The 375954-nt window shown below is 72.0% G+C and carries 337 protein-coding genes, 1 tRNA gene, 11 pseudogenes and 1 riboswitch; of the genes and pseudogenes, 174 read left to right on the top strand and 175 right to left on the bottom strand.

The window, feature by feature from the left end; all coding sequences use genetic code 11:
• Together ABD944_RS04080 and ABD944_RS04075 are read left to right on the top strand one after the other, a co-directional pair.
• Window positions 1-284, top strand: a 284-nt coding sequence (locus tag ABD944_RS04080; protein ID WP_345172490.1) for an FGGY-family carbohydrate kinase, incomplete at its 5' end; no start/stop codon positions are given.
• Between the two features lie 111 nt (window positions 285-395).
• Entirely contained in the window at window positions 396-2060 is a 1665-nt protein-coding gene (locus ABD944_RS04075) for a glycerol-3-phosphate dehydrogenase/oxidase (RefSeq protein ID WP_345172488.1), read from the top strand.
• Window positions 2061-2096: 36 nt separating this feature from the next.
• Here ABD944_RS04075 and ABD944_RS04070 read toward each other — a convergent pair whose 3' ends face one another.
• From ABD944_RS04070 to ABD944_RS04015, 12 genes are all read right to left on the bottom strand, one after another.
• A complete protein-coding gene (locus ABD944_RS04070) occupies window positions 2097-2903 on the bottom strand; it encodes an HTD2 family dehydratase (RefSeq protein WP_345172486.1) in 807 nt (268 codons plus the stop codon).
• A 19-nt stretch (window positions 2904-2922) separates the two neighbouring features.
• The gene (locus tag ABD944_RS04065; RefSeq protein WP_345172484.1) at window positions 2923-3900 is read right to left on the bottom strand and encodes an SDR family NAD(P)-dependent oxidoreductase; all 978 of its coding nucleotides are present in this window, start codon (window positions 3898-3900) and stop codon (window positions 2923-2925) included.
• A 34-nt stretch (window positions 3901-3934) separates the two neighbouring features.
• Window positions 3935-5101, bottom strand: a complete 1167-nt coding sequence (locus ABD944_RS04060) for an NADH:flavin oxidoreductase (RefSeq protein ID WP_345172482.1) — start codon at window positions 5099-5101, stop codon at window positions 3935-3937.
• Between the two features lie 22 nt (window positions 5102-5123).
• On the bottom strand, window positions 5124-6281 hold the full coding sequence (locus ABD944_RS04055) for an acetyl-CoA C-acetyltransferase (RefSeq protein ID WP_345172480.1): 1158 nt from the start codon (window positions 6279-6281) through the stop codon (window positions 5124-5126).
• A gap of 24 nt (window positions 6282-6305) precedes the next feature.
• Window positions 6306-6923 carry a TetR-type transcription factor C-terminal domain-containing protein gene (locus ABD944_RS04050; protein ID WP_345172478.1) on the bottom strand — a complete coding sequence of 206 codons (618 nt, stop codon included), beginning with the start codon at window positions 6921-6923 and terminating at the stop codon, window positions 6306-6308.
• A 25-nt stretch (window positions 6924-6948) separates the two neighbouring features.
• Window positions 6949-7728, bottom strand: coding sequence for an SDR family oxidoreductase (locus ABD944_RS04045; protein WP_345172476.1), 780 nt, complete (start codon window positions 7726-7728; stop codon window positions 6949-6951).
• Window positions 7725-8957 carry an acyl-CoA dehydrogenase family protein gene (locus tag ABD944_RS04040; protein ID WP_345172474.1) on the bottom strand — a complete coding sequence of 411 codons (1233 nt, stop codon included), beginning with the start codon at window positions 8955-8957 and terminating at the stop codon, window positions 7725-7727. The genes ABD944_RS04045 and ABD944_RS04040 overlap by 4 nt, the downstream gene beginning before the upstream one ends.
• Window positions 8958-8981: 24 nt before the next feature.
• On the bottom strand, window positions 8982-10253 hold the full coding sequence (locus tag ABD944_RS04035) for a glycosyltransferase (RefSeq protein WP_345172472.1): 1272 nt from the start codon (window positions 10251-10253) through the stop codon (window positions 8982-8984).
• Window positions 10250-13126: a bifunctional glycosyltransferase/CDP-glycerol:glycerophosphate glycerophosphotransferase gene (locus ABD944_RS04030; protein WP_345172470.1), complete on the bottom strand. Its 2877-nt coding sequence runs from the start codon at window positions 13124-13126 to the stop codon at window positions 10250-10252. The genes ABD944_RS04035 and ABD944_RS04030 overlap by 4 nt, the downstream gene beginning before the upstream one ends.
• A 205-nt stretch (window positions 13127-13331) precedes the next feature.
• A complete protein-coding gene (locus ABD944_RS04025) occupies window positions 13332-14099 on the bottom strand; it encodes a CHAP domain-containing protein (RefSeq protein WP_345172468.1) in 768 nt (255 codons plus the stop codon).
• A gap of 12 nt (window positions 14100-14111) precedes the next feature.
• A riboswitch (cyclic di-AMP (ydaO/yuaA leader) is annotated at window positions 14112-14264 on the bottom strand.
• A gap of 468 nt (window positions 14265-14732) precedes the next feature.
• Window positions 14733-16625: a PP2C family protein-serine/threonine phosphatase gene (locus ABD944_RS04020; protein WP_345172466.1), complete on the bottom strand. Its 1893-nt coding sequence runs from the start codon at window positions 16623-16625 to the stop codon at window positions 14733-14735.
• Between the two features lie 184 nt (window positions 16626-16809).
• Complete coding sequence (locus ABD944_RS04015) at window positions 16810-17571, bottom strand: hypothetical protein (protein WP_345172464.1); 762 nt, start codon at window positions 17569-17571, stop codon at window positions 16810-16812.
• Between the two features lie 207 nt (window positions 17572-17778).
• On the opposite strand from ABD944_RS04015, the gene ABD944_RS04010 reads away from it, so the two are divergent.
• Both ABD944_RS04010 and ABD944_RS04005 read left to right on the top strand, forming a co-directional pair.
• Window positions 17779-17852 (top strand) — tRNA-Pro (locus ABD944_RS04010).
• A 350-nt stretch (window positions 17853-18202) separates the two neighbouring features.
• Window positions 18203-18883: a phosphotransferase gene (locus tag ABD944_RS04005; protein ID WP_345172462.1), complete on the top strand. Its 681-nt coding sequence runs from the start codon at window positions 18203-18205 to the stop codon at window positions 18881-18883.
• 85 nt (window positions 18884-18968) lie between these two features.
• Here the strand turns inward: ABD944_RS04005 and ABD944_RS04000 are convergent, their stop codons facing one another.
• Both ABD944_RS04000 and ABD944_RS03995 read right to left on the bottom strand, forming a co-directional pair.
• Window positions 18969-19142: a DUF397 domain-containing protein gene (locus ABD944_RS04000; protein WP_345172460.1), complete on the bottom strand. Its 174-nt coding sequence runs from the start codon at window positions 19140-19142 to the stop codon at window positions 18969-18971.
• Window positions 19133-19915, bottom strand: a complete 783-nt coding sequence (locus ABD944_RS03995; RefSeq protein WP_345172458.1) for a helix-turn-helix domain-containing protein — start codon at window positions 19913-19915, stop codon at window positions 19133-19135. The genes ABD944_RS04000 and ABD944_RS03995 overlap by 10 nt, the downstream gene beginning before the upstream one ends.
• A gap of 154 nt (window positions 19916-20069) precedes the next feature.
• Between ABD944_RS03995 and ABD944_RS03990 the strand changes: the two genes are divergently transcribed.
• Window positions 20070-20462, top strand: coding sequence for an ATP-binding protein (locus tag ABD944_RS03990; RefSeq protein ID WP_345172456.1), 393 nt, complete (start codon window positions 20070-20072; stop codon window positions 20460-20462).
• A gap of 56 nt (window positions 20463-20518) precedes the next feature.
• Window positions 20519-20713 (top strand): hypothetical protein, encoded by a 195-nt coding sequence (locus ABD944_RS03985; protein WP_345172454.1) that lies wholly within the window; start codon window positions 20519-20521, stop codon window positions 20711-20713.
• Between the two features lie 67 nt (window positions 20714-20780).
• Here the strand turns inward: ABD944_RS03985 and ABD944_RS03980 are convergent, their stop codons facing one another.
• The 4 genes from ABD944_RS03980 to ABD944_RS03965 all read right to left on the bottom strand — a co-directional run bounded on the left by ABD944_RS03980 (window position 20781) and on the right by ABD944_RS03965 (window position 23915).
• Window positions 20781-22562 (bottom strand): relaxase/mobilization nuclease domain-containing protein, encoded by a 1782-nt coding sequence (locus ABD944_RS03980; RefSeq protein ID WP_345172452.1) that lies wholly within the window; start codon window positions 22560-22562, stop codon window positions 20781-20783.
• A gap of 54 nt (window positions 22563-22616) precedes the next feature.
• A complete protein-coding gene (locus ABD944_RS03975; protein WP_345172450.1) occupies window positions 22617-22949 on the bottom strand; it encodes a hypothetical protein in 333 nt (110 codons plus the stop codon).
• A gap of 517 nt (window positions 22950-23466) precedes the next feature.
• Entirely contained in the window at window positions 23467-23637 is a 171-nt protein-coding gene (locus ABD944_RS03970; protein WP_200842419.1) for a hypothetical protein, read from the bottom strand.
• Entirely contained in the window at window positions 23595-23915 is a 321-nt protein-coding gene (locus ABD944_RS03965) for a helix-turn-helix domain-containing protein (protein ID WP_345172448.1), read from the bottom strand. Before ABD944_RS03965 ends, ABD944_RS03970 begins: the two co-directional genes overlap by 43 nt.
• Before the next feature lie 510 nt (window positions 23916-24425).
• Here ABD944_RS03965 and ABD944_RS03960 point away from each other — a divergent pair.
• Genes ABD944_RS03960 through ABD944_RS03950 form a run of 3 tightly spaced genes read left to right on the top strand, consistent with a single transcriptional unit; the run spans window position 24426 to window position 26035 of the window.
• Window positions 24426-25349 (top strand): hypothetical protein, encoded by a 924-nt coding sequence (locus ABD944_RS03960; protein WP_345172446.1) that lies wholly within the window; start codon window positions 24426-24428, stop codon window positions 25347-25349.
• 1 nt (window position 25350) lies between these two features.
• Entirely contained in the window at window positions 25351-25887 is a 537-nt protein-coding gene (locus ABD944_RS03955; RefSeq protein ID WP_345172444.1) for a restriction endonuclease, read from the top strand.
• A 25-nt stretch (window positions 25888-25912) separates the two neighbouring features.
• On the top strand, window positions 25913-26035 hold the full coding sequence (locus ABD944_RS03950) for a hypothetical protein (RefSeq protein ID WP_345172442.1): 123 nt from the start codon (window positions 25913-25915) through the stop codon (window positions 26033-26035).
• Between the two features lie 207 nt (window positions 26036-26242).
• On the opposite strand, the gene ABD944_RS03945 is transcribed toward ABD944_RS03950, so the two are convergent.
• Both ABD944_RS03945 and ABD944_RS03940 read right to left on the bottom strand, forming a co-directional pair.
• On the bottom strand, window positions 26243-28345 hold the full coding sequence (locus tag ABD944_RS03945) for a protein NO VEIN domain-containing protein (protein ID WP_345172440.1): 2103 nt from the start codon (window positions 28343-28345) through the stop codon (window positions 26243-26245).
• Between the two features lie 955 nt (window positions 28346-29300).
• Window positions 29301-33437 carry a protein NO VEIN domain-containing protein gene (locus ABD944_RS03940; protein ID WP_345172438.1) on the bottom strand — a complete coding sequence of 1379 codons (4137 nt, stop codon included), beginning with the start codon at window positions 33435-33437 and terminating at the stop codon, window positions 29301-29303.
• Between the two features lie 893 nt (window positions 33438-34330).
• On the opposite strand from ABD944_RS03940, the pseudogene ABD944_RS42375 reads away from it, so the two are divergent.
• A pseudogene (locus ABD944_RS42375) lies at window positions 34331-34722 on the top strand (2-oxo acid dehydrogenase subunit E2).
• 310 nt (window positions 34723-35032) lie between these two features.
• Here the strand turns inward: ABD944_RS42375 and ABD944_RS03935 are convergent.
• The 5 genes and pseudogenes from ABD944_RS03935 to ABD944_RS03915 form a co-directional block, all read right to left on the bottom strand.
• A complete protein-coding gene (locus ABD944_RS03935; protein ID WP_345172436.1) occupies window positions 35033-36424 on the bottom strand; it encodes a Shedu immune nuclease family protein in 1392 nt (463 codons plus the stop codon).
• 119 nt (window positions 36425-36543) lie between these two features.
• Window positions 36544-36933: pseudogene (locus ABD944_RS42370) on the bottom strand (IS30 family transposase); the annotation flags it as partial.
• 289 nt (window positions 36934-37222) lie between these two features.
• Window positions 37223-37888: a tyrosine-type recombinase/integrase gene (locus ABD944_RS03925; protein WP_345172434.1), complete on the bottom strand. Its 666-nt coding sequence runs from the start codon at window positions 37886-37888 to the stop codon at window positions 37223-37225.
• 38 nt (window positions 37889-37926) lie between these two features.
• On the bottom strand, window positions 37927-38568 hold the full coding sequence (locus ABD944_RS03920) for a tyrosine-type recombinase/integrase (protein WP_345172432.1): 642 nt from the start codon (window positions 38566-38568) through the stop codon (window positions 37927-37929).
• 370 nt (window positions 38569-38938) lie between these two features.
• Window positions 38939-39127 carry a hypothetical protein gene (locus ABD944_RS03915; protein ID WP_345172431.1) on the bottom strand — a complete coding sequence of 63 codons (189 nt, stop codon included), beginning with the start codon at window positions 39125-39127 and terminating at the stop codon, window positions 38939-38941.
• Window positions 39128-39714: 587 nt separating this feature from the next.
• Here ABD944_RS03915 and ABD944_RS03910 point away from each other — a divergent pair.
• A complete protein-coding gene (locus tag ABD944_RS03910; protein WP_345172430.1) occupies window positions 39715-39870 on the top strand; it encodes a hypothetical protein in 156 nt (51 codons plus the stop codon).
• 188 nt (window positions 39871-40058) lie between these two features.
• On the opposite strand, the gene ABD944_RS03905 is transcribed toward ABD944_RS03910, so the two are convergent.
• The 3 genes from ABD944_RS03905 to ABD944_RS03895 form a co-directional block, all read right to left on the bottom strand.
• Window positions 40059-40358 carry a Rossmann-fold NAD(P)-binding domain-containing protein gene (locus ABD944_RS03905; protein ID WP_345172429.1) on the bottom strand — a complete coding sequence of 100 codons (300 nt, stop codon included), beginning with the start codon at window positions 40356-40358 and terminating at the stop codon, window positions 40059-40061.
• Between the two features lie 99 nt (window positions 40359-40457).
• Complete coding sequence (locus ABD944_RS03900) at window positions 40458-41831, bottom strand: DJ-1/PfpI family protein (protein WP_345172427.1); 1374 nt, start codon at window positions 41829-41831, stop codon at window positions 40458-40460.
• Window positions 41832-41943: 112 nt separating this feature from the next.
• The gene (locus ABD944_RS03895; protein WP_345172425.1) at window positions 41944-42591 is read right to left on the bottom strand and encodes a dihydrofolate reductase family protein; all 648 of its coding nucleotides are present in this window, start codon (window positions 42589-42591) and stop codon (window positions 41944-41946) included.
• Between the two features lie 480 nt (window positions 42592-43071).
• On the opposite strand from ABD944_RS03895, the pseudogene ABD944_RS03890 reads away from it, so the two are divergent.
• Window positions 43072-43638, top strand: a pseudogene (locus ABD944_RS03890) (GlxA family transcriptional regulator); the annotation flags it as partial.
• 219 nt (window positions 43639-43857) lie between these two features.
• Here the strand turns inward: ABD944_RS03890 and ABD944_RS03885 are convergent.
• The 3 genes from ABD944_RS03885 to ABD944_RS03875 form a co-directional block, all read right to left on the bottom strand.
• Window positions 43858-44928: a hypothetical protein gene (locus ABD944_RS03885; RefSeq protein ID WP_345172510.1), complete on the bottom strand. Its 1071-nt coding sequence runs from the start codon at window positions 44926-44928 to the stop codon at window positions 43858-43860.
• 320 nt (window positions 44929-45248) lie between these two features.
• Window positions 45249-45587 (bottom strand): transposase, encoded by a 339-nt coding sequence (locus ABD944_RS42365; RefSeq protein ID WP_378189537.1) that lies wholly within the window; start codon window positions 45585-45587, stop codon window positions 45249-45251.
• 34 nt (window positions 45588-45621) lie between these two features.
• Entirely contained in the window at window positions 45622-46935 is a 1314-nt protein-coding gene (locus ABD944_RS03875; protein ID WP_345172422.1) for a hypothetical protein, read from the bottom strand.
• 506 nt (window positions 46936-47441) lie between these two features.
• Between ABD944_RS03875 and ABD944_RS03870 the strand changes: the two are divergent.
• A pseudogene (locus tag ABD944_RS03870) lies at window positions 47442-47732 on the top strand (transposase); the annotation flags it as partial.
• 390 nt (window positions 47733-48122) lie between these two features.
• Window positions 48123-48602: pseudogene (locus tag ABD944_RS03865) on the top strand (IS3 family transposase); the annotation flags it as partial.
• A 418-nt stretch (window positions 48603-49020) separates the two neighbouring features.
• Here the strand turns inward: ABD944_RS03865 and ABD944_RS03860 are convergent.
• On the bottom strand, window positions 49021-49350 hold the full coding sequence (locus ABD944_RS03860) for an AAA family ATPase (protein ID WP_345172420.1): 330 nt from the start codon (window positions 49348-49350) through the stop codon (window positions 49021-49023).
• 1105 nt (window positions 49351-50455) lie between these two features.
• Here ABD944_RS03860 and ABD944_RS03855 point away from each other — a divergent pair.
• The 4 genes and pseudogenes from ABD944_RS03855 to ABD944_RS03840 all read left to right on the top strand — a co-directional run bounded on the left by ABD944_RS03855 (window position 50456) and on the right by ABD944_RS03840 (window position 55309).
• Window positions 50456-50992, top strand: a complete 537-nt coding sequence (locus ABD944_RS03855) for a hypothetical protein (protein WP_345172418.1) — start codon at window positions 50456-50458, stop codon at window positions 50990-50992.
• Window positions 50993-51363: 371 nt separating this feature from the next.
• The gene (locus ABD944_RS03850; RefSeq protein ID WP_345172416.1) at window positions 51364-53508 is read left to right on the top strand and encodes a hypothetical protein; all 2145 of its coding nucleotides are present in this window, start codon (window positions 51364-51366) and stop codon (window positions 53506-53508) included.
• Window positions 53505-54290, top strand: coding sequence for a hypothetical protein (locus ABD944_RS03845; RefSeq protein ID WP_345172414.1), 786 nt, complete (start codon window positions 53505-53507; stop codon window positions 54288-54290). Before ABD944_RS03850 ends, ABD944_RS03845 begins: the two co-directional genes overlap by 4 nt.
• 282 nt (window positions 54291-54572) lie before the next feature.
• Window positions 54573-55309: pseudogene (locus ABD944_RS03840) on the top strand (IS5 family transposase).
• 765 nt (window positions 55310-56074) lie between these two features.
• Here the strand turns inward: ABD944_RS03840 and ABD944_RS03835 are convergent.
• Window positions 56075-56275 carry a helix-turn-helix transcriptional regulator gene (locus ABD944_RS03835; protein ID WP_089316822.1) on the bottom strand — a complete coding sequence of 67 codons (201 nt, stop codon included), beginning with the start codon at window positions 56273-56275 and terminating at the stop codon, window positions 56075-56077.
• A 118-nt stretch (window positions 56276-56393) separates the two neighbouring features.
• On the opposite strand from ABD944_RS03835, the gene ABD944_RS03830 reads away from it, so the two are divergent.
• Window positions 56394-56867: an HIT family protein gene (locus ABD944_RS03830; protein ID WP_345172411.1), complete on the top strand. Its 474-nt coding sequence runs from the start codon at window positions 56394-56396 to the stop codon at window positions 56865-56867.
• A gap of 762 nt (window positions 56868-57629) precedes the next feature.
• Here the strand turns inward: ABD944_RS03830 and ABD944_RS03825 are convergent.
• From ABD944_RS03825 to ABD944_RS03815, 3 genes are all read right to left on the bottom strand, one after another.
• The gene (locus ABD944_RS03825) at window positions 57630-60863 is read right to left on the bottom strand and encodes a WD40 repeat domain-containing protein (protein WP_345172409.1); all 3234 of its coding nucleotides are present in this window, start codon (window positions 60861-60863) and stop codon (window positions 57630-57632) included.
• A 480-nt stretch (window positions 60864-61343) separates the two neighbouring features.
• Window positions 61344-62678 carry an MFS transporter gene (locus ABD944_RS03820; protein WP_345172407.1) on the bottom strand — a complete coding sequence of 445 codons (1335 nt, stop codon included), beginning with the start codon at window positions 62676-62678 and terminating at the stop codon, window positions 61344-61346.
• Between the two features lie 476 nt (window positions 62679-63154).
• Window positions 63155-63430, bottom strand: coding sequence for a hypothetical protein (locus ABD944_RS03815; RefSeq protein ID WP_345172405.1), 276 nt, complete (start codon window positions 63428-63430; stop codon window positions 63155-63157).
• Window positions 63431-64174: 744 nt separating this feature from the next.
• On the opposite strand from ABD944_RS03815, the gene ABD944_RS03810 reads away from it, so the two are divergent.
• Window positions 64175-64816, top strand: a complete 642-nt coding sequence (locus tag ABD944_RS03810; protein ID WP_345172403.1) for a carbonic anhydrase — start codon at window positions 64175-64177, stop codon at window positions 64814-64816.
• A gap of 102 nt (window positions 64817-64918) precedes the next feature.
• On the opposite strand, the gene ABD944_RS03805 is transcribed toward ABD944_RS03810, so the two are convergent.
• The 5 genes from ABD944_RS03805 to ABD944_RS03785 form a co-directional block, all read right to left on the bottom strand.
• Complete coding sequence (locus ABD944_RS03805) at window positions 64919-65140, bottom strand: hypothetical protein (protein WP_345172401.1); 222 nt, start codon at window positions 65138-65140, stop codon at window positions 64919-64921.
• A gap of 146 nt (window positions 65141-65286) precedes the next feature.
• Window positions 65287-65688, bottom strand: coding sequence for a VOC family protein (locus ABD944_RS03800; RefSeq protein WP_345172399.1), 402 nt, complete (start codon window positions 65686-65688; stop codon window positions 65287-65289).
• Between the two features lie 26 nt (window positions 65689-65714).
• Window positions 65715-66323 carry a dihydrofolate reductase family protein gene (locus ABD944_RS03795; protein WP_345172397.1) on the bottom strand — a complete coding sequence of 203 codons (609 nt, stop codon included), beginning with the start codon at window positions 66321-66323 and terminating at the stop codon, window positions 65715-65717.
• Window positions 66324-66384: 61 nt separating this feature from the next.
• Entirely contained in the window at window positions 66385-66636 is a 252-nt protein-coding gene (locus ABD944_RS03790; RefSeq protein ID WP_345172508.1) for a Tn3 family transposase, read from the bottom strand.
• A gap of 160 nt (window positions 66637-66796) precedes the next feature.
• A complete protein-coding gene (locus ABD944_RS03785) occupies window positions 66797-67324 on the bottom strand; it encodes a GNAT family N-acetyltransferase (protein WP_345172395.1) in 528 nt (175 codons plus the stop codon).
• A gap of 63 nt (window positions 67325-67387) precedes the next feature.
• On the opposite strand from ABD944_RS03785, the pseudogene ABD944_RS03780 reads away from it, so the two are divergent.
• Window positions 67388-67701, top strand: a pseudogene (locus ABD944_RS03780) (IS5/IS1182 family transposase); the annotation flags it as partial.
• 211 nt (window positions 67702-67912) lie between these two features.
• Here the strand turns inward: ABD944_RS03780 and ABD944_RS03775 are convergent.
• Window positions 67913-68605, bottom strand: a complete 693-nt coding sequence (locus ABD944_RS03775) for a trimeric intracellular cation channel family protein (protein ID WP_345172393.1) — start codon at window positions 68603-68605, stop codon at window positions 67913-67915.
• Window positions 68606-68746: 141 nt separating this feature from the next.
• Here ABD944_RS03775 and ABD944_RS03770 point away from each other — a divergent pair, with 141 nt between their 5' ends.
• Together ABD944_RS03770 and ABD944_RS03765 are read left to right on the top strand one after the other, a co-directional pair.
• Window positions 68747-70006: an amidohydrolase gene (locus ABD944_RS03770; protein WP_345172392.1), complete on the top strand. Its 1260-nt coding sequence runs from the start codon at window positions 68747-68749 to the stop codon at window positions 70004-70006.
• Window positions 70007-70023: 17 nt separating this feature from the next.
• On the top strand, window positions 70024-71196 hold the full coding sequence (locus ABD944_RS03765; protein WP_345172390.1) for a glutathione-independent formaldehyde dehydrogenase: 1173 nt from the start codon (window positions 70024-70026) through the stop codon (window positions 71194-71196).
• Window positions 71197-71759: 563 nt separating this feature from the next.
• Here ABD944_RS03765 and ABD944_RS03760 read toward each other — a convergent pair.
• Window positions 71760-72647 carry a tyrosine-type recombinase/integrase gene (locus tag ABD944_RS03760; protein WP_345172388.1) on the bottom strand — a complete coding sequence of 296 codons (888 nt, stop codon included), beginning with the start codon at window positions 72645-72647 and terminating at the stop codon, window positions 71760-71762.
• A 471-nt stretch (window positions 72648-73118) separates the two neighbouring features.
• Between ABD944_RS03760 and ABD944_RS03755 the strand changes: the two genes are divergently transcribed.
• The 5 genes from ABD944_RS03755 to ABD944_RS03735 all read left to right on the top strand — a co-directional run bounded on the left by ABD944_RS03755 (window position 73119) and on the right by ABD944_RS03735 (window position 77676).
• Window positions 73119-73463, top strand: a complete 345-nt coding sequence (locus ABD944_RS03755) for a hypothetical protein (protein ID WP_345172386.1) — start codon at window positions 73119-73121, stop codon at window positions 73461-73463.
• A 61-nt stretch (window positions 73464-73524) separates the two neighbouring features.
• The gene (locus ABD944_RS03750; RefSeq protein WP_345172384.1) at window positions 73525-73932 is read left to right on the top strand and encodes a hypothetical protein; all 408 of its coding nucleotides are present in this window, start codon (window positions 73525-73527) and stop codon (window positions 73930-73932) included.
• A gap of 288 nt (window positions 73933-74220) precedes the next feature.
• Complete coding sequence (locus tag ABD944_RS03745) at window positions 74221-74424, top strand: cold-shock protein (protein ID WP_345172382.1); 204 nt, start codon at window positions 74221-74223, stop codon at window positions 74422-74424.
• Window positions 74425-75135: 711 nt separating this feature from the next.
• A complete protein-coding gene (locus ABD944_RS03740) occupies window positions 75136-75522 on the top strand; it encodes an STAS domain-containing protein (RefSeq protein WP_345172380.1) in 387 nt (128 codons plus the stop codon).
• A 420-nt stretch (window positions 75523-75942) separates the two neighbouring features.
• Window positions 75943-77676, top strand: coding sequence for a SpoIIE family protein phosphatase (locus ABD944_RS03735; protein WP_345172378.1), 1734 nt, complete (start codon window positions 75943-75945; stop codon window positions 77674-77676).
• A gap of 380 nt (window positions 77677-78056) precedes the next feature.
• Here ABD944_RS03735 and ABD944_RS03730 read toward each other — a convergent pair whose 3' ends face one another.
• From ABD944_RS03730 to ABD944_RS03690, 9 genes are read right to left on the bottom strand one after another with little or no spacing between them, the layout of a single operon-like run.
• Window positions 78057-79244 (bottom strand): NAD(P)/FAD-dependent oxidoreductase, encoded by a 1188-nt coding sequence (locus ABD944_RS03730; RefSeq protein ID WP_345172376.1) that lies wholly within the window; start codon window positions 79242-79244, stop codon window positions 78057-78059.
• Window positions 79241-80212, bottom strand: a complete 972-nt coding sequence (locus ABD944_RS03725; RefSeq protein WP_345172374.1) for an LLM class F420-dependent oxidoreductase — start codon at window positions 80210-80212, stop codon at window positions 79241-79243. The genes ABD944_RS03730 and ABD944_RS03725 overlap by 4 nt, the downstream gene beginning before the upstream one ends.
• Complete coding sequence (gene hcaB, locus ABD944_RS03720) at window positions 80209-81027, bottom strand: 3-(cis-5,6-dihydroxycyclohexa-1,3-dien-1-yl)propanoate dehydrogenase (protein ID WP_345172373.1); 819 nt, start codon at window positions 81025-81027, stop codon at window positions 80209-80211. The genes ABD944_RS03725 and hcaB overlap by 4 nt, the downstream gene beginning before the upstream one ends.
• Window positions 81028-81040: 13 nt before the next feature.
• Complete coding sequence (locus ABD944_RS03715) at window positions 81041-81547, bottom strand: 3-phenylpropionate/cinnamic acid dioxygenase subunit beta (RefSeq protein WP_345172371.1); 507 nt, start codon at window positions 81545-81547, stop codon at window positions 81041-81043.
• Window positions 81544-82842, bottom strand: coding sequence for an aromatic ring-hydroxylating oxygenase subunit alpha (locus ABD944_RS03710; protein WP_345172369.1), 1299 nt, complete (start codon window positions 82840-82842; stop codon window positions 81544-81546). Before ABD944_RS03710 ends, ABD944_RS03715 begins: the two co-directional genes overlap by 4 nt.
• The gene (locus ABD944_RS03705; RefSeq protein ID WP_345172367.1) at window positions 82839-83186 is read right to left on the bottom strand and encodes a non-heme iron oxygenase ferredoxin subunit; all 348 of its coding nucleotides are present in this window, start codon (window positions 83184-83186) and stop codon (window positions 82839-82841) included. Before ABD944_RS03705 ends, ABD944_RS03710 begins: the two co-directional genes overlap by 4 nt.
• Window positions 83176-84018, bottom strand: coding sequence for a DODA-type extradiol aromatic ring-opening family dioxygenase (locus tag ABD944_RS03700; protein ID WP_345172365.1), 843 nt, complete (start codon window positions 84016-84018; stop codon window positions 83176-83178). Before ABD944_RS03700 ends, ABD944_RS03705 begins: the two co-directional genes overlap by 11 nt.
• Before the next feature lie 2 nt (window positions 84019-84020).
• Window positions 84021-84332, bottom strand: coding sequence for a hypothetical protein (locus ABD944_RS03695; protein WP_345172363.1), 312 nt, complete (start codon window positions 84330-84332; stop codon window positions 84021-84023).
• Window positions 84329-85168 (bottom strand): alpha/beta fold hydrolase, encoded by an 840-nt coding sequence (locus ABD944_RS03690; protein ID WP_345172361.1) that lies wholly within the window; start codon window positions 85166-85168, stop codon window positions 84329-84331. The genes ABD944_RS03695 and ABD944_RS03690 overlap by 4 nt, the downstream gene beginning before the upstream one ends.
• Window positions 85169-85286: 118 nt before the next feature.
• Between ABD944_RS03690 and ABD944_RS03685 the strand changes: the two genes are divergently transcribed.
• The 5 genes from ABD944_RS03685 (at window position 85287) to ABD944_RS03665 (ending at window position 91960) form a co-directional block, all read left to right on the top strand.
• Entirely contained in the window at window positions 85287-85937 is a 651-nt protein-coding gene (locus ABD944_RS03685; protein WP_345172359.1) for a TetR/AcrR family transcriptional regulator, read from the top strand.
• A 106-nt stretch (window positions 85938-86043) separates the two neighbouring features.
• On the top strand, window positions 86044-87645 hold the full coding sequence (locus tag ABD944_RS03680; RefSeq protein WP_345172358.1) for a class I adenylate-forming enzyme family protein: 1602 nt from the start codon (window positions 86044-86046) through the stop codon (window positions 87643-87645).
• A 958-nt stretch (window positions 87646-88603) separates the two neighbouring features.
• Window positions 88604-88729, top strand: a complete 126-nt coding sequence (locus ABD944_RS03675; protein WP_345172356.1) for a zinc-ribbon domain-containing protein — start codon at window positions 88604-88606, stop codon at window positions 88727-88729.
• Window positions 88730-89005: 276 nt separating this feature from the next.
• Entirely contained in the window at window positions 89006-89986 is a 981-nt protein-coding gene (locus ABD944_RS03670; RefSeq protein WP_345172354.1) for an AraC-like ligand-binding domain-containing protein, read from the top strand.
• A 426-nt stretch (window positions 89987-90412) separates the two neighbouring features.
• On the top strand, window positions 90413-91960 hold the full coding sequence (locus ABD944_RS03665) for a M4 family metallopeptidase (RefSeq protein WP_345172352.1): 1548 nt from the start codon (window positions 90413-90415) through the stop codon (window positions 91958-91960).
• A gap of 187 nt (window positions 91961-92147) precedes the next feature.
• On the opposite strand, the pseudogene ABD944_RS03660 reads toward ABD944_RS03665, so the two are convergent.
• A pseudogene (locus ABD944_RS03660) lies at window positions 92148-92741 on the bottom strand (DUF6461 domain-containing protein); the annotation flags it as partial.
• 223 nt (window positions 92742-92964) lie between these two features.
• On the opposite strand from ABD944_RS03660, the gene ABD944_RS03655 reads away from it, so the two are divergent.
• Window positions 92965-94281 (top strand): MFS transporter, encoded by a 1317-nt coding sequence (locus ABD944_RS03655; protein ID WP_345172350.1) that lies wholly within the window; start codon window positions 92965-92967, stop codon window positions 94279-94281.
• Window positions 94282-94506: 225 nt separating this feature from the next.
• Here ABD944_RS03655 and ABD944_RS03650 read toward each other — a convergent pair whose 3' ends face one another.
• Window positions 94507-94650, bottom strand: a complete 144-nt coding sequence (locus ABD944_RS03650; protein WP_345172348.1) for a hypothetical protein — start codon at window positions 94648-94650, stop codon at window positions 94507-94509.
• Between the two features lie 152 nt (window positions 94651-94802).
• On the opposite strand from ABD944_RS03650, the gene ABD944_RS03645 reads away from it, so the two are divergent.
• The 3 genes from ABD944_RS03645 (at window position 94803) to ABD944_RS03635 (ending at window position 97297) form a co-directional block, all read left to right on the top strand.
• A complete protein-coding gene (locus ABD944_RS03645) occupies window positions 94803-95216 on the top strand; it encodes a hypothetical protein (protein WP_345172346.1) in 414 nt (137 codons plus the stop codon).
• 108 nt (window positions 95217-95324) lie between these two features.
• Window positions 95325-96479, top strand: coding sequence for an MGDG synthase family glycosyltransferase (locus ABD944_RS03640; RefSeq protein WP_345172344.1), 1155 nt, complete (start codon window positions 95325-95327; stop codon window positions 96477-96479).
• Entirely contained in the window at window positions 96476-97297 is an 822-nt protein-coding gene (locus tag ABD944_RS03635; RefSeq protein WP_345172342.1) for a polysaccharide deacetylase family protein, read from the top strand. Before ABD944_RS03640 ends, ABD944_RS03635 begins: the two co-directional genes overlap by 4 nt.
• Before the next feature lie 214 nt (window positions 97298-97511).
• On the opposite strand, the gene ABD944_RS03630 is transcribed toward ABD944_RS03635, so the two are convergent.
• Complete coding sequence (locus ABD944_RS03630; protein WP_345172340.1) at window positions 97512-98432, bottom strand: SEC-C metal-binding domain-containing protein; 921 nt, start codon at window positions 98430-98432, stop codon at window positions 97512-97514.
• A 193-nt stretch (window positions 98433-98625) separates the two neighbouring features.
• Between ABD944_RS03630 and ABD944_RS03625 the strand changes: the two genes are divergently transcribed.
• Complete coding sequence (locus ABD944_RS03625) at window positions 98626-99003, top strand: nuclear transport factor 2 family protein (RefSeq protein WP_345172337.1); 378 nt, start codon at window positions 98626-98628, stop codon at window positions 99001-99003.
• Window positions 99004-99075: 72 nt separating this feature from the next.
• On the opposite strand, the pseudogene ABD944_RS03620 reads toward ABD944_RS03625, so the two are convergent.
• From ABD944_RS03620 to ABD944_RS03585, 8 genes and pseudogenes are all read right to left on the bottom strand, one after another.
• Window positions 99076-99249: pseudogene (locus ABD944_RS03620) on the bottom strand (IS630 family transposase); the annotation flags it as partial.
• Between the two features lie 465 nt (window positions 99250-99714).
• The gene (locus ABD944_RS03615; RefSeq protein ID WP_345172335.1) at window positions 99715-100941 is read right to left on the bottom strand and encodes an FUSC family protein; all 1227 of its coding nucleotides are present in this window, start codon (window positions 100939-100941) and stop codon (window positions 99715-99717) included.
• 18 nt (window positions 100942-100959) lie between these two features.
• Entirely contained in the window at window positions 100960-102552 is a 1593-nt protein-coding gene (locus ABD944_RS03610) for an FAD-dependent oxidoreductase (RefSeq protein ID WP_345172334.1), read from the bottom strand.
• Window positions 102536-102922 (bottom strand): thioredoxin, encoded by a 387-nt coding sequence (gene trxA, locus ABD944_RS03605; protein ID WP_345172332.1) that lies wholly within the window; start codon window positions 102920-102922, stop codon window positions 102536-102538. Before trxA ends, ABD944_RS03610 begins: the two co-directional genes overlap by 17 nt.
• Window positions 102923-103001: 79 nt before the next feature.
• Entirely contained in the window at window positions 103002-103226 is a 225-nt protein-coding gene (locus ABD944_RS03600) for an Hsp20/alpha crystallin family protein (protein WP_345172330.1), read from the bottom strand.
• Window positions 103227-103303: 77 nt separating this feature from the next.
• Window positions 103304-104878: a Na+/H+ antiporter gene (locus ABD944_RS03595; RefSeq protein ID WP_345172328.1), complete on the bottom strand. Its 1575-nt coding sequence runs from the start codon at window positions 104876-104878 to the stop codon at window positions 103304-103306.
• A gap of 170 nt (window positions 104879-105048) precedes the next feature.
• A complete protein-coding gene (locus tag ABD944_RS03590) occupies window positions 105049-107868 on the bottom strand; it encodes an ATP-binding protein (RefSeq protein WP_345172326.1) in 2820 nt (939 codons plus the stop codon).
• Window positions 107869-108014: 146 nt separating this feature from the next.
• Window positions 108015-108464: a DUF1931 family protein gene (locus ABD944_RS03585; protein ID WP_345172324.1), complete on the bottom strand. Its 450-nt coding sequence runs from the start codon at window positions 108462-108464 to the stop codon at window positions 108015-108017.
• Between the two features lie 353 nt (window positions 108465-108817).
• Here ABD944_RS03585 and dnaK point away from each other — a divergent pair, with 353 nt between their 5' ends.
• The 8 genes from dnaK to ABD944_RS03545 all read left to right on the top strand — a co-directional run bounded on the left by dnaK (window position 108818) and on the right by ABD944_RS03545 (window position 118209).
• Window positions 108818-110695, top strand: a complete 1878-nt coding sequence (gene dnaK / locus ABD944_RS03580) for a molecular chaperone DnaK (RefSeq protein WP_345172322.1) — start codon at window positions 108818-108820, stop codon at window positions 110693-110695.
• Entirely contained in the window at window positions 110658-111254 is a 597-nt protein-coding gene (locus ABD944_RS03575; RefSeq protein ID WP_345172320.1) for a nucleotide exchange factor GrpE, read from the top strand. Before dnaK ends, ABD944_RS03575 begins: the two co-directional genes overlap by 38 nt.
• On the top strand, window positions 111254-112213 hold the full coding sequence (locus ABD944_RS03570) for a DnaJ C-terminal domain-containing protein (protein WP_345172318.1): 960 nt from the start codon (window positions 111254-111256) through the stop codon (window positions 112211-112213). Before ABD944_RS03575 ends, ABD944_RS03570 begins: the two co-directional genes overlap by 1 nt.
• Complete coding sequence (locus tag ABD944_RS03565) at window positions 112213-112557, top strand: chaperone modulator CbpM (protein ID WP_345172316.1); 345 nt, start codon at window positions 112213-112215, stop codon at window positions 112555-112557. The genes ABD944_RS03570 and ABD944_RS03565 overlap by 1 nt, the downstream gene beginning before the upstream one ends.
• Window positions 112539-115154 carry an ATP-dependent chaperone ClpB gene (gene clpB, locus ABD944_RS03560; RefSeq protein ID WP_345172314.1) on the top strand — a complete coding sequence of 872 codons (2616 nt, stop codon included), beginning with the start codon at window positions 112539-112541 and terminating at the stop codon, window positions 115152-115154. The genes ABD944_RS03565 and clpB overlap by 19 nt, the downstream gene beginning before the upstream one ends.
• Before the next feature lie 41 nt (window positions 115155-115195).
• Window positions 115196-116356: a glutathione-independent formaldehyde dehydrogenase gene (locus ABD944_RS03555; protein ID WP_345172312.1), complete on the top strand. Its 1161-nt coding sequence runs from the start codon at window positions 115196-115198 to the stop codon at window positions 116354-116356.
• 1 nt (window position 116357) lies between these two features.
• Window positions 116358-116906, top strand: coding sequence for a type 1 glutamine amidotransferase domain-containing protein (locus ABD944_RS03550; protein ID WP_345172309.1), 549 nt, complete (start codon window positions 116358-116360; stop codon window positions 116904-116906).
• A gap of 193 nt (window positions 116907-117099) precedes the next feature.
• Window positions 117100-118209, top strand: a complete 1110-nt coding sequence (locus ABD944_RS03545) for a hypothetical protein (RefSeq protein ID WP_345172307.1) — start codon at window positions 117100-117102, stop codon at window positions 118207-118209.
• Window positions 118210-118326: 117 nt separating this feature from the next.
• Here the strand turns inward: ABD944_RS03545 and ABD944_RS03540 are convergent, their stop codons facing one another.
• The 4 genes and pseudogenes from ABD944_RS03540 to ABD944_RS03530 form a co-directional block, all read right to left on the bottom strand.
• Window positions 118327-119064, bottom strand: a complete 738-nt coding sequence (locus ABD944_RS03540; RefSeq protein WP_345172305.1) for a zinc-binding dehydrogenase — start codon at window positions 119062-119064, stop codon at window positions 118327-118329.
• 154 nt (window positions 119065-119218) lie between these two features.
• Window positions 119219-119350, bottom strand: a pseudogene (locus ABD944_RS42360) (alcohol dehydrogenase catalytic domain-containing protein); the annotation flags it as partial.
• Between the two features lie 31 nt (window positions 119351-119381).
• Window positions 119382-119504, bottom strand: coding sequence for a hypothetical protein (locus tag ABD944_RS03535; protein ID WP_345172303.1), 123 nt, complete (start codon window positions 119502-119504; stop codon window positions 119382-119384).
• On the bottom strand, window positions 119501-120043 hold the full coding sequence (locus ABD944_RS03530; RefSeq protein ID WP_345172301.1) for an SRPBCC family protein: 543 nt from the start codon (window positions 120041-120043) through the stop codon (window positions 119501-119503). Before ABD944_RS03530 ends, ABD944_RS03535 begins: the two co-directional genes overlap by 4 nt.
• A gap of 840 nt (window positions 120044-120883) precedes the next feature.
• On the opposite strand from ABD944_RS03530, the gene ABD944_RS03525 reads away from it, so the two are divergent.
• From ABD944_RS03525 to ABD944_RS03510, 4 genes are read left to right on the top strand one after another with little or no spacing between them, the layout of a single operon-like run.
• Window positions 120884-123580 carry a hypothetical protein gene (locus ABD944_RS03525; protein ID WP_345172299.1) on the top strand — a complete coding sequence of 899 codons (2697 nt, stop codon included), beginning with the start codon at window positions 120884-120886 and terminating at the stop codon, window positions 123578-123580.
• Window positions 123577-125781 carry a WD40 repeat domain-containing protein gene (locus tag ABD944_RS03520; protein WP_345172297.1) on the top strand — a complete coding sequence of 735 codons (2205 nt, stop codon included), beginning with the start codon at window positions 123577-123579 and terminating at the stop codon, window positions 125779-125781. The genes ABD944_RS03525 and ABD944_RS03520 overlap by 4 nt, the downstream gene beginning before the upstream one ends.
• Complete coding sequence (locus ABD944_RS03515; RefSeq protein ID WP_345172295.1) at window positions 125774-129283, top strand: hypothetical protein; 3510 nt, start codon at window positions 125774-125776, stop codon at window positions 129281-129283. The genes ABD944_RS03520 and ABD944_RS03515 overlap by 8 nt, the downstream gene beginning before the upstream one ends.
• The gene (locus ABD944_RS03510; protein WP_345172293.1) at window positions 129276-130040 is read left to right on the top strand and encodes a hypothetical protein; all 765 of its coding nucleotides are present in this window, start codon (window positions 129276-129278) and stop codon (window positions 130038-130040) included. The genes ABD944_RS03515 and ABD944_RS03510 overlap by 8 nt, the downstream gene beginning before the upstream one ends.
• Before the next feature lie 85 nt (window positions 130041-130125).
• On the opposite strand, the gene ABD944_RS03505 is transcribed toward ABD944_RS03510, so the two are convergent.
• Entirely contained in the window at window positions 130126-130947 is an 822-nt protein-coding gene (locus tag ABD944_RS03505) for a hypothetical protein (RefSeq protein ID WP_345172291.1), read from the bottom strand.
• Window positions 130948-131393: 446 nt separating this feature from the next.
• Between ABD944_RS03505 and ABD944_RS03500 the strand changes: the two genes are divergently transcribed.
• Complete coding sequence (locus ABD944_RS03500) at window positions 131394-132674, top strand: NYN domain-containing protein (protein WP_345172289.1); 1281 nt, start codon at window positions 131394-131396, stop codon at window positions 132672-132674.
• A gap of 172 nt (window positions 132675-132846) precedes the next feature.
• Window positions 132847-133878 carry a hypothetical protein gene (locus tag ABD944_RS03495; protein WP_345172287.1) on the top strand — a complete coding sequence of 344 codons (1032 nt, stop codon included), beginning with the start codon at window positions 132847-132849 and terminating at the stop codon, window positions 133876-133878.
• Window positions 133879-134074: 196 nt separating this feature from the next.
• Here ABD944_RS03495 and ABD944_RS03490 read toward each other — a convergent pair whose 3' ends face one another.
• Window positions 134075-134488, bottom strand: a complete 414-nt coding sequence (locus tag ABD944_RS03490; RefSeq protein ID WP_345172285.1) for a hypothetical protein — start codon at window positions 134486-134488, stop codon at window positions 134075-134077.
• A 442-nt stretch (window positions 134489-134930) separates the two neighbouring features.
• On the opposite strand from ABD944_RS03490, the gene ABD944_RS03485 reads away from it, so the two are divergent.
• The 9 genes from ABD944_RS03485 (at window position 134931) to ABD944_RS03445 (ending at window position 145320) form a co-directional block, all read left to right on the top strand.
• Window positions 134931-136448, top strand: coding sequence for a LamG domain-containing protein (locus ABD944_RS03485; protein WP_345172283.1), 1518 nt, complete (start codon window positions 134931-134933; stop codon window positions 136446-136448).
• A gap of 246 nt (window positions 136449-136694) precedes the next feature.
• On the top strand, window positions 136695-137294 hold the full coding sequence (locus tag ABD944_RS03480) for a sulfite oxidase-like oxidoreductase (RefSeq protein WP_345172281.1): 600 nt from the start codon (window positions 136695-136697) through the stop codon (window positions 137292-137294).
• Window positions 137295-137302: 8 nt separating this feature from the next.
• Window positions 137303-137974 carry a ferredoxin reductase gene (locus ABD944_RS03475; protein ID WP_345172279.1) on the top strand — a complete coding sequence of 224 codons (672 nt, stop codon included), beginning with the start codon at window positions 137303-137305 and terminating at the stop codon, window positions 137972-137974.
• 16 nt (window positions 137975-137990) lie between these two features.
• Window positions 137991-138302 carry a DUF6510 family protein gene (locus tag ABD944_RS03470; RefSeq protein ID WP_345172277.1) on the top strand — a complete coding sequence of 104 codons (312 nt, stop codon included), beginning with the start codon at window positions 137991-137993 and terminating at the stop codon, window positions 138300-138302.
• Window positions 138303-138312: 10 nt separating this feature from the next.
• Window positions 138313-140208, top strand: a complete 1896-nt coding sequence (gene nhaA / locus ABD944_RS03465) for a Na+/H+ antiporter NhaA (RefSeq protein ID WP_345172275.1) — start codon at window positions 138313-138315, stop codon at window positions 140206-140208.
• A gap of 134 nt (window positions 140209-140342) precedes the next feature.
• Window positions 140343-141575 (top strand): M20 family metallopeptidase, encoded by a 1233-nt coding sequence (locus tag ABD944_RS03460; RefSeq protein WP_345172273.1) that lies wholly within the window; start codon window positions 140343-140345, stop codon window positions 141573-141575.
• Window positions 141568-142455, top strand: a complete 888-nt coding sequence (locus tag ABD944_RS03455; RefSeq protein WP_345172271.1) for a GNAT family N-acetyltransferase — start codon at window positions 141568-141570, stop codon at window positions 142453-142455. The genes ABD944_RS03460 and ABD944_RS03455 overlap by 8 nt, the downstream gene beginning before the upstream one ends.
• Complete coding sequence (gene menC, locus ABD944_RS03450) at window positions 142452-143561, top strand: o-succinylbenzoate synthase (RefSeq protein WP_345172269.1); 1110 nt, start codon at window positions 142452-142454, stop codon at window positions 143559-143561. The genes ABD944_RS03455 and menC overlap by 4 nt, the downstream gene beginning before the upstream one ends.
• Window positions 143562-143655: 94 nt before the next feature.
• On the top strand, window positions 143656-145320 hold the full coding sequence (locus ABD944_RS03445) for a PucR family transcriptional regulator (RefSeq protein ID WP_345172267.1): 1665 nt from the start codon (window positions 143656-143658) through the stop codon (window positions 145318-145320).
• Here ABD944_RS03445 and ABD944_RS03440 read toward each other — a convergent pair.
• From ABD944_RS03440 to ABD944_RS03405, 8 genes are all read right to left on the bottom strand, one after another.
• Window positions 145298-147382, bottom strand: a complete 2085-nt coding sequence (locus tag ABD944_RS03440; protein ID WP_345172266.1) for a prolyl oligopeptidase family serine peptidase — start codon at window positions 147380-147382, stop codon at window positions 145298-145300. The two genes, ABD944_RS03445 and ABD944_RS03440, sit on opposite strands and share 23 nt — an antisense overlap.
• Window positions 147379-148614, bottom strand: a complete 1236-nt coding sequence (locus ABD944_RS03435; RefSeq protein ID WP_345172264.1) for an erythromycin esterase family protein — start codon at window positions 148612-148614, stop codon at window positions 147379-147381. Before ABD944_RS03435 ends, ABD944_RS03440 begins: the two co-directional genes overlap by 4 nt.
• Before the next feature lie 31 nt (window positions 148615-148645).
• Window positions 148646-150508 (bottom strand): ABC transporter substrate-binding protein, encoded by a 1863-nt coding sequence (locus ABD944_RS03430; RefSeq protein ID WP_345172262.1) that lies wholly within the window; start codon window positions 150506-150508, stop codon window positions 148646-148648.
• A 196-nt stretch (window positions 150509-150704) separates the two neighbouring features.
• Window positions 150705-151598: an ABC transporter permease gene (locus tag ABD944_RS03425; protein ID WP_345172260.1), complete on the bottom strand. Its 894-nt coding sequence runs from the start codon at window positions 151596-151598 to the stop codon at window positions 150705-150707.
• Between the two features lie 20 nt (window positions 151599-151618).
• Window positions 151619-152569 carry an ABC transporter permease gene (locus ABD944_RS03420; protein WP_345172258.1) on the bottom strand — a complete coding sequence of 317 codons (951 nt, stop codon included), beginning with the start codon at window positions 152567-152569 and terminating at the stop codon, window positions 151619-151621.
• A 64-nt stretch (window positions 152570-152633) separates the two neighbouring features.
• Complete coding sequence (locus tag ABD944_RS03415; RefSeq protein ID WP_345172256.1) at window positions 152634-154730, bottom strand: dipeptide ABC transporter ATP-binding protein; 2097 nt, start codon at window positions 154728-154730, stop codon at window positions 152634-152636.
• Window positions 154731-154896: 166 nt separating this feature from the next.
• Complete coding sequence (locus ABD944_RS03410; RefSeq protein ID WP_345172254.1) at window positions 154897-155940, bottom strand: dipeptidase; 1044 nt, start codon at window positions 155938-155940, stop codon at window positions 154897-154899.
• Window positions 155937-157322 carry a serine hydrolase domain-containing protein gene (locus ABD944_RS03405; protein ID WP_345172252.1) on the bottom strand — a complete coding sequence of 462 codons (1386 nt, stop codon included), beginning with the start codon at window positions 157320-157322 and terminating at the stop codon, window positions 155937-155939. Before ABD944_RS03405 ends, ABD944_RS03410 begins: the two co-directional genes overlap by 4 nt.
• A 261-nt stretch (window positions 157323-157583) precedes the next feature.
• Between ABD944_RS03405 and ABD944_RS03400 the strand changes: the two genes are divergently transcribed.
• Together ABD944_RS03400 and ABD944_RS03395 are read left to right on the top strand one after the other, a co-directional pair.
• Window positions 157584-157979: a rhodanese-like domain-containing protein gene (locus tag ABD944_RS03400; protein WP_345172249.1), complete on the top strand. Its 396-nt coding sequence runs from the start codon at window positions 157584-157586 to the stop codon at window positions 157977-157979.
• A complete protein-coding gene (locus ABD944_RS03395) occupies window positions 157976-158584 on the top strand; it encodes a carboxymuconolactone decarboxylase family protein (protein WP_345172247.1) in 609 nt (202 codons plus the stop codon). Before ABD944_RS03400 ends, ABD944_RS03395 begins: the two co-directional genes overlap by 4 nt.
• A gap of 9 nt (window positions 158585-158593) precedes the next feature.
• Here the strand turns inward: ABD944_RS03395 and ABD944_RS03390 are convergent, their stop codons facing one another.
• The 7 genes from ABD944_RS03390 to ABD944_RS03360 all read right to left on the bottom strand — a co-directional run bounded on the left by ABD944_RS03390 (window position 158594) and on the right by ABD944_RS03360 (window position 167360).
• The gene (locus tag ABD944_RS03390; protein ID WP_345172245.1) at window positions 158594-161083 is read right to left on the bottom strand and encodes an ATP-binding protein; all 2490 of its coding nucleotides are present in this window, start codon (window positions 161081-161083) and stop codon (window positions 158594-158596) included.
• Window positions 161084-161137: 54 nt separating this feature from the next.
• Window positions 161138-162127 carry a M24 family metallopeptidase gene (locus ABD944_RS03385; RefSeq protein WP_345172243.1) on the bottom strand — a complete coding sequence of 330 codons (990 nt, stop codon included), beginning with the start codon at window positions 162125-162127 and terminating at the stop codon, window positions 161138-161140.
• Complete coding sequence (locus tag ABD944_RS03380) at window positions 162124-163071, bottom strand: ABC transporter ATP-binding protein (RefSeq protein WP_345172241.1); 948 nt, start codon at window positions 163069-163071, stop codon at window positions 162124-162126. Before ABD944_RS03380 ends, ABD944_RS03385 begins: the two co-directional genes overlap by 4 nt.
• Window positions 163068-163844 (bottom strand): ABC transporter ATP-binding protein, encoded by a 777-nt coding sequence (locus ABD944_RS03375; RefSeq protein ID WP_345172239.1) that lies wholly within the window; start codon window positions 163842-163844, stop codon window positions 163068-163070. Before ABD944_RS03375 ends, ABD944_RS03380 begins: the two co-directional genes overlap by 4 nt.
• The gene (locus ABD944_RS03370) at window positions 163841-164686 is read right to left on the bottom strand and encodes an ABC transporter permease (protein ID WP_345172237.1); all 846 of its coding nucleotides are present in this window, start codon (window positions 164684-164686) and stop codon (window positions 163841-163843) included. Before ABD944_RS03370 ends, ABD944_RS03375 begins: the two co-directional genes overlap by 4 nt.
• Complete coding sequence (locus tag ABD944_RS03365; RefSeq protein ID WP_345172235.1) at window positions 164683-165693, bottom strand: ABC transporter permease; 1011 nt, start codon at window positions 165691-165693, stop codon at window positions 164683-164685. The genes ABD944_RS03370 and ABD944_RS03365 overlap by 4 nt, the downstream gene beginning before the upstream one ends.
• An 80-nt stretch (window positions 165694-165773) precedes the next feature.
• Entirely contained in the window at window positions 165774-167360 is a 1587-nt protein-coding gene (locus tag ABD944_RS03360; protein ID WP_345172234.1) for an ABC transporter substrate-binding protein, read from the bottom strand.
• Window positions 167361-167490: 130 nt separating this feature from the next.
• Here ABD944_RS03360 and ABD944_RS03355 point away from each other — a divergent pair, with 130 nt between their 5' ends.
• A complete protein-coding gene (locus ABD944_RS03355; RefSeq protein ID WP_345172233.1) occupies window positions 167491-168111 on the top strand; it encodes an Lrp/AsnC family transcriptional regulator in 621 nt (206 codons plus the stop codon).
• Here ABD944_RS03355 and ABD944_RS03350 read toward each other — a convergent pair.
• A complete protein-coding gene (locus ABD944_RS03350) occupies window positions 168095-168463 on the bottom strand; it encodes an avidin-fold protein (RefSeq protein WP_360578320.1) in 369 nt (122 codons plus the stop codon). The two genes, ABD944_RS03355 and ABD944_RS03350, sit on opposite strands and share 17 nt — an antisense overlap.
• Before the next feature lie 292 nt (window positions 168464-168755).
• On the opposite strand from ABD944_RS03350, the gene ABD944_RS03345 reads away from it, so the two are divergent.
• The 4 genes from ABD944_RS03345 to ABD944_RS03330 all read left to right on the top strand — a co-directional run bounded on the left by ABD944_RS03345 (window position 168756) and on the right by ABD944_RS03330 (window position 172919).
• Entirely contained in the window at window positions 168756-170423 is a 1668-nt protein-coding gene (locus ABD944_RS03345; RefSeq protein ID WP_345172229.1) for a glycoside hydrolase family 13 protein, read from the top strand.
• Window positions 170424-170730: 307 nt separating this feature from the next.
• The gene (locus ABD944_RS03340; RefSeq protein WP_345172227.1) at window positions 170731-171354 is read left to right on the top strand and encodes a TetR/AcrR family transcriptional regulator; all 624 of its coding nucleotides are present in this window, start codon (window positions 170731-170733) and stop codon (window positions 171352-171354) included.
• Window positions 171355-171465: 111 nt separating this feature from the next.
• The gene (locus ABD944_RS03335; protein ID WP_345172225.1) at window positions 171466-172674 is read left to right on the top strand and encodes a cytochrome P450; all 1209 of its coding nucleotides are present in this window, start codon (window positions 171466-171468) and stop codon (window positions 172672-172674) included.
• Between the two features lie 5 nt (window positions 172675-172679).
• Window positions 172680-172919 (top strand): ferredoxin, encoded by a 240-nt coding sequence (locus ABD944_RS03330; protein ID WP_345172506.1) that lies wholly within the window; start codon window positions 172680-172682, stop codon window positions 172917-172919.
• Window positions 172920-173055: 136 nt separating this feature from the next.
• Here ABD944_RS03330 and ligA read toward each other — a convergent pair whose 3' ends face one another.
• Together ligA and ABD944_RS03320 are read right to left on the bottom strand one after the other, a co-directional pair.
• On the bottom strand, window positions 173056-175047 hold the full coding sequence (gene ligA / locus ABD944_RS03325; protein WP_345172223.1) for an NAD-dependent DNA ligase LigA: 1992 nt from the start codon (window positions 175045-175047) through the stop codon (window positions 173056-173058).
• A 69-nt stretch (window positions 175048-175116) separates the two neighbouring features.
• On the bottom strand, window positions 175117-176961 hold the full coding sequence (locus tag ABD944_RS03320; RefSeq protein ID WP_345172221.1) for a serine/threonine-protein kinase: 1845 nt from the start codon (window positions 176959-176961) through the stop codon (window positions 175117-175119).
• Between the two features lie 156 nt (window positions 176962-177117).
• Here ABD944_RS03320 and ABD944_RS03315 point away from each other — a divergent pair, with 156 nt between their 5' ends.
• A complete protein-coding gene (locus tag ABD944_RS03315; protein ID WP_345172219.1) occupies window positions 177118-181875 on the top strand; it encodes a HEAT repeat domain-containing protein in 4758 nt (1585 codons plus the stop codon).
• A gap of 33 nt (window positions 181876-181908) precedes the next feature.
• Here ABD944_RS03315 and ABD944_RS03310 read toward each other — a convergent pair whose 3' ends face one another.
• Window positions 181909-182376, bottom strand: coding sequence for a hypothetical protein (locus ABD944_RS03310; protein ID WP_345172217.1), 468 nt, complete (start codon window positions 182374-182376; stop codon window positions 181909-181911).
• 153 nt (window positions 182377-182529) lie between these two features.
• Between ABD944_RS03310 and ABD944_RS03305 the strand changes: the two genes are divergently transcribed.
• Window positions 182530-183306: a phosphotransferase gene (locus ABD944_RS03305; RefSeq protein WP_345172215.1), complete on the top strand. Its 777-nt coding sequence runs from the start codon at window positions 182530-182532 to the stop codon at window positions 183304-183306.
• A gap of 160 nt (window positions 183307-183466) precedes the next feature.
• Window positions 183467-184573 (top strand): epoxide hydrolase family protein, encoded by a 1107-nt coding sequence (locus tag ABD944_RS03300; protein WP_345172213.1) that lies wholly within the window; start codon window positions 183467-183469, stop codon window positions 184571-184573.
• Between the two features lie 82 nt (window positions 184574-184655).
• Here ABD944_RS03300 and ABD944_RS03295 read toward each other — a convergent pair whose 3' ends face one another.
• The 14 genes from ABD944_RS03295 to ABD944_RS03230 all read right to left on the bottom strand — a co-directional run bounded on the left by ABD944_RS03295 (window position 184656) and on the right by ABD944_RS03230 (window position 198364).
• The gene (locus ABD944_RS03295; RefSeq protein WP_345172210.1) at window positions 184656-184994 is read right to left on the bottom strand and encodes a 4Fe-4S binding protein; all 339 of its coding nucleotides are present in this window, start codon (window positions 184992-184994) and stop codon (window positions 184656-184658) included.
• Window positions 184991-186541 carry an FAD-dependent oxidoreductase gene (locus ABD944_RS03290; RefSeq protein ID WP_345172207.1) on the bottom strand — a complete coding sequence of 517 codons (1551 nt, stop codon included), beginning with the start codon at window positions 186539-186541 and terminating at the stop codon, window positions 184991-184993. Before ABD944_RS03290 ends, ABD944_RS03295 begins: the two co-directional genes overlap by 4 nt.
• Window positions 186538-187509 carry an ABC transporter substrate-binding protein gene (locus ABD944_RS03285; RefSeq protein WP_345172205.1) on the bottom strand — a complete coding sequence of 324 codons (972 nt, stop codon included), beginning with the start codon at window positions 187507-187509 and terminating at the stop codon, window positions 186538-186540. The genes ABD944_RS03290 and ABD944_RS03285 overlap by 4 nt, the downstream gene beginning before the upstream one ends.
• A gap of 35 nt (window positions 187510-187544) precedes the next feature.
• Window positions 187545-187889 (bottom strand): 4Fe-4S binding protein, encoded by a 345-nt coding sequence (locus ABD944_RS03280; protein WP_345172203.1) that lies wholly within the window; start codon window positions 187887-187889, stop codon window positions 187545-187547.
• Entirely contained in the window at window positions 187886-189454 is a 1569-nt protein-coding gene (locus ABD944_RS03275; RefSeq protein WP_345172201.1) for an FAD-binding protein, read from the bottom strand. Before ABD944_RS03275 ends, ABD944_RS03280 begins: the two co-directional genes overlap by 4 nt.
• A 16-nt stretch (window positions 189455-189470) precedes the next feature.
• The gene (locus ABD944_RS03270; protein WP_345172199.1) at window positions 189471-190265 is read right to left on the bottom strand and encodes an ABC transporter ATP-binding protein; all 795 of its coding nucleotides are present in this window, start codon (window positions 190263-190265) and stop codon (window positions 189471-189473) included.
• The gene (locus ABD944_RS03265) at window positions 190262-191113 is read right to left on the bottom strand and encodes an ABC transporter permease (protein WP_345172197.1); all 852 of its coding nucleotides are present in this window, start codon (window positions 191111-191113) and stop codon (window positions 190262-190264) included. The genes ABD944_RS03270 and ABD944_RS03265 overlap by 4 nt, the downstream gene beginning before the upstream one ends.
• 500 nt (window positions 191114-191613) lie before the next feature.
• A complete protein-coding gene (locus ABD944_RS03260; RefSeq protein ID WP_345172195.1) occupies window positions 191614-192789 on the bottom strand; it encodes a cytochrome P450 in 1176 nt (391 codons plus the stop codon).
• A complete protein-coding gene (locus ABD944_RS03255; RefSeq protein WP_345172193.1) occupies window positions 192786-193490 on the bottom strand; it encodes a TcmI family type II polyketide cyclase in 705 nt (234 codons plus the stop codon). The genes ABD944_RS03260 and ABD944_RS03255 overlap by 4 nt, the downstream gene beginning before the upstream one ends.
• A gap of 43 nt (window positions 193491-193533) precedes the next feature.
• Complete coding sequence (locus ABD944_RS03250) at window positions 193534-195024, bottom strand: methyltransferase (RefSeq protein ID WP_345172191.1); 1491 nt, start codon at window positions 195022-195024, stop codon at window positions 193534-193536.
• Window positions 195021-195299, bottom strand: coding sequence for an acyl carrier protein (locus tag ABD944_RS03245; RefSeq protein WP_345172189.1), 279 nt, complete (start codon window positions 195297-195299; stop codon window positions 195021-195023). The genes ABD944_RS03250 and ABD944_RS03245 overlap by 4 nt, the downstream gene beginning before the upstream one ends.
• Before the next feature lies 1 nt (window position 195300).
• The gene (locus ABD944_RS03240; RefSeq protein WP_345172187.1) at window positions 195301-196635 is read right to left on the bottom strand and encodes a ketosynthase chain-length factor; all 1335 of its coding nucleotides are present in this window, start codon (window positions 196633-196635) and stop codon (window positions 195301-195303) included.
• Window positions 196632-197912, bottom strand: coding sequence for a beta-ketoacyl-[acyl-carrier-protein] synthase family protein (locus tag ABD944_RS03235; RefSeq protein WP_345172185.1), 1281 nt, complete (start codon window positions 197910-197912; stop codon window positions 196632-196634). The genes ABD944_RS03240 and ABD944_RS03235 overlap by 4 nt, the downstream gene beginning before the upstream one ends.
• Window positions 197909-198364: a cupin domain-containing protein gene (locus ABD944_RS03230; RefSeq protein WP_345172183.1), complete on the bottom strand. Its 456-nt coding sequence runs from the start codon at window positions 198362-198364 to the stop codon at window positions 197909-197911. Before ABD944_RS03230 ends, ABD944_RS03235 begins: the two co-directional genes overlap by 4 nt.
• A 1009-nt stretch (window positions 198365-199373) precedes the next feature.
• Between ABD944_RS03230 and ABD944_RS03225 the strand changes: the two genes are divergently transcribed.
• Window positions 199374-200177 (top strand): SAM-dependent methyltransferase, encoded by an 804-nt coding sequence (locus ABD944_RS03225; RefSeq protein ID WP_345172181.1) that lies wholly within the window; start codon window positions 199374-199376, stop codon window positions 200175-200177.
• A gap of 39 nt (window positions 200178-200216) precedes the next feature.
• Window positions 200217-200687, top strand: coding sequence for a ribosomal protein L7/L12 (locus ABD944_RS03220; RefSeq protein WP_345172180.1), 471 nt, complete (start codon window positions 200217-200219; stop codon window positions 200685-200687).
• A gap of 35 nt (window positions 200688-200722) precedes the next feature.
• Here ABD944_RS03220 and ABD944_RS03215 read toward each other — a convergent pair whose 3' ends face one another.
• Window positions 200723-201799 (bottom strand): DUF4190 domain-containing protein, encoded by a 1077-nt coding sequence (locus ABD944_RS03215; protein ID WP_345172178.1) that lies wholly within the window; start codon window positions 201797-201799, stop codon window positions 200723-200725.
• Window positions 201800-201882: 83 nt separating this feature from the next.
• The gene (locus ABD944_RS03210) at window positions 201883-202506 is read right to left on the bottom strand and encodes a maleylpyruvate isomerase family mycothiol-dependent enzyme (protein ID WP_345172176.1); all 624 of its coding nucleotides are present in this window, start codon (window positions 202504-202506) and stop codon (window positions 201883-201885) included.
• A 274-nt stretch (window positions 202507-202780) separates the two neighbouring features.
• On the opposite strand from ABD944_RS03210, the gene ABD944_RS03205 reads away from it, so the two are divergent.
• The 6 genes from ABD944_RS03205 (at window position 202781) to ABD944_RS03180 (ending at window position 210750) form a co-directional block, all read left to right on the top strand.
• On the top strand, window positions 202781-204217 hold the full coding sequence (locus ABD944_RS03205) for an MFS transporter (protein ID WP_345172174.1): 1437 nt from the start codon (window positions 202781-202783) through the stop codon (window positions 204215-204217).
• A 30-nt stretch (window positions 204218-204247) separates the two neighbouring features.
• Complete coding sequence (locus ABD944_RS03200) at window positions 204248-205777, top strand: FGGY family carbohydrate kinase (protein WP_345172172.1); 1530 nt, start codon at window positions 204248-204250, stop codon at window positions 205775-205777.
• Entirely contained in the window at window positions 205774-207447 is a 1674-nt protein-coding gene (locus ABD944_RS03195) for a glycerol-3-phosphate dehydrogenase/oxidase (protein WP_345172170.1), read from the top strand. Before ABD944_RS03200 ends, ABD944_RS03195 begins: the two co-directional genes overlap by 4 nt.
• Window positions 207444-208997 (top strand): FAD-binding oxidoreductase, encoded by a 1554-nt coding sequence (locus ABD944_RS03190; protein WP_345172168.1) that lies wholly within the window; start codon window positions 207444-207446, stop codon window positions 208995-208997. The genes ABD944_RS03195 and ABD944_RS03190 overlap by 4 nt, the downstream gene beginning before the upstream one ends.
• Before the next feature lie 13 nt (window positions 208998-209010).
• Window positions 209011-209622 carry a glycerol-3-phosphate responsive antiterminator gene (locus ABD944_RS03185; protein ID WP_345172167.1) on the top strand — a complete coding sequence of 204 codons (612 nt, stop codon included), beginning with the start codon at window positions 209011-209013 and terminating at the stop codon, window positions 209620-209622.
• Between the two features lie 96 nt (window positions 209623-209718).
• The gene (locus tag ABD944_RS03180) at window positions 209719-210750 is read left to right on the top strand and encodes a DMT family transporter (RefSeq protein ID WP_345172165.1); all 1032 of its coding nucleotides are present in this window, start codon (window positions 209719-209721) and stop codon (window positions 210748-210750) included.
• Here the strand turns inward: ABD944_RS03180 and ABD944_RS03175 are convergent.
• The gene (locus tag ABD944_RS03175) at window positions 210728-211195 is read right to left on the bottom strand and encodes a nuclear transport factor 2 family protein (protein ID WP_345172163.1); all 468 of its coding nucleotides are present in this window, start codon (window positions 211193-211195) and stop codon (window positions 210728-210730) included. The genes ABD944_RS03180 and ABD944_RS03175 overlap by 23 nt on opposite strands.
• A gap of 408 nt (window positions 211196-211603) precedes the next feature.
• On the opposite strand from ABD944_RS03175, the gene ABD944_RS03170 reads away from it, so the two are divergent.
• From ABD944_RS03170 to ABD944_RS03155, 4 genes are all read left to right on the top strand, one after another.
• Window positions 211604-211726: a hypothetical protein gene (locus tag ABD944_RS03170; protein ID WP_345172161.1), complete on the top strand. Its 123-nt coding sequence runs from the start codon at window positions 211604-211606 to the stop codon at window positions 211724-211726.
• Between the two features lie 329 nt (window positions 211727-212055).
• Window positions 212056-212394 carry an ArsR/SmtB family transcription factor gene (locus ABD944_RS03165; protein WP_179842476.1) on the top strand — a complete coding sequence of 113 codons (339 nt, stop codon included), beginning with the start codon at window positions 212056-212058 and terminating at the stop codon, window positions 212392-212394.
• The gene (locus ABD944_RS03160) at window positions 212391-212867 is read left to right on the top strand and encodes an SRPBCC domain-containing protein (protein ID WP_345172159.1); all 477 of its coding nucleotides are present in this window, start codon (window positions 212391-212393) and stop codon (window positions 212865-212867) included. Before ABD944_RS03165 ends, ABD944_RS03160 begins: the two co-directional genes overlap by 4 nt.
• Window positions 212864-213490 (top strand): dihydrofolate reductase family protein, encoded by a 627-nt coding sequence (locus tag ABD944_RS03155; protein WP_345172157.1) that lies wholly within the window; start codon window positions 212864-212866, stop codon window positions 213488-213490. Before ABD944_RS03160 ends, ABD944_RS03155 begins: the two co-directional genes overlap by 4 nt.
• Window positions 213491-213568: 78 nt before the next feature.
• On the opposite strand, the gene ABD944_RS03150 is transcribed toward ABD944_RS03155, so the two are convergent.
• The gene (locus ABD944_RS03150) at window positions 213569-214642 is read right to left on the bottom strand and encodes an L-type lectin family protein (protein WP_345172155.1); all 1074 of its coding nucleotides are present in this window, start codon (window positions 214640-214642) and stop codon (window positions 213569-213571) included.
• Between the two features lie 305 nt (window positions 214643-214947).
• Entirely contained in the window at window positions 214948-215736 is a 789-nt protein-coding gene (locus ABD944_RS03145; RefSeq protein WP_345172153.1) for an SAM-dependent methyltransferase, read from the bottom strand.
• 112 nt (window positions 215737-215848) lie between these two features.
• Here ABD944_RS03145 and ABD944_RS03140 point away from each other — a divergent pair, with 112 nt between their 5' ends.
• The 4 genes from ABD944_RS03140 to ABD944_RS03125 all read left to right on the top strand — a co-directional run bounded on the left by ABD944_RS03140 (window position 215849) and on the right by ABD944_RS03125 (window position 219642).
• Window positions 215849-216373 carry a MarR family winged helix-turn-helix transcriptional regulator gene (locus ABD944_RS03140; protein WP_345172150.1) on the top strand — a complete coding sequence of 175 codons (525 nt, stop codon included), beginning with the start codon at window positions 215849-215851 and terminating at the stop codon, window positions 216371-216373.
• Window positions 216374-216375: 2 nt separating this feature from the next.
• Window positions 216376-217674 carry an MFS transporter gene (locus ABD944_RS03135; protein WP_345172148.1) on the top strand — a complete coding sequence of 433 codons (1299 nt, stop codon included), beginning with the start codon at window positions 216376-216378 and terminating at the stop codon, window positions 217672-217674.
• Between the two features lie 188 nt (window positions 217675-217862).
• Window positions 217863-218345, top strand: coding sequence for a cation:proton antiporter regulatory subunit (locus ABD944_RS03130; RefSeq protein ID WP_345172146.1), 483 nt, complete (start codon window positions 217863-217865; stop codon window positions 218343-218345).
• A 7-nt stretch (window positions 218346-218352) separates the two neighbouring features.
• The gene (locus tag ABD944_RS03125) at window positions 218353-219642 is read left to right on the top strand and encodes a cation:proton antiporter (RefSeq protein WP_345172144.1); all 1290 of its coding nucleotides are present in this window, start codon (window positions 218353-218355) and stop codon (window positions 219640-219642) included.
• Window positions 219643-219658: 16 nt separating this feature from the next.
• On the opposite strand, the gene ABD944_RS03120 is transcribed toward ABD944_RS03125, so the two are convergent.
• Window positions 219659-220981 (bottom strand): cytochrome P450, encoded by a 1323-nt coding sequence (locus tag ABD944_RS03120; protein ID WP_345172142.1) that lies wholly within the window; start codon window positions 220979-220981, stop codon window positions 219659-219661.
• 121 nt (window positions 220982-221102) lie between these two features.
• Between ABD944_RS03120 and ABD944_RS03115 the strand changes: the two genes are divergently transcribed.
• A complete protein-coding gene (locus ABD944_RS03115) occupies window positions 221103-221756 on the top strand; it encodes a TetR/AcrR family transcriptional regulator (protein ID WP_345172140.1) in 654 nt (217 codons plus the stop codon).
• Window positions 221757-221852: 96 nt separating this feature from the next.
• Complete coding sequence (locus ABD944_RS03110) at window positions 221853-222746, top strand: RNA polymerase sigma-70 factor (RefSeq protein ID WP_345172138.1); 894 nt, start codon at window positions 221853-221855, stop codon at window positions 222744-222746.
• Between the two features lie 30 nt (window positions 222747-222776).
• On the opposite strand, the gene ABD944_RS03105 is transcribed toward ABD944_RS03110, so the two are convergent.
• Both ABD944_RS03105 and ABD944_RS03100 read right to left on the bottom strand, forming a co-directional pair.
• Window positions 222777-223247: a CBS domain-containing protein gene (locus tag ABD944_RS03105; RefSeq protein WP_345172136.1), complete on the bottom strand. Its 471-nt coding sequence runs from the start codon at window positions 223245-223247 to the stop codon at window positions 222777-222779.
• A 37-nt stretch (window positions 223248-223284) separates the two neighbouring features.
• The gene (locus tag ABD944_RS03100; protein WP_345172134.1) at window positions 223285-223551 is read right to left on the bottom strand and encodes a histidine kinase; all 267 of its coding nucleotides are present in this window, start codon (window positions 223549-223551) and stop codon (window positions 223285-223287) included.
• 227 nt (window positions 223552-223778) lie between these two features.
• Here ABD944_RS03100 and ABD944_RS03095 point away from each other — a divergent pair, with 227 nt between their 5' ends.
• The gene (locus ABD944_RS03095; protein WP_345172132.1) at window positions 223779-224717 is read left to right on the top strand and encodes a universal stress protein; all 939 of its coding nucleotides are present in this window, start codon (window positions 223779-223781) and stop codon (window positions 224715-224717) included.
• A gap of 57 nt (window positions 224718-224774) precedes the next feature.
• Window positions 224775-225149 carry a CBS domain-containing protein gene (locus ABD944_RS03090; protein WP_345172130.1) on the top strand — a complete coding sequence of 125 codons (375 nt, stop codon included), beginning with the start codon at window positions 224775-224777 and terminating at the stop codon, window positions 225147-225149.
• A 64-nt stretch (window positions 225150-225213) separates the two neighbouring features.
• Here ABD944_RS03090 and ABD944_RS03085 read toward each other — a convergent pair whose 3' ends face one another.
• From ABD944_RS03085 to ABD944_RS03055, 7 genes are all read right to left on the bottom strand, one after another.
• On the bottom strand, window positions 225214-225855 hold the full coding sequence (locus ABD944_RS03085) for a phosphoribosyltransferase (protein WP_345172128.1): 642 nt from the start codon (window positions 225853-225855) through the stop codon (window positions 225214-225216).
• Window positions 225856-225971: 116 nt separating this feature from the next.
• Entirely contained in the window at window positions 225972-226214 is a 243-nt protein-coding gene (locus ABD944_RS03080) for an acyl carrier protein (RefSeq protein ID WP_345172126.1), read from the bottom strand.
• Entirely contained in the window at window positions 226211-227536 is a 1326-nt protein-coding gene (locus tag ABD944_RS03075) for a dihydrolipoamide acetyltransferase family protein (RefSeq protein ID WP_345172123.1), read from the bottom strand. Before ABD944_RS03075 ends, ABD944_RS03080 begins: the two co-directional genes overlap by 4 nt.
• Window positions 227529-228554 carry an alpha-ketoacid dehydrogenase subunit beta gene (locus tag ABD944_RS03070; protein WP_345172121.1) on the bottom strand — a complete coding sequence of 342 codons (1026 nt, stop codon included), beginning with the start codon at window positions 228552-228554 and terminating at the stop codon, window positions 227529-227531. The genes ABD944_RS03075 and ABD944_RS03070 overlap by 8 nt, the downstream gene beginning before the upstream one ends.
• Window positions 228551-229585 (bottom strand): pyruvate dehydrogenase (acetyl-transferring) E1 component subunit alpha, encoded by a 1035-nt coding sequence (gene pdhA / locus ABD944_RS03065; RefSeq protein WP_345172119.1) that lies wholly within the window; start codon window positions 229583-229585, stop codon window positions 228551-228553. The genes ABD944_RS03070 and pdhA overlap by 4 nt, the downstream gene beginning before the upstream one ends.
• On the bottom strand, window positions 229582-231357 hold the full coding sequence (gene acsA, locus ABD944_RS03060) for an acetate--CoA ligase (protein ID WP_345172117.1): 1776 nt from the start codon (window positions 231355-231357) through the stop codon (window positions 229582-229584). The genes pdhA and acsA overlap by 4 nt, the downstream gene beginning before the upstream one ends.
• Window positions 231358-231397: 40 nt before the next feature.
• Entirely contained in the window at window positions 231398-231649 is a 252-nt protein-coding gene (locus ABD944_RS03055) for a DUF1876 domain-containing protein (protein WP_345172115.1), read from the bottom strand.
• 209 nt (window positions 231650-231858) lie between these two features.
• Between ABD944_RS03055 and ABD944_RS03050 the strand changes: the two genes are divergently transcribed.
• Entirely contained in the window at window positions 231859-233211 is a 1353-nt protein-coding gene (locus tag ABD944_RS03050) for a nicotinate phosphoribosyltransferase (RefSeq protein WP_345172114.1), read from the top strand.
• Window positions 233212-233232: 21 nt separating this feature from the next.
• On the opposite strand, the gene ABD944_RS03045 is transcribed toward ABD944_RS03050, so the two are convergent.
• Complete coding sequence (locus ABD944_RS03045) at window positions 233233-234084, bottom strand: universal stress protein (protein ID WP_345172112.1); 852 nt, start codon at window positions 234082-234084, stop codon at window positions 233233-233235.
• Window positions 234085-234261: 177 nt separating this feature from the next.
• Here ABD944_RS03045 and ABD944_RS03040 point away from each other — a divergent pair, with 177 nt between their 5' ends.
• The 7 genes from ABD944_RS03040 (at window position 234262) to ABD944_RS03010 (ending at window position 240500) form a co-directional block, all read left to right on the top strand.
• Window positions 234262-234744, top strand: a complete 483-nt coding sequence (locus ABD944_RS03040; RefSeq protein WP_345172110.1) for a cyclic nucleotide-binding domain-containing protein — start codon at window positions 234262-234264, stop codon at window positions 234742-234744.
• Complete coding sequence (locus ABD944_RS03035) at window positions 234741-235592, top strand: FAD/NAD(P)-binding protein (protein ID WP_345172108.1); 852 nt, start codon at window positions 234741-234743, stop codon at window positions 235590-235592. Before ABD944_RS03040 ends, ABD944_RS03035 begins: the two co-directional genes overlap by 4 nt.
• Before the next feature lie 3 nt (window positions 235593-235595).
• Window positions 235596-236384, top strand: coding sequence for an NADH-quinone oxidoreductase subunit B family protein (locus ABD944_RS03030; RefSeq protein ID WP_345172106.1), 789 nt, complete (start codon window positions 235596-235598; stop codon window positions 236382-236384).
• Complete coding sequence (locus ABD944_RS03025) at window positions 236368-237663, top strand: Ni/Fe hydrogenase subunit alpha (protein WP_345172104.1); 1296 nt, start codon at window positions 236368-236370, stop codon at window positions 237661-237663. The genes ABD944_RS03030 and ABD944_RS03025 overlap by 17 nt, the downstream gene beginning before the upstream one ends.
• The gene (locus ABD944_RS03020; RefSeq protein WP_345172102.1) at window positions 237660-238124 is read left to right on the top strand and encodes a hydrogenase maturation protease; all 465 of its coding nucleotides are present in this window, start codon (window positions 237660-237662) and stop codon (window positions 238122-238124) included. The genes ABD944_RS03025 and ABD944_RS03020 overlap by 4 nt, the downstream gene beginning before the upstream one ends.
• On the top strand, window positions 238121-239293 hold the full coding sequence (locus tag ABD944_RS03015; protein ID WP_345172100.1) for a 4Fe-4S dicluster domain-containing protein: 1173 nt from the start codon (window positions 238121-238123) through the stop codon (window positions 239291-239293). The genes ABD944_RS03020 and ABD944_RS03015 overlap by 4 nt, the downstream gene beginning before the upstream one ends.
• Before the next feature lie 67 nt (window positions 239294-239360).
• Complete coding sequence (locus tag ABD944_RS03010) at window positions 239361-240500, top strand: site-2 protease family protein (RefSeq protein WP_345172098.1); 1140 nt, start codon at window positions 239361-239363, stop codon at window positions 240498-240500.
• A 110-nt stretch (window positions 240501-240610) separates the two neighbouring features.
• On the opposite strand, the gene ABD944_RS03005 is transcribed toward ABD944_RS03010, so the two are convergent.
• The gene (locus ABD944_RS03005; RefSeq protein ID WP_345172095.1) at window positions 240611-241459 is read right to left on the bottom strand and encodes a universal stress protein; all 849 of its coding nucleotides are present in this window, start codon (window positions 241457-241459) and stop codon (window positions 240611-240613) included.
• 229 nt (window positions 241460-241688) lie between these two features.
• On the opposite strand from ABD944_RS03005, the gene ABD944_RS03000 reads away from it, so the two are divergent.
• From ABD944_RS03000 to ABD944_RS02985, 4 genes are all read left to right on the top strand, one after another.
• Window positions 241689-244004, top strand: a complete 2316-nt coding sequence (locus ABD944_RS03000) for a heavy metal translocating P-type ATPase (protein WP_345172093.1) — start codon at window positions 241689-241691, stop codon at window positions 244002-244004.
• A 115-nt stretch (window positions 244005-244119) separates the two neighbouring features.
• Window positions 244120-244710: a flavodoxin domain-containing protein gene (locus tag ABD944_RS02995; RefSeq protein WP_345172091.1), complete on the top strand. Its 591-nt coding sequence runs from the start codon at window positions 244120-244122 to the stop codon at window positions 244708-244710.
• A gap of 129 nt (window positions 244711-244839) precedes the next feature.
• Entirely contained in the window at window positions 244840-245202 is a 363-nt protein-coding gene (locus ABD944_RS02990; RefSeq protein WP_345172088.1) for an STAS domain-containing protein, read from the top strand.
• 208 nt (window positions 245203-245410) lie between these two features.
• A complete protein-coding gene (locus tag ABD944_RS02985; RefSeq protein ID WP_345172086.1) occupies window positions 245411-246862 on the top strand; it encodes an MFS transporter in 1452 nt (483 codons plus the stop codon).
• 75 nt (window positions 246863-246937) lie between these two features.
• On the opposite strand, the gene ABD944_RS02980 is transcribed toward ABD944_RS02985, so the two are convergent.
• The 3 genes from ABD944_RS02980 to ABD944_RS02970 all read right to left on the bottom strand — a co-directional run bounded on the left by ABD944_RS02980 (window position 246938) and on the right by ABD944_RS02970 (window position 249703).
• On the bottom strand, window positions 246938-247804 hold the full coding sequence (locus ABD944_RS02980; RefSeq protein WP_345172084.1) for a universal stress protein: 867 nt from the start codon (window positions 247802-247804) through the stop codon (window positions 246938-246940).
• Between the two features lie 121 nt (window positions 247805-247925).
• Window positions 247926-248702, bottom strand: a complete 777-nt coding sequence (locus tag ABD944_RS02975; protein WP_345172082.1) for a universal stress protein — start codon at window positions 248700-248702, stop codon at window positions 247926-247928.
• A 278-nt stretch (window positions 248703-248980) separates the two neighbouring features.
• Window positions 248981-249703 carry a hypothetical protein gene (locus ABD944_RS02970; RefSeq protein ID WP_345172080.1) on the bottom strand — a complete coding sequence of 241 codons (723 nt, stop codon included), beginning with the start codon at window positions 249701-249703 and terminating at the stop codon, window positions 248981-248983.
• A gap of 278 nt (window positions 249704-249981) precedes the next feature.
• Here ABD944_RS02970 and ABD944_RS02965 point away from each other — a divergent pair, with 278 nt between their 5' ends.
• Together ABD944_RS02965 and ABD944_RS02960 are read left to right on the top strand one after the other, a co-directional pair.
• The gene (locus tag ABD944_RS02965) at window positions 249982-250563 is read left to right on the top strand and encodes an Rv1733c family protein (RefSeq protein WP_345172078.1); all 582 of its coding nucleotides are present in this window, start codon (window positions 249982-249984) and stop codon (window positions 250561-250563) included.
• Window positions 250564-250594: 31 nt separating this feature from the next.
• A complete protein-coding gene (locus ABD944_RS02960; RefSeq protein WP_345172076.1) occupies window positions 250595-251965 on the top strand; it encodes a wax ester/triacylglycerol synthase family O-acyltransferase in 1371 nt (456 codons plus the stop codon).
• 75 nt (window positions 251966-252040) lie between these two features.
• Here ABD944_RS02960 and ABD944_RS02955 read toward each other — a convergent pair whose 3' ends face one another.
• Window positions 252041-254683 (bottom strand): bifunctional acetate--CoA ligase family protein/GNAT family N-acetyltransferase, encoded by a 2643-nt coding sequence (locus ABD944_RS02955; RefSeq protein WP_345172074.1) that lies wholly within the window; start codon window positions 254681-254683, stop codon window positions 252041-252043.
• A 144-nt stretch (window positions 254684-254827) separates the two neighbouring features.
• Here ABD944_RS02955 and ABD944_RS02950 point away from each other — a divergent pair, with 144 nt between their 5' ends.
• The gene (locus ABD944_RS02950) at window positions 254828-255946 is read left to right on the top strand and encodes a class I tRNA ligase family protein (RefSeq protein ID WP_345172072.1); all 1119 of its coding nucleotides are present in this window, start codon (window positions 254828-254830) and stop codon (window positions 255944-255946) included.
• 63 nt (window positions 255947-256009) lie between these two features.
• On the opposite strand, the gene ABD944_RS02945 is transcribed toward ABD944_RS02950, so the two are convergent.
• Both ABD944_RS02945 and ABD944_RS02940 read right to left on the bottom strand, forming a co-directional pair.
• The gene (locus ABD944_RS02945) at window positions 256010-257425 is read right to left on the bottom strand and encodes a sensor histidine kinase (RefSeq protein WP_345172070.1); all 1416 of its coding nucleotides are present in this window, start codon (window positions 257423-257425) and stop codon (window positions 256010-256012) included.
• Window positions 257422-258162 (bottom strand): response regulator transcription factor, encoded by a 741-nt coding sequence (locus ABD944_RS02940; RefSeq protein WP_345172068.1) that lies wholly within the window; start codon window positions 258160-258162, stop codon window positions 257422-257424. Before ABD944_RS02940 ends, ABD944_RS02945 begins: the two co-directional genes overlap by 4 nt.
• A gap of 114 nt (window positions 258163-258276) precedes the next feature.
• On the opposite strand from ABD944_RS02940, the gene ABD944_RS02935 reads away from it, so the two are divergent.
• The 4 genes from ABD944_RS02935 (at window position 258277) to ABD944_RS02920 (ending at window position 261831) form a co-directional block, all read left to right on the top strand.
• Window positions 258277-259635 (top strand): ferredoxin reductase family protein, encoded by a 1359-nt coding sequence (locus tag ABD944_RS02935; RefSeq protein WP_345172066.1) that lies wholly within the window; start codon window positions 258277-258279, stop codon window positions 259633-259635.
• A 26-nt stretch (window positions 259636-259661) separates the two neighbouring features.
• Window positions 259662-260090: an FMN-binding protein gene (locus ABD944_RS02930; RefSeq protein ID WP_345172064.1), complete on the top strand. Its 429-nt coding sequence runs from the start codon at window positions 259662-259664 to the stop codon at window positions 260088-260090.
• Window positions 260083-260856: an FAD:protein FMN transferase gene (locus ABD944_RS02925; protein WP_345172062.1), complete on the top strand. Its 774-nt coding sequence runs from the start codon at window positions 260083-260085 to the stop codon at window positions 260854-260856. Before ABD944_RS02930 ends, ABD944_RS02925 begins: the two co-directional genes overlap by 8 nt.
• A 90-nt stretch (window positions 260857-260946) precedes the next feature.
• Complete coding sequence (locus tag ABD944_RS02920) at window positions 260947-261831, top strand: universal stress protein (RefSeq protein WP_345172060.1); 885 nt, start codon at window positions 260947-260949, stop codon at window positions 261829-261831.
• 76 nt (window positions 261832-261907) lie between these two features.
• Here the strand turns inward: ABD944_RS02920 and ABD944_RS02915 are convergent, their stop codons facing one another.
• From ABD944_RS02915 to ABD944_RS02905, 3 genes are all read right to left on the bottom strand, one after another.
• Window positions 261908-262378, bottom strand: a complete 471-nt coding sequence (locus ABD944_RS02915; RefSeq protein WP_345172504.1) for a cyclic nucleotide-binding domain-containing protein — start codon at window positions 262376-262378, stop codon at window positions 261908-261910.
• A 44-nt stretch (window positions 262379-262422) separates the two neighbouring features.
• Window positions 262423-263268 (bottom strand): universal stress protein, encoded by an 846-nt coding sequence (locus ABD944_RS02910; RefSeq protein ID WP_345172058.1) that lies wholly within the window; start codon window positions 263266-263268, stop codon window positions 262423-262425.
• A 94-nt stretch (window positions 263269-263362) separates the two neighbouring features.
• Entirely contained in the window at window positions 263363-263776 is a 414-nt protein-coding gene (locus ABD944_RS02905; RefSeq protein WP_345172056.1) for an OsmC family protein, read from the bottom strand.
• A gap of 165 nt (window positions 263777-263941) precedes the next feature.
• Here ABD944_RS02905 and ABD944_RS02900 point away from each other — a divergent pair, with 165 nt between their 5' ends.
• The 7 genes from ABD944_RS02900 (at window position 263942) to ABD944_RS02870 (ending at window position 269924) form a co-directional block, all read left to right on the top strand.
• A complete protein-coding gene (locus ABD944_RS02900; RefSeq protein WP_345172054.1) occupies window positions 263942-264223 on the top strand; it encodes a metal-sensitive transcriptional regulator in 282 nt (93 codons plus the stop codon).
• A gap of 100 nt (window positions 264224-264323) precedes the next feature.
• On the top strand, window positions 264324-265709 hold the full coding sequence (locus ABD944_RS02895; protein ID WP_345172052.1) for an MBL fold metallo-hydrolase: 1386 nt from the start codon (window positions 264324-264326) through the stop codon (window positions 265707-265709).
• 55 nt (window positions 265710-265764) lie between these two features.
• On the top strand, window positions 265765-266349 hold the full coding sequence (locus ABD944_RS02890) for a rhodanese-like domain-containing protein (RefSeq protein ID WP_345172050.1): 585 nt from the start codon (window positions 265765-265767) through the stop codon (window positions 266347-266349).
• A 33-nt stretch (window positions 266350-266382) separates the two neighbouring features.
• Entirely contained in the window at window positions 266383-267162 is a 780-nt protein-coding gene (locus ABD944_RS02885) for a sulfite exporter TauE/SafE family protein (RefSeq protein ID WP_345172048.1), read from the top strand.
• A gap of 125 nt (window positions 267163-267287) precedes the next feature.
• A complete protein-coding gene (locus ABD944_RS02880) occupies window positions 267288-267731 on the top strand; it encodes a universal stress protein (protein WP_345172046.1) in 444 nt (147 codons plus the stop codon).
• 28 nt (window positions 267732-267759) lie between these two features.
• On the top strand, window positions 267760-268440 hold the full coding sequence (locus ABD944_RS02875) for a CBS domain-containing protein (protein ID WP_345172044.1): 681 nt from the start codon (window positions 267760-267762) through the stop codon (window positions 268438-268440).
• Window positions 268437-269924 carry a bifunctional aminoglycoside phosphotransferase/ATP-binding protein gene (locus tag ABD944_RS02870; protein WP_345172042.1) on the top strand — a complete coding sequence of 496 codons (1488 nt, stop codon included), beginning with the start codon at window positions 268437-268439 and terminating at the stop codon, window positions 269922-269924. Before ABD944_RS02875 ends, ABD944_RS02870 begins: the two co-directional genes overlap by 4 nt.
• 108 nt (window positions 269925-270032) lie before the next feature.
• Here ABD944_RS02870 and ABD944_RS02865 read toward each other — a convergent pair whose 3' ends face one another.
• Complete coding sequence (locus ABD944_RS02865) at window positions 270033-270596, bottom strand: hypothetical protein (protein WP_345172040.1); 564 nt, start codon at window positions 270594-270596, stop codon at window positions 270033-270035.
• Window positions 270597-270835: 239 nt separating this feature from the next.
• Between ABD944_RS02865 and ABD944_RS02860 the strand changes: the two genes are divergently transcribed.
• Window positions 270836-271417 carry an Rv1733c family protein gene (locus ABD944_RS02860; protein WP_345172038.1) on the top strand — a complete coding sequence of 194 codons (582 nt, stop codon included), beginning with the start codon at window positions 270836-270838 and terminating at the stop codon, window positions 271415-271417.
• 28 nt (window positions 271418-271445) lie between these two features.
• Here the strand turns inward: ABD944_RS02860 and ABD944_RS02855 are convergent, their stop codons facing one another.
• Window positions 271446-273167, bottom strand: coding sequence for a sensor histidine kinase (locus ABD944_RS02855; protein WP_345172036.1), 1722 nt, complete (start codon window positions 273165-273167; stop codon window positions 271446-271448).
• Window positions 273168-273257: 90 nt separating this feature from the next.
• Between ABD944_RS02855 and ABD944_RS02850 the strand changes: the two genes are divergently transcribed.
• Window positions 273258-273692 carry a pyridoxamine 5'-phosphate oxidase family protein gene (locus tag ABD944_RS02850; RefSeq protein ID WP_345172034.1) on the top strand — a complete coding sequence of 145 codons (435 nt, stop codon included), beginning with the start codon at window positions 273258-273260 and terminating at the stop codon, window positions 273690-273692.
• Here the strand turns inward: ABD944_RS02850 and ABD944_RS02845 are convergent.
• Window positions 273673-274680, bottom strand: coding sequence for an Acg family FMN-binding oxidoreductase (locus ABD944_RS02845; protein ID WP_345172032.1), 1008 nt, complete (start codon window positions 274678-274680; stop codon window positions 273673-273675). The two genes, ABD944_RS02850 and ABD944_RS02845, sit on opposite strands and share 20 nt — an antisense overlap.
• 203 nt (window positions 274681-274883) lie before the next feature.
• Between ABD944_RS02845 and ABD944_RS02840 the strand changes: the two genes are divergently transcribed.
• Window positions 274884-275573: a response regulator transcription factor gene (locus ABD944_RS02840; protein WP_345172030.1), complete on the top strand. Its 690-nt coding sequence runs from the start codon at window positions 274884-274886 to the stop codon at window positions 275571-275573.
• A gap of 94 nt (window positions 275574-275667) precedes the next feature.
• Here the strand turns inward: ABD944_RS02840 and ABD944_RS02835 are convergent, their stop codons facing one another.
• From ABD944_RS02835 to ABD944_RS02825, 3 genes are read right to left on the bottom strand one after another with little or no spacing between them, the layout of a single operon-like run.
• Window positions 275668-276534, bottom strand: a complete 867-nt coding sequence (locus tag ABD944_RS02835; protein ID WP_345172028.1) for a universal stress protein — start codon at window positions 276532-276534, stop codon at window positions 275668-275670.
• Window positions 276531-277028 (bottom strand): flavodoxin domain-containing protein, encoded by a 498-nt coding sequence (locus ABD944_RS02830; RefSeq protein WP_345172026.1) that lies wholly within the window; start codon window positions 277026-277028, stop codon window positions 276531-276533. The genes ABD944_RS02835 and ABD944_RS02830 overlap by 4 nt, the downstream gene beginning before the upstream one ends.
• Window positions 277025-277909 carry a universal stress protein gene (locus ABD944_RS02825; RefSeq protein WP_345172024.1) on the bottom strand — a complete coding sequence of 295 codons (885 nt, stop codon included), beginning with the start codon at window positions 277907-277909 and terminating at the stop codon, window positions 277025-277027. Before ABD944_RS02825 ends, ABD944_RS02830 begins: the two co-directional genes overlap by 4 nt.
• 199 nt (window positions 277910-278108) lie before the next feature.
• Between ABD944_RS02825 and ABD944_RS02820 the strand changes: the two genes are divergently transcribed.
• Window positions 278109-280832 carry a cation-translocating P-type ATPase gene (locus ABD944_RS02820; protein WP_345172022.1) on the top strand — a complete coding sequence of 908 codons (2724 nt, stop codon included), beginning with the start codon at window positions 278109-278111 and terminating at the stop codon, window positions 280830-280832.
• A complete protein-coding gene (locus ABD944_RS02815; protein ID WP_345172020.1) occupies window positions 280829-281353 on the top strand; it encodes a CBS domain-containing protein in 525 nt (174 codons plus the stop codon). Before ABD944_RS02820 ends, ABD944_RS02815 begins: the two co-directional genes overlap by 4 nt.
• Window positions 281354-281405: 52 nt before the next feature.
• Here ABD944_RS02815 and ABD944_RS02810 read toward each other — a convergent pair whose 3' ends face one another.
• Window positions 281406-282293, bottom strand: a complete 888-nt coding sequence (locus ABD944_RS02810; RefSeq protein ID WP_345172018.1) for a universal stress protein — start codon at window positions 282291-282293, stop codon at window positions 281406-281408.
• A 182-nt stretch (window positions 282294-282475) separates the two neighbouring features.
• On the opposite strand from ABD944_RS02810, the gene ABD944_RS02805 reads away from it, so the two are divergent.
• Complete coding sequence (locus ABD944_RS02805; protein ID WP_345172016.1) at window positions 282476-284893, top strand: glycoside hydrolase family 65 protein; 2418 nt, start codon at window positions 282476-282478, stop codon at window positions 284891-284893.
• A gap of 116 nt (window positions 284894-285009) precedes the next feature.
• Window positions 285010-285435, top strand: coding sequence for a pyridoxamine 5'-phosphate oxidase family protein (locus ABD944_RS02800; RefSeq protein WP_345172014.1), 426 nt, complete (start codon window positions 285010-285012; stop codon window positions 285433-285435).
• Between the two features lie 111 nt (window positions 285436-285546).
• Here the strand turns inward: ABD944_RS02800 and ABD944_RS02795 are convergent, their stop codons facing one another.
• The 6 genes from ABD944_RS02795 to ABD944_RS02770 form a co-directional block, all read right to left on the bottom strand.
• Window positions 285547-286413 (bottom strand): universal stress protein, encoded by an 867-nt coding sequence (locus tag ABD944_RS02795; protein WP_345172012.1) that lies wholly within the window; start codon window positions 286411-286413, stop codon window positions 285547-285549.
• 52 nt (window positions 286414-286465) lie between these two features.
• Entirely contained in the window at window positions 286466-287299 is an 834-nt protein-coding gene (locus tag ABD944_RS02790; RefSeq protein ID WP_345172010.1) for a universal stress protein, read from the bottom strand.
• Window positions 287300-287369: 70 nt separating this feature from the next.
• Window positions 287370-288410: a zinc-dependent alcohol dehydrogenase family protein gene (locus ABD944_RS02785; protein WP_345172008.1), complete on the bottom strand. Its 1041-nt coding sequence runs from the start codon at window positions 288408-288410 to the stop codon at window positions 287370-287372.
• Between the two features lie 90 nt (window positions 288411-288500).
• Window positions 288501-289208 (bottom strand): DUF4389 domain-containing protein, encoded by a 708-nt coding sequence (locus ABD944_RS02780; RefSeq protein WP_345172006.1) that lies wholly within the window; start codon window positions 289206-289208, stop codon window positions 288501-288503.
• A gap of 147 nt (window positions 289209-289355) precedes the next feature.
• Window positions 289356-289895: an SMI1/KNR4 family protein gene (locus tag ABD944_RS02775; protein WP_345172004.1), complete on the bottom strand. Its 540-nt coding sequence runs from the start codon at window positions 289893-289895 to the stop codon at window positions 289356-289358.
• Window positions 289896-289943: 48 nt separating this feature from the next.
• Entirely contained in the window at window positions 289944-291098 is a 1155-nt protein-coding gene (locus tag ABD944_RS02770; protein ID WP_345172003.1) for an FAD-dependent oxidoreductase, read from the bottom strand.
• A gap of 50 nt (window positions 291099-291148) precedes the next feature.
• On the opposite strand from ABD944_RS02770, the gene ABD944_RS02765 reads away from it, so the two are divergent.
• Window positions 291149-291640: a flavin reductase family protein gene (locus ABD944_RS02765; RefSeq protein WP_345172001.1), complete on the top strand. Its 492-nt coding sequence runs from the start codon at window positions 291149-291151 to the stop codon at window positions 291638-291640.
• Here ABD944_RS02765 and ABD944_RS02760 read toward each other — a convergent pair.
• Together ABD944_RS02760 and ABD944_RS02755 are read right to left on the bottom strand one after the other, a co-directional pair.
• Complete coding sequence (locus tag ABD944_RS02760) at window positions 291591-292022, bottom strand: cupin (protein ID WP_345172000.1); 432 nt, start codon at window positions 292020-292022, stop codon at window positions 291591-291593. The two genes, ABD944_RS02765 and ABD944_RS02760, sit on opposite strands and share 50 nt — an antisense overlap.
• Before the next feature lie 14 nt (window positions 292023-292036).
• A complete protein-coding gene (locus tag ABD944_RS02755; protein ID WP_345171998.1) occupies window positions 292037-293488 on the bottom strand; it encodes an MFS transporter in 1452 nt (483 codons plus the stop codon).
• Window positions 293489-293652: 164 nt separating this feature from the next.
• Here ABD944_RS02755 and ABD944_RS02750 point away from each other — a divergent pair, with 164 nt between their 5' ends.
• Window positions 293653-294795 (top strand): sensor histidine kinase, encoded by a 1143-nt coding sequence (locus tag ABD944_RS02750; RefSeq protein WP_345171996.1) that lies wholly within the window; start codon window positions 293653-293655, stop codon window positions 294793-294795.
• Window positions 294792-295450: pseudogene (locus tag ABD944_RS02745) on the top strand (response regulator). The gene ABD944_RS02750 and the pseudogene ABD944_RS02745 overlap by 4 nt, the downstream one beginning before the upstream one ends.
• Window positions 295451-295465: 15 nt before the next feature.
• Here the strand turns inward: ABD944_RS02745 and ABD944_RS02740 are convergent.
• Window positions 295466-295825, bottom strand: a complete 360-nt coding sequence (locus ABD944_RS02740) for an STAS domain-containing protein (RefSeq protein ID WP_345171994.1) — start codon at window positions 295823-295825, stop codon at window positions 295466-295468.
• Window positions 295822-297144, bottom strand: coding sequence for a PP2C family protein-serine/threonine phosphatase (locus ABD944_RS02735; protein ID WP_345171992.1), 1323 nt, complete (start codon window positions 297142-297144; stop codon window positions 295822-295824). Before ABD944_RS02735 ends, ABD944_RS02740 begins: the two co-directional genes overlap by 4 nt.
• Window positions 297145-297418: 274 nt before the next feature.
• On the opposite strand from ABD944_RS02735, the gene ABD944_RS02730 reads away from it, so the two are divergent.
• From ABD944_RS02730 to ABD944_RS02675, 12 genes are all read left to right on the top strand, one after another.
• Window positions 297419-301597: a SpoIIE family protein phosphatase gene (locus ABD944_RS02730; protein WP_345171990.1), complete on the top strand. Its 4179-nt coding sequence runs from the start codon at window positions 297419-297421 to the stop codon at window positions 301595-301597.
• Entirely contained in the window at window positions 301594-301926 is a 333-nt protein-coding gene (locus ABD944_RS02725) for an STAS domain-containing protein (RefSeq protein WP_345171988.1), read from the top strand. The genes ABD944_RS02730 and ABD944_RS02725 overlap by 4 nt, the downstream gene beginning before the upstream one ends.
• A 67-nt stretch (window positions 301927-301993) precedes the next feature.
• Window positions 301994-302359, top strand: a complete 366-nt coding sequence (locus ABD944_RS02720) for an STAS domain-containing protein (RefSeq protein WP_345171986.1) — start codon at window positions 301994-301996, stop codon at window positions 302357-302359.
• Window positions 302360-302547: 188 nt separating this feature from the next.
• A complete protein-coding gene (locus ABD944_RS02715) occupies window positions 302548-302967 on the top strand; it encodes a helix-turn-helix transcriptional regulator (protein WP_345171984.1) in 420 nt (139 codons plus the stop codon).
• A 254-nt stretch (window positions 302968-303221) separates the two neighbouring features.
• Window positions 303222-304424, top strand: a complete 1203-nt coding sequence (locus ABD944_RS02710) for a PP2C family protein-serine/threonine phosphatase (protein WP_345171982.1) — start codon at window positions 303222-303224, stop codon at window positions 304422-304424.
• Entirely contained in the window at window positions 304421-306187 is a 1767-nt protein-coding gene (locus tag ABD944_RS02705; RefSeq protein WP_345171979.1) for a sensor histidine kinase, read from the top strand. The genes ABD944_RS02710 and ABD944_RS02705 overlap by 4 nt, the downstream gene beginning before the upstream one ends.
• Window positions 306184-306630 carry a response regulator gene (locus ABD944_RS02700; protein ID WP_345171976.1) on the top strand — a complete coding sequence of 149 codons (447 nt, stop codon included), beginning with the start codon at window positions 306184-306186 and terminating at the stop codon, window positions 306628-306630. The genes ABD944_RS02705 and ABD944_RS02700 overlap by 4 nt, the downstream gene beginning before the upstream one ends.
• 5 nt (window positions 306631-306635) lie before the next feature.
• Entirely contained in the window at window positions 306636-307508 is an 873-nt protein-coding gene (locus ABD944_RS02695; protein ID WP_345171974.1) for an alpha/beta fold hydrolase, read from the top strand.
• A 239-nt stretch (window positions 307509-307747) separates the two neighbouring features.
• On the top strand, window positions 307748-308158 hold the full coding sequence (locus ABD944_RS02690) for a VOC family protein (protein WP_345171972.1): 411 nt from the start codon (window positions 307748-307750) through the stop codon (window positions 308156-308158).
• A 217-nt stretch (window positions 308159-308375) separates the two neighbouring features.
• Window positions 308376-308786: a ribonuclease domain-containing protein gene (locus tag ABD944_RS02685; protein ID WP_345171970.1), complete on the top strand. Its 411-nt coding sequence runs from the start codon at window positions 308376-308378 to the stop codon at window positions 308784-308786.
• Between the two features lie 15 nt (window positions 308787-308801).
• Window positions 308802-309149, top strand: coding sequence for a barstar family protein (locus ABD944_RS02680; RefSeq protein ID WP_345171967.1), 348 nt, complete (start codon window positions 308802-308804; stop codon window positions 309147-309149).
• Between the two features lie 71 nt (window positions 309150-309220).
• Entirely contained in the window at window positions 309221-312895 is a 3675-nt protein-coding gene (locus ABD944_RS02675; RefSeq protein ID WP_345171964.1) for a CHAT domain-containing protein, read from the top strand.
• A gap of 13 nt (window positions 312896-312908) precedes the next feature.
• Here ABD944_RS02675 and ABD944_RS02670 read toward each other — a convergent pair whose 3' ends face one another.
• Together ABD944_RS02670 and ABD944_RS02665 are read right to left on the bottom strand one after the other, a co-directional pair.
• Window positions 312909-313517, bottom strand: coding sequence for a restriction endonuclease (locus ABD944_RS02670; RefSeq protein ID WP_345171962.1), 609 nt, complete (start codon window positions 313515-313517; stop codon window positions 312909-312911).
• 17 nt (window positions 313518-313534) lie between these two features.
• Complete coding sequence (locus ABD944_RS02665; RefSeq protein WP_345171960.1) at window positions 313535-315850, bottom strand: ATP-binding protein; 2316 nt, start codon at window positions 315848-315850, stop codon at window positions 313535-313537.
• A 434-nt stretch (window positions 315851-316284) separates the two neighbouring features.
• Between ABD944_RS02665 and ABD944_RS02660 the strand changes: the two genes are divergently transcribed.
• The gene (locus ABD944_RS02660) at window positions 316285-317136 is read left to right on the top strand and encodes a DUF72 domain-containing protein (RefSeq protein ID WP_345171958.1); all 852 of its coding nucleotides are present in this window, start codon (window positions 316285-316287) and stop codon (window positions 317134-317136) included.
• 4 nt (window positions 317137-317140) lie between these two features.
• Here ABD944_RS02660 and ABD944_RS02655 read toward each other — a convergent pair whose 3' ends face one another.
• Entirely contained in the window at window positions 317141-317842 is a 702-nt protein-coding gene (locus ABD944_RS02655) for a FadR/GntR family transcriptional regulator (RefSeq protein ID WP_345171956.1), read from the bottom strand.
• A gap of 138 nt (window positions 317843-317980) precedes the next feature.
• On the opposite strand from ABD944_RS02655, the gene ABD944_RS02650 reads away from it, so the two are divergent.
• Together ABD944_RS02650 and ABD944_RS02645 are read left to right on the top strand one after the other, a co-directional pair.
• Window positions 317981-319381 carry a GntP family permease gene (locus ABD944_RS02650; RefSeq protein WP_345171954.1) on the top strand — a complete coding sequence of 467 codons (1401 nt, stop codon included), beginning with the start codon at window positions 317981-317983 and terminating at the stop codon, window positions 319379-319381.
• A gap of 2 nt (window positions 319382-319383) precedes the next feature.
• Window positions 319384-319899: a cupin domain-containing protein gene (locus tag ABD944_RS02645; RefSeq protein ID WP_345171952.1), complete on the top strand. Its 516-nt coding sequence runs from the start codon at window positions 319384-319386 to the stop codon at window positions 319897-319899.
• A 10-nt stretch (window positions 319900-319909) separates the two neighbouring features.
• Here ABD944_RS02645 and ABD944_RS02640 read toward each other — a convergent pair whose 3' ends face one another.
• Genes ABD944_RS02640 through ABD944_RS02625 form a run of 4 tightly spaced genes read right to left on the bottom strand, consistent with a single transcriptional unit; the run spans window position 319910 to window position 323307 of the window.
• Window positions 319910-320866: a glycine betaine ABC transporter substrate-binding protein gene (locus ABD944_RS02640; RefSeq protein WP_345171950.1), complete on the bottom strand. Its 957-nt coding sequence runs from the start codon at window positions 320864-320866 to the stop codon at window positions 319910-319912.
• Window positions 320867-320885: 19 nt separating this feature from the next.
• Window positions 320886-321659, bottom strand: a complete 774-nt coding sequence (locus tag ABD944_RS02635) for an ABC transporter permease (RefSeq protein WP_345171948.1) — start codon at window positions 321657-321659, stop codon at window positions 320886-320888.
• Entirely contained in the window at window positions 321656-322666 is a 1011-nt protein-coding gene (locus ABD944_RS02630) for an ABC transporter ATP-binding protein (protein WP_345171946.1), read from the bottom strand. The genes ABD944_RS02635 and ABD944_RS02630 overlap by 4 nt, the downstream gene beginning before the upstream one ends.
• Entirely contained in the window at window positions 322663-323307 is a 645-nt protein-coding gene (locus ABD944_RS02625) for an ABC transporter permease (protein ID WP_345171944.1), read from the bottom strand. Before ABD944_RS02625 ends, ABD944_RS02630 begins: the two co-directional genes overlap by 4 nt.
• A 438-nt stretch (window positions 323308-323745) precedes the next feature.
• Between ABD944_RS02625 and ABD944_RS02620 the strand changes: the two genes are divergently transcribed.
• From ABD944_RS02620 to ABD944_RS02610, 3 genes are all read left to right on the top strand, one after another.
• The gene (locus ABD944_RS02620) at window positions 323746-324696 is read left to right on the top strand and encodes an alpha/beta hydrolase (protein WP_345171942.1); all 951 of its coding nucleotides are present in this window, start codon (window positions 323746-323748) and stop codon (window positions 324694-324696) included.
• Window positions 324697-324886: 190 nt separating this feature from the next.
• Window positions 324887-325252: a VOC family protein gene (locus ABD944_RS02615; RefSeq protein WP_345171940.1), complete on the top strand. Its 366-nt coding sequence runs from the start codon at window positions 324887-324889 to the stop codon at window positions 325250-325252.
• A gap of 41 nt (window positions 325253-325293) precedes the next feature.
• The gene (locus ABD944_RS02610; protein ID WP_345171938.1) at window positions 325294-325650 is read left to right on the top strand and encodes an MmcQ/YjbR family DNA-binding protein; all 357 of its coding nucleotides are present in this window, start codon (window positions 325294-325296) and stop codon (window positions 325648-325650) included.
• Between the two features lie 14 nt (window positions 325651-325664).
• On the opposite strand, the gene ABD944_RS02605 is transcribed toward ABD944_RS02610, so the two are convergent.
• The gene (locus ABD944_RS02605) at window positions 325665-326576 is read right to left on the bottom strand and encodes a hypothetical protein (RefSeq protein ID WP_345171935.1); all 912 of its coding nucleotides are present in this window, start codon (window positions 326574-326576) and stop codon (window positions 325665-325667) included.
• Between the two features lie 83 nt (window positions 326577-326659).
• Window positions 326660-327469 carry an alpha/beta hydrolase gene (locus ABD944_RS02600; RefSeq protein WP_378189386.1) on the bottom strand — a complete coding sequence of 270 codons (810 nt, stop codon included), beginning with the start codon at window positions 327467-327469 and terminating at the stop codon, window positions 326660-326662.
• A gap of 436 nt (window positions 327470-327905) precedes the next feature.
• Here ABD944_RS02600 and ABD944_RS02595 point away from each other — a divergent pair, with 436 nt between their 5' ends.
• Window positions 327906-328238, top strand: a complete 333-nt coding sequence (locus ABD944_RS02595; RefSeq protein ID WP_345171931.1) for a hypothetical protein — start codon at window positions 327906-327908, stop codon at window positions 328236-328238.
• Window positions 328239-328248: 10 nt separating this feature from the next.
• Here the strand turns inward: ABD944_RS02595 and ABD944_RS02590 are convergent, their stop codons facing one another.
• Window positions 328249-328389 carry a hypothetical protein gene (locus ABD944_RS02590; RefSeq protein WP_345171929.1) on the bottom strand — a complete coding sequence of 47 codons (141 nt, stop codon included), beginning with the start codon at window positions 328387-328389 and terminating at the stop codon, window positions 328249-328251.
• Window positions 328390-328587: 198 nt separating this feature from the next.
• On the opposite strand from ABD944_RS02590, the gene ABD944_RS02585 reads away from it, so the two are divergent.
• Complete coding sequence (locus tag ABD944_RS02585) at window positions 328588-329493, top strand: LLM class F420-dependent oxidoreductase (RefSeq protein ID WP_345171927.1); 906 nt, start codon at window positions 328588-328590, stop codon at window positions 329491-329493.
• Here the strand turns inward: ABD944_RS02585 and ABD944_RS02580 are convergent.
• Complete coding sequence (locus ABD944_RS02580) at window positions 329480-329857, bottom strand: VOC family protein (protein ID WP_345171925.1); 378 nt, start codon at window positions 329855-329857, stop codon at window positions 329480-329482. The genes ABD944_RS02585 and ABD944_RS02580 overlap by 14 nt on opposite strands.
• Window positions 329854-330474: a TetR/AcrR family transcriptional regulator gene (locus tag ABD944_RS02575; protein WP_345171923.1), complete on the bottom strand. Its 621-nt coding sequence runs from the start codon at window positions 330472-330474 to the stop codon at window positions 329854-329856. Before ABD944_RS02575 ends, ABD944_RS02580 begins: the two co-directional genes overlap by 4 nt.
• A 279-nt stretch (window positions 330475-330753) precedes the next feature.
• Here ABD944_RS02575 and ABD944_RS02570 point away from each other — a divergent pair, with 279 nt between their 5' ends.
• The 4 genes from ABD944_RS02570 to ABD944_RS02555 all read left to right on the top strand — a co-directional run bounded on the left by ABD944_RS02570 (window position 330754) and on the right by ABD944_RS02555 (window position 334394).
• The gene (locus tag ABD944_RS02570; protein ID WP_345171921.1) at window positions 330754-331671 is read left to right on the top strand and encodes an ABC transporter substrate-binding protein; all 918 of its coding nucleotides are present in this window, start codon (window positions 330754-330756) and stop codon (window positions 331669-331671) included.
• 253 nt (window positions 331672-331924) lie between these two features.
• Window positions 331925-332944 (top strand): FecCD family ABC transporter permease, encoded by a 1020-nt coding sequence (locus tag ABD944_RS02565; RefSeq protein ID WP_345172502.1) that lies wholly within the window; start codon window positions 331925-331927, stop codon window positions 332942-332944.
• The gene (locus ABD944_RS02560) at window positions 332941-333711 is read left to right on the top strand and encodes an ABC transporter ATP-binding protein (RefSeq protein ID WP_345171918.1); all 771 of its coding nucleotides are present in this window, start codon (window positions 332941-332943) and stop codon (window positions 333709-333711) included. Before ABD944_RS02565 ends, ABD944_RS02560 begins: the two co-directional genes overlap by 4 nt.
• Window positions 333708-334394, top strand: a complete 687-nt coding sequence (locus ABD944_RS02555; protein WP_345171916.1) for an adenosylcobinamide amidohydrolase — start codon at window positions 333708-333710, stop codon at window positions 334392-334394. The genes ABD944_RS02560 and ABD944_RS02555 overlap by 4 nt, the downstream gene beginning before the upstream one ends.
• Before the next feature lie 110 nt (window positions 334395-334504).
• Here the strand turns inward: ABD944_RS02555 and ABD944_RS02550 are convergent, their stop codons facing one another.
• Complete coding sequence (locus ABD944_RS02550; RefSeq protein WP_345171914.1) at window positions 334505-335827, bottom strand: chromosome segregation ATPase; 1323 nt, start codon at window positions 335825-335827, stop codon at window positions 334505-334507.
• Window positions 335828-335903: 76 nt separating this feature from the next.
• Window positions 335904-337451, bottom strand: a complete 1548-nt coding sequence (locus ABD944_RS02545; RefSeq protein WP_345171912.1) for an AMP-binding protein — start codon at window positions 337449-337451, stop codon at window positions 335904-335906.
• Window positions 337452-337672: 221 nt separating this feature from the next.
• On the opposite strand from ABD944_RS02545, the gene ABD944_RS02540 reads away from it, so the two are divergent.
• Window positions 337673-339772 (top strand): vWA domain-containing protein, encoded by a 2100-nt coding sequence (locus ABD944_RS02540; protein ID WP_345171910.1) that lies wholly within the window; start codon window positions 337673-337675, stop codon window positions 339770-339772.
• A 10-nt stretch (window positions 339773-339782) separates the two neighbouring features.
• Complete coding sequence (locus tag ABD944_RS02535) at window positions 339783-341153, top strand: extracellular solute-binding protein (RefSeq protein WP_345171908.1); 1371 nt, start codon at window positions 339783-339785, stop codon at window positions 341151-341153.
• A gap of 10 nt (window positions 341154-341163) precedes the next feature.
• Here ABD944_RS02535 and ABD944_RS02530 read toward each other — a convergent pair whose 3' ends face one another.
• The gene (locus ABD944_RS02530) at window positions 341164-341757 is read right to left on the bottom strand and encodes an SACE_7040 family transcriptional regulator (RefSeq protein WP_345171906.1); all 594 of its coding nucleotides are present in this window, start codon (window positions 341755-341757) and stop codon (window positions 341164-341166) included.
• 78 nt (window positions 341758-341835) lie between these two features.
• Between ABD944_RS02530 and ABD944_RS02525 the strand changes: the two genes are divergently transcribed.
• From ABD944_RS02525 to ABD944_RS02500, 6 genes are all read left to right on the top strand, one after another.
• Window positions 341836-343449, top strand: a complete 1614-nt coding sequence (locus tag ABD944_RS02525) for a carboxyl transferase domain-containing protein (RefSeq protein ID WP_345171904.1) — start codon at window positions 341836-341838, stop codon at window positions 343447-343449.
• Window positions 343450-343457: 8 nt separating this feature from the next.
• Window positions 343458-345398 carry an ATP-binding protein gene (locus tag ABD944_RS02520; protein WP_345172500.1) on the top strand — a complete coding sequence of 647 codons (1941 nt, stop codon included), beginning with the start codon at window positions 343458-343460 and terminating at the stop codon, window positions 345396-345398.
• A 2-nt stretch (window positions 345399-345400) separates the two neighbouring features.
• Window positions 345401-346324: a hydroxymethylglutaryl-CoA lyase gene (locus ABD944_RS02515; protein ID WP_345171902.1), complete on the top strand. Its 924-nt coding sequence runs from the start codon at window positions 345401-345403 to the stop codon at window positions 346322-346324.
• A 3-nt stretch (window positions 346325-346327) separates the two neighbouring features.
• On the top strand, window positions 346328-347476 hold the full coding sequence (locus tag ABD944_RS02510; protein WP_345171900.1) for an acyl-CoA dehydrogenase family protein: 1149 nt from the start codon (window positions 346328-346330) through the stop codon (window positions 347474-347476).
• Window positions 347477-347583: 107 nt separating this feature from the next.
• Window positions 347584-348354 carry an FkbM family methyltransferase gene (locus ABD944_RS02505; protein ID WP_345171898.1) on the top strand — a complete coding sequence of 257 codons (771 nt, stop codon included), beginning with the start codon at window positions 347584-347586 and terminating at the stop codon, window positions 348352-348354.
• A gap of 57 nt (window positions 348355-348411) precedes the next feature.
• Window positions 348412-349233 carry an SAM-dependent methyltransferase gene (locus ABD944_RS02500; protein WP_345171896.1) on the top strand — a complete coding sequence of 274 codons (822 nt, stop codon included), beginning with the start codon at window positions 348412-348414 and terminating at the stop codon, window positions 349231-349233.
• A gap of 7 nt (window positions 349234-349240) precedes the next feature.
• Here the strand turns inward: ABD944_RS02500 and ABD944_RS02495 are convergent, their stop codons facing one another.
• Window positions 349241-350170 carry a LysR family transcriptional regulator gene (locus ABD944_RS02495; RefSeq protein ID WP_345171895.1) on the bottom strand — a complete coding sequence of 310 codons (930 nt, stop codon included), beginning with the start codon at window positions 350168-350170 and terminating at the stop codon, window positions 349241-349243.
• A gap of 176 nt (window positions 350171-350346) precedes the next feature.
• On the opposite strand from ABD944_RS02495, the gene ABD944_RS02490 reads away from it, so the two are divergent.
• The gene (locus ABD944_RS02490; RefSeq protein WP_345171893.1) at window positions 350347-351363 is read left to right on the top strand and encodes an alpha/beta hydrolase; all 1017 of its coding nucleotides are present in this window, start codon (window positions 350347-350349) and stop codon (window positions 351361-351363) included.
• A 95-nt stretch (window positions 351364-351458) separates the two neighbouring features.
• Here ABD944_RS02490 and ABD944_RS02485 read toward each other — a convergent pair whose 3' ends face one another.
• Together ABD944_RS02485 and ABD944_RS02480 are read right to left on the bottom strand one after the other, a co-directional pair.
• Window positions 351459-351869, bottom strand: a complete 411-nt coding sequence (locus ABD944_RS02485) for a hypothetical protein (protein ID WP_345171891.1) — start codon at window positions 351867-351869, stop codon at window positions 351459-351461.
• A gap of 17 nt (window positions 351870-351886) precedes the next feature.
• Window positions 351887-352276 (bottom strand): hypothetical protein, encoded by a 390-nt coding sequence (locus ABD944_RS02480; RefSeq protein WP_345171889.1) that lies wholly within the window; start codon window positions 352274-352276, stop codon window positions 351887-351889.
• Between the two features lie 168 nt (window positions 352277-352444).
• On the opposite strand from ABD944_RS02480, the gene ABD944_RS02475 reads away from it, so the two are divergent.
• The 3 genes from ABD944_RS02475 to ABD944_RS02465 all read left to right on the top strand — a co-directional run bounded on the left by ABD944_RS02475 (window position 352445) and on the right by ABD944_RS02465 (window position 355114).
• Window positions 352445-352861: a DUF4260 family protein gene (locus ABD944_RS02475; RefSeq protein ID WP_345171887.1), complete on the top strand. Its 417-nt coding sequence runs from the start codon at window positions 352445-352447 to the stop codon at window positions 352859-352861.
• Window positions 352862-352928: 67 nt separating this feature from the next.
• Window positions 352929-353261: a TfoX/Sxy family protein gene (locus ABD944_RS02470; RefSeq protein ID WP_345171885.1), complete on the top strand. Its 333-nt coding sequence runs from the start codon at window positions 352929-352931 to the stop codon at window positions 353259-353261.
• A 317-nt stretch (window positions 353262-353578) separates the two neighbouring features.
• On the top strand, window positions 353579-355114 hold the full coding sequence (locus ABD944_RS02465) for a DHA2 family efflux MFS transporter permease subunit (protein WP_345171883.1): 1536 nt from the start codon (window positions 353579-353581) through the stop codon (window positions 355112-355114).
• 75 nt (window positions 355115-355189) lie between these two features.
• On the opposite strand, the gene ABD944_RS02460 is transcribed toward ABD944_RS02465, so the two are convergent.
• The gene (locus ABD944_RS02460; protein ID WP_345171881.1) at window positions 355190-356725 is read right to left on the bottom strand and encodes an acyl-CoA synthetase; all 1536 of its coding nucleotides are present in this window, start codon (window positions 356723-356725) and stop codon (window positions 355190-355192) included.
• 58 nt (window positions 356726-356783) lie between these two features.
• Window positions 356784-357014, bottom strand: a complete 231-nt coding sequence (locus ABD944_RS02455) for a DUF397 domain-containing protein (protein WP_345172498.1) — start codon at window positions 357012-357014, stop codon at window positions 356784-356786.
• 195 nt (window positions 357015-357209) lie between these two features.
• On the opposite strand from ABD944_RS02455, the gene ABD944_RS02450 reads away from it, so the two are divergent.
• The gene (locus ABD944_RS02450; RefSeq protein WP_345171879.1) at window positions 357210-357836 is read left to right on the top strand and encodes an ATP-binding protein; all 627 of its coding nucleotides are present in this window, start codon (window positions 357210-357212) and stop codon (window positions 357834-357836) included.
• On the opposite strand, the gene ABD944_RS02445 is transcribed toward ABD944_RS02450, so the two are convergent.
• On the bottom strand, window positions 357817-359247 hold the full coding sequence (locus ABD944_RS02445) for an alpha,alpha-trehalose-phosphate synthase (UDP-forming) (protein WP_345171877.1): 1431 nt from the start codon (window positions 359245-359247) through the stop codon (window positions 357817-357819). The two genes, ABD944_RS02450 and ABD944_RS02445, sit on opposite strands and share 20 nt — an antisense overlap.
• A 378-nt stretch (window positions 359248-359625) precedes the next feature.
• On the opposite strand from ABD944_RS02445, the gene ABD944_RS02440 reads away from it, so the two are divergent.
• Window positions 359626-360729 carry an FAD-binding protein gene (locus ABD944_RS02440; RefSeq protein WP_345171875.1) on the top strand — a complete coding sequence of 368 codons (1104 nt, stop codon included), beginning with the start codon at window positions 359626-359628 and terminating at the stop codon, window positions 360727-360729.
• On the opposite strand, the gene ABD944_RS02435 is transcribed toward ABD944_RS02440, so the two are convergent.
• Both ABD944_RS02435 and ABD944_RS02430 read right to left on the bottom strand, forming a co-directional pair.
• Window positions 360693-361295: an HDIG domain-containing metalloprotein gene (locus ABD944_RS02435; protein ID WP_345171873.1), complete on the bottom strand. Its 603-nt coding sequence runs from the start codon at window positions 361293-361295 to the stop codon at window positions 360693-360695. The two genes, ABD944_RS02440 and ABD944_RS02435, sit on opposite strands and share 37 nt — an antisense overlap.
• A 33-nt stretch (window positions 361296-361328) precedes the next feature.
• On the bottom strand, window positions 361329-361847 hold the full coding sequence (locus tag ABD944_RS02430; protein ID WP_345171872.1) for a YbaK/EbsC family protein: 519 nt from the start codon (window positions 361845-361847) through the stop codon (window positions 361329-361331).
• 101 nt (window positions 361848-361948) lie between these two features.
• Here ABD944_RS02430 and ABD944_RS02425 point away from each other — a divergent pair, with 101 nt between their 5' ends.
• The 3 genes from ABD944_RS02425 to ABD944_RS02415 are packed head-to-tail and all read left to right on the top strand — an operon-like array spanning window position 361949 to window position 365825.
• Complete coding sequence (locus tag ABD944_RS02425; RefSeq protein WP_345171870.1) at window positions 361949-362641, top strand: FadR/GntR family transcriptional regulator; 693 nt, start codon at window positions 361949-361951, stop codon at window positions 362639-362641.
• Entirely contained in the window at window positions 362638-364023 is a 1386-nt protein-coding gene (locus ABD944_RS02420; RefSeq protein ID WP_345171867.1) for a hypothetical protein, read from the top strand. The genes ABD944_RS02425 and ABD944_RS02420 overlap by 4 nt, the downstream gene beginning before the upstream one ends.
• Window positions 364024-364028: 5 nt before the next feature.
• Complete coding sequence (locus tag ABD944_RS02415; protein ID WP_345172496.1) at window positions 364029-365825, top strand: GMC family oxidoreductase; 1797 nt, start codon at window positions 364029-364031, stop codon at window positions 365823-365825.
• Between the two features lie 6 nt (window positions 365826-365831).
• Here ABD944_RS02415 and ABD944_RS02410 read toward each other — a convergent pair whose 3' ends face one another.
• From ABD944_RS02410 to ABD944_RS02400, 3 genes are read right to left on the bottom strand one after another with little or no spacing between them, the layout of a single operon-like run.
• Window positions 365832-366479, bottom strand: coding sequence for a response regulator (locus tag ABD944_RS02410; protein ID WP_345171865.1), 648 nt, complete (start codon window positions 366477-366479; stop codon window positions 365832-365834).
• Window positions 366470-367648 carry a sensor histidine kinase gene (locus ABD944_RS02405; RefSeq protein ID WP_345171863.1) on the bottom strand — a complete coding sequence of 393 codons (1179 nt, stop codon included), beginning with the start codon at window positions 367646-367648 and terminating at the stop codon, window positions 366470-366472. Before ABD944_RS02405 ends, ABD944_RS02410 begins: the two co-directional genes overlap by 10 nt.
• Window positions 367632-368414 (bottom strand): DedA family protein, encoded by a 783-nt coding sequence (locus tag ABD944_RS02400; RefSeq protein ID WP_345171861.1) that lies wholly within the window; start codon window positions 368412-368414, stop codon window positions 367632-367634. The genes ABD944_RS02405 and ABD944_RS02400 overlap by 17 nt, the downstream gene beginning before the upstream one ends.
• Window positions 368415-368618: 204 nt before the next feature.
• Here ABD944_RS02400 and ABD944_RS02395 point away from each other — a divergent pair, with 204 nt between their 5' ends.
• The 4 genes from ABD944_RS02395 (at window position 368619) to ABD944_RS02380 (ending at window position 371571) form a co-directional block, all read left to right on the top strand.
• A complete protein-coding gene (locus ABD944_RS02395) occupies window positions 368619-369434 on the top strand; it encodes an SAM-dependent methyltransferase (protein WP_345171859.1) in 816 nt (271 codons plus the stop codon).
• A 259-nt stretch (window positions 369435-369693) separates the two neighbouring features.
• On the top strand, window positions 369694-370191 hold the full coding sequence (locus ABD944_RS02390) for a hypothetical protein (RefSeq protein ID WP_345171857.1): 498 nt from the start codon (window positions 369694-369696) through the stop codon (window positions 370189-370191).
• 161 nt (window positions 370192-370352) lie between these two features.
• On the top strand, window positions 370353-370541 hold the full coding sequence (locus ABD944_RS02385; protein WP_345172494.1) for a DUF5999 family protein: 189 nt from the start codon (window positions 370353-370355) through the stop codon (window positions 370539-370541).
• A 697-nt stretch (window positions 370542-371238) separates the two neighbouring features.
• On the top strand, window positions 371239-371571 hold the full coding sequence (locus ABD944_RS02380) for a hypothetical protein (protein ID WP_345171855.1): 333 nt from the start codon (window positions 371239-371241) through the stop codon (window positions 371569-371571).
• 81 nt (window positions 371572-371652) lie between these two features.
• Here the strand turns inward: ABD944_RS02380 and ABD944_RS02375 are convergent, their stop codons facing one another.
• The 3 genes from ABD944_RS02375 to ABD944_RS02365 are packed head-to-tail and all read right to left on the bottom strand — an operon-like array spanning window position 371653 to window position 373580.
• Entirely contained in the window at window positions 371653-372123 is a 471-nt protein-coding gene (locus ABD944_RS02375; protein WP_345171853.1) for an SRPBCC family protein, read from the bottom strand.
• A gap of 31 nt (window positions 372124-372154) precedes the next feature.
• Window positions 372155-372952, bottom strand: coding sequence for an SAM-dependent methyltransferase (locus ABD944_RS02370; RefSeq protein ID WP_345171851.1), 798 nt, complete (start codon window positions 372950-372952; stop codon window positions 372155-372157).
• 43 nt (window positions 372953-372995) lie between these two features.
• Window positions 372996-373580, bottom strand: coding sequence for a PepSY domain-containing protein (locus ABD944_RS02365; protein ID WP_345171849.1), 585 nt, complete (start codon window positions 373578-373580; stop codon window positions 372996-372998).
• Between the two features lie 133 nt (window positions 373581-373713).
• Between ABD944_RS02365 and ABD944_RS02360 the strand changes: the two genes are divergently transcribed.
• Window positions 373714-374394, top strand: coding sequence for a response regulator transcription factor (locus ABD944_RS02360; RefSeq protein WP_345171847.1), 681 nt, complete (start codon window positions 373714-373716; stop codon window positions 374392-374394).
• Window position 374395: 1 nt separating this feature from the next.
• Entirely contained in the window at window positions 374396-375853 is a 1458-nt protein-coding gene (locus tag ABD944_RS02355) for a sensor histidine kinase (protein WP_345171845.1), read from the top strand.
• Here the strand turns inward: ABD944_RS02355 and ABD944_RS02350 are convergent.
• Window positions 375828-375954, bottom strand: a 127-nt coding sequence (locus tag ABD944_RS02350; protein ID WP_345172492.1) for an acyl-CoA dehydrogenase family protein, incomplete at its 5' end; no start/stop codon positions are given. The genes ABD944_RS02355 and ABD944_RS02350 overlap by 26 nt on opposite strands.

Genomic DNA, 375954 nt, shown 5'->3' with positions numbered 1-375954 from the left:
TCGACGGCGGCGTCACCGCCAACGAACTGTGCATGCAACTGCAGGCCGACATCCTCGGCGTCCCGGTCTCCCGCCCCGTCGTCGCCGAGACCACCGCCCTGGGCGCCGCCTACGCCGCCGGCCTGGCCGTCGGATTCTGGACCACCACCGACGAACTCCGCCAGAACTGGAACGAGGACAAACGCTGGCAGCCCACCTGGAACGACGACCAACGCCACCAGGGCTACGCAGGCTGGAAGAAGGCCGTCGACCGGACTCTCGACTGGGTCGACCTGAGTGACTGAGCGCGCCTTCGCCGGGGTGCGGGGGGTTGTTGGCCCGGAGTCCTTCCGGGCGACGGCCCGCCGCAACCCGGCCGCACGACACTGGTTCCGACCTCTCTCCGGGAGCATGCGGTGACATCTGTAGCCCTCGGCCCCCAGTACCGCGAGGACACCCTGCGCGGCCTGGCGGAGACCGAGTTCGACGTCGTGGTCGTCGGCGGCGGCGTCGTCGGCGCCGGCGCGGCGCTCGACGCGATCTCGCGGGGCCTGTCCGTCGCCCTCGTGGAGGCGCGGGACTGGGCGGCCGGCACGTCCAGCCGGTCCAGCAAACTGATCCACGGCGGGCTGCGCTACCTCGAACAGCGCGACTTCGGGCTGGTCAGGGAGGCACTGCGGGAGCGCGGCCTGCTCCTGCAGCGGCTCGCCCCGCACCTGGTGCGGCCCGTCCGGTTCCTCTACCCGCTGCGCAACCGGGTCTGGGAGCGGGCGTACGTCAGCGCGGGCGTGACCCTGTACGACACGATGGGCGGCGCGCGCTCGCTGCCCCGGCACCGCCAGCTCACGCGGCGGGCCGCGCTGCGGGAGGCCCCCGCCCTGCGCTCGGACGCGCTGGTCGGGGCCGTCCAGTACTACGACGCGCAGGTCGACGACGCCCGCTACACGATGATGGTCGCCCGCACCGCCGCGCAGTACGGCGCCAGCGTGGCCACCCGCGCGGAGGCGACGGGGTTCCTGCGCGAGGGCGAGCGGGTGACCGGCGTCCGCGTCCTGGACCTGGAGGGCGACCGGGAGATCGCCGTGCGGGCCCGGCGCGTGGTGTGCGCGACCGGGGTGTGGACGGACGGCGCGCAGGCGATGACCGGGTCCCGGGCGGCGTTCGCCGTGCGGGCGTCGAAGGGCGTCCACCTGGTCGTGCCGCGCGACCGGATCCCGATGGGCACCGGGTTGATCACGCGGACCTCCAGGAGCGTCCTGTTCATCATCCCGTGGGGGCGGCACTGGCTCGTCGGCACCACCGACACCCCGCACGCCGACGGCCCCGACGAGCCCGTCGCCGACCACACCGACATCGGCTACCTCCTCGACCAGGCGAACTCCGTCCTGCGGACGCCGCTCACGCACGACGACATCGAGGGCGTCTACGCGGGGCTGCGGCCGCTGCTGTCCGGCGAGATGGACGACACCACGCGGCTCTCCCGCGAGCACGCCGTCGCCGAGCCGGTGCCCGGCCTCGTCGTCGTGACCGGCGGGAAGTTCACCACCTACCGCGTGATGGCGCGGGACGCGGTCGACGTCGTCGCCGAGGGCCTCGACGACTCCGTCCCCGCGTCGGTCACCGGCCGGCTGCCGATCCTCGGCGCCACCGGATACGAGGTGCTGTGGAACGAGCGGCGCCGGCTCGCCGCCGAGTCCGGCCTGCACGTCGCGCGGATCGAGCACTTGCTGCACCGGTACGGGTCGTGCGCCCGGGAGGTGCTGGCCATGGTCGCCGACGACCCGGCGCTCGGCGCCCCCATCCCCGGGGCCGGCGACTACCTGTGCGCCGAGGCCGTCTACGCGGTGACGCACGAGGGCGCGCTGCACCTGGAGGACGTCCTGGCGCGGCGGCTCCGCGTCTCGATCGAGGAGTGGGACGGCGGCGCGGCCGCGGCGTCCCGCGTCGCCGAGCTCGTCGCGCCCTGGCTCGGCTGGGACGACGAGCGCGTCAGCGGCGAGGTCAAGCGGTACGTGCAGCAGATCGCGGCGGAGCGCCGCGGCGGCCCGGCCCTGCGGGAGGCGCCCGTCACCGCCGCCTGACGGAGATCGGCGCCGGTCGGGGGAGACCGGCGCCGCTCACGCGAAGGTGGCGGTCATCGCCGTGGCGTCGCCCGGGGCGTGGATCGAGAGGGTCCCGTCCGGGGACCCGGCCGCCACGAACGGCTGCCCCGCGTGGACGGGCCTGCGGGCGCGGAACGACAGTTCGCGTACCTTCAGGCCCGCCCGGCGCGGCAGCTCCAGGCAGAGGATCGCGAGCAGCGGGCCGTGGACGACGAGCCCGGCGTGCCCCTCCACCCCGGTCGCGTACGCCTCGTCGTAGTGGATGCGATGGGCGTTGTAGGTGAGGGCGCTGAACCGGAACAGCATGACCGGGTCGGCGGTCGTGCTCAGCGTCCACGGCGCGTCCACGGCCGGCGCCTCGAACCGCGGCGGCTCCGGACGGGACGCCGCGCCGCCGCTGCGGTAGACGAGGTCCTGCTCCTCGACCGCGATCTCGGTGCCGTCCCGCAGGAACCTGTGCCGGACGGTCACGAACAGCATCTCCCCGCTGCGGCCCCGCTTCACCGCGGTGGAGGCGAGCTCCGTCCGGCGCGTGACGGCGTCCCCGGCGCGCAGGGGATCGTGGATCCGGAACCGCCCGCCGGCGAACATGCGGCGCCGCTCGGGGATCGGCGGTAGGAACCGGCCCTCGCGAGGATGCCCGTCCGGTCCCAGGTCCCGCTGCGCGGGCCGTTCCAGGAAGTGCAGCCAGTGCCAGAGGGGCGGCAGCTCCTCCCCCGGCGGCTCGACGTCGAGCAGCCCGGCCAGCGCCTCCGACGGCCCTGCGCCGACGACCTCGGTCGTCTCCTCCGGTTCCGGGGCCCACCCCGCGATGTCGATCACGGGCCCATCGTCGCAGGCGCTACGCGAACGCGTTCACCCCGGTCAGCTCCGCCGACAGCTCCCACAGCCGCTCGGCCTGCGCCGGATCGGTCGCGTAGGAGCGCACCCCGCTGGAGGGCGCGCCGACGCGGCCGCGGCGCGCGGGGTCGCCCTCGGGGGCCCGCTCGGCGACGTCGCAGTCCTCGCAGTACACGCCGCCCATGCCGGCCAGCCGCGGGGACGTGGCCGCCCACACCGCCGTCGCCGCGCCCTGCTCCGGCGTCTTGAACCCCTGGGCGATCTCGTTCCCGTCCTCGTCGACCCAGCCGTTCGCCACCTTCTCCTCCAGGGGGATGTGGCGCTGGAGGGGCGTCAGGATGCTCCCCGGATGGAGCGAGAAGGCCCGTACGGCGTCCTTGGCGAGCGCGTCCAGGTGGACGGCGAACAGCACGTTGGCCGTCTTCGCCTGCCCGTACGCCTCCCATTTGTCGTAGCCGCGCTCGAACTGCACGTCGTCCCACCGGATCGGGGAGAAGTGGTGCCCGCGCGACGAGACCGCGACCACCCGGGCCCCCGGCCCGACGGCCGGCCACAGGCGGTTCACCAGCGCGAAGTGCCCGAGGTGGTTGGTGGCGAACTGCGCCTCCCAGCCGGGCCCGACGCGCGTCTCCGGGCAGGCCATGACCGCCGCGTTGTTGATCAGGATGTCGATGCCGCGGCCGGACGCGAGGAACCGCTCCGCGAACCCGCGCACGCTCTCCAGGTCGGCCAGGTCCAGTTCGTCCACCTCGACGCCGTCGATGCCGCCGACGGCCTCCTTCGCCGCCTCCGGGCGCCGCGCGGGGACCACCACCTGCGCCCCCGCGCCCGCCAGCGCCCGCGTCGTCTCCAGGCCGAGGCCCGAGTACCCGCCGGTGACGACGGCGAGCCTCCCCGTGAGGTCGATGCCCGCGAGGACGTCCCTCGCCGTGCTCTCGAAACCGAACCCCGATCCGATCGTGTGCTGTGGAGTGGTCATGCCCCGAACGCTACGAGCTGGAGCGCGCTCCAGGTCAATCCGGCGCCGGGACGAGCGGGCAGTGCGTGCCCCGGTAGACCGTCGGGACGCAGCGGTTGCAGTGGACGCACAGGGAGGGCGTGGACGGGTCGGCGGCGATCCGGTTCACGAGGTCGGGTTCGCGGAGGAGGGCGCGGGCCATGGCGACGAACTCGAAGCCCTCCGCCATCGCGGTGTCCATGCTCGCGCGGTCGGTGATGCCGCCGAGCAGGATCAGGGGCAGGTCGAGCTCGGCGCGGAACCTGCGCGCGTGCTCCAGCAGGTAGGCGTCCTGGTAGGGGTAGGAGCGCAGGAACCGATTGCCGAACATCCGCAGGCCGATCCGCATGGGCAGCTTGTAGCTGGCCGCGAACTCGGGGATGGGCATCTCCCCGCGGAACAGGTACATCGGGTTGAGCAGCGAGCTGCCGGCGGTCAGCTCCAGCGCGTCGACGGTGCCCTCCTCCTGGAGCCGGCGGGCGACGTGGAGGCTGTCGTCGATCTCCAGGCCGCCGCGCACGCCGTCGCGCATGTTGAGCTTGGCGGTGATCGCGATGCGGTCGCCGACCTCGTCCCGGACGGCGCGGGCGATGCCGAGCGCGACCTTGGCCCGGTTCTCGATCGGCCCGCCGTAGCCGTCCTTGCGGCGGTTGAGGCGGGGGCTGAGGAACGCGCTGGCCAGGTAGTTGTGCCCGAGGTGGATCTCGACCGCGTCGAAGCCGGACTCGATCGCCAGCCGCGCGGCCTCGGCGTGGGCGCGGGTGATGCGCTCGATGTCCTCCGCCTTGGCGACCTTGGTGAAGGCCATGCCGAGCGGGTTGAAGAACCGCCCGGCCGAGACGGCGGGCCGCCCGTTGGAGCTGGCGTCGGCGACCGGGCCGGCGTGCCCGAGCTGCGCGGACGCGGCGGCGCCCTCCGCGTGGACGGCGTCGGTGAGGCGCCGCAGCCCGGGGACGGCCTCCGGTCGCATCCAGATCTGCCGCCGCTCGGTCCGCCCCTCGGGCGCGACCGCGCAGTAGGCGACGGTGGTCATGCCCACTCCCCCGGCGGCCGGCCGCCGGTGGTACTCGATCAGGTCGTCGGTGACCAGCGCCTCGGGCGTCATCCCCTCGGACGTGGCCGCCTTGATCACACGGTTCCGCAGCGTCAGCGGCCCGAGCCGCGCCGGTTCGAAGACCTCCACGATCCGCCTCCTCGCCCCTGGGCTAGCCGAGCCGCTCGATGATGGTGACGTTGGCCTGGCCGCCGCCTTCGCACATGGTCTGGAGGCCGTAGCGGCCGCCGGTGCGGTCGAGCTCGTGCAGGAGGGTGGTCATCAGGCGGGCGCCGGTGGCGCCGAGGGGGTGGCCGAGGGCGATGGCGCCGCCGTTGGGGTTGGTCGTCGCCGGGTCGGCGCCGGTCTCCTTGAGCCAGGCGAGGACGACGGAGGCGAACGCCTCGTTGATCTCGACGGCATCGATCTCGCCGATCGTCATCCCGGTCTTCTTCAGCGCGTACGCGGTGGCGGGGATGGGCGCGGACAGCATCCGGATGGGGTCCTCCCCGCGCGCGGACAGGTGGTGGACGCGGGCGCGCGGGGTGAGGCCGTGGTCCTTCACGGCCTGCTCGGAGGCGATGAGCAGCGCGGCCGCGCCGTCGGAGATCTGCGACGAGACGGCCGCGGTGAGGCGGCCGCCCTCCACCAGGGTCTTCAGGCCCGCCATCTTCTCCAGGGTGGTGTCGCGGCGCGGGCCCTCGTCGGTGGTGACGCCCTCCCAGGCGACGGTCTCGCGCTCGAACCGGCCCTCGTCGATGGCGCGGATGGCGCGCTGGTGCGACTCGTAGGCGAACGCCTCCATCTCCTCGCGGGAGATGTCCCAGTCGCGGGCGATCATCTCGGCGCCGTTGAACTGCGACACCTCGGTGTCGCCGTAGCGGCGCGCCCAGCCCGCCGAGCCCGCGAAGGGGCCCTCGGTGAAGCCGAGCGGCGCCGCGGCGGTCATCGCCGAGCCGATCGGGATCTGCGACATGTTCTGCACGCCGCCCGCGACGACCAGGTCCGACGTCCCGGACAGGACGGCCTGCGCCGCGAAGTGCACGGCCTGCTGGGAGGAGCCGCACTGCCGGTCGACCGTGACGCCGGGGACCTCCTCGGGGAGCCCGGCGGCCAGCCAGCAGGTGCGGGCGATGTCGCCGGCCTGCGGGCCGAGGGTGTCGACGCAGCCGAACACGACGTCCTCGACGGCGGCCGGGTCGATCTTCGTCCGGTCCATGAGGGCGGTCAGCACGTGCGCGCCGAGGTCGGCGGGGTGCACTCCGGCGAGCCCGCCGTTGCGGCGCCCGACCGGGGCGCGGACCGCGTCGACGATGTAAGCCTCGGCCATGGGGGGTGTCTCCTTCGTACGGGCCTAGCTCGCCTGGATCCCTTCGAGGAACATGGCGAGGTACTGCTTGGCGATGTCGTCGGCGGACAGCCGCCCGCCGTGCTGGTACCAGTTGGCCGCGACCCAGACGGTGTCGCGGATGAAGCGGTAGATGAGGGTCCGGTCGAGGTCGGCGCGGAACGCGCCCTCCTTGACGCCGCGGTCCAGCAGGGACAGCCACATCTCCTCGAACCGCCGCTGGGAGTCCAGGAGGTAGTGGAACCGCTCGCTGGTCGCGAGGTGCTTGGACTCGTTCTGGTAGAGGACGACCGCGGGACGGTGCCTGTCGATCGAGCGGAACGACTCGACGACGATGGCCTCCAGGGTGTCGCGCGCGCTGAGCCCGGCCTCCAGGACGCGGTCGTAGGCGGCCCACATGTCGTCCAGGAAGGTCGACAGGATCTCGTCGGCCATCGACTCCTTGGAGTCGAAGTGGTAGTAGAGGCTGCCGCCGAGGATCCCGGCGGCGTCGGCCACCTTCCGGACGGTGGTGGCGGAGTAGCCCTGGGAGGCGAACACCTCGGCGGCCGTGGCGAGCAGCTCGGCCCGCCGCCCCGCGCGGGCGGCGGCGGTGCCCTCGGCGTCGCGCCGTCGTGGACTCATGCGCAGTTCCTCATGTACCGGTGTCCTAAGCGTGCTGGGAGGAGACGGAGACGACCTCGCCCGTCATGTACGACGAGTAGTCGCTGGCCAGGAAGACGATAACGTTGGCCACCTCCCACGGCTCGGCGTAGCGGCCGAACGCCTCCCGGCGCGTCAGCTCCTCCAGCAGCTCCTCCGACGTCACCTTGACCAGGTGCGGGTGCATGGCCAGGGACGGGGAGACGGCGTTGACCCGGACGCCGAAGTCGGCCGCCTCCAGCGCGGAGCAGCGGGTGAGCGCCATGACCCCCGCCTTGGCTGCGGCGTAGTGCGCCTGCCCCTTCTGCGCCCGCCAGCCGATCACCGAGGCGTTGTTGACGACGACGCCGGAGCCCTGGTCGCGCATGAGGCGCAGGGCGGCGCGGGTGCAGCGCATCGTGCCGGTGAGGGTGATGTCGAGGACGCGGCCCCACTGCTCGTCGGTCATGTCGACGAGGTCCGCCGTCCCGCCGAGCCCGGCGTTGTTCACCGCGACGTCGATGCGGCCGAACCGCTCCACGGCCCGGCCGTAGAGGGCCTGGACCTGCTCCTCGGAGGTGACGTCGCAGGGCAGCGCGTCGACCCGGTCGGAGCCGAACTCCTTCTCCAGCTCCGCCGCGGTCGCGGCGAGCCGCCGCTCGTGCGCGTCGGAGACCAGGACGCGGGCGCCCTCCTCCAGGCAGCGGCGGGCGGTGGCGCCGCCGATGCCGGCCCCCGCCGCCGCGGTGATCACGACGGCGCGGCCGGCGAGCAGGCCGTGCCCGGGGACGTAGGGGGGCGGGGTCATCCGCGTGCCTTCCTGTCGGCGGCCGGTTCACGGGGCAGGCCGAGCACGCGCTCGGCGATGATGTTGCGCTGGATCTCGTTCGACCCGGCGTAGATCGTGTCGGAGCGGGAGAACAGGAACAGCCGCTGCCAGTCGTTCAGGTCGTAGGGCTGCGCGGTCCCGCCGTCCGGACCGGTGCCCGGCGCCCCGTCGGCGACGAGGCCGGCGGCGCCGAGGACGTCCATGGCCAGCTCGCCGAGCTCGCGGTGCCAGGTGCCCCAGACGAGCTTGGAGATCGACGACTCGGGGCCGGGCGCGCCCGACGCGACGCCCGCCATGGTGCGCACCGCGTTCAGCCGCATGATCTCCAGGCCCATGTAGGACCGGGTCAGCCGGTCGCGCAGCAGGGGGTCGTCGATGGCGCCGGTGCGGCGGGCGAGGTCGGCGACGCCCTCGAACTCGCGCCGGAACCCGACCTGCTGGCCGAGCGTCGCGACGCCGCGCTCGAACCCGAGCGTCGCCATCGCGATCTTCCAGCCCTCGCCGGGCTCCCCGACGATGTTGCCCGCGTCGGTGCGGGCGCCGTCGAAGAACACCTCGTTGAACTCGGAGGTGCCGGTGAGCTGGACGATCGGCCGGATGTCCACGCCGTCCTGGCGCATGGGGACGAGCAGGTACGACAGGCCCCTGTGGCGCGACGACCCCGGCTCGGTGCGGCACACGACGAAGCACCAGTCGGCTTCGAGGGCCAGCGACGTCCACACCTTCTGCCCGTCGACCAGCCAGTGGTCCCCGGCGAGCTCGGCGCGGGTCTGCACGTTGGCGAGGTCGGAGCCCGCGTTCGGCTCGGAGTAGCCCTGGCACCACAGCTCCCGCGCCGCCACGATCGGCGGCAGGAAGCGGGCGCGCTGCTCGTCGGTGCCGAAGGCGATGATCGTGGGACCGAGCAGGTTCTCGCCGATGTGGTTGACCCGGGCGGGCCCGTCGGCGAGCGCGTACTCCTCGTGGAAGATCACCTGCTGCTCGACGGTGGCGCCGCGGCCGCCGTACTCGCGGGGCCAGCCGACGCAGGTCCAGCCGGCGGCGGCCATGTGACGCTCCCAGGCCAGCCGCTCCTCGAAGGCCTCGTGCTCGCGGCCGGGGCCGCCGAGCCCGCGGGCGTGCGCGAACTCGCCCGACAGGTTGCCCTGGAGCCAGTCGCGGACCTCGGCGCGGAAGGCCCGGTCCGCGGGGGACTCGTTCTGCTTCACGCCAGGGACTCTACCAAACAGTTGTTAGAAAGAATCCCCCAGGGCGGGTTCCGCCTCCAGAGCGGCGACCGGCCGCTCGGCGAGGGGCGCGGCGGAGGCCGCGGCCCGGGGCGGCGCGAGAACCGGCGCGGCGGCCGCACGCCCGCGGTGGAGCAGGTCGAACAGGCGGTCCCACCGGGCGAGGACGGCGTCCGGCCCGAACCGCGACACCGACACGCGGGCGCGGGCCCCGAGCGCGCGGCGCAGCTCGGGTTCCTCGATGAGCCGGCCGAGCGCGGCGGCGAACGCGGTGACGTCGCCCGGCGGGGCCAGCAGCCCGTCCCGGCCGTCCTCGACCAGCGCCCGGACGCCCGGCGCGCAGTCGAACGCCACCGTGGGCAGCCCGTACGCCATGGCCTCCAGCACCGACATCGGGAAGCCCTCGGCCCGCGAGGGCAGCGCGAACACCGACGCCTCGACGAGCGCCTCCTCGACCTCGCAGACCACGCCCCGGAACTCGACGGAGCCGGACAGCCCGGCGGCGTCCGCCCGCGCCCGCAGGTCCTCCTCGTCCGGACCGCCGCCGTAGACGTGCAGCCGCCAGCCCGGATGCCGTCCGGCGACGCGCTCCCACACCTCCAGCAGCAGGTCCACGCCCTTCTCGTAGGCCAGGCGGCCGACGCAGGCGACGACCGGCAGGTCGAGCGTGGGATGCACGCCGGGCGTGACGTGCAGCGCGTTCGGGATGTGGTCCACGTTGGTCATGCCGTCCCTGGCCCAGGCATCGGCGTCCTCGGCGGTGAGCACCAGCATCCGGTCCGCGCGGGCGTAGAGATCCTTGACCCGCCGGTACCGCGACGACCTCCGGGTCGCCTGGTAGGACTCGTGGCTCATGCCCACGACGCGCAGCCCGGAGGTGTCGGCGAGCCGCACCCACTCCATCGCCCACACCTGCGCCACGATGACGACCGCCCCCGGCCGCGCGGCGGCGAACAGCTCCGACAGGCGCGCCGCGCCGCGCCGCTGGGCGGCCGTCCGCCACAGGTCCCGGGCCCGAGCCGCCGGGTCGAGCCGCTGCAGCGCCTTGCGCGGGCGCCAGGCCATGGCGGGCGGGCCCCACTCCCCGTGCAGCACCTCGACGGCGTAGGAGCCGTCGCGGCCGTGGTGGTACGGCTCCGGCCCCCGCGTGATCCCGACGAGGGTGACGCGGTCGCCGCGCCCGGCCAGCAGCCGCGCCATGTGGTGCGCCCACCGCTGGAGGCCGCCCATCTCGTCGGCGTTGTTGCACACGATGAAGACGTCACGCGGCGCGGTCATGGCGTTTCCCTCCTGCTCGGCGCGGCGGGGAAGTAGCGGTCCACCACCGTCTTCGCGGCGGTGCCGCGTTCGTGCTCGCCGAAGCGCGCGGCGAACGCGCGGCGCCGCCCGGCGTGCTCGGCCCCGGCCGCGTCCAGGCCGGCGAGCGCGGCGACGAGTTCGTCCTCGGTGCGGGTGATCGGCCCCGGAGCGTGCCGCTCCAGGTCGAAGTAGCCGGTGGCGAGGTCCCTGCCCTCCGGGAGGTGCAGCACGATCGGCCGGTCGAGCAGCGCGAAGTCGAACATGATCGAGGAGTGGTCGGTGACGAGGGCGTCCGCCAGCAGCAGGAGCGGCGTCACGTCGGGAACCGCGCCGACGTCCCGCATGACGGCGCGGGCGCCCGGCGGGACGTTCGCCCGGCACAGGTAGTGGGGCCGGACGAGCAGGACGCACTCCTCCCCCAGCTCTCGCGCGAAGACCCCCGGATCCACAGGCGGGTCGAGGAGCCGGACGGGACGCCCCTTCGGCCCGGTGACGTACGTGGGCGCGTACAGGACTGCCCGGCGCCCGTCGTCCAGGCCGAGCGACTCGCGCAGGGCCGCGACCTCGGCGGCCAGCTCCGGGTCGCCGTCCACCCCGTTGACCAGGGGGTCGTTGCGGGGATACCCCACCGGGAGCAGCTCGGAGCGCACGCCGAGGCCGCTGCAGAGCGTCTCGGTGTCGTGCCCGGAGCGCACCAGGAAGCAGTCGAAGCGCTCCACCATCCGCCGCAGCCGCTCCTGGTCGCCCGCGGGCCCCGACTTCATCCGCGGCTGGTCCAGCCCCATCAGCTTGAACGCCGACCCGTGCCAGGTCTGGATGTAGGTGGTCTCGGGACGCTTGCGCAGCCGGTCCGGGAAGCCCTGGTTGTCGATCCAGAACTGGGCCCGCGCGAGCGCCAGGTAGTACGCCCAGGACCCGCGCTTGACGAGCCGGGCGTCGTCGGGGAACCCCTTGGGGGACGAGGCGTACGACCACACGGCCGTCACCGGGCGGCCGGACCTGCGCAGTTCCCGGTAGATGTACTTGGGGTTGTCGGAGTAGTGGCGGCCGAGCTGGCTCTCGAAGACCGCCAGGCCGGCCCGGACGGGCAGCCGGCTCAGCACCCGGTTGAACACGATGATCTTGGTGTTCCGGCCGGTCAGGGTCCGGCGCACCGCCCGGCCCAGCTCCCGGAGCCGGTGCCGGGTCAGCCGTCCCGGGCGGGACAGGGCGGCGCGGCGCGCGGCGGCGCGGGTGAGCCGCGCCCACGGGCTCCCCGCCTCCAGGGCGAACGCCAGGTGCCCGCCCTCGGTGACGTAGGAGCGGAGCCGGTCCCCCGCGAACCGCGTCAGCCGCGGCCGGACGGGCAGCGAGACCCCGCCGAGCGACGGCGACCCGCGCCCCTCGCCGAGCCGGGTGACCACCTCCTCGCCGTCCACCCGGATGCGCAGCCGCACGTCCCAGACGGGGTCGATGAACCCGAGGGGGCGGATCCTGCGGGCGGGGTCGAACTCGGCGCGCCAGGTGAGCCGGTCGCCCTCGTGCCGGACGGACGCGCGGACCCGCCCCTTCCGCGAGCGGCCGCGCCGGTCGCGGAACTCCAGCGTCCCGGCCAGCTCGGCATCCCGCGGGATCCGCTCCAGCGGGTTCAGCACGTGGCCGGCCATGAGCACGCGGCCGCCGCGCGTCTCCAGCCGCGTCACGGTGTTCGCCGGGCGCAGCTCCCGGAGGGGCCGCACGTGGAACCCGAAGGACGTGACGTCTCGGACGCGGCGGCCGAGCGTGCCGCGCGGGCGACCGGCGCCCCAGTAGACCCGCCCGTCCCGCTCCACCAGGCGGGCGCGCAACTCGGGGCGCTTCACGGGGTCGTACTCGGCGGCGGCGAGCGCGCCCGCGTGATCGCCCTCGCGGATCAGGTGCGCGGCGATCGCGGGCAGCGGGTTGGCCTGCTCGAAGACCCGCGGGTCCAGCTCATCCAGGTAGGCGGCGGCCAGGTCGAGGAAGCGCGCCTGGTGGGCCGGGTCGCGGTCGCGCAGGTCGCGCAGGTACAGCACCAGGTCGTGGTTGACGAACTTGACGTCCTTGGCCCGCTGCAGGTCGTAGGCGCCGCGCAACGCGAAGAGCATGTCGATGCGGCGGTGGATCTCCAGCCGGTCGGTGAAGTTGGCCAGGTCGGCGCGCCGGTTGGAGATCGACGGCGCCCGCGTCCGCTCCTTGACCAGCCAGTTGTAGACGCGGTGCGGGATCAGGGCGGTCCGCCCCGCCTCCAGGTAGGCCTCGGCGGTGAACAGCAGGTCCTCGTAGTGCAGCCGCTCGACGAACCGCAGGCCGTGCTCCTCCAGGAAGCCGCGCCGGTAGGCCTTGTTGGTCGAGAGGGTGTCGTAGAGGAGATCGGGTCTCTCGCTCAGCGACCCGTAGACCGCGCTGTGCCGGTAGAGCCACGGGTACCAGGGGCGGATCCGCCCTTTGGCGCCCTCGGGCAGGTCGAGGAAGATCCGGTCGCAGAGCCCCGAGACCACGTCGGCGCCGGTGTCCTCGGCGGCGGCGAGGAGGTTGAGGCAGGCGTGCCGGTCCAGCAGGTCGTCGCTGTCGAGGAACATCACGTACCGGCCGGTGGACTCCTCGATCCCGGTGTTGCGGGGACGGCCGCAGCCGCCGGAGTTGGCCGGCAGGTGGACGGTCCGGACCCGCCCCGGATGGGCCGCGGCGAGCCGGTCGGCGGCCTCGCCCGTCCCGTCGGTGCTCGCGTCGTCGACGATCACCGTCTCGACGCCGCCCAGCGACTGCGCCAGCGTCGAGGCCACCGCCCGCGGAAGCCTGCGGGCGTCGTTGTAGGCGATCACCACCACGCTGACATCCGGGCGCACCGCCATGGGCATCCCCCTCCGCAGACTCCGGCGTGCTGGATTCCTTTCCAGGAACTCCGCACTGAGGTCCAAGAGGGATCAAAGGCTGTCAACGCTTAGCATTACCCACCGTCACCGGAGGGTTTGGGCACAACACCCGGAACGCCAGAAGGCGCCCGGCCTGGAGGCCGGGCGCCTTCGCGAGGCGCGCACCTTCTCGGGACGCGTCGGATCAGCGGGCGTAGTCGGGGTAGCCGTAGCCGACGACCTGCGACTTCTCGCGGACCTTCTTCTGCACCGCGTTGTCGGTGTTGCCCTCGACGGTGGTGATGCTGCCGTCGCCGTTGTCCTTGACGACGATGCCGACGTGGTCGATGTCACCGATGCCGGCCCTGGAGCCGTCCTGCCAGTCGAAGAACACCACGGCGCCCGGCCTGGCCTTGTGGCCCCAGCGGTCGGTCTGCTTGAACCAGCTGGCGTGCTGGACGGTGTAGGCGTCCCAGCCCATGTTCTTGACGCCGGTCTGGGCGCCGAGCCAGGAGACGAACATGTTGCACCACTGGGCGCCGTTGTACTCCTTGACCGAGAAGCCGCCGTCGCGCTTGGCGGTGGCCTTCGCGTGCGGAGTCGAGATGTACCACTTGTGGTACTTGGTCTGACCGCCCTTGCCCTCGTGGACGCCGACCTGCGACTCCGCGAGCTTGATCACTTCGGCGGGCTTGACCGCGTGCGGGGGGACCTTGAAGCCCTCGCGCCGCGCCTCGGCGACGGCGTTCTCGGCCTTCACCGTCTTGGCCCGGGAGGGCTGGTGAGCGGCGGTCCCCTGCTCGGAGACCACCGCCGCCTGGGCGGAGGTCTCGGCGGCCGCGCGGCCGCCGGCGAGGGGGTTGACCACCGAGAGCCCGACCGCGCCCGCCAGGACCGCGCCCACGGCGACGCCGACGGCCTTGTCCTCGGGGGTGAGGCGGTTGAGCGAAAGTCGATCGAAAAGACCGGACATGCAGGGAATCTCCTTGTCTTCCATGGCGCCTACCGGGTTAGCTGACGGATTCGGGCATGGAAGCAGCCCTACGGCGCGACTCTCGGGCGCGCCGATTCACCCCAGAAACGTGGGTCCCCGGCTCCGCTCCGGTCACCGACCGGACGGACTCGGCCTCGCACCGCGGGAGCGGTGCAGGTATACGGATGTTCTCTCTGGCAGATCTTGATGAGGGGGCGCGCGTCGATTGGCGCGCATCGCGTGCGGATACCGCTCCGCGATCCTCGGCCGCGCATGGTGCGGCCGGTGGCAACGCATGGGACGCGCTGCGTGATTCGGGATCGAAGGTACCAACCTTCTCAAGAAAAGCAAACCAGGCATAAAGTAAAGTCTTGCCTGCTCAAAGCCCTCTCAAGAGACTCCCAACACCGGGGCGGCGCCGCCTCTTCCCGATCTTTCTCGAGAGGCGCCCAACCCCTTGCCCGCCGCCCTTACCGAGCCTTCGGGAAAAGGTAAAGAAGATCGAATAGGGGGCGTCGGACGGTCTCCGCCGAGGCGGCCCGCCACCCGGCCGCCCCGCCGGGTGAGGCGCACGTCACACTAGGTGATCTTCGCTGGCCAGGCGTGCCGTCCGTCACCGCGAGGCCCGGACGGTCACTCTACGTAAAGGGCGAACAGCGTGGTGTCGTCCGCCGCCCGGTCGTGCTCCATCCGCGCCAGCACCTCGTCCAGCACCCGGTCGGGACGCGTGGAGGAGTCCCGCAGGATGTGGGTCAGGCGGACGATCCGCTCGTCCAGGTCCGCGTCCCGGCGCTCCACCAGGCCGTCGGTGTAGAGGAAGAGCATGTCGCCCGACGTGAGTCCAGTGGTGATCGTCGTGTACTCCCAGCCGGGCATGGCGCCGAGCATCGGGTCGCGGACCACCTCCAGCGGGGTCGCCCGCCCGTCCCGGACCAGGATCGGCGGCGGATGGCCCGCGCACGTCCACTCCAGGACGTGCCGGGACGGGTCGTAGTGGGCGACGATGGCGGTGCCCGTCGCCGGCGGGTCCATGCCGCCGATCAGCTCGTTCAGCCAGCCGACCAGCCGCCCCGGGCGCTCCCCCGTGCAGGCGAGACCCAGCAGGCCGTTCCGGGTGCGCGCCATCGCCGCCGCCGCCGGCAGCCCGTGCCCGGCAGCGTCCCCGATCGCGAACATCGCCCGCCCGTCCTGGAGGGCCTTGGTCGCGAACCAGTCGCCCCCGATGCGGGCCGTGCTCTCCGCCGCCATGCTGCGGATCGAGGTGCACAGGCCCGGCAGCTGCTCGACCTCGTCCTCGTCCGGCAGGATGGCCCGCCGCAGGGTCACCGCCACGCGCCGCTCCTGGGCCGTCCGCGCCTGCTGGCGCAGCATCTGCCGCCGGGTCTCGGCCAGCGCGCGCTCCACCCCGCGCCGCCGGGTGATGTCCTGCGACACGATGTTGATCGAGACGGGCAGGCCGGACTCGCCGAGCACGGGCTCGGCGAACACCCACAGATGGCGGGGCGTCCCGTCATGGCTGATCACGCGGTGCTCCGCCTCGACCGGTTCACGCCGCGAGAACATGGTCTGGACGGCCTCCTCGACCAGCGGCAGGTCGTCGTCGGCCACGACCTTCGGCAGGTCGTGCGGCATCGGCGGCACCTCGTCGGAAGACAGGCCGTAGTTGGCCAGCATCTGCGGCGTCCAGTCCGCCTCCCCGGTGGCGAGGTCCCACTCCCCGAACCCGATCAGCGCGAGCCGCTCGACCCGCTCCAGCCGCCGCGCGATACGGTCCTCGGCCAGGTGGTACCGCCATGTCACACAGATACCGGTAGGCACCCGCACGCATCGCACACTCATCCGCGACGAGCGGGACAGGCCCCGCTGAGCCGTCGAGTACTGGATCGAGGAACGTTCCAAACGCGTCCCGGACTCCAGCACCCCGACGTAGTCGTCGAACAGGCCGCTGAGCACCGCCCCCGGGTCCGTTCGCAGCAGCCGCAGTCCGGTCAGCTCCTCCCGGCCCCGCCCGAACATGTCCTTGGCGATGCCGTTGAGCTCCGCGAAAAGGAAGTCGACCACGCTGCCGTCCGGCCCCCGCACCGGGACCAGGTGGGCCGCCGAGTCGAGCGCCCCCTCCAGCACCGCCGTCGCCGCCGGGTCGTCGGGTACCCTCGCGAGGATCTCCGCGTCCCCCGCGGTGTCCTCGGCCGTCACCCGGCGCAGGACGTCCTCGGCCTCCGACAGGACCGCCTGGCGCTCCGCGGGCACCTCCTCGGCGCGCGGCGCCCTCCGCCCCGCCACCACGGCCCCCACCGGCCCGGCGCCGCCGTCCTTGACCAGCAGCGACGCCGCCTCGGCCATGTCGATGTCCAGATCGCGCGCGAGCCAGATCAGGTGCTGCAGGGCCTCGCCCGGCGGGACGCCGAGACGCCGGGCCAGCACGACCCGCGCCTCCGCCAGCACGGCCCGGTCACGCGCCGCGCCCCGGAGGTCCTCCACGTCCGCGCCGGGCACCCCGGGCTGCGTGCCTTCCGCTTCCGCCAACCCCGTCCCCCGTTCGGCGTCACCTGCCCCTGGGAGAAAAAAGCTACATACGTCAGTGAGGGACTATTCGCCCATGTCCCTGCAAAGAGGCTAGATCTTTGCCCGGGTTTTCCGTTCACGCCCGAAGCCGACCACTTCCGGTGACCGTCTCAAAACGGACCCGTTCCCCGCCGTGTGACCCACGTCACACCCGCGTCACCTGCCGCGTCAGCGAGGTGATCCGCGCCGCCGCCGTCCCGAACGGAGTCCCCGCCGGATGCAGCGTCAGCACCACCACGATCTTGTCCCCCACGACCCCCGTCGTGTGCAGCACGGGCCGCCCCAGCCCCAGGTCGGGCCGCCACGCCGCCGGCCGCACATGGCACGGCTCCGACGGCGTCTCCCCGAACCCCGACCACCCCTGCTTGACGGCCCACGGCCGCTTCACCGCCCGCGGGATCCCGAACGTCTGGTCGAACCCGTCCGTCCCGCAGGGCGTCGACGCCCGCAACTGCTGGAGCACGAACTCCCGCTGCCCCTCCGGCGCCCGTTCCAGCAGGTACCGGTACATCCGCACCACGTCCCGCGCACTGAGCGCCGTGTACCCCCAGAACCCGGGCTTCTCCGCGGGCGGCGGCGCGGTGTCCTCCAGCCCCATCTTCCGCACCATGCGCTCGATGATCTGCTTCCGCCCGCCCCGCCGCCAGAACTCCGTGGCGGCCCCGTCGTCACTGGACCGCAGCATCGGCACCAGCAGCCGCCGATCGGCCGCCGACACCTCATGCCGATCCATGTAGTCCAGCGCGATGAGGACCTTCACCACCGAGGCCGACCGGAACGTCCGCCGCGTCGCCCGCGCGACCACCACCCGCCCGGCGGCCCGGTCGAACACCTCGTACGAGGCCCGCACACCAACCGGCACCCGCACGACCGGCGCCTTGGACGGCGCCTCCGAAACCCGCGGCACGGACCTCTCCGGCTCAGGACTCCCGCTCACCGCCCGAGCCCCTCCACCGTCCCCGCACCCGCACACCAGCCCCAGGCCCAAGACCCCGGCCAGCACCGCCCGCAAACGCACCATCAGGCCTGCCTACCAGAGATCCGCGCCCCCGTATCTCGGTACGCACGACCCCGCAGACTGCGCTACAGTAATCACGCCCGCTCAAACGGGCACCGGGACGTAGCGCAGTTTGGCAGCGCACTTGACTGGGGGTCAAGGGGTCGTGGGTTCAAATCCCGCCGTCCCGACAAGAAGTACCAGCTCAGAGGCCGTTTCTCCACCACGGAGAACCGGCCTCTTGATCGTTAGTTAGCCGTTCGTTAGCGAACTCGGCCGTCTCCCCCGGCACCCGGACGGTTCACACAGGACCAGAAGACCCGGAACCCGCCAGCGTGCCCTCTCCCCGTGTTCAACCAGGCCAGCCGATCTATCAGGCCTCCAGTCCACCGTGCAGTTCGGCGGTGGGGGTGACGTCGGCGAGGGCCGTGGTAGCGAAAAGGGGCACGTTCCATTGCGAGGAAGCGGTCGCGGCATGCGGAGGACTGGTGCGGTGTCTGAGTTCTCGCTGCCTGGCGGGTTCGTGAGTGGGAGCGTCCGTGTGGGCGACACGGTGCGCCGACGGCCTGCTGCTCGTGCGGAGTTCGCGCACCGGCTGCTGGGGTTGTTGGAGCAGGCCGGCTGGGAAGGCGCCCCTCGGTTTCTGGGGATCGATGGACAAGGGCGGGAAGTGCTGAATTTCCTCGATGGCCACGTGGCTTGGGAACCGGTCCAGACCATCCGGGTCGACAGCGACGAGAGCTTGAGGCGGGTCGCCGAGTTGGTCCGGGAGTTTCACGACCTGACGGCCACGACGGACCTGGCCGGCGATGGTGAGGTGGTGTGCCACAACGACTTGTCGCCGAAGAACACGGTGTACCGGGATTCGGGTGCGGGGATGCGTCCGGTGGCCTTCATCGATTGGGACCTGGCCGCCCCAGGGCGGCGGGTCCATGATGTCGCGCACGTGTGCTGGCAGTACCTGGGGCTTGGACCCGGCATCGTCGATGTCGCGGCAGCGGCTCGGCGAGCGCGGTTGATCTGCGATGCCTATGGACTGGCCGATCGGAGCGAGCTGGTGGATGTGATCTTGTGGTGGCAGGACCGCTGCTGGCGTGGCATCGCGGCCGCTGCCGAAGCTGGCGACCCGGCGATGATCCGTCTTTGTCAGGGTGGCGCCATCGACGAGGTGCAAGCCGCCCATCACTGGGTTCAGCAGCATCGCGCAGAGTTGATGTTGTAAGGGTGGTCCTGGCTTGGCGGCCGTCCACGCGAGGAAGCCCCCGGTCCCTCCCGGGCAGGGCCTTCATCGGTGCCATGTCCGGGCGTTAGCGCTTCAGGATCGCCAGGAGGCTCACGAACTCGTCGCGGCGCAGGGTGAACTTGGCGCCGGCTGGGTCTTTGCTGTCGCGGATGCCCACGGCCTCGCCGAGGTCGGCCAGTTCGACGCAGTTGTCTCCGGCCTCACCGCTGCGCGACGACTTGCGCCAGGTCACATCCATCGCTCCCTCACAACCTTCCGCATCAGCTCGACCGACGCCTTCGGCGAAAGCGCCTCCGCTTGAAGCCTACTGAAGATCTCGCTGGCGATCGTGAGGTCTTTCGGCTCCACGCTGGTCTCTCCGCCGACACTGCTCTCGATGTACACGACCTCGCTGCGGTCGGGTTGCGTGGCAATGGTGAAGGCTGCCCGAGCATCTCGCTGGTAGCCGATCGGAGCGATCTGAATCGTGACGTTCTCACACTCCGACATCTCGATCAGATGCTCCAACTGCTCGCGCATGATCTCTGGCGACCCGACCTCACGGAGAAGGACGGACTCGTCCATCACAACGAACACGGTGGGGGCGTTCGGCTTGGTGAGGACGCTCTGGCGCCGCAGCCGGTCGAGGACGGCTTCATCGTTGCCGAGGATCACTCTGGCGTATGGCTCGGTCTGGAGGAGCCCGTAGACGATCCTGGTCTCGAACGCCCGCAGCGAGTCGGCGGACGCCTCGGCGCGGGGAAAGTCTGCGAAGAACTTCGGGTAGCTGCTGGAACGCAGGAGTTCGTCCCATGCATCGACCAGGGCCGTACCCGAGTCCAGCCCCTTGTCCATCCGTTCGGCGAAGTCCCTGCGGCACTTGGTGCGCCCGGACTCGACCTGCGAGATGTAGCTCCGCGTAACCGCCGTGCGTGCGGCGAGTTCCGTCCTGTTGAGTCCCGCTTCCTCGCGGAGGCGCGTGACCTCTGCGCCGAAGGCGACGGTCTTGGATGTCGGTTTGCGTGCGGCCACTGCTTCGCCTCCACGTGAGCGAGGGGAACCCACCTACCAGCGATCGACAGCGCCACGTATGTGCTGGGGCGCTTCGGTGGTAACGCTACGCGGCGGAGTTGAAGGTGTGCAGGGAGTTACTCGAACCCGTCACTGGCTAGCGAAGGTCGTGCCGATGTCCGCAGCACCGCAAACTACTGAAGTCCCGACGATCGTCCTCGATTCCACCGATCAGGCGCCGCGCCGCGCACGCCGGTTCCTCGCTGAACAGTTCGCCCGCTGGGGCATCACCGACGATTACACGGGCCGTCTCGTGGTCTGCGAGTTGGCCACGAATGCCTACAAGCACGGCGAAGGTCCGATCGTGGTTCGGCTCTTCCTCGACCCGGACGATGGGCGACCGGTGATCGAGGTATCGGACACCGGTACGGGCCACGCCACCGTCCAGCCCCAGAACTACAACGCCACTTCCGGCCGCGGCCTCCAGCTCATGGCGGAGCTCGTCCACGAGTGGGGAGTCAAGCGCCTCACCGGCGGCGGCAAGGTCGTCTGGGCGAAGCTGCCCTGACGTCGCGATGTGCCCCCGACACAAAGAGCCGGAGACCACGCTCCTGTGAGGAAACTATGCGAGTCACGTTGCTGCTACTGCAGTATCTCTTCCCTGAATGGTCGATCACGCTGGATCGAGAAGGGATCTGGAGGGCGACGGGGCGCGTCCTGATCTCGGCGTCCGACCTGGACGGGTTGATGGACCTGCTCCACACCGCCGACCCAGAAGCCTTCGAGCGTGCCTTCCGCCAGCTCGAAGAGCGGAAATGAGCGACTGGCGAGAGGAGTCCCTCCGTGCGGCGAGTGCCGGCAGGCCGCGTGATGAAGAGCCGTTCGATCACGGACGTCGACGACCGGAGCGCGCTGGGCCCGTAGGAGCCGACGGCGCTGATCTGCTTTGTGCATCCTGCGGCAGCGGAGCCCACGCGGTCGGGAAGGCGGCCATGGCCAGGCGCGCTTGCGCGCTCGGGCCAGCCGGCGGAGGTGAGGGAGCGCCGCCCGCTGGGCGTGCTTCTCGCGTGTGCGCGGCGGCTCTTCGAGCCGCGTCGGCCTGGGCGTGACGTTCCTGGAGGCTGTGCAGCTGAGCGATGGTGTCGAGCAGGCTGATGAAGTTGGCGACGAGCAGCATCGTCGACACCACCGTTCGGTCCTTCGCCGTGCCGGTGAGCGCGAGCAGGCGGGCTGTGGTGCGCAGCGCGTTGCCTGCCGGAGTCGGGGTGGGGATACGGCCGCAGGGGGCGCGGGCCGCGCGGTCGTAGGCATCGGCGGCGCGGTGGAGGTGACGGTTGCCGGTGACTCGGGCTGCCACGTGAAGGGCATCGGAGGCCGCCCAGCAGGCGTCCTGCGCAGCGTGCGGGTTGGTGACAAGGTGCCGCCGGATCTGGGCGGTGGCGAAGGCAGCGGCCCGGGCCGCATCGTCGTAGAACGCCTGGCGCTCCTCCGGTGTCAACTCATCCTGGCCAGCAGCCGACTGGCGGTACGCGGCAGGAGAGGCCCAACGCTGGCGGAGACGGGACAGTGACAGGTCATCGGCAAGACGGCTGCCGGGATACCACGTCGGCTCATGACCATCGTGTTCAGCAGCGAAAGCGACGGCGTAGCCAGTGATCTGCCCGTCAACGGTCTGGCTGTAGCGCAGCTTGACCAGGAGCCCCTCACCCCGAAGCCGGTCGAGGAACTCGTTGGTCGTCGCCGACTCGTCCGCCGCGCGGCGGACGGCCGTCCGCAGCACGGCTCGTCTCGTCCGCTCGGAGAGATGCCGTCCGTCCAGCGGACGGAGCGGAGACGACGCGTGGACGGACCCGTCCGCCCCCGTCCACCGGCGGCGAAGCTTGGGCAGAGTGAGGTCGGCAGCGAGCTTCCCTCCGCCGAACCACACAGGCCGCCCATCGCTGTTCAGATCGTCAGGGAGGGCGACAGCGTAGCCGGTCATCTCGCCGGCCGTCCGCTCGCTGAAACGCTGGCGGACCAGGACACCCTCATCACGCAGCTGCCTAAAGAACTCCGCCTCGCTGCTCGCCCCGGCCGCCGCCGTCTGGACCTTGCGGCGCAGAAGCGTGCGGGACGGTAGCGGCCGGCCGTGGCGGACGGCTTTCTCGATCTCGCCCCGGCTCGGCCGCCGCGCCGCCGTCCGGTCCGCCGGAGCCGTCCGCCGCAGCCCGTACTGCCGCTCGATGGCGCGGCAAGCGTCCCGGACGCGGTAGCCGTCGTTCCACACATCGGGCCGACCACCGTCCTGGCGCGCCAAGGTCGCCACGATGTGGACATGGTCGGCAGCATGCCGGACCGCCACCCACCGGACCGCGCCGAAGTCCCCAGCCGGAGCAAGCCCGACCCGGTCCATCACCTCATGAGCGATCCGAGCCCACTGCTGATCGGACATGACCGGGTCCTCAGGCGCCGCCCTCAACGGAAGATGCCACACCGGTTGCCGATAGTTCCGCTCCCCCAACAGAGCCAGCGGCTGCGTGAACAGCGCGTCCAAACGCCGGAAATCCCGGCTCCCATCCGCCCGCACACCCGGCTCCAACTCCGGCGCGCTCCGGAAACCCGCCACCACATGCGGATCGCGATGCTCCTCGTGCCGGCCAGGACCGTACAGGTAGCGCAGCAGCCCCATGACACGCTCTCCACGACGAATCTTCCCAATCACCCACGGCCCCCGGCCGACCGCTCAAGGGAGCCGATGCCGCAACTCCTGAGCCAACTCATCAAGTTGGTCAACGCTGCGCACCGCCGCCTGCGCGTACCACCGAAGCTGCTCGACCAGCTCACCGGAATTCAACGCCGCAACAGCCTGATTGAGATTCACGCCGACCCGCTGCACCTGCCCGGCAGCGAACAACACCGCCGCCAGCGCCTCACGCACCACGGCGTACTCCGCAACCACTCGTCCCTGCGCCGCCGCCAAACTCGCCTGCGCGGCGAACGCCCCCAGCGCCAACCCCTCGTTCGCCGCCGCAGCCGCCAAAACCGCGTACTCCTGCTCCGACAGCGCGATCCTCACCGACCGACTCCGCTGCTGCGACCGAACCGAACGCCGCCTCCGCGGCCCCCCGGACCCCGACACCGACTTGCCGATCTCGACCGTATGCCCCACCCCCCGCGGGGATCGCGCCCGATCCCCTCTGCCCTGGCTAGACCGCGCCCGGTCCAACTACACAAATGAACGTTGCCTATTACTTGCTCCGCGCGGCGAGAACCGGCGAGACCATGACGGCATCACGATCTCCGCCGCCTAGCTGCCGCCCCTGATCGGAGCTCTGCATCGCAACGCGCCTGACCCGCACACGCGAGCAATCAAAAGAATGTTTTACTGGATGACATCTCCTAAAGTTGATCGTGCTTCATACTGGACGACCCGAAGGCCAAGCACCAACTTCACGACCGGCGCGCCGCGACTTCGCCCGCGATCTGGAGCATTGACGCATCGACCTTCTAGTCCGACGGTCGCGGGTTCGAATCCTGCCAGGCGCGCCCCTGTCTGACCTGCAGTCTTGATGTAGCGATGGAGGAGGTTCTGGCTACCGGTGTAGCCGCTCACCCTCATCCGCAACACCGTAAGTGACCAGGCCGGGCAGGCCCGAGAACACCACATTGACAAGCCCATCGACCTTGATCTCGCCTGAGCGCGACAGACCGCCGTCCTCTGCTACCAACGGCAGAGCGACAGAGCCGTAACTGGACAGACCCACCGAATCCTCCTCGCATGCCGATGAGCAGGCGTTCGGTGCCCTGGGACAGATCGGACCGCGTCTTCAGACGGCGCTGACGCCCATTCCGTCGTCTGGCACCTGTCGCGAATGGGCCGTGATCGCGCCAGGAACCGCGACCGCCACTTCGACACCGTGTTACGCGAGGCGCCGACCTTCTCCGCAACCCGGGCGATCGTGGCGCCCTCGGCCCACAGCATCACGATCCGAGCCCGCAGCGCCAGCGCCTGCGAACCCGCAGCACTCCTCCCAGCAACCATGCGCGACACCCGGACTGGTGGAGGGCTCAGGTTAGCCCCGGCCGTCAGCCGGCTCTGTGTAGAACGGCACATTCCGCCAGCCTGATCCGCGACGAGCCTGCAGCGCAGCCGCCGGAGCGGTCAGCCCCGGCTGCACAGCTTCGCCGGTGATCCCCCAAACCGGATGAAACACTCTGGTCACGGCTTACCGAGAGCATGCCGTCGGGGACCTCGTCGCCTTCTCGATGGCGGGCGCCTACGCCTGGACATCTCGCACCATGACTTCCTGATGCATCCCAAGCCCACGTTCCACTACCTGGACGTCTAACCAAAAGGGCACATAGGGGCTCCGGTCGGTCATCCCGTCCGGAGCCCCTACGCTTAGGCCTCGAGCTGTCCACGCGCGTTGCCCGAACGATCGCTTCAATGATCCACCTAACCCCCGTGCTGCTGGTTCAGGGGACCTAGGCAAGCTAGTGTGCTGTCCGATACGTCCACCACCCTCGGTCTTGTGAAGGCAGTACTTAGCTGATGCTTGTTGCCACGTTGATTAAGGCAGGAAATCCTGACCTAGGACCCCTTATCGATATCTGCCGAGAGATTGATATCCAGGAACTTTTGGTCATGGATAAGGTGGTAGCGGACCGCGCTCTGGATATACAACAGCCCGATCTCGTTATAGGGTATCTCGACCCTCCGTCTGATATCACTCAATTCATTGCCACAGCAGACCTGGATCTCGAAAATGTCACTGCTCTAACCAACCTTGAAGTAATGCTGCAGTTGGGCAGGGCTGTTGAACGGAGAATCCCAGCCTGCCTGATCGTGCCCCCACCTCTCCGGGCTCCATCTGTTCCTAGTCAGCTTGTAGTAATTCCATGCCAGCTAAGTGATGTAGACAGTCTTCGGCTGCATCTTTGGGCGTTTACGGCCAACCTTGCAGAACGTCGGCAGGATACTGCAACAGCGCCCGCACAGATCAGCCCTCCCGTTGATTTCAAGCGATACATACGTCTACTTAAGTCGCTGCGCCAAAAAGAAGGATCAAACATACCCTCTTTTAGGGTAGAGCAACTTGTTGTTGAGCTCATACGGGCCACAGGAGTGGCATTCGCCGAGAACCCAGAGAAGAGCATGCCCGATCGTGGCTTCGACATGGCCGTGTTGCCATCGCGGGAGTCAGACGAGATCGCGCTAATAGAAGTGCTGGCAGGACATCTGAACGAGCGAAGGCTGCATGATTCTGAACTACGTCTTCAGGAAGCAACGCTTGATCGGCGGGCTCAACTGGGCGTGTTGCTCTATGACAGCATTGATGGACGACGCTTTCCCGCAAAAAGGACTACACCCCTTGTACTCAGACTCGCCCTTGAGGATTTGATTGAGCAACTCGGGCACAAGAGTCTCTCGGAGGTGCTTACCGAGGAAGTCGCTAAGGCAACGGAGCGCATCTGATATGGCGGCATACTCGACCTCCAGGATTAGTGCCCTCCATGCCTTGAGCATAGATAAGACGCGCAGCACAACCGTTCGTGGCCGTGCCTTCGAAGACTGGTTCTGCTACCTACTTGACCAGGTTCCGGGTTTTAGGACGCGGAAGGACACCCTCAACAAATTCCACAGCGAAGAGATAGACATAGCTGTGGCCAATAGTAAGCTCAGTGACATGGGCTGCTTTCCTAACCTTTTCCTGGTCGAGTGCAAGAACTGGAGTGACCCGGTAGATTCACCTACCGTCGGTGCCTTTATAGACAAGCTGGCGAATCGACGGATTGAGCTTGGCGTACTCGTGGCCGCCAATGGAGTGACAGGTGATGAAAACGAACTAACTGCGGTTTATCACAAAGCTTCTCTTGCCCAAGTTCGTGGGCATCGTCTGATAGTTATCACACTCGACGAGCTTCTGAAGGTGACCACGACACAAGAGCTTACAACTCTCTTGATTGAAAAGCTCTTGGACGTGATCGCCTCGGGCACCTTCCGCCTATCGTGACAGGTGACGTTGGCGTAAGGACGGTATGGACCGGACGCAGGCCGACCGGTTGGCCTTCATCCGGGTCCGCTCCGACCGGTTCGAGCGCCGCGCGACCCTCACCCACGGCCCCAACCAGGTGCTCGCGCCAGCTCACCGGCCTGTCTGAGTTGAGTGCTGCGTCAAAGTACAGCCGGGAAGTACAGCAACCCCACCATTGGGGGCGGATTCCAGTCGACCACAACGGATACCGCATGCTGGAATGCTCAGCGCCCTGATCGTGCTTGCCGATAGATGGGGGTCAAGCGCGCTCGCCGAAGCGCGCTCGCCGAAGCGCGCTCGCGACGTGACCGCTCGGCGATGACCTCTGGAACCGCTAGTTCGGAAGGGTGTAGCGGTATCGGGTCGGTCGGAGATCCATCTCATCGGGTTGCCAGGTGGTCCAGTGACGGCAACGCCCTCCGCTGGTTTGGATGGTGCCATCGGATTGGCGTTGCCAGGTGATCTGGTCGACGACCACCAGGTCGGTGCGGGCAGTGGTCCGGGCGTGAGTGACCTCGTTGGTGGTGAGTTCGACCGCGTCGGCGGTACCAGTGGAACCTTTGACCTCGATGTGGATCTCTTCGTCGCCTTTGACGGCCCGCAGGTCGTAGGAGCAGATGGCACCGACGTCGGTGATGTCATGGTCCGGGTAGAGGTCACGGGCTCGGCGGACAGCGTGCTCTTCGATGGCTTTGCGCAGGGCTGGGTCGGCCAGATAGCCGGCACCGGTCCGCGAGCGTGGGCGACGCAGACGGGCGGGCACCCGCCTTGGCGTACTGGCGGCGGGCGCAAAGTGGTTGAGTCTGGCCAGTTCGGGGAGCAGGTTAAGCATGGCTGCGGGGACTTTGACCAGGTACGCCTGTGCGGTGCGCAGCGGCCGGCTCGGGGAGAAGACAAACGGGAAATACAGCGGCCCATTGATGCGTGCTTCCAGGTCGCACTTGATTGCATGAAGCTGGTCTTCGAGAGGGCGGAGAGCCTTTTGACCGATCGGGGTGTGCAGCGGGGTGTACCAGGTCAGCTCATACCGCCAGGCCGGTTGGGGGTGAGTGTTGACGGGGCGTTGCTGGCCGTAGGTGCCACGGGCGTCCCAGATCAGCTGGTCGTCGTAGGGACCATCGGCGGCGATGGAGTGTCCGACGATGCCGGGCTGGCCGTGCAGGCTCTTGTGCCAGTGCAGGACCACGTCACCAGGCTTGATCGCAGTGACCAGTGAGTAGGACCAGAACTCCCCGCCAGTACCGTTGCGCTGCAGTGCCTGCAGGTTGCTGCCGAGGTCGGGGCGGTCAGTGATCTCCATCCAGAACCGTTCTGCGGGGTCTTGGTCCCACCACCGGTTCAGCGCACCTGTGGGTGAAGTGAACACCGTCCGGGCTTCCCTCACAGTGGGGTCCACCAAGCCGTTGGCCTGACGTGCGGCATCCTCTGCGGTGCCGCCGGGGAGCATCCGCCGCGGCTCGATCCGTTTAGTGGCATTGCCGCCATCAGTAGTGGCAAGGTCCGGTGAGGTCCCCCCCTCCTTGCGTTGAACACGGACAATGCGTCGATCGCGTCGCGAACCCGATCGCGCGACGATCTCAGGGGCATCGCCGCAAACGGAAGTGACGTAATCATTCTCTTCCGCAATTTCAAAAATTTCCTCGATCAAAGACGATTTGTTGCGCGCTGACGCTATCGCTTCATTGGTGCTGCCTTTGGCTTCAAGTAGCTCTACCGTGTCCCAAATAGACCTGCGAACGAAAGACCATGCTGCAACCACGTGAGCACAGCGCACAACCATCGATCGGTCTGCTGCAGCCAGAGATGTCGCAATGCGCAGCAGATGCTCGAAGGATCTAACGAAATGGAACTCCGGACCCTCGATAGAGGATGACCGATCAGGGTTATCGCTCAAGTCTTCTATCGTGCGATACGCCGCGTTCAACTTGTTTAGCGCCGCAGGCGTGAACGTGATATTGCGCTGTTGAGCGGTAGCCCATTCGTACGCCCGACCGATTTCACCAACAGCACCTGCGGTGTCGTCATGTTTGAGATCGAAGTCCGAAGGTCCAGCAAGGATCGACATGACTCGACTGCTAGTAGCGGCGGAGGTCCTATCAAATCTCCGCAGCCAGGCGTCCTTGCTTATCGCCCATTGAACACCAACATTAGGCATGGCCTTGCCATCCTGCATATCGGGGGATTGATGCACTTCCCGCTGCTCACCATAATCCCAGGAAGAGCGAACAGATGCTTCGAGTCCAACCTGGAACGAGAACGGCTCGCGTCCGCGCGCAACAATTGGCGATCCTGTACACAAAACATTGTGGGTCTTTGCCGACTTACGACTATCACGTAGCGCCTTTCTGATTAGGTTCTCGTAAGCCTTCACGGTGGTCACGGCACCATAAACGATGCCCTCCAGAACGTTCGATTCAGTCTCCCTCAGGGTCTCCATAACCGCCTCAAAGGCCGCAACCGATGAGTCACCTTCGTTCGATACGAGCACGGTCCATACGAGTGGGGGACGCAGCCTATTCCTCGAGATTATGGAGACCGTATCGGCTATAGCAGCCGACCATACGCTCAGAAGTACTGTGTAGGCTGCCACTTCATCCACACCGCAGCGACTCGTTACTCGCTTGGCAATCTGGCCGACTGGACCGTAGAGCAAAACGCTAGGCGACACGAATACCTCCATAATGACCGGGATGGTTCAGCAGTTCAGCAGAGTACTGGATGGTGTCCTGACAGTGCTGTCGAAGGGGAGAGCGCGTCCAGCTGTGGGCTGCCCATCGCTCGCTGAGTGCGGTGGCGAGCGACGCCCAAGCGGGTGGGAGCAAGATTGGGAGCGGAGAGCTCCCGGTAGGATGCATTCAGGCGCGGCGAAGCACGGCGCCAGGTCCTGGCGATACCCACTCTGACGTGGTCGTACGGATGCGAGCAGGCTGTCACGACCCCCATGGTCCCCTGTTGTGGTCATGGTTGTCATGAAGTTCGTCTTGGGGAGAACCCCTACTCAGCAGGACTTATGAAGACTTCGTGTGCAGCTTTCAAGGCGGCCCGACAACCGGGCCGCACGCGCCGCCGACTCGGTGCCTGGCCCTCCGCCTCTGCTCGGGAGCTGGCTACGGGACCAGGCTGCGGGCACCGGGCGGCGCGAGACAGGTGCCACGCGAGCGCCTCGGCGCGCTCCAGGACGGCGGAGAGGGCGTCCAGGACGTCAGTGCGGCACGCGTCCGGGTGCTCCCCCCGGCGCCACCTCCGAACGAAGTCGCACGTTTCAGTAGACGTCCGCGCCCGGGACCGGGCCGTTCGGAAGTCATTAGGATTGACAAACCGGGGAAGCTCAGTGTGCCCACAGGATGGCTACTCGCTGACGTCGAGCCCGCTTGGTGCATTGAGCCCGCGAGTCATGAGGGCCCGGCCAGAGGGCCAACGTCTCCTGTGAGGCGGTTGAGGTCGAGATGGAGCTCGCCGGCGTCGAAAAGGCCGATCGGATCGCGAATGCAACGCCATGACGGCGTTGTGGTGTTGGCCTCGTAGACGCGGTAGAGGACATAGCGCTGACGGGCGCGCACCGCTAGCTGGAACTCGGCGGCGGGCCAGACGAACTGGCCTTGGCGGCTCGTGGTGGACTTGACCTCGACCCACAATTCGGCACCATCGTCGTCAACAGAGACGATGTCATGGTCCGAGCCGGGGTTAGCGTCGGCGACCCACCTGACACGGTCTGGCGAGAAGCCAAGCTGCCTCACGCGCTCGCGTTCGATGGCGAGGACTATTTCTTCGCCGCGCCGGCCGACCTCCCGGTCATCCTCCGATTCCTGGTAGCTGCGTGGTGTCCAAGCGCCGGAACCGCCGCTGCCTGCGGTTGCTTGGCGCTTGTGGGATGGTGTTGCTGTTCTCTCTGCGGGCAGGGCTTGGACGCGACCGAGGTCAGGCAAGGGCGGCCGGAGGGCTCGGGCGGCCGGCAGTGTGGGTGGTTTCTGTGAACCACTGTTGTCCGGTAGCGGCTTTGACATTGCTTCCCGGACGACATGCTGGCTGAGGGCGTCGGAGAGTGATGCTAGGTCCTCGTCGTCCGCGTCTTCGGCGTATTCGGTGCCGGGTGTGCGGGGCCGCCAGTTCACTTTGCGGCGCTCCAGTTCACGTTGCATTTCACGTGCCGACCGGCACCGCAACAGGAAGTAGACGGCGTCGCCAAGCAGCCGTTCCCCGAGCGGCCCTGAGTCCGCCAAGCCAGCGACCGCGTTGGCGACGAGCCTGCGCTGCTCATGGGAGCTGGCGACTTGGTCGAGGACGATCTGATTGTCGTCTACGTTGTAATCCACGGCCACGGTGAGGGCGTGTCCGCCGACACGGTACTTGCGTTGGATCCCGTTGACGAGGGTTATCTGCGTGATCCGGGCGAGCCGGGCAGTTAGTCTGCCAACTGTGCGCGACTGATCCGGTCCGGAGACTGCGGAGGCAAGCGCAGCTACCGCAGACGCGAAATTCGGGTCGTGGAGCCGCGCGAGGGTGATGTCGAGCCGGAGCGTTTGATCTGGCTCGATTTCGGAACCGTACTCTGTGTCCTCCCGTTTGGCTGCTTTAGATAGCGGCCTGGTACCAGCGGCTTCGAGGAACCCGATTACGCGCCCATCAGAGGTGTCGGCGAAGGATACGGGCACGCGCGCGGCCACCGCTGCCGCCGCCAGCGCGGGGTCGTCGTTGATGAGGAAGCCCTCCGTGGTCGCCTCCTTTAGAGTGTGCAGGCCACGCTGGTCGTCCAGAAGCAGGTGCGTGCCGGGGGCGAGCCCCTCTGGGGGTGCGTCAAGGCGGTGGTACGCCCGCCGCAACGCCTCGGCCACGTGGCGGGGAATCGGGCGCTGCGCGCCGTAGAGTTCGCTGACCCGCACGAACAGACGCCGCCAGTGTGCGGGGGTAGGCCGTTGGGTGGCGCCGAGGAAGACCCAGGTATCTCGCAACGCCTCCGGCAGCACCGTGACCACGTCGAGGAAAGCACTGCGGTTGTCCGCGCCGACAAGGCAGTTACCTGCTGCCTCCCATCTGCTACCGGTCCAGATGACTTGCCGGTCTCGCAGCTCGCCGGCACGCCGCCTCTCCCGGCGCAACGCCGATACCAGTGCCCGGTAGACAAGGTCTGGCTTGGTGACGTGACTGCCGGACTCCTGCAGTTTCATCAGGGCTGCGAGGATGTCGTCCGCGCGGGGTTCGGTCCGGCATCCGAGTCGTCGTAGCAGGGCCGTCGACATGCCCACGGCGTATGGGGCGTCCTCCCCCAGCACTGCGACCAGATGGTCGGACCGGTTGTAAGCGTCGGAGGGCGCCGTTACCGTGCCCGGCCCCGTCTCGAGGAACTTGATGGTCTTGAGGTGGGTGAGCACGGACAGTGAAAGCAGTCTTTGCAGGCGGGCGATTGCCTGTCGCATGACCTCTGGGGGAACGGTGCCCTGCTCCACCAGTCGTGCAAGGGCCACTATGTCGCTGCCCCGAACTGCCTGACGGAATCGAAGGGGCTTTAACGAGTCGTTGTCCTCGTCAGCAGGCGTGGACAAGTGCAGTGCCGGCGCAAGGAGCGTGGCACCCTTCGCCGACCGGCTCACCATGTTTGCAGGAGCAACCCACTCGCCGTTGTGGTCCTGGAGCACCGGGGCGCGGCGGACCGCGGCCCACGCTTTCCTCGACAGAGTTGGCCGACCTCGTATGTAGCGTGCGAGAGCATCGCGTGCCTGCTCGGAGGCGGTCCCGTCCACAAGACGGCTCGCTGTTTCTATCGCCCATCGGGAAAAGTTGAACGGCCTGCACAACCCGGCAAGGACCTTGGAGTCGACCAGGTCTGGATGCAGCGTCTGGTCCCAGGAAATCACGTCGGCGACTGCCTCGTCGACAATCCAAAGCCCCTTCGGCGAGCCAAGCGTCCCCGCGCCGGTCAGCGTGGTGGGCGCGGTGCGGAGATCTCGCCTGTGGTCAGCGGTGAGGGCGGTCCTACACCCGTCTAGGGCGGCCGCGAAGTGCTGCTGGAGCGTGAGATCGCGCAGCGCGTCCGGGAAGTCGGTGTAATACCGTGCTACCTCGGTGGCTTGGTCGAGTTTGGTCGCCAGTTCGCGTGCGTTCTCGCCTGCGCAGCGCAGGCGGATTAGTAAGCTGACCGTGAACGCCTTACCTCCCAGCGCGACCGCCATCGCCTGGGTCTCTGGGCGTGTGACGAGGCTGGAGTGCAGCAGATGGTCCGGGCTTGAGGTACCGGCTCTGAAGGCCGCCAGCGCGGGGTTGGCCGGGATCGTCAGGGATTCGACCGGGGCGCGTAGCGATCGCTTGGCGCGGCCTGTCGTCGCTTGGGTCGGCCAGCACGACTCGCTACGCAGCAGCCGGTCGATCTCCTCCCTTAGTGCGGGAACTGTGGAAGAGCCTGCTGCCCGCGGGTCAAAGGCGAGGAACGCTTGAGCGCCAAATTCGACGAACAGGCGTTCGGCGAGTAGGCGGACGGCGAACGCGGCGGCTTGCTCGACCAGCCAGGCGTTCCAGTCGCTGTTCTGGGGATCGACAAGCTGACTGCGGTCCTCGGTCATCTCGAACGGGGCGCTGATGCTGAATCCGAACCCGGTCCGCGCCCGGATGGCGCCCATCGGGTAGTAGAAGATCCCCGGTGTCTCCAGGTCCAGGCCGCGGCGCCGAGTCCGGACTGAGACACCCAATCGGATCCGGCCCCCGGGAACCTGGAAGTAGCTGGGCACGTTCGGTCTGCGGAGCGCTGCTGGCGGTATCAGAACACGCTGGTACTCCCTCTCGCTGATCGTTCCCGACGCGTGGGCCAGCGACGGGCCGTGCTCTTCGAGCTTGGCCGTCCGCTTGATCAAACCGGAACCCCGCTGCCCCGCGCGGGCAGACTGCCGCCAGCGCAACTCGTGCCCGAGACGCTCGGAGCAAAGCACGACGGACTGGAGGTTCTTCCCTGGCCCGGGGTGGGCCAGCTTGATTAGGGTCGGCGCGAACTCGGCTGCGATAGCCTTCAGCGCTTCGGCCTCGTGATGTTCGTCGAAGGCCCGCAGGGGGCCGTCATCCCTCTTGCGGTATGGAACCACGAGGGTCACACCCGGCTGGGTGCTGGACTCCGGATGCGGCAGTGGTTCGGCCAGCGCCCCCTTGGTGCGGTCGAGGATAGTGCGCCTCCCACCGGACATGATGTTGATGCGGTCGCCGAGCAAGAACAGGGAGCGGAGCCCGAAGTTTTTCGACCCGATGCCGTTGGACTTCGGCTCGACACGATCTGCCGCGTCCGGTATCAGACCGTGGCCGAGCATGACACTCAGCCGCTTCCATCCCGCGCGATCGATCGTCTTTCCGTTGCCGCGGACTTTGAGAGCGTCTGGACCGAACTCGACCACCAGTTCGGTACCTCCCGCGTCGTACTCGTTCTGCACCAGTTCCCGCAGAACATCCACCGAGGTATGACTGAGCGCGAACTCGATAAGCAGGCTCGAGCCGACGTGAAAACGGAACTCCAGCTCCGCGGAGTTAGCCGGGACTAGGGAGTGATCGGGCACGTCTCTTCCCATCAAGCCGATCCAGAGATGACAACGATGATTTCAGGGCGCACCGACAAAGGGCGGCCTCCTGCGGTCCCGGAAGATGCCCGTTTCCGGTCATCGCTGACTAGCGGCTGCACCGCCGGTGACACCGTCGTGGCGGAAGCCTGGGTGGTTGGCCGTCGGCCACCGTTGACCAAGCCCGCCGCGCTGGAGACGCGCCTGGCCAGGTCGCGAAGGGCAGGGTTTGTACCAGATTAATCCCATGTCCTGGCGAGGCGCGTCGGAGATCCAAGGCCAGAGCTGTGCAACTATCTCTTCTTGATCATGCATACGCGATACTCGACCAATCGACTGTAGTCTTTATCGTACTTCATTTTAGTCTGAAGAACTACATTGCTTCCCGGGATCTCGTAGGTTCCAGCCGGGCACGCGGGACCATCACCCATTGCATCGCTCAACAAATACATGCCGGAGAAATCATTGATGGATGCGGTATCGACGCCACTTGGACCAGGCGGTCCCGAAGGTCCAACTGGTCCCTTATTGAGCCCCAGCACTCCTATGGCTGCGCTAGTTGCGGCACCACTGATAGTTCCGGCCAGGAGTGCGGACAGGAGAACACTGAAAAAAGATCGACTCACTGCTGGGAACCTCTCATCTTGACCGATCAATACTAGCGATGGGCGAACCAGCACCCCGGATCCTCGCAACACCGGACCGCGTCCAATTCTGGCCAGTAGCGCACACGCATATCCAGCCGGTCGGCCCGGAACCACGACCGTCACACGAAACACTAGGAGCAGAGCCAGCCAAAGCATGGTTGTCATCCGCGCAGGTCAGGCGGGGACCGCCGGCGATGAAGTCACAAGACCTACAACGGCCCATGTCGGCTCGTTGTCGGCTCGGCGATTCCGAAGCGGATCGATGGTAACCCTGTTCTGCGCACCCCCGAGTTGGCTTCTCTGGGCTTGCTGTCCTGTGCGATGCGAGATCTGGTGGCACGGGCTAACACCGGTCGGTTGACGCAAGCCGACCTTGAGGGTGGATCACTGACCGTGAGCAACTTGAGCATCTACGGTGTCGATTCGTCTCGGCGATCATCAATCCACCCCACTCCGTGATCCTGGCGGTGGGCGCCGTGCGACCCGGGGTCGTCGCCATCGACGATGAGTGCCAGGTCCGGCCACTGATGCAGCTCACGGTCTCTATCGATCACCGCGCCATTGACGGCGCTGTGGGGGCCCAGTGGCTCGACGCACTCGTCAACCATCTACGTTGCCCGAGAGGCCTGATCATCTGACGGACACGCCCCGCGAGACATCGAGCGTGGCTCGATAGCTGATCAGTGGCGCTTTTCGGCTGCGGACGAGATCTCGTGGTGAGACCTCTTCTACCGGGGGCTCCACGCCCTTTCCGGACGCCGCCTGATCGTTCGCGTGTCTGCCCTCAAAGCTTCGTTTGTGACAGGAAAAGCATCCTTATTCGGATCGATTTCGCTGAGACCACCTCACTGCGACGGCCGCTGGCCGATTGTAGAAGTCAATCGCTACGAGTGCCGGTCGTTGTGCCTCACCGAGGGTATGTCTACAAGCGGGAGGGCGCCATTTTGTTCAGCCTTCCGCGGTGCCGCTATCAGTAGGCGCAAGGAAGTTGCGCAGGAGCCTGAGTCGTTCAAGAATTTCGTCATAGGTCACGATAGTGACGCTGCGAGAATTGGCGCGGTATAGCTCGAAGGACTTCTGCTTCGATGGCTCATCCGGAGGCGGGGTGCGTCCTGCCACAACAAAGCAGGAGATCGCATAGGACTCCAAGTCCCATCGGCGCGAATTGTGCTTCAGCGTGGCGAGGTTCGACGTCAGTTGGTATGCCTGATCGAGAACCTGCGTGACCGCGCCATTCAGCTCCTTTGAAGGGCCGTACACTCCCGTTCGGTGCTCTCGCGTGTCGAGCAGTCGGGTTGTCGGCTTCTTGATCTCCACCAATGCCACATTGTTGGTGAGCGAATTCTTAAACAAGTAGTCGGCAATCTTATCACCACCTCCCGCGAGGCTGCCGCCGCCCACCGTTGCTTGCGACTGAACGCTGACCATTGGCGCGCCGAACACTTGCTGGAGAGCAAAGGCGTTGTTATCAAAAAATGTCTGCCAGTACTGCTCATTCTCACCCTTCTCCAATGATTCTTCGTAGGAGGCGATGAGGTGATCGAGACTCACCAGCTCGATCTCGCGGTGCAATTTTTGAAACTTCTCGGGCCTAGCCTTGGCGAGCCCTGCTGACTCGGATGTGAGCGTTGCGATCAGCGCGTCCCGCTCCTGGTCGTTCAATTCTTCGACCCCATCCGCCGCCTTCGCGATCACCCGTGAGACTGGATGGCGCCCCAGACTGAAGTCCATAGACACCAATCCGAGCACCGTGGCCAGATCATTGTGAACGAAGGCGTCCTTGACTCGACCCGCTGCGCGATTACCGCGATCGTTGATGCGCCTGATTTCCGACCACATTTCCGCAAAGCGAGACATTCCGAGCCGGAAGACTCGGCCCTCTACAGCCGACTCATCTGCGCTGGTGAACGCAATCTCGTCGCAGGCTGTGTGCTTCTCAATCAGCCGAATGATCCGGTTGCAGTCTTTCAAGAGGCCAAGTCCATAGGCGTAGTCCTTGACAAAGCCAGCTGGGAGCACTTCAAGGACCGTTTCTAGTTCGGACTCCTCGAAGTACGGGTCAATCGCCGAAATCTCCACAACTAGGGTACGTATCTGGTCGTACTTGGGACCGAGATATCCACTCGTACCGTACAGCGTGTTGATCGGATAAATACGAAGTTCTCCGGAACCTCGAACGAGGCCTAGCAATTTTACACCCGCATCGGCGCGGGCTGCCGCCGGAGCACCCTCGGCAGGTGAGACGGAGGGGATGAAGTACGCCTCGATCTCCTGGCCTATGGAAGCCATCCGAATGTCGAGGCGTCCGTTTTCCGATTGGTCAATTCCAAACCGTGCCACAGTAAGCCTCAACTCTTCTCAAGTAGCTATTCGTCCAATGGTCAAGCTCTCGTAGGTGTGTGAGCAAGCGGAGCCACGGCCCAGGGGGTGAAGAGCCTGTGCTCGGGTTCAAAGAGTCGTCACCCACTGCCTGTCGGAGAGCATAGATGCTTGCTGAGGGCTTCTGCGGGACTTTTCCAGGCCAGGGTCTTCGGGGCCGGGCTGTTGAGTGCGGCTGCGACGGCGTCGAGTGCGTCTTGCCCGTGTGGGCTCAGGTCGGTGCCTTTGGGGAAGTAGTGGCGCACAGACCGTTGGTATTCTCGTTGGTGCCGCGCCGCCAGGGGCTATGCGGGTCGACGAAGTAGATCTCCAGTCCCGGTGTCGAGACGTAGTTGGGTGTGCTGGGCCATCTCCGCGCCCTGTCCCAGGTCAGCGACCGGCGCAGTTGCTCGGGCCAGTTGGTGAGGGTTGCGGCGATGGCATCGCGCACCGCCCTCGGCTCAGTGCCCGGCCAGCGCCGGGCCATTCTTTTACCCGAGGCCACGCCGCAGGCGATGAGTCTGGTCATCCGCGACCTGGAACGGCGCGGGCTGATCCGCCGCGATCCGCATCCGGACGGCGGGCGCGTGCTGCGCGCCCGGGTCACCGGCAGGGGGCTGAACGTCCCGCGGCGCTGTGACCGCGCGTTGGACGACATCGAAGCGATCATGTTCGCCGAGATCGACGCAGCATCGCTGCAGGATGACACAGACATAGAGGGCGATCGCTTCCGCTTGATGCCTCCTTGTCCGGCCTGCTTTGAGCTGAACGCCCACTTCGTCAATCGGTGCGGTGGCGGCTGCGGATTTTGTCGAAGGCGGCGAGGGCGGTGTCGTCGGCGTCGTCGAGGGTGTGTAGGTAGCGCTCGGTGGTGGAGATGGATCCGTGGCCGAGGCGTTCCTTGACGACCTGGAGGTCGGCGCCGCCGGCCAGGAGCCAGGATGCGTGGGCGTGGCGGAGGTCGTGGATGCGGACCTTGGGGTCCAGGTCGGCTTTCTTGAGGGCGGGCTTCCAGATCCGGTTGCGGAACCAGTTGGCGGGGATGTGGCCGTCGGTCTCGCGTCGGCGGGGTTCGCGGGGGTTGTCCTTGCCGTCGGCGCGGCGGTGGGCGCGGTATTCGGCGAAGGCTCGTCTGCAGTGGTCGCAGCGGCATTTGGCGGCGTTGTAGGCGCTTAGCGTGCCGTGCCGGTAGCGGCGTCCCTTGGCGTTCTCTTCGGTCCAGCCGAGTGCTTCGGGGTCGAGCGGGGCGGGTGGCTCCTCGGCCGTGGTTTCCGGCTGGTAGACGAACAGGAGTCCGTCGGTGCCGAGTTTCTCTTCGATGATGTGGTCTTCGAGTTTGGCGACGATCTGGTCGCTGAGCTTGAAGCGTCGCCACTCTTTGTCTTTGGGGTAGTCCTTGACCAGGAAGCGTTTGCCCTCGGGGTGGAACTTCGGGTTGAGCTCCACTACGACGCGGCTGACCGTAAGGAGGCGGGAGCGGGTTTTCAGGTCGCGGCCGCGGAGTTCGGTGAGTTCGCCCCAGCGCAGGCCGGTCTCGATGGCGGTCTCGACCAGGAGTTTGGAGTCGGCGTCCGGGAGGCGTGGTAGAGGTCGTCGAACTGCTCGGGGCTGATGATTTCCAGCGGTTTCTCGGGGACGGTGGGGGTGCGGACTCCTTTGCAGGGGTGGATGTAGGTGACCTGGTCGTTCAAGGCTGTGGTGAAGATGGCGCTGAGGACGACCTTGTTGTAGCGGATGGTGGCGGCGGAGACGCCGTTCCTCTTCATCTGCCTGATCCAGGCGCGGACGTGCTCGGGGAGGATGTCCATCATCCGCATCGCGCCGAACTCGGGCATGACGTGCTTGTAGATCGAGTAGTGGTAGCTCTGCATGGTGGTCGGCTCGACCTCGTGGTTGGGCAGCCAGGTCTCCTCGACGTACTTCTTGAAGGTCTGCCGGCCTCGCTTGAGGTTGAGGTCCCTGCCCTTGCCGACCTCGGCCTCGGCGCGCTGCCAGGCCCGGTCGGCCTCCTTCTTGGACGAGAAGGTCCCGGCCGATGTGATCTTGCCTTTGAGGTCTTCGTAGCAGGCGGTGTAGCGCGGCTTGCCGTGACGGTCGATGCGTTTGAACGCGTACCCCAACGTCACTCCCCCGAATGATCGTTTGTTAGTCGTTCGTTAGTGGACTCTGCCCCACGGGGCGGGATCCAGGATGACTGCACGTCACGCACTTTAGGCCTCTGACCTGCATGTTCTCATGGATTCGACGGATCGCGAAGGAGGCGGGATGAATGCTTTTTGGGCACTGGGGGTCAAGGGGTCGTGGGTTCAAATCCCGCCGTCCCGACAGAGTTTATGCAGGTCAGAGGACTAAAGCGGGGTCGCTCCGCGGCTCCCTCAACGGCGGTAGGGAGCCACAGTGGGAGCCAACGCCCGCAGGTTCGGGCCCAGAAAACGGCTTTCGTCTCAGTGGCTAGATCACGTTAGCCGGAAATGCCCGCCGAGCACATGACACCGGTCAAGAAGTCCTCGCTGTCCGCCCAGTGCCGCCGAGGAACGCGGCCATGAGCAGCCCCACGACCACGAAAATCGGCGCACGGCGCCGCCATCCGCGCGCGGCCAGCCAGTTCACCGCCGGCTCGATCGCGAAGGTCGGGAACGCCAGCACGCCCGCGAGCGTGAACGCCTCGGGCAGCCACGGGGGCATCCGCTGCGCAGGTGAACATCCACCGACCCTTTGCTGAGCCAGCCGAGCCTCCCAGCCGTCGGCAGGGGCACGGGGCGAGGAATGTGAAACGCCCCGGGTGGGATGGAGGCTCGTCTTCCCTGAGTGGATCGAGTCATGGCCCGTCCGTCTCCCCCTGAACTGCGCAGGCGCGCGGTCCGCATGGTGGACCGAGATTCGCCCGCTACCCCAGTGAGTGGTCGGCGATGAAGGCCGTCGCGGCACAGACTGGGAGTCGTCTCGACCGAGACGGTGCGCAACTGGGTGCGTCGGGCCGAGGCCGACCGGCCGCACAAGTACTGATCGCGTTCATCGATGCGTTCCGCAAGGTGTTCCGTGTCGAGCCGATCTGCCGGGCGTTTCTGCGCACGGCACCAAGATCACACCGTCCGCCCACCACGCCGCCAAGTCACGGCCAGCCTCGCCCGGTAGGGTCCGTGACGAGTGGCTCAAGACCGAGATCAGCCGCATGTACACCGGCAACTACCAGATCTATGCCGCCCGGAAGGTCTGACGGCAATTGCAGCGCGAGGACCACAAGGTACCGCGCTGCACGGTGGAGCGCCTGGATGGGCGAACTCGGCCTGGCCCGCGTCCGCCGCGGCCGCAAGATCCGCACCACCGTGTGCACGGATGGGAACGAACGCGCGGCGGACCTGCTGCGCCGAGACTTCACCGCGACCACGCCGAACCGCCAAGGGGTGGCCGCGACTTCACGCACGTGACCACCTGGGCCAGCGTCGTCTACATCGCACTCGTGGTGGTCATCTTCTTGCGTGCGCCGCTCCAGCGCGGCGGGCCCTCATCGGGGAAGGGCCGACCGGGTGGCCGAGTGGATGCCGTCGGCGCCAACCAGGACGTCCGCGCGTGCGTGCGAGCCGTCGGAGAACCGGGCGGTCACGGCCCCGGCGTCCTACTCGAAGCCGATTAGGCGGTGACCGGTGCGCACCGCGTCCGCGCCCAGCCGCTCCACCACCGCGCGGTGGAGCAGGCCCTGCAGCCGGCCGCGATGCACGCTGATCTGCGGGCGCGTGAACCCGGCGGCCAGACCGCAGGGCCTGCGCATGATCTCCTGCCAGCCGGCGGGCGTAGACCAGCTCACCGGTGCGCACTCCGATCTCGTCGAGCCGGTCCAGCAGCCCCACCGCGACCAGTTCCGGGCCGCGAACGGCAGCACGTTGATCCCGACACCGAACTCGCGGATCCGCTTCACCGCGCTCGTAGACCACGCAGCCGATGCCCTCGGCGTGCAGGCGCAGCGCGGTGAACAACCCGCCGATCCCGGCTCCCACGATCACCACCTTCACGGCTTCTACTCGTCCTCGTCGCGGCCCCCGCCCGGCGGTGCAGCGGCTCGGCGGTCCGCGGTTCCCGAGCGGAGCGAACCGGTCGTGATCAGCCGTGCGGTGACCCGGACGACGGCCAGAGCGGCCACGCCGGCCAAGCCGAAGAGCAGGAGGCGCAGGGTGGGCGTCCACGGCCAACTCGGCCCGGACGGGCCGAGGTCGGCCGAGCGGTACTCCAGGATCTTGCTGGTCCAGCGGGCCGTGGGCCTGTCGAGCGTGCGGGCCATGGAACGCACCACCGGGTCGAACGCGAAGCCCGGCCGCCGGTGCGGGTACTCCAGTGGGACGCCAGCGCGGCGGGCGGCGGCCGCGATCTCGGGGTCGGGGTTCGCCGCGGCGGTGGTGCCCGGGACCATCAGACGGTCGACGCCGTCTCCCGCGCCGGCGAGGCGCCGCCTCGGAGCGAAGGTCAGGCCGTGCCGCGAGCGCACGGTGGCCGTGGCCGCGATCGCGACCGTCCGGACGGCCTTGACCTCGGCGTACGGGCTGAACACCGAGGCGAGTTCCAATTCGCCGACGCCGTCGGTGAGCACCACCCCCACCTTGGTGGAATGCGAGCGGAACCCGAGGTTGAGCAGGTGCACGATCGCGTCGGACGGCACCAGCCGCGATTCGGGCATCCTCGCGGGGGTGCCGGGAGAGTACCGGTGCCAGCCGGCGGCCCGGGCGGCCGCGGCGGCGGTGTCCGTGCCGGCCAGCCGCTCGATCACCCGCAGCGTTCCGTCCACCGACGACAGCAGCCCGCCCGTGGTGATCACGTTTCCGGCGTCGACGTAGCGGACGCCGCGCCGCCAACGCACGGCGGGGTGTGCGTCCTTCAGGCCGGAGAGCCGGTACCAGTGCGTGGTGGCCTCGCGGCCGTCGAGGAGCCCGGCTTCGGCGACCAGCCGGGCTCCGGTGCACACGCCCAGCACCAGCCCGCGGCTCGCGGTGCTCCGCAGCCACGCGACGACGCGGCGATCGCCGCCGTCGTCGTCGGAAGGCATCTCCGGCACCACGGTGACGTCCGGCGCTCTGCCGTCAAGCCGCCGGCTCAGTTCCGCGAAGTCCAGGTCGGGGACGAGGTCCAGCCCCCCGAGCAGCGGCAGGGGCCGGCGTTCAGGTGCCACCGTGTAGACGTTGAACCTCCCCGTGCTCGCCAGAAGGTCGTAGGGGACAAGCGCGTCGGCCACGTTGGCGCCTGCGTTGCCGACCACGACCGCCACGGTGGGCTTGCCCCGGGCGTGCACGGGCGGAGCCACGGCGGGGAGGCCCCCGGCCGTGGGCGGCGCGTACCGGTAGGAGGCGAAACTCCGCGAGCTGATGAGGAACTCCACGCCCGGGACGAGCAACAAGGCCACGAGGACCACCAGCCCACGGCCGAGGACCCGCAAGACCCGCGCGCCCTGTTCCTTTCTCAGCTGGGACATAAGGCGTCCAAGGCCCGCTGCCCGAGGCTCGATCGCATCGCGTTCACCGGCTCTTGGCCGTGAACGTCAGATGGATGACGCCCGAGGGCGTCGAGACCGCCTCGATGTCGAACGCGTCCTCCAGCGACTCCAGGCCGTCCCAGAGCCAGACACCGCGGCCGAGCAAGATCGGGACCTGCACCACGTGCATGTGGTCGACCAGCCCTTCGGCGAGGAAGTTGCGCACCACCGAGGGCCCGCCGCCGAGGCGCACGTCCCGGCGGCCGGCCGCCTCGCGGGCCCGCTTGAGCGACTCGGCGGGCGAGGCGTCCAGGAAGTGGAACGTGGTGCCGCCCCGCATCTCGATCGACGGCCGCGGCCGGTGGGTGAGGACTAAGACCGGGGTGTGGAACGGCGGGTCGGCGCCCCACGCGCCGCAGTAGCCGGGGTCGTCCTGCCATCCGGGCGGACCGAACTTGCCGGCACCCATGATCTCGGCGCCGATCCCGGATTCGTGCAGTGCCGCCAGGGCGTGGTCGGCGCCGGTGCTCCCGCCCGGGCCACCGCCCATCCGGTGCCAAAACCGGGTGGCGAACATCCACTCGTGCAGGCGCTCGCCGGCATGCCCGAACGGGGCGCCGAGGCCCTGGCCCGCGCCGGTGCCGAAGCCGTCGACCGAGATCGCGAAATTGTGCACGCGGAGATCGGACATCACCGTGCTCCTTCGATGATCGAGGCCCCGGGCGGCATCGGCGGCCGACCGATGCCGCCCGGGCGTGACCTCACCATCGGGGGCCGGTACGCGGGCGGCGACGAAACGTCACGACAATGTCCGAAATCTTGGTACGCCCGTCCCCGCGGCATAGGGTCCTGAAGGTGGACGAACGGCTGATGGTGGTCGTCGGATACGACCGGGGCGCAGTTGCTCGACATCGCCTGCGTGACATCGACGTTGAACGAGGCGAACTGGGGCGCCACCCGCAGTACCGGGTACTCCTGGCCACCCCGGGCGGGCGGCCGATCACCTGTACCGACGGGATGACGCTGCACGGGGAGGAAGCGCTCGAACGGCTCAAGGGCCCGCTGGACACGCTGATCGTGTCGGGCGGGCTGGGCTACCGCGAGGCCGCGGACGACCCCGCTTCGTCGGCCATGTGCGCCGACGACCAAGGAGAGCCGGCGGGTCGCATCGGTGTGCACCGGCTCCGCCGTGCTGGCCGCGGCCGGCCAGCTCGGCGGCAGGCGCGCCGCCACCCACTGGATGTGGACCGACAAGATCGCCGCACGGTATCCGAAGGTCGCCTTCGACCCCGGCCCGATCTACCTCCGCGAAGGCAACATCACCACCTCGGCGGGCGTCACCAGCGCACTCGACCTGACGCTCGCGTTCATCCAGGACGACCACGGGCCGGAACTGGCACGCGACGTGGCGCAACCGGTCGTGACCTACCTGCAGCGGCCGGGCGACCAGGCGCAGATGAGCATGTTCGTCACCGCCGCACCGCAGCCCGAGCACGGCCTCGTCCAGCAGGTCACCGACCACGTCGCCCGCAACCTCGACGGCGGCCTGAGCACCGCCGCCCTGGCCCGGCCGGCAGGGGTGAGCGAGCGCCACCTCACCCGGCTGTTCCTCCAGTACCTCGCTCGCACTCCGGGGCGCTACGTACGCCAGGCCCGCACCGAAGCGGCCGCCCACCTGCTGGCGACGACGACGCACCCGATCGCGAGCATGGCACGGCGCTGCGGTTTCGGGGCAGCCGAGACGCTCCGCCAAGCCTTCGTCGACCAGTACGGGACCGCCCCCTCCCGCTACCGCGCGGACCACTCAACGCGCCAGGCGGGGGTGGCAACAGCGACCGAACGCCTTGCCCCATGGCCAACTGCGAGACCGACAACGCCCGCAGCGCGCGCGGGACAGCGGCGCGGGTTGGCCCCCGCCGCGGCCTCCATGTGGGCTGACGGTGTCTCGTGCGGAGGGTCAGCTCTCGGTCTTCCTCACGCGAGCTTCCCTATAGGCGTCGGTCAACAGGGCAAGGACGTCCTTGTCGATGGGGCTGGTGAGGTAGTTGTTCTGCCGGATCTCGCCCGGGAGGCGCTCATCCAGGCGGGCCAGGGTTCGCGGCGCCTCGGTCTGGAAGACCGACCGCTGCGGGCTGACGAACGCGCCGCCGTCGTTCCAGATGGTGACCAGCCCGCGCCCTTGGCCGGGAAGCCGTGGATTGAGCACCCAGCGCCCTTTGCCGATGGTGGTGAAGAGGACGGCCAAGTCCTCAGCCTCCAAATGTCGCGCCCAGTCGAGCAACCGGCGCAGCAGTTCCCGGTGCGCCGGTTCGGCCTGATCGATGCTGTCGGCGAAAGCCTGCGTGCCCGGCGCCGGCTTGGCTTCCCGGCGGACCGGCGCCGCCGCCAGGGCCGGGGCCCCGGCGCGCTCAGGCTCGATCAGCTGAGGCACCAATACCCGGGTGCCTTGGACGGTGTAGGCGGCCACGGTCACCACGTCGATATCGAGCCGGTCATTGGTGACCGCCTGAAGGAACCCGGTGAGCTCGATCAGATCCGCCGGAGCGGCGTCCAGCACCACCACGCACCGGAACCGCCCCTCCTCCAGAGCCTGCGCCATCTGCGCGTTGAACGACTCGGCGTCCACGGAGCCGTCGCCGACTTCGGCGACGACCGCCTCGGCTATCGAGGCGTGACCGCCCCTGGCCAGGTGAGGCCGCAAGAGTTGTTCGAAGGCATCGGCGGAGAGCCCGAACAGATAAGAGGCGTAGCCGAGCGTCTGCGTGAACACCTGCCGGCGGTCGGCGTTGGAAGCGAGCTTGACCTCGATCACCACGGGCCGTCCGGTCTCGGCCTCGATCGCGATCAGGTCCGCATAGCCGTTGCCCAGCTGCACTTCCCGACCCAGCATCACCACCGTCGGCTGGCCCGGGAGCGGGAGCATCGCCGCACCGTGCTCGATGCTGTCGTGCAGGACCTGCTCCCGCTCGAACGGCTCGGGCCGCAAAGCCACCAGACCGCCGCCGGTCTCACGCCAGATCCCCACCACCGGCAACTCCCTTCCTCAGATTTCACCGCGCACCGAATATGCATCGAAACCTGGAGCCGTTTCCACCGTGGGAGGCCGATCCGAATGCGGTTCACGACCTCATGAGCGAACACCCGCTGCCGAACCGGCTTGCGACCGGGTCCCTCAGCAGGACCCGGCATGGAGCCATTCGAGCGACGATCCCCACGTCGTCGCCGCGCCGCCCGTAGCGACGTCCCATCGCCTCTCATATCCCGGCGGGGACGAACAGGGTTTGCTGGCCCCGTCTGGATAGTGGTCGCCGCTTGCGCACGATCTGCGGCTCGAAGGTGCCGGCGGTGTCATGGGGCACCTTGACCGTCATGGGGCACCTTGACCGCGACCGGGCCGACATCGGTCAGCACGGTCTTGGCCCGCGTGCCGTTACGGTTGTTGCCACTGCCCCGGCCCGCCGCGTCGTGCTTGTCATAGCCGACGTGGTCGGTGATCTCGCCCTCCAGAGCGGACTCCAGCACCCGCTTGGTCAGCTGCTGCAACAGACCGCCCTCACCGGTCAGCTGCAGTCCCTGTGTCCGAGCACAGTCCACCAGCATCGCGATCAGCTGCTCCTCCGACGCCGCACCCTGCGGCGCCTGGACCGGCTGCTCCCCGGACTCGTTCTCGACGATGCTGTCGGTCATCTGGCGTCTCCTTGATCATCGGATCCGCCGTTAATTAGACACTCCCTCTTACTGGGGCCCCAGGTGGCCGGACTAGCAAAGCATATGCGCTGTCGGCAACACGCAAGCGCGTGAGTGTCCGGTCTAGCCAGTACGGCTCTTGAGCGCACATCTTGACTAGGAATTCGGTCGGCGTGGGTAGGGCTAGGCGGCGGGTGACGATGAACGTGCGACGAACGCGGTCGATCGGAAGACCCCGTTGAGTGGCGTATCCATCGAGGATTTGAGTCTGGTCATCTGGGGGAAGCGGCGCAACGCGCTGATGCGCATAGGAGTAGATGATGCCGGCAACGTGCCGGTATCCATCGAAGATTTCTTTCGTAAGTTTTTGTATCGCCTCGAGCTGCCCCGCAAGCGGGAGGCGAAAGAACTCAGTGGTCGGATGCAAGCCCCCGTGGTCTTCGACCCAGATCCAGGCTAGCCCGGCCCCTTGGGTGTTTACGCCCTTCTTCCGGATGACCTCTAGCAGCCTCCTCCCCTGGTCTGACTCGATGAACGGTCCAGTCAGCTTTGTGCCGGTAGGGGCGGGCCCGGGCTTCACGACGATGAAGCCGGCCTCGCCAGTGGATAGTTCGACCGGATGCCCAGTCTGAGCGCATTGGATTGCGGCTTCTTCCGTCTTTTGGCCCCAACGCTCCTCCTCAGCTTTGTGAAGGAAGCCGGGAACGTTGCCCTCGAAGTGGACCGGCTGACGGCCTTCAAGTGCGTGGAGGTGGAGCATGTGGCGATTGGTGTACTCGTCTTGCTGGGTGAATTTTCTTTCCGGGCCGAAGGTCACGACCTCAATGAACAGTTCGGTGCCAGGCGGCTTGAGCAGCACGTCACCGGGACCACCGGTCTTGGGAGGTTCCAGAGTGACGTTCGCGCCGAGGGCTGCCCCCATCGCGGCGAGCCTGGTCTGCGTCAGGGTATGGAAGAGCCGGGAGGCCGTCACGTCTTTGCGCACGTCGTTTCGGACGGACCGGACACCCGGAACCTGGCCGCTTTCGAGGAGCTGCAGAGACGCCCACCAACGGACTGCTTCGATGAAGGCGCCGGGGCGCATCCGGTCCGAGATCGCGAAGGTGGGGGCAAACCGCACAAGCGCAGGGACGAGTTGATGGCCCGTCTGGGGATCAGGATAGGCGGCGCGGTGAAGCCATCTTGGTCCGAAGAAGGCGGTCAGGTCGGACACCATGCGCGGGATGAGCGTGCGGCCTGTGGCTGTTAGATAGTCGGCATGTTCCGGCTGTCCGAGCCAGACGGACCAGTCCAGTTCGCGCTCGCCATGCTCGACGGCCCTCCAAGCAGCAAAGTCGCGATCGCTCATAGTAGAGGTCTACTGCACTGCGGTCCCCTCGGTCCTTGAATCGCCTGGATCCGCCTACCACGTGGCCTCGCCTTTCACTCTGTCGGCACACACCGCAGGTGCGGGGCGGAGTCCTGGGCGCCCTGCGAGTCGGGTTCAGCCTTCGCCCATCCCCGCTTGGGCCGAGACTTCCGGTGCCGTCGCCAGGAGTCGCGACGGCAAGCAAGTGCCGGTAGGTGGGATTACGGAACACCCCATGCCTACTGCATCAGGGCGGGCTTCACCGAACCCGGCACTCCTCACGGCGTCGATGTACATTGGTGGGACGGCCGTCCCCACGCCTGGCATAGACCCGGGGACGGCCGTCATTACGCCACGGGATACCAGAGGCTCAACCATGCCGGATGTGGCTGCGTTCACGGAGGTGGTGTACGAGTTTCCGCTGGTGAAGAGCGTGGCGTCGTGACGTGAGACGGCCACCGCGTAGATCCTTCGAGATGGATGATCAAGAAGAAGGAGTCAACGCGATGGCCGCGGACAACAGTGTGGACCCTGCTGAATGGATTGCCGAGCAGATCGGGGCGTGTGAGCCGGAACTGCTGCGGTCGATGGTCAAGACGATGGCCGAGGCGCTGATGAGCGCGGAGGCCGACGCGGTCTGCGGCGCCGGTTACGGGCAGCGCTCGGACGAGCGGGTCAACCGCCGCAACGGCTACCGGTCCCGGGACAGGGACACCCGCGCCGGCACGGTCGAGCTGGCGATCCCGAAGCTGCGGTCGAGGCCGTACTTCCAAGAGTGGCTGCTGGAGCGGCGCCGGGGCCCTGATCTGCGGAGTCTTGTTCGCCGACAAGTCTGGTAGGGCGTGCAGGATGGGGCATGCGGATGTTCCTGGAGCACGTTGGGCTGGTCGTCGCCCCCTCGGCGGCCGTCGGCGTCACGGCCGTCCTTGAAGCGGCACCCAGCCCTGTGCAGGAGAGACCCCATCGACACGCCGGCGACAAGCCGCCCTCAATCGAACCAGAGGGCTGGCATAATGATCTTGTTGCAGTGACACACCACCCGAACTGAAGAGGAGCCGCAGGGAGCCAATCGGGGAGCCACCGTAGTCAGACTCCTCCGGACCGCCCGCGACTCTCCCAGGCTGTTTCCAAAGGTGAGAGGCTCCCCGATCGACTCACATCGACCTTGATCGACTGATCTTCTGTGCCTGTGGGTCACCGACATCACCGAGCACCCCACCCGTGAGGGAACGGTGTACCGCGCTGTGGTGCTGGATGCCTTCTCCCGGCGGGTAGTCGGCTGGTTTATCGATTCCTCACCTAACGCGGCGCTGGTGACCAACGCGCTCGGTATGGCCATCGACAGCCGCCGCCCCCAGGCAGGCACGTTGATCCGTCCCGACCACGGTGCCCAGTTCGGATCCTGGGTCTTCACCCAGCGGGCCAAGGACTCCGGCCTGGTGCCCTCGATGGGAAGCGTCGGCGACTGCTACGACAACGCGATGATGGACTCGTTCTGGTCTCGCATGCAGGTCGAACTCCTGGACCGGCAACGCTGGCGCACCCGCATCGAACCCGCCAACGCGATCTTCGAGTACCTGGAGATCTGGCACAACCGCAGACGCCGCCACAGCGCCCTGGGCATGCTCACCCCGATACATTTCGAAAACACACCCACCGTGGCATGAGATCCAACAATCCGACTCCACTCAACCCGGGGCACACCAACTGATGTCACTGGGTGCTCCACGCAGACGCTCGTTAATCTTGACAATGTAGAGTTGGCGGAGAACTGCTCGCGCGGGCCCCGATAGGCCCGCGCGAGCCGTACTTGCCCTTCGGGAGCGAGGTTGGCGCTGAGAATCCCGTCCAGGTAAAAGTCCACGCCGCTTTGCAGGTGCATTATGGATGCATCGATCAGTGCCGCGCTTCCTGGGATGCTCCGGGCCGTGATCCTATTGCCTGCGAAGTCAAGCCAATCGACCTTGTAGTACTCAGTCGGCACCAGCCGCACTTGATCCGGCTCCTTGAGGAACTTTTCGTACTCGTTACGATAATCCTCATTCAGCGTGACCCGGATCCGCACACCCGGATCGTTGCTTTTCATCAGGTTGTTGGTACCGCACAGCCGATTGACCTCGGGCTGGTCAATTTTGACCAAGAACAGATCGATGAGGATCCCGGCGGCGTAGGCTTCCCTCCTGCACGCACCGCGGCCAGGTACTCGGCTACCGCTCCGCCATTGAACAGGTAGGGAGAGAGTTCTTGAGCCATCTGCCTACCGTGCAGGAGCCCGGTCATAGCCAGTCCAATCGCCTCGATCAGGGTCGACTTCCCAGCTGCGTTGTCGCCGACCAGGATGTTCATCTCGACATTGAAGGCGAGCTCGAAATCCCGGAACATCCGATAGTTTTTGATCACGATACGTGACAGCACACGTGCCCCTAGTCAATGAATCTCGTGTTAGATGCACTGTTTGCGCACTGGGGGAGCGATGGCAGCACGCGACCACGGCGAGATCATGTGGCGATGGAGTCCGCCTACCACCATGTGGCGACACCAGCCAACTAATAACCAACAACCACCCAAGTTTAATAGCCCGACGTGAACACAATCATGGGCATTATGAACCAGCGGATATAGACAGAACCGCTTACCCCCCGCCCCCTATGACACCCCTGGGGGACGCCGCGAAGTCTAAGAAGGCCAGTGCGGCCAAGTGAGCCAAGCCCCTGCCATCAAGGGGAGGAACCTCTGCGGCTCCCTCCGCTGTTCCACCGGATCCTCCCGAACCGGCTGAAATCCCATCGCAGTGCCAAAGATCAGGTGACCAGCCTTGCCTGCCGTGGATGAAACCCCCGAGCAGCCCCAGCCTTCCCGGGCTCCGCGAAGTCGGAAGAAGCCACAGACTCTTCGCAGTCGGCGAACGGCAACCTGCGCGACCTCCTGGGCCTGTGCCCGCAAACGGCCACGACACCGTGGTGGAGTGCTTCGCCTCCGGCCTCGTCGTGCTCGTCACCAGCGCGCTGTTCGACGCCTACCACCACAAACGGCGGTGGCCGGGAGAAGTTCCTCAACGACCGCCACACCGTCGTGAAGGGTGCGCCTCGGCGGTCGAGACGTTCTGCGAGAGCGTCGAGTCGGTGGAGCGCCGATGTGCCGTGGTGGCGACGCGGGCCAGCATCGGCCTTCCCTTGGCGGTACCGTTCGGGCAAGGCAGCGTGTGGGCCCGACAGCGAAGAGGCCCAGTCGAAGCGAGTGCCTCTGTTGATGAACGCAACTCTGCTCCGACCACATCCGGTCGAAGCGTGGCTGGAAGTTGCGAGGCGCTGAAACACTTGGATGCCCATCCGTGGGTGACACATCAATGTCGGTCGACACAGCCCTACAATCCGATAGTAATGCGACCATCTATGCACAGATCTCCCTTCTTCTGCCGTGGGGAGTATTTACGTATAGTGTCATCCTCCTCGTGTGTCGTGGGCTGGAGACCGGAGGCTTCGGCATGTAGCGACGTGCGCTTCGACCTGGAGAGTGAGTCATGACCGATCCGCTGTCGTTCCCCTTCCTCGAGGGCGCAGCCCTGAGCGGCGCCGTCACGTTCATGTACAACCGGGTCAGTGCCGCACTGGACCGCCGAGCCGGACGCAGCGGCACTGACCTACAGGAGGAATCGGATAGCGAAACCCGTCAGTTGACGCCTCACACGGAACGCATGACCGAAGACCGCATACGGCGTTTCGTCGAGTACGCAACTTGGCTGCGAGACCTGGAGCAGAACGAGCAATTGAACGAGGGCGACCACGACCTACGGCGCATCCTCGGCCGCATACGAGATGAACTGGAGGAGGTTTACGGCATGGGCTTTGCCTTCGGCCCCGGTGAAAAGCGGAAGCCTCGGGGCAGCGGAGCGGTCGTCGAAGTGTTCCAGACCGCCGAAACCGTGGACGGACAACTGCGCGGGGCGCGTGCCCGGGGTGTTGCCGAGAACGCCGACGTCCGGATCATTCAAGGGCTGGGGAACGTCGGCAACGGAGCAGAGGCAACCGGGCTGGAGATCGACGGAACGATCGGCTGATCCGCATGTCTGACAACAGTGGCCAGCCTCGGCAGGGATGGCAGGAGGATCGCTCGACCGGTCGCCGCTGGCCTCGTCGAAGGGACTGGCAGGGCTCCGAGATCGAAGACGGGCAGGGGGAGGATGCCGAAGGGAACAGTGTCTCCACCACGACCCCGCCGCCCGGAACGGGCATGGCACCACCGCCGACTGTGTTCGAACCGGCTCCAGAGACCGGTTTCTCCGCTTGGGCACCAGCAACACCTCCGCAGGGAACGGACGCCGTAGGCGCAGCGTCTCCGCCTCCGGAGACCGAGCCTGACGATTATGCCGCGAACCCCCCCGGAGAGAACCGCCCTCCCCCGGGCAGCGGAGCCGAGAACCTAGAAGCGGTGTTCGACCAGTCCGGTCTCGACGACCGCATCCGGAAGACGCTGACCGGCATCCGGCAGAGCGCGTTGCTGAACTATGGCGAGATCAACGCGATCAAGGTCGTGCACGGAAGCCTGCTCGACCACACCGAGATCAGGCCGGAGTACCTGCAGGCAGTCCAGCGAATCTTCGCTCCGCCCGCGGAGTTCCCATCGTTGCTCGGGCGGCTCCGGGAGCCCGGCTCGGTGCTGGTGCTCAACCAAGGCCCCGAACGTGGTCGGACCATCACCGCTCACGCGACGCTGGCCGCGCTGCTCCATGAACAGCTCATCGTGGAGGCGCACACCATCCCCTTCGGGGGCTCCACCGAGTTCCGTCTCGATCGACTGCCAGCGAAGGAGCGTCTCGGGTTTGTCCTCGAACTGCCAGAAGACGATCCCGAGACGAGCCTCCGGGTATCCGAAGGCTTCGGGAGCAAGATCGCTGCATTGTCAGAGGCACTGCGGCGGCGCGATTGCCGATTGATCGTGCTGACACGGCCTCAGCAATGGCACCGTGTCGGCAGACTCGGCGTGGACGACCGTGCCCTCGGCCACTCCTTCACTAACGCACCACCACACGCCATCGCCGAACGCTGGCTTGCTGCCTCCGGCCTGGGTTCCCGGGCGGGCCGGTGGGTCGAGGAGCCTCAGATCGCCGCACGACTCAAGCGGTCCGCACCGCTGGACGTCCTTGAGATAGTCGATCGCATCGTCAGCGTCCACACTGCAGCCCTCGCCCAGGTCGCCACAGCGCCGCGCCGTGCTGACGGGGCGCCGGCTGAAGCCATGGACGACTTTCCCGATCAAGTCGCCGCGGTCGTGGCGGCGTGTGACGACTGGCGCGAGGACCTGCTCGCGTGGCACGTGGAGAAGGGGCGATCGAGCTTTGAACGCGACTTTCTCATCGCTGCCTCAGTTCTTCGTAACGCACCGATCGGCCACATCTACGAGCGGGCCGTGGCGCTGGGCCACCAACTCGACTCGCAATGCGATACGCGCGCGGCAGGGCAGGCCGCTCCTGGCATCATCGAACTCGTCGCATCGATCAAAGCGAAGGTCACTAAGGAGGAGACCATCGCCTTCGACCGGCCTGCCTGGGACGACGCCGCACTGGAGTATTTCTGGCTCGACCGTCCACTTGCCAGGATCCCGTTCTGTGAGTGGCTGGCCAGGGTCCCCGGGGCCGAAGCGCGCGAGGCCATGGAGAACATCTCGGCAGCGGAAAGGCAACGGCTCGCCGAACGCATCACCTCCTTTGCCCTGCGCTGGGCTGTTCGCCACCAACGCCCCGTTCCTCTGGAGAAGCTCGCCACCGCCTGGTACGCGGTACGCGAACAACGCGGCCAGCAGTACTTCCCGATTCTGATCGATGCGATCGACGCGGCATCGGTCGATTCGCCGAGCTCCAAGTACCTTCACTCGACGCTGCTGAAGTGGTCCAGACAGGAGGCGCCCGCGCTGCGGGCAGTCGTTGCGGCTGTGTGCGCGCGGGAGTTCGGCCGGGCGCACACGGGCAAAGCCCTGGTCCGTCTCGGCCATGTCGGTCGTTCCCAGGACGCTTCGGTGGCCGACGCCCTCCGTGACGCGGTCCGCAGCCTCTGGGCGGACCCGTCCGTGCGGACGACGTTGTTCAACGAGGTCGTAGGCTGGTGTGCCGTCACGGAAGGGAGCACGCTGCCCGGTCAGCGCGCCTTCCTAGTCATTGCGCAGGCCCCCTCCGACGGAGGCGACGAAGCGCCGGCGCTGCTGACCGGCCAAGACGGAGACTTCGCCCCCAAGCTCGAGGACATGGCCACATGCTGGGGAGTCCTGCTCGACAGCGCCCCAGAGCGCGGCCCGGCCGGCGAAGTGGAACAGACCATGCGATCGTGGTTCGAAACAGCAGCGCGCTACCAGCAATTAGCACCCATCGTCCTCAACACCTTCCAACTGGCTGCCCGCGGACCGGACGGCGCGTCGTCCAGCAAACGCCGCGACCTGTTGCGCAAGCACGCCAGCACCTGGCGCGATGAAGCCGCTCCAGACCCGGACGCTCGGGAAAAGGTGTACAACGGGCTCACGAGGCGACTGGACCGCAACCTAACGCACCCCGGTGAGCGTGTCGGCGTGGGCTCCGAGGCATGAGAGGACGGAAACCCGGCCGCGGACGGAACGATCAGAACACCGGATCAGCCGACGACGAATGGACGGCACTGGCCACCTACATCTATCACGATCGTCTCCGCAGCCGCCACGAAGGGCTGTTCTTCGACGCCAAAGTACAGGTGACGTGGCGACGCCGATTCACGGTCACCCCCGTAAAGGCCCACTGGCGTGCAGCAGATCTCGTGAATAGGGCCATCGAGGCAGAGGCTCCGTCCATGAGCGTTCGGCGCGTTTCGGCGGCCGAGCATCGCCTCGCCGCCGCGCTGGCCGCGACGTTCCCCTGCGTTCACGAAGGACTAGAGGTCGTAGCGGTGAGTGTCGATCTCGCGGTGGACGAGGCCACTGAACGATCCGCCAAGAGCTTCGAGCGGCAACTCCACGACATGGAGTTGGATGAACTGGCCCGCAGGCAGGCCAAAGCCCGTGCTGACTTCATCCGGAGCGAGGTCTTGCGCGACCCGGCCAACGCGCGGATCTACGCGCTGGCAAGCTCGTCGGACGCGGAGGGTAGACTAGGAGATCTCGGCCAAGTCGAAAGGCTCCTCGACGAGCTTCGGTGGTGGGATCCGGAGTCGCGCTGGATAACCACGGCGCGCCTCTTTCAGACGTTCGCGGAACGGCTGTCAGACACCCAGCAGAGGGATCTACTTCTCGTGTTGAGGCAAGGCCTGGTCGCGCTCGGCGACCAGCGCGAGGTCGAGCAGTTCGATGTCCTCCACCACACCAGCCCCCCTCAGCGAGACTCCCCAACGCACCGCTGACCATTCGCGACGCCGGAGCGCCCCGACCCCAGCCTCTGGTTCAACCATCGACGCAGTTCCGTGGTGCCCAGCCACAGCGCCTCGTCGCTGATCCTCCTGGTAACCGTCGCGGCGGTCGCGGGCGTCATCACTGCCTTTGACTTAGAGGCCATAACAAAATGTGTATGTTGCGCGCCATGTAGTGACGGTCGGGTGTGGTGTGGGCGGGTGCGTAAGGGCGAGCAACCCCCATGAATCGTGCCCGACAGCCTGTGGGAGCGGATCGAGCCGCTGCTGCCGAAGATGGAGCACCATAAGCGCCACACCGGACGGAAGCGGTTGGACGACCGCAAGGTGCTGTGCGGGAGCTTGTTCGTGCTGCACACCGGGATCCGGTGGGAGTCCCTGCCCCAGGAGCTGGGGTTCGGGTCGGGGATGACGTGCTGGCGGCGGTTGGCCGAGTGGCATCAGGCCGGCGTCTGGGAGCGGTTGCACCGGCTGCTGCTGGAGGAGCTGCATGCCGCCGGGCAGCTGGATTGGTCCAGGGCGATGATCGACAGCTCCCACGTGCGGGCTTTGAAGGGCGGCCTAGAAACGGGCCGAGCCCGGCCAATCGCGGCCGACCGGGCTCCAAGCACCACCTGCTCACCGACAGGCACGGCACCCCGCTCGCCCTGCCGCTGACCGGCGGCAACCGCAACGACGTCACCCAGTTGATGCCGCTGCTGAACAGGGTGCCGCCCGTCCGAGGCCGGGTCGGCCGGCCTCGGCGAAGACCCGGGCGGCTGCTGGCCGACCGCGGCTACGAGCACGACAAATACCGCCGCCTGGTGGGGGCCAAGGGCATCAAGCCGGTCATCGCCTGACGCGGCGCCCCGCACGGGTCCGGGCTGGGCGTCCACCGTTACGTCGTCGAGCGCACCATCGGCCTGCTGCAGTGGTTCCGCCGCTTACGCATCCGCTGGGAGATCCGCGACGACATCCACGAGGCGTTCATGACCCTCGCCGCAGCCATCTGCTGGCGACGCCTCGTCCGCTGATTCTGTTACGACCTCTTGGTTCGCAGGGTGTCGAGCTGCCGGGAGCCCTCCGCCGACATCCGTGTTCATCCAGGTGAGAGACGGCAGTCCGGCAGTCCTCTTCATCGACACGAACCAAGAGCGACTGACGCTGCAGCAGCCTCCGCCGCCGAATATGATCTTGCCCGTCGTTGAGCGCCTTCCAGGTTGCGGGGAGCCGTAAGGGAGCCAAATGGGGAGCCACCATTGGTGGACTCCCCCGGACCCACCGCGACTACCCTAGGGTGTTTCTGCAGGTGAGAGGCTCCCCGATCGACTTCCATCGACCTTGATCGACTGATCTGCTGTGCCAGGGGGTCAAGGGGTCGTGCATTCTAATCCGCCGTCCCGACAGGAAGTACCAGCTCAGAGGCCGTTTCTCCACCATGGAGAACCGGCCTCTTGATCGTTTGTTAGCCGTTCGTTAGCGAACCCGGCCGTCTCTCCCGGCACCCGGACGGTTCACACAGGACCAGAAGATCCGAGCACCGCCCCGCGCCCTCTCCTCCGTGTTCAACCCGGCCGCGCCGATCGTCAGGCCTTCAGCGCGCCACAGACGCAGTGGCACTCAGGCCAGCGACCGCCCAACCGGAGGGCCGGATCCACAAACCCGGCTCCCTCCGGCCCACAGCTCACGCCATCCCGGCGGGCCGGACGGGCATCCCAGAGATGGTCAGCTCCGCACCCTCAGCGTTCGACCGACTTTCTTGCTCCCTCAAGCGAGCTGCCAGGAGCGGCGCGCTCCGGTTAGTCGGAGCTGAGCAGCGCTTGAAGGGCGGCTGTGGGGACGCGATAGCAGATGCCGATGCGGAGGATCTTGCAGGGGAACTGGTCCTGTTTGGCGAGTTGGTAGGCGTAAGAGCGGGAGAGACCGAGGGCTCGGGCGGCGGTGCTGATGTCGACCACGGTAGGAAGTTCGGCAAGTTCAGCGTTCGTCAGCGGTCGCATACGACTGCCTCCTGCTTCTGAGGTTTCTCGGTCTTGATGGGTGAGCTGATTCGGGGAATCGCCGGCCGGCGCGAATCTCTTGCGGCGATTGCGCTCTGATGCCTGGAGGATGGCCTCTATGGAACCTGTCGCTGGGTGTCTCGCGTGCGATCTTCTTGAAGGGGTCCGCCCTCTTCCCGGAGGTCGGCTGGCGGAGTCGTCGGGTTGGGTCGTCGAGCACTCGGTGGGCCCGCTCGGCCTGGGGACGCTGGTGGTCAAGCCGGTGCGGCACGTCGTCCATGTCGCCGAGTTGAACGTGGTCGAGAGCGCGGCGTTGGGTCCGTTGCTGCAGCGAGTGGCCGCAGCGGTGACGAAGGTCGTCCAGCCGGAGCAGGTCTACGTATGCCTCTGGTCCCATGCGAATGCTGTGCCGGGCCACCTGCATTTCGTGGTCCAGCCCGCGGTGAAGGCTGACATGGCCCGGTTCGACGCGTTCGGCCCAGCACTTCAGATGGCGATGTTCCATGAAGGGGCCGTACCAGGCGAGACCGAGGTGGAAGCGTTGTGTGAGCAACTCCGAGCGGCCTTGTCCCTCTCGTCCTATGGATCGTGACCTGGACCCGCGGCCCAGTAGCGCGTTCCTGTACCGGCGGTATGCGGGGCCCCCAGACATGTCAGGAAGGCGGCTCGGCGGGTGCGGTGGCTTTTCGATGCATATGGGCTGGCAGGCCGTTGTGCATGATCTCGCGGTGACAGGCCCACTGCCGGCTTGGGCATCGCGGCCGCCATAACCCGTGACCGGCGATGGTGCGCATCGCGGGCCGGGATCCCAAGTGAGGCGCAGCCGCCATCACTGAGGTCAGCAGGACCGCATTGAGTTGGCTTCAGGGCTTGGTGCCGTGAGAACGGTCTTCGTCCAAGACTGACCTGGACGCGGCCATCCGCCGTGATGTGAAGGCAGGCCTGTCGGTCCGCAGAGCGATGCGCAAGCACGGGGTGTCCCACCCGACCGTCCGGAAGGCACTGGAGTCGGCCATGGCCGCAGCCGCGCGTGAAGATGGCCCCGCGGGCGTCGCGGCTGGATCACTACAAGCCGCTGATCGATACGATGCTGCGGGCCGATCTGACCGCGCCGGGGAAGCAGCGCCACACCGTCAGCGAATTTTCGATCGACTCGTCGGCGAGCATGGCGCGCAGGTGCCCGCACGGGATCGTGGGGCGTTACGTCGCCGAGCGCCGACCGCAGATCCGGGTGGAGGCCGGGTGGGCGCCGGTGGAGGCGTTCATCTCCCCAGACGCACCAGCTCAGTGCCGAGGCCGAGGCGTGCTGCTCGCCCTCATGCTCGGCACCGCCTGGCCCCGGCCCCTCGCCCGCTCACCCCTGTGCCCCTCCAGGAAACTGGGTGAAGACCGCGACGTCGCCGCCGAAGCATACGACCATGCGCCCCTGAGGGCTGAGGGCGAGCGCCGTCACCGGGTGCGGGAAGACGAGCTCGTCACCGGCCGGGCTTCCACCGGTGAGGTCCCACACCCGGACGGTACGGTCGTCACCGCCTGAAATCGCGGTCGGCCTGCCGTTGACTATGGCCGCCGCCACCGCGTTGACGATGCCGGTGTGGCCGCTCAGCGGTGGCAGGACGGCATTGCCGTCGTCGACGCCCCACACGCGAACCGCCTTGTCGCGGCCCGCCGTGACCGCCACCTTCCGGCCGTTCAGGAGCAGCGTGGCGACGGCGTTCACGTCGTCGGTGTGGCCCGCGTCCGCCCAGCACACCTGGCGGCCGTTGCGCGCCTGCCACACGTTGGCCTCGGCCGACACCGAGCCGCCCACGGTGACCGCGAGCGGGCGGCCCTGGTCGTCCTCAGCGACGGCGACGGCGCGAACGGGGTCTCCGTGCAGGGTCGTCCTGCGCCGGCCGGCCCGTGCCCCGCTGCCCAGGACGTGGACGGAGACCGCGTTGTCGTAGGTCCCGGTGATGACCAGCTGACGGTCGCGGTCGTGCGCTACCGCGATCGCGAGCACCTCCGCGACGTGGTCGGTCGGGTAGCGCAGCAGCTCTTCGCCGGTGGCGAGGTCCCAGGCGCCGAAGTCGTTGTCCGGGCTGATGACGACAGCGGGGCGGCCATCGACTTCGGTGACCGCCATGTCGCTGAGATAGCCCACGTCGATCGGGGCGCCGACGCGTTCGCCCTCGTCGAGGTCCCAGGTCCGCACCGTACCCGAGCGGTAGGCGCCGGTCACCACGACCGGGCGGCCACCGATCTCGGTCAACCCGGCGGCGACCAGGCCGCCGAGGTGGCCCGTGCGTGGACGGGCCGGGATCGGCGGATTCGGGGACAGGTCCCACACGCGCACGGAGCCGGCTCCCCCGGTGATCGCGAGCGGTCGGCCGCCGATCTCGGCGACGGCCACAGCCGTCGTGGAGTCGGTGGCCAGGGGGTCGCCGATCGGCTTGCCGGTGGCGAGGTCCCACAAGCGCACGGTGCCGCCCAGGACCTCGCCTGTGCCGTCGCCGATGACGACCACGGCGCGCCCGTCCACCTGGGCGACGGCGACGGCCTGGGGGCGGTGGCGCGCGGTCGGCAGACGGCAGAGTTCGGTGCGCGTGGCCAGGTCCCACACGACGGTGTCATCGTCTCGGGCCATAACGACGGCGACGGGGTGGCCATCGAGCACCGTCGTGGCGATCGCCGACACTTCGCGTGTGCCGGCGTCGAGGGGCGCGCCAAGCGGCTCGCGGTTGGCCAGGTCCCAGATCCGCACGGCGGTGTCCTTGCGGGGGAAGTCTCCGCCTGCGGTGAGGGCGACAGGGCGGCCGTCCAGTTCGGTGACGGCGATGGCGTTGACTGGGGTCGTGTGGCCGGTCATCGGCTCGCCGATCTGGGTGCGCTTGACGAGGTCCCACATCCGCACCGTCGTGTCGCGTCCGCCGGTGACGGCGATGGCCCGCCCGTCGACCTCGACGACGGCCACGGTCTCCACGGTGCGGGTGTGCCCCTTCATCGGCTCACCGATAAGGGCGCCTTCGGCGAGATCCCACAGCCGCACCGTGTTGTCGGCGGAGGCGCTGACCGCGACGGCCCGCCCGTCCAGCTTGGTGGCCGCCACTGCGGTCACCCGCTCGCCATGGCCGGTCATGGGCTTGCCGAGCCGTTCCCCCGTGGCGGGGTCGAGCACCCGCAGTTCGCGATCGCTGGCGGACACCACGATGGGATCGCCGTGGAGGGAACCGGCCGCCAGCGCGTGAGTCTTGCCGGGGATCGACATGAGCGCGCGCTCGCTGAGGCCGGAGCCCGTGGCCCAATCCAGGCGCCAGGCCGGGCGGTCCTCTCGCGCTTCCGGTCGCGGCCGGGCGGGGCCCTGCAGGGAGACGTCCCACAGCAGCATGGTGTCGTCGCGGCTCGCGGTGACGGCGACGGGGCGCCCGTCCAGGTTCGTGACGGCAACGCAAGTCACTGCGTCGGTGTGGTCGGTGAGGGCGTCCCCAAGCTGGAGGCCCTCGGCGAGGTCCCACAGCCGCACGGTGCGGTCGTAACCGGCACTGACGGCGACCGGTCGCCCGTCGGCCTCTGTGATGGCGATGTCGGCGGGGCGCAGTTGATGGCCGTGCAGGGGCGCGCCGATGGGAATGCGGTCGGCGAGGTCCCAGATGAGCAGCCCCTGGTCGGGCCCGCCGCCGGTAACCGCCACCGCGCGGCCATTCAGGACGGTCGTCGCCACGGCACTGCCGTAGCAGTCGAGAGACTCGCCGATCTGCGTGCCGCGGGCGAGGTCCCACAGCCGCACCGTGCGATCGATGCTGGAGGTGACCAGCACCGTGCGTCCGTCGACCTCGGCCAGGTCCGCACCTTCGATCAGCTCGGTGTGGCCGTCGAGCGGCTCGCCAATGCGCGTTCCCCGGGCGAGGTCCCACACCTGCACGGCGTCGGGCGCGTAGGCGCAACTCACCGCTACGGGGCACCCGTCGAGCCGCGTGATGACGATCGCGTGGGCGCAGTCGTGCGCGGGCATCGCGGTGCCGATCTCGGCACCGGTGGCCAGGTCGAATCTGCGGATGCCGCCCCGCAGCTCGCCGGTGACGACGACGGGACGACCGTCCAGCACCGTGGTGGCGAGGGCGGTGGGGTTGGCGGCCATGGGTTCGCTCGATTCGGTGCCGGTGGCGAGGTCCCACACGCGCACGTTCTCGTTGATGTAGCTGCCGGTGACGACGACGGGCCGGCCGTCGAGGACCGCGGTCGCCATCGCGGACACGCGGTCGGTGCGGCCGGAGAACCGCCGGATCAGGCGGTCGTTAGGCGGCATCCCGGTGTTCCAGTCGACGGTTGCGCCTTCGTGCCCGGAGGCTACCGGCACTGCGGCCAGGGCACGCGCGAGGTCGTCGGAGCCCCAGCGCGCAGCGTCGAGCGAGAGCGCCTGGGCGCGCCGCGCGGGGTCGACCCGGCGGTGGCGTTGCAGGGAAGTGCGGTAAACCGCCGCAGCCAAGCGGGCGGGGCCGCTGCGTGCATGGGAGAGGAGCGAGAGGATCTCATCAGGGTCGTCGTGCACCAGCCGGGCGGGGTCGGTGAGGATGCGATCGGCCGGGTGTTCGGCATCCGAGAAGATCATCCGGGGATGCTAGCGGAGGGTGCCGACGAGGGCCGCGAGCTTGGCCGAGCCTCGTTCCACCAGTGTCAGACCCCCGGAGGCCACGACCGCTCTCCATGTTCTTGGTGGGACGTGTCCGGGCCGCCGGGACCAACCCAGAAGAGGCCGCCCAGCCAAGGGTTACCAACGTTGCGGGCTGACCGCGACCGGTCGCGGCGGCGCGACCCGTGCCGCGGCCTGTCGACTGGGCGGTGCCCGGCCACGATGCCCAGGTCGCAGGTCGGGGCTTGAGCAGCAACCGGCTGGCCAACGGCGATACACCGTCACCAGATCTCATCGGCATCTCTGCCCTGGTTCACTGGCGCCCGTCGCCCAAACCAGCGAACAAGCGTTGCTGCTTTTCGCGGCCACAATCAAGCCCGCATTGAGCGGTGATTCCTCAGGAGCCAGAAGCCGCGTGTTGAGATGCCCGCAGGCCTTCGTGCGAAGCGGACCGGTGCCTCAGGAGTCGGGTACTGCAGCCGGAAGGTCGTATCGCCGGAGCGCGCCGAACCAGCCGCAGCCGATGATGACGCCGATCAGCAGGCCGGCGCCCAGGAAGGCCGGGCGTGGGTCGTGGCCGGACGCCTTGGTCACCGCGCCGGTGACAGCGGCACCGACAGGGGTCGCCGCGACGAACAGCGCTCGTGCTGCTGTCGTGACCCGCCCGAGAAGCTCGCGGGGAATCCAGCGCTGCCGGGTGCTGCGGTTGATCACGCTGGCGATCGACACCGCCCACATCTGCACGGCGTTGGCGACCAGCAGGGGTGCCCACCCGGTGCTGGCTCCCATGACCAGCAGGGAGCCGGCCGCCAGCAGGATGCACAGGCTGATCGAGGGCAGCGCCCCCAGCCGCGCCGCGATGAACGGAGCGGTGACCGCCCCGGCGATCCCGCCGACCCCGCCCGCCGTGATCACGGCGGCGACCAGCGGCGTCGGAAGGCCCAGCTGCACGCGGGCGAAGTAGACGATCAGGGTGTCCACCGCCAGGCAGAGGTTGACCAGGGTCTGAACGATGGTGAGGGCCAGCAGCGGGCGAAAGCCGACGATGAACCGCAGGCCCTCCCGAAGATCCTCACCGAGCCTGCGGAGCATCAGGCGAACCGACCTCGGTGTCACCCGGGCCCGACCAGCCCTGCCGGGCGCCAGACGACCGGCCGACCGCGCATTCCAGGCGTCATCGCCCCGCGTCCGCCCTGCCCTCACCTCGATCAGCAGCGGCACCAGGGTGGCGAGCGACACCGCGAAGGTCGCTGCGTTGATCAGCAATGCGGTTTCGGCACCGATCCAGGTGGCGAGCAGAGCAACGATGGCCGGGCCCACCATCTGCGATGTCCGGTCGGCGCTCTCCAATGTCGAGTTGGCCCTCAGCAACCCCTCGGCCGGGAACAGGTCCTTCACGGCGACGGTCAACGCGGCGTCGAAGAACACCGTGGCGGCCCCGCCTACGAACGCCAGGGCCAGCACGCCCCCCAACGGGGCAGCCCTCAACCACACCAACGCGGGAAGGATCACGAAGACCCAGGCGCGGAGCACATCCATGGCCACCAGCACCGCCCACGGATTCAGCCGGTCCACGATCGGCCCCGCGGGGAGTCCGACCAGCAGATAGCCGATCCCGCGCGGCGCGGCCGCCAGACCCGCCGCCAACGGGTCACGGGTCAACTGCAGGACCAGCAGCGGCACAGCGAGCACCGCGCAGCCATCACCGAGCAGAGACATCGACTGCCCACCCAGGAACAACCGACGAGCCCGCGATGAGGCTTCCGTCATGTCCTCCAGCCAGTCAGTGTTCAAGCCGTATCAAGCCGAGCGCTGAGTATCTGACCCGATGTGGCTGGCGCCCCGGCGGTGCCGTCTTTCACGTTCGCCAGAGACGGTAATCAGCACCAGCGCGCCGGAGAAGTCACCTGATGATGAAGAGGAGGCGTGCTCGGTCGACGGCAAGCGATTGTTAAAACCGCACGTCTGACGGTCCACCGGCCAAAGCTATCGAGCGATCTCCTCAACGCCCGCTCACCGAGCTTGTCGTAGACGTCCTGAGCGATATGAATCTGTTCCACTGCCATATGCCCCACCTCGTCATGCTGGTGGGGAGTGACGCCTACCGGCGGTTGGTACAAGGCTGAGTACCTTCCGGCAGATCGCCGCCTACGTGCATGCGATCTGGGGAGGCACTCGGTCGAGGGATGCTCCTTGAGGTCCTATATGTGGCTGGTTGTATCTGGCTGCGCCGGTTGGGTGTGAGCTGGTTCCAGACCTGGTTCCAGCGTTCACCCGGTGGGTTCGATACGCAGGACGGCGGCGGTGTCGAGGATCTCGGCGACTTCCAGGCTCATGGCGTTGTTGATGGTCGCGGTGGTTCCCTTCTCGCAGCTCAGCCGGACGTCGCCGCCCTGCGACGAAACGCCGCCGCCACCGGAACAGCCCGAAATGCTGTAGCCGGACCCCGTCAGCGGCGCGACCATCTCGACCGCGCGGCCGGTGATCGCCGTCACCTCGATCGGCCCGAGGCCGTACTTTCCCGGCACTGTCACAACGTCGCCCACGGCGACCTTGATCTCGCACGTCCCATCAGCGCACGGCCCGGTCGGCGTGGGATCGGGTGCCGGTGACCCGGAACCGGATCTGGCGGGCTGGCCCTTGGCGGGAGACCCGTTCGGGGAAGCAGAGGAACAGGACGAGAGAGCGGCGAACACGACAGCGACACCAACGGCGACGACGGCGGCCGATGACCTTCTTCGCATCATGGTCATTATGGAACCGCAGCGGTGCCGTGGGCGGTCGGCGAACGACGCACATCCTCGTCATCGGCACCCCGGTTCCGCAGGTTCCTCAACCCGCGGAAACGCGTGCGCCGACACCGCGCCCAGGACCATCAGCGGATGGCGCACCTGGGGCGGGCCCAAGGCTCTCCCATTCCCCGTCCCGCTGGGGAGCGCCCGCCCGGCCCTGAAGTGAGGTCAGAACTTCTCAGCCCCGAGACCGTGCGAAGCTCGAACACGAAGGCGGCCCTGGACCGCAGCGAACACCATGAAGTGTCAGGGACCGGGGTCCACTCGCCCCCCGCGCCGGCGGCAGCGCTCGACGGGGCAGCAGGCTCTGCCGCCGCGTTCGCGGCGAGGAGGTCGAGGCGTCGCTGCCGGACGGTTCAGCCGATCCTGTTGCCCGAGCCGCCGTGAGACCAGGTCTCTGTTGACCCGGGGAGGGTGTCGCGCGGGGACTCAGGGCCGCAACACCCCAGGGCGCAGGGCAGAGATGCGGCGGCTGTGACCGGCTCATAGGCTGCGGCCATGACCGAGATCACGAACCCGACGCCCCGCGAGGCCTTGGATTTGCTGCTGGCCGGCAACCGGCGTTTCGTCGCGGGTACCGTCGAGCACCCGAACCAGGACGCCGCCCGCCGCAGCCAGGTCGCCCCGGCCCAGCAGCCCTTCGCGGTGCTGTTCGGGTGTTCCGATTCCCGGTTGGCGGCCGAGATCATCTTCGACCGGGGTCTTGGCGACCTGTTCGTGGTGCGTACCGCTGGCCAGGTGATGGGGCCGGAGGTACTGGGCAGCATCGAGTACGGTGTGGAAGTTCTGGGCTGCCCGCTGGTGGTGGTGCTGGGTCACGACTCGTGCGGCGCGGTCGGCGCGGCGTGCGCCGCGCTGGAGCACGGCATGCCACCGGCCGGGTACGTCCGGGATGTTGTCGAGCGGGTGACGCCCAGCGTGCTGGCCGCCCGCGCTGCCGGACGAGCCGAGCCGGAACAGATCCTGGCCGAGCACGTACGGCACACCGTCGACCTGCTGCTGGACCGCTCCCGGGCACTCGCCGACAAGGTCACCGCCGGGCAGGCCGCAGTGGTGGGCCTTCGCTACCGCCTGGCCGACGGCAACGCCGAGATCGTCGTAGCCCGCGGCCTGGACACTGCGATCTCCGCCGTGCCCTGACCGGGTCCCGACCACCGGGGCCCGGCCACCCGCGGTCCTGACCACCAGGGGCGCGGCGCCGGTTCCCGCATCTTGGGATCACGCGACGGCGGCGGGCCTGTGCTATGTGTTCGCGCGGCCGGTCGACACTGGGGACTGGACGAGGATCCGGGCCTGCCGGAACTCCTCGGCCGCGCCCTGCGGCTTGCGTACCGCGTCGGCCAGCTGGCAGCGGACCGCCAACGTCCGCATATGCGCCGCCTCCGATTGCAAGGTGGCCAGATCGCCGAGCTGGCGCGTGGCATCCTGACCGACCGCCTCACACCACCCGGTGACCTGCGCCACCCGCCACTTTCTTACCCGGCGCTGTCCTCAGCGCCGCTTTGCCCGGCCGCGGCAGGGGCGAGGTGTTCGGCCTGGCAGCCAGCGCACCGCCCGGCCCAGCCGTAACCGGCGTGGGAGGCCAAGCTTGTCGGCCCTGCCGCAGGCGGTCAGGGCGTGAAGTCGGCGGAGCGCCACGGCATCTCCTGGAGCAGCCAGGTGTTGCCGTCGGGGTCCGCGAACGGCACGAACAGCATGGCGCCCTCGTGCTCGTCGACCTCACCCACGTCGACTCCCTTCGCGGCGAGTTCGGCGCGGGCGACGCGCGCGTCGGCGACCACCAGATGCAGACTGCGCAATGAGCCCGGCGTCATCTCCGCGATGCCCGGGAGTCCGGTGCTCAACAAGATCGAGCATGCCGACCCCGGTGGGGTCAGCTGCACGATCCGCGTTCCCGCCACGGGTTCGACGTCCACGTCGACCGCGAACCCGAGCCTGTCGGTGTAGAAGGCCTTGGCGCGGTCCACATCGGCGACCGGCACCGGTACGAGTTCGAACTTCATCTGCGTCATCACGCACACTCCAGGCAGGAAACAGATCAGGTGGCGGGAACGGAACGCCGGTAGATCAGGTGTGTCACCCCGGCGCCGACGATCACCTCGGGGTCGCCGAAGTCGACCGGCGCCGCCCCGACGCCGTCCAGCATGCGTACACCGCCGCCGAGCACGACCGGCACCAGGTCCAGCCGCAACTCGTTCAGCAGCCCCAGGTCCAGGGCCTGGCCGACCAGGCTCCCCGGGCCGACGCCGACATCGCGCGCGCCGGCGGCCGCGACCGCCTGCCGGATCGCCGACTCGACGCCATCGGTGACGAAGGTGAACGGGGTGACGGTATTCACCCAGCCCTCCGGTGGCCGGTGGGTCACCACGAACACGGGCACGTCCCCGATCGGATGCGACCCGCCCCATCCACCGGTCAGATCGAACTGGCCCCGGCCGACCACCAAGGCCCCGGTGCGCGCCATCGTGTCGCGCAGATAGCCCGCTGACCCGGCCGAGGTGCGGTACGTGAGCCGGTCGGGTTGCGCCGACGGCGTCGCCACCTCCCCAGCGGTGCACCACGCGAACAGGCGGTCGAATCCCGAACCGCCCGGCCCCGCGATGAACCCGTCCAGAGACACCGATGCCTGCGCAACAACCTTGCCCATTTCGACTCCGCCTCGTCGATCATGCCGTTCTTCCAGGAGAGACCACGGGCGGGCGGAGAACTCATCGTCGCGGCCAACCGTGATTCGTCAGGGGTTCAAGGTCGACCGCGCCCTCCGGAGATCTACAGCGCGGACTGGAGCAGGTGCAGGCTGAGCATGGAGACTTCCTGGTGGTCCTTGTCGCTGCGCGGGATGGTGCCGGCGCTGACGGAGAACAGGTCGTTTTGGCAGAGTTCCAGTTCTCCACGACCTGCAGTCCCTCGTGGACCTCCCGGCGCAGCTCCGGGGAGGCGACGTACTCGGCGACGAACACCCTCCTGACCGCCTTGCCGAGTTCCTCGATGGCCTTGTAGGTGGGACCCTGGGTGAAGCGGCGCAGCACCTACTCGGCCTCGGCCGTGCCCAGCCGCAGCGCGGTGGCGTACTTGACCATCTGGTCGTACTGCTAAGGGCTGTCCCGTAACTGTTGGTCGTCACCGGGTGGCGGCGTGCAGGTCCCGGCTGTACCGGTCGAACCTTGTGCCGTCGCTGCTGTGTGTCGGCTTGCCGGGGGTGAACCCTGCCCGCTGTGCGACTGCGGCAGATGCGGGATTCCGCGGCTCCACTTGGATTACCGCCTCCGCAGCGCCCTCACTCGCCGCGTACTGGGAGGCCAACAGGACCGCGCGGGTAGCCAGGCCACGCCCCCGCCAGGACGGATAGAGGCCGTAGGCGACATTCACCTGGCCGGGCGCCAGACCCTCTCCTGCGAATCGCAAGTCAATCGTGCCCACGAGCACCTCGTCGGGACCCGTCCGGATGCCGAACGCGCGGAGTGGTCCGGCGGTGTCCCACTGCTCCCGGCAGTGCCGGAGGTACGCCTCGATGCCCTGTCGCGTGCCTGGGCCGCCGTTGAGCCAGCGAACGAGCAGCTCGTCCTCCCCTGCGAGGTGCGCCTCCGCATCGTCCAGGCGCAGGGGGGACAGAGTGATGATCCCGTCGGACAGCTTCACTTCATGCATCCGGTGATTCTTGACGCCAGAGCCGTGCCGCACCATCAATTTCTGTTCGGCATCACGCGGACCGTGTGGCTGGTGATCAAGGCGTCGGAGCCGTCCTGGACAGTCCCGTTCACCGGGCTGAGCCCGCGGCAGTTCGGCGAACTGGTGACGGTTCTGCGGCACGAGGGTTCGGACGCGCCGTCCGCAAGGGCCGGCCGTGGAGCCTTCCGCTGGAGGACCGGGCACGCTGGTCGCGGCGTACTGGCGCACTAATGGTCGTCATCGACGCCGAAACCCGCCCGGTCGTCGTGGTCGGCCGGCCGCCCGCCGGGAACCGCAACGACTGCAAGGCGTGGGAGAAGTCCGGAGCCAAGTCTGCCGTCGGCAGAAGCCTCAGCCGATGTCAGATGCGCCGTCGCCGCCGGGAAGGCCGCACCCTGTGCGTGGCGTCCCACGAGTGGAGCGTCGTAGCGATAAGGAACGTTCTGTTGCTAGGAAGCAGTAACGGAGACTGGTGCGGTGTCTGAGTTCTCGCTGCCGGGCGGGGCCGTGAGTGGGAGCGTTCGTGCGGGTGACACGGTGCGCCGACGGCCTCCTGCTCGTCAGGGCTTACTCGGCGTTGGGTGGTCGGTGGTCGGGGTCGCGCCGGTCGTGGCGGGTGACCTTGCCGAGGACGTCGCGTGGCTCCCAGGTCGTTCCCTCGGGCAGTGCCCAGCCCCGCCGGTAGGCGATCACCCGCAGGGCGGTGCCGGTCACGACCCCCGCGACCGTTCCGGCGACGGGGGCGCCGAGCCCGGAGCAGGCAACCTGGATCCCGGCGACCACGAGCGCGACAGAGGCGTAGAGGGCATTGCCGCCGAACACCGCCGGGACGCGCTGGAGAAGCAGGTCCCGGACAGCGCCGCCACCGACCGCCGTGATGGTCCCCAGCAGGAGCGCGGGGAGCCAGCCGAGCCCGACGTCCAGGGTCTTCTGCGCCCCCGTGATGGCCCACACGCTGAGCGCGATGGCGTCCAGCAGGTAGAACACCCGGTTCCAGTCCTGCTCAGTGAACTGGAGCAGGAAGGCCAGCATTCCGCCGACGAGCGCGGTGGGAATGTAGAAGGCGTTGGTGAGGGCGTCCGGCGGCCCGTGCTGCAGAAGCGTGTCGCGGATCAGACCACCGCCCAGCCCGGACACCAGCCCGATCGAGAGGTACCCGAAGAGGTCCAGGTCGCGCTTGCGCGCCACCGCGCCCCCGAGCAGCCCGTTGATGAACACCCCGATCAGGTCGAGCACCGTCGTGATCGTCGCGATCCCCACACGGCGATCTTAAGGATCACCGGCCGGAGCCAGAGGCGGGCGACCGGCGGCCTTGTCGAACGTTTGCGGCTGTTTGGCGCGTTTAGGCCCCCATAACGGTAAGCATGCAGAGCGTCACCTTTTCGGGTGAGAGGAAGGGCGATGGTCACTGCAACCGGGAGCGCCGGGCGGGTGCTGTCCGGGCTGGACGACATCAGGTCTGATCTGGAGTCTCTCTACCGGGATCTCCATGCCCACCCCGAACTCGGGCATCAGGAGACGCGGACGTCCGCCCTGGTAGCCGAACGCCTGAACTCCTGGGGATACCAGGTGCACGATCGGATTGGCGGCACCGGCGTGGTCGGCGTGCTGGACAACGGGGAGGGCCGGCATGTGCTCTTCCGCGCCGACATGAACGCCCTTCCGATCAAGGAGGAGACGGGCCTGCCGTACGCCAGCACGGTCACCGACGGGGACGGGCGGCCTGTCATGCACGCCTGCGGGCACGACACCCATGTGGCCGCCCTGCTCGGCGCGGCACAACTGATGGCCAAGGCCAAGGACGCCTGGAAAGGCACCTACACCGTGCTGTTCCAGCCCGCCGAGGAGCCCGGTGACGGCGCCGACGCCATGGTCGAGGACGGGCTCACCGACCAGGTCCCCCGGCCCGACGTGTGCCTGGCCCAGCATGTGCTGCCATATCCGGCGGGGCAGGTACTCACCCGGTCAGGGTCGGCATTGTCAGCGGCGGACAACTACCGAATCACCGTCCACGGCCGGTCCGCTCATGGTTCGGCCCCGAACATGGGCATCGACCCGGTGGTGATGGCCTCGATGCTCGTCGTCCGGCTGCAGACGGTCGTCTCCCGCGAACTGGGCCCGCTGATCCCGGCGGTGCTCACCGTGGGCAGCATCCACGCCGGCTCCAACCCCAACAACATCCCCGACTCGGCCGAGATTCAGCTGAACGTCCGCACCTACGACGAAGGTACGCGCGACCAGATCAGGGACGCCATCGAACGGATCGCCACCGCCGAGTGCTCGGCGTCCGGCGCGCCCAAGCCCCCCGACATCGAGCACTTCGGCAGTTTCCCGCCCACCGTCAATGACTCCGGCACCACCCGCAAAGTCGCCGCCGCGTTCGACGACTTCTTCGGCGACCGGGCCCGGCCGCTCCCCCTGCAAACGGCCAGCGAGGATTTCAGTCAGATCCCCAAGGCGTTCGGAGTTCCGATCACTTTCTGGGGGTTCGGCGGCGTGGATCCCGACCGGTACGCCTCGGCCGCCAGGAGGGGAACTGTGGCCACCGACATCCCGGCCAACCACAGCGCCGCGTTCGCCCCCGTCATCCAGCCCACGCTGGACACCGCTGTCCAAGCAGCCGTGGTCGCTCCCCTCGCCTATCTCGGCGCCGCGCGGTAGACCGGAAGGAGACGCAGATGAGAGCGGTGGTGTTCCAAGGCGACCGGGAGGTCGAGGTCAAGCAGGTACCTGACGCCCGGATCGAGGAGCCGACGGACGTGCTCGTGCGCATCACCTCCAGCGCGATCTGCGGCACCGACCTGCACATGTACGACGGCCGGACCGGCGCCGACCCGGGCCTGGTTCTGGGGCACGAGGCGCTCGGCACGGTCGCGGAGACCGGGCCCGGGGTCCAGACGATCAACGCCGGGGACCGGGTCGTCCTGCCGACACATCTGTTCTGCGGCCTGTGCGCCAACTGCGCACGCGGCCTGTCGGCAGCCTGCCTGCGCGTACGCCCCGGAGGCTTCGGCGCGGCCTACGGGTACGCCGGAATGGGCCACTACACCGGCGCCCAAGCCGACCAGCTGCGCGTCCCGTACGCCGACGCCAACTGCGTGCCACTGCCCGGCGAGCCCGGCGACGAACGCGAGGACGACTTCGTCACCCTGGCCGACGCGTTCGTGACCGGCTGGCACGCCACCGAACTCGCCCAGGTCCGCCCCGGACGCACGGTGGCGGTGTTCGGCGCCGGCACCATCGGCCTGCTGGCCGCCTACAGCGCGCGGCTGCGCGGCGCCGCCGAGGTCTTCGTGGTGGATCGCATACCCGAGCGGCTGGACAAGGCGGTCGAAGCGGGCGCCATACCGGTGAACACCGCCGACGGCGACCCCGTCGAGCAGATCCGCGACCACCGGCGCAGCACCGGGCTGCCGCGCGGCGAGGAACCGCTGGACGGCGTCGACTGCGGCATTGACGCAGTGGGCTTCCAGGCCCGCGACCGAGCAGACTTCTCCAAGGAGAAGCCGACCCAGGTCCTCGCCGATCTGGCCCGCCTGATCAACCAGACCGGCCATCTGGGCATCATCGGCCTCTATGCCGGCAAGGACCTGCACCCCGCCCCGGAAGGCAGCGCCGACGGTGCACTGCGCCTGCCCTGGGGAACTCTGTGGGGCAAAGGAGTGACGATAGGGACCGGCCGCACGCACGACCGCCGCTACACCGTACCGCTACGCGACCTGGTCACCTCCGGGATCGCCCGCCCCGGGTTCGTCGTCACCCACCACGTGGACCTGGAGCAGGCCCCGGCCCTGTACGCGGCCTTCGATCGCCGCGAGGACGGTGTCATCAAAGCCGTCCTCCACCCGTAGCAGCCGCCGACCTTGGCTGACCATGAAAGGTGGCCGGCCAGGACCTTGGCAGTTGGCGTGCTGCCTCCAGAACTCCATCGATACGCACGGACGAACACCCGCGTTCCATCCGGGACGAAGAGGCCTCGGACCGTCATCTTGCTCATAGTAGAAGCCTCTTAGGCGGGGTTTGGGGAGCCAACCAGGGAGCCCTCGTGGTCTGCCCCATAGCATTTAGGCGGAAAGGCAGTAACCACCCTACCATTATTGGGGACTACCGTGATCCGCGTCAGATCGCCACCACCATTAGCAAGGCCCGCCCCCCGGGCCGACAACGCGACCGGCATCCCATACATAAACGTATCCAGGTCTAGGCAGTCCGGTTCTCGGGTCGGCGGCGTCCGGAGCGGGGTGCCCCGATAAATCGTTTCCATTATGTCTTTTTTCAATGCTTCTAGGCCAATAAAGATGCCAGCATCGTCGGCGACAAGGACCCCGGGCCAGTTTCGGTCCAGAATGTGGATCGCCAGCGACCTAGAAAGGGTGGGGTTCGCTGGCGCCTTGGAGGTCGGTGCGGGTGGGCGCTATCCGGGCTGGGTATAGCGCCGGGTGGTGTCCAGGCGGGTGTGGCCGAGTAGTTCGGCGACGCTGACGATGTCTGCTCCGGCGTGCAGCAGGTTGGTGGCAAAGGTGTGCCGCAGGACGTGTGCTGAGACGGTCGGATTGCCGTCCTGGTCGGTCAGGCCGGCGTCAAGGGCGATCTCGTCGAGGATCTGATCGACGGCCCGCGCCGACAGGCGCCCGCCCCGGCGGTTGAGCAGCAGGGCGGGGGTGTCGGCGCCGGGCCAGGCGGCTCGTTCGCTCTTCCAGGATGCGACGGTGTCGCATGTTGCGGCGTCGGTTAGCGGGACCTCGCGGGAGATCTCATTCTCGGCGGAACGGACACCGACCCTGGCCTGGCGTGCCGACAGTGGCACGTCACCGGTGTCCAGGGCGACCAGCTCGGAGACGCGCAGTCCGCAGTAGAGCAGCAGCCGTCCGATCACCCGATCGCGGGCCAGAGCGCGGCGCTGGACCGCGCCCAGGTACCGCTGCTGCTGGGGGGTCGTCAGAGCGCGGGGGGCTCGGCGAGGAGTGCGGGTGCGGCTCACGCCGGCCTTGCCCAGTCCGAGGTGTTCGTAGAAGCGGTCCAGCGCGGTGAGGTGGGCGTTGACGGTGTTGTCTGAGCGGCCTAGGACGGTCTTGAGGTAGGTCTTGTAGTCGCGAGCGCTGAGGTCGCGCACCTGCGGGTCGGTCAGGGGGTCACCGTCGGCAAGGTTCGCAGCGTCCTGTAGCCAGGCCAGGAACACCCGGACGCGGGAGTCGTAGGCACGGCGGGTGGCAGCGTCCAGCGCCGTGTCGGCCAGGGCGGCGGCGTAGTCGGTGTGGACGCCGAGGTAGGCGTCGGGTACCTGCTGACGGCGACCTGCCACCACTTCCCCCTCGAGCTCAGGAACTCCCGTCGGACTTCACTTCTGATATTAGCCAATATCAGAAGTCGCTGATAGAGTGAGCATATCCGGAAACGACGACATCTCCGCCCCTGGGGTTGACCCGTCGCGCGGCCCCAACTCCGCCAGAAAAGATGTGCTCCATTGTCAGGATCCTGCCCGTGACCCAGATCGCCCCGGCGAGGACCCCAGCGACACGCCCCGACCCCCAATGCGTGGACCGGTCGCCCATCGCACATCCGCGGCGGTGCCGCCGTCCCGTCCCTGCGGCCGGCCCGAGCCGGGCCGCTACCTGAACGCCGGACTCGCGCCCCTCGGCGTCAGGACCCGTGCTGTGACAGCGGACTTGTGACCAGCAGGTCCGACGACTCCGCCGACGGCCCCCAACCGGTGGTGCACGCTGGTCGATGGCACCTGCCCGGCACGCGCTGGGCGGCTGCCCGGACCCGTCGAGTGATCCGCACCGCGCTCAGGCAGTGGGATCTGGGCGCCGCCGCCGACAGCCTGGCCTGGCAGGCGGCGTCCTCGATCCGGAAACTGGCCGCCCGCCCGGTCGACTGCGTAGCCGGCCAGATCGAACTGTGTCTCGAACTACGCCCAACCGACCGCCTGCTCCTGATCCAGATACAACGCGGACCCGAGCGGCCTGAAGCCGATGACGGCACCCTCGCCGAAGAAGATTGCCGCCACATCATCGCCATCGTCTACGGGCACCGCCGCGCTCACAACGGCCCTGGCATCTGGTACACCCGCACCTTCGTCTGGCGCCGGCCGGACAGCCCCGCCATCGACCACTGACCTGCCCCGCCCCTCAGCTCCACGATTCGCCCCCGATCCCTCACTGAAAGGAACCACCCCCATGGACACCGACCCCACCAAGAACACGCCGAGCACAGCCGCAACCAGCCCCAACGCCCCCGTCCCCGCAGACACGGACAGCGACACCGCGGTCCCCACCGACCGGCCGGACGCTAAGCCCGCCGCCGGCCGCGCATGGCAACCGGCCCAGGCACTCCGTGGCCGGATCGGCAAACTGGCCGAAGCCGTCGGCCCCTCTCGTCTACCCGGCCTCTCCGCCGACCAGAGCCCGACTCCGCTCAAGATCCGCCGCGGAGCGGCGGCGATGTTCGTCGCAGCCGCCGCCGCAGCGGTGGGGGTATGGCTGTGGCGCCGGCATACCGCCGACCGCCGACGAACGTGCCGCCATCGGGCCGCTCACCGGGTCCGCCAGACCGCTGCCCGCGGACGCGCCCGACTCCCGATCTGACCCGGACGGGTCCGGGCTGTCTCAGACGTCCGATCACCTCGCCAGAACCCGTCATCACCGTGCGGGGGCCGCCGCCACCTCGGTGGAATGCGGGAAATCGCTGGGGGTCTGTGGCTGTGGTGTAGTGTGGGCAGCAATGGTTGTAGTCGAGTTTTGCGAACGTGGAAACGCCCGCATAGTTCCGACAGCGGGCGTTTCGTCATTTTGGGTCACTCCAGACGGGCGTACGGCCAGCAGCCCGGATCAACGCGACCGCGTCGATCCGCACCCGTCCGAAGGAGACATCCCATGACTCAGGGAACCGTGAAGTGGTTCAACCCCGACAAGGGCTTCGGGTTCATCGCCCCCGATGACGGCAGCGCCGACATCTTCGTCCACCAGTCGGTGATCGAAAGCGACGGCTTCCGGACCCTCGAAGAGGACCAGAAGGTGGAGTTCACCTCCATCCGCGGCCCCAAGGGCATGCAGGCCGACCTGGTCCGCGCGCTCTGACAACGCGCACGGAGAACGATCGAGCCGAGGGGCAGGTCCGCTTTTGCGGACCTGCCCCTCGGCTCGATCCGGTGAAGTGCGCTAAATCGGCCTGATCGCCCGGGAACGGTTGCCAGCGCATTTCTTTCTTCGCCTTTTTGGTGGTGAGGATTTGACGCCGACGAATTCTAAGGCGATCCCTGGCCCACCCGCAGGTGCTGAACCCATGTCACTGGGGCGACCTGGGCACGTGAGTAGGCCGGCTCGTTGATCGTGGTCGTGCAGGCGTGACAGGCGCTTCGCCGTCCGCCGGATCCGCCCATGAAGGTCGTTGCGCGAACCTGATCTGTGGTGATCGGGTTTGGAGAGTGACAGGGAAACGTCCCCGGGTCCGCCGTTTCCGCCGGGGTCAGCGTGAGGGCGGCCTGTCCAGGGGGTGCCCGGTGGCGTAGGCTCGGTGGCACCGAGGGCATTTCGTGCGCGGGCCACCATGCCGGCGCCGTCTTCGGCGATCACGATCCGGTCTTCGACGGACCGAGAACGGGGCCTCGAAATGGCCCGCACAGTGTTCGACTCGCACAGGTTCCCAGACGGCGGCCCTGACCGGCGATGTGCTGCGGTGAGATCCTCGCCTCCCGTGACGTCTACGCCCGCCCCCGTGCCGCACGATCCGGTGTCACTCGTCGCCCACCTCCCGGGCCCGGCAGGGCGTTCCGTGATCGGAGATCACCAATGAGCACCCTGAGCGCCGCGTCCGCTGCCGGTGGCCCGGCCGCGACGGCCGTCGAGAGGCGAGTACCCGCCCGCCGGCGCCCCGGCCACACCATCGTCGCGCTGCACGGCCACCTGAACTCCTCCGCGGCGCCGGCGCTGCGCGAGCACCTGATGGGATTGCTGCGTCCCAGCGGTCGGCTGCTGATACTCGACCTGGGCGAGGTGTCGTCCTGTGACGAGGCCGGGCTCGCCGTCCTGGTCGGCATCCAGCACCGCGCCGCAGGCCTCGGGATCACCGTCCGCCTCGGCGCCGCGAACCGGCAACTCACCGAACTCCTCCACCTCACGGGCCTGGACCGCGTACTCGTGGTCCAGGCGACCCCGGCGGTCCAGGCCGCGGCATGACCGCCGGGACTCTGGACGCCACGGGCATGGCGGCCAGAGCGCACCGTGTCCGGCCAGGCCGGTTGTACCGGACAACGCGGGACGTTCACTGATCGGGCGGAACCGTGATCTCTCGCCGAGCGCTCTCCCCCACCGGCGGCCAGCCGAGAGGTCCATCGAACTCCGAGGCGAGCCGATGACGATGAAAGACGACTACCTCGCGCTGGTGAAGGGCCTCGCCGCAGGCATGGCCATCGCGCTGGCCGCCGTCTGCGCGGTCGTCGCCGTCGTCTCTCTGATCGTCTCCTGAACCGGCCGAGCGGAGGCGACCGGGCGGTGCACCGGTACCGGGGACGCCTCCGGGGAGCGGGCCGCCGGCAGATCGGTCCATGCACCTGCGGGACCGAGGTGTTCCGGTGGCCACGAGGGGCAGGGATCCTGATGTCCGACCAGGAGGAGCAGATGAGCGGGCAGCCGCACGACCGGGGCGGGGCGGACCCCGCCGGCCTGGTCGAGGCGATGAACTCGGCGATCGTGGCCGTCAGCGCGTCCGGCAGGATCACGGCTTGGAATCCCTGGGCCCGGCATCTGCTGGGGCACTCCTCCGAAGAGGCGCTGGGAAGGCCGGTGGAGCGGTTCCTGCACCGCGCCTCCGAGGGCGATCTCCCTCTGCGGCTGGACTGCCGCATTCTCCGGACGCTGCGGACCGGTGTCCCCGACCACGCCGACGGCGACTCCTTCACCCACCGCGACGGGCATTCGGTGACGCTCTCCTGGTCATCCGCGCCGGTCTACGCCGACGAGCCGGGCGCGGAGGAACGCGAGGCCGGGACGGTGACCGGAGCGGTCATCGTGCTGCAGGACGCGGCCGAGCGGCTCCGGATCGAGCGGGAACAGCACGACCGGATGGTGCAGGCTCGGCGGGCCAACTCCCGGTTGGCTCTGGTCGCCGAGATCACCACGGTGCTGTCGTCCACCCTGGACGAGAACGAGGTGCTGCATCGGCTGGTCCGGATCGCGGTCCCCGCGCTCGGTGACTGGGCGGAGGTCGACCTTCTCCTCCCCGACGGACGCGTCGAGCGGGTGGCCGCGACCCACCGTGAGATCTCCCCCGCCGACACCGCTCTCCTGGAAGGGCCACTGCCGCCACTCCCCCGGTCCCCGCGCGGCCCCCTCGCACGAGTGCTGCACGGCGCCCCGACCATGGTCATCAGCGGCGACGCCGCCCAGCCGTACTCCGACGAGCCGCTCACCGCCGCGCAGCACGAGCTCTTCCAGACCATGGACGCCCACAACGTGATCATCACCCCCCTGACGGCCCGGGGCGAGACCTACGGCGCGCTGACCCTGGGCTACTCGCGCCCCGGTCACGGCTACGGTCCTGACGACCGGCTCGTCGTGGAGGACATCGCGCGCCGCACCGGACTCGTCCTGGCCAACGCCCGGCTGTACACCGCCCAGCGGAACACCGCCGAAGCCATGCAGCGCAGCCTGCTCACCCCTCTGCCCCAACCGGACGACCTGCGACTCCAGGCCCGGTACCTGCCCGCCGCCTTGGCCAGCTGGGTCGGCGGCGACTGGTACGACGCCTTCCCCCTCGCCGACGGCGCCACCGGGCTGGTCATCGGCGACATCATGGGCCACGACCTGCACGCGGCGTCCCGCATGGCGCAGGTCCGCAACATGCTCAGGGCCCTGGCCTGGGACCTCGCCGCGCCCCCGAGCACCGTCCTGGAGCGCCTGGACGCGGTGATGGACGCCGTCAGCGACGCCGAACTCGCCACCGCCGTGTTCGCCCGCGTCGAAAGGACCACCGCCGGATCCTGGCAACTGCGCTGGTGCAACGCGGGCCACCCCCCGCCGCTCCTGATCACCCATGACGGCGCCACGACCTTCCTCGAAGAGCACGGAATGCTGCTCGGCAACCCCACCCTCACCGGTGGCCGCCCCGACGGCACTCGCGAACTGCCGCCGCTGTCCACCCTGCTGCTCTACACCGACGGCCTCATCGAGACCCGCGGCACCGACCTGACCGACAGCCTCACCGGCCTTCGCCGCCACAGCGCCCACCTGGCCCGGCTCCCCGTGTCCGACCTGTGCGACCAACTCCTGGAGCGCATGGAGCTCAGCGGCGAGGACGACGTCGCTCTCCTCGCCCTCCGCGTCCCAGCATGAAGGCACGAAGGTGGCTCGGGCGTGCGCATGCGCTGACAGGAGCTCGCTGATCTGGCCGTGGTCACCCGCCTGTCTGTAGGGGTGTCGAACCGCCGGGATCCCCTTGCCGAGGGCGTCTTCACGGTGGACATGACAGGAGGCGCGCCACATCACAGACTCCATCGACACGCGCTGACAAGCACCTACACCATCGAAGCCAGAGGCTTCGAACCCGATCTTGCTCGCCGTAGGACCCTCCTGGACGGGAGGAGGCATGGGAGCCGATCGGGGAGCCACCGTGGTCGGCCCCCTCCGGACCCGGCACGACTTCCCTGACGTTTCCGCAGGTGAGTGGCTCCCCGATCGACTTCCCTCGGCCTTGATCGACTGGTCTTCTGTGATTACAAGGCGGTTTCGTTCAGCCGGACGTCCGGGTCGGCGGCCCGGTCAGCAGACAGGGGGACTCGGCTGGCGATGAGGCGCCGCGCGTCTCTCGCGGTGCGCGGGTCGTCGATGGAGAGCGCGGCACGCAGCCGCGGCCCCTGGAACCACAGGGCCGCCCAAGGGCCCCGACCGGCGGGGTTCCCACGCAGGACGAACGTGTCCGCCGGACGGTGATGGCCCACATACTGGATCCGGTGCCCAAGCTGCTCCGACCAGAAGTAGGGCACCGGGTCGTAGGGCTCACCGAGACCGAGGAGATTTCGGGCGGCGGTCCGGCCGGATGCTGCGGCGTGGTCCCAGTGCTCGACGCGGAGCCGGTCACCGAACAAGCTGGAGGGCCAGCGGACGGCGTCCCCCACGGCGAAGACGGAGCCCGGGCCGGCACGCAGTGTCGCGTCGGCTTCGACGGCGCCGTCAGGAGCCAACGGAACACCGCTGCCGTGGAGCCAGCCGGTGGCCGGGCGTGCGCCGATACCCATGACGACGAGATCGGCGTCGACGCGCCCGCCGTCCGCCAGACGCACGCCGCGTTCGTCCGCCCCGTCAACCGGGGTGTCCAAGCGCAGGTCGATCCCCCGGTCGGCGTACCAGGGGACGAAGTGTTCCGCGAGTGGGGCGGGCATCGCCCGCGCGAGCGGGGCGGACGCGGCGTCGATCACGGTGACCTTGAGGTTCAGCGCGGCGGCGCGGGTGGCGACCTCGTTGCCGATCCAGCCCGCGCCGACGACCGCGACCGAGGAGGCGGTGCGCAGAGCTTCGCGCAGGCGCAGCGCGTCGAGGGCGGTGCGCAATTCGTGGACGTGGGGTGACGGATCGGCGAGCCTGATGGGGGAACTGCCCGTCGCGATGATGAGCCCGTCGTAGGGGTCGGTGCCGGTCGTGCTTTCGACGGCGTCAGGGTAGAGCCGAAGGGCACGGGAGCCGGTGCGCACCTCGATGTCGTGTGCTGTGGGCAGCGTGGTGTCGTCGACCGTCCCAGCGAGCAGTTCCTTCGACAGCGGTGGCCGGTCATAGGGCGGGCACGGCTCGTCGGTGAGCAGGATCAGCTCACCGTCGTAGCCTTCGGCTCGAAGAGTGGTCGCGGCGGTGTGCCCGGCGAGGCCGCCGCCCACGATGACGATCCTGCAGGGGACGTGCCGGTTCACGGTCCGGTCCAGGCGGCCAGAGTGCGCAGGGTGTGCTCGCCTGCCGGGTCCTCATCGGTGCAGCACGGCAGGACGGCGATCTCGTCGACGGCGTAGGACGCGAGCCGCGCCGCGACCTCCTCCGGCCCGCCGAGCGCCGCCACCACGTGGACCAATTCGTCCGGGACGGCGGCGAGCAACTCGGACGGATGGGGGCGGCTGCGCGCCAAGGCGACCACGTCGCCGAAGCCGGCCTCCTCGAACATCTGCGCGTATCCGGGCGCGGCGAGATAGCCGACGACGGCCCGGCGGACCTGCTCACGTGCCTGCGCGCCACCGTCCACGGCCACCGGCACCCACGCCGCCACCGGTGGTGCGCTGGTGCCGGCCGCATCGGACTCGGATCGGAGCCGCGCCGCGAGCCGTCCCGCCGAGTCCGCCGTGACCAGGCTGACCACCATGCGGTCGGCGTGCCGGGCGGCCGCGCGGACCGCCGCCGCCCCGAACGCCGCGATCGTGATGGGACTGCGGGGTGCCGGCAGCCGAAGCCGGTAGTCCTGGACGCGAACGGTTCTGCCTTCGAAGCCGGCCCGCTCTCCGGCGAGCAGGTGCCGCAGGACCTCGGCGGACTCGGCGAGCGCGGTGGGAGGATCCCGCCGTTCGCGGCCGTGCCAGCGCTCCACGACGTGCGGGCTGGAGGTGCCGATCGCGACGCCGGCGACGCGACCGGTCAGATCGGCGAGTGACGCCACCGCCATCGCGATCATCATCGGGTCGCGGACGGCGACCGGCAGCGGCCCGGGCGTCAGCATGATCGAGGACGTCCGGGCGGCCACCGCGACCGCGAGGGCGAACGCGTCGTACGTGGCCATCTCGCCGATCCACAGTTCCGGAAAGCGGAGCTCGTCGGCGAGGGCGGCCGTTTCCAGGGCTTCGCGTGCGGGCCTGTCCTGCCACAGCCCGAGCGATACCGTCAGCTTCGGGTTCATCGGGCGCCTTTCGGTCGACGTGCCGCACCGCGGACTTCGAGCCCGCCGTCGCTCGGCAGGATGGCTCCCGTCATGAAGCGGGAGTCACGCGGGTCGGCGAGAAGGACGTACAGGCCGGCGTGGTCGGCGGGGTCGCTGACGAAGCCGAGCGGGATGTGCCGGTCGAGCCCGTCCAGTTCCGCGTCCAGGCGCCGGTCGGCGGTGCCGAGGGCGGCCAGCCCGCCGAGTGCCGTCAGCGTCGCACCTGGGGCGACGCCGTTCACCCGGACGTCCGGGGCCAGTTCGTGGGCGAGCTGCCGGACCAGCCCGACCACCGCGTGCTTGGACGCGACGTACAGTGCCCCACCGCCGCCCGCGTACAAGCCGCTGGAGGAGACCGTGAAGATGAGGCATCCGCCGCTGTCGCGCAGTGCCGGAAGTGCCGCACTTGCGCCGAGCATGTAGCCGAGAACGTTCGTCTCGAACAGCTCGGCGAAACCCGCCGCGACCCGGTCCTCGCCGAGGTCCTCGAAGCGGGTCGAGTAGTCGTACACGCCAGCGTTGGCGACGTAGGCGTCCAAGCGGCCGTGGACGTCGAGTGTTCGGGTCACCGACGCGGCGTGGGCTTCGGGCTCCCTGACGTCTCCGATCTCGACCGTGACCCGGTCACCGTGATCGCGGGCGAGCGCCGCGGCCCGCCCGGGGTCGCGTTCGAGAACGCCCACACGCGCTCCCTCGGCGACGTAGCGGTCGACGATGGCCCGGCCGATGCCGCTTCCGCCGCCGGTCACCAGCGCGACCAGGCCGTCGAGCCGTCCTGTACCTGTTGCCGTCATGTCGTGCCGGTTCCTAGAAGAAGGTGTTGATGTTCTTGGCGGGGAGAACCGCGTGCCGCAGGAGGACGAGCCGGCGGGCGATCCGCAGCTCGCCCGAGACCCGGCGCAGGACGTCCTCGCGCCGCCCGTACAGGGTCGCGGCGTCGATGTCGCCCTGGCCCCGGTAGTTGACGATCACCGAGCGGACGAGCAGCTCGCCGGGCGTCTCCGCCGGCTCCACCTCGATGTTGGACACGACGTGCAGGTGCCGGGTCGCCGGGTCCTCCGCCCACGCGGTGGGCGCAGTGAAGCGGACGACACGACGGCGCAGGTCCTCAAGAGTGTCGTCGAAGTAGGCCATACGGGACGGCGCGTAGGGGCCGTCCGGATCGGACCGGCCGCGGTTCTCCACGCCGGGGACCCAGTAGTGCGCGTCCTCGGTGAAGAGCCCGAGCCATTCGGTGTACCGCTCTTCGTCGAGCAACCGCGCCTCGTAGGCGAGGAAGGTCTGGACCTCCCAGTACGTCTCCATCGCGGTCATGACGCCGCCTCGTCCCATGTGCGGGCGCGAAGGAGTTGCGACCAGCGCCGGTAGAACGCCCGCTGGTTGGCGTCGTTGATCTGTCCGCGGTGCACGTTGCCGGGCAGTTCGGGGTGCTCGATCGCCGTACCGGACCCGAGGCCGTAGTAGAGCCGCTGCTTCCGCGTCACCACGCCCGCGTTGGACCGGGTGGCCAGCTCCCAGTTCTCGCCGTCGTCCATCTCGAAGACGCCGGAGGGAGAGAAGGTCATCATCGCTCCCTTGCGCCACGCGTCCTTCACATCCTGGGGGGCGCTCCGGTTCACCAGGACCCAGGTGTGCAGCTCGGTGCGGTGCGGTCCCTTCGGCTGCCATGTCCGGAAGGTGTTCTGGCCGGGCAGGAACGAGAAGTTCGGGAAGACGTTCACCGAGCTGATCGAGCCGACCATCCGCGCCCGCAGGTCGCCGAGCCGCTCGGCGACGCGCTTCTCATGGTCGCGCAGGTAGGCCACGACCCGTGGGTCACCGAGGGTGGCGGCGTTCCCGACGCCGTCCAGGTTGAACTCCCAGCAGTGGCCGTTCGCGTTGACGTGGTAGCTCTCGGCGTCCTCCGCGCCCAGGTCGGGGACGCCGCGGCCGAGCATGGCCTCCGCGCCGGACGCGTGCGTCCAGCCGGCGTGCAGCGCGTCACCGGCGAAGTTCTCCGCCGCGATCTTCCAGTTGCAGCCGAGGACGGACTTGATCGAGCCGCCCGCGAACTCCGTGCCGCCCTCGTCGTTGTCGAGGATCACGTCGAGATAGAAGGCGAAGTCGCCGAGGTAGTCCGACAGCGGCGGCGCGCCGGGGTCGAACGTGGCGAACACCAATCCCTTGTAGGTGTCGAGTTGAGCCACGGGGGTGAGCCCGAGCCGGGAGCGGTCGAAGCCCGGTTCCCGGCCGAAGGCCGCGGACTCGTGCACGCCGGTGAGCCCGCCGTCGAGGCCGAACGACCAGCCGTGGTAGTTGCACACGAACCCGCGGGCCGTCCCCACTTCGGCGGTGCACACGCGATTGCCCCTGTGGGGACAGCTGTTGAGGTAGGCGCCGATGGAGCCGTCCCGCCGCCGGACGACGAGCACGTTGTCCTCGCCCATCCAGGTGGTGAGGAACGCCCCGGGCTTCGGCAGCTGGGACTCGTGGGCGACGAACAGCCAGCACCGGGCGAAGATCCGCTCCAGCTCCAGTTCGTAGACGTCCCGGTCCCAGAAGACGCGGCGATCGAGCCAGCCGTCGTCCAGCCCGGACAGTGCGAGCAGTTCGTCGTTCATGCCGCTCATGCCGACCTCCGCGCGAGGAACGCGACGACCATGCCGTCCTCGACGACCGCCCTGTACACGGTGAGGGGTCTGGACGCGGGGAAGCACAGGGCCTCGCCCGTCGCCAGGTCGAACTCCGCCCAGTGCACCGGGCAGACGACCCGGCCTCCCTCCAGATCGCCTTCGCTCAGCGACGCCTCGGCATGGGTGCAGGTGTCGTCGGTGACATGGATCGTCCCGTTCACATTCGAGACCAGCAGCGGCCCGGCGTCGCCGGTGACGACGCGCAGCATCCGCCCAGGAGGCACATCGTCTGCCGCGCACAGGACCGTACGGCCTCCGGTGCTCTTGAGGTCAGCGGACATCGGCGGCCTCCAGCGGGACCAGCTCGGCGAAGCCCAGGCCGGTGATCCACTCCGGGACGGCCTCGTAGGCGATGACGTCCCCCCGGCAGGGCCCCACGGCCGACATCGCCGCGACGAACGTGCGCACTTCGAGTGCGCCGTTGCCCGCTTCCGCAAGCATCTCGGCGTCATCCAGGCCGGCCAGTGCGGCGGTGTCGCCGGCGGCGACGCGGTCGAGCACCATCCGGTCGAAACCGGAGTCGATCCGGCCCATCTCGGCGGTTCCGACCCAGTGGCTGATACCGCCGCTGCCGATGACGGCGACGCGCTCGTCCTCTCCGGCGGCCTCGACGGCCTCCCGGATCGCCTCTCCGGCGCGGACGGCGCGGGCGAGCGGCAGCAGCGGCTCGACGCCGCAGGCGAGGTAGACGGGGATCACCGGCAGCCCGAGTGGCTCGGCGACCAGATGGTAGGGGATGACCACGGAGTGGTCCGCGGTGAACGTCGGTGCGACCGCCCAGTCGACGCCGTGCCGGTGCCCGTGCCCGGCGATGTGCCGGGCCAGCGGCGCGTTGTCCGGCAGCGGGCCGCGTGCCAGGCCGGGCAGCCGCTCGACCGGACCGTCCAGGTCTCCGGTCGCGATGAGCAACTGGGGCAGGCAGCCGGGGCCGAACAGGATGTAGTGGTCGGTGCCGATGATCACCACTGTGGTCGGGTCCAGCGCGGCGAGCCGCCGGGAGATCTCCCGGTACGCCTCGTGCACGCGCTCGCGCACCGGCGCGTCCGGCGCGTCCGGATGCGTGAACATCATCGGGTCGTGGGGCAGCAGGAAGCCGCCGACGATGCTGCCCATGGTCAGTCTCCCTCTGAATCGCCGGACGCGGGGACGGGTCGCCGAGCGGGTGTTTCGGCGCGCAGCCTGGCCAGATAGCCAGGTGCACCGCGCTCCCCCTCGGGCGCCAGCATCAGCCAGAACCCCCACACGAGCATCGGGTTGGCGGCCAGCGAGGCGAGGCCGCGAACGTCCCGGTCGGTCAGCATCGCCGCCTCCTCCCCGGTCAGCCGGTAACGATCGGCGAAACGGGCGGGAGATTCCTTGAAGGTCTCCCGGGCGCGCCGGTCGACGTTGAGGTCGTAGAGCGCCTTCTCGACGCCGTGCAGGCTCATGCCCGCCTCCCGGCGAAGTCGCGGACGAGGGCGGTGAACGCGGCGGGCCGTTCGAGTTGCACCCAGTGGCCGCATTGCCCGAACACGTGAAGCTCGGAGTCCGGGATCGAGCGGGCCAGGCGCCAGCCGAGCTCCACGGGGATGACCTCGTCCTCGCGCCCGTGGACGATGAGCGCGGGCTTGGCGATCGCGCGGAGCCTGTCCTCGGGGACGCCTCTGACCGGCGTGTCCCCGGGGCCGGGTTCCGGAATCAGCTTCCGGAAGGCCGCCTGGGCGCCCGGGGCGGCGCTGGCCTCGTACCTCGCCCGCACCATCTCCTCGGTGACGAGGCTCTTGTCATACGGGAACAGCCGCAGGATGCGCCGCATCTCGTCCGGATCGGGTTCGTAGTGCCAGCCCGCCCGGAGCCCCTCGGTCATCGTGAACGTCCCGGCGGGCGTGCCGAGCAGCACGAGGCCGTCCACGCGGGACGGGTCCCGCAGCGTTGCGGCCAGCGCCAGGCCGCCGCCGAAGCTGTTCCCCACCAGCACGGCGGACGGGATGTCCAGGGCGTCGAGAAACGCGAAGAGCTGCCGCGTCCAGAGCTTGATCCCGTACTCGGTCCCCTCCTGGAACAGGGTCCTGCCGAATCCGGCGATGTCGGGCGCGAGCACCCGGTGCCCGGCAGCGAGTGCGGGCAGCACTCCGGACCAGTTCGACCAGGCCGAGACGCCTGGGCCGGATCCGTGGAGCAGCACGATGGGCCGCCCGCTCCCGGCCTCGTGGTACGCGGTCTCGTGGCCGGCCGCGAGGACCCGGCGCACCTGGGCGCCCTGGTCGAAGAGTCGGTCTCCCACCACGACACCTCCCATTCATTCGATCGGTCAATCGATTTATTTTGGGGACTGTAGCAGCCGGACCACCGGGCCGCAAAGCGATCGATCGGCCGATCGATCATTCGGCTAGCATCGGAGCGTGATTCCAGAGGACACCGCACGACGAGACGAGGCCACGACGCGCAGGCGTCCGGGGCGCAAGCCCGGCAGCCGGAACGACGACTGGGAGGACAAGCGGCGCCGGATCCTGGACGTCGCCGCCGACGTCTTCTTCGTCCGCGGCTACGACCGGGGCACCACGAAGGAGATCGCCGAGCGCGCGGGGATGAGCCAGCCGACGATCTACCACTACGTCGGCTCCAAGGAAGTCCTCATGTCGGAGATCGCCCGCCAGGTCGACCGCGACTTCACGAGAGCGCTGGACGACGCCCTCGCCGCTCCCGCCGACCCGGCGACGCAACTGCGTCGCGTCATCGACGCCTTCGTCCGCTCCCTCGCCCTCAACCAGCGAACGTTCGCCGTGTACTGGAAGGAGTTCCGCTCGCTGCCGGCGGACGTCGGCCGTGAGGTCAGCGGCCACGAGCGGGACTTCGTCGTCCGGGTCGAGGAGGTCGTCTCCCGCGCGCAGGAGCAGGGCGTCCTGCCGGCCGGGCACCCGACCCGCATCGTCAGCGAGGGGATCCTCGGAATGATGAGCTGGATGCACTGGTGGTACAAGCCGGACGAGTTCAACGCCGGACAGGTCTCCGCCGCGTTCTGCGACCTGATCGGCCTGCCGCCCGAGGACTGAGCGGCGGCTCCTCCTCTCATCCACGCCCGGCCCGTCCGAGCTGGGCTATTGACGTTCTATCGATAGACCGATAGAAAAAACGCACTCTGGTGAGAGGAGTGCAGCCATGCCTGCCTTGGATGGATCCGTCCCCTCGAGCACGTGCGGGCGCCGGCCGGCGACGATGGTCGCGGCGCTGCGCGAAGCGGTCGCCCTGGCCCCCGCCCGCGTGGCCGTGATGTGCGGCGCCGAGACGCTGACCTACGCCGAGTACGGCAGGGCGGTCGATGGTCTGGCCGCGCGTCTCGCCGAGGCGGGTGCGCGGGGTGCGACGATCGCGATCGCCATGCCCAACAGCCCCCGGATGGCGGTGGCGATCTTCGCGGTGTGGACGGCGGGCGGGAGCATCGCCTGCCTCAACCCCGGCTACACCCCGGCGGAACTGGTCCCGCTGCTGAAGGGGGCCTCACCCGCGTTCGTCCTCACCGACGCGGAGACGGCCGCACCCGGTCCGCTCGCGTCCGCCGCCGAACTGGGCTTGGACGTCCTGCCCGTCGCCGACGCCGATCTCCGGCCTGCCGGACCCGCGGACTCGGCGGCCCCGGTGGAGGGCCCGGCCCCCGACGACCTGGCCGCTCTTCTGTTCACCGGCGGCACCACCGGTCTGCCGAAGGGCGTTGAGTACACCCACGAAACGCTGCTGACGACGGTCGAGGGCGCCGAGCTGTGCTGGCCGACGCGCCCGGACGAGGAGATCTGGCTCAACGTGGCGCCGATGTTCCACATCTGGGGCCTGGCGATCGGTTTCCTGCACGCCGTCTACCGCCGCGGCGGGCTCGTGATGGTGCCGCGCTTCCTCCCCGCGGCGGTCGTCGCGGAACTGGAGCGGCATCGCGCGACGGTCTTCAGCGGCGGACCTGCGGCCATCTACGGCGGCGTCCTCGCGGCCCCCGAACTCGCCCGCGCCGATCTGGCGGCGCTGCGCCTCTGCCAGGGCGGCGGCTCGGCCATCCCCGCCGACCTGCAGGAACGCTGGCAGGCGGTCACCGGGCTACCGATCTACGAGGCGTACGGGATGACGGAACTGGCACCGATCACCTACAACCCGGTCGGGCGACCACCGCGCCCAGGCTCGGTCGGGATTCCCTCCCCCCTCGTCGAGGTAGAGGTCGCCGACCTCCGAACCGGCACGCCCGTCGCCGCCGGGGAGGTGGGCGAGATCAGGGTCAGGGCGCCTCACATGCTGCGCCATTACCGCGGCCTGGACGGAGAGATCATCCCCGCGCACCGGGACGGCTGGTTCCACACCGGTGACGTCGGACGCTTCGACGATGACGGCTACCTGCGCATCGTCGACCGCGCGAAAGACATGATCATTGTGGGCGGTTTCAACGTCTACCCCCGCGAGATCGACGACACGCTGCTCGCCCATCCCGCGGTGGTCGAGTCCGCGACCATCGGCGTACCGGACGAGCGCAAGGGCGAGCGGCCCGTCACGTTCGTGTCCGCCGCACCGGACACGCCACCCGACCTCCAGGAACTCGAACGCCACTGCGCCGAGCGTCTCACCGCGTACAAGCGGCCGTCCCGGATCCTCATCCTGCCCGAACTGCCGCGGACGCCCGCCAACAAGATCGACCGGATCGCCCTGCGCAAACACCCCGTGCTCACGTCCTCCGAGCCGGAGAACACACCGGAAGGCGCCGCCAAGGTCACCGAACCCGGTTGAGAAATCTCCACGGACGAACAAGCCAGCGCACGCCTCGGCTGGTCCGCCAGCGAGATCCCGCAGCGCGTCGGAACGTTCGGCCGGCCGGACACACTGGCGGAACTGATCATCTATGGCGGGCGGCCCTCTTCGACGACACGTCGCGTGTCAGGTAGTGGATGGCGTCGGCGGGGTTGTAGCGGTCTTTGCGGCCGTCGTGGTCGCTGTCGACGCCGCAGGCGGGTCATCGCCGACCTGCAACATGTGCTCGACCTGATCAACCCCGACCATGGGACGGACCCCAGGAATACCATCCGACGGGGAGCTTCTCGCGCTCATGGAGCAAACTCGACCACTACATCATGGGCGGCCCCTGCCTCATCGCTATGACCTTCTACTCAGAGGACGGCCACCGCCAGCTCACGATTTCGGCCGCCCTGAGCAACAAGGACAACTCCAGATCGGGCCAAGCCATGGGCAAGGCCATGGAGCACGTCTTCTGCCCATCCTCATAGCGGCGGCTTCGGCCCCCAGAGCCCCACGGCGAGGGCATCCGGTTTTCCAGCGGGTGCCCTCGCCGTCGCTTTGCCCAAGAACGCCTCGACCGGCGATCACACCGAACACCCTCTGCTCCTTGCGCCCCCTGACACGTCCTGGACCGCCTCCCCCAGGTCGCTCAGAAGCTTTGTTCGCTGCGCATCGAGGCGCGCGCCGCACCACCCTGGCACACCGGCCCGGCGGTGAACTGGTTCCAGCCCCCCGCCCTATCGGGCCATCAACGAGCCAGGCTTGCGCCCCCGCCGCAGAGCGATTCCATTGCCACTCTTCAGTATGCGTGCACGACTCTTACGGATGAGTGCACATTCTGCACTGATATGACCGAAGAAGCGCTTTCTCGTCGCCGACGACAGTCGCAGATGTGTACAGTTCGGATTGCTGGCGGTAAAGGCCGTCTGCGAATCATCAAAGGAGAGAAGCGATGCGCAAGATCGCGATGATCGTCCGCCGGGCGATGGGCGTCGACCAGTACCCGTGCCCCACCTGCGGCACTTACAACAGCGAGAACGCCAAGGTCTGCCAGAGCTGCGGCACCCGGATCGGCTGAGGTAGCGGCACACCGGGCAATCTCGTTTTACTTTTACCTTTAAGTCGGCTCCGGCGTTCGTTGCTTGCAACGAGCGTCGGAGCTCATTTCTTGGTGTGCGGCTCTGCCGGCAAGCCAATCAGGGACAAGCATCTGCACACCGAGACCTGCCGGAGTTCTGACCAGCGGAACCTGGCACCCTCATCGCGACGAGGGGGCTCCTCCTGAGGGGCAGGTCGCGAGTCCGTACGCAAAGGACCGCTCCTGGACGTGAATCGTCCAAGATTGAAAGCATCCATGCACACCGTGAGCACGAACGGGTTGGCGGCCGGCGAGCGGTTCGCCTTCTGGCATGAGGTCAGTTCCCGGACCTGGGTTCCCTACGAGCTCAGCTGCGACCCGGACCTGGAGACGAGTTTCCAAGCCCGTATGGATATCTGGGACTTGGGCTCTCTCCAGGTCGCGCTGATGACGACGACGCCCTACGTGATACGACGGACGGCGAAGCTCATCCGCCAGGACGACCCCGGGCTGTGCAAACTCGGGATCGCCGTGGACGGTGCGGGGAACGCCACGCAGAACGGCCGGGAGACGGCTTTCGGCGTCGGCGACCTGGTTCTCTACGACACCTCGCGGCCGTATTCGGCGACACTCTCCACGGACTCCCCCGTCGCTCGTCTGCTGGTGCTGCGATTCTCGCGCGACCTGCTGCCGCTGCCGGCCCGGGACCTCGACCGCCTGACCGCCGTGCGGATTCCCGGCTCCCAGGGGGTCGGGGCTCTCACCTCCGCCTTCCTCCTTCAACTCGCCCGGCACATCGGCGAGTACAGCCCCACTGACCTGGCAAGGTTGTCCACCCTCGCACTGGAGGCTCTGACCGCCGCCCTCGCCCACGAGTTGGAGGCCGGCGACGCGGTGCCGCTGCACACCCGCCGGCGGGCGCTCCTGGCCCAGATTCACACCTTCATCCAGCAGAACCTCAGCGATCCGGACCTGTCGCCGGCCTCGATCGCCGCCGCCCATCACATCTCCCTGCGCCACCTCCACAACCTGTTCAACGAGCAGGGCCGCACGGTCGCCGGTTGGATCCGCGAACGCCGTCTGGAACACTGCCGCCGCGACCTGGCCGAACCGCTGCTCGCCACCCGTCGGATCAGCGAGATCGCGGCGCGGTGGGGGTTCTCCAGGCCGCAACACTTCACCCAAGCGTTCCGCGACGCGTACGGCTTGTCTCCGCGCCAATACAGGGAGGAGCAGTATTGGCGCGCACGTAAGTAGGGCCACCAGCCTTGCAGAGGCCAGACTCGGCCTCCGAAAAGACGGCTTTGGCGGTCCACGCCCGCCATCCACGGTCTTCCCGGCCTGCGCAAGCTTCGTCGGGTGAGGGGCGAGGCCGCTGCGCGGATACTCGGGGCCAACCTCTGATCACCGGAGTCCGGTGCCGCCCGTGACTCCGGTGGGCCGGGCCGGATGATGTTCACCAGGGAATTTGCCTCGCATACAGTGCCTCAGTTCTTGGTTTGTGAAATTTCATGCTGCTTTGAATGTATTGACACGTTCAAGTCCGGCAAGGTGCACTTCGGGGCAGCTCATCCCGGATGAGCGACTCGTCCCCAATCCCCCCAGCGGCAAGGGCGTCTCAGGCCGCTCCCACGTGAGGCTTCGGACGCCCTGTGCCGTCGGGTCCGTGGAAGGAGCACCCCTGTGAGACACCAGACCGCGATCGGGGCGGCGGCGCTGGCGGCCGGCCTCGCCGTGGCGATGTCCGTCCCCGCCACAGGAGCGACCGCCCGCACCACCCCGGCCAAGCCGAACCCCCGCACGCTCGCGGCGGTCTCGGCCGACACCTTCGTGGCCGCCAAGCCTGCGGAGGTCAAGAAGGCCCCGAAGGACAAGATCTTCCGTACGAACGTCACCTCGGGCCTACGCGGCCTCCAGTACGTGGAGTACCAGCGCACCTACGACGGCCTGCCCGTCTACGGCGGCGACATCGTCGTCACCACGAACGCCGACGGCGGTGTGCTGAGCACCTCGGTCAACCAGACCGCGACGCTCAACGTCGGCGTCAAGGCGTCGATCAAGGCGTCGCAGGCCGCCGCGGTGTCGCGTGCCAAGGTCGCGAAGGTCGACACGGTCTCCACCCCCCGCCTCACCGTGCTGGCGGAAGGCAAGGGACGCCTGGTCTACGAAACGGTCGTCACCGGTCACCAGAAGAAGGGCGAGACGAAACTGCACGTGTTCGTCGACGCCAAGACCGGCAAGGTCGTCGGGACGTTCGACGACGTCCGCGACGCCGCCGATGACAGAAGCTTCTACCACGGCACCGTGGACCTGAGCACCGCGGCGACGTCCATGACCGACCCCTCGCGTCCCGGCCACCAGTGCGGCGGCCAGGGCGGCTCGGCCTACACCGGCACCGACAGCGCCTGGGGCAACGGCAGCGGGACGAACCTGGAGACCGGCTGCGTGGACGTGTTGTACGCGGTCCAGAAGGAATGGGACATGCTCAAGGCATGGCTCGGCCGCAACGGGACCAACGGCAACGGCCGCGGCTTCCCCTCGCGCGTGGGTCTGAACGACGTCAACGCCTACTGGAACGGCAGCTACACCAACTTCGGACACAACCAGTCGAACACCAAGCTGGCCACCTCCGTCGACGTCGTCGGCCACGAGAACGGGCACGCGATCTTCCAGACCACGCCCGGCGGTGCCAGCGGCGGCAGCGGCAACGAGAAGGGCGGCATGAACGAGTCGGCCGGCGACATCTTCGGCGCGCTGACCGAGCACTACATGAACGAGCCCTCCACCTACGACCCGCCGGACTACCTGGTCGGCGAGGAGGTCGACCTGGTCGGCCAGGGCCCGATCCGCAACATGTACAACCCGTCCGCGCTGGGCGACCCGAACTGCTACTCGTCCTCGATCCCCAGCACCGAGGTGCACGCAGCGGCCGGCCCGCAGAACCACTGGTTCTACCTGCTCGCCGAGGGCTCGAACCCGACCAACGGCAACCCGACCAGCCCGACCTGCAACAACTCCCGTGTCACGGGCATCGGCATCCAGAAGGCCGGCCAGATCTTCATGGGCGGCCTGAACCGCAAGGTGACGAGCTGGAGTCACGCCCGCGCCCGCGTCGCGACCCTCCAGGCGGCCAAGGAGCTGTTCCCCGGCTCGACCACCGAGTGCAACGCGGTGAAGGCCGCGTGGAGCGCCATCAACGTTCCCGCGCAGAGCGGCGAGCCGACCTGCTGATCCGTCCGACAGAGCACGTGGGACGTCACTGACGACCTCCCGGTACGCCCGGTGCGGGGGCCCGCACCGGGCGTACTCATCGTTCACCCGTCATCGCGGTTGCCGCCCCTGAGCGCGTGACGTGCGAGCTGGCGATCACCGTAAGTGCGTCGGCCAAAAAGCGGTTCTGGATCAAATTTGTGAAGAGTCACTGTTCGTGAGGAATCAGTCGGTGTGGGCCGGTGAGGACGGTTGTGAAAGCCTCGCCGGTTTTGGTCACGGAGTTCGAGGATGGAGCTGTCCGCTGAAGACGGGCGTCTTGATCAAGTCTTCGTGCGGGAGTCCGATGCCGAGGTCTTCGGCGACCCGATAGAAGAGTCCGCGGGAGCCCCAGGGGCCCGTAGTCGTTGCTATCCGGGTCGGCCTCCAGTGCGCGCAGTGTGGCATCGAAGCGGTGGGGGTCGCTCCCGGTGCGGTCTTCGGGACGGAGGCTGAGCAAGGTGTTGATGCCGGTGACCAGGCGCCCGTCTTCGGCGTAGCGGAACTCGACCATGGGCTTTTCGTTGGCGTGCAGCACCACGGCTGTCGTGTCGGCCGAGACCCTGCGCACCAGTTCGTCGTCTTCGACGCACAACCAACTGCCGTGCTCCCACGCCCATGCCCACGACGCATACCGTCCGGCGGACACCACGTAGGCGTCGTCGTCGTAGAGGACGTCACCGAACTCATCGAGGAAGACGTCCTGGCCGCGCAGAGCCAAAGTGGCCGATTCGGCACCCATCCGGTCCAAAAGCTGCCTCGCGGTGAGGCCGCGTCACGAAGACGGCTACCCCAAGGAGTGGGCGAGGGCGTTCTGCGCGCGGACGATTGGGCGCTTGGGTGAGGTCGGAGTCGCCCGACACATCCAGTGTCGCGATTCTCACCCTTCCCAGCCGACCTCTTGCTTTGCCGTGCGCTGGCAGGACGGTCCCTGCGGTGGCGTGCAGAGGCGCCACGGCAAGACCACACAAACGAAAGGACCAACAATGTCCGACATCTCGGGTGCAGGTGGAGCCGACTCCGCCAGGGAGGGCTCGCCGAGCAGCGCTCCTCAAGCGGCTCAGCAGGACCTCAGGCTGTTCCGCTCGATGCGGAACCATCGCAACTACCGGCTGCTCATGCCGAGTCAGGGCATCTCCAGCATCGGCGGTTGGATGCAGATGACCGCACAGGACTGGTTGGTGCTGGAACTGACGCACGGCAGCGGCACCGCGGTCGGCATCACGGCCGGTCTGCAACTGCTGCCGGCACTGCTGTTCGGCCTGTACGGCAGTGTCCTGGCCGACCGGTACCCCAAGCGGCGCATTCTCATGATCAGCCAGGCGGTGATGGGCACGCTCGCGCTCGTGCTCGGCCTGCTCACCGTCACCGGCTCCGTCAGCGTGTGGAATGTGTACGCCCTGGCGTTCGGCCTCGGCCTGGCCGTGACAGTGGACAGCCCGGCCCGGATGGCGTTCACCTTCGAGGTCGTGGGGCCACGCGACGTGTCCAACGCCATCGGCCTGAACAACGCGCTGTTCAACACAACGATGATCCTCGGCCCGGCCGTCGCCGGCGTGCTGATCGCCGCCGTCGGCACCGGTCCGGTCTTCCTCATCAACGCCGCGTCGTTCGCCGCCATGGAACTCGGGCTCTACCTCATGCGTGAGGACGAGCTGTACGTCAAGGCTCCGATGCCGCGGGCAAAAGGCCAGCTGCGCGAGGGCCTGCGCTACGTCCGGCAGCGCCGCGACCTGCTCATGCTGATGACCATCATGCTGCTGGTCTCCGCGTTCGGCATGAACTTCGCGGTGACCGATGCCCTGATGAGCCGAGAGGTCTTCCATACCGGAGCCTCGTCATTCGGCCTCGTCACGGCGATGGCGGCAGTCGGCGGGCTGGTCGGCTCACTGCTCACCGCCCGTCGGAAGCAGCCGAGTATGCGGGACATGCTGGCCGCGGCGGCGGTCTTCGGGATCCTGGTGACCGCGACCGGACTGATGCCGCACTACTGGGCCTTCGCTGCCATGCAGCTACCGACGGGCATGGCGTTGATGACCTTCACCACGACGGCCTACTCGCTCACGCAGCTGGGCGCCCCGGAGGAGTTGCGCGGCAGGGTGATGGGCCTGTACCTGCTGGTGATCACCGGGAGCTCGCTTGTCGGCTATCCCCTGATCGGCTGGCTGGCCGAGACCTTCGGGCCACGTTCGACGCTGGTCGTCGCCGGCCTGGCTTCGCTGGCCTCAGTTGTGGGCACCGTCGCCTTCATGGCGCCGGTGGCCGCAAAACTGCTCGCACGCGGAACAGCACCGCGGACCTGAACACCCTTCGCCGGCACACAGCGCCGGCGCAACTAACACTCAACGAGTGCTCCATCGCGGGGCCCGGCACCAGCCGGGCCCCGCTTTGTATGGACAGCCTGCTCCCGACCGCAGCCCGCGCATGCGGGGATGATTCGTTCAGCGCCTCTGAGACATGAGCGCACCGCATCACAGACTCCATCGACACGCACCGACAAGCACCCGCACTCGCCACCGCCACACGGCCTACGCCGACTTGCCCGAACGGAACACCGCGTCGGCCACCTCGGCGCCCCGAGTGATCACCGGCCTGAGCTGGTACCGGTAGGCCTCCCCGGTGACCGCCGGAGAGGAGTGCCCGCACAGATCGGCGATCGCCTCGATGGGCACTCCGGGGCAGGCGGCGCTCCTGGAGCAGGCGGGATGGTCAAAGGTGAACCTAGTGCCACCCCGAGTCGGATAGCCGCGTTACTGTTCTTCGCTCTCGAAACGACGACGCTGATCCCGTGCCCCATGAGCTGGGCACGGAAGGAGATCACCCCATGGCCACCAGCGCGGCGCCCGTCGAGCAGTGCCTGACCGGCACCCCGTGGGCGATTCGGCTCGTCCGGGCAGCTAAGGAGCGGCCCGCGCTGGAGATGTACGAGGCAGAGACCCTGGTCGACGTCCTCGTGCGGTCATCGGTGGCGCCGGAGATGCTGCGGGGCGCCCGGCGCGCCGTCTCCTGCGGACGCCCGTGCGCCATCGCCTGGGGCCGGCTGCCGGCCGATTCGACACTCCCGGCAGTGCTGTTCACCGGCGGCCGATTGGCCGGCCGGAAGCAGCGCGCCGAAGTGATCGCGGTCGGCGGGTTCTGCTGGCTGGCCATCGTGTACGGGCGGTTCACCACCGTCGGCGTCGAGCACCGCGGCACCTTGTGCGGACGCCTGCGCATCCGGCGCGCCCGCCGGTCGTGACGGTCGCCGCCGACGCAGAACGCGCGGCGACGAGCGATCCCTTCCCTGACTCCCCCTCCGGCCGGCGACGGCCGAGTTCCGTCGCGTCGAGACAGAAGGCACCAGGTCGTGACCCCCTCCTTGATCCACCCCGGCACGAGACGGCACGTCACGATCGTGTCGGCGAGCGTCGGCGCCGGGCACGACGGTGCGGCGAGCGAGCTGGCCCGCCGGCTCGGCGAAGCCGGATTCACCGTCGACCGCCACGACTATCTCGACCTCCTCCCAGCCTCCCTCGGCTGCCTCCTTCGGCAGACGTACGCGCTGCAACTGCGAGCCGCCCCGGAAAGCTGGGAACGGTTGTTCACCGCGCTGGACCGGCGCAGGAAACTCGCGGCGGCGGCGCGTGCCCTGAGCGGGCTGGCCGCCCGTCGCCTCGCCCATACGGCGGCGGGCTCCGACGTCGTCGTGTCGACCTACCCCCTCGCGAGCCAGGCGTTGGGCCGGCTGCGGCGGCGCGGCGCGCTCCGAGTCCCGGTCGTCACCTACCTCACCGACATGTCCGTGCACCCTCTATGGATCGCCGAAAGGGCCGACGCCCACCTGGCGCTGCACCCGACGGCGGCGGCGCAGGCGCGACGGCTCGGCGCGGCCAACGTCCAGGTGTGCGCGCCCGCCGTACGACCCGGTTTTCGGCCCGCCTCGTCCGTCCTCGAACGGCAGCTGGCACGACTGCACTTCGGCCTGCCGGACGACGACCGCCTGGCCCTGGTGGTCGCGGGGGCCTGGGGATCCGGGGACGTGGCGGCCACCGCACGGGACGTGGCCGCGTCCCGGCTGGTCACGCCGGTCGTCGTGTGCGGGCGCAACACCGCGCTGCGGGAGGCGCTCGCCCGCTCCGGCGTCGGCGTCACGCTCGGCTGGGTCGAGGACATGCCGACGTTGATGCGCGCCTGTGACCTCGTGATTCAGAACGCCGGCGGTCTCAGCTCCCTCGAGGCGCTGGCGTCCGGCCTGCCCGTCATCAGCTACCGCTGCCTTCCGGGACACGGCAGGACCAACGCCGCCGCTTTGGAGGAGTCCGGATGGGCGCCGTGGGCACGCAGACCCGACGAGCTGCCCGAGGCGTTGTTCGCGGCGCTGACGGCACCCCGCGCCATGGGGTACACCGGAGCCGCCGACCCGGCGGCGATCGTCGCCGCCCTGGCGACCGGACGAGACCCCGCGGCCACCGGCCGGCCCGCGTCCATGGAGGTTTCCGAGATGGTGGAGGCGTCCCGATGAGCGCCACGCGTCTCGCCGTGACGGCGGCAGGTGTCCTCGCCACCGCACATGCCTCGCCGGCCGTCACGTCGATCGGGCCGCTGCGCCGGCAGCTGTTCCCCGGGCTGGCCGGCGTCGGCGAACCCGGCCATGTGGCGCTCACGTTCGACGACGGTCCGGACCCGCGCTCGACGCCGGCGTTCCTGACCGTCTTGCGGGAGCACGGGGTGAAGGCCACTTACTTCCTGCTCGGCCGGATGCTCAAGGCCGCCCCGGACCTGGGCCGGAGCCTCGCCGAGTCAGGACACGAGATCGCCGTCCACGGTTGGGAGCACCGCTGCATGCTGCTGCGTGGGCCCGCCGCGACCTACGACGACCTGGCCCGGGCGATGGAGTCGATCGTCAACGTCACCGGGACGGTGCCGCGATGGTACCGGCCCCCCTACGGTGTGCTGAGCCTCTCGGCCTTGCGGGCGGCCCGCCGCCTAAGCCTCACACCGGTCCTCTGGACGAACTGGGGAAGGGACTGGACGCGCGCGGCGACCCCCGCCTCCATCCTCGCGACCCTCACGCGCGACCTCGACGGTGGAGGAACCGTGCTCCTCCACGACTCCGACTGCACATCGGCACCCGACTCGTGGAGGAAGACGCTCGACGCGCTGCCGCCGCTCTTGGAGTGGATACGCGACCGCGGCCTGTCGATCGGTCCCCTACGCGACCACGGGCTGGACGCGCCGCGACAAGGCCCTCGGCCTACCGCCCCGCCCGGCGCAGGCCCTGAAATGGGGTTTCACGCGGATAGAAAAACATGGAATAACAACTCATCATCGCGACACTGACCCAGATATAGCGGACAAGGGAACACTGGAGAACTTCCGAGGGAGGTGTGGATCCGGCATCGGAGAGAGGAGCTGATGAAGTACTTCAATCGATGTCGCGGAAGCGCGCGTTCCTGGACGCGCTGGGCCGCAGCACGGACGCAGGGCGGGAGCGTGCGTTGCAGCTGCGGACCCGATCGGGGCCTCGTCTCTGCTGCGGCGGGCCGACCAAGGCTTATGGTCGGTTCGCGCCCGGCTGCCGACAGCAGCGCTTGTATTTGCGGCCGGAACCGCAGGGGCATGGATCGTTGCGGCCGTGACGGTCGATGCGCTCCACTCCGGTGCCCGACTGCAGCGCCGCCACTTTCCGCGGTAGGAATTGCGCTCGAAACCGCATGTAGAGATTGAGGTTCTCCCGAGTTTGACTGGTTCCGAGTCCGTCGGCCTGCTGGTCGCGCGGCAACTGGATGGCCTCTTGTACCGGGGGAAGCCACTCCAACTGCCCGAGACCCTTGAGGCAGACACCGTGCCGGAATAGCGCCCGCGCCAGGTCCTCACGGCTGGCGAGGTTGCGGACCGCAACACTGCGAAGCATTTCGACCATGCGGCGGGCGACCCACTCGGCGTCGGGTGTGCGCTTCGCGGTGAGAAGGGGCTTCATCAGGTCGCCGAGCAGTCCTGCCACGTTCAGCACGTCGACGTCCTCGGCGGGATCGGCGTTCTCGGCATCCTTGATCGCACGGAAGGCCGCCGCACAGGCATCGTCGAGCTCGCCGTTCTCGGCCCTGGCGACGGCCAGGGCGGCGTAGGCGCGGGCGATGACGAGGCGCGGCGCCTCCGTTCGGCCGAGCACCGCCACCGCTTCGCCGCCGCAGGCGGCGGCGTCCTCGCTCCGGCCGCAATGTCTGAGCAGGTGGCAGCGTTCGGTGAGGACGCGGCCCAGCAGCAGACCGGACGCACTTCCCTCATGGCGGCGGCACCAGTCCTCCCCATCGACCACTGGCGAGGCGGAATCGACGACGTCCGCGTCTTCGACCGCGCTCTCGTCCGCTCCCAGGTCCGGAGCGTCCTCCTCACCCGTACCTGAAAGCAGCGCTTCCGCCCTTTCATCGTCGTCCGTCAGAGGCGTACAGCGATTCTCGCCAGCAGAATCCACGCCTTTCTCCGCACATGACGGCGAAGGAGGCAAGGAGGGAGAGGGCTCTCGCGAACCGGCCTCTTGATCGTTTGTTAGCCACGTCCGCCACCAGCCTCAGCGGCGTATCTGGTGCTGTGACCGGGATGGTCCACCGTGATCGGAAGGCGGCTCGCGGGACGAGCGCACGCGCAACGCCTGGTATTACTGGGGCATGCAGGAAGAGACGGCGCGCTCCGCGATCGACACGTTCATCGCCGCGTTCAACGCCTCGGCCGACAGCTATGTGACTGCCCTGCTCTCCCAGGCCCTGACCACAGACGTGGTCTTCTGGGGGCCGTTGGGCCGCAGCGAAGGAATCGCGGCGGTCGAGCGGTTCGTGCTGGACATCCGGCGCCACCCGGCGGGGACCGGCACGATGACGCGCTGCTCAGCGGTGGACATGCCTGACGAGTGGGCCCGGTACCAGTGGGTCTTCACCACGCCGGACGGAGGCCCCCGCCTGGCGGGAACCGATGTCGTCCATCTGCGGCGGAGCCTCATCGACCAGGTCATCGTCTTTGCGGGGGAGATCGAGCCGTCTGCCTCCTGAGTCGTCCTTCTGTCGCTGTCCTCTTCGTGAACTTGTCCCTTTCGGCGCTCCGGGGCTGCGGTTCGCGGTCGCTCAGGCTGCGACGTTGAGTGAGCGTCTGCCCCAGCGGTTGACCTTCTCGCTGCGGATGCGGGCGCGTTCCTTTCGTTGGGCGGCGAGTACGTCGGGGTGGCGAGCGTTGGCGCTGCGCCAGCGCAGGTAGCGGTGAGGTGCCTGGGTTTGTGTGGGGTGGCTGCGGTGGTGGGCAACATTGATAGGCCACGCGTTCGGGAAGGCGGCCATGGCCAGGCGCGCTTGCGCGTTCGGGTCGGCCAGCGAAGGTGAGGGTGCGCCGCCCGCTGGTCGTGCTTCTCGCGTATGGACGGCGGCTCTTCGAGCAGCGTCGGCCTGGACGTGACGCTCCTGGAGGCTGCGCAGCTGAGCAAGGGTGTCGAGCAGGCATCGGCGGCGCGGTGGAGGTGACGGTGGCCGGTGACTCGGGCTGCGACCTGGAGGGCATCGGAGGCCGCCCAGCAGGCGTCCTGCGCGGAATGCAGGTTGGTGACGAGGTGCCGCCGGATCTGGGCGGTGGCGAAGGCCGCGGCACGGGCCGCGTCGTCGTAGACGCCGTTCTTCTTCATCTGCCCGGACGGCGCCGAGGCATTGGGGTCCTCAGTGGACTGAACGACGTTCCAGGTTGAAGGCGCTCGGGCCTTGTCGACGGGGAGGCGGTCAGGAGCGTGTTCGGCGTAGGTCTGTTCGCCGCCGGATCGGGCTGAGTGTGGCGGGCGGCGAAGGCTTGGGGATGCCGAGTCGGCGGTTTGGGCGTCCTTTGGTCAGCATCCGCCGCTCGGACTTCAGTTCGTTTCTCAAGCGGTCGAGATGAACGAGGACCTCACCATGGAGCGGCCAATCGGGGCTGTCGGCCCACAACAACTCGCCCAGTCTCACGCGCTCTTCGTGCGCGGCGGTCAGGTGATAGGCGAGAGGGTCCTCAAGGTCGGTCGTTCCTGTGGTGAACTGCTGGCGGCGCATTCGCCCGTAGGTGCTCAGCGCCGAGGCCAGATGTCCTAGCGCCGTGGCCAGGCGGCTGCGAGCGTCGCTCTGGGACAGAGGGTCCTCTCGCTCTGACTCGGACTCGTTGGCGTGGTCGGCGAGACAGCGGGCCAGGCCGCGGATGGTGATCCCGCAGTGTTCCAGAGCGGCCAGGGTCTCCCGTAGCGCCACCATTGCCCGCAACATTCCGACCCCCTGCGGATTGAGTCGGATGCTCTCCTCGGCTTGTGCGAGTTCGCCGTCCACGCGTTGGACGTCCCGGCTGAGGGAGCGGGCCTGGGCGAGCAACTCGCCGTACGTGCGCGGCTCGGTGCCCTTTTCAACTGCTTCGGCGATGTCATGGAGGTGGTGGGCCATGATGTCGCTCAGACCCTCCAAAGCCTCCTCCGCTGCCTGGATCCTGACGGGTGAGGTCAGGAGTCCGGCGATCAGGCCGGTGAGAGCGCCGGCAAGGGTCTCCACGATCCGTCCCGTGGCCGCGGCGCCGGTTCCGAGAGACAGGATGAGCATCGCGCTGATCGGCACCTCGAGGACATAGTTGCCGAGCCGCATCAAGACACCGCAGATCAGCGCGGCGGTGATGGTCAGGCCCAGGCTCCACCAACTGAATCCCACCAGGCTCGACAGCAGTGCCGCGACTATCACACCGACCACGACGCTGACGACGCGCTGCCAGACATGGCGAATGGTCTGGAACAGCGTGATCTGGAGGACGAGGATCGCGGTCAGAGGGGCGAGTACGGGCCTTGGACTGGTGTCGGGCAACCACGACGCGAACGCGAACGCGAGAACCGCTGTCACGGCGAGGCGAGCGATCTCGAAGGCCGTGGGCTGCGTCCGCAGCCGCCTCAGGCCCACGCGCGCCGGCGTGACGGCTGCGCGTATTCGCTGGTCACTGCTCATCTCACGCCCCACAGCCGTTTATCGGTTCAGGCGCACGAATGCCATGCGGACGGCCATCGCCCCCTCCCCCACCGCCGAAGCGACACGCTTGATCGAACCGCTTCGCACGTCACCAACGGCCAACACGCCGGGCAGGCTGGTCTCCAACGGCAGGGCTTGAGGTCCGCCGGTGCGCACGTATCCCTTGTCGTCGAGTTCGACCGTGTCCGCCAACCAGTCGACACAGGGCGCGGCTCCGATGAAGACGAACAACGCCCGAATCTCGAATCGGCGGGCTTCACTGGTCCGGTTGTTCACCGCGACTGCCTCCTCCAGAAAATCGTGTCCGTGCACTTCACGGATCTCTGTGTGGAGGAACACCTCTATTTCGGGACAGTGCTCGATCCGATCGACGAGGTAGCGCGACATGTTCTCGCCGAGTTCCGCACCCCGGACGAAGAGCAGGACACGGGTGGCGTGCCGAGCCAGGAACACGGCCGCCTGGCCGGCGGAGTTGCCGCCGCCGACGATGGCCACCGGCATGTGCCGACATTGCAGCGCCTCAACCTGGGTCGCCGCGTAGTACACCCCGGCGCCGTCGAAGTCTTCCAGGTGCGGGACGTCAAGCCGGCGATAGCGGGCGCCGGTCGCGATGACGACCGTCCGGCCGGAGAGTTCACCGCCTCCGCCGAGGTCGACGGTGTACCGGTCGCTGCGTACCCGCAGTCCCGTGGCCTCGCCGGGCACCTGTAGCTTCGCCCCGAATCTCCCGGCCTGGATGACCGCCCGATCGGCCAGATCCGCGCCCGAGATGCCGGCGGGGAAACCGAGGTAATTCTCGATCTTGGACGAGGTCCCGGCCTGCCCTCCGGTGGCGATGGCGTCAACGACCATCGTGTCCAGCCCCTCTGAGGAGCCGTACACGGCCGCGGCCAAGCCGGCCGGACCCGCGCCGATGATGAGGAGATCGTGTGCCGAGGAGGCCGGTGCCGGTGGCGGCAGCCCGAGAAGCCGGGGGAGTTCGTCGTCCCCCGGGTTGCGCAGCACCCGCTTCCCGTCCAGGATCACGACGGGTGTCTCCGACACCGGGATGCTGAGCCCCCTGAGCAGCGTCTCCGCGTCCTCGTCGTCCTCGACGTCGATCCATCGATGGGGCAGTCGGTTGCGCACGACGAAGTCGCGCAGTCGACGGCAGCGAGCGGAGAACCGTGAGCCGATGATCCGCAGCCCGGCGCCCTGCGCGATGAGCAGCGAACGGCGGATGAGGAACGCGCGCAGGACGAGATCGCCGAACCAGGGTTCCTGGGCGGCCAGCTCGCGCAGCCGTCTGGGCGGCATCGCGATCACCTCGCCCGGCTCGGCGACGCGGGCCGTGAGGAACGTGGGCTGACCCGTCAGCAGGCCCAGTTCGCCGAGGAAGCGTCCCGGACCGTGCACGCGAATGACTTCGCCCTTGTCCAATATCTCCACCGTCCCGGCCAGGACCAGGAAGAAGGCATAGTCCCGGTCCCCTTCCGAGAAGAGGACATCGCCGCGGTGGGTCGGGCGTTGTTCGCCGTATGCCGCGACCAGCCCGATCTGCTCGCGGTCGAGCCGGGGGTAGGCGCCGTTCAGATCAGGTGTCTCTTCCAAGGGTTCCCTCCACCCACGTCCGGAGCGGCCCAGCGGGCACGGCGCCCGCTCGCTGGTCGATCACCTTCCCGTCACGCATCAGCAGCAGCGTGGGGACGGCACGAACGGCGAAGCGCTCCTGTATCTTCGGCGCCCGGTCGATGTCGATCTTCACGAGCTTCAGCCGTCCGGCCAGTTCGCGGGCGAGGTGCTCCAGTACCGGGCTGACCGTCCGGCATGGCGCGCACCAGGTCGCCCACAGGTCGACGATGACCGGCACCGAGGAGCGCTCGGCGACCTCGGCGAAGTCTTCGTCTCCGGCTTCTGCGATCCATGGGAGCGGCCGGTGGCAGTTCCCGCAGACCGGACCGCCGTCAGCGGCCGCCGGCACACGGTTCTTCTTTCCGCAGTGCTCACAACGGACGATCACCGGCTCCTCCAGCGGATGTGGTCGAAGCGCCCTGGAAGGGTCAGTCCCTGACCTCGACGTGGCGGTCCTTCTCGGTCGTGGACTCGGGGACCGTCACGGTCAGCACGCCGTCGGCGAGGTTCGCGTCGACCCGGCCGGCGTCAATGTCGCCGGGCGGGAACACCCGGTACTCGAACCGGCCGGTGCGCCGCTGCTTGCGATGCCGCAGTCCGCGGCTCTCCCGCTCCTTGACCTCCCCCGTGATGGTCGGTTCCCGGTCGTGCACGTTCTCTATAGAGAGCGTTGCCCGTCCGTCCGGTCCGGCACATCCTCAGAGTTGACAGGTGTGGGCAGCGCCCCCGGTCAGCCGACTTCCCGGATGTCGGGGTCCTCTAGATCGAGCCATCGGTCCACGGCCCGCAGGCCCTCGACGCTGATCTTGCCCTTGGAGTAGAGCCGGCGCAGCTTCTCTCGCTGTGTCCGCACCAACTCGCGGCGGAGGCTCAGGGAGTCGGTCACCTCCTCGTCGAGGTCCTCGCCGAACTCAGTGCCGATCTGTTCCAGGAGGTCCTCGTACAGCTGGCGGAAGGTCCTGCCGGTGCGACCATCGACCTCGCCGTTCTCGATGAGTTCGTCGAGCCGGGCCAGGGCGGCTTCCACCACGGCCATCTTCGCCTCCCGGTACTCGATCCGGACGCGGTCGGACTCGGCCAGGCCCAGCCGTCTCAGCAGGCCGGGCATCGTGGTCGCACATCCGATCAGGGTGATGAACACGACGGCGCCGGTCACGAAGAGCCGCTCGCCGCGCCGTTCCGGCGGCAGGCCCGGCGCGGAGGCCGGCAGGGACAGCACGATCGCCAGTGAGATCGCGCCTCGCATGCCGCTCCAGCCGATGGCGAGCCTGCCGCGCCAGGGCAGATGATCGAAGGCGATGTGCCGGCCGGGCAGGTACCGGGAGAGCGGGAAGACGAACTGCGTCCAGGCCAGCCGCAGGGCCAGGATGACAGCCGCGACCGCTGCCGCGCCGAGAATCGCCGACGGCCATGCCGCGCCGGTCAACTGGCGCACGATGACGCGTATCTCAAGGCCGAGCAAGACGAACAGTGCCGACTCCAGGAGGAAGACCAGCACCTGCCAGAACAGGTGACCGGGCAGCCGGGACGCCGGTTGGAGCACGCCCTCTCCGCGCGTGCCGAGGTAGAAGCCCGCGCAGACGGTGGCGAGCACCCCGGAGAAGCCGCGCTCGTCGGCCGGGACGAACGCGAGGTACGGCGTCAGGAGGGACACGACGATCTGGCTGCCGGGATCGCGGATCCGGCGGCGCAGGCGGGACGCGACGAACCCCACTGCCAGGCCGTACGCCACGCCGCCGGCGACTACTCCGGCCAGCCGCGCTATGCCGTGGCCGACGCTGAAGGGCGTTGTCAGCGCCTCGACGGCCAGCACGAAGGCGGTGAGCGCGACGGCGTCGTTGATGAGGTTCTCCCCTTCGATGATGGTCACGATCCGAACCGGCGCGTTCAGCCGCTTCATGATCGAGATTGCGGCGACGGGGTCGGTGGGGGCGACGGCGGCACCGAGGGCCAGGGCCGCCGCCCAGCCCAGGTCGGGCAGAACCCACCGCAGGACGGCGGCGACGGCGAAGGTGGTCACCGTTGTCAGGCCGATCGCGAGTGTCGTGATCGGCACGGCCTCCGCCTTCGCCTCGCGCGGGGCGCTGAAGAACGCCGCGTAGTAGACCAGCGGGGGCAGGAAGCCGAGCAGCACCACTTCCGGCGGCAGTTCGATCTCGGGCATGCCGGGCAGGAACGCGATCGCCGCGCCGAGCACGACGAGCAGGATCGCTTCGGGCATCCCTATGCGCGCCGACAGGGCCCGGGAGAGCAGGACGACGGCCGCGGTGGCCAGGACGACGATGAACACGGATTCCGGGCCCATGATCGCGGCCTTCCCTGTCAGGGCACGGCCAGCCGAAGACGCAGGTAGGGAAATGTCCAAGAGGCACTGATCTGCGGACGATCACTGCCGTCGACGCTCCGGCAAGCTGCTACCCGGCTGCCCTTGCCGGTCCGTTGCGTTTCCGGTCCAGGGCGTCTGTGGGCGGCGGGCTACTCGGCCTCCGGGCCGTCGGAGCTCTTCTTGGTATGCGCGTCGGGAGGGTCGTCGGAGTGTTCGAGGACCTGCCGCGCCAGTTCGACGCGCGAGCGGATGTCGAGTTTGCGGAAGACCTGCCGCAGGTGGAACGCGACGGTGTGGACGCTGACGAACAACTGATCGGCGATGCGCTGGTTGGTGAGCCCTTGGGAGACGAGCCCGGAGATCCGCTGCTCGGTCCCGGTGAGGCTGGCCCAGCCGGTCACGGGCCGATCGCGGCGTTCCCAGTGCCTGCGGCGTTCCCCCATCCGCCGCAGGCGCCCGCGGATGCGGGCCGCGTCCCGCTCGGCGCCGGCCGCCGCGTAGCGGGAGAGAGCCTCGTCGAACCACTGGATCGTACGACCGCGCGCGCCGCCCAGTCCGCTCAGCAGCATGCCGAGGTCCTCGTAGGCGGACGCGGATGACCAGTGGTCGGCGTGCTCCGCCCCGGCGTGTCGCAGGAGGTCCGGATCGCCGTGGAGCAGCCCGCGGGCGTGCTCGGCGGCGGCGGACAGACTGGGCAGCGTCGGGTTCATGTCGGCGAGCCGCTCGGCCGCGGCAACGGCCTTCTCGGCATGCCCGGGCTCACCCACCGCGACCGCCGTCCGGACCAGCCAGGCCGCCGCGGTCGGATCGCAGATCAGCACCCTGTTGTGCGTCGCCAGGCCGTCGAGGAGTCGGCTCACACCGGGCAGGGCGGCTCGCGGCCCGTCACGCGCCTCGGTCACCTGCGCCCGGATCAACTCGCTTCGGGTCAGGTCGAAGGGAGGGGACGCCGGGCCGGCCGCGTCCTTGCCTCCGAGGCTGTGCTCGGCGGCCGTCTCGAGATCGCCGGAGCGCAGCGCCGCGATGGACAGCGTGGACCTGGCGCAGGCGCCCAGCAGGCGCGCCCCGACCGCGTCGGCGGCTTCCAGAGCCGCCCTCGCCCCGCGGATCGCCTCCTCTGGACGCCCCTCAGCGAGGTCGATGCGAGATCGCACGATCGCCGATCCGGCCGCCCAGCCGTCGCGTCCGATCCCCTCGGCTCCGCCGGTCTCCAGCACCATCGTCCGCCGCGCCTCGTCCATGAGCCTGACGTCCACCAGGAACGAGGCCAATATCAGACCTGGGTGAAGCCGGCATTCATGGACGCCGTCGTTGGACACCTGCCGCACACCGGTTCGCGTGAGGTCGAGTGCGCCGACCAGATCGCCCTTGTCCCAGTCGTTCACGGCCAGGACGATGAGCGCCCCGGTCATCAGGCCACGGCCAGGCACGTCGACCGCCTTGAGGATCTCTCTGGCCCGTTCCAGCGCGCTTCCGCTCTCCTGGAGCCCGACCTCGGCCTGCAGGAGAGCGAGTTCGGCGCGGTCGCGCACCTCGTCCGTCAGATCAGGCATGTCCAGCACGGCCTTGGCCGTGTCCGACGCCTTGGCGGCCTGCCCCATCGGCACCAGGACGAAGGACAGCGCGGTCAGCAGTTCGGCGGTCGACGGGCCGGAGGCGCATCGATCGAGCGCGGCCTCCGCGAACTCCGCGGCCCCCATCAGGTCACCGGCGGTGACCAGCGTCCGCATCGCCGTCATCGTGCGCGCGAACCACAGCGGATCGGCGGGCTCGGTGAGCTCGAGCGCCCGTTGGGTCAGCTCGGCGGCGACCGCCGGGTCGGTGTCGACCATCTGCGCGCTCGCCCGGTCCAGGCTCTGGAGGACCTCCGGGACGCCTGAGACCGCCCCCGCCATGAGGTGGGCCGCCGCGGCCTTCACCCTCCCGCCGTGCTCCAGCAGGGTCCTGCCGATCTGCACATGCAGAGCCTGCCGGACGGGACCGGGGATATCCGTGATCAGCGATTCGCGCACCAGGTCGTGCCGGAACACCAGAGCGTCCTCATGCGCTGCCAGCAACTCGGTCGCCAGTATCGCCTCCAGTGACGGCAGTAGTTCGGAGGGGGTGATGCCAAGCAGGTCTGCGGCGACCAGGGGGTGGAACGCGGGCCCCAGCAGCGCAGCCACCTCGATAAGCCGCCGGGCCTCCGGATCCAGATCTTCCAGGCGGCCCTGGACGACGAGACGGGCCCGCTCCGGCAACCGCGAGGCGCTGAGGCGAGCGTGGCCCCGGGCGGTCACCACACAGCCCTCCTCGAGCAGTCCGTTCATCAGCTCGAGAAGCAGCAGCGGATTGCCGCCGGCCTTGTCTGCGAGCACGCGCAGGTCGGCATCAGGGCACGCGCCCAGAGTGGCGGTGACCAGCTCGAAGACGGCCTCATCCGGCAGAGGACGGAGCTGGAACAGGACGGCGCCGCGCGCCTTCAACCGGGAGAACAGCCGATCGGGCTCGGTGCCGCCGAAACCGGTCCGGCGCGCGAGAATCCACCACACGGGAGACGATGCGAGCCGGCTCGGCAGCGTCCGCAGCGCGAGGAGCGTCTCGGGATCGGCCCAGTCGAGATCGTCCAGCACGACCAGCAGCGGCGTGGAACGGGCCCGCCGTTCCAGTGCGACCCGCAGCCGCTCGGCCGAACGGTCCTGTCCGCCTGCCGACGGCGAAGGCGGACCAGGCTCGTCGAGTACCGACAGCAACGACTCCAGGTCCGCGGGCCGGCGCAGTTCGGGGGCCGTATCCGGGTCCACCACCGAGAAACCCTCGTCGGCGGCGATCCGCGCGGCCTCCTCGAGCAGGCGGGTCCGCCCGATGCCCGGCTCCCCCTCGACGAGCATGACCCTCGGGCCGTCGACGCGCGTCAGCAACTCGCCGATGCTCGCTTGTTCCCGTTGGCGACCGAACGTCGCGCCCCGCGTCGGCGGTCTGCCCTCCATGCGGGCAACGTGCCCGTGATTGCGGCGATTACGCGACCGCCGACGCACGACTGTCTCATTTGCGGGCAAATTAAATAAAACTGACGTTAAGGCATAACCCTGCGCAGATCACATCTATCACGAACCGGTCAAAGCAGCGGTCCCGCTCACAAGAGCAGGTCAAACAGGCGCTGGACACGCTCCCACTGCGTGGTCTGCGGGTTGCGCCGGTCCGGGAACACGATCCGGAAGGCCTGCGACAGCGCGTAGGAAAGGCCGCCCGCGATTTCGGGAAGCTTCTCGTCGGTGACATCGCGGACCGCGATGTCCAGCGGCGGCCGCCTCGCCAGCAGCTCCAGGATCGGCTCGACCTCGATCTCCTCGTCCAGCCGGCGGAACCGGTGGATGCACTCCTGCAGGCCCTTCGTGATCGGGAGGTCGAACGGCTCGATGATGTCGCGCCCGTTCGCCTTCGCCTTGGCCTGCCCGATGAGGAGCAGGTCGTACAGCTTGGCGTCAAGGAACTCGTGGTAGCGCCGCAGATCGTTCTTGTCGACGTCCACCCCGGAGGCAGACCTGAAGAAGCGCTCGAACCTGCTGATTCCCATCACGGCCATGATCCCGCCTCCCTGTCATCTCCTGACGGAGGAGAAGAAGAACTGCTTGCAGCATCCCCGCCCCGGGGGGCCGTCACATCGTCAGATCTTGTAGGCGTGGCTCGCCCGCGAACAGGCTGCCCGACCACGCCGGGCCGATGTTCCGATCTGCGCGCCGCCTTGCCCTGCCGCCATCCCCCCGCGACGAGTTCACCAACGCCCTTTGGTGGTGGGCGCCGAGCTCAGACCTACACGGTCAGTGGATGTGCCGGGCCCCCTGATGCCGCAACGTGGGGATGAAGGCATCGCCGTCTCCGGCAACGACGTACGCCATCTCGCCGGAGAGCGCGGTGAGGACCATCGGAGGGAACCTGATGGGTAGAGCAGTCGGCATAGACCTCGGCACCACCAACTCGGTCATCGCGGCGACGGAAGGCGGTGAGCCCCGGGTCCTCCCCAACGCGGAAGGGGCGCGGACGACCCCGTCCGTGGTGGCCTTCACCGAACAGGGAGAGAGGCTGGTCGGGCAGTTGGCCCGACGTCAGGCGATCATGAACCCGAAGGGCACGATCACCTCGGCGAAGCGCTTCATCGGACGGCGCTACGACGAGATCGAGACCGAGAAGGACGCGGTCTCGTTCGACGTGGTCGAAGGGTCCGACGGGACGGCACGCTTCGAAGTGCGCGGCAAGCAGTACGCGCCGGAGGAGATCTCGGCGCTGGTGCTGCGCAAGCTGGCGGACGACGCCGGCAAGTCGCTCGGTGAGAAGGTCACCGAGGCGGTCATCACCGTGCCCGCCTACTTCAACGACGCCCAGCGGCAGGCGACGAGCGACGCGGGGAAGATCGCCGGACTGGAAGTCCTGCGCATCATCAACGAGCCCACGGCGGCGGCACTGGCCTACGGCCTCGACAAGAAGGCCAACGAGACCGTGCTGGTGTTCGACCTGGGCGGCGGTACGTTCGACGTCAGCCTGCTGAACATCGGCGACGACGTGGTGGAGGTCCGCGCCACCTCCGGTGACGGTCACCTCGGCGGCGACGACTTCGACCGCCGGATCGTCGACCACCTCGCCGACGAGTTCCAGCGCGAGAACGGGATCGACCTCCGAGCGGACCCCCAGGCCCTGCAGCGGCTGTTCGAGGCCGCCGAGAAGGCCAAGGTCGAACTGTCCACGGTGACCCAGACGCAGATCAGCCTTCCGTTCATCACGGCCGACGCCAGCGGCCCTAAACACCTCAACACCTCGCTGATGCGCTCCGCGTTCGAGCAGATCACAGCGGACCTGATCGAGCGCTGCGTCGGCCCGGTGGAACGGGCGATGAGCGATGCCAAGGTCACCGCCGACGACATCGACGAGGTCATCATGGTCGGCGGGTCCACCCGGATCCCCGCCGTGCAGAGCCTCGTCCGCAGGCTGACCGGCGGCCAGGACCCCAACATGTCGGTCAACCCCGACGAGGTCGTGGCACTGGGCGCCGCGATCCAGGCCGGCGTCCTCAAGGGCGAGGTCAAGGACGTCCTGCTGCTCGACGTCACGCCCCTGTCGCTCGGCGTGGAGACCATGGGCGGGGTGATGACCAAGATCATCGAGCGCAACACGACCATCCCCGCCCGCCGCACCGAGACGTTCAGCACCGCCGAGGACAACCAGAACGCGGTCGACATCGTGGTCCTGCAGGGTGAACGGGAACGGGCCGCCGACAACCGGGTGCTCGGTCGCTTCCGGCTGGAGAACATCCGTCCCGCGCCGCGCGGCGAACCGCAGATCGAAGTGACGTTCGACATCGACGCCAACGGCATCCTCAACGTCTCCGCGCGCGACCAGGACACCGGCGCCGAGCAGCACATCACCATCAGCCAGAGCTCGAACCTCGACGAGAGCGAGGTCGAGCGCATGATCGCCGATGCGGAGCAGAACCGGCAGGAGGACGCCCGGCTGCGCGCGCAGGTCGACGCGCGCAACGAGCTGGACTCGGCCGTCTACCAGGTCGAACACCGGCTCGGTGAACTCGGCGACACGGTGCCCGTGCATGAGAAGTCGCGGGCCGAGGCGCTGATCGAGGACGCCCGGCAGGCCATCAAGGAGGAGGCGCCGCTGGACCGGCTGCGCACGCTCACCTCCGAACTCCAGCAGATCCTGCACGGCTTGGGAACGACCACCGGAGCGGGCGCGGGCGAGCGTCCCGCCGGAGCGACGACGGAAGGCTCGGATGACGATGTCATCGACGCCGAATTCACGACGGACTGAGCAGACCGGACAGCCGGCCGACCGCGACCGGTCAGTCGAGCGGCCAGAGAGCGCCGGGCAGGGGCCCGAGCAGGAGAAGGCCGCCGAGCCGACGGGCCGGGATCCCGGCGAGGTCGAACGGCTCAGGGCACGGGTCGAGGAACTCGAGGACCTGTGGCGGCGCGCGCTCGCCGACCTCGACAACCTCCGCAAGCGCATGGCACGCGAACTGGAGACGCAGCGCCGTGCCCAGCGGGCGGAGGCCACCGCGGCGTGGCTGCCGGTTCTCGACGACCTCGAACGCGCACTCCAGCACGCCGAGTCCGACCCGGCGAGCGTCGTCGAGGGCATTCGCAGCGTCCGGGACCGGGCCGTGGCGACCTTGCGCGACCTCGGTTATCCGCGTCGCGATGACCTGGGGGTCCCGTTCGATCCGGCCCGGCACTCGGCGGTCGCCGTGCGCACCGACCCCGATGTTCCGCCGGGCACGGTGGTCGAGGTGCACCAGCCGGGCTACGGCGACGACGAGAACCAGCTGCGTCCGGCGCTGGTGTCGGTGTCGGGCAAGGCCGGTGACTGATGGCCGTCCAAGATCCGTACGAGGTGCTCGGGATCTCCCGGGACGCCGACCAGGACGAGATCCAGCGGGTCTACCGCAAGCTCGCCCGGGCCCACCACCCCGACATCAACAAGGACCCCGGAGCCGAGGAGAGGTTCAAGGACGTCTCCGAGGCCTACGCCATCCTGTCCGACCCCGAGCAGCGCCGCCGCTATGACGCCTTCGGGCCCGACTTCCGGCGGGTTCCCGAAGACGTCGACCCGGACATGTGGGCACGCTCTCGTGCGGGTGCCGCCGCCGGCGCCGGACGCGCCGGACGCGCCGGGCCCTACGCCACCACGGGCGGCGGCCGCACCGGCGGGTTCGGCGAGGACATCGACCTGGAGGATCTGTTCGGTGGGATCTTCGGTGGCCGCGGGCGTGGCGGCGGCGGCTGGTCGGCCTGGTCCCCGTCGCAGGGCGCAGACCAGGAGGCCGAGATCGAGGTCAGCGTCGAGGAGGCATACCGAGGGACCAGACGCACCATCACCCTCGAACGTCCAGGAGGCCGGCAGACCCTCGACGTCACCGTTCCCGCCGGTGTGACCGACGGCCAGCGCATCCGGCTGGCCGGGCAGGGCGGGAGCGGCGACACCGCCGGCGACCTTTTCCTGGTGGTGCGGATCGCCCCCCATCCCCGCTACCGCGTCGAAGGTCGCGACATATACACCGACCTGCCGCTCGCTCCGTGGGAGGCCGCCCTCGGCACGACCGTGGCACTGCAGACGCCCGGCGGCGAGGCCAAGGTGAAGGTGCCCCCCGGCACGTCCAGTGGACGGCGGCTCCGGCTGCGCGGCCGCGGGCTGCCCAACCCCCGCGGCACCCCGGGCGACCTGTTCGCCGAAGTCCGGATCGTGGTGCCGCCCGAGCCATCCGAGACGGAACGCCGGCTGCTCGAAGAGCTCGCCTCGGCGTCACCGTTCGACCCGAGGAGATCGTGATGGTCCAGCTGCTGCCCGGCACGGTCTACGCCATCGTCCCGACCCGTTCCCGGCGGATGGACCTCGACGCCTTCGCCGAGGCCGCTGGAATCCATCCCGAGCTGGCACGCCGGCTGGTGCGTCTCGGGCTGCTCGATCCCGAACGCGACCGCTCCGGCCGGCTCTGGTTCCCGCCCGGGCAAGTCGCCGCATACGCACGCCTCGAACGCCTGCGGACGGGGCTCTGCCTCAACTACGCCGCGCTGGGACTCGTGGTCGAACTGCTCGACCGCGTCGCCGAGCTCGAGCGGGAACTGCGCATCCACCACCACACCGGAGGCCGACCGTGGACCCCAACCGCCTGACCCAGAAATCCCAGGAGGCCTTGCACGACGCCCAGACCAAGGCCTTGCGCTTCGGCCATGTCGAGGTGGACGGCGAGCACCTCCTGCTCGCCCTGCTCGACCAGCCCGACGGACTGGTCCCGCGACTGCTCACCGAGGCGAAGGCCGATCCGGCGCGGTTGCGCGAGGCGCTGGAGGCTGAGCTGGGACACCGCCCCAGCGTGAGCGGTCCCGGCACCGAGCCCGGCAAGGTCCTGGTGACCCAGAGGCTCTCCCGCCTCCTCGACACCGCCCAGCAGGAGGCCGAACGGCTGAAGGACGACTACGTCTCCGTGGAACACCTGGTCATGGCACTGCTGGAGGAGGGCTCGGCGACCGCGGCGGGACGGCTGCTGGGCCGTCAGGGCATCACCAGGGACTCCTTCCTGGAGGCCCTCACCCGGATCCGCGGGAACCAGAGGGTGACGTCCGCGATGCCCGAGGTCGCCTACGAGGCGCTGGAGAAGTACGGCCGTGACCTGGTGGCCGATGCCGCGGCGGGCAAACTCGACCCCGTCATCGGCCGGGACACCGAGATCCGCCGTGTCGTCCAGATCCTGTCCCGCAAGTCCAAGAACAACCCCGTGCTGATCGGCGACCCCGGCGTCGGCAAGACCGCCATCGTCGAAGGGCTCGCCCTGCGCATCACCAACGGCGACGTCCCCGAGGGCCTCCGCGACAAGACGATCTTCAATCTGGACATGGGCTCGCTCGTCGCCGGCGCCAAGTACCGGGGCGAGTTCGAGGAACGCCTCACCGCCGTGCTCAACGAGGTCAAGGCCGCCGAGGGCCAGATCCTGCTTTTCGTCGACGAGCTGCACAACGTCGTCGGCGCGGGCGCCACCGAAGGGGCCATGGACGCCGGCAACATGCTCAAGCCCATGCTCGCCCGCGGCGAACTTCACATGATCGGCGCCACGACCGTGGGGGAGTACCGCAAGCACATCGAGAAGGACGCGGCCCTGGAGCGGCGCTTCCAGCCCGTCCTGGTCGACGAGCCCACCGTGGAGGACACCGTCTCCATCCTGCGCGGCCTGCGCGAACGCCTTGAGGTCTTCCACGGTGTGAAGATCCAGGACGCCGCCCTCGTCGCCGCCGTGACGCTCAGCCACCGCTACATCTCCGACCGGTTCCTGCCGGACAAGGCCATCGACCTGGTCGACGAGGCATGCGCCATGCTGCGCACCGAGATCGACTCCCTGCCGGCGCCGCTGGACGAGCTCACCCGCCGCGTCATGCGGCTGGAGATCGAGGAGGCCGCACTGTCCAAGGAGGAGGACGCGGCGAGCAAGGACCGCCTGGAGAAACTACGGAAGGAACTGACCGGGCTGCGCGCCGAGGCAGACTCCATGCGCGCCCAGTGGGAGGCCGAGCGCCAGGCGCTCCGCAAGGTGCAGGCGCTGCGCCAGGAGATCGAACAGCTTCGGCAGGAGGCCGCTCGCGCCGAGCGCGACTACGACCTGAACCGTGCAGCCGAGCTGCGGCACGGCAAGCTGCCCGACCTGGAGCGGCGGCTGCGCGCTGAGGAAGAGCGATTGGCCGGCAAGCAGGGCGGCGGACGGCTGCTGCGCGAGGTCGTGACCGAGGAGGAGATCGCGGCGATCGTGTCGCGCTGGACGGGCATCCCGGTGAGCCGCCTGCAGGAGGGCGAGCGGGACAAGCTGCTCAAGCTCGACAAGGTTCTGCACGAGCGCGTGGTCGGACAGGAAGAGGCCGTCCAGCTGGTGTCCGACGCCATCATCCGCGCCCGCTCCGGCATCAAGGACCCGCGCCGCCCCATCGGCTCGTTCGTCTTCCTCGGCCCCACCGGCGTCGGCAAGACCGAACTGGCCCGCACCCTCGCCGCGGCCCTGTTCGACACCGAGGAGAACATGGTCCGCATCGACATGAGCGAATACCAGGAGCGCCACACCGTCAGTCGGCTGGTCGGCGCGCCCCCCGGCTACGTGGGATTCGAGGAGGGCGGCCAGCTCACCGAGGCCGTCCGGCGCAAGCCCTACTCCGTCGTGCTGTTCGACGAGATCGAGAAGGCGCACGGCGACGTCTTCAACACGCTGCTCCAGGTGCTCGACGACGGCCGCCTCACCGACGCGCAGGGCCGCACCGTCGACTTCCGCAACACCGTCATCATCATGACGTCCAACATCGGGTCGGAGCATCTGCTGCAGGGCGTCACCTCAGAGGGTGACATCGAGCCGGGCGCCCGCGACCGGGTGATGGGCGAGTTGCGCCGCCACTTCCGTCCGGAGTTCCTCAACCGGGTCGACGACATCGTCCTGTTCAAGCCGCTCACGCTGCCGCAGATCGAGCAGGTCGTCGACCTGATGTTCAACGACCTCCGCGCCCGGCTGGCCGACCGGCAGATGCGCCTGGCGATCGACGAGGACGCCCGGCGGCTGATCGCCGAGCAGGGCTTCGACCCGGTGTACGGCGCCCGCCCGCTCCGCCGCTTCATCGCCCGCGAGGTCGAGACCCGGCTCGGCCGCGCGCTCATCGCAGGGGATGTCCGGGACGGCGCGACCATCCACATCACCGTCGCGAACGGCGAACTGAACGTCCGCTACGAGAATCCGGTGTGACGGACCGGGTGAGTGAGGTAACTGCGACAAGGGGGGTAATCATGAAGGCAGTGGTGTACGAGGGACCGCGGCAGGTCAGCGTCAAGAATGTGCCGGACGCGCGGATCGAGCGGCCCACCGACGTACTGGTGCGGATCACGTCGGCGAACATCTGCGGCTCGGACCTGCACATGTACGAGGGCCGGACGGACTTCGAAACCGGCCGCTCGTTCGGACACGAGAACCTGGGCCGGGTGGTGGAGGTAGGTGACGGGGTCGACAAGGTCCGGGTGGACGACTGGGTCGTCCTGCCTTTCAACATCGCGTGCGGACATTGCAAGAACTGCGAGCGTCAGCTCACGAACTACTGCCTGACCGCTCAGCCTGAGCCGAAAATGGCCGGCGCCGCGTACGGCTTCGCCGACATGGGCCCCTACAGCGGCGGACAGGCCGAGCTGTTGCGCGTGCCCTGGGGTGACTTCAACTGCCTGCGGCTGGGCGAGGACGCCGAGCAGCGCCAGACCGACTACGTGATGCTCGCCGACATCTTCCCCACCGGCTACCACGCCACCGAGATGGCCGGCGTGCGGCCCGGCGACCAGACGGTCATCTACGGCGCGGGTCCGGTCGGGCTGATGGCCGCCCTCTCGGCGACCATCCGAGGGGCGAGCAAGGTGATGGTCGTCGACCGGCATCCCGACCGGCTGCGACTGGCCGAGTCGATCGGCGCGATCGCCATCGACGACTCGAAGGTCGACCCGGTGCAGGCCGTTCTGGACGAGACGATGGGCCTGGGCGCGGACAACGGCTGCGAGTGCGTCGGCTACCAGGCGCACGAGCCCGACGGGCAGGAGCAGGCCAACCTGACGATGAACCGGCTGGTCGCCTCGGTGCGCTTCACCGGGAACATCGGCAATGTCGGCGTCTTCGTGCCCCAGGACCCCGGGGCCGCCGACGAGCTGGCCAGACAGGGCAAACTCGCCTTCGACTACGGCATGTTCTGGTTCAAGGGCCAGCACATCGGCACCGGCCAGGCCCCGGTCAAGAGGTACAACCGGCAACTGCGCGACCTGATCGCCGCGGGCAAGGCCGAACCGTCCTTCATCGTCAGCCACGAGCTGCCCCTCGACCGCGCGCCGGAGGCCTACGAGCACTTCGACAAGCGAGACGACGGCTGGACGAAGGTCGTCCTGCACCCGGAGATGGCGGGGGCGGGTGCCTGACATGACTGGAGAGCTGAACGGGCGCCGGATCGCCATCCTCGCGGCCGACGGGGTGGAGCGAGTCGAGCTGGAGCGGCCGCGGCAAGCGCTGGACGACGCCGGCGCCCGCACCGTCGTGGTCTCCATCACCAGCGGCGAGATCCAGGCGCGCGACCACGACCTCGAAAACGCCGGAACCTTCCCGGTAGACCAGCTGGTCGGCGATGTGTCGGTCGACGACTACGAGGCGCTGCTCCTGCCGGGCGGAACGGTGAACCCGGACAAACTGCGGATGGAACCCGCCGCGGTGCGGTTCGTCCGGGACTTCGTCCAGTCGGGCAAGCCGGTCGCTTCGATCTGCCACGGCCCGTGGAACTTCGTCGAGGCCGACGTCGCGCGGGATCGTCGGCTGACCTCGTGGCCGAGCGTGCGCACCGACCTGCGCAACGCCGGGGCCGAGGTGGTCGACGAGCCGGTCGTCACCGACGGCAACATCACCACGAGCCGGTCGCCCGACGACTTGCCGGACTTCTGCGAGCGCATCGTGCAGGAGTTCACCAAAGCCCCGTAGGCCACCGCCACTGCACGTCGGACGCACGTTCGTCGACCACGAACGTGCGTCCGTCCCAGCGTTTGCCTCCGGCTCTGGATAGCCGATCAGCAGATTGCTTCCCCTCAGAGCGGATCCGGTCCCCGGCACATGTGTCGCGCGACCGCGGGTAGCCAGACGTGGAATTTCATACGGCTACCGGTGGGGAGCGTCCATGGCCGCCAGTGATCAGCAACGGCCGGAGATCGTCGTCGGGCTCGTGGCGACCCCGCCGGACTATCCGGCCAAGGTGGTGGCGCGACTCACCGCTGAGCTGGCCGGCCTGCTCGGCGAACGGGTGGACGCGGACGTGCGGTGGACCGTCCGGGAAGGCTGGGGTGAGGTGGCCCCCCGCCGCGACGGCGGCGTTGAGGCGCTACTGGACGATCTCGCCCGCCGGCGCGCCGACGCCCGGTGGGACGTCGCGATCTGCCTGACCGACCTGCCGCTGCACACCGACGGGGTGCCGCTGGTCGCGCGGACGTCCGCCCGGCGCGGAGTCGCGCTGGTGTCCTTGCCCGCGCTGGGGCTGCGCCATCTGCGAGCGGTCCGCGCCGCCGTTCCGGAGCTCGTGGGCCGGCTGCTCACTGACGCTCGCCAGGACCGGGTACCGCCGGCCGGCGAGGCACCGGGCGAGCTGGCCAGCCAGGTCGGCGCCATTCACCGGGTGGTCGGCGAGACCGATGCCGGGGAACTGGGTTACGTCGCCTCACAGTTGATCGGCCGGGTGCGGCTGGTGACCGGGATGGTCCGGGCGAACCGCCCGGGGCGGGCCCTGCTGGGCCTGTCCAAGCTACTGGTCGGTGTCTTCGGCACGGCCGCGTTCGCGCTCACCACCAGCACCATCTGGGAGATGGGCGATGCGCTGGGCCCACTCCGCCTCACCGCGATCATGATCCTCGGGCTGACCGCACTGGTGGCCTGGCTGATCATCGCGCACGACCTGTGGGAGAAACCGGACCGGGAGACACCGGCCGAGCTGGCCCGGCTGTTCAACGTGGGCACGATCCTCACCCTCACCCTGGCCACCGCGGTGTCCTATCTGGTGTTGTTCGCCGGAACGATTCTCGCCGCGGCGCTGTTGATCGACGCACCGGTGCTGGAGCAGACCCTGCAGCGGCCGGTCGATTCCACCGACTACCTGATGCTGGCCTGGATCATCAGCTCGATGGCCACCGTCGGCGGCGCGATCGGCTCCGGGCTGGAGGACGAGGACACGGTCCGGGCCGCCGCCTACGGCTACCATCCCGACCCCGGCGGCTGGCGGGACGAGAAGGACGGGTAGCTCCCGCCTTCACAGCAGCACCCGTCCGCACTGCCGGGCGGCACCGCAAACCGGCATCGCCGGAAAGACCCGCAGCCGGCCACCGCGCTCGCCGCGGCGGCCGGCCGGGGAGGGCCGTCAGGGTTTGAGGACGACCTTCTCGCAGTCGTCCTGCTTGTTCTTGAAGAGCTCGAAGCCGCGTTCCGCCTCGTCGAGCGGCAGCGTGTGGGTGATGATCCGGGTCGGATCGAACTCTCCGCGCTCGATGCGCCGCAGCAGCGGCTTCATGTAGCGCTGTACGTGGCACTGACCGGTACGCAGGGTCAGCGACCGGTTCATCCACGCGCCGGCGGGAAACTTGTCCAGCAGGCCCCCGTAGACGCCGATCACCGAGACCACGCCGCCGCTGCGGCACGACAGGATCGCTTGGCGCAGCGCGTGCGGGCGCTCGGTCTCCGACCGTACGGCCTGCTTGACCCGGTCGTAGGCGGCGATGTGCGCGCTGCCGTGGGAGGCCTCCAGGCCGACCGCGTCGATGCACTTGTCCGGTCCCCGGCCACCGGTCAGTTCGAGCAGCCGGGACCGTACGTCGACCTCCTCGAAGTTCACCGGCGTATGGCCCGCCCGTTCGGCCATCCGCAGCCGGTAGGGCTCCTTGTCGATGGCGATGACCTTCGCGGCTCCGAGCGCCCGGGCGCTGTCCATGGCGAACTGGCCGACCGGGCCGGCACCCCACACCGCCACCACGTCACTGGGCTGGATGTCGCACATCTCGGCGCCCATGTAGCCGGTGGGCAGGATGTCGGAGAGGAACAGCACCTGCTCGTCGGTCAGGTCGGACTCGATCTTCAGCGGACCGACATCGGCGAACGGCACCCGCGCGTACTGCGCCTGTCCGCCCGCGAAGCCGCCGGTCAGATGCGAATAACCGAAGATTCCGGCGACCGGGGTGACCGAACATCTTCTCCGCGACCCCGGCGTTGGGGTTGGAGTTCTCGCAGCAGGAATACAGCTCGGCGGCGCAGGCGGCGCACGCGCCGCAGGCGATCGGGAACGGCACCACGACCCGGTCTCCGACGCGCAGCCGGTCCGGATCGACGCCCGCGCCGACCTCGACCACCTCGCCCATGAACTCGTGGCCCATGACGTCGCCGTCCTGCATCGTGGGCACGTACCCGTCGACCAGGTGCAGGTCAGAGCCGCAGATCGCGGATAGAGGTGATCCGCACGATGGCATCGCGCCTGTTCAGGATCGTCGGGTCCGGCACGTCGCGGACCTCGACCTTGTTGCGGCCCGCCCAGGTGTTCGCTCTCACTCGTCCGCTCCCTTCGCGAGCTCGGATTCCGAGAGCGGTTGCGCTGGACGCTGCGGGAACTCCTTGCGGGCCCGCTTGCCCCACGGGGCGCCGTCGGACCGGACCACCTCGCCGGTCTCCAGCACCTGCTTGAGCCGGCGCAGGTCGTCGTCGAGCTGCTGGTGCGGTTCCTCGCCGAAGTACTTGGCGACCGTCTTGCCGACCGTGCCGCCCGGAATGTCGTACACCAAGCCGACATGCACCTCGGTGCTCGCACCGTCCGGGGCCGGCATGAACCGGACCGTGCCGGAGTTCGGCACGTCGGCGTCGCCCGTCGACCGCCACCCGATCTTTTCGCCGGGAGCCTCGTCGGTGATCTCCGCGTCCCACTCGACGTCCTCGCCGAACGGGGCGCTGGCGACCCAATGGCTCCTGCGGTCACCGGTGCCGCGCACCTCCGCGAGATGTGCCATGAACGTCGGCAGGTTCTCCAGATCGCGCCAGAACGCGTAGACCTCCGGTACGGGTTTGCGAATGGTCGTCGTGGCCGTCAGTTCCATGGACCTTCCTCTGCATATGCCCCGCACCCCCAGCAGCAGGCGATGTCCTTCGCCTGCCTGGCCGGCGCGCCGGTCAGCAGGTCCGCCACCCTGATCCGACGACGGCGGCACCGACGAGCCGCCGCCGAATGCGCCGCCCGGTGGACGCTGGCCAGCCGAGCGAGATCAGGTTTACCGCGTCACCCACGATCCAGGGCGCGGCTGATCACGCTCTGCCTACCCCTCGAAATGCCCCCAACCCACCTATCGATCACTGTCTGTGACGCACCGTTTACCCAGGCCGCCGCACCATGGCGTCGATTCACAGGGCAGCCCAGCTGACGCAGCCCACCCGAGCGCAGACCATCTGCGCCACCGCAACCCGACACATCCGAGGGATGACACAGCACGACCAGCAAGGCTGACTTCCTTCGCACGCCTTTATCGTGCGCCCGGACCGTGGAGCGCCCGGCGTGAGGCCATGTGTGGCCTGAACGCCATTACGCGCTTTGCGCGTCTTGACTCCAGGATCGCCACTCCGGAGTCTGGCCTGTACGAGTTGGGTTTCCCGCCACGCGCAGTATGTCGCCCGCGATGCGCCGTCCATGTGGCTGAGTGGCCAGCTCCTCAGGAGGTGGCCCATGGAGTTGTCCACCGAGATGCTGCGCGCGCTTGCCGACGTCGATGCCGACCGGTGTCTTGGCCGTACGAATCCTGGTGTCGCATCCCGAGGAGCCGCCCGCAGGGCCGCCGGATTCGCATCGGCCCGGCTCCGTGAGCGGGTGCATGTGGCTTCCCGGCGGTGGCGGCCGCGCTCGGAGTCACCTTGGGAGATGAGGGTGATGTGACGGGGACGAGGCGATGATCAGGGCGTTGGTGGCGCGACCGGCGGACCACCTGCTGCTGGGGGTGGAGTGGTCCGGCATGACCGTCACCGGCGGAGGGGCGGCGCTGGTGGCCGACCCGGGCGGCGGGGTTCTCACGCTCTGGTTTCCGCCACAGCACCTGGCCGAGGAGACGATCGCCGAGACCGCCGGGGCCGCCGGGCGGCGGCGGGCGCGGCTGTCCGGGTCGAGCGCGCTGCGGTTCGTCGTGCCGGCCGGGAACAGGGTCGAACTCACCGTGGAAGGCCTGGTCCGGGCCGCCGGCGAGCTCGCCGTCGACGCCGGTAGCGTGGTTGAGCTGCCGTGGCGGCTGAAGGTCCGCCCCCAGGGCCAGGGCGGACGCCCGCTGCGGGCCGGCCACCCTGTCGGCACGGTCCCGGATGAGACCAACCCGCTGTGGCGTACCCGGTTGCACGCTTCCGAGCCCGGCTCGGGGGTGGAGCTCGTGGTGGTGGACGGGACGGCGGCAGGCATCGGCGACCCTCCGGACTTCGTGCCGGCGCTCGACCGGTTCGCCCGGCAGTCCCTTGCCGAGCTGACGGGCAATGCGCCGGCGCGGTCACGCCTGTTCGAGCTGAGCGCGCTCGGGGGCTCCCTCGTGGCCTCCGGACGCTGGCCGGAGGCGGAATGGGACCACAGCGCCGTACTCGGCCGGGACATGTCCGTCCGCTTCCTCGCCCGCGGCTACCTCTACCCGTTCGGGCACCGGGCCGTCTACGAGAAGTCGGTGGTGCGCGCCTTCGATGCGGCCGAGCAGGTCGCGGTGCTTCGCCACGCCTACCAGCTCACGGTCGTCGAGCCAGTACGCGGCCGGTCTCGGGACCCGGCCATCCGCCGCCGGTTCCCCTTCGACGAGGTGGAGGTCTCCCGAACCGTCTTCACCGAGCTCGAGCACCCCGACTGGCAGAGCTTCGATGCCGGGGACGGACAGCGCAGGGACACGTACTTCCGGCCCATGGCCTCGGCCGGGCAGCCCCTCCTCTTCCCGGTGGAGTGCCACGCGCCGAACGGACCCGTCCGGCTCGAAGTCCCGCTCGTGTTCGTCGCGGACCGGTCGCTGGACACCTCGGCGGCCTCGCGGCTCGCCGAGGAACTCGGGAGGTTCTACGGCCGGGTCACGGTCACGATCCCGCCAACCCCGCTCGACCTCGCCCGGGCGCCCGAGGCCGCACCGGCGGACGTCCACCTGGTCCGCGGCTTCACGCTCGGCGGCCGGTTCGACCACGCCGATCCGGGCGCCGTCCTCGAGGAGCTGGAGATGACGCTGCCGGCGCTGGGACGGCTGCTGGACCAGGCCGACGCCTACCACCCGTTCCGGTACACCGACGCCTTCGCCGAGCAGGGCGAGTCGGCGTTCGCGATGCTCGAGCTCGCCGCAGGCGAGGCGATACCGATCGACTTCGCGGGGCGGGCGGAGCGTTCCGGCGGGCTGGCGGCGCTGGCGTACCGGGTCAACGCGATCTCCCGGGACTACGGCCCCGTCAAGGCCGCCGCGGGCGCCCTGGTGTCCTCCCCGGCCGGCCTGTTCGACGCCGGGGCCGGCCTGCTCGGCTACCCGCTGCGCGAGATCATCGAACGTATCGACGTGCCTCCGATGATCACATCGGAGATGCGGCCGGGCCGCGGTCCGGTCGTCACGATGAGCTGGTCGCAGCCGGGCGCCGTCACGTTCCGGAAGAACCTTCCGGGATTCGTCGCCACGGACACCACCCGTCTCGAACTGAACGTGGTCGCGTCCGACACCGGCACGAGCGCGACCTGCACACTGCATGACTTCGGGCTGCGGCTGCCCACGTCCAACCCGCTGCTCGAGCTGTCGTTCGCGAAGATGACGTACGTCCGGCGGACCGGGCCCGAGCCGCCGGACCAGGGCGCGCCTCCCAACGGGCTCACCGTCGAGGGCCTCGGGGCGAAGCTGCTGGGCGGCCTGAAGCTGCTCCAGGAGCTGGGCGACAACGTCGCGATCGGCGCCGCCGGGCCGAAGATCACACCGTCCACCGACGGGGTCGCGGTCGATTACACGCTGCCGCTGCCCGCCGTGACATGCGGCGTCTTCGTGATGCGCAACATGCTGTTCCGGGCCGGCGTCGACGTGTCCTTCACCGGCGCGTCACCCGTGGTCGTGCTCGGTTTCTCCGGCCGGACGAACCCGTTCGTGCTGACCGTGATGGCGTTCGGCGGTGGCGGCTACCTGGAGCTCGCCGCGGACCAGAACGGGCTGCGGCGGCTGGAGGCGGCGCTGGAGTTCGGGGCGCTGGTGGCCGTCGAGTTCTACGTCGCGCGCGGCGAGGCCCACATCCTCGGCGGGGTGCGGTTCGTCTGGGACTCCGGCGAGCTGGAGGTCAGCGGCTACCTGCGGATCGGCGGCGCCCTGGACGTGCTGGGGCTGGTCTCGGTCTCGGTGGAGTTGAGGCTGGAGCTGACGTACCGGTCGGCGACGAACGACTTGGTGGGCCGCGCCACCGTGATCCTCGAGATCGAGGTCCTGTTCTGGTCGGAGCGTGTGGAGCTGGACAGCGGCGAATGGCGCCTGGTCGGCGGGGGCGCGCCGGCACTCACCCGGCCCGCGGCCTTCGCGGCCCTCACCGCCGACGGCGACCACGACCCGGGGCTGGAGAACTGGCGGCGGTACCGCAGCCGCTTCGCGCCCGCGCCTTCGAAGGAGGAGCCGTGAGCAGCGTCCCCCCGGTCGCCGAGTTCGACCTGCCGTTCGCCCCGGACCGGCTGTTCTGGACGGACGGCGATCATCTGCTGGCCGCCCGTACCGGGACCACGGATCCCCCGCTGAAGCTGTCGGTGCCCGGCGGGCAGGCTCAGCCCGCGTGGGGAGAGGATCCGAGCGGCCTGCCCCGCGGCACCCTCACCGCGATCACGGTCCAGGCCGCGTACGGGGTCTGCGCGTACGCCGAACGGATGCAGGTTCCGCACGACACCGAGCCGTTCCAGCGGCTGGTGGGGCTCAACGTGCACACCGGCGAACGGTTCTGGCAGCGGCAGTACCAAGGCGCGAGGGACCTCGCCTTCGGCGACGTCGGAGATCCGTTCCTGTTGGCGTGGACCGATGACGGGTTCCTCGCCTACGCGATGGAGCCGGGCGATCCTGCCGGGTGGACCAGGTCCGTGTCGCTGCTGCTGAGCCAGCCGTGGTGCCTGGGACCCGACGGCTCGCCCTCGTTGCTCGCGTACGGCTCGCCACCCTCGATCGTCGACTGCGCTACCGGCGAGCCGCGACCTTCGAAGCAGACGCGGCCCCTCCTCGGCGAGTGCCGGCAGCTGAAGTGGGCCACCGGCGAGATCCTCCTCGCGGTGGGCGAGTCCTTCTGGGTGGACGAAGCGGGTGGCGAGCCCGGCACCTCCGGCTGGATCATGGAGTTCGAGGGCGACGGGTACGTCGAGTACCGGCTCCCGGCCGGAGATTCGGTCGGCTACCACGGCATCGCCACCAGTCCGTCCGGGAAGTTCGTGGCCTACGCCTCGGGCTCCGAGCTCACGGTCCGGACGCTGCCCGGGCTGGCCCCGGCGAAGGATTTCCGTACGCTGCGGCTGGACCCGGCCGCGGGCAGGCCACGCTGCGTCCGATTCAGCCCCGACGGCGGGCTGCTGGCCGTGAACGCCACCCCGTCCGGCCCAGGGGTGACGCTGCTCGAGGCCGGCACCGGCGCCTGCCTTTGGCGGCATGACGGCGAGGCCGGCCGGATCGAGTTCAACCCCTCCGGCACCCGGATCGCCCTGTGCGGCGGCAACCGGGTCACCTGCTACGACATCGACGACGTCGCGGCGGCCGCGTGGACCCACCGGCAGCAGTGGGAGCGGCGCGGCACCCCGTACCGGATGGTGCTCGCCACGATCCCGGACTCCCAGGCGCCCGAGCGGGAACGGACCTGGATCGGCGTGGTCGGTGCGGGCGATGGGCCCGGCGGCTTCGAGTACTTCCGCAGGCTCGGCGACGCCGTACCCCTCTACGAGAGCGAGCCGGACGCGCGGGTGCTCGGCCTGGCCGTGAGCCCGAGCGGTGACCACTGCGCGGTGTGGCTTGCCGAGACAAGACTCGTGGCCCGTACGCTGCTCGGCACGCCGTTGCAGTCCTGGCCGCGGCGCCCCTCCGCCGCCACCCGGGCCCCGCGCGAGGCGGCGTTCGTCGACGACCGGCGGCTCGTCGACGTACGCGGCGACACGTGGTTGCGGTTCTACGACGTCAACGAGCAGGACCCGACGAGCGTGCAGTTCGACGAACCGCTCGAGCGGGTCGCGGCGCTTCCGGCCGAATCACCCGACGACGCGGTGATCGCGGTGGCGAGCCGGAACCACTGCCGCCTGCTGCGCCACGACGGCGAGCAGATCCTCGAGAAGCCGATCGACGTCGACGGCAAGATCACCTCTCTGGCGTTCGCCGTGCCCGGCGAAGGGAGCGCCAAGCTGGTGATCACCAGCGGCAACGCCGACGCCGCGCTGGTGCTCGTGGACATCCGTACCGGCCTCACCGAGACGATCCCCCACCACACGGGGATCGACCAGGTCGCGGTGAGCCCGGATGGCCGGCTGCTCGCGACCGCGGCGGGCAACGACGTGCGGGTGACCTCGGTCTCCTCCCCCGGTGACGCGCACACCGCGTGGCGGCTGCCGTACCCGGTCACCCGGCCGGTGTTCTATCCGAAGGGACGCGCCCTGCTCGTGGCGACCGAGCAGCCGTACCTGTACATGTTCGACCTTGACGGCGAGGCGGTCGGACGCGGGGTTCGCGACGACGCGGACGCCTTCTGGTGGGGTCCGGTGGCCGGCGTTTCCCACGACCTGGGATTCACCGCCGACGGCAGGGTGCTCACCGTCGCCTGCGAAGACGGAGTCCATTTCTACCGAGGCCGGGGCGATGAGTGACCTGGTGCTGATCGCGGTCCCGAACCGCCTGCTCACCCCGGCCGACGTGCCCGGCCACGAGATCGGCCGGCCCGCCGTGCTGCGGGTCGTCGTGGTTCCGAGGCTCGACGGCGACTCCCTGACGGCCGAAGGCCTGGACACGTGGCCGAGGATGCTGCTCGACGACCTGGACTTCCGGCTGTACGTCAAGAATCCCTCAGGCGTCCAGGCGACACGGTTCCGCCCGGTGCTGTACGACTCCGTGGCCCGCCAGGACGTCTGGGACGCCGTGTTCCGGGGCGACGCGGCCAGGCTGTTCGCGGGCCTGCGTGAGCCGGACAGCGCCCTGGTGACGCCCCGGTACGGCGACGCCCAGCGGATCGGCCTGACGTACCGCGAGGTGAGCGAGGCGCTGGCCGAACCCGACGGCGCCCCCGACCTGGCGCGGTATCTGCGGCCGTGGGCCGCCGTCCCTCCGCCGGAACCGCCGCGGGACTCGCCGCTGCTGGACTCGGCCATGGACTTCCGGCGCACGTTCGGGCTGATCCGCGAGCATCCGGAGGTGCTGCGTGACCTCGGGCTGGTATTCGAGCTGCTGATCGACGCCGGCGAGCTGGACGACGGCGATCGGCTGTCGGTGCGCGCGTACGGCACCGACCTCGTGCTCACCTCGCCGTGGACGTGGTACGAGCTCGACACGGAGGGATTCTGGCCGGGTGCCGGCCCGGAACGGGCCGGTGACGTACGGCGGGGGGTCGTCGACCTGTCGGACGCACCGCGGATCGACCTGGTGGACGAGACGCGCGACACGCCGCCCTGGGCGATCGCGACCTTCGACGTGGACGGCGGGGTGATCGGACTGCGGGCGGCCGCACGGCTGCTCGCCTCCGGCACTGATCCGGCCGGGCCCTCCGCGCCGAGCGGGCCGGGCGCACAACTGCCCGCGTTACGGTCGGCCGGGCTGATGCTGATCCGCCCTGACCGGCAACGCGAGTTCGAAGACCGACTCGACCGGGCCGCCCTGCGCGCCCACAACCGCGTCCACGCCACCGACGGCAACGCGGAGGACGAACTGGACGCCACCGATCTGGTGCTCGGCTATCGAGTGGACGTGTTCGACGCCGACGACCCCCGGTGGCGGTCGTTGTGCGCACGCGAGGCCGCCTACTCGGTGCTCGACGCGGCGGGCGACCGTATCGAGATCGGGACCGGGCGGGGCCGCCGGGAGGAGGGCCACGTCAAGCACCTGGCCGCCGTACGCGGCGAGGACGGCGTGATACGCGCGGACGAGATCGTGGTGCGGTGGGACGGCTGGAGCCTCGCGGTGCCGCCTCCCGAACTCGCCCACCGTCCCGACCGGACCTGGCAGGCCGCCGCCCCGCGCATGGCCGCCCCGTACAACCTGGACTGGAGCTTCGACGTGCCGGAGGGGGCGCTCCCCCGGCTCCGTTTCGGCCGGCGCTACCGCCTGCGCGTGCGCGTGGCGGACATCGCCGGCGGCGGCCCTGATCTGGACGCCGTCACCGACGCCTGCGCCAGCGACGAGATCGCCTACCGCCGGGCCGAGCCGGTGGCGCCGCCCCGCCTGCACGTGGACTCCGCACCGCTGCCGGGCGCGGCCGTCGACCACCTGGTGATCCGCAGCGACCAGGGCATGACCGCCGAGGAGTTCGCCGCCGCCGAACCCCGCTACGCCGCCCGGGACGCCTGCACGCTGCATCCCCCGGCGGCCGTGTTCGCGCTGATCGAGCAGCACGGCGTATTCGACTCGATGACCGATGCCGAGAGTTGGCGGCTCGCCGCGCAGGCGTTGCGGGTCGCGCCCGGCGACCAGCCCGCGCTCTCTCTGCCGGACCCGGCGGCCGCCGGGGTGGCCGCGTACGCCGGCGGGCCGTGGTCGGCGGCGGACTGGCGCCCCTGGCCGGGCACCGACTCCAAGACCGTCGTGGTCGGGGACCACGTGCCCGAGGGCACCGGGGTCGCGCTCAGCTGGGAGAACGACGATCGGCTCCGGATCGACCTGGCTCCCGGGGAGAGCGCCGACGTCGAGCTCTCCTCCACGGTCACGCCGGGCTTCCTCCCGCACTTCGCCGTCCACGAGTGGCTCGGGCCGCGCGCCGCCCCCGGCGGAGTCACCAGCGGGAACGCGCTCCGGGGGCGGCACCCGCTGCTCTCGCCGCCGGTGACCGTGCACGCCGTGCACGCCGTACGCCGGCCCAGGATCGCCCCGGTATGGCGGGATTTGCAGGCGACTCGCGGCGAGGGCGACACGGCGGCCATCGTCACGGCGGAATTCGCCGAGGACGGGCTGCACACCGCCAGCACGGGCAGGGTGGAGGTCGCCGCCGCCTGGGAGGAATGGTCGGACGACTCCGTACAGCCGATGACGGCAGGCCACGTGCACGACCGGGACGTCGACCGTGACCAGGCGCCGCGACTGCGCTTCGCGCACCAGCTCGGTGACACCCGGCATCGCGACGTCACCTACACCGCCAAGGCGGTGAGCCGCTACCGGCCGTACTTCGCCCCGGAGGACCCGCCGGGGGCGTTCGAGCTCCTGGGCGAGCCGCGCACCGTGGTGGTGCCGTCGTCCGCCCGGCCGCCGAAACTCGAGGTGCTTGCGGTGCTGCCCGGTTTCCGTTGGTCGGAGGAGACCGGGCCGGACCGGATCGTACGCCGCCGCTCCGGCAACCGGTTGGTGGTCGAGCTGGCCCGCCCCTGGTACGCGACCGGTGCGGGCGAGTGCCTGGGCGTGGTCGCGTCCGAGAGCCCCGGCGATGCCGCGCATCTGGTCACCGAGCTGGCCGGAGACCCCGTCTACGCATCGCCGCGCGTCGGCCGGTACCCGGGAGCCGAGTGGTTCGGCGGCGAGGCGCGTTCCGTGCGGCTGCCCGGCGGTGAGCTGACCGCATCGGTGATCGCGTGCCCGGTCACCTTCCAGGGCGACGCGTGGCGCGCCGAGGTGGCGCTGACCCCGCCCGCCGACATGCGCGCGTACCGGCCCTTCGTACGGCTGGCCGTGGCCCGCTACCAGCCGTACAGCCTGCCGGCGCTGGAACTGTCGCCGGTGGCCACGACGGAGCGGGTGCCGCTCCTGCCCGACCGGGAGATCGTCGTCGAGCGCGCCGGGGGACGGCTGCTCGTCCGGGTGCACGGCGTCGGGCCGCGGCCGCCGAACCGAGTCGAGGTCGGCATCGACGAGGCCCCGGACGGCGGCCCGGCGCCGGAGCTGATCGCGGTCGACCCCGCCACCGACCCCGGCCTGCCCGCGTGGCGCCCGCTGCCGACGTTCACGCGGACCGGCGACGCGTCCGGCGCGCCGATCGAGCTGCCGCTGCCGCCCGGAGGCCGGCCGCTGCGGCTGCGCGTGCGGGAGGTCGAAGACCTGACTCCGCTCGGCGATCTCGCGGCCCCGGAGGAGGGCCTCGGCGCGCAGCCGCCGGAGCTGACCGAACGCACGGTGTTGATCGACCACATCCCGATCCCGGGCGGATGGCCGCCGGAAGGGGACGACCATGGGTGAGCTGGAGATCTGGGTGGACACAGGCGGACTGACCCAGACCCCGCCGATCGATGTGAACGTCGCCGACGACGGGTCGGGGATGCTGCGCGGCACGATCAACTTCGTCATCCACAACGCGGGCACGGACCCCGTCACCGCGACATTCGACATCCTGCCGGACGAGGGGACCCCGGCTTCGTGGTTCCGGGTCGAGACCGACCAGTTCACGGTGGCCGCGGACGCCTACGTCCAAGCCGGCGTGCAGATCATCATGCCGGCCGAGGGCGGGTACGAGCGCCACCACCTACGGGGACGCGTGCGATCACCTGGTCTCACACCGGCCGTCAGCGAACAGGGTCGCTTCTCCCGGCCACTCCCGCCGGGATGGGGAGGGACCTCGTATCCGGATACCTACCTCGACCTCTCCGACGGCGGCCGCGAAATCTTGTTCAAGTTCCGCGGTCCTGGCATGGATGCGTCTCTACGCTTCAACATCGGAGCACCGGACCCGGAATCGGCCGGCTGGTTCAGCGTGCAGCCGGCGACAGACAGTCCTGGGCCTTTCGGGCTACCGCCCACTTGGGACGGGAGTTTCGCCTGGCGTGTGGTCGTGGACGCCGACGCGCTCATCGCCTCGGGGCGGCCTGGGGTGTGGCTCCAACCATGGGTAGATATCGAGTACTTCCCTCCCATCTCGGAAGGGGACACCTCCATCCCGTCCCCTGAATGGAGGCCGTGCGGGTACTGGTTCGGCTATGGCGTAGAGGTCGGCGGCTGATGAGCACGTCGTAGGCAGGATGCTCACGGGATGACCGGAGGCACCGCACGGAACTCGGTGCGAGCCGTGTCGTGTTGACTTTGGGTCAGAACTTGGGCGGGAGTACGACGACCAGGATCTGGTAGCCGAGTCCGTCCGGGACCGAGGTGTCCGGCAGTGAGATGCGCTCGATGACGGTCCCGCCGAGCCGTTGGACGATCTGCTCCATCTTCGGCAGCGTGTACGCGTTCGTGGCGATCGTGAGGCGCGCGCCGGACGCCGCGATCCGGCGTATCTCGCTCTCTCCGCGAGGCGTGATGGGCGCGGACCGCAGTGCGATGTCGGTGACCGTGTCGCGGGGAATGGCGTCGGTCAGCGGGCGAGGTGGTCCGCCGATGACTCCGGAGTCGGTGACGAAATCCTCGAAGCCCTGGTACCGGGTCTCCCCTTCGCCGCCGATGTTCACCTTCCGCCCGAGGCCCGGGTTGATCGGCGTGGCGATGTGGTCGACCAGGTGCCCGCCGGCGTCCCTCGGGCACGTGCTGTGGTCGTGGGGAGATCCTTCATGGGTCAGAGAGACGAACAGGCTGAACACGGCGGGCGGCGGTCTGTTCTCGAACGCCACGAGCTCGTTGTCCAGCGCGGCGATGGTCTTCTTGCCGACGATGTTGTCCGGCGTCGTCTGGCCGGGGCCCAGAATGTTGCGCGGTGGTCCTTTGAAGGCCAGTACGGTCCGCGCCGTCGTCTGGCCGTAGAGCATCCCCTCGATCTCGTCAGGAGCGATCACGCCGGCGCCCAACGTGACGAGCGCGGCCTGGATCTTGGAGACGTGGTCGCCCCGGGCGCCGGGTGTGACGTGGCCGGCGTCCGACACCAGGCATTTCTGCAGCGCCACGTCGTCGCGGAAGAGTTTCGACGTAAGAGGCATTGTCCCTCCTTGCCGCACGCCCCGCCGCGCGGCACGCGTGCATCCCCCTGGGTCGACCGCAATGCCGTAACGGTCGAATGCGATTAGCAAAGCACGGGCAAAGGCCTCCTGCTAGAGGCACGGCCGGGTATGGACACCAGCCGCCGACACGATCTTTAAAGCGGCCTGCACCACCCGGCCCCGAACAGCCGAGACCGACAACGGCCGCCCTTCGTCTTCAGCCCCTGCTTTGGGATTCAGAACCCGACGAGCGGGCAACGAACGATAGCGGCCTTCCCGAGTTCAGCAGCAAATTCATTCTGGAGCCGGGTAATCCCAGTGGACCTTGTCCATCAACGCGTGGAGCCTGCGTCCGGGAGGAGCGCACGAAAAAGGCTCACTGAACACCCATGCAACCAGGATCAGCCATCTGGCCTCAGGAGATGCGATGGCGCTAGATTACTGCCATGCACCATATGCGGACTGCACTGTATTTGGACTTTGACAATGTCTTCAGCGGCCTGTGCGAGTTGGATCCACTGGCGGCCGAGCGATTCGCGACGGACCCCGGAGCGTGGCTGCGGCGGCTATCGGAGATCTCGGAGACCGGCGCGCGGCGGCGATGGCTCGTGCTGCGGTGCTACCTGAATCCCAGCGGTTACGTGCCGATGGGTACGGAGCGCAAGTACTTCTCCCGCTACCGGGGCGCGTTCGTGCGGGCCGGGTTCGAGATCGTCGACTGCCCGCGATACAACGCGACGAAGAACGGAGCGGACATCAGGGTGGTCGTCGACGCGATCGACGCGCTGTCGACGGAGCCGGTGTGCGAGGAGTTCATCATCGCCTCGGGCGACTCCGACATGACGCCGCTGCTCCAACGGCTGCGCCGCGCGGACCGGCGTACGCTCATCATGTCGCCGCTGGACGCGGCCGAGGCGTACACCTCGATCGCCGACCAGGTACTCAACGGTCATCAGATGCTCGCGCTCGTCCAAGGCGAATCCATCGACCTCGACGACGACCCGAGCGGAGAGATCACGCCGGAAAGCGACGGCACCGGACATCCAGGAACCGTCGCCGCCCATAGATCCGGTGCCTACGAGGCTTTCAGATCGATCGTGTCGCGTGAGTACAACGGCGCCGCCGAACCGCTCAACCTCGCGGCGCTGGCGCAGCAAGTGCGCGATGAACTGGGCGCCGCCACGATCGGTCCGAACTGGTTCGGTCTCGGCGGCTTCTCCAGGGCATTGTGGAGCCTGAACCTGCCGGGCCTGACCATGTCCCAGCACCTGCTGTGGGACGGAAACCGGCACCAGCCGCCCGAGGGCGGCACGCAGAAAGTGCCGGTGCCGGAGCCGATCGAGCGTCTCGGCGACCTGATGAACCTGCCCCAGCTCCCCCAGGACTGGTGGCCCGCCGTCTACGGCGCGCTCTCCGACTACGCGTCCGAGCACACGTTCAACATGACCAAGTGCACTGCCTGGTCGCGGGACAGGCTCGCGGACGGGGGCCTGCGGGTGAGCCGCCAGCACATCGGGTTCGTCATGAACGGCGCCTCTAGAGGCGGTTCCCCGCTCTACCGCGACCCCCCGCCGACCGCGGAGGAGATCGGCGAGGCGTTCGTACGCAGCGTCCTGAAGCGGATCGACTCCAGCGAGACGGTGTTCTCCGAGGAAGACCTCGCCGTCGTACGGGGGTGGCTGGACGCGCCGGTGGACCACGCGGCAAGCAGCCCAGGGCAGGAGTAGTGACCGCGGATCGGGCCGGCCATGCCGCAGGGCGTTGTGGAGAACGGTGATCGGACTGTGAGGGTGCCCATTGAGGAGCCGGCGAGGGCGGCGCTGCTTTGTCCGCATGCGACCGGGTCGACCGTTCCAGTAGACACTGGTGTTTTTTTGGAGTTCGTTGGATAGTGCTCGCATGAAACGTGCCATCGCGGCCGGCATCGCCGTCGCCATCGCGTCTCTTCCCGCACCCGCCGTCGCGGCCGCCCCCGAGCTGCGTCCGGTCTCCCTGCCTTTCCTGTGGCCGACGGCGCGGCTCCACGACGTCACCGCCGACGGCGCGGGCGGAGTCTGGGTCGGCGGTGTGCAGGGCAAGTACTGCCTGCACTGGGGCGATCTGTGCCCCGTGTACAACGACGGGAACCCGGTCGTGCGGCGCTGGGCGGGCTCGTCGTGGAAGGAGTATCCGATCAACGGCTGGACGGGCCAGGGCGAGATCGCGCAAGTCGCCTCGGGCGCGGGCGAGACCTGGATCGCCGGCGGACTCGGCGCCAGCGGGAGGTGGAGCACCTACGTGGCACGCTTCGACGGCTCGGCGTTCCAGAAGGTCGCGGTTCCGGCCAAGTACGTCACCATGCTCGCCACCGGCCCGGCGGGCACCTTCGCCGGCACCTGGGACCTGGAGTCCGGGAACGGGCTGTTCAAGCGCACCGGCGACGCCTGGACCGCTGTCGACGTGCCCGGGCTCGACTACGTCGCCGACCTCCAGGCGCTCACCGCGTCCGACGCATGGGCGGTCGGCTACAAGGACGGCGTGCAGCAGGTGCCCGCCGCCGCGCACTTCGACGGCGCGGTCTGGAAGAACGTCCCGCCGCCCGCGGTCAACGACTGGTTCCGCAAGGTCGTCCCGGTCGCCGCGAACGACGTCTGGGCCATCACGGCCAAGCGCTTGGCGCACTGGAACGGCACCGCATGGACCTACATCGCGCCCCCGGCCGGGTACCCCGACCTCGGCGACCTGACCGTGGACGCGTCCGGGACCCCCTGGGTCGCGCCGGAGGCGTCCGCGCCGCCGGAGAAGCCCCCGTACCGCTACAGCGGCGGCCAATGGGAGCCCGTGACGATCCCCGCCGGGACCGCGGTGTACGACCTGGCCGCCGTGCCCGGCGGCATCTGGGGAGTCGGAAGGCAAGGAGAGGATGACCCGGCGGCCCTCAACGGCTCCTAGCACTCGGATTAGTGACGGCCGCTGAGGGGCCCATCACCGAGGACACACCACACTGGGGTTGCGTGCACGGAGGCCGTGTACGAGTTCAACGCGGTGGAAGCCGACGACGCCGACGGGAGCCGCCCGTGGTGGGCGACCCCCGCCGGCGGTCGCGATCCGATCAACTGATCAGATCGTGCGCGCCCCTAGGACGTGCTCAGCACTTGGGGATCCCCGAGGGGACGCCGGTGACGTTCCCGGAGAAGATCCAGCCCGGGTCCCAGTACTCCCCCGCCGGCGGCTCCGGACGGACGTAGTACCAGGTGTTCCCCGCGTCGTTGACGAACTTGCACCGGGCCCACAGCTTCTGGTTCGTGGGCATGGAGGTCCACCCGATGGTGTCGCAGGTGGCCGACGGGCCCTCCCGCAGTTTCATCGGCTTGTCGGTGCGCATGGACCCGCTGCCGTTGGTGGCGGGAGTCCAGCCGCAGTTGGGCCCCGCGACGGCGGGTCGCGCGGGAGCGGTCTGCGCCGCCTGCACCGGCGAGGCGGCCGCGCCCACGCCGAGGCCGATGGCGGCGACGGTCGTCAGACCGAGCCGGGTGATCTTCTTCGTGCGGAAAGCTGCCATCTTCGTCTCCTTTTCGACTGTGCGGCGAATCTTCTGAAGGCCGGCCGGTCGCACCGCCTCCGAGTAAAGGGTTGAGATCCGTTACTCGAAGCATTTGTCGGCGTACGCAGGCCAGCCGAAGAGACCTCCTTTCCTCACCGTGGACGAGCCTGGACGCGCCCTTCCGCGTCCATCAGCAACGTGCTTCGGAGGCGGCTGCACCACAAGGGGATTTTCGTCCGGGACACCAGGTGTGGCCTGCACAAAGGGATAAGAGCGGTGTCCCGGACAGCGCCGGACGGCCGGTCGGACGGCACCGGTTCCCGGACATCGACAATGATCACTTGTGGACACGATCCGGCGACGTAGCGTTACCCGACGAAATCGCCCTTGTCAGAGATCTTTGACTGCGGCCATCATTCTTTGTATAGGCGGCGGGTGCCATTCGGGCGGCAGGGGGAACATGGCGCAGGAGATTTTTCTTCCGGAGGACATGCGGTCCGGCGGAGAGTTCGTTTCGTCCCTGCGTCGCCTAAAGCAGTGGTCGGGATTCTCCTACCGGCAGCTGGAGCGGCGGGCGGAGGCGGCGGGCGACACCCTGCCGCGCAGCACCATCGCCCAAGCCCTCACCGGCGACACCCTGCCACGACGAGAAACCGTCGAAGCATTCGTCCGCGCCTGCCTCGGCCCCGAACAAGCCATGATGGGAACCCCGCAGTGGCTGGCCGCGTACGACAGGCTCGCCGAGGGCAACGACTTGGGGGCATCGCCCCGGTCCACCCTCGGAACCGGCACTGGCGATCACCGCTCACATCCGGACCGGCCCAAGGCACAGCGTCGCTCTCGGTCACACGGCAGACCCCCGACCGGCCCCCGACCACCTCGGATTCGCGACGCCGAAGAGTTGATGGACGCCCTGCGCCATCTGAAGCGGCGCTCGGGGTTCTCCTACCGGCAGTTGGAGCGGCGGGCGGAGGCGGCAGGCGACAGCCTGCCCCGCAGCACCATCGCCCAAGCCCTCACCGGCGACACCCTGCCACGACGAGAAACCGTCGAAGCATTCGTCCGCGCCTGCCTCGGCCCCGAACAAGCCGTGACGGAGGCAGCGCAATGGCTGGCAGCCTACGACCGCCTGGCCGGTGACGGGTCGCCAGCCCACGCGATGCCCCCCGCGCAGACCTTCCTCCTGGTCGACACCAGGCCGGTTCGACCACAGCCGAGAGCGGCCGCGAACAGGCCGCGCAACCGGATCCGGCGATACGCGGTCGCGCTGTCGGCCGCCATGCTGCTCCTTCTGAGCGGCTCCGCGGCGCCGCCGCTCGCGGCCCCGGCGGCCCCGGCGGCCGAGCCGGTGGCCTGGTGGCGGTTCGACGATCCCGGGAACGACCTCGCCGCGGACTCCGAAGGCCGCCATCCGCTGAGAACGGCCGGCCGAGCGAGTCGGATCGCCGCGCCCAGCGGGCAGGCGCTGCTGCTCGACGGCACCGCCCACACCACAGCCCAGAACGCGGTGTTCCGCACGGATCTGGACTTCACCGTCACCGCCTGGGTTCGGCTCGACGCCGGCGACGGTTGGGGCACCGTGCTCAGCGTGCACCACGGCGACTTCGACGTCTTCCTGCTCAGCTACGACTCCGACAAGGGAAGGTGGGCGATCCTGGTCCCGAACCAGGCCACCGGGTGGGCCGACGGCGACCAGACCGTCTTCAGCCGGGAGCGGCCGAAGGCCGGCACATGGACGCACCTCGCCGCGGTGTACGACTTGAAGACGCGGCAGTTGCGGCTCTACGTGAACGGGGAACTCTCGGCCACCCGGTCGTGCCGCAGGCTGGTGCGCGCGACGGGTCCGCTGGAAATCGGCCGGGCCCTCGAACAAGGCCGCCCCATCGACCACTGGCGAGGCGGAATCGACGACGTCCGCGTCTTCGACCGCGCTCTCGTCCGCTCGCAGGTCCGGAGCGTCCTCCTCACCCGTACCTGAAAGCAGCGCTTCCGCCCTTCCGCGTCGGCACTCTCCCGGACACTTCGCCAACGGGCTTGACGTAGTGAGGGCGGCGCTGAGGTTGTGGGGCGTTCGCCAGGCTGGCCTGTGCCGCTCCAGGAGGAGCGGGTGCCCAGTCGGCGCGGGGTCGGTGGTGACCAGGGTGGGGGCCGCATCGGGGTCGGTGGGTTGGGGAAGGAAGGGCCAGAGGACGGGGTCCGTTCTGCCTGATGAGGGGAGGCTGTGATGGGGGTCGTTTCGCCTGGGTTCCATGGGCGGCGGCGCGAGGCTGCGGTCCAGTTGCCGCCCGGGCAGTACCTGACCGAGGATTTTCCCGTGCTGTCGGCCGGTCCGACCCCGCGGATCCCTCCGGAGGAGTGGGAGCTCACGGTGACCGCGGAGACCGGGCGGCAATACCGGTGGACGTGGCGGGAGCTGCTGGATCTGCCGTTCGAGAAGCCGCGGGTGGACATTCACTGCGTCACCAAGTGGTCCAAGCTCGGCACGGACTGGCAGGGGGTGTCGCTGGACGTCCTGCTGGCCGACGTGGAGACCGCGGCCGATTTCGCGCTCGTGTCCTCGTACGGCGGGTACACCACCAACCTGCCGCTTGAGGATCTGCTCGACGGCAAGGCCTGGATCGCCTACCGCTACGACGGGGAGGACCTGGCGCCGGAGCATGGGGGGCCAGTGCGGCTTCTGGTTCCGCACCTGTACTTCTGGAAGTCGGCGAAATGGTTGCGGGGCATCGACCTGCTGAACGAGAACGAGCCGGGCTTCTGGGAGACCGCCGGCTACCACGACTACGGGGACCCATGGCGCGAGCAGCGGTACCAGGGCGACTAGCGTGGCGCGTGGCGCGGCTGGCCGGGACGCGCCGGGAGACGGAAACGGCCCGCACGCTCGTCTTCGAGGTGCCGGGCTGGCCGGGGCATCTGGCCGGTCAGCATGTCGACGTGCGGCTGACCGCGGAGGACGGGTATGCCGCGCAGCGCAGTTACTCGCTCTCCGCGCCCGATCGGGTGGAGCTCACCGTGCAGCGGGTCCCGGACGGTGAGGTCTCCCCGTATCTCACCGATGTGCTCGGCCATGGCGATCCGGTCGAGATCCGGGGTCCGGTGGGCGGCTGGTTCGTGTGGCGGCCCGAGGCGGGGCGGGACGTCCTGCTGGTCGCGGGCGGTTCCGGGATCGCGCCGTTGATGGCCATGGTCCGTGCCCGCCGCCTGGCCGGGGCGGGAACGCGGTTCCGGCTGGTGTACTCCACGCGCACGCCCGAGGACGTGTTCTATGCCGACGAGCTGCGGCGTCCCGAGCCCGGGCTGGAGGTCGCGTACGTCTACACCCGGGCGGCCCCCGGCGGCTGGCCCCGCCCGCCCGGCCGGCTGACGGCGGCCGATCTCGGGGACGGCCCGCCCGACCGTGACTGCTTCGTCTGCGGGCCGACGGGGTTCGTGGAGTCGGCGGCCGACATGCTGCTCGCCCGCGGTCACGACCCGCGGCGGATCAAGACCGAACGGTTCGGCTGAACGGAGGCTGAGCGAGATGAACGTGCCCCGCCGGGAGGACGCCCCCGGTCCCATGGATCATGTGGACGGCAACGCCCTGGCCGGCCCGCTGAGCGAGCTGTTCGCCGTGGACGTCACGGCGGCCACCGGCCGCTGCGTCAACTGCGGGCTCACCGGCCCGATCGCCGAGCTGCGGGTGTACGACCGGGCGCCCGGCCTGGTCGCCCGCTGCCCTGGATGCGGCCATGTCCTCCTGCGCTACGTCCGGACGCCGGACTCGGCCTGGATCGACCTGACCGGGACGGTCGCCCTGCGCGTCCGGCTGCCGGGCGAGGAGGGGCCCGGGTGAGCGTCCAGCGATGACGGAGCGCCGAGCGGGCCCGCCCTCCGGATCGTTCGCCGACCGGACCGCGTGGGCGCGCAACCTGCGGACCCCGCTGCGGGAGTTCCTGCGCACCGAGACGGGCGGCGCCGTGGTCCTGCTGGCCGCGACGGTCGCCGCACTGGTCTGGGCGAACGCGGACGCGTCCTCCTACGAGCGGGTGTGGGAGACGCAGGTGTCCGTCCGGTTCGGGGGCGCCGGGCTCTCGCAGGATCTGCGGCAGTGGGTCAACAGCGGCCTGATGACGGTGTTCTTCTTCGTGGTGGGGCTCGAAGCGCGCCGCGAGTTCGACATGGGAGAGCTCCGCGACCGGCGGCGGTTCGCGCTGCCGCTGGCCGCCGGTGTCGGCGGGATGGTCGTGCCGGTGGCCGTCTACCTGGCCTTCAACGCCGGCGGTCCGGCCGCCCACGGGTGGGGCATCGCGATGTCGACCGACACTGCGTTCGCGCTGGGCGTGCTCGCGCTGGTCGGACGGGCCTTCCCCGCACGGCTGCGCACGTACCTGCTCACGGCCACCGTCGTGGACGACGTCATCGCGCTCGCGGTGATCGCGGTCGTCTACAGCGGCGACATCGCGCTGCCGCCGCTGCTGCTGGCGGTCGGCATCCTCGCGGTGACCGTGCTGGTGCGCGCCCTCGGGGTGCGGCAGATCCCGGTGTACGTCGTGCTGGGCGTCGCCGCGTGGGCGGCGGTCCAGTCCGCCGGGGTGGAGCCGGTGGTCGTCGGCCTGGTCATGGGACTGCTGACGTACGCCCACCCGGCGGCGCGCGACGACCTGGAACGCGCCACCGAGGTCTTCAGGCTGTTCCGGGAGCAGCCCACCCCGGAGTTCGCCCGGTCGGCGCGGACCGGGGTGGCCGCGGCGATCTCCCCGAACGAGCGGCTCCAGCTGCTCATCCACCCGTGGGCGAGCTACGCGGTCGTGCCGCTGTTCGCGCTGGCCAACGCGGGCGTCACGATCACCGCCGGGTTCCTCGGCCGCGCCTTCACCTCGGCGGTGACGCTCGGCATCGTGATCGGCTACGTGGCCGGGAAGCCGGTCGGGATCCTCGGGGCCTCATGGCTGGTGTCCCGGGTGAGCCGGGGCCGGCTGCGTCCGCCGGTCGGATGGGCAGCGGTCGGCGGCGGCGGCGCGATCGCCGGCATCGGCTTCACCGTGGCCCTGCTGATCGCGACGCTCTCCTTCACCGGTGAGCGGCTGGAGGAGGCCAAGATCGGCGTGCTGTCCGCGGCCCTGTGCGCCACGCTCGTGACCTGGGTCGTCGTCCGCGTGACCGCGCTGCTGCCTCCGCGCAGGCGGTTGCGGGCGCTGCTCGGGACGGCGGAGAGCATCATCGACCTGGCCGCACCGGTCGAGCCCGAGCGCGACCACGTCCGCGGTCCCGCGAACGCGCCGGTGACCGTGGTGGAGTACGGCGACTTCGAATGCCCGTACTGCGGACGGGCGGAGTCCGTCGTCCGGGAACTGCTCGCCGACTATGGGGACGTCCGGTACGTGTGGCGCCACCTGCCGCTCAACGACATCCATCCCCAGGCGCAGCTCGCGGCCGAGGCCGCCGAGGCGGCCGCCGCGCAGGGCCGGTTCTGGGAGATGCACGACCTGCTGCTCGACCGCCAGGACGCGCTGCGCCCCCGGGACCTGGTCCGCTACGCCGGCGAGATCGGCCTCGACGTCGACCGGTTCCGCGCCGACCTGCGCCGGCACACCGGTGCCGGGCGGATCGCCGAGGACGTCGACTCGGCCGACGTGAGCGGTGTCTCCGGAACCCCGACCTTCTTCGTCAACGGACGGCGCCACGTCGGCGCCTACGACATCGCCACGCTCTCCGCGGCGGTCCGGGGCGCCCGCAAACGCGCGGCGGTCGGCTCCTGACACGAGCGGCCCAGAGAGCCGCCCGGTTTCATCGCCGGTTCCCAACCTCGCGCGCCATTGTTGGCCGACAGGACAGGTCCGCCCGCGGCGCGACTCGCGAAGCTTGAGCGATGCGTCGACCGGAGGTGTCCACCGTGACAGAAGGCTGTGCCGTGGCGAACCGCGACCCGCGACGGGTCCGTGCGGGCGAGGCCACGATGATCGCCGACATCGAACGGCTCGTGTGCTGCGAGTCCCCGTCCGACGATCTGGCCGCGGTCGCCCGCAGCGCGGAGGTGGTCGCCGAGGTCGGCGCCCGGCTCCTGGGGGCGGAGGCGGAGCGCGTCGTCATCGACGGGCGCACCCATGTCCGGTGGCGCTTCGGCGCCGAACCGCGCGTGCTGCTGGTCGGGCACCACGACACGGTGTGGCCGATCGGCTCGCTGGAGACGCACCCGTTCCAGGTCCGCGACGGGGTGCTGCGCGGGCCGGGGTGCTTCGACATGAAGGCGGGGCTGGTGATGGCGTTCCACGCGCTGGCGGCGCTGGACGACCTGGACGGCGTGACCCTCCTCGTCACCGGCGACGAGGAGCCCGGGTCGCCCTCGTCGCGGGAGCTCATCGAGAGCGAGGCGCGGCGGTGCGCGGCCGCGCTGGTGCTGGAAGCCGCCGGGCCCGGCGGGGCCTTGAAGACCGAGCGCAAGGGCGTGTCGCGCTACGAGGTGCTGGTGCGGGGAAAGGCCGCGCACGCGGGCCTGGAGCCGGAGCGCGGGGTGAACGCGACCGTCGAGGCGGCGCACCAGATCATGGCCGTGGTCGGGCTGGGCGATCCCGCGCTGGGCACGACCGTCACGCCGACCCGCCTGGAGGCGGGCACGACGGCGAACACCGTTCCCGCAGCGGCGCGCTTCGAGGTCGACGTCCGGGTGCGGGAAGCCGCCGAGCAGCACCGCGTCCATGCGGCGATGGAGGCCCTGCGGCCGGTGCTGCCCGGCGGCGGCGTGGAGGTCCGGGGCGGCCCGAACCGGCCGCCGCTCCCGGCCGCCGCGTCGAGGGACCTGTTCGAGCGGGCGCGCCGGCTCGCGGACGGCCTCGGGATCGGTCCGCTCGCTTCGGTGGCCGTCGGCGGCGCCTCCGACGGGAACTTCACCGCGGGTGTCGGCACTCCCACCCTCGACGGGCTGGGGGCGGTCGGCGGGGGCGCGCACGCCGATGACGAGCACCTGTTCGTGGCGGAGCTGCCGAAGCGGACGCGGTTGCTCACCGCGCTCGTCGCCGAGCTGCTGGCGGCGGAGGGTTGTCCGTCCGGACGAACCGGGCCCCGTCGTCCGGTGCTTTCGGACCATCTGCGGGACGGGACCGGCTGGAACCATGGCCGGCGTGACTGATCTCATCCGCGGCCGTCGCGAGTCCCAGCCCGTCGACGCGGCGTGCGCCGCGGCCGAGGCCGCCGCGCACGCCGCGGGCGTCGACATCCGCCCCCTGGACAGGGTCGGCGAGCTCGAGGCCGTCCGCCGTCTGTACGAGCGCATCTGGCGCACGGGCGAGAACAATCCTCCGGTGACGGCCGACCTGCTGCGCGCGATGGCGAAGGCGGGCAGCTACGTGAGCGGCGCCTTCGACGGCGGGGAGCTGGTGGGGGCCTGCTTCGGCTTCTTCTCCCCACCGGCGCGCGAGGCTCTGCACAGTCACATCGCCGGGGTGCTGACGCACGTGCAGGGGCGCAACGTCGGTTTCGCGCTGAAGCTGCATCAACGTGCCTGGGCGATGCTGCGCGGTGTCGGCGAGATCTGCTGGACCTACGATCCCCTGGTGCGCCGCAACGCGTACTTCAACATCGCCAAGCTGGCCGCCGATCCGACCGAGTACCTGTCGAACTTCTACGGTCCGATGGACGACGACATCAACCGCAGCGACGACACCGACCGGGTCCTGGTCCGGTGGCGGCTGGAGGCGCCCGAGGTCGGGGCGGCATGCGAAGGCGGCCCCAGACTGACCGACGCGGGGGCCGCCCGCGCGGCGGGTGCGTCCGTGGCGCTGGGTGTTTCCGCCACGGGCGGGCCGGTCGCCGGGCGCGCCGACGCGCGCACCGTGCTCGTCGGCGTCCCCGGCGACGTCGAGGCCCTCCGGCTGAGCGACCCGGATTGCGCCGCGGAGTGGCGCACGGCGGTACGGGAGGTTCTCGGCGAGCTGCTCACCGAAGGCGCGCGGGTGCGCGGCTTCGACCGCACGGGCTGGTACGTCCTGGACAGGCAGGAGACGGAGTGAAGCTCACCGGGGTCGAGATCCGCACCATCGAGGTGCCGCTCGTGTCGCCCTTCCGGACGTCGTTCGGCACGGAGACCGTGCGGGAGGCGCTGCTGCTGCGCGCCGTCACCGACGAGGCCGAGGGATGGGGCGAGTGCGGCGCGGGGACGGCGCCCCTGTACTCCTCGGAGTACACGCACGCCGCCGCCGACGTCCTGAGCCGTTTCCTGGTGCCGGCGCTGGCCGGCGTGACGGACCTGGACGCGCACAAGGTCGCCCCCGCCCTGGCGCCGTTCAAGGGCCACCGCATGGCCAAGGCGGCGCTGGAGACGGCGATCCTGGACGCGGATCTTCGCGCCCGCGGCGTCGCCCTCGGCCAGGCCCTCGGCGCCGTTCGGGACACCGTGCCGTGCGGGGTGTCGGTTGGGATCGCGGAGTCGATCCCCGCCCTGCTCGACACGGTCGCCGGATACCTGGAGGCGGGCTACCTGCGGATCAAGCTGAAGATCGAGCCCGGCTGGGACGTCGAGCCGGTCCGGGCCGTGCGCGAACGGTTCGGCGCCATCCCGCTGCAGGTCGACGCCAACACCGCCTACCGGCGCGGCGACGCCCGGCACCTGGCCCGGCTCGACCCGTTCGACCTCCTGCTGCTGGAGCAGCCGCTGGCGGAGGACGACCTCGTCGGGCACGCGGAGCTCGCCGCGCGGATCACCACGCCGATCTGCCTCGACGAGTCGATCGTCTCCGCCCGCGCCGCCGCCGACGCGATCGCGCTCGGAGCCTGCCGGGTCGTGAACATCAAGCCGGGCCGCGTGGGCGGTTACCTCGAGGCCCGCCGGATCCACGACGTCTGCGCGGCGCACGACGTTCCGGTCTGGTGCGGCGGCATGCTCGAGACGGGAGTGGGGCGCGCCGCCAACGTGGCGCTCGCGGCCCTGCCCGGATTCCTCCTGCCCGGCGACACCTCCGCGTCCGACCGCTACTACCGGACCGACATCACGCCGCCGTTCCGCCTTGAGGACGGGCACCTCGCCGTGCCGACCGGACCGGGACTCGGCGTCACTCCGATCCCCGACGTCCTGGACGCCGTCACGGTCACCAAGACATGGGCCCCCGTTCCGACCTGATGATCCTTTCCTGTCCTTTTGGACAGATCGGATAGCGTGATTTCGTCATGCCGTACGAACGACGACCCGCACGCGCCGCGCTAGCTTCGGGCGCATGCTCCTCCCCGTGACCAGCCTCCCGCGGGCCAGCCTCGGGCGCGTCCTGGAAGAACTCGGCACCACGCTGCTCGACGTGGTCTGCGGTGACGTCGAGCTCGCCGGCGACATCGGCGGCGTCGTGATCTACGACCCGCTCGACGAGCCCGAGCTGCCGAGCAACGCGCTGGTGATGGGCGTCGGCCTGCACGATCCCGCCGACATCGCGCGGGTCGTGACCCAGCTCGGGCGGCGCGGCGCCGCCGGGCTGGTGGTCCGCGCGCCCGTGGAGGCCGACGAGCGGCTCGTCGCGGCGGCGCGCGGAGCGGGGGTGGCGGTCCTCGCGTTCGCCCGCGGCGCGTCGTGGACCCACCTGACGGGGATGCTCCGGACCCTGACCGCCGACAGCGGCCTGTACGACGCCGGTTCCGACGCGTTCGGCCGGATCCCGTCCGGTGATCTCTTCGCGGTCGCCAACGCCATCGCCGCGCTGCTCAACGCACCCGTCACCATCGAGGACCGCAACTCGCGCCTGCTGGCCTTCTCGAGCCGGCAGGAGGAGGCGGACCTGTCCCGGGTCCAGACGATCCTGGGCCGGCAGGTCCCGGAGCAGTACACCCGCATCCTGGAGGAGCGCGGGGTGTTCCAGGCGATCTACCGCAGCGACGGCCCCGTCTTCGTGGCGCCCCTGCCCAGGACGGACGACGCGACGCAGCCGCCGGCCCTCCCCCGCGCGGCGATCGCGGTGCGCGCCGGGGACGAGATCCTCGGCACGATCTGGGTGGTCGTTCCCGAGCCCCTGAGCGAGGAGCGCGGGCAGGCGCTCTACGAGGCGTCCAAGCTCGTCGCGATGCACATGGTGTGGCAGCGCGCCGACGCGGACATGGAGCGGCGGGTGCGGGCGGAGCTGCTGAGCACCGCCCTCGAAAGCGGACCGCGGTCGCTGGAGGCGGTGCGCCGCCTCGGCCTGAAGGACGAGCGGGCGGTCGTCCTCGCGCTCACCGTCGTCGGCTCGGCCGCCGAGAGCCCCCTGCCCGCGCAGCTCGCCACCGAACGGAAGCGGCTCGCCGACGCGTTCGCCATGCACCTGTCCGCCATGCACCCGCGCGCCGCCGCCGCGCTGATCGGCGACGTCTCCTACGGCATCCTCCCCTTTCCGCAGAACCGGCAGGACGCCGAGGAGCGCGCGGTCCTGGTCGCCACCGAGTTCCTGGCCCGCGTCGGGTCCCGGCTGCGCCCGCTGATCGGGGTGGGACGGCTCGCCCCGGACAGCTCGGCGCTCGCCCGGTCGCGCTCGGGCGCCGAACGGGCCCTGCGCGTCCTGCGATCAGGAGTCGCCGGGCGGCAGGTGGCCCGCCTGGACGACGTGCACGTCGAGGCGCTGCTGCTCGAACTCGCCGATCTCGTTCCCCGCGGAGACATCCCCAGCGGCCCCGTCGCGCGCATCGTCGCCTACGACAAGGAGCACCAGACCAGTCTCGTCGAGACGCTGCGCGCCTGGCTCGACGCCTTCGGCGACGTCGCGGTGGCCTCCGCCGCGATGTTCGTGCACCCCAACACGTTCCGCTACCGGCTTCGGCGGGCGGCCGAGGTCGGCGGCGTCGACCTCGGCGACCCGAACACGCGCCTCTCGGCCATGCTGCAACTGCGCCTGATGTCCCTCAGGTCGGTTCCGGACGACTGACGGGGCCCCGCAGGTCGAGCGTCCTGACCAGGAACGCCAGCCATTCGGCGTCCTGCGCGACCGCGACGTCATGGGGCGTCGCCGCGCCGTGGCCGGCGTTGTCGAAGACGTGCAGCAGGATCGGCGCCTCCCCTTCCTGGGCGGCCTGCATCCGTGCGGCGAACTTGCGCGCGTGCCAGGGCCGGCACCGCGGATCGGTCGCCCCGGCCTGGACGTAGACCGCCGGGAAGGCGCCGGGGCCGACCAGCTCGTACGGCGACAGCCGGAGGAGGCGGCGGACCTCCGCCGGATCGTCCGGGTCGGCCCAGGCCTTGCGGATGACGAAGTCGAGGTAGGGGTCGCGGGTGCCGCCGATGAGGTCCAGGAGAGGCTCCCGCGGCAGGACGGCGCGCCACAGGTCGGGCCGCGTGGTGACGGCGACTCCGCACATGAGTCCGCCGTCGGATCCACCGGTCAGCGCGAGCCGGTCGGCGCTCGTGAGGCCCTCGGCGATGAGGTGCTCGGCGACCGCGACGAGGTCGGCGTCGCGGACGTGCCGCTTCTCCCGGTGCGCCGCCTGGTACCAGTCCCGGCCGAATTCCCCGCCCCCGCGCAGGTACGCCTGCACGAGGACGCCGCCTGCGGCGACGAAGGCGGCCATGTCGGGCTGGTACTGGGGCAGGAGGGGCACGTTCGCCGCGCCGTACGCGGAGATCAGTGTCGGCGCCGCACGCGTCGGGTCGCTTCCGGCCGGGCGCACCACGTGGTACGGGACCGCCACGCCGTCGGACGCGACGGCCCGTCCCGCTTCCAGTTCGGCGTCGAGGGCGACCGTCGGCGCCGAGAGCGTCTCGACCTCCGTCTCGCCGGGACGGTGCCGGTAGACGCCCCAGGAGCTCGTCAGCGTGGAGAAGGCGAAGACGAAGTCGTCCGTGTGGGCGCCGTAGGCCAGGGCGGTCAGGGCGAAGAAGGGAGCGGCGAGCGCTCCGCGGCCGGGGAGGGGCACCTCACCGGCGGTGGCGCCCGAGCGGTCGATGATCCGGACCTTGGCGAAGGTCCGGTCGAACTCGCTGAGGTACAGGTGCCGGCCGACCGGGGTGAGGGACCGCAGCACCGTGTCGCCTTCCGGGACGAGCTCGGTCCAACCCGCCGGGTCACCGGCGTTCGCCGCGTCGAGCGGGATGGCGACCACCCGCCCGCGGGGGGCGGCGACATCGGTCACGGCGATGTAATGGTCGCCGACGATGTGGCCGGCGATCGTCCCGGGGCACTCGGTGACGAAGGGGCGCCATGCGCTGCCGGGCTCGGACAGGTCGCGAACCGCGACGGGGATCGGGCTGCCCACGCGGTGGCTGGCGACGGCCCACCGGCCGTCCGGCGATGTCTGGACGAGCGTGTACTCCCGGGAGTCGTCTCCGACCGGGATCGGCTCCATGGTGGTGTTCCCGGACGGTGCGCCGAGCCGGTGGAGGAACACCGCCTGCCTGAACTCCTGCGGTGAGCCGGTGAGGGCGAAGAAGTAGAAGCCGCTGCTGTCGGGCAGCCACGAGACACCGCCGGTCCACGCACTGTGCAGGACCTGCTCCGGCGCGCCGCCGAGCAGCCGCCCCGAGGCCACCTCGACGAGCCGGATGGTGTTGTGCTCACTGCCGTCGGTGCAGATGCCCAGGGCCAGAACGCGGCCGTCCGGCGCCGGCGCCATCCAGGACAGGAACGCCGGGTTCTCCTCGTCGCCGAACTGGGCCAGGCTCGTCACCGGTCGTCCGGCGCCGAACGGCTGGTCGGCGACCACGACCGTGGGCGGTCCGCCGTCCGGCGGGGTCACGGCGCGGAACCAGCGGCCGGCCGCGCATCTCGGCAGGGCCGGGCGGGACTCGCTGTCGTACTTCTGGATCAGGCCCCGGAAGGCCTCCGGGTCCTGCCCGTCGTAGATGACGGCGGCGGCGAGCTCGGCCTGCCGCCGCTGCCATCGCCGCACCTCATCGGTCTCCTGCTCCAGCCAGCGGTACGGATCCGGGACGCGGACGCCCGCGACGTCCTCGAAGACCTCGACCGTACGGGTGGGCGGGTAGGGGAAGGTCACGGTGACTCCGGCTCTTCAGGTCGTGCGGGCTGCTGCGCGTCTGCCCGTGCGGCCGTCTCGAACTCCGCGCGGAGCCGCTCGAACGCACCGGGGACCCGGGTGGCCCGGCGGAAATGGATGAAGGCGTCGTAGGCCGCCGGGAAGTCGTCGACGGGATCGAGGCCGCCGTTGGCGAGCGTGCCGTCGACGCCGTCGAGGAGCCCGGCCGGCGCGCGGTGGAGGTCGACGACGGCCACGGGCGGGCCGAGGCGGTCCAGCCGCGACTCGATGCTGTTCGGCGGCAGCGTCCGCGCTCCAAGGGAGACGTCGCAGTCGAAGGGGCGCGGCGAGCGCTGGGTGAACCGGACCTCCGGACCGGAGCCGTAGCTCATCCCGATGGAGACGAGGTCGGCTCCCAGCGAGGCGTCGAGCAGGCCGCCCATCATCGGCCGGCCGAGGAACGGCGATCGCCGGACGTGCGCGTTGTGGGCGCTCACGACGATGCGCCGTTCCCGCTCAAGGATCCAGCCCACGGTCTCTGCCATGAACACGTCCCGCGGGTACGGCCCTGCGGAGGGCGCGTCCAGTTCCTCGGTGAAGGCGCGGAGCGAGGCCGCGCACCGGCGCACGACCTCGTCGTCGAGCACGAGCGCGCGCTCCCCCAGTTCGCGGAGCCCCGCGAGCAGCCGGTCGCGATCGGCGCCGGTCATGGCCTCGAAGCGGACCGCCGCCTCCGTCCGGCCTCCCAGGTCGGCCAGGCGGAGGAGCTCCTCGTCACCCGGGCGTCCCGGCATCCGGTCGAGGCAGGCGCGTACCGCCGGCCCGGGTGACGTGGACGAGCCCGGAAGGTCCATCCCGTAGAAGGCGACCTTCGCCGAGCTCCCGGAGTTCCAGCGTCGCATCCAGCGCAGCTGCCGCCGCATCGGCTCGCACTCGCCGAACCGGTAGGTGATGCCGTCGCGGGCAACCGTCTCGGCCTGCCCCGGTCCTCCGTGGATCCACTCGTCGACGGCCAGTCCCTCGGCGAAGCCGGACTCCATCACGAAGCCCGTGAACCCGAACCTCCGGACGAGGATCCGGAACAGCCGGTCCCTGAGCTCGTGGAACTCGGTGATGTTGTGCGCGCCCTCGCCGATGGCCACCACCCGCGCGTCGCCGACCAGGTCGCGCACCGTCTCGAGATCGTCGAGGTCGGCGGCGGCCGGGTCGATCCGGCGGATCCGCCGGACGAACGCGCCCGTGTCAGGCGTCATGGGTGCTCCTGGAAGGCGGCGGGGGTCCGGGCTAGCCGTGGAAGTACCACTGCTCCGGCGAGTACAGGAAGCTGAGCAGGGCGTTGAACGACGACGGCGGGCCGGACAGGCTGTCCTTCCACACGACCAGGGTGTGCGGGGTCGGGAGGAAGAGCACGGGCAGATCCTTCGCGAGGCTGGTCACCTCGGCCGAGAGGACCTTCGCGTCCGCTCCGAACGTCGAGGCGTCGATCAGCTTGTCCGCCTCGGCGTTCCGGTAGCTGCCCAGGTTGAAGCTGCCCTCCGTGTTGAACACCGTGTTGCTGCTCGGGTACCCGGCCGCGAGGTACAGCGATCCGTTGTCCTGCATCGCCCACTCGTTCTTCTTGGCGGGCGCGAAGGTGTTGCCGTAGTTGGAGTACATGTAGTTCAGCGCCTTGGTCACGATCTTGACCTTGATGCCGAGCTTCTTGGCCGCCGACGCGAACGCGACGTCGCGGGCGCCGACGTAGGCCGGGGTGTTCGCGGAGGCCAGGGTGAAGCTGATCGTCTGGCCCCGCGGGATGCCGGCGCCGCACTCGCCCGTCCCGGTGCCGGGGCGCACGCAGGTCGTGGAGCCGTCCGGCACGACCTTCCAGCCGTTGTCGGTGAGCAGCTTCTCGGCGGCGGCGGGGTCGTGCGGGTAGGGCGGGTCGTCGCCGAACTCGGGCGGGTAGGGGGAACCGCTGCCCGCCGTGGTGTAGTTCAGGGAGCCGGCGCCGTTGTAGATGCCCCGGCTGGCGATGTAGCCCTGCTGGTCGATCAGGCGCTGCAGGGCCTGCCGGGCGTAGGCCTGCGCGATGACCTTGTCGAAGTTGTCGACGGTGTTCTTGAAGTTGATGGTCAGCGAGTCGAACCGGGCGGGCGCGGGGGCGCCGTAGACGTTGTACCCCTTCGCCTTCAGCGCCTTGATCTGGGTGATGAAGCCGGAGTCCAGCGTGCCGACGGTCAGGTTGCCGGCCTTGAACTGGTTGAGCACCGCGGCGGCGGAGGTGAACGCCTTGAAGTCGATCTGGTCGAGCCGCGACTTGACCGGGCCGCTGTAGGACTTGTTGGCCACCAGGGAGAACGAACCGGTCGTCGGGTCGAAGGCCTTGAGGCGGTACGACCCGTTGACCACCTGCCAGAGCGGGTTACTGGCGAACGTGGACTGGGACCCGGACTCCTTCGTGAGGTACTTGTAGATCGCCGTCGCGTTCTTCGGCTTCGTGTAGTCCAGGTGCGGCCCTCCTGTGCGGGCGATGTTCCACTCCTTGGACGGCATCACGTACAGCAGCGTCAGCATGGAGAGGAGGTACGACGGGTTGTACGCGGTCTCCAGCTTGAGGGTGAGCGTGTCAGGCGCGGCGGCCTCCGCCGTGACCCCGTCAGGGAACTGGCCCGGGGTGTAGAAGCTCCAGTTGGCCGGGCTGTCCGCGAGCGCGGCCTTGAGGAGGGCGAGAGAGAAGACGACGTCCTCGGCCGTGACCGGAGCGCCGTCGGACCACGTGTAGTCCTTCATCTTGATGGTCACGGTCTTGCGGTCGGGGCTGTAGGCGGGGGCCTCGGCCAGGCTCGACCCGGCGTCCACGATCTTGTCGCCCTCGCCGCTGGGCCGGTAGAGGGAGCGCCACATCAGCCCGCGGCCGATGACGGTCCCGTTGGCGGACGCGGGCGGGTAGGGGTAGATGAAGTTGGGGCTGAGACCAGGGGTCAACGCGACCGTCGCCGTCCCGCCGTTCTTGGGGCTGCCCGCCTGCTTCGGCAGCGTGTCGTATTCGCGGGCGTTGTCCTTCGTCGCGCCGGCGCCGCCGGCGCATGCCGCGGCGAACACGGCGACCGACGCGGCGAGCGCCACGGTGAGGCGTCCTCGCCGCCGGCCAGACCTTTGCGTCATTGATGGCTCCCTACATGTCGGGTGGAGATGCGCGGAGGGATGGGGGACGCCAGGACGGTGCGTGTCGGGGCCTCCGCAGCGTGGGTCGAAGATGCACCACCGGCGCCGGCGAGGGTTCGGTCGACCCGACGATTTCTCGGCCCCGTGTCCGTCGCGGCGCACAGATCGGGCTTCACGCCGTCCTTCACGCCGTCTTTCAGTCGGTCCTTTTCCCGACCGCATTGCGAAGCGCGTCCGCGAGCAGGTTGAGCGCCAGCACCGTGAGGACGATGCAGCCGCCGACGGGGTAGATCAGCCACCAGTAGCCGGCGGAGATGTAGGTGACGCCGCTGGCGAGCTGGCTGCCCCAGTCCGCGGTGGGATAGGTCAGGCCGAAGCCCAGGAATCCCAGGGCGGCGACGACGAGGATCGCGTCGGCGACCTGGAAGGTGATGTTGACGATGATCACGCCGAGCGCGTTCGGGACCAGATGCGTGAGGATCAGCCGCCGGCGGGACGAGCCCATCACCTGTGCTGCCAGAACGAACTCCCGCACCCGCAGCGTCAGGACCTCCCCGCGGACCAGGCGGGCCGAGATGAGCCAGGAGAACCCTCCGATGACCAGGCTCAGCGACAGGGCGTTCGCATGGAACCGGGCCGACAGGATCAGCACGAAGAACAGGAAGGGCACCGACAGCATGACGTCGACCAGCCGCATCAGGAACCCGTCGACCACTCCCCCGGCGAGTCCGGCGACGGCGCCGTAGACGGTGCCGATCGTGGTCGCGAAGATCGCGGCGAGCAGCCCGATCTGCAGGGACACCCGGCCGCCCTCCATCAGCCGTCCGAGCACGTCGAACCCGTTGGTGTCCGTCCCGAGCGGATGTCCCGGGCCGGGGGGCAGGGCCGCGTTGACCAGGTCCACGGTGGTCTGGTCGGTGGGGTGGAACAGGGGGCCGAGGAAGCAGAGCCCGGCGAGGAGCACCAGGAGCAGCCCGCCGGTGAGACCGAGCGGGTTCCGTCGCAGCCGGCGCAGCACCGACCGCATCGAGACCGGGGTCCCCGCCGTCGTGCTCTCGGGCTCTGTCGCGGCGTCCGTCGCAGTGGTCATGGCGTCCACGTCTCGTGAGGTCACTTTCTCAGCTCGATCCGCCGGTCGGCCGCCGCGACCACGAGGTCGGCGACGAAGTTGCCGGCCACGGTCAGGACGCCGCCGATGAGGGTGTAGGCGAGGAGCACCGGGTAGTCCTCGCGTTGCAGGCTGTTGAGGAACAGCAGGCCGAGGCCGGGGTAGTTGAAGAGCGACTCGACGATCAGGTTGCCCGCCAGGAGCGCGGGGACGAGCGTGCCGACCAGCGTGATCAGCGGCAGGCAGGCGTTGCGCAGCAGATGGCGCGTCAGGATCAATCGCTCGGGGAGTCCCTTGGCCCGCGCGACCCTGATGTAGTCCTGGCCGAGCTGGTCCAGGGCCGAGGAGCGCTGGTACTGGGAGAAGATCGCGACGCTGGTGGCGGCGAGCGTGATGACGGGAAGCGCCATGGCCCGCGGATCGGTGAACACCACCCAGGGGGAGTGCGACTGGGACGCCTCGGCCGGGAAGACGGGCAGGGACTGGCTGAAGACGGCGATCAGCATCAGCCCGAGCAGGAACGACGGCGTCGCGTACAGCACGTACGACGCCGCCGTGGCGACCCGGTCGATGACGCCGTTGCGCCTGACGGCCTGCAGGATGCCGAGCGGGACGGCGATCAGGAGCGCGAGGACGAGGCCGGCCAGCGAGAGCATCGCGCTGCGGCCGACGTTCCGCTGCAGCAGGGTCCCGACGTCCGCGTTCAGCTTGTACGACCTCCCCAGGTCTCCGTGCAGGAGCTGACCGAGGTAGCTGAGGTACTGCATGACGACCGGGCGGTCGAACCCGTGCGACCGGTTGAAGTCCGCCACCGCCTCGGGCGAGGCGCGCTGGCCCAGGACGACGCGCCCCGGGCTGTCGGAGACGAGGTGCAGGAGGAAGAACACGACCGCGGAGATCCCGAGCAGGACGAGGAGCGAGATCGCCACGCGCCGGACCACGTACCAAGTCATCTGTGCGAATCCCCTTTCGGCGAGGTCTGCGAGCGCGTCTCCGCTGGTGCGTACCGGTGACGGATCATCGGGTCGTCAGCTCCGCGGGCTGCTGCAACGGGTGGTGGCAGGCGACCTGGTGCGTGTCGGTGACCGGCTCCAGGAGGGGCTCCGTCTCCGCGCACAGATCGGTCGCCAGCGCGCACCGGGTGCGGAACCGGCAGCCGCTCGGCGGGTCGATGGGGCTCGGCGGCTCGCCGCGCGCCCGCGCGCCCGCAGGCGCTCCTGGAGGCGCCTCCGGGTGCGCCTCCAGGACCGCCGCGAGCAGCCCCGCGGTGTAGGGATGCGCGGCGGCGCCGTACACCTCCTCGGTGGTCCCGGTCTCGACCAGCTTGCCCAGGTACATGACTCCGACCCGGTCGGCCAGGTACCGCACGACCGCGAGGTCATGGGAGATCACCACGCTGCTGAGCCCGCGCTCGATCTGGACGCGGCGCATGAGGTTGAGGACCTGGGAGCGGATGGAGACGTCCAGCGCGCTGACCGGCTCGTCGGCGACGAGCACCTTCGGGTCCAGGGCGAGCGCGCGGGCCAGGCCCACGCGCTGCCGTTGCCCGCCGGAGAGTTCGTGGGGGTAGCGCTCCATGACGCTCGCGGGCAGGCCCACGTCGCGCAGCAGCTCGCGAGCGCGAGCGGTCCTCTCGGCGCGCCTGCCGACGCCCTGGATCGCCAGGGGTTCGCGCAGGATCCTGCCGATGCGCATCCGGGGGTCGAGGGAGGCGTTCGAGTCCTGGAACATCATCTGCAGCTGGGTGCGGCGCGGTCCGAGGGCCCGTGCGCTCAGCCCGGTGACCGGTTCGCCATCGAAGATCACCTCACCGGAGGTGGGCCGGTCCAGGGCCACGAGCATCCTTCCCAGGGAGGACTTGCCGCAGCCCGACTCTCCGACGAGGCCGAACGTCTCGCCCACCGCCACGTCGAAGCTCACGCCGGAGACCGCCTTCACGGTCCGGCGGCCGCCGAAGAGACCGCCGCCGCCCGCCGGGTGCTCGCGCCTCAGGTCGACGACGCGCAGCCGCGGCGCGGCCCCCGGCTCGGGGAGGGACTCCGGCGGAGCGGCGAACCGGGCGCGGACCCTGGCCGCCGGACCGGAGGGCGGATGCCAGCACGCATGGGCATGGCCGTCCTCCTCCACCGACGGCGCCGGCCGCTCCTCGCGGCAGCGGTCCGTCGCGGCGTCACAGCGCGGCGCGAAGGGGCAGCCCGCCTGGGCCGCGGTCAGGTCCGGCGGCGCGCCCGCGATGCTGAACAGCTCTTCCCGCCGGTCCTGGGTCAGCGAGGGGATCGAGGACAGCAGCGCGTGCGTGTAGCGATGCCGCGTCCGCCGGAAGAGCGCGCGGGTCGGCCCGGACTCGGCCATGCGCCCGCCGTACATCACCCCGACGCGGTCGGCGTGCCGGGCGATCACCCCCATGTCGTGCGTGATGAGGATCATCGACATGCCCAGCCGGGACCTGAGGTCGTCGAGGAGATCGAGGATCTCCGCCTGGATCGTGACGTCGAGCGCCGTCGTCGGCTCGTCGGCGATGACGACCCGCGGCTCGCAGACCAGCGCCATCGCGATCATCACGCGTTGCCGCATGCCGCCCGAGAGCCGGTGCGGATGGTCGTCCATCAGCTCGGCCGGCCGCGGCAGCCCGACCAGGGCGAGCATCTCCTCGGCCCTCCCGCGCGCGGCCCGCTTCGACGCGCCGTGGTGCAGGCGCACCGGTTCGGCGACCTGCTCCCCGATGCGCCGGGTCGGGTTCAACGCGGTCATCGAGTCCTGGAACACCATCGCGACGTCGTTGCCGCGAACGGCCCGGTACCGCGCCGCGGGAAGCCCGACGAGCTCCTCGCCGCCCAGGTCGATCGACCCGCTGGTCACCCGGCCCCCCGGGGGCAGCATGCCCATGACCGCGAGACCGGTCATGGACTTGCCGGACCCGGTCTCGCCGACGATCCCCAGGGTCTCCCCGCGGTTCAGGACCAGGTCGACGTCCGAGACGGGCCGGACGACCCTTTCGCCGCGCCGGATCTCGACCGACAGATCCCGGATCGTCAGTACGCGATCGGCGTTCGCGGGCCCACGCGCGTTCTCGGAGCCATCGGTCGTGTGCGCGGCAGCGCTCTCCTTAGCCACCCGACGATACTGGGACGCAAACCCCTGGCGGCGTTTGTAGCGCGCATCGAACATTCAGGCCCGCGTTCGTCCGTCCGCACGAACTGATCACCGCCGTGAGGGCGGCTGGGAGCATACGGAACCGACCGAGCCGGACGCATCGGCATGCGCCCTCCACGCACAGGGCTCAGGCGGTGGCGACGGCGGCGGGCCGGCCGAGCTCGGTTCGCAGCAGCCGCCGCACGTTCTCGCCGAGGACCGCGACGATGGCGTCCTCCGGCCAGCCACGGCGTTGCAGTGCCTCGGTGACCAGCGGCATCCCCGCCGGCCCCTCCAGGCCGGGCAGGTACGCGTCGGCGGGCACCCCTTCGACGAAGGCGCGCTCGCAGCACGGTGGAGTGGTGTCGGCGAGCACCTCCTTGACGAAGTCGGGGCCGAGGCCGACGTGCTCGACGCCGGCCACGCCGGCGACGTGCTCCAGGTGGTCGATCAACCGGTCGATCGAGTGGTCGTCCTCGTGGAGGAACGGAGCGAAGAAGTTGACGCACACGAGGCCGCCGCCCGCGGCGATGCCCCGGATCTGCTCGTCCGTGAGGTTGCGGTGGTGGTCGAGGAGCGCCCGCGCGGAGGAGTGCGTCGCGATCACCGGCCGCGAGGCCAGCTCCAGGACGTGCCCGACGCCGGCGGCGCCGAGGTGGCTGACGTCGAAGAGCATGCCGATGCGCTCCATCTCGGCCAAGGCCGCGACCCCGGCGCGGGTGAGCCGGCCACCGGTCCGGTCCTCCCCGCTGCCGTCGGCCAGTGCCGTGCGGCCGAAGTGCGCCAGGGACGCGATCCTGACGCCCAGCCGGAACAGGGTCTCCAGCAGCTCGACGTCCTCGCCCACGCCGGGAGCGCTCTCCAGCGCCAGGACCAGGGCGATCCGGTCCTCCGCGAGGACGCCGTCGACCTGCGCGCCGTCGCGGCACAACGCGACCTCGTCGCTGTTTCCGGCCGCGAGCCGGTGCGCAGCCTCGATCATGCGGAGCGTCCGGCGCAGCGCGCCCTCGGGGCGGAACGGGTCCTCGATGAACACCGGCAGCGTCACCAGGTTCACCCCGCCGGACCGCAACTGCGGCAGCCAGCGCTCCCGGAAGAACTCCGCCCAGCGGTCGACCGGCCTGGCGACCACCGCGCAGAGCAGGTCGTTGTGCATGTCGGCGACGAAAGCGCGCCGGTGCAGGCCGTTCACGCCGGCACGCGCCTGTCGGCTCGGCCGTTGTGCAGATACATCGCGTGCCCCTTGCCGTCGTCGCCGAGGAAGGCGAGCGGGGCGCGGACGCCGCGCTCGGGCTCGACCGGGAGCAGCGCATCGCCGCGCCAGGCGACCAGTTCCGTCCGGTACGGCGCGTCGTCCAGCTCGGCGGTGATCCCGGTGGGGACGCGCTCCAACCAGAGCCGCCCCTCCTCGTCCTGGCTCACCGTGGTCTCACTGGTGCTCGACGTGTAGGTGCCGACGTAGCGGAACGCGTCCAGCGGAGGCGCGGATGGATCGGGCGTCGGCTGCCCCGGCGGTTCGACACCGCCGAGCTCCCGGAGCACACGACCCGCGATCTCGGTGTACACCCGCCGCGGCGAGCCGCCATTGGTGACGATCGCCACCGCCACGTCGCGCCCCGGCACCACGCGCAGGAACGCCGACTGGCCGATGGTGTTGCCGTCGTGGCCGAAGACCCGGCCGCCCGGGAGGTCGAAGAGCTCCCACCCCAGGCCCCAGGCAGTGCCCTGGTCGATGTCGGGCAGTCCGATCTGGGGCTGCTGCATGGCCCTGACGCTCGCGGGGCTCAGCACGGAGCCGCCCTCCGGGCCGAGCCCTCCGGCGAGATGCATGCGGGCGAAGGCCAGCAGGTCGCGAGGGCGCATCGCCAGCATCGACCCGGCCGGCGCGTTCGAGCGCGCCAGCGCCCAGACCCGGGCGGGCCCGAGCGGGCCGCCCGGCGTCTGCTCGACGTGTCCCACCGCCGCTCGGTGAATGATCGCCTCGTAGGGGTCGTTCGCGGCGTGGGTCAGGCCCAGCGGCACGAACAGGTGCGTCCTCATGCAGGCGTCGAACGGCTTCCCGCGAACGACCTCGACGATCCGGCCGAGGACGCAGTAGGCGGCGTTGTTGTACGAGAACATCTCGCCGGGCTCGAACAGCTGCGGCACCTCGTGCAGGACGCCCAGGTACTTCTCGACGCAGTCGTCGCCCTTGCCCGTGTCGGTGAAGATGTCGCCCTCGAAACCCGCGACATGGCACATCAACTGACGCACGGTGATCCGCTCCGCCGCGCGCTCGTCGGCGATACGGAACTCGGGGAGGTAGGTCCGCACCGGAGCGTCGAGGTCCAGCCTCTCCTCGTCGACCAGCTGCATGGCCAGCGTCGCGGTCAACACCTTCGTGATCGAGCCGATCTGGAAGAGGGAGTCGACCGTCGCCTCGACGCCGGTGGCCGTGTTCAGCACCCCGGCGGCGGCGTCGACCGTCTCGCCGCCCGCGCAGACCGCCACCGCCGCCCCGGGCACCCGGTTCTCGGCGAGCAGGTCCGCCAACCGGTGTCGCAGCCACGCACCGATCTCGTCCAGTTTCGACACTGGTGTCCTCCCCGCTCGACTCCGGACGAGCATAGGGCCGGCGGGACCGGCGCTCTTCGTTCGCCGCCACCACGAGCGGCGCACCGGTTCGTGGGCACGGCCAAGCCCCCTGCGAGCCCCGGCGCAGAACAATGGCCGGAAAGGGCGGGGTGCGGGCTTGGCGGCCTCCCCGGACGCGTCTCCGTACTGAGCACGGATGTGCGTTCTGCCGGGGCCCTGTCGGATGGGAGGCAAGGACACCCGAGAGTTCGAGGTGAGGCAATGAGCAGTTCCGTCCGGCAGCTGGTGACCCGCGCGCGAGACGAGGTGCGCAACATGTCGGTGCCGGAGGTCGCCGACGCGCTGGAAGGCGGCGGGGTGACGCTGGTCGATCTCCGCGAGCCCGACGAGGTCCGGCGCGAGGGCGCCATCCCGGGCGCGGTTCCGGCGCCCCGCGGAATGCTGGAGTTCTGGGCGGACCCCGCCAGCCCGTACCACCGCGAGGAGTTCGTCCCCTCCGCGCGGACGATCCTCTACTGCGCCTCCGGCGGCAGGTCGGCGCTGGCCGCGCAGACGCTGCAGGAGCTCGGCTACACCGACGTCGCGCATCTCGACGGCGGGCTGGCCGCCTGGAAGGAGCAGGGCCGGCCGGTCACCTTCGAGGCGGGACAGCGGTGAACGCGGCCGGCTTCCTCGCCGCCCCTCCCCTGACCGACGAGGCGCTGCGCATGTTCGACGAGGACATCGCCGACACCGGCCACGTCATGAACAACTCCAGGCTGTGGGCCCACCGGCCCCGTCTCGCCGCCGGGCTCTCCGAGCTGCTCGGGGAGGCCGGCGCGGCAGCCGGGCTCGACTTCCGCGCACGCGGCGTCCTCATCGCCGCGTGCGCCTCTGCCGCCGGCGACTCCTACTGCGCACTGGCCTGGGGCTCCCGGCTGGCGGAGGCGAGCGACGCGGACACGGCCGCCGCCGTGCTCCGCGGCACCGACACCGGGCTGACCACCCGGGAACGGGCCTTGGCCGGTTGGGCGCGGAAGGTCGCCCGCAGGCCCCACGGCACCGTCGCGGAAGACGTCCAGGAGTTGCGCGACGCCGGCTGGGACGATGCCCAGATATTCGCGATCACGGTGTTGGCGGCCTTGCGCATCGCGTTCTCGGCCGTCAACGGCGCGCTCGGCGCACGTCCGGACGCCGCCTTCCACGCCACCGCTCCCCCGGCCGTCCTCGACGCCGTGGACTATGGCCGTCCGATCGAGGACGAGACCTCGAAGCTCGGCTGACCGGAGCGTTCACAGCGAGCGCAGCGCGGTGAGCGGGGTGCTCCGGCCGGTGGCGAGGGCCATGGCGAAGCCGTCGGGCCCGAGGCGTTCGCGGAGGGCGGCCCGGAGCGGCTCCGGGCTTTCGAGAGGCGCCGGGACGAGGTTCTCGACGGCGCCCAGCAGGACCGCGGCGCGGTCGGGCCGCCCGGTCGCGTGGTCGGCTCCGGCGAGCAGGAGCAGGCTCGTCACGAGCACGTTCCGGTCGCCGAGACCGACGGCGATCTCCAGGGCCTCGGCGAGGCGCCGCCGGGCCCGCCGGTGGTCTCCGGCGGCCGCCGCGGCGCCGCCGAGGCCGTGGAGGCACCGTGCCGCGCAGCGCAGGTCGCCGATCTGACGGAACTCGGAGAGCAACCGGACGAACCGGGGTTCGGCGGCGGCGTGGTCCTCGCGCGCCTGGTCGAGGCGGGCGAGCGCGACCTCGGCGTGCAGGCGCTCGTGCTCGTTGCCGCTGGTCCCGGCCAGCCGGCCGGCCTCGGCCAGCCAGGTCGCGGCCTCGTCGAGACGGACGCGGTCCTCGATCGCGACATTGGCCATGTGGAAGAGGCAGTTGGAGCGCTTGACCGGGTTGTGGAGGCGATCGAAGAGGTCGGCGGCATCCGCCAGCCGGGCCAGGGCGGCCGGGGCGTCCGGCACGGACAGCCCGAGGCGGAACAGCGCCAGCGCGCGATGCCAGTCGTCGCCCAGCCGCTCGAAAAGGGAGACGGCCCGTTCGAGGACCCCGACCTCGCTGCCCCGCGCCACCACCGCCGCCCTCGCCGTCCAGCCGAGGGCGAGCAGGGCCAGCGCCCGGTCCTGCGCCGGGGCGCTCCCGGCACGCTCATACGCCTGCTCGGCGAACCCCCGCGCCCGTTCGGTGTCCTGGTAGTCGAACAGGATCGCGCAGGTGATCGCGGCTCGGACGCCCAGCGAGCCTCGCGGAAGGGGATGTGCGAGCAGCGTGTCAAGCCAGTCGAAGAGCTCGCCGCGGGCGCCGAGCACCTCCCAACCGGTGCCGATCCCGGCGAGGAACTCCCACGCGAGCGTCGTGTCCTGCCGCTGGAGAGCCCATCGCATCCCGGCCCGCAGGTCCGCCCAGTGGCGCCCGAACCAGCGGAGCGCGGCGGCCTGGTCGCGCCCGCAGAGGTCGGTCAGCGCGGCCACCCCCTGCCCCAGGTGGTGCCGGGCGTGCTGTTCCCGTGCCCGATCGGCCGTCCCGCTCGCCTCGAGCCGCCGGAGCGCGAACTGGCGGACGCTGTCGAGCAGGCAGTACTCGGTCCTCTCGTCCTGCCGCCGGCGCGAGATCAACGAGCGGTCCAGGAGGCGCGGGAAGACCTGGACGAGGGCGGCCCCGCTCAGCGGCGGGTAGCCGAGGATCCGGGTCGCGGTGTCATAGTCGAACGTGGCCGGAAACACCGAGCAGCGTTCGAACAGCACCCGCTCCTCGCCGCTCAGGAGCTCGTAGCTCCAGTTCAGCGCCTCCTCCAGGGTGCGGTGCCGGGCCGGTGCCCCGCGCGCCCCGTCGGTCAGCAGCGCGAACCGGTCGTCGAGCCGGGCCCGCAGCTCCGCCGCGGAGAACACGCGGGTCCGGGCGGCCGCGAGCTCGATCGCCAGCGGCAGGCCGTCCAGCCGGCGGCAGATCACCGCCACGTGCCGGGCGTTCTCCGAGGTGACCTCGAAACCGGGGGACACCGCGGCGGCGCGGTCGGCGAACAGCCGCGCGGACGCCGCGCTCAGCACGGCCGCCGGGTCGTCGCCCTCTTCGGGGACCGGCAGCGGCGGGATCTCGTACACGACCTCCCCCGCCACCCGCAGCGGCCCGTGGCTGGTGGCCAGCACGTGAAGGCCGCGGGTGGTGGCCAGCAGATCCGCGAGCAACGCCGCCGCGCCCTCGGCCACGTGCTCGCAGTTGTCGACGAGGAGCCAGTGCCGCCCCTTCGCGAGCGCGGCACGGATCTGGGCGCGCGAGCCGTCGCCCTCCCCGGCGAGGAGTCCGAGCGCGTCGGCGAACTCCCGTTCCGCGCTCCGGCCGGGCGCGGCTCGGGCGAAGTCGACCAGGACCGCGGGCGGCAGTGCGGTCGCCAGGTCCGCCAGCCGCAGCGCGAGCCGGGTCTTGCCGGTCCCGGCGGGCCCCGTCAGCGTCAGCAGCCGGTGGGAGCCGACGAGCCGGCGCAGGTCGTCGATCTCCCGGTCCCGTCCGACGAACGAGGACAGCGGCCTGGGCAGGGCGGCGGCGTCCCGGAGCGCCTTCAGCCGCTCCGCCGCCTCGACCAGGATCAGCCGGTTCGGCGAGGCTCGCCGGTCCGGGCCGCCGAGCTTGCGGAGGAGGTCCGACACGTGGCTCTCCACGGTCCGCTCCGACACGTGCAGGACGTCGGCGATCTCCTGGTTGTGCAGGCGGTCCCCGACGAGCCAGAAGATCTCCAGCTCGCGGGGCGTCACCCCCGCCGCCCGCAGCTCGTCCGGAAAGACGTCCGATCCCACCCCTTGGAGTATCCCGTCATCGGCGGACGAGTCCACCCGGGGATCACGGCACGTTCAGCGGTCGGTGACGATGAGCAGGCGCGGGCTCTGGTTCAGGCGGCGGGCTCCGACGTCGGTGCAGACGACGACGTCCTCGATCCGCGCGCCGTACAGTCCCGGAAGGTAGATGGCGGGCTGGACGGACACGGTCATGCCGGGCTCGATGACGGTCCGGTCCTCCGACGTCAGGTAGGGCGGTTCGAACTGGTCGAGCCCGACCCCGTGGCCCGTGCGATGGACGAAGAACAGCCCGTATCCGCTGGCCGCGATGGCGGCGCGGCAGACCTCGTCGATCTCGGCGGCGGTGACGCCGGGGCGCACCGCCTCGCAGGCGGCGCTGTGGACGGCGAGCACGACGGAGTACATGGCCTCGAAGTCCTCGGGCGGCTCGGCGACGACGAACATCCGGGTGATGTCGGAGCAGTAGCCCTCGTGCCGTCCCCCGATGTTGACCAGCACCGCGTCGCCCGGGTTGATCACCCGTTCGGTGGGCCGGTGGTAGGGCGCGGCGGAGTGCTCCCCCGCCGCGACCGTGACGAGCGTGACCTCGTCGTGGCCGGTCTCCAGCAGAAGCAGGCGCAGCAGCCGCGCCATCTCCCGTTCGGTGGCGCCGGACCAGCGGAGTTCGGAGGCCATCGCCACGGCGCGGTCGGCGGCGACGGCCGCGCGCTCCATGGCCGCGATCTCCGCGTCGGACTTGCGCATCCGGAGCGGGGCGATGAGCGGCTCGGCCGAGGCGAACAGGGTCTGCGGGCCCAGCCGTTCCTGGATGGACAGCAGCTCATGCGCGGGCATCTGGGGATCGATGGCGACCCGCGCGCCCACCGGGATCAGGGACGAGGCGTCGGGGACGTGCTCGGGCGGGCCGTCCGGCGTGATGACGAGGAAGCCGTGCGGCGCCGGGCCGGCCAGGTACCGCAGGTTCGAGGAGGGCCGCAGGACGAGCACGTCCACGCCGTGCTCGATCATGCGGGCCCGCACCCGCTCCACGCGATCGTCGCTCATTCCGGCGCCGAGTCGTAGAGCCAGCAGGCCACCCCGCGCTCCTGCACCGGCTCACGCTTCGAGCAGATCTCCATGGCGTGGGGACAGCGCGGGTGGAAGCGGCACCCGGACGGCGGCGACGCCGGGTCCGGCACGTCGCCGGGCAGCTCGGCGGGGAGCGTGCCCGCCCCGTCCGGCGCGGGGATGGCGGCGAGCAGGGCCCGGGTGTAGGGGTGCTGCGGGTCGGCCCAGACCTCGGCGGTCCGGCCGATCTCGACGATCTTGCCCAGGTACATGACCGCGATCCGGTCGGCGATCATCCGGACGACCGACAGGTCGTGGCTGATGAAGAGCAGCCCCGCCCCCGACTCCACGGTCAGTGCCCGCATCAGCCCCGCGACCTGCGCCTGCGCGGAGGCGTCCAGCGCGGAGATCGGCTCGTCGCCGATCAGCAGGGAGGGCTGGGCGGCCAGGGCGCGGGCGATGGCGATGCGCTGCCGCTGCCCGCCGGAGAACTCGTGCGGGTAGCGGGCGGCCATGTCGGCCGACAGCCCGACCCGCTCCAGCAGCTCGCCCGGGGTCGGGCCGCCGCGGCGGCCGTCGGCGATCTGGCCGCCGACCCGGCGGCGCGGGTTCAGCGACGCGAACGGGTCCTGGAAGACCATCTGGATCCGGGTCAGCGCGGGGTCGCGGCGGCGCAGGCCGAGCGGCGTCACCGGGCGGCCCTCGAAACCGATGGAGCCGCCGGACGGGCGGATGATCCCGCAGATGGCGCGGGCCAGCGTGGACTTCCCGCAGCCCGACTCGCCGACGAGGCCGACGACCTCCCCGGGCGCGACGGTCAGGTCGACGCCCGCCACCGCCCGCACCGGGGGCCGGTCCGGGCTGCGGTGGTCCACCACCAGGTTCTCGACGGACAGCAGCGAGGTGTCGGGCGCCGGCTCGGCGCCGTCCGGCAGGCTCATGAGGTGCTCCGCTCCGGCAGGGCGTCCAGCAGCATTCGGGTGTACTCGTCGGTGGGCTCGCGCATGACCTGGGCGCGCGCGCCGGTCTCGACCAGCAGGCCCGCCCGCATCACGCTGATCGTGTCGGCCACCGCGGACATGACGCCGAGGTCATGGGTGACCAGCAGGACGGCGAGCCCGAGCTCGTCGCACAGGCCGCGCAGGAGGCGCAGGACGCCGGCCTGGACGGTCACGTCGAGCGCGGTGGTCGGCTCGTCGGCGATCAGGACCTTGGGGTCGCAGGCCAGCGCGGCCGCGATCGCGATGCGCTGGCGCATGCCGCCGGAGAACTGGTGCGGGTACCGCCGGAAGGCGCCGTCGGCGTCCGGGATGCGCACCCTGGTCAGCAGTTCGACCGCGCGGCGGCGCGCCTCGGCCTTGTCCAGCTTCAGATGGTGGCGCATGTGGTCGGTGAGCTGGCGGCCGATCGTGAGCATGGGGTGCAGGCTCGTCGACTGGTCCTGGAAGACCATGCCGATCTCGCTGCCGCGCAGCGCGTTCATCTTCTTGGACGGCAGGGACAGCAGGTCGGTCCCGTCGAACAGGATCCGCCCGCCGGTGCGCGCGCCGTGCGGAAGCAGTCCCATGACCGCCATCCCGGTCATGGTCTTCCCGGAGCCGCTCTCGCCCGCGAGCCCGTGGATCCGGCCCGGCTCCAGGGCGAGGTCGATCCCCCGGATGATCTGCCGTCCCCCCAGCTCGACGGTGAGCCCCTCGATGTTCAGCAAGGTCACAGCGCCCGCTCCTTGATCGCCCGTGCGGTCCGCGGGTCGAGTGCGTCGCGCATCGTGTCACCGAGGAAGTTGAAGGCCAGCACCACCGTCAGGATGGCGAGGCCGGGGAACACGCCGACCCACCACTTGTCGAACACGTGCGTGGCCGACGCCACCATGGAGCCCCACTCGGCGGTGGGCGGCTTGGCGCCGAGCCCCAGGAACGACAGCCCCGACAGCAGCAGGAGCTGGGTGCCGATGTCGAGGGTGGCCAGCACCAGGACGGGGCCGGTCACGTTCGGCAGCACGTCGGTGCGCAGCGAGCGCCACGCGGAGAACCCGAGCAGCCGCCCGCTGATCACGAACTCGCGGGACCGGATGCCGAGCACCAGGCCGCGGGTGACCCGGGCGTACGCGGGCCAGGACACGACGAGCACGGCCAGCACCGCGTTGCGCAGACTCGCGCCGAGCGAGGCCGCCACGGCCATCGCGAGGATGACGGTGGGGAACGCGAACACCAGGTCCGCCACCCGCATGATCGTCTCGTCCAGCCAGCGGCCGAAGTAGCCGGCGCACGCCCCCAGCAGCCCGCCGATGACGACGGACATCGCCACCAGCAGCAGCGTGAGCGGGATGGACAGGCGCGCGCCGAACAGCACCCGGCTGAGGACGTCGCGGCCGAGTTCGTCGGTGCCGAACCAGTGCGCTCCGCTCGGCGCCTGGAGCCGAGGGAACTCCTGGCTCAGCGGGTCGTGCGGCGCGAGCAGCGGCGCGGCGAGCACCACGACCAGCCATGCCGCCGCGACGACGAGGCCGACGACGGCGAGCGGCTTGCGCCACGCCTCCGGCACCCTGCGGCTCACGTGTGCCTCACTCTTGGGTCGATGACGCCGTACAGCATGTCCACCACCAGGTTGACCACCACGTAGATCACGCCCACCACGAGACCGACGCCCATCACGGCGGGCAGGTCGAGGGTGGTCGCGCTCTTGTACGCGTACTCGCCGACGCCGGGCCAGGCGTAGATCGCCTCGACGAGCACGGTGCCGGACAGCAGGCTGCCGAAGGCCAGCCCCGCGACCGTGATGACCGGCACCAGCGCGGAGCGCAGCGTGTACCGGAACAGGACGGTGCCGGCGGGCAGCCCCTTGGCCCGGGCGGCCCGCACGTAGTCCTGGCCGAGCACCTCCAGCACGGCCGACCGCGTGAACCTCGTGAGCAGGCCGATCGTGTACGCGGCGAGCACCAGCGCGGGCAGCACGAGGTGGCCGGCGGCGCTGGCGAACACGTCCCACTGGCCGGCGAGCGCGGCGTCCACCGTGTACAGGCCGGTGGTGTGCGGGGGCGGCGCCATGGCCGGGGAGAGCCTCCCGGAGCCCGGCGCCAGCCCGAACTTGTAGAAGAAGAGGTAGAAGGCCAGCAGCGCCAGCCAGAACGTCGGCACCGACACGCCCGCCAGGCTGGTCACCCGCAGGAACTGGTCCACGAACCGGTCCCGGCGCAACGCCGCGATCACTCCGAACGCGACGCCGAGCAGGAGCGACACCAGCAGCGCCGAGCCGGCCAGCTCGAACGTCGCGGGGACGAACTCCCGCAGGTCGTCGGCGACCGGCCGGTGGCTCTGCTGCGACTCGCCGAGGTCCCCGCGGACGAGGTTGCCCATGTAGGTCGCGTACTGCACGGGCAGCGGCTTGTCGAGGCCGTGCTCCTCCCGGAACTGCTGGACGATCGCCGGGTTGGCGAGCGCCTGCTGGCCGAGGTTCGCGGTGGCCGGGTCGCCGGGCACCATGTTGGTCAGGATGAAGGTGACCAGGGTGACCCCGACGGCCAGCAGTACGGAGACCGCCAGCCGCCGGGCCAGGAATCGCATCAGCGGATGCCGCGACCACCACCGGGCGCCGGGTGGCCGGCGGCCCTCGGTCGTCCGCTCGTCCGACGGGTGAGGAGACTTCATTTGCTGCCGAGCGCCGCGATCTCGAAGGTCCACACCGGGTTGACCGCGAGGCCCGTCAGCGCCCCGGCGGTGACCAGGCGCTGGCTCGGCTGCATCAGCGGCACGATCGGGCCGCGCGCGTTGAGCTGGGTCTGGATCTGGTGGTACTGGGCGAACCGGTCATCGCCGATGGTGCTCGCGGCCTTCGCGCCGGCGTCCTCCAGCGCCTTGTCCGCGCCCTTCTTCCAGCCCGCGCGCTCGCCGATCAGGCCGCCGGGCAGGAAGGCGAGGTAGTTGCTGGCGTCCGGGTAGTCCGGGCTCCACCACCACAGGCCCATCTCCTCCTTGCCGTCGCGGTAGCTCTCCAGCGCGGTCGCGATCGGCGCGGGGGCGAGGTCGACGGTGATGCCGACCTCCTTCAGGTTGGCCTGGATGCGCTCGGCCAGAGGCTGGAAGGACAGGCCGTTGAGCGTGAAGTCGCTGGGGAACTCCAGCTTGACCCTGGGGTTCGTGATCCCGCCGGCGGCGAGCGCCGCCTTGGCGCCGGCGACGTCGCGCTTGGGCGCCTGGCCCGCGGGCAGCGAGCCGTTGATCATGGACGGGACGATCCCGGCCGCCTGCACCGAGCCCTCGCCGGCGAGTTCCAGCAGCCCCGCGTAGTCCACGCCCTTGCTGACGGCCTCGGCGAACCGGGGGTTGGAGGTGATCTTGCTGACGGACGGGTTCCGGTTGGTCAGCAGGAAGAACACGTTGGCGGACGCGCCCTTGACGGTCTGCGTGCCGCCGCCGATGCCCTGGGCCTGGTCGGCCGTCAGGTCCACCGCGATCTGGCTGTCGCCGCGCTGCACGTTCAGCTTCTGCGTCTGCGACTGGACGTTGCGGAGCACGACCCGCTTGTAGACCGGCTTGGTGGCGCCCCAGTACTTGGGGTTGGCCTTGAGCACGACCTGGGTGGCGGCGTTGAAGGACTCCAGCATGTACGGGCCGGACCCGGCCGACTGGCCGTTCAGGTACTTCTCCGCCTTGTCGCCGGGGCTCGCGGCGCCGCCGTTGGCCTTGACGACCTTGGAGTTGAGGATGCCGAGCGCCGGGTTCGGCAGGATGAACGGCAGCGACGGGTTCGGCTTGGCCGACACCAGCGTGATCGTCTTGTCGTCGGTCTTCTCGACCTTCACGCCGTCGAGCAGGAACGACGGGTTGCCCTTGAGGTCGCGGACCCGGTCGAGCGAGAACACCACGTCGTCGGCGGTGACGGGGCTGCCGTCGGAGAAGACCGCGTCCTGGCGCAGCTTGAGCGTGAGCTTCTTGCCGTCCTTGGACAGCTCGAACGACTCCGCCAGCGCCGGCACCGGCGTGCTGACGTCGGAGCCCTTGAAGCTGAGCAGCGTGTCGTAGAGGGCCCGGTCGATGAGCAGGCCGGTCTGCTCGTACATCCGGCCCGGGTCCGCGGTCTTGAGGTTGAACGAGGTGTCGATGACCAGGGCCTTGCCGCCCCCGTCCGACGAGGACGTTCCGCCCCCGCCCGAGCAGGCGGTCAGGCTGAGTGCTGCGGCCACGAGGACGGGCAGCGCCGCCCGCCGTGTGGTTCCACTCGTGATCGGCATCGTGGCCTCCGGGTCTCGGTCAGGTCCGTTGTCTGCTTCTGGACGACGAAGACCGATAGTGCGAGACTTCCGGCTGAACGTCTACGAGACCACCGAAAGTCAAGATAAAGCGAGAGAAGGAGACGGATCCATGGACAGACCGTCGCACGGACCACCCTCTAAGGGGGGCGAGGCTGGACAGATCCGCACCGAGCTGGACGCGATCAACCTCAGGATGCTGGAGGTGCTGCGCCAGGACGGCCGGATCTCCATCGCGGCGCTCGCCCAGCGCGTCGGGATCTCCCGGGCCAACGCCTACATGCGCTTCGAGGCGCTGCGGACCAGCGGTGTGATCAGCCGGTTCACCGTGCAGGTCGACCCGGTCCGCACCGGCCTCGGCATCTGCGCGCTGATCTTCGTCACCGTCCGGCAGCAGATGTGGCCGCAGTTCCGCGCCCAGCTCTCGCTGATGCCCGAGGTCGAGTACTGCGCGATCACCACCGGCCAGCACGACGCGATGATCCAGATCCGGGCCACCGACGTCGCCGCCGTGCACCGCCTGGTCTCCGAGCGCCTGGCCGGCATCCCGGCCGTGAAGGCCACCGAGACGGTGCTCATCCTCGACGAGGTGATCCGCCGCCCGTTCGTGCTGACGTCGGACGGCGCCCCGGCGAAGGCGCAGGCGGAGCCCGGGCCCGGCCCCGTCGCCCTCGGCCGGATGCGCTTCATCCGCGCGGACGCGGGGCGGGCCGAGCTCAAAGACCTCCCGTGACGATCTCCTCGCACACGCTGACCTGGGGCGTGTCGTCCCCGTCGAACCGGAACTCCTCCACCAGCCGGATCCGGCCGTCCCGCAGCAGCTCGATCCGGTTCGTGCTGGACCCGGCGACCGGGTCCGCGCTCCCCTTGGTCAGGTGCACGTAGTTCAGCCGGACCTCGGCTCCGCGCCGGGCCCCCACGAACCGGCCGTGGACCACGGTGTCGCCTTCGTAACTTCCCCACACCACGCCGTCGGCCTCCGTGTAGGCGAATCGCGTGGGCGCGTCAGGGTCCACGCGGCTCGCGGTGGAGCTGACCATCGCGAACCGGCGGCCATCCAGATTAAAGAGATCATTCTCGTTCACGGGCTCATCGTGCCGGGTTCCGCGGCTCGCGCAATCGCGCCTGAACGCATCGTCGCGGAACCGCACACCCGATGGACGAACCGTCCGCGAGAGGCGACCGCCACGCCAATCCGTCTCGGACCGTCCCGTCGGCACCGCACCGCTACCCCGTCGACGACCACGCCCGAGACAGCCGCGAGCGGGGTGCTCCCGAGCCACTTCGAACGGCCCGTGATGCCGGGTTCTGGCGGCGCCGGGCCTCTGCCGGGCGGTCTCAGGTGCGGACCAAATCGATTCCCCGACTGTCCCTCGTATGGATCTATCGTCGAGACCTCCTTCACCGGCGCGCCCCGCGGAGTTCTCCAGCTCCCCGGCGGCCGGTACGCGCTGGTGGCGTGACGCGGTCATATACCAGGTCTACGTGCGCAGCTTCGCCGATGCCGACGGGGACGGGGTCGGCGACCTGGCCGGAATCCGCAGCCGGCTCCCCTACCTCGCCGCGCTCGGCGTCGACGCTCTGTGGATCACGCCGTTCTACGAATCGCCGATGGTCGACGGCGGCTACGACGTCACGGACTACCGCTCGGTGGATCCGACGTTCGGCACGCTCGCGGACGCCGTCGAACTGATCGAGGAGGCGCACCGGCTGGGCCTGCGGGTCATCGTCGACATCGTGCCCAACCACACCTCCGACCAGCATGTCTGGTTCCAGGAGGCGCTGGCCGCCGGGGTCGCCGGTCCGGCGCGCGAGCGCTACGTCTTCCGGCCGGGGCGAGGAGCCTCCGGCGAACTGCCGCCCAACGACTGGGAGTCGGTCTTCGGCGGTCCCGCGTGGACCCGGCTGCCCGACGGGCAGTGGTACCTGCACCTGTTCGCTCCGCAGCAGCCCGACCTGAACTGGGAGCACCCGGACGTGCGCGCCGAGTTCGACGATGTCCTGCGATTCTGGCTGGACCTGGGCGCCGACGGATTCCGCATCGACGTGGCGCACGGCATGGTCAAGGCGGCCGGGCTGCCCGACGTCGGCGACGCGCCGCAGTCGCGGCTGCTGGGACGCGGCAAGGTGCCGTACTTCGACCAGGACGGAGTGCACGACATCCATCGAGGCTGGCGGCGGCTGCTCGACTCCTGTCCCGGGGAGCGGATCGGCGTCGCGGAGGCGTGGGCGCCGTCGCTCGATCGGCTGGCCAACTACGTCCGCCCGGACGAGCTGCACCAGGTGTTCAACTTCGACTACATGAGGACCGACTGGGACGCCGCCGAACTGCGCTCGGTGATCGAGAAGTCGCTGGCCTCGACCGGCTCAGTGGGCGCGCCCACCACCTGGGTGCTGTCCAACCACGACGTCCAGCGGCATGTCACCCGCTATGGCGGCGACGAGCTCGGACGGCGGCGGGCGCGAGCGGCGGCGCTGCTCACTCTGGCGTTGCCCGGCTCGGCGTACGTGTACCAGGGCGAGGAACTCGGCCTGCCCGAGGTGCTCGACATCCCCGCCGAGCTGCTGACCGATCCGCAGTTGGAGAGTCTCAAGGGCGGCCGGGACGGTTGCCGCGTTCCGCTTCCGTGGTCCGGCAACGAGCCCCCGTTCGGGTTCGGATCGGGTGGCGGCTGGCTGCCGTCGCCGCCCGAATGGAAGTCGCTCACCGTGGAGGCGCAGTGGGACGACGAGGCGTCCACGCTGACCCTCTACCGCAAGGCTCTCCGGATCCGGCGCGACCATTCCGCGCTGGGCGACGGTGAGCTGCGCTGGCTGGACGGGCCGCCGGACTGCCTGGTCTTCGAGCGCAGCGGTCATTCCGACGGCCCTCGAATGCTGTGCGCGGTGAACACCGGCGACCGGAGCGTCCAGATCCCAGTCCGCGGTTCGCTCCTGCTGAGCAGCGAGCCGATCCGTAAGGAGGGCCCGAACGCGGTCCTGCCACCCGACACCGCCGCCTGGTGGAGTACTGAGCCCTCCGAGGAGCCGGACACGGGCGGCTGAACGCAGTCCCACCCGGCGGCGCGGCCCCGGACCGCACGAGGCGGCCCGGGGCCGGCGGTCGACCGCGGCTCCCGCCAGTTGGAGAGGCGGCCTCTTGATCCGGAACTCCGGAACAGGGAAAGGGTGGTGCGCCAGAGGGTCGGAGCGGCGCTGGCCTGCTGGAGCGGCTTGTCGTGCACGCCGGTCACGCGTCTGTTGTGAAGCAGAGTGCTCGGTGCCCGTTCTTTTCCGTCTTGAAGGCTGCCGTGACGCTTTCGGCTGGCTTACGGTGTTGAGCACCCTGGGTCCGGCACGGAGGGCGGGCGGTATGCGGGACGACGCGACGGCGCGGAGCGGGCTCAGGAAGGTGCCGCTGAGCAGGCCCGAGCGGCGCGCGGAAGTGTTCGACGCCGTCCTCGCCCTGCTCTCGGAGGTCGGGTACGAGCGGCTGACCATGGACTCGGTGGCCAGGCGCGCGCGGGTGGGCAAGGCGACGCTGTACCAGCGCTGGCCCACCAAGGCCCATCTGGTGATGGCCGCGATGGAGCGCTACCGGCCCGTGGTGTCCGGGCGGGACGCGGGCTCGTTCACCGAGGACATACGCCAGCTGCTGATGGCGTACGTCGCCAGCTGGTCCAGCCTGGACCGCGGGCTGGTCATCGCGCTGCTGGAGGGCAGCCGCCGGGACGCCGAGCTCGCCCGGCTGCGCCGCGAGCGGCTGGCCGATCCCGTGCGGCGCTCCATCGAGGCGGCGCTCGACCGGGCCCGGGAACGCGGCGAGATCCCCGGACGGGTGGACGCCGGGCTGCTGGCCGATCTGCCCTTCGCGGTCATCCTGGGGCATGTGCTGATGCAGGACGAACCTCCAGGCCGCGAGCTGGTCGACCGGTTTGTGGACGGCATCCTGTCCCCCCTGCTGGACGTCCCCAACCTGCCGCAACCTCGCGTATAGAACGGATCCGTTCTACTTTCGAAGCGGATGCCGTCTCCTCCGGCGAGCCCGCCGCAAGCCGTCCCGCCGGGAGCGGCACAGCGCGAGTCTCCGAGGAAGGGATCTCGTCCCATGCGCGCTCCGCAGCCCCCCGCCTCCGTCCCCGCCCCGCTTCCCACGCGGCGCGACGACCCGCTCGACCCGCCACCGGCGCTCGGCCTGCTCCGCAGCGAGTCGCCCGTCTCCCCTCTGTCCTTCCCCGACGGCGCGACCGGCCTGCTGCTGACCCGGCACCGGGACGTCCGCGAGATCCTGGCCGACGAGCGGTTCAGCGCCGACCGGGCGGAAGCCTCCTCACCGATCAGGCGGCCCGCCTTCCGGCCCGAGGACCGGACCGGTTCGCTGCTGTTCATGGACCGGCCGGAGCACACCCGTTACCGGCGGCTGCTCACGCCGTTCTTCACCACCCGCCGGATGCAGGCCCTCGCGCCGCGCGTCGAGCGGATCGTCGCCGACCACCTCGACGCCCTGCGCGCCGCCGGCCCGCCCGCCGACCTGGTTCCGGCGTACACCCTGCCGATCCCGTCCCTGGTGATCTGCGAGCTGCTCGGCGTGCCCTACGCCGACCGCGCCCGCTTCCACGCCTGGTCGGCCGCCCTGCTCAGCGTCACCGCGGACGCCGGGCGGGTGGCGGAGGCCAGGGACGCGCTGCTGGAGTACATGCGGGACCTGGTGGCCGCCAAACGGCGCAGCCCGGACGACGCGCTGCTGGGCTCACTGATCACCTCCGGGGCCGGGCTGAGCGACGCCGAGCTCAGCGGCATCGGCCGGCTGCTGCTGGTCGCCGGGCACGAGACCACCGCCAACATGCTGGCGCTGGGCACCCTCACCCTGCTCACCCGTCCTGGCCAGCTGGCCGCGTTCCGCGCCGGCCCGCAGGCGGCCGGCCCCGCGGTCGAGGAGCTGCTGCGCTACCTGAGCATCGTCCAGTTCGGCGTCGTCCGGGTCGCCAAGGAGGACGTCGAGATCCACGGGCACCCGGTGCGTGCCGGGCAGACCGTCGTCCTGTCGCTGCCCGCCGCCAACCGCGACCCCGAGCACTTCGAGGATCCCGACGAGCTGGACCTCACGCGGCCGCCGTCCCAGCATGTGGCGTTCGGCCACGGCATCCACCAGTGCCTCGGGCAGCAACTGGCCCGCGTGGAGATGCGCATGGCCCTCACCGCCCTGTTCGACGGGCTGCCCGGCCTGCGCCTCGCGGTGCCGCCCGACGAGGTGCCCATGCGGCACGACATGTTCGTCTACGGCGTCCACCGTCTCCCGGTGAGCTGGGAGCGGTGACCACCATGCGGATCGTCGCCGATCACGACCGCTGCCTCGGCGCGGGGCAGTGCGCCCTGTACGCGCCGGAGGTCTTCGACCAGTCCGACGAGGACGGAACCGTCGTGCTCCTCGCCGAGTCCCCTCCCGGGGAGCTGCACGAGACCGTCCGCCGGGCCGCCCTGATGTGCCCCAACCAGGTCATCAGCCTGCACGAGCAGGCGGCCGCCGATGCGACCTCGTCGGCGGAGACGCGTTCTCCATGACCAGCGCGCCCGAACGGCGGTGAGAGGCCCGGCTCGCCCTGCCCGAAGGCGGTGACGGCAGGCGTCACCGCTGTGCGCCGTGGGACGAGGGAAGGCGTCCGACCCGACCGGGTGGTTCCCGGGGAACCGGACGCGGTCAGATGACGCCGGCTTCGGTCAGCCAGCGCCATAGTTCCTCTTGGTGGACGACGGTGACGCCGAGCTTCTCGGCTTTGCCGGTCTTGGCGGCTCCGACGTTGGCTCCGGCGAGCAGGTAGTCGGTGCTGGCGGAGACCGACGACGCGGTCGTCGCGGCGGCCTGCTCGACCAGGCGGGTGACGTCCGGGCGGCTGATCTTCGCGCCGGAGCGGGGGTCGGTGAACGCGCCGGTGATGACGACCGACTTGCCCTTGAGAGGCGAGTCGCCCGCGGCGGCCGCGTCGAGGGGCCGGTCCTCGGGCAGGACGTCGAGGTTCACGCCGCGCTCGCGCAGCGCGGCGATCTCCTCCTGGACCTCCGGACGGGCGAAGAAGGCCACGATGCTCTCGGCGGCCTTCGGTCCGATGTCGCGGATGGCAACCAGGTCCTCGGCGGTCGCCGCCGCGACGTCCTCGATGCGCTCGTAGCCGGCCAGGCACAGGCGCTTGGCCGTGCCCTCGGAGGCCATCGGGATCGCCAGCCCGATCAGCGCGCGCCGCAGCCCCACGTCCTTGGACGACGCGATCGAGTCGACCATGTTCTGGGCGCTGACCTCGCCCATCCGCTCATAGCCCAGCAACTGCTCGGTCGTCAGGTCGTAGAAGTCGCTGCGGTGTTTGAGCACGCCGTCCTCGGCGAGCTTCTCGATCCAGACATCGCCGACGCCCTCCATGTCGGCCGCCTGACGCGAGGCCCAGTGCATCAGCCGCCGCGTCGCCTGCGCCGGGCACTGAAGATTCACGCACCAGCGCTCCTCGCCGGTGCCGCGGACCTCCAGTTCGGAGTCGCACGACGGGCAGTGCGTCGGCGGAACGATCTCGATCTCGCTCCCGTCGCGCCGCTCCGGCAGCGAGCGGCCCGCGAACGGGATCACGTCGCCGCGCCGCACGACCGCCACCGTGTCGCCGATCCGCAGGTCGCGCTCGCGGATCAGCCGGGGGTTGTGCAGGGTGATGTTCTCCACCGTCACGCCGCCGACGAACACCGGCGCGACCTTCGCGCGCGGCGGGACGCGGCCGATCTTGCCGACCGGCCACTGGACCGCCAGCAGCGTCGTCAGCTTCTCCTCCGGCGGGTACTTGAACGCGATCGCTCCGCGCGGCTCGGCGCTGTTGAACCCCGCCGCGTCGAACGCCGCCGGCTCGTGCAGCCGCACGACCGCGCCGTCGATGTCGTAGTCCAGACCGTCGCGGCGGCCGCCGATCTCCTCGATCGCGGCGATGACCTCCTCGGCGCCGGCGCCCACGTACTGGACGACCGACTCGAAGCCCGCCGGGACATCGATCGCGACGCCGTCGCGGTCGGCGCCGAACGCGAAGAACCTCAGCACGCGCTTGGCCTTCACGGCCGCTTCGGGATCCTTGAGCACCAGCGTTCCGGCGGCTCCCGAGCGCGGGTTGGTCAGGATCCGCTCCGGGTGCGCCTCGTTGTAGGCCGTCCAGACCGACCGGAGCATCACCGCCTCGCCGCGGACCTCCACGCGCCCGGGCTCATCGATCTCGGCCGGCAGGCCCGGGATCACGTGGCGCACCTTCTCGGTCACCAGTTCGCCGACCGCGCCGGTGCCGCGCGTGGCGACGTAGTCGAGCGTCCCGTCGGTGTAGACGACGCTGAGCGAGAGCCCGTCGAGCTTCTCCGACACGCGGAAGACCTGGCCGCCGAACCGCTCGCAGAACGTGCGGATCTGCTCCTCGCTCGTCGCCTTGGCCAGCGACAGCATCGGGCGCGCGTGGCGCACGGTCGGACCGGTCAGCTCCGCGGGCGCGTTGACCTTGCCGAGCGGGCTGTCGGCGGGCTCCAGCTCCGGATGCTCGGCGACGAGCGCGGCCAGCTCGTCCTTCAACGCGTCGTAGTCGGCGTCCGGCAGCGGGCTGTCGCCGGCGCCGTAGTACAGATCGTTCAGTCGCTTGACCTGGGCGGTCAGCTCGGCGATGCGCTCTCCAACGTCCACGCCTCGATTAAACGCGACGGCACCGACAACCGGCCGCTCCGCTCCCCCGCCGGAACCGCGATCTTCGCGTCAGACGACCTTGGCGCAGAGGACGCCTCGCCGGAAATCCCATGTCAGAGAGCCGCGGGGGCACCGGCTCTTGTGATAACCGGTGAACCGGAGGACGCGGCCGTATTCCTTTGGAAGGCCGCTCTTGCCGCATCTCCACGACGTCATCAGACCGTAGCCGCTGATGGCCGCCAGGCCCGGTTTGCTCCCCTTCTTGCCCAGGAAGCATTCACCGTTCCTGAACCGCCGTTCTAGACAGAGATAGGTTCTCTCGCCGTCGTGAGCCGGGGACTCCCAGTAGGACTCTCCGTTGAGCGGTTTGGCGTCGCACGCGCCGCTCGTCTTCTCCACGCCGGTGACCCTCAGGTAGGCGTCGCTCTCCCGGCAGGAGACGGCGCGGGGCATGCCCCCGAGCCACCCGCCGGGGTTCCAGGGGTCCCCGGACGCGTCCAAGCAGTCGTTGACCGAGATGTCGTCGAACGCCTTCCATGTCTTGTCGGGGGTCGGACTCGGCCGGACGCTGCCCCCCTCGCCCGTGGGGCCGGTCGAGCGGCTCGTCGGCGAGGTCGACGCGGCGTCGGCGTTGTTCGAGCCCTTCGAGTCTCCCTTGCCGGCGACGACGATGAGCACGGCGACGAGCACGACCCCCGCGACCGCGGCCAGGACCATCGCGGCCTGCCTGGCCGGTGGACGCTCCCGCCGACGCTCCGCCCGCACCGGCGCCGGGCGCGGCGACGGGCTCGGCGACGGCGGGCGCGGGTCCGCGGGCGGCTGATCGCGCTCGGCCGGCGACGGGCGCGCTCCGCGTTCGCCCGTGCCGCCCTTCCTCGTGAAGACCTCGGTCTCGGCCACCCGCGAAGCGATCATGCTGGTGAACGTCTCCGGCAGGGGCATGCCCTCGTCCGCGACGAGCGCGGAGCAGCGGTCCAGGAACTCTCCGGTCGCCGGGCGGCCGCGCGGATCCTTCTCCAGACCGGCCGCGATCAGCGGTCTCAGCGATGCCGGGACGTCCGCCAGGTCCGGGTTCTGGTGGCGGACCCGGTAGCCGAGGGCCTCGGGCGGCCCTTCGCCGAAGGGATGGCGGCCGGTCGCGGCGAAGGCCAGCACCGCGGCCAGGCAGAACACGTCGCTGGCCGGTTCGAGGTCGCCGCCCAGGAACTGTTCGGGCGACATGTAGCCGGGCGTGCCCACCAGGGTCAGGCTCTGGGTGGGCGCGTCCATCGCGCGCGCGATGCCGAAGTCGATGATCCGCGGCCCGTCCTGGGCCAGCAGGACGTTCCCCGGCTTGAGGTCCCGGTGGATCACGTTCTGCTCGTGCACCGCCCGGAGCCCTTCGGCGAGCCCCGCGCCGAGCGCCGCCACCGAGATCTCGGGCAGCGCGCCGTTCTCCTCGACGGCGTCCTGCAGCGACGGCCCCGCTATGTACTCCGTGACCAGCCACGGCGGGTCGGCGTCGGCATCGGCGTCGATCACCTGCGCCGTGTAGAAGCCCTTGATGCGGCGCGCCGCCGCGATCTCCTTGGTGAACCGGCGCCGGAACACCGCGTCGTCGGAGAAGTGAGGGTGGACGACCTTCACCGCCACCAGCCGCCGGCCCTGGGACCGGCCCAGGTAGACCTGCCCCATCCCGCCCGCTCCCAGCCGCGCCAGCAGCCGGTACGGCCCGACCCGTTCCGGATCGGCGGCCCTGAGCGCCCTGAGTCCCGTGCCGGACATCTCACCTGCCCCAGGTTCGTCGAACATCATCGTCTTCTCGAGGACGAGCCCGGTGACGGCGGTCGTCCGGTGGCAGCGCCCGCGGCGCGGCCCCTGCGTCTTCCCGTGCCGGAGCCGGGGCCATTCTGCGCGGCGGTCATCGTTGATCACAGCTCTTACACGAGGTCTTTGTCGACGGATCGCCCGTTGCTGGCTTTGCCGGGGTCCGGGACGGGCCGCGCCCCGGCACCCGGAACCCGCCGGGGGGCGGCGCGGAGCGCTCGCTACGCTTGGCGCGCATCCGTGATCTGCTGGAGTTGAGAGCGCATGACGTCGGTCGACGACCCGGTCCTCACCGCCATACGCTGCGCCGACGCGGACGGGCTCGCGGCCGCGCTCGATCCGTCGCGGTGCCCGCCCGCCACCTTGCGGCTCCTCGTCCGGCACGAGGACGCACGCCTGCGGGCCCTCGGCCTCGTGTGCCTCGCCGAACGCCTTGAGGCGGGACGGGATGAGGACCGTTCCGAGCTGGCCGAGTTCGCCGCGTCGTTGCCCGGAACCGTCGACGGTTCGCCGGAGGCGTCCCTGGCCCTGGCGCACCTTCGTCTGCGCTTGCGCTCCCACCTCCGGGACCGGCCCTGGCCGCAGTGGCGGAAGGCGGATCTGCCGGTCCGGATCCAGATCGCGTGGCTGAGCGCCGAGATCGCCGACCGGCCGGAGACCGTGCGGGACGAGCCCCCGGGCGAGCTGCTCTACCAGGCCGTCCGCACGATCGGCGTGTCCGACGTCGACGAACCCGAGCGCCTCGCCCGGGAGCTGATGGGGCGGCTCGACCCCGTGCTGCGGTCGGAGGCTCTGCGGGTCACCCGCGAGGCCCTGCGCGCGGGGCTGCTGGCGCCCGAGCGAGCCCGGACCCTCGTGGTGGGGCTCACCGGGACGATCGCCGGGGAGCCCGCCGCAGCCGCCGCCGCGGCCGGCGTCGCCGCGGCGGCGCTGCGTGAGCTGTCCGAGCCTTGGGCCGCGTTGGATCCGCTGCCGCAGGAGCACCTCTACCGGTTCCTCGAAGGCGGGCCGGGCGACGCCGTCCCCGCGGTGGCCGCCGCGGCGATCGAAGCCGCGGCCCGCCATGGGCATCAGGACCTGCTCCGTGACGTGGCCGCCGACCGAGGGCGGCCTCCGGGGCTCCGTCAGCGGGCTCTGGAGCTGCTCGGAGACCTCGCGAGCCGCGACGACATCGGCGATCTCGTGAGCATCGCCGCCACCGACCCGCTCCTGCTCGCCGCGCCGGTCACGCGATGCCTGCGCGGGCTGCACCGGCGCGGGCACTTCCCGGCGGGCGACACCGTCCCGGCGATCGTGCGCCTGGCCGTCGCCGACCACTCGGTGCCCGCGGACGACGTCGCCACCGTCCTGTTCACATCCCGGCAGGAGACGCTCAAGGAGCTGATGGGGGCGGACGCGGACGATCCGCACTGGCCGCGCCGGCTGGAGCTCCTGGTCGCGCTGGCCGCTCAGGGCACCGGGGACCTGCCGGTGGGCGAGAAGGTCACTGACCTGCTGCGCTCCGCGCCGGATGCCCGGCCGTTCCTGCGGGCGATCCGCGCGCTGCGCCACACGGCCGCCGAAGAGGCCGTCATCGCCGCGCTGCCCAGGTCGCCCGCCGCAGCGGTGGAGGCCCTGGAAGCCGTGGGCGGAGCCCGGGCGGTCACCGCCCTGCGAGACGGTCTGGGCCTGGACGGGCCCGAAGGCATCGGCGTGGTGCCTCACCTGCGGCCGGTGCGCCACCGGGCCCTGGAAGTGCTGTGGCATCTCACCGAGGACCCCGACCAGCGAAGGTCGATCCTGGTCCGGCTCGCCCCGCGGGATCTGCCGGGCCGGATCGCCGCGGATCTCGGCGTCCCGGACGAACGGGAACTGGCGCTGCTCCGCGCGGGCCTGGACCCGGAGAAGCCGGTCGAGGCCCTGTGCAGGCTGGCGCGCAACGCTAGCTCCGAGACCGTGCCGGCCATCGCCGACCTCCTGCTGCGGGTGGTGACCGATTTCGCGGCGTCCTGGGCGCCGGGCGCGTCCGCAGATGCCACCGAACCGACGGTGCCGCAGGAAGTCGTCGCGGCCGTCCGCGACCTCGGCGGCCGCCTCCACGAGAGAGGAAAGATCAGGCCGCGCTGTCTTCTGGACGCCGCTGACGCGCGGGAGGCGGGCGAGGCGCTCGTCGCCGGCATCGCGCTCGATCTGCTGGACCGCCCTGACTTGACGGCGGCTGAACAGATGGTGCTGCTCAGCCTGCTCCTGCAGATCTCCCATCGCGGGATCAGGGCACGGGTGCATCCACTGCTGCGCCACCGTGACCGCCATGTCCGCAAGCATGTGATCGCGCTCCTCGCCCGCGACGCCGACGGCGAGGACGCGCAGGCGCTGTCGGCGAGCCTGATCCCGCTCACCGCCGCCTCCGACGTACAGACCGCGCGGCAGGCGCTGCTCGCGCTCGGGCACGCGCGCGCGTGCTGGGCCGCGGCGGCGATCGCCGCCTGCCTCGACCACCCCAACATGAACGTCAAGAAGACCGCCGCGAACGCGCTGGTCCACGCCGGGGCCCCCGCGGCAGTGCCGAAGCTGCTGTTCTGGCTCGGAAGGCACGACAACCCCGGCCTGCAAAGCGCGCTCGTCGCGGCATTGCGGACGATCCTCGGCGACGCCTACGCCGCGACCGTCGTCGCCGCCGCCGACCGCGCCGCCGACGACCGCACCCGTGCCCTCCTGGCGGCGGGGCTCGGCGGGGCGCTGTCCGCCCGTGCCGTCGGAGCCCTGGCCGACCAGGGGTCGCCGACCGGGGCGGCCCTGCTCTCACTCGTCGCCGGACGCCGGCTCACCCTTGGATCGGGTACGGCCGCGGAGCTGGCGGACCGGATGGCGGCCCACGGCATCACGCCACCGAGCCGTCGGCAAGAACCGCAGACCGCCCTGCCGGACGCTGAGATCGACGCCCTGGTGGACCGCGGCTGGAACACCGAGATCGCACGCCGCCTCGCCGGAAGGGTCGATCGGGATTCCGCCGAGCCGACCGCCGAACGGCTGAGCCTGCTCCGGCCGATGCTGGAACGCTGGCTGGAACTGGCCGCCGAGGAGCCGGAACAGCGCGGCCGGGTCCTGCGGCTCGTGTCGCGCCTCTGCCCCCCGCCGTGGACGGCCGGTGAGTCGGAGGCCTTCGCCCGGTCCGCGCGGACACTCGTGGCGGGGCTGGCCGACATCGGCGACGCTCATCGCGACCGCCTTCTCGCGCTGCTGGAGGACGCGGTCGGGCGGCTGCCCTCCACCAGCGGGTTCGACATCGCCGCTCGGATCCGCGCGCTGCCCCAGGGGGCCGTGGGAGGCCGGTCCCTCCTCGTGCTGCTGCGCCGGTGCGGCGCCGTGCTGACCCGCACCGATCTCGGGCGGGCGCTGGCCGCCGCCCGCGCGGGCGCGAACCCGTGGCTGGCGGAGGCGGAGGTGTTGCGCGAGGCGTTCGGGGCGGCAGGACGGGCCGACGCCGCCGCGAGCGGTCGCGCCGAGACGTCCGAGCCTCCCGCCATAACCCGGTGGCGGGACGCCCTATTCGCGGCCGCCCGAACCCCTGACGGCCTCCGGCGATTCCGCGTCACGGACCGGCCCGCCGACCTCGGCGACAGCCCGATCGGTTCGAGGGACCGGCTCCACGCACTGATCGAGGTGTTCGTCGAAGCCGACACGGAGGTGCGCGGGCCTCTGCTGGACTGGATGATCGAGTTGCAGCCCCTCGACGCACCGCCGTGGACCATCGTGGAGGACGCCCGCCGGTCCGCGCCGGACCGCGCGTCTCGTGCCGGTGACCGGGACCAGCCCCGTTCGGCGGTTCAGCGTGAGCGCCTCCTGAGGCTGCTGGAAGATCCCGCGCGGGACCGGCGCGAAGCCGCCGCCCGCGCCATGCTGGGCTGGCCCGAACCCGAGTTCCGGCTCGCGGTCCTGCACGCCTTCCTCGACGGCCGGGTCGACCTCGCCGTCTCCGGCGACCTCGCGCAGGCCCTGACGCTCGTGAGCGAGACCGAACTGCGCCGGGCCGCAGACCGCGACTCCGGCGGCGACGCGGTTCGCGAACGGATCGCCCGCGTCGCCTCCCATCTGGATCCGCCGGACGTGGACCGGTTCATCCCGCTGCTGGCGGCATGGTGGGAGCACGGCGGACGCTCCCTCCACGCGTCCGCCGGCCGAGCGTTGCGCAAGGCGGACCCCGACGTCCTGGCCGAGGCCCTGTCCGGCCGGCTCGACAACGGAGACTGGGGCCTGGTCGATCTCGTCTCCGGCGTCGCGCTGCTGCGCACCCCCACGCTGGCGCGGGCGCACCGGCGCCTACGCGAGGAGGGACGCCACGACCTCGCGGACAAGCTCGTGCTGGTGGACGGGCCGCTGCGCCGTCCCGGCGCGGCCGAGCGGGACTCCGCCGCTCTCTCGGCGCTCCGGAGCCGGCCGGCCGTCCCGGAGGCCGCGCGACGGCCGGCCCGCGCGGACCTGTTCCGGCTGGCCCGTACGGGCGGCCCCGAGCAGATCCGCCGGGCGCTGACCCTGCTCGCCGAGAGTCACGACGACGACCCCGCACGCACGCGCCGGCACGGCGCGGACCGGACCGCGGACCCCGATCCGGAGTTCAGGGAGCTGCTGGCCGAGTCGCTCGGCCATCCCGAGGCCAGGGTGCGCCTCCACGCCCACCGGATCTCCCGGAAGGCGATGGACCGCGAGGACTACCTCGAACACACCGTGCTGCTGCTGGACGACCGGCAACCCGACATCGTGCGCTCGGCGGTCAAGACCTTGTGCCACGCGGCGTGGAAGCCGGCCGTCCCGGCGCTGGTCGGCCTGCTCACGCACTCCCACCCGGCCGTCCGGAGGGCCGTCTCCGACGGGCTCGTCCTTCTCGGGGCGCCGGCGGTCCCCGCCCTCAGGCACGCCGCCGGCAAGGCGCGCCCGGACAAGCGGCACATCTACACCACAGTGCTCGACAGAATCACCGAAGCTCAGGACGGGGCGGCGGCCGGTCCGCGGACCCCTGCCGGACCTTCGGCCCGCAGGTTCTGAACTCGTCGATCACCGCCGCGTCCCGCCCGGTCGCTACTGCTGCTGCCGCATCCAGCGTTCGGACTTGCGCCATCCCTCTCGGCAGGCGGCCAGGAAGGCATCGCGTCCCGCCGGGAACGACCCGCCTCCCTCCACTCCCTTCCGGTAGGACTTCTCGCAGAAGTCCGACGGAGCGTTCTCGCCCATGGTGACGCGCATGCCCGCGGCCATCTGCGCCATCCTCGTGAACGTGTAGCGCTTGCCGTCCGGATCGATCATCACGATCTGCCTGCTGTTGGTGATCTTGGGGTCGGACGGCGTGGCCCGCGGCGGCGACGGCCGGGCGCTCGTGGGCGGCGCCGCGGAGGGCGGCGGCGCATCGGTCGTGCCCCCGGAGGGCGTGCTCGGGGCGGGCGCGGAGGAGGAGCCGGCCGCCGCGTTCCCGCCGTCGCCGTCGCACGCGGCGGCGCCGATGAGGAGCAGGCCGCTCACGGCCAGTCGGATCGCGATCGTTTTGGTCACGGGGAGCTCCGAGAAGAGAAGACAACGGAAGGACACTGGAGGAACACGCGTCTGTCTGACGGTCGCCCGCAGGGGAAAGGTTCGCGCCATTATCGGGATCCGAGCAGGGCGCACCTGGAAAACCAGATGCGCGGGCGCGGGGCCGCAGGTTACATGGCCGGAATGGAGGAGCAGCCGCTGCCGGGCGGCAGGCACGTGGGCGGGGTCCGCATCGGTGACACCGTGCACCGTCCCGCGAATCCCTGGACGTCCACCGTGCACGCCGTGCTGCGCCACCTGGAGACGGTGGGGTTCGAAGGCGCGCCCCGGGTGCTGGGGTACGACGGGCAGGGGCGCGAGGTCCTGACGTTCCTGCACGGCGACACCATCGGTGAACGCCACCCCTGGCCGGCGTGGCCTCATTCGGACGGAGCCCTGCGGCAGGCGGCCGCGTGGATGCGGCGGCTGCACGACGCGACGGCGTCCTTCGTCCCCCCGGAGGACGCGACCTGGTTCGCGGGGCAGAACTGGCGGCCCGGACTGGTCATCGGCCATCACGACGCCTCGCCGTACAACGTGGTGTGGACCGAGGCCGGCGGCCTCGCCGGGTTCGTCGACTGGGACACGGCAGGCCCCTCCTCGCGCGAGTTCGACCTGGCGCACCTGGCCCTGACCTGGGTGCCGCTCCAGGCCCGGCACGTCGCCGAGTTCCAGGGGTTCACGGCGTTCGAGGACAGATCCCGGCGTCTGCACCTCCTGCTGGACGGCTACGGCTACGAGGGCGACCGCGCGGCCTTCGCGGGCGTCGTCGCCGGCCGGGCCCGCCGCCAGGCAGGCGTCATCCGCCGCCTGGTCGACGCCGGCCAGACCGCGCTGCGGCCGTTCGCCGAGCAGCTGGAGCAGGCCGCGACCGAGGTCGAGGCACTCCCCGCCTCCTTCTGGCGCGCCTAGGAGACCATCTCCGTCACCTCGGGCCGCGGTCGATCGTGCGCTGTCCCCCCGCCCATGTCGCTCGCCATCCCTCATTGTTGGCACGACCAACAGTTTCGGATAGAGTTGGCAGCACCAACGTTGGCATTGCCAACGAAGTGGCGATCTCTGGAGTCAGAGCATGATCAAGCCGTTCCGCATCGACATCCCCCAGGCCGACCTCGACGACCTGACCGACCGGCTCTCCCGCACCCGCTGGCCCAACGAGGTCGCCGACGCCGGGTGGGACTACGGCTTCCCGCTGGCGCGGCTCAGGGAACTGGCCGAGCACTGGCGCACCGGCTACGACTGGCGCGAGCACGAGGCGCGGCTCAACGAGCTTCCGCACTTCACCACCGAGATCGAGGGACAGAACATCCACTTCGTGCACGTCCGGTCGCCGAGGCCGGACGCGCTCGCGCTGGTCCTCACCCACGGCTGGCCCGGCTCGTTCCTGGAGTTCCTCGACGTGGTCGAGCCGCTGTCCCGCGACTTCCACCTGGTGATCCCGTCCCTTCCCGGGTTCGGCTTCTCCGGCCCGACCCACGAGCGCGGCTGGGACGTCGTCAGGATCGCGCGGGCCTGGGCCGAGCTGATGCGCCGTCTCGGATACGAGCGCTACGGCGCGCAGGGCGGCGACTTCGGATCGGGCGTCTCCTTGGCGCTCGGCGCCGTCGCCCCCGAGCGGGTCGTCGGCGTCCACGTCAACTACCTGCCGACCCGGCCGGCCCCGGACGCCAGCATCGAACTGTCCGAGGCCGACGAGGCCCGGCTGGCCAAGGTCAGGCAGCTGATGACGAACCGTCCGCCCTTCCAGGCGCTGCAGGCCCTCACCCCGCAGACCATCGGCTACGCGCTGACCGACTCGCCGGTCGGCCAGCTGGCCTGGATCGCCGAGCGCTTCGCGGAGTGGACGGACCCTCGCTCGCAGATCGACGACGACCGGATGCTCACCGACGTCTCGCTGTACTGGCTCACCGCCACCGCGGCCTTCTCGGCGCGGCTGCACCACGACGCCCCGCGGCGGACCGAGCCGTGCCGGGCGCCGGTCGGCGTGGCGGTCCTCCCGCGCGACATCACGCAGTCGGTGCGGCCGCTGGCCGAGCGGCTGTACGACATCAGGCACTGGTCGGAGTTCGAACGCGGCGGCCACTTCGCCGCGATGGAGGTGCCGGAGCCGTTCGCCGAGGACGTCCGCGACTTCTTCCTCACCCTCGCCAAGGACGACGATCCGGTCGCCACCCGCTAGGGACGCCGACAGCCGCGAACCCCTCGGCCCGGGAGTTCGCGGCCGATCGCCCGGCCTGGGGCCGGTCGGCCTCATGCGGAGGTCAGGGGCCGAGGCGTTCGGTGAAGACGTGGTTGCGGTCCGCGCGGCTGCCGGGGGTGCGGCCGCGGCCCCAGCCGACGATGCGCCGGTAGTCGCCGAACGCGTCGGCCAGCGCGTCCTCGTCGGTGTGGGGCGAGCCCTCCGGGGCCGGACCCGTGAACGGCGCGACGTAGAGGGCGTCCGTCGGGCAGTGGGCCTCGCACATGAAGCACGTCTGGCAGTCGCTCTGCCGGGCGATCACCGGAACGCCGTCCGGACCGCGGTCGAACACGTCCGTCGGGCACACCTTGACGCACACGTCGCACCGCACGCAGCGCCCCGCGCTCACCACCTCGATCATGCCGGCGCCTCCTGGGGCTCGGGGGCCGTCCACGGTTCGTCCAGGCCGCCGACGAGGCGCCGGTGCTCGTACCGCGGCAGTTGCGGGAGGCCCTCCAGCCGGTGCATGCCCCGGGACTCGGGACGGGCCAGAGCGGCGCGGTAGCTCCACCGGGCGTGCGCCGTCATCGCCGCCGCCGACCTCGCGCGGAGGCGTTCGCGACCGGTTCCGGCGATGCCCTGGGACGTGATCCGCTCCCACAGCGCGTCGAGGACGGCCAGCGAGGCGCGAAGCCCGTCCCGCGTCCGGAAGAGGTTGCGGTCGAGCGGCAGCATCTCGTCCTGCACGGCCCTGATGACGGTCGCCGCGTCGAGCCGTCCGGGGCGCAGGCCGGCGCGCCCGGCCGGGACGGCGTGGGGACGCGCCCGTCCCACCGCGAACTCGGCGGCTCCGCGGCCGGCCCAGGTGCCCGACGAGATCGCCCATGCCCCGTTGTAGGCGCCGCCCCCGCTGACGGCGCCGGACACCAGTTCCCGCGTCGCGACGTCGCCGGCGGCGTACAGGCCGGGGACGGTCGTCGCGCAGTCGTCGCCGACGATCCGCAGGCCGCCCGTCCCGCGAACCGTGCCCTCCAGCACCATGCGCAGCTCGTACCGGTCGCGGAAGGGGTCGATCCCCGCCTTGTCCAGTGGCAGGAAGTAGTTCGGCTGGGCCTGGCGCATCGCCTCGTGGAGCTGCGGGGGCGCCCTGTCCAGCCGCGCGTACACCTTCTCCCCCGCCGCGAGCCGCTCCGCGACGCGGATCCTGGCACCGAGCGGATCCGGCACGTCGATCGGGACGCCGCGTTCGGTGTAGTACGTCGCGAACTGCATCATCAGGCCCTTGGTGTGCGAACCGTGCGCCGGCGAGAACGCGTAGGCGCTGGAGAACTCCATGCCCGACAGCTCGGCGCCCAGTTCGGCGGCCATCAGGTGCCCGTCCCCGGTGTCGACGTTGGTGCCGAACGCGCCGGACAGGAACGCGCAGCCTCCGGTGGCGAGGACGACCGCGCCCGCGCGGACGGTCCAGGTCTCGCCGCCCTTCTGGCGGGCGATGCCGGACGCGCCGGCCGCGACGCCCCAGTCGTCCACGAGCAGGCGCAGGGCGGGGTGGTGATCGAGGATCGTCACGCCCGATCTGTGCACCCGGCGCCGCATCCGCTTCATGTACTCGGGCCCCTGGAGGCTGCCCCGCCGCTCGACCCCGTCCTCGTCGACGGGGAACGGGTATCCGAAGGAGGCGAGGTCGTCGACCCGGCGGTAGGTCTCGTCCAGGACGCGCGCCATGGTGCGGCGGTCGGCGAGCCGGCCGCTCTGCTCGAAGCGCCCGTCGACCGCCCGTGCCCGCGCCTCCCCGTCGGGTGGGACGTGCCAGAGGTTGTTGCCGCCCGACGCGGTCGGCCCGCTGGTGCCGCAGTAGCCCTTGTCCGCGAGGACGACCCTGGCCCCGGCGCCGGCCGCGGCGAGCGCCGCCCACGCCCCGGCGGGCCCGCCGCCGAGGACGAGGACGTCGGTGTCCTGCGGGGTCACGGCCTGGCCCCGGGCGCCAGCCAGGATTCGAGGGCGTAGTCCTTCTTGATCAGCGCCTGCTGGACGAGGAACGTCTTGGTCCCTTCGAGCAGCTTCAGCCCCTCCGCCGGGAAGGGCTCGTCGGGCAGCTGGTCCTTCAGCGTCGTCTTGACCGAGACGTCGGCGGCGTAGCCGCCGGTCCGCGCCACGTAGGCGGTGTAGCCGGGCCAGTCCGCCTTGGCGACCCGCGCGGCCTTGGTCTCGGCCTTCTGCCACACCTGGACGATGTCCTTGTGTCCCGCCAGGTACTTCTCCGTCACGACGGTGACGGACGTCCCGAGCAGGTCCGGATGGTCCCGGGACGCGATGTCGATCGACTTGTAGCCCTTCTGCTCCTGCGCGACCTGGTCGGCGGAGACCAGGCCTCCCGCGTCGATCGAGTTCTTCTCCAGCGCCGCGACGATCGCGGGCGTGTACATGTGGATGATCTCCTTCGGCTTCACCCCGGCCTGCTTCAGGGCGCCGAGCAGGTAGCGGTGGATGTAGGAGCCCGTCTGGACGCCGATCCGCTTGCCCTCCAGGTCCTTGAGGGACGCCGGTCCGCCCTCCTTCCGGGCGACGATCGCGGCGTCCAGGCGGATCGAGTTGAGCGACAGCAGCCGGGTCGGCAGGCCCTGCCCCCGGCCGATGAGGGCAGGGGTGTCGCCGTACTGGCCGATGTCGAGGGAGCCGCCGGCGAGGGCCTGGTTCAGGTCGGGGCCGTTCGGGAACGTCGCGACCTTGATCTTGGTGATGCCGGCGGCCTTCAGCTCCGGCAGCAGCTCGCCGCGCTGGTCGAGGAAGCCGACGGCGCGGGTCAGCTTGTTGCCGACCCCCGACCCGATCACTCCGATGCGGAGCGTCCCGGAGCCGCTGTCGGCCTCGGAGGAGCCGCACGCCGTCGCGGCGAGGACGAGGAGGCCGGCGGCCAGAACTCGGGGGAATCTCACGGTGTCGCCTTTCATGGGGGTCGTTCGGGTCGGGGTCAGGAGGTGAGGGGGGCGCCCGCGGAATCCAGCGACGGGCCGATGGCGAGCCGGGCACCGGGCGTGCGCCCGCGGCCCCAGCCGATCTGCGCTCGGTAGGCGCCGAGCGTCCCGTCCGCGGCGAGCGCCGCCTCGTCCGGGGGCTCGGGCAGCGCGTGCGAGCGCGGGTCGACGAACAGGGCGTCGACCGGGCAGTACGCCTCGCACATGAAGCAGGTCTGGCAGTCGCTCTGCCGGGCGACGACAGGGACGCCGTCCGCGCCGCGGTCGAAGACGTTCGTCGGGCACACGTCCACGCACTTGTCGCAGGCGATGCACCGCTCCCGCGAGACGATCTCGATCACGACGCCACCGCCCCGGTCTCCGGACGCGTCCAGATCTCGTCCAGGCCCCCGGTGAGGAGCCGGCGGTGCTGGACCGGGTCCTGGTCGGGCAGGTCCTGGCGCTTGTGCATGCCCCGCGTCTCGGTGCGGGTGAGCGCGGCGCGGTACATCCAGCGGGCGTGCGCGGTCATGGCGGCGGCCGACCGCGCGCGCACGACCCCGGCGCCCTCCTCGCGCAGCGTGCCGCGCAGTTGCCGCCACGTCCGGTCCAGGGTGTCCAGGGCCGGGGCGAGGCGCCCGCCGTGCCGCAGCAGGTTCTTGTCGTAGGGCAGCACCTCGGCCTGGACGGCGGCGACGTAGTCGGCGTGGCCGCCGGCCGCCGGGCCCTCCGGGCGGACGCCCGCCTCGCCGAGGGCGTGCACGGTCCGCGCGCCGGCCCGTCCGCCCAGCGCGGCGGCGTACCGGGCGGCGCCCTGCCCGGCCCAGGTGCCGGACGACATCGCCCACGCGGCGTTGTGGCTTCCGCCGCCGGTGAAGCCGCCGCAGATCAGCTCGCGGGTGGCGGCGTCCCCCGCCGCGTACAGGCCGGGCACCGAGGTCGAGCAGTCGGCGCCGGCGATCCGGATGCCGCCGGTGCCGCGGACGGTCCCCTCGGCGAGCAGCGTGACGGGGAACAGGTCGGTGAACGGGTCGATGCCCTGCCGGTCGAACGGGAGGAAGAAGTTCGGCTGCGCCAGCCGCATCGCCCGCCGGTCCTCGGGCGTGGCCCGGTCGATGCGGCACAGGACGGGTTCGCTGAGCAGCGTCCGGGCGATCACCGATCGTCCCCGCCGGCTGCCCGCGCCTTCCAGGACCGTCCCGTCCGCGTGGTAGAAGGTGGCGAACGAGTAGAACGCCGTCTTGGTCACGGACGTGAAGGCCGGGGCGATCGCGTAGGCGTTGGAGAACTCCATGCCGGACAGCTCCGCGCCCGCCTCCGCCGCGAACAGGGCGCCGTCCCCGGTGTTGACGTCGCAGCCCAGCGCCCTGCTGAGGAAGGCGCACCCGCCGGTGGCGAGCACGACCGCGCCCGCCCGGACCCGGAACGGCCGGTCGTCGCGCAGGCGGTACCCGGCGGCGCCGGCGACGGCCCCGGCGCCGTCCGCGAGCAGCTCGGTGACCGGGCTGTGGTCGAGGACCCGCACCCCCGACCGGCGGACCCGCACGCGCATCCGCCGCATGTACTCGGGGCCCTGCAGCCCGCGCCGGATCTGGCGGCCGTTCCCGTCCACCGGGAACGGGTACCGGGAGATCTCGGCCAGCTCGTTCATGTTCGCGTACGTCTGGTCGAGGACGCGGGCCATCCACCCGCGGTCGGCGAGGTACCCGCCGAGCGCCTCGCGGCCGGCCATGGCCGCCTCCCGGGCCTCCGGCTCCGGCTCGACGTACCAGACGCCGGTGCCCGCCGACGCCGTCGCGCCGCTCGTCCCGAGGTACCCCTTGTCGGCGAGGACGACGTCGGCGCCGGCCTCCGCAGCCTTGATCGCGGCCCACGCGCCGGCGGGGCCGCCGCCCGCGACGAGCACGTCGGCGGTCAGGTCGGTCATGATGCCTCCTTGGCGGTCAGACGGTCGGTCGAGCGGAGCTCGTCGGTTGAATGGCGGTGGGCGCGGAGGTCGTCGGTTGGATGGCGGTGGGCGGGGGCTGGAGGACGGTGCGCACGCCGAGGCCGTCGAGCAGGTCGCGCCGCAGCGCGATGAACCCCGGATCGTCCAGCGACCGCGGCCGGGGAAGGTCCACGGTGTACTCCCGTTCGATCCGGCCGTCCGCGAGCAGCAGCGCGCGGTCGGCGAGCAGGAGCGCCTCCTCGACGTCGTGGGTGACGAGCAGGACCGCCGGCCGGTGCTCGGCCCACAGGTCGGCGACGAGCGCCTGGGCGTTGAGCCTGGTGAGCGCGTCCAGGGCCCCGAACGGTTCGTCGAGCAGGAGAAGGTCGGGCGTCCGCACCAGCGCCCGTGCCAGCGCGACGCGCTGGGACTCGCCGCCGGACAGGGTGAGCGGCCACGCGTCGGCACGCGCCGTCAGCCCCACCTCGGCCAGGGCCGCGTCGGCCCGCTCGCGCAGGTTTCGTCCTCGCAGGCCGAGGACGACGTTGCCCCACACCCGGCTCCAGGGCAGCAGGCGGTGCTCCTGGTAGACGACGGCCCGCCTGCCGGGGACGTCGATCTCGCCGCCCCCCTCGCCGTCCAGCCCGGCCAGCGCCCGCAGCAGCGTGCTCTTCCCGGAGCCGCTCGCGCCGAGCAGCGCGACGAACTCGCCGGGCGCGATGTCGAGGTCCACGCCGTCCAGGACGGCGCGCTCGCCGAACACCCGCCGGAGCCCGCGGACGCGGACCCCTTGCGCAACCGTCGTCGTCATCGCGCCACCAGCCCCCGCCGCCACGCCAGGGCGCGCCGCTCGACGAGCCGCACCAGCAGGTCCGTCGACACGCCGAGCAGCGCGTACACCACGAGCACCAGGAAGACGGTCTCCATCTGCAGGAACTGGGTGGCCTGGTTGATGAGGAAGCCGATGCCGCTGGCCGTAGCGGACTGCTCCACGACGACGAGCGTCAGCCAGGCGACGCCGAGCGACAGGCGCAGGCCGACGAGGATCTGCGGGAGCGCCCCGGGGAGGATGACCTTCCGGATGAGGCCGAGACGGCCGAGCCCGCAGGTGCGGGCCGACTCGACCAGCCGTTCGTCCACGCCCCGGATGCCGTGGAACACGTTGATGTAGAGCGGGAACACGACGCCGACCGCGATCAGGCCGACCTTGGACGTCTCGCCGATCCCGAACCAGATGATGAACAGCGGGACCAGCGCGAGGTGCGGAAGCATCCGGACCGCCTGGACCGGGGCGTCGATGACGTCCTCGCTGATCCTGAACAGCCCGGAGAGGAGCCCGAGGACGAGCCCCGCCGGCAGCCCGACGGCCAGGCCCTTCAGCACCCGCCCCAGCGACACTCCGAGGTTCTGGAACAGCGCGCCCGACGACGCCATCTCCCAGCCTCGGACGGCGACGTCGCTGAGCGGCGGGGTCGTGCTGCCGAGCCAGCCCGCGCGGGCGCCGGCCTCCCACAGCGCGAGGACGACGACGAGCCCGCTGACCTTGCGGGCCCGGCGCAGCAGGGACAGCAGCACGGCCCCGGAACGGGCGGCGACCGCGGGGCGGGCCGCCGCTTCGGGAATCGCCGAGCGCGGTGGATCGAGCAGATGGGTGGACACGAGGCACCTCCGGGAGGGGGCAGCGGAAGGAAGGCGGCAGGGGGCCCGGCGCAAGGGGTAGCCGGTGATGGAGGGGGTTCGCCGATCAGTGGCGTCGGAGCACGAAAGAGCGGCTCAACAGGACGCGCTGCACACGCGAAGGAGGTCGACGTGGCGCCTCGCCACCAGGACCTCCGCTGCGTTCATGCCCACAGCATGCACTCGGCGCCCGCCCCTGTGAACCCCCCAAAAAGCCGTCCCCACCTGCACAGACGTCTGAACGAGGGCGCTTTGTCGACAAAACCTACCGTTTTACCTGGGAATATGCCGCGGGGAGCCCTCTTCGCTGATCGGCTTCGCGGTTACGCAGATCACACCGCCCGGAAACCCCGAGACGAACGGACCGTGACACGCCCTCCACAGAGAGGTCCGAACGTCCCCGTTACGGCTCGCTCGCCCGGATGCCCGCCGAGGGCCTCGGCGGGCATCCGCCCGTCCACGGCATCGCCGCGCCCGCCGGGTTACCAGGTCACGGGTAGTTCTACGGGGCCGTGGAAGAGGGAGTCCGTCCGCCAGCGGATCGATTCCGGGGGGACGGCCAGGCGCAGGTCGGGGAAGCGCCGCGTCAGGGCGGCGAGGGCCGTCTGCATCTCGGCGCGGGCGAGCTGGGCGCCGACGCAGAAGTGGGGGCCGTAGCCGAACGTCAGGTGCCTGTTGTCGGTGCGGCCGAGGTCCGTCACCTCCGGATCGGTGAACAGGGCGGGATCGCGGTTGGCCGCGAGCGACGACACCGCCACCGTGCTTCCGGCGGGTATCGGCACGCCGCCGATCTCCACGTCGCGGAGGGCCAGGCGGGGCGTGCCGACCGGCACCGACGGCACCGTCCGGAGCAGCTCCTCCACCGCCGTCGCCACCAGCTCCGGGTCGCGGTGCAGCGCCGCGTACATCTCGGGGCGCGTCAGAAGGGCGTAGACGCTCCGGGCGAGCTGGTTCATCGTGGGCCCGTGCCCCGCGATCAGCAGGGTGATCGCGAGCCTGACCAGCTCCGCCTCGGTGATCCGCTCCTCTCGGTCGCGGACCATCAGCAGTTCGCTGACCAGGTCGTCGGCCGGTTCGGCGCGCCTGGCCGCGACCAGGTCGACGAAGTAGCGCTGGATCGCGGCGCGGGCGCGGTCGATCTCCTGCGGGGAGGGGCCGCGCAGCGCCATGATCGTCTCGGCCCAGCCGCGGAAGGAGTCGCGGTCCTCGCGCGGGACGCCGAGCAGCTCGCAGATGTCGGTGAGCGGCAGCGGCGCGCACAGGGACTGGACCAGGTCGGCCGGCGGCCCGCCCGCGGCCGTCTCGTCCAGCAGCCCGTCGACGACCTCCTCGATCCCCGCCCGCATGGCCTCGACGCGGCGGCGGTTGAACGCCTGGGCGACCGCGCGCCGGAGCCGGGTGTGCTCGGGCGGGTCCATCTCGAACAGGACCCTGCTGGAGCCGACCGGCTCCCGCGGCTCGGCGGGCGCGCGGGGCAGGAACGTCGCGGCGCTGCTGAAGGCCGGGTCGCACAGCACGTGCTGCGCCTCGGCCGCCCGGGTCACGGCGTATCCGACATCGCCCGACAGCATCCGTGCGCGGACGACCGGTCCGGGCGTGCGGACGTCGTTGATCAGCGGGTGGTCGCCCGGCTCAGCCCGGCCCGTCGGCTCGCTCATCGCTCCGCCCGCCCGGTTCCGGACGTCGCGGCGGCCGCGCCGTCCCCGGCCGGGCCGGGGTGGTAGGCGCTGATGCGCGTGCGGGTCGCGCGGACCTTGGCGTCCAGGTCGCGGAGCGCGGCGGCGAGCTCCCGGTGCCCGGGCGAGGCGAGGAAGCGCTCGTGGGCGTCCTCGTCGGTCCAGTCGCTGACCAGGTGGAAGGTGCCGGGGTCGGCGATGTCGCGCGACAGCGACTGGGCGACGTGTCCGGGGTGGCGGGCCGCCACGGCGGCCATCCGGCGCCAGGTCCGTTCGAGCTCCGCGCCGCGGCCCTCGTCCACACTGATCTCCAGCAGCAGCCGGTACGTCGCCTGCGGCCGGTCGTCCGACCAGTGGTAGAACTCCTCGGCCTGGGCCTGGCGCATGGCGGGGCGGTCCCTGTCGTACGGGACGAGCAGCGTCGCGAGCCGGGCGCTGATGTCGAGGAACCCGGGGTCGTCGCCGGCCGCGTACAGGGCCCGCTCGAACGAGGCGTCTCCCTCGACCAGGTGGATGTACAGGTCGTGGTAGGTCAGCAGCGTGCGGCGCGTGACGCCGATGCGGCGCGGCAGGTCGGTGCGGTCGTGCTCGCGGAACACCGCGGCGACGGCGTCCCGGTCGCCGGGCGCGATCCTCCGGATCATGACCGCCCGGTGGGTGGGCGGCGGGGCTTGGGGAAGCATGCTCGTCCTCCTTGACGTCGGGGCCCGGGTCACCGGCGCCCGGTCACGCGGCCTCCGCGGGGCGGCATTCCAGAACCGTCCAGTGCCCCTCCCGGGGACGGCCGACCAGCGCGAAACCGCACCGCGCCAGGAGCCGCCGCCACTCCTGCGGCCTCCGTTCCCGGCCGCCGAACAGCACCAGCATGTCGAGGTCGAGGAACTTGGCGTGGTCCCATCCGTTCCCTTCCGCCACCACGTGCTCGACGATGAAGAGCCGCGCGCCGCGCCGGTCGCCGATGGCCTCGCGCACGGCGGTCAGCAGCTCGGCGGCGCGCTCGTCCGGCCAGTTGTGCAGGACGGCCTTGAGCACGTACGCGTCGCAGTCGTCCGGCAGCGGGTCGGTGAAGAAGTCGCCGGCGATCCGGGTGACGCGGTCGCCGACCCCCTCCGCTTCGAGCACCTCCGCCGCCGCCTTGACGGCGCACGGCCGCTCGAACAGCACACCCGACGCGTCCGGTGCGCGCCGCAGCGCCGCCGCGAGGAAATGGCCCTGCCCGCCGCCGAGGTCGGCGATCCGGCCGAACCTCTCGGGCCCGACGACGTCCAGGTGGCGTTCGGTCTCCCAGCGGCCCAGCGTGGTCATGGTGCGGTCGAAGCGGGCGCCGTCCTCGGGGTTGTCCTCGAAGTAGCGCCAGATGTCGGTGCCCAGCGTCGGGACCGTCGCGGGCTCGCCGGTGCGGACGCTGTGCGCCAGCGCCCCGAACGGCTTCGTCACGTACGACCGCGTGCTGTGCAGGACCAGGGGCAGCAGGCTGTAGGGGTCGTCGGCGCGCAGGCCGTCGCCCAGCGGTGTGCTCGCGAACCGTCCGTCCGGCTGCTCCTCCATGATTCCGACGGAGGCGGCGCAGCGCAGGAGGCGGTAGAGCGCGTCCGGCACGGCGCCGGCGGCCGCGGCCAGTTCGGTGACGGAGCGCGGGCCGGACGCGGTCAGATCCGCCACGCCGAGTTCCGCGAGCGCGCTCACCACCGCGGCCAGCCGCATCCCGCACGTCAGGTACAGCAGGCGCTGCGCGTGGAGGTCGCCGGGCCCGTACCCGCCGGGGGCCGTGCGGGCGCGTTCCTCCAGGACCGCCTTGATGTGCGCCATCTGCTCGACGGTGCCGCGGTCGATGCGGTCGCGCATCGCGTCCTCGCTGATCGGGGAGTCCGGCTTCATCGCGAACTCCTGCCTCCACCGCATCAGCACGCCCGCCGCCTGCCGGCGGTACTCCCAGCGGATGTTCATGAACGCGAACGGCCCGGTCTCCACCCGGTGGGCGCGGACGGTGCGGGTCTCGGGATCGGGGGTGCGCCGCGACACCCACGACCAGACGTTGCCCTGCTCGTCCGGGTGGGTGGTGAGCCGGAACGTCACCGAGGGGCCGTCCCGTTCGATGATCTCCACGGCGGCGTACTCGGTGAACAGGTCGGGCCAGCCCGCCACGTCGTTGGTGTGCTCCCACACCAGCTCCATGGGCGCGTCGACCAGGATCTGGTTGTCGGTGCTCGCGGTCACGACCGGACCTCCCCGTCCCCGGCCGCGGCCTGGTTGAGGCAGCGGAGCATCTCGGCGGGGGTGCGGAGGTCGAACAGCCTGTCCTCGTCGAGGCGCAGGCCGAAGCGCTCGACCATCCGCGCGGAGACCTCCATCATCGCGACGGAGTCGTAGCCGAGGTCGGTGAAGGCGTGGTCGGCGATGTCGCCGCCGAGGTCGACGCCGTCGCTCTCGCCGGCGCAGGCGCGCAGGACGGCGACCAGGTCGGTCAGGGTTATCGGGCCGTCTTCGGCCATGTCAGCTCCTGGGGTCGTTTCCGGGAAGGGCGCGGGGAGCCCGTTCGTCGAGGTGTCCGGCCGCGGACGGGGCCTCGCGGGGGCAGGCGGCCAGGACGAGAGCGCTGTTGAACCCGCCCTCGCCGCGCGCCAGGATCAGCGCGTGGTCGATGCGGGCGGGCCGGGGGCGTCCGGTGACGAGGTCGAGTCCGTAGGACGGATCGGCCCGGACGTCGGCGGTCGGCGGGATCATCCCGTCGCGCATGGCCAGCAGGCAGGTCGCGACGTCGACGGCGGCGCCGCCCGCCGACATCCGCCCGGTCATCGCCTTGGGCGCGGTCACCGGGACGCCGCCGGCGCCGAACAGGCCGGTGAGCGCCTCGGCCTCGGCGCGGTCGCGCATCGCGCTGCCCGCGGCGTCCGCGAACACCACGTCGATCCGCTCCGGGGCGAGGCCGGCGTCGGCGAGGGCGAGCGCGGCGGCGTTGCGCAGGGTCGCCGGGCGGCCGGAACCCGGCGGCGGGTCCATGGTCGCGGCGTACCCCGCGACCCGCCCGTACCGGTGCCGGGCACCGCGGGCGCGGGCATGGCGCCCGCGTTCCAGGACGAGGATCGCGCCGCCCTCGGCGATCACATGGCCGGACGCGCCGGCGGCGAAGGGGCGGTAGGCGCTCGCCGGGTCGTCGCCGGAGGACAGCTGCGGAGCGGTCGGCGCGTCCCGGCCGGCCGACATCGCGGTCACCCCCCACGAGCACACCGGGGCCTCGAACCCCCCGGTCAGCACGCCGTCGGCGCCCTTGCGCAGCACGCGGCACGCCTGCCCGATCGCGTCCAGCCCCCCGGCCTGGCCGCTGACGAGGACGCCGCAGGGGCCGCGCAGTCCGTGCCGGATGGAGATCTGGCCGGTGTTGACCGCGTAGAACCACGCGTACGACTGGTACGCGCTGACCTTCTTCGGCCCGGTCGACCAGAGCTTGCGCAGCTCGTTCTCACCGAACTCGAAACCGCCGGCCGAGTTGGCCAGGACCACGCCGTACCGCAGCGACTCCTCGGGGGACGGCGACAGCCCGGCGTCGGTGAGCGCCCAGTCGGCGGCGGTCAGCGCCAGCTGGGTGAGGCGGTCGGTCTGCGGCAGCAGCCGTCCGGGCAGGTGGTCGCGGGGGACGAATCCGGGGACCTCCCCGGAGAGCCGGGCCGGGTAGCCGCTCGGGTCGAACCGGGTGATGGGGCCGATCGCGATGCGGCCGGTGAGCGTCGCCTCCCAGTGCCGCTCGGTGCCCAGGCCGCTCGGCGAGACCACGCCGATCCCGGTGATGACGGCCTGGTCGTCCTCGGCCGCCGCCGCGTCCGCGGTCATCCTTGCCACCGTCCCGGGGCGCTGAGCACCATCGCGCTCTGGAAGCCGCCGAACCCGCTGCCGACCGTGAGCACCGTGTCGACCCGCTGCTCGCGTGCCGTCCCGGGGACGTAGTCGAGGTCGCATTCGGGATCGCGATGCCGCAGGTTCGCGGTGGGCGGGACGAGGTCGTGCTCGATCGCCAGCGCGCTCGCCGCGACCTCGATCGCGCCGATCGCGCCGAGCGAGTGGCCCACCACCGACTTGATGGAGCTGACCGGCAGCCGGTAGGCGTTCTCTGGGCCGAGCGCGAGTTTGAAGGCGGCCGTCTCGTGCCGGTCGTTCTGCCGGGTGCCCGACCCGTGGGCGTTGATGTAGTCGACGCCCTCCGCGGGGACGCCGGCCTCGTCCAGCGCCGTGGTGATCGCCGCCGCCATCTCGACCCCGTCGGGCCGCAGCCCGGTCATGTGGTAGGCGTTGCTCCGGGACGCGAACCCGCGGATCTCCGCGTGCACGTGCGCCCCCCGCACCCGGGCCGCCGCCGCGTCCTCCAGGACCAGCATCGCCGCGCCCTCGCCGAGCACGAACCCCGCCCGGGTGGCGTCGAAGGGGCGGCAGGCCCGCTCGGGATCGTCGTTGTCCGGGGACGTCGCCCGGATCGCGTCGAAGCAGGCCACCGTGATCGGGGAGATGGGGGCCTCGCACGCTCCCGCCAGCACCACGTCCGCGGCGCCGTCGCGGATGATCTCCACACCGTGCGCGACGGCGTCCAGCCCGGAGGTGCATCCCGTCGACACCACGCAGGCGGGCCCCTCAGCGCCGACGTCCCAGGCGACCTCGCGGACCAGGGACGCCGGGACGAGGTAGTCGGGCAGGTGCGGGGAGCCGTAGGCCGGATCCACCACCGCCAGGCGGCCGCTGTCGCTGACCACGCTGTACTCGCGTTCGAGCGAGACGGTGCAGCCGACCGCGCTGCCGACGACCACGCCGGTGCGGGCGGGGTCGAGGTCGCCGGACCGCAGCCCGCAGGCGGCCAGGGCCTCCCGCGCGGTGACGAGGGCGAACTGGGCGGCGCGGTCCATCCGGCGCCGCTGCCGGGGCGTCAGCCCGTGCCTTCCCGCGTCGAAGTCGATCTCCGCGGCCATCTGGGACCGGTACGGCCCCGGATCGAACACGGTGATCGTGCGGAAGGTGGGCTTGCCGCCGGTCACGGTCTCCCAGAAACCGCTCGTTCCCGGGGCGCCCGGCGTCAGGACCCCGATCCCGGTGATCGCCACGGGGCGGGCCCGCCCGCTCATGCCGGCTCCCGCTCGCCCGCGGCGGCGGGCGGCCGCGCGTCCACCGAGGGCGGGGGCCCGTCGCCGGCCGGCTCCGCGGTCTCCACATGCCCCATGTCGGGGCTCGGGGCCAGCGGTCCGAGGAAGAGCACGGCGGTCACCGGCCGGTCGGTCCGGTTCTCGTAACGGTGCCGGGCACCGCGGCGGATCAGCACCGCCTCCCGGGCGTCCACGACGTGCTCGGTGCCGTTGACGGTGAGGACGAGGCGCCCGTCGGAGACGTAGACGTGCTCGTCCGTGTACGGATGGTAGTGCTCGCTGACACGCTCCCCCGGCCGGAGTTCGAGCAGGGCCATGAGGCCGGCCGTCGTCCGGGCCGTGCCCGGCGACAGGAGCATCCGGACGCTGCCGCCGAGCCGGTGGTTCGGCTCCACCTCGCGGGCGCGGACCTTGACGGCTTCGAGAGCGGTCACGTTCCCTGGCCCCGCTTTCCGGCCCCTGCGGGACCGTCCGGAGCGGGCGGGGCGGAACGCGGCCGGTCGCGGGCCGGGGCGGCGCACTGCCCGGCGCGACGCGTTCCAGGGAGCATGGGGGTACGGGTCATAGGGGGTTTTGTCCTTCCTGGCCGGCGGCGGCGCCCCTCGCCTCGCTCGGCTGCCGAGAGTGGCCGTCACGCCTCTGGAGATCGGTGTTGAGCGTCGCTTCGGCGCCTTCCGGTCCGGGAGACCACGGGCGCTCGATCCGGCTTCGCTCCTTTCCGCGAACCGCGCGGACTCTCTTGTTTATAGCCAATAGAAAACGATCAATGACAGGCCACAGGTAGATTCTTTCGAGATCCTCGGGCGCAGTTCTTCTGAAATCCGGACCGAGTGCGCCATCACGGCGCCCGCCCCACGGAGCGACGTTTATTTTGCGTCGTTTGTTCTGCATGCCTCAGCTGCGAGGCCTCACCAGATCGGCAAGGTTTGTCCGCTATGCGAATGACGATGTCGTCGATCACCACGACAATGATCACCACCTCTGACCTGGTGAGAGAGTCACCCGGCGGCGCGCCGGACGCCGCGCGGGCCAAGAGCCCCTCAAACACTTTTCCCTAACCCGACAAATTCGAAGGAACGAATTTCTTGGACGCGAAACTTCTGGAGAGAGGGCCTCCGTGTCATAATTCAAAGCGCCCGCGAGCACAATGACGAAGTGCGCGGGGCCTCGTGAGCCCACTCCCTCGGCGAGCCGTGAAGGCGCCGTCCTGGTGGCAGCCTCCGCCGGGTCACAGGGACCGGGCGCCGCGGCACATGCCGGATCCGTCCCGGGCGGATCTCGGCGACCATGTCCGGCTGGGGCGGCTCACGGGTCGGCATCCGGACGCGGTCGCCCGCCCCTGGCGCGGCGGCGGTTCATCGATGCGGAAGATCCGCGGGACGGACGCCGGCGCGGCACCTAGAGTGATCTTGGGCGGCAGTCATGACGATCGGGGGGCTGGAAATGACCGAGGACCAGGTGGACCTGAATATCGAGATCCCCCATTCCGCCCGGGTCTACGACTACATTCTCGGCGGCAAGGACAACTATCCGGCGGACCGCGAGGCCGCGGCGAACATCGTCGCCGACTGGCCCCACCTGCCGAAGTCCATGCGGGCCAACCGGAATTTCATGGCGCGGACGGCCCGTCACCTCGCCGCCGAGTTCGGCGTCCGGCAGTTCCTCGACATCGGCACGGGGCTCCCCACCTCGCCCAACCTGCACGAGGTGGCCCAGTCCGTGGCGCCGGAGTCACGGATCGTCTACGTCGACAACGACCCGATCGTCCTGGTGCACGCGCGCGCACTGCTCACGAGCACGGCCGAAGGCAGGACCACCTATCTGGACGCCGACTTCCTCGACCCCGACGCGATCCTGGGTTCGGACCACCTGGGCGACACCCTCGACCTGGGCCTGCCCGTGGCGCTGAGCCTGATCGCGATCGTGCACTTCATCCCGGACGACGCCGAGGTGCAGCGGATCATCGACCGCCTCATGGAGCCGCTGGCTCCCGGAAGCATGCTGGCGCTGTCGACCTGCACGGCCGACAGCGCTCCAGACGAGGTGGCCGCGGGCGTGGCCGCCTACAACGCCAACGGCATCCCGCTGGTGGCGCGCACGAAGCCCGAAATGGAGCGCTTCTTCCACGGCCTGGAGATCCTCGACCCGGGCATCGTGCTCGTCAACCACTGGCACCCCGACCAGGCGGCGTCCGAAGTCCCGGACGCCCACGTCCACATGTACGGCGGCATAGGCCGCAAACGCTAGGCGGAGTCTTCGGCTCCCGCTGCGAGGAGGAGCGATTCAGTGAAGCCGTTCGTCCTGTATGTCATGCCCGAGGCCAGGGCGCGGGCCGTCGCCCTGGTCGCGGAAGGCGACATGATTCCCGCTGTCAGGCTGATCCGCCAGGCCACCGGGCTGGGCCTCAAGGAGGCCAAGGATTACGTGGACGGCCTCAAGGGAGAGGCGTACGCCCGGACCGTCCCGGCCGACGTCCAGGCCAAAGCGCGCGCGATGATCGCTGAAGGCAGGTGGAAGGACGCGGCGAAGTTCGTCCGGCAGGAGACCTCTCTGGGGCTGAGAGCCGCGAAAGACTACGTCGACGCCGTGCGGGCGGGATTGATACCCGTGGAGCCGCCCGTGGACCGGCCCATGCTCTCGGACCGGGTCAGGGCCTTCAAGACCGCCGGCGACCTCGGATCGGCCATCGCGCTCGTCTGCGCCGAAACAGGTATGCGGCGCGACGAGGCGCTCCGCTTCATCGAAGCCCTCCACTGACCGGATGCGCCGGGCCGCTCGTTTCGCCCGCCGTCCTAGTGCGGGACCACGGACCGCTTCAGAGGTCCATGACGGCCCTCGACCAGGCAGAAGCCCAAGCGCCTCTCGGCTTCCCAGCCGTCCTCGTTGGGGACCACGTAGGCGAAGTCGATGTCGGCGGGCGGGTTCTCCCCCCAAGCCTTGCGGGCGAACTTGAGACAGCCTTTTGTTACCTTCTTCTCCATCCCCTTGTCTCCCGGGTACTTGCCGCCTTGCATCGTGTAGACGGCGAGCACTTCGAATTCATGTTCTTCGGTACAGGCGATGATGGGCTGCACGCCGTCGTCGTTCCATTTTTGGACGCAGTCACCCGGCGCCAGTTCGGATTCGTCCCGGGATTTCGTTTCCATGGTCTGCGCGAGAGGGGCCGGGAGCAGGCCTGATCCCCCGTAGACCATGACGCAGGTCGCGGCCCGCCTTCCGCCCTTCCACGCGTCCTCATCCGGTGGCGCGACGCGGAGCTTCAGATCGGAGCCGTACCGGCTCCTCTCCAGGAACTCGGTCCGCTCACGGCAAACGGTCCACGCCCGGTCGGCCGTCTCCCTTTCTCCTGGATACGGAATGTCCGGGAGCTCCCCCTCGGCACCGACCTCTCCCTGATGAGGCGCGGTGCAGGACGATCGCCGCACGTACATACCGGCGGGAGTCTCCTCGAACTCGCTGAAGCACTCCCCCGGTCGAATGGTGGTGACCGCCACCTTTCCGTCCTTGCGCACGGACTGTCCGTTCACGTCCGCGGACAGCAGGGTCAGCGTCAGGGCGACGGCGGCGGCCCAGGCGACGGAGGCGACGAGTCCACCGATGGCGAGTCCCTTGCCTTTCTCGCCGCGGCGGCCGGCCTGCACGAGCGCGGCGATGACGAAGCCGACCGCGACCGGGATCAGGCCGAGCAGCCCCGTGACCAGCGCGGTGACCGCGAACCGGTTCGTCCGGCGGCGAGCGGGGACGGGCGGGAGCGGCGCCGGTGGCGGGGCGGGCGGGAGAGCCTGAGGCGTGGAGCCGTCGGGCGGAACCCAGGCAGGGAACGGCACGGGGTCGTTCGGGGCGTCGTCCGAGGGAGGTGGCGTGGTCACGGCGGCACGGTAGAACGAGAAATGCCAATGAAAGCGGCATTTCCGACAGCCGTCGCCGAGTCGTGATCATGAGCGGGCATCCCTCAGGTGGCGGCCAGCGCGGGGAGGCCCGGTCCGGAGAGATCGTCCAACGCCGCGCGGCGGCCGGAGATCGCCAGGAGCAGGGAGAGCGCGGTTCCGCTCGCCTCCGGGCCGTCTCCGATCGAGAGGCCGGCGTCCGTCGCGGTCAGGCGGAGGCGGGCCGTCAGCTCCTTGGCTCCGCCGAACGACGCCGGTGTGCGGGCCTGGTAGCGGAGCGATCTGACGACGGCCTCCAGCGGGTAGGCGTGGACGATTCCCAGAGGCCGGCGGATGTCCTCGCCGTGGACGACCTCTTCGACGAGCCGGCTGTCGAGGGGCGCCGGAGGGGTCGACGTCCGGGAGGCCACCTGGCGGAGCCGCTCCAGGGTCTCCTGAGGTGAGGCGCCGCGCTCGCGCTCCACCCCCTGCGTGTTCTGGCGGTCGAAGTCGAACCGGGCCCGAGCGAGCCGGGCGACGAACCCGAGGCGGGTCGTGCGGGCCGTGTCGATCAGGTGGGCCACCACGTCATGCACCGTCCAGCCGTCGCAGAGCGAAGGCCGCTCCCACTGCTCGCCTTCGAGATGCGAGAGGTCGTCGATCAGTGCCGCCCGCTCCGCGTGCACCATCGGCCACACATCGTTTCCCACGCCTTCTCCTCCTGTCGCCAACGGGTCGGGAATGAAGACCCGCGGCCCGGCGAGAACTCATCGCGGCGCCTGCGGATGCCCCTGGCCTGCGGGTTCGCGGCCGGTTCGCGGCGGGATCGGCGGCGTTGTGGCGCTTGACACACCGGATCGGCCCCGCTTAACCTCCCGTCAACCGACAGGCACAGACGAAGACACCCCTGTCAGTGGTCTTCGTCTGTGCCTTTGTCATTCCCGGACCGCTGGCAAGGGTTTCAACCCCCGAAAGGCGGCGGGCATGAACGACGGCCCTGCGAGCACGAGAACGGCGGTCATCCGCAACGCGGCGGACGCGGCCGGGCTCATCGACACCCTCACCAGTCTGCGCGGCCGAGCGAACTGGATCTGGTTCCTGGCCCTGTCGGGCCTGTTCCTGGACGCCTACTCCAACGCGGCGCTCGGCGCGGGGCTGTCCCCCATGGTCGAGCAGCTCGACCTTTCGCCCACGCAGGTCAGCGTGCTCACCGCGATGGCCCCGGCCATCGCGATCGTCTCCAATCCCTTCGGCGGCTGGCTCGCCGCCCGGATCGGCCGGATCAAACCCCTGCTGATGACGAAGGTCGTCTTCGGGGTCGGTGCGGTCCTGACCGCGGTCGGCTCGGACTTCCAGACCGTCTTCGCCGGGCGGGCGCTGGTGGGCGTCGCCTACGGCATCGACTTCGCCGTGGCGATGGCGCTGCTCGCCGAGTACACCCCGTCCTCACTCAAGGGCAGGCTCAACTTCTGGCAGGGCGCCTGGTACGTGGCGACGACCACCAACCTCGCGCTCACGCTCCTGTTCTACAAGCTCGACGTCGGCTCCGACATCTGGCGATGGTCGGTGGGCTCGGCGGTCGTCTTCGCGACCGCGCTGCTCGTCCTCCAGATGGCCTTCCTGGTGGAGAGCCCGACCTGGCTGGCGTCCAAGGGCCGGCTGCGGGAGTGCGCGGCGAACCTGCGCCGCATGTACGGGGTGCGGGCGGAGGAGGGCCCGCCGGAGACCCCGCAGGCCCTGGAGGCGCGCCACCAGGTCGGCATCCGGGACGCGGGAGTGCTGTTCCGCGGCGCGTACCTGCCCCGGACCGTGCTGTCGACGGTGATCTCCCTGACCCAGTCCATGCAGTACTTCGCCGTCGGCTGGTACCTCCCGGTGATCAGCCTGGAGCTGTTCGGCAAGGAGTTCGAGAAGGCGACCGCGGGCTCCATGGCGTTCAACGCCGTCGGCATCGTCGGCGGATGCCTGTCGGCCTACTTCGGGCGCCGGCTCGGCCTGCGGGTGAGCTCGGCGGCCGGGTACGCCGTGGTGTTCGTGGCACTGCTGGTCATGGGCGCGACGTTCAAGCAGCTCCCGATCGCGCTGGCCGCGGCGCTGCCGGTGCTGTTCATCTTCTTCCACTCCGCCGGCCCCGGCCCGAACGGCAAGTCGATCGCGGCGCTGTCGTACCGCAGCGACATCCGCACCCTCGGCACCGGCGTGACCGGGATGCTCGGCAGCTTCGGCTCCGTCGCGGGCCTGTACGTGTTCCCGCAGCTCCAGGCCGCTTTCGGGGTAGGCGCCAGCCTGATGGTGCTGTCGGCCGTCCCGCTGCTCGGCCTGGTCACCTGCGTGATCGTCAAGTGGGACCCGACGCGCGTCGCGGTGAACCTGGAGGAGGAGCCGATCCGGCTGGAGCGGCGCGAGACGGTGCCGGCCTGAGCGCGCGCTGACGAGAGGAATGTTTCGCAGATGATCAGAGAGCGCCGGCGCGGCGTGCTGAGCATCGACGAGGGCACCACCGGGACCCGCGCCGCCGTCGTCCTCGACGACGGCGGCGCGGCACCGGCCGCGTACCTGCCGATCTCGGTGCGCTCCCCCGACCACCTGCGCGTGGAGCAGGACGCGGCGGAGATCTGGGAGAACACCGTCCGGGTCTGCCGGACGGCCCTGGAGCGGGCCGCCGCGGACCGGGTGGAGATCACGGGGGTGTCGATCTCCACCCAGCGCGCGACCGTCCTGCTGTGGGACGCGGTGACCGGGGAACCGCTCAGCCCCGCCGTGGTGTGGCAGGACCGCCGCTACGCCGAGCGGCTGCGGGAGTGGGAGCCGGACTGGGACGAGCGGCTCGCCGCGTTCACCGGGCGGCCGGTCGGGTCCCGCGCCCCGCTGCTGTGGGCGGCGGAGGAGGCCGCCCGGAACGAGGAGGCGCGGCGGGCGCACGAGCGGGGCCGGCTGCTGTTCGGGTCGATCGACACCTGGCTGGTCTGGAAGCTCACCGGCGGCGCCCGGCATGTCATGTCCGCGACGAACGCCGTCGCGGCCGGCGCCTACGACCTGCGGACCGGCGGCTGGTACGGGCCCTGGGCGGACTTCCTCGGCTGCCCGCCCGACATCCTGCCGTCCGTCGTGGACGAGGACGGGGACTTCGGCTCCACCGACCCGTCCGTCCTCGGGGTGCGGCTGCCGATCCTGGCGGTCATGGGCGACCAGCACGCGGCGATGGTCGCGCTCGGCGCGCACCGGCCCGGCCAGGCGATGTGCGTGCACGGGACGGGCACGTTCCTGGACGCCGTCGCGGGCGACCGGCCGCCCGCCCACCGCGACCGGGTGCCCGGCGTGCTGACCCTGGTCGCCTGGCGCTCGCGCGGCGTGCCGCTGTTCAGCCTGGAGGGGTTCGCCGCGACGACCGGCTCGGCGGTGCGCTGGCTCTGCGAGGAGATCAGGCTGTTCGAGTCGCCCCGGCGGCTGACCGAACTGGCCGGGGAGCACTCCGGGCCGTCCCGCGTGCGGTTCGTGCCCGCGCTCGCGGGGCTGCGCACGCCGGTCTGGGCGCCGGAGGCCACCGGACTCCTCTCCGGGCTGAGCCTGTCCACCACCCGGGCCGAGCTCGCCCGGGGCGTCATCGACGGATTCGCGCACTCGGTGTGCGACCTGCTGGAAGGCGTGGAGGCGGCCATGGGGCGGCCCGTCACCGACCTCGTCTGCGGCGGCGGCCTGGCCGGCAGCGACGTCCTGATGTCCGCCCAGGCCGACCTGATCGGGCGGCCGGTGCGCCGCGCCCTCGCCCACGAGACCGCCAGCCTGCGCGGCGCCGCCTACCTCGGCGGCGTGCGCGCGGGACTGTGGCCCGACCTCGCCTCGGCGGTGGCCGGGCTCGGCACCGCCCCGGTGTTCGAGCCCGCGCTCCCCGACGGCGACCGCCGGGAGGCCCGCGCCGCATGGCGCGACCTGCTGGCCCGCCATGTCCCCAACCACTCAACGAAGGAATCGACGTCGTGATCCGGCTTACCGAACGCAAGGCGAGGTCAGAGACGAGGAACGCGATCCGCCGCACCCCGCTGGCGCTGGACCGCGGCACGCAGATCGAGCGGCTCGCGACCCAGCGGTTCGACGTGCTCGTCGTCGGCGGCGGCGTCACCGGCTGCTACACGGCGCTGGACGCCGTCAGCCGGGGGCTGAAGGTCGCGCTCGTAGAACGGGACGACTTCGCCTCGGGCACGTCCTCCAAGTCCTCGAAAATGGTGCACGGCGGCCTGCGCTACATCGAGCAGGGCAACCTGCCGCTGGTGCGGCGCTCGCTGCTGGAGCGGCAGAGGCTGCGCCGCAACGCCCCCCATCTGGTGCAGCGGCTCCCCTTCGTGTTCCCCGTGCTCACCCAGGACGGCGTGTTCGACCCGCGCATCGCCAAGGCCTTCGAGGGCCTGCTGTGGACCTACGACCTCGCGGGCGGCTGGCGCATCGGGCGGCTCCACCAGCGGCTGACGGTGCCGGAGGTCCTGGTCCGCGCCCCCCGGCTGCGCGCCGACCGCCTCAGGGGCGGCCTGCTCTACTACGACAGCCGCACCGACGACGCCCGCCTCACCCTGACCATCGCGCGGACCGCCGCGCACTTCGGCGCGACCGTCCTCAACGGCGCCGCCTGCCGCGGCCTGATCCGCGAGAACGGCCGCGTGCGCGGCGCCACCGTCCATGTCGACGGCGGCGACGTCGAGGTGCGCGCGGGGGTGGTCGTCAACGCGACGGGGGTCTGGTCCGACACCCTCGACGCGCTGTCGGATCCCGGCCACCGGCCGCGCGTCCGTCCCGCCAAGGGCGTGCACATCGTGGTGCCGTGGACCCGGCTGCCGATCGACGGGACCGTGACCGTGCCCGTCCCCGGCCGCGCCCGCCGCGCCACGTGCACCCGCTGGGGCGACGTGGTCGTGGTCGGCACCACCGACACCGACTACGACGGGCCGCTGGACGAGGTGCTGTGCACGCGGGAGGAGATGCAGTACCTCCTCGACGGGGCCAACACCGCGTTCGACGCCGAACTGGGCGCGGAGGACGTCGTCGGGTCGATCGCCGGGCTGCGCCCGCTCGTCGGGGGCAAGGAGGGCGCCACCCTCGACATGAGCCGCGACCACCGGATCGCCACCGACGCGCACGGGCTGGTCACCGTCACCGGAGGCAAGCTCACCACCAGCCGCCACATGGGCGAGCTGGTCGTGGACGAGGCGCTGAAGGAACTCGGCCGCAAGGCGCGCTGCCGCACCGTCCGCCTCCCGCTGCTGGGCGGCGCGGGCTACGACGCGGAGGCCACCTCGGCGACGGGAGGTCTCGGCGCGCACCTGGGCGAGCGGTACGGCACCGAGGCCCGCTTCGTCGCCGATCTCATCGCCGAGGACGCCTCCCTGGCCGAGCCGGTCGTCGAGGGCGGCGGCCACCTGCGGGCCGAGGTGGTGTACGCGGCCCGCTGCGAGCTGGCGCGGACCGTCGACGACGTGCTGTCGCGCCGCACCCGGATGCGGCTGTTCGCCCGCGACCTGTCGGTCAAGGCGGCCCCGGAGGTCGCGCGGCTGCTGCAGCGGGAGCTGGGGCTGTCCGACGAGGAGGCCGGGCGGCAGATCGAGGACTACGTCTCCGGCGTGGAGCGGGAGCGGACCGTACTGATGGAGGAGAACCGTTGATCAGCAGGCAGACCATCACCCACCCCTTCAACCGCGGGGACTACGTCGTCGGGGCGCCCACGCCGCCGCGCTGGGCCGCCGACTGCCCGCCCGGCGACGGCGAGGCGAGCCTGCAGCAGGGCGCGGTCGCGGTGCCGGAGGCGGTCCTCGCCGAGCTGCGGGCGGCCGCGGCCGCCGTGCACACCGGCCGGGACGAGGTGGTCCGGCGGACCCGCGACTGGTGGGCGGGCACGTCCATCGGCGAGACCGACGGGCGCCCGGCCACCCCCGACGCGGTGGTCGTCGAGGCGGCCGACGAGGAGCAGGTGGCCGCCGTGGTCCGGATCTGCGCCGCGCACCGCGTCCCGCTGACGGTGTCGGCGGGACGCAGCAACGTGCTCGGCGCGGCGCTGCCGGTGTTCGGCGGGGTCGTGCTGGACGTCTGCCGGCTCGACCGGATCCTGTCCTTCGACGCCGAATCGATGATCGTCGAGGTGCAGGCGGGGATGTTCGGCGACCTGTTCGAGAAGGAGCTCCAGGAGGTCCACGGCGCCACCGCGGGGCACTGGCCGTCGGCCTTCGCGATCTCCACGGTCGGCGGCTGGGCGGCCTGCCGCGGGGCGGGCCAGCTCTCCACCCGGTACGGCAAGATCGAGGACATGGTCGTGGGGCTGGACGTGGTCCTGCCCGACGGATCGACCGCGAGCTTCGGCACCTACCCCCGGGCGGCCGTCGGCCCCGACCTGCGGCAGCTGTTCATCGGCTCCGAGGGCACGCTCGGCGTGATCACCCGGCTGCGGCTGCGGACCCACCGGCTGCCGGAGTACGCGTCGGGCCTGGCGTACGGGTTCGCCACGTTCTCCGACGGGCTGGACGCCTGCCGCGAGATCCTCCAGCGCGGCGCGACCCCGGCGGTGCTGCGCCTGTACGACGCGCACGAGAGCGGCACCCACTTCGGCGAGCCGGACACCAACCTGCTGCTGATCGCCGATGAGGGCGACCCGGCGCTGGTGGACGCGACGATGGCCGTCGCCGAGGAGGTCTGCGCGGCCCGCGCCCCGGTGACGCTGGACGGCGACGCGGTCCTGGCGCGCTGGCTCGACGAGCGGATGATCGTGGGCAAGTCGGGCGACGGGTTCGCCAAGGGGCCCGGCTTCGTGGCCGACACCTGCGAGATCGCGGCGCCGTGGTCGTCGCTCACGGCCCTCTACGACGAGGTGATCGCGGCCGTCGAAGCCGTCCCGGGGACGCTGCGCGCCTCCGCGCACCAGTCCCACGCCTACACCGACGGCGCCTGCCTGTACTTCTCCCTGCGCGGCGACGTGGAACGCTCCCGCCGGCGGGAGTGGTACCGGGCGGTCTGGGACGCCGCCAACGACGTGCTCGTCCGGCACGGCGCCGCGATCAGCCACCACCACGGCGTGGGCCTGCTCCGGTCCCCCTACGTGCGGCCCTCTCTGGGCAGCGGCTTCGGCACCCTGGCGGCGGTCAAGCGGGCCCTCGACCCGAACGGGATCATGAACCCGGGGAAGCTGGGCCTGCCCGGGTTCTCCGAGGACCTCCGAGGATAAATAGGGTGTATTGATGGGCCTTCGTCCGAAACGTCCCGTAGATCCCCGGTTGCTGACCGCGCTGGCCGAGCACCCGGTGATGGCCTCGATCGTCGGGGCCGCCGCGGCCGGCCGGTTCGCCTCCCGGTCGGCGCCGCTCGGCATCCTCGCGTCCGTCCCGCTCGGCGAGCTGGAGGCCACGGTGGCGGCGACGCTCGCCGCACGCAAGATCGTCTTCGTGAACACGGACTCGACGCCGGGCCTGGGGCACGACCCGGGGGCCCTGACCTACCTCAAGGGGATCGGGGCGATCGGGATCTGCTCCACCCGCGCGGCGATCATCGAGCGGGCCGGCGGGCTGGGCCTGCTGACCATGCAGAAGGTCTTCGTCACGGACCGGTCGAACCTGCACCGCAGCGTGCAGTCCATCGGCCGGTCCCACCCGGACCTCGTCCAGCTCATGCCCGCGGTCATGCTGCGCTACGTCGAGCGCGAGGCCCGGGAGCTCGGCGTCCCGTACCTGGCCGCCGGCTTCGTCCAGGAGGAGGCGGACGTCTCCGAGGCGCTGCGCCACGGCGCCGCGGGCGTCTGCACCTCCGACGACACCCTGTGGGATCTGCGCCGGTCCGCCCTGCGCGCGTCCTGATCCCCGCACCATCCGGCTGACGCGCCGGCCCGCCCGTGCCCCCTGCGGCCGGGCGGGCCGGTCGCCCCTGCACGCCCCCGCAACGGAAGGACCCTCATGAAGCCGGGGACGCCCGCTCCTCCCCTGCCGGCCGGCGCTCGCGCGCCCTCTCCCGCCCGAAGAAGGGGCGGCCGCCGCGGGACGCGGGCGGGCGCGGCGCTGGCGCCCGCCCTGTTCACCGTTCTGTGGAGCAGCGCGTTCGTGGCGGGCGTCCCCGGCGTCAGGGCGGCCCCGCCGCTGCTGCTGATGTTCGCGCGGTTCGCCGTCGCCGGGGTGCTCCTCGCGGCGTACGCCCTCGTCACGCGCGCCCGATGGCCGCGGGGGCGGGCGCTGGCGCACGTCGCCGTCACGGGGCTGCTCATCCAGGCGGTGCAGTTCGGCTGCTTCTACACCGCCCTCTCCCTGCACTATCCGGCGGCGGTGATCTCGCTCGTCCAGGGCCTCAATCCGGTGGTGATCGCGCTGGCCGCCCGGCTGCTGGGCGAGACCGTCGACCGGCGGCAGGCCCTGGGCTTCGCGCTCGGCGCGGCGGGCGTGGTGCTCGCGGTCGCCGACCGGGTCAGCGTGTCGGCCTGGGGGATCCCGCTGTGCCTGGCGGGCCTCGGCGGACTCAGCCTCGGCACCCTCTACCAGAAGCGCTTCGTCCGCGACATGGACGTCAGAACCGGGACGGCCACGCAGGTCCTCGTCGGCGCGGCGGCCGTGGGCCCGCTCAGCCTGGCCGTGGAGACCCCGCGCGTGTCCGACTGGACGGCGTTCGGAGGGTCGGTCGCGTGGATGGTGCTCGTCAACTCCATCGCGGCGTTCCTGCTGCTCAACCGGATGCTGGCGCGCTCGTCGGCGACCCGGGTGAGCACGGTGTTCTTCCTGACCCCGTCGGTCACGGCGGTGCTGGCCTGGCTGGTCGCCGGCCAGGCGCTGCACCCCCTGGTGATCGCCGGTCTCGTGCTCGGCGGCGCCGGAGTCCTGCTCGCCGCCGGACGCCCCGCCTCGACGGGGCCGCCCCGGCGCGGGAGGCGCCGGGCGGCCGGCGGCGCCGGCGGGGCCGCCCGGGTGGCGGGGCGGGTCAGCGGTAGTCGTTCTCCTTGAGCTCCACGACCCAGGCGCGCCGCTCGGCGATCTTGCCGTCGCGCATGACGAACACCTCCGCCATGGACATGCGCATCTCTCCGCCCGCGGCCCGCTCCACCGTCCCGGTGAGCTCCGCCATCACCACGTCGCCCTGCTCGACCATGCGCACGACCTCCAGACGCGGCGGGTCCAGAAGCTCGGGCGGCCCGTCGATGGCCTTGTCGTAGGCCTCCTTGCCCGTCAGGTGGAAGGCACCGAAGACCGTCCACTCGATGTCGTCGGTCAGGCACGACAGGATCTGCTCGTGGTCGCTCTTACGGAATCCGTCCAGGTAGGTGGTGACCCGTCTTGATGTTGCGCGACATCGCCTTCTCCTTCGTTCCGGTCGCCGTTCGTGGGACGCGGCCGTGCCGGCCCGCGCCCCCTCATGAGCTGGTCGGAGCGGTTCGCGCATTCTCGACATCGCGATGGGGACGATAGTGGTCGTCCACCATCCGACGAAGGAACTGCAGCGATGGCCGACGCCGGTCCCAAGCAGCGGTTGTGGGCGCCGGCCCGCAGGGCTCTGATCACGGCGGCGGCCGTGAAGGTCTTCGCTGGGAAGGGGTAAGCGCGGACGTCCATCGAGGTGGCGCCTCCCGCGAGAAGCCGGGCGGCCTGGACGATGTAGGCCGCCTGGCTTTCGAGCATGTGGACGATGGAGCCGGACCCGACGTTGGTGTTCGGCCCGTACATGAGGAAGAAGTTGGGGAAGCCGGTGACGGCGAGGCCGAGGTAGGCGCGGGCGCCGTCCTTCCATGCGGCGTTGAGCTCCTGCCCGTGCGCGCCGAAGACGCGCATGGGCGCGACGAAGTCCTGGGAGCGGAACCCCGTGGCCCAGATAAGGGTGTCGAAGGCGTGGTGGACGCCGGCGGCGGTGCGGGCGCCGTGGCGGGTGATCTCGACGATCGGGCTGTCCACCACGGCTACGTCGGGCCGGTTGAGCGTCGGGTAGTACTCGCTCGAAGCGAGGATGCGCTTGCATCCCGGCTCGTAGCGGGGTGTCAGGCGCCGCCGCAACCGCGGGTCGCTGACGGACCGGAGCGCGTACCGGCAGAGCAGGCGGACGGGCGCCGACAGGACGCGGCGGCCGCGCTGGGAGACCAGCGCGGGTTGAGGACATCTTCGGCCCCGAGCTCTACGTCCCCGCCAGCGCCCTCGGCTACCTCATGGCCCTGCACGCCTGGCAACTCCTCACCGACCGGCCGGAAACCGGCGCCGGGAAGAGACCGCCGCATACTTAGCCGTTGCGCTAACCATGACGCTCGGGCAATACTTAGCTTTATGGCACAGTATTCGCCGGAGCTGGACGGCGTGTTCGTCGCCCTCGCCGACCCGACCCGGCGCGCCGTCGTCCGGCGCCTCGGGCTCGGGCCGACGAGCGTCGGCGACCTCGCCCGCGAGTTCCCCATGACCCTCCCCTCGTTCATGAAGCACGTGCGGACCCTGGAGTCGAACGGGCTCATCCGCACCCTCAAGTCCGGTCGGGTGCGCACCTGCGTGCTCAACCGCGAAAGGCTCGATCTCGTCGACGACTGGCTCGCCGAGCAACGCCGGATCTGGGAGGGGCGCACCGACCGCCTCGAACAGTTCGTCACCGACCCGAAGGAAGAAGGCCGATGAACCCCGATCTCGACCTCGGCCTGGAGCGGATCATCCGCGCTCCCCGCGCGACCGTGTGGCGCGCCTGGACCGATCCATCCCAGCTCGAACAGTGGTGGGTCCCGGCCCCGTCCCACTGCCGGGTGGACCATCTGGACACGCGGCCCGGCGGAGCGTTCGTCACGCGGCTGAGCGACGACGGGACCCACTTCGGCCCGCACATGGACGCGTGCTTTCTCGCCGTCGAGGAGCCCCACCGGATCGTGTTCACCAACGCGATCGACAGCACGTGGCGTCCCGCGCACCCCGCACCGGTCGCGATGACCGCCACGATCACGATGGACGACCATCCGGACGGCACGGCCTACCGGCTGGTCGTCCAGCACCGCGACACCGAGGCCCGCGCCCGCCACAGCGAACTCGGCTTCGCCGACGGCTGGACGACGGTCGCCGGCCAGCTGGCCGCCTTCGCGGAGAGGCTCACCGCACGATGAAGATCACCCTCACCGAGTTCGTCACGCTCGACGGAGTCAGCCAGGGCCCCGGCTCGCCGGACGAGGACACCACGGACGGTTTCACCCGCGGCGGCTGGCTCGTGCCCCACATGGACGCCACGTTCGTCCGGCGCGCCTCCGAGTGGCTCGACCTCGCCGACGGCCTGCTCCTCGGCCGGCGCACCTACGAGGCGTTCGCGCGCGACTGGCCGAAGATCACCGATCCGGCCGACCCCTTCACCGCACGGATGAACGCGCTGCCGAAATACGTGGTGTCCGACACCCTCACCGAGGGGACCTGGCACCCCACCACCGTGCTCGCGGGCGATCCGGTCCAGACGGTCGCCGGCCTCAAGGCGCGGCCCGGGCGGGAACTCCAGATCCACGGCAGTTCCCACCTGGGGGACTCGCTGCTGTCGGCGGGCCTGATCGACGCGCTCCGCCTCGTGGTCGCGCCCGTCGTGCTGCGAAGCGGCCGGCGCCTTCTGGACGCGCAGGGCGCCCCGAACGGGCTGCGCCTCGTCCGCCACGAGGCCACCCCGGCGGGTGTGCTGCTCCTCGAATACGAGACGACCGGCCGAGCACCTCAAGGCCAGTACGAGGGAGTCGCAGCGTTCACCTAGTACGGGAGAAGGACGATCCGCGGGCCGCGGCTCGACGGGCTCCGAGTGAGTCCGTCGAGCCGCGGTCCGCCGTTCGGCTCAGTCGCGCTGGGAGCGCACCGTGACCCGGCGGATGAGCTGCACGTCGGTGAGCGGGCCCGTGGACGCGGCGAAGCCGAACTTGACGGTGTTCGGGACGGGCCTGGGGGCGGCGAACCTCAGCACCCGCTTGAAACCGGCGCCGTCCCGGAAGTCGACGTCGACCGTCGCCACCGGATTCGGTCCGGGCGACACCGACACGCGGACGACTCGCTTCACCGGTTCGAGCAGCTTTTCGGCTCGGCTCGGCGTGACGCCGGCGGGCATCGTCTTCAGGTCTCCGTGGAGCCGCCCCGGAAGCGACGATCGCCACGGGCCCCTGGTCGTCTTGTTCTTGGTGGTCGCGGCGAGCAGGCAGTATCCGGTGGAGCCGTTCCCGGGGCCCCGCGCGGTCACGACGTTGGGACCGGGAGCGGGCGGACGGAACACCGTCCCGGCCGGGGAACGCCGCTCGCAGCCGTTCCCGCGCCCTTCACCGTCGCCGAAGTAGTCCCCGAGCACGTCGAGCCCGATGCCGAGGTACCCGCCGTCGACTCCGGGGACGAACTGCTCGCCGGCCCGGCCGCCCGGGAGTTTCTGGGCGTAACCGAGGCTCCCTCCGAACGCCCCGGGCGTGTTGAGGCCCCGGGCGCCGTCGGTCATGAAGAACGAGATCCCGTCGGCCGGAGCCCGCGTGGTGTTGCCGTACTGCCATTGTTCGAAGGTGACCTCCAGGCCGCCGCGCGTGGGAACGGGCGAGTCGAACAGCGCGGCGCCGGTCTGCTCGAAATGGGCGTCGGTGAGTTGCAGATATCCGCGCGTCGCCGCGTCGCCCGGCGGCACCGGACCGACCGGGTCCCGGCGGCAGCCGCTCAGCGGGTGGTTCGTGGCCTCGGCCGCCGGGTTCCCCCGCGGCGCGCCCGTCAGGCAGGCCGACCCGTACCCGACGAAGCGCGAGTCCGCGGTGGCTCCGGTGAACGATTCGCGGACCAGCACGGATCCCGGACGGTGGTCCGCCGCCGACGCGTGCCCGAATGACGCGACGGCCGCGACGACACCGACCGCCGCCGTGATGCAAGCTCCCCGATGCCTCATGCCGTTGACTCCTCACGCAGGTCCGAAACGATCTCTCTTCCGCGTTCATCTGAACACACGATCACGTCGAGACCCCCGCATTGCCGGTTTCGCGGCAAGACACGAAGTCATTCTTTACCGCAATGCATGGCATCCCACGAGACGGCCGAGACTTCGCCATGAAAAGCAGAAAACAAACGTTTTACGGAAACCGGAAGTCGGCCATTCCGCGTCCCTCATCGCGGAGCGGCACAGCGAGGGCGTGCCCGCCACCGGTACGAGGGAGACGGGTCCGTCCGGGGTGCGTTGAAGGGGCGAGACGGGTGTCAGGGCTTGCGGGCCAATCCGCCTGAGCAGGACACCTCGGGGACGTCTTCCTGGCCGGGGTCGGGCCGCCATCGCGTCACCGGCACGACACCGGGTTCCAGCAGCTCCAGGCCGTCGAAGTAGCCGGCGATCTGCTCCTGCGTGCGTGGAATGTAGGGGACGGCGCCGCTCGCGGAGTTGTAGGTGCGGATGGCCGCGGCGTAGGCGGGGTCGCTGTCGGTGCCGTCGTAGACGGCCAGGTAGCTGCCGGACGGCAGCGCCGCCATGAGCCGGTCGACGATCGAACGGGCCCGGTCGTAGTCGCCCACCAGCCCGAGGATGCCCATGAGCATGAGCGCGACGGGCTCGTCGTAGTCGAGGGTGCGGGCGGCTTCGGCGAGGATCGCCTCGGGCTCGCGGACGTCGGCCTCGACGTAGTCGGTGGCGCCTTCGGGCGTGCTGGTCAGCAGCTTCCGGGCGTGCGTCAGCACCAGCGGGTCGTTGTCGACGTAGACGATCCGGGAGGCCGGGGCGAGCCGCTGGGCGATCTCGTGGGTGTTGTCCATGGTGGGCAGCCCGGTCCCGATGTCCAGGAACTGGCGGACGCCCGCCTCCCCCGCCAGGTGGCGCACCACCCGCTGCAGCATCCGCCGGGACTGCCGGGCCATGGCGACCATCCCGGGGAAGACCGCGAAGATCCCTTCTCCGGCCTGCCGGTCGACGGGGTAGTTGTCGGTACCGCCCAGCAGGAAGTTCCAGATCCGGGCCGAATGCGGCACGGTCGTGTCGATCTCGGGTCGTGAGCTCACCGCGGACGGCCTCCCCGTTTTCGGATCCCTTGCAGGCTCTTCTACCCACCACGGCCCCGCTGAGCGTGGTCCGGAGGGGACAGGCATGCAACAGCGCTGTTATATTAGCGCTGTGACATCCTCGGACCCGACCGCGACGCCGGGGCGGTGGCATGCGCTGCACACCCTGCTGGCCGGCCTGGACGCCCAGATCGAATCCCTGTACGCCGACCGAGGCATCCGGGGAGTCCGCCCCCGCTTCGCCTACCCCCTCATCCGTCTCGCGCATACCGGCCCGCTGACGATCCGCGAACTGGCCGCCTCGCTCGACCGCTCCCACTCGGCGATGAGCCAGACGATCGCGGCCATGCGCCGCGAGGGGCTGGTCGACTCCGAGCCGGGCGCCGACGCCCGCACGCGCCGCGTCTCCCTGACCGACCGGGGCCGCGCCCTCGTCCCGTTCCTGGAGGCCGAGTGGCGCGCGACCGAGGCGGCGGTCGCCGAACTCGACGACGAGGTGCCGCATCGGCTCAGCGCCGTCGTCACCGAGCTGGAGCGCGCTCTGGCACGGCGGCCGATGAAGGACAGGATCCTCTCCCATCTCGGCGCCGTGCCTCCCGATCCCGCGCCCCCGGCGCCCGCCCCGGCCGAACCGTAGCCGTGGCCCTGAGCGAACGGCTCATCGACGTCCGTCCGCTGCGCGGGAGCCGGGCGTTCCGCGACCTGTGGGTCGGGTCGTCGCTCGCCTCGATCGGCCGTCAGATCGCCGTCGTCGCCGTCCTGCAGCAGGTCTGGGAACTGACCCGCAGCCCCCTGTGGACCGGGGCCATCGGCCTGGCCACGGGTGTGCCCATGCTCGTGCTCGGCCTGGTCGGCGGATCGCTGGCCGACGCCGTCGACCGCAGGAGCCTCGTCCGCGCGGCCACCGGCGGCCAGGCGCTGGCGTCCCTCGGCCTGATGGCGCAGGCCGCCGCCGGGAACCGGTCGGTGACGCTGCTGCTGGCCCTGGTCGCCGTCGAGACCGGCTGCGCGGCGCTCGGGGCGCCGGCCCGGCGCACCTTCCCCGTTCGGCTGCTGCCCTCCGACCAGGTCGCCGCCGGGCTCGCCCTGCAGAGCGTCGCGTTCCAGGCGTCCATGCTGGTCGGGCCGGCCGTCGCCGGGCTCGTGCTCGCGCAGTGGCGCTACCCCGCCGCGTACGCGGTCCAGGCCCTGGCCACCGCCGCGTCGCTGGTCGCCGTGATCCGGCTGCCCGCGATGCCCGTCCGGCGCGCCGAGGATGAGCGGCCGCCGGGAGAGGAACGCCGCGGGCCGCTCCCGGGAGGCTGGCGGCTCGTCCTGCGGCACCCGATCCTGTGGGGGTCCTTCGGCGTCGACCTCGCCGCCACCGTCCTGGCCATGCCCATCGCGCTCTTCCCCATGGTCAACGAGCTCCGGTTCGGCGGCGATCCCCGGACGCTGGGGCTGTTCCTGTCCGCGATCGCGGTCGGCGGGCTCGGCGCCGGCCTGTTCTCGGGGACGGTCACCCGCCTCCGCCGCGGCGCCCTCGCCCAGCTCGTCGCGGCCTCGGTCTGGGGGCTGGCCCTCGCCGGTTTCGGTCTGGCGGGGCCTCTCTGGCTCGCGCTGTCCTGCCTGGCGGCGGCCGGCGCGGCCGACACCGTGGCCGTGATCACCCGCGGCGCCCTGGTCCAGGTCGAGACCCCCGACCACTTCCGGGGCCGGGTCTCCTCGGTCGAGCACGTCATCGGCGTCGCCGGCCCCGAGCTCGGCAACTTCCGCGGTGGGCTGCTCGCGTCCGCCACCTCCGCGCCCCTGGCCCTCCTGGTCGGCGGCCTGGCGGCGGCGGCCGCGGTCGTCTCCCTCGGCCTCCTCAATCCGGCTCTGCGACGGCACCGGGCAGCGCCCGGGCACCCCGACCCGGACCGTGCTCCGCGGCAGGAGTCTCCCGCGACCAGCGGATGACCCTGCCCGCCGGGCACCATGGGCTGCGCTTCCATGGACGGGTTTCGCCTAGGGTCGTGTTCCGGTCGGTTCTGGAACCATGTCCGAAACCCCACGGGCGGCGCTCAGGGACGGCCGGGCCGGCGCACGGGCGCGCCGGGGCATCCTCCGTGCGGCCACGGAGATCACGGAGAAGGCGGGAGAGGGTCATGGACGTCGAGCGGACATCGCTGCCGGGCATCGGGTTGCGGCACGTCTTCACCACCGGGCGGGGGCGCCAGATCGGGGTGGTGTCGCACCGCACGGGCCGCCGCGATCTGGTGATCTACGACAAGGACGATCCCGATACCTGCGTCGTGTCGGTGGCGCTGGCGGCCGAGGAGGCCAACGCCCTCGCCGAGCTGCTGGGCACCGGCCGGGTGGTGGAACGGCTGGCCGAGCTCAACCGGCAGGTCGAGGGGCTGGTGACCGAGCAGATCCTGCTGACGGCCGCCTCGCCGTTCGCGGGGCGCCGGCTGGGCGACACCCGGGCCCGCACCCGCTCCGGCGCCTCGATCGTCGCGGTGGTGCGCGACGGCGAGGTCATCGCCAGCCCGCGCCCGGACTTCGAGTTCCGCGCCGAGGACGTCGTGGTGGTGGTCGGCACCGACGAGGGGACGGCCGCCGTCGCGGCCATCCTGCACGGCGGGTGAGAGGACCGTGCATGCCGCGACACAACTGATCGAACTCGGAGCGATCGTCCTGGCGCTGGGGCTGCTGGGCGCGATGGCGGTCCGCTTCTCCATCTCACCGATCCCGCTGTACCTGGTGGCCGGGCTGGCCTTCGGCTCGGGCGGCATCCTGCCCCTCGGCGCCAGCGAGGAGTTCGTCTCGCTCGGCGCCGAGGTGGGGGTCATCCTGCTCCTGTTCACCCTCGGGCTGGAGTACACCGCGGGCGAGCTCGTCGGAACCCTGCGCACCTCGGCTCCGGCAGGACTGGCCGACCTCGTGCTCAACGCCGCTCCCGGGGTGGCGGTGGCGCTGATCCTCGGCTGGGGGCCGGTGGCCGCGGTGGCGCTCGGCGGCATCACCTACGTCACCTCGTCCGGGATCACCGCGAAGGTCATGGGCGACCTCGGCTGGCTGGGCAACCGGGAGACCCCGGCGGTGCTGTCGATCCTGGTGTTCGAGGACCTGGCGATGGCCGCCTACCTGCCGATCCTCACCGCGCTGCTGGCCGGGGCCTCCCTGGTCGCCGGGGCGACCACGCTCGGCATCGCCGCCGCCACCATCACCCTGATCCTGTTCGTCGCGCTGCGGCACGGCCGGCTGGTGGAACGGTTCGTGGCCAGCCCCACCGACGAGGTGCTGCTGCTGAAGGTGCTGGGCCTGACCCTGCTGGTCGCCGGCGTGGCCCAGCAGTTGCAGGTGTCGGCGGCGGTCGGCGCGTTCCTGGTCGGCATCGCCCTGTCGGGCCCGCTGGCCCACACCGCGCGCGAGCTGCTGGCGCCGCTGCGGGACCTGTTCGCCGCGGTGTTCTTCGTGTTCTTCGGCCTGCACACCGATCCCGGCCAGCTGCCGCCCGTGCTGGGCGTGGCCGCGCTGCTCGCCGTCGCCGGGATCGCCACCAAGCTCGCCTCGGGCTGGCTGGCCGCCCGCCGCGCGGGGGTGGCCGCCCGCGGGCGGCTGCGGGCCGGAGCGGCACTGGTCCCGCGCGGGGAGTTCAACATCGTCATCGCCGGGCTGGCGGTGTCCGCCGGCATCAACCCCCGGCTCGGGCCGCTGGCCGCCGCCTATGTGCTGATGCTGGCCATCGCCGGGCCGCTGATCGCCCGTGGCGTCGAACCCTTCATCCGCTGGCGCAACGTCCGGCCGTCCCGCACCCGGCCGGACGGGGCACGCCGGAGGCAGGACGTCCCCCAGCCCGCCGACGGGGCCGCCGCCGACCGGGAGGCGAGGCGGGACGAGGCGGAGCCTTCGGGCCGGCCGCCGCTGTCCGGCCAGCAGTGAACCGCGCCCCTGCCGCTCAGCGCCGGGCCGGCGGAGGGGTGAAGGTGCAGGGCAGGCGCTTGTAGCCGTTGATGAAGCCGGACTTGAGCCGGTCGGGCTCCCCCGCGGCGATGTCGGGCAGGCGGGTGAACAGCTCGCGGAACATCACGGTGATCTCTCGCCGTGCCAGGTTGGCGCCCAGGCAGAAGTGCGGCCCGGGGCCGCCGAACCCGACGTGCGGGTTCGGCGAGCGCGTGATGTCGAACCGGTCGGGGTCGGCGAAGACCGCCTCGTCGCGGTTGGCGGACCAGTAGAACAGCGTCACGCGGTCGCCCTTGCGGAAGGTGTGGCCGTTCATCTCGTGGTCGCGGGTGAGGTTGCGCCGCATGAAGATGACCGGGCTGCTGAAGCGCACGATCTCCTCGACGGCCCCGGCGATGCGTCCGTCGAAGTCGGCCAGCAGCAGCTCGCGCTGGTCGGGGTGCTCGGTGAACAGCTTCAGGCCGTGCGCGATCGCGTTGCGGGTGGTCTCGTTCCCGGCCACCACCAGCAGCAGGAAGAACGTGGCGAACTCGCGCGGGGTCAGCCGTTCGCCGTCGACGTTGGCGTTCACCAGCGCCGAGGTCAGGTCGCCGGTGGGGGACGCTCTGCGCTCGCGCCCGAGCCGGGCCGCCAGCCGGTGCAGCCGCCACCCCGCGGACGCCACCGTGCCCAGCATGCGCAGCGTGCCGAGCCGGCCCGGTTTCGGGGCGCCGTCCCGGTACTCGAGGGTGGCGCCCACGTACTCGGGGTCGCTGTAGCCGACGATGATGTTGGTCAGTTCCACCACCCGCCAGTGGTGCCGGGCGGGGATGCCGAGCATGTCGCAGATGACCTCGACCGGCAGCCGCGCCGCCGCCCCGGACACGAAGTCGCCGCCGCCGGCCTCGACCAGCTCGTCCACGATCCGGGCGGCGCGCCGGGCGATGTCGTCCTCGGCCCTGGCCAGCATCCTGGGGCTGAACGCCCGCGAGACGATCCGGCGGATCTTGGCGTGCCGCGGGTCGTCCATGTCGATCATCGAGTTGAAGTAGCCGTCCATCCAGCGCGGCATGTCTGCCGGACTGGTGGCGCTGGGCTCGCTGCTGAAGATCTCCGGGTGGCGGCTGGCCTCCGTCACGTCGGCGTGGTGGACCAGCGCCCAGGATCCCGGGCTCTGCCGGAGGAAGGGGAGCTTGGGCAGGGTGAAGAACACCGGGCCCGGCTGGGCGCGCAGCAGCGCGAACGCCCGCGCCCGCTCCTCCAGCGGACGGGCCCAGAACCGCAGGTCGCTCAGGTCGATGTCCGCCAGATTCAGCTGCGGGGGGATCTCCGTGGCCACCGGGCCTCACGCTCCCGTCTCGTCGCGACCGAGTTTCTGGTGATGCGACACACCAGAAATATCTGGTGAGTACCGTCTCCAGATTTGCGGAGGAAGTCAAGGGATGCGGCACAATCGGGCTGTGACGTCCCAGCCGCCCCGCGCGCGCCCCTACGGCGGCGTGCCCGCCGACGAGCGCCGGGCCCGCCGCCGGGCCGCGCTGCTGGCGGCCGGGCTGGAGCTGCTGGGCACCCAGGGGTGGGCCGCCACGACCGTGCGGAAGGTGTGCGCCGAGGCCGGGCTCAACGACCGCTACTTCTACGAGAGCTTCCCGGACCGCGACGCCCTCCTCCTGGCGATCGTCGACGACCAGGTCGCCCGGGGCACCGACGTGATCCTGTCCGCCGCCCGCCGGGCGCCCCGGCATCCGCAGGCCCGCACCCGCGCCGTGGTCACCGCCGTGTTCGACTTCCTGACCACCGACCCGCGCCGGGCCCACATCCTCACCCACGCGTTCCCCTCCTCGCCCCTGCTCCAGCGCCGGCGCATCGAGATCATCCGGACCATGGCCGTGATCTTCGCCGCGCAGACCCACGAGACCCTCGACCAGGTCCCGCTTCCCGACGTCGACGTGGAACTGACCGGCCTGACCCTCACCGCGGGGCTCTGGGAGCTGTTCACCACCTGGTTCCGCGGAGACCTGGACGTCGACCGCGACCACCTGATCGACTACACCGTCGCGCTGACGCTGAGCACCGCCGAACTGGCCACACCCCTCCACCACCGCCTCCACTGACCGCACGCGCGGATGTGACGGAGCACACGCGCGCCGGTGTTACGGACGGGCCGCCCGCGGTGTCCTGTGGGCGACCCGTGCAGGAAGGATGATTCCGTGAGCGACCGCGCCGCCGACCCGGCGACCGAGGACTTCGTCACCCACCGCAACCTCCTCTTCACCGTCGCCTACGAGATGCTCGGTTCCGCCGCCGACGCCGAGGACGTCCTCCAGGAGACCTGGCTGCGGTGGGTCAAGGTCGACCTGGCGCAGGTGCGCGACCGGCGCGCCTACCTGGTCCGGATCACCACCCGGCAGGCGCTCAACCGGTTGCGGACGATGACGCGGCGCAGGGAGGCCTACGTCGGGCCCTGGCTGCCCGAGCCGCTGCTCACCTCGCCGGACGTGGCGGAGGACGTCGAGCTCGCCGAGAGCATGTCGATGGCGCTGATGCTCGTCCTGGAGACGCTGGCGCCCACCGAACGCGCCGTCTTCGTTCTGCGGGAGGTCTTCGACGTCGGCTACGAGGAGATCGCGGCCGCGGTCGGCAAGAGCACCGCCGCCGTCCGCCAGATCGCCCACCGCGCCCGCCGGCACGTCGACGCCCGCCGCCCCCGCGAGGCGGTCTCGCAGGCCGAGACCCGGGCCGTGCTGGACTCGTTCCGGCGCGCTCTCGACACCGGCGACCTCCAGGGGCTGCTCGACGTGCTCGCCCCCGACGTCGTGATGGTGGGCGACGGCGGCGGGCTCAAGCAGGCGGCGCTCCGGCCGGTCACCGGCGCCGAGAAGGTGGCCCGCTACATCGTCGGCGGCACCGGCAGGGTGAAGAGCACGGTCACCGTCGAGCAGACCGTGGTCAACGGCAACCCCGCGCTCGTCATGCGGCTGGACGGCGAGCTCGACGGCGTCCTGGCGGTCCGCGTCGAGGGTGCCCGCATCACCGGTCTCTACTACGTCCGCAATCCCGAGAAGCTGACCCGCGTGGAGGCCGAGACCCCGCTCACGCGATGACCCCGGGGAGGCGCCGGCGGGGCCTCCGGCTCAGCTCGGCGGCCGCTCGGGCAGGAGCCGGTCGAGGAGGTGGGCGACGGTGATGACGCCGATCATCGGCGCGTCGGTGCGGTCGGCCTCGCCGCTCACCGCGACGACGGGGCTGCGGTCGGCCGCCATGACGCTGGCGATCTCCATGACGGTGGCGTCGGCGTCGACGACGGGCAGCGCCTTGCGCTCCTCGCCGAGCAGATCGGCGACGCTCTTCTCGCCGAGCCGGGCGCACAGCATGTCGGCGTGCCGCTCGTCGTAGACCCGGGCCAGGGCGGGGTCGTCGCGGACGTGCGGGGGGATGATGGACCGCAGCAGCTGGGAGGCGGGGATCACCGCGACGGGCCGGCGGCCGGGGTCGACCACGATCAGCCCGGCGAGCCGGTGCTCGGCCACCAGCCGCGCCGCGTCCAGCGCACCGCTGTCCGGCGTGACGATCGGGTATTCGACGGCGAGGTCTCGTGCGCGCACCGCTCCAACGTAACCGACCGCCGGGCGGGGCGCGGGTTCAGCGGTCGGCGGCGTCCCGGTCCCGGGCGGCGGCGTGGAGGTCGAAGACGACGCGGCGCAGGTCGTCGATGGTGTCGTCCAGTCCGGTCAGGGCCGCCCGGACGCGCCGGGTGGCGTGGGGGTCCTGGATGCGGGCCAGGGCGGCGTGCAGTTCCAGGCCGATGCCGAACAGGCGACGGGTGATCTCGTCGGCCAGGTCGCGGGCGAGGCGCTGCGCGTCACTCGATTCGTGGTCGCGCCTGAGCGCGGGCGATGGATGGGTCATCCCTCCGCCCTCTGCACGGGGAACAAACGGTACAAACAAGGTCATTCCCCGGAGCGCACGCCGAGCCACGCCCGCGAGGTAGGGATTTGCGGGCACTTTGTCGATTCTGTCCGCATTCCTGCCCCGGTCCCAGGGCCGAAGGTCCCTCGAACCGGGGACAGCGGCCCCTGCCTGCGCCTTTCCGCCCGGGGGAAGGCTGGACACACCGACAGGGGGAGGGATCGGCCATGAACGATCACGAGAGGACGGGCGCCGTCCTGGTCGGGTACGACGGGTCGCCCGCCGCCGACCAGGCGCTGCGGTGGGGGGTGCGGGAGGCGCGGTTCCGCCGCCTGCCCCTCACGGTCTGCCATGCCTGGCACTGGCCCTATCCGCTGCGCCAGCCGGACAACGACACGCTGGAGGTCCTGCGCGGCGCGGGCGCGATCGTGGCGGACGACGGCGTGCGCAAGGCCCACGCCCTCGCCGAGGGCCTGGACGTCCGCTGGCGCCTGGAGCGGGGATGGGCCTCCGCCGTTCTGCTGGAGGCGTCGCGCGACGCCTCCCTCGTCGTGCTCGGCTCGCGGGGGCACGGCGGGTTCGAGGGCCTGTCGGTCGGCTCCACCGCGGTCCAGGTGGCGTCCCATGCCGACCGCCCGGTCGTCGTCGTCGGGCCGGACCTTCCGTCCGCCCCCCGGGGCCGTGAGCGGCTGGTGGTGGGCGTGGACGGCTCGACGGGCGGCGAGTCGGCCATCGGCTTCGCCTTCGAGGAGGCCGCGCTGCGCGACGCCTCGGTGACGGCGGTGTGCAGCTGGTGGGACCCGGCCGCGTTCCGCGGGCCGGACCGCGTCCCCTTCAGCGACCCCCAACTGATCAGGCGCGAGGCGATGGTGCGGTTCGAGGAGGACCTCGCGCTCTGGCGGAGCCGGTTCCCGCAGGTGCCGCTGGAGAGCGAGTTCGTGGTCGACACTCCGCGGCAGGCCCTGATCGGCGCCGCCCGCGGCGCGGCGCTGCTGGTCCTGGGCGCGCGCGGGATCGGCTCGGGGCCCCAGACGCTCCTGGGTCCGGTGACCCAGGCCGCGCTGCAGGAGGCGCTCTGCCCGGTGGCGGTGGTGCCCGCCCGGGGAACCGGGCGGCGCGGAACCGAGGCGGCCGCGGGGGCCTCGGCGCGCGGCGGGACGGGCTGAGGAGCGCGCGGGCGTCCGCCCGGACGCCTGGAGCCACCGATCCAACGGGGAGGGAACATGCTGGTCAGCAACGTTTACCGGCCGACGGTCTTCGCCTGCCGGGCCGACGAGCCGCTCGCCGACGTCGCGCGGCGGATGATCGAGAGGAAGGTCGGCGCGCTGGCGGTGCTCGACGGGGAGCGGGTCGCCGGGATCATCACCGAGCGCGACCTGGCCGGGGCCCTCGCCTCGTCGGCCGACCCGGCGTCCGAGGAGGCGGCGGGGTACGCCTCGGCGCACGTCGAGACCGCCGCCCTGGACGAGGACGCGCGGGACGTCGCGCGACGGATGCTGGAGGCGGGCATCCGCCACCTGCCGGTGGACGATCACGGTCGGCTGGTGGGGATGGTCTCGATGCGCGACCTGCTCGCGCTGGAGACCTGGGCGGCCTGAGACCCGTGGGGCCCGCCGGGCGGGCGACCGTCGGGCGGGCCGCGCGACGAGCACCGGGGCGGGCTCACGCGGTGCGCTCGGACGCCCGTTCGAGCAGCCGGCCGACCTCGATCTCGGAGACCGGCGGGAAGTCCAGGTAGAAGTCGCTCGCGGTGACGAAGAACGTCGGCGAGAGCGGGCACACCACCTCCTCGGCGACGGTCCACAGATGGTCGACGGTGGCGGGCGACGCCGTGGGCACGGCGAAGACGACCCGCCCGGCCCCCCGCGCCCGGGCGTCGCGGCACGCGGCCTCGGCGACGAGGCGGCAGGCCGCGCCGTCGTCGACCACGATGGCGTCCTGGCCGGCCAGCGGGAGGCTCTGGCGCCGCCCGCGCAGCCGGAGCCCGAGGGCCCGCGCCTCGACGCGGGCGTCCCGCTCCAGTTCCCTCAGATGCGCCTCCCCGGCCCCCGCCCGCCGGGCGGCCTCCTCGTCCAGGACGCGCGCCGGCCCCTCCGCGACCGCGCCCACCAGGACGCGGGGCGGCCCCGGGACGACGAGCTCGCGCACGACGAGCACGTCGAGCGCGCACCCGAGCCGCGCGGCGGTCTCGGCCGCCACCGGGACGCCGCCACCGTGCAGGCCGAGGATCCGGACGTCCCCACCCGTGTAGCGCCTCAGGTTGGCGACGAGTTGCCGTCCCGCGTCCTGCCGATCGGAGTACATCGCCCCACCTCGCTCACTGGCCTTCCCTCCACCAGGATCCGGAGAGGGCGTACGGCGTTCCAGTGCGCATCGGCCCTCCCCCGGACCGACCTTCGTCCCCGCCTCCCCCCGCGTGATCAGGTTCGGCGGGCGAGATAGGCGACGCAGCCGTCCAGGGTGGCCAGCTCCGCGTAGTCGTCCTCGTCGATGCGCAGGCCCGAGCCGTCGCTCAGCCCCTCGACGAAGCCGAGGAAGTCGAGCGAGTCGAGGCCGAGGTCCTCGCGCAGATCGGCGTCCCCGCCGACCGTCGCGGCGTCGACGTCGGGTGCCGCCTTCTCCAGCGAGCGGGCAGCCAGATCGCGTGCCTCTCGGGGTGTCATAGCTCCTCCGGGCTCTGCAGCAGCCGGTCCACGGCCTCCAGCAGGCGCGCGCCGGTGTGGCCGTCGGTGGCCCGGTGGTCGGCGGCCAGGGTCGCGGTGACCACCGGGCGGACGCCCAGCAGCCCGTCCACCGCCCACGGCCGCCGGACGATCCCGCCGAAGCCGAGCAGGGCCACCTGCGGCGGGAAGACGACGCCGGTCACCGACTCCACGCCCCGGTCGCCCAGATCGGTGACGGTGATCGTGGCGTCGCCCAGCTCGGAGCCGCGCAGCCGACCCGTCCGGGCGCGGACGAGCATCTCCTTCAGGGCGGCCATCAGGTCGTCCAGGGAAAGCTCGTCGGCGCCGCGCAGGGTGGGGGTCACCAGTCCGCCGCCGCGCAGCGCCGTGACGATCCCGACGTGGACGCCGTCTCCCTGGACGAACGCCCCGTCGAGCCAGTGCCCGTTGAGCTCGGGCACCTCGCGGGCCGCGAGCGCGCTCGCCCTGAGCAGCAGCGCGGCCGGGAGGAGGCGCCCCGCCACCGGGAGCTCGCGGTTGCGCGCCCGGAGCCAGGCCGTCGCGGCGTCCATGTCGATGGTGGTGCCGAGGTAGTAGTGCGGGATCTCGCGCTTGCTGCGGGCCATCAGCTCGCCGATCGCCCGCCGCATCGCGGCCTGCTTGTCCGCCGCCGCGCGCCGGGGAGCCGCCGCCCTCCGGCGCGGCTCGGCGGGCGCCCGCGGTGTCCGGGCGACGGCGCGGACGTCGTCGGGCTGGACGGCGTCGCGGGCCCCGGAGCCGCGCACCCGGCCCAGGTCGACGCCGAGTTCGCCGGCGAGCCGGCGGGCCAGGGGCGAGACCCTCGGACGGGACGCCGGGCGGGTGGCCCTCTCCACGTCCGCGCGGACGATCCTGCCGTCGTGGCCCGTGCCGTGCACCGAGTCCAGGTCGACGCCCCGCTCCTCGGCCAGCCGCCGGACGAGCGGTGTCGCCGCGGGCCGGTGCTCGGGGGCGCGGCCGGCCTCCTCGCGCTGCGGCGCCGGGGGCCCCGCGGGGGCGGACGACTCCGGCTCGGGCGCCGCGGGGCGGGACGGCTCCGGCGCGGCCGCCGGCGAGGTCAGGCGGGCGAGCGGGGCGCCGACCGGGACGCTGGTCCCGGGCCGGACGAGGAGCGCGTCGACCACGCCGTCGTCGAAGCACTCGACCTCGATGTCGGCCTTGTCGGTCTCGACGACGGCGACGGTGTCGCCCCTGCGGACCCGGTCCCCGGGCTCGACCAGCCATTCGGTGAGGGTGCCGCGGTCCATGTCGGCGCCGAGCGAGGGCATCGTGAAGTCAGGCATCGCCGCTCACCGCCCGCCGCGCGGCGGAGACGACGTCGTCCGGCTGGGGCAGCGCCGCCTCCTCCAGGTGCCGGGGGTAGGGGATCGGGATCTCGGCGCCGCACACGCGGGCGACCGGCGCGTCGAGCTCGTAGAACACCTGCTCGGTGATGCGGGCGCTGATCTCCGCGGAGAGGCTGCCCGACCGCCACGCCTCGTCCACGATCACGGCGCGGTGGGTGCGGCGGACCGAGTCCATGATCGTGGCGTCGTCCAGCGGGCGCAGCGACCGCAGGTCGACGACGTCGGCCTCGACGCCCTCGGAGGCGAGCCGCCCGGCGGCCTCCAGGGCCGTGCGCAGGGTCCCGCCATAAGTGATCAGGCTGACGTCCGAGCCGGACCGGCGCACCGCGGCGCGGTCGATGTCCACCGCCCCGGCGTCCGGCGGCAGCTCGCCGGACACGGTGTACAGGGACCCGTGCTCGAAGATCAGGACGGGGTCGGGGTCCCGCAGGGCGGTCCACAGCATGCCGCGGGCGTCCTCCAGGGTCGCGGGGGCGACGATCCGCAGGCCGGGGATGTGGGTGTACCAGCCTTCGAGGCTGTGCGAGTGCTGGGCGGCCAGCTGCCGGCCCGCCCCGGTCGTCATCCGGATCACCAGGGGGACGCCGAACTGCCCGCCGGACATGTGGGACAGCGTCGCGGCGTTGTTGAGGATCTGGTCGAGCGCGAGCAGGCTGAAGTTGACCGTCATGATCTCCACGACGGGGCGCATCCCGGCGAGGGCCGCGCCGATGCCCGCCCCGACGAACGCCGACTCCGACAGGGGCGTGTCGCGGATCCGCTCGGGGCCGAAGTCCTCCAGCAGGCCGAGGCTGACGGCGAAGCAGCCGCCGTAGCGCCCGACGTCCTCGCCCATCAGGAACACGCGCTCGTCTCTCGCGAGCGCCTCGCGCAGAGCCTCCCGCACGGCCTCGCGATAGGTGACGGGGCCTTCGGCGGACGCGTGGGCGGCGGAGGCCGTCCGGGTGGTGGTCATGGCCGCACCGCCCTCTCGGAGTAGACGAAGCGGGTCAGGTCGGCGACCGGTTCCAGCGGCGCGTCCCTCGCCGCCTCCACGGCGCCGTCGATCTCGGCGGCGATCTCCTTCTCCATCGCGGTGAGGTCCTCGTCGCCGAGGACGCCGTCGGCGCGCAGCCGGGCGGCGAGGGCGTCGATCGGGTCGTGGCGCCGCCACTCCTCGATCTCGGTCCTGGCGCGGTACCGGTCCGGGTCGTACATCGAGTGGGCCCGGTACCGGTAGGTGCGCATCTCCAGGAAGTGGGGGCCGCCGCCCCAGCGCACCGACTCGGCCGCCCGCCGCGCGGCCGCCGAGACGGCGAGCACGTCCATGCCGTCCACGGCCCACGAGACCAGGCCGTAGGACGAGGCGCGCAGGGCCAGGTCGGTCTGGGCGTGCTCGCGGGCGAGCGCGGTGCCCATCGCGTACCGGTTGTTCTCGCAGACGAACAGGACCGGCAGCCGCCAGAGCGCGGCCAGGTTCAGGCACTCGTGGAACTCGCCCTCGGCGGCCGCCCCGTCCCCGAGGAAGCACGCCGTGACCTGGTCGGCGCCGCGCATCCGGTCGGCGAGCGCCAGCCCGACCGCGAGCGGCAGCCCGCCGGCCACGATGGCGTTGCCGCCGTAGAACCGGGTCGCCGCGTCGAACAGGTGCATCGAGCCGCCGCGGCCGCGGCTGCAGCCGGTGGTCCGGCCGAACATCTCCGCCATGACCGCCTCGGCCGGGATGCCGCGCGCGAGGGCGTGCCCGTGCTCGCGGTAGGTCGTGACGACGGCGTCCCGCGGCCCGAGCGCGGGCATCACCCCGGCGGCCACGGCCTCCTCGCCGATGTACAGGTGCATGAAACCGCGGATCTCGGCCGCGCTGTACAGCTCGACGCAGCGCTCCTCGAAGCGCCGGATGCGCAGCATCTCCCGCAGCAGGGCCCGGCGCTCCTCGTCCTCCGGCGCGGCATCGCTCCGGCCGGCCGCGGGGCCGGGCCCGGTCTCCGCCGTCTTCTTCCTGGTCATGGGCTCTGCTCCAGTGTCGACAGGTCCCCTTCGGGCAGGCCGAGCTCGCGCGCCTTCAGCAGGCGGCGCATCACCTTGCCGCTGCGGGTGTGCGGGAGGTGCGGGTCGAACGCGATCTCCTTGGGCGCCAGCGAGGCCAGCCGCCGGCGGCCGAACGCGACCAGCTCGCGGCGCGTCTCCTCGTTCGCCTCGTGGCCCGGGCGCAGGGTCACGAACGCCTTGACCACCTCCCCCGCGACCGGGTCCGGCCGGCCGATGACCCCCGCCTCGGCGACGGCCTCGTGCTCCATCAGCGCGCTCTCGACCTCGAACGGCCCGATGAGGTGCCCGGCCGACTTGATCACGTCGTCGGCGCGCGCGACGAACCAGTAGTAGCCGTCGGCGTCCCGGCGGGCGATGTCCCCGGTGAGGTACCACCCTCCGGCGAACGCCTCGGCGTAGCGCGCCTCGTCGTGCAGGTAGCCCCGGAACATCGACGGCCATCCGGGCCGGAGCGCGAGCTCGCCCTCGGCCTGCGGGCCGCGCGCCGCCGCCACCCGCCCGTCGGCCGACACCCGTGCGCGCCCGTCCGGGCCGCGCTCCAGCAGGGCGACCTCCACGCCGGGCACCGGACGTCCCATCGAGCCGGGCCTGATGTCCATGGACGCGTAGTTGCCGATCATGATCGCGCCGGTCTCGGTCTGCCACCAGTTGTCGTGGACGGGGAGGCCGAACGCCGTCACGCCCCACACGACGGCCTCGGGATTGAGCGGCTCCCCCACGCTGGCGACGAACCGCAGGGCGGACAGGTCACGGCCGCGCGCCGGCCCGGTCCCGTACCGCATCAGCATCCGCAGCGCGGTCGGCGCCGTGTACCAGACCGAGACCCGCTGCTCCTCCAGGATCCGGTACCAGCGCCGCACGTCGAACTCCGCGGCGTCCACCAGCAGCGTCGCGCCGTGGGTGAGCGGGGCGATGATCCCGTAGGAGGTGCCGGTGACCCAGCCGGGGTCGGCCGTGCACCAGAACACGTCCCCGCGCCGGAGGTCCAGCGCGTACGCGGCGGTCGCGTGATGCGCCACGACCGCCTCGTGGACGTGGACCGCGCCCTTGGGCGTCCCGGTGGTGCCGCTGGTGAAGTGCAGCAGCGCCATGTCCTCGGGGCCGGTCGGTGGGATCTCGAAGAACGGGTCGGCGCCGTCCATGGCCTCCCGGTACGAGACCGTTCCGGGCGGCGCGTCCGACCCGCCGACGACCAGCACGTGCCTCAGCCCCGGGAGCTCCCCCCGGATCTGCGCGATCTTCCTCGCGTACAGCTCGGGGCTGGTGACCAGCACCTTCCCGTCGCCGAGCCGGAGCCGGTCGCGGATCGGCTCCGGCCCGAACGCGGGGAACAGCGGCGCGAGGACGCTGGTGTTCTTCAGCGTCCCCAGCGCCGCGACGTAGAGCTCCGGAACGCGTCCCAGCAGGGAGAAGACCCGCTCCCCCTTGCGGACTCCGAGCGCGCGCAGCACGTTGGCGAACCGGGAGGTCTCCCCCCGCAGCCGCGCGTAGGTGAGTTCGGTGGTCTGGTCGTGCCGGTCCAGGCAGCGCAGCGCCACGCGGTCGGCGAGCGGCCCGTCGGCGTGCCGGTCGACCGCCTCGTGGGCGATGTTGAGGCCCCGGCCGCCCGGAAGGCCGTCCATCGCGGCGCGCGCCTCGTCCCAGCGGAAGCGGTCGTAGACCTTCCCGTAGTCGTCCAGGTTCGGCGGGAGGCCCGGGCGCCCGGCCTTGGTGATGGGTTCCCAGCCCATGCGGCTCACCTCGTCGAAGAAGACCGCGATCCCCCGGCGTTCACGCGCGTCCCGCGAGCTGGGCGATGTCCCTGTCCGCGACGCCGTGGAGGCGGCCGGCCAGATCGGCGAGCGCCCGGCTCACGGCGAGCTCGTCGCCGATCTCCGGAACCTCGCGGTCCGCCGGGTTGCGGCGCGCGTGCCCGCGCCCGGTGGTCCTCTTCTCGCCGCCGCTGAACAGGACCGCGTGCGCGACGGTGTCCATGCCCTCCTCGGTGATGTAGAGCTCGACGCTCCACTCCTTGGCCTTCATGACGAACCTCCTTCGCTCGGCCGTTCACCCTCCATCGTCGGAAGGCGGCCGGAGCGGCCCTAGGGGCGGAAGTCCCGAATCCGCTGATCAGACCGTCCGGAGGGACCTTCGGCCCCGGTCCGCGGGACCGATGGAGGCGCGCGGCCGCTCTGGCGCGGGGAAGGCTCGCCCCGAACAGCGGCGGATCGACGGGCGCGAGGACGGACCCCATGAGCGGCGGACTGCTGACCGACCTGTACGAGGTGACGATGGCGGCGAGCTACCTGCGCCGCGGCATGGCCGGGCCCGCGACGTTCAGCCTCTTCGTCCGGAAACTGCCCCGCGACCGCGGCTTCCTGATCGCCGCCGGGCTGGAGGACTGCCTGTCGTTCGTCGAGGACTACCGCTTCTCCCAGGAGGACCTCGACTACCTGGCGGTGGAGCAGGGGCTGGACGACGCCTCACTCCGCGCGTTCGAGCGCCTCCGGTTCACCGGAGAGGTCCGGGCGGTCCCCGAAGGGCGCGTCGTCTACCCGGGCGAACCCCTCCTGGAGGTCACCGCGCCGATCGCGGAGGCCCAGCTGGTGGAGACCGTGCTGCTCAACCACATCACGTTCCAGACAACGGTGGCCACGAAGGCCGCCCGCTCCGTGCGCGCGGCCGCCGGCGCGCGGGTCATCGACTTCTCCTTCCGCCGCACGCAGGGGGTGGACGCGGCGATGGCCGTCGCGCGGGCCTCCTACCTCGCCGGTTTCGCCGGCACCAGCAACGTCGAGGGGTCCCGGCGGTACGGCGTCCCGGCGACCGGCACGATGGCCCACTCCTACATCGAGGCCTTCCCCGGCGAGGGCGAGGCGTTCGCGGCCTTCGCCGCCGACTTCCCCGAGCGCACCACGCTCCTGGTCGACACCTACGACACGCTCGGCGGGGTCGCCGCTGCCATCCGCACGGCCCGCCGGGCGGGGCTGCCCTCCCTGGCGGGGATCCGGCTCGACTCCGGCGACCTCGGCGACCTGGCGGTCAGGGCCCGCTCGATGCTGGACGAGGCCGGCATGACCGGCACGCGGATCGTGGCCAGCGGCGGGCTGGACGAGTACCGGATCGCGGACCTGGCCGCGGCCGGCGCGCCGATCGACGTCTACGGGGTGGGGACGAGGATGGGCGTGTCCGCGGACGCCCCCTACCTCGACAGCGCCTACAAGCTCGTCGCCTACGAGGACCGCCCCGTGATGAAGCTGTCCACCGGCAAGATCACCGCCCCGTGCGCCAAGCAGGTCTACCGGGGCCCCGACGGCGACGTGGTCGCGCTCCGCGACGAGCCCGCTCCGGACGGCATGGAGCCGCTGCTCGTCCCCGTCATGGAGGCGGGACGCCGCCTCGCGGGCCCCGAGCCGCTCGAAGCCGTGCGCGCGAGGTGCGCCGCCGAGATCGCCGCCCTGCCCGACCGGATCACGCGGCTCCGCGCCCCCGAGACCCGTCCCGTCCGGCTGAGCACGCGCCTCCGGCGGGTTCGGGACCGGCTCTACGAGGAACTCGCCGCAGGGCATCGGGCCGCCGGCGAGGGTCCTCTCCAAGGACGGTGACCGCCGGACCAGGCCGGCGCCCTACCGGGGCCCGCCGACGACGGCCACCGGGCACTCGGCGTGGTGGATCACCCCGTGGCCGACGGAGCCGAGCCGGAACAGGCCCCAGCGGTGGGGGCGCGCGCCGACGACGACCAGATCCGCCGAGCGCGACACCCTGGTCATTTCAGACACCGGGTGCCCGACCAGGACGTCGTTGACCACGTCGACCAGCGGATACCTCTCGTGGAGGGGGGCGTAGGCCTCGATGACCCGCGCCCGCCGCTCGTCGTTGAGGCGCTCCTCGTCGAGGGCGTATCCGGCCTCTGCCATGTCCACGGAAAGCTGCCACGCGTGCACGACGCGCAGCCGCGCCCCGCGGACGGCGGCCGCGTCGAAGGCGTACCTGAGCGCCTCTCCCGGCTCCTCGGCGAGGTCGTGCCCGACGACGACCTCACCGCCGCCGCCGACGCCGCCGCGCACGATCACCAGCGGGACGGCGGTCCGCCCCGCCATGCGCAGGGCGACCGAGCCGAGCCGGAGCCCGGCGAAGCCGCCGTGCCCGCGGTGCCCGAGCACCAGCTCGAACGCCTTCTCCGCCTCCTCGCGCAGCGCGTCCGGCGTCGCGTTGACGGCCAGGGCGGTCGTCACCCGCAGCTCCGGCCTGCGCTCCAGGACGCGGCCCTCGGCCTCCAGCAGCACGGCGTGCCCGGCCGGCGAGGAGCGCTCGGACGGGACCGGCAGCTCGAACCGGCGGACCTGGTACGGCCAGATCTGCGCCGCGTGGACGATGTGCAGGGGCCGGTGCCGCAGCGCCGCCTCACCCGCCGCCCAGTCGACGGCGCGGGCCGCGGCGGCGGACCCGTCGGTCCCCACGACGATCGGTGCGGACATGGCTCCTCCGACGATCACACGCCCTCTCCCGGCCTCCCTCCAGCCTTCGCGGACGTGCCGGGCTCGGGACAGGGACCAAGGTCCGCCGCGCCGGGGACCTTCGGCGCCGCCGGTCCGCGCCTGATCTTGACCGTTCCCACGGTATGCGCATCCCGTCACCAGGGCAGGTCACGGCAGGTGGAGGCACGGAAAGGCGTCACGCCCGAAACGCTGGCGCGGGAGCGGTTCTTCTCCGGCATGCCCGAACGGCACCACGCCGCCCTGGCCGCCACGGCCCGGGCCGCGGACGTCCCGTCCGGGCATCGCTTCTTCGAGGAGGGCTGGGCCGCCGAGCACTTCTGGCTCCTGCGTTCCGGGACGGTCGCCCTCGACCTCCAGGTCCCCGGACGGGGCGCGGTGGTGGTGGAGACGCTCCCGGCCTCCTCGGTGCTGGGCTGGTCGTGGATGTTCCCTCCGCACGTGTGGAGGTTCGGCGCCGTCTCCACCGAGCCGGTGCGGAGCCTCCGGTTCGACGGGGCCGAGGTCCGGGAGCTGTGCGCCGCGGACCTGCGGCTCGGCTACGACCTGACCCTCCGGTTCGCCGCCGTGCTGCTGGACCGCCTCGAAGCCACCCGGGTCCGCGTCCTGGACCTGTACGCGCACCCGGAGCAGCGGGCGTGAGCCCGGCCGGCGCGGACGGCCCCATGGCTCCCGTCCCCTACCGCGTGACGGCCCGGCGCGCGGAGACCGCCGACACGGTGACGCTCAGGCTGGAGCCCGTCGCGGCGGCGCTCGCCGAGCCGGCGCCGGGCCAGTTCACGATGATGTACGCGTTCGGCGTGGGCGAGGCGCCGATCTCCGTCAGCCGCGTCGGGCCGGGCATGGGTTCCGAGTCCTCGCGGGCGCTGGAGCAGACGGTCCGCGCCGTCGGCGCCGTGACCCAGGCCGTGTGCGCGGCGCGGCCCGGCGAGGTCCTCGGGCTGCGGGGCCCGTTCGGGGCCGGCTGGGGGCTGGACGAGGCCCGCGGCCACGACCTGGTCGTGGCGGCGGGCGGCATAGGCCTGGCCCCGCTGCGGCCGGTGGTGCTGCGGGCCCTGGCCGACCGGGACGCCTTCGGCCGCATCGCCGTCCTGATCGGCGCCCGCACCCCCGGCGACCTGCTGTTCGGCGGGGAACTGGACGCCTGGCGGGCGCGCGGCGCCCAGGTCGAGGTCACGGTGGACCGGCCGGCCCCCGGCTGGAGCGGCCAGGTCGGCCTGGTCACGGCCCTGGCGGGCGCCGCGGACGTCGACCCGGCCCGGACCGCCGCCTTCGTCTGTGGACCGGAGATCATGATGCGCCTCACCGCGCGGGCGCTCACCGGGCTGGGGGTGCCCGCCGGGAACGTCCGGCTCTCCCTGGAGCGCAGCATGCGGTGCGGGGTCGGCTGGTGCGGGCACTGCCAGCTCGGCCCGCTGCTGGTCTGCCGGGACGGGCCGGTCGTGCCCTACCCGCGCGCCGCCGCGCTGATGACCGTCAGGGAGCTGTAGCCCATGGGACGACCGACGCTGGCCGTGTGGAAGTTCGCCTCCTGCGACGGCTGCCAGCTCACCCTCCTGGACTGCGAGGACGAGCTGCTCGCGCTCACGGGCGAGATCGAGATCGCGCACTTCCTGGAGGCGTCGAGCGCCGCCGGGGAGGGCCCCTACGACGTGTCGCTGGTGGAAGGGTCGATCACCACGCCCGCGGACCTGGACCGCGTCCGGCACGTGCGGGCGGTCTCGCGGAAGCTGGTCACGATCGGCGCGTGCGCGACCGCCGGGGGGATCCAGGCGCTGCGCGACTTCGCCGACGTGGAGGAGTTCGCCTCGCTCGTCTACGCGCGGCCCGAGTACGTCGCCACGCTCACGCGGTCCACGCCCATCGCCGCGCACGTCCCCGTGGACTTCGAGCTGCGGGGATGCCCGATCGACCGCCGCCAGCTCCTGGAGGTGCTCGCGGCGCACCTCGCCGGCCGCAAACCCGACGTGCCGTCCCACAGCGTCTGCTTCGAGTGCAAGATCCGCGGAAACGTCTGCGTGATGGTCGCCCGCGGCACCCCGTGCCTCGGCCCGATCACCCAGACGGGCTGCGGCGCGATCTGCCCGGCGTACGGGCGGGGCTGCTACGGCTGCTTCGGCCCCGCCCCCGCGTGGAGCGGGGGGCGGCCCAACACGCGCGGGCTGCTGCCCTGGCTCGACATGTCCGCGGACGAGGCGGACCGCGTGCTGTCCACCTTCAACGTCACCGCCTTCCGCGAGGAGGCCCCGGCCGGGGGAGGCGGCGATGACGCACCGCAATGAGAGGACGCTCGCCGTCGGGGCCCTCGCGCGGGTCGAGGGCGAGGGCGCCCTGTACGTCCGCGTGCGCGGCCCGGACGTCGAGGAGGTGCGGCTCGAAATCTACGAGCCGCCGCGCTTCTTCGAGGCCTTCCTGCGCGGCCGCGCCCACACCGAGCCGCCCGACATCACCGCCCGGATCTGCGGGATCTGCCCGGTCGCCTACCAGATGAGCGCCTGCCAGGCCGTCGAGGCCGCCTGCGGCGTGACCGTGGACCCGGCCATCGGCGAGCTGCGGCGCCTGCTCTACTGCGGTGAGTGGATCGAGAGCCACACCCTGCACATCTACCTGCTGCACGCACCGGACTTCCTCGGCTATCCCGGCGCGGTCGAACTGGCCCGCGACCACCGCGCCGCCGTGGAGCGGGGGCTGCGGTTGAAGAAGGCGGGGAACGCGCTCATGGAGTTCCTCGGCGGCCGCGCGATCCACCCGGTGAACGTCCGCGTCGGCGGGTTCTACCGGACCCCCGCGCCCACCGAGCTGGCACCGCTCGCGGAGACGCTGCGGCGGGCGCGCGACGACGCCCTGGCCACCGTGGAATGGGCGGCGGGCTTCGAGTTCCCCGAGTTCGACCACGGTCACGAGTTCCTCGCGCTGACGGCCGATCGCTACCCGCTGGAGCGCGGCACCGTCCGCGGCGGCACGGGGCGCTCCTTCCCCGCCGCCGAGTTCGAGCGCAACGTCGTCGAGGAGCAGGTCCCGCACTCGACCGCGCTGCACGCCCGCTTCGCCGACGGCGGCCGCTACCTGACCGGTCCCCTGGCCCGCTACGCCCTCAACCGCGACCGGCTGTCCCCGCTCGCCCTGGAGGCCGCCGACCGGGCCGGGCTCGGCCCGGAGTGCCGCAACCCGTTCCGCAGCATCCTGGTCCGGGCCGTCGAGGTCGTCTACGCCGTGGACGAGGCCCTGCGGCTCATCGCCGGCTACGAGCCGCCGTCCCGCCCGGCGGTGCCGGTGCCCCCGCGAGAGGGGACCGGTCACGGCGTCACCGAGGCTCCGCGCGGCCTGCTCTACCACCGCTACGACCTGGGCCCGGACGGGCTCATCAGGGCCGCCCGCATCGTCCCGCCGACGTCGCAGAACCAGGCCGCCATCGAGGACGACCTGCGCCGCTTCGTCGCGGCCCGCCTCCACCTCGACGACGAGGCCCTGACCCGCCGCTGCGAGCAGGCGATCCGCAACTACGACCCCTGCATCTCCTGCTCCACCCACTTCCTCGACCTGACCGTGGAGCGGTCGTGACCCTCGTGATCGGCGTCGGCAACGACTTCCGCCGCGACGACGGCGCCGGACCCGCCGTGGTCGCGGCGCTCCGCGGCCGCGTCGAGGCCGGGCTCGCCGTCACCGACGGCGAGCCCGCGAGGCTCGTCGCCCTGTGGGCGGGCGCCGACCTCGCGATCGTCGTGGACGCCGTGCGCGCCCATCCGCCCGCACCCGGCAGGGTCCGCGAACTGGACGCCGAGACCGCGGCGCTCGTCGCGCGGCCGGTCACCGACCACGCCCTCGGCCTCGGCGACGCCGTCGCGCTCGGGCGGGCCGTGGGCCAGATGCCCGCCCGTCTCCGCGTCCTCGCGATCGAGGGCGCCGACTTCGGGTTCGGCCAGGGCCTGACCCCGAGCGTCGCCGCCGCGGTCGGCGCGGTCGCCGACCGCCTGGCGGACGCGCTCACGATGGACGACCACGCAGGAAGGAAGAACGGATGACCGCTCCGACGAGCACGTCGAAGCCCGGCGGCCCCGCTGCGCTGGAGCTGAGGAGCCTCCGCCCGCTCTGCGAGGCGCTGCGGCGCGCGGGCTACACCGTCATCGGCCCGACCGTGCGCGACGACGCGATCGTCCTCGCCGAACTCGACTCGGCCGACCGCCTGCCCCACGGCTGGGGCGTCACGCTCAGCGCCGGCGCCTACCGGCTGCGGCGGCGGGAGGACGGCGCGGCCTTCGCGCACGCGGCCGGACCGCAGTCCTGGAAGCCGTTCCTGCACCGGTCGAAGGTCAAGCTCTGGGAGGCGGACCGGACCGGGGACGGGTTCGAGGTCCGGGACCACGCGCCAGAACCGGCCCGGCTCGCGCTGCTCGGCGTCCGGCCCTGCGATCTGCGCGCGATGGCGATCCAGGACCGCGTTCTCCTGGGCGGCCGCCATGTCGACCCCTCCTACCGGGCGCGGCGGCACGACAACTTCGTCATCGCCGTCAACTGCACAGAGCCCGGCGGGACGTGCTTCTGCGCCTCCATGGGCACCGGCCCTCAGGCGGGCCCCGGTTACGACCTCGCGCTCACCGAACTGGTCGGCGAGGGCGGCCCCCGCTACGTCGTCGACGTCGCGACCGAGGCGGGCGCCGCCCTGATCGACGGCCTGGACTGCGCCCCCGCCGAAGCCGCCGACGTCGACCGCGCCCGCGCCGAGGTGTCGGCGGCCGCCGGCCGGATGGGCCGGGAGATGCCCGCCGCGGGGCTGCGCGAGCTCCTGGCCGGGACCCTGGAGGCCGACCGCTGGGACGAGGTGGCCGAACGCTGCCTGAGCTGTGGAAACTGCACGATGGTATGCCCGACCTGCTTCTGCACGAGGGTCGCCGACACCACCGACCTGACCGGCGATCACGCCGAGCGCTGGCAGCTCTGGGACTCCTGCTTCGACCCGGACTTCACCCATCTGCACGGAGGCGACGTCCGGGCGTCCGCCAAGAGCCGCTACCGCCAGTGGCTGACCCACAAGCTCGGGACCTGGCACGACCAGTTCGGCTCCTCCGGCTGCGTGGGCTGCGGCCGGTGCATCGTCTGGTGCCCGGTCGGCATCGACCTGACCGTGGAGGTCGCGGCCCTGCGCACCGAGGCCGCCGGGGAGGGCCCGGGAGGCCCAAAGACCCAAAAATAGGAGCAATTCGCCTCTGACCGCCCAGCCGGCCCCGCGCGAGCCTGGTGGCATCGGTAGGAGGCTCGCGATGAAGCAGACGTTCAGATTCGGCACCTTCCGCGGGATCCCGGTCGGGATGCACTGGTCGGTTCTGGTGATCATGCTGGTGATCGCCGAGATCCTCGCGCGCTCGGTGCTGCCCACCGCCGACCCGGGCGCGTCCTCCGGCGTGCGCTGGACGGCGGCCGTGGTGGCCGCGGTGCTGTTCATGGGCTCGCTGGCCGCGCACGAGTTCGCGCACGCGCTGGTCGCCCGCCGCCGCGGCGTGCGGGTCGGCTCGATCACGCTGTGGGCGCTCGGCGGCCTCGCGGAACTGGACGGCGAACCCGGCACCGCCCGCGACGATCTCCAGATCGCCGGGGTCGGCCCGCTGACCAGCGCGGTGGCCGGGGCGGCGTTCGCCGGGGCCTGGGCGGCCGGGCACGCGCTCGGCGCCCCCGTCATCGTCACCGCCTCGCTGAGCTGGCTGGCGGCGACCAACCTCCTGATCGCGGTGTTCAACCTGCTCCCCGGCGCGCCGCTGGACGGCGGGCGCATCCTGCGCGCGCTGCTGTGGGGCCGGAGCGGGGACCGGGCCGCCGCGACCCGCAGCGCCCAGCGCGCCGGGATGGTGCTCGGCCAGGTCATGATCGGCGCAGGTCTGCTGACGCTGCTGCTGTGGAGCTGGTTCAACGGGCTGTGGCTGGCCGTGGTCGGCTGGTTCATCGCCGGCTCGGCGCGGGCCGAGGCGCGCTTCACCGACCTGCGCGAGGCCGCGAAGGACCTGCGGGTCGCCGACGTCATGACGCGCGACCCCGACCACGGCTGGGCGTGGCAGCCCGCGGCCGCGTTCGTCCAGGACGTGGCGGTGCGGTCGCACCAGACGGTGTTCCCGGTCGTGAGCGTGGCCGGCGACCCCGTCGGCGCCGTCACGGTGGACCGGCTGTCCCGCGTCCCGGAGCGGGAGGCCGGCGTCACCCTGGGCGATCTGAGCGTGCCGCTCGGCGCCGACCGGATCATCGACCCGGAGCGGCCGGCGGACGTCCTGCTCCAGATGGCCCCCGTGGCGGGCAGCCTCGTCGCGGTCGTCGCCGCCGACCACCACCTGCTCGGGATCGTCACCACCGACGACCTCCAGCGGATGATGCGCCGGACCCGGCTCAGCCGCGGCAGCCCCGCCCCCGCCTGAGCCCCGGGCCCTGACCTTCGCCCGGAAGCGCCTTCGCCCGGAGCCCGGAAGCGCCGGTCCCGCCGGCGGCGGGAGCCGCCGGCGGGAGCCGCCGGCGGGACCGGCCGGGGTCAGTGGGCGGGAACGACGGCGACGGGGCACTGCGCGTGGTGGATGACCCCGTGGCAGGTCGACCCGAGCTGGGGAGCGCTCCAGCGCCGGTCGTGGGCGCCGACCACCAGCAGGCGGGCGCTCCCCGACGCGTTGGCCAGCGCGGTCACCGGATGCTCCAGGACGATCTCGTCGGTGACGTCGACCCCCGGATGCGTGCGCCGCACGGGCTGGTAGGCCGCGGCGACCTCCTTGCGCAGATCGTCCTCGATCTGGTCGGCGTCGACGGCGTAGCCGGCCTCGATCAGCGTCGCGAACGTCTGCCACGCGTGGACGACGCGGAGGCGGGCGCCGTGGAGCGCGGCCGCCTCGAAGGCGTAGTCGAGGACCGGATCCATCTGCCGGGCCAGGTCGATCCCCACCACGACCTCGCCGCGGTCGGCCCCGCCCCCGCGAACGATCACGACCGGCACCGCGGAGTGGCCGGCCAGGCGCAGGCTGGTGGACCCCAGCATCAGGCTGGAGAAGCCGCCCCGGCCGCGGCTGGCCACCACCAGCTCGAACGCCTTCTCCGACTGCGCCCGCAGGGCCTGCCACGCCTCCTCGGCCACCAGCTCTGTGGTGATCTCCAGGTCCGGCCACCGCTCCCGGATCCGCTCGCGCGCGGCCGCCAGGAGCGTGCGCCCCGCGCGGGTCATGCGCTCGGCGGTGTCGGGCGGCGCGAACAGCGGCGTCTTGTAGGGCCAGCTCTCCACGGCGTGGACGATGTGCAGGGGGCGCTCACGCGAGGCGGCTTCGGCGGCGGCCCAGTCGAGGGCGCCCGCCGCCTCGTCGGAACCATCGGTCCCGACGACGATCGGCTCGGACATCGGTTCTCCTCCCGGCTCAGCGGCTGTCGCTTCCTTCGGCGCGACCCCGCGCAGAGCGGCGCGGCCGCTCCTTTCCACGCTCCATCGCAGGTCACGCGCGCCCCTAGGGACTAAGGTCCCCATCTCAGGCACCCCCTCGTCCCGCCGGTGACGAGCCGACCGCCCCTGCGGCCCCCGGTCGCGGCCTGCAAGCGTGGACGGCACGGACTCACACAGGCGGCGAGGTGGGATGTCGGTCACGGGCGCGTTCACGCGCAACGCTCACGAGACGCTCTTCGCGCTGACCGGCGGCGGGCTGGCGGCGGGCGCCGCGCTCCGCTGGTCGGTGGGCTCCGGCGCCGCGGACCTGGCCTGGCTGCTGGCCACGGCGGTCGCGCTCTGCCCCGCCGTGTGGTGGGTCGTGGAGGGGCTCCTGCACCGCAGGTTCGGCAGCGATGTGATCGCCGTCCTGGCGCTGGCCGGGACGATCGCGGTCGGCGAGCCCTTCGCCGGCGCCGTGATCGCCGTGATGCTCACCGGGGGCCGGCTGCTGGAGGAGCTGGCGGGGCGGCGCGCCCGCCGCGACCTCGGGGCGCTGCTGTCGCTCGCGCCCCGGGTGGCGCACCGCCGGACCGGCACCGGCCTCGACACCGTCGACGTCTCCGAGGTGCGGCCGGGCGAGCTGCTGCTGGTCCGCGCCGGGGAGACCGTGCCGGTGGACGGGCTGGTGGAGCGCGGGACGGCGGTGCTGGACGAGTCGACGCTCACCGGGGAGCCGCTGCCGGTGGAGCGCCCCGCGGGGGACGCGGTGCGCGGCGGCACGGTCAACGCCGGGGACCCGTTCGAGCTGCGCGCGACCAACGACGCCCGGTCCAGCACCTACGCCGGGATCGTCCGGCTGGCCGAGGAGGCCGCGGCCGGGAACGCGCCGTTCATCCGGATGGCCGACCGGTACTCGGCCCTCTTCATCCCCGCGACGCTGCTGCTGGCCGGCGCGGCGTGGATCGCCGCCGCCGACCCCGTCCGGGCGGTGGCGGTGCTGGTCGTGGCCACTCCCTGCCCCCTGATCCTCGCGGCGCCCATCGCCTTCGTCTCCGGCCTGTCGAGATGCGCGCGGCGGGGCGTGGTCGTGAAGGGCGGCGGCACGCTGGAGCGGCTCGCGGGGGCGCGGGTGCTGCTGTTCGACAAGACCGGCACCGTCACCACGGGCCGTCCCGCGCTCACCGAGATCATCCCCGCCGATCCGGCCCGCGGCGAGGACCCCCTGTTCCTCGCGGCCTCCCTGGACCAGGTGTCCCCGCACGTGCTGGCCTCGGCGATCGTCCGCGGCGCCCGCGAGCGCGGGATGCTTCTCGCCGCTCCGGAGGACGTCGCCGAGCGCGCCGGGCAGGGGGTGCGGGGAACCGTCGAAGGCCACCGGGTGAGCGTCGGCAAGGCGAGCTGGGCCGGGCGGGCCGACCCGGCGTGGCTGGAGCGGGTCCGCGGCCGGGCCGCCGCGCGCGGCGCGATCACCGTGTTCGTCGGCGTGGACGGCCGGCTCGCGGCCGTCCTGCTGCTGCGCGACCGCGTGCGGCCCGACGCGGCGCGCACGTTCCGGCTGCTGCGCCGGGCGGGGATCGGCCGGGCGGTGATGGTGACCGGCGACCGCGCGGACGTCGCCGGTCCGATCGGCCGGCTGGTGGGGGCCGACGCCGTGCACGCCGGCCTGTCGCCGGCCGGGAAGGTCGAGGTCGCCCGGGACGAGAGCGCCCGCGCGCCGACCGTGATGGTCGGCGACGGAGTCAACGACGCCCCAGCGCTGGCCACCGCGGGCGTCGGCGTCGCGCTCGGCGCCCGCGGCGCCACGGCCTCGTCCGAGGCGGCCGACGTGGTCATCACCGTGGACCGCCTGGAGCGGCTGGCCGAGACGCTCGCGATCGCGCGGCGCACCCGGTCGGTCGCGCGCCAGAGCGTGCTCGCCGGGATGGGGCTCGCGCTGGCCGCGATGGTCGTCGCGGCGCTGGGGTTCCTGACCCCGGCGGCGGGGGCGCTGCTCCAGGAGGGCATCGACGTGGCGGCGATCCTGTCCGCCCTGCGCGTGCTCGGTCCGGGCCGCGACCGGGCGCCGCGCCTGCGCGGCGACGAGGCCGAACTCGTCCGGCGGCTGGACGAGGAGCACCGCGCGCTGTGGCCGCGGATCGAGCGCCTTCCCGCGCTGGCGGGCGCGGCGGCCGGTCCCGCCGGACGGCGTCGGGACGCCGCCCTGGACGCGCTCTCGGAGTTCCTGGCGGACCTGGAGGTCCACGAGCGCAAGGACGAGCGGCTGCTCTACCCGGCGGTCGCGCGCGCCCTCGGCGGTTCCGACCCCACCGGGGCCATGAGCCGCGGGCACGCCGAGATCGCCGAGCTGGCGCGCCGGATCGGCGCGCTGACGGCGGAACTGCGCACCGCGCCGGCGGCGCCGGAGCCCGCGGACGACCTGCGCCGGACCGTGCAGGAGCTCTACGCCGTCCTCCGCCTGCACTTCGCCCAGGAGGAGGAGAACTACTTCGTCCTCGCCGACGTCCACGACCAGGCCGGCCCCTGACCGGCCGATCACCTGCCGCCCTCCCCGTTCGGCCCCGCACACCGGGACGTTCGCCCCTGGGGGCGGGCGCCGCCGGAGACGAGGCTTGAGGCAGACACCGCCGGAGGTGAGGAAATTGACGATCTTGGTGGCGTACGCGAGCGCCAACGGCTCCACGCGGAGCATCGCCGAGCGGATCGGCGCGGTGCTCACCGAGCGCGGGCTCCGGGCGGACGTCCGCCCCATGGCCGAGGTGGAGGACGCCGGAGCCTACGAGGCGTTCGTGCTCGGAAGCGCGATCCACGACCGCGCCTGGCTTCCCGAGGCGCTCGACTTCCTCGCGCGCGAAGGGGACGCCCTCGCCCGCCGGCCGGTGTGGCTCTTCAGCGTCGGGGTGCCGGCCGCCCTGCGCGGACCGTGGCAGCACTTCGGCGCCAAGGAGGAGGGCCTCCTGCGGGACGACCTGCGGACGAGGGTCGACGCCGTCGACCACCGCCTGTTCTCGGGTGTCTTCATCCGCGAGCACACGTCCCTGGTCGGGCATCTGCTCTTCCGGGCGCTGGGATGCCGGTACGGCGACTACCGCGACTGGTCCGGGATCGACACCTGGGCGTCGACGATCACGGCGAGGCCGGCGCTCTCCGGGCGGCTCCGCCCGCGCCCGCGCGCCGGTCACCCCTCACCCGTCGCGGACGGCCGGCCCGCCCGTCCGCTCAGCCCCCGGTGAGGCCGCGGAGCTCGACGGGCAGAGGGCCGGACGGACTTCGGCAGGACGACGCGAGGACCTAGGTCCCTGGCGGCGGGGCCGCCCGGCGAAGGAGTCTTGGGGCATCAGGGAAAGGCCTAGGGGGAAGCCATGGGCACGCAGGAGATCAGCTTCGAAGCGTTCGGGGAGCTCGTCACGTCGATCGACGACGGCGACGGCGACGGAGCGGCGCGCGTGACGGCCCGCGGCGAACTGGACATCGCCTCGTCCGCCGCGTTCGGCATCGAGCTGGCGAGGCTGATCGGCGAACGGGGACCGGACGTCGTGGTGGACGTCTCCGGCCTGACCTTCTGCGACGCGCGGGGCCTCGCGGCGCTCGTCGCCGCCGACGATCTCGCGCGCAGCCGCGGCGGGGCCGTCACCCTGACCGCGCCCCGCCCGCAGATGGCGAAGATCCTGCGGCTCACCGGCCTCGACCGCCGGTTCACGCCGGTCCGCACGGCCGTCCGCTGAAGCGTCCCCGCGCGGGGTCTCCCGACGGGCCAGAGCACCCCGACCCGACCGCGACGGGTACCCGTACCCCGTATTAGCCCTCCTCGACCAGCCGAGAGTGCAGCACCTCACATCACCTGTCTTCTTCCTGAGCTTGTGGTTTCGGAGATACCCCCCTAGGGTAAGCCGGACCCGCAAGGATACCCCCTAGGGGTAATGAGGAGGAGACATGTCCGCTCGTTCCGCACCCCCCGCCACCCGCCGGTGGTGGGCGCTGGCGCTCATCGCGACCGCCCAGTTCATGGTGATCATGGACACCTCGATCATCGGGGTGGCGCTTCCCCGCATCCAGGACGACCTGGGCTTCTCCCAGGAGAACCTGTCCTGGGTGTTCAACGCCTACGTCGTCGCCTTCGGCGGCCTGCTCCTGCTCGGCGGCCGGCTGTCGGACCTGCTCGGGGCCCGCAGGCTGTTCTCGGCGGGCTGGGTCGTCCTGCTCGGCGGCTCCGCGGTGGCCGGGGCCGCCGGCACCGTCGCCGTCGAGCTGACCGGCCGCGCGCTGCAGGGCGTCGGCGCCGCGCTCATCGCGCCCGCCGCGCTCACCCTGCTGATGATGCTGTTCGGCTCCGAACCCCGCGAGCTGACCAAGGCGCTGTCGCTCTACGGCGCCGCGGCTCCCGCCGGGGGCACCGCCGGGGTGTTCCTCGGAGGAGTCATCACCGAGTACGCGGCCTGGCCGTGGGTCTTCTACATCAACATCCCCATCGCCGTGCTGGCGCTGGCCGCCGCGCCGGCGCTGATGCCCGGGGGCGGCGGGAGCGCCCGCGGCTCGGTGGACGTGGTCGGCGCGCTCACCGTGACCGCCGGGCTCGGCGCCGTCGTCTTCGCCGTCGTCCGCGCCCCCGAGGTCGGCTGGGACGCGGCGGCGACCTGGGCCGTGCTGGCCGGCGGGCTCGTCCTGCTCGGCGCGTTCCTGGCCGTCCAGGCGTCCCGCCGCACCCCGCTGATGCCGCTGTCGATCTTCCGGGCGCCGAACCTGGGCGCCGCGAACCTCGCCCAGCTCCTGCTCGGCGGCGCGTGGATCCCGATGTGGTTCTTCCTGAACCTCTACCTGCAGCGGGTCCTCGGCTACAGCGCCTTCCCCGCGGGGGCCGCGCTGGTCCCGATGACGGCACTGATCATGCTCGGGATGATCGTCCTGGCGCCGCGGGCCATCGGGCGCCTCGGTTCCAAGGGCTCCGTCGTCACCGGGCTGCTGGTGCTGGCCGCCGGCATGGGCTGGCTGGCGCTCATCCGCCCGGACGGGAACTACTGGGTGGACGTCCTGCCCGCCTCGCTGGTGGCCGCCCTGGGCATGTCCCTGGCCTTCATCCCCTCCCTGGGCACCGCGCTTTCGGCCGCCCGTCCGGAGGAGGGCGGCCTGGCGTCCGGCATCGTCAACACCAGCTACCAGGTCGGTTCGGCTCTGGGCCTGGCCGCGATGACCGCCATCGCCGCCTCCTTCGGCGCCGACCGGATCGGCGACCTGCCCGCGCTCACCGACGGCTTCTCGGCGGCGTTCGCCGGCGCGGCACTGGTCGCGCTCGCCGGCGCGGCGCTGGCCGCCGTCACCCTGCGCACCCCGCGGCCCGAGGGCGCGCCCGCGCCCGCGCCGGAGCACGAGAAAGCCCCGGGGCGCTGACCGGCACCTCCGCGGGACCGCAGCCGGCGGTCCCGCGGAAGCCCGTCCGGGCGGCGGACCGGCCGCCCGCCCTGCTCAGGCCGCGTGCACGACCGCGACCGGGCAGGGCGCGTGGTGCAGCAGGGCGTGGCTGACCGAGCCGAGCAGCAGGCCGCGGAAGCCTCCGAGGCCCCGCGAGCCGACGACCAGCAGGCGCGCCTCCTCCGCGGCGGCCAGCAGCACCTCGCGCGGCGCCCCGGTCACGATGTCGATCTGGACCTTCACGTCGGGGTGGAGCTCGCGCGACGGGATCATCAGCCGGGCCATCCTGGCCGCGGCGGCGTCCCGCATCCCCGCCTCGTCCACCAGCGGGGGCACCTCCTTCTCCGGCACCGCCTCCCAGGCGACGACCGCGCGCACGTCCCAGCCGTGCGCGGCGGCCTCGGCGAAGCCCAGCGCCAGCGCCTCGCGCGACGCCGGCGACCCGTCCACGCCGACGACGACGTGCCCGTGCACCTGCTCCGGCGGCGGGACGAGGTCGCCCCGGACGATCACGACCGGGCAGGGGGCGTGCGCGGCCACCTGCGCGCCGACGGAACCGAGCACCAGCCCGACGAACCCGCCGAGCCCCCGCGGGCCGAGGACGAGCATGTCCGCGCCGTGCCCGGCCTCGATCAGCCGCGCCGCCGCCTGCCCCCGCGCCAGCACGCCCCGCACGCTCAGCCCCGGCGCCACCTTCCGGACGTGCTCGACCCCGTTGCCGAGGTTCTCCTCCGCCACGGCGCGCAGGTCGACGACCGGCATGGCGATCGGGCCGCCCCCGACGTAGACGTCCCACACGTGGAGCACGGTCAGGGGCAGGCCCCGGATGCGGGCCTCGGCGGCGGCCCACTCCAGGGCCTGCACACCGCCCGTGGAGCCGTCGTAGCCAACGACCACTCCGGTGATCGGCTCGTCGTTCATGTGCGAACTCTCCTTCGGGGGTTCCTGCCGGGTCGAGTCCAGACTCGCCCGCCGTGGCCCCGCGCAGGAGGGGCGACGGTCCGCAGGATCAGGGACCTTCGGCCCTCGTCCGCCACCCGCGTCACCGGGCGAGCGGCACCACGGCGATCGGGCAGACCGCGTTGTACAGCAGCCACTGCGCGACCGAGCCGAACGCGGGATGCGCGGCCCCGACCACCAGGAGGCGCGCCTCCTGCGCGGCCTCCCGCAGCGCTTCGGGCGGAGGGGCGAGCGGGTTCTCGGGGTGCCCGAGCTCCGCCCCCGGCGCCTCCTCCCCCTCGGCGCCCGAGGAGACGGTCTTCACGGGAAGCTGCCGCAGCTCCGCCTCACGCGCGGCGAACGCGAGCGCGCTCCGCGCCGCGGGCGAACCGTCCACCACGGCCACGACCGGCGCCGGGCTTCCGGGGCGGGGCAGCGCGCCCACGCCCCTGACCACGATGACCGGGCATCGCGCGTGCACGGCGACGTGGGCGGCGACCGAGCCGACGGGCACGCGCGCGAGCCGCCCGAGCCCGCGGGACCCGAGCACCAGGAGCTCGGCGCCGGCCGACAGCTCCGTGAGCCGCTCCGCCGCCGACCCCTCCTCCGACACCGGCCTGACCGCGACCCCGGCCGTGCGCTGCCGGGCGCACTCGACGCCGTGGGCCAGCACGTGCTGCGCCGCCTCGTGCAGCGACCGCCGGCCCGCCTCCTCCAGTTCGGGGGCGACCCCCTGGTAGGGCCAGTGCCACGCGTGGCACAGCACCAGCGGAGATCCGCGCAGCTCCGCCTCGTCCAGCGCCCAGTCCAGCGCCTGCATGGCGTACACCGACCCGTCGAATCCGACGACCACCTCGCGCGCACCGCTTCCGTCGGACATCGCGAACCCCCGTCTCCGTCCGGATGGATCCGCAAAAGGCGTTCCCGGCCGGTGGCCGGGAGACGGCGTCCGCGGAACGTGAAGGGGGCGGGAGAAGCCCTCCGCCGCTTAGGCAGCGTTTCGAGATGGACGGTGCGTGGTCTCCCACTTCTCCGTCCCTTTCCGCTCGACTTCTCTCGCCCGGTTTCATTCCATCTCGCCGCCGGCGCCCGGTACAGGGACGAAAGTCCTTCGTTCGCCTCGGGCCTGGGACGGGAGTATGTGCTCCGGCGGGCTGGTCAGCGGAGGAGCCGAAGGTCCCCTCGGCGGGGCCGGGCGGCCTCCGCGTCCTCCAGACCGGCGAACCCGCGCCGGGCGACGCGCCGGCGGAGCTCGCGGAACTGCCTGTGCTGCATGATGAAGTGCGCCGGCTCCCCGAGGAGCCAGGTGAACAGGCGGTCCGGGACCGACGGCACCCCGTGTCCGCGCGTCCGCACGATCAGGCGCGTGCACCCGTCGGGCAGGCGGTGGAGGTGGAAGGCCCAGAGCCCGTCCGCGTACGCCCGCGGCTTCGGTCCGCGCGGGTCGAACGACCTTCCGGACGGCAGCTCGATGTCGCTCCGCAGCACCAGGGTCCTGCCCGGATCGAGGACCTCGACGCGGAAGTAGGTCGTCCCGCCGGGGACCGTGGGCACGCGGTCGCCCGCCGCCAGATCCTGCCATTCCGGAACGATGCGGTCCGTGCTCGGCCGCCCCCTGTTGTCGAGCAGGTCCCAGCTGTACCAGCCGCCCCGCCCGTATCCCATCTGCACCAGCCACGGCCAGACCGCCTCCGGCGGCGCGGGCAGCGACACCGCCATGGTGGACTGGCTCGTCGCGTTCTCGATCAGCTCGTCGCTCGGATACGAGGTCTCCGCCTCCGTGTCGGTGGCCCCCCAGGACAGCAGCGCGGGACGGACCGCGGCCGCGTAGGCGGCTGCCGCGCCGCAGGCGAGCGCGAGACCGCGAACCCTCTTGCTCATGGCGAGTCCTCCCCCAGTCGATGACCGCTCGGGTTCCACGCTGGCGGGCGGCGGTCCGGTCCGGCAGAGGCCTTCGCCACGCCGGCCGGGGACGTTCGTCCCTTCTGACCTGGCGGCGCGCCGTCGCCGGACCGGAGAAAGGGACCTTCGGGCCGCGGCGTCGAGGACATCCGTCCGTGGCGCCCGGCGCGTCCCCGGGAAAGGCTGGAGGTACTTGGAGGGATGAGCCGTTCCGGGCGACTTCCGAGGTCGTTCGGTCATCGACCCGGGGAGCAGGCATGAGGCCGCCGGACGCCGGCACACACGCGGACCGCCTGCGGCGCCGCTGCGGGCTCGACGGCAACGACCTGCGGCGGAGGGTCGATCGGGCGCAGTGGCGCGTCGGGCTCCTTCTGCTCCTGCTCTTCCTGGTCGCCGCACCGATCGCCTGCGCCCACGTGGTCTCGTCCGTCGATGCCGCGGGGGTCCGCGCCGAACGGTACGAGGCCGCGACGCGCCACCGCGTCGACGCGACGGTGGTCGGGGTCACGCAGCTGGAGTCCGGACGCGAGGTCAACGTGGTCTGGACCGGCGCGGACGGCACTCCGCACAACGGCCGGTACACCAGCTGGCGCGCGACCGTGGTCGGCGAGCACCGCGTGCTCTGGACGGGCCCCCGCCACACCCTCGGAGAGATGGGCCCGCGGAAGCACGCGCGGACGATCGGTGACGACGTGTCGGCCGGCGCGGCCGTCCTGGCGGTGACGGGGCTGCCGATGCTCACCGTCTACCTCGCGTTCCGCTGGGGTTGCGACAGGCGCCGGTACCGGCAGTGGGACGAGGAGTGGGCCGACTTCGACCGCCGCTCCCGTTCGGCCTAGGAGACCCGAGACGGCACGCTGGAGGTGCGGGATGCAGCGGATGAACGCGCTGGACGCGGGGATGTTCTTCGCCGACAACGACACCACGCCGCTCCAGATCGGCACGGTGACCGTGTTCGAGGGCCCCGCGCCCGGCCACGCGGAGCTGGTCCGGGAGATCTTCGCCAGGCTCCGGTTCGCTCCCCGCTGCCGGCAGCGCGTCCGGACCGTCCCGCTCCACCTCGCGCACCCGGTCTGGATCGACGACCGCGGCTTCCGGATGGCGGACCACGTCCGGCACGTGGAGGCGCCCGCGCCCGGCGGCCCGGACGAGCTGCGGGAGCTGGCGGGCCGCGTCCTCGGCAGGCGGCTGGACCTCACCCGCTCTCCGTGGGAGGTGTGGCTGGTCGAGGGGCTGGAGCACGGACGCTGGGCCCTGATCTCCAAGGTGCACCACTGCATGGTCGACGGGCTCGCGGGGATCGACCTGCTGAGCGTCCTGCTCGACGCCGGCCCCGGATGGTCGCCCGCCGGTCCCCGGCTGTGGACGCCCGCCCCGGAACCGTCCGCGCGGGCCGTCGTGCGCGGCGCCGTGGCGGACCGGCTGAGGGGGTTCGGCCGGCAGGCCGCCCGGCTCTTCCTCCCGGCCCTGCGCGAGTCGATCGCCGTCGCGGGCGCGGCCCCCGGCTACGCCGCGCGCCTCACCGGCCCCGGCGCGTCCTCGCTCAACGGCCCGACCGCTCCCCTCCGGCGCTGGTCGCGGACCTGCGCGCGCCTGGATGAGGTGAACCGGATCAGGTGCGCCCTCGGCGGATCGGTCAACGACGTGGTGCTCGCCGCGACCGCCTCCGGTTTCCGGTCGCTGCTGGCCGCCCGGGGCGTGCTCACCGCGGAGTCGGCCGTCCGCGCCCTGGTGCCCGTCTCGGTCCGGTCGCCCGACGAGCGCGGGATCCTGACGAACCGGGTGTCGGCGGTGCTGGTCGACCTGCCCTGCGGGGAGCCCGACCCCCTGCGCCGCCTCCGCCTGCTGCGGGAGCAGATGGACGGCGCGAAGAGCGCGGACCAGGCGGCCGGGCTCGACGCCTTCCTGCGGCTCGTCGGCGCCGCCCCCGGGCTGCTCGCCGTGGCGGCCCGCACGGCGCTGCGGCTGCGGCAGCCCCTGGTCCACACGATCGTCACGAACGTGCCCGGCCCCTCGTTCCCGCTGTACGCGATGGGGCGGCGGATGCTGGAGATGGACCCCTACATCCCCATCGCCGCCGGGTCGCGCGTCTCCGTCGGCATCATCTCCTACGACGGCGTCCTGTCGTTCGGGATCACCGGCGACCGCGACGCCCTGCCCGACCTGCCGATCCTGTGCGCGGGCATCCGCGAGGGCGTCGACGAGCTCCTCAAGGAGGCGGCGCGGAAGGTTCCGGCATGACCGCCCGCGCGCGGCGGCGGAACTCGCTGGGGCGGCGCGAGCACGGCGTTCACCAGGAACGTACGCGGCGTCCCGTCATCTCAGGCGGCGCAGGTAGGGGTCCCAGGCGCGCCGGGGAAGGAGCCGGACACGGGCGTCGACGGCCACCGCGCCGTCGGGCCGGACGACGGTGGGATTGAGGTCGAGCTCGGCGATCTCGGGATGCTCGGCCGCCAGCCTGGACAGCCGGAGCAGGAGGTCGCGCAGGGCGGCGAGGTCGCCCGCGGGGCGGGCGGGATGGCCGAGCAGCAGGGCGGACAGGCGCGGCTCGCGGATCAGGTCGTCGGCCTCCCGCTCCGTCAGCGGGGCGAGGCGGGCGGTGCGGTCGGCCAGGGCGTCGGCGTCGACGCCGCCCGCACCGAAGACCACGACGGCTCCGAACACCTCTTCCTGGACGGCGCCGCACAGCACCTCGACGCCCTCGTCCACCATGGCCTGGACGACCACGCCCTCCAGGGCGCCGCCGAACCGTCCGGCGAGGCTCCCGAACGCCTCCCGGACCTCGCGGTCGCCGTCCAGGTCGAGCCGCAGGGCTCCGGCGGCGGTCTTGTGCACGACTCCGGGCACGTGCGCCTTCATCGCCACCGGGACGCCCATCTCGCGGGCCGCCGACGCGGCCTCCTCCTCGGTGCGCGCCCAGCACCAGGGGGCGAGCGGAAGCCCGTAGGACTCCAGCAACCGGAAGGTGCCGACGGGCGGCAGCCAGCCGCCCTCCGGTCTCGCGGACAGGAACCCGTCGATGATGCCCGCCGCCTCGACCGGCATCAGCCCGGTCAGCGCGGGCGGCGCGCCGGGCGGGGCGCCCCGCCGCCGCGCGTAGGAGAAGGCGCGGGCGAACGCGCGGACGGCGTTCTCCGGGTAGGCGTAGCAGGGCACGCCGCGCTCGTTGACCACGACGGTCTCGGGCTGCCCGAGCACGACCGCGGCGAGCGGCTTGCCGCAGCCGCCGAGCGCTCCGCGCAGGTCCGCGAGCGCGGTCGGCGCCACCAGCGCCAGGACGGCGTCGACGGACCCGTCCGCGGCGACCGCGTCCAGGGCGCTCCGGAACAGCTCGGCGGAGACCCCGGCCGTGGTGTCGACCGGGTTGGCGACCGCCGCGCACGCGGGCAGGAGGCCGGAGAGGCGGCGCCGCGTCGCCGGCGTCAGGACGGGGACGGAGAGTCCGGCGTCGGCGCAGGCGTCGGCCGCCAGCACGCCCGCCCCGCCCGCGTTGGACACCACCGCGACGCGCGGCCCGTCCGGGAGCGGCTGGGCGGCCAGCAGCGCGGCGGCGTCCACCAGCTCCCCGAGGTCGTCGGTGGCGACGATGCCCGCCTGCTCGAACAGGGCCCGGCGGGTGATCTCGGGGGTCGCGGCGGCCGCGGTGTGGGAGGCGGCCGCCCGCGTGCCGGGCGCCGACCGCCCGGCGAGGACGGTCAGCAGCGGCATCCGGGCCGCCACCCGCCGGGCCGTCCTGGCGAACTTGCGCGGGTTGCCGAACGACTCCACGTGCAGGACGCCGAGCCGGGTCGTCTCGTCCGACTCCCACCACATGAGCAGGTCGTTGGAGCTGACGTCGTACTTGTCGCCGACCGAGGCGAACGAGGAGATCCCGATCCCCAGCCGGGACAGCTGCTCCAGCAGCGCGATCCCGACGCCGCCCGACTGCACCACCACCCCCGCGCCCCCGGGGACGGGGTGCCGGGCGCCGAACGTCGCGTCGAGGGAGATCTCGGTGTTGGCCGTCCCCAGGCAGTTCGGGCCGACCAGCCGCATGCCGTGCTCCCGGCAGACCGCCAGCAGGTCGCGCCCCTGGCCGGCGGTCAGCCCCGAGCTGACCACCACCAGCGCGCGGACCCCGTACCGCCCGCATTCGGCCGCCGCGCGGACCACCGCGCCGGCGGGCACGGTGACGACGGCCAGGTCGGGCCGCTCCGGCAGGTCGGCGGGCGCCGCCACGCACGGCGCGCCGTGCAGGTCGCCGCCGGCGGCGTGCGGGTTCACCGCGTACACGGCGCCGCCGAAGCCGGCGGAGAGGAGGTTGCGGAGGATCTCGGCGCCGACCGTCCCCGGCCGCCGGGACGCGCCGACGATCGCGACCGTCCGCGGCCGCATCAGCGGCTCCAGGCTGGCGACGTCGGCGCACCGCTCCCGCTCGGCCACCGCGTCCAGGTAGCGCTCGTCGGAGACCAGCGGCAGGGTCAGCTCGACCACGCCTCCCGAGAACCGGCGCCGCGCCGTCAGCCCGGCGTCGGCGAAGACCCGCAGCATCGCGGTGTTCTCGGCCAGCGTGTCGGCGCGGAAGGCCACGATCCCGTGGTCCCGGGCCACGGACGCGAGGTGCTCCAGCAGCAGCGTCCCGACCCCGCGGTGGTGCATCCGGTCGGCCACCGCCATCGCGAACTCGGCCTCTCCGGGCACGCCGGTCGGCTCGTACTCGGCGACGCCGACCAGTCCGCCGCGCAGCCACGCGCCGAGCGCGGCGTGGCCGTCGCCGCCCGTCCGGCAGACCCGGCCCGCGACCTGCTCGGAGACGGCCCGGTTGAGGCCGAAGAACCGCAGGTGGAGACTCTCCTCGCTGAGGCCGCGGTGCAGGTCGCGCACCGCCGCCCGGTCCGCCTCCCCGAGCCGCCGGATCTCGACCTGCGTCCCGTCGGTCAGCAGCGCGAAGACACGCGCGCCGGAAAGGCTCTCCGTCATGCCCCCAGCGTCGGACGGGGCGGCGCGGCCGGTCAGCGTCCCAAGGTCACGGGTCGTCGGGACCTTCGTCCCCACGCCCCGGAGAGGCCCGCCGGGTAGGACAGGGGGAACACCGGTTCCGCCATCCTGAGGAGCGGCGCTCTCGTGGATCTCAACTCGCCCGGCCGCACGCTGCGGATCGGCGGCCGCCCCCTCCCGGTCGTCGGCCCCGCCCGCATGTACGTCTGCGGGATCACCCCGTACGACGCGACCCATCTCGGCCATGCCCGCACCTTCGTCTGGGCCGACGTCGCCGCCCGGGTCCTGCGGCACGCGGGCGGCGAGGTGCGCGTGTGCCGGAACGTCACCGACGTCGACGACGTGCTGGACCAGGCCGCGCACCGTGCGGGCAGCCCGTACGACAGCTTCGCCGCCGTCCAGCAGTTCTACTTCGAACGCGACCTGGAGGTCCTCGGGGTCCACGCCGTCGACCACCAGCCCCGCGCGCACAACCATGTCGGCGAGGTCGTCGCGCTGGCCCAGGGACTCCTCGCCTCCGGGCACGCCTACGTGCGGGGCGGCGCGGTCCACTTCCGCGGCGGCGAGGTCCCCCGGCGCGCCGGCCTCGACGCCGGCCGGGCACGCGCGCTCCTCGCCGAGTACGGCGACGCGCCCGACGACCCCGGCAGGGACGACCCGTTCGACGTCGCGGTCTGGCGGCCGTCGCGGTCGGGCGAGCCCGCCTGGCCCAGCCCCTGGAGCGCGGGGCGGCCCGGCTGGCACGCCGAGTGCGCCGCGATGGCGATGACGGCCTTCGGCCCGGCGCTGGACCTGCACGCCGGCGGCGACGACCTGCGGTTCCCCCACCACGCCTACGAGGCGGCCATGGCCGAGGCGCTGACCGGCGTGCGGCCGTTCTCCCGGGCCTGGCTGCACGTCGGGGTGGTCCGCCGGGACGGCGCCAAGATGGCCAAGTCCACCGGCAACCTGGTGCTGGTCTCCGATCTGGTCCAGGACCACCCGGCCTCCGCGGTCCGTTTCATGCTCCTCGCCGAGCCCTGGGCGCGGGAATGGGAGTACACGCCCGGCGCCCTCGACCGCGCCGCGGAAGGGCTGGACCGCCTCCTCGCGGCGGCGGGCCGCGGCCGCTCCTCCCCCGCGGCGGAGGCCGCCGTGACGCGGGCGCTGCTCGACGACCTCGACGTGCGGACGGCGCTCGAAGTGGCGGAGCAGGAGGGCGGCCGGACCGCTCGCCTGGTGACGCGGGTCCTGGCCCTCGGCTGAGCGGCCGCCCGGGCGCCGGCGCACGTGGCGCGCCCCGCGCAGGGGTGCGGGCGGGTCGCTGACTCAGTGCGGAAGGGTCACGCGGAACAGCGTGTGCTGGGCCTCGACGAGTTCGGCGCGGCCGCCGTGGGCGGCGGCCACCGCCTGAACGATGGCCAGTCCGAGTCCCGTGCCGCCCGCACTGCGGGACCGGCTCTGGTCGGCGCGGACGAACCGCTGGAAGATCTCCGCGCGCAGGCCGGCCGGAATGCCGGGGCCGTCGTCCTCCACGTCGAGGAGCACGGCGTCCCCCCGGTCCGCGAGCCTCACGGTGACGTGGGTGCCGGGAGGCGTGTGGGCGCGCGCGTTGGCGAGCAGGTTGGCGACCAACTGGTGGAGGCGCCGGGCGTCCCCGGTGACGGTCACCGGTTCCTCCGGGAGCACCAGTTCCCAGCGGTGCCGCGGGCCGGCGGCGCGGGCGTCGGCCGTGGCGTCCAGCACGATGCGGGTCAGGTCCACCTGGTCCGTCTCCAGCGGGCGGCCGGCGTCCAGGCGGGCGAGGAGGAGCAGGTCGTCGACCAGTTCGGACATCCGGACCGACTCGGCCTCGATCCGTCCCAGCGCGTGCCGCACCTCGGGCGGAACGGGCTCGGTGGTGCGCAGGGCGAGTTCGGCGTGGCCCCGGATCGCGGCGACGGGGGTGCGCAGCTCGTGGCTCGCGTCGGCGGCGAAGCGGCGGAGCCGCTCCTCGCTCGCGTGCCGGCGGGCCAGCGCGTTCTCGACATGGCCGAGCATCCGGTTCAGCGCGGCGCCGACCTGCCCGACCTCGGTGCGGGGATCGGTGTCGGGGACGCGCTCGGGCATCGCCACCTCCCCGCTGGCCAGCGGCAGCTCGGTCACCCGGGACGCGGTCGCGGCGACCCGCCGCAGCGGGCGCAGGGCCAGCCCGACCCACGCCGCCGCCGCGATCCCGGCGGCGGCGAGCACGGCCGCGAAGACGATCGCCTCCACCAGGATGACGCGGCGCAGCGTCTCCTCGGCGGGCCGCAGCGGCAGCCCGGTGACCAGGACGTCCCCGTCGTCGCCGCGGAGCGCCATCATCCGGTACTCCGCCAGCGCCGACAGGTCGAGCGAGCGCGCCCGGCCGTCGGGCGGGAGTGCGGCGAGGGCGCGCCGGTCGGCGGCGTCGAGCGGCACGGGCACGTCGGAGCTGTCGCGCACGACCGCGGCCTCCGTCACCGTCCGGCGGAACAGCCGCGCGCCGAACGTCCCCGGCGCCTGCCCCCGGGTGTCCGGACCGTTGTCGGCGTCATGGCGCCGCTCGTGTTCGAGGCTCGCCGGGAACCGCCCGCCGGACGCGGTCAGCTGCTCGTCCAGCCGCCCCATCAGGAACCGGTCGAGCGCCGTCGCTGTGGCGATGCCCACGGCGAGGCAGCTCAGCGCCAGCAGGACGAGCAGCCCGGCGGTGAGCCGTGCCCGCAGCGTCCGCAGGCCCCTCACGAGGCCCCTGGCTTCAGCACGTACCCGACGCCGCGCACCGTGTGGATCATCGGTGCCCGGCCCGCGTCGATCTTCTTGCGCAGGTAGCTGATGTACAGCTCGACGACGTGGGCCTGCCCGCCGAAGTCGTAGTCCCAGACGCGGTCGAGGATCTGGGCCTTGCTGAGGACCCGGCGCGGGTTGCGCATCAGGAACCGCAGCAGCTCGAACTCGGTGGGCGTCAGCTCCACGACCTCTCCGTCGCGGGTCACCTCCCGGGCGTCCTCGTCCATGGCCAGGGCGCCGACGGTGAGCAGCCGGTCCGTGCCGGCCGTCCGCGCCATGCCCGCCCGGCGCAGCAGCCCCCGGAGCCGCGCCAGCACCTCCTCCAGGCTGAACGGCTTGGTCACGTAGTCGTCGCCGCCCGCGGTGATGCCGGCGATGCGGTCCTCGACGGCGTCCTTGGCGGTCAGGAACAGCACGCACACCTCGGGCGAGTCGGCGCGCAGCCGCCGCAGCACCTGCAGGCCGTCGATGTCGGGGAGCATCACGTCCAGCACGACGGCGTCGGGGCGGAAGTCGCGCGCGGCGGCGAGCGCGCCCGCGCCGTCCCCGGCACTCCGCACCGACCAGCCCTCCGAGGCCAGCACGCGCGACAGCACCTCCGCCAGGTCCGGTTCGTCGTCGACGACGAGGACCCGCACGGGCGTCCCGTCGGCCCGCCGCAGGCCCGCCACCGCGGGTTCGTCCTTTGTCATGGTCGGACCAGCATCCCTCTCCAACCTCTGCCTTCCCTCTGAAAAGGCTCTGAGAGACGCCATTCCCCATCGCGTCAGAGGGAACTCAGAAACTGCGTTGGCAGGGTGGCCGCCATGACGACGACCAGGTACGACATCATGCGGCCGACCCCGCAGGTCAGGCGGCCGTCGTGGCGCGTCCCGCACTGGTGGCCGCAGGTACTGATCTACGCCGGCGCGCTCGCGGTGCTGGCGCTGTGGTGGCGGAGCACCGGCTCGATCACCGGTCTGGACGGCTGGCTGACCGAGGCCGGGCGCGTCACCGGGCTGCTGGCGGGATACGGCTGCGCCGTCCTGCTGGCCCTGATGGCCCGCGTGCCGGCGCTCGAACGGGGCGTGGGCACCGACCGGCTCGCCCGCTGGCACGCGATGGGCGGGCGGTACACCGTCTGCCTCGCGCTGGCGCACGCCCTCCTGATCATCTGGGGGTACGCGGTGACGGCCCGCACCGACGTCGTCCACGAGACGGCGACGGTGGTCGTCGACTACCCGGAGATGATCAAGGGCACGGCCGGGTTCCTGCTCCTCCTCGGCATCGGGATCACGTCCGCGAGGGCCGCCCGGCGGCGGATGCGCTACGAGACCTGGCACTACCTGCACTTCGCGACCTACCTGGCCATCTTCCTGGCGTTCTCGCACCAGCTCGCCAACGGAGCCCAGTTCGCCGGATCGCCCCTGGCGAAGGCCGCCTGGTACACCCTGTACATCGGCGTCGCCGTCACCCTCGCCTGGTTCCGGTTCCTGATGCCCGCCGTGCGCGGGATCCGGCACGGGCTGCGGGTCACCGCCGTCCACGCCGAGGCGCCCGGGATCGTCTCCGTCTACATGAGCGGCCGCCACCTGGACGAGCTGCGCGCCGAACCGGGCCAGTTCTTCCGCTGGCGGTTCCTCGCCCCGGGCTTCTGGTGGACGGCCAACCCCTACTCGCTGTCCGAGCCGCCCCGCGGGCACCGGCTCCGCATCACCGTCAAGGAGGCCGGGGACCACAGCCGTGCGCTGGCCCGGCTCCGCCCCGGGACGCGGGTCTGGGCCGAGGGGCCCTACGGCGGGTTCACCGGGGCGCGGCCGCACCACGACCGGGCCCTGCTGATCGCCGGCGGCGTCGGCATCACCCCGCTGCGGACGCTGTTCGAGACCCTGCCCGGTGACGTGACCCTCGTCTACCTCGCCCGCCGGCCCGAGGACCTGGCCCTGCGCGGCGAGCTCGACGACATCGCCCGCGTCCGCGGCGCACGGGCCTACTACTTCGTCGACGAGCCGTCCCACTACTCCCTGTCGCTGGACGGCCGGGCGCTGCGCGACCTCGTCCCCGACATCCGGCACCGGGACGTCTACCTGTGCGGGCCGCCCGGCATGATGGCCGCCGCCCAGGGCGCGCTGAAGCAGGCCGGCGTGCGACGCCGCCACGTCCGATCCGAATCCTTCGAGTTCTGAGAGGTCCGCACCCTATGCGCCGAGCCGTGTTCACCACGAGCGCGACGATCGCGGGAGTCGTGCTGCTGCTGTCGTTGAAGCCGCACCACCACGACACCGCCGTGGCGCCCCCGCCCACCGCGGGCGGCGGCACGAGCAACGGGACGAGCGGCGGCACGAGCGGCGGGGCGAACCCGGTGAGCAAGACCTACCGGGGCGAGAGCGTCGACACCCGCTACGGGCCCGTCCAGGTCGAGATCACGATGTCGGGCGGCCACCTCACCGGAGTCCGCGTCCTGCGCTCGCCGTCGGAGAACGGCCGCGACCGCGAGATCGCCTCCTTCGCCCTCCCCAAGCTCACCAAGAAGGCCCTCGCGGCGGGCAGCGCGCGCATCGACACCGTGTCCGGCGCCACCTACACCAGCGAGGGATACATCACGTCCCTCCAGAGCGCCCTGGACAGCGCCCGTGCCTGAGGGGATCCGCCACGTGGAGCACGCGATGGGGACGGTGTTCTCCTTCGACGTCCGCACGCCGCGCTCGCCGGCCATCGCCGCGGCCCTCGCGCAGGCCGTCGCCTGGCTCCACCACGTCGACCGCGTCTTCTCCCCCTACCGCCCCGACAGCCAGGTCACGCGCCTGGCGGACGGCCGCGCCGGGCTCGGCGAGTGCGATCCCGAGGTCGCCGAGGTCCTGCGCCTCGGCGCGGAGTTCGAACGGGCCACGGGCGGCGCGTTCACCTGCGAACCGGGGGGCCGGCTCGATCCCAGCGGCGTGGTCAAGGGCTGGGCGATCGAGCGGGCGTCGACGATCCTCCACGACGCCGGCGCCCACGACCACTGCGTGAACGGCGGCGGCGACGTGCAGGCGCGCGGCGAGGCCGGGCCCGGCGAACCGTGGCGGATCGGCATCGCCGACCCCGGCGACCGCGGCAGCCTCATCGCCGCCGTGTCCGGGAGCGACATCGCCGTCGCCACGTCCGGCACCGCCGAGCGCGGCCGGCACATCCTCGACCCCCGCACCGGGCTCCCCGCCGCGGGCCTCGTCTCCGTCACGCTGGTCGGGCGCCACCTCACCGACGTCGACGCGCTCGCCACCGCGGCCTTCGCCATGGGCGACGCCGCCCGCGCCTGGCTCGAGGCCCGGCCGGGGATCGAGGCGCTCGGCGTCACGTCCGAGGGCGGCCTGTGGTGGACGCCCGGCTTCGAGGACTTCGCCCTGGTTCCTTCCAGGAGGGGCTGAGGGCCGAACCCGGGGCGAAAGGACCGTCGCCGTCCGAGGCGGGGACCAAGGTCCCTACGGCCGAGCGACCGCGCGGACGACGCTGTGTTCATGGCAAAGCCCTCCTCCTTCGGGCCTGACGGCCCCCCATCGTCGGGCACCGCAGGCGATCGCGCGGTCCTGGTCGGGACCGACGGTTCCGCCTCCTCCGAACGCGCCATCGGCTGGGCGGCCGACGAGGCCGCGCGCCTCGGCAAGGAACTGCACGTCCTCCACGTCCTGGAGACCCCGACGAGGACCGCGCCCGGCGACACGGGCGGCGACGCCGAGTCACTCGTCGACGCCTGGAACCCGGTGCTGCGCGCCGGGCGGGACGCGGCCCTGCGGCGGCACCCCCGCCTCAAGGTCGAGACGATGCTCGTCCACGACCGGACCGTGGCAGGCGGCCTGCGGCTCTACGCCGGCGAGGCCGCCGAGGTCGTCGTCGGGCATCGCGGCCGGGGCGGCTTCGCCTCGCTGCTGCTCGGCTCCACCGGTCTTCACCTGGCCGGGCACTACCCGGGCCCGGTGGTCATCGTCCGCGGCCACTCGGACACCCCCATCGGCGAGGTCGTGGTGGGCCTGGACCTGGCGGAGGACCCCGCCCCCGCGCTCGGCCACGCGTTCGCCGCGGCCGCCGCCCGCGGCGCCCGGCTCCGCGTGCTGCACGCCTGGCGGCCCGCCGCCGGCTCGGGGGCGGACGTCCACCTCGCCGCCAACGGCCGCTACGACCGCCTGGCCGCGGCCCTGGCGCCGTGGCGCGGGCGCGCCCCGGACCTCAAGGTCGTCGAGGACGTGGTCACCGGCCACCCGGTCCAGACGCTCGCGCAGGCCTCGGCGGAGGCCGACCTGGTCGTGGTCGGGTCCCGGGGCCGCTCGTTCCCGCTCGGATCGGTCGGCCACGGCGTCGTCCACCACGCCCACTGCCCCGTCGCCGTCGTCCGCCCCCGCGACTGACACGCCGCCCGCCCCGGCTGAAGGGTCACAGCGTCTGAAGGGTCACAGCGTCTGAAGGGTCACGGCGTCTGAAGGGTCATACCGCGCGGCCCAGGGCGCCGGGGGCGGCCTCGGCGAGCCGGGTCTGGGTCGCCTCCAGGCGGCCGACGACCTGCTCGGCGAAGCGGCGCGTCAACTCGTAGCCGAGGGACGGGTCGACGGCGCTCAGCGTCCGGACCAGCCGGCCGTCGAACTCGATCGCCTGGACCGGCGTGCTCGCGACCGCGCCGAACCGCCACCGGTGCGGGCGGAACAGCCATGACCAGCCCACCACCGACCCGGGCCCGAAGGTGTCGACCACGAGGGTCCCGCCGTCGGGAAGGTTCATGTCGACGGCCACGCTCCCGTCGAGCAGGAGCCAGAACCGCTCGGCCGCGGCGGACTCCGCGAACATGCGGCGTCCCGCGGGGATGTCGGTGTGCCGGGCCGCCTTCGCCAGCCTGGTCAGGTCCGGGCTCCGCATACCGTCGAAGAACGGCTCGCGTGCCAGATCGGCCGCGGTCACCATGCTCACTTGGCTCGCCTACCTTCGGTGTTCTGCGCCGTCCGGCGTCATCCGGCCCGCTGCGGGACGATCGTGATCGTGCAGGGCGCGTGCTTGAGCAGCGCGTCGCTCGTCGCGCCGAGCGTCAGGGCCTTGACGGCGCCGGCGCCGCGCGAGCCCACCACCGTCAGCGTCGCGCTCTCCGCCGCCTCCAGCAGGGCCTCGCGGGGCGACCTGAGCACCAGCGACGTCGCGGCCTGCACAAGGGGGTACTTCACCAGCCAGGGCGCGACCGCCCGTTCCAGGACCGTTCCGCACACGTGGCGGAGCTTGTCCTCATCGCCGAACAGCGACAGGTCGTCGTCGGGCGCTGCACCCGGATCCCAGCACCCGTACACCGCCCGCAGCCGCCAGCCGCGGAGCGCCGCCTCCTCGAACCCGAAGGCCAGCGCCGCGTCGGCGCCCCGGGACCCGTCCACGCCCACGACCACGAGACCGTCGGGAGAGGAGGCCGAGCGCACGACCGCGACCGGATGGTCGGCCTGGGCCGCCACCCGCAGCGCGGTGGACCCGACGGACCTCTCCTCCGGCGGGTGCGAGCCGACGACGAGGAGATCCGCGTCCGGCTCCTGGTTCAGCAGCGCCAGCGAGGGGCCTCCGGTGTCCAGCCGCTTGCGCACCTTCAGGCCGGGGGCCAGCTCATGCGCCAGCGCCACGCCGTGGTCGAGCATGTGCTCCCCCATCCGGCGGACGATGGCGACGCCCTCGCGGTCGCTGAAGTGGATCGGATACGGCCACTGCCAGGCGTGGCACACCGTCAGCGGCAGCCGCCGGAACCGGGCCTCCTCCACCGCCCAGCGCAGGGCGCGGTCACTCTCACTCGTTCCGTCGTATCCGACGACGACGTGGCTCATGACGCCCTCCTCCTCGGTCCGCCTCCATTCCACCGCCCGCGGGATCCGCTCCCCAGGGCCGAACGGCCCTCGGCGGCGGGACCTCCGGCGCCGCTCAGGCCGCCGTGAGCTCGCTCTCCAGGCGCACGCCGACGCGGGGGGCGTCGAGGATCGAGTTGTGGACCGTGCAGGCCATGACGGCCGCCATCAGTCCTCCCACGTCCCGGTCGGGCAGCCGGACGGGAGGGCGCAGGCGCAGCTCGACGCGCGACACCCGGGCGGGGCCCTCCGGGCTCATCGCGTAGTCGACGGCGACCTCCAGCCCGTTCGCGGGCAGGCAGCGCGCCTTGAGGTAGCGGCGGGCGTGGTGCGCGGTGCACGCGGCGAGGGACGCCACGAACAGCTCGACCGGCGTCGGCCCGGCGTCCATGCCTCCCCCCATGTACGGCTGGTCCACGTGGATCACGTGGTCGCGGACGATCACCGCGAAGGCGTCGTCCTCACGGTGGACGACCAGCATCTCGCTCATCGGTGCCACCTCCTCTGCTGACGGTTCCTCGCTTGGACCCAAGCCTCGTTTTCGGGAGTCTTCGCAGGTAGAGCCGAACGTCCTGCCGGAGGTCCCGGCGGGGGGTGAGGCACCTCACGCGCGAACGGATACCCCAGGGGGTATGTTGGGCGCCGGAGGTGGACGATGGAAGAGCATCTGGAGATGGACGCGACCGCCCTGGCGGACGCGCTGACCCGGCTCCGGCGGGCGCACGGCCAGCTGGGCGGGGTGATCTCGATGATCGAGAACGCCGACGACTGCGAGCGGGTGCTGACCCAGCTTGCGGCGGTGTCCAAGGCGATCGACCGGGCCGGGTTCAAGATCATTTCGACCGGGCTGCGGCACTGCCAGGCGGCGGCCGACCGCGGCGAGAAGCCGCCGATCAGCACGGAGCGCCTGGAGAAGCTCTTCCTCGCCCTTTCCTGAGGACGGCGAAAGGGCCGCCCCTCATCGTTCGACGAGGGGGTACGACCATGGCCGCGATCTGACCGAAGCATACCCCCCGGGGTATAAGGAGTGAACGCAGATGGTACATGTCCAGGTAGTCGAGACCTCGTCCCTGGGCGACCGCAGCTACCTCGCCCACGACGGGCGGGTGGCGCTGGTCGTCGACCCGCAGCGCGACATCGACCGCTTCCTGGCCCTCGCCGGGCGGCTGGACGTCCGCATCACGCACGTGGCCGAGACCCACCTGCACAACGACTACGTCTCCGGCGGGCTGGCCCTGGCCAGGGCGACCGGGGCGACGTACCTGCTCTCGGCCGACGAGGACGTCGAATTCGAGCGGACCGCCCTCTCCGACGGCGACGAGATCGCCGTCTCCGACGCGCTGCACATCCGCGCAGTCGCCACCCCGGGGCACACCTTCCACCACCTGTCCTACATCCTGTCGGGTCCCGGCGGGCCCGAGGGGGTCTTCACGGGCGGGTCGCTGCTGTTCGGCACCACCGGACGTACTGACCTCCTCGGCTCCGAGCACGCCCACCTGCTGGCCGAGCGGCAGCACGCGTCGGCGCGGCGGCTGGCCGACCTGCTGCCCGACGGCGCGCACGTCTGGCCCACGCACGGGTTCGGCAGCTTCTGCTCGGCGAGCCAGTCCGACGCCGCGTCCTCGACCATCGGCCAGGAGCGGCGGGCCAACCCGGCGCTGCGGCTGGAGGCCGACGACTTCGTCACCCAGACCCTGGACGGGCTCGACGCCTACCCCGCCTACTACGCGCACATGGGCGTCCGCAACAGCGCCGGCGCCGACCTGCTCGACCTCACTCCCGCCCGGACCGCCGACCCCGCCGAGCTGCGCGACCGCATCGCCGCCGGGGAATGGGTCGTCGACCTGCGCTCCCGCAAGGCCTTCGCGCAGCGGCACCTGGCCGGCACCCTCAGCTTCGGCCTGGACGGCGCGATGTCGACGTGGCTCGGCTGGCTGGCGCCGTGGGGCGCGCCCCTCACCCTGCTCGGCGACAGCCCCGAGCAGATCGCCGCCGCCCAGCGGGAGCTGGCGCGCATCGGCGTCGACCGCCCGGCCGCGGCGGCCTCCGGGGAGCCCGAGCAGTGGGCCGGCGGCGACGCCGGCCGGCTGCGCGAGACGCCCGTCGCCACGTTCGGCGACCTGGCCGCCGCCCGCGCCGGCCGCGTCCCCCGGCACCTCCCCCCGCCGGACGCCGTGCTGGACGTGCGCATGTCCAACGAGTGGAGGGACGGGCACGTCGAGGGCGCCGTCCACATCCCGCTGCCCGAGCTGACCGGGCGGCTCGAAGAACTGCCCGACGGGACGATCTGGGTGCACTGCGGCTCCGGCTACCGGGCCGCCGCGGCCACCAGCCTGCTCCAGCGGGCCGGAATCCCGACCGTGCACATCGACGACGCCTACTCCGAGGCCGCGCCCGCGGGCCTCACCATCACCGACCGCTGACCGGGACCGACCACACCGCACGACGATCCGACACCACGACACAGGAGAAGACTCCGTGACCACCCCGCCCACCGCGTCCACCGTGGACGTCCCCGCCCTGCGCGAACTCCTGGACTCCGTCGACCGGCCGCGGCTCATCGACGTCCGGACGCCGGGCGAGTTCGAGACCGGGCACATCCCCGGCTCCTACAACGTCCCGCTGGACCTGCTGCGCGAGCACCGCGCCGAACTGCGCGCCCACCTCGACGAGCAGGTGGTGCTCGTCTGCCGCTCCGGGCAGCGCGCCGGCCAGGCCTCGCGGGCGCTGGCGACCGCGGGCCTGCCGAACCTGCGCGTCCTGCACGGCGGCATCGGCGCCTGGCAGGCCGCGGGCGAACCGGTCGCCGCGGGACGCCCCCGCTGGGACCTGGAGCGCCAGGTCCGCCTGGTCGCGGGCTCGATCGTGCTCGGCTCGGTGCTGGCCAGCACGACCGTCCCGCGCGCCAAGTGGCTCGCGGCGGCCATCGGCGGCGGCCTCACCTTCGCCGCCCTGTCCAACACGTGCGCCATGGGGATGGCCCTGTCCAAGCTCCCCTACAACCGCGGGCCGAAGTGCGACATGGCCGCCGTCCTGGGCGCGCTGGCCGCGGAGCGCCCCTGACCCGCCGGCCGCGTCCGCCAAGGAGGTGACGACATGCTGACCGCGCTCGTCCTCGGCGCCCTGATCGGCGTCCTGCTCGGGCTGCTCGGCGGCGGCGGCTCCATCCTCGCCGTTCCCGCCCTCGTCTACGGCGCGGGCCTGCCGCTGGCCTCGGCGGTTCCGGCGTCCCTGCTGGTCGTGGGCATCTCCTCGGCCACGGGCGCGCTGCCCCGCGTCCACGCCGGGCAGGTGCGCTGGCGGATCGCGGGCGTCTTCGGCGCCGCCGGGGCGGTGGCCGCCTTCGGCGGCGCCGCCCTGAACCGCCTGCTGCCCGACCAGGCCGTCCTGCTCGGCTTCGCGGCGCTCATGGTGGCGGCGGGCTGGCGGATGCTGGCCGGAGGCGACCGGCTGGGCGGGGCGTGCGCCCTGCCCGGCGGCGGCGTCGACTGGCGCTCCTGCCTGCCCAAGTCGATCGGCGCGGGCGCGGCCGTCGGCGTGCTGACCGGGCTCTTCGGCGTCGGCGGCGGCTTCCTCATCATCCCCGCCCTGGTCGTCGGGCTGGGCCTGCCGATGGCCGCGGCGGTCGGCACCTCCCTGGTCATCGTGGTGGTCAACTCGATCGCCGGCTTCGCCGCGCACGCCGGGGACGCGACGCTGGACTACGGCGTCATCGCGGCCTTCACCCTGGCGGCCGTCGCCGGGTCGCTCACCGCCGCCCGCCTCGCCCGGCGCCTGGACGCCGACCGGCTGCGGCGCTGGTTCGCCTACCTGGTCTTCGCCGTTGCGGCCTTCGTGGCCGCGCAGGCCCTCCTCCATCCGGGAGCCACCGGATGATCTGGCGGCGCCGACCCGCGCCGGATGCCCGGATCAGGCCAAAAGTCCTAATTCGGGGGGACGCTCGGCACTGACCCGCGGATCCCGCCGGGCGGGAGGGTGGAGGTGACTGAGGGAGGTCGCTGATGTGGGTCGTGCCCGAACAACGGTCCGTCGTCGTCGGGGTGGACGGTTCCCCCAACTCCATGGCCGCGCTGCGCCGCGCCGCCCGCGAGGCCTCCGAACGCCACGCGCGCCTGGACGTGGTCCGCGTCGTGGAGCCCGGCGACGGCCCCGCGCGGCGCCCGTTCAACACGATCAGGGAGTGGCTGCGGCTGCGCCGCCTGGTCGCCCGGCTCATCCCCCGCTCCCGGCACCTGACCACCCGGCTGCGCGTCCTGCACGGCGAGCCGGGCCCGGTGCTGGCCGGGGCGGCGGAGCGCGCCGAACTTCTGGTGGTCGGCGCCCGGACGCACTCCGAGCACGGCAACCCGCTCGGCGGCGACACCGTCCCGATCGTGCGGGAGCGGGCGCGCTGCGAGGTCGTGATCTGCGCGGACCAGAGGGCCACCGCCGGCGACGGCCTCTGAGGCCCGCGGCGAGCCCGGGAGGAGAGCCATGAAGCGCCGCACGGTCGGGGACGTCATGACCAGGACCGTCGTGACGGTCTCCGAGGACACCCCCTTCACCGAGATCGCCGACGCGATGGCCGAGCACCGCATCAGCGCGGTGCCCGTCATGGACGACGACGGCCGGCTCACCGGCATCGTCACGGAGGCCGACCTCCTGCGCAGGGAGGAGTACGGCGGCGGCGCGGGACCGCGCCGGCCCCGGCTGCTGCGCCGCGCCCAGGACGAGGCGCGGGCCAGGGCCACCGCCGCGGACGCCCGCGGGCTGATGAGCGCGCCGGTCGTCACCGTCGCGCCGGGCACGCCCGTCGCCGAGGCGGCCCGCGTGCTGAACGCCCACGGCTTCAAGGCCGCGCCGGTCGTCAGGGACGGCCGGCTGGCCGGGATCGTGGCCCGCCGCGACCTGCTCTCGGTGTTCCACCGCTCCGACGACGACATCCGGGACGAGATCATCGACGACGTCCTGGTCTCCCGGCTCTGGCTGGACCCCGCCGAGGTGCACGTCCGCGTCCAGGAGGGGGTCGTCCACCTCACCGGGCGCGTGGAGCAGAAGAGCCTGATCCCGATCGTCGTGCGCATGGCCGCCGCCACGGAAGGCGTCGTCGACGTCGTCCCGACCCTCGGCTACGACTACGACGACACCGGCCCCGCCCTCCACCCGAGGGCATGAGGCCCATGGAGGACGCCGCCGTCGCCGAGACCCACATCGGCGTGGTGTTCTTCGCCGGGGACCGCGCCTACAAGCTGAAGAAGCCCGTGGACCTGGGGTTCCTGGACTTCAGCACCCGTGAGCTGCGCGAGCGCGCCTGCCACGAGGAGGTCCGGCTGAACCGGCGGTTCGCCCCCGACGTCTATCTCGGCGTCGCCGACGTGCGCGGGCCCGGCGGCGACGTCTGCGACCATCTGGTCGTGATGCGGCGGATGCCCGCCGACCGGCGCCTGTCCACCCTGGTCCGGGCCGGCGCGCCGGTGCGGGACGCGCTGCGCGACACCGCCCGGATCCTGGCCGCCTGGCACGCCAGGGCGCCGCGCGGTCCCCGCATCGCGGCCGAGGAGACCCGCGACGCCGTCCGAGGGCGCTGGCACGACAGTTTCGAGCAGGTCCGGCCGTTCCACGGCGCCGTCCTGGACGCCGCGGCCGCCGCCGAGACCGAGGACCTCGCGGAGGAGTTCCTCGCCGGCCGCGAGCCCCTGTTCGACGCCCGCATCGCCGACGGCCGCGTGGTCGACGGGCACGGCGACCTGCTGGCCGGCGACGTCTTCTGCCTCGAGGACGGCCCGCGGATCCTCGACTGCCTGGAGTTCGACGACCGGCTCCGCTACCTGGACGGTCTGGACGACGCCGCGTTCCTGGCGATGGACCTCGAACGCCTGGGCGCCCCGGAGCTCGCCGGACGCTTCCTCGGCTGGTACGCCGAGTACGCCGCCGACCCGGCCCCGTCCTCGCTGCGCCACCACTACGTGGCCTACCGCGCCTTCGTCCGCGCCAAGGTGGCGTGCCTGCGCCACGGCCAGGGCGCCCCGGACGCGGCCGCCGACGCCCGCGCCTACGCCGACGTCGCGCTGCGCCATCTGCGCGCCGGCCGCGTCGGTCTGATCATGGTGGGCGGGCTCCCGGGCACCGGGAAGACCTCCCTGGCCGGCGCGCTCGCCGACCGGCTCGGCTGCACGGTGCTCAGCAGCGACCGGATCCGCAAGGAGCTCGCCGGGCTGGCCCCCGCCGACCCCGCGGGCGCCCCCTACGGCTCCGGCATCTACACGCCGGAATGGAGCCGGCGCACCTACCGCGAGATGGCCGCGCGCGCCGCGCGGCTGCTCCGGATGGGCGAGACGGTCGTCCTGGACGCCTCCTGGACGTCGGACGCCGACCGCGAGGCCGTCGCCGCCGTCGCCGAGCGGGAGCACGCGCGCCTGACGCCGCTGCGCTGCGAAGCGCCGGAGGCCGTCTGCGCCGAACGGATGCGGACCCGTCCCCGGGGAGCCTCCGACGCTGACGCGGGCATCGCCGCCGCCATGCGCGCGGACTCCGCGCCCTGGCCCGGATCGGCCGCCGTCGACACCGGCGGGTCCCTGTCCCGCTCGGTCGACCAGGCCCTCGCCGTCCTCCATCCCGCGGGTCCGCCTGAGCATTCTCCCCCGCCGCGTCCCGCCTGACCCGCCCGACCGCGCCCGACCGCCCGGCCGTCCGGCGCGCCGTCCCCTCCTGCCGGACACGCGTACGAGGGGCGCTCGCGGAGAGCGCCCCTCGTGTCGCGGATCAGGTCACTTGAGGAAGGGGAGGCGCTCGACCAGGCGGGTCGCTCCCCACCAGCGGCCGAGACCCAGGGTGTCACCGGCGCTGACCAGGGCCAGTCCGATGATCAGGATCGCGTAGACCAGGTGGTCGTCCATGAAGGGGTTGTTCTCCGGGGGCAGGACCGCCGACCACATCATCACCAGCAGCGCGGCTCCCGCCGCGGCGGCGATCCGCATGCCCACGCCGAGGACGAGGGCGGCGCCGATGCCGGCCAGGCCGAGCATGAACAGCCAGTCGGCCCAGGCCGCTCCCGCGATGTCGTGGTAGAAGCCGGCGAACGGCCCGGCGGTCGCGTGCGCCAGGAACCCCTCGGTCGGGCTGCCGCCGTCGACCCACGCCTTGGCCGCGGGGGTCTCGTGGCCGAGCCCGAAGGTCTTGTCCAGGAACGCCCACAGGAAGATCCAGCCGAGCGCGAGGCGGGCGGCGGCCCACGCGTAACGGGCGGCGTGCGACTCGGTCAGCGGCTTGGGGGTCACCACCCGGATCAGGGTGTCGCGGCCCACGTGGGTCTTGTGCTCGGAGAGTGCCATCGCCACTCACCTTCCATCGCATCGATGATCTCGTCACCCATGACTCAACCCTGGATCGCCCTTGGCCTGTAGGTACGTTCGGCGCATGATCGGCGGGACCAAGGTCCCGCCTTCCGAGGGCTGGAGGGCCCGGGAGGTCCCTCCCGCGTAGGGCTTCCGCCTCTGCAAGCCGTCCAGGGCGGATGCGTAGCGTCAGGGTGGAAGGAAGGTGAAGGGACGGCGTCATGGGAGCGACGACCATGCGAGCACGGACCGGCCGCTGGACAGCACGGATCGACCGCTGGCGTCGCAGTTGCGGTTTCGACCGCAACGACCTGCGGCGCCACGTGGACCGGGTCCAGTGGCGGCTCGGACTGCTCCTGCTCATCGTCTTCCTCAGCGCGACGCCGCCGCTGCTCGCCCATGCCGTCCAGGCCGCGTCCGGCTCGGGCGTGCGGGCCGAGCGCCAGCAGGCCGCCACACGGCACCGCGTCGAGGCCACCATCGTGAAGGTCCAGGACCCGGGGGGCCGCCGCACGGTCACGGTCGCCTGGACCGAACCCGACGGGACCCGGCGGACCGGTGACTACACGACGTGGCGGGGAGCCGGCGTCGGGGAGCGCCTCATCCTGTGGGCCGGGCCCGACGGCGTCTCGATCACACCGCCCCGCCGGCACGCGCAGACGGTCATCCACACCGCGGTGGACGGGACGGGCGTGGTCATCGCGACGGGGCTGCCCGCGCTCTGCCTCTACTGGCTCGTCCGGGCGCGGTGCGACCGCTGCCGCTCCCGGTCGTGGGACGCCGAGTGGGCGCGCCTCGACAACCGCATCGGCCCCTGATGCCGGCGGGACCGGTGCGTGCGGAAGATCAGGCGGGCTTGAGCGGGACGCACCAGACCAGCAGCGTGCCGCCCTCCGGGCGCCGTTCGGCGGTGCACGTGCCGCCCAGGCCCTCGGCGCGGGACTCCATGTTGCGGAGCCCGCTGCGGCGACCGCCCTCGGCGATGCCGACGCCGTTGTCCGCCACCCGCACCGTCACGTCGTCCCCGACGTCGATGGTCAGGGCCGCCTCGGTGGCGTGCGCGTGCCGGGCGACGTTCGACAGGGCCTCCCGCACGACCGCGAGGAGCTGCTCGCCGATCTCCTCGTCGACCGAGGTGTCCAGCAGCCCGTCGAGCCGCACCGAGGGCGCGAACCCCAGATGCTCCGCCGCCCTGTCGGCCAGGGAGTGCACCCGGCTGCGCAGCGACGTCTCGTCGGTCTCGGGGCCCTGCAGCGCGAAGATGGACGACCGGATCTGCCGGATGGTGTCGTCCAGGTCGTCCACCGCCCGCTGCACCCGGACGGCGACCTCCCGCTTCTGCGTGATCTTGATCGCCGCCATCAGCCCCATCGCGGTCGCGAACAACCGCTGGATGACGGTGTCGTGCAGGTCCTTGGCGATGCGGTCGCGGTCCTCCAGCAGCGCCAGCCGCTCGGCGTCCCGGCGCCGCTCGGCCAGCTCCAGGGCCACCGCCGCCTGTCCCGCGAACGCCTCCAGCAGCCGCTGCGTCCCCTCCGAGAACAGCGCCCCGCCGGGCGGGTTGACCACCGAGATGACGCCGCGCGCCGCCGACCCGAGCCCCAGCGGCACGATCAGCAGCGGGCCGATCGGCACCCGCGTGGGCAGGTTCGCATCGCGCGCCGCCTTCTCCCCGTCGGCCAGCCGCAGGGCGGTCCCCTCGGTGAACACCGGCCCGGCCACCGAGTGCTCCAGCGGCACCCGCAGCCCTTCCAGCCGCTCGGCGCCCTCCCCTCGGGCGGCCTCCACCGCGAAGTGCGCGCCGCCCTCCTCCACCAGCGCCACGGCCGCGAGGTCGGCCTCGGCGATCTCCTGCGCCCGCTGCGCCACCAGCGTCGTCACCTCGTGCGGGTCGGTGCCCGACAGCAGCGCGGTGGAGACCTCGGCCGACGCCTCCAGCCACCGCTCGCGCCGGCGGGTCTCCTGGTACAGGCGGGCGTTCTCGATCGCGACGCCGGCGGCCGTGGCCAGCGCGATCACCACGACCTCGTCCTCCTCCTCGAACTGGCCGCCGCCGGCCTTCTCCGTCAGGTAGAGGTTGCCGAACACCTCGTCCCGCACGCGGATCGGGACGCCCAGGAACGTCCGCATCGGCGGATGGTTGGAGGGGAAGCCGCTGGAGGCGGGGTGGTCCCCGAGGTCAGGAAGCCGCAGCGAGCGCGGCTCCCTGATCAGCAGGCCGAGGATCCCGTGCCCGTGCGGCCAGTGGCCGATCGCCTCGATCTCCTCGTCGCTGACGCCCACGGTGACGAACTGCACCAGGTGCTCGCCCTCTTCGCCGATGACGCCGAGCGCTCCGTAGCGGGCGTCGACGAGGGTGGTGGCCGCCTCGGTGATGCGCCGCAGCACCGACTCCAGGTCGAGTTCGCTGCCGATCGAGACCACGGCCTCCAGCAGCGCGTGCACCCGGTCCCGGGTGGACCTCGCCGCCTCCAGCCTCGACTGCAGCTCCGACAGAAGATCGTCCAGCTGCAGCTGCGGCAGGATCAGCCGTGCCCGGTCATGGCCGGCGCCCGAATCATGAACCACAGGTCCAGTATTACCCTGCCCCGGGGCGAGAAGTCAGGTCAGGGACCTTAGACCCTGATGCCCGGGCCGCCGGTGCACCACATTGGGGTCATGCACCTCGACCACAGCGGCATGGAGATCCTCGACGACGGGGAATGCCGGGCCCTGCTCGGCCGATCGACGGTCGGCCGGATCGTGTTCACCCTCCAGGCGCTGCCCACCGTACAACCGGTCAACTTCGTCTTCGACGGCGAGCTCATCGTGGTGAAGACGTCATCGGCCTCGCGGCTGGCCACCGCCGCCTCCGACACGATCGTCGCCTTCGAGATCGACGAGATCGACGCGGACGGCGGCAGGGGCTGGTCGGTGGTCACCGTGGGACCCGCCCGCCGCGTCACCGAGCCCGGCGAGATCGCCCGGCTGTCCGCGCTCCCGCTGCGGAGCTGGGCGCCGGGCGAGCACGACCAGTTCATCGTCGTCCGGCCCCGGCTCATCACCGGCCGCCGCATCCCCGAAGCCGTCCCGCTCAGGGCTCCACGATCATGACGTCGGCGACGGGCCGGCGGACGGTGTCCAGCCCCTCTCCCTCCGGCGCCCCGATGCGCAGGAGCATCTGCGGGTAGGCGTCCCGGCAGAAGTGGGCGCGGATGAAAGCGCGCAGCTCCGGCACTTCGAGCGCCTGGGTGTGGAAGGCGGCCGCCAGGTCGCCCTCGGCCGCCCTCAGCAGCGCCCGCTGCAGCGCCTGGCCCGTGCGCAGCCAGTCGGCGGGCCCGTCGCCGTCGGAGACCAGGAGAAGCGCCACCCCCGCCGTGCTCTTCCCCTCCGGGTGCGCGGGTTCGGCGCCCCACCCCTGGCCGCGGGCGAAGTCGCGGGCGGGGAAGTTCGGGCTGGTCTCGGGAGTCCGCCTGGGGTAGGCGCCCTCCTGGACGCCGTCCTTGCGGGCCGTCCTGGGCGAGGGCGCCCAGCGGCCGATCTCCGTGGAGTACGCGGGGGTGCGGCGCTGGATGTGCTCGGCCGCGTCGGTCAGGGCGGCCAGGGCCCCCTTGACGTGCGGGTCGACCGCCTCGATCAGCCGGGCGCCCTCGCGCTCGACGTCGTAGCGCATGGCCGACAGGACCCCGGCGGGGACGGTCTCGGGACGGAACGCGCCCCGATGGCTGCGCCGGCGCCGGATCTGCTCGTGCTCCCGCAGGATCTGCCGGTCCGCGGGCTCGTCGGGCTCCAGGACCACGTCGGCGAGCAGGTGCGGGCGGTCCGGATCGGGCAGCAGGCGCACGAGCGGGTCGTAGCCCTGGGCGCGCAGCGACAGCCGGAGGTTGTACAGCGCGGCGCCGCAGCTGATCAGCATCTCCCGGCCCCTCGGGTCCGCGACGCCCAGGCGGCGGTCCGGGTCGGCGCGCAGGCTGACGCGGGGGCCGCGCACGCCGAACCGCCACGGCTGGGTGTTGTGCACCGACGGCGCCCACAGCGCGTCCTCGACGGCGCGCTCTATGTCGTCCGCGATGTCCGCGGAAGTCCTGTACCTGGTTTGCATGGATCGCTCCTTCCCCTCAGCTTTCACCTCACCAGCGGCCCCCGCCCCCGCGGCAGGGCCGAAGGTCCATCCCGAAGGGGCGCAGGGACGTGTTCCGGGTCGGGACGTAGGTCCCGCGGGCGGGGGACCTCCGCGGGCTGGGGACGGGGCCGGCGGCGGGGTAGCGTCCATTCCGTCACCACCGGACCGAGGAAACGAGAGCCATGACCGCCCAGACGCCAGGGAACGCGGGGACGATCCGGGTCTTTCTGATGGACGACCACGAGGTCGTCCGCCGCGGAGTCGCCGCGCTGCTGTCCGCCGAGGACGACATCGAGGTCATCGGCGAGGCCGGCACCGCGGCCGAGGCGCTGGCGCGGATCCCGGCCGTCCGGCCCGACGTGGCCGTGCTGGACGTCCGCCTGCCCGACGGGGACGGCGTGAGCGTCTGCCGCGAGCTGCGCTCCCAGCTGCCGGAGCTGGCGTGCCTGATGCTGACCTCCTTCGACGACGACGACGCCCTCTTCGAGGCGGTGATGGCCGGGGCGTCCGGCTACGTCCTCAAGCAGATCCACGGCTCCGACCTCGTCGGCGCCGTCCGCACCGTCGCCACCGGGCAGTCGCTCCTCGACCCCCGCAGCACCGCCCGCATGCTCGAACGGCTCCGCACCCGCCAGGAGAAGAGCGACCCGCTCAAGGGCCTGACCGAGCAGGAGCGGCACATCCTGGAGCTCATCGGCGAGGGCCTGACCAACCGGCAGATCGGCGAGCGCCTCTTCCTGGCCGAGAAGACGGTCAAGAACTACATCTCGAACATCTTCGCCAAGCTCGGCATGAGCCGCCGCACGCAGGCCGCCGCCCTCGCCGCGCAGCTCAAGGCCGACGGCGCCCAGGCAAGGCAGGGGCGCGACTGAGCCCTGGCCCGGCCGGGCCTTGGGGGGGCGGCCGGGCCAGGCTTCCCCGATCACCCGCGCCTACGGACGCTGTCATCGCGTCCTACGGACGCTGTCATCGCGTCCTACGGACGATGGCGACCGGGCAGTGCGCGCGCAGCAGCATCGCGTGGCCCACCGATCCCAGCAGGAGCCCGGCGAACCCCCCGTGCCCGCGGGAGCCGACGACCAGCAGGCCCGCGTTGGCGGACGCGTCCGCCAGGACCTTCGCGGCCCGGCCGTTGACGGCCTCGGACACCACCTTGACGTCGGGGTACCTGGCCCACCACCCGGCGAGCGACTCGGCGAGGACGCGCTCCTCCTCCGCGGCGACCAGGGAGCGGTCGTAGACGAGAGGCTGCGTGTCGCCCCGGCCCGAAGGGACCGGGTGCGTCCAGGCGGTCAGGGCGCGCAGCCGCACCCCGCGCAGGGACGCCTCCTCGAAGGCGAACCCGACGGCGTCCGCGCCCGCCGGAGAACCGTCCACCCCGACCACGACGTCTCCACGCGGGTCCGCCTCCGGGTCCCGCGCGACCACCACCGGGCACGCCGCGTGCGCGGCGACCTGCATCGCCACCGAGCCCAGCAGCAGCCCCGAAAGGCCCCCCGACCCGCGCGAGCCGGTCACGACCATCAGCGCGTCGCGCGCCTGCTCGACGAGGACCTTGGCGGGCTGCCCGCCGGTCTGCTCGCCGGTCACCTCCAGGCCCGGAACGCGGTCGCGGGCGCGGGCCACGGCGAGCTCGACGATGTCCCGGCCGCCGTCCAGCAGCTGCTCGCGGACGCGGGCGGCGCCCGGATCGGCGGGGACGTCGAACAGCCACGGCGTGACCACGTACACGACGTGCAGCGAGGCGACGCGGCGGGCGGCCTCGTCGGCGGCCCAGTCGACCGCGAGCAGGCTCGGCTCCGAACCGTCGTCCCCGACGATGATCCTGTTCATACGGCCACGCTCCGCAGGTCGCGGGCGATGCCGGCGGCCCAGTCGCCGACGCGGTCGCGATCCCGGTAGTCCCCCGACGCCGTCCGGGCGAGCTTGCCGGCCATGAAGCCCCGGGCGTCGGGAGCCAGCCGCCCGCCGAAGGTGGCGTGGCCCCGGGCGCGGATCCGGCGGGCGTACTTGGCGACGCCGGGGACGGGGTCGATCGTGCGCTCCCGCGCGCTGTCGTCCAGCGGACCGCTGCTGAACAGCCACACCGGCCGGTGCGCCAGCGCGTCGGCGTGGTGCCGGACGAAGCGGCGCGCCTCCCGGTGCCAGCGCCCGACGTACAGGGCGCCGCCGACGACGACGGCGTCGTACCCGTCGAGGGCGTCGACCTCCCCCGCCGGGCGCACGTCGGCCTCCACGCCCGACTCGCGCAGCGCGGCGCCCGCCCATTCGGCGATCTCGGCGGTTCCGCCGCGCTCGGAGGCGTACGCCACCAGTACCCGGATCATGACGGCTCCTTCGTGTGCGGGTCGCGGTCGTGGACGACCGCGACCGGACCCGGCGCCTCGTGCAGCACGAACCTCGTGACGGCGCCGAGCAGGGTCTTCGGGGACGAACCGATGCCGCGGTCGCCGACCACGAGCAGCCTCGCGTCCCGGGCCTCGTCGGCGAGGGCGCGCCCGGCCCGCTCCAGGACGAACCGCCGCTCGACGGCGACCCCGGGGTGTGCGGCCAGAAGGGGCGCGACCGCCGCGGCGAACCGCGCCTTGGCCTGCTCCTCGAGGCCCTGCGGATCGCTGGACGGCAGCCGGTCCGGGCCTGGGAGCGCGGCGGGGTCCCACCACGCGCACACCAGCGTCACCGACGCGTGCCACAGCCCGGCCTCGCACAGCGCGAACCGCAGCGCGGCCTGGCTCGCGGGCGACCCGTCGATCCCGACGACGATCCTCTTCCCGGCCCGCGCCGGGTCGTGGGCGGGCACGACGACGACGGGACGGTCGGCGTGCGCGGGAACGTGGACGGCGGTGGAGCCGAGGGGCAGCCGGTCGAACCCGCCGGCCCCGCGGGCGCCGACCACGATCAGCTCGGCGTCCCGCGACGCCGCCAGCAGCGCGGCGGGCGGCGTGCCCTGGGACAGCAGCGGCCGCACGTCCAGGCCGGGCGCGGTCTCCCGGGCGATCCGGAGCCCGTCCTCCAGGGCGATGACGCCCATGCCGCGGACGATCTCCAGCGCCTCGTCCCCCTCCGGCCCCGCGGGATAGGGCCAGTTCCAGGCGTGGCAGACCCGCAGGGGCACGCCGCGCAGGGACGCCTCCGCCGCCGCCCAGCGCAGGGCGCGCCCGGCGGCGGGGGAACCGTCGAACCCGACCAGGACATGTGCTCCGTCCATCGTCTTCCACCTCCAGATCTCCAAGACTCACAACACCGGCGGCGGAGCGGTCAGAGGCGTGGGTCCGCCGACGCCGGGACCTTCGGCCCTGCCCCCGGCCGCGGCGTGCGGCCAGGCTGGGGGCGGCAGGAGGTGCGACGATGGACGTACGCTGCGACCCCGCGGTCGCCGACCCCGGCGGCCGCGGCCGCGGGCCCCGATGACGACGGCTCCGGCGCCCTACCGCAGGACGGCCGACGAGGTCGTGCGCGCGTTCGGCGGCGACGCCTCCGACGGGCTCTCCTCCGGCGAGGCGGCGAGGCGGCTGGAGCGCGACGGGCCCAACACGCTGCCCGCCGCGCGCGGGCGCGGCCCCGTCGTGCGGTTCCTCCTGCAGTTCAACAGCCCGCTGATCTACGTGCTGCTGGTGTCGGCGGCGGTGACCGGGCTGCTCGGCGAGCACGTGGACGCGCTGGTGATCCTCGGGGTGGTGGTCGTCAACGCCGTCGTCGGCTTCGTCCAGGAGTCGCGCGCGGAAAAGGCGCTGGGCGCCCTGGCCGCCATGGCCCGGACGGCGGCGCTGGTCGTCCGCGACGGCGCGGCCCGGCGCGTGCCGTCGGCCGAACTCGTGCGCGGCGACCTGGTCAGGCTGGAGGCCGGCGACAAGGTCCCGGCCGACCTGCGGCTGCTGCGCTCCGACGAGTTCGCGGTGGACGAGTCGGCGCTCACCGGCGAGTCGGTGCCCGTCGCCAAGGACACCGCGGCGCAAGACGAGGCCGCCCTCGCCGACCGCACCGGCATGGCCTTCTCCGGCACGCTGGCGACGTCCGGAAGCGCCGCGGGCCTGGTGGTGGCGACCGGCGCGGACACCGAGCTCGGCGGCATCCACCGGCTGGTGGAGGGCACCGGCGCGGTCCGGACGCCCCTCACCCGCAAGATCACACACTTCAGCCAGATCGTGACGGTGGCGATCCTGGCGCTGGCCGCGCTGACCTTCCTCATCGGCGTGCTCCGCGGGCGCGGCGCGACCGAGATGCTCACCGCCGCGGTCGCCCTCGCGGTCGGCGCGATCCCCGAGGGGCTGCCCGCGGTCGTCACGATCACCCTCGCGCTCGGCGTCTCGCGCATGGTCGGCCGCGGCGCCATCGTCCGGCACCTGCCCGCCGTCGAGACGCTCGGCAGCACCACCGTCATCTGCACCGACAAGACCGGCACCCTCACCCAGAACCAGATGACCGTCACCGCCGTCGCCGCCGGCGGGCGCGACTACACCGTCACCGGCGCCGGCTACGCGCCCACCGGGACGATCCGGCGGGACGGCCGGGACGTCGACGCCGCGGCCGACCCGGCGCTCAGGGAGACGCTGCTGGCCGGCCTCGCCTGCAACGACGCGCAACTGCACCGGCGGGACGGCTGGCACATCACCGGGGACCCGACCGAAGGCGCCCTGCTGACCAGCGCGGCCAAGGCCGGCGTGGACGGCGTGCCGGACCGCGTCGCCACCCTGCCGTTCACCGCCGAGCGCCGCTACATGGCCACCCTGCACGAGGACGGCGCCGTCTACGTCAAGGGCCCCGTCGAGCGGATCCTGGAGCTGTGCGAGGACGCCGCCGGTCCGGACGGCGCGCCCGTCCCGCTCGACCGAGCGGCGGTCACCGCGCGCGCCGAGGCCTACGGCGGCCAGGCGCTGCGCGTGCTGGCCTTCGCCCGGGGACGCGCCCGCGGCTCCGCGCTGGACGAACCGCCCCCGCTGACCTTCCTCGGCCTGCAGGCCATGTTCGACCCGCCCCGCGAGGACGCCGCCCGGGCCGTCCGGACCTGCCACGACGCCGGCGTCCAGGTCAAGATGATCACTGGTGACCACGCCGCCACCGCGCGCGCCGTCGGAACCCGCGTCGGGCTGGACGGCGAGGTGATGACGGGCGCCGAGCTGACCTCGGGCGTCTCCGCCGAACGCGTCCAGGCCACCACCGTCTTCGCCCGCGTCTCCCCCGAGCAGAAGCTCCGCCTCGTCCAGATCCTGCAGGACCGGGGGCACGTCATCGCGATGACCGGGGACGGGGTCAACGACGCGCCCGCGCTCAAGCAGGCCGACATCGGCGTCGCCATGGGACGCGCCGGCACCGACGCCGCCAAGGAGTCGGCCGACATGGTCCTCACCGGCGACGACTTCGCCTCGATCGAGAAGGCCGTCGAGGAGGGACGCGGCGTCTTCGACAACCTGGTCAAGTTCATCGTCTGGGCGCTGCCGTCCAACATCGGGCTCGGGCTCGTGCTGGTCGCCGCGATCGTCGCGGGCACGGCGCTGCCCGTCCTGCCGCTGCAGGTCCTCTGGCTGAACATGACCGCGGTGCTCGTGCTCGGCCTGCCGTTCTCCGTCGAGCCGAAGGACGAGCACATCATGCGCCGCCCGCCCCGCGACCCGTCGCTGCCGCTGCTCACCCGCGCGATGACGCTGCGCGTCCTGGTGGTCTCGGCGATCCTGCTCACCGGCGCGTTCGGCCTCCAGCACTGGGAACGCGCCCACGGCGCCACGCCGGAGGTCGCGCAGACGATCGTCGTCAACGTCTTCGCGCTGACACTGCTCACCTACCTCTTCAACTGCCTGTCGCTGGACCGTCCGCTGCTGTGGCACGGCGTCCGCCGCAACCCCTGGGTCGGCGCCAGCGTCCTGGCCCTCGTCGCCGTCCAGGCGCTCTACACCTACGCGCCCTTCATGAACGGCCTGTTCCACTCCGCCCCGCTCGGCGCCGGCGCCTGGGCGCGGATCGTCGTCATCGCCGCCGTCTCCTACGTGGTGATCGAGATTCTGAAGTACGTCCAGTCGCGCGCCGATCCGGCCCTCCGGCGCCGGGTCGGGGGACGTTCGCCCCTGCCGGCGGCAGGCGTCCCGGAGGAGTCTGGAGCCGGAGGCAATCCGTTCGGCCCGGAGGAGGAGCCATGACGCCGAGCCCACCGCTGGAGCAGCGCGCCGTCGCCGAGCTGATGAGCCGCGACCTGCTCACCATCGCCGCGGACGAGTCCGTGATCATGGCCTGGGAGCTGATGTGCCGGGCCGAGATCCACCACCTGCCCGTCACCGACGTCGAGGGCGGCTTCCTCGGCGTCCTGGACGCCCAGACCCTCACCTCGGCCTGGGACGCCGCCGTTCCCCGCGAGGCGCGCCGCCCCGTCACGGACCTCCTGCCGTCCCGGCCGCCCGCGACGGTGCGGCCGTCGGCCGCCGTCGCCGAAGCGGCCCTGGCCATGCTGGAGTCGGACCGCGACTACGTGGCGGTGACGGACGAGCACGGCGCCCTGGCCGGCCTCGTCACCGCACGGGACCTGGTCTGCGCCCTCGCCGGGGTGCACCGCGAGATCCCGGCGCGGACCGGCGGCATGCCGTCGCTGTACCGGATCGAGCCGGTACTCCCCCGCGAGACGCGGGCCCCGCACCCGGGCCGGAGCAACATCGCCCCCGACTGAACCGGCGCCGGCCGCCCGCGGCGAGGCGCGAGCGGCCGGCGGGGCGTTCCCCTCAGGCGACTCTCTGGGCGGTGTACCGGGGCGCCGGGACGATCGCGACCGAGCAGGGGGCGTGGTGCAGCATCGCCGAGCTGGTCGCCCCCAGCAGCAGCGGATCGAGGCTTCCGGTGCCGCGGTCGCCCACCACGAGCAGGTCGGCGCCGTCGGCGGCGTTCAGGAGCGTCTCGCGGGGCCGCTCCAGCAGCAGCGAGACGTCCACGTGGACCTTCGGGTACCGCCGCCGCCAGGGGTGGACGAGCCGCTCCAGCATCGCCGCCCGCGCCTGGAACAGCCTGGCCTTGTCGGCGAACAGCGGCAGGTCGCTCTCGGGCACGGCGCCCGGCTCCCACGCCCCGTGCACGACGCGCAGGTCGCACTCGCGCAGCGCGGCCTCCTCGATGGCGAAGCCGACCGTCGCGTCCGCGTGCTCCGACGCGTCGACTCCGGCCACGATGAGACCGCGGTGGCCGTCGGCGCCGCGGACGGCCACCACGGGGCGGCGGGTCCGCGCCGGGAGCTCCGTCGCCGTCGAGCCCGCGGGCAGCAGGTGCCGCTCGTGCGAGCCGACCACGATCAGCTCCGCGTCGTCGGACTCGTAGACCAGCGTGTCGCACGCGGGCTCCCGCCTCAGCAGCGTGCGCACCTTCCCCTGCGCGCCCAGGTCGCGCGCCCGGCGCGCCCCCTTGCGCAGGAGGTTCTCCCCCGCCCGCTGGAGCACCGCCTGCACGCCGGCGTCCACGTGGCCGCTGGGGTACGGCCAGTGCCAGCAGTAGCACAGCATCAGGTCGAGCCCGCGCAGCCGCGCCTCCTCCACCGCCCAGCGCAGCGCGGGGTCGTTCTCCTTGGTCCCGTCATAGCCGAACAAGACGTTCGACCTCTGAGCCCTCGTCAGCGCCGCCATCCGTCCACCCCTCCTCGAACAGAGGTCCCGACTTCAGTCTCGGCCGGTCCGGGCCACGGGGCACGGGCCGAAGGTCCCGCCGCGCCGGGTCGTCCGGTACTGCCGGGAGCCGAGGGGCCGATGACAGCGTGGTTGGCGGGAGTGCCCGGCCGAGGGCCCCGACGACGGTGTGAGGAGACGCCATGAGCCGGTGGATCCTGGCCTACGACGGCTACGATCCCGCGACGGAAGGGCTGCGGGAGGCGCTGTGCACGCTCGGCAACGGCTATGTCGCCACCCGGGGCGCCGCCCCCGAGTCGGCGGCCGACGGCGTCCACTACCCCGGGACCTACGTCGCCGGCTGCTACGACCGGCTCCCGACCGAGATCGGCGGGCTGCGGGCCGACAACGCCGACCTCGTCAACATGCCGAACTGGCTGCCGCTGACCTTCCGCGCCGAGGACGGCGAGTGGTTCAACCCGGACGCCGCCCTCCAGGAGGACCGGCTCCTGTCCTACCGGCAGGAACTCGACCTGCGGCGCGGCGTCCTGACCCGGCTCGTCCGCGTGCGCGACCGGGCCGGGCGGACGTTCCGCCTGGCCCAGCGCCGGATCGTCTCCATGGACGACCCGCACCTGGCCGCGCTCGAGACCACGATCGTCGCCGAGGACTGGAGCGGCACGCTGCGCATCCGGTCCGCGCTGGACGGCCGGGTCTCCAACGCCGGCGTCGAGCGGTACCGCGACCTGCCCGGAACCCACCTGACCCGCGAGGAGCCGCCGCGGCGGGACGACCGGGGGCCGCTCCTGCTGCGCGCCTCGACCGTCTCCTCGAAGATCGGCATCGGGGTCGCGGCCCGCACCCGGGTGTCGGTCCCCGCCGAGGCCTCCCGGCTCGCCGAGGACGGGTGGGCCACCCAGGACCTGACCGTCGACGCCGCGCAGGGCGCGCACGTCACGGTCGAGAAGGTGGCGGCGGTGTTCACCTCCCGCGACCGCGCCGTCGAGGAGGCCGGGGAGGCCGCGCTGGGCGCCGCGTCGGAGGCGGGCGGCTTCGACGCCCTGCTGGAGCGGCACACCCTGGCGTGGAACCGGCTGTGGCGGCGGTGCCAGCTGAGCGTCGACCACGTCGAGGTCCAGCGCGTCCTCAACCTGCACATCTTCCATCTGCTGCAGACCGTGTCGGAGCACATCGTCGACCTGGACGTCGGGGTCCCGGCCCGCGGCCTGCACGGGGAGGCCTACCGCGGCCACGTCTTCTGGGACGAGGTGTTCATCCTCCCGTTCCTGACCATGCGGTTCCCCGAGATCGCCCGCGCGCTGCTGCTGTACCGGTGGCGGCGGCTGCCCGCCGCCCGGCGCGCCGCGGCCGCCGCCGGGCACCGCGGCGCCATGTACCCGTGGCAGAGCGCCGCCGACGGCCGCGAGGAGACCCAGCTCGTCCACCTCAACCCGCGGTCGGGCCGGTGGCTGCCCGACCACACGCACCTGCAGCGCCACGTCGGCCTGACCATCGCGCTCAACGTCTGGCGCTTCTACGAGGCGACCGGCGACGCCGAGTTCCTCGCCGAGTACGGCGCCGAGATCATGCTGGAGGTCGCCCGGTTCTTCGCCGACCTGACGGTCTACGACCGCTCCACCGACCGGTACGGGATCCGCGGCGTCATGGGCCCGGACGAGTACCACGACGCCTACCCGGGACGGGACCGGCCCGGCCTGGACGACAACGCCTACACCAACGTCCTCGCCGCCTGGCTGCTGGAGCGGGCGCTGGAGGCGCTCGCCGTCCTCCCCGAGGACCGCCGCGGGGAGCTGCGCGAACGGCTCGCGCTGACCCGCGAGGAGATCACCCGCTTCGAGGACGTGGCGCGCAAGATGTACGTCCCCTTCCACGCCGGGGTGATCAGCCAGTTCGAGGGCTACGGCGGCCTGGAGGAGCTCGACTGGGCCCGCTACCGGGAACGCTACGGCGACATCCGCAGGCTGGACCGGATCCTGGAGGCCGAGGGCGACTCGCCGAACCGCTACAAGGCCTCGAAGCAGGCCGACGTGCTCATGCTCTTCTACGTGCTCTCGCCGGGCGAGCTGGACGCCGTCCTGCGGAACCTCGGCTACGAGCACGGGCCCGAGCTCGCCGCCAGGACCATCGCCTACTACCTGCCCCGCACCTGCGACGGATCGACGCTGAGCTCGCTCGTCCACGCCTGGATCCTCGCCCACACCGACGGCGACGAGGCCTGGGGCGTCTTCCTCGAATCGCTGTTCACCGACGTCACCGGCGTCCAGCGCGGCACCATCGCCGAGGGCGTCCACCTGGGCGCGATGGCCGGCACCGTCGACCTCGTCCAGCGCTGCCACGCCGGCGTCCGCACCCGGGGCGGCGCGCTGCGGCTGGAGCCGCGCCTGCCCCCGGCGGTCGGCGAGCTGCGCCTCGGGCTGCGCTACCGCGGCAACTGGGGCATCGACCTGACCTGCCGCCAGGACCTCGTCCGCGTCGCGCTGCGCCCCGGCGCGGCCTCCCCCATCCGCATCTCCTACGGCGCCGAGGAGATCGAGATCCAGCCGGGCGCGTCCTGGGAGAGCCCCCTGCTGGCCGGCAGGCCGCCGCCGGCCGGCGGCTGAGCCGGGCCGTTCGAAGGGCCCGGCCGGAAGGGGACGGACGGCTTCCGGCGAGGTGACCTTGGCCCCTCCCGCTCGCCGGGCGCGGAGCGGAGCATGGAGACATGAGGGAGGAAGCCATGAGGAGCGCGGACGAGGCGGCGGGCCTCACGCGAGCGGAGTGCCTGCGCCTCATGAGCACCGCCACCGTCGGCCGGATCGTCTTCACCGAGCAGGCGCTGCCCGCCGTGGCGCCGGTCGGTTTCGTCGTCGACGGCGAGGACGTGGTCATCGCGGTGCCGCGCGGTTCCCGGCTGCCGGCCGCGACCCGGGGCGCGATCGTGGCCTTCCAGGCGGACGATCTGAACGCCGCCTGCCGCAGCGGGTGGTCGGTCACCGTCATCGGGCGGGCACGGGTCGTCCGCGATCCCGGGGAGCGCGCCCGCGAGGCCCTCCGGCCCTGGACGGCCGGAGCCGGGGCGGATTTCATCCTGGTCTCCTGCCGGCAGATCACCGGTCAGCGCGTCGGGGTCTCCCCCGTCGACGCCCACGAGACCGCGGCCTGAACGACTCGGCGGCGTGACGGCGCCCGAGGCGGCTTGTGCCGCCCGCTCATCGCGTAGGGCCCGGCGAAGTGCCGGGCCCTGCGCGATGCGGCGTCCATGTCCGATGTGCGCTCAAGGAGCGGAGGCGCCCGCGATGGGGACGACGGCGACCGGGCAGTGCGCGTGGTGGAGGAGGCCGTGCGTCACCGCGCGGCTGCGCGGCACGGTCAGGCCCTCGCGGGGATGCGAGCCGGCGATCACCAGGTCGACGTCGCGGGACGCGGCGACGAGCGCGGCGGCGGGGTTGTCCTGCACGAGGTCCTCCACGACCTCCACCCCGGGGAAGCTCTTGCGCAGGGGCGCGTGCGCCTCGATGACGCGCCACCGGGCCCGCTCCTCGAAGCGCCGGAGGTCGAGGTTCTCTCCGTGCCCGTCCAGGACCGCGGGGAACGGCCAGGCGTGCACGACGCGCAGCCTCGCCTCCCGCACGGCGGCGGCCCGGAACGCGTACTCCAGCACGGCGGAGTCGTCGCCGAGGCCGACGCCCACGGCGATCTCGCCGCGCTCGGCGGCCGGTTCGCCGCGCACCACCACGACCGGGCAGGCGGAGTGGCGGACCGCGCCCAGCCCGACCGAGCCGAGGACCAGGCCCGCGAACCCGCCGAGACCGCGGCTGCCCACCACCACCTCGAACGCCTCCTCCGAGTGCTCGGCCAGTGCCCGGACGGTGCGCGCGGACGCCAGTTCCAGGCTCACCGGCACCTCCGGCCGCCGGGCGTGCGCGACGCGCTCGGCGGCGGCCAGCACCTCCTCGCCCTGCCGCGTCAGCGAGACCACCTCGCCGGGGGCGGTGTTGAGCGGCACGTCGAACCCCCACCGCTCCACCGCGTGCAGGATCCTCAGGGCGCGCCCGTACCGGGCGGCCTCGTCGGCCGCCCAGGCCACGGCCCGTTCGGAGGGGACGGAGCCGTCGGCTCCGACGATGATCGGATCGGACATGGTCAACTCCTCCTCGCTTCTCCCCGGCGGACGTCCCGCCGGGCGGCGCCGGTCACCGGTCGATGGGCACCACGACCACGGGGCAGTGCGCGTGGTGCAGGACCGCGTGGTTGACCCGGCCCAGCGCCATGCCGATCCGGCCCGTCCGGCGGGCGGCTCCGACCACCACCAGGGCGGCCGACCGCGACGCCTCGACGAGGGCCTGGGCCGCCGCGCGGTCCGAGACGAACTGCTCGACCCGGACGTCCGGATGGTGCTCGCGCAGCCCGGCCAGGGCCTCCGACAGCTCCAGGTCCTCCATCACGCGCCTGCGGGGGGACCCGAACTCGCCGCCCACGGCGTGCAGCGCCAGGAGCGCGGCGCCGCGCGAGGCGGCCTCCTCGAAGGCCCAGCCGGCCATGGCGCTCTCGCCGGGGCGGTCCTCGACCCCGACCACGACCCGCGCCGGGGCCTCGGCGGGGTAGGGCGTCTCATGCGGCACCACGAGGACGGGGCACCGGGCGTGCGCGGCGGTGTACAGCCCGACCGACCCGAACAGCAGGCCCTCGAACCCGCCCAGACCGCGCGATCCGACGGCCACGAGCGCCGCGTGCTCGCTGCCCTCCACCAGCGCGCCGCCCGGGTCCGTCCGTTCCAGCCGCGTCGCGACGTCGAGGTCGGGATGCACCTTCAGCGCGTACTGGCGCGCTTCGGCGAGCAGGTCCTCCCGCTCGGCGACCAGCCGGCTCAGCGCGTCCCTGGGGATCACCCCGTCGTCCACCAGCGCGCGGGACGCGTGCACCAGCTCCAGCGGCCGGCGGTGCCGGACGGCGTAGTCGGCGGCCCAGTCGAGGGCCCGCCAGGCGTGGGCGGAGCCGTCGACGCCCACGATGATCTGGGTCCGCATGGCCTCTCCTTTCCGGGTCGTCTCGCCGCTCGCCCGCACGGCGCGGCGGTCGCGGACGGCCGCACGGGGTTCAGCGGGTCAGGACGACCTTGAGGGCGCCGGTGTGAGCGGGGTCGGAGAAGACGTCGTAGGCCTTCGGGAACTCGTCCAGCGCGAAGTGGTGGGTGACGAACCGTCCGGCGTCCAGCTGGCGGCCGGCGACGAGCCGGAGCAGGGTGGGCGTGGAGAAGGTGTCCACCAGTCCGGTGGTGATGGTGATGTCCCGGATCCACTGCTCTTCGAGGTGCAGCGCGGCCGGAGCGCCGTGCACGCCGATGTTGGCGACGTGCCCGCCGGGGCGGGCCAGCGCGACGGTGAGCTCGAAGGCCTCGGGGACGCCGACGGCCTCGATGGCCACGTCGGCGCCGAGGCCGCCGGTCATCTCGCGGACCGCCGCCAGGGCGTCCTGCCGGGAGTTGTTCACCGTGGCGTCGGCGCCGAACTGCTTGGCCGCCTCCAGCCGGCTGTCGGCCAGGTCGATCGCGACGACGTGGCTCGGGCTGAACAGCCGCGCCCCCATGATCGCCGCAAGCCCGATCGGCCCGGCGCCCACCACCGCCACGACGTCGCCGGGGCGGACGGCGCCGTTGAGCACGCCGACCTCGTAGCCGGTCGGCAGGATGTCGGCCAGCATCAGCACGTCCTGGGCGGGCACGCCCTGCGGCAGCGGGTGCACCGAGGTGTCGGCGAACGGCACCCGGACGTACTCGGCCTGCGTCCCGTCGATCCTGTGCCCGAGGATCCAGCCGCCCCCGCCCAGGCACTGCCCGTAGCGGGCCTCGCGGCAGAACCGGCACGTGCCGCACGCGGTGATGCACGACACCAGCACCTGGTCGCCCGGCTTGACCGTTCGCACGCCGGGACCGACGGCCTCGACCGTGCCGACCGCCTCGTGCCCGAGGATCCGCCCGTCGGTCACCGCCGGGACGTCTCCCTTGAGGATGTGCAGGTCCGTGCCGCAGATGGTCACCGCGTCCACCCGCACCACCGCGTCGCCGTCCGCGACGATCTCGGGCTTGGGCACGTCCTCCCAGGACTTCCGGCCGGGCCCGTGGTACACCAGCGCCCGCATGGCGAGCCTCCCTCATCGTCCTCAGGTTCGCTACCAGAGTCGATCTCGGGGCGCTGCCGGCGGCAGGGCCTAACGTCCCGTGGCGGGGGCCTAACGTCCCGGCGCGTCCGGCGCGTCCGGCGCGTCCGGCGCCGCAGGCGTCGCGAGGCCCGGCGCGTCACCGGGCTCGGTCTCGCCCATGTCCAGCCGGAACGGCGGGTAGCGGTCGGTCATCAGGAAGGCGTAGCCGGCCACCCGCAGGACCCACCGGTCCATCCCCATCACGAACGGGAAGACGCTCCGCAGGTAGCTCCCGGTGAACAGCAGCGCGACCGCGGCGACGAGCACCAGCAGGCCGACCACGCCCGGCGAGTTCCAGTTCTCCCCGCCCATGCCGCCGCCGGTGAACAGCGAGACCACCAGGTAGTGCGGGATCGCCAGCAGCCACCACTTCACCAGCACCAGCCCCCGCGACAGAGGCCCGGGGTAGTCGATGCGCAGCCGGGCCGGGTAGTCCGGGACGTCGCCGAGCGTGAACGGCGGGTACCGGTCGGTGCCCAGGGCGCCGTACCCGTAGAACGCCACCCGCCACGCCCAGCGCAGCACCCCGACGTCGAACTCGAAGATCGACCGCGGGTAGCGGCCGGTGATCAGGATCGCGAAGAACGCGACCACGGTGAGCACGGTGAACGCGATCCCCAGGAAGAACAGCACGATGTAGTGCGGGATCAGCAGCAGCCACTTCACCAGCCACAGCCACCGCGACAGCGGCTCCTCCAGCCGTCCCTCCACGTGGACCGGCATGTCCCGGCCGTCCATCTCGTCCTCCCTCAGCCGAGCGTCCGGCGACCCGGTGCCACCGGGCATGTCCTAGGACCACGGTCGGCTTCCGCGCCGCGGCGGCGTAGGGAGGAACGTCCGCACCCCTCAGGGACCAAGGTCCGGGGGCGCCCGGCGCCTACGGGCTCAGCGGCACATCGAGGCGATGAGGTCCGGGAAGTGCGGGAACTCCGCCCGCGCGGCGGCCACGATCTCGGCGGGCGAACGGCGGCCGGGGGCGTGGCGCTCGGCGATCGCGCGGAAGGCGTCGTTCGGCTCCTCGGGGGACTCGGGGTCCTCGAACGCCTCCCCGGGCCCGAGGCCGGCGGCGAACAGCCACAGCAGGTCGCCGAGATCGCGCGCGATCACGCCGCGGTCGCCCTCGGAACCGATGTAGACCACGGGCTGGCCGGTGACCGGCACGCCGGGCCGCACCAGCCAGAAACCGGCGTAGTCGCCCGCCCCGGTCGAGCCGAAGAAGCGGAACACCCCGCCGTCCGCCTCCGGGTTGCCGGTCCAGAGGCGGAACCACCACGCCGTCTTCGCCGGGTCCTCGAAGCCGTCGTACATCTCGAAGTCGCAGCCGCTCGCCTCGTCGGTCTCGTCGTCCCATTCCCATTCGAAGCCGATCGCGGCCACCTCGGCGAGAGCGGCGGGCAGCGCGAGTTCCCCAGGCGTGTTCGTCACCCCGGCAGGCTAAGCGATCTTCGCGCGTGCCGGGGTCGAAGCCGCGGATCAGCGCGCGGGCGGGGCCGCGCGGCCGGCGCCCACCCGGAACCGGTCGGGGGCCGGGCGCTCGTCCGACGCCGCTTCGGCGATGATCCGGCCGAGCAGAGGCGCGAACTTGGCGCCGTGCCCGGAGCACGGCGAGGCGACCGTGATCCCGCCGGCGCCGTCGACCACGAAGTCCTCGGTGGGGGTGTTGGTGAACAGGCAGGTCGTCTCCGCATAGGGCTCGGGGACGACCCCGGGCAGAGCCTGCCGGACGTAGGCGACGATCCGCTCGCGGTTGGCCGGGTCGACCGCACCGGTCTGGGCGGCCGCGCTCCTGATCGGCCGTCCGCCGTTGAACTCGGCCACCTTCTGGCCGCTCCGGCCGTCCGGGAGGGCGGCGTCGCGGCCGCCGGGCAGGCCGTAGACCAGCGTGTCCGACTCCTTGTGGATGAACGTCGGCCACGGCTCCCCCGGATCGTCCCGGTAGGGGAAGTGGTAGGCGTTCTCCTGCATCACCTGGAGCGGCGGGAACGCCGCCAGGAGCGAGTCCGGCAACCCGAGGCCGCCGAGCAGGTCGGGCAGCCAGCCGCCCACGGCGACGACGACCTTCTCGGCCTCCTCCGCCCGCCCGTCCACGCCCACCACCCGGTGCCGGGTGCCCACCCGCTCGACGGCCGCCACCGGGCGGCCGGTCTCGACCCGGGCGCCCTCGGCCTCCGCCAGCCGCAGCATGGCCGCCACCGCGGCCTCCGCGTCGACCACCCCGGCGTCCGGGTGCCACAGCACCTCGCCGCCGCCGAAGCGGAACTGCGGCCAGCGCGCGGCCGCCTCGGCGGCGGTCAGCAGCTCGTGCTCGACGCCGACCCTCGCGAGCACCGCGGCGAGCGCCGCCGGGTCACGGCCCGCCCCGGCGTCCAGGGAACCCGTGCGGGTGACGAGCCGCTCCCCGGACGAACGCTCCAGCTCCTGCCATTCGCGCCGTGCGTCGACGACCATCTGGGCGTAGAACGGGTCGGCGTAGCCGTACCGGAGGATCCGCGCGGACCCGTGCGAGCTGCCCTCGGCATTGGCCGGCGTGCGGCCCTCCAGCACCGTCACCTCATGCCCTCGCCGGGCCAGCTGCCAGGCGCTCGCGGCACCGACGAGGCCCGCCCCGACGACGACGTACGTGCCCATCGTGATGCTTCCTTCCGCCGTGGACCGGATCATCACCGTAGGCTGGCGCGGTGGACAGCGATAGGTTCGTCGCCGGATTCGACTACCCGATGTTCGTGGTGACGGCCGCCGATCCCGGCGCGGGGACGCGGGCGGGCTGCCTGGTCGGGTTCACGACGCAGACCAGCATCGAGCCGTTCAGGTTCCTGGTGTGCCTGTCCCGCCGCAACCGGACCTACCGCGCGGCCGAGAGGGCGTCGGTGCTGGCCGTGCACGTCCTCGGACGCGGTGAGGACCAGCGGGAACTGGCGGCCCTGTTCGGAGAGCGGACCGGCGACGAGATCGACAAGTTCGCCCGCTGCTCCTGGCGGCCGGGCCCCGAGGGCGTGCCCCTGCTCACCGGCGTCCCCCGCCGCATGGTCGGCCGGATCGTGGAGCGCACCGAGCTCGGGGACCACGCCGGGTTCCTCCTGGCCCCGATCGACGTGACGATCGAGGCCGAGGCCGACCCGCTCACCTTCCAGGCCCTGCCCGACATGGATCCGGGCCACGAGGCGGGCTGACGGTCCGCGCTTCCCTCCGGCTGCCGCGCGGCAGGGTGACGGTCATGATGCTGCTCGGCGTGTCCAGCTCGATGCGGTGCCAGCGGCCGCGCGGGACGATGGCGGCGCTCCCGGCCGTCAGCCTGATCACCTCCTCCCGCGGCCCCGGCTCCTCCGGGCGGAGGCAGAGGCGGATCTTCCCGATGAGGCAGGACACGACCTCCTCGGCCTCGGGGTGGACCTCCCACCGGTCGGCGTGGACGTCGGCGTCGGTCTTCGCGTGGAAGACCGTCACCCGCCACCCGTCCCGCTCGGGGCTCCAGGCGCGCGGCGCGGCCGAGATCCCGCCGCCGCGGTCGAGGTGGAGGAAGCAGGTGGAGAGGTCGATCGGAGTAACGGTCATGACGGGACGTCCTTTCAGTCCTGGACGGTCAGCAGGTCGCGGTCGTCGAGCCGCTCGGCCATTGCGGGCGGGGCGGTGCGGCGCAGCACGGTGAGGGCGATGAGGGCGGCGGCCATCAGGAGTGCGGCGCCGAGGGCGAGGCCGAGCGCGTACCCGTCGTTGAGGGCCGCGGGCGTGGAGGCGCCGCCGGTGCGGTGCTGCGCGGCGGTGCCGAGGGCGGCCAGGCCGAGGGAGGCGCCGATCTGGCGCGAGCTGTTGAGCAGCGCCGAGGCGGTGCCGGTCTCCCGGGCCGCGACGCCCCCGGTGGCGACGGACACGAGCGGCGCCAGGCAGAGCCCGAAGCCCACCCCGGCGACGATCGAGGGCCCCAGCACGTCGGCGGCGAAGGCGCCGTCCGCACTGATCATGCCGAACCAGGCGAACCCCGCCGCCGTCAGCAGCCCGCCGGCGACCAGCAGGGTCCGTGGGGCCGACCGGTAGCCGAGCTTGACGGCCAGGACCGACCCCGCGGCCACTGCCAGCGCGAACGGCAGGAACATGGTCCCGGTGAGCGCCGCTCCGTGCCCGAGCACCCGCTGCAGGTAGAGCGACATGAAGTAGAAGGACGAGGCCATCGCGGCGCCCACCAGGAGGTTGAAGGCGTTGGCCCCGGCCACCGAGCGGTTGGAGAACAGCCCCAGCCTGATCAGCGGGTCGCGTGCGGTGGTCCTCTCCTGGCGGAGGAACGCGGCCAGCAGCGCGGCGGCGACGGCCAAGGTCGTCAGGGTGACGGGCGAGGTCCACCCGTGCCGGTCCGTGCGCACGATCCCGAACACCAGCAGGCTCATCCCCGCGGTGGCCAGGACGGCGCCGAGGACGTCCGGACGGCCCCTGCGGTCCGGGGGCGGACCGGCGGCGACCCCGCGCCAGGCCAGCGCCAGCGCACCGGCGGCCATCGGCACGTTCACCAGCATCACCCACCGCCAGCCGGCGTACTCGGTGAGCACGCCGCCGATCAGGACGCCGAGCGCGCCCCCGGCGGCGTTCGTCGCGCTCCAGATCCCGAAGGCCCGGACCCGCTCCCGGCCCGAGGGGAACGTCGCGGTCAGCAGCGCCAGCGCGGCCGGTGCCAGCGCCGCCGCGCCGACGCCCTGGGCGGCGCGGGCGGCCACGAGATGGCCCGGCGCCTGGGCCAGGCCGCCGGCGAGGGACGCCAGGCCGAACAGGACGAGCCCGAGCAGGAGGACGGGTTTGCGGCCGTACCGGTCGGCGGCCTTGCCTCCGAGCAGGAGCAGCCCGCCGAAGGAGAGGGCGTAGGCGTGGATGACCCAGGTCACCCCGACCGCGCCGAACCCGAGGCCGGCGGCGATCCGCGGGAGCCCGACGTTCACCACCGACAGGTCCAGCGACACCATGAACTGCACGACGGCCACCGCGGCCAGCGTGAGCCCGGGGCGGATCCCGCTTCTGTCTTCGATCGTGTGCATGCCTGACATCGTGGTGTTCGAGCAGGTCAGCGCACATCGAGCGGGAGATGGCCTTTTCCACTGACGCCCGGAGCGTACGTTCAGTGCCACTACACCGCGAGATGTAGTGATTTCTCCGCCGTTCCGCCGAGGAATCTGGAGGGAAACGGTCTTAATCTGCACGGATGAGCTCCATGAACGGGTGGCGGCCGCTCGTCCAGGACGGCCTGCTCGCCGTGGCGATGGCCCTCTTCCTGTCGGTCGTCGTGGCCATCACCCCGCACGCGGGGGCGCTCGACCTGGCCGCGGCCCTGGCGGGCTCGCTCGCGCTCGTCGCCTGGCGGCGGGCGCCCCTGGCGGCACTCGTCGTCAGCGCGGTCTGCATGCTCGCGCTCGCCGCCCACGTCCGGCCGGGCCCGGCGGCCGCCTTTCCCGTCATCGTGGCGGTGTTCGCCGCTTTCCGGGCGGGCCACCGGGTCGCGACGGCGCTGGTGGGCACGGCCTTCCTCGGCCTCGGCCTGATGGTGCGGCTGCCCAGCGCCGACGGGTCCCTGCGCGATCTCCAGAGCCTCTCGCTGCTGGTCGGGTGGTTCGCGGCGGCCGGGGTGACCGCGACGGTGACCCGGCACCGGCAGGCCTACCTGGAGGAGGCCGAGCGGCGGGCCGTCGAGGCCGAGCGCACCCGCGAGGAGGCCGCCCGGCGCCGCGCCGGCGAGGAGCGCCTGCGCATCGCCAGGGAGCTACACGACTCCCTCACGCACAGCATCTCGATCATCAAGGTCCAGGCGGGGGTGGCCGTCCACCTGGCGCGCAGGCGCGGCGAGGACGTGCCGCCCGCGCTGCTGGCCATCCAGGAGGCCAGCGGCGACGCCATGCGCGAGCTGCGCGCCACGCTGGAGGTGCTGCGCGACGCCGACCGCTCCGACGGCGAGTCCCTCGCCAGCGGCCTCGACCGGCTCGACGACCTGGTGGAGCGGGCCCGCTCCATCGGGCTGCCGGCCACGGTGACGATCTCCGGCACGCGGCGCGACCTGCCCGCCGAAGTGGACCGGGCGGCCTACCGGATCGTCCAGGAGGCGCTCACGAACGTCTCCAGGCACGCGGGCGGCGCCGCCGCCGCGGTGCGCGTCGACTACGCGAGCGGGGAACTGGTCGTGCAGGTCGACGACGACGGCGAGGCCGACCCGGACGCGCCGCCCGTGCCCGGCACGGGCCTGCTCGGCATGCGCGAGCGCGTCGCGGCGCTCGGCGGGCGGCTGCGGGCCGGGCCCCGCCCCGAGGGCGGCTTCACCGTGCGCGCCGAGCTTCCCCTGGGAGATCCCTCGTGATCCGCGTGCTGCTCGTGGACGACCAGGCGCTCATCCGCGGCGGCTTCCGGGCCCTGCTGGAGATCGAGGACGACATCGAGGTGGTGGCCGAGGCCGCCGACGGCGAGCGGGGTTCGCGCTCGCCGCCGAGCACCGGCCCGACGTCGCCCTCGTCGACATCCAGATGCCGGTGATGGACGGCATCGAGGCGACCCGGCTGATCGTCGCCGACCCCCGGCTGAGCGGCGTCCATGTCGTGATCCTCACCAACTACGGCCTCGACGAGTACGTCTTCAACGCGCTGCGCGCCGGGGCCTGCGGTTTCATGGTCAAGGACACCGAGCCCGAGGACCTGGTGCAGGGCGTCCGGGTCGCGGCCCGCGGCGACGCGCTGCTGTCGCCCGCGATCACCCGCCGTCTCATCGGCGAGTACGTCGCGCGCCGCCCGGAGCCCGCCCCCGAGGGGCTCGGCATGCTCACCAGGAGGGAGCGCGAAGTCGCCGTCCTGGTGGCCCGGGGCCTGTCCAACGACGAGATCGCCGCCCACATGGTGATCAGTCCGGCCACCGCGAAGACGCACGTCAGCAGGGTGCTGGCCAAGCTGCGCGTCAGGGACCGCGCCCAGCTCGTCGTGTTCGCCTACGAGTCGGGCCTCGTCACCCCGCGGCGCGCCTGAGCCCGCCGGGCGGCCTCAGGCCCCGCGCAGGGACGTGACGGCCTCCTCGGCGGTGGGGTGGAAGGCGAAGACCTGGTCGAGCCCGGTGATCTCGAAGACCCGGGTGAGGTCGGGGTTCAGCCCCGCGAGCACGATCCTGCTCCGGGCCGCCTGCGCCCGGCGGTAGCCGGCGATGAGCACGGTGATGCCGGTGGAGTCGCAGTAGTTCAGCTCCGTCACGTCGAGCACGGCGCCGCCGCCGGGGGCCAGCGGCAGGGCTTCCAGCGCCTCCCGCAGGCGGGGGGCGGTGTGGTAGTCGAGGTCTCCCGCGACGCGCAGGACCGGGACCTCGGCCTCCTCGGACGGGAGGTTGACGGTGAAGGTGTGGTCGGTCACCGAAGAGGCTCCTGTCCGGACGGTTCGGCACGGCGGGGCACGGAGAGGGCCAGCAGCGCCGTGTCGTCGCTGACTCCCGCGCCCAGTTCCGTGAGCAGTTTATGGATGTTCGCCAGCAGATTATCCGCTCCGTCGAAGGGCGTGCTGGTCAGATGCGCGGTGAGGCCCTCGTCGCCGAGCATCGCCCCGTCCGGGGTTCGTGCCTCGGTGAGGCCGTCGGTGTACAGCAGGAGGGCGTCGCCCGGGGCGAGGCGCACGTCGGCCTGCGCGAAGCGCGGTTCGGGCAGTATCCCGATGAGCTGCCCGCCCGGGGTGTCGACGGCCTCGACCGTGCCGTCCGCGCGGACCGCCAGGGCGGGCGGATGGCCGCCCCCGGCCAGCGTCACGGCGAACGAGCCGTCCGGTTCGGGGTCCAGGACCCCGAACAGGGCCGTGCAGAAGCGGGGGTCGCTCTGGTACTCCCCCTTGAGGACGGAGTCGAGGTTGCCGAGCGCGGCGCAGGGGTCGGGCTCGTAGATGGCGGCGGCGCGCAGCGTGTAGCGGGTGAGGGAGGTCAGGGCGGCGGCCTCGGCGCCCTTGCCGCACACGTCGCCGAGGAAGAACGCCCAGCGGCCGTCGTCCAGGGGGAACAGGTCGTAGAAGTCGCCGCCGACCTCGTCCTGGGAGACCGGGTGGTACGCGGCGGCGGCGTCGAGGCCGGGCACCTTCGGCAGGGCGGGCGGCAGCAGGGTGCGCTGCAGGGTGCGCACCAGGCGCTCGGCTCCGGTGCGCATGGTGCGCTCGGCCGTGATGGTGCAGATCGACGACAGCCGCAGTTCCAGCTCCTGGGCGACCAGGGCCGCCAGGTCCGTCAGGATGGCCAGCTGGTCCTCGGACGCGTCGCGGGGACGGGTGTCCAGCACGTTGACGGTGCCGAGGCGGTGTCCGTCCGCGGTGGTGATGGGGGCCGCCGCGTAGAACCGCACGCCCATCTCGCCGTGGACGAGCGGGTTGGCGGCCGTCCTCGGGTCGGTGAGCGCGTCCCTGACGACATACGGGCCGCCGTGCAGGATGGCGGAGGCGCACAGCCCGGGGTCGCGGTCGATCTGCGAGACGCCGTGCAGGCCGTGGGCCGCCTTGAACCAGATACGGTCGCTGTCCACGATGGCCACGGTGGCGATCGGCGCGCCGCAGCTGCGTGCGGCGAGGGAGGCGATGGTGTCGAACGTGCCGTCGGGCGGGGTGTCGAGGATCCGGTAGCGGCGGACGGCCGCGAGCCGCTCCCGTTCGGCGGCGGTGGGGGCGGGCACGGGTTCGAGGTGGCGGGCGTGCTCCGTCACCGTCACCTCCTTTGGTCGGGACCGTGGCGGCAGTCCCGCCAGAAAAAGGGCTTTACCCTGTTTGTACTGCTTATCACGTAAGTAATGACCTGGACGCGCGACCGCGACGGCGGCGGCGCGCCGCGAAAAGGCGCGGCACGACGGACGTCCAGGTTCTGGCGAAACGGTTGTTGCCTCCGGGTCATCCGGGGTAAAGGCAGGGCCATGCGGGGAGCGGGCGCGGCGGGCGTCCGCCGGATGCGGTAGGTGATCGCCTTAATGGAAGAGGGGTGCGGTGGCGCTTTCGGAGGACGCCGAGCGTTCTGAGGAGGCCGGACGCGAGCCGCGGGCGGGGGCCGGCGTCTTCTCCGCCGACAGGGAGATCGGCCCCGATCTCGCCGCGGTGGACTGGACGGCGACGCCGCTCGGCCCTCCGGACGGCTGGCCGCAGAGCCTGCGGACAGCGGTCGACATCCTGCTGTCGTCCCGCTTCTCGATGTGGATGGCCTGGGGGCCGCAGCTGACCTTCTTCTGCAACGCCGCCTACCGGCGCGACACGCTCGGACGCAAGTACCCGTGGGCGCTGGGCCGGCCGGCCCGCGAGGTGTGGACCGAGATCTGGCCCGACATCGGACCGAGGATCGACACGGTGCTCGGCACGGGGAACGCCACGTGGGACGAGGCCCTGCTGCTGTTCCTCGAACGATCGGGATACCCCGAGGAGACCTACCACACCTTCTCCTACAGCCCGCTGCGCGACGACGCGGGCGACGTGGTGGGCATGCTGTGCGTGGTCAGCGAGGAGACCGAGCGGGTCATCGGCGATCGGCGGATGACGACGCTGCGCGAGCTCGGATCCGACCCCAGCGTGATCCGGACCGAGGAGGAGACGCTGGCCTTCGTCGACCGGCAGCTCGACCGCAACCGGAAGGACCTTCCCTTCACGCTGACCTACCTGTTCGAGGACGGCGGGACGGCACGGCTCGCCGGGGCGACCGGCGTCGCCCGCGACCATCCGGCCGTCCCCGCCGCGATGTCGGCGGACGAACCGGGCGGAATCTGGCCCGCGGCGGTGCTCGCGCGGGGAGAATCGGTGCTGATGAAGCTCGATGATCCTCGGTTCGGGGCCCTTCCCTCGGGGGACTGGACCCAGCCGCCCGACCAGGCCCTGGTGGTGCCGCTGCTGCGGCAGGGCAGCGCGCCGTACGGTTTCCTGGTGGCCGGGCTCAACCCCTACCGCCAGCTGGACGACGCCTACCGCGGTTTCGTGGAACTGGCGGCCGGGCACGTCGCGGCGGGCATCGGCAGCGCCCGCGGCTACCAGGCGCAGCGGCGGCGCGCCGAGGAACTCGCCGAGCTCGACCGGGCCAAGACGACGTTCTTCTCCAACATCAGCCACGAGTTCCGCACCCCGCTGACCCTGATCATGGGCCCGGTGCAGGAACTGCGCGCGAGCCTGGAGGGCGCCGGCGAGCAGGTGCACCGCGAGCTGGACGTCATCCACCGCAACGGGCTGCGCCTCGGCAGGCTCGTCAACTCGCTGCTGGACTTCTCCCGCATCGAGGCCGGCCGGATGCAGGCGCGGTACGAGCCGGTCGACCTTCCCGAGGTCACCGCCGAGCTGGCCAGCGTCTTCCGCTCCGCCGTGGACAGGGCGGGCCTGGCCTACACCGTCGAGTGCGAGCCGCTCCCCGAGCCGGTCTACGTCGACCGCGACATGTGGGAGAAGGTGATCCTGAACCTGCTGAGCAACGCGCTGAAGTTCACCTTCGACGGGGCGATCCACGTCCGGGTCGGCGTCGAGGACGGCCGGGCGCTGGTGACGGTGGCCGACACCGGGGTCGGGGTCGCCGAGGACGAGGTGCCGCGGCTGTTCGAGCGGTTCCACCGCGTCGCGAACACCCGCGCACGGTCCAACGAGGGCAGCGGCATCGGCCTGGCCCTGGTCAAGGAGCTCGTCGGCCTGCACGGCGGGACCATCGACGCCGCGAGCACCGAGGGCGAGGGCACGCGCTTCACCGTCCGGCTGCCGTTCGGGAGCGACCACCTGCCTCCCGGCGCGGTCGCCCCGCCGCGCTCCTCCACGGCGGCGTCGGTCACCGCCGACCCCTACGTGCAGGAGGCGCTGCGCTGGCTGCCCGCCGAGCATTCCGGCGGGGACCCGAACTCGACCGACCCGACGCCGCCCGAGCCGGTCCCGGTGCCCGCGCCCGAGGTCCCGGCGCGGGTGCTGGTCGCCGACGACAACGCCGACATGCGCGAGTACCTCACCCGGCTCCTGCGCGGCGCCGGCTACGAGGTGGAGACCGTCGCCGACGGCCGGGCGGCCCTGCGGGCGGTCCGCGAGGGCGGGATCGACATGGTGGTCAGCGACGTCATGATGCCGTACGTGGACGGGCTGGAGCTGGTCGCCGCCCTGCGCGGCGACCAGCGCACCGCCGCCCTGCCGGTGCTGCTGCTGTCGGCCCGCGCCGGCCAGGAGGCATCGATCGAGGGCCTTCGGGCGGGCGCCGACGACTACCTTCTCAAGCCTTTCGCCGCCGCCGAGCTCCTGGCCCGCGTGCGGGCGAACGTGGAGCTGGCCCGGCTGCGCGGTCACCACGCTCGGTGGCGCACCGCGCTGGTCGACTCCCTCCAGGAGGCGTTCTTCGTCTGCGCGGAGGACGGCGGCGTCGTCGAGTTCAACACCGCCTTCACCGACATCCTCGGCTACGAGGCCGCCGGGCTGCCCTATCCCCCGAAGCCTCCCTGGTGGCCGGACGAGAAGACCGACTTCGAAGCGCACCGGCAGGTCGCCCAGGCCTTCGAGAGCATGCTCGTGCGGGAGCGCGGCACCTTCGACGTCCCCGTCAGGCACCGTGACGGCCATCGCGTCTGGGTCAGCGTCGCCTTCAACCACGTCCGCGACCCCGAATCCGGCCGGCGGGTCATCGTCGGCACCTTCCGGGACGTCACCGCCGACCACTACGCCATCCAGCGCGAGAGCGCCCTCGCGGCCCTCAGCATGCGCCTCACCGAGGCCGTGAGCCTGCGCGACACCCTGGTCGGCGCGCTGGAGGAGCTGCGAGACCTCTGGCACGCCGAGCGGGTGATGGCGGCCGTCTTCGGCGGCGGACCGCCGGAGCTGACCTCGACCGAGCCGGGGCAGAGCTGGCAGGACCTGTCCGAGGAGCGCCGCGGGGAGCTGGCCGCGCTGCGCGAGCACCCGCCTCTCACCCCCGTCGCCGAGCACCCCACCGCGATCACGCTCGAACACCCCCGGGGCACCCTCGTCCTCTGGATCGACCTGACCGAGCGGCGCCCGTTCACCGGCCAGGACCGGCTGCTGCTGTCCCTGCTCGCCGGGCGCCTCTCCCAGGGGCTCTCCCGCGCCAACCTGATCGACCAGCAGCGCGACACCGCCCTGGCCCTGCAGCGCGCCATCCTCGGGCCGTCCGAGCTGCCCGACGGGTTCGCCGTCCGGTACGAGCCGGCGGCGCGGCCGCTGGAGGTCGGGGGCGACTGGTACGACATCTTCGCCCTTCCCGACGGCCGCATCGGGATCATCGTGGGCGACTGCGTCGGCCGCGGGCTGGAGGCCGCCACCGTCATGGGCCAGCTGCGCAGCGCCTGCCGGGCCCTCCTGCTCCAGGACGCGGACCCCGCGGGGACGCTCACGGCCCTGGACCGCTTCGCCGCCGGCGTCCCGGGGGCCCGCTGCTCCACCGTGTTCTGCGGCGTCCTCGACCCCGCGACCGGCGACCTCACCTATTCGAGCGCCGGGCATCCGCCCGCCATCCTCGCCCGGGCCGACGGCACCACCCAGCTGCTCGAAGGCGGCAGGTCCGTCCCGATCGCCGTCGGCTCCCCGCGGCCCCGGCCGGACGCCGCGACCACCATCCCCGCCCGGGCCACCGTGCTGCTGTACACCGACGGCCTCGTCGAACGCCGCCGCCGCTCCCTGAACGAGGGCATCGAGCGGGTCGGGCACGCCGTCCAGGAGGGCGGCGAGCGGGGGGTGGACGAGCTCGCCACCCACATCATGACGAGCCTGGCCCCGCCGGGCGGCTACGACGACGACGTCGCGCTGATGCTGTACCGGCACCCCGCGCCGCTGGACGTGAGCTTCCCCGCCGAGTCGGCGCAGCTCGCCCCGCTGCGGGAGGCGCTGCGCGGCTGGCTGGCCCAGTGCCAGCTCCCCCGCCGCACCGCCCAGGGCGTGCTGGTCGCCGCCGGCGAGGCGTGCGCGAACGCCGTCGAGCACGGCCGGCCCGCCGCCGGAGTGCACACCGTCCGGCTGCGGGCCGAGGCCTTCGTCGACCAGCTGCACCTGACCATCGCCGACACCGGCCGGTGGAAGCCGCCCGGAGGGCCCGACGCCGACCTCAACCGCGGCCGCGGCACCGCCCTGATGCGGGCGCTGATGAGCAAGCTCACGATCACGCCCGGCCCGGACGGCACCACCGTCCACATGCACACCTGGATTGGCTCATGAGCACACCCCTGACCCTCAGGTCCGCCCGGCGCCCGGACGGGAGGGCGCTCGTGACGGCCGTCGGCGAGATCGACATGAGCAACAGCGGGGCCCTCGCCACGGCGCTGGACACCGCCCGCGAGGACGGGGGCGAACTCGTCCTTGACCTCACCGCGGTCGAGTACCTTGATAGCGCGGGGCTGAGCGTCCTGTTCGCCCATGCCGACCATCTCGAACTGATCGCTCCGGTTCTGCTGGAACCGGTGCTGACCCTCTCCGGCCTCCCGGAGCTGGCCACCGTCCGCCTCGCCCCGCCCGACGCCGCAGCGCCCGGTACCGACCACCCCTGACGTGCCCGGCGCGCCGACGGCGCAGGGCCCCGACCCAGAGAAAGCGGAACGACGTGGAGGCAACGCCATGGCCGAGGTGACCGGCCACGCGCGGAACGGCTGGACAGTGATCACGATGACCGGGGATCTGGCACTGGACACCGCGCAGCAGGCCGAGCAGCGGATGCGCGGCCTGCGCAGCGAGCACGGCGAGCACCTGGTGCTCGACCTGAGCGGGCTGCGGTACCTGGACTCGGTGGGCCTCAGCCTGCTGATGCGGTTCTACCTGGCGGCCGAGGGACGCGGCGGCAGCGCCGTACTGGCCGGACCGCTGCAGGACGCGGTCCGGCGCGTCCTGCAGATCACGCACGTCGACGAGCGCCTGACCATCCACCCGACCCTGGACGCAGCGCTGGCCGAGTCGCTGCCGCCGGGTGCGGGGCGCAGCGGGTGAGCCCTGCGGCGCGGGCGCCGGGAACGTCTACGCATCACTTCCGTTACAGGAAATATTATTCCGCAAAGATTCCTCGTATGATGACGCTCTGAGCACGGCCTCCCCCTCCCCGGCGGCGGATCCCGCCGACCGGCGCACACCGCGCGCCCGCGGCGGGGAAGGCGGACGCGGGAAGGGGAGGCGGGCGGATGGAGAGGACGCCGAGGCGGCGCGACGACAAGCCGTGGACGTTCCTGACCAACCATGCGCGGGTTCTGATCGCCATCGCGCGCGACCCCGGCCTCCGGGTCCGCGACGTCGCCCAGGACATCGGCATCACCGAGCGCGCGGCCCAGCTGATCATCACGGATCTGGAGGAGGCGGGGTACCTCACCCGCACCCGGATCGGGCGCCGCAACCGCTACACCGTCAACGCCGACCGCCCCTTCCGGCACCCCGCCGAAGCCGACCACGACGTCCAGGTCCTCATCGAGCTGTTCGCGGGCGATGACACGGCCCCCGGCAAGGACGGTGACACAGGGCCCGGCGCGGGCGGTGACACAGCGCCCGGCGCGGGCGGTGGTCCGCGCGGCGAGGCCGGCGTTCCCGCTCAGGCGCGAAGCCGGTAGAAGGTGCGCCACGGGAGGGGACCCGTCCGGACGGGTCACGGGCACCGGTGCGTTACGGTCGCGGTCGGGCAGGTCACAGACGACGCGGATGCGTCGCGCGGCGGTGCGCCGCGGATGCATATTTGCCATAAGGCAACTACTATCGGCGCGGCACCGGCGGGTCGGAGGGGGGAAGGGCGGTGGACGGACTGATGTCGCAGGGTCTTGAGGCGGCCGGCCTCGGGGCGCGCCCTTCCGCGCCGCCCGGACCGCGCATGCCGATCGCGATCACCGGCGCCGCCGACGGGGAGCCGGAGCTCGGGCCGCTGCGGGTCCTGCTGGTGGAGGACGACTCGGCCGACGCGCTGCTGGTGGAGGACACCCTCGCCGACACCGGGCTGCGGGCGTCGCTGCAGTGGGTGCGTTCGCTTCCCGAGGCGCGGGGCCCGTTGTCGGCGAACCCCATGCCCGACTGCGTGCTGCTCGACCTGCACCTGGGCGAGTCGCAGGGCCTGGCGGTGCTCCGGCAGGTGCTGGAGTGGGCGCCGGGCGCCGCGGTGGTGGTGCTGACCGGGCTCGCCGAGTCTCAGGCGGGCACCTCCGCGATGGCCGCCGGCGCGCAGGACTACCTCTCCAAGGACCAGCTGGAGGCGGATCGGCTCGGGCGGGCGATCCGGTACGCGGTGCAGCGGCGCCAGGTCCAGCAGGCGGTCGCGGCGCTCCAGGTCCAGCAGATGCGCGCCCAGGAGAACGCCCGGCTGGAGCGCGGGTTGCTGCCGCGGCCGAGGGTGTCCAATCCGCGCCTGCGGGTCGTCTCGCGGTACCGCCCCGGGCGGGCCCACTCCCTGCTGGGCGGGGACTTCTACGACGTGGTGGAGACCAGCGACGGCCTGGTGCACGCGGTGATCGGGGACGTGGCGGGGCACGGTCCCGCCTCGGCGGCCCTGGGCGTCAGCCTGCGGGTGGCGTGGCGGTCGTTCGTGCTGGCCGGAACGCGCGGAGCGCGGGTGGTCGAACTCCTGGAGGAGCTGCTGGCCGGGGAGGACGGCGGCTCCGAGATGTTCGTCACCCTCATCACGGCGACCCTGTTCCCCGACCGCTCCGTGGCGCGGGTGGTCCGCGCCGGGCACCCCGGGTTCCTGATGCACGGCAACGGCGAGGTGCGGCTGGTCGAGCCGCCGGGCGGGCTGGGCGTGGGCATGGTGCCCGGACTGGCCGGCTGGCGCGAGCACGAGATCCCCCTGCCGCCGGGCGCCTCGCTCGTCCTGTTCACCGACGGGCTGTTCGAGGGCCAGATCGACGACGAGGGCCGCCGCCTCGACCTGACCGGCCTGCTCCGGCTCGCCCAGGGCCACCGCGCGCTCTCCCCCGGCGACTTCGTCGACACACTCATCACCGACGTCGAGGCGGCCTCGCTCCAGCACGGCGGGCTGGCCGACGACGTCGCCGTCATTCACCTTGGATGGACCCCCACATGAGCACACCGCCCCTGACGGTGCGGGACGCCGAGACGGCCGAATCCGCCGATCTCGCCGCACCGCCGCCGGCGAGCGGCCCCCCGCCGCGGCGGGGACTGACCGTCCGCGCCTGGTTCATGCTGGCCGCGCTGCTGATCGTCGCGCTCACCGTCACCGGCGCCGCGGTGGTCCACAGCCTGCTGGAGGAGACCGCGCGGGCCTCGGACCGGCTGGTGGACAGGATCGCGCCGGCGCAGGTCGAGGCGAGCCGGATGCAGATGGCCATGCTCAACCAGGAGACCGGCGTCCGGGGCTACGCCCTGGCGGGGGACCGGCAGTTCCTGCAGCCCTACACCGACGGGCTGGCCACCGAGCAGCAGTCCTCCGCGCGGCTGCGCCGGCTGCTGGCCGACGAGCCCGCGCTGCGCGCCGACCTCGACGCGACCGGGCGGGCGATCGACGCGTGGCGCCGCGACTACGGCGCCGTCGTCATCGACCAGGTCCGCGAGCAGGGCTCCGGCGGCGAGGCGGCCGCCACCGCGGCCCGGGGCAAGCCCGCCTTCGACCAGGTCCGCGCCACCTGGGCGGTCCAGAACCGCCACCTGAGCCAGGTCCGCGCCGAGAGCCGCGCGGACCTGCGCCACACCCGCACGATGCGGGACTGGACGCTGACCACCCTGTTCATCGCGCTGCTGGCGACCGCGGCGCTGCTGGCCGTCCTGCTGCACCACGCCGTGGACCGGCCGCTGCGCATGCTCCGCTCCGCCTCACGCCGGGTCGCCGACGGCGACTTCACCCATGTCATCGGCGCGCACGGCCCCGCCGACGTCCGCGACGTGGCCCTCGCCGTGGAGGCGATGCGTGGCCGGATCACGATGGCTCTGGAGCAGTCCACCGAACGCGAGCGCCTGCTCCAGAGCCGCACCGCGGAGCTGGACTCGCAGACCGTGGAGCTGCGCCGCTCCAACGCCGAGCTGGAGCAGTTCGCCTACGTCGCCAGCCACGACCTGCAGGAGCCGCTGCGCAAGGTCGCCTCGTTCTGCCAGATGCTGGAGCGCCGCTGCTCCGACCAGCTCGACGACCGCGGCCGCCAGTACATCGCCTTCGCGGTGGACGGCGCCAAGCGCATGCAGGTGCTGATCAACGACCTGCTGACCTTCTCCCGGGTCGGCCGCCTGCACCAGCACCAGCGGACGCTCTCGCTGGGCGAGCCGCTCGACGAGGCGCTGGCCAACCTCGACGGCCCCCTCACGGAGTCCGGCGCCCGCGTCGAGAGGCCCGACGACCTCCCGGAGCTCACCGCGGACCCCACGCTCATGGTGATGCTGTGGCAGAACCTGATCGGCAACGCGGTCAAGTTCCGCTCCCCCGACCGCGAGGCGGTCGTCCGTGTCACCTGCGAGCGGGAGGACGGGCACTGGCACCTGACCGTCACCGACAACGGGATCGGCATCCCCGCCGAGTACGCCGACAAGATCTTCGTCATCTTCCAGCGGCTGCACAGCCGCGACGCCTACGCCGGCACCGGCATCGGCCTGGCGCTGTGCAAGAAGATCGTCGAATACCACGGCGGCCGGATCTGGCTCGACCCCGACCGCGAGGAGGGCTCCCGGTTCCACTTCACCCTCGCGGCCGACGACCCGCCCGCCGCGCCCTCCGGCGCGGAGGCCTCCGACGACGCCCCCGACGGCCGGACCGCGGACGGCGCCGGCGCGTCCGCGGACGGCACGCCCGACGCCGACGTTCCCTCCCCGACCACCGACCTCCAAGGAGCCAGTTCGTGACCAGCACCGCCGTCCAACCCATCACCGTCCTGCTGGTCGAAGACGACCCCGGCGACGAGCTGATGACCCGTGAGGCCTTCGAGCACAACAAGGTCGGCAACACCCTGCAGGTCGTCCGCGACGGCGCGGAGGCCCTGGACTTCCTCTACAAGCGGGGGGAGCACGCCGACGCGCCCCGTCCCGACCTGGTCCTCCTCGACCTGAACCTGCCCAAGCGCGACGGCCGCGAGGTCCTCGAAGAGATCAAGTCCGACCCGGAGCTGGCCTCCATCCCGGTGGTGGTGCTGACCACGTCGTCGGCGGAGGAGGACATCCTGCGCAGCTACAAGCTGCACGCCAACGCCTACGTCACCAAGCCCGTCGACTTCGACCAGTTCATCAAGGCCATACGGCAGATCGACGACTTCTTCGTCACGGTCGTCCGCCTCCCCACCCGCCACTGACCCCCGTGTACTTCGACGGCTTCACCCTGGACCGGGTAGACGTCGGCGACGCCACCCTGCGAGTGCGGCACGGTGGGACGGGACCGGCCCTCCTGCTGCTGCACGGCCATCCCCGGACGCACGCCACCTGGCACAAGGTCGCGCCGCTCCTCGCGGACCGGTTCACTGTGGTGTGCCCGGACCTGCGGGGATACGGGAAGTCGTCCAAGCCGCCGACCGACGCCGACCACGCGCCGTACTCCAAGCGCGCGATGGCCGGGGACATGGTCGCCCTCATGCGGGCCCTCGGCCACGGGTCGTTCGCCGTCGCGGGGCATGACCGCGGGGCCCTCGTGGCGTTCCGGACGGCGATGGACCATCCCGCCGCCGTCACCGCGCTGATCCCCATGGACGGGCTGCCGGTGGTCGAGCACCTGGAGCGCTGCGACGCCCGTTTCGCGGCCCGGTGGTGGCACTGGTGGTTCTTCGGGCAGACGGACAAACCGGCGGAGCGGATCATCAGCGCCGACCCCGACGCCTGGTACACCGCGACCGGCGAGCACATGGCCCCCGAGGCGTGGGCCGACTTCCGCGAGGCGATCCACGACCCGGCGACCGTGCACGGCATGCTGGAGGAGTACCGGGCCGGACTGGGCATCGACCGGAGGCACGACGAGGACGACCGCCGTGCCGGTCGCCGCGTCCAGTGCCCGGTGCTGGTGCTGTGGTCGGCCCGCGACGACCTGGAGGAGATCTACGGCGATCCGGTGCGGATCTGGCGGGCGTGGGCCGACGACGTCCGCGGCGGTCCCATCGACTCCGGCCACCACATGGCCGAGGAGGCCCCCGGGCCCGTGGCCGGCGCGATCGGTGCCTTCCTCGACCGCCACGCCCGCTAGGGCCGGACGGAGACCCCGCCGCCAGGGAGACGCCCGGCATGCCGCGTGAGCCCGGCGAGACCGGGTGGTCCGGGTGGTCCGGGTGCCGACGGATTATTGCCTAGCGCAAAGATCAGGGCGATCGCCCTCCGACCCGGGATCTCCGCCGCCGGCGCATTGCGATGCCCTTGCGGCCCTTGGGCGAGACCGGTCAGGAATCGAGAAGCGCGGGTGAAGAAGCCGCGGCTAGCGTGACCGGCATGGACATCACCATTCACACGAGCTTCCTCCCGCACGACGACCCGGACGCCTCGCTGGCCTTCTACCGCGACGCGCTCGGCTTCGAGGTCCGCAACGACGTCGGCGGCGGCAGGATGCGCTGGATCACGGTGGGGCCGCCCAAGCAGCCCGACACCTCGATCCTGCTCGCGCCGCCGACCACCGATCCCGGCATCACCGACGACGAGCGCCGCACCATCGCCGAGATGATGGCCAAGGGGACCTACGGCTGGATCCTGCTCGCCTCCCCCGACCTCGACGACACCTTCGACAGGGTGCAGGCCGCGGGGGCCGAGGTCGTCCAGGAGCCGATCGAGCAGCCGTACGGGGTGCGCGACTGCGCGTTCCGCGATCCCGCGGGGAACCTGATCCGCATCCAGGAGCGGCGCTGACCCCTGGCGAACCGCGGCCTCGGCCTGGCGCGCCGTCCGGTCAATGGCACTAAGTCCCAGTAGTGGCGTCAGATCCTGTTCATAGAAACTTGGCGGCTTTGTATCGACTACGCCCCTCCGCAAGGTCATCATGACGGCTGGTCGCCCTCGATCCGGGCGCGGTCCGGATCCGGGGGAAACGTCCCCTTCGGGACGCACTCGTTCGTAGGAGGTACCTGTGCTCAGGCAGCGCTCCCGGCCGTCCTGGACGAAACGAGCCGCCGTCACCCTGGCGGCCGCGACATGCGCGACGGGCGTCACCGCCACCGTCCCGGCAGGCGCCGCGGTCTACGGCTCCTGCACGATCTCCCGCTGCTCCGACGGCCGGTACGCCGCCTCGGTGTGGGCCGGCAAGGGCTGGCCGTCCAGCTCGGGCTGGTACTCCTGGCCTGACGGCCGGTACAACTACACCGGCGGCGTCTACCACAACTACGACGGCCAGCTCCCGGCCGGCGTGTCCTACCACGAGTACGACGTCTACTCGCGGGCGAAGGGCGCCTCGCGCGACGCCTACCGGATCGTCCACAGCAGCACCGGCACCGTCTACTTCTCGCCGGACCACTACTCCAACTTCTACAAGCTCTCCTAGGAAGGGACCCGTCCGATGACCACGCCGCCGCACTGGCTGACGCTGACCAGCGATCCGGTGCGCGCGGCCGTCGACGGGCACGCGTGCCGCACCCGCGCCGCCTTCTTCCGGGAGGCGGCGCGGGCCCTGGCCTTCCCTGACTACTTCGGCCACAACTGGGACGCGTTCCTCGACTGCCTGCGCGACCTCGACCGGCCCGCCCTCACCGTGGCCCGCGCCGACGAACTCCTGGCGGACGAGGACCCGCGGCACCTCGCGATCCTCCTCGGGATCCTGGCCGAGTGGGAGGTTCCCACGACCCTCGCCGCCGCCCCGGAGCGCATGCCCGTCCTGCGCACCCGACTGGCCGCCGCACTCCCCTGAACTCCCCACCGCCGAACGGCTATGGTTCCTCACTGCTGCTCTCCCCCGCTGTCGGAATGGTTGGAGCGTCGGTGGTGCGAACGCGTCTGCTCGCACAGGTGCGGGATCGGGTCGACCGGTTCAACGCCGAGCGTGATGCGACCCTGGTCCTGGCCCCCCGGGCCGTCGCCGACGCGGTGGACCTGATCTGCTCGGTCCCGGACCCGGTGGACGACGTCGAGGTCGCCCAGGCGGCGGGCTGGCTGTTCTGGCTGCGCTTCGCCGCCCGCGGCTCGACCGAGGGCGAACCGGACCTCACCGTCGCCCTGGACCTGCTCAATCCGGTGCACCGGCTGGTTCCGGCCGCGGTCCCTCCGTTGATCGGCGAGCTGTTCGACCGCGATCCCCCGGACGCCCCGGACGGCGGCGGGCTGCTGGCCCGCCTCGGCCGGATGCTCTACCGGGACACGCTCGCCTCGCAGGACCCCGGCCTCCTGGACCGCGCCGTCGAGCTGTTCCGGCTGGCGGCCGACGCCACCGGGCCGGGCCACGCCGAGCACGGCCGCTGCCGGACCAACCTCAGCAGCGCGCTGCTGACCCGCTTCGAGCGGACGGGCGCGCCGTCCGACCTGGAGGAGTCGATCACCTTCGGCCGGGCGGCGGTGGAGGCCGCCGGGCCGGGCGACCCCGAACGCGCCCTCTCCCTGTCCAACCTCGGCAACGCCCTGCTGACCCGGTTCGAGCACCTCGGCGGCGAGGCGGACCTCGACGCCGCGATCGAGGCCGGGCAGGCCGCGGTCACCGGCTGGCCCGACCACCCCGACCGCGCCGCCATGGCCTCCAACCTCGACCTCGCCCTGCGGACGAGGGAGGCGCTGGCCCGCCGGGTCACCGAGCTGGACGAGCTGATCGACCTGGCGCGGGACGCGGTGATCACCACCGCCCCCGACCACCCCGCGCACGCCGGGCAGCTGTCGCAGCTCGGTCACGCGCTGCTGGCCCGGTTCGACCGCGCCGGGGACCCGGCGGACCTGGACGAGGCGGTCGAGGCCCATCGGGAGGCGGCGGCCGTCGCCGAGCCGCACGACCCCGGACGTCCCGACCACCTGTCCGACCTCAGTGACGTCCTGCGGATCCGGTCCGTCCAGACCGGAGACGAGCGCGACCTGGCCGAAGCGGTCGAGGCGGGACGTGCCGCGGTGGCGGCCACCCCCGCCGACGATCCGGATCTGTGCGGACGGCGGTCCAACCTCGCCAACGCGCTGTGCGAGCTGCACCGGCGCACCGGCGGCCGGAGGGAACTGGACGAGGCGGTCGCGCTCGCCCGGCGGGCCTCGGCCGCCACCCCGCCGGACGATCCCGACCGGCCCTCGCGCCTGTCGAACCTGTGCGACATCCTCCGCGTGCGGTTCGAGCGCACCGGAGAGGAGGCCGACATCGACGCCGCGGTCGAGGCCGGGCGCGCCGCGGTCGCCGCCGCGCCGCCCGGCCACCCGCACCTGGCGGCCTACCTCGGCAACCTCGGGGCGGCCTCGCTGTCCCGGTTCCGCGGCACCGGCGCCCAGACGGACCTGGACCAGGCGGTCGACGCGCTCCGGATGGCGGTGGCCGCCTCGCCGGACGCGAGCCCCGACCGCGGGACGATGCTGGCGAACCTGGGCGGCGCGCTGCAGATCCGGTACGACTCCCTGCGGCGCCGCGAGGACATCGACGAGGCGGTCGACGCCTGCCGGAAGGCGGTCCTCGCCACCCCGGCGGGCCACTCCAGCCGGGGCGTGCGCCTGTCCAACCTCGGCACGGCCCTGCAGGCCCGGTTCTCGATCAGCGGGGAGCGGGCCGACATCGACGAGGCGGTCGAGACCGTCCAGGCCGCCGCGGCGGCCGTCCCCGAGGGCCACCCGCGCCGTGCCGCGGTGCTGTCGAACCGCGCGCTCGTCCTGCACCGGCGGTTCGAGCGCACCGGCGAGGCCGCGGACGTGGACGCGGCGATCGGCGCCGCCCGCGCCGCGGTCAACGCCATCGACCCCGACCATCCCGACCGCGCCGGCTACCTGGCCAACCTGGGCCAGGCGCTCGGCGCCCGGTTCGCCCGCGCGGGCGCCGGACCGGACCTCGACGAGGCGCTCGCGGCATGCCGGGAGGGAGCGGCGGCCGAGGCCGCTCCGCCCCGCGTCCGCGCGGTCGCGGCCGCCCGCCGGGCCAGGCTCGCCGCCGAGGCCGGACGTTGGGAGGACGCCGTGTCCGCCTACACGACGGTCGTCGACCTGATGGGACGGACGGTCCCGCGCGGCCTCGAACGCCGCGACCAGGAGATCCTCCTCGGCGACATGGGCGGGATCGGATCGGACGCCGCCGCCTGCTGCGTGCGCGCCGGGCAGGTCGAGCACGGAGTCGCGCTGTTCGAGCAGGGACGCGGGCTGCTGCTCGGCCGGGCGCTCGACACCCGCACCGACCTCTCCGAGCTGGCCGAGCGCGACCCGGATCTGGCCGGGCGGTTCACCTCCCTGTGCGCGGAACTCGACCGTTCCGCGCCTCCGGTGGGAGTCCCCGGCAGGGGCGCCGACCCGGCGCCCCAGCCGTCGGTGGAGCGCCGCGCCGCGGCCGCGGCGTTCGACCGGCTCGTCGCGGAGATCCGGGAACTGCCCGGCCTCGACCGCTTCCTGTGCCCGCCCGCCGTCCGCGACCTCGCACCGGCCCGCGGCCACGTCGTGATCGTCAACGTGTCGGACTTCGGGTCGCACGCGCTGGTCCTCGACGCCGGCGCGGGCGTCGCGGCCGTGCCGCTGCCCGCGCTCAGCCCCGACGCGGTGACGGCGGAGGTCGGCGCGTTCCTGGCCGCGGTCGAGGAGATCGGCGCGGGGAGCGCCAGAGCGTGGGCGGCCGGGCAGCACCGGATGTCGCGGACGCTCGAATGGCTGTGGGACGCGGTGGCCGGTCCGGTGCTCGACCACCTCGGCATCGGCGGGCCGCCCCAGGACGGCGCGCCGTGGCCGAGGCTGTGGTGGTGCCTGTCAGGACTGCTGTCGTTCCTCCCGGTGCACGCGGCGGGTTACCACGGCACCGCGGCCGACGAGACCCCGGCGACGGTCGTCGACCGCGTCGTGTGCTCGACGGCCCCGACCCTCCGGGCCCTGACCCACGCGCGGCGCGACGCGGCGGACACGGCGCCGACCGACGGTGACCGGGCGGTCGCCGTCGCGATGCCCGGCACCCCCGGCGGCCGGTCCGACCTGCCGGGCGCGGAGGCCGAGGCGGCGCTGGTCGGCCGGCGCTTCCCGGGCCCGGTCGACGTCCTCACCGGGCCGGCCGCCACCCACGAGGCGGTGCTCGCGGCTCTGCCCAAGGCCCGGTGGGCGCATTTCGCCTGCCACGGGCACAGCGACCTCGCCGACCCGTCGTCCGGCCATCTGCTGCTGGCCGACCACCAGACCCGGCCGCTGACCGTGACGGACCTCGCCGGGCTCCGCATGGACGGCGCCGAACTCGCCTTCCTGTCGGCGTGCTCGACCGCCCGGCCGGGGGCGCGCCTCGCGGACGAGGCGATCCACCTGGCGTCGGCGTTCCAGCTCGCCGGCTACCGGCATGTGATCGGCACCCTGTGGCCGATCGGGGACCGGCACGCCGTCGACATCGCCGACCTCGTCTACACGGCCGTCGCGGACGGCGGCGACGTCGCCGGCGCGGTCCACGCCGCGACCCGGCGGATGCGGGACCTGTGGCCGGAGTACCCCTCGGTGTGGGCGTCGCACGTCCACGTCGGCGCCTGACCGGCCCGCCGCGCTACGGGGCGAGGCCCTCCAACGGGCGGCCCAGCAGGATCTCCGCCGCCCGCCGCGGGTAGTCGTCGTCGTCCGGCGCCATGAGCACGACCCGCGACGTGCCCGGTCCCCCGCCGGGAATGGCATGGCAGTGGACGAGGAAGGGCGGCGGGCCGGAACCGGCGGGCCCCTCGGTCGGCGCGGCGTCCCTCGTCTCGAAGAGGAATCGGCCGTCGGTAACCGTCACGAGGGCGATGCCGTGCGCCCGCGCGAAGGCCACGGCGCCGCTCTGGTACGTGGCGGTGGACACCATGACGCCCTTGTGCGCGCCGACGCTCTGGACCTTCTGGTGAAGCACCTGCACCAGCTCCCGCTTGATCGGGTTCCGGTGGTGCTTGGCCTCGACCACGACGAGGAAGTCCATGCCCGCGAAGCCGTAGCGGACGGTCGCGTCGAGGTCGTAGGTCCCGTCGGAGCCGGCCACCTTCTCGTGCAGCGTGACGCTCAGCCCGCTGACGTGCGGGGCGGCCGACCCGAGGAGCCGATCGGCGACGAACTCCTCGAACTCCGCGGGGGTGATGCCGGCCCGGGCCCCGGACGGCGGCTCCGCGCGGACCTCCTGATCGCTCACGGTCGGATCCTACGAGTTCACTGCTCCCGCCCGCTGACCCACACGGCGATCTGGGTGCGGGACGAGTAGCCGAGCTTCGCGAGGATGTGCTCGACGTGCGAGTCGGCGGTGCGTTTCGCGATCGTCAGGCGCTCGGCGATGCCGCGATTGGACAGCCCCTCGGCCACGAGTTCCGCGACCTGCCGTTCCCGCTCGGTGAGCGGGGACCCGCCGTCCGCCCCTTCCTCGCCCCCGGGAACGGGCTCGTCCAGCGCCTCCGCGATCGCGCGTGTCAGGGGAAGCCGCTCGCCCTCCTCGAACGCCGCGCGGTACCGCGCCTCGCCCAGGGCCTCCACGGTCTTGTCGATGTGCACGTCCCGGAGGACGGCGTGGTAGGGGCCGAACCAGGACGTCCGCGTGGACTCGCGCATCCGGTCCGCGGCGCCGAGCAGCCGGGCGGCCCGGACGTGGTCGCCACCGCTGCACAGGCAACCGGCGATCGCTTCGAGGCCCAGCGTGATCCCCAGCCGGTCGCCGAGGTCGCGTTTGGTCCGCAGCGACCGGCGGAGCCGCCGCATCGCCCCGTCCAGGTCGCCGGCGAGCCACAGGCTGAGCCCGCCCACCAGCATCCCGTAGGAGCGGACCCAGAACTCCCCGCGCTCCTCGCCCGCGCGGACGGCCCGGTCGGCGTGCGCGACGGCGGCGGAGAAGTCGTTCTCGAACAGGTGCGCCGTGCCGCGGAAGATCTCGACGAGCAGCCCGAGCACGTCGTCGTACCCGGTCTCCCGGTACAGCTCGTCCGCCCTGTCGAGCCGCTCCAGCGACAGGGCGAAGTCGCCCGCGAACAGGGCGAGGAGCCCCTGGCCGGTGCGGGCGTCCGCGGCGGCCGCCCGATCGCCGTCCGCCCGGGCCTGGGCCAGCGCCCGTTCCAGCAGCTCGCCGCCCCCGGCGAGGTCGTTCTGCATCGTGCTCGCCATGGCCGCCATCGTGAGCAGTCCCGACCAGCCGGGGCCGGTCGTGTCGCGGGTCGCGAGCAGCCGGTCCATCCAGTGGCGGCCCTCGCCCGGCACGCCCTTGAGCACCCAGAACCGCCCGAGGGTCTCCATGGCGCCGCGGACCGCGTCCGCGTCGGCCGTCGCGAGCACCCTGCCCAGCGCGTGGCGGACGTTGGCGCGTTCGCGGTCGAACCAGTCCAGCCACCGGACCTGCTCAGGGCCGGTGAGCTCCTCGCGGGCGCGTTCCAGCCGTCCGGCGTACCAGGCGAAGCAGCGGGACCGGAGCCGGACCTCCTCGCCGCCTCCCCGCGCGGCGAGGCGCTCGGCGCCGTACTGCCGCAGCGTGTCGAGCATCCGGTAGCGCACCCGGCTGCCGCGGTCGGCGCGCTGCACGATGGACTTCTCCAGGAGGTCCGTCAGCACCTCGGCGACGTGCTCGGCGTCCAAGCCGTCCCCGGAGCAGACGTGCTCGGCGGCGGCCAGGTCGAAGTCGGCCGCGAACACCGACAGCCGCGCCCACAGGAGCCGTTCCTCGGGCGAGCAGAGCGCGTGGCTCCAGTCGACCGTCGCCCGCAGGGTCTGGTGGCGCCGCAGGCCCGTCCGCCGCCCCCGGGCCTGGAACAGGTGGGTGCCGAGCCGGCCGAGCACCTGGTCCAGTGAGAACACCCGCAGCTGGACGGCGGCGAGCTCGATCGCGAGCGGGATGCCGTCGAGGCGGGTGCACAGGCGCACCACGGCGTCGCGGTTCGCGCCCGTGAGCGTCCATCCCTCCACGGTCGCCGCCGCGCGCTCCGCGAACAGGGTGACCGAGTCGCACTCCCGGCCGTCCGCACCGGCGTCGTGGGCGGCTCGCGGCTCGCCCAGCGGCGGAACCGTGAACGTGTGCTCGCCCATGACGTCCAGCGACTGCCGGCTGGTCGCCAGGACGCGCAGCTCCGGCGCCGACCGCAGCAGCGCCTCGCACAGCTTCGCGCACTCGTCGACCATGTGCTCGCACGTGTCGAGGACGAGCAGGATCCGCAGGTCGGCGAGATGGTCGGCGAGCAGAGCGTCGGCGGGCCCGTCGCCGCGCTCCCCCACCCCGAGCGCCTCGCAGATCGCCTGCGCGAGAAGGGAAGGCTCGCTCAGGCCCGACAGGCAGACGAAGAACACGCCGTCGCGGAAGGCGTCGCGCGCCAGGTCGGCCGCCCGGACCGCGAGCCTGGTCTTGCCCACGCCGCCCGACCCGGTCAGGGTGACCAGCCGGTGACCGTCGATCAGCCGCCGCGCCTGCTCCAGTTCCGCCTCCCGGCCGATGAAGCTGGTGAGCTCCGCGGGCAGTCGTCCCGTCTGTCGTTCCAGCGTCGCGGTCAGCGGCACGGCGTCTCCAGTCAGCTATCGCCGGGGTTACCGGCTCCAGGGGTGACCTGAATTGTAGTCATACCAATACGCACTGCTACGACTTTCCTAAAGTCCGATCGGCCCTCGAATCGGTACACGGATCGGTGTATCTACCGATGCCGGCTCCCCGGCGGCCCGGCAGGATGGTTCCCAGCCGGACTGGGGGAAGGTCCGCCTCGCGGGGGGACCCCGTCCCAGCGGACGGGAGCAGTGAGCGCGGCTCCCGCGATTCCGCGGCGGCCGGATCCCGTCCGCCGGCGTTCCGATGCGGGTTCGCCGGCCCGGCGGCCGGGGGTCTGGGGAGACCCCCGGCCGCCGGAACACGGCACGCGTCCCCTCCTCGCCACGAGCGTCCACGCCCGAGGCCCCGCCGGCCGGACCGGAGGCCCTCGGATCACCGGTAGCGTCGGAGGATGCGGCTTCACGTGGGGTGCGCGATGTGGGCTCACACGCGGTGGCAGGGGCGGTTCGTCCCGCCGTCGCTGCCTCCGGGCGAGCGGCTGCGAGCCTATGCGAGCTGGTGCAACGCGGTGGAAGGCAACACCACCTTCTACGCGACGCCGGCGCGGAGCACCGTGGAGTCGTGGGCGGAGCAGACCGGGCCCGGCTTCCGGTTCGTGACCAAACTCCCGAAGACGATCACACACGAGCGGCGGCTCGCCGGGGGCGGGGAGGAACTGCGGGCGTTCCTGCACGCCATCGAGCCGCTCGGGTCGCGGGCGCACGCGCTGTGGGTGCAGCTCCCCGGCTCCTTCGGCCCGGGTGACCTCGGAACGCTGGCGGCGTTCCTGCGCGGGCTGCCCGCTGCGCACAGGTACGCCGTCGAGGTGCGTCACCGCGCGTTCTTCGAGGACGCGGGAGCCGTGCGCGACCTTGAGCGCGTCCTGTCCCGCGCCGAGGCCGAGTGGGTCCCGTTCGACACGACCGCGTTCTTCCAGAGCCGTCCGACCAGCGACGCCGAACGCGACGCCTGGACGAAGAAGCCGCGGGTGCCGCGCAGGGCGGAGGCGCTCACGGACCGTCCCATCGTCCGCTACCTGGGACGGGACGACACCGAGCGCACCGTCGAGGGCTGGCGGTTCTGGGTCGGCCGCGTCGCGGAGTGGCTTGCCGAGGGACGCTCGCCGACCGTGTTCGTCCACACGCCCGACAACGCCGACGCGCCCGCGCTCGTCCGCCGCTTCCACGACGAGGTGAGGGCCCGCGTGCCCGGTTTGGAGCCGCTGCCCGAGCCCGTCCCGGCGGAGCCGCCGACGCTGTTCTGACCGGTCAGCCGGGCTCCAGCATCGCCCGGGTCGCCTCCTCGACGATGTCGCGCATGGCGCGTTCGGCGGCCTCGGCGTCGCCGGCCTGCACCGCCTGCGCCACCTCGGCGTGCCAGCGGATCGCGGCCGGCTCGGGGTGCGCGGGCATCAGGTCGTGGTGGGTGCGGCCGGCCAGGACCGCGGCGACCACCCCGCTCAGCGCGCCCATCATCTCGTTGCCGGACGCCTCCAGGAGCGTCCGGTGGAAGCGGATGTCCGCGGCCAGGTAGGCCTCCAGGTCACCGGACCTGCCGTGCACCGCCATCTCCATGACCGCGCCGGTCAGCGCGCCGCACTGCGCCGGCGTCGCGTTCCGCGCGGCGAGCGCGGCGGCCACCGGCTCCAGCCCGCGGCGCAGCTCGCCGAGCGAGCGCAGCTGCTCGTCCCGGCCGTCGCCGTCGAGCCTCCAGCCGATGATCTGCGGATCGAACAGGTTCCAGCCCGAGCGGTCGGCGACCGTGACGCCGACCCTCCGGCGGCTCCTGACCATGCCCATGGACTCCAGGACGCGGATCGCCTCCCGGATCACCGACCGGGAGACGGCGAACCGCGCCTCCAGCTGCTCGATCCGCAGCACCTCGCCCGCGGGCAGCGCGCCGGACGTGATCAGCATGCCGAGCCGGTCGAGCACGCTGCCGTGCAGGCCCGTCGACGGGGTCTCCACCATGCCGCTAATCATCACATGAAGCCGGACAACCTCTGACAAAGATATGATTTTACGGAGCTATCTCTTGTTAACGGCAGGTTATAGCCGCCACACTCGGGCGAGCACCCTCGTTCACTCCGGCTCCCAGGAGGATGACGCATGCACCCGATCGTGCTGGCCGCGGCGCCGGCGGCGTCGAGCGGGAGGCTCGTGCCGGCCGCGCTCGCCGGCATCGCCCTGATCGTCGTACTGATCACTTATCTCAAGGTGCACCCGTTCCTGAGCCTGACGCTCGGCTCGCTCCTGGTCGGGATCGTCGCGGGGCTTCCGGTGGCCGACACCATCGACGCCTTCACCAAAGGGTTCGGCGACACCGCCGCCGGGGTCGGCGCACTGATCGCCTTCGGCGCGATGTTCGGCAAGCTGCTCGCGGACTCCGGCGGCGCCGACCAGATCGTCGACACGATCATCGGCCGCACCGGGCGCCGGTTCCTGCCCTGGGCCATGGCCCTCGTGGGAGCGCTGATCGGGCTGCCGATGTTCTTCGAGATCGGGCTCGTCCTGCTGGTGCCGGTCATCCTGCTGGTGGCGCGGCGCGCCCAGATGTCCGTCATCGCGGTGGGGATCCCCGCGCTGGCGGGACTGTCGGCGATGCACGGTCTGGTCCCGCCGCACCCGGGGCCCCTCGTCGCGATCGACTCCCTCAAGGCCGACCTCGGTCTCACGCTCGCCCTCGGCATCGCCGTCGCGCTCCCCACCATCGCGCTGTCCGGCCCGGTGTTCGCCCGGTTCGCCTCCCGCTGGGTGGACGTCCCCGCGCCGGAGCTCTACGTCACGGCCGCGGACGGGCGGGACGCCGACGACCACGCCGCCGTGGACGCCGAGCGGCGCCGTCGCCCGTCCTTCCCCGTCACCCTGTTCACCGTGCTGCTCCCGGTCGTGCTGATGCTGGGCAAGGCCGTCGCCGACATCACCCTGGACGAGGGCGACCGGGTGCGCACCGTCCTGGACAACCTCGGCACCCCGCTGGTCGCGCTGATCATCGCGGTCGTCGTCGCCATGTTCACCTTCGGCCGCGGCTCCGGCATGGACCGGGAGGGGATCGCCTCCTCGCTGGCCGGCTCCCTGCCGCCCATCGCCGGCCCGCTGCTGATCGTGGCCGCCGGCGGCGGCTTCAAGCAGACGCTCGTCGACACCGGCATCGGCGACCTCGTCGCCGACTGGGTCAAGGACAGCGACCTCTCGGTGCTGTTCCTGGCGTGGCTGGTCGCCGTCCTCATCCGGCTCGCCACCGGCTCGGCGACCGTGGCCACGGTCACCGCGGCCGGGATCCTCGCACCGCTGGCCACCACGCTCGACAGCGGCGAGACATCGCTGCTCGTCCTCGCGATCGGGGCCGGCTCGCTGTTCTTCTCCCACGTCAACGACGCGGGCTTCTGGCTGGTGAAGGAGTATTTCGGGCTCAGCGTCGGGCAGAACATCAGGACGTGGTCGCTGATGGAGACCGTGATCTCGGTGTGCGGCCTCGTGTTCGTCCTCCTGCTGAACCTGGTGGTGTAGCCATGACCTATCCCGACGCCCGCTATCTCGGGGACGGCGGCGAGAGCAGCGGGACGCTGCGCCCCGCCGGGGCGGCGCCCGACCTGCTCATCGGCGCCGTCGACGGCGACGGCGTCCACCGCGGGACGCGCGTCCACTACCTGGGCACCGGCGGCTCCACGAACGGCGCGTTCGGCCTCTACCGCTGGGAGATGGGGCCGAAGCCCTCCGGCCCGATGCCGCACTTCCATCGGACGATCACAGAGTCGTTCTACATCCTGTCCGGAACGGTCCGGCTGCACGACGGGACGGGCTGGAAGGACACCTCGGCCGGCGACTTCCTCTTCGTCCCCGAGGGCGGCGTGCATGGGTTCCGCAACGAGTCGGGCGAGCCGGCGGCGATGCTCCTGCTCTTCACCCCGGGCGCTCCGCGCGAGGCCTACTTCGAGGAGCTCGCCGAGATCGCCGCGACCGGCCGGCGGCTCAGCGACGAGGAGTGGACGGACCTGTACCGGCGCCACGACCAGTACATGGTGTGACGCCGGGCGGCTACCCGCCGATGAAGCCCTTGGACTTCAGCCACGTCTCGGCGACCTTCGCGGGCTGCTCGCCCTTGATGTCGACCTCGCCGTTGAGTTCCTGCAGGACCGCGTCGGTGAGCGCGGCCGCGATCGGGTTCACGATCTTCTCGATGGCGGGATCGTCCCGGTGGACCGTCTCCCGGACGGTCAGGGCGGGGTTGTAGACGGGAAAGAACTTCTTGTCGTCCGGAACCGGGGTCAGGCCGAGCGCCTTGATCCGCCCATCGGTCGTGGCGACCTCCCCGAAGGCGCACGGCTTGCCCTTCCCGACGGCGTCGTAGATGGCGCCCTCGGCCAGCGTCGCCACGTCCGCCTTCGGCAGGCTGAACCCGTACGCCTTCTGCAAACCGGGCCACCCGTCGCTGCGTCCCGCGAACTCGCTCGCCACGCACGTGGACGCCTTCGACGGGTCGCTCTTCGCCAGCCGCGCGTAGCCCGACAGGTCCGCGATCCCGAGCCGGCGCATCGTCGCCGTCTTCACCGCGAGGGCATAGGTGTTGTTGGCGGGCGCCGCGGCCAGCCACTTCACCTCGTTCTTCGCGAGGTCCTGCTCCGCGACGGCCGCGTACTGCCGGGCCGGGTCGCCGATCGGCTCCGTCTGCTTGAGGTAGTTGACCCAGGCGGTGCCCGTGTACTCCCAATACATGTCGATGCTGCCGGACGTCAGCGCGGCCCGCGTGGTGTTGCTGCCCTGGAGCCCGCACTTCTCCTTCACGGTCGCGCCCGCCGAGCGCAGCGCGAGGGCGGTGACCTGGCAGAGCACGAGCTGCTCGGTGAACTCCTTCGACCCGACCGTGAGGGTGACGCCCTTCAGCGAGTTGCCCTCGGCCAGGCTCCCGGCCTTGGCGTCGGTTCCGGTGGAGCTGAAGCAGCCGGCGGTCAGGGCGACGGCGGCGAGGGACGCGGCGGCGGCGAGCTTGCGCATGGTGACTTCTCCTCGGGTTTCAGAGGCCGCGGGGGCGCAGGACGAACTCGACGATGCCGATCAGCCAGTCGGCCGCCATCGCGAGCACGGCGGTCAGGACGCTTCCGGTGAGCAGGATCGGGGTCCGGTTGAGGGAGATGCCGGTGTTGATGAGGTCGCCGAGCCCGCCGGCGTTGGTGAACGCGGCCAGCGTCGCGCTGCCCACGTTGAGGATCACCGCGACCCGGACGCTGGCGAGGATCACCGGGACGGCGAGCGGCAGCTCGACGCGGAACAGGACCGCCGCCCGGGACAGGCCGATGCCGCGCCCCGCCTCGATGAGCGACCGGTCCACGCCTTGCAGCCCCACCATCGTGTTGCGCAGCACCGGCAGGGCCGACACCAGGATGAGCGCGATCACCGCCTTCTGGAAGCCGATGCCGACCGTGACGGCGAGCAGCACGAGCACCCCGATCGACGGGACGGCCTGCCCCACGTTGGCGAGCGCCAGGAACGGCGCCGAGAACCGGCTCAGCCGCGGCCGCGTCAGCAGCACGCCGAGCGGGACCGCGATCGCGAGGACCAGCGCCGTGGACACCGCGACCAGCCTGACGTGCTGGAGGAACTGGTGGGTGATCTCGGACCGGTCGAGGGACCTGCGCTCGATCGCGTCGAGGTCGAGGCCGCGCACGTAGAGGTAGAGCGCCGCCGACACCGCGACGAGGAACACGGGGGTGGCGAGGAGCCCAGCGAGGGAGCGCCCGGCGGCCTCGTCGCCGGGCCTCGTCCGCTCCGGCACCGCCGTGACGGTCACGGCCTCGGCTCCGAGTTCTGCCGGACGATCGCCGACCACGAGACGGCGCCCGCGGCGCGCCCGTCCTCGTCCAGGACGGTGGCGGTCTCCGTCCCGGCGCGGAGCATCGCGTCGAGGGCCTCGTACAGCGACTGGTCCGCGCGGACGGTCGCGGCCGGGGCGCCTTCCCCGGCGGGCAGCAACCCGATCGAGCCGACCTCGACCAGCCGCAGCCGCCGCATCGCCGCGCCCGCCCCGACGAACTCCGCGACGAACCCGTCGGCCGGCTCGGCGAGGATCGCCGCGGGCGTGTCGTACTGCACGAGCCTCGCCCCCTGCCCGAGGATCGCGATCCGGTCGCCGAGCTTCAGCGCCTCGGTGAGATCGTGGGTGACCAGCACGATCGTCTTGCCGATCCGGGCCTGGAGCTCCAGGAACGCGTCCTGCAGCCGCTCCCGCGTGATGGGGTCGAGTGCGCCGAACGGCTCGTCCATCAGCATCGCGGGCGGGTCGGCGGCGAGGGCGCGGGCCACCCCGACGCGCTGCTGCTGCCCGCCCGACAGCTCCTTCGGATACCGGCCGCGGTACGTGCCGGGATCGAGCCCCACCATGTCGAGCAGCTCGTCGACGCGCGCGCGGACGCGCCCGCCGTCCCAGCCGAGCGTCCGCGGGATGAGCCCGACGTTCGCGGCGATCGTCATGTGCGGGAACAGCCCGACCTGCTGGATCACGTAGCCGATGCGGCGGCGCAGCCGGTCGGGGTCGGCGCGGGTGACGTCCTCCCCGTCGAGCAGGATGCGGCCCGAGGTCGGTTCGATCAGCCGGTTGATCAGACGCAGCGTGGTCGTCTTGCCGCAGCCCGACGGGCCCAGCAGCACGACGATCTCCCCGTCCCGGACGCTGAGCGTGAGGTCGCCGACGGCCGGGGCGTCCTGCCCCGGATACCGCTTGGTGACGCCCTCCAGCCGGATCATCTCCCGCCCGGCCGGGGCGGGCCGCGCGGTCTCGGTCGCGGCGGGTTCGGTCATCGCAGCCCCCTGGAGGTGGTGAGCCGGGACAGCAGGACGAACAGCGCGTCCAGGACGAGCGCCAGGACGGCGACGCCGAGCGTTCCGGCGAGGGTGTCGTTCAGCGCGTTGGCGCCGCCGATGCGCGACAGCCCCCCGAAGATCAGCTCGCCCAGCCCAGGACCGGCCACGGCGGCGGCGATCGCCGCGATCGCCACCGTCATGATCGTGGCGACCCGGACGCCGGTGAGCACGACCGGCCAGGCCAGCGGCAGCCTGACCCTCAGCATCCGGCTCAGCGGGCTCATCCCCATCCCCCGCGCCGCCTCCTCCACCGCGCCCGGCACACCGTCCAGGCCGGTGATGGTGTTGCGCAGGATCGGGAACACCGCGTACAGCGCCAGCGCGGTGATCGTGGGGGCCAGCCCCAGCCCGAACACCGGGATGAGCAGGCCGAACAGCGCGAGCGACGGGACGGTCAGCATGGTGCCGGTGACGCCGAGGGCCAGTCCCCGCGCCCTCGGCCGCCCCTCGACCACGACACCGAGCCCGATCCCGACCACGGCCGCGATCGCGACGGCGATCAGGACGACCTCGGCGTGCTCGCCCATCATCCGGGCGATCTCGGGCCAGCGTTCGGACAGGTACTCGGAGAAGCTCATCGCCGCCTCCCGTCACCGCGCGCGGCGGCGGGAGCCCGGGCAAGGACGGTGGGGTTCGCGTCTCCCATACCTCAGAGGCTGCCTACGGATGATCAGTCTGGCAATAACGGATCGGTGAGACCGAACGCTCGAACGCGTCCCCACCGCCGCACCAGAGGCCCACGAAGGCCCCCCACCACGCCCCCTCACGGCACGCACCGCACCCCGCCGTCGACACCAGCCCCAAACGGGCAGGCCCCCCACCCCACAACACCCCCCACCAGCAACAAGCGAACAACAACTGGGCAAGCCCCACAAACCGTCCGACACCGACCCCAAGACCAGCCCCGAACGGGCAGGCACCCCACCCCACAACACCCCCCACCAGCAACAAGCGATCAACAACTGGGCAAGCGCCACGAACCGTCCGACACTGGTCACGCCGAAAGGAGCCCCGAGGTGCCCTACGCCTACGATCCAGACCTCCTCCCGTGGATGGAGCGAGTCCCGCGCCTCTCGATCGCCGACATCGAGCAGACCCGCCGGGACGAGAAAGACATGTTCGCCGGTACGCCGGAATACACCCCTCCCGCACCGGTCGAGACCCGCGACCTCACCATTCCCGGCCCGCCCAACGCACCGGCCGTCCCGCTTCGCATCTACGCGCCGGCGAACCGGGCGGGAGTCCTCCCGGGGCTCGTCTACCTCCACCCGGGCGGATTCGTCCTGGGCAGCATCGACCTGTCCTCTGACGACGCGACCGCTCTCGCGATAGGGGTCGGCGCCGTGGTGGTGTCCGTTGAATACCGCCTCGCTCCCGAACACCCCTTCCCGGCCGGGCTCGAAGACTGTTATGCCGCTCTCACCTGGACGGCGGCGAACGCCGCCGACCTCAGGATCGACCCGGCCCGGCTGGCCATAGGCGGCGAGAGCGCGGGCGGCGGGCTGTCCGCGGCCGTCGCCCTCCTCGCCCGCGACCGGGGCGGCCCGCCGCTGCGCTTCCAGTTCCTCGGCGTCCCGGAGCTGGACGACCGGCTCGACACCCCGTCCATGCGCGCCTTCACCGACACACCGATCTGGCACCGCTCCAACGCCGAGCTGAGCTGGGACTACTACCTGGGCAAGGGCGTCCGCGGCACCGACGGCGTCTCCCCGTACGCGGCCCCCGCCCGCGCCGAGGACCTTTCCGGCCTACCACCCGCCTACGTCACGACGTGCGAGTTCGACCCGCTACGCGACGAGGGCCTGGCCTACGCGCAGAGGCTGATCCAGGCGGGCGTCCCGACCGAACTGCACCACTACCCCGGCACCTTCCACGGCTCCACCATGATCACAGAAGCCCCCGTGACCCAACGCATGATCGCCGACCGCACCACCGCCCTCCACCGCGCCCTCCACCCCATCCCGTGAACCCAGCAGGCCCCCAAACCGCATCCCACAAATCACCGCCTCTTGGCTGGCCTGGCCTGGCCTGGCCTGGCCTGGGTTGGGTTGGCTTGGGTTGGGTTGGCTTGGGTTGGGCTGGTGGGGGTGGCTTTGGGGATGGGGCGCGCCTTGTTGGCTTTTTCGGGGTGTCGGGGGCGGGGGCTAGCCTCTGGGGATGGCATCGCGCTTCTATCACCTGGTCGTCGACTCTCGGGAGCCTTCCGTACTCGCCGAGTTCTGGGCGGCCGTCCTCGATCAGCCGGTGCTCTACCGCTCGGAGGACGAGGTCATCGTCGGCGCGGACCCCCACACCTATCCCGGGCTGTGCTTCCTCCGGGTCGACGGCACGAAGGCTGTGAAGAACCGGTTGCACATAGACCTCGACCCGGACGACCAGGAGGCCGAAGTCCAGCGCATCCTCGCCCTCGGTGCTCGCCGCGTCGACATCGGCCAGTCCGCGGACGTGTCGTGGGTCGTGCTCGCGGATCCCGAAGGGAACGAGTTCTGTGTGTTGCGGCCTCACGCCTCCCTCATCGAATAGCGGTCCCGCGACCATGCCGCCTGGAGAAGAAGGAATCGGCGATGGACGACTCTGATGCCCTGCTCAGGATTCGAGAGATCTGCATGTCGTTGCCAGAGGTGACGGAGAAGCCTTTCGGCGGTCATACAGCGCCCTCCTTCCGTGTGCGCGACAAGCTGTTCGCGATGACCTCCGAGGACGGCCTGTCTCTGACGTTCAAGGCCGGACCCGGTGTGCAGGAAGCTCTGATCGCGGAGGCGCCCGAGCGTTTCTTCGTCCCGAAGTACGTGGGCGCCAAGGGCTGGGTCGGCGCGCGGCTCGACGCCGACCACGACTGGGATGAGATGGCCGAGCTGATCGAGGACAGTTACCGGCTCATCGCCCCCAAACGGCTGGTCGATCTCCTCGACCGCGGGTAGCCGGCCCTTGGCGTTCAGCGTGGTCGGCGTTCCAGACGTGCGAGGCGTGCGGCTATGTGGTCCATCGTGGCGTTGTCGGGTTGCCAGCCGCGCTGGAGCAGCGCCGTCAGGAGAGCGCCCAGGTAAGGGGCGGGACGAGTCAAGAAGTTCTTGGTGACGGGGATGACGTCCCAGCCCATCTCCTTGTCGAGCCAGCCTCGGCGCTGTGCGTCGTGGCTTCTGGCCTCTCGGCCGGTGTGGTGGCGTTCGCCGTCGTATTCGAGGCCGACGCGGAACTCGCGGTAGCCGAGGTCGATATAGAACCAGTTGCCTTTCGCGCTTCGCACGGGGATCTGCGTCTCAGGGCGCGGGAAGCCGGTGTCCGCGACGGCGACGCGGATCCAGCTCTCGCCGGGGGAGGCCGCGCCGCGGTCGGCGAGCCTGAGGATCTGGCGCAGCCGTTGGTTCCCGCGGTATCCCCGCAGCGTGCGGGCCATCGCGGCGAGTTCCTCCACGGCCACGTCTCGGCGCAGGAACTGGTCCAGCGCCGAGACCGCCTCGTAGCGGGGAAGCCAGCGGGCGCAGTCGAGGGCGGTGCGGGTCGGGCAGGTGAGGCGTACATCGGATTCCTTCACTATGTGTTCGGGCGGGAGGTCGACGCTGTCGGCGGTGATCGGGACCGGGGCCGGTGGGGCCTCAGGGGGTCGGGGAGTGACGAGTTCGACGTCCCAGTCGAGCTCGCTCACTCCCGGAGGTAAGACGTCCAGGCCCCAGATCCATGCGGCGGTGCGCCGGGCGATGACGGCTTCCGGGGGCAGGATGCTGCTCAACGCCGCGGCGCGCGCGGCGAGGCCGGTCCCTTTGACGGGGACGAAGTAGGCGTCCGGCCCGATGGGGATGATCGAGTCGGCGGCCGTCCGCTTCCAGGTGAGGGTGAATCCGTCCATGGGATTGAGGATGCCTTGTCCGGCGGTGCCGGGCAGGGGGTGGCGAGAATGTGGATAACTTTGAGTTATCCGAGGTCAGTGCGCTAGTCGCGAGTTCGGCCTTGTGGCGGCTCTGCGCCTGGGACGGGCGTCGCGGAGACCACTCTCGTCGCCCATGCGGCCATGCGGTCGATCAACTCAGGGGCGGCGGCCACCTCGGCGTGGCCGAAGGACGGTTCTATCCACAGTTCCTTCGGGTCGGACGCCGCCTCGTAGAGCTGATGGCCGTGTTCGACGGGGAAGAACGCGTCCGCTGCCCCGTGGACGACCAGCAGCGGCACCGGCGCGATCCGTCCGGCGACCTCGTGCGGCGCCTCCGGAACGGGATCCCAGCCCTTGGGCGCGATGCGCGTGCCGCGCGCCAGGCGGACGGCCATCCGCCCCGCGCGCCGTTCGATCACCCAGTGCACGCGCCGCATCGGCACCGTTCCGCGGTAGTACCAGCGTGCCGGCGCGCTGACGGAGATCACGGCGTCCACGCCACCGTGCAGCGCCGCGTGCCTGACGACGATGGCGCCGCCCATGGAGAAGCCCGCCAGGACGATCCGCCCGTATCCCCGTCGCCTGGCCGCCGCGACCGCCGCGTCGATGTCGAGCACCTCGCGGTCTCCGACCGTGGAGTGGCCGCCGGACCGTCCGTGGCCGCGGAAGTCGAGCCCGATCACGCCGCCGTGCCGGCCGAGGGCCGCGGCGATCCGGCGCAGCGCGGGCCGGCGCCACGAGCAGGTGAAGCCGTGCGCCAGGACGAAGCAGACCTCCCCGTCGGAAGGCGTGTGACCTGCGTCGATTCGGACACCGTCGGCGGTGTAGAGGGTGAGCGGTTCGGGAGTCGCCACGCTTCCATGGTCGCTCATCGGCCGCGATGGTCGAAGAACCACCCGCCTCGACACGTCGGCGAGGCGGCCCGTCACGGTTGTGGATGGGAAGAAGTGGCCGTCGCACGTCCGCTGCTATGGCGCGGCGACGCCGGATACGTCTCTGTCTCAGGCTGTGGGGACCGGCACCATGCGCACGAACGAACAAGGAATCCGCCATTACCTGGGCCAGCGATTACTTCCCGCACCAAGAACAATTCCCTTCCTCCCCTCCTCACGGTCACAAGGAAGCCGCGCAGGTCAACACCATCGATACCGGCACCCCGAGCCTCCGCGACCCCATGGCCGCCCATAGGGAAATGACGGATTAAGTATCTGTCCGCCAGAGTGGGCTGAAAGGACACGGTGCTGGGTACAAATCAATCGTGTCTGGTGGGCTGGTTGGTCGACGGGCTTTGGCGTCGGATTGGCTGCTATGGACAGCGAAGATCGCACGCTTCGGGTGAGGGCGCGCCGTACGCGGCGAGCCGGCGAGCGCGGCGCGACGACGCGGGCGCCGGACGTTCCCGAAGCCTCCGCGACGGCTTCGGAGTACAGGCGCGCGGCCGAGGAGTACGCGCAGCAGGCGATGGTCTCCTCGGCGCGAGCCCACGACCGTGCCGCGTCGCTTCTGGAGGACATGGCCACCGTCCACCCCGAAGAGGCCGAACTGCACCTCCAGTCGGCCGCCCGCCACCGCCGTTGGGCCGACAACGACAGAAGGCTGGCCCAGGAACACTCCCCCCACGGCGCACTCGGCGGCGCCTGACGGCAGATCCTCACGACGGCACGACGCCGGCGGCCAGGGTCCAGCACCCCTGAACCGCGGGCAGCGGGACGTCCTGCTGCTGCCCGCGTCGGGCGACCTGTCCCCGGCCGAGATCGACGCGGCCCTCGGCATCGCCACCGGCACCGTCCATTCCCGGCTCAGCCGCGCCCGCGCCAGGGATGCGCGAGGCGCCCGGCGGGACCGACCCCCTCGACATGGGAAAGGCCCGGCGTCTCCCGCGATGCCGGGCCTTTTCGGCTCGCCGGGTGTCCGCCTTGTGGCCGCCGGGGCGGGGCGCTTAGGTAGGGAGAGATCAGGTAAGGATCTGGTTATCTCACTGGGAGGTCCTGTGCGGGTCGGGGTGCTGCTCAACGAGCGGGGCGGGGTCGAGGCGCTGGGGAAGCTGGCGGACGACGTGCGGCGCGCGGCGGACGACGGGTTCTCCTCGGCGTGGATGTCGCAGATCTTCGGGGTGGACGCGCTGACCGCGCTGGCGGTGGCGGGCAGCGGGGTGTCCGGGATCGAGCTGGGGACGGCGGTGGTGCCGACGTATCCGCGGCATCCGGCCGTGCTGGCGCAGCAGGCGAGGACGACCGCGCTGGCGCTGCGGGGACGGTTCACCCTCGGCGTCGGCCTGTCGCACAAGATCGTCATCGAGGACATGTACGGGTACGACTTCGGCAGGCCGCTGCGGCACATGGACGAGTACCTGTCGGTGCTGGCGCCGCTGCTCGAAGGGGAGAACGCCTCCTTCGACGGCGAGACGCTGCGGGGCAACATCGGGTTGAACGTGCCGAACGAGGGGCGGGTGCCGCTGCTGCTCGCGGCGCTCGGCCCGAAGATGCTGAAGCTGGCGGCGGAGCGGGCGGACGGGACGGTGCTGTGGATGACCGGCCCCGTCACCGTCCGCGAGCACATCGCGCCGACCATCACGGCGGCGGCCGAGGCGGCCGGACGGGACGCGCCGCGCGTCGTGTGCGTCCTGCCCGTGTGCGTCACCGGTGACGTGGAGCGCGCGCGGGAGCAGGCCGGGGAGACGTTCGAGGTGTACGGGGTGCTGCCGTCCTACCGGGCGATGATGGACCGGGAGGGCGTGGAGGGCCCGAAGGACCTGGCGGTCGTCGGGGACGAGGACGCGGTCGCGGCGAAGCTGGAGGAGCTGTCGGAGGCGGGCGTCACCGACTTCGTCGCCGCCGAGTACATGCCGGGCGACCGGCGCACCCGGGAGTTCCTGAAGACGGTCACGGCGAAATGAGTTCGTAGAGGTTGCCGCTGGCGTCGGAGAAGTAGAGGCCGCGGCCGCCGAGCGGGTGGTCCTCGTCCACGCGGCCGTTGTCGGCGTGGGCGGGGTCGTCGCCGTAGGGGATCTCGCGGGCTTCGAGGCGGTCCACGGCCGCGTCGAAAGTGACCGCGTCCACGTCGAAGGCCAGGTGGTGGCCCTGCGGGTAGGCGACGGTCATGAAGTCGAGGGTGAGGCCCTCGTTCACGCGGATCGGGACGAAGTGCCGCGCGTGCGGGTGGGGGCCGGTGTACTCCAGGCCCAGGACGGCGGCGAAGAAGCGGGCCGCCTCGTCGTTGTCGGCGGCCGTCACGATCGCGTGGTTCAGGCTGATCGTCATGCGGTGGTTCCTTCCTTGAGAGCGCCGTGCAGGAAGACGTCCAGGTACTCCTCGACGGAGAGGGGCTGCGCGTCGGGGCCGGCGGCGGGCCGGGCCCGGCTGAACACGAAGCCCAGGAACAGGCCCGCGATCTGGTCGACGGGCAGGCGCAGCCGGTCCCGTTCGGGTTCGAAGAGCTCGGCGAGCGCCTCGCGGGTGCGGGTCATGGCGGCCGCGCGGTCGGGGCCGGGCTCGCCGGCGCCGGGCTCGGGGCGCGCGCGCCGGCCGGAGGCGTGCAGCGCGCCGATCACCAGGCCCATGCGGGCGAGGTAGGCGTCGATCGCGGCGGCGGCCTCGGCGAGCCGCGCGGGCAGCGGCTGGTCGAGCGGGATCGCACCGATCTCGGCGAGGACGTGGTCGGTCCGCAGCGCTTCGGCGACGCAGGCGTCCAGCAGTTCGTCCTTGTCGGCGAAGACGCGGAAGATCGTCGCCTCGCCGATGCCGGCGGCGCGGGCGATCTGCGCCGTGGTGACGGCCGTGCCGCGCTCGGCGACGAGCGGCAACGCCGTCCGGATGATCATTTCGCGCCGCTGCTCCGGGCTCATCCCGGGAGCGCGGCGCCGGCTCTTCTCCTCCATGCCCGCGACAGTACGGAGTGAGCACTCACTCCGTCAAGAGCGAAGTGAGTACTCACTCCGAACAACCCGACAGATCAGGATTCGGTGGCTGATACCGTTGCGATGCTGCGCGCCAGGAGCGAAGTCCGGTGGAAAATCCGGCGCTGTCCCGCAACTGTGGTGCCCCTCTCGAAGTGGCCGAGCCAGGTCGCCTCCTCGCGCGCCGACGATTGTCGACCTCGTGGAAGGGCGATCCGTCATGACGGGCCGCGGCTTCCCTGCACCACCCAGGAGGCACCTGTGAGACCCGTACGCACCTTGGGCGCGGTGATGGCGATCGGCGTCGTCACGCTCGCCGCCGCATGCGGCGGCGACGACGGCAAGTCCGGCGGTGCGCCGGACGGAAAGGCCGTCACCGTCCAGGCCGCCAACGGGGCCGTGTCCGTCCCGGCCAAGCCGAAGCGCATCGTCTCCCTCTCCCCCACGCACACCGAGACGCTCTTCGCCATCGGCGCCGGGCCGCAGGTGGTCGCGGTGGACGACTACTCCAACTATCCGGCCGGCACCCCGCGGACGAAGCTGTCGGGCTTCAAGCCGAACGCCGAGGCGATCATCGCCCACAAGCCGGACCTCGTCGTGCTGTCCGACGACATGGACGGCATCGTCAAGGCGCTGGAGAAGGTGAAGGTCCCGGTCCTGCTGGAGCCGGCGGCGAAGAACCTGGACGAGGCCTACGACGAGATCGGCGACCTCGGGCAGGCCACCGGGCACGAGGCCGAGGCCAAGAAGGTCACCGACGGCATGCGCGCGGACATCCAGAAGACGGTGGCCGCGTCGTCCAAGGCCAAGGGCCTCACGTACTACCACGAGCTCGACAACCAGCTCCACTCGGTGACGTCGAAGACCTTCGTGGGCCAGGTGTACGGGATGTTCGGCCTGCAGAACATCGCCGACAAGGCGGACAAGGCCTCCGGCGACTACCCGCAGCTGTCCCGCGAGTACCTGCTCAAGCAGGACCCCGACCTGATCTTCCTGGCCGACACCAAGTGCTGCGGGCAGAACGCCGCCGCGCTCACCAAGCGCCCGGGCTGGTCGGACCTGGACGCGGTCGGGCACGGCGGCGTGGTGGAGCTCGACGACGACATCGCCTCCCGCTGGGGGCCGCGCCTGGCGGAGTTCGTCAAGGCGATCGGCGACGCGGTCCAGAAGGTTCAGTGACCGCTGCCGCCGAGGACGCCCGCCCGTGAGCAGGCGTCGACCGCACACCGGGGACGTCCCGGCCGACGCCGACGACGCGGCCGGGACGTCTTCGGACGTCCGCGCGGGTCCCGAGGACGTCTCCGATCGGGAGCGGGCGCCCGAGGTCTCCGACGGCCGCGGCGACGCGCCGCCCGAGACGGAAGAGCGCTCCGGCGGCCTCGCGGGTCCGGGCCCTGGCGGCTCGTCGTCCGGCCCGCGGAGCCAGGCCAGGCTGCGGCCGCTGCCGTTGGCGGCGGCGCTCGGGCTGCTGCTCGCGACGCTGCTGGCCGGGGTGCTGGTGGGGTCGGCCGGGCTGCCCGTGGGCGGGGTCCTGAAGGCGCTGGCCGACCGGATCCCGTTCGTGCACGCCGACAGCGGGTTCGGCGTCATCGACGAGAACGTGCTGTTCCAGCTGCGCGTGCCGAGGGCGCTGATGGCGGCGCTGGTCGGCGGGATGCTCGCCGTCGCGGGCGCCGGGTACCAGGGAGTGTTCCGCAACCCGCTCGCCGACCCGTACCTGCTGGGCGCGGCGGCGGGCGCGGGGGTCGGGGCGACGCTGGTCATCGCGCTGGTGCCGGGCGACCCCGGATACGCGGTCCCGCTCGCGGCGTTCGTCGGCGCGATCGGCGGGGTGGCCCTCGCCTACCTGCTGGGCAGCGCCGCGACGGGGCGCGGGAACGGGACGGCGACGCTGGTGCTGGCCGGCGTCGCGGTGTCGTCCTTTCTCGCCGCGGTGCAGACGCTGATCCAGCAGATGAGGGCGGAGGAGCTCCAGCGGATCTACTCGTGGATCCTCGGCGGGGTCGGGTCGGCCGACTGGCATCAGCTGGCGCTCGTCTTCCCGTACGCGCTGGTCTCCACCGCGGTGCTGCTCGCCCACGGCCGGCTCCTGGACGTGCTCAGCGTCGGCGACGAGGAGGCGGCCTCGCTCGGCCTGTCGGCGGCGCGGGTCCGGCTGACGGTGGTGGCGGCGGCGTCGCTGGCGACGGCGTCGGCGGTCGCGGTGAGCGGGCTGATCGCGTTCGTCGGCATCGTCGTCCCGCACGTGGTGCGGCGGCTGGCGGGCGGGTCGTACCGGATCGTGCTGCCGCTGTCGCTGCTGGGCGGCGCGGCGTTCCTGGAGGTGGCCGACCTCGTGGCGCGGACGGTGATCAGGCCCGGGGAGCTGCCGCTGGGCGTGGTGACGGCGTTCGTCGGCGGGCCGTTCTTCGTCGTGGTGCTCCGCGCGTCCCGGCGGCAGGTGGAGACGTGACCGTCGCGGTGCGCGGCCTGGACGTCGCGCTCGGCGGGCGGCCGGTGCTGAAGGGTGTGTCGCTGGAGGCGCCGGCGGGGTCGTGGACGGCGGTCATCGGGCCGAACGGCGCGGGGAAGTCGACGCTGCTGCGCGCCGTCCTCGGCCTGGTCCCGTCCCATGGCGAGATCACCCTCGCGGGCGCGGACCTGCAGGCGCTCAAGCCGAGGCGGCGTGCCCGGCTCGTCGCCTACGCCCCGCAGAGCCCGAACCTTCCGGTGGGCATGACGGTGTTCGACTACACCCTGCTGGGGCGCTCCCCCTACGTCCCGCATCTGGGCCGGGAGAGCGCCCGCGACCGGGCCGTCACCGCGGAGGTCCTCGACCGGCTGGACCTCACCTCCTTCGCGGCCCGCCCCCTGGACCACCTGTCCGGCGGGGAGCGGCAGCGCGTGGTGCTGGCCCGCGCCCTCGCGCAGCAGACCTCGGTGCTGCTGCTGGACGAGCCGACGACCGCGCTCGACATCGGCCACCAGCAGCAGGTGATGGAGCTGATCGACCGGCTGCGGCTGTCGGACGGGCTGACGGTGGTGACCACGATCCACGACCTGACGCTCGCCGGGCAGTACGCCGACGGGCTCGTCCTCCTCTCCGGCGGGCGGGTGGCCGCGTCGGGCCCGCCGGACCTGGTCCTCACCCGCGACGCCGTCGAGGAGCACTTCGGCGCCCGCGTGAGCGTCGCCCCCGGGCCGGGCGGCCGGCCGATCCTGTCGCTGGAGCGTCCGTGAACCTCGAGACGGTGTGGCGGACGGAGGACGGCGAACGGCTGGCCTCGACGGTGTGGCGGGCCGGCCGCGGCCATCGGATGATCTCCTCGGCGATGCTGGGCGGCGGCATCGGCCCGGCCCGCTGGGTGCTGAACGCCCAGGTGCCGGGCGCCTACGCGCGCACCGACCCGGTCGCGCACCTCGCCGAGCTCGCGGCGGCGGCCGGGCTGGAGGGCCCCGGCGTCGGGATGCTCACGGCGGCCCCGGTCGCGCGCACGGTGCGGCGGGACGGCGAGGGCGTACGCGTGTCGGCGACGGTGGGGCTGCGCGTCCCGACCTGGGCGGCCGCCCCCGCCGGGACGCCCGATCCCGAGCTGGCCCCGCTGGAGGGGGACGGGACGCCCGCCTGGAAACCGGGGACGATCAACATCGTGGTCGCCGTCCCCGTCGGGATGAGCGACGCGGCGCTGGTGAACGCGGTCGTCACCGCGACCGAGGCCAAGACGCAGGCGCTGCTCGAAGCGGGCTTCCCGTGCACGGGCACGGCGTCCGACGCGATCTGCGTCGCGGCCGCGACCGGCGGAACGCCGGAGGTCTTCGCCGGGCCCCGCTCCACCTGGGGCGCGAGGATCGCGCGGACGGTGCACGCCGCCGTCCGCGCCGGGGCCGTGGACTACGCGGCCCGGCTGGAGGCACGCGGCTAGCACCGGCCGCCGTACCACCCCGGTGCGGTACGGCGGCCGGTCTCAGGGCCAGTGCAGTGTGGGGTTCGGGCCTCACCTCCTCCCTGTGCGACGCGCGGCCGGCATGACGGTCAGCCGGCGTGGGGAAGGCGATGCCCGTTGTGCCCGGCGTGGCCGTGGCGGCGCAGCGGGTCGGTGGCGAGCGGGTCGCCGCCGTCCAGCAGGGACCCGTTCATCGGCGGCAGGGAGTGCACCCCGGTCGGCGGCTCCCGGTCGACGGCCGGCCGCGGCCCGGCGGGGCCCGGGTCCGCGCGCCCCTCCGACAGCGCGGTGAGCGCGTCGACGCGGCGGCCGGCGCGGTCGGCCTCGGCGCGGACGGCGTCGCGCTCGGCGGCCAGCGCCCGCACGGCGGCGCGCAGCACGTCGGCGGCGCGGGCGATCTGCCAGTTGTGCCGCTCCAGCTCGCGGGCCCGTGCCTGGACCTGGTCGAGGTCGGCCACGGCCTGCCCCCGCTTGGCCTCGGCGTCGCGGACGGCCGAACGCAGGTCCTCGGCGGCGCGGGTGGCGGCGGTGGCCTCGACGCGCTGCCCCTCGACAAGGGTCTCGGCCTCCGACAGCCGCCCGTGCAGGGCGACGAGTTCGGCCCGGGCGCTCTCCAGCGAGGCGAGCAGCTCGCCCTCCCGGGCGGCCACCCGGTCGCGTTCGCGCTCGGCTGCGAGGCGGGCGGCGCCCGCGCCGTCGGCGTCGTCCCGGGCCTCCTGGCGCTCCCGCCGCGCGGCGTCCCGTTCGGCGGCGAGCCGGTCGGCCTCGGCGCGGGCGGACGCCGCCTCCTGCTCGGCGGCCTCGGCGCGGGCGCGGGCGGTGGCGGTCTCGCGCCACGCCACCTCGGCCTGCCGCTGCGACGCGTCGCGCTCCCGCTGCGCGATCGCGACGAGCCCGGCGGCCTCGGCGCGCGCCTCGGCGACGCGGCGCTCCACGCCGGCGACGCTCAGCTCGGAGGTCAGCGAGTCGGCGAGCCGGTCGGCGAGGACCTCCAGCCGGTCGACCATCTCCCACGTCCAGGCGACCTGGCCGGTGAGGCCGGGCGCCTCCAGGCCCCGCTCCCGGCTCTCGCGCGCGGCCCGCTCGCACGCGCCGTCGCCTTCCTGGCAGTAGCGGACGGTGCGGGCGCCGCGCGCCGGCTGCGGCACGGGCCGTCCGCAGCCGGCGCACGGCCAGACCGCGACCGGGTCACCGAGGCGTGCGATCCCGGCACGGTCGTCTTCGGGGCCCGGCGTCTCCTGCGCGCCGGCCGGCAGGGCGTCCGGCATCCCCCCGGAGGCCCCGCGCGGGGCCGCGGGGTCGTCGCCTCCGGCATAGGCGGCGGGGTCGGTGATGACGGGAAGGTCGGTCTGCGTCGGGGCGGCGGGGGTCGGGGCGACGTTGTCGAACGGGGCGACCTTCTGGTCTTCCATGTGCCGTTGTACGCAGGGGAGGCCGCAGGCGTTCGACGTTCGCGGAGACGAGTCGCGGCCGGCCGGCCCGGCGGCGTCAGTCCGCGTGTTCGCGCAGGTAGGCCTCCCGCACGCGGCGGCGGCTGAGCTTGCCGGACGGCGTGCGCGGCAGCGATTCGCGGAACTCCAGGCGCCGGGGGTGCTTCAGCCGGGCCAGCCGGGGCTCGCAGTGCGCGAGCAGATCGGCGGCGAGCGCCTCCCCCGGGTCGGCGTCCTCCGCGGGCTCGACGAGCGCGACGACGCGCTGCCCCCAGTCGTCGTCCGGGACGCCGATGACGGCGACGTCGGCGACCGCCGGGTGCTGGAGCAGGACGGACTCGACCTCGGCGGGATAGACGTTGACGCCGCCGGAGATGATGAGGTCGGTGCGGCGGTCGCTCATGAAGAGCCAGCCGTCCTCGTCGAGGTGGCCGAGGTCGCCGGGGGTGTAGTAGTCGTCCCGCATGGCGGCGGCGGTCTTGGCGGGGTCGCCGTGGTACTCGAATCCGGGCTGCCCCGCCGCGTAGATGAGGCCGGTCTCCCCCGGAGGCAGCTCGGCCCCCTCCGGGTCGAGGATCCTGATCCGCACGCCGTCGACCGCGCGGCCGACGGTCCCGGGACGGGCGAGCCACTCGTGCGGGGTCGCGACGACGACCGGGCCGCTCTCGGTGGAGCCGTAGTACTCGTAGAGGACGGGCCCCCACCACTCCATCATCTTCTGCTTGGTCTCCACGGGGACGGGTGCGGCGCTGTGGTACACCTGCCGCAGCGTCGACACGTCGTACCGGGCGCGGACGCCGTCCGGCAGGGCCAGCATCCGGTGGAACATCGTCGGCACCATGAACGTGTTGGTGACGCCGTGCCGCTGGATGAGTTCCAGGGTGTGCTCGGGGTGGAACCGCGGGGCGACGACGACGGCGTGGCCGAGGTTCAGCGCCATCATCGCGTGGACGCACGGCGCGGAGTGGTAGAGCGGTCCGACGGCGAGGTGCACCTCGTCGCCGGGCTCCAGCCCGAGGTGCCGCCCCAGCGTCCGCCGCATGATGTCGATCAGCACCTCGGGCGGGATGTCGAGCAGCGGGCGCCGGACGCCCTTCGGCCGCCCCGTCGTCCCGGAGGTGTAGAGCATCACCGAGCCCATGCGCCGTCCGGCGGGCGGCTCCGCGCTGCCCGTCGCGCAGAGCGCGGCCATCGACCGGTACCCGCCGCCGGCGTCGACGCTCACCCGTCCCTCGGCGGGGACGCCCGCCTCGTCGGCCGCGCCGGACACCGCCTCGGCCAGGGCGCTCTCGGTGATGACGGCCCTGGCGCCGCTGTCGGCGAGGATGTAGCCGATCTCGGGCGCGGTCAGGTGGCGGCTCACCGGGACCAGGTACAGGCCCGACTGGACCGCGGCGAGCAGGACGGTCAGGAATTCGGGACGGTTGCCGAGGACGGTCGCCAGCGTGTCGCCGGGACGCAGCCCGATCCCGGCCAGTGCGTTGGAGAGCCGGTTCACCTCGGCGTGCAGCTCGCCGTAGGACATCGGCACGCCGGGCGCGAGCACGGCGGGCCGGTCCGGGTCGTTGCGCGCGATCTCGTAGAAGCCGACACCCTCGACGCCCATACGGGCCTCCTCCGTGCGGGGCCTGAACCGAATCCTGTTCGACCATCTGAACGGGGAGGCGCCGGGAGAGTCAAGGCCGGCCCCGCAGGCCCCGTCCGCGGACGGTGAAGATCGTCCGATGCAGGACAGGTTTTTTCCATGACCTTGCTCGTTCCGGCAATTACCATTGGGCGTCAGACCGAAGGACGACACATCGTGCTTTCCGCGGCCACGGAGCCGGAATGAGTGAGTCGGGCAACGGTGACTCTGACGCGCCGCTCGACCGGCTCGTGCGCGCGGCGGTTCCCGGGCTGATCGTCGGCGTCGTCTCCGGGCTGATCGCCAACCAGGTGCTGAAGCTGGTCGACGCGGTCGCCTGGCTGCAGACCGTCCTGCCGCTGGCCGTCATCGCCCTGGTGATCGTGGCGGTGTCGGCGGCGCTGCTGCGCTCCGAGCGGGCGGGCGCCGCGCTGAAGCGGCTCTCCCGGATCGTGCCCTGGAACGCCGGTGCGGTGGCGTGGGCGTGCGCGGGCGCGGCGGCGATGGCGGCGGTCCTGCTCGCCCAGGCGGGCGTGGCCTCGCTGGTGGAGCACACCCGGCCGTGCGGGCAGCCGCTGGAGCTGCGCGTGGTCACCGCCCCGGAGACGCTCGCCCCCCTGCGCGACGCGGCGAGGGGCTTCGAGGAGGACAGCGAGGAGCGGGGCTGCCGGGAGTACAGCGTCAGCGTCGCACCGGAGCCGGAGTTCGTGCAGCTCTCCGAGGCGTTCGGGCGGCTGTGGCGGCGCAGCGAGCCTCCCGGCGGCGAGGCGGCGCCGGCGCCGCAGGACGAGCGGCTGTACGGGCCGCAGCCCGACGTCTGGATCCCGTCGTCCACGGCCGAGTTCGACTACGTGGAGAAGAGCCCCGACCAGGTCCGAAGGGCGACGGGCGCCGGGTCCCCGAGCCCGGGCCCGCCCGCCAAGGCCGATCCGGTGTTCACCACGCGCGGCTCGCTGGGGTCGTCGCCACTGGTGCTCGCCCTGTTCGGCGGCGACCACGCCCAGGTGGAGGATCTGGCCATCAAGCCTCCGGAGCGGTCCACCGCCGCCCTGCTCCAGCGCTTCGCCAAGGCGGGAGTGGAGCTGCGCGAGATCGCCCGTCCCGTCCCGGAGACGTCGGCCGCCGCGCTGGCGGTGACGCCCGTCCTCTACGACACGCTTCCGGGCGGCGACCAGCAGAACGAGGAGTTCGTCGAGCCCACCGACCTGGTCGCGCCGGACGCGGTGACCCTGCTCTGCAAGGCCCGCCAGCGCGCCCACCCGCCGGACCGCGTCGCCTTCGCCGTTCCCGAGCAGGTCGTCAGCGACTACGACGCGGGGCGCCTCAAGAAGCAGTGCGGCGCCGCGGACGCGCCGGGCGCCGGAGCCGAGTGGACGCTGTACCCCTACTACGCCGAGGACCTGCCGTCGCTCGACCACCCGTTCATCCAGGTGACGTGGCGCGGACAGGACACGCGGGAGCGCGACGCGGCGGTCACCGCGTTCCGCCGGTGGCTGGCCCGCCATCCGCTCACCCGGCAGGGCCTCCGGGACGACAAGGGCGCCATGCCGTCCGCGCACGAGGGCGACTCCGCCCGCCAGGACCTGACGGCCCTGTGGACCCTGCTCGGCCCGAACGTCATCCCGAGCCGGATGGAGCCGAAGCCGCCGGTCCCGGCGGGCGACGACCGCGGCGGGAGGTACGTGGCCGAACGCCTCCAGCGCGTCGCCGCGGCCCGTCCCCCGGCCTCCGTCTCCCTCATGCTGGACGTGTCGGGGTCGATGGACCGCCCGGCGCAGGGCCGCGACACCCGCCTGACGCGCAGCGTCTCCTTCCTGCAGAGCCTGGTGGCCCAGCTGCAGAGCCGCGACGGCGCGGGGCTCCAGGTGGCCTCCCGGAAGAAGCCGCCCGACAGCCCCTACACCTTGGAGAACGTGCGGCTCGCGGGGACGAGCCCCGTCCAGAAGAACCGCATCACGAGCCATCTCCAGGCCGTCGCGACCGCAGGAGGCGACGTCGCGCTCACCGACATGATCGGCGACGCCGACGTGGAGCCGGGCTCGAACCTGGTCGTCGTCACCGACGGGCAGTCCCCCGGGACGAACGGCCGCGGGCCGTCCGCCCGCGAGGCGGCCGCGAAGTTCCGCGAGCGGCACCGGGACGTGCGGGTGACCGTGGTCCTCACCGGCCCGACGGGCTGCGGCGCCTCCCCCGTCAAGGAGATCGTGGACGCGTTCGGCCCGTCCGGCGGCAGGGGCTGCGTGTCGCTGACGGGCGCGCCGGAACCGCAGCAGGCCGCCCAGCTCCTCTCCGACCTGCGATGAACGGAGGGCCATGACGCGACGGCGGCGACGGTTCGCGCCCCACGGGCGGACGGCCTGGCTGAGCGCCGTGGGCGGGGCCGCGGCGGTGCTGGTCTGCGCCGAGGCGCTGGCCTTCTGGCCGGGCTCCTCCTACCAGGCCCTGGCGCCGCGCTGCGACCGCTCGGAGCTGGTCGTCGCCGGCGGCACCGACGTCAGCCTGAACAGCCAGCGCCGCCAGCTGATCCAGAAGTGGAACGCCGGCGGCGGCCCGCACGCCACGCTCGTGGAGATCTCGGAGTCCACGGACGCCCAGCACAGCCAGATCAAGGCGATGCAGGAGTCCCGCGGCTGCGGCTACGACGTGCTGGTCATGGACAACACCTGGACGGCGGAGTTCGCCGCGGGCGGCTACCTCCGCCCGCTCGACGGCATCGGGAACCGCGGCGACTTCTTCCCGGCCGCTCTGGAGAGCGGGGAATGGCACGGGAAGCAGTACGCCGTCCCGTTCAACGTCGACGTCGGGCTCCTCTACCGGCGTGACGGCGCGCAGACCCCGCGCGACTGGCCGCGCCTGCTCGACTCCGGCGTCGCCATGCAGCTCGACGACTACGAGGGGCTGACGGTCAACGCGCTGGAAGCGGTGTGGAACGACGGCGGCGGCGGGCTGCTCACCGGTGAGAGGCGCCCGGACGGAAAGGCGTTGCGAACGAGGGTGTTCCCGGCGTTGAAGAGGTTGGCGGCCCGTGCCTCCGACCCGCGGCCCGGGGCGCGTGCGCGCGGCCCGCTGGCGGCGTCGCGCTCGTACGACGAGCAGAGGAGCATGGAGGCGTTCATGTCCGGGACACCGCTGATGCGGAACTGGCCGTACGCGTTCTCCACGCTCGCGACGGAGCCGGGCATGCGGGACGGAGCGCGCCTGCGGTACGGGGTGACCGCCCTGCCCGGCCGCACCGTCCTGGGAGGCCAGAACCTCGCCGTGTCCAAGTACTCCCCCCATCCCGACGGCGCCCTCAAGCTGGTGGAGTACCTGAGCGGAACGGAGAGCCAGAAACTGCTGTTCTCGTGCGGCGGCTTCGCGCCGGGACGCTACAGCGCCCTCGGGCTGCGCCCCGGGCGGCACGCCGCCGCCGACGTGCGGGTGCAGAACTGCTCGGCCTTCACCCAGGAGCGTCTCGATCCCGGCGACGTCGAACTCGACCAGGCGCAGCTGACCGAGCTGGGAACGGCCGTGGTGAGCGCCCTGGACCGGGCGCGGCCCCGTCCTGTCACGCCGCACTACAGCACGTTCACCGGCACGTTCCGCGGGTGCGTGCAGAAGCTCTTCGACGGGACGGGGACGGACGCCAAGACGTTCGCCAGAGCCGTGGAGCGCTCGCTCGACGGGCGCACGGCGTCGTGCTGACCGTGCTCGGTCAGCGGGCGCCGTCGAGGGCGGCGCGGGCCATGCCGTGCAGGAGCCCGGCCATCGCTTCGCGGTCGAGGCCCTGCGCGGCGCTGCGCGGGGTGGAGTTGAGCAGGCCGAAGCAGGCGTGGACGGCGGCGCGGGCGCGCTCGTCCTGGGGCCGGGGGTCGAGGCGGCGCAGGACGGCGACCCACTCCTCGACGTAGGCGCGCTGGAGCCGGCGGATGCGGTGGCGCTGCGGCTCGGGGACGTTGTCCAGTTCCCGCTCGTGCACGGTGATCAGCGCGGGATTGTCGAGGGCGAACGCGATGTGCCAGCTCAGCAGCGCGTCGAGGGCGCGCCCGGGGTCGGAGTCGGCGGCGCGGCGCAGGCCCTCGGCGAGCAGCCGCTCGCTGATGTCGAGCAGCATCTCGGCGAGCACGGCCTCCTTGCCGCTGAAGTGCCGGTAGAGGGCGGGGCCGGTGAGGCCGACGGCCCGGCCGAGGTCGCCGATCGACGCCCCGTGGTAGCCGCGGCGCGCGAACAGCTCGGCGGCGGCGCCGAGGATCTCGGCCCGGCGCGGGTTGGGCGCGCCCGGCGGCGCCTCGGCGGGGTGGGACGTCATGCGCGCCAGTCTAGACTAGAGTTGTTAACGACCGTTAACATCAGCATTGTTAATGAACGTTAACCGGGAAGGGGGGTCATGAGCGGACCCGAGATCGGCTCGCGCGCCGACGTCGCGAGCGAGGCGTTCAAGGCGAGCGCCGCGCACAACGAGGCGCTCGTCGCGGAGCTGCGCGACCGCGTCGACCGGGCGGGCCGCGGCGGACCCGAGCGCGCCCGCGAGCGCCACGTGGCGCGCGGCAAGCTGCTGCCCCGCGACCGGGTCGACACGCTCCTGGACCCCGGCTCGCCCTTCCTGGAGCTGTCGCCGCTCGCCGCGAACGGCATGTACGGCGACGAGGCGCCGGGCGCGGGGATCATCACCGGCGTCGGGCGGGTCTCCGGACGCGAATGCGTCGTCGTGGCCAACGACGCCACCGTCAAGGGCGGCACGTACTACCCGGTCACGGTGAAGAAGCACCTGCGGGCGCAGGAGGTGGCGCTGCACAACCGCCTCCCCTGCCTCTACCTGGTCGACTCCGGCGGCGCGTTCCTGCCCCGCCAGGACGAGGTGTTCCCCGACCGCGAGCACTTCGGCCGCATCTTCTACAACCAGGCCACGATGTCCGGCCGCGGCATCCCGCAGATCGCGGCGGTGATGGGCTCGTGCACGGCGGGCGGCGCCTACGTCCCGGCGATGAGCGACGAGGCCGTCATCGTCCGCGGCCAGGGGACGATCTTCCTCGGCGGGCCGCCGCTGGTGAAGGCCGCCACCGGCGAGGTCGTGACGGCGGAGGAGCTGGGCGGCGGCGAGCTGCACTCGCGCACGTCCGGCGTGACCGACCACCTCGCCGAGGACGACGCGCACGCCCTGCGGATCGTGCGCGACATCGTCGCCACGCTGGGCCCGCGCGAGCCGCGCCCGTGGGAGGTCGCCCCGCCCGAGGAGCCGGCCGCCGACCCGTCCGAGCTCTACGGGATCGTTCCGCCGGACTCCCGCACCCCCTACGACGTGCGCGAGGTCATCGCCCGCATCGTCGACGGCAGCCGCTTCCAGGAGTTCAAGAAGGAGTACGGCGCGACGCTCGTCACCGGGTTCGCGCGCATCCACGGGCACCCGGTCGGGATCGTCGCGAACAACGGCATCCTGTTCGGCGAGTCGGCGCAGAAGGGCGCGCACTTCATCGAACTGTGCGACCGGCGCAGCGTCCCGCTGGTGTTCCTGCAGAACATCACCGGGTTCATGGTGGGCCGGGAGTACGAGGCGAGCGGCATCGCCAAGCACGGCGCGAAGATGGTGACCGCCGTCGCGTGCGCCCGCGTCCCGAAGTTCACCGTCGTGATCGGCGGCTCGTTCGGGGCCGGCAACTACGCGATGTGCGGCCGGGCGTACTCGCCGCGCTTCCTGTGGATGTGGCCGAACGCCCGCATCTCGGTCATGGGCGGCGAGCAGGCGGCGAGCGTCCTCGCCACCGTCCGCCGCGACCAGATGGAGGCGCGCGGCGAGGAGTGGCCCGCCGAGGACGAGGAAGGGTTCAAGGCGCCGATCCGCGAGCAGTACGAGGCGCAGGGCAACCCGTACTACTCGACGGCGCGGCTGTGGGACGACGGGGTGATCGACCCGCTCGACACCCGGCGCGTGCTCGGGCTCGGGCTGTCGGTCGCGGCCAACGCACCGCTGGAGCCGGTCGGCTACGGCGTCTTCAGGATGTGAGGGTGTTGATGTTCGACAGCGTCCTGGTCGCCAACCGCGGGGAGATCGCCGTCCGCGTGTTCCGCACGCTGCGGCGGCTCGGCATCCGGTCCGTGGCCGTCCACACCGAGGCCGACGCGCGGGCGCGGCACGTGCGGGAGGCCGACGAGGCCCTGCTCGTGCCGTCGTACCTGGACATCGAGGCGGTCGTCCAGGCCGCCCGCGCCGCGGGCGCGTCCGCCGTCCACCCCGGCTACGGGTTCCTGGCCGAGAACACGGCGTTCGCGCGGGCGTGCGGCGAGGCGGGGCTGGTGTTCATCGGGCCGCCGGCCGGGGCGATCGAGGCGATGGGCGACAAGATCCGCGCGAAGCGGACGGTCGCGGCCGCCGGCGTCCCGGTGGTGCCGGGCCGGGACGAGCCCGGCCTGTCCGACGCCGAACTGGAGGCCGCGGCGCTGGAGGTCGGGCTGCCGGTGCTGCTCAAGCCGTCCGCGGGCGGCGGCGGGAAGGGCATGCGGCTCGTCCGGGACGCCGCGGACCTGCCGGAGGCGATCGCGTCCGCCCGGCGTGAGGCGCGCGGCTCGTTCGGCGACGACACGCTGCTCGCCGAGCGGTTCGTGGAGAACCCGCGGCACATCGAGATCCAGGTCTTCGCCGACTCGCGCGGCGGCGCCGTCCACCTCGGCGAGCGCGAGTGCAGCCTCCAGCGCCGGCACCAGAAGATCGTCGAGGAGGCGCCGTCCCCGCTGCTGGACGCCGCCGCGCGCGAGCGGATGGGCGCCGCCGCCGTCGCCGCCGCGCAGGCCGTCGGGTACGTGGGCGCCGGGACCGTCGAGTACATCGTCTCGGCCGACCGCCCCGACGAGTTCTTCTTCATGGAGATGAACACCCGGCTCCAGGTCGAGCACCCCGTGACCGAACTCGTCACGGGCCTCGACCTGGTGGAGCTCCAGCTCCGGGTGGCGGCGGGAGAGCCGCTGCCGTTCACGCAGGACGACGTGCGCCTCGACGGCCACTCCATCGAGGCCCGCGTCTACGCCGAGGACCCGGCGCGCGGCTTCCTGCCCACCGGCGGGCGGGTGCTCGCCCTCAGGGAGCCCGAGGCCGCGCGGGTCGACTCCGGGCTGGACGTGGGGACGGAGGTCGGCGGCTCCTACGACCCCATGCTCGCCAAGGTCATCGTCCACGGCGCCGACCGCGCCGAGGCCCTCCACAGGCTCGACCGCGCGCTCGCGTCCTACACGCTGCTCGGCGTCCCGACGAACGTGGCGTTCCTGCGCGCGCTGCTGCGGCACCCCTCGGTCGTGTCGGGCGATCTCGACACCGGCCTGGTCGAGCGCTCCCTGGACGACCTGGTCGCGGGCGCGTCCGTGCCGCCCGAGGTGCTCGCCGCCGCCGCGCTGGAGCGGATGCTCGACCTGGAGTCCGGCGACGACCCGTGGGACGTCCCGGACGGCTGGCGCCCCGGCGCCCACGCCTGGGCACCGTGGATCATCACCCCGTCCGGCGGCGACCCGGTGGAGGTCCGCGTCCAGGGCAGGGCGGCGTCCGCGCGCGTCGCCGTCGGCGGCGAGCCGCCGGTCGACGCGTCGCTGACCAGGCCGTTCACCCTGACCTACGGTGGAAGGACGACCTCCTTCGCCGGCGCCCGCGACGGGCGCACCCTGTGGCTCGGGCGCGACGGGCACGCGTGGGCGCTGAGCGAGCACGTCCGCGCCGAGGGCGGCGCCGACGCCGCCGCCGCCGCGGGCGACGGGGTGCTGCGCAGCCCGATGCCCGGGACGGTGCTGGCGGTCAAGGCGGCCGAGGGCGACCGCGTCGAGGCCGGGCAGCCGCTCGTGGTCGTCGAGGCGATGAAGATGGAGCACACCGTCACCGCGCCGCTCGCCGGCGTCGTGGCGAAGCTGCCGGTCCGCGCGGGCGCGCAGGTCGCCCTGGACGCGGTGCTGGCCGTGATCGAGGAGGCATGACGGTGCCGGTACCCCTTTCCGGCCTTCCCGAGCGGGTCGCGATCTACGAGGTCGGGCCGCGGGACGGGCTGCAGAACGAGAAGGCGGTCGTCCCCGCCGAGGTCAAGGCGGAGTTCGTGACCCGGCTGGCCGACGCGGGGCTGCGCACGATCGAGACGACCAGCTTCGTCCATCCCAAGTGGGTGCCGCAGCTCGCCGACGCCGAGCAGCTGCTCGACATCCTGCCGCGCTCCCCCGAGCTGCGCTATCCCGTCCTCGTGCCGAACGAGCGGGGCCTGGACCGGGCCCTGGCCAACGGCGTCACCGAGATCGCGATCTTCGGCAGCGCCACCGAGACGTTCGCCCGCCGCAACCTCAACCGCACCGTGGACGAGTCCCTCGCGATGTTCGCCCCGGTCGTGGAGCGGGCGCGGGCCGAGGGCCTCTGGGTGCGCGCCTACGTGTCGATGGTGTGCGGCGACCCGTGGGAGGGCGACGTCCCCGTCGAGCAGGTCGTGTCCGTCGCGTCCCGCATGATGGACATGGGCTGCTCCCAGCTCAGCCTCGGCGACACCATCGGCGTCGGCACGCCGGGCCAGGTCACCGCGCTCATCGAGGCGCTCGGCGAGGCCGGCATCGGCGCCGACCGGCTCGCCGTCCACTTCCACGACACCTACGGGCAGGCGCTGGCCAACACCCTCGCCGCGCTCCGCGCGGGCGTCGCCGTCGTGGACTCCTCGGCCGGCGGCCTCGGCGGCTGCCCGTACGCCGAGAGCGCCACCGGCAACCTGCCCACCGAGGACCTCGTCTGGATGCTGAACGGCCTCGGCGTCGAGACCGGAGTCGACCTCGCCGGGCTCGTGGCCACGAGCCGCTGGATGGCGGGCCGGCTGGGCCGCCCCAGCCCGTCCCGCGTAGTGCAAGCCCTGTCACCTGAATCGGAGTAGCCAATGATCGACTTCACGCTCGGCGAGGAGCAGGAGGAGCTGCGGCGCACGGTCGAGCGGTTCGCCCGCGAGAGCGTCGCCCCGGTGATCGGGGACCTGTACGAGCGCGGCGAGTTCCCCTACGAGATCGTCGCCGCGATGGGGAAGATGGGCCTGTTCGGGCTGCCGTTCCCGGAGGAGCACGGCGGCATGGGCGGCGACTACTTCACGCTCTGCCTCGCCCTGGAGGAGCTGGCGCGCGTCGACTCGTCCGTCGCGATCACCCTGGAGGCCGGGGTGTCGCTGGGCGCGATGCCGATCTACCGGTTCGGGTCGGCCGAGCAGAAGGAGCGGTGGCTGCCGCTGCTCACCTCGGGTGAGCGCCTGGCGGCCTTCGGGCTGACCGAGCCGGGCGGCGGGTCGGACGTGCCCGGCGGCATGCGCACCACGGCCCGGCTCGACGGCGACTCCTGGGTGATCAACGGGTCCAAGTCGTTCATCACCAACTCCGGCACCGACATCACCGCGTTCGTGACCGTGACCGCCTTCACCGGCGACGGCGAGATCTCCACGATCCTCGTCCCGAACGGGACCCCGGGCTTCACGGTCGGGCGCAAGTACTCCAAGGTCGGCTGGTCGGCGTCCGACACGCGGGAGCTGTCGTTCGACGACGTCCGCGTCCCGGCCGAGAACCTCGTCGGCGAGCGCGGCCGGGGGTACGCCCAGTTCCTGCGGATCCTCGACGAGGGGCGCATCGCGATCGCCGCGCTGTCGGTCGGCCTCGCCCAGGGCTGCGTGGACGAGTGCCTGCGCTACGTCCGCGAGCGGGAGGCGTTCGGCAAGGAGATCGGCCGCTACCAGGCGATCCAGTTCAAGGTCGCCGACATGGAGACCCGGGCGCACACGGCCCGGCTCGCCTACTACGCGGCGGCCGCGAAGATGCTGGCCGGGGAGCCGTTCAAGAAGGAGGCCGCCATCGCCAAGCTGGTCGCCTCCAACGCCGCCATGGACAACGCCCGCGACGCCACGCAGGTCTTCGGCGGCTACGGCTTCATGAACGAGTACGCCGTCGGCCGCTTCTACCGCGACGCGAAGATCCTGGAGGTGGGCGAGGGCACCTCGGAGGTGCAGCGCATGCTGATCGCCCGCGCCCTCGGCCTCCCGCCGTCCTGACCCCCGCCGGGCCCGGCGGCTCCGATGCCGCCGGGCGCCGCACCGGCGCGGGCCCGCCCCCGCGAAGTCACCACCGGCGGCGGAGCCCGGCGCGGTAAGGTCGGCGGATGCTGCTGCGTGCCTACGGGATCGCTCGCTCACTGGTCATGTACCACGGAATTCCGGGCAGGCACCGGCGCGCGTCGCGCCTCTACGGGCAGTTCCTCGGGCCCGGCGACCTCGCGTTCGACATCGGCGCGCACGTGGGCGGCCGGGTGCGCGTGTGGCGGGGGCTGGGAGCGCGCGTCGTCGCGGTGGAGCCGCAGCCCGACTGCCTGCGCGTCCTGCGCCTGTTCTTCGGCCGCGACCGCGGCGTCACGCTCGTTTCCGGCGCCGCGGGCGCCGCTCCAGGACGGGCGCGCCTGGCCCTGTCCACCGCGACGCCGACGGTGTCCTCGATGTCGCCCGGCTGGATCAGGGCGGTGACGACGGACCGCGGCTTCGCCCGCGTCCGCTGGGACCGCTCGATCGGCGTCGACGTGACCACGCTGGACGAGCTCATCGCCCTGCACGGCGTGCCGGCCTTCTGCAAGATCGACGTCGAGGGCTTCGAGGCGGACGTGCTGGCGGGGCTGTCCCGGCCGCTGCCCGCCCTGTCGTTCGAGTACGTGCCGTCGGCGCACGACGCCTCGCTGGAGGCGCTGGAGCTCGTCGACCGGCTCGGCGACTACGTCTACAACTACTCCCCCATCGAGACGATGCGGCTGGCCAGTCCCCGCTGGCTCGACGCGGCCGAGCTGCGGCGGCGGCTGGACAGGATCCGCCCGCGCGGACGGTCGGGCGACATCTACGCCCGCCTCCGCGACACCGGCCGGGTTGCGCCGAAGGCATCCCATTAGATAACAAGACTTACTAATATCGCCGGGTGCCAGCACACCGAGCGACGGGGGCCCATCGTGCCGGACAAGACCGCCCGTGAACCGACGTCCGCCGACCTGAGGACGGACGTCGCCCATTCGGCCCGGGTCTACGACTACCTGCTCGGCGGCAAGGACAACTACGCCGCCGACCGGGCCGCCGCCGAGGAGGTCGTCAGGGTCGCCCCGTACATGCGCACCTCCGTGCGGGCCAACCGCGACTTCATGGTCCGGGTCGCCCGCCACCTGGCGGCCGGGTGCGGCGTCCGGCAGTTCCTCGACGTCGGGACCGGGCTGCCGACCTCCCCGAACCTCCACGAGGTCGTCCAGGAGGTCGACCCGTCCGGCCGCGTCGTGTACGTCGACAACGATCCGATCGTGCTGGCGCACGCCCGCGCGCTGCTGACCGGAACCCCGCAGGGCCGCTCCCGCTACATCCACGCGGACCTGGCCGAGCCGGAGGCCATCCTGTCGTCGCCCGAGGTCCGGGCCACGCTGGACTTCGGCGAGCCGGTGGCGCTGTGCCTGATCGCCGTCCTGCACTTCGTCCACGACGACGAACTCGCGCACGACGTCGTCCGGCGGCTGATGGAGCCTCTCCCGCCGGGCAGCTGGCTCGCGCTCTCCACCATCACCATCGACAGCGCTCCCGACGAGGTCGGGGACGCCGTGAAGAAGTACAACGCGCGCGGGATCAAGTCGAAGGCCCGCACGAAGGCCCAGGTGACGAGCTTCTTCGACGGCCTGGAGCTCGTCGAACCGGGCGTGGCCCCCGTGCACCGCTGGCGCCCGGACGACAAGGCCCGCGCGATCGACGACTCCCAGGTGTCGATGTACGGAGGCCTGGCCCGCAAACCCTGACCCGGGGTCAGTCTCCGGCGACCGGTTCGCCGGGCAGCCAGTCGCGGGCAGGGTCGTACTCCAGCCAGCGGTGCCGCCGCCCGTGCTCGGCGAACCCCCGGACCAGCGCGGAGATCATCGGATGCGGCGACCGCCGCGGCCACACCAGCGACCAGGCGTAGAGCGGAACCGGGTCGACGAGGGGGATCGCCCGGACGCCCGGCACGCCGGGCAGCCGGGCGTCGGCGGGGAAGAGCGTGATCCGTCCCGGCTCGGCCAGGAGGCCGGCCTGCAGGTGCTCCACACCGAGGTTGGCGCCGCCGGACGCGGCGCGGACGCCGAACTCGCCGCAGAACCGGCCGATGAAGTCGAGCCGGTCGACGGCCGCGGGGAACCACAGGTCGCGTCCGGCGAGGTCGGACGGGCGGACGCCGGACGCGGCGGCGAGCGGATCCCCGGCGGCGACGAGGAGGTCCACGGGTTCGAGCCGGACGAGGCGGTGCGCCAGCCCGTCCGGCAGCGGCGGGTGCACGCGCCCGAACCCGGCGTCGACGTCGCCGCGCAGCAGCGCCGCGGCCGCCGCGGGAAGGTCGCGGCTCATGCCGAGTTCGACGTCGAGCTCCGGTCGTGCGTCGATCACCGCGGCGACCGTCCGGGACGGGCCGTACAGGTGGCCCCAGAGGTCGAGCCGCAGCGGCCTGCCGACGGCGTGGACCGCGCCGACCGCGGCCTCCGCGGCCCGCAGCGCCTCCCGCGCCGGCTCCAGGAAACGGCGCCCCGCGTCGGTGGGCGCCACGTTCCCGCGGGTGAGGAGCGGGACTCCGAGCGCCGCCTCCAGCCTGGCCACCCGCTTGGACACCGCCTGCTGGGTGATCGAGAGCTCCTCGGCGGCCCGCCCGAAGTGCAGGTGCTCGGCGACGGCGACGAACGCGCGCACCTGGCCCAGGTCGAGGTCCATGCCTCCCATCGTGGGCGACAACCGATGGTTGTCAACCTCGCCGGGCGGCTGTTGGACCGGCCTGCCGCTCGTCCGGTTCGCTGCGGGCACGAGAGCACTCTTCCCTGAAGCGGGATCACCGATCTCCGCGAGCGCCGCGTGCGCGGCAACGCCGTCCTCACCCTGGAGCAGAACCGATGACCGCCTTCTTCGACGAGCCCGTCGCCCCCTTCGCCGCCGCCAATCGGTCGCGTGCCGTCGCCGCCGGCGTCGACCCCCACCAGTACGATGCGGTCACCGCCGGCCTGGCCTCCCTGCGCGAGTGGACGGACGCGTTCGTGCGGACCGGGCGGGAACACCTCGCCCGCGCCGGGAAGGCGCGGCTTCCGCGCTCGGCGGGCGAAGCGTTCCGCGACGCCGCGCTGTGGTTCCACTTCGCGACGGTCCTGCCGAACCCCGACCTCGCCGAGCACGGGCGGGCCGCCGCGGCGTCCGCCGACGCCCTGCGCCGCTCGCTCGCCCGCCTCGCGCCGGACGCCGAGCACCTCACCGGCCCTGACTTCACCGGCGTCCTGCGGCGTCCCTCGCCGGACGCTCCCCTGGTCGTCCTGGTGCCGGGCATGAACTCCGGCAAGGTCGAGTTCATGCCGATCGCCGAGGCGCTCCTGCACCGCGGTCTCGCCGCGCTCGCCATCGACGGGCCCGGCCAGGGAGACCTCGCCGTGCGCGGCCCCTGGAACCCGGACTACCAGCGAGTCGTGGGGCAGGCCCTCGACGCCGTGGACGGCCTGCCCGCCGGCGTCGGACTGGTCGGGCTCAGCATGGGCGGCTTCCTCGCGTCCGTCGCCGCGCGGCACGAACCGCGGATCGGCGCCGTCGTCACCGTCAGCGGGCCCACCGCCCTCACCTGGGACGAGCTTCCGCCCTATGTGACGGAGTCGTTCGTCCTGCGCATGGGCGGGGAAACCGCCGCCCGCGAGTTCGCCGACCGGGTGACCGCACCCCCGGTTCAGCAGCCGCTGCGCGTCCTGGACGGCGGGCTGGACGTCATCCCCGGCGTCGCCGGCGGCGCCGAACTGGCCCGCCGGGCGGCGAACGGCGAGTACGTCCTGATCCCTGAGGGCAACCACCTCCTGGAGAACTGCCGCTGGGCCTGGCTCCCCGACACGCTCGACTGGCTCGCCGCCCGGCTGGCGAACCCGAGGTCGTCCTGACCAGCGTGGTCGCCGACGCCGACCCGGTCGTGGCCGAGTGACCTCGCGGGGGGGCGGCCCGCAGCGGGAGCGCCTGCGACTACCGGTTTCGGCTCCTAGCCCGCGAAGACCGCGAGCCTGGCCTCCACGTCCTCACGGGGCAGTTCGCGAAGGCTGACCCGTGATTCCAGCGCCTCGTGCAGGACCGGATACATGTTCGTGGGAGACCACTGGGCGTTGATCGACTTCTCGTCCAGGAACAGGGTGGGAAGGCCGTCGACCACGGGGACCGCCTCGAAGGGCGCGGAACCGGGGAAGAACAGCGCCGGCCTCGCATCGGCGCCCGGGTAGTGGAACCCGATCCGCTGGTGGTCGATGAGCTCCTGCGCCTGCTGGTGCTGCTGCGGGGTCAGGCCCCGGTTCCGCGCGTACCGCACCGCCGCGGGGTCGGTCGGCTCGGCTCCGAGATAGCCGGGGCCCGCGTGGCGTTCGAGGGCGTCCTGGGCCAGAGCGAAGAAGTGGTACATCCGGTCCTGGACGCCGGTCAGCCCGAGGACGAAGCCGCGCCGGCCGCGCGGACGAGGTCGGGGGACGCCTGGAACAGCTCGTCCTGCGCACTCGCCCCGCCCTGCGCCGTGAACTGCTTCGCCAGGTGCAGGTAACGCTCCGTCACCCGCATGACCGCGTCGACCGGAACCGTGACCGAGCCGCCGCGCTCGACGAGCACCCCGCACACGAAGGCCATCATCCCCGCGCGGAAGACGTCACCGGACCCGAGCGAGGCGGCCAGCTCCGCCATCGCGGCATCGACATCGGTGATGGACCCCAGGAAGGCCTGGACCTCGTCCCGGCCGATCAGGTCCGTTCCGCCCCGGCATTCGCCCAGGTCACTCGGCTGCCGGACGAACTCCGCGATCCCCACCGTCTGCGACATCCGATCATGCTAGCGGCGCGCGGGTCCCGGGCGCGGCCCTTTCCCCCGGCCCCCGCACGAGCCCGGCACGCCGTCTCGCACGCACTAAACGATAGCTAGCTTGACAGCTAATGCTCTTAGCTTTACTCTGGCTAACATCATTAGCCGACCTTCCGAAGGGCCGTCATCGTGAGCGCAGCCGTCACCCGGAGCGAGATCCCCGGCATCCGCACCCTCCGCCGCGCCGCATGGTCCGCCGGCGCGCTCTTCTGGACGGCCTTCGCCGTCCTCGAAGGCGTCAACCACGGGTGGCTCGCGGCGCTCGCCGCGCTCGCCTTCTTCATCGCCCCCGACCTGACCTTCCTCGTCGGGCTGCGAGGATCCGGCACCGTCGAGCACGGGCGGCTCCAGCCGCGCGCCGTGCCGTACTACAACGCCGCGCACCGAGCCCTGGTGCCGTTCACGCTGATGGTGCTCTACACGGTCGCCCCCATCACCTGGGCGCCCATCTTCGCCGCCCTGTGCGGCTGGATGGCTCACATCGCCCTCGACCGCGCCTTCGGCTACGGCCTTCGCACGAAGGAGGGCCGCCGGCGCCACGGCTGACGGCGGCCGGCCGTCGCGGGCGAGGGCGCGAATGATGAATGTCGGGCGCACGGGAGAAGATGGCCGGGTGAGCTACGACGAGGAACTGGCCGACCGCGTGGAGGATCTGCTCGGAGCGAGGCGTGACGCGACCCCGAAGCGGATGTTCGGCGGCCTCGCCTGGATGGTGAACGGCAACATGGCCGTGGTCGTGAGGAGCAAGGGCGGACTGATGGTCCGGGTCTCCCCGGACGACCACGACGACCTGCTCGCCGAGCCGGGCGCCGCCACGACGGTCATGCGCGGCCACCCGATGCGAGGATGGATCACGGTTTCGCCCGAAGCCTGCGCCGCGCCGTCCGACGTGGCCGCGTGGGTGGATCGAGGACTCGCCTACGCCCTGTCCCTGCCCCCGAAGTAGCGGCGAGACGCCGGGCCCGGGGACTCCGGTCGGGGACCTGCGGCCGAGGGAGCGTTCAGATGTCGCGTCTGTCACACTTGGTCGGCCTCGGGGGCGATGGCCGCGGAAGGCCGAACGGCGCGGAGCAGGGCAGATTTGTCGGACCCCGCTGGAATACTCCCGAAGCGCTCGAAGTTTAATCGTTCGCGAAAGTGTCAGTCACTGCAGTAATTTGCCGCAGTACCCAGGCGAGCCCCTGAGCGAGCCCTGACAACCCCCTGAGCAACGTGACCACGGCCCCCGCGTGCCCACATGCGGGCCTGACGATTGGAAGAGAGTTGACCGCTCCCGCATCTCCCAAGGTGGCGGACGGCCCGCTGGAGGATTCCGGCACCGGAGGAGGCCTGGACCGCGGTGTGCTCGCCACGGCCATGGTGGTCGTCCTCGGGGCGATCATGTCCATCCTGGACGTGACGGTCGTCAATGTCGCGATCAACGACCTGGCGAAGGAGTTCGAGACCTCGCTGGCGACGATCCAGTGGGTCGCGACCGGCTACACCCTGGCGCTGGCCACCGTGATCCCGATCACGGGATGGGCCTCGGCCCGGTTCGGCACCAAGCGCCTCTACATGATCTCCATCGGGCTGTTCGTCGCCGGTTCGATGCTGGCGGGCATGGCATGGTCCGCCGAGTCGCTGATCGCCTTCCGGGTGCTGCAGGGCCTGGGCGGCGGCATGATCATGCCGGCCGGCATGACGATCCTGACCCAGGCGGCGGGTCCGCAGCGGGTCGGCCAGGTGATGAGCATCGTCGGCGTGCCGATGCTGCTCGGCCCGATCCTCGGCCCCATCATCGGCGGCTACCTCGTCGACGACGTGTCGTGGCGGTGGATCTTCTTCATCAACCTGCCGATCGGCATCGTCGCCCTGACGCTGGCCGCGCGGATCCTCAAGAAGGACGAGCCGAAGCCGGCCGAGCGCCTCGACTTCATCGGGCTGCTCCTGCTCTCCCCCGGCCTGGCCTCGCTGATCTACGGTGTGGCCAAGGGCGCCGAGATGAAGGACTTCCTGAAGACCGGGTCGCTGGCCTTCTGGGCCGTCGGCGCCGTGCTGATGCTCGGCTTCGTGGTCCGGGCGCTGAAGGCCAAGAACCCGCTGATCGACCTGCGGCTGCTCAAGCGGCGCTCGGTGGCGGCCGCGTCCGGCACGATGGTGCTGTTCATGGCCGCGTTCATGGGCGCGATGCTGCTGCTGCCGCTGTACTACCAGACCGTGCGCGGCGAGGGCGCCCTCCAGTCCGGCCTGCTGCTGGCCCCGCAGGGCCTCGGCGCGATGATCACGATGCCGATCGGCGGCAAGCTGACCGACCGGATCGGCCCCGGCCGGGTCGTGCTGGTCGGCATGGTCGTCGTGGTGCTGTCGGTGTCGGGCTTCGCCTCGATCCTGGAGGCCGACACCTCCTACTGGGCCCTCGGCGGGACCCTGTTCGTGATGGGCCTCGGCATGGGCATGACGATGATGCCGACCATGGCGGCGGCCATCCAGACGCTCGTCCACGACGAGGTGCCGCGGGCGAGCACGATGCTGAACATCATCCAGCAGGTGTCCGCGTCCATCGGCACCGCGCTGATCTCCGTCCTGCTGGCCAACCGGCTGGTCTCGGAGCTCGGCGGCGGGGCCGGCGGCGAGATCGGCAGCGCCGAGAAGGTGCCGCCGGCGATCATGCAGAAGATCGCCGGGCCGATGGCGAGCGCGTTCCAGCACACCTACTGGTACTCGGCCGGGCTGCTGCTGCTGGCGTTCCTGCCGGCGCTGCTGCTGCCGCGCAAGAAGCCGGACACCCCCGTGGCCGACGCGCCGATGCCGATGCACTAGAACGTCCCTGGCGCGTTCCAAACCCCGGCCGACCCCTCAGGGGCCCCGGCCGGGGTTTGGCCTTTCAGGGCCGCCTCAGGCCGTGGCAGGGCGCACGCCCGCCCAGTACTCGTCCTTCAGCAGCCGCTTGTAGAGCTTGCCGGTGGGGTGCCGGGGCAGCTCGGCGCGGAAGTCGACCGAGCGCGGGCACTTGTAGTGGGCGAGCCGGTCGCGGCAGTACGCGATCAGCTCGGCCTCCAGCGCGGGGCCCGCGTCGTCCATGGACAGCGGCTGCACGACGGCCTTGACCGCCTCCCCCATCTCGGCGTCCGGGACGCCGAACACCGCGACGTCGGCGACCTTCGGATGCACCGCGAGGACGTTCTCGGCCTCCTGCGGGTAGATGTTCACCCCGCCACTGATGATCATGTAGGCGCGGCGGTCGGTGAGGTAGAGGAAGCCGTCCTCGTCCACGTGCCCGACGTCGCCGAGGGTGGTCCAGCCGTGGCCCCAGGGGTCGCGCGACGCCGCGGTCCTGGCCTCGTCGGCGTGGTACTCGAACGCGGGGCCGTTGCCGAAGTAGAGCGTGCCGGGCTCGCCCGGCGGCAGTTCCCGGCCCTCCTCGTCGCAGACGTGGACCTCGCCGAGGATGGGACGGCCGACGGTGCCCCTGTGGGCCAGCCAGTCCTCCGAGTTCGTGTAGACGAAGCAGTTGCCCTCGGTGCCGGCGTAGTACTCGTGCAGGATCGGCCCCCACCAGGCGATCATCTGCTCCTTGACCGGGACGGGGCAGGGCGCGGCGGCGTGGACGGCGCAGCGCAGCGACGAGATGTCGTAGCGGGCGCGGGTCTCCTCCGGGAGCTTGAGCATCCGGATGAACATGGTCGGAACCCACTGGCTGTGCGTGACGCCGTACTTCTCGACCGCGGCGAGGGCCTGCTCGGCGTCGAACTTCTCCATCACGACGACGGTGGCGCCGAACCGGTGGAAGTTGAGCGAGTACCGCAGCGGCGCGGCGTGGTAGAGCGGCGCCGGGGACAGGTAGACCGAGTCGGCGTCGGGCTGGAAGAGGAACGCCAGCAGCTGGTACAGCGTCCCGCCCTCGCCCATCGGGGCCTTGGACAGGGCCGGTTTGACGCCCTTGGGGCGGCCGGTCGTGCCCGACGAGTAGAGCATGTCCGCGCCCTCGCACTCGTCCTCGATCGGCGTGGGCGGGTGCTGGGCGACGCGCTCCTCGTAGGAGGCGTAGCCGGGGGCCGTGCCGCCGAGCATCAGGCGGAGCGGCACGTCCGGCGGCGACTGCGCGGCGGCCTCCATCGAGGCGCTGGTGATGAAGACCTTCGCCTCGCAGTTGCCCGCGATGTAGGCGACCTCGTCGGACTGGAGGCGCGAGCTGATGGCGGTGTAGTAGAGCCCGGAACGCTGCGCGGCCCAGGCGACGGCCAGGTACAGCGGATGGTTCTCCATCATGAACGCGATGTGGTCCCCGGGGCGCAGCCCCTCCGCGCGGAGCAGCTGCGCGAGCCGGTTGGACTCCTCGTTCAGTTCGCGGAAGGTGACGACCCGCCCGGAGCCTGCCATGACCACGGCGGGCTTGTCAGGCGTCCGAGCGGCGATCTGCCCCAGGTGCATGGCCGCAACCTACCCGGCCGGGGCAGCGAATGGAATCCCATTCGGTTTTGCTGCGGGGTCAGACGAGCATGTGGTCGAAGTCACCGTCCTTGGCTCCCCCGACGAACGCCTCCACCTCCTCGCGCGTGTAGACGAGGATCGCTCCCTCGGGGTCCCTGGAGTTGCGCACGGCGATCTCCCCGGTGGGGAGTTCCGCCATCTCGACGCAGTTGCCGGACGGGTTGCTCCGCCGGCTCTTCTGCCAGACGAGCCCGCCGCACCGGACGTCCGACATCTGGTGGCCGTCCATCATCGCCCCCTCTAGGCGTCTCGGCCTCCCTGTCCCGGGAGACCGCGATCTCGCCCCACCCCACACCATGGTACGAGATGCACGTGCATTCGTTCTTGCATTGGTTCATGCAGACGGTCTTGCATCTGCACGGCTTGGGGAGCAAGATAGCGAACGCTCGCCGGTGACCAACCCGCACGCCTCTGAGGTTTGACCATGACCGTTGACCAGGCAGACGACGTCGCAGCCCACGCCGCCATGGGGGGCGGGCGGCCACGGCACTTCTCGGCCGTCCGCACGCCCTGGCCGGACGCCCCGCCGATGACGCTCGGCCCGAACGCCCCCGGGGAGGCCGCGCGCGGCCCCGCCTCGACCCCCGGCCTCGCCGGGCTCTGGCCGGCCCCGCACGCGGGCACGCCGCGCACGGCCCGCCGGGTGCTCCCGGCGGAGATCACCGCACCCCGGTCCGCACGCGAGTTCACCCAGGTCACGCTGGACGCGTGGGGTCTGGCCGGCGACGCCGGAGACGTGGTCGTCGCCGTGTCGGAGCTGGTGACCAACGCGCTGCGGCACGGCCTGGAGGGCCTCTCCCAGCCGCTCCCGCTGTGCCCCATCCAGCTCGTCCTGATCGGTCACCCGAGGCGGCTCGTGGTGTCGGTGACCGACCCGGGCGCACGCGCGCCCGAGCCGGTGCCGACCGAACCCGACCGCTGCACCGAGGGCGGCCGGGGCCTCGTCGTCGTCGGCGCGGTCAGCGACTCCTGGGGCTGGGCGCGCCTGGCGACCGGAGGAAAGGCGGTCTGGGCCGCCTTCGACCTGCGGTTCAGCTCTCCAGCCCGCTGACAGCCTGCTCCGCGGCCTGGCGCGCCGGGTTCTCCAGCTCGCTGAGGAACTCCTGCGCCCACCGGTCCACGTCGTGCTCGATGACGCGGCGGCGCATGACGCGCATGCGCCGCGCCTGCTCGGCGGGCTCGGCGTTCAGCGCGGCCATCAGCGTCCCCTTCAGGCCGTCGATGTCGTAGGGGTTGACCTGGAAGGCGCCGCGCTTCAGCTCGGCGGCGGCCCCGGTGAACTCGCTGAGCACGAGCGCGCCCCGCAGGTCCTTGCGGCAGGCCACGTACTCCTTGGCGACCAGGTTCATGCCGTCGCGCAGCGGGGTCACCACCATCACGTCCGCCGCGAGGTACAGCGCGGCCAGCTCGGCGCGGTCATAGGAGCTGTGCAGGTAGTGGATGACCGGAAACCCGATCTCGCCGTGCTCCCCGTTGATCCGCCCGACCAGCTGCTCGATCTCCTCCCGGAGCAGCTGGTACTGCTCGACGCGCTCCCGGCTCGGCGTCGCGATCTGCACGAACACCGCCTGCCCCGGCTTGATGTGGCCCTCCTCGACCAGCTCTCCGAAGGCCTGGAGCCGCTGCGTGATGCCCTTGGTGTAGTCGAGGCGGTCGACGCCCAGCAGCACGGTGGCGTCACCGAGGTCGGTGCGGATCTCCTGCGCCCGCTCCAGGACGTCCTCGCGCCCGACCAGGTCGTTCAGCTCTCCGACGTCCACCGAGATGGGGAACGCGCGGGCGCGCACGACGCGGTCGTCCCAGAAGACGTTCTGCTTCGAGAAACGGGCGTCCAGGAGCCGCCGGCAGAGCCGCACGAAGTTCGCCGCCGCCCCGGGGAGCTGGAAGCCGACCAGGTCGGCGCCGAGCAGCCCCTCCAGGATCCGGCGCCGCCACGGCAGCTGCCAGAACAGCTCCACCGGCGGGAACGGGATGTGCAGGAAGAAGCCGATCCGCAGGTCGGGACGCAGTTCGCGGAGCATCTGCGGCACGAGCTGGAGCTGGTAGTCCTGCACCCAGACGATGGCGTTCTTCGAGGCGACCTTCGCCGCCGCCTCGGCGAAGCGCCGGTTGACGCGGACGTAGGCGTCCCACATCGCCCGGTCGTAGACGGGGGTCGCGACGACGTCGTGATAGAGCGGCCACAGCGTGGCGTTCGAGAAGCCCTCGTAGTAGAGCTCCACCTCCCGCGCGGACTGGGCGATGGGGTGCAGCGACATGCCGTCCTCCTCGAACGGCTCCAGCTGCTCGTCCGGCGCGCCCGTCCAGCCGATCCACGTGCCCTTCCTGCGCCTCATCACCGGGGCGATCGCGCTCACCAGTCCGCCCGGACTGCGCCGCCAGCGCGGAACGCCGTCGGCTCCGACATTCCGGTCCACCGGCAACCGGTTGGCCACCACCACGAACTCACTACCGCGCGACACTCTGCGACCCGCCTCTCCAGGAAACTCTCAGCGCTCACTCATGCCCACATACGGTCAACGGGAACATCTTGTCATTTCGACGCAAAGGGCCCGACGCCCGCAAAGGGGGATGTCAGACGGTCGGGGCGCCCCGGAGGGGGGATTGGATCGGGCCATATTCCTTTCCCGGCAGGTGACCCCTGTTGATCCGTGGGTCACACGCCCCGATCGGCCACAGGAAAATGTTATCCAGATCACATCCCCGTAACCCGGCGGCGAGGCCGCGGACTCCGGGGGGAGCCCTCTCCCCGCCTGCGGGAGAATCTAGAATCACCGCGTGGGCGGCCGCGACGGGCTGACGTCACCGGAGGCGGTGACCATCGGCGAGGGGGCATCGCATTGCGTGACTTCGGGGGGATCGTCGAGCGCTCGCCGGCGCGGGTCGTACGGCCGGCGTCGGCGCGGGAGGCCGCGGAGGCGGTCCGCGAGGCCGCCGCGCACGGCCTGGAGACGGTGCCGCGCGGCCTCGGGCACTCTACCTACGGGCAGTCCCTGACCGCAGGCGTCTTGCTCGATCTCGGCGGGCTCGCGGGCGTGCACGAGGTCGGCCCCGACCGCGCGGTCGTCGGCGCGGGGACGAGTTGGCGCGCGGTCCTCGCCGCGACGCTGCCGCTCGGGCTGACCCCGCCCGTGCTGACCGACCATCTCGACGTCACGGTCGGCGGAACGATCTCCGCCGGGGGCGTCGGCGGGACGTCCCACCGGTACGGGACGCAGGCCGAGAACGTCCTCGCACTGGAGGTCGTCACGGACGGGGAGCTCGTCACCTGCTCCCCCGACGTCCGCCCCGACGTCTTCGACGCGGTCCGCGGCGGGCTCGGCCGGCACGGCGTCATCACCGCGGCGACGCTGCGGCTCGTCCCGGCGCCCGGGCGGGTGCTGAGCTGCACGATCCCGTGCCGGGACGCGGCGGACCTCCTGCGCGTCCAGCGCGAGACGCCGGCCGACCACATCTCGGGCCAGGCCAAGCACTCGGAAGACGGCTGGGCGTACGAGGCCAAGGCCGTGCTGTACGGCCAGGGCGAGCCTCCTCCGGGCACTGCGGAGACCGAGGAGCTCTCCTACGCCGACTTCGCCGCCCGGATGGGACCCGACGTGGAGGAGCTGATCGCCCTCGGCGAGTGGGCGCGCCCGCACCCGTGGGGCATCGTCCTGCTTCCCGGCCCCGCGGCCGCCGCGCTGATCGGGTCGACGGTCGCCGGCATGACCGCGGCGGATCTCGGCCTCGGCGGCGCCATCGTGGTCAAGGCGCTGCGGGGCGGCCGTGTCCCGATGCTGAGGGCGCCGGACGACCCGGTCCTGTTCGGCGTGCTGCGCACCGCCTCACCGGGGTGCGCGTCCGTCGCGGAGATGCTCGCCGCCAACCGGCTTCTGCTCGACCGCGCCGAGGCGGTCGGCGGCGTCCGCTACGCCGTCGACGCGGTCCCGCCGCCCACGGGGTAGGCGGACTGGAAGGCCAGCCGCCGGTCGGCCCCCGCGGCGATCCGCTCGCAGATCTCGTCGAGGTCCATGAAGGCCTCCCATTCCGCCTGGCCGGACGCGGCGGCGAGCACCTCCACGAGTCGCTGTTCGAGGCCGGTGATGCGCTGCCCCTTCCAGATCGCGTCGGCGAGGCTGACGAGCAGGTCGTCGACGCCGGCGCTGGGGTCCTTCCAAGACGAGTGGGTGCGGGCGAAGCGCGCCAGCCGCTCCTCGACGCCCCGCTCCCGGAGCAGCGCGTGCCCGGCGCGCTCGTGCTCGGCGCCGGGGCCGGACAGCTCGGCCGGGTGCAGCGCCTTGCCGATGTCGTGGGTGGCGGCGCCGAACAGGACGGCCTCCGCGTCCACGGCGAGTCCGGGACGGCGCTCGCGCGCCCAGTCGACCAGGTCGGCGGCCACGTCGTGGACGGCCCGCAGGTGGGCGGCCAGCCGGGGCGGGGCGTCGAGGTCCTTCAGGAGGCGGGCGGCCCGCTCCGGCAGCAGACGGAGCCCGGGTTCGGTGAGCGCGCGGCGCAGGATCGGCGAGGGCATCCCGGCACGGTAGCGGCTTCCCGGCCCGCCCCCCTACTGCGCCAGAGCGATGACCTCCGCTCCGGGGAGCCCGGCGAGGGCCTTGCCCGGTACGAGGATCTTCGATTTGCGCAGGCCGCTGCCGATGACGACGAGCGGGGCGGCGGCGACGGCCTCGTCCACGAGGATCGGCCAGCCCGCGGGGAGGCCGACCGGGGTGATGCCGCCGTACTCCATCCCGGTCAGGGACGTCGCGTCGGCCATCGGCGCGAAGGAGACCTTCCGGGCGCCCAGGTGCTTGCGGACCACGCCGTTGACGTCGGCGCGGCCGGTCGCGAGGACCATGCAGGCGGCGTGAGCGACCTCGCCCCCGCGCTTGGCGGCGACGACCACGCAGTTGGCGCTGACGTCGAGGGGGACGCCGTAGCGCTCGCAGAACGCCGCCGTGTCGGCGAGGTCCGGGTCGATCCCGGCGGCCTCCGCGCCGGGAAGGCCGCCGATCGCCGCGGCCACCGGGGCCGCCAGCAGTCCGGGCCGTTCGTTCGCGGGTCCCCAGTCGAGCGTGCCGACCATGTCTCATCCCCTCTCGTGATGCCCCCACCCTGCCACGGTCTTGACGGCGGAGCTCCGAGCGTGGTCCAGTGGCTCATCCACTCATCCTCTGGAGGTCATCGGTGCCGTCCTCCCCGATCCCCCGCGACACGGTCGTCGACGCGCTCGTCGACCGGCTGCGCGACGACGTGCTCGGCGGCCGCTACCCGCCCGGCTCCTACCTGCCGCCGGAGCGCGACCTCGCCGCCGGCTACGCGGTCACCCGGACGTCGCTCAAGCACGCGATCGTCCGGCTCGCGCAGGCCGGCCTGCTGGAGACGCGGCACGGCGTGGGGACGCGTGTCCGCGACTACGAGCGGCTGGGCGGGCCCGAACTGCTGCCGATGCTGGTCAGCACCGTCGGCACGGCCTGGATGGCGGAGATCTTCGAGGTGCGGCGCGAGGTCGGCGCGCAGGTCGCGGCCAAGGCGGCGATCCACGCGACCGCCGAGCAGCGGGCCCGGCTCCGGGAGCTGGCCGCGCGGGTCGGGGACGCCGCCGGAGCCGACGAGGCCCAGCTGGCCGAGTGCGAGGTCCACCGGGTCATCGCGGCGGCCACCGGCAACCGGGTCTACGGGTTCATGGTCAACGCCCTGCTGAACGCCTACCTCGCCGTCCGGGAGGGCTTCACGCACGCCTTCGCCGACCCGGCGGCGGCCGCGGACCGGCTCGCCCCCCTGGTCGACGCCCTGTGCGACGGCGACGCCGCGCGGGCGCGCGAGGCGGCGGGCGCGTACTTCACCGAGACCGAGTCGGTCATGCGGGGCCTGCGATGAGCGCGCGGCGCACGGTCTTCGCCGAGGTCATGGAGGGGTCGCTGCGGCTCGCCGGGGAGGACCGCGACCGCCCGATGCGGCTGGAGCTGACCGCCGACCTGCCGGGCGTCCTGCGCCCCTGGGGCGACGCGGAGGGGGCGCTGACCGGACGCGTCCACGTGCCGGGCTGGGCGGACGACCCGGCGGCGTCCGGGCGGCTGCGGGTGGCGCCCGTAGCGGCGCGCCGGATCCGCTACACGCTGGGCTTCACCGCCGTCGACGGACGCCGGCTGCGCCTGGACGGCTGGAAGACCGTCAGCGCGCGGCACCCCGTCCGGTCGATGACGTTCCTGCCGCTCACGGTGACCGGCGAGGACGGGACCGTGGTGGGTGAGGCGCGGCTGCGCTTCCACCTGCGCCGGGACCTCGCCCGCTTCCTCGGCGGCTTCCGCTTCCCCGGCCCCGATCCCCTGCGGTCGCGCTGGCGCGGGCAGGCGGGGCGGCTGGAGGTCTGGTACACGACGCTGACCGACCCGGCGACCGGGACCGGCGTCTGGATCCACCATGAGCTGGTCGCGCCGGACAGGGGCGCGGCGGACGCGGGCGCCGCCCGGGCGCACGGCTGGGCCGCCGTCTTCCCGCCCGGCGAGGCGCCGGTGCTCGGGCGGTTCGGCCCGGAGCAGTGGAGCGCCCCGGAGGACGCCGTGTTCGCCGCCGGGCCCGTCGAGCAGACCGGCGGGCGGCTCACCGGCACGGCCGGGGCCGTCGCCTGGGACCTGCGCGAGTCGGGAGGCGGAGCGCCGCTCTACACGTTCCCGCGCTGGGCGTGGGAGTCGGAGCTCCTGCCCGCCGCGCAGATCGTCCCGAAGCCTGCCGCCGCGTACGACGGCGTGGTGCGGTTCGGCGACCGCGTCCTCGACCTGGCCGCCGCGCCCGGCGCGTCCGCCCGCATCTACGGGCACGGGAACGCGCGGCGCTGGGCGTGGCTGCACGCCGACCTCGGCGGCGGCGACGTGTGCGAGATCGTGGCGGCGGTGTCGACGCGCCCGGGGCTGGACCGGCTCCCCCCGCTGCCGTTCGTCCGGCTCCGGGTGGACGGCGCCGACCTGGCCGCCGGCGACCCGCTGCTCGCGGCGCTGCGGCTGCGCGCCCGCATCGGCCTGCCGGTCTGGACGGTCCACGGCCGCATCGGCGACCGGCGCCTCCACGTGCGCGTGGCGCTGCCGCCCGGGGAGACCGTCGCGGTCGACTACGCCGACCCGGACGGCGCCCCGGCCGTCTGCCACAACTCCGAGCGCGCCGACGTCCGGATCGCGCTGGCCCGGCGGGCGGGACGCGGCTGGGAGACCGAGCGCGAATGGCGGCTGGACGGCACCGGCCACGCGGAGGTGGGGCTGCGGTGAGCGCGATGACCGGCACGGTCGCCGCGCTGCTCGGCATCGAGGACGCCGGCGACCTGGCGCGGGTGTCCGCCCGCGCGGAGGCCATCGGCCGGGCGCTCCCGGCGCCCGCGCGGCTCGGCCTGCGCGCGGGCGCGGGCGCCCTGGACGCGCTGTCCCGGCTCGCCACCGGTCACCCGCTGGACGCTCTGGACCCCGATCGCCGCGACGCGTTCTGCGCCCTGCTGACGTCCCGCGAACCGGCGGCGCGGCTCGTGGAGGCGCTGAAGATCCCGCTGCTGCTCGCCGCCGGCACCGAGCTGCTGCCGCTCCCCCGGACCTCCGGCGACCCGCGCCCCGACGCGCCGCTGGACTGCACGCCCTCGGACGGCTGGCCCGCGTGCGCGACCGCCGACGCCGTCGTGATCGGCTCGGGCGCGGGCGGCGCGATGGCGGCGCGGACCCTCGCCCGGCGCGGCATGTCGGTCGTCGTCCTGGAGGAGGGCCGGCGGTTCACCGTCGCCGGGTTCCGCGACCGGCCGCCGCTCGACCGGTTCCTCGACCTGTACAGGGACGGCGGCTCCACCGTCGCGCTCGGCCGTCCCCCGGTGCTGCTGCCCCAGGGCCGCGCGGTCGGCGGGACGACCGTCGTCAACAGCGGGACCTGCTACCGGACGCCGGACCGCGTCCTGCGGCGGTGGGCGGCGCTCGGCGTCCAGGTCGGGGACTTCGGCGACCACCTCGACGAGGTCGAGGCCACGCTGCGGGTCGCGCGGCAGCCGCTCGGGCCCCTCGGCCGGAACGGGCTGCTCGCGCTGGAGGGCGCCGAGCGCCTCGGCTGGCGCGCCGGGCCGCTGCGCCGCAACGCGCCCGGCTGCGTGGGCAGCGGGCAGTGCGCCGCCGGCTGCCCGCACAACGCCAAGCACGGCGTCCATCTGAACGCGCTCCCCCAGGCCTGCGAGGCGGGGGCGCGGATCGTCTCCCGGGCCCGCGTCGAACGCGTCCTCGTCGAGCGCGGCACGGCCACCGGCGTGCGCGCGCGCCGCCCGGACGGCACGGCCTTCGAGATCCTCACGCCCCGCGTCGTCGTCGCGGCCGGCGCCCTGGAGACGCCGCTCCTGCTGAGGCGGTCGGGCATCGGCGCGCATCCCGAGCTGGGACGCGGCATGGCCGTCCATCCCGCGACGAACATCGCCGGGCGGTTCGCCGAGCCCGTCGTGTCCTGGTCGGGGGTGATGCAGAGCGTCGGCGTCGAGGAACTGCACGGCGACGGGATCCTCATCGAGGCGACCGCGAGCCCGCCCGGCATGAGCTCGTTCCCGCTGCCGGGCGCGGGACGGGCGCTGCGCCGCGCGCTGCGGGACGCCGACCGCCTCGCCGTGCTCGGCGCGATGATCGCCGACGCCCCCTCGGGCCGCGTGCACGGCGCCCGGCACCGCGCGCTCGTCCGCTACGACCTCGCCCGGGAGGACGCGGCCCGGCTGCGGCGGGCGCTCGTCGCGATGGGCCGGATCCTGTTCGCGGCCGGCGCCGAGGAGGTCCTCACCGGCCTGCCCCGCCACCCGGTCGCCCGCGACGAGGCAGAACTCACGCGCGCCGCGGCCATGGCCTCCGCCGGCGACCTGCACCTGGCCGGGTTCCACCCGACCGGGACCGCGAGGCTCGGCGCCGACGCCGCGCGGGCGCCGGTCGACCCGGCCGGGCGGCTGCGCGGCGTGCGGGGCGTGCACGTGGCCGACGCGTCGGTCCTGCCGACCTGCCCCGAGGTGAACCCGCAGCTCACCATCATGGCGATGGCGCTGCGGATCGCCGAGGGGATCGGGTAGGCGCCGTCAGGAGCCCAGGTACCGCAGGACGGCCAGGACCCGGCGGCTGTACCCCGTCGCGTGCGACAGGTCGAGCTTGTCGAAGATGGCGTTGACGTGCTTCTCGACGGCGCTCTGCGAGATGTGGAGGTGCGCGGCGATCGAGGCGTTGGTGTGCCCCTGCGCCATCGTGTCGAGGACGTCCCGCTCGCGCGGGGTCAGGCGCGCCAGCGGGTCGCCCTGCGCGCCGTGCGCGGCCAGCAGCCGGCGCACCACCTCCGGGTCGAACGCCGCACCGCCCGCCCCGACGCGCTCCAGGGCGTCGAGGAACTCGTCGACCTGCGCGACCCGGTCCTTCAGCAGGTAGCCGACGCCCGCGGTGTCCGCCGTGATCAGCTCGGCGGCGTAGCGCTTCTCCACGTACTGCGACAGCACGAGCACCCCGATGCCCGGCCAGCGCCGCCGGATCTCCAGGGCGGCGCGCAGCCCCTCGTCGGTGTGGCTGGGCGGCATCCGGACGTCGACCACCACGACGTCGGGCGGGCCGGCGGCCACCGCCGCGATCAGCGCGTCGCCGTCCCCGACCGCAGCCTCCACCCGGTGGCCCTCCTCGGCGAGCAGCCGCACCAGGCCCTCGCGCAGCAGCGTGGAGTCCTCCGCCAGCATCACCCGCACGGCAGCTCCGCGGTGATCACGGTCGGGCCGCCGCGCGGGCTGTCCACGGAGAACGTCCCGTCAAGCGCGGCGACCCGGCGGGCCAGCCCGGCGAGCCCGCCGCCGCCCGGGTCGGCTCCCCCGTCCCCGTCGTCCTCGATGCGCACGCCGATCATTGTCGCCGATCCCGCCACGGCCACCCGCACGGACGCGGCGCCGGAGTGCTTCGCGGCGTTCGTGACGGCCTCGCAGACGACGAAGTAGGCCGCCGTCTCGACCGCGTGCGGGGGCCTGCCGGGGACGTCGTACTCGATCGCCACCGGCAGCGCGGACCGCTCGGCCACGGTCTCCAGCGCCGCCCGCAGGCCCTCGCCGTCCAGCGCGGCCGGGTAGACCCGCCAGGTGACCTCCCGCAGGTCCGCCAGCGCCCGCTGCGACTCCTCGTGGGCCTGCCTCAGCAGCTCGGCCGCCCGCTCCCCGTCGCCGGCGCGGCGGGCCCGCCCGATCAGCATGCCGAGCGCCACGAGCCGCTGCTGGACGCCGTCGTGCAGGTCGCGCTCGATGCGGCGGCGCTCGTCGTCCACCGCGTCCACCACCTGGGCCCGCGTCACCGACAGCTGCGCGATGCGGCGCTCGTACTCCTCCAGCGGGCTCGGCCCGAGGCAGCGCCTGGCCACGCTCCGCTCCATCGCCGCGACCCCGACCAGGCCCTGGACGGCGAGGAAGAGCAGCACCACGCCCGCGACGGCCGTGTAGAGGACGATCCACCAGGTCGGCGGGATGCCGTCCAGATGGTCGCCCGTGATCCACCAGCCCACCGCCAGCCGGACCGCGGCCGCCGCCCCGTAGGCGAGCAGCAGCAGGATCACGCCGCCGAGCAACCCCACCGGCACCCGCAGCACCAGGTACGCGAGCGCCTTCAGCGGGCCGTACCGGACCGCCCGGTCCTCGCCGAGGAACGCCCGGAGCCTCCAGAGCTCCAGCTCGGCCAGGAGCTCGGCGCCGTCCGCGACGGCCGCGGGCACCTTACGGCGCCCGCGCGAGAACGCCATCGAGTACGCCATCAGGATCGCCGCCACCGCCAGCAGCACCAGCTCCGCCGCGGCCGTGACCGCGCCGAGCAGCAGGCCCGCCGCGGCCCGCGCCGCCGCGCGCGGCCCCCCGCGCGGCACCTCAAAAGTTGCGATCACGTGTGAGCTCTCTCGCCTCCGCTCGATGGCCCCCGCTCGCCTCCGCTCGCCGATTCCCGCTCGCCTCCGCTCGATGGCCCCCGCTCGCCTCCGCTCGATGGACCCCCGGCCCGGGCCGCGCGGACCGGCGGGACTTCACGATACGTACGGCGACGAACGCCACCGCCGCCAGCCCGACCAGCGCGACCACGGCCTTGGAGTAGACGCCGACGTACTCCTCCACGGTCCGCCAGTTGTCCCCGAGCCCGTACCCGGCCAGCACGAACACCGTGTTCCACAGCAGGCTGCCGAGCGCGGTGTACAGCACGAACGTCGCCATCCTCATCCGCTCGACCCCGGCCGGGACGGAGATCAGGCTGCGGAAGATCGGGATCATCCGGCCGAAGAACACGGCCTTGGCGCCGTGCCGGGCGAACCACGCCTCCGTCCGGTCCAGGTCGTCGAGCTTGACCAGCGGCAGCCGCGCCACCATCGCGCGGATCCGGTCCCGCCCGATCAGCGCCCCGATCCCGTACAGGGCCAGCGCCCCGGCCACACTGCCGGCCGTCGTCCACGCGAGCGCCGCCACCAGGCTCATCCGGCCCTGCGCGGAGGCGAACCCCGCCAGGGGCAGGATCACCTCGCTCGGCAGCGGCGGGAACAGGTTCTCCAGCGCGATCGCCAGTCCCGCCCCGGGCGCGCCCAGCTTGTCCATCAGGTCCGTCGCCCACCCCGCGACGCCTCCCGCGGGCTCGCTCCCGGCCGCCGCGTACATCGTCTCGATCATGCTGACGACGCTAGGAACCGGGCGGCCCCGCCACCATGGAGCGCACCGCCGATCCACCCGGCCGCGCGCCGCACCCCCACCCTGCGGAAAACCGCACCCCGACCGCGCCGAAACCCCGGACGGGCGCGGGAATCGGCCCTAGTGTTGGATCACCGCCGTCGCCCGTTCAGGGGATCTGGGCGCACAACAGAAGGAGCCGCGCGCGTGGCCGACGACCTCCCCGAGAACGCACCTCCGGGCATCGACCCCTCCACGCCCACCTTCGCGCGCGTGTACGACTACTTCCTCGGAGGCAAGGACAACTTCGCCGCCGACCGCGAGGTGGCCGACATGGTGATGCAGCTCGTGCCGGAGGCCCCCGTCGTGGCCCAGGGCAACCGGGTCGCCATCGAGCGGGCGGTGACCTACATGGCCCGCGACCTCGGGATCGACCAGTTCGTCGACATCGGATCCGGGCTGCCCACGTCGTCCAACGTGCACCAGTTCGCCCGGGCGGCCAACCCGGACGCGCGGGTGGTGTACGTCGACAACGACCCGATCGTGCTGGCGCACGGCCGGGCGCTGCTGACCGAGACCGGCGTCGCGACGTTCATCCAGGGCGACCTGTACGAGCCCGAGAAGATCTTCACCGACCCCGCGCTGACCGGGCTGCTCGACCTCTCGCGCCCGGTGGGCATCGTGCTGGCCGCGATCATCCACCACGTGCCGGACGAGCGGGACCCGGCCGGGGTCGTCCGGGCGCTGCTCCCGTTCCTGGCGCCCGGCAGCCACGTCGTGCTCACCCACCTGCACGACTCGGGCGACGACCCGCGCGTGGAGGAGGCCAAGCGCATCCTGCAGTCGGGGCTCGGCGGGTCCTACTTCCGGCACTCCTCCGAGGTCGAGCGGTTCATGGAGGGCCTCACGATCCTGGAGCCGGGGGTGGCCCACGTGACCGAGTGGCGGCCCGCCGGGCCCGCCGGGCCGCTGGAGCACCCGCTGCACACCCAGATCGTCGCCGTGCTCGGGCGGAAGGACTGATCGGCGGATTCAGCGGAGAGTGAAACCGGTTCCGCCGGCGACGGGCGAGGGAGGAGCCTCGGAGGCCCGATTCCCGCAGGCCGCGCGGTTACGGACGGCCTCGCCCCCCGGTTTCGGACCCGAGTCCGGTCATGATCCAGGTAAAAGATCTTTTTGATCGACTTTTCCGTTTAGAGCCTTTCTTGTAGCGTTCGCAGCGTTTTGTGAAGTGCATTCATGATCGGACTTTCCCGCCACAAGATCATGTGAGGACGCCGCGATGCCCCTGGCGACAGGCCTGGCCGCGGCCGCGCTCGTGGGCCTGCTGACGCTCCTGGCCACCGCGCGGCACGGCAGGCGACCCGACCGCTCGGACGACGGGCACCCCGAGTCGCTGACGGCCGTCCTCGACCCGGGGGACGAGGAGTACCTCGCGTGGCTGGCCGACCACCACTGGCCGGCTGACGAGTACCTCGACCTGGAGCACGAGTGGCGGATCGAGCTGGAGTTCGGCGAGCCGGCGGGCCACTACGAGTCGCCGCTGTGCCCCCGGTGCGATCTGCGCCGCGAGGACGTCTGGCCGTGCCCCGCCTGCGGCAGGCTCCTGCACTCCTCCTGCGGCCACGGGATGCGGCGCCGCACGGTCGAGCGCCCCTACCGGACGCACGGCACCAACTCCGAAGCGGTCGTCGCCGAGTGGATCTGCACGGGCTGCACCGCCGTCGTCGGGCTGGACGTGGACCACGGCGGCGAACCGGACGGTGGCATCTTGCGGTGAATCGCCCGTGATTGCCCGAGCTTCGGCGGGTTCACACGCGGTCGAGGGTAAAAAATTCGCCAGCCACTTGCATATTTCGGACGTGGCGCGGCAGGCTGCAATATGTCCTTAATCACGTGGGACACCCGTGGAGGAACCCTGTGACCGCCCAGAACGACACCATCTGCCAGCACCAGCCGTCCTGTCCGCTGCCGGACGACCTCGACCGCGAGGCCGCCCGCATCATCGCCGCCCACCCCGAGCAGGGGTGGAGCCTCCTGTGCAACGGCGTCGTCGTCTTCGACGACACCGGCGAGCTCCTTCCCGACGGCCGCGTCATCGCCCCGCACCGCCCCACCACCGCCGCCTAGAGCCGGCGCCCCGTCCCGGCACGATCGTCCATCGCGTGCCGGTCGTCGCCGACGCCGGGCGAGCCGCTGCCGCCCGGGACACCGCGCGCCGTATCGGCGCCCCTGACGGCACACGCCCTCAGAGACGGCCATCCGCCGCAGACTCCCGCATGAGTTCATGAACCGGCGCTCGTTCCCGAACGCGCCGGCCCGCGGCCCGCGCGCTGAAATCCTCCACTCCCCCGGGCCACCGCCGCCGCGGCGTGACCGCCGCGCTGTGGCCGCCGCGCTCTCCACGCCCCGCCGTGGAGCTCCCCGCGCCCCGCGAAGCCGCGCCGCTCCGGCAGCCGCCGCGACCCGGCGCCGTTCTCCCAGCTCCGGCCCACGCCGAGACCACCTTTCCGTGCCTTCATGAGGCGACCACCACCGGACTCCAACCCGCGTGCCAAACCCTGGCAGCGTGCGACGAAAGCCCGCGTGTCGTGGCGCCCCCGCGTGAGAAACGCGCTCAGCCTTGGAGGCGAGATCGGACAGGGGCGAGGCGACCCCGGACGGACCACGCCCGTGCGCGCGCGTCCGCATGAGACGTCACGCCCCGTCCGTCTCCAGCGATCCGCATGTCGGGCTCCCATCCGGCGGGCGATCCCGGTAGCGTTCAACTGTTTTGCTACTTACGCAACATTCATGCGGAACTCGACCGCGAAAGGACGGTGTGGGTGTGGTCACAGTCCTGGTCCTCGCGTCCCTGGTCGCCCTGTTCGGCCTCTTCCTGCCGAACCTCCTCCACCCCATGCCGCCGCGACGCGCCCCGGAACCGGCGCCGCCCTCTCCTGAGCCGCGGCACCACGCCTCCGAGGCGTCGCCCGCCGTCCCGCCCCCCGCCGCCGAGCCCCCGGGCCACCCGGAGTCCATGACCGCCGAGCTGGACCCGGGCGACGAGGAGTACCTCGCCTTCGTGGCCGACGAGCTCTGGCCCGACGACGAGTACCTGGAGCTGGAGCACACCACCGACGGCGAAGAGGAGTCCGGCGGCAGCAGCATGCGCATGTGACCGGGCGAGCGGGCGTGGAGCGTTCCGAAGCGCAGGTGGCCGGGTGCCCGGCCGCCGTGTCCGGCGGACGCGCGCGACCGGCTACGCCGTGGGGAGGGGAGCGCCCGTCTCCATGAGGGTCTTGAGGCCGGACAGGACGTGCGGCCAGCCCTGCCGCGACATGCTCAGCAGCACCTCGCCGCCCTCGTGGACGACGGTCAGCCGCACCGTCTCCCCGACGGGTTCGAGCTCGCAGGTCACCTTCGAGCGCGGTTCCCGCAGCAGCCGGGCCCGAGTCCCCTCGTCCACGCCGGCGGACCGCGCCCACTCCGGCGTGAAGGTGTGCCAGGTGTAGGAGAGGCGCCGTCCCGGCTCGGCTTCGAGGACGACCTGCTCGGGGTCGGACGTCGTCGCGCCCTCCTCGTGCCAGATGACGGCGGACCCCGGCCGCCAGTCGGTCTCGAAGGCGACGCCCCAGTAGCGGCGGGTGAAGGCCGGGTCGGTGAGAGCCTCCCAGAGCCGCTCCGGCGTGCTCCTGATGTAGATGGTGTAGACGAACTCGTTTCCGGTCATAGCGTCCTGTTCCAGCGGGCCTGGGGGGCGTTCAGGGCTTGCGGCCCACGGCGCCGTAGGCGTCCACGGCCTCCTGCTCGGCCGCCGCGTCCGGCCGCCAGTGCGTCACCGGGACGATGCCCGGCTCCAGGAGTTCCAGGCCGTCGAAGAAGCGCCCGATCCCCTCGGGCGTCCGCAGGACGAGGGACGCGTTGCCCGAGGCGTTCCAGACGTCCACGATGCGGTCGGACGCCGCGCCGTGCACGACGTTCGTCCCGTCGTACATGGCGAAGTAGCTGCCGGAGGGGACCGCGTCCATGAGCCGCCGCACGATCCCGTACGCCTGGTCGTCGTCCGTCACGAACTCCAGGATGCCCATCAGCGTGAACGCGATCGGACGGCTGAAGTCGAGCGTCTCGGCGGCGCCCTCCAGGATCGCGTCCGGGTCGCGCACGTCCGCGTGGATGTAGGCGGTGCTCCCTTCGGGCGTGCTGGTGAGCAGGCCCTTCGCGTGCTCCAGGACCAGGGGGTCGTTGTCGACGTACACGATCCTCGACTCGGGGGCGGCGCGCTGGGCGACCTCGTGGGTGTTGTCCACCGTGGGCAGCCCGGTGCCGATGTCGATGAACTGGCGGATCCCGGCCTCGGCGGCCAGGTGCCACACCACCCGGTTCAGGAAGAGCCGGGAGGCCCGTGCCAGCCTCGCGACGTCCGGCAGCATCCCGAGGATCTGGTCCCCGACCTCGCGGTCCACCGGATAGTTGTCCTTGCCGCCAAGCCAGTAGTTCCAGATGCGCGCCACATGCGGGACGCTCGTGTCGATGCCTGGCACGGGTTTCCGGTCGCTCATGCGCCCACCCCCTCGGCCGATCCCTTCCCTTTACGGGACGGGGTCAGTCATCGTCGTCCCCCTTCTGGGCGGCCGCCTTGCCGGTCGCGTCGTCCACGGTGACCTCGTGCTCGCTCCCGTCAGACCCGGTCACGTCGACCTCCCAGACCGCCCTGCCGCCGTCGCGGTCGAAGCCGGCGGACGTCGCGTGGCCGGGAACCGCCTTGAGCGCGGCGGCGGCCGCGCCGGCCACGGAGGTCCTCGCGCCGCTCAGCGCGGTGGCCTCGCCCTTGTCGTCGTCCCCCTTCTCGGGGCGGTCGGCCGCGACCTTGCCGCTGCCGGAGTCGACGACGACCTTGCGCGCGGTGCCGTCACTGGTGAGCACCTCGACCTCCCAGACGGTGGCGCCGTCCTCGCTCTCCAGCTCGATCTCCCGCACCTTCCCGGGGACCGTCTTCAGCGCCGCGTCCGCGGCCTGCGCCAGCGAGACGGCGGTCCGGGCCGGCTTCTCCCCGGACGGCGAGTCGCCCTCGCCGCCGTCCGCGGCGGCGATCGCGGCCGTGGCTCCTCCCGCCGCGAGGGCGCCCGCGGCGACCACCGCGACCAGCAGGCCGCGGCCCGCGACCATGCGCCGTGCGTCGAACCTCATCGCAACTCCCATCTCCGGGTGCCGTGCCGGCCTGTCCGGCCGCACCTTCCGCCCTGGACGATGCCGGGCGTTCCTGTAGCGCCGCTGAAGCAACCTGAAGCCGCCTTCAGGTGCGGTTTGGCAGGCTGTGGGGATGCGCCTGCTGATCGTCGAGGACGAGAGACGCCTGGCCGCCTCGCTCGCGCGGGGCCTGACGGCCGAGGGGTTCGTGGTCGAGGCCGTCCACGACGGCGCCGAGGGGCTGCACCGGGCGCTCGGCGGCGGCTACGACCTGATCATCCTCGACATCATGCTGCCCGGGATGAACGGCTACCGGGTGTGCGCGGCCCTGCGCGCGGCGGGCGACGAGACGCCGATCCTGATGCTGACCGCCAAGGACGGCGAGTACGACGAGGCGGAGGGCCTGGACACCGGCGCGGACGACTACCTCACCAAGCCGTTCTCCTACGTGGTGCTGGTGGCCCGCGTCCGCGCGCTGCTGCGCCGCCGGACGCGGGGCGCGGCGCCCGCCATCGTGCTCGGCGACCTCACCGTCGACCCGGCGGCGCGGCGCGTGCACCGGGGCGAGACCGAGGTGGAGCTGACCGCCAAGGAGTTCGCGGTGCTGGAGCACCTGGCGGCGAACGCGGGCCGCGTCGTGTCGAAGGCGCAGATCATGGAGGCGGTCTGGGACATCGCCTACGACGGGGACCCCAACATCGTCGAGGTGTACGTGAGCGCGCTGCGGCGCAAGCTCGACGTCCCGTTCGGACGCCGGTCGATCACGACGGTGCGCGGCGCCGGGTACCGGCTCGCCCGGGACGGGGGCGCCTGAGATGCCCCGCCGCCCGGCGTCCGTCCGCGCCAGGACCACTCTGGGCGCGACCGCCGTGGTGGCCGTCGCGCTCGTCGCCGCCGGGCTCGCGGTGGTGCTGCTGCTGCGCTCGAACCTCGGCGGCCAGGCCGATCTGAAGGCCGAGGTGGCGGCCCGCGAGGTGGCCTCGCAGCTCGCCGCCGGCACCCCGTTCGCGGTGCTCGACCTGCCGGACGGGGAGGACCATCCCGTGCAGGTCGTGGACGAGAGTGGCCGGGTGCGGGCGGCCAGCGAGGACCTGCGGCGGATCCACGGGACCGGCTCCCCGGACGTGCGGCCTGGGCAGCCCCCGCGGGGCGGCGACGATGACGGCGGCGGTGACGACGATCCGGCGCGCGGTGAGGTGTCGGGCGACGACCCGGCCTTCTCCACGGGCCGCGCCACCGTCGACGACCACACCGCCGACTACCGGTTCGCGGCCGTCGAGGTGACCACGCCGCAGGACGAGACCGTGACCGTCTACGCGGGCGCCGACCTGGCCGCCGCCCGGGACGCGGTGGGCACCGCCGTCCGGGCGATGCTCGCGGGGCTGCCTCCGCTGCTCGCCGTCGTCGCGGGGGTGACGTGGCTGGTCACGCGGAGGGCGCTGCGCCCGGTGGAGGCCGTCCGGGCGGAGCTGGCCGAGATCACCTCCTCCGGCGACCTGGCCCGGCGGGTGCCGGTGCCGGACGCGCGGGACGAGATCGCCGGACTGGCCGCCACCACGAACGCGACGCTCGCCGCGTTGGAGGAGTCGGTGGCACGGCAGCGCGGGTTCGTCGCGGACGCCTCGCACGAGCTGCGCAGCCCCATCGCCTCGCTGCGCACCCAGCTGGAGGTCGCCGCCGCGCATCCGGAGCTCCTGGACGTCGGCGGGCTGGTCGAGGACGTCCTGCGGCTCCAGCGGCTCGCCGCGGATCTGCTGCTCCTCGCCCGCATCGACGCCGGGGACCGTCCGCCGGCCCGGCCCGTCGCGCTCGGCGGGCTCGTCCTGGACGAGCTGGAGCGCCGCGCGCCCGGCGACCGGATCGCCGTGCGGGCGTCCATCGAGGCCGATCCGCGCGTCATGGGCGTGCCGGGGCGGCTGTCGCGGGTGGTCGGCAACCTGCTCGACAACGCCCAGCGCCACGCGCGCTCGGAGGTCCGCCTGTCGGTGGGCGAGGAGGCGGGAACGGCGGTGGTGCGGGTCGCCGACGACGGCCCGGGAGTGCCGCCCGCCGACCGCGAGCGGATCTTCGAGCGGTTCGTGCGGCTGGACGACGCGCGCAGCCGCGACGAGGGCGGCGCGGGCCTCGGGCTCGCCATCGCCCGCGACCTGGTGCTGGCGCACGGCGGGGACCTCGCCGTCCGCGAGGCCCCCGGCGGCGGCGCGCTGTTCGAGGTGCGGCTTCCGGCCGCCGACCCCAGCTCCCCGGCTACCGGAGGATCTGGCGGGCCATGACCATCCGCTGGATCTGGTTGGTGCCCTCGTAGATCTGAGTGATCTTGGCGTCGCGCATCATCCGCTCCACCGGGAACTCCCGCGTGTACCCGTACCCGCCC

The sequence above is a fragment of the Actinomadura verrucosospora genome (genome assembly GCF_039540335.1).
GTDB lineage: Bacteria > Actinomycetota > Actinomycetes > Streptosporangiales > Streptosporangiaceae > Spirillospora > Spirillospora verrucosospora.
This window is presented reverse-complemented; position numbering and strand designations above follow the sequence as displayed.

Coding starts and splice junctions, on each gene's coding strand:
- ABD944_RS04065 (WP_345172484.1), bottom strand. CDS start 3,900: ATGACCACTCCACAGCACACGATCGGATCGGGGTTCGGTTTCGAGAGC.
- ABD944_RS04055 (WP_345172480.1), bottom strand. CDS start 6,281: ATGGCCGAGGCTTACATCGTCGACGCGGTCCGCGCCCCGGTCGGGCGC.
- ABD944_RS04050 (WP_345172478.1), bottom strand. CDS start 6,923: ATGAGTCCACGACGGCGCGACGCCGAGGGCACCGCCGCCGCCCGCGCG.
- ABD944_RS04045 (WP_345172476.1), bottom strand. CDS start 7,728: ATGACCCCGCCCCCCTACGTCCCCGGGCACGGCCTGCTCGCCGGCCGC.
- ABD944_RS04035 (WP_345172472.1), bottom strand. CDS start 10,253: ATGACCGCGCCGCGTGACGTCTTCATCGTGTGCAACAACGCCGACGAG.
- ABD944_RS04030 (WP_345172470.1), bottom strand. CDS start 13,126: ATGGCGGTGCGCCCGGATGTCAGCGTGGTGGTGATCGCCTACAACGAC.
- ABD944_RS04025 (WP_345172468.1), bottom strand. CDS start 14,099: ATGTCCGGTCTTTTCGATCGACTTTCGCTCAACCGCCTCACCCCCGAG.
- ABD944_RS04000 (WP_345172460.1), bottom strand. CDS start 19,142: ATGGATGTGACCTGGCGCAAGTCGTCGCGCAGCGGTGAGGCCGGAGAC.
- ABD944_RS03990 (WP_345172456.1), top strand. CDS start 20,070: ATGTCCGCAGCACCGCAAACTACTGAAGTCCCGACGATCGTCCTCGAT.
- ABD944_RS03985 (WP_345172454.1), top strand. CDS start 20,519: ATGCGAGTCACGTTGCTGCTACTGCAGTATCTCTTCCCTGAATGGTCG.
- ABD944_RS03980 (WP_345172452.1), bottom strand. CDS start 22,562: ATGGGGCTGCTGCGCTACCTGTACGGTCCTGGCCGGCACGAGGAGCAT.
- ABD944_RS03965 (WP_345172448.1), bottom strand. CDS start 23,915: ATGGTTGCTGGGAGGAGTGCTGCGGGTTCGCAGGCGCTGGCGCTGCGG.
- ABD944_RS03960 (WP_345172446.1), top strand. CDS start 24,426: ATGCTTGTTGCCACGTTGATTAAGGCAGGAAATCCTGACCTAGGACCC.
- ABD944_RS03955 (WP_345172444.1), top strand. CDS start 25,351: ATGGCGGCATACTCGACCTCCAGGATTAGTGCCCTCCATGCCTTGAGC.
- ABD944_RS03950 (WP_345172442.1), top strand. CDS start 25,913: ATGGACCGGACGCAGGCCGACCGGTTGGCCTTCATCCGGGTCCGCTCC.
- ABD944_RS03945 (WP_345172440.1), bottom strand. CDS start 28,345: ATGGAGACCCTGAGGGAGACTGAATCGAACGTTCTGGAGGGCATCGTT.
- ABD944_RS03915 (WP_345172431.1), bottom strand. CDS start 39,127: ATGCCCCCGTGGCTGCCCGAGGCGTTCACGCTCGCGGGCGTGCTGGCG.
- ABD944_RS03910 (WP_345172430.1), top strand. CDS start 39,715: ATGGGCGAACTCGGCCTGGCCCGCGTCCGCCGCGGCCGCAAGATCCGC.
- ABD944_RS03895 (WP_345172425.1), bottom strand. CDS start 42,591: ATGTCCGATCTCCGCGTGCACAATTTCGCGATCTCGGTCGACGGCTTC.
- ABD944_RS42365 (WP_378189537.1), bottom strand. CDS start 45,587: ATGACCGACAGCATCGTCGAGAACGAGTCCGGGGAGCAGCCGGTCCAG.
- ABD944_RS03875 (WP_345172422.1), bottom strand. CDS start 46,935: ATGAGCGATCGCGACTTTGCTGCTTGGAGGGCCGTCGAGCATGGCGAG.
- ABD944_RS03855 (WP_345172418.1), top strand. CDS start 50,456: ATGACCGATCCGCTGTCGTTCCCCTTCCTCGAGGGCGCAGCCCTGAGC.
- ABD944_RS03845 (WP_345172414.1), top strand. CDS start 53,505: ATGAGAGGACGGAAACCCGGCCGCGGACGGAACGATCAGAACACCGGA.
- ABD944_RS03835 (WP_089316822.1), bottom strand. CDS start 56,275: ATGCGACCGCTGACGAACGCTGAACTTGCCGAACTTCCTACCGTGGTC.
- ABD944_RS03830 (WP_345172411.1), top strand. CDS start 56,394: ATGGAACCTGTCGCTGGGTGTCTCGCGTGCGATCTTCTTGAAGGGGTC.
- ABD944_RS03825 (WP_345172409.1), bottom strand. CDS start 60,863: ATGATCTTCTCGGATGCCGAACACCCGGCCGATCGCATCCTCACCGAC.
- ABD944_RS03810 (WP_345172403.1), top strand. CDS start 64,175: ATGACCGAGATCACGAACCCGACGCCCCGCGAGGCCTTGGATTTGCTG.
- ABD944_RS03800 (WP_345172399.1), bottom strand. CDS start 65,688: ATGACGCAGATGAAGTTCGAACTCGTACCGGTGCCGGTCGCCGATGTG.
- ABD944_RS03795 (WP_345172397.1), bottom strand. CDS start 66,323: ATGGGCAAGGTTGTTGCGCAGGCATCGGTGTCTCTGGACGGGTTCATC.
- ABD944_RS03785 (WP_345172395.1), bottom strand. CDS start 67,324: ATGCATGAAGTGAAGCTGTCCGACGGGATCATCACTCTGTCCCCCCTG.
- ABD944_RS03770 (WP_345172392.1), top strand. CDS start 68,747: ATGGTCACTGCAACCGGGAGCGCCGGGCGGGTGCTGTCCGGGCTGGAC.
- ABD944_RS03765 (WP_345172390.1), top strand. CDS start 70,024: ATGAGAGCGGTGGTGTTCCAAGGCGACCGGGAGGTCGAGGTCAAGCAG.
- ABD944_RS03750 (WP_345172384.1), top strand. CDS start 73,525: ATGGACACCGACCCCACCAAGAACACGCCGAGCACAGCCGCAACCAGC.
- ABD944_RS03745 (WP_345172382.1), top strand. CDS start 74,221: ATGACTCAGGGAACCGTGAAGTGGTTCAACCCCGACAAGGGCTTCGGG.
- ABD944_RS03740 (WP_345172380.1), top strand. CDS start 75,136: ATGAGCACCCTGAGCGCCGCGTCCGCTGCCGGTGGCCCGGCCGCGACG.
- ABD944_RS03735 (WP_345172378.1), top strand. CDS start 75,943: ATGTCCGACCAGGAGGAGCAGATGAGCGGGCAGCCGCACGACCGGGGC.
- ABD944_RS03725 (WP_345172374.1), bottom strand. CDS start 80,212: ATGAACCCGAAGCTGACGGTATCGCTCGGGCTGTGGCAGGACAGGCCC.
- hcaB (WP_345172373.1), bottom strand. CDS start 81,027: ATGACGGCAACAGGTACAGGACGGCTCGACGGCCTGGTCGCGCTGGTG.
- ABD944_RS03715 (WP_345172371.1), bottom strand. CDS start 81,547: ATGACCGCGATGGAGACGTACTGGGAGGTCCAGACCTTCCTCGCCTAC.
- ABD944_RS03710 (WP_345172369.1), bottom strand. CDS start 82,842: ATGAGCGGCATGAACGACGAACTGCTCGCACTGTCCGGGCTGGACGAC.
- ABD944_RS03705 (WP_345172367.1), bottom strand. CDS start 83,186: ATGTCCGCTGACCTCAAGAGCACCGGAGGCCGTACGGTCCTGTGCGCG.
- ABD944_RS03700 (WP_345172365.1), bottom strand. CDS start 84,018: ATGGGCAGCATCGTCGGCGGCTTCCTGCTGCCCCACGACCCGATGATG.
- ABD944_RS03695 (WP_345172363.1), bottom strand. CDS start 84,332: ATGAGCCTGCACGGCGTCGAGAAGGCGCTCTACGACCTCAACGTCGAC.
- ABD944_RS03680 (WP_345172358.1), top strand. CDS start 86,044: ATGCCTGCCTTGGATGGATCCGTCCCCTCGAGCACGTGCGGGCGCCGG.
- ABD944_RS03675 (WP_345172356.1), top strand. CDS start 88,604: ATGCGCAAGATCGCGATGATCGTCCGCCGGGCGATGGGCGTCGACCAG.
- ABD944_RS03670 (WP_345172354.1), top strand. CDS start 89,006: ATGCACACCGTGAGCACGAACGGGTTGGCGGCCGGCGAGCGGTTCGCC.
- ABD944_RS03655 (WP_345172350.1), top strand. CDS start 92,965: ATGTCCGACATCTCGGGTGCAGGTGGAGCCGACTCCGCCAGGGAGGGC.
- ABD944_RS03645 (WP_345172346.1), top strand. CDS start 94,803: ATGGCCACCAGCGCGGCGCCCGTCGAGCAGTGCCTGACCGGCACCCCG.
- ABD944_RS03635 (WP_345172342.1), top strand. CDS start 96,476: ATGAGCGCCACGCGTCTCGCCGTGACGGCGGCAGGTGTCCTCGCCACC.
- ABD944_RS03625 (WP_345172337.1), top strand. CDS start 98,626: ATGCAGGAAGAGACGGCGCGCTCCGCGATCGACACGTTCATCGCCGCG.
- ABD944_RS03615 (WP_345172335.1), bottom strand. CDS start 100,941: ATGAGCAGTGACCAGCGAATACGCGCAGCCGTCACGCCGGCGCGCGTG.
- ABD944_RS03595 (WP_345172328.1), bottom strand. CDS start 104,878: ATGGGCCCGGAATCCGTGTTCATCGTCGTCCTGGCCACCGCGGCCGTC.
- ABD944_RS03590 (WP_345172326.1), bottom strand. CDS start 107,868: ATGGAGGGCAGACCGCCGACGCGGGGCGCGACGTTCGGTCGCCAACGG.
- ABD944_RS03585 (WP_345172324.1), bottom strand. CDS start 108,464: ATGGCCGTGATGGGAATCAGCAGGTTCGAGCGCTTCTTCAGGTCTGCC.
- dnaK (WP_345172322.1), top strand. CDS start 108,818: ATGGGTAGAGCAGTCGGCATAGACCTCGGCACCACCAACTCGGTCATC.
- ABD944_RS03575 (WP_345172320.1), top strand. CDS start 110,658: ATGACGATGTCATCGACGCCGAATTCACGACGGACTGAGCAGACCGGA.
- ABD944_RS03570 (WP_345172318.1), top strand. CDS start 111,254: ATGGCCGTCCAAGATCCGTACGAGGTGCTCGGGATCTCCCGGGACGCC.
- ABD944_RS03565 (WP_345172316.1), top strand. CDS start 112,213: ATGGTCCAGCTGCTGCCCGGCACGGTCTACGCCATCGTCCCGACCCGT.
- ABD944_RS03555 (WP_345172312.1), top strand. CDS start 115,196: ATGAAGGCAGTGGTGTACGAGGGACCGCGGCAGGTCAGCGTCAAGAAT.
- ABD944_RS03550 (WP_345172309.1), top strand. CDS start 116,358: ATGACTGGAGAGCTGAACGGGCGCCGGATCGCCATCCTCGCGGCCGAC.
- ABD944_RS03545 (WP_345172307.1), top strand. CDS start 117,100: ATGGCCGCCAGTGATCAGCAACGGCCGGAGATCGTCGTCGGGCTCGTG.
- ABD944_RS03530 (WP_345172301.1), bottom strand. CDS start 120,043: ATGGAACTGACGGCCACGACGACCATTCGCAAACCCGTACCGGAGGTC.
- ABD944_RS03525 (WP_345172299.1), top strand. CDS start 120,884: ATGATCAGGGCGTTGGTGGCGCGACCGGCGGACCACCTGCTGCTGGGG.
- ABD944_RS03515 (WP_345172295.1), top strand. CDS start 125,774: ATGAGTGACCTGGTGCTGATCGCGGTCCCGAACCGCCTGCTCACCCCG.
- ABD944_RS03510 (WP_345172293.1), top strand. CDS start 129,276: ATGGGTGAGCTGGAGATCTGGGTGGACACAGGCGGACTGACCCAGACC.
- ABD944_RS03505 (WP_345172291.1), bottom strand. CDS start 130,947: ATGCCTCTTACGTCGAAACTCTTCCGCGACGACGTGGCGCTGCAGAAA.
- ABD944_RS03500 (WP_345172289.1), top strand. CDS start 131,394: ATGCACCATATGCGGACTGCACTGTATTTGGACTTTGACAATGTCTTC.
- ABD944_RS03495 (WP_345172287.1), top strand. CDS start 132,847: ATGAAACGTGCCATCGCGGCCGGCATCGCCGTCGCCATCGCGTCTCTT.
- ABD944_RS03490 (WP_345172285.1), bottom strand. CDS start 134,488: ATGGCAGCTTTCCGCACGAAGAAGATCACCCGGCTCGGTCTGACGACC.
- ABD944_RS03485 (WP_345172283.1), top strand. CDS start 134,931: ATGGCGCAGGAGATTTTTCTTCCGGAGGACATGCGGTCCGGCGGAGAG.
- ABD944_RS03480 (WP_345172281.1), top strand. CDS start 136,695: ATGGGGGTCGTTTCGCCTGGGTTCCATGGGCGGCGGCGCGAGGCTGCG.
- ABD944_RS03470 (WP_345172277.1), top strand. CDS start 137,991: ATGAACGTGCCCCGCCGGGAGGACGCCCCCGGTCCCATGGATCATGTG.
- nhaA (WP_345172275.1), top strand. CDS start 138,313: ATGACGGAGCGCCGAGCGGGCCCGCCCTCCGGATCGTTCGCCGACCGG.
- ABD944_RS03445 (WP_345172267.1), top strand. CDS start 143,656: ATGCTCCTCCCCGTGACCAGCCTCCCGCGGGCCAGCCTCGGGCGCGTC.
- ABD944_RS03435 (WP_345172264.1), bottom strand. CDS start 148,614: ATGACGCCTGACACGGGCGCGTTCGTCCGGCGGATCCGCCGGATCGAC.
- ABD944_RS03430 (WP_345172262.1), bottom strand. CDS start 150,508: ATGACGCAAAGGTCTGGCCGGCGGCGAGGACGCCTCACCGTGGCGCTC.
- ABD944_RS03425 (WP_345172260.1), bottom strand. CDS start 151,598: ATGACCACTGCGACGGACGCCGCGACAGAGCCCGAGAGCACGACGGCG.
- ABD944_RS03420 (WP_345172258.1), bottom strand. CDS start 152,569: ATGACTTGGTACGTGGTCCGGCGCGTGGCGATCTCGCTCCTCGTCCTG.
- ABD944_RS03400 (WP_345172249.1), top strand. CDS start 157,584: ATGAGCAGTTCCGTCCGGCAGCTGGTGACCCGCGCGCGAGACGAGGTG.
- ABD944_RS03385 (WP_345172243.1), bottom strand. CDS start 162,127: ATGAGCGACGATCGCGTGGAGCGGGTGCGGGCCCGCATGATCGAGCAC.
- ABD944_RS03380 (WP_345172241.1), bottom strand. CDS start 163,071: ATGAGCCTGCCGGACGGCGCCGAGCCGGCGCCCGACACCTCGCTGCTG.
- ABD944_RS03365 (WP_345172235.1), bottom strand. CDS start 165,693: ATGCGATTCCTGGCCCGGCGGCTGGCGGTCTCCGTACTGCTGGCCGTC.
- ABD944_RS03360 (WP_345172234.1), bottom strand. CDS start 167,360: ATGCCGATCACGAGTGGAACCACACGGCGGGCGGCGCTGCCCGTCCTC.
- ABD944_RS03355 (WP_345172233.1), top strand. CDS start 167,491: ATGGACAGACCGTCGCACGGACCACCCTCTAAGGGGGGCGAGGCTGGA.
- ABD944_RS03345 (WP_345172229.1), top strand. CDS start 168,756: ATGGATCTATCGTCGAGACCTCCTTCACCGGCGCGCCCCGCGGAGTTC.
- ABD944_RS03340 (WP_345172227.1), top strand. CDS start 170,731: ATGCGGGACGACGCGACGGCGCGGAGCGGGCTCAGGAAGGTGCCGCTG.
- ABD944_RS03335 (WP_345172225.1), top strand. CDS start 171,466: ATGCGCGCTCCGCAGCCCCCCGCCTCCGTCCCCGCCCCGCTTCCCACG.
- ABD944_RS03330 (WP_345172506.1), top strand. CDS start 172,680: ATGCGGATCGTCGCCGATCACGACCGCTGCCTCGGCGCGGGGCAGTGC.
- ABD944_RS03315 (WP_345172219.1), top strand. CDS start 177,118: ATGACGTCGGTCGACGACCCGGTCCTCACCGCCATACGCTGCGCCGAC.
- ABD944_RS03305 (WP_345172215.1), top strand. CDS start 182,530: ATGGCCGGAATGGAGGAGCAGCCGCTGCCGGGCGGCAGGCACGTGGGC.
- ABD944_RS03300 (WP_345172213.1), top strand. CDS start 183,467: ATGATCAAGCCGTTCCGCATCGACATCCCCCAGGCCGACCTCGACGAC.
- ABD944_RS03295 (WP_345172210.1), bottom strand. CDS start 184,994: ATGATCGAGGTGGTGAGCGCGGGGCGCTGCGTGCGGTGCGACGTGTGC.
- ABD944_RS03275 (WP_345172201.1), bottom strand. CDS start 189,454: ATGACCGACCTGACCGCCGACGTGCTCGTCGCGGGCGGCGGCCCCGCC.
- ABD944_RS03270 (WP_345172199.1), bottom strand. CDS start 190,265: ATGACGACGACGGTTGCGCAAGGGGTCCGCGTCCGCGGGCTCCGGCGG.
- ABD944_RS03260 (WP_345172195.1), bottom strand. CDS start 192,789: ATGAGCGAGCCGACGGGCCGGGCTGAGCCGGGCGACCACCCGCTGATC.
- ABD944_RS03255 (WP_345172193.1), bottom strand. CDS start 193,490: ATGCTTCCCCAAGCCCCGCCGCCCACCCACCGGGCGGTCATGATCCGG.
- ABD944_RS03245 (WP_345172189.1), bottom strand. CDS start 195,299: ATGGCCGAAGACGGCCCGATAACCCTGACCGACCTGGTCGCCGTCCTG.
- ABD944_RS03240 (WP_345172187.1), bottom strand. CDS start 196,635: ATGACCGCGGACGCGGCGGCGGCCGAGGACGACCAGGCCGTCATCACC.
- ABD944_RS03235 (WP_345172185.1), bottom strand. CDS start 197,912: ATGAGCGGGCGGGCCCGCCCCGTGGCGATCACCGGGATCGGGGTCCTG.
- ABD944_RS03225 (WP_345172181.1), top strand. CDS start 199,374: ATGACCGAGGACCAGGTGGACCTGAATATCGAGATCCCCCATTCCGCC.
- ABD944_RS03205 (WP_345172174.1), top strand. CDS start 202,781: ATGAACGACGGCCCTGCGAGCACGAGAACGGCGGTCATCCGCAACGCG.
- ABD944_RS03200 (WP_345172172.1), top strand. CDS start 204,248: ATGATCAGAGAGCGCCGGCGCGGCGTGCTGAGCATCGACGAGGGCACC.
- ABD944_RS03185 (WP_345172167.1), top strand. CDS start 209,011: ATGGGCCTTCGTCCGAAACGTCCCGTAGATCCCCGGTTGCTGACCGCG.
- ABD944_RS03180 (WP_345172165.1), top strand. CDS start 209,719: ATGAAGCCGGGGACGCCCGCTCCTCCCCTGCCGGCCGGCGCTCGCGCG.
- ABD944_RS03175 (WP_345172163.1), bottom strand. CDS start 211,195: ATGTCGAGAATGCGCGAACCGCTCCGACCAGCTCATGAGGGGGCGCGG.
- ABD944_RS03165 (WP_179842476.1), top strand. CDS start 212,056: ATGGCACAGTATTCGCCGGAGCTGGACGGCGTGTTCGTCGCCCTCGCC.
- ABD944_RS03160 (WP_345172159.1), top strand. CDS start 212,391: ATGAACCCCGATCTCGACCTCGGCCTGGAGCGGATCATCCGCGCTCCC.
- ABD944_RS03155 (WP_345172157.1), top strand. CDS start 212,864: ATGAAGATCACCCTCACCGAGTTCGTCACGCTCGACGGAGTCAGCCAG.
- ABD944_RS03150 (WP_345172155.1), bottom strand. CDS start 214,642: ATGAGGCATCGGGGAGCTTGCATCACGGCGGCGGTCGGTGTCGTCGCG.
- ABD944_RS03130 (WP_345172146.1), top strand. CDS start 217,863: ATGGACGTCGAGCGGACATCGCTGCCGGGCATCGGGTTGCGGCACGTC.
- ABD944_RS03100 (WP_345172134.1), bottom strand. CDS start 223,551: ATGACCCATCCATCGCCCGCGCTCAGGCGCGACCACGAATCGAGTGAC.
- ABD944_RS03095 (WP_345172132.1), top strand. CDS start 223,779: ATGAACGATCACGAGAGGACGGGCGCCGTCCTGGTCGGGTACGACGGG.
- ABD944_RS03090 (WP_345172130.1), top strand. CDS start 224,775: ATGCTGGTCAGCAACGTTTACCGGCCGACGGTCTTCGCCTGCCGGGCC.
- ABD944_RS03085 (WP_345172128.1), bottom strand. CDS start 225,855: ATGTACTCCGATCGGCAGGACGCGGGACGGCAACTCGTCGCCAACCTG.
- ABD944_RS03080 (WP_345172126.1), bottom strand. CDS start 226,214: ATGACACCCCGAGAGGCACGCGATCTGGCTGCCCGCTCGCTGGAGAAG.
- ABD944_RS03075 (WP_345172123.1), bottom strand. CDS start 227,536: ATGCCTGACTTCACGATGCCCTCGCTCGGCGCCGACATGGACCGCGGC.
- ABD944_RS03070 (WP_345172121.1), bottom strand. CDS start 228,554: ATGACCACCACCCGGACGGCCTCCGCCGCCCACGCGTCCGCCGAAGGC.
- pdhA (WP_345172119.1), bottom strand. CDS start 229,585: ATGACCAGGAAGAAGACGGCGGAGACCGGGCCCGGCCCCGCGGCCGGC.
- acsA (WP_345172117.1), bottom strand. CDS start 231,357: ATGGGCTGGGAACCCATCACCAAGGCCGGGCGCCCGGGCCTCCCGCCG.
- ABD944_RS03055 (WP_345172115.1), bottom strand. CDS start 231,649: ATGAAGGCCAAGGAGTGGAGCGTCGAGCTCTACATCACCGAGGAGGGC.
- ABD944_RS03050 (WP_345172114.1), top strand. CDS start 231,859: ATGAGCGGCGGACTGCTGACCGACCTGTACGAGGTGACGATGGCGGCG.
- ABD944_RS03045 (WP_345172112.1), bottom strand. CDS start 234,084: ATGTCCGCACCGATCGTCGTGGGGACCGACGGGTCCGCCGCCGCGGCC.
- ABD944_RS03030 (WP_345172106.1), top strand. CDS start 235,596: ATGGGACGACCGACGCTGGCCGTGTGGAAGTTCGCCTCCTGCGACGGC.
- ABD944_RS03025 (WP_345172104.1), top strand. CDS start 236,368: ATGACGCACCGCAATGAGAGGACGCTCGCCGTCGGGGCCCTCGCGCGG.
- ABD944_RS03015 (WP_345172100.1), top strand. CDS start 238,121: ATGACCGCTCCGACGAGCACGTCGAAGCCCGGCGGCCCCGCTGCGCTG.
- ABD944_RS03010 (WP_345172098.1), top strand. CDS start 239,361: ATGAAGCAGACGTTCAGATTCGGCACCTTCCGCGGGATCCCGGTCGGG.
- ABD944_RS03005 (WP_345172095.1), bottom strand. CDS start 241,459: ATGTCCGAGCCGATCGTCGTCGGGACCGATGGTTCCGACGAGGCGGCG.
- ABD944_RS03000 (WP_345172093.1), top strand. CDS start 241,689: ATGTCGGTCACGGGCGCGTTCACGCGCAACGCTCACGAGACGCTCTTC.
- ABD944_RS02990 (WP_345172088.1), top strand. CDS start 244,840: ATGGGCACGCAGGAGATCAGCTTCGAAGCGTTCGGGGAGCTCGTCACG.
- ABD944_RS02985 (WP_345172086.1), top strand. CDS start 245,411: ATGTCCGCTCGTTCCGCACCCCCCGCCACCCGCCGGTGGTGGGCGCTG.
- ABD944_RS02980 (WP_345172084.1), bottom strand. CDS start 247,804: ATGAACGACGAGCCGATCACCGGAGTGGTCGTTGGCTACGACGGCTCC.
- ABD944_RS02975 (WP_345172082.1), bottom strand. CDS start 248,702: ATGTCCGACGGAAGCGGTGCGCGCGAGGTGGTCGTCGGATTCGACGGG.
- ABD944_RS02970 (WP_345172080.1), bottom strand. CDS start 249,703: ATGAGCAAGAGGGTTCGCGGTCTCGCGCTCGCCTGCGGCGCGGCAGCC.
- ABD944_RS02965 (WP_345172078.1), top strand. CDS start 249,982: ATGAGGCCGCCGGACGCCGGCACACACGCGGACCGCCTGCGGCGCCGC.
- ABD944_RS02960 (WP_345172076.1), top strand. CDS start 250,595: ATGCAGCGGATGAACGCGCTGGACGCGGGGATGTTCTTCGCCGACAAC.
- ABD944_RS02955 (WP_345172074.1), bottom strand. CDS start 254,683: ATGACGGAGAGCCTTTCCGGCGCGCGTGTCTTCGCGCTGCTGACCGAC.
- ABD944_RS02940 (WP_345172068.1), bottom strand. CDS start 258,162: ATGACAAAGGACGAACCCGCGGTGGCGGGCCTGCGGCGGGCCGACGGG.
- ABD944_RS02935 (WP_345172066.1), top strand. CDS start 258,277: ATGACGACGACCAGGTACGACATCATGCGGCCGACCCCGCAGGTCAGG.
- ABD944_RS02920 (WP_345172060.1), top strand. CDS start 260,947: ATGGCAAAGCCCTCCTCCTTCGGGCCTGACGGCCCCCCATCGTCGGGC.
- ABD944_RS02915 (WP_345172504.1), bottom strand. CDS start 262,378: ATGGTGACCGCGGCCGATCTGGCACGCGAGCCGTTCTTCGACGGTATG.
- ABD944_RS02910 (WP_345172058.1), bottom strand. CDS start 263,268: ATGAGCCACGTCGTCGTCGGATACGACGGAACGAGTGAGAGTGACCGC.
- ABD944_RS02905 (WP_345172056.1), bottom strand. CDS start 263,776: ATGAGCGAGATGCTGGTCGTCCACCGTGAGGACGACGCCTTCGCGGTG.
- ABD944_RS02900 (WP_345172054.1), top strand. CDS start 263,942: ATGGAAGAGCATCTGGAGATGGACGCGACCGCCCTGGCGGACGCGCTG.
- ABD944_RS02895 (WP_345172052.1), top strand. CDS start 264,324: ATGGTACATGTCCAGGTAGTCGAGACCTCGTCCCTGGGCGACCGCAGC.
- ABD944_RS02885 (WP_345172048.1), top strand. CDS start 266,383: ATGCTGACCGCGCTCGTCCTCGGCGCCCTGATCGGCGTCCTGCTCGGG.
- ABD944_RS02880 (WP_345172046.1), top strand. CDS start 267,288: ATGTGGGTCGTGCCCGAACAACGGTCCGTCGTCGTCGGGGTGGACGGT.
- ABD944_RS02875 (WP_345172044.1), top strand. CDS start 267,760: ATGAAGCGCCGCACGGTCGGGGACGTCATGACCAGGACCGTCGTGACG.
- ABD944_RS02870 (WP_345172042.1), top strand. CDS start 268,437: ATGAGGCCCATGGAGGACGCCGCCGTCGCCGAGACCCACATCGGCGTG.
- ABD944_RS02865 (WP_345172040.1), bottom strand. CDS start 270,596: ATGGCACTCTCCGAGCACAAGACCCACGTGGGCCGCGACACCCTGATC.
- ABD944_RS02860 (WP_345172038.1), top strand. CDS start 270,836: ATGCGAGCACGGACCGGCCGCTGGACAGCACGGATCGACCGCTGGCGT.
- ABD944_RS02850 (WP_345172034.1), top strand. CDS start 273,258: ATGCACCTCGACCACAGCGGCATGGAGATCCTCGACGACGGGGAATGC.
- ABD944_RS02845 (WP_345172032.1), bottom strand. CDS start 274,680: ATGCAAACCAGGTACAGGACTTCCGCGGACATCGCGGACGACATAGAG.
- ABD944_RS02840 (WP_345172030.1), top strand. CDS start 274,884: ATGACCGCCCAGACGCCAGGGAACGCGGGGACGATCCGGGTCTTTCTG.
- ABD944_RS02835 (WP_345172028.1), bottom strand. CDS start 276,534: ATGAACAGGATCATCGTCGGGGACGACGGTTCGGAGCCGAGCCTGCTC.
- ABD944_RS02830 (WP_345172026.1), bottom strand. CDS start 277,028: ATGATCCGGGTACTGGTGGCGTACGCCTCCGAGCGCGGCGGAACCGCC.
- ABD944_RS02825 (WP_345172024.1), bottom strand. CDS start 277,909: ATGGACGGAGCACATGTCCTGGTCGGGTTCGACGGTTCCCCCGCCGCC.
- ABD944_RS02820 (WP_345172022.1), top strand. CDS start 278,109: ATGACGACGGCTCCGGCGCCCTACCGCAGGACGGCCGACGAGGTCGTG.
- ABD944_RS02815 (WP_345172020.1), top strand. CDS start 280,829: ATGACGCCGAGCCCACCGCTGGAGCAGCGCGCCGTCGCCGAGCTGATG.
- ABD944_RS02810 (WP_345172018.1), bottom strand. CDS start 282,293: ATGGCGGCGCTGACGAGGGCTCAGAGGTCGAACGTCTTGTTCGGCTAT.
- ABD944_RS02805 (WP_345172016.1), top strand. CDS start 282,476: ATGAGCCGGTGGATCCTGGCCTACGACGGCTACGATCCCGCGACGGAA.
- ABD944_RS02800 (WP_345172014.1), top strand. CDS start 285,010: ATGAGGAGCGCGGACGAGGCGGCGGGCCTCACGCGAGCGGAGTGCCTG.
- ABD944_RS02795 (WP_345172012.1), bottom strand. CDS start 286,413: ATGTCCGATCCGATCATCGTCGGAGCCGACGGCTCCGTCCCCTCCGAA.
- ABD944_RS02790 (WP_345172010.1), bottom strand. CDS start 287,299: ATGCGGACCCAGATCATCGTGGGCGTCGACGGCTCCGCCCACGCCTGG.
- ABD944_RS02785 (WP_345172008.1), bottom strand. CDS start 288,410: ATGCGGGCGCTGGTGTACCACGGGCCCGGCCGGAAGTCCTGGGAGGAC.
- ABD944_RS02780 (WP_345172006.1), bottom strand. CDS start 289,208: ATGGACGGCCGGGACATGCCGGTCCACGTGGAGGGACGGCTGGAGGAG.
- ABD944_RS02770 (WP_345172003.1), bottom strand. CDS start 291,098: ATGGGCACGTACGTCGTCGTCGGGGCGGGCCTCGTCGGTGCCGCGAGC.
- ABD944_RS02760 (WP_345172000.1), bottom strand. CDS start 292,022: ATGACCGTTACTCCGATCGACCTCTCCACCTGCTTCCTCCACCTCGAC.
- ABD944_RS02755 (WP_345171998.1), bottom strand. CDS start 293,488: ATGCACACGATCGAAGACAGAAGCGGGATCCGCCCCGGGCTCACGCTG.
- ABD944_RS02750 (WP_345171996.1), top strand. CDS start 293,653: ATGAGCTCCATGAACGGGTGGCGGCCGCTCGTCCAGGACGGCCTGCTC.
- ABD944_RS02725 (WP_345171988.1), top strand. CDS start 301,594: ATGAGCACACCCCTGACCCTCAGGTCCGCCCGGCGCCCGGACGGGAGG.
- ABD944_RS02720 (WP_345171986.1), top strand. CDS start 301,994: ATGGCCGAGGTGACCGGCCACGCGCGGAACGGCTGGACAGTGATCACG.
- ABD944_RS02715 (WP_345171984.1), top strand. CDS start 302,548: ATGGAGAGGACGCCGAGGCGGCGCGACGACAAGCCGTGGACGTTCCTG.
- ABD944_RS02710 (WP_345171982.1), top strand. CDS start 303,222: ATGCCGATCGCGATCACCGGCGCCGCCGACGGGGAGCCGGAGCTCGGG.
- ABD944_RS02705 (WP_345171979.1), top strand. CDS start 304,421: ATGAGCACACCGCCCCTGACGGTGCGGGACGCCGAGACGGCCGAATCC.
- ABD944_RS02690 (WP_345171972.1), top strand. CDS start 307,748: ATGGACATCACCATTCACACGAGCTTCCTCCCGCACGACGACCCGGAC.
- ABD944_RS02680 (WP_345171967.1), top strand. CDS start 308,802: ATGACCACGCCGCCGCACTGGCTGACGCTGACCAGCGATCCGGTGCGC.
- ABD944_RS02660 (WP_345171958.1), top strand. CDS start 316,285: ATGCGGCTTCACGTGGGGTGCGCGATGTGGGCTCACACGCGGTGGCAG.
- ABD944_RS02655 (WP_345171956.1), bottom strand. CDS start 317,842: ATGGTGGAGACCCCGTCGACGGGCCTGCACGGCAGCGTGCTCGACCGG.
- ABD944_RS02650 (WP_345171954.1), top strand. CDS start 317,981: ATGCACCCGATCGTGCTGGCCGCGGCGCCGGCGGCGTCGAGCGGGAGG.
- ABD944_RS02645 (WP_345171952.1), top strand. CDS start 319,384: ATGACCTATCCCGACGCCCGCTATCTCGGGGACGGCGGCGAGAGCAGC.
- ABD944_RS02640 (WP_345171950.1), bottom strand. CDS start 320,866: ATGCGCAAGCTCGCCGCCGCCGCGTCCCTCGCCGCCGTCGCCCTGACC.
- ABD944_RS02630 (WP_345171946.1), bottom strand. CDS start 322,666: ATGACCGAACCCGCCGCGACCGAGACCGCGCGGCCCGCCCCGGCCGGG.
- ABD944_RS02625 (WP_345171944.1), bottom strand. CDS start 323,307: ATGAGCTTCTCCGAGTACCTGTCCGAACGCTGGCCCGAGATCGCCCGG.
- ABD944_RS02615 (WP_345171940.1), top strand. CDS start 324,887: ATGGCATCGCGCTTCTATCACCTGGTCGTCGACTCTCGGGAGCCTTCC.
- ABD944_RS02610 (WP_345171938.1), top strand. CDS start 325,294: ATGGACGACTCTGATGCCCTGCTCAGGATTCGAGAGATCTGCATGTCG.
- ABD944_RS02605 (WP_345171935.1), bottom strand. CDS start 326,576: ATGGACGGATTCACCCTCACCTGGAAGCGGACGGCCGCCGACTCGATC.
- ABD944_RS02600 (WP_378189386.1), bottom strand. CDS start 327,469: ATGAGCGACCATGGAAGCGTGGCGACTCCCGAACCGCTCACCCTCTAC.
- ABD944_RS02595 (WP_345171931.1), top strand. CDS start 327,906: ATGGACAGCGAAGATCGCACGCTTCGGGTGAGGGCGCGCCGTACGCGG.
- ABD944_RS02590 (WP_345171929.1), bottom strand. CDS start 328,389: ATGGACGGTGCCGGTGGCGATGCCGAGGGCCGCGTCGATCTCGGCCGG.
- ABD944_RS02580 (WP_345171925.1), bottom strand. CDS start 329,857: ATGACGATCAGCCTGAACCACGCGATCGTGACGGCCGCCGACAACGAC.
- ABD944_RS02575 (WP_345171923.1), bottom strand. CDS start 330,474: ATGGAGGAGAAGAGCCGGCGCCGCGCTCCCGGGATGAGCCCGGAGCAG.
- ABD944_RS02550 (WP_345171914.1), bottom strand. CDS start 335,827: ATGGAAGACCAGAAGGTCGCCCCGTTCGACAACGTCGCCCCGACCCCC.
- ABD944_RS02545 (WP_345171912.1), bottom strand. CDS start 337,451: ATGGGCGTCGAGGGTGTCGGCTTCTACGAGATCGCGCGCAACGACCCG.
- ABD944_RS02540 (WP_345171910.1), top strand. CDS start 337,673: ATGAGTGAGTCGGGCAACGGTGACTCTGACGCGCCGCTCGACCGGCTC.
- ABD944_RS02535 (WP_345171908.1), top strand. CDS start 339,783: ATGACGCGACGGCGGCGACGGTTCGCGCCCCACGGGCGGACGGCCTGG.
- ABD944_RS02530 (WP_345171906.1), bottom strand. CDS start 341,757: ATGACGTCCCACCCCGCCGAGGCGCCGCCGGGCGCGCCCAACCCGCGC.
- ABD944_RS02525 (WP_345171904.1), top strand. CDS start 341,836: ATGAGCGGACCCGAGATCGGCTCGCGCGCCGACGTCGCGAGCGAGGCG.
- ABD944_RS02520 (WP_345172500.1), top strand. CDS start 343,458: ATGTTCGACAGCGTCCTGGTCGCCAACCGCGGGGAGATCGCCGTCCGC.
- ABD944_RS02510 (WP_345171900.1), top strand. CDS start 346,328: ATGATCGACTTCACGCTCGGCGAGGAGCAGGAGGAGCTGCGGCGCACG.
- ABD944_RS02505 (WP_345171898.1), top strand. CDS start 347,584: ATGCTGCTGCGTGCCTACGGGATCGCTCGCTCACTGGTCATGTACCAC.
- ABD944_RS02495 (WP_345171895.1), bottom strand. CDS start 350,170: ATGGACCTCGACCTGGGCCAGGTGCGCGCGTTCGTCGCCGTCGCCGAG.
- ABD944_RS02490 (WP_345171893.1), top strand. CDS start 350,347: ATGACCGCCTTCTTCGACGAGCCCGTCGCCCCCTTCGCCGCCGCCAAT.
- ABD944_RS02485 (WP_345171891.1), bottom strand. CDS start 351,869: ATGTACCACTTCTTCGCTCTGGCCCAGGACGCCCTCGAACGCCACGCG.
- ABD944_RS02480 (WP_345171889.1), bottom strand. CDS start 352,276: ATGTCGCAGACGGTGGGGATCGCGGAGTTCGTCCGGCAGCCGAGTGAC.
- ABD944_RS02460 (WP_345171881.1), bottom strand. CDS start 356,725: ATGCACCTGGGGCAGATCGCCGCTCGGACGCCTGACAAGCCCGCCGTG.
- ABD944_RS02455 (WP_345172498.1), bottom strand. CDS start 357,014: ATGGACGGCCACCAGATGTCGGACGTCCGGTGCGGCGGGCTCGTCTGG.
- ABD944_RS02450 (WP_345171879.1), top strand. CDS start 357,210: ATGACCGTTGACCAGGCAGACGACGTCGCAGCCCACGCCGCCATGGGG.
- ABD944_RS02435 (WP_345171873.1), bottom strand. CDS start 361,295: ATGCCCTCGCCGATCCTGCGCCGCGCGCTCACCGAACCCGGGCTCCGT.
- ABD944_RS02430 (WP_345171872.1), bottom strand. CDS start 361,847: ATGGTCGGCACGCTCGACTGGGGACCCGCGAACGAACGGCCCGGACTG.
- ABD944_RS02420 (WP_345171867.1), top strand. CDS start 362,638: ATGAGCGCGCGGCGCACGGTCTTCGCCGAGGTCATGGAGGGGTCGCTG.
- ABD944_RS02415 (WP_345172496.1), top strand. CDS start 364,029: ATGACCGGCACGGTCGCCGCGCTGCTCGGCATCGAGGACGCCGGCGAC.
- ABD944_RS02400 (WP_345171861.1), bottom strand. CDS start 368,414: ATGATCGAGACGATGTACGCGGCGGCCGGGAGCGAGCCCGCGGGAGGC.
- ABD944_RS02390 (WP_345171857.1), top strand. CDS start 369,694: ATGCCCCTGGCGACAGGCCTGGCCGCGGCCGCGCTCGTGGGCCTGCTG.
- ABD944_RS02375 (WP_345171853.1), bottom strand. CDS start 372,123: ATGACCGGAAACGAGTTCGTCTACACCATCTACATCAGGAGCACGCCG.
- ABD944_RS02370 (WP_345171851.1), bottom strand. CDS start 372,952: ATGAGCGACCGGAAACCCGTGCCAGGCATCGACACGAGCGTCCCGCAT.
- ABD944_RS02365 (WP_345171849.1), bottom strand. CDS start 373,580: ATGAGGTTCGACGCACGGCGCATGGTCGCGGGCCGCGGCCTGCTGGTC.
- ABD944_RS02360 (WP_345171847.1), top strand. CDS start 373,714: ATGCGCCTGCTGATCGTCGAGGACGAGAGACGCCTGGCCGCCTCGCTC.
- ABD944_RS02355 (WP_345171845.1), top strand. CDS start 374,396: ATGCCCCGCCGCCCGGCGTCCGTCCGCGCCAGGACCACTCTGGGCGCG.